The 458,200-nt window shown below is 71.2% G+C and carries 427 protein-coding genes, 2 tRNA genes, 3 rRNA genes and 2 other RNA genes (2 of these 434 cut by a window edge); 188 read left to right on the top strand and 246 right to left on the bottom strand.

Annotated features, from left to right (window positions below):
• The 3 genes in view from OG439_RS46000 to OG439_RS45990 are tightly spaced (each overlapping or abutting the next) and all read left to right on the top strand, a layout consistent with a single transcriptional unit that may run on beyond the window.
• A protein-coding gene (locus OG439_RS46000) for a cytochrome P450 (protein ID WP_326946616.1) crosses the window boundary here: on the top strand, nt 1-121 show its 3' portion. 1,094 nt of this gene lie to the left of the window's left edge; 121 of the gene's 1,215 nt are visible here — the last part of the coding sequence; the start codon falls outside the window, past its left edge; it ends in the stop codon at nt 119-121.
• Nucleotides 118-1,041 carry an ATP-binding cassette domain-containing protein gene (locus OG439_RS45995; protein WP_326946615.1) on the top strand — a complete coding sequence of 308 codons (924 nt, stop codon included), beginning with the start codon at nt 118-120 and terminating at the stop codon, nt 1,039-1,041. Before OG439_RS46000 ends, OG439_RS45995 begins: the two co-directional genes overlap by 4 nt.
• Entirely contained in the window at nt 1,038-1,775 is a 738-nt protein-coding gene (locus OG439_RS45990; RefSeq protein WP_326946614.1) for an ABC transporter permease, read from the top strand. The genes OG439_RS45995 and OG439_RS45990 overlap by 4 nt, the downstream gene beginning before the upstream one ends.
• Before the next feature lie 67 nt (nt 1,776-1,842).
• Here the strand turns inward: OG439_RS45990 and OG439_RS45985 are convergent, their stop codons facing one another.
• The 3 genes from OG439_RS45985 to OG439_RS45975 all read right to left on the bottom strand — a co-directional run bounded on the left by OG439_RS45985 (nt 1,843) and on the right by OG439_RS45975 (nt 6,913).
• Entirely contained in the window at nt 1,843-4,965 is a 3,123-nt protein-coding gene (locus OG439_RS45985) for a BTAD domain-containing putative transcriptional regulator (RefSeq protein WP_326946613.1), read from the bottom strand.
• Nucleotides 4,966-5,293: 328 nt separating this feature from the next.
• Nucleotides 5,294-6,013, bottom strand: a complete 720-nt coding sequence (locus OG439_RS45980; RefSeq protein WP_326946612.1) for an ABC transporter permease — start codon at nt 6,011-6,013, stop codon at nt 5,294-5,296.
• Nucleotides 6,014-6,028: 15 nt separating this feature from the next.
• Nucleotides 6,029-6,913 carry an ABC transporter ATP-binding protein gene (locus OG439_RS45975; protein WP_326946610.1) on the bottom strand — a complete coding sequence of 295 codons (885 nt, stop codon included), beginning with the start codon at nt 6,911-6,913 and terminating at the stop codon, nt 6,029-6,031.
• A gap of 107 nt (nt 6,914-7,020) precedes the next feature.
• On the opposite strand from OG439_RS45975, the gene OG439_RS45970 reads away from it, so the two are divergent.
• Together OG439_RS45970 and OG439_RS45965 are read left to right on the top strand one after the other, a co-directional pair.
• The gene (locus OG439_RS45970; protein WP_326946609.1) at nt 7,021-8,163 is read left to right on the top strand and encodes a sensor histidine kinase; all 1,143 of its coding nucleotides are present in this window, start codon (nt 7,021-7,023) and stop codon (nt 8,161-8,163) included.
• The gene (locus OG439_RS45965; RefSeq protein WP_326946607.1) at nt 8,160-8,762 is read left to right on the top strand and encodes a response regulator transcription factor; all 603 of its coding nucleotides are present in this window, start codon (nt 8,160-8,162) and stop codon (nt 8,760-8,762) included. The genes OG439_RS45970 and OG439_RS45965 overlap by 4 nt, the downstream gene beginning before the upstream one ends.
• On the opposite strand, the gene OG439_RS45960 is transcribed toward OG439_RS45965, so the two are convergent.
• Together OG439_RS45960 and OG439_RS45955 are read right to left on the bottom strand one after the other, a co-directional pair.
• Nucleotides 8,759-9,607, bottom strand: coding sequence for an alpha/beta hydrolase (locus tag OG439_RS45960; protein ID WP_326946606.1), 849 nt, complete (start codon nt 9,605-9,607; stop codon nt 8,759-8,761). The two genes, OG439_RS45965 and OG439_RS45960, sit on opposite strands and share 4 nt — an antisense overlap.
• Before the next feature lie 54 nt (nt 9,608-9,661).
• Nucleotides 9,662-10,657, bottom strand: coding sequence for a YncE family protein (locus OG439_RS45955; RefSeq protein ID WP_326946605.1), 996 nt, complete (start codon nt 10,655-10,657; stop codon nt 9,662-9,664).
• Nucleotides 10,658-10,756: 99 nt separating this feature from the next.
• Here OG439_RS45955 and OG439_RS45950 point away from each other — a divergent pair, with 99 nt between their 5' ends.
• Both OG439_RS45950 and OG439_RS45945 read left to right on the top strand, forming a co-directional pair.
• Nucleotides 10,757-11,683, top strand: coding sequence for a LysR family transcriptional regulator (locus OG439_RS45950; RefSeq protein ID WP_326946604.1), 927 nt, complete (start codon nt 10,757-10,759; stop codon nt 11,681-11,683).
• A gap of 32 nt (nt 11,684-11,715) precedes the next feature.
• The gene (locus OG439_RS45945; RefSeq protein ID WP_326946603.1) at nt 11,716-12,432 is read left to right on the top strand and encodes a hypothetical protein; all 717 of its coding nucleotides are present in this window, start codon (nt 11,716-11,718) and stop codon (nt 12,430-12,432) included.
• Nucleotides 12,433-12,469: 37 nt separating this feature from the next.
• Here OG439_RS45945 and OG439_RS45940 read toward each other — a convergent pair whose 3' ends face one another.
• From OG439_RS45940 to OG439_RS45925, 4 genes are all read right to left on the bottom strand, one after another.
• Entirely contained in the window at nt 12,470-13,126 is a 657-nt protein-coding gene (locus tag OG439_RS45940; RefSeq protein WP_326946602.1) for a polysaccharide deacetylase family protein, read from the bottom strand.
• Between the two features lie 2 nt (nt 13,127-13,128).
• Nucleotides 13,129-13,794, bottom strand: coding sequence for a glycoside hydrolase family 11 protein (locus OG439_RS45935; protein WP_326946601.1), 666 nt, complete (start codon nt 13,792-13,794; stop codon nt 13,129-13,131).
• Between the two features lie 170 nt (nt 13,795-13,964).
• On the bottom strand, nt 13,965-16,508 hold the full coding sequence (locus OG439_RS45930; protein WP_326951791.1) for an FtsX-like permease family protein: 2,544 nt from the start codon (nt 16,506-16,508) through the stop codon (nt 13,965-13,967).
• Between the two features lie 2 nt (nt 16,509-16,510).
• The gene (locus OG439_RS45925; RefSeq protein ID WP_326946600.1) at nt 16,511-17,245 is read right to left on the bottom strand and encodes an ABC transporter ATP-binding protein; all 735 of its coding nucleotides are present in this window, start codon (nt 17,243-17,245) and stop codon (nt 16,511-16,513) included.
• Between the two features lie 133 nt (nt 17,246-17,378).
• On the opposite strand from OG439_RS45925, the gene OG439_RS45920 reads away from it, so the two are divergent.
• The 3 genes from OG439_RS45920 to OG439_RS45910 all read left to right on the top strand — a co-directional run bounded on the left by OG439_RS45920 (nt 17,379) and on the right by OG439_RS45910 (nt 19,513).
• Nucleotides 17,379-18,581 carry a sensor histidine kinase gene (locus OG439_RS45920; RefSeq protein ID WP_326946599.1) on the top strand — a complete coding sequence of 401 codons (1,203 nt, stop codon included), beginning with the start codon at nt 17,379-17,381 and terminating at the stop codon, nt 18,579-18,581.
• Complete coding sequence (locus tag OG439_RS45915) at nt 18,569-19,219, top strand: response regulator transcription factor (protein ID WP_326946598.1); 651 nt, start codon at nt 18,569-18,571, stop codon at nt 19,217-19,219. The genes OG439_RS45920 and OG439_RS45915 overlap by 13 nt, the downstream gene beginning before the upstream one ends.
• Nucleotides 19,220-19,303: 84 nt before the next feature.
• Nucleotides 19,304-19,513, top strand: coding sequence for a hypothetical protein (locus OG439_RS45910; protein ID WP_326946597.1), 210 nt, complete (start codon nt 19,304-19,306; stop codon nt 19,511-19,513).
• Here OG439_RS45910 and OG439_RS45905 read toward each other — a convergent pair.
• Nucleotides 19,486-20,172 carry a TioE family transcriptional regulator gene (locus OG439_RS45905; RefSeq protein ID WP_326946596.1) on the bottom strand — a complete coding sequence of 229 codons (687 nt, stop codon included), beginning with the start codon at nt 20,170-20,172 and terminating at the stop codon, nt 19,486-19,488. The two genes, OG439_RS45910 and OG439_RS45905, sit on opposite strands and share 28 nt — an antisense overlap.
• A 71-nt stretch (nt 20,173-20,243) precedes the next feature.
• On the opposite strand from OG439_RS45905, the gene OG439_RS45900 reads away from it, so the two are divergent.
• A complete protein-coding gene (locus OG439_RS45900) occupies nt 20,244-21,365 on the top strand; it encodes an erythromycin esterase family protein (RefSeq protein ID WP_326946595.1) in 1,122 nt (373 codons plus the stop codon).
• Here the strand turns inward: OG439_RS45900 and OG439_RS45895 are convergent.
• Complete coding sequence (locus OG439_RS45895; RefSeq protein ID WP_326946594.1) at nt 21,296-22,417, bottom strand: Cmx/CmrA family chloramphenicol efflux MFS transporter; 1,122 nt, start codon at nt 22,415-22,417, stop codon at nt 21,296-21,298. The two genes, OG439_RS45900 and OG439_RS45895, sit on opposite strands and share 70 nt — an antisense overlap.
• 163 nt (nt 22,418-22,580) lie before the next feature.
• Here OG439_RS45895 and OG439_RS45890 point away from each other — a divergent pair, with 163 nt between their 5' ends.
• On the top strand, nt 22,581-23,018 hold the full coding sequence (locus OG439_RS45890) for a hypothetical protein (protein ID WP_326946593.1): 438 nt from the start codon (nt 22,581-22,583) through the stop codon (nt 23,016-23,018).
• Between the two features lie 76 nt (nt 23,019-23,094).
• On the opposite strand, the gene OG439_RS45885 is transcribed toward OG439_RS45890, so the two are convergent.
• From OG439_RS45885 to OG439_RS45840, 10 genes are all read right to left on the bottom strand, one after another.
• Nucleotides 23,095-24,033 carry a GlxA family transcriptional regulator gene (locus tag OG439_RS45885; protein ID WP_326946592.1) on the bottom strand — a complete coding sequence of 313 codons (939 nt, stop codon included), beginning with the start codon at nt 24,031-24,033 and terminating at the stop codon, nt 23,095-23,097.
• A gap of 21 nt (nt 24,034-24,054) precedes the next feature.
• Entirely contained in the window at nt 24,055-24,639 is a 585-nt protein-coding gene (locus OG439_RS45880; protein WP_326946591.1) for a TetR/AcrR family transcriptional regulator, read from the bottom strand.
• A 63-nt stretch (nt 24,640-24,702) separates the two neighbouring features.
• Nucleotides 24,703-26,016, bottom strand: a complete 1,314-nt coding sequence (locus OG439_RS45875) for an ABC transporter substrate-binding protein (RefSeq protein ID WP_326946590.1) — start codon at nt 26,014-26,016, stop codon at nt 24,703-24,705.
• A complete protein-coding gene (locus OG439_RS45870; RefSeq protein ID WP_247061488.1) occupies nt 26,003-27,079 on the bottom strand; it encodes a branched-chain amino acid ABC transporter permease in 1,077 nt (358 codons plus the stop codon). The genes OG439_RS45875 and OG439_RS45870 overlap by 14 nt, the downstream gene beginning before the upstream one ends.
• Nucleotides 27,080-27,081: 2 nt before the next feature.
• A complete protein-coding gene (locus tag OG439_RS45865) occupies nt 27,082-27,933 on the bottom strand; it encodes a branched-chain amino acid ABC transporter permease (protein ID WP_247061486.1) in 852 nt (283 codons plus the stop codon).
• A gap of 37 nt (nt 27,934-27,970) precedes the next feature.
• Complete coding sequence (locus OG439_RS45860) at nt 27,971-28,678, bottom strand: ABC transporter ATP-binding protein (RefSeq protein ID WP_326946589.1); 708 nt, start codon at nt 28,676-28,678, stop codon at nt 27,971-27,973.
• On the bottom strand, nt 28,671-28,868 hold the full coding sequence (locus OG439_RS45855; protein ID WP_326946588.1) for a hypothetical protein: 198 nt from the start codon (nt 28,866-28,868) through the stop codon (nt 28,671-28,673). The genes OG439_RS45860 and OG439_RS45855 overlap by 8 nt, the downstream gene beginning before the upstream one ends.
• Nucleotides 28,861-29,652, bottom strand: a complete 792-nt coding sequence (locus OG439_RS45850; protein ID WP_326946587.1) for an ABC transporter ATP-binding protein — start codon at nt 29,650-29,652, stop codon at nt 28,861-28,863. Before OG439_RS45850 ends, OG439_RS45855 begins: the two co-directional genes overlap by 8 nt.
• Nucleotides 29,653-29,887: 235 nt before the next feature.
• Nucleotides 29,888-30,868: an ABC transporter substrate-binding protein gene (locus OG439_RS45845; RefSeq protein ID WP_326946586.1), complete on the bottom strand. Its 981-nt coding sequence runs from the start codon at nt 30,866-30,868 to the stop codon at nt 29,888-29,890.
• Between the two features lie 259 nt (nt 30,869-31,127).
• A complete protein-coding gene (locus OG439_RS45840; RefSeq protein ID WP_326946585.1) occupies nt 31,128-31,259 on the bottom strand; it encodes a hypothetical protein in 132 nt (43 codons plus the stop codon).
• A 160-nt stretch (nt 31,260-31,419) separates the two neighbouring features.
• Between OG439_RS45840 and OG439_RS45835 the strand changes: the two genes are divergently transcribed.
• The 4 genes from OG439_RS45835 (at nt 31,420) to OG439_RS45820 (ending at nt 34,249) form a co-directional block, all read left to right on the top strand.
• Nucleotides 31,420-31,749, top strand: a complete 330-nt coding sequence (locus tag OG439_RS45835; protein WP_326951790.1) for a YciI family protein — start codon at nt 31,420-31,422, stop codon at nt 31,747-31,749.
• 3 nt (nt 31,750-31,752) lie between these two features.
• On the top strand, nt 31,753-32,067 hold the full coding sequence (locus OG439_RS45830; protein WP_326946584.1) for a YciI family protein: 315 nt from the start codon (nt 31,753-31,755) through the stop codon (nt 32,065-32,067).
• Nucleotides 32,064-33,296, top strand: coding sequence for an RNA polymerase sigma factor (locus OG439_RS45825; protein WP_326946583.1), 1,233 nt, complete (start codon nt 32,064-32,066; stop codon nt 33,294-33,296). The genes OG439_RS45830 and OG439_RS45825 overlap by 4 nt, the downstream gene beginning before the upstream one ends.
• Nucleotides 33,297-33,358: 62 nt before the next feature.
• A complete protein-coding gene (locus OG439_RS45820; protein WP_326946582.1) occupies nt 33,359-34,249 on the top strand; it encodes a Kelch repeat-containing protein in 891 nt (296 codons plus the stop codon).
• A gap of 1 nt (nt 34,250) precedes the next feature.
• Here the strand turns inward: OG439_RS45820 and OG439_RS45815 are convergent, their stop codons facing one another.
• Both OG439_RS45815 and OG439_RS45810 read right to left on the bottom strand, forming a co-directional pair.
• A complete protein-coding gene (locus OG439_RS45815; protein ID WP_247061473.1) occupies nt 34,251-34,529 on the bottom strand; it encodes a hypothetical protein in 279 nt (92 codons plus the stop codon).
• Nucleotides 34,530-34,541: 12 nt separating this feature from the next.
• On the bottom strand, nt 34,542-34,892 hold the full coding sequence (locus OG439_RS45810) for a hypothetical protein (protein WP_247061472.1): 351 nt from the start codon (nt 34,890-34,892) through the stop codon (nt 34,542-34,544).
• Nucleotides 34,893-35,125: 233 nt separating this feature from the next.
• Between OG439_RS45810 and OG439_RS45805 the strand changes: the two genes are divergently transcribed.
• The gene (locus tag OG439_RS45805) at nt 35,126-35,890 is read left to right on the top strand and encodes a GntR family transcriptional regulator (protein ID WP_326946581.1); all 765 of its coding nucleotides are present in this window, start codon (nt 35,126-35,128) and stop codon (nt 35,888-35,890) included.
• Nucleotides 35,891-35,976: 86 nt separating this feature from the next.
• Nucleotides 35,977-36,216 carry a hypothetical protein gene (locus OG439_RS45800; RefSeq protein WP_326946580.1) on the top strand — a complete coding sequence of 80 codons (240 nt, stop codon included), beginning with the start codon at nt 35,977-35,979 and terminating at the stop codon, nt 36,214-36,216.
• A gap of 235 nt (nt 36,217-36,451) precedes the next feature.
• Here OG439_RS45800 and OG439_RS45795 read toward each other — a convergent pair whose 3' ends face one another.
• Genes OG439_RS45795 through OG439_RS45780 form a run of 4 tightly spaced genes read right to left on the bottom strand, consistent with a single transcriptional unit; the run spans nt 36,452 to nt 40,261 of the window.
• Entirely contained in the window at nt 36,452-37,750 is a 1,299-nt protein-coding gene (locus tag OG439_RS45795; RefSeq protein WP_326946579.1) for a hypothetical protein, read from the bottom strand.
• Complete coding sequence (locus OG439_RS45790) at nt 37,747-38,139, bottom strand: PTS sugar transporter subunit IIA (RefSeq protein ID WP_326946578.1); 393 nt, start codon at nt 38,137-38,139, stop codon at nt 37,747-37,749. The genes OG439_RS45795 and OG439_RS45790 overlap by 4 nt, the downstream gene beginning before the upstream one ends.
• 9 nt (nt 38,140-38,148) lie before the next feature.
• Nucleotides 38,149-39,777, bottom strand: a complete 1,629-nt coding sequence (locus OG439_RS45785; RefSeq protein ID WP_326946577.1) for a PTS system mannose/fructose/sorbose family transporter subunit IID — start codon at nt 39,775-39,777, stop codon at nt 38,149-38,151.
• Between the two features lie 7 nt (nt 39,778-39,784).
• The gene (locus OG439_RS45780) at nt 39,785-40,261 is read right to left on the bottom strand and encodes a PTS system mannose/fructose/N-acetylgalactosamine-transporter subunit IIB (protein ID WP_326946576.1); all 477 of its coding nucleotides are present in this window, start codon (nt 40,259-40,261) and stop codon (nt 39,785-39,787) included.
• Between the two features lie 430 nt (nt 40,262-40,691).
• Here OG439_RS45780 and OG439_RS45775 point away from each other — a divergent pair, with 430 nt between their 5' ends.
• The gene (locus OG439_RS45775; protein WP_326946575.1) at nt 40,692-41,957 is read left to right on the top strand and encodes a ricin-type beta-trefoil lectin domain protein; all 1,266 of its coding nucleotides are present in this window, start codon (nt 40,692-40,694) and stop codon (nt 41,955-41,957) included.
• 253 nt (nt 41,958-42,210) lie between these two features.
• On the top strand, nt 42,211-43,161 hold the full coding sequence (locus tag OG439_RS45770) for an MBL fold metallo-hydrolase (RefSeq protein ID WP_326946574.1): 951 nt from the start codon (nt 42,211-42,213) through the stop codon (nt 43,159-43,161).
• On the opposite strand, the gene OG439_RS45765 is transcribed toward OG439_RS45770, so the two are convergent.
• On the bottom strand, nt 43,158-43,649 hold the full coding sequence (locus OG439_RS45765; RefSeq protein ID WP_326946573.1) for a MarR family winged helix-turn-helix transcriptional regulator: 492 nt from the start codon (nt 43,647-43,649) through the stop codon (nt 43,158-43,160). The genes OG439_RS45770 and OG439_RS45765 overlap by 4 nt on opposite strands.
• Nucleotides 43,650-43,724: 75 nt before the next feature.
• Here OG439_RS45765 and OG439_RS45760 point away from each other — a divergent pair, with 75 nt between their 5' ends.
• Complete coding sequence (locus OG439_RS45760; protein WP_326946572.1) at nt 43,725-44,642, top strand: EamA family transporter; 918 nt, start codon at nt 43,725-43,727, stop codon at nt 44,640-44,642.
• 38 nt (nt 44,643-44,680) lie between these two features.
• Nucleotides 44,681-45,877 (top strand): glycoside hydrolase family 64 protein, encoded by a 1,197-nt coding sequence (locus OG439_RS45755; protein ID WP_326946571.1) that lies wholly within the window; start codon nt 44,681-44,683, stop codon nt 45,875-45,877.
• A gap of 75 nt (nt 45,878-45,952) precedes the next feature.
• Here OG439_RS45755 and OG439_RS45750 read toward each other — a convergent pair whose 3' ends face one another.
• Both OG439_RS45750 and OG439_RS45745 read right to left on the bottom strand, forming a co-directional pair.
• On the bottom strand, nt 45,953-48,307 hold the full coding sequence (locus OG439_RS45750; protein WP_326946570.1) for an excinuclease ABC subunit UvrA: 2,355 nt from the start codon (nt 48,305-48,307) through the stop codon (nt 45,953-45,955).
• 46 nt (nt 48,308-48,353) lie between these two features.
• On the bottom strand, nt 48,354-48,698 hold the full coding sequence (locus OG439_RS45745; RefSeq protein WP_326946569.1) for a VOC family protein: 345 nt from the start codon (nt 48,696-48,698) through the stop codon (nt 48,354-48,356).
• 102 nt (nt 48,699-48,800) lie between these two features.
• Between OG439_RS45745 and OG439_RS45740 the strand changes: the two genes are divergently transcribed.
• Nucleotides 48,801-49,607 (top strand): PGAP1-like alpha/beta domain-containing protein, encoded by an 807-nt coding sequence (locus tag OG439_RS45740; RefSeq protein ID WP_326946568.1) that lies wholly within the window; start codon nt 48,801-48,803, stop codon nt 49,605-49,607.
• On the opposite strand, the gene OG439_RS45735 is transcribed toward OG439_RS45740, so the two are convergent.
• The 3 genes from OG439_RS45735 to OG439_RS45725 are packed head-to-tail and all read right to left on the bottom strand — an operon-like array spanning nt 49,597 to nt 52,477.
• Nucleotides 49,597-50,439 (bottom strand): ABC transporter permease, encoded by an 843-nt coding sequence (locus OG439_RS45735; RefSeq protein ID WP_326946567.1) that lies wholly within the window; start codon nt 50,437-50,439, stop codon nt 49,597-49,599. The two genes, OG439_RS45740 and OG439_RS45735, sit on opposite strands and share 11 nt — an antisense overlap.
• Nucleotides 50,436-51,353, bottom strand: a complete 918-nt coding sequence (locus tag OG439_RS45730) for an ABC transporter ATP-binding protein (RefSeq protein WP_326946566.1) — start codon at nt 51,351-51,353, stop codon at nt 50,436-50,438. The genes OG439_RS45735 and OG439_RS45730 overlap by 4 nt, the downstream gene beginning before the upstream one ends.
• Complete coding sequence (locus OG439_RS45725) at nt 51,350-52,477, bottom strand: sigma-E factor regulatory protein RseB domain-containing protein (RefSeq protein ID WP_326946565.1); 1,128 nt, start codon at nt 52,475-52,477, stop codon at nt 51,350-51,352. Before OG439_RS45725 ends, OG439_RS45730 begins: the two co-directional genes overlap by 4 nt.
• A 260-nt stretch (nt 52,478-52,737) precedes the next feature.
• Between OG439_RS45725 and OG439_RS45720 the strand changes: the two genes are divergently transcribed.
• From OG439_RS45720 to OG439_RS45710, 3 genes are all read left to right on the top strand, one after another.
• The gene (locus OG439_RS45720; protein ID WP_326951789.1) at nt 52,738-53,781 is read left to right on the top strand and encodes a class I SAM-dependent methyltransferase; all 1,044 of its coding nucleotides are present in this window, start codon (nt 52,738-52,740) and stop codon (nt 53,779-53,781) included.
• 141 nt (nt 53,782-53,922) lie between these two features.
• Complete coding sequence (locus OG439_RS45715) at nt 53,923-54,543, top strand: rhomboid family intramembrane serine protease (protein WP_326951788.1); 621 nt, start codon at nt 53,923-53,925, stop codon at nt 54,541-54,543.
• 137 nt (nt 54,544-54,680) lie between these two features.
• Nucleotides 54,681-55,454 carry a trypsin-like serine peptidase gene (locus tag OG439_RS45710; protein ID WP_326946564.1) on the top strand — a complete coding sequence of 258 codons (774 nt, stop codon included), beginning with the start codon at nt 54,681-54,683 and terminating at the stop codon, nt 55,452-55,454.
• A gap of 61 nt (nt 55,455-55,515) precedes the next feature.
• On the opposite strand, the gene OG439_RS45705 is transcribed toward OG439_RS45710, so the two are convergent.
• Nucleotides 55,516-56,313, bottom strand: a complete 798-nt coding sequence (locus OG439_RS45705) for a hypothetical protein (RefSeq protein WP_326951787.1) — start codon at nt 56,311-56,313, stop codon at nt 55,516-55,518.
• Between OG439_RS45705 and OG439_RS45700 the strand changes: the two genes are divergently transcribed.
• The gene (locus OG439_RS45700) at nt 56,216-56,422 is read left to right on the top strand and encodes a hypothetical protein (protein WP_247064529.1); all 207 of its coding nucleotides are present in this window, start codon (nt 56,216-56,218) and stop codon (nt 56,420-56,422) included. The genes OG439_RS45705 and OG439_RS45700 overlap by 98 nt on opposite strands.
• A gap of 71 nt (nt 56,423-56,493) precedes the next feature.
• Here the strand turns inward: OG439_RS45700 and OG439_RS45695 are convergent, their stop codons facing one another.
• Nucleotides 56,494-57,153, bottom strand: coding sequence for a TetR/AcrR family transcriptional regulator (locus tag OG439_RS45695; RefSeq protein ID WP_326946563.1), 660 nt, complete (start codon nt 57,151-57,153; stop codon nt 56,494-56,496).
• A gap of 85 nt (nt 57,154-57,238) precedes the next feature.
• On the opposite strand from OG439_RS45695, the gene OG439_RS45690 reads away from it, so the two are divergent.
• From OG439_RS45690 to OG439_RS45670, 5 genes are all read left to right on the top strand, one after another.
• Entirely contained in the window at nt 57,239-58,942 is a 1,704-nt protein-coding gene (locus tag OG439_RS45690; RefSeq protein ID WP_326946562.1) for a TIGR03086 family metal-binding protein, read from the top strand.
• A gap of 551 nt (nt 58,943-59,493) precedes the next feature.
• Nucleotides 59,494-60,321 carry a hypothetical protein gene (locus tag OG439_RS45685; RefSeq protein ID WP_326946561.1) on the top strand — a complete coding sequence of 276 codons (828 nt, stop codon included), beginning with the start codon at nt 59,494-59,496 and terminating at the stop codon, nt 60,319-60,321.
• 32 nt (nt 60,322-60,353) lie between these two features.
• Complete coding sequence (locus OG439_RS45680) at nt 60,354-60,941, top strand: TetR/AcrR family transcriptional regulator (RefSeq protein ID WP_326946560.1); 588 nt, start codon at nt 60,354-60,356, stop codon at nt 60,939-60,941.
• A 20-nt stretch (nt 60,942-60,961) separates the two neighbouring features.
• A complete protein-coding gene (locus OG439_RS45675; RefSeq protein ID WP_326946559.1) occupies nt 60,962-62,131 on the top strand; it encodes a Glu/Leu/Phe/Val dehydrogenase dimerization domain-containing protein in 1,170 nt (389 codons plus the stop codon).
• A gap of 44 nt (nt 62,132-62,175) precedes the next feature.
• Entirely contained in the window at nt 62,176-63,204 is a 1,029-nt protein-coding gene (locus OG439_RS45670; protein ID WP_326946558.1) for an LLM class flavin-dependent oxidoreductase, read from the top strand.
• On the opposite strand, the gene kstD is transcribed toward OG439_RS45670, so the two are convergent.
• A complete protein-coding gene (kstD, locus tag OG439_RS45665) occupies nt 63,201-64,934 on the bottom strand; it encodes a 3-oxosteroid 1-dehydrogenase (protein WP_326946557.1) in 1,734 nt (577 codons plus the stop codon). The two genes, OG439_RS45670 and kstD, sit on opposite strands and share 4 nt — an antisense overlap.
• A gap of 226 nt (nt 64,935-65,160) precedes the next feature.
• Here kstD and OG439_RS45660 point away from each other — a divergent pair, with 226 nt between their 5' ends.
• Nucleotides 65,161-65,868 carry an SDR family NAD(P)-dependent oxidoreductase gene (locus tag OG439_RS45660; protein WP_326951786.1) on the top strand — a complete coding sequence of 236 codons (708 nt, stop codon included), beginning with the start codon at nt 65,161-65,163 and terminating at the stop codon, nt 65,866-65,868.
• A gap of 10 nt (nt 65,869-65,878) precedes the next feature.
• Nucleotides 65,879-66,604 carry a nucleotidyltransferase domain-containing protein gene (locus OG439_RS45655; RefSeq protein WP_326946556.1) on the top strand — a complete coding sequence of 242 codons (726 nt, stop codon included), beginning with the start codon at nt 65,879-65,881 and terminating at the stop codon, nt 66,602-66,604.
• Here the strand turns inward: OG439_RS45655 and OG439_RS45650 are convergent.
• Complete coding sequence (locus OG439_RS45650) at nt 66,584-67,876, bottom strand: 6-phospho-beta-glucosidase (protein ID WP_326946555.1); 1,293 nt, start codon at nt 67,874-67,876, stop codon at nt 66,584-66,586. The two genes, OG439_RS45655 and OG439_RS45650, sit on opposite strands and share 21 nt — an antisense overlap.
• Complete coding sequence (locus OG439_RS45645) at nt 67,873-68,622, bottom strand: DeoR/GlpR family DNA-binding transcription regulator (protein WP_326946554.1); 750 nt, start codon at nt 68,620-68,622, stop codon at nt 67,873-67,875. Before OG439_RS45645 ends, OG439_RS45650 begins: the two co-directional genes overlap by 4 nt.
• A gap of 116 nt (nt 68,623-68,738) precedes the next feature.
• Between OG439_RS45645 and OG439_RS45640 the strand changes: the two genes are divergently transcribed.
• The 5 genes from OG439_RS45640 (at nt 68,739) to OG439_RS45620 (ending at nt 72,627) form a co-directional block, all read left to right on the top strand.
• A complete protein-coding gene (locus OG439_RS45640; RefSeq protein WP_326946553.1) occupies nt 68,739-69,764 on the top strand; it encodes a carbohydrate kinase family protein in 1,026 nt (341 codons plus the stop codon).
• Nucleotides 69,765-69,766: 2 nt separating this feature from the next.
• On the top strand, nt 69,767-70,477 hold the full coding sequence (locus OG439_RS45635) for a heavy metal-binding domain-containing protein (RefSeq protein ID WP_326946552.1): 711 nt from the start codon (nt 69,767-69,769) through the stop codon (nt 70,475-70,477).
• A 123-nt stretch (nt 70,478-70,600) separates the two neighbouring features.
• The gene (locus OG439_RS45630) at nt 70,601-71,398 is read left to right on the top strand and encodes a heavy metal-binding domain-containing protein (RefSeq protein WP_326946551.1); all 798 of its coding nucleotides are present in this window, start codon (nt 70,601-70,603) and stop codon (nt 71,396-71,398) included.
• 9 nt (nt 71,399-71,407) lie between these two features.
• Nucleotides 71,408-72,226, top strand: coding sequence for a heavy metal-binding domain-containing protein (locus OG439_RS45625; protein WP_247061439.1), 819 nt, complete (start codon nt 71,408-71,410; stop codon nt 72,224-72,226).
• On the top strand, nt 72,226-72,627 hold the full coding sequence (locus OG439_RS45620) for a hypothetical protein (RefSeq protein ID WP_326946550.1): 402 nt from the start codon (nt 72,226-72,228) through the stop codon (nt 72,625-72,627). Before OG439_RS45625 ends, OG439_RS45620 begins: the two co-directional genes overlap by 1 nt.
• 167 nt (nt 72,628-72,794) lie before the next feature.
• On the opposite strand, the gene OG439_RS45615 is transcribed toward OG439_RS45620, so the two are convergent.
• Nucleotides 72,795-73,646 (bottom strand): alpha/beta fold hydrolase, encoded by an 852-nt coding sequence (locus OG439_RS45615; protein WP_326946549.1) that lies wholly within the window; start codon nt 73,644-73,646, stop codon nt 72,795-72,797.
• A 100-nt stretch (nt 73,647-73,746) separates the two neighbouring features.
• Between OG439_RS45615 and OG439_RS45610 the strand changes: the two genes are divergently transcribed.
• Nucleotides 73,747-74,283 (top strand): CGNR zinc finger domain-containing protein, encoded by a 537-nt coding sequence (locus OG439_RS45610; RefSeq protein ID WP_326946548.1) that lies wholly within the window; start codon nt 73,747-73,749, stop codon nt 74,281-74,283.
• A gap of 23 nt (nt 74,284-74,306) precedes the next feature.
• A complete protein-coding gene (locus tag OG439_RS45605; protein ID WP_326946547.1) occupies nt 74,307-74,714 on the top strand; it encodes a VOC family protein in 408 nt (135 codons plus the stop codon).
• Here the strand turns inward: OG439_RS45605 and OG439_RS45600 are convergent.
• From OG439_RS45600 to aspS, 3 genes are all read right to left on the bottom strand, one after another.
• Nucleotides 74,711-75,466 (bottom strand): SDR family NAD(P)-dependent oxidoreductase, encoded by a 756-nt coding sequence (locus OG439_RS45600; protein ID WP_326946546.1) that lies wholly within the window; start codon nt 75,464-75,466, stop codon nt 74,711-74,713. The two genes, OG439_RS45605 and OG439_RS45600, sit on opposite strands and share 4 nt — an antisense overlap.
• Before the next feature lie 64 nt (nt 75,467-75,530).
• Nucleotides 75,531-76,364: an SCO6745 family protein gene (locus tag OG439_RS45595; RefSeq protein WP_326946545.1), complete on the bottom strand. Its 834-nt coding sequence runs from the start codon at nt 76,362-76,364 to the stop codon at nt 75,531-75,533.
• A 10-nt stretch (nt 76,365-76,374) separates the two neighbouring features.
• Entirely contained in the window at nt 76,375-77,610 is a 1,236-nt protein-coding gene (gene aspS, locus OG439_RS45590; RefSeq protein WP_326946544.1) for an aspartate--tRNA(Asn) ligase, read from the bottom strand.
• Nucleotides 77,611-78,007: 397 nt separating this feature from the next.
• Here aspS and OG439_RS45585 point away from each other — a divergent pair, with 397 nt between their 5' ends.
• Nucleotides 78,008-78,871, top strand: coding sequence for an SDR family NAD(P)-dependent oxidoreductase (locus OG439_RS45585; RefSeq protein WP_326946543.1), 864 nt, complete (start codon nt 78,008-78,010; stop codon nt 78,869-78,871).
• Nucleotides 78,872-78,879: 8 nt separating this feature from the next.
• Here OG439_RS45585 and OG439_RS45580 read toward each other — a convergent pair whose 3' ends face one another.
• Nucleotides 78,880-80,109, bottom strand: a complete 1,230-nt coding sequence (locus OG439_RS45580) for a cytochrome P450 (protein WP_326946542.1) — start codon at nt 80,107-80,109, stop codon at nt 78,880-78,882.
• 214 nt (nt 80,110-80,323) lie between these two features.
• Between OG439_RS45580 and OG439_RS45575 the strand changes: the two genes are divergently transcribed.
• Together OG439_RS45575 and OG439_RS45570 are read left to right on the top strand one after the other, a co-directional pair.
• Nucleotides 80,324-81,910 carry a discoidin domain-containing protein gene (locus OG439_RS45575; protein WP_326946541.1) on the top strand — a complete coding sequence of 529 codons (1,587 nt, stop codon included), beginning with the start codon at nt 80,324-80,326 and terminating at the stop codon, nt 81,908-81,910.
• A 77-nt stretch (nt 81,911-81,987) separates the two neighbouring features.
• Nucleotides 81,988-82,617 (top strand): SAM-dependent methyltransferase, encoded by a 630-nt coding sequence (locus tag OG439_RS45570; protein ID WP_326946540.1) that lies wholly within the window; start codon nt 81,988-81,990, stop codon nt 82,615-82,617.
• A 123-nt stretch (nt 82,618-82,740) separates the two neighbouring features.
• Here the strand turns inward: OG439_RS45570 and OG439_RS45565 are convergent, their stop codons facing one another.
• Nucleotides 82,741-83,757, bottom strand: a complete 1,017-nt coding sequence (locus OG439_RS45565; RefSeq protein ID WP_326946539.1) for a S1 family peptidase — start codon at nt 83,755-83,757, stop codon at nt 82,741-82,743.
• 184 nt (nt 83,758-83,941) lie between these two features.
• Nucleotides 83,942-84,232, bottom strand: a complete 291-nt coding sequence (locus tag OG439_RS45560) for a GNAT family N-acetyltransferase (protein WP_326946538.1) — start codon at nt 84,230-84,232, stop codon at nt 83,942-83,944.
• A gap of 268 nt (nt 84,233-84,500) precedes the next feature.
• Here OG439_RS45560 and OG439_RS45555 point away from each other — a divergent pair, with 268 nt between their 5' ends.
• The 8 genes from OG439_RS45555 (at nt 84,501) to OG439_RS45520 (ending at nt 91,938) form a co-directional block, all read left to right on the top strand.
• On the top strand, nt 84,501-86,678 hold the full coding sequence (locus tag OG439_RS45555; RefSeq protein ID WP_326951785.1) for a terpene synthase family protein: 2,178 nt from the start codon (nt 84,501-84,503) through the stop codon (nt 86,676-86,678).
• 1 nt (nt 86,679) lies between these two features.
• Nucleotides 86,680-86,865 carry a hypothetical protein gene (locus OG439_RS45550; RefSeq protein WP_326946537.1) on the top strand — a complete coding sequence of 62 codons (186 nt, stop codon included), beginning with the start codon at nt 86,680-86,682 and terminating at the stop codon, nt 86,863-86,865.
• Nucleotides 86,866-87,155: 290 nt separating this feature from the next.
• On the top strand, nt 87,156-87,947 hold the full coding sequence (locus OG439_RS45545) for an MBL fold metallo-hydrolase (RefSeq protein ID WP_326946535.1): 792 nt from the start codon (nt 87,156-87,158) through the stop codon (nt 87,945-87,947).
• A complete protein-coding gene (locus tag OG439_RS45540; RefSeq protein WP_247061421.1) occupies nt 87,944-88,546 on the top strand; it encodes a DedA family protein in 603 nt (200 codons plus the stop codon). Before OG439_RS45545 ends, OG439_RS45540 begins: the two co-directional genes overlap by 4 nt.
• Nucleotides 88,543-90,678 (top strand): phage holin family protein, encoded by a 2,136-nt coding sequence (locus OG439_RS45535; protein WP_326946534.1) that lies wholly within the window; start codon nt 88,543-88,545, stop codon nt 90,676-90,678. Before OG439_RS45540 ends, OG439_RS45535 begins: the two co-directional genes overlap by 4 nt.
• Nucleotides 90,675-90,905 (top strand): glutaredoxin domain-containing protein, encoded by a 231-nt coding sequence (locus tag OG439_RS45530; protein ID WP_247061419.1) that lies wholly within the window; start codon nt 90,675-90,677, stop codon nt 90,903-90,905. Before OG439_RS45535 ends, OG439_RS45530 begins: the two co-directional genes overlap by 4 nt.
• Entirely contained in the window at nt 90,902-91,132 is a 231-nt protein-coding gene (locus OG439_RS45525) for a putative acetyltransferase (protein WP_326946533.1), read from the top strand. The genes OG439_RS45530 and OG439_RS45525 overlap by 4 nt, the downstream gene beginning before the upstream one ends.
• 11 nt (nt 91,133-91,143) lie before the next feature.
• Nucleotides 91,144-91,938, top strand: a complete 795-nt coding sequence (locus OG439_RS45520; protein ID WP_326946532.1) for a methyltransferase domain-containing protein — start codon at nt 91,144-91,146, stop codon at nt 91,936-91,938.
• Here the strand turns inward: OG439_RS45520 and OG439_RS45515 are convergent.
• Nucleotides 91,880-92,710: a TetR/AcrR family transcriptional regulator C-terminal domain-containing protein gene (locus tag OG439_RS45515; RefSeq protein ID WP_326946531.1), complete on the bottom strand. Its 831-nt coding sequence runs from the start codon at nt 92,708-92,710 to the stop codon at nt 91,880-91,882. The two genes, OG439_RS45520 and OG439_RS45515, sit on opposite strands and share 59 nt — an antisense overlap.
• Before the next feature lie 76 nt (nt 92,711-92,786).
• Between OG439_RS45515 and OG439_RS45510 the strand changes: the two genes are divergently transcribed.
• Together OG439_RS45510 and OG439_RS45505 are read left to right on the top strand one after the other, a co-directional pair.
• The gene (locus OG439_RS45510) at nt 92,787-95,060 is read left to right on the top strand and encodes an excinuclease ABC subunit UvrA (protein ID WP_326946530.1); all 2,274 of its coding nucleotides are present in this window, start codon (nt 92,787-92,789) and stop codon (nt 95,058-95,060) included.
• On the top strand, nt 95,057-95,851 hold the full coding sequence (locus tag OG439_RS45505; RefSeq protein WP_326946529.1) for a siderophore-interacting protein: 795 nt from the start codon (nt 95,057-95,059) through the stop codon (nt 95,849-95,851). The genes OG439_RS45510 and OG439_RS45505 overlap by 4 nt, the downstream gene beginning before the upstream one ends.
• Before the next feature lie 479 nt (nt 95,852-96,330).
• Here the strand turns inward: OG439_RS45505 and OG439_RS45500 are convergent, their stop codons facing one another.
• The 3 genes from OG439_RS45500 to OG439_RS45490 all read right to left on the bottom strand — a co-directional run bounded on the left by OG439_RS45500 (nt 96,331) and on the right by OG439_RS45490 (nt 99,041).
• Nucleotides 96,331-97,524 carry a cytochrome P450 gene (locus OG439_RS45500; protein ID WP_326946528.1) on the bottom strand — a complete coding sequence of 398 codons (1,194 nt, stop codon included), beginning with the start codon at nt 97,522-97,524 and terminating at the stop codon, nt 96,331-96,333.
• 104 nt (nt 97,525-97,628) lie between these two features.
• Nucleotides 97,629-98,192 carry a TetR/AcrR family transcriptional regulator gene (locus OG439_RS45495; protein WP_326951784.1) on the bottom strand — a complete coding sequence of 188 codons (564 nt, stop codon included), beginning with the start codon at nt 98,190-98,192 and terminating at the stop codon, nt 97,629-97,631.
• A 144-nt stretch (nt 98,193-98,336) separates the two neighbouring features.
• Nucleotides 98,337-99,041 carry an SDR family oxidoreductase gene (locus tag OG439_RS45490; RefSeq protein WP_326946527.1) on the bottom strand — a complete coding sequence of 235 codons (705 nt, stop codon included), beginning with the start codon at nt 99,039-99,041 and terminating at the stop codon, nt 98,337-98,339.
• 100 nt (nt 99,042-99,141) lie between these two features.
• Between OG439_RS45490 and OG439_RS45485 the strand changes: the two genes are divergently transcribed.
• Nucleotides 99,142-99,633: a winged helix-turn-helix transcriptional regulator gene (locus tag OG439_RS45485; protein WP_326946526.1), complete on the top strand. Its 492-nt coding sequence runs from the start codon at nt 99,142-99,144 to the stop codon at nt 99,631-99,633.
• Between the two features lie 187 nt (nt 99,634-99,820).
• Nucleotides 99,821-100,384: a snapalysin family zinc-dependent metalloprotease gene (locus OG439_RS45480; RefSeq protein WP_326946525.1), complete on the top strand. Its 564-nt coding sequence runs from the start codon at nt 99,821-99,823 to the stop codon at nt 100,382-100,384.
• Between the two features lie 125 nt (nt 100,385-100,509).
• Here the strand turns inward: OG439_RS45480 and OG439_RS45475 are convergent, their stop codons facing one another.
• The 7 genes from OG439_RS45475 to OG439_RS45445 are packed head-to-tail and all read right to left on the bottom strand — an operon-like array spanning nt 100,510 to nt 109,626.
• Entirely contained in the window at nt 100,510-101,181 is a 672-nt protein-coding gene (locus tag OG439_RS45475; protein ID WP_326946524.1) for a GntR family transcriptional regulator, read from the bottom strand.
• A 30-nt stretch (nt 101,182-101,211) separates the two neighbouring features.
• Nucleotides 101,212-102,558, bottom strand: coding sequence for an ABC transporter substrate-binding protein (locus tag OG439_RS45470; RefSeq protein WP_326946523.1), 1,347 nt, complete (start codon nt 102,556-102,558; stop codon nt 101,212-101,214).
• Between the two features lie 22 nt (nt 102,559-102,580).
• Complete coding sequence (locus OG439_RS45465; RefSeq protein WP_326946522.1) at nt 102,581-103,531, bottom strand: acetylxylan esterase; 951 nt, start codon at nt 103,529-103,531, stop codon at nt 102,581-102,583.
• Entirely contained in the window at nt 103,531-105,834 is a 2,304-nt protein-coding gene (locus OG439_RS45460; protein ID WP_326946521.1) for a glycosyl hydrolase family 95 catalytic domain-containing protein, read from the bottom strand. The genes OG439_RS45465 and OG439_RS45460 overlap by 1 nt, the downstream gene beginning before the upstream one ends.
• Nucleotides 105,831-106,712, bottom strand: a complete 882-nt coding sequence (locus tag OG439_RS45455; RefSeq protein WP_326946520.1) for a carbohydrate ABC transporter permease — start codon at nt 106,710-106,712, stop codon at nt 105,831-105,833. Before OG439_RS45455 ends, OG439_RS45460 begins: the two co-directional genes overlap by 4 nt.
• A gap of 8 nt (nt 106,713-106,720) precedes the next feature.
• Nucleotides 106,721-107,602 (bottom strand): carbohydrate ABC transporter permease, encoded by an 882-nt coding sequence (locus OG439_RS45450; RefSeq protein WP_326946519.1) that lies wholly within the window; start codon nt 107,600-107,602, stop codon nt 106,721-106,723.
• Nucleotides 107,602-109,626 carry a CBM35 domain-containing protein gene (locus OG439_RS45445; protein WP_326946518.1) on the bottom strand — a complete coding sequence of 675 codons (2,025 nt, stop codon included), beginning with the start codon at nt 109,624-109,626 and terminating at the stop codon, nt 107,602-107,604. Before OG439_RS45445 ends, OG439_RS45450 begins: the two co-directional genes overlap by 1 nt.
• A gap of 192 nt (nt 109,627-109,818) precedes the next feature.
• Here OG439_RS45445 and OG439_RS45440 point away from each other — a divergent pair, with 192 nt between their 5' ends.
• Complete coding sequence (locus OG439_RS45440) at nt 109,819-110,982, top strand: AAA family ATPase (protein WP_326946517.1); 1,164 nt, start codon at nt 109,819-109,821, stop codon at nt 110,980-110,982.
• Between the two features lie 195 nt (nt 110,983-111,177).
• On the opposite strand, the gene OG439_RS45435 is transcribed toward OG439_RS45440, so the two are convergent.
• Entirely contained in the window at nt 111,178-112,182 is a 1,005-nt protein-coding gene (locus tag OG439_RS45435; RefSeq protein WP_326946516.1) for a LacI family DNA-binding transcriptional regulator, read from the bottom strand.
• Between the two features lie 155 nt (nt 112,183-112,337).
• Here OG439_RS45435 and OG439_RS45430 point away from each other — a divergent pair, with 155 nt between their 5' ends.
• From OG439_RS45430 to OG439_RS45395, 8 genes are all read left to right on the top strand, one after another.
• Nucleotides 112,338-113,414: an ABC transporter substrate-binding protein gene (locus OG439_RS45430; RefSeq protein WP_247061395.1), complete on the top strand. Its 1,077-nt coding sequence runs from the start codon at nt 112,338-112,340 to the stop codon at nt 113,412-113,414.
• Nucleotides 113,414-114,970, top strand: coding sequence for a sugar ABC transporter ATP-binding protein (locus OG439_RS45425; RefSeq protein WP_326946515.1), 1,557 nt, complete (start codon nt 113,414-113,416; stop codon nt 114,968-114,970). Before OG439_RS45430 ends, OG439_RS45425 begins: the two co-directional genes overlap by 1 nt.
• The gene (locus tag OG439_RS45420) at nt 114,963-115,925 is read left to right on the top strand and encodes an ABC transporter permease (RefSeq protein WP_326946514.1); all 963 of its coding nucleotides are present in this window, start codon (nt 114,963-114,965) and stop codon (nt 115,923-115,925) included. Before OG439_RS45425 ends, OG439_RS45420 begins: the two co-directional genes overlap by 8 nt.
• Nucleotides 115,922-116,896: an ABC transporter permease gene (locus tag OG439_RS45415; RefSeq protein WP_247061390.1), complete on the top strand. Its 975-nt coding sequence runs from the start codon at nt 115,922-115,924 to the stop codon at nt 116,894-116,896. Before OG439_RS45420 ends, OG439_RS45415 begins: the two co-directional genes overlap by 4 nt.
• Before the next feature lie 31 nt (nt 116,897-116,927).
• Nucleotides 116,928-119,426, top strand: coding sequence for a LamG-like jellyroll fold domain-containing protein (locus OG439_RS45410; RefSeq protein ID WP_326946513.1), 2,499 nt, complete (start codon nt 116,928-116,930; stop codon nt 119,424-119,426).
• A 126-nt stretch (nt 119,427-119,552) separates the two neighbouring features.
• The gene (locus OG439_RS45405) at nt 119,553-120,071 is read left to right on the top strand and encodes a hypothetical protein (RefSeq protein ID WP_326946512.1); all 519 of its coding nucleotides are present in this window, start codon (nt 119,553-119,555) and stop codon (nt 120,069-120,071) included.
• A gap of 77 nt (nt 120,072-120,148) precedes the next feature.
• Nucleotides 120,149-120,544, top strand: a complete 396-nt coding sequence (locus OG439_RS45400; RefSeq protein WP_326946511.1) for a carboxymuconolactone decarboxylase family protein — start codon at nt 120,149-120,151, stop codon at nt 120,542-120,544.
• Nucleotides 120,545-120,554: 10 nt separating this feature from the next.
• Complete coding sequence (locus OG439_RS45395; protein WP_326946510.1) at nt 120,555-121,205, top strand: epimerase; 651 nt, start codon at nt 120,555-120,557, stop codon at nt 121,203-121,205.
• Between the two features lie 4 nt (nt 121,206-121,209).
• Here OG439_RS45395 and OG439_RS45390 read toward each other — a convergent pair whose 3' ends face one another.
• Entirely contained in the window at nt 121,210-121,881 is a 672-nt protein-coding gene (locus tag OG439_RS45390; RefSeq protein ID WP_326946509.1) for a TetR/AcrR family transcriptional regulator, read from the bottom strand.
• Nucleotides 121,882-121,942: 61 nt separating this feature from the next.
• Here OG439_RS45390 and OG439_RS45385 point away from each other — a divergent pair, with 61 nt between their 5' ends.
• Nucleotides 121,943-122,506 carry a TetR family transcriptional regulator gene (locus tag OG439_RS45385; protein ID WP_326946508.1) on the top strand — a complete coding sequence of 188 codons (564 nt, stop codon included), beginning with the start codon at nt 121,943-121,945 and terminating at the stop codon, nt 122,504-122,506.
• Nucleotides 122,507-122,550: 44 nt separating this feature from the next.
• Here the strand turns inward: OG439_RS45385 and OG439_RS45380 are convergent, their stop codons facing one another.
• Both OG439_RS45380 and OG439_RS45375 read right to left on the bottom strand, forming a co-directional pair.
• The gene (locus OG439_RS45380; protein ID WP_326946507.1) at nt 122,551-122,967 is read right to left on the bottom strand and encodes a PGPGW domain-containing protein; all 417 of its coding nucleotides are present in this window, start codon (nt 122,965-122,967) and stop codon (nt 122,551-122,553) included.
• Nucleotides 122,934-124,394 carry a serine hydrolase domain-containing protein gene (locus OG439_RS45375; RefSeq protein ID WP_326946506.1) on the bottom strand — a complete coding sequence of 487 codons (1,461 nt, stop codon included), beginning with the start codon at nt 124,392-124,394 and terminating at the stop codon, nt 122,934-122,936. Before OG439_RS45375 ends, OG439_RS45380 begins: the two co-directional genes overlap by 34 nt.
• 142 nt (nt 124,395-124,536) lie before the next feature.
• Here OG439_RS45375 and OG439_RS45370 point away from each other — a divergent pair, with 142 nt between their 5' ends.
• Genes OG439_RS45370 through OG439_RS45360 form a run of 3 tightly spaced genes read left to right on the top strand, consistent with a single transcriptional unit; the run spans nt 124,537 to nt 125,937 of the window.
• Nucleotides 124,537-124,872, top strand: coding sequence for an ArsR/SmtB family transcription factor (locus OG439_RS45370; RefSeq protein WP_326946505.1), 336 nt, complete (start codon nt 124,537-124,539; stop codon nt 124,870-124,872).
• Nucleotides 124,869-125,336, top strand: a complete 468-nt coding sequence (locus OG439_RS45365) for an SRPBCC family protein (RefSeq protein ID WP_326946504.1) — start codon at nt 124,869-124,871, stop codon at nt 125,334-125,336. Before OG439_RS45370 ends, OG439_RS45365 begins: the two co-directional genes overlap by 4 nt.
• Before the next feature lies 1 nt (nt 125,337).
• A complete protein-coding gene (locus tag OG439_RS45360) occupies nt 125,338-125,937 on the top strand; it encodes a dihydrofolate reductase family protein (protein ID WP_326946503.1) in 600 nt (199 codons plus the stop codon).
• Here the strand turns inward: OG439_RS45360 and OG439_RS45355 are convergent.
• The gene (locus OG439_RS45355) at nt 125,925-126,521 is read right to left on the bottom strand and encodes an FMN reductase (protein ID WP_326946502.1); all 597 of its coding nucleotides are present in this window, start codon (nt 126,519-126,521) and stop codon (nt 125,925-125,927) included. The two genes, OG439_RS45360 and OG439_RS45355, sit on opposite strands and share 13 nt — an antisense overlap.
• Nucleotides 126,518-127,615, bottom strand: coding sequence for an LLM class flavin-dependent oxidoreductase (locus OG439_RS45350; RefSeq protein WP_326946501.1), 1,098 nt, complete (start codon nt 127,613-127,615; stop codon nt 126,518-126,520). The genes OG439_RS45355 and OG439_RS45350 overlap by 4 nt, the downstream gene beginning before the upstream one ends.
• Nucleotides 127,616-127,729: 114 nt before the next feature.
• Between OG439_RS45350 and OG439_RS45345 the strand changes: the two genes are divergently transcribed.
• The 3 genes from OG439_RS45345 to OG439_RS45335 all read left to right on the top strand — a co-directional run bounded on the left by OG439_RS45345 (nt 127,730) and on the right by OG439_RS45335 (nt 135,060).
• Nucleotides 127,730-129,058 carry a hypothetical protein gene (locus tag OG439_RS45345; protein ID WP_326946500.1) on the top strand — a complete coding sequence of 443 codons (1,329 nt, stop codon included), beginning with the start codon at nt 127,730-127,732 and terminating at the stop codon, nt 129,056-129,058.
• Between the two features lie 132 nt (nt 129,059-129,190).
• Entirely contained in the window at nt 129,191-131,242 is a 2,052-nt protein-coding gene (locus tag OG439_RS45340; RefSeq protein ID WP_326946499.1) for a DNA gyrase/topoisomerase IV subunit B, read from the top strand.
• A 29-nt stretch (nt 131,243-131,271) separates the two neighbouring features.
• Nucleotides 131,272-135,060: a DNA topoisomerase (ATP-hydrolyzing) gene (locus OG439_RS45335; protein ID WP_326946498.1), complete on the top strand. Its 3,789-nt coding sequence runs from the start codon at nt 131,272-131,274 to the stop codon at nt 135,058-135,060.
• A gap of 52 nt (nt 135,061-135,112) precedes the next feature.
• Here OG439_RS45335 and OG439_RS45330 read toward each other — a convergent pair whose 3' ends face one another.
• The 6 genes from OG439_RS45330 to OG439_RS45305 all read right to left on the bottom strand — a co-directional run bounded on the left by OG439_RS45330 (nt 135,113) and on the right by OG439_RS45305 (nt 141,018).
• On the bottom strand, nt 135,113-136,288 hold the full coding sequence (locus tag OG439_RS45330; protein ID WP_326946497.1) for an acyl-CoA dehydrogenase family protein: 1,176 nt from the start codon (nt 136,286-136,288) through the stop codon (nt 135,113-135,115).
• Complete coding sequence (locus tag OG439_RS45325) at nt 136,285-137,154, bottom strand: SDR family oxidoreductase (protein WP_326946496.1); 870 nt, start codon at nt 137,152-137,154, stop codon at nt 136,285-136,287. The genes OG439_RS45330 and OG439_RS45325 overlap by 4 nt, the downstream gene beginning before the upstream one ends.
• Nucleotides 137,154-137,993: a MaoC/PaaZ C-terminal domain-containing protein gene (locus OG439_RS45320; protein ID WP_326946495.1), complete on the bottom strand. Its 840-nt coding sequence runs from the start codon at nt 137,991-137,993 to the stop codon at nt 137,154-137,156. The genes OG439_RS45325 and OG439_RS45320 overlap by 1 nt, the downstream gene beginning before the upstream one ends.
• A complete protein-coding gene (locus OG439_RS45315; protein WP_326946494.1) occupies nt 137,990-138,421 on the bottom strand; it encodes a type II toxin-antitoxin system Rv0910 family toxin in 432 nt (143 codons plus the stop codon). Before OG439_RS45315 ends, OG439_RS45320 begins: the two co-directional genes overlap by 4 nt.
• 7 nt (nt 138,422-138,428) lie before the next feature.
• Nucleotides 138,429-139,613 (bottom strand): lipid-transfer protein, encoded by a 1,185-nt coding sequence (locus OG439_RS45310; protein WP_326946493.1) that lies wholly within the window; start codon nt 139,611-139,613, stop codon nt 138,429-138,431.
• 97 nt (nt 139,614-139,710) lie between these two features.
• Entirely contained in the window at nt 139,711-141,018 is a 1,308-nt protein-coding gene (locus OG439_RS45305; protein WP_326946492.1) for a family 1 glycosylhydrolase, read from the bottom strand.
• A 131-nt stretch (nt 141,019-141,149) separates the two neighbouring features.
• On the opposite strand from OG439_RS45305, the gene OG439_RS45300 reads away from it, so the two are divergent.
• Together OG439_RS45300 and OG439_RS45295 are read left to right on the top strand one after the other, a co-directional pair.
• Entirely contained in the window at nt 141,150-142,415 is a 1,266-nt protein-coding gene (locus OG439_RS45300; protein ID WP_326946491.1) for a PepSY-associated TM helix domain-containing protein, read from the top strand.
• Nucleotides 142,412-142,756: a hypothetical protein gene (locus tag OG439_RS45295; protein WP_326946490.1), complete on the top strand. Its 345-nt coding sequence runs from the start codon at nt 142,412-142,414 to the stop codon at nt 142,754-142,756. The genes OG439_RS45300 and OG439_RS45295 overlap by 4 nt, the downstream gene beginning before the upstream one ends.
• A gap of 62 nt (nt 142,757-142,818) precedes the next feature.
• Here the strand turns inward: OG439_RS45295 and OG439_RS45290 are convergent, their stop codons facing one another.
• The 8 genes from OG439_RS45290 to OG439_RS45255 form a co-directional block, all read right to left on the bottom strand.
• The gene (locus tag OG439_RS45290) at nt 142,819-144,108 is read right to left on the bottom strand and encodes a ThuA domain-containing protein (RefSeq protein WP_326946489.1); all 1,290 of its coding nucleotides are present in this window, start codon (nt 144,106-144,108) and stop codon (nt 142,819-142,821) included.
• Between the two features lie 31 nt (nt 144,109-144,139).
• Nucleotides 144,140-145,966 (bottom strand): glycoside hydrolase family 3 protein, encoded by a 1,827-nt coding sequence (locus tag OG439_RS45285; RefSeq protein WP_326946488.1) that lies wholly within the window; start codon nt 145,964-145,966, stop codon nt 144,140-144,142.
• A 292-nt stretch (nt 145,967-146,258) separates the two neighbouring features.
• Complete coding sequence (locus tag OG439_RS45280) at nt 146,259-146,762, bottom strand: YbaB/EbfC family nucleoid-associated protein (protein WP_326946487.1); 504 nt, start codon at nt 146,760-146,762, stop codon at nt 146,259-146,261.
• A 5-nt stretch (nt 146,763-146,767) separates the two neighbouring features.
• Entirely contained in the window at nt 146,768-147,148 is a 381-nt protein-coding gene (locus OG439_RS45275) for a YbaB/EbfC family DNA-binding protein (RefSeq protein WP_326946486.1), read from the bottom strand.
• A gap of 9 nt (nt 147,149-147,157) precedes the next feature.
• The gene (locus tag OG439_RS45270; RefSeq protein ID WP_326946485.1) at nt 147,158-148,282 is read right to left on the bottom strand and encodes a C40 family peptidase; all 1,125 of its coding nucleotides are present in this window, start codon (nt 148,280-148,282) and stop codon (nt 147,158-147,160) included.
• Nucleotides 148,279-148,608: a hypothetical protein gene (locus OG439_RS45265; RefSeq protein ID WP_326946484.1), complete on the bottom strand. Its 330-nt coding sequence runs from the start codon at nt 148,606-148,608 to the stop codon at nt 148,279-148,281. The genes OG439_RS45270 and OG439_RS45265 overlap by 4 nt, the downstream gene beginning before the upstream one ends.
• A 111-nt stretch (nt 148,609-148,719) precedes the next feature.
• Entirely contained in the window at nt 148,720-149,463 is a 744-nt protein-coding gene (locus OG439_RS45260; protein ID WP_326946483.1) for a DsbA family protein, read from the bottom strand.
• A 72-nt stretch (nt 149,464-149,535) separates the two neighbouring features.
• Nucleotides 149,536-150,063: a MauE/DoxX family redox-associated membrane protein gene (locus tag OG439_RS45255; RefSeq protein ID WP_326946482.1), complete on the bottom strand. Its 528-nt coding sequence runs from the start codon at nt 150,061-150,063 to the stop codon at nt 149,536-149,538.
• A gap of 67 nt (nt 150,064-150,130) precedes the next feature.
• On the opposite strand from OG439_RS45255, the gene OG439_RS45250 reads away from it, so the two are divergent.
• The 4 genes from OG439_RS45250 to OG439_RS45235 all read left to right on the top strand — a co-directional run bounded on the left by OG439_RS45250 (nt 150,131) and on the right by OG439_RS45235 (nt 155,084).
• Nucleotides 150,131-150,961 (top strand): glutamate ABC transporter substrate-binding protein, encoded by an 831-nt coding sequence (locus tag OG439_RS45250; protein ID WP_326946481.1) that lies wholly within the window; start codon nt 150,131-150,133, stop codon nt 150,959-150,961.
• Nucleotides 150,958-153,339 carry an ATP-dependent helicase HrpB gene (gene hrpB / locus OG439_RS45245; protein ID WP_326946480.1) on the top strand — a complete coding sequence of 794 codons (2,382 nt, stop codon included), beginning with the start codon at nt 150,958-150,960 and terminating at the stop codon, nt 153,337-153,339. The genes OG439_RS45250 and hrpB overlap by 4 nt, the downstream gene beginning before the upstream one ends.
• A 69-nt stretch (nt 153,340-153,408) precedes the next feature.
• Nucleotides 153,409-154,323: an ATP-binding cassette domain-containing protein gene (locus tag OG439_RS45240; RefSeq protein ID WP_326946479.1), complete on the top strand. Its 915-nt coding sequence runs from the start codon at nt 153,409-153,411 to the stop codon at nt 154,321-154,323.
• Nucleotides 154,320-155,084: an ABC transporter permease gene (locus OG439_RS45235; RefSeq protein WP_326946478.1), complete on the top strand. Its 765-nt coding sequence runs from the start codon at nt 154,320-154,322 to the stop codon at nt 155,082-155,084. Before OG439_RS45240 ends, OG439_RS45235 begins: the two co-directional genes overlap by 4 nt.
• Before the next feature lie 48 nt (nt 155,085-155,132).
• Here OG439_RS45235 and OG439_RS45230 read toward each other — a convergent pair whose 3' ends face one another.
• Nucleotides 155,133-155,687: a TetR/AcrR family transcriptional regulator gene (locus OG439_RS45230; protein ID WP_326946477.1), complete on the bottom strand. Its 555-nt coding sequence runs from the start codon at nt 155,685-155,687 to the stop codon at nt 155,133-155,135.
• Between the two features lie 49 nt (nt 155,688-155,736).
• Here OG439_RS45230 and OG439_RS45225 point away from each other — a divergent pair, with 49 nt between their 5' ends.
• Nucleotides 155,737-156,864 (top strand): FAD-dependent monooxygenase, encoded by a 1,128-nt coding sequence (locus OG439_RS45225; RefSeq protein ID WP_326946476.1) that lies wholly within the window; start codon nt 155,737-155,739, stop codon nt 156,862-156,864.
• Here OG439_RS45225 and OG439_RS45220 read toward each other — a convergent pair.
• Genes OG439_RS45220 through OG439_RS45210 form a run of 3 tightly spaced genes read right to left on the bottom strand, consistent with a single transcriptional unit; the run spans nt 156,809 to nt 159,814 of the window.
• Entirely contained in the window at nt 156,809-157,483 is a 675-nt protein-coding gene (locus tag OG439_RS45220; RefSeq protein WP_326946475.1) for a response regulator transcription factor, read from the bottom strand. The two genes, OG439_RS45225 and OG439_RS45220, sit on opposite strands and share 56 nt — an antisense overlap.
• On the bottom strand, nt 157,480-159,060 hold the full coding sequence (locus OG439_RS45215; protein ID WP_326946474.1) for a sensor histidine kinase: 1,581 nt from the start codon (nt 159,058-159,060) through the stop codon (nt 157,480-157,482). Before OG439_RS45215 ends, OG439_RS45220 begins: the two co-directional genes overlap by 4 nt.
• Before the next feature lie 46 nt (nt 159,061-159,106).
• The gene (locus tag OG439_RS45210; protein ID WP_326946473.1) at nt 159,107-159,814 is read right to left on the bottom strand and encodes a dienelactone hydrolase family protein; all 708 of its coding nucleotides are present in this window, start codon (nt 159,812-159,814) and stop codon (nt 159,107-159,109) included.
• 41 nt (nt 159,815-159,855) lie between these two features.
• Between OG439_RS45210 and OG439_RS45205 the strand changes: the two genes are divergently transcribed.
• A complete protein-coding gene (locus tag OG439_RS45205) occupies nt 159,856-160,065 on the top strand; it encodes a hypothetical protein (RefSeq protein WP_326946472.1) in 210 nt (69 codons plus the stop codon).
• Nucleotides 160,062-160,823 (top strand): hypothetical protein, encoded by a 762-nt coding sequence (locus OG439_RS45200; protein WP_326946471.1) that lies wholly within the window; start codon nt 160,062-160,064, stop codon nt 160,821-160,823. Before OG439_RS45205 ends, OG439_RS45200 begins: the two co-directional genes overlap by 4 nt.
• Here OG439_RS45200 and OG439_RS45195 read toward each other — a convergent pair.
• Nucleotides 160,805-161,026 (bottom strand): hypothetical protein, encoded by a 222-nt coding sequence (locus tag OG439_RS45195; RefSeq protein WP_247061331.1) that lies wholly within the window; start codon nt 161,024-161,026, stop codon nt 160,805-160,807. The genes OG439_RS45200 and OG439_RS45195 overlap by 19 nt on opposite strands.
• Nucleotides 161,027-161,034: 8 nt before the next feature.
• Entirely contained in the window at nt 161,035-162,159 is a 1,125-nt protein-coding gene (locus OG439_RS45190; RefSeq protein WP_326946470.1) for an inorganic phosphate transporter, read from the bottom strand.
• 221 nt (nt 162,160-162,380) lie between these two features.
• Between OG439_RS45190 and OG439_RS45185 the strand changes: the two genes are divergently transcribed.
• On the top strand, nt 162,381-163,787 hold the full coding sequence (locus tag OG439_RS45185; RefSeq protein ID WP_326946469.1) for a nitrilase-related carbon-nitrogen hydrolase: 1,407 nt from the start codon (nt 162,381-162,383) through the stop codon (nt 163,785-163,787).
• Here OG439_RS45185 and OG439_RS45180 read toward each other — a convergent pair.
• Complete coding sequence (locus OG439_RS45180) at nt 163,784-164,986, bottom strand: PucR family transcriptional regulator (RefSeq protein WP_326946468.1); 1,203 nt, start codon at nt 164,984-164,986, stop codon at nt 163,784-163,786. The genes OG439_RS45185 and OG439_RS45180 overlap by 4 nt on opposite strands.
• A 104-nt stretch (nt 164,987-165,090) precedes the next feature.
• On the opposite strand from OG439_RS45180, the gene OG439_RS45175 reads away from it, so the two are divergent.
• The gene (locus OG439_RS45175; protein WP_326946467.1) at nt 165,091-165,957 is read left to right on the top strand and encodes a lipase; all 867 of its coding nucleotides are present in this window, start codon (nt 165,091-165,093) and stop codon (nt 165,955-165,957) included.
• A gap of 52 nt (nt 165,958-166,009) precedes the next feature.
• On the opposite strand, the gene OG439_RS45170 is transcribed toward OG439_RS45175, so the two are convergent.
• The 6 genes from OG439_RS45170 to hutH all read right to left on the bottom strand — a co-directional run bounded on the left by OG439_RS45170 (nt 166,010) and on the right by hutH (nt 174,134).
• Entirely contained in the window at nt 166,010-167,167 is a 1,158-nt protein-coding gene (locus OG439_RS45170; RefSeq protein WP_326946466.1) for an FAD-dependent oxidoreductase, read from the bottom strand.
• A gap of 109 nt (nt 167,168-167,276) precedes the next feature.
• On the bottom strand, nt 167,277-168,422 hold the full coding sequence (gene hutI / locus OG439_RS45165) for an imidazolonepropionase (RefSeq protein ID WP_326946465.1): 1,146 nt from the start codon (nt 168,420-168,422) through the stop codon (nt 167,277-167,279).
• Nucleotides 168,410-169,699: a formimidoylglutamate deiminase gene (locus OG439_RS45160; RefSeq protein ID WP_326946464.1), complete on the bottom strand. Its 1,290-nt coding sequence runs from the start codon at nt 169,697-169,699 to the stop codon at nt 168,410-168,412. Before OG439_RS45160 ends, hutI begins: the two co-directional genes overlap by 13 nt.
• Nucleotides 169,696-170,892, bottom strand: coding sequence for an allantoate amidohydrolase (locus OG439_RS45155; protein ID WP_326946463.1), 1,197 nt, complete (start codon nt 170,890-170,892; stop codon nt 169,696-169,698). Before OG439_RS45155 ends, OG439_RS45160 begins: the two co-directional genes overlap by 4 nt.
• Nucleotides 170,889-172,550 carry a urocanate hydratase gene (hutU, locus tag OG439_RS45150; RefSeq protein ID WP_326946462.1) on the bottom strand — a complete coding sequence of 554 codons (1,662 nt, stop codon included), beginning with the start codon at nt 172,548-172,550 and terminating at the stop codon, nt 170,889-170,891. The genes OG439_RS45155 and hutU overlap by 4 nt, the downstream gene beginning before the upstream one ends.
• Before the next feature lie 57 nt (nt 172,551-172,607).
• Entirely contained in the window at nt 172,608-174,134 is a 1,527-nt protein-coding gene (gene hutH, locus OG439_RS45145; RefSeq protein ID WP_326946461.1) for a histidine ammonia-lyase, read from the bottom strand.
• Between the two features lie 84 nt (nt 174,135-174,218).
• On the opposite strand from hutH, the gene OG439_RS45140 reads away from it, so the two are divergent.
• The 3 genes from OG439_RS45140 (at nt 174,219) to OG439_RS45130 (ending at nt 177,775) form a co-directional block, all read left to right on the top strand.
• The gene (locus OG439_RS45140) at nt 174,219-175,001 is read left to right on the top strand and encodes an IclR family transcriptional regulator (protein ID WP_326946460.1); all 783 of its coding nucleotides are present in this window, start codon (nt 174,219-174,221) and stop codon (nt 174,999-175,001) included.
• Between the two features lie 169 nt (nt 175,002-175,170).
• Complete coding sequence (locus tag OG439_RS45135; protein WP_326951783.1) at nt 175,171-176,397, top strand: MFS transporter; 1,227 nt, start codon at nt 175,171-175,173, stop codon at nt 176,395-176,397.
• An 85-nt stretch (nt 176,398-176,482) separates the two neighbouring features.
• Nucleotides 176,483-177,775: a diguanylate cyclase gene (locus OG439_RS45130; protein ID WP_442792359.1), complete on the top strand. Its 1,293-nt coding sequence runs from the start codon at nt 176,483-176,485 to the stop codon at nt 177,773-177,775.
• 7 nt (nt 177,776-177,782) lie between these two features.
• Here OG439_RS45130 and OG439_RS45125 read toward each other — a convergent pair whose 3' ends face one another.
• Together OG439_RS45125 and ssrA are read right to left on the bottom strand one after the other, a co-directional pair.
• Nucleotides 177,783-178,004 carry a hypothetical protein gene (locus tag OG439_RS45125; protein WP_247061315.1) on the bottom strand — a complete coding sequence of 74 codons (222 nt, stop codon included), beginning with the start codon at nt 178,002-178,004 and terminating at the stop codon, nt 177,783-177,785.
• A 739-nt stretch (nt 178,005-178,743) separates the two neighbouring features.
• Nucleotides 178,744-179,111, bottom strand: a transfer-messenger RNA (tmRNA) gene (gene ssrA / locus OG439_RS45120).
• A 161-nt stretch (nt 179,112-179,272) separates the two neighbouring features.
• Between ssrA and OG439_RS45115 the strand changes: the two genes are divergently transcribed.
• The 5 genes from OG439_RS45115 (at nt 179,273) to OG439_RS45095 (ending at nt 183,555) form a co-directional block, all read left to right on the top strand.
• A complete protein-coding gene (locus OG439_RS45115; RefSeq protein WP_326946458.1) occupies nt 179,273-179,947 on the top strand; it encodes a sensor domain-containing protein in 675 nt (224 codons plus the stop codon).
• On the top strand, nt 179,944-181,077 hold the full coding sequence (locus OG439_RS45110; protein ID WP_247061289.1) for a sensor histidine kinase: 1,134 nt from the start codon (nt 179,944-179,946) through the stop codon (nt 181,075-181,077). The genes OG439_RS45115 and OG439_RS45110 overlap by 4 nt, the downstream gene beginning before the upstream one ends.
• Before the next feature lie 39 nt (nt 181,078-181,116).
• Nucleotides 181,117-181,758 (top strand): response regulator transcription factor, encoded by a 642-nt coding sequence (locus OG439_RS45105; protein WP_247061287.1) that lies wholly within the window; start codon nt 181,117-181,119, stop codon nt 181,756-181,758.
• Between the two features lie 119 nt (nt 181,759-181,877).
• The gene (locus OG439_RS45100) at nt 181,878-182,111 is read left to right on the top strand and encodes a hypothetical protein (protein WP_247061285.1); all 234 of its coding nucleotides are present in this window, start codon (nt 181,878-181,880) and stop codon (nt 182,109-182,111) included.
• 109 nt (nt 182,112-182,220) lie between these two features.
• A complete protein-coding gene (locus OG439_RS45095; protein ID WP_326946457.1) occupies nt 182,221-183,555 on the top strand; it encodes an acyltransferase family protein in 1,335 nt (444 codons plus the stop codon).
• Between the two features lie 61 nt (nt 183,556-183,616).
• Here the strand turns inward: OG439_RS45095 and OG439_RS45090 are convergent, their stop codons facing one another.
• The 8 genes from OG439_RS45090 to OG439_RS45055 all read right to left on the bottom strand — a co-directional run bounded on the left by OG439_RS45090 (nt 183,617) and on the right by OG439_RS45055 (nt 189,572).
• Nucleotides 183,617-184,513, bottom strand: coding sequence for an amidohydrolase family protein (locus OG439_RS45090; protein ID WP_247061281.1), 897 nt, complete (start codon nt 184,511-184,513; stop codon nt 183,617-183,619).
• Nucleotides 184,510-184,992 carry an SsrA-binding protein SmpB gene (smpB, locus tag OG439_RS45085; protein ID WP_247061279.1) on the bottom strand — a complete coding sequence of 161 codons (483 nt, stop codon included), beginning with the start codon at nt 184,990-184,992 and terminating at the stop codon, nt 184,510-184,512. The genes OG439_RS45090 and smpB overlap by 4 nt, the downstream gene beginning before the upstream one ends.
• A gap of 57 nt (nt 184,993-185,049) precedes the next feature.
• A complete protein-coding gene (gene ftsX / locus OG439_RS45080) occupies nt 185,050-185,943 on the bottom strand; it encodes a permease-like cell division protein FtsX (RefSeq protein WP_326946456.1) in 894 nt (297 codons plus the stop codon).
• Nucleotides 185,944-185,988: 45 nt separating this feature from the next.
• Nucleotides 185,989-186,678: a cell division ATP-binding protein FtsE gene (ftsE, locus tag OG439_RS45075; RefSeq protein WP_247061275.1), complete on the bottom strand. Its 690-nt coding sequence runs from the start codon at nt 186,676-186,678 to the stop codon at nt 185,989-185,991.
• Between the two features lie 111 nt (nt 186,679-186,789).
• The gene (prfB, locus tag OG439_RS45070; protein ID WP_247061274.1) at nt 186,790-187,893 is read right to left on the bottom strand and encodes a peptide chain release factor 2; all 1,104 of its coding nucleotides are present in this window, start codon (nt 187,891-187,893) and stop codon (nt 186,790-186,792) included.
• A 64-nt stretch (nt 187,894-187,957) separates the two neighbouring features.
• Nucleotides 187,958-188,458 carry a PadR family transcriptional regulator gene (locus OG439_RS45065; RefSeq protein ID WP_247061271.1) on the bottom strand — a complete coding sequence of 167 codons (501 nt, stop codon included), beginning with the start codon at nt 188,456-188,458 and terminating at the stop codon, nt 187,958-187,960.
• 380 nt (nt 188,459-188,838) lie between these two features.
• Nucleotides 188,839-188,915 (bottom strand) — tRNA-Met (locus OG439_RS45060).
• Nucleotides 188,916-188,993: 78 nt separating this feature from the next.
• Entirely contained in the window at nt 188,994-189,572 is a 579-nt protein-coding gene (locus OG439_RS45055; RefSeq protein ID WP_326946455.1) for a TetR/AcrR family transcriptional regulator C-terminal domain-containing protein, read from the bottom strand.
• A gap of 92 nt (nt 189,573-189,664) precedes the next feature.
• Between OG439_RS45055 and OG439_RS45050 the strand changes: the two genes are divergently transcribed.
• Nucleotides 189,665-191,086, top strand: a complete 1,422-nt coding sequence (locus tag OG439_RS45050; RefSeq protein ID WP_326946454.1) for an FAD-dependent monooxygenase — start codon at nt 189,665-189,667, stop codon at nt 191,084-191,086.
• Between the two features lie 132 nt (nt 191,087-191,218).
• Here OG439_RS45050 and OG439_RS45045 read toward each other — a convergent pair.
• Nucleotides 191,219-191,292, bottom strand: a tRNA-Met gene (locus OG439_RS45045).
• 66 nt (nt 191,293-191,358) lie between these two features.
• Nucleotides 191,359-194,358: a UPF0182 family protein gene (locus OG439_RS45040; protein WP_326946453.1), complete on the bottom strand. Its 3,000-nt coding sequence runs from the start codon at nt 194,356-194,358 to the stop codon at nt 191,359-191,361.
• A gap of 152 nt (nt 194,359-194,510) precedes the next feature.
• On the opposite strand from OG439_RS45040, the gene OG439_RS45035 reads away from it, so the two are divergent.
• Nucleotides 194,511-195,062: a PPA1309 family protein gene (locus OG439_RS45035; protein WP_326946452.1), complete on the top strand. Its 552-nt coding sequence runs from the start codon at nt 194,511-194,513 to the stop codon at nt 195,060-195,062.
• 22 nt (nt 195,063-195,084) lie between these two features.
• Here OG439_RS45035 and OG439_RS45030 read toward each other — a convergent pair whose 3' ends face one another.
• Nucleotides 195,085-196,191 carry a YlbL family protein gene (locus OG439_RS45030; protein ID WP_326946451.1) on the bottom strand — a complete coding sequence of 369 codons (1,107 nt, stop codon included), beginning with the start codon at nt 196,189-196,191 and terminating at the stop codon, nt 195,085-195,087.
• A 101-nt stretch (nt 196,192-196,292) separates the two neighbouring features.
• On the opposite strand from OG439_RS45030, the gene OG439_RS45025 reads away from it, so the two are divergent.
• Nucleotides 196,293-197,663 (top strand): zinc-dependent metalloprotease, encoded by a 1,371-nt coding sequence (locus OG439_RS45025; protein ID WP_326946450.1) that lies wholly within the window; start codon nt 196,293-196,295, stop codon nt 197,661-197,663.
• A 453-nt stretch (nt 197,664-198,116) separates the two neighbouring features.
• Here OG439_RS45025 and OG439_RS45020 read toward each other — a convergent pair whose 3' ends face one another.
• On the bottom strand, nt 198,117-198,626 hold the full coding sequence (locus OG439_RS45020; protein ID WP_326946449.1) for a M48 metallopeptidase family protein: 510 nt from the start codon (nt 198,624-198,626) through the stop codon (nt 198,117-198,119).
• A 230-nt stretch (nt 198,627-198,856) separates the two neighbouring features.
• Between OG439_RS45020 and OG439_RS45015 the strand changes: the two genes are divergently transcribed.
• The 3 genes from OG439_RS45015 to OG439_RS45005 all read left to right on the top strand — a co-directional run bounded on the left by OG439_RS45015 (nt 198,857) and on the right by OG439_RS45005 (nt 202,354).
• The gene (locus OG439_RS45015) at nt 198,857-199,903 is read left to right on the top strand and encodes a hypothetical protein (protein WP_326946448.1); all 1,047 of its coding nucleotides are present in this window, start codon (nt 198,857-198,859) and stop codon (nt 199,901-199,903) included.
• Between the two features lie 60 nt (nt 199,904-199,963).
• A complete protein-coding gene (locus tag OG439_RS45010; protein WP_326946447.1) occupies nt 199,964-201,304 on the top strand; it encodes an ABC1 kinase family protein in 1,341 nt (446 codons plus the stop codon).
• A gap of 162 nt (nt 201,305-201,466) precedes the next feature.
• Entirely contained in the window at nt 201,467-202,354 is an 888-nt protein-coding gene (locus OG439_RS45005; RefSeq protein ID WP_326951782.1) for a hypothetical protein, read from the top strand.
• A gap of 582 nt (nt 202,355-202,936) precedes the next feature.
• On the opposite strand, the gene OG439_RS45000 is transcribed toward OG439_RS45005, so the two are convergent.
• The 6 genes from OG439_RS45000 to OG439_RS44975 form a co-directional block, all read right to left on the bottom strand.
• Nucleotides 202,937-203,122, bottom strand: a complete 186-nt coding sequence (locus OG439_RS45000; RefSeq protein ID WP_247061260.1) for a hypothetical protein — start codon at nt 203,120-203,122, stop codon at nt 202,937-202,939.
• The gene (locus tag OG439_RS44995; protein WP_326946446.1) at nt 203,119-203,991 is read right to left on the bottom strand and encodes a class I SAM-dependent methyltransferase; all 873 of its coding nucleotides are present in this window, start codon (nt 203,989-203,991) and stop codon (nt 203,119-203,121) included. Before OG439_RS44995 ends, OG439_RS45000 begins: the two co-directional genes overlap by 4 nt.
• 322 nt (nt 203,992-204,313) lie before the next feature.
• Nucleotides 204,314-204,565 (bottom strand): hypothetical protein, encoded by a 252-nt coding sequence (locus OG439_RS44990; protein ID WP_326946445.1) that lies wholly within the window; start codon nt 204,563-204,565, stop codon nt 204,314-204,316.
• Nucleotides 204,562-204,915 (bottom strand): WhiB family transcriptional regulator, encoded by a 354-nt coding sequence (locus tag OG439_RS44985; RefSeq protein ID WP_326946444.1) that lies wholly within the window; start codon nt 204,913-204,915, stop codon nt 204,562-204,564. The genes OG439_RS44990 and OG439_RS44985 overlap by 4 nt, the downstream gene beginning before the upstream one ends.
• 151 nt (nt 204,916-205,066) lie before the next feature.
• Nucleotides 205,067-205,327 (bottom strand): hypothetical protein, encoded by a 261-nt coding sequence (locus OG439_RS44980; RefSeq protein WP_247061252.1) that lies wholly within the window; start codon nt 205,325-205,327, stop codon nt 205,067-205,069.
• A gap of 232 nt (nt 205,328-205,559) precedes the next feature.
• Nucleotides 205,560-207,653 carry an ATP-dependent DNA helicase UvrD2 gene (locus OG439_RS44975; protein WP_326946442.1) on the bottom strand — a complete coding sequence of 698 codons (2,094 nt, stop codon included), beginning with the start codon at nt 207,651-207,653 and terminating at the stop codon, nt 205,560-205,562.
• A 56-nt stretch (nt 207,654-207,709) separates the two neighbouring features.
• Here OG439_RS44975 and OG439_RS44970 point away from each other — a divergent pair, with 56 nt between their 5' ends.
• Nucleotides 207,710-208,438, top strand: a complete 729-nt coding sequence (locus OG439_RS44970) for a DUF4191 domain-containing protein (protein ID WP_326946441.1) — start codon at nt 207,710-207,712, stop codon at nt 208,436-208,438.
• A 346-nt stretch (nt 208,439-208,784) separates the two neighbouring features.
• On the opposite strand, the gene OG439_RS44965 is transcribed toward OG439_RS44970, so the two are convergent.
• The gene (locus OG439_RS44965) at nt 208,785-209,174 is read right to left on the bottom strand and encodes an RDD family protein (RefSeq protein WP_326951781.1); all 390 of its coding nucleotides are present in this window, start codon (nt 209,172-209,174) and stop codon (nt 208,785-208,787) included.
• A gap of 270 nt (nt 209,175-209,444) precedes the next feature.
• Between OG439_RS44965 and glnA (OG439_RS44960) the strand changes: the two genes are divergently transcribed.
• Both glnA (OG439_RS44960) and OG439_RS44955 read left to right on the top strand, forming a co-directional pair.
• Entirely contained in the window at nt 209,445-210,869 is a 1,425-nt protein-coding gene (gene glnA / locus OG439_RS44960) for a type I glutamate--ammonia ligase (protein WP_247061245.1), read from the top strand.
• A gap of 175 nt (nt 210,870-211,044) precedes the next feature.
• On the top strand, nt 211,045-211,590 hold the full coding sequence (locus OG439_RS44955; protein WP_326946440.1) for a hypothetical protein: 546 nt from the start codon (nt 211,045-211,047) through the stop codon (nt 211,588-211,590).
• 47 nt (nt 211,591-211,637) lie between these two features.
• On the opposite strand, the gene OG439_RS44950 is transcribed toward OG439_RS44955, so the two are convergent.
• The 5 genes from OG439_RS44950 to OG439_RS44930 form a co-directional block, all read right to left on the bottom strand.
• Nucleotides 211,638-212,069, bottom strand: a complete 432-nt coding sequence (locus OG439_RS44950; protein ID WP_326946439.1) for an acyl-CoA thioesterase — start codon at nt 212,067-212,069, stop codon at nt 211,638-211,640.
• Nucleotides 212,070-212,079: 10 nt separating this feature from the next.
• Nucleotides 212,080-215,058, bottom strand: a complete 2,979-nt coding sequence (locus OG439_RS44945; RefSeq protein ID WP_326946438.1) for a bifunctional [glutamine synthetase] adenylyltransferase/[glutamine synthetase]-adenylyl-L-tyrosine phosphorylase — start codon at nt 215,056-215,058, stop codon at nt 212,080-212,082.
• A 39-nt stretch (nt 215,059-215,097) separates the two neighbouring features.
• On the bottom strand, nt 215,098-216,231 hold the full coding sequence (locus OG439_RS44940) for an inorganic phosphate transporter (RefSeq protein WP_326946437.1): 1,134 nt from the start codon (nt 216,229-216,231) through the stop codon (nt 215,098-215,100).
• Between the two features lie 94 nt (nt 216,232-216,325).
• Nucleotides 216,326-217,075: a type 1 glutamine amidotransferase gene (locus OG439_RS44935; RefSeq protein WP_326946436.1), complete on the bottom strand. Its 750-nt coding sequence runs from the start codon at nt 217,073-217,075 to the stop codon at nt 216,326-216,328.
• 19 nt (nt 217,076-217,094) lie between these two features.
• Nucleotides 217,095-217,532 carry a rhodanese-like domain-containing protein gene (locus OG439_RS44930; protein ID WP_326946435.1) on the bottom strand — a complete coding sequence of 146 codons (438 nt, stop codon included), beginning with the start codon at nt 217,530-217,532 and terminating at the stop codon, nt 217,095-217,097.
• Between the two features lie 112 nt (nt 217,533-217,644).
• Between OG439_RS44930 and OG439_RS44925 the strand changes: the two genes are divergently transcribed.
• The gene (locus OG439_RS44925) at nt 217,645-218,097 is read left to right on the top strand and encodes an Lrp/AsnC family transcriptional regulator (RefSeq protein ID WP_326946434.1); all 453 of its coding nucleotides are present in this window, start codon (nt 217,645-217,647) and stop codon (nt 218,095-218,097) included.
• A gap of 638 nt (nt 218,098-218,735) precedes the next feature.
• Here OG439_RS44925 and rrf read toward each other — a convergent pair.
• The 6 genes from rrf to OG439_RS44895 form a co-directional block, all read right to left on the bottom strand.
• Nucleotides 218,736-218,852: ribosomal RNA gene (gene rrf / locus OG439_RS44920) — 5S ribosomal RNA — on the bottom strand.
• An 81-nt stretch (nt 218,853-218,933) separates the two neighbouring features.
• Nucleotides 218,934-222,055, bottom strand: a 23S ribosomal RNA gene (locus tag OG439_RS44915).
• A gap of 323 nt (nt 222,056-222,378) precedes the next feature.
• Nucleotides 222,379-223,894, bottom strand: a 16S ribosomal RNA gene (locus OG439_RS44910).
• The 16S, 23S and 5S rRNA genes sit together here, the layout of an rRNA operon.
• Nucleotides 223,895-224,327: 433 nt before the next feature.
• Nucleotides 224,328-225,887: an amidase gene (locus OG439_RS44905; protein WP_326946433.1), complete on the bottom strand. Its 1,560-nt coding sequence runs from the start codon at nt 225,885-225,887 to the stop codon at nt 224,328-224,330.
• Nucleotides 225,887-227,230: a type I glutamate--ammonia ligase gene (glnA, locus tag OG439_RS44900; protein ID WP_247061234.1), complete on the bottom strand. Its 1,344-nt coding sequence runs from the start codon at nt 227,228-227,230 to the stop codon at nt 225,887-225,889. The genes OG439_RS44905 and glnA (OG439_RS44900) overlap by 1 nt, the downstream gene beginning before the upstream one ends.
• A gap of 62 nt (nt 227,231-227,292) precedes the next feature.
• Complete coding sequence (locus OG439_RS44895; RefSeq protein ID WP_326946432.1) at nt 227,293-228,573, bottom strand: MFS transporter; 1,281 nt, start codon at nt 228,571-228,573, stop codon at nt 227,293-227,295.
• An 87-nt stretch (nt 228,574-228,660) separates the two neighbouring features.
• Here OG439_RS44895 and OG439_RS44890 point away from each other — a divergent pair, with 87 nt between their 5' ends.
• Entirely contained in the window at nt 228,661-229,323 is a 663-nt protein-coding gene (locus OG439_RS44890; RefSeq protein ID WP_326946430.1) for an LppX_LprAFG lipoprotein, read from the top strand.
• Here OG439_RS44890 and OG439_RS44885 read toward each other — a convergent pair.
• Nucleotides 229,320-230,810: an alpha/beta hydrolase gene (locus OG439_RS44885; protein WP_326946429.1), complete on the bottom strand. Its 1,491-nt coding sequence runs from the start codon at nt 230,808-230,810 to the stop codon at nt 229,320-229,322. The genes OG439_RS44890 and OG439_RS44885 overlap by 4 nt on opposite strands.
• Nucleotides 230,807-232,375, bottom strand: coding sequence for an alpha/beta hydrolase (locus tag OG439_RS44880; RefSeq protein ID WP_326951780.1), 1,569 nt, complete (start codon nt 232,373-232,375; stop codon nt 230,807-230,809). Before OG439_RS44880 ends, OG439_RS44885 begins: the two co-directional genes overlap by 4 nt.
• A 149-nt stretch (nt 232,376-232,524) precedes the next feature.
• On the opposite strand from OG439_RS44880, the gene secA2 reads away from it, so the two are divergent.
• A complete protein-coding gene (gene secA2, locus OG439_RS44875) occupies nt 232,525-234,867 on the top strand; it encodes an accessory Sec system translocase SecA2 (RefSeq protein ID WP_326946428.1) in 2,343 nt (780 codons plus the stop codon).
• Nucleotides 234,868-234,945: 78 nt separating this feature from the next.
• On the top strand, nt 234,946-235,506 hold the full coding sequence (locus OG439_RS44870) for an RNA ligase 1 family protein (RefSeq protein ID WP_326946427.1): 561 nt from the start codon (nt 234,946-234,948) through the stop codon (nt 235,504-235,506).
• Here the strand turns inward: OG439_RS44870 and OG439_RS44865 are convergent.
• Nucleotides 235,490-236,107, bottom strand: a complete 618-nt coding sequence (locus OG439_RS44865; protein ID WP_326946426.1) for a hypothetical protein — start codon at nt 236,105-236,107, stop codon at nt 235,490-235,492. The two genes, OG439_RS44870 and OG439_RS44865, sit on opposite strands and share 17 nt — an antisense overlap.
• A gap of 158 nt (nt 236,108-236,265) precedes the next feature.
• On the opposite strand from OG439_RS44865, the gene OG439_RS44860 reads away from it, so the two are divergent.
• Nucleotides 236,266-237,987, top strand: a complete 1,722-nt coding sequence (locus OG439_RS44860) for an NAD+ synthase (protein WP_326946425.1) — start codon at nt 236,266-236,268, stop codon at nt 237,985-237,987.
• A 73-nt stretch (nt 237,988-238,060) separates the two neighbouring features.
• On the opposite strand, the gene OG439_RS44855 is transcribed toward OG439_RS44860, so the two are convergent.
• The gene (locus OG439_RS44855) at nt 238,061-238,675 is read right to left on the bottom strand and encodes a VOC family protein (RefSeq protein WP_326946424.1); all 615 of its coding nucleotides are present in this window, start codon (nt 238,673-238,675) and stop codon (nt 238,061-238,063) included.
• 62 nt (nt 238,676-238,737) lie between these two features.
• Between OG439_RS44855 and OG439_RS44850 the strand changes: the two genes are divergently transcribed.
• Nucleotides 238,738-239,271, top strand: a complete 534-nt coding sequence (locus OG439_RS44850; protein WP_326946423.1) for a methylated-DNA--[protein]-cysteine S-methyltransferase — start codon at nt 238,738-238,740, stop codon at nt 239,269-239,271.
• Nucleotides 239,272-239,453: 182 nt separating this feature from the next.
• Here the strand turns inward: OG439_RS44850 and OG439_RS44845 are convergent, their stop codons facing one another.
• The 3 genes from OG439_RS44845 to lysX all read right to left on the bottom strand — a co-directional run bounded on the left by OG439_RS44845 (nt 239,454) and on the right by lysX (nt 244,068).
• Nucleotides 239,454-240,044, bottom strand: coding sequence for a DinB family protein (locus OG439_RS44845; protein ID WP_326946422.1), 591 nt, complete (start codon nt 240,042-240,044; stop codon nt 239,454-239,456).
• 66 nt (nt 240,045-240,110) lie between these two features.
• Entirely contained in the window at nt 240,111-240,680 is a 570-nt protein-coding gene (locus OG439_RS44840; protein WP_326946421.1) for a hypothetical protein, read from the bottom strand.
• Between the two features lie 64 nt (nt 240,681-240,744).
• The gene (gene lysX, locus OG439_RS44835; protein WP_326951779.1) at nt 240,745-244,068 is read right to left on the bottom strand and encodes a bifunctional lysylphosphatidylglycerol synthetase/lysine--tRNA ligase LysX; all 3,324 of its coding nucleotides are present in this window, start codon (nt 244,066-244,068) and stop codon (nt 240,745-240,747) included.
• A gap of 253 nt (nt 244,069-244,321) precedes the next feature.
• Here lysX and panB point away from each other — a divergent pair, with 253 nt between their 5' ends.
• Entirely contained in the window at nt 244,322-245,206 is an 885-nt protein-coding gene (gene panB / locus OG439_RS44830) for a 3-methyl-2-oxobutanoate hydroxymethyltransferase (RefSeq protein WP_247061218.1), read from the top strand.
• Here panB and OG439_RS44825 read toward each other — a convergent pair.
• Both OG439_RS44825 and OG439_RS44820 read right to left on the bottom strand, forming a co-directional pair.
• Nucleotides 245,203-246,072 (bottom strand): cytochrome c oxidase assembly protein, encoded by an 870-nt coding sequence (locus OG439_RS44825; protein WP_326946420.1) that lies wholly within the window; start codon nt 246,070-246,072, stop codon nt 245,203-245,205. The genes panB and OG439_RS44825 overlap by 4 nt on opposite strands.
• A gap of 1 nt (nt 246,073) precedes the next feature.
• Entirely contained in the window at nt 246,074-247,000 is a 927-nt protein-coding gene (locus OG439_RS44820) for an undecaprenyl-diphosphate phosphatase (protein WP_326946419.1), read from the bottom strand.
• A gap of 459 nt (nt 247,001-247,459) precedes the next feature.
• Here OG439_RS44820 and pip point away from each other — a divergent pair, with 459 nt between their 5' ends.
• A complete protein-coding gene (gene pip, locus OG439_RS44815) occupies nt 247,460-248,407 on the top strand; it encodes a prolyl aminopeptidase (protein WP_326946418.1) in 948 nt (315 codons plus the stop codon).
• Between the two features lie 60 nt (nt 248,408-248,467).
• Here pip and OG439_RS44810 read toward each other — a convergent pair whose 3' ends face one another.
• The 5 genes from OG439_RS44810 to OG439_RS44790 are packed head-to-tail and all read right to left on the bottom strand — an operon-like array spanning nt 248,468 to nt 253,819.
• Nucleotides 248,468-249,265, bottom strand: coding sequence for an ABC transporter permease (locus tag OG439_RS44810; RefSeq protein WP_326946417.1), 798 nt, complete (start codon nt 249,263-249,265; stop codon nt 248,468-248,470).
• 10 nt (nt 249,266-249,275) lie between these two features.
• Nucleotides 249,276-250,115 (bottom strand): ABC transporter permease, encoded by an 840-nt coding sequence (locus tag OG439_RS44805; RefSeq protein WP_326946416.1) that lies wholly within the window; start codon nt 250,113-250,115, stop codon nt 249,276-249,278.
• 1 nt (nt 250,116) lies between these two features.
• Nucleotides 250,117-251,319, bottom strand: a complete 1,203-nt coding sequence (locus OG439_RS44800; protein ID WP_326946415.1) for an ABC transporter substrate-binding protein — start codon at nt 251,317-251,319, stop codon at nt 250,117-250,119.
• On the bottom strand, nt 251,316-252,389 hold the full coding sequence (locus tag OG439_RS44795; RefSeq protein WP_326946414.1) for an ABC transporter ATP-binding protein: 1,074 nt from the start codon (nt 252,387-252,389) through the stop codon (nt 251,316-251,318). The genes OG439_RS44800 and OG439_RS44795 overlap by 4 nt, the downstream gene beginning before the upstream one ends.
• Nucleotides 252,390-252,397: 8 nt before the next feature.
• Nucleotides 252,398-253,819: a gamma-aminobutyraldehyde dehydrogenase gene (locus tag OG439_RS44790; RefSeq protein WP_326946413.1), complete on the bottom strand. Its 1,422-nt coding sequence runs from the start codon at nt 253,817-253,819 to the stop codon at nt 252,398-252,400.
• 112 nt (nt 253,820-253,931) lie between these two features.
• Here OG439_RS44790 and OG439_RS44785 point away from each other — a divergent pair, with 112 nt between their 5' ends.
• Nucleotides 253,932-254,660, top strand: a complete 729-nt coding sequence (locus OG439_RS44785) for a FadR/GntR family transcriptional regulator (RefSeq protein WP_326946412.1) — start codon at nt 253,932-253,934, stop codon at nt 254,658-254,660.
• Nucleotides 254,661-254,693: 33 nt separating this feature from the next.
• Complete coding sequence (locus OG439_RS44780) at nt 254,694-255,413, top strand: cache domain-containing protein (protein ID WP_326946411.1); 720 nt, start codon at nt 254,694-254,696, stop codon at nt 255,411-255,413.
• Nucleotides 255,414-255,417: 4 nt separating this feature from the next.
• On the opposite strand, the gene OG439_RS44775 is transcribed toward OG439_RS44780, so the two are convergent.
• Nucleotides 255,418-256,887 carry a PucR family transcriptional regulator gene (locus tag OG439_RS44775; RefSeq protein ID WP_326946410.1) on the bottom strand — a complete coding sequence of 490 codons (1,470 nt, stop codon included), beginning with the start codon at nt 256,885-256,887 and terminating at the stop codon, nt 255,418-255,420.
• Between the two features lie 102 nt (nt 256,888-256,989).
• On the opposite strand from OG439_RS44775, the gene gabT reads away from it, so the two are divergent.
• The 3 genes from gabT to OG439_RS44760 are packed head-to-tail and all read left to right on the top strand — an operon-like array spanning nt 256,990 to nt 260,299.
• Nucleotides 256,990-258,345 (top strand): 4-aminobutyrate--2-oxoglutarate transaminase, encoded by a 1,356-nt coding sequence (gene gabT, locus OG439_RS44770; RefSeq protein ID WP_326946409.1) that lies wholly within the window; start codon nt 256,990-256,992, stop codon nt 258,343-258,345.
• Nucleotides 258,342-259,769 carry an aldehyde dehydrogenase family protein gene (locus OG439_RS44765; RefSeq protein WP_326946408.1) on the top strand — a complete coding sequence of 476 codons (1,428 nt, stop codon included), beginning with the start codon at nt 258,342-258,344 and terminating at the stop codon, nt 259,767-259,769. The genes gabT and OG439_RS44765 overlap by 4 nt, the downstream gene beginning before the upstream one ends.
• Before the next feature lie 5 nt (nt 259,770-259,774).
• On the top strand, nt 259,775-260,299 hold the full coding sequence (locus OG439_RS44760; protein WP_326946407.1) for an HAD domain-containing protein: 525 nt from the start codon (nt 259,775-259,777) through the stop codon (nt 260,297-260,299).
• A gap of 68 nt (nt 260,300-260,367) precedes the next feature.
• Here the strand turns inward: OG439_RS44760 and OG439_RS44755 are convergent, their stop codons facing one another.
• Complete coding sequence (locus tag OG439_RS44755) at nt 260,368-261,138, bottom strand: helical backbone metal receptor (protein WP_326946406.1); 771 nt, start codon at nt 261,136-261,138, stop codon at nt 260,368-260,370.
• Complete coding sequence (locus tag OG439_RS44750; protein ID WP_326951778.1) at nt 261,135-262,541, bottom strand: RNB domain-containing ribonuclease; 1,407 nt, start codon at nt 262,539-262,541, stop codon at nt 261,135-261,137. Before OG439_RS44750 ends, OG439_RS44755 begins: the two co-directional genes overlap by 4 nt.
• A 129-nt stretch (nt 262,542-262,670) precedes the next feature.
• Between OG439_RS44750 and OG439_RS44745 the strand changes: the two genes are divergently transcribed.
• A complete protein-coding gene (locus tag OG439_RS44745; RefSeq protein ID WP_326946405.1) occupies nt 262,671-263,615 on the top strand; it encodes an ATP-binding protein in 945 nt (314 codons plus the stop codon).
• Here OG439_RS44745 and OG439_RS44740 read toward each other — a convergent pair.
• The 12 genes from OG439_RS44740 to OG439_RS44685 form a co-directional block, all read right to left on the bottom strand.
• On the bottom strand, nt 263,612-263,797 hold the full coding sequence (locus OG439_RS44740) for a hypothetical protein (RefSeq protein ID WP_247061188.1): 186 nt from the start codon (nt 263,795-263,797) through the stop codon (nt 263,612-263,614). The genes OG439_RS44745 and OG439_RS44740 overlap by 4 nt on opposite strands.
• A gap of 3,605 nt (nt 263,798-267,402) precedes the next feature.
• On the bottom strand, nt 267,403-268,404 hold the full coding sequence (locus tag OG439_RS44735; RefSeq protein ID WP_326946404.1) for a C40 family peptidase: 1,002 nt from the start codon (nt 268,402-268,404) through the stop codon (nt 267,403-267,405).
• A gap of 2 nt (nt 268,405-268,406) precedes the next feature.
• Nucleotides 268,407-269,012: a hypothetical protein gene (locus tag OG439_RS44730; protein WP_326946402.1), complete on the bottom strand. Its 606-nt coding sequence runs from the start codon at nt 269,010-269,012 to the stop codon at nt 268,407-268,409.
• A 3-nt stretch (nt 269,013-269,015) separates the two neighbouring features.
• Entirely contained in the window at nt 269,016-271,181 is a 2,166-nt protein-coding gene (locus OG439_RS44725) for a magnesium transporter (RefSeq protein WP_326946401.1), read from the bottom strand.
• Entirely contained in the window at nt 271,178-274,159 is a 2,982-nt protein-coding gene (locus tag OG439_RS44720) for an ATP-binding protein (protein ID WP_247061184.1), read from the bottom strand. The genes OG439_RS44725 and OG439_RS44720 overlap by 4 nt, the downstream gene beginning before the upstream one ends.
• Before the next feature lie 3 nt (nt 274,160-274,162).
• Nucleotides 274,163-274,696 (bottom strand): hypothetical protein, encoded by a 534-nt coding sequence (locus OG439_RS44715; RefSeq protein WP_247061183.1) that lies wholly within the window; start codon nt 274,694-274,696, stop codon nt 274,163-274,165.
• A gap of 13 nt (nt 274,697-274,709) precedes the next feature.
• A complete protein-coding gene (locus OG439_RS44710) occupies nt 274,710-274,976 on the bottom strand; it encodes a hypothetical protein (protein ID WP_247061182.1) in 267 nt (88 codons plus the stop codon).
• A 455-nt stretch (nt 274,977-275,431) separates the two neighbouring features.
• Nucleotides 275,432-276,292 (bottom strand): SCO6745 family protein, encoded by an 861-nt coding sequence (locus tag OG439_RS44705; RefSeq protein WP_326946400.1) that lies wholly within the window; start codon nt 276,290-276,292, stop codon nt 275,432-275,434.
• 104 nt (nt 276,293-276,396) lie between these two features.
• Nucleotides 276,397-276,791: RNase P RNA component class A (rnpB, locus tag OG439_RS44700), an RNA gene on the bottom strand.
• A gap of 29 nt (nt 276,792-276,820) precedes the next feature.
• The gene (locus tag OG439_RS44695) at nt 276,821-278,077 is read right to left on the bottom strand and encodes an NAD(P)/FAD-dependent oxidoreductase (RefSeq protein ID WP_326946399.1); all 1,257 of its coding nucleotides are present in this window, start codon (nt 278,075-278,077) and stop codon (nt 276,821-276,823) included.
• Nucleotides 278,074-278,874, bottom strand: coding sequence for a ferredoxin (locus OG439_RS44690; RefSeq protein WP_326946398.1), 801 nt, complete (start codon nt 278,872-278,874; stop codon nt 278,074-278,076). The genes OG439_RS44695 and OG439_RS44690 overlap by 4 nt, the downstream gene beginning before the upstream one ends.
• 8 nt (nt 278,875-278,882) lie before the next feature.
• A complete protein-coding gene (locus OG439_RS44685; protein WP_326946397.1) occupies nt 278,883-279,551 on the bottom strand; it encodes a DUF4142 domain-containing protein in 669 nt (222 codons plus the stop codon).
• Between the two features lie 247 nt (nt 279,552-279,798).
• Here OG439_RS44685 and OG439_RS44680 point away from each other — a divergent pair, with 247 nt between their 5' ends.
• The 5 genes from OG439_RS44680 to OG439_RS44660 all read left to right on the top strand — a co-directional run bounded on the left by OG439_RS44680 (nt 279,799) and on the right by OG439_RS44660 (nt 286,124).
• Nucleotides 279,799-280,377 carry a sigma-70 family RNA polymerase sigma factor gene (locus OG439_RS44680; protein WP_326951777.1) on the top strand — a complete coding sequence of 193 codons (579 nt, stop codon included), beginning with the start codon at nt 279,799-279,801 and terminating at the stop codon, nt 280,375-280,377.
• Entirely contained in the window at nt 280,374-280,793 is a 420-nt protein-coding gene (locus OG439_RS44675; protein WP_326946396.1) for a hypothetical protein, read from the top strand. The genes OG439_RS44680 and OG439_RS44675 overlap by 4 nt, the downstream gene beginning before the upstream one ends.
• A gap of 31 nt (nt 280,794-280,824) precedes the next feature.
• Nucleotides 280,825-283,620 carry an AAA family ATPase gene (locus OG439_RS44670; protein ID WP_326946394.1) on the top strand — a complete coding sequence of 932 codons (2,796 nt, stop codon included), beginning with the start codon at nt 280,825-280,827 and terminating at the stop codon, nt 283,618-283,620.
• A 57-nt stretch (nt 283,621-283,677) separates the two neighbouring features.
• The gene (sfnG, locus tag OG439_RS44665) at nt 283,678-284,793 is read left to right on the top strand and encodes a dimethylsulfone monooxygenase SfnG (RefSeq protein ID WP_326946392.1); all 1,116 of its coding nucleotides are present in this window, start codon (nt 283,678-283,680) and stop codon (nt 284,791-284,793) included.
• 89 nt (nt 284,794-284,882) lie between these two features.
• Nucleotides 284,883-286,124: an SLC13 family permease gene (locus tag OG439_RS44660; protein ID WP_326946391.1), complete on the top strand. Its 1,242-nt coding sequence runs from the start codon at nt 284,883-284,885 to the stop codon at nt 286,122-286,124.
• 120 nt (nt 286,125-286,244) lie between these two features.
• Here OG439_RS44660 and OG439_RS44655 read toward each other — a convergent pair whose 3' ends face one another.
• The 4 genes from OG439_RS44655 to OG439_RS44640 form a co-directional block, all read right to left on the bottom strand.
• Entirely contained in the window at nt 286,245-287,990 is a 1,746-nt protein-coding gene (locus tag OG439_RS44655) for a hypothetical protein (RefSeq protein WP_326946390.1), read from the bottom strand.
• A 183-nt stretch (nt 287,991-288,173) separates the two neighbouring features.
• Nucleotides 288,174-289,295 carry a bifunctional RNase H/acid phosphatase gene (locus OG439_RS44650; protein WP_442792358.1) on the bottom strand — a complete coding sequence of 374 codons (1,122 nt, stop codon included), beginning with the start codon at nt 289,293-289,295 and terminating at the stop codon, nt 288,174-288,176.
• Nucleotides 289,296-289,303: 8 nt separating this feature from the next.
• On the bottom strand, nt 289,304-290,041 hold the full coding sequence (locus OG439_RS44645; protein ID WP_247061167.1) for a zinc ribbon domain-containing protein: 738 nt from the start codon (nt 290,039-290,041) through the stop codon (nt 289,304-289,306).
• 10 nt (nt 290,042-290,051) lie between these two features.
• Nucleotides 290,052-290,873: a Nif3-like dinuclear metal center hexameric protein gene (locus OG439_RS44640; protein WP_326946388.1), complete on the bottom strand. Its 822-nt coding sequence runs from the start codon at nt 290,871-290,873 to the stop codon at nt 290,052-290,054.
• A 31-nt stretch (nt 290,874-290,904) separates the two neighbouring features.
• On the opposite strand from OG439_RS44640, the gene OG439_RS44635 reads away from it, so the two are divergent.
• The 4 genes from OG439_RS44635 (at nt 290,905) to OG439_RS44620 (ending at nt 293,745) form a co-directional block, all read left to right on the top strand.
• The gene (locus OG439_RS44635; RefSeq protein ID WP_326946387.1) at nt 290,905-291,468 is read left to right on the top strand and encodes a chorismate mutase; all 564 of its coding nucleotides are present in this window, start codon (nt 290,905-290,907) and stop codon (nt 291,466-291,468) included.
• Between the two features lie 235 nt (nt 291,469-291,703).
• The gene (locus OG439_RS44630; protein ID WP_326946386.1) at nt 291,704-292,165 is read left to right on the top strand and encodes a low molecular weight protein-tyrosine-phosphatase; all 462 of its coding nucleotides are present in this window, start codon (nt 291,704-291,706) and stop codon (nt 292,163-292,165) included.
• Between the two features lie 60 nt (nt 292,166-292,225).
• The gene (locus OG439_RS44625; RefSeq protein ID WP_326946385.1) at nt 292,226-293,071 is read left to right on the top strand and encodes an SURF1 family cytochrome oxidase biogenesis protein; all 846 of its coding nucleotides are present in this window, start codon (nt 292,226-292,228) and stop codon (nt 293,069-293,071) included.
• A gap of 50 nt (nt 293,072-293,121) precedes the next feature.
• Nucleotides 293,122-293,745 carry an FMN-binding negative transcriptional regulator gene (locus tag OG439_RS44620; protein ID WP_326946384.1) on the top strand — a complete coding sequence of 208 codons (624 nt, stop codon included), beginning with the start codon at nt 293,122-293,124 and terminating at the stop codon, nt 293,743-293,745.
• 1 nt (nt 293,746) lies between these two features.
• Here OG439_RS44620 and OG439_RS44615 read toward each other — a convergent pair whose 3' ends face one another.
• From OG439_RS44615 to OG439_RS44605, 3 genes are all read right to left on the bottom strand, one after another.
• Nucleotides 293,747-294,637 (bottom strand): cobalamin biosynthesis protein CobD/CbiB, encoded by an 891-nt coding sequence (locus tag OG439_RS44615; RefSeq protein ID WP_326946383.1) that lies wholly within the window; start codon nt 294,635-294,637, stop codon nt 293,747-293,749.
• 70 nt (nt 294,638-294,707) lie between these two features.
• Nucleotides 294,708-294,851: a hypothetical protein gene (locus OG439_RS44610; protein WP_326946382.1), complete on the bottom strand. Its 144-nt coding sequence runs from the start codon at nt 294,849-294,851 to the stop codon at nt 294,708-294,710.
• A gap of 350 nt (nt 294,852-295,201) precedes the next feature.
• Nucleotides 295,202-295,894 carry a FadR/GntR family transcriptional regulator gene (locus tag OG439_RS44605; RefSeq protein ID WP_326946381.1) on the bottom strand — a complete coding sequence of 231 codons (693 nt, stop codon included), beginning with the start codon at nt 295,892-295,894 and terminating at the stop codon, nt 295,202-295,204.
• A 104-nt stretch (nt 295,895-295,998) separates the two neighbouring features.
• Here OG439_RS44605 and OG439_RS44600 point away from each other — a divergent pair, with 104 nt between their 5' ends.
• The 4 genes from OG439_RS44600 to OG439_RS44585 all read left to right on the top strand — a co-directional run bounded on the left by OG439_RS44600 (nt 295,999) and on the right by OG439_RS44585 (nt 299,330).
• A complete protein-coding gene (locus OG439_RS44600) occupies nt 295,999-296,493 on the top strand; it encodes a gluconokinase (protein WP_326946380.1) in 495 nt (164 codons plus the stop codon).
• On the top strand, nt 296,490-297,857 hold the full coding sequence (locus OG439_RS44595) for a GntT/GntP/DsdX family permease (protein WP_326946379.1): 1,368 nt from the start codon (nt 296,490-296,492) through the stop codon (nt 297,855-297,857). The genes OG439_RS44600 and OG439_RS44595 overlap by 4 nt, the downstream gene beginning before the upstream one ends.
• A gap of 646 nt (nt 297,858-298,503) precedes the next feature.
• Nucleotides 298,504-298,827: an ArsR/SmtB family transcription factor gene (locus OG439_RS44590; RefSeq protein ID WP_247061153.1), complete on the top strand. Its 324-nt coding sequence runs from the start codon at nt 298,504-298,506 to the stop codon at nt 298,825-298,827.
• On the top strand, nt 298,824-299,330 hold the full coding sequence (locus tag OG439_RS44585; protein ID WP_326946378.1) for an SRPBCC domain-containing protein: 507 nt from the start codon (nt 298,824-298,826) through the stop codon (nt 299,328-299,330). The genes OG439_RS44590 and OG439_RS44585 overlap by 4 nt, the downstream gene beginning before the upstream one ends.
• A 51-nt stretch (nt 299,331-299,381) precedes the next feature.
• On the opposite strand, the gene OG439_RS44580 is transcribed toward OG439_RS44585, so the two are convergent.
• From OG439_RS44580 to OG439_RS44555, 6 genes are all read right to left on the bottom strand, one after another.
• On the bottom strand, nt 299,382-300,350 hold the full coding sequence (locus tag OG439_RS44580; RefSeq protein WP_326946377.1) for an N-acetylglucosamine kinase: 969 nt from the start codon (nt 300,348-300,350) through the stop codon (nt 299,382-299,384).
• Complete coding sequence (locus OG439_RS44575; RefSeq protein WP_326946376.1) at nt 300,347-301,612, bottom strand: 6-phospho-beta-glucosidase; 1,266 nt, start codon at nt 301,610-301,612, stop codon at nt 300,347-300,349. The genes OG439_RS44580 and OG439_RS44575 overlap by 4 nt, the downstream gene beginning before the upstream one ends.
• Nucleotides 301,609-302,499: a carbohydrate ABC transporter permease gene (locus OG439_RS44570; protein WP_326946375.1), complete on the bottom strand. Its 891-nt coding sequence runs from the start codon at nt 302,497-302,499 to the stop codon at nt 301,609-301,611. The genes OG439_RS44575 and OG439_RS44570 overlap by 4 nt, the downstream gene beginning before the upstream one ends.
• A gap of 70 nt (nt 302,500-302,569) precedes the next feature.
• Entirely contained in the window at nt 302,570-303,562 is a 993-nt protein-coding gene (locus OG439_RS44565; RefSeq protein WP_326946374.1) for a carbohydrate ABC transporter permease, read from the bottom strand.
• A complete protein-coding gene (locus OG439_RS44560; protein WP_326946373.1) occupies nt 303,559-304,920 on the bottom strand; it encodes an extracellular solute-binding protein in 1,362 nt (453 codons plus the stop codon). Before OG439_RS44560 ends, OG439_RS44565 begins: the two co-directional genes overlap by 4 nt.
• 23 nt (nt 304,921-304,943) lie before the next feature.
• Nucleotides 304,944-306,179, bottom strand: a complete 1,236-nt coding sequence (locus OG439_RS44555; protein WP_326951776.1) for an ROK family transcriptional regulator — start codon at nt 306,177-306,179, stop codon at nt 304,944-304,946.
• A 262-nt stretch (nt 306,180-306,441) separates the two neighbouring features.
• Here OG439_RS44555 and OG439_RS44550 point away from each other — a divergent pair, with 262 nt between their 5' ends.
• A complete protein-coding gene (locus OG439_RS44550) occupies nt 306,442-306,909 on the top strand; it encodes a hypothetical protein (RefSeq protein ID WP_326946372.1) in 468 nt (155 codons plus the stop codon).
• A gap of 115 nt (nt 306,910-307,024) precedes the next feature.
• Here the strand turns inward: OG439_RS44550 and nudC are convergent, their stop codons facing one another.
• From nudC to OG439_RS44525, 5 genes are all read right to left on the bottom strand, one after another.
• Entirely contained in the window at nt 307,025-308,044 is a 1,020-nt protein-coding gene (nudC, locus tag OG439_RS44545) for an NAD(+) diphosphatase (protein WP_326946371.1), read from the bottom strand.
• Nucleotides 308,044-309,426 (bottom strand): M16 family metallopeptidase, encoded by a 1,383-nt coding sequence (locus OG439_RS44540; RefSeq protein WP_326946370.1) that lies wholly within the window; start codon nt 309,424-309,426, stop codon nt 308,044-308,046. Before OG439_RS44540 ends, nudC begins: the two co-directional genes overlap by 1 nt.
• On the bottom strand, nt 309,423-310,715 hold the full coding sequence (locus OG439_RS44535; protein WP_326946369.1) for a M16 family metallopeptidase: 1,293 nt from the start codon (nt 310,713-310,715) through the stop codon (nt 309,423-309,425). Before OG439_RS44535 ends, OG439_RS44540 begins: the two co-directional genes overlap by 4 nt.
• 63 nt (nt 310,716-310,778) lie before the next feature.
• Nucleotides 310,779-312,350, bottom strand: coding sequence for a DUF2207 family protein (locus OG439_RS44530; RefSeq protein WP_326946368.1), 1,572 nt, complete (start codon nt 312,348-312,350; stop codon nt 310,779-310,781).
• A 2-nt stretch (nt 312,351-312,352) separates the two neighbouring features.
• Entirely contained in the window at nt 312,353-314,089 is a 1,737-nt protein-coding gene (locus tag OG439_RS44525) for a DUF2207 family protein (RefSeq protein WP_326946367.1), read from the bottom strand.
• 642 nt (nt 314,090-314,731) lie between these two features.
• On the opposite strand from OG439_RS44525, the gene OG439_RS44520 reads away from it, so the two are divergent.
• Nucleotides 314,732-315,835: a neutral zinc metallopeptidase gene (locus OG439_RS44520; RefSeq protein ID WP_326946366.1), complete on the top strand. Its 1,104-nt coding sequence runs from the start codon at nt 314,732-314,734 to the stop codon at nt 315,833-315,835.
• Between the two features lie 116 nt (nt 315,836-315,951).
• On the opposite strand, the gene OG439_RS44515 is transcribed toward OG439_RS44520, so the two are convergent.
• Nucleotides 315,952-317,097 (bottom strand): RDD family protein, encoded by a 1,146-nt coding sequence (locus OG439_RS44515; RefSeq protein WP_442792264.1) that lies wholly within the window; start codon nt 317,095-317,097, stop codon nt 315,952-315,954.
• Between the two features lie 32 nt (nt 317,098-317,129).
• On the opposite strand from OG439_RS44515, the gene OG439_RS44510 reads away from it, so the two are divergent.
• Nucleotides 317,130-318,137, top strand: a complete 1,008-nt coding sequence (locus OG439_RS44510; RefSeq protein ID WP_326946365.1) for a stage II sporulation protein M — start codon at nt 317,130-317,132, stop codon at nt 318,135-318,137.
• Here the strand turns inward: OG439_RS44510 and OG439_RS44505 are convergent.
• The 6 genes from OG439_RS44505 to OG439_RS44480 form a co-directional block, all read right to left on the bottom strand.
• On the bottom strand, nt 318,129-318,908 hold the full coding sequence (locus tag OG439_RS44505; protein ID WP_326946364.1) for an RICIN domain-containing protein: 780 nt from the start codon (nt 318,906-318,908) through the stop codon (nt 318,129-318,131). The genes OG439_RS44510 and OG439_RS44505 overlap by 9 nt on opposite strands.
• A 93-nt stretch (nt 318,909-319,001) precedes the next feature.
• Nucleotides 319,002-320,294, bottom strand: a complete 1,293-nt coding sequence (locus tag OG439_RS44500) for a DUF58 domain-containing protein (protein ID WP_326946363.1) — start codon at nt 320,292-320,294, stop codon at nt 319,002-319,004.
• A 1-nt stretch (nt 320,295) separates the two neighbouring features.
• On the bottom strand, nt 320,296-321,267 hold the full coding sequence (locus tag OG439_RS44495; RefSeq protein ID WP_326946362.1) for an AAA family ATPase: 972 nt from the start codon (nt 321,265-321,267) through the stop codon (nt 320,296-320,298).
• Entirely contained in the window at nt 321,264-322,403 is a 1,140-nt protein-coding gene (locus OG439_RS44490; RefSeq protein ID WP_326946361.1) for a DUF4350 domain-containing protein, read from the bottom strand. Before OG439_RS44490 ends, OG439_RS44495 begins: the two co-directional genes overlap by 4 nt.
• The gene (locus OG439_RS44485; protein WP_326946360.1) at nt 322,400-323,026 is read right to left on the bottom strand and encodes a DUF4129 domain-containing protein; all 627 of its coding nucleotides are present in this window, start codon (nt 323,024-323,026) and stop codon (nt 322,400-322,402) included. Before OG439_RS44485 ends, OG439_RS44490 begins: the two co-directional genes overlap by 4 nt.
• Nucleotides 323,027-323,103: 77 nt before the next feature.
• The gene (locus OG439_RS44480) at nt 323,104-324,282 is read right to left on the bottom strand and encodes a hypothetical protein (protein ID WP_326946359.1); all 1,179 of its coding nucleotides are present in this window, start codon (nt 324,280-324,282) and stop codon (nt 323,104-323,106) included.
• A 194-nt stretch (nt 324,283-324,476) separates the two neighbouring features.
• On the opposite strand from OG439_RS44480, the gene OG439_RS44475 reads away from it, so the two are divergent.
• Nucleotides 324,477-325,556 (top strand): neutral zinc metallopeptidase, encoded by a 1,080-nt coding sequence (locus tag OG439_RS44475; RefSeq protein ID WP_442792263.1) that lies wholly within the window; start codon nt 324,477-324,479, stop codon nt 325,554-325,556.
• Here the strand turns inward: OG439_RS44475 and OG439_RS44470 are convergent.
• Nucleotides 325,549-325,983 (bottom strand): hypothetical protein, encoded by a 435-nt coding sequence (locus OG439_RS44470; RefSeq protein WP_326951774.1) that lies wholly within the window; start codon nt 325,981-325,983, stop codon nt 325,549-325,551. The two genes, OG439_RS44475 and OG439_RS44470, sit on opposite strands and share 8 nt — an antisense overlap.
• A 115-nt stretch (nt 325,984-326,098) precedes the next feature.
• Nucleotides 326,099-327,178, bottom strand: coding sequence for a potassium channel family protein (locus OG439_RS44465; RefSeq protein ID WP_247061127.1), 1,080 nt, complete (start codon nt 327,176-327,178; stop codon nt 326,099-326,101).
• A 91-nt stretch (nt 327,179-327,269) separates the two neighbouring features.
• Here OG439_RS44465 and OG439_RS44460 point away from each other — a divergent pair, with 91 nt between their 5' ends.
• Complete coding sequence (locus OG439_RS44460; RefSeq protein ID WP_247061126.1) at nt 327,270-327,638, top strand: DoxX family protein; 369 nt, start codon at nt 327,270-327,272, stop codon at nt 327,636-327,638.
• A 125-nt stretch (nt 327,639-327,763) separates the two neighbouring features.
• Here OG439_RS44460 and OG439_RS44455 read toward each other — a convergent pair whose 3' ends face one another.
• Together OG439_RS44455 and OG439_RS44450 are read right to left on the bottom strand one after the other, a co-directional pair.
• Nucleotides 327,764-331,003 (bottom strand): ATP-dependent helicase, encoded by a 3,240-nt coding sequence (locus OG439_RS44455; protein WP_326946358.1) that lies wholly within the window; start codon nt 331,001-331,003, stop codon nt 327,764-327,766.
• A gap of 76 nt (nt 331,004-331,079) precedes the next feature.
• Nucleotides 331,080-334,253, bottom strand: coding sequence for an ATP-dependent helicase (locus tag OG439_RS44450; RefSeq protein WP_326951773.1), 3,174 nt, complete (start codon nt 334,251-334,253; stop codon nt 331,080-331,082).
• A 172-nt stretch (nt 334,254-334,425) separates the two neighbouring features.
• Between OG439_RS44450 and OG439_RS44445 the strand changes: the two genes are divergently transcribed.
• From OG439_RS44445 to OG439_RS44420, 6 genes are all read left to right on the top strand, one after another.
• Entirely contained in the window at nt 334,426-334,749 is a 324-nt protein-coding gene (locus OG439_RS44445) for an MGMT family protein (RefSeq protein WP_326946357.1), read from the top strand.
• 28 nt (nt 334,750-334,777) lie between these two features.
• Complete coding sequence (locus OG439_RS44440; RefSeq protein ID WP_326946356.1) at nt 334,778-335,629, top strand: siderophore-interacting protein; 852 nt, start codon at nt 334,778-334,780, stop codon at nt 335,627-335,629.
• An 83-nt stretch (nt 335,630-335,712) separates the two neighbouring features.
• Nucleotides 335,713-336,147: an SRPBCC domain-containing protein gene (locus tag OG439_RS44435; RefSeq protein WP_326946355.1), complete on the top strand. Its 435-nt coding sequence runs from the start codon at nt 335,713-335,715 to the stop codon at nt 336,145-336,147.
• On the top strand, nt 336,147-336,476 hold the full coding sequence (locus tag OG439_RS44430; protein ID WP_247061119.1) for an ArsR/SmtB family transcription factor: 330 nt from the start codon (nt 336,147-336,149) through the stop codon (nt 336,474-336,476). The genes OG439_RS44435 and OG439_RS44430 overlap by 1 nt, the downstream gene beginning before the upstream one ends.
• Before the next feature lie 22 nt (nt 336,477-336,498).
• Entirely contained in the window at nt 336,499-337,848 is a 1,350-nt protein-coding gene (locus tag OG439_RS44425) for an MFS transporter (protein WP_326946353.1), read from the top strand.
• Nucleotides 337,848-338,645, top strand: coding sequence for a DUF899 family protein (locus tag OG439_RS44420; protein WP_326946352.1), 798 nt, complete (start codon nt 337,848-337,850; stop codon nt 338,643-338,645). The genes OG439_RS44425 and OG439_RS44420 overlap by 1 nt, the downstream gene beginning before the upstream one ends.
• Before the next feature lie 173 nt (nt 338,646-338,818).
• Here OG439_RS44420 and OG439_RS44415 read toward each other — a convergent pair whose 3' ends face one another.
• Entirely contained in the window at nt 338,819-339,625 is an 807-nt protein-coding gene (locus tag OG439_RS44415) for a uroporphyrinogen-III synthase (RefSeq protein ID WP_326946351.1), read from the bottom strand.
• Nucleotides 339,618-340,586 (bottom strand): helix-turn-helix transcriptional regulator, encoded by a 969-nt coding sequence (locus OG439_RS44410; RefSeq protein ID WP_326946350.1) that lies wholly within the window; start codon nt 340,584-340,586, stop codon nt 339,618-339,620. The genes OG439_RS44415 and OG439_RS44410 overlap by 8 nt, the downstream gene beginning before the upstream one ends.
• A gap of 63 nt (nt 340,587-340,649) precedes the next feature.
• Here OG439_RS44410 and OG439_RS44405 point away from each other — a divergent pair, with 63 nt between their 5' ends.
• Nucleotides 340,650-341,045 carry a DUF3224 domain-containing protein gene (locus OG439_RS44405; RefSeq protein ID WP_326946349.1) on the top strand — a complete coding sequence of 132 codons (396 nt, stop codon included), beginning with the start codon at nt 340,650-340,652 and terminating at the stop codon, nt 341,043-341,045.
• A 12-nt stretch (nt 341,046-341,057) separates the two neighbouring features.
• Nucleotides 341,058-342,164, top strand: coding sequence for a DNA glycosylase AlkZ-like family protein (locus tag OG439_RS44400; protein WP_326946347.1), 1,107 nt, complete (start codon nt 341,058-341,060; stop codon nt 342,162-342,164).
• 156 nt (nt 342,165-342,320) lie between these two features.
• Here OG439_RS44400 and OG439_RS44395 read toward each other — a convergent pair whose 3' ends face one another.
• The 10 genes from OG439_RS44395 to OG439_RS44350 all read right to left on the bottom strand — a co-directional run bounded on the left by OG439_RS44395 (nt 342,321) and on the right by OG439_RS44350 (nt 355,635).
• Nucleotides 342,321-343,424 (bottom strand): uroporphyrinogen-III synthase, encoded by a 1,104-nt coding sequence (locus tag OG439_RS44395; protein WP_326946346.1) that lies wholly within the window; start codon nt 343,422-343,424, stop codon nt 342,321-342,323.
• On the bottom strand, nt 343,421-343,765 hold the full coding sequence (gene nirD, locus OG439_RS44390) for a nitrite reductase small subunit NirD (RefSeq protein WP_326946345.1): 345 nt from the start codon (nt 343,763-343,765) through the stop codon (nt 343,421-343,423). Before nirD ends, OG439_RS44395 begins: the two co-directional genes overlap by 4 nt.
• On the bottom strand, nt 343,762-346,266 hold the full coding sequence (nirB, locus tag OG439_RS44385; protein ID WP_326946344.1) for a nitrite reductase large subunit NirB: 2,505 nt from the start codon (nt 346,264-346,266) through the stop codon (nt 343,762-343,764). The genes nirD and nirB overlap by 4 nt, the downstream gene beginning before the upstream one ends.
• A 1-nt stretch (nt 346,267) precedes the next feature.
• Nucleotides 346,268-347,623 (bottom strand): nitrate/nitrite transporter, encoded by a 1,356-nt coding sequence (locus tag OG439_RS44380; protein ID WP_326946343.1) that lies wholly within the window; start codon nt 347,621-347,623, stop codon nt 346,268-346,270.
• A 29-nt stretch (nt 347,624-347,652) separates the two neighbouring features.
• Nucleotides 347,653-349,074: an FAD-dependent oxidoreductase gene (locus OG439_RS44375; RefSeq protein WP_326946342.1), complete on the bottom strand. Its 1,422-nt coding sequence runs from the start codon at nt 349,072-349,074 to the stop codon at nt 347,653-347,655.
• On the bottom strand, nt 349,071-351,119 hold the full coding sequence (locus OG439_RS44370) for a molybdopterin oxidoreductase family protein (RefSeq protein ID WP_326946341.1): 2,049 nt from the start codon (nt 351,117-351,119) through the stop codon (nt 349,071-349,073). Before OG439_RS44370 ends, OG439_RS44375 begins: the two co-directional genes overlap by 4 nt.
• A 134-nt stretch (nt 351,120-351,253) precedes the next feature.
• Nucleotides 351,254-352,051, bottom strand: a complete 798-nt coding sequence (locus OG439_RS44365) for a TIGR02569 family protein (protein ID WP_326946340.1) — start codon at nt 352,049-352,051, stop codon at nt 351,254-351,256.
• 144 nt (nt 352,052-352,195) lie between these two features.
• Nucleotides 352,196-353,371: an adenylyltransferase/sulfurtransferase MoeZ gene (gene moeZ, locus OG439_RS44360; protein WP_326946339.1), complete on the bottom strand. Its 1,176-nt coding sequence runs from the start codon at nt 353,369-353,371 to the stop codon at nt 352,196-352,198.
• 123 nt (nt 353,372-353,494) lie between these two features.
• On the bottom strand, nt 353,495-354,655 hold the full coding sequence (locus tag OG439_RS44355; RefSeq protein WP_326946338.1) for a DUF3152 domain-containing protein: 1,161 nt from the start codon (nt 354,653-354,655) through the stop codon (nt 353,495-353,497).
• Nucleotides 354,656-354,735: 80 nt separating this feature from the next.
• Entirely contained in the window at nt 354,736-355,635 is a 900-nt protein-coding gene (locus OG439_RS44350) for an alpha/beta fold hydrolase (RefSeq protein ID WP_326951772.1), read from the bottom strand.
• A gap of 213 nt (nt 355,636-355,848) precedes the next feature.
• Between OG439_RS44350 and OG439_RS44345 the strand changes: the two genes are divergently transcribed.
• Nucleotides 355,849-356,475: a TetR/AcrR family transcriptional regulator gene (locus OG439_RS44345; RefSeq protein WP_247061100.1), complete on the top strand. Its 627-nt coding sequence runs from the start codon at nt 355,849-355,851 to the stop codon at nt 356,473-356,475.
• Between the two features lie 66 nt (nt 356,476-356,541).
• Here OG439_RS44345 and OG439_RS44340 read toward each other — a convergent pair whose 3' ends face one another.
• Both OG439_RS44340 and OG439_RS44335 read right to left on the bottom strand, forming a co-directional pair.
• Complete coding sequence (locus tag OG439_RS44340; RefSeq protein WP_326946337.1) at nt 356,542-357,465, bottom strand: alpha/beta fold hydrolase; 924 nt, start codon at nt 357,463-357,465, stop codon at nt 356,542-356,544.
• Complete coding sequence (locus OG439_RS44335; RefSeq protein ID WP_326946336.1) at nt 357,462-358,370, bottom strand: AurF N-oxygenase family protein; 909 nt, start codon at nt 358,368-358,370, stop codon at nt 357,462-357,464. Before OG439_RS44335 ends, OG439_RS44340 begins: the two co-directional genes overlap by 4 nt.
• Nucleotides 358,371-358,425: 55 nt before the next feature.
• On the opposite strand from OG439_RS44335, the gene OG439_RS44330 reads away from it, so the two are divergent.
• Both OG439_RS44330 and OG439_RS44325 read left to right on the top strand, forming a co-directional pair.
• On the top strand, nt 358,426-359,199 hold the full coding sequence (locus OG439_RS44330) for a TetR/AcrR family transcriptional regulator (RefSeq protein ID WP_326951771.1): 774 nt from the start codon (nt 358,426-358,428) through the stop codon (nt 359,197-359,199).
• Entirely contained in the window at nt 359,196-359,513 is a 318-nt protein-coding gene (locus tag OG439_RS44325; protein WP_247061095.1) for a DUF4873 domain-containing protein, read from the top strand. The genes OG439_RS44330 and OG439_RS44325 overlap by 4 nt, the downstream gene beginning before the upstream one ends.
• A gap of 159 nt (nt 359,514-359,672) precedes the next feature.
• Here the strand turns inward: OG439_RS44325 and OG439_RS44320 are convergent, their stop codons facing one another.
• The 3 genes from OG439_RS44320 to OG439_RS44310 all read right to left on the bottom strand — a co-directional run bounded on the left by OG439_RS44320 (nt 359,673) and on the right by OG439_RS44310 (nt 362,605).
• Nucleotides 359,673-361,487: a DUF418 domain-containing protein gene (locus OG439_RS44320; RefSeq protein WP_326951770.1), complete on the bottom strand. Its 1,815-nt coding sequence runs from the start codon at nt 361,485-361,487 to the stop codon at nt 359,673-359,675.
• A 114-nt stretch (nt 361,488-361,601) separates the two neighbouring features.
• Entirely contained in the window at nt 361,602-361,832 is a 231-nt protein-coding gene (locus OG439_RS44315) for a DUF3107 domain-containing protein (RefSeq protein WP_326946335.1), read from the bottom strand.
• A 119-nt stretch (nt 361,833-361,951) separates the two neighbouring features.
• Nucleotides 361,952-362,605, bottom strand: a complete 654-nt coding sequence (locus tag OG439_RS44310; protein ID WP_247061088.1) for a ferritin-like fold-containing protein — start codon at nt 362,603-362,605, stop codon at nt 361,952-361,954.
• 438 nt (nt 362,606-363,043) lie between these two features.
• Between OG439_RS44310 and OG439_RS44305 the strand changes: the two genes are divergently transcribed.
• Entirely contained in the window at nt 363,044-364,657 is a 1,614-nt protein-coding gene (locus tag OG439_RS44305) for a DEAD/DEAH box helicase (protein ID WP_326951769.1), read from the top strand.
• Between the two features lie 24 nt (nt 364,658-364,681).
• Nucleotides 364,682-366,025, top strand: a complete 1,344-nt coding sequence (locus OG439_RS44300; RefSeq protein ID WP_442792262.1) for an Rv3212 family protein — start codon at nt 364,682-364,684, stop codon at nt 366,023-366,025.
• A gap of 110 nt (nt 366,026-366,135) precedes the next feature.
• Here the strand turns inward: OG439_RS44300 and OG439_RS44295 are convergent, their stop codons facing one another.
• From OG439_RS44295 to OG439_RS44265, 7 genes are all read right to left on the bottom strand, one after another.
• Nucleotides 366,136-366,621 (bottom strand): hypothetical protein, encoded by a 486-nt coding sequence (locus OG439_RS44295; protein WP_326946334.1) that lies wholly within the window; start codon nt 366,619-366,621, stop codon nt 366,136-366,138.
• Between the two features lie 12 nt (nt 366,622-366,633).
• On the bottom strand, nt 366,634-367,485 hold the full coding sequence (locus OG439_RS44290; protein WP_326951766.1) for a RecB family exonuclease: 852 nt from the start codon (nt 367,483-367,485) through the stop codon (nt 366,634-366,636).
• 162 nt (nt 367,486-367,647) lie between these two features.
• Complete coding sequence (locus tag OG439_RS44285; protein WP_326946333.1) at nt 367,648-370,134, bottom strand: alpha-L-rhamnosidase-related protein; 2,487 nt, start codon at nt 370,132-370,134, stop codon at nt 367,648-367,650.
• A 128-nt stretch (nt 370,135-370,262) separates the two neighbouring features.
• Entirely contained in the window at nt 370,263-370,892 is a 630-nt protein-coding gene (locus OG439_RS44280) for a MarC family protein (RefSeq protein WP_247061080.1), read from the bottom strand.
• 1 nt (nt 370,893) lies between these two features.
• Nucleotides 370,894-371,757 carry a PHP domain-containing protein gene (locus OG439_RS44275; RefSeq protein WP_442792261.1) on the bottom strand — a complete coding sequence of 288 codons (864 nt, stop codon included), beginning with the start codon at nt 371,755-371,757 and terminating at the stop codon, nt 370,894-370,896.
• 130 nt (nt 371,758-371,887) lie between these two features.
• Complete coding sequence (locus tag OG439_RS44270; RefSeq protein WP_326946331.1) at nt 371,888-372,448, bottom strand: PH domain-containing protein; 561 nt, start codon at nt 372,446-372,448, stop codon at nt 371,888-371,890.
• Nucleotides 372,449-372,469: 21 nt separating this feature from the next.
• Nucleotides 372,470-372,634 carry a hypothetical protein gene (locus OG439_RS44265; protein WP_167379843.1) on the bottom strand — a complete coding sequence of 55 codons (165 nt, stop codon included), beginning with the start codon at nt 372,632-372,634 and terminating at the stop codon, nt 372,470-372,472.
• 195 nt (nt 372,635-372,829) lie between these two features.
• Between OG439_RS44265 and OG439_RS44260 the strand changes: the two genes are divergently transcribed.
• The gene (locus OG439_RS44260; protein ID WP_326946329.1) at nt 372,830-373,243 is read left to right on the top strand and encodes an NUDIX hydrolase; all 414 of its coding nucleotides are present in this window, start codon (nt 372,830-372,832) and stop codon (nt 373,241-373,243) included.
• Between the two features lie 157 nt (nt 373,244-373,400).
• Here the strand turns inward: OG439_RS44260 and OG439_RS44255 are convergent, their stop codons facing one another.
• Both OG439_RS44255 and OG439_RS44250 read right to left on the bottom strand, forming a co-directional pair.
• Entirely contained in the window at nt 373,401-374,507 is a 1,107-nt protein-coding gene (locus OG439_RS44255; RefSeq protein ID WP_326946328.1) for a DUF2332 domain-containing protein, read from the bottom strand.
• A 7-nt stretch (nt 374,508-374,514) separates the two neighbouring features.
• Entirely contained in the window at nt 374,515-375,018 is a 504-nt protein-coding gene (locus OG439_RS44250) for a MaoC family dehydratase (RefSeq protein WP_247061070.1), read from the bottom strand.
• A 333-nt stretch (nt 375,019-375,351) separates the two neighbouring features.
• On the opposite strand from OG439_RS44250, the gene corA reads away from it, so the two are divergent.
• The 3 genes from corA to OG439_RS44235 all read left to right on the top strand — a co-directional run bounded on the left by corA (nt 375,352) and on the right by OG439_RS44235 (nt 378,103).
• The gene (gene corA / locus OG439_RS44245) at nt 375,352-376,440 is read left to right on the top strand and encodes a magnesium/cobalt transporter CorA (protein ID WP_326946327.1); all 1,089 of its coding nucleotides are present in this window, start codon (nt 375,352-375,354) and stop codon (nt 376,438-376,440) included.
• Nucleotides 376,441-376,619: 179 nt separating this feature from the next.
• Complete coding sequence (locus tag OG439_RS44240) at nt 376,620-377,270, top strand: metallophosphoesterase family protein (protein WP_326946326.1); 651 nt, start codon at nt 376,620-376,622, stop codon at nt 377,268-377,270.
• Complete coding sequence (locus OG439_RS44235) at nt 377,267-378,103, top strand: chromosome partitioning protein ParB (RefSeq protein ID WP_326946325.1); 837 nt, start codon at nt 377,267-377,269, stop codon at nt 378,101-378,103. The genes OG439_RS44240 and OG439_RS44235 overlap by 4 nt, the downstream gene beginning before the upstream one ends.
• On the opposite strand, the gene OG439_RS44230 is transcribed toward OG439_RS44235, so the two are convergent.
• The 5 genes from OG439_RS44230 to OG439_RS44210 all read right to left on the bottom strand — a co-directional run bounded on the left by OG439_RS44230 (nt 378,104) and on the right by OG439_RS44210 (nt 383,582).
• Entirely contained in the window at nt 378,104-378,919 is an 816-nt protein-coding gene (locus tag OG439_RS44230) for a hypothetical protein (protein WP_326946324.1), read from the bottom strand.
• A 21-nt stretch (nt 378,920-378,940) separates the two neighbouring features.
• Nucleotides 378,941-380,749, bottom strand: a complete 1,809-nt coding sequence (locus tag OG439_RS44225) for a diguanylate cyclase domain-containing protein (RefSeq protein ID WP_326946323.1) — start codon at nt 380,747-380,749, stop codon at nt 378,941-378,943.
• 96 nt (nt 380,750-380,845) lie between these two features.
• Complete coding sequence (locus OG439_RS44220; RefSeq protein WP_326946322.1) at nt 380,846-381,523, bottom strand: hypothetical protein; 678 nt, start codon at nt 381,521-381,523, stop codon at nt 380,846-380,848.
• Entirely contained in the window at nt 381,523-382,017 is a 495-nt protein-coding gene (locus tag OG439_RS44215; RefSeq protein ID WP_326946321.1) for a SigE family RNA polymerase sigma factor, read from the bottom strand. The genes OG439_RS44220 and OG439_RS44215 overlap by 1 nt, the downstream gene beginning before the upstream one ends.
• A 65-nt stretch (nt 382,018-382,082) precedes the next feature.
• A complete protein-coding gene (locus OG439_RS44210) occupies nt 382,083-383,582 on the bottom strand; it encodes an MFS transporter (RefSeq protein ID WP_326946320.1) in 1,500 nt (499 codons plus the stop codon).
• A 117-nt stretch (nt 383,583-383,699) separates the two neighbouring features.
• On the opposite strand from OG439_RS44210, the gene OG439_RS44205 reads away from it, so the two are divergent.
• Complete coding sequence (locus tag OG439_RS44205) at nt 383,700-384,365, top strand: TetR/AcrR family transcriptional regulator (protein ID WP_326946319.1); 666 nt, start codon at nt 383,700-383,702, stop codon at nt 384,363-384,365.
• A gap of 69 nt (nt 384,366-384,434) precedes the next feature.
• On the opposite strand, the gene OG439_RS44200 is transcribed toward OG439_RS44205, so the two are convergent.
• Complete coding sequence (locus OG439_RS44200; protein ID WP_247061051.1) at nt 384,435-384,629, bottom strand: PspC domain-containing protein; 195 nt, start codon at nt 384,627-384,629, stop codon at nt 384,435-384,437.
• A 283-nt stretch (nt 384,630-384,912) separates the two neighbouring features.
• Between OG439_RS44200 and OG439_RS44195 the strand changes: the two genes are divergently transcribed.
• Nucleotides 384,913-385,785 (top strand): hypothetical protein, encoded by an 873-nt coding sequence (locus OG439_RS44195; protein WP_326946318.1) that lies wholly within the window; start codon nt 384,913-384,915, stop codon nt 385,783-385,785.
• Nucleotides 385,786-385,849: 64 nt separating this feature from the next.
• On the opposite strand, the gene OG439_RS44190 is transcribed toward OG439_RS44195, so the two are convergent.
• From OG439_RS44190 to OG439_RS44165, 6 genes are all read right to left on the bottom strand, one after another.
• Nucleotides 385,850-387,031, bottom strand: a complete 1,182-nt coding sequence (locus tag OG439_RS44190) for an ABC transporter ATP-binding protein (RefSeq protein ID WP_326946317.1) — start codon at nt 387,029-387,031, stop codon at nt 385,850-385,852.
• A 2-nt stretch (nt 387,032-387,033) separates the two neighbouring features.
• Complete coding sequence (locus OG439_RS44185; protein ID WP_247061047.1) at nt 387,034-387,873, bottom strand: carbohydrate ABC transporter permease; 840 nt, start codon at nt 387,871-387,873, stop codon at nt 387,034-387,036.
• Complete coding sequence (locus OG439_RS44180; protein ID WP_305879371.1) at nt 387,873-388,844, bottom strand: carbohydrate ABC transporter permease; 972 nt, start codon at nt 388,842-388,844, stop codon at nt 387,873-387,875. Before OG439_RS44180 ends, OG439_RS44185 begins: the two co-directional genes overlap by 1 nt.
• Nucleotides 388,841-390,163 carry an ABC transporter substrate-binding protein gene (locus tag OG439_RS44175; RefSeq protein ID WP_326946316.1) on the bottom strand — a complete coding sequence of 441 codons (1,323 nt, stop codon included), beginning with the start codon at nt 390,161-390,163 and terminating at the stop codon, nt 388,841-388,843. Before OG439_RS44175 ends, OG439_RS44180 begins: the two co-directional genes overlap by 4 nt.
• 243 nt (nt 390,164-390,406) lie before the next feature.
• Nucleotides 390,407-390,922, bottom strand: a complete 516-nt coding sequence (locus tag OG439_RS44170; protein WP_247063953.1) for a general stress protein — start codon at nt 390,920-390,922, stop codon at nt 390,407-390,409.
• Between the two features lie 177 nt (nt 390,923-391,099).
• On the bottom strand, nt 391,100-392,296 hold the full coding sequence (locus OG439_RS44165; RefSeq protein ID WP_247061045.1) for an acyl-CoA dehydrogenase family protein: 1,197 nt from the start codon (nt 392,294-392,296) through the stop codon (nt 391,100-391,102).
• 140 nt (nt 392,297-392,436) lie between these two features.
• Between OG439_RS44165 and OG439_RS44160 the strand changes: the two genes are divergently transcribed.
• Together OG439_RS44160 and OG439_RS44155 are read left to right on the top strand one after the other, a co-directional pair.
• Nucleotides 392,437-392,862 carry a DUF4190 domain-containing protein gene (locus tag OG439_RS44160; RefSeq protein ID WP_326946315.1) on the top strand — a complete coding sequence of 142 codons (426 nt, stop codon included), beginning with the start codon at nt 392,437-392,439 and terminating at the stop codon, nt 392,860-392,862.
• Between the two features lie 41 nt (nt 392,863-392,903).
• A complete protein-coding gene (locus OG439_RS44155) occupies nt 392,904-393,599 on the top strand; it encodes a DUF4190 domain-containing protein (RefSeq protein WP_326946314.1) in 696 nt (231 codons plus the stop codon).
• Here the strand turns inward: OG439_RS44155 and OG439_RS44150 are convergent.
• Complete coding sequence (locus OG439_RS44150) at nt 393,596-394,507, bottom strand: slipin family protein (RefSeq protein ID WP_326946313.1); 912 nt, start codon at nt 394,505-394,507, stop codon at nt 393,596-393,598. The two genes, OG439_RS44155 and OG439_RS44150, sit on opposite strands and share 4 nt — an antisense overlap.
• 95 nt (nt 394,508-394,602) lie before the next feature.
• Between OG439_RS44150 and OG439_RS44145 the strand changes: the two genes are divergently transcribed.
• The 4 genes from OG439_RS44145 to OG439_RS44130 are packed head-to-tail and all read left to right on the top strand — an operon-like array spanning nt 394,603 to nt 398,478.
• The gene (locus OG439_RS44145) at nt 394,603-395,511 is read left to right on the top strand and encodes an aminoglycoside phosphotransferase family protein (RefSeq protein ID WP_326946312.1); all 909 of its coding nucleotides are present in this window, start codon (nt 394,603-394,605) and stop codon (nt 395,509-395,511) included.
• Between the two features lie 10 nt (nt 395,512-395,521).
• On the top strand, nt 395,522-396,820 hold the full coding sequence (locus tag OG439_RS44140) for a magnesium transporter MgtE N-terminal domain-containing protein (protein WP_326946311.1): 1,299 nt from the start codon (nt 395,522-395,524) through the stop codon (nt 396,818-396,820).
• Nucleotides 396,813-397,322: a DUF1003 domain-containing protein gene (locus OG439_RS44135; RefSeq protein ID WP_326946310.1), complete on the top strand. Its 510-nt coding sequence runs from the start codon at nt 396,813-396,815 to the stop codon at nt 397,320-397,322. The genes OG439_RS44140 and OG439_RS44135 overlap by 8 nt, the downstream gene beginning before the upstream one ends.
• Before the next feature lie 10 nt (nt 397,323-397,332).
• Nucleotides 397,333-398,478: an Mrp/NBP35 family ATP-binding protein gene (locus tag OG439_RS44130; protein ID WP_326946309.1), complete on the top strand. Its 1,146-nt coding sequence runs from the start codon at nt 397,333-397,335 to the stop codon at nt 398,476-398,478.
• Between the two features lie 72 nt (nt 398,479-398,550).
• On the opposite strand, the gene tatB is transcribed toward OG439_RS44130, so the two are convergent.
• From tatB to sigE, 4 genes are all read right to left on the bottom strand, one after another.
• Nucleotides 398,551-398,961 (bottom strand): Sec-independent protein translocase protein TatB, encoded by a 411-nt coding sequence (gene tatB, locus OG439_RS44125; RefSeq protein WP_247061036.1) that lies wholly within the window; start codon nt 398,959-398,961, stop codon nt 398,551-398,553.
• A 76-nt stretch (nt 398,962-399,037) separates the two neighbouring features.
• Nucleotides 399,038-400,555 (bottom strand): S1C family serine protease, encoded by a 1,518-nt coding sequence (locus OG439_RS44120; RefSeq protein ID WP_326946308.1) that lies wholly within the window; start codon nt 400,553-400,555, stop codon nt 399,038-399,040.
• Between the two features lie 596 nt (nt 400,556-401,151).
• Complete coding sequence (locus tag OG439_RS44115) at nt 401,152-401,820, bottom strand: anti-sigma factor (RefSeq protein WP_326946307.1); 669 nt, start codon at nt 401,818-401,820, stop codon at nt 401,152-401,154.
• Nucleotides 401,817-402,431: an RNA polymerase sigma factor SigE gene (sigE, locus tag OG439_RS44110; RefSeq protein WP_442788247.1), complete on the bottom strand. Its 615-nt coding sequence runs from the start codon at nt 402,429-402,431 to the stop codon at nt 401,817-401,819. The genes OG439_RS44115 and sigE overlap by 4 nt, the downstream gene beginning before the upstream one ends.
• Before the next feature lie 191 nt (nt 402,432-402,622).
• On the opposite strand from sigE, the gene OG439_RS44105 reads away from it, so the two are divergent.
• Entirely contained in the window at nt 402,623-403,267 is a 645-nt protein-coding gene (locus tag OG439_RS44105) for an O-methyltransferase (protein WP_247061033.1), read from the top strand.
• A gap of 156 nt (nt 403,268-403,423) precedes the next feature.
• On the opposite strand, the gene OG439_RS44100 is transcribed toward OG439_RS44105, so the two are convergent.
• A complete protein-coding gene (locus tag OG439_RS44100; RefSeq protein ID WP_326946306.1) occupies nt 403,424-404,608 on the bottom strand; it encodes an MFS transporter in 1,185 nt (394 codons plus the stop codon).
• A 59-nt stretch (nt 404,609-404,667) separates the two neighbouring features.
• Here OG439_RS44100 and OG439_RS44095 point away from each other — a divergent pair, with 59 nt between their 5' ends.
• Nucleotides 404,668-405,573 carry a LysR family transcriptional regulator gene (locus OG439_RS44095; protein WP_326946305.1) on the top strand — a complete coding sequence of 302 codons (906 nt, stop codon included), beginning with the start codon at nt 404,668-404,670 and terminating at the stop codon, nt 405,571-405,573.
• A gap of 215 nt (nt 405,574-405,788) precedes the next feature.
• Here OG439_RS44095 and OG439_RS44090 read toward each other — a convergent pair whose 3' ends face one another.
• Both OG439_RS44090 and OG439_RS44085 read right to left on the bottom strand, forming a co-directional pair.
• Nucleotides 405,789-407,261: a leucyl aminopeptidase family protein gene (locus OG439_RS44090; RefSeq protein WP_326946304.1), complete on the bottom strand. Its 1,473-nt coding sequence runs from the start codon at nt 407,259-407,261 to the stop codon at nt 405,789-405,791.
• 90 nt (nt 407,262-407,351) lie between these two features.
• Nucleotides 407,352-407,519 carry a DUF3117 domain-containing protein gene (locus tag OG439_RS44085; RefSeq protein WP_005155393.1) on the bottom strand — a complete coding sequence of 56 codons (168 nt, stop codon included), beginning with the start codon at nt 407,517-407,519 and terminating at the stop codon, nt 407,352-407,354.
• A gap of 198 nt (nt 407,520-407,717) precedes the next feature.
• On the opposite strand from OG439_RS44085, the gene OG439_RS44080 reads away from it, so the two are divergent.
• Nucleotides 407,718-408,512 carry an enoyl-CoA hydratase-related protein gene (locus tag OG439_RS44080; protein WP_326946303.1) on the top strand — a complete coding sequence of 265 codons (795 nt, stop codon included), beginning with the start codon at nt 407,718-407,720 and terminating at the stop codon, nt 408,510-408,512.
• A gap of 87 nt (nt 408,513-408,599) precedes the next feature.
• On the opposite strand, the gene OG439_RS44075 is transcribed toward OG439_RS44080, so the two are convergent.
• Genes OG439_RS44075 through OG439_RS44055 form a run of 5 tightly spaced genes read right to left on the bottom strand, consistent with a single transcriptional unit; the run spans nt 408,600 to nt 410,937 of the window.
• Nucleotides 408,600-409,163, bottom strand: a complete 564-nt coding sequence (locus OG439_RS44075; RefSeq protein WP_326946302.1) for a DNA-3-methyladenine glycosylase I — start codon at nt 409,161-409,163, stop codon at nt 408,600-408,602.
• On the bottom strand, nt 409,156-409,614 hold the full coding sequence (locus OG439_RS44070) for an SRPBCC family protein (protein WP_326946301.1): 459 nt from the start codon (nt 409,612-409,614) through the stop codon (nt 409,156-409,158). The genes OG439_RS44075 and OG439_RS44070 overlap by 8 nt, the downstream gene beginning before the upstream one ends.
• The gene (locus OG439_RS44065; RefSeq protein ID WP_247061024.1) at nt 409,611-409,958 is read right to left on the bottom strand and encodes a DivIVA domain-containing protein; all 348 of its coding nucleotides are present in this window, start codon (nt 409,956-409,958) and stop codon (nt 409,611-409,613) included. Before OG439_RS44065 ends, OG439_RS44070 begins: the two co-directional genes overlap by 4 nt.
• Entirely contained in the window at nt 409,955-410,623 is a 669-nt protein-coding gene (locus OG439_RS44060; protein WP_326946300.1) for a permease prefix domain 1-containing protein, read from the bottom strand. The genes OG439_RS44065 and OG439_RS44060 overlap by 4 nt, the downstream gene beginning before the upstream one ends.
• Nucleotides 410,620-410,937, bottom strand: coding sequence for a helix-turn-helix transcriptional regulator (locus OG439_RS44055; RefSeq protein WP_326946299.1), 318 nt, complete (start codon nt 410,935-410,937; stop codon nt 410,620-410,622). The genes OG439_RS44060 and OG439_RS44055 overlap by 4 nt, the downstream gene beginning before the upstream one ends.
• Nucleotides 410,938-410,997: 60 nt before the next feature.
• On the opposite strand from OG439_RS44055, the gene OG439_RS44050 reads away from it, so the two are divergent.
• From OG439_RS44050 to OG439_RS44030, 5 genes are all read left to right on the top strand, one after another.
• Complete coding sequence (locus tag OG439_RS44050; protein ID WP_326946298.1) at nt 410,998-412,161, top strand: cytochrome ubiquinol oxidase subunit I; 1,164 nt, start codon at nt 410,998-411,000, stop codon at nt 412,159-412,161.
• 3 nt (nt 412,162-412,164) lie between these two features.
• On the top strand, nt 412,165-413,154 hold the full coding sequence (locus tag OG439_RS44045; RefSeq protein WP_326946297.1) for a cytochrome d ubiquinol oxidase subunit II: 990 nt from the start codon (nt 412,165-412,167) through the stop codon (nt 413,152-413,154).
• A 9-nt stretch (nt 413,155-413,163) separates the two neighbouring features.
• Nucleotides 413,164-414,720 carry a thiol reductant ABC exporter subunit CydD gene (gene cydD / locus OG439_RS44040; RefSeq protein WP_326946296.1) on the top strand — a complete coding sequence of 519 codons (1,557 nt, stop codon included), beginning with the start codon at nt 413,164-413,166 and terminating at the stop codon, nt 414,718-414,720.
• Nucleotides 414,721-414,866: 146 nt separating this feature from the next.
• Nucleotides 414,867-416,492, top strand: coding sequence for a thiol reductant ABC exporter subunit CydC (gene cydC, locus OG439_RS44035; protein ID WP_326946295.1), 1,626 nt, complete (start codon nt 414,867-414,869; stop codon nt 416,490-416,492).
• Between the two features lie 45 nt (nt 416,493-416,537).
• Nucleotides 416,538-417,212, top strand: coding sequence for a lysophospholipid acyltransferase family protein (locus OG439_RS44030; protein WP_247061010.1), 675 nt, complete (start codon nt 416,538-416,540; stop codon nt 417,210-417,212).
• Between the two features lies 1 nt (nt 417,213).
• On the opposite strand, the gene OG439_RS44025 is transcribed toward OG439_RS44030, so the two are convergent.
• The gene (locus tag OG439_RS44025) at nt 417,214-417,930 is read right to left on the bottom strand and encodes an SDR family NAD(P)-dependent oxidoreductase (protein ID WP_326946294.1); all 717 of its coding nucleotides are present in this window, start codon (nt 417,928-417,930) and stop codon (nt 417,214-417,216) included.
• Between the two features lie 70 nt (nt 417,931-418,000).
• Between OG439_RS44025 and OG439_RS44020 the strand changes: the two genes are divergently transcribed.
• Complete coding sequence (locus tag OG439_RS44020) at nt 418,001-418,888, top strand: LysR family transcriptional regulator (RefSeq protein WP_326946293.1); 888 nt, start codon at nt 418,001-418,003, stop codon at nt 418,886-418,888.
• Here the strand turns inward: OG439_RS44020 and OG439_RS44015 are convergent.
• Together OG439_RS44015 and OG439_RS44010 are read right to left on the bottom strand one after the other, a co-directional pair.
• On the bottom strand, nt 418,837-419,421 hold the full coding sequence (locus OG439_RS44015) for a TIGR00730 family Rossman fold protein (RefSeq protein ID WP_326946292.1): 585 nt from the start codon (nt 419,419-419,421) through the stop codon (nt 418,837-418,839). The two genes, OG439_RS44020 and OG439_RS44015, sit on opposite strands and share 52 nt — an antisense overlap.
• Nucleotides 419,421-420,206, bottom strand: a complete 786-nt coding sequence (locus OG439_RS44010; RefSeq protein ID WP_247061002.1) for a TIGR00730 family Rossman fold protein — start codon at nt 420,204-420,206, stop codon at nt 419,421-419,423. The genes OG439_RS44015 and OG439_RS44010 overlap by 1 nt, the downstream gene beginning before the upstream one ends.
• Before the next feature lie 381 nt (nt 420,207-420,587).
• On the opposite strand from OG439_RS44010, the gene OG439_RS44005 reads away from it, so the two are divergent.
• From OG439_RS44005 to OG439_RS43980, 6 genes are all read left to right on the top strand, one after another.
• Entirely contained in the window at nt 420,588-421,880 is a 1,293-nt protein-coding gene (locus tag OG439_RS44005) for a helix-turn-helix domain-containing protein (RefSeq protein WP_326946291.1), read from the top strand.
• Between the two features lie 508 nt (nt 421,881-422,388).
• On the top strand, nt 422,389-424,461 hold the full coding sequence (locus OG439_RS44000; protein WP_326946290.1) for a M4 family metallopeptidase: 2,073 nt from the start codon (nt 422,389-422,391) through the stop codon (nt 424,459-424,461).
• Between the two features lie 82 nt (nt 424,462-424,543).
• Nucleotides 424,544-425,818: a helix-turn-helix domain-containing protein gene (locus OG439_RS43995; RefSeq protein WP_326946289.1), complete on the top strand. Its 1,275-nt coding sequence runs from the start codon at nt 424,544-424,546 to the stop codon at nt 425,816-425,818.
• Between the two features lie 338 nt (nt 425,819-426,156).
• Nucleotides 426,157-428,421 (top strand): M4 family metallopeptidase, encoded by a 2,265-nt coding sequence (locus OG439_RS43990; protein WP_326946288.1) that lies wholly within the window; start codon nt 426,157-426,159, stop codon nt 428,419-428,421.
• Between the two features lie 93 nt (nt 428,422-428,514).
• The gene (locus tag OG439_RS43985; RefSeq protein WP_326946287.1) at nt 428,515-430,122 is read left to right on the top strand and encodes a M28 family peptidase; all 1,608 of its coding nucleotides are present in this window, start codon (nt 428,515-428,517) and stop codon (nt 430,120-430,122) included.
• A 151-nt stretch (nt 430,123-430,273) separates the two neighbouring features.
• Nucleotides 430,274-431,326 (top strand): chitinase, encoded by a 1,053-nt coding sequence (locus tag OG439_RS43980; protein WP_326946286.1) that lies wholly within the window; start codon nt 430,274-430,276, stop codon nt 431,324-431,326.
• Nucleotides 431,327-431,388: 62 nt separating this feature from the next.
• On the opposite strand, the gene OG439_RS43975 is transcribed toward OG439_RS43980, so the two are convergent.
• Together OG439_RS43975 and dapE are read right to left on the bottom strand one after the other, a co-directional pair.
• Nucleotides 431,389-432,201, bottom strand: a complete 813-nt coding sequence (locus tag OG439_RS43975; protein ID WP_326946285.1) for a DUF3152 domain-containing protein — start codon at nt 432,199-432,201, stop codon at nt 431,389-431,391.
• 120 nt (nt 432,202-432,321) lie between these two features.
• Nucleotides 432,322-433,392 (bottom strand): succinyl-diaminopimelate desuccinylase, encoded by a 1,071-nt coding sequence (gene dapE / locus OG439_RS43970; RefSeq protein ID WP_326946284.1) that lies wholly within the window; start codon nt 433,390-433,392, stop codon nt 432,322-432,324.
• Between the two features lie 56 nt (nt 433,393-433,448).
• Here dapE and OG439_RS43965 point away from each other — a divergent pair, with 56 nt between their 5' ends.
• The 3 genes from OG439_RS43965 to OG439_RS43955 all read left to right on the top strand — a co-directional run bounded on the left by OG439_RS43965 (nt 433,449) and on the right by OG439_RS43955 (nt 435,927).
• Nucleotides 433,449-433,856, top strand: a complete 408-nt coding sequence (locus OG439_RS43965; RefSeq protein ID WP_326951764.1) for a hypothetical protein — start codon at nt 433,449-433,451, stop codon at nt 433,854-433,856.
• A 28-nt stretch (nt 433,857-433,884) separates the two neighbouring features.
• Nucleotides 433,885-434,883 carry a 2,3,4,5-tetrahydropyridine-2,6-dicarboxylate N-succinyltransferase gene (dapD, locus tag OG439_RS43960; protein WP_326946283.1) on the top strand — a complete coding sequence of 333 codons (999 nt, stop codon included), beginning with the start codon at nt 433,885-433,887 and terminating at the stop codon, nt 434,881-434,883.
• 105 nt (nt 434,884-434,988) lie between these two features.
• A complete protein-coding gene (locus OG439_RS43955) occupies nt 434,989-435,927 on the top strand; it encodes a CHAD domain-containing protein (protein ID WP_326946282.1) in 939 nt (312 codons plus the stop codon).
• A 21-nt stretch (nt 435,928-435,948) separates the two neighbouring features.
• Here the strand turns inward: OG439_RS43955 and OG439_RS43950 are convergent, their stop codons facing one another.
• Nucleotides 435,949-437,367, bottom strand: a complete 1,419-nt coding sequence (locus OG439_RS43950) for an FAD-dependent monooxygenase (RefSeq protein WP_326946281.1) — start codon at nt 437,365-437,367, stop codon at nt 435,949-435,951.
• A gap of 44 nt (nt 437,368-437,411) precedes the next feature.
• On the opposite strand from OG439_RS43950, the gene OG439_RS43945 reads away from it, so the two are divergent.
• Complete coding sequence (locus OG439_RS43945; protein WP_326946280.1) at nt 437,412-438,059, top strand: TetR/AcrR family transcriptional regulator; 648 nt, start codon at nt 437,412-437,414, stop codon at nt 438,057-438,059.
• Here the strand turns inward: OG439_RS43945 and dapC are convergent.
• The 3 genes from dapC to OG439_RS43930 form a co-directional block, all read right to left on the bottom strand.
• Complete coding sequence (dapC, locus tag OG439_RS43940) at nt 438,056-439,147, bottom strand: succinyldiaminopimelate transaminase (protein WP_326946279.1); 1,092 nt, start codon at nt 439,145-439,147, stop codon at nt 438,056-438,058. The two genes, OG439_RS43945 and dapC, sit on opposite strands and share 4 nt — an antisense overlap.
• Nucleotides 439,144-439,470 (bottom strand): ferredoxin, encoded by a 327-nt coding sequence (gene fdxA, locus OG439_RS43935; RefSeq protein WP_247060974.1) that lies wholly within the window; start codon nt 439,468-439,470, stop codon nt 439,144-439,146. Before fdxA ends, dapC begins: the two co-directional genes overlap by 4 nt.
• Before the next feature lie 112 nt (nt 439,471-439,582).
• Nucleotides 439,583-439,759: a hypothetical protein gene (locus tag OG439_RS43930; protein WP_247060972.1), complete on the bottom strand. Its 177-nt coding sequence runs from the start codon at nt 439,757-439,759 to the stop codon at nt 439,583-439,585.
• Between the two features lie 67 nt (nt 439,760-439,826).
• Here OG439_RS43930 and OG439_RS43925 point away from each other — a divergent pair, with 67 nt between their 5' ends.
• From OG439_RS43925 to OG439_RS43895, 7 genes are read left to right on the top strand one after another with little or no spacing between them, the layout of a single operon-like run.
• The gene (locus tag OG439_RS43925; protein WP_326946278.1) at nt 439,827-440,606 is read left to right on the top strand and encodes a GNAT family N-acetyltransferase; all 780 of its coding nucleotides are present in this window, start codon (nt 439,827-439,829) and stop codon (nt 440,604-440,606) included.
• Nucleotides 440,603-441,592, top strand: coding sequence for a 2-phospho-L-lactate transferase (cofD, locus tag OG439_RS43920; protein ID WP_326946277.1), 990 nt, complete (start codon nt 440,603-440,605; stop codon nt 441,590-441,592). The genes OG439_RS43925 and cofD overlap by 4 nt, the downstream gene beginning before the upstream one ends.
• Nucleotides 441,585-442,931, top strand: a complete 1,347-nt coding sequence (locus OG439_RS43915) for a coenzyme F420-0:L-glutamate ligase (protein WP_442792260.1) — start codon at nt 441,585-441,587, stop codon at nt 442,929-442,931. Before cofD ends, OG439_RS43915 begins: the two co-directional genes overlap by 8 nt.
• Entirely contained in the window at nt 442,928-443,473 is a 546-nt protein-coding gene (locus tag OG439_RS43910; protein ID WP_326946275.1) for an NUDIX hydrolase, read from the top strand. Before OG439_RS43915 ends, OG439_RS43910 begins: the two co-directional genes overlap by 4 nt.
• 26 nt (nt 443,474-443,499) lie before the next feature.
• Complete coding sequence (locus OG439_RS43905; RefSeq protein ID WP_326946274.1) at nt 443,500-444,081, top strand: hypothetical protein; 582 nt, start codon at nt 443,500-443,502, stop codon at nt 444,079-444,081.
• Nucleotides 444,078-444,449, top strand: a complete 372-nt coding sequence (locus tag OG439_RS43900) for a GntR family transcriptional regulator (protein ID WP_247060967.1) — start codon at nt 444,078-444,080, stop codon at nt 444,447-444,449. Before OG439_RS43905 ends, OG439_RS43900 begins: the two co-directional genes overlap by 4 nt.
• Before the next feature lie 3 nt (nt 444,450-444,452).
• Nucleotides 444,453-444,758 (top strand): hypothetical protein, encoded by a 306-nt coding sequence (locus OG439_RS43895; protein WP_326946273.1) that lies wholly within the window; start codon nt 444,453-444,455, stop codon nt 444,756-444,758.
• Between the two features lie 133 nt (nt 444,759-444,891).
• On the opposite strand, the gene OG439_RS43890 is transcribed toward OG439_RS43895, so the two are convergent.
• Both OG439_RS43890 and OG439_RS43885 read right to left on the bottom strand, forming a co-directional pair.
• The gene (locus OG439_RS43890; protein WP_326946272.1) at nt 444,892-445,788 is read right to left on the bottom strand and encodes a DNA-3-methyladenine glycosylase family protein; all 897 of its coding nucleotides are present in this window, start codon (nt 445,786-445,788) and stop codon (nt 444,892-444,894) included.
• A gap of 3 nt (nt 445,789-445,791) precedes the next feature.
• Nucleotides 445,792-446,880, bottom strand: coding sequence for an NDP-sugar synthase (locus OG439_RS43885; protein WP_326946271.1), 1,089 nt, complete (start codon nt 446,878-446,880; stop codon nt 445,792-445,794).
• Between the two features lie 141 nt (nt 446,881-447,021).
• On the opposite strand from OG439_RS43885, the gene OG439_RS43880 reads away from it, so the two are divergent.
• Nucleotides 447,022-447,513, top strand: a complete 492-nt coding sequence (locus OG439_RS43880) for a hypothetical protein (protein ID WP_326946270.1) — start codon at nt 447,022-447,024, stop codon at nt 447,511-447,513.
• Here the strand turns inward: OG439_RS43880 and OG439_RS43875 are convergent.
• On the bottom strand, nt 447,510-448,370 hold the full coding sequence (locus tag OG439_RS43875; protein WP_326946269.1) for a glycosyltransferase family 2 protein: 861 nt from the start codon (nt 448,368-448,370) through the stop codon (nt 447,510-447,512). The genes OG439_RS43880 and OG439_RS43875 overlap by 4 nt on opposite strands.
• Nucleotides 448,371-449,031: 661 nt before the next feature.
• On the opposite strand from OG439_RS43875, the gene OG439_RS43870 reads away from it, so the two are divergent.
• The gene (locus OG439_RS43870; protein WP_326946268.1) at nt 449,032-449,394 is read left to right on the top strand and encodes a hypothetical protein; all 363 of its coding nucleotides are present in this window, start codon (nt 449,032-449,034) and stop codon (nt 449,392-449,394) included.
• Between the two features lie 103 nt (nt 449,395-449,497).
• Here the strand turns inward: OG439_RS43870 and OG439_RS43865 are convergent, their stop codons facing one another.
• Entirely contained in the window at nt 449,498-450,646 is a 1,149-nt protein-coding gene (locus OG439_RS43865) for a glycosyltransferase family 4 protein (RefSeq protein ID WP_326946267.1), read from the bottom strand.
• 53 nt (nt 450,647-450,699) lie between these two features.
• A complete protein-coding gene (locus OG439_RS43860; RefSeq protein WP_326946266.1) occupies nt 450,700-451,776 on the bottom strand; it encodes a glycosyltransferase family 4 protein in 1,077 nt (358 codons plus the stop codon).
• Between the two features lie 9 nt (nt 451,777-451,785).
• On the opposite strand from OG439_RS43860, the gene OG439_RS43855 reads away from it, so the two are divergent.
• From OG439_RS43855 to OG439_RS43845, 3 genes are all read left to right on the top strand, one after another.
• Entirely contained in the window at nt 451,786-452,736 is a 951-nt protein-coding gene (locus tag OG439_RS43855) for a glycosyltransferase family 2 protein (RefSeq protein WP_326946265.1), read from the top strand.
• A 114-nt stretch (nt 452,737-452,850) separates the two neighbouring features.
• Nucleotides 452,851-455,361, top strand: coding sequence for a glycosyltransferase (locus tag OG439_RS43850; RefSeq protein WP_326946264.1), 2,511 nt, complete (start codon nt 452,851-452,853; stop codon nt 455,359-455,361).
• A complete protein-coding gene (locus tag OG439_RS43845) occupies nt 455,354-456,439 on the top strand; it encodes a glycosyltransferase family 4 protein (RefSeq protein WP_326946263.1) in 1,086 nt (361 codons plus the stop codon). Before OG439_RS43850 ends, OG439_RS43845 begins: the two co-directional genes overlap by 8 nt.
• 14 nt (nt 456,440-456,453) lie before the next feature.
• On the opposite strand, the gene rfbD is transcribed toward OG439_RS43845, so the two are convergent.
• Nucleotides 456,454-457,347 carry a dTDP-4-dehydrorhamnose reductase gene (gene rfbD / locus OG439_RS43840; protein ID WP_326946262.1) on the bottom strand — a complete coding sequence of 298 codons (894 nt, stop codon included), beginning with the start codon at nt 457,345-457,347 and terminating at the stop codon, nt 456,454-456,456.
• 5 nt (nt 457,348-457,352) lie between these two features.
• Nucleotides 457,353-458,200: the 3' portion of a dTDP-glucose 4,6-dehydratase gene (gene rfbB, locus OG439_RS43835; RefSeq protein ID WP_326946261.1), read on the bottom strand. 142 nt of this gene lie beyond the right edge of the window; the window shows 848 of its 990 coding nt (coding positions 143-990); its start codon lies off the right edge, out of view; its stop codon occupies nt 457,353-457,355.

The following is a 458,200-nucleotide window of genomic DNA, read 5'->3' as shown; positions in this document are numbered from 1 at the left end:
GCTGCGCCGCTTCCCGACGCTGGAGCTCGCCGTCCCCGCCGGCGAGGTGAAGCTGCGGACCGACATGAACATCTACGGCGTCCACGAGCTGCCGGTGACCTGGACGGCAGCGGACCAGTGACGGCGATCGAGGTTTCCGGGCTGCGCAAGGCGTTCAAGGACAAGGTCGTGCTCGACGGCGTCGGCTTCGACGTCCCCGAAGGCACGGTCTTCTCCCTGCTCGGCCCGAACGGCGCGGGCAAGACGACCACGGTGAACGTGCTGACCACGCTGATGAAGGCCGACGGCGGGACGGTCCGCGTCGGCGGGCACGACGTCGGGACCGCGGCCAAGGCCGTGCGCGCCCAGATCGGCGTCACCGGCCAGTTCGCGGCGGTGGACGAGCTGCTGACGGGCCGGGAGAACCTGCAGCTGATGGTGGACCTGAAGCGGGCGGACGGCCGGGTCGTCACCGAGCTGCTCGAGCGGTTCGACCTGACGGACTCGGCGGGCGAGCTCGCGTCGGCCTACTCCGGCGGCATGCGCCGGAAGCTGGACCTGGCGATGACGCTCGTCGGCGACCCGCGGATCATCTTCCTGGACGAGCCGACGACCGGCCTGGACCCGCGCAGCCGCCGGACGATGTGGACGATCATCCGCGAGCTGGTCGACGGCGGCGTGACCATCTTCCTCACCACGCAGTACCTCGAAGAAGCCGATCGGCTCGCCGACCGGATCGCGGTGCTGGACCGGGGAAAGCTCGTCGCCCAAGGCACGCCCGACGAGCTCAAGCACTGGCTTCCCGGCACGCACGTCCGGCTCCGGTTCACCACCGCCGCCGAGCTCGACGCGGCCGCGCGGATCTTCCCCGGCGCCACGCGTGACGACGAAACCCTGGCCCTGCGGGTGCCCAGTGACGGCGGGACGCACTCGCTGCGGGCCCTGCTCGACCGGCTCGACGAGTACGCGGTCGGTGCCGAGGGGTTCTCCGTCCACACGCCGGACCTCGACGACGTCTTCCTCGCCCTGACGGGCCACAACACGAAGGTGACCGTGAAATGAGCACGCAGGTCATGGTGCGCCGCAACTTCAAGCACATCGCCCGGAACCCGACGTCGGTGTTCAACGCGGTGCTGATGCCGATCGTGATCATGCTGATGTTCGTGTACATGCTCGGCGACGCGTTCAGCGTCGGCGTCGACTACGTGGACTACGCGACGCCGGGGCTGATGCTGCTGGCCGTCTGCTACGGCCTGGGCGCGACCGCGACGTCGGTGAACTCCGACATGACGAAGGGCATCATCAACCGCTTCAAGGTCATGGACGTCTCCCGCGGCGCGGTGCTGACCGGGCACGTCGTCGCCAGCCTGCTGACGAACCTGGTCGCCATCGCGGCGCTCGTCGGGGTGGCGTTCCTGCTGGGGTTCCGCACGTCGGCGAGCCTGCTCGGCTGGCTCGGCGTGGCCGGGATCGTCGTGCTGCTGGGGGTCGCGGCCGGCTGGTTCACCGTCGCGCTGGGCCTGGCGGCGAAATCCCCGGAAACGGCCGGGCTGGCCACCGTGCCGCTGGTCATGCTGCCGTTCTTCAGCAGCGCGATCGTCCCGGCCGAGAAGATGGGCCCGGGCCTGCGGCAGTTCGCGGAGTACCAGCCGTTCACGCCGATCATCGAAACCCTGCGCGGCCTGCTCAACGGCGCCCCGGCCGCGGCCGACGTGATCCCGGCCCTGGCCTGGTGCGCCGGAATCGCGGCGGTCGGCTACCTCTGGGCGCGGGCGACGTTCAAGAAGCGGGCGTGACCACCTCGCCTGGACCTCGGTGCCGGTGGTCGTGAGTGGTCAGGGCGGTTAGAACCGCCCTGACCACTCACGAGGGCTTGACCAGCTCGCTCCACGCCGTTTCCGTGCCCTCGCGAACCGCCTCGGCGAACCCCTCGCCGCCGAGGCGGTCTCGTGCGGCCTGCTCGAGCCGGGCCACGTCCGGGTGGGAACAGTCCGCCAGGCCGCGCAAGCCGGCGCTCGCCGTGAGCAGCCGCGCGGCCTGCGCGGGGCGGTCTTCACGCAGGGCCACGTCCGCGAACCCGACGAGGACCTGGGCGATCGTCAGCGGGTGTCCCGCCTCGGTCGCCGCGCGCAGGGCCGCGGCGCGGTGGTCGCGGGACTCGGCGACGTCGTCGGCGAGGTAGCCCAGCAGGTCCCGCGTCATCGCGCGGACGCCGGGCAGCTCGGCGGCCTCGCCCAGCAACGCCGTCGCGGCGTCGAGCTGGCGGCGGGCCTGCTCGGTGTCGCCGCTCCAGCGGGCGAGCTCCGCCTTCGCCAGGGCCAGCTCGGCCAGCGCGCTCGGCCAGGCGACGCGTTCCGCGTGCCGCTGCGCCTCCGCCATGGCCGCCGCGCTCGCCTCCGCGTCGCCCGAGAGCCAGTACAGCTGGGCCTGCCGCGACCGCATCGGCACGACGTCGTCGAGCGCGCCGACCTCGGTGACGACGGCGATCGCGGCTTCGTAGTGCTCGCACGCCCGCGCGAACTCGCCGCGGGTGGCGATCCGGTTCGCCAGCTCCATCAGGGCGAACGCGGTCCCCCACCGTTCGCCGAGCGCGCGGAACTCGGCCAGCGCCAGCTCGAGGTACTCGTCCGCGGCCCGCCCTTCCCGGCCGAGCTCGATCCGCATCTTGCCCAGGTGCAGCCGGGCGAGCGCGCGGACCCACGGATCTTCGTCGGCGAGCAGCGGTTCCCACGCGGGCAGGGGCTCCTCCGGCGCCTGCAGCAGCCGTTCCAGCGCGCCGACGACACCCCAGATCGGGTGGTGCCGCGGGCTGCGCTGAGTGAACGCGTACGCCTTGTGGATCCACTCCTCGGCCCGGTACTGGTCCCCGCCCCGCCCGGAGCTCAGGAACATCGTGGCGTAGCCGTACACCGTGGCGCGGACGTCGTCGGTCACCTCGCCGGGTACGGCGGTGGCCGCCATGATCAGCTCGTTGCTCTCGGCCTTGTGCCCGCCGAGCCACCAGTACCAGGCGGCGCCCGCCGCGAGCCGCATCGCGCCTTGGGCCTCGCCGGCCGCGAGCGCGCCGCGCATCGCGGCCCCGATGTTGTCGTGCTCGGCCGCGAGCGTGGCCAGCCAGTCCAGCTGCTCGACGCGGCGCAGGTGCGGCTCCGCGGTTTCGGCGAGCTCGGTGAAGTACGCGAGGTGCGCGTGCCGCGCCTGCTCCGCCTCCCCCGCCTCGGCGAGCCGCTCGGCGGCGTACTCCTTGATCGTGCCGAGCATCCGGTAACGCGGCGCCGCGTCGTTTCCCGTGACCACCAGCGACTTCTCTGTCAACGCGGTCAGCAGCTCCAGCACCTGCCACGCCTCGACGGCGGCACCGGCGCAGACGCGCTCGGCCGCGTCCAGGCTCGCCCCGCCGGAGAACACCGCGAGCCGGCGCAGGACCGTGCGTTCGGCGTCGGTCAGCAGCTCCCAGCTCCAGTCGACCATCGCGCGCAGCGTGCGGTGCCGCGGCAGCGCGGTACGGCTGCCGCCGGTCAACAGGCGGAACCGGTCGTCGAGCCGGTGGGCGAGCTGGCCGGGGGACATGGTGCGCAGCCGGGCTGCGGCGAGCTCGATGGCCAGCGGCATCCCGTCCAGCGCCCGGCAGATGCGGGCCAGCGTCGACGCCGTGGCGGCGTCGGCCGCGAGGTCCGTGCGCACCGCGCCGGCCCGGTCCCGCAGCAGCCGGACGGCCGGCGCGGCCTCGATCTCGCCGGGTCCGGCGTCGGCCGCGGGCAGGACCAGCGGCACGACCTGCCAGAGCGCCTCGCCGGTGATGCCGAGGGGTTCCCGGCTCGTCGCGAGGATCCGGAGCCGGCGGCACTCGCCGAGCACGCGGTGGGCGAACGCCGCCGCCGACTCGATCACGTGCTCGCAGTTGTCCAGGACCAGCAGCACGTCCCGGTCGCGGACCGCGGCGACGACCCGGTCCGTCGCTTCCGCGTCCGTCGCCTCGGCGAGCAGCGCGTCCCGCAGCCGCAGCGCCGACAGCGTCGCCTGGGCGACATCGCCGTTCGCGCCGAGGGCCGCGAGTTCCACCACCCAAGCGCCGTCCGGGAAGCCGCCGAGCAGCGTGCGGGCGGTTTCCGTGGCCAGCCGGGTCTTTCCCGAACCACCGGGCCCGATCAGGGTGACGAGCCGGTGCGCGGCGACGAGGTCGCGGACCGTCGCCACGTCGGCGTCCTTGCCGACGAAGCTGGTCAGCTCGGCGCGCAGGTTCGTCTGCCGGGTTTCCTCCCGCCGGGCCAGCTCGCCGCGCAGCAACGCGACGTGCACCGCGGCCAGCTCCGGCGACGGGTCGACGCCCAGCGCGTCGGCCAGGGCTTCCCGCGTGCGCTGGTAGACGAGCAGGGCTTCGGTGTCGCGGCCGGCCGCGGCGAGGGCGCGCATCAACGCGGCGACGAGCCGTTCGCGCACCGGGTGCGCGGCCACCAGGTCGGTCAGTTCCGCGACGAGGTCGACGCCGCGGCCGGCGCCGATCTCCGCGTCGAACCGGTCCTCCACGGCGGTCAGGCGCAACGCCTCGAGCCGGGTGACGGCCGCGTCGAAGGCCTCGCTCTCCACGAGACCGACGTCCTGCATGGCCGCGCCACGCCACAACCCGACGGCCTCGCGCAGCAGCCGCGGGTCGTCCTCGGTGCGGGCGCGGTTGACCAGGCGCTCGAACCGGACGGCGTCGACGGCGTCGGGGTCCACCTTCAGCCGGTAGCCGTCCGGCTGCCCCTCGACCGAGCCGTCCGGCAGTGCTTTCCGCAGCCGGGAAACCAGGCGCTGCAAGGCGTTCGCCGCTTCCGCGGGCGGGTGCTCGCCCCAGATCCAGTCGACGAGTGTCGTCTTCGAGACCACGTGCCCCGGTTCGAGCGCGAGGGCGATCAGCAGCCCGCGCAGCCGGGCGCCCGGCACGTCGGCGGTGCCGCCATCGTCCGTGCGCACCTCGAACGGTCCCAGCATCCCGATCTGCACCCGGCCGATCTTGCCACGGGCGCCCGGCTCCGGGTGGTCCGGCAAGATTTCCGCCGGCCGGGGGTCACGAACAGTGGTGAGCCGGGTTCGCTGCGCAGCGGTCGCCGTGCACGGCGGGCCACAAGCCGGCCGCCCACGCGGTCTCCCGCTCCACGGCCGTGAAGACGCGACCGCGAGCGTCCTCATAGGACTCCAGGAACGCCGCGGAACTCCCGATCGGCGCTGATTCCGGTCGTCGAGGAAGCCGATCGACGGCCACCGGCCCATCAGCCGGGTGAGGAGGCCAAGCCGGTCCCGGCGAGTCAGTCCACTGTGGATGCCCGGGGCGTCACCGGCGCGGCTCCCAGCGGAAGAGGCGGGTGGCCAGCGCGATCGCGACGATCACCCAGGCCAGCGTGGGCGCGAGCAGGATCAGCGAGTCGCCCAGTGCGACGCCGCCGTTCCACGCGTCGAGGATCAGTTCGGTGGCCGAGCCGCCGGGGAGCAGGCGCTTGAGCAGCGTGAGCTGATCGGTGCCGGTGGCGCCGACCCAGCCGGCCACGGCGACGACGCCGACGGTGACCGGCAGCGTGGTGACCTGGGCGTGCTCCGGGGAGTTGGTCAGGCCGGCCGTGGCCAGGCCCAGCGCGAGCATCATGACGATCGTCGAGACGACCGCCGCCACCAGCAGGAGCGGGTGGGCGGGCCGGTCGGTGACCGCGGCCAGCACCCCCAGGATCACGGTGACCTGCACCAGCGTGAGCACGGTGATCGGCACCAGCAGCCCGGCGAGGATGCCGACGTCACCGGCCGCGGTGGAGCGCAGGCGCTTGAGGAAGAGGTTCTGGCGGCGGGACGCGAGCGTCGTCACCGAGGTCGTGTACAGCCCGATGCTCACCACGAAGAACAGGGCCAGCGCCGCGATGTAACCGAGGCTGCCCACCTTGGTGAACAGCTCGTGCCGGCTGATGAGGAACGCGCTGAACGCGACCGGCAGGAGCAGGGCGGTGACCAGGACCAGCCGGTTGCGGAAGATCTGGATCAGCTCGCCGCGAGCGATCGAAAGCATGGGAGAGGCCCTTTCTCAGGAGTTGCTGATGGCGCGGAAGACGTCGTCGAGGCGGGTCGGGCCGGCTTCGAGCCCACGCAGCTCGACGGCGTGGTCCTGCGCCCAGGCGAGCACGGTGTGGAGGTCCTTCTGCAGGCCGAAGGTCTCGATGAGGAACCGGCCGTCCGGCTCGCGGGTGGCCTGCAGCGGCGGCGCCGGCGCGTGCGGCGGGAGTGCGAAGTGGATGGTCGAGGGCAGCGTCCGCGTCAGTTCGGCGACGGTGCCCTCGCGGTGGAAGGTGCCCTCGTGCATCAGGCCGATGCGGTCGGCGCGCTGCTGGGCCTCTTCGAGGTAGTGCGTGGTGAGCACGATGGTCGAGCCGTCCTCGCGCAGCCGGTCGACGGCGTCCCACAGCGCGTCGCGGGACTGGATGTCCAGGCCGGTGGTGGGCTCGTCGAGGAAGATCAGCTCCGGCGTCCCGTAGACGGCGGTGGCGAAGTCCAGCCGCCGCTTCTCACCGCCGGACAGCTGCGACACCTTCGTGCCCGCTTTGCGCGTGAGGTCGACGATGCCGAGCACGCGCTCGACGTTGTCGGCCCGCTCGGTGAGGCTGCCGATCAGCCGGACCGACTCGCGCACGGTCAGGTCCGGGGAGAACCCGCTCTCCTGCAACATGATCCCCATCCGGGGCCGCACCGCGGCGCGGTCGCGCGGGCTCTTCCCGAACACCCGCACGGCGCCCGAGGTGGGCGCGCGGTGGCCCTCGACGGTCTCGAGGGTCGAGGTCTTGCCGGCGCCGTTCGTCCCGAGCAGCGCGTACAGCTCGCCGCGCTCGACCTGGAACGGGAGGTCCCGCACGGCGTGGAAGCCGCCGTAGGTGAGGTTCAGGTGGTCGACGTCGATGACTGGTGTCGTGGACATGCTCCGATTCCAGCCCCGTTCGCGCCCCGGCGGCAGTGTGGCCACGTCACCACAGGACATGACGTGGTGTCACTGGTGGGGCCCGCCGTGGCCGTTACGCTCGGGGTATGGAGGTGACCACGCTCGCGCGCCGGGCGACCTGGACCGGTGGGGCGGTGCAGGAACGGCTGCGCCGGCTCAACCTCATCACGACGGTGCCGCCGCTGGCGTTCGTCGGGGTGCTGCTGGTGGTGCTCACCGCCCGCACCTGGTGGCACGTCGTGCTGCAGGTCATCGGCCTGGCCGCCGCGCTGGCGACCGCGGAGCGCTGGACCGCGGGCGACTTCATCCGCGTCGCGCGGCCCTGCGTGGCCATCACCGCGGCGGTCTGGCTCGCCGGGGCGATCAACGACGACTCCTCCTCGTTCTACGGCCTGTGCGTCGTCGGCTCGTTCACCATCCCGCCGCTGCCCCGCCACCGCATCGCGGCCCTGCTGGGGCTGGGCGTGCTGGTCGCCGCGCTGGGCTCGACGAACCTGTTCGTGCACCCCGACTCCGGCCACGGCATCGGACGGCTGATGCAGTTCGTCGTCATCCCGGCTGTGTCCGTCGTGGTGTCGACCGCGTTCACGTTCGTCAGCCAGCGGTTCTACGACCTGGTGGCCGAGCTGGAGCAGTCCCGCGACCGGGAGGCGGAGCTGGCCGTCATCCGCGAGCGCATGCGCTTCGCCAGCGACCTGCACGACATCCAGGGCCACACGCTGCACGTCGTCAAGCTGAAGGTCGCGCTGGCCGAAAAGCTGCTGCGCAGCGACGTCGACCGGGCCCAAGAGGAGCTGAAGGAAGTGCACACCCTGGTCGGCGACACCATCGTCCAGACCAAGGAGCTCGCCTACGCCCAGCGGCGGCTCAACCTGTCCGCGGAGCTGGAGAACGCGAAGAACCTCTTCGAGGCCGCGGGCATCCACGTGCGCGTCGACCGCGAGGCCGAGGTCGACGCGCGGGCGGGCGAGTTGCTCGGCCAGGTCCTGCGCGAGACGACGACGAACATCCTGCGCCACGCCCAGGCCGAGCAGGTGCGGATCACGCTCACGGAGTCCGGGATCTCCATCGTCAACGACGGCGCGCAGGAGGGCGGACCGCCCGAGCTGAACGGCCTCGCCACTCTCCGGCAGCGGCTGGCGGAAGGTGGGGGCGAGCTGAAGGTGGAACAGCAGGACGGCCGGTTCCTGACCGCGGCCGTTTTCCCGCGACGGGGGGACGTCCGATGACGACCGTGGTGCTCGCCGACGACGAGGCGTTGCTGCGCAAGGCGTTGGCGGCGTTGCTGCCCCTCGAGGGCGAGATCACCGTGCTCGCCGAGGCCGAAGACGGCGAACAAGCCGTGAAGGCCACCCTGGAACACCGGCCGGACGTGCTCGTGATCGACCTCGAAATGCCCAACGTGGACGGGCTCGGCGCCGTCGCCGAGATCCGCCGCACGCGGCCGGACCAGGTGATCCTCATGCTCACCCGGCACGCCCGGCCCGGAGTGCTGCGCAAGGCGCTGAAGCTCGGTGTCCAGGGGTTCGTCAGCAAGGCGGCGGAACCGGCGCACATCACGTCGGTGATCAAGACCCTGCACGAGGGCAAGCGCTGGATCGACCCGGACGTCTCCGCGCTCGCCGTCGTCGACGACTGCCCGCTCACCGACCGCGAAGTCGACGTCCTGCGCGCGACCCGCGAGGGGTTCGCGGTCGCCGACATCGCGGGTCAGCTGCACCTCGCGGAGGGCACGGTCCGCAACTACCTCTCGAACGCGATGCAGAAGACCCAGACCCGCACCCGCCACGAAGCTGCCCGATACGCCCGCGAGCACGACTGGCTCTAGACCAGCTTTTCCGTCCACGCCAGCAGTTCCGCGACGACCTCGGCGCGGTTCGTCTCGTTGAGGATCTCGTGCCGGGCGCCCGGGTAGACCTTGACCGTCAGGTCCTTGATGCCCGCGTCGCGGTAGCGCTGGACCAGGACGTCGAACAGCGCGAGGTTGCCGTTGACCGGGTCCTGCTCACCGACGGCCAGGTACATCGGCAGGTCCTCGCGCATCCCGCCGACTGCTTCGGGATCGGCCAGCCGACGGGCACCGGCGAACATCGCCTTCGTGTTCGCCGGGTCGATCCCGAAGCCGCACAACGGGTCCGCGACGTAGGCGTCCACTTCGGACTCGTCGCGGCTGAGCCAGTCGTAGTCCGTGCGCGGCGGCTGGAACGGCGCGTTGAACATCGCCAGGTCCAGCGGCTGGTCGAGGTCCAGCGCCGGCTCCAGGACGTCGAGCGCGGCCGTACCGGTGAGGACGGCCGCGTCGACGTCCGCCGAGTGGTCGAGCAGGTACTGCTGGGCCGCGAACGAGCCCATGCTGTGCGCGAGCAGGACGACCGGCAGGCCCGGCTGTTCTTCGCGGATATGCGCGGTGAGCACGCCGATGTCGGCGACCAGCGCCGGCCAGCCGTCCGGGCCGAGGTCGCCGGGTGTGTCCCGGATGGACGCGCCGTGGCCGCGGTGGTCCTGGCCGTAGACGGCGAACCCGCGATCGGTGAACGCGCGGGCGACCCGGTCATAACGGAGCACGTGCTCCCCCATGCCGTGGGTCAGCTGCAGCACGCCGACCGGCGGCCCCGCCGGGTCCCAGCGGTACGCGGTCACGCTTCCGGGCAGGGTGAACGTCTCATCGGGCATCGTTGCCTCCTCGTTCCGCCCACCCTGCCTCATGCGCCCCGCCGGTTCCAGTCCTCAGCCGGCCGGGATGTAGGCCAGGCCGTGCGCGCCGGGCTCGCCGGCGCGCGGCACGGCGAGCGTGTCGACGACGGTGGGCTTCGCGGGATCCGCCAGGTCGACGACGGTGACCGTGGACCCGACCACCGCCGAGACGTACGCGCGGTCGCCGTCGGGGGACGACGTCAGCGTCAGCGGCATCGTGCCGACCTCCGCCGTCCCGACCAGCTCCAGCGCCTCGGGCGACACGCCCTTCCAGACGGACAGGCGGCCGTCGGGGCGGTGCTGCTCGCCGGCCAGCAGCAGGCCGGTGGCCGTCCAGTGCACCGGGATGACGGCGTGGGCGGCGGGCAGGGTCCGCACGACCGTGCCGCTCCGGGTGTCGATCAGCGCGACGCCGGGCTCGGCGTCCCGCACGGCCACCGCGACGGTCGCGCCGTCCGGGCTGACGGCGATGCCCTCGCTGCCGGCCACGGCGATCTTGTCGAGCAGCTCGCCGGTGGCCAGGTCGACCACCGTGACGAACGGCGCTTCCTTGTTCGCCGCGTACCCGCGCAGGCCGTCCGGGTCGATGGCGAACCAGTGCGGGCCGGGCGCGAGGGTGTCGATGCGGCGCAGCACGCGGCGCGTGGTCGTGTCCACGACGACGACCCCGCCGGGGCCCGCCGGACCGGCCTCGACGCTGACGTAGAGCAGCCGCCGGGCCGGGTCGAGGGCCAGGCCGTGCGGCCCGTGCTCGGGTGAGAGGTCGAGCACCTCGACGATCTCACCGGCGTCCGGGTCGATGACGGTGACCTGGTGGTTGTGGCCGTCGTGGGCGCCGTAGTAGCCGCGGACGTAGGCGCTGGTGCAGTAGAGCAGCCGGTGTTCGGCGTCGAAACACAGCTCGTGCGGCTCGGCCGGCACGGTCAGGACGGCGCCGGCCTCGTGGGTGGCGGCGTCGAACAGGGTGACGGTGGGACCGCTCTGGCTGACGACGGCGATCCGGTCGCCGGGGCGGGGGTAGGTGGACATCTTGGTTTCTCCTTCGTTCGTTCTGGTCCCACCTTGCGTCGTGCGGCGGGATTGCCACAATAGGAATGTCAGCACGGGATAGTTGCTCAGATCGGAACGATGCTGGTGAACATCGATGCGAACCTGCTGGTGGCGCTGGACGCGTTGCTGGCCGAACACAGCGTCACGCGCGCGGCGGAGCGGCTGCGCACGTCCCCGGCGGCGATGAGCCGCACCCTGGCCCGGCTGCGGCGGGTGCTGGGCGACCCGCTGCTGGTGCGCGCGGGGCAGGCGATGGTGCCGACGCCGCGAGCAGAGGCGATGCGCGACGAGGTGGCCGCAGTGGTCCGCCGCTGCGGGGCGCTGCTCTCCCCCGGCGAGGACGTCGACCCGCTGACGCTGCACCGGACGTTCACGGTCCAGGCGGCCGACATCGTCGCCGCGGCGCTGGCCCCGGGCCTGCTGGACCTCGCGGCTGCGGAGGCCCCCGGGGTGTCGGTGCGGTTCCGGGCCGAGGAGCTGGAGGGCGGCCCGGCCCTGCGCGACGGCCAGGTCGACCTCGAGATCGGGGCCCTGGACCACGCGGACCCGGAAACCCGCACGGAACCCCTGGTCACCCTGCACATGGCGGCGGGGGTCCGCGCGGGCCACCCGCTGACCGAGGGGCGCCTGACACCGGCCCGCTTCGCGGCGGCGTCGCACGTGGTAGTGAGCCGCCGGGGCCGCTTCACGGGCCCGGCGGACGTGGCCCTGGCGGACGCCGACCTGCGACGGCGGGTGGTGGCGGTGCTGCCCAGCCATCTGACGGCGATGACGCTGGCGGCGCGGACGGACCTGGTGTGCCTGGTGCCGGGCGGTGAGACCGGCCCGATGACGGAGGCGGCCCGCGCGCTGGGGCTGCGGCTGCTGGAGGTGCCGCTGCCGCTGCCACCGGTGGTGATCGGGATGGCGTGGCACCCACGGAACTCCGCGGACGGCGGGCACTCCTGGCTGCGCTCGGCGGTGCGGCGGGCCCTGGGCGAGGAACTCCGCTGGGCAGCGCGCTGACCCATCGGCACCGGCGCCGGGATAATCACCCGGTGACCGACTCCGGGGTAGCCGAACCGATCACCGTGCCGTCGTGGCTGGGCCGGCACTGGTGGCGGATCGCGCTGGTCGTCGCCGCCGTCGGCGTCGCCGCGTTCTCCTGGGAGCACCCCTTCGCGGCCTTCTTCGGGCTGCTTCCGGTCATCGCCTGGTGCTCCCTCGCGACGGCACCGCGAACCGGCGTGCTCTTCGGGCTGGTGCTGCTGCTCCTGCTGGCCTGGTTCACGGTGCCGCGCGGGCTCGAGCTGGCCGGGCCGTGGGTGCCCGCGGCGATCGAGGTCTACTGGTTCCACACCGCTCTCGCGGCCGTCGTCGGCGCCGTCGGGATGCTCGTCGAACGGCAGCGTCCCAGCTCGCTGCTGCTCACCATGGTGGTCGTCGGGTTCGTGGCGGCCGGCGTCGTCGTGTTCTCGGAGTGGGAGGCGCCGCCCGGGGACGAAGGCGTCGCGCCCGGGCCGTCGCAGCTGACGGTCGTGCGGACCGTCGGCTGTGGGTCCGGCGGGTGCTGGGGTGTCCTGGACGCCACCGGCGACCGCGCCACCGACGTGATGCGCGGCTACCTGGTGCCGCACGGTTTCACGCCGGCGAGCGAGATCGACGGGGTGCCCCGGCTCTGCCGGCGCACGGGCGTGCTCGTGACGCACGAGGTGTGCGCGGAGCTGCGGACCCGGTCGGCGACGGCCGTCCGGGTCGAGTGGTACGTGAACTGACGCGCGGCGGCTCGCCGGGAGCCGCCGCGCGTCCGGTTCAGGCCGGGGCGACCGCGCGGCCCGTCTGCGGGGAGATCATCCCCGCGCACAGGCCGCGGGAGGCCAGCCCCTGCGCGATGCGCGGGATCGCCGTCCGGGTGTTGGCCGGCCACTCGTGCATCAGGATGATCTGGCCGTTCTGCAGCCGGGCGTTGGCCGCGACGATCGCGTCCACGCTCGCGCCGTTCCAGTCCTGCGAATCGACGTCCCAGATGATCTGGGTGAGACCGTACTTCGCTTCGACCGTCCGGAGGGTCGTGTTGGTCTCGCCGTACGGCGGCCGGAACAGGCGCGGGGTGCCGCCGCCCGCGCCGGCGATCGCCTGCTGCGTCCGGGAGACCTCCGAGTCCACTTGGGACTGGCTCTGCTGGATCAGGTGCGGGTGCGTGTAACTGTGGTTGCCGACCCACATCCCGGCGCTCACCTCCGCCCGCACCTGCGCCGGGTACGCGGCCGCGTACTGCCCCTCGTTGAACATCGTCGCGCGCAAGCCGTTCTGCCGCAACGCGTTCAGCAGCGCCGGGGTGTTACCGTTGGACGGGCCGTCGTCGAAGGTGAGCCCGACGTACCCGGAACAGGCGGCCGCGTGGGCCGGGGTGACGGAGATCGTGCTCGCCGCGGCCAGCACGGCGGCGGCCACCAGGGATTTGCGCATGATCAGCCCACCGTCAGGTTCGAGTTGCCGCTGCTCTGGTAACCCTCGGTCGCGAGGATCATGTAGTAGCTGAAGTTGCCCAGCCGCATGCCGTAGCGCGCCCACGCGTCGAAGTGGTTGCCGGTGGTGATGGTGCCGCCGGTCCGCTTCTGCTGCCGCACGCTCCAGTACTGGTTGAAGGTCCTGGTCCCTTCGACGGACGGCGCGTTGTACCGCGTGGTCTGGTAGACGTCGTAGGTGCCGCCGTCGCTGGTGACGGTGCCCTTGTAGGTACCGGTGGGCCGGTAGGTGCCCCAGTTGTCGACGATGTAGTACTCGACGAGCGGGTTCGACGTCCAGCCGTAGAGCGCGAGGTAGCCGTTGCCGGAGGGGTTGAAGCTGCCGGAGTAGTTCACGGTCCGCCGGCTCCCGTTGCTCCACCCCTTGCCGGCGACGAAGTTCCCGGTGTTGCTCCAGGAGGTGCGGTAGTTGCCACCGGAGCCGAGCGTCATCGAAACCGAGCCACCACCATCGGTCCAGAAGGAGTAGTAGTAGCCGTTGCTGGTCCCGGTCTGATTGGTGGTGACAACGGTGTCGGCGTGGGCGACACCCGGCGTCAACGCGGCGATCAGCGCCAGGGCGACCCCGCCGGTCAACGCCCTGAAGCGGCCGTGGTTCTTGGTGCGCATGCTTCCTCCTCATTGAGGCTGGCAGGCAAGCCAGGATGACGGAAGCATGATTTCCGCACGGTTGGTTGGGCAATAACTTTCGAAGATTTTCGAGAGTTTCGAGCCGCCCCGCCTACGGATCAACGCCCTGCTGCAGTGCTGACTGCAGCAGGGCGGATCCGCGGCCACGGCTACTCCCGCAGCCCGATGGCGTCGATCGGCTTGGCTCGCAGCGCTACCCGGGTCGACAGGCCCATCGACAGCAACCCCAGCAACACCGCACCCGCGATGATTCCCAAGTAGACGGTCGGTGAGCCCGACGGCACCACCGTCCCCCGCAGGCCCATGTTCAGCAACGCCAGCGGTACCAACGGAACCAGCGTCCCGACGACCGCCGCGACTCCGACCGTGGCCAGTGCCTCCAGGCGCATCATCCGGATGACCTGGCCGCGCGTTGTGCCCACCAAGCGCATCAACGCGAACTCGCGGCCGCGCTGGGCGGTGCTCATCACCAGGGTGTTGGCCACCGAAATCGCGACGTAGCCGATCAGCACGCCGACCGCCACCAGGTTCAGGTAGAACTGGGCCTGGCGCTGGCCGCCCGTTTCCGGGGATGCCGCGGTGAAACCCAAGCCCGGGTAGCGCTCGGCGACCGCACCCAAGGCCGCGGACACGGCCGAGGGGTCCGCGGTGGGCGAACGGCGGACCAGGACCGAGTCGTCCAGCTGGTCGCCGGTGTGCGCACGAGCCAGCGACGCAGGCAGCACGAAGTCGCCGAAGGCCAAGTCGTGTGTGTACGTCGCTACCAGGCGGAGGGTGGCCGGAACCCCGTCTCCGTAATAGAACTCGACCTGGTCGCCGATCTTCTTGCCCAGCCAGCTCGCCTCCGACTCGCTCAGCGCCACCGTGTCGCCCCGCAGGTCCGCCAGGCGGCCGGCCGAGATGCCCAGGTCCAGGGTCGCGCCGGCCTGGTCGCCCAGCAGGCCCTGCGCGGGCAGGCTCTGGACGTCGATGTCTTCGCCCGTGGGCGTCGCCACGATCACCTGGGTGCGCACCACCGGCGTCGCCGCCGCCACGCCCGGGACGCGGCGGACCGCTTCGGCCACCTCCGGGGAGATGCCGCCCGCCGGGCTCGTGAGCACGTAGTCCGCCGTGGTCGACCGCGTCGTCTGCTGCTCGGCGGCCGCCGAAGCCGACGTCTGGCTGTAGAACATCGACAGCGCGAACGCCACCGCCAGCATCAGCGGGGTCACCGCCGCCGCCAGCCGGCGCGTGTTGGCCTGGCTGTTCGCCGCGGCCAGGTAACCGCTGATCCGCGACACCCGCGACAGCACCGGCGCGAGCACCCGCACCATCAGCCCGACCACCTGCGGCCCCACGACCGCCAGCCCGATGACGGTCACGAGCGTCGCCATCGACGACGCCGCCGTGCCCGCGTCGCCGTGCACGAACAGCGGGACCGCCGCGCCGCCGAGGCCGATCAGCACCAGCGCCCAGCCCGTGACGAGCCGGACCTTGCCGAGCTCACGCCGCTCCACCGCGGCCTCGCCGAGCGCCTCGACCGGCTTGATCGTCGACGGCCGCCGCGACGCCGTCCAGGCCGCCAGCCGCGCCGCGCCCAGGCCGAGGACCACCGCCGCCACCAGCGGGAGCGGGCCGATCACCAGGCCGAAGTCCGCCGGGATGACGCCGATCGCGGCGAACGCGTCGCGCATCCCGGCGGCGACCGCCAGCCCCAGCAGGCTGCCGAGCACGCCGGCGACCAGCGCGATGAGCGTCGTCTCGACGCCGATGAGCTTGCGGATCTGCTTCGGCGTCGCCGCGACGGCCCGCAGCAACGCGAACTCGCGCCGCCGCTGGTTGATCGTGAGCGCGAGGGTGCTCGCCACCACGAACACCGCCACCATCAGCGCGAACCCGCCGAACGAGCCGGCGATCGCGAGCAGCAGCGTGCGGGTCTGGCTGACGTCGAGGAACTCGACGGTGCTGCGCTCGACGCCGCTGGTCACCTCGACCGGCGCCCCGGCCGTCGCGGCGCGCACGCGGTCGGCGAGCGCGTCCGGAGCGACACCCGGGTCGGCCAGGACGCCGATCGCGTTCACCTGGCCCGGCCGAGCGGCCAGGTGAGCTGACTGCGACGTCGTGAAGAACAGCGCCGACTGCCGCGACAGGCCGGCCGCGGTGGCCACGCCGGACACCCGGAACGGCACCGGCGTCGACCGCGTCATGACGCGCACCTGGTCGCCGACGACGACGCCGGCGCGCTGGGCCAGGTCGGCGTCGAGCACGACCTCGCCGTCGGTCGCCGGCGCCCGGCCGGCGCTCAGCGTGAACGGCGCCAGGACCGCCGCGTCCCAGTTGTGCCCGAGCGACGGGACGCCGGTCAGCACCTGCCCGTCACGGGTCACCACCTGCGCCGGGAAGCTCTGCTCCGCCACCGCGGCGCGGACGCCGGGGACCGCGGCGAGCCGGCCGGCCAGGTCCGCGGGCACGGTGGCCTGCTCGCCGACCTGCTCGGACGACAGCGCGTCGGCGCCGGGCGGCCGCACCGACTGGGTGCCGCCGACGACGACGGCCGCGGCCGCGTACCGCTGCGTCGGGACGCCGGCGCGCAGGCCGGACTCCATGAGGATCCCGCACGCGGCCACCAGGGCCGCGCCGCACAGGATCGCGATGAACGCGCCGGCGAAGCCGCCGATGCGCGTCCGGATCGTCTGCAGGGCCAGGGTCAGCACGGTCACCACTCCCCGAGGTGCGTCATGCGCTCCGCGACCCGCTCGGGCGTGGGCTGCGTGAGGTGGCCGGCGAGCTTGCCGTCGGCGAGGAACAGGACGCCGTGCGCCGCCGAGGCCGCGACCGGGTCGTGCGTGACCATCAGGACGGTCTGGCCCATGCCTTCGACGACGGCGCGGAGCAGGTCGAGCACCTGCCGTCCGGTGCGGGTGTCGAGCGCGCCGGTCGGCTCGTCGGCCAGCACGACCTCGGGCCGGGTGACGAGCGCCCGCGCGATCGCGACGCGCTGCTGCTGCCCGCCGGACAGTTCCGAAGGCCGGTGTTCGAGCTTCTTCGCGATGCCGACGCCTTCGACGATTTCGCGCAGCCAGCGCGGGTCCGGCTTGCTGCCGGCCAGCCGCGTCGGCAGCGTGATGTTCTGCAGCACGTTCAGCGACGGCAGCAGGTTGTAGGCCTGGAAGACGAACCCGATCCGGCTGCGCCGCAGCTGCGTGAGCGCGGTTTCCTTCAGCTTGCCGATCTCGGTGTCGCCCAGCAGCACCCGGCCCGACGTCGGCCGGTCGAGCCCGGCCGCGCAGTGCAGGAACGTGCTCTTGCCGGAACCGGACGGCCCCATCACGGCGGTGAACGTCCCTCGCGGCACCCCCACGGACACCCCGTCGAGCGCGGTGACGGCGCCGTCGCCGCGGCCGTACACCTTCCGCACCTCGGCCAGCTCCAGCGCATACCCTGTGGTCATCACGATCCCTTTCGTTCTGTAGCACCAAAACTAGGTTCGTGGCGGCCTCCGTTCGATCCCGTGGGGAGGTGGATCGGGGGTAGCGCCTGCACCACCACGGCGGTGGGGTGCGCCTCGGTGGGACACTGGCGGCGTGACGACCCGCTTGCGTGCCTGCTGGTCGGCGGTGCGCTACCTGCTGGCCGGGGCGGCGACGTCGCTGTTGTCGATCTTCGCCCTCGTCGGCCTGTTCGTCGTGCTCGTGCTGTGCCCGTTCGGCATCGGGATCCCGTCGGTGGCGCCCGCGATCCGGCTGTCGCGCAAGGTCGTCCGGCTCGATCGCCGCCGGGCCGCCCGCGCGCTCGGCGAGCCGATCCCCGAGCCCTACCGCGACGGCAACCCCGTGACCGACCCGGCGACGCGCCGTGACGTCGCGTGGCTCGCGCTCCACGCGGCGACCGGGATGCTCATCGGCGCGCTGGCGATCGGCCTGCCGCTCGGCGCGGTCCAGCAGGTCGTCACGGCCGCCGTCTGGCCGGCGGTGCCCGGCGGGATCGAGGCATCGATGGGGATCCTCGTGCACTCGTGGCCGACCGCCGGGCTGGCCGTGCTCAGCGGCGTCGTGATGGCCGCGGTGACGTTGTTCCTCGCGCCGGTGGTCGCCCGCTGGCAAGCCCGTACCGCGCGGTCGCTGCTCAAGCCCGGCGCGGGCGTCGTCCTGGCCGACCGCGTCGCCGAACTGACCGCGACCCGGGCCGCCGCCCTGGAGGCGCACGGCGCCGAACTGCGCCGCATCGAGCGTGACCTGCACGACGGCACGCAGGCGCGGATCGCCGCCGTCGTGCTCCAGCTGGGCATCGCGGGCCAGCTGTACGAGCGCGACCCGGACACCGTGCGGGACCTGCTGGTCAAGGCGCAGGACACCGCGACCGACGCACTGGCCGAGCTGCGGACGGTCGTGCGCAGCATCTACCCGCCGCTGCTGAGCGAACGCGGGCTGGCCGGCGCGGTGCGCGCCCTCGGCGAGCGCAGCCCGGTGCCGGTCGCGCTCACCGTCGAGAACGACGCCGGACGGCCGGCGGCGGTCGAGGCCGCCGCGTACTTCGTCGTGGCCGAGGCGCTGGCCAACGTGACCAAGCACGCCGACGCGTCGAAGGTCGAGATCACCCTCGGCGGCCCCGCGGGCCTGCTGTCCATCGACATCCGCGACGACGGCCGCGGCGGCGCCGTGGAGACCGGCGGCAGCGGGCTCGCCGGGATCCGGCGGCGCGCCGAGGCCTTCGACGGGACCCTCACCCTGACCAGCCCACCCGGTGGGCCGACCGAGCTGCGAGTGGAGCTGCCATGCGGGTCGTGATCGCCGAGGACGACGCCCTGTTGCGCGAAGGACTTTCGCTGCTGCTGAAGACGTCGGGCATCGAGGTGGCCGCGACGTTCGACAACGCCGAGGACTTCCTCGAGTTCGTCGGGACGGACCGGCCGGACGCCGTCGTGATGGACGTGCGCATGCCGCCGACGCACCGCGACGAGGGGTTGCGCGCCGCCGTCCGGGCCCGCGAGATCCACCCGGGCCTGCCGGTGCTGGTGCTCTCGGCCCACGTCGAGACGAGCTACGCGGTCGAGCTGCTGGCCGACGGCGTCGGCGGGGTCGGCTACCTGCTCAAGGAGCGGGTCGGCAAGGTCGAGCGGTTCCTCGACGCGCTGCAGCGGGTCGCGAAGGGCGGCACCGCGATGGACCCCGAGGTGATCGGCCAGCTGATGGCCCGCAGCCGCGCGAAGGACCCCCTGGACGCGCTCACCGCGCGCGAGCGCGAGGTGCTGGCGCTGATGGCCGAGGGCTACAACAACGGCACCATCGCCGAGCTGCTCGTCGTCAGCGACGGCGCGGTGCTCAAGCACATCCGCAACATCTTCCAGAAGCTCGACCTGCCCTCGGACGAGGGCGGCCACCGGCGCGTGCTGGCCGTGCTCGCCTACCTCGGCCGCGACAGCTGACGCTCGGCGGTAGTGCAGGCGCTACCCGGATTCCGGGTGCTGAACCCATCGAGCCGGCCGTCGCGCCGCTTTAGCGTTCTGGTCATGGAAAACGACCCGGAATACACCATCGCCACCACCACCCGCTCGGCCGCCCCGCTCCTCTGGCTGGTCCTGGTCATCAGCGCCGGAACCAACGCCGTCGGTTCCGTGACAGGGCTGGATTTCACCCTCCGCATGGTCGCCGGCTCGGTCGCCCTGGTCTGCACCGTCCTGCTGATCACCCATTACGTCCGCCGCCGCAAGGCCAGGTAGTCGCCGAGGTGCGCCGACGCGTCGAGCATGGCGACGCCCTGGGCCGTGAGCCTCGTCTGCCAGCCGGCCAGCGCGCGGGACAGCTCCTCGGTGCCGCCGGCCGTCCGGATCTGCTCGACCACCGTGGCGATGTGCCCCAGCGGGTAGCCGCCGCGGCGCAGGAGGTGGGCGAGGTCGGCGTCGCGGACGTCCTCCGCGCGGTAGACGCGGTAGCCCGCGGCGTCGCGCGCGGGCGTCAGGATGCCGGCCTGCTCCCAGTTCCGCAGGGTCGCCGGCGTGACGCGCAGCCGGTGCGCCAGCTCGCCGATCGTCCGGGCGCCGGGGTCCGGCGCGGGTTCCGCCGTCAGGTCGCCCACCGCGCGGCGCACCGAGCCGAGGGTTTCGCGGTCCCGCAGCAGCCGGGCGTGGCCGCGGTCGATGGCCAGCAGGGCGTCGTCGAGGTGGCCGTCGTGGAGCGCGAGCATCACGCGACCGGCCGTCGGGTGGCCGTATCCCCTGATCAGGGCCAGGTAGGCGCGCAACGCGGCCGCGTGCGTCCCGGTGTAGATCCGGTAGCCGCTCGGCGTGCGGTCCGCGGGCGGGAGGAAGCCGTCCGCCTCGTAGTTGCGGACGGCCTGGGTCGAGAGGCCGTGCTCGCGGGCCAGGTCGGCGGGTCTCATCGGGTTGAGACTTTACCGAGCCCGGCTTAGGCCAAGTCTCAACCGTTCTTTCAACGATACGCTTGAGCCTCATGAGTCAGGACATCCGAGACTTCGCCCCTGCGTCGTGCACCCTGCTGGGTTACGGCGAGCCGTCGCACCAGGAACCGGCGTTTCCCTTGCGGCGCAACGCACTCTTCGCCCAGCTGGCCGGGCACGGCTTCCGTTCGATCGCCCTCGAGACCGACCGGGTGGCCGCGCTCGCCGTGGACGGTTTCGTCCGCGACGGCGCCGGCACCCTCGACACCGCGATGAAGGAAGGCTTCTCGCACAGCTTCGGGGAGCTGGACGCCAACCGGCGCCTGGTCGCCTGGATGCGTGAGCACAACGAGCCCCTCCCGGCCGCGGAACGCCTGGCGTTCCACGGTTTCGACGCGTCCACCGAGATGATGAGCGCGCCCAGCCCGCGGCGCTACCTCGAACACGCCCGCGACTACCTGGGCCTCGACGTCGACGTCGCGAGCCTGGCCGGCGACGACGACCGGTGGAGCCGGACGGAAGCCGTCATGGACGCGGCGGCTTCTCCCGGCGCCACGCCGGAGGCCGACGCCCTGCGCGCGCTCGCCGACGACCTGCTGACCACGCTCTACAGCCGCGCGCCGGAGCGGATCGCGGCGACGTCACGCGCCGAGTGGGTCCGCGTGCGGACGCACCTCACCGCCGGGCTCGGCCTGCTGCGCTACCACAAGCAGGCGGCGATCGACGGCGCCGAACGGTATTCGCGCCTCAGCGGCACCCGCGACGCGATCATGGCGCAGAACCTGCTCGACATCCGCGACCTCGAGGCCCAGCGGGGGCCGACGATGGTGTTCGCCCACAACAGCCACCTGCAGCGCGGCACGAGCAGCTGGAACTCGGCGGTGGCGAACCTCGTGTGGTCCGGTGCCGGCGCCATCGTGGGGTCGTTGCTGGGCGAGCGGTACGTCTTCGTCGCCGGGAGCGTCGGGCGCAGCGAGGCGCTCCGGCTCGGGGAGCCCGAGCCGGAGACCTACGAGGCTTCGCTGCAGGACCGCGTCGACGGCTGGGGCCTGGTGCGCGCGGTCGAGCCCGGCCGCACGCGCACGGACGCCATCCCGGAGACGGGTTACTTCCCGCTCACCCCCGAGGTCCTCGACGGCGCCGACGCGGTCCTGCACATCAGCGCGACCACCTGAGCGATCGCGATCAGGACGACGGCCGTCCGGACCGGCGCCGCCACCGCCCCGAGCACCGGGCCGGCGGCGGCGCCGACGTTCAGCGCCGCCGTCGCGTACGAGCCCGCCATCGTCGGCGCGCCCGCGGCCAGCCGCAGGATCCGCGCGATCACCGTGCTCCCGACGGCGAACGACAACGCGCCCTGCGTGAACGCCAGGACGGGCAACGCGGCCGGGACCAGCGCCAGCACGACCCAGCCCGCGAGCAGCAGGAACCCGCCGATCGCGACGACCTGGCCAGGCCACCGGTCGGCGAGCCGGCCCGCCGCGGTCACGCCGGCGAAGCAGCCGGCGCCGAAGATCGCGAGGACCAGCGGCACCGGCGCGATCCCGGCGGACAGCGGCGCCAGGGCCGTGAAGACGCCGAACGTGGCCGCGTTGACCAGGGCACCGAGCAGCAGCGTCCCGGCGAGCGTCGGTCGTCGCAGCTCGGCGAGTTCCTTACGCAGCCCGGACGGCTTCGCGGTCGCGGGAGTGCCGGGGATCCGCGCGACTCCCGCGACCGCGGGCACGCACAGCAGCGCGACGGCCCAGAACGCCGCGCGCCAGCCGAACGCGGCGCTCAGCAGCGCGCCGCCGGGAATGCCGGCGACGCAGGCGAGCGTCGTGCCGCCGAGCAGGACGGCCAGCGCGCGGCCCGTCCGGTCCGGCGGTACGAGACCGGCCGCCGCGGTCAGCGCGACGGCCAGGAAGCCCGCGTAAGCCACCGCGGCCACCGCCCGCGTCACCAGCAGTACGGCGAACGATCCGGTGAGGCCGCCGACGACGTGCGTCGCGACGAACACCGCGAGGAAGCCCAGCAACGCCGTGCGACGCCGCCATGAACGGGCCACGGCGGCCATCAGCGGCGCGCCGGCGACCAGGCCGACGGCGAACGCGGACGTCAGGAAACCGGCCTGTGCCGGGGAAACCCCCAGCGCGCCGGCGATGTCGGGCACCAGCCCGGCGAGCATGAACTCGGACGTGCCCATGGCGAACACGGCCAGGGCGAGGAAGTAGACAGGAATGGGCACAACAGGCTCCAGGGATCACGAGATCGGCAGACGACTTCGTGGTCACCCGGGGACCCGGGCACGCGGGTGGTGAAAGGAGCGAGCTACCGGGCTGCCGGGGCGACCGACAGCCCGGTCCTGGACGCTTCGGGGCTCGACACGCGTCCGACGATACCGTGGGCCCATGTTCGAGCAGGAAGTCGCACGCGTGGACGCCGTCCTGGAGCCGATCGCGAACGCCCCGTTCGACGGGGAGCCGTTCGAGGTGGTCCTTCCGCCCGGTGCGCGGGAAGTGCTGCGCGCCCTGCTGGACCACTACGCGACCGGCGACGACGACGCCCGGGCCGAGGTCCGCGCGTTGTTCGAGCGGTACCCGTCGTTCCGCTGGGCGGTGTCCCTGCCCGACGCGGACTTCCGCACCCGGCTGCTGCACATCTCGGCCTGCGACCAGGGCGCCGACCCGCGCGACGAACTCGTGGCGCTCAACGCCCTCTGCACCGCGGCGCGCGCCGACGGCGTCGACATCCGGCCGGTACTCCGGGAGGTGGCGGCACTGTCGAGCCCGGTGGACAAGTACGGCATGGGCTCGACCCGGGACTTCCTCTTGCGCAGTGCGAGTTAGCTACGCCGTCCTCGCGCCGGGTGGTCTGCCGCGGCTTGTCGTGAGTGGTCAGGGCGGTTAGAACCGCCCTAAACACTCACGACCGGAAGCTGGCCCGGTAAGCGTTCGGGCTTGTTCCGACGACTCGCTTGAACCGCTCCCGGAACGCCGTCGGTGAGCCGAAGCCCACCTCGCCCGCTATCCGGTCCACCGCGTGGCCCGTCGCCTCCAGCAGGTGCTGCGCGCGCCGGACGCGCACCCGTAGCAGCCACTGCAGCGGCGTCGTGCCCGTCTGCTCGCGGAAGCGGCGGTTGAGCGTCCTCGTGCTCATCCCGGCGTACGCGGCGACGTCCTCGAGGGTCAGCTCCTTCGCGCAGTTCTCCTCCATCCACGTCAGCACCGGCTCCAGCGCCGAGCCGCGCGGGGTCGGGGGCTGGTCGTGGACGATGAACTGGGCCTGGCCCCCTTCGCGCTCCAGCGGCATCACCGACAGCCGGGCCGCGTCGGCCGCCACCGCCGAGCCGTGGTCGCGGCGGATCAGGTGCAGGCACAGGTCCAGCCCGGCCGCCGCGCCCGCCGACGTCAGGAACTGACCGTTGTCGACGTAGAGGACGTCCGGGTCGACGTCGATCGCCGGGTGCCGCCGGGCCAGCTCGGCCGCGCCGACCCAGTGCGTGGTCGCGCGGAGGCCGTCGAGCAGGCCGGTCTCGGCGAGGATGAACGCGCCCGAGCAGATCGACGCGATCCGCGCGCCCCTCGCGGCGGCCCGCCGCAGCGCGTCGAGCACTTCGGGAGCCACCGGCGGGTTCGCGTCACGGCCCGGCACGATGACCGTGTCGGCGTCGTCGAGCCCGTCGAGGCCGAACGGCGGCCGCAGGGTGAACGCGCCCGCGTCGACCTCGGGGCTCGCACCGCAGATCCGGACCTCGTACCCCGGCCGCCCGCTCGGCAGCAGCGTCCGGGAGAACACCTCGATCGGCGTCGCCAGGTCGAAGGGGACGACCCGGTCCGGCGCGAGGACGGCCACGATGTGCATGCCGTCCACGATAGGCCCGGCCTACCCGGCCGCCGGCGGCTCCGGGCGGAGGCTGCGCAGCATCAGGTTGGCGAAGTGCTCGCCCACCTGCTCACCCGACAGCTCACCCTCGGCGTGGTACCACATGCCGAGGCGGTGGATCGCGCCGTAGTGGTAGTTGATGACCAGGTCGGCCGGGACGTCTTCGCGGAAGACGCCCGCTCGCTGGCCTTCCTCGACGAGGTCGCGCACCCGCTCGTGGTAAAGCCGGCGTTCGGCACGCACCTGGACCTGTTTGGACTTTTCGAGCAGCGGGAACGACTGGAAGAACACGGTCGCCGCGTCGAGGTCCGCAATGGACGTCACCACGACGTCGGCGATGATGGCGTGCAACCGTTCCGGCAGCGGCATGTCCGACTCGGCGATGGTCCGCATCCGCTGGGTCTGCATCCGCAGCATCGCGCTGTAGATCTCGAACAGCAGGTCGTCTTTGGACTCGAAGTAGTGGTACAGGCCACCTTTGGTGACGCCGGCCGTCTCGACGATCTCGCGGACCGTCGTGGCCTCGAACCCCTTCTCGGCGAACAACCGCACCGCGGCCCGCATGACCTTTTCCCTGACCGCCATGTCTTCACCTTAAGTGAGAGGGTGGGCCGGCTCGCGCGGCGCCGCGAGCCGGCCCACGTTCCTCTACTTCCCCAGCAGGTTCACCTGGTCGGGGGTGGCGCGTTCGCCGCTGTACGGCGTGATCGCGCCGGTGCCCCGGTCGGTGACGGCCGGTTGCTGGATCACCGTCGTGGTCGTGTCCGGGTTGATCTTGAACACGTACCCGCCGGTGTACCCCGAGTGCGAGTCCTTCGAGAATCCGAACGGCGTCAGGCCCGGTCCTTTGAGGGAACCGGAACTCATGGCTTCGACGATCTTCTGCCGCGTCGGGTCGGGCCCGGAGGCCTTGAGTGCCTGCGCGAACGTGTAGGCCAGCACCATGCCGTAGAACAGCGTGTTGGTGAGCTGCTCCTTGGGGATGTACTTGTCGTGGATGCCCTTGAAGTAGGCGACCCACGGGTCGGACGTCTGCGCGACGTCGGGCAGGTAACCGGTGCCGATCAGCCCGTTCAGCAGCTGCGCGCTCGACACGCTCGCGCCGCCGCGCTTGGCGAAGTCCTGCAGCAGCCCGGAAAGCGTCGCCGGGTCGGCGCCGATGCTGCTGACGACGAACTGCGGCTTGTAGCCGATCTTCGCCGCGGCCAGGATGGACAGCGCGGTGAACGCCGGGATGCACTCGCACACGACGACCTCCGCGCCGGCCGCCTTGAGCGCGGACAGCTGCGGCGTGACGTCGGTGTTGGCGCTGTCGTAACCCTGCTTGGCGACCGTCTGGTCCTTGATGAACTGGTCGAGGCCGGCCTGGGTGTCGCGGCCGACGTCGTCGTTCTGGGTGAAGTAGCCGACCTTCTTGCCCGCGAAGGTGTCCTTGATGTACTTGCCCTGGATCTTGCCCTCCCGGGTGTAGTCCAGTTGGTACCCGAAGGTCATCGGCGCCTTCTGCGGGTTGTCCCAGGCGAGCGCGCCCGACGACACCAGCAGGTCCGGCACGCCTTCGGTGTTCAGGTAGTCGACGACCTTGGAGTGCGTCGGCGTGCCGAGGCCGCCGACGATCGCGAACACCTTGTCCTGCAGCACGAGCTTCTTGACGACCTCGACGGTCTTGGTCGGGTTGTAACCGTCGTCCTCGACCTTGTAGTCGATCTTGCGGCCGTTGATCCCGCCGCCGTCGTTGATCGACTGGAACACCGCGCGGGCGCCGACGGAGATCTTGCTGTAGCCCGGCGCGGCCGGCCCGGTGAGCGGCTGGTGGGTGCCGATCACCACGGAGTCCTTGGTGACGCCGACCGCCGAGTCCGCGGCCTGCGTGCCGCTGGTGTCGGACTCCCCCGCACCGCCGCACGCGCTCAGCGCCAAGGCCAGGACCGCGATTCCCGCGACGGTTCTAGTGCTTCTCATGGGTCTCCTTTTGCTCGGCGGATCGACGGAGAAGTCCTCGCAGCCGGCTGAAACCGCCCTGGATGCCGCGCGGGAAAGCGAGCACGACGACGATGAGGATCACGCCGTACACCGCGAGCGGGAGGTTGTTGGCCACGTCGGTGTTCAGGTGCAGGGCGTCGGCGAGGTCCTCGGACCACGCCTGGAAGTAGACGAGCGCGATCGCGCCCCACAGCGCGCCCCAGAGCGACCCGAGCCCGCCGAGGACCACGGCGGCCAGCAGGCTCAGCGACAGCGCGGGCGTGAACGAGCCGGGCGCGGCGGTGCCGAGCAGGAACGCCTGCAGGCCACCGGCGAGCCCGCCGCAGACGGCGCTGATGAGGAACGCCAGGATCTTCGTGCGCCCGACGTGGATCCCGCTCAGCGAAGCGGCGACCTCGTCGTCGCGGACGGCGCGGAAGGTGCGGCCGAGCTTGCCGCGCACGACGTTCACCACGAACACCAGCGCGATGAGCACGCTGAGCCAGACGATCCAGGTCTGCCAGCGCAGTTCCGGCACGACGCCGACCAGGCCCGCCGGTCTGCTGTGGACGGTGAAGCTCAAGCCGTTGCTGCCGCCCAGGAAGTCCTGGAACCGGCGGGTCAGCGCGGGCAGGCCGACGGCCAGCGCGAGCGTCGCCCCGGCGAGGTAGGGCCCGCGCAGCCGGGCCGCGGCGGCCCCGGCCAGCAGCCCGCCGAGACCGCCGGCGGCCGCCGCGAGCAGCAGGTCGGCCCACAGCGGGAACGCCGGGACCCGGCGCACCAGCAGCGCGACGGTGTACGCGCCGATGAACATGAACGCGCCGTGGCCCAGGGAAACCTGGCCGGTGAGGCCGGTCAGCAGCGTCAGCCCGGCCACCGCGATCAGGTAGTAGCCGACGGTCGCGATCCGCAGGTTGGTGAACTCGTCGGTGACCAGGGAGAGCACCACGACGACGGCGAGCGCGCCCAGCGCGGCCAGGATGTGCAGGACCAGGGGCGGCAGCCGGCGCTTCCCCGCGCGGGCGGGCGAACCGGCCGGGGCCTCCGGGAGACTCGTGCGCACGCTCACACCCGCCTCGCCTTCGCCCGGCCGAACAGCCCGGCCGGCCGCAGCGTCAGCACGATCACCAGGATCGCCAGCGCGGCGATCGTCACCGTCTCCGGTCCGAAGTAACCGGACACGTAGGACAGTCCGACGCCGAGCACGAACCCGCCGGCGATGGTGCCCAGCGGGTTGTCGAGCCCACCGAGCACGGCCGCGGTGAGCGCGTAGACGAAGACGCCGTCCAGGACGTTCGGGAACAGGAACGGCGGGGTGGCCAGCAGCCCGGCCAGCGAGCCGACGGCCGCCGCCATCCCCCAGCCGACGGTGAGCATCACCCCGACCCGCACGCCGAGGGTGCGCGCGACGTCGGGGGCGAACGCGGCCGCCCGCATCCGCAGGCCGAGCGGGGTGTACTTGAACACCACCAGCACGAGCGCGGCGATCGCGAGCACCACCAGCACCACGAACAGGTCGTTGGCGGAGAACCGGCCGACGAAGTCGAAGGCGTACGGGTACGCCAGCGGCTCGTTGGACCAGATCATCCCGGCGACCGCCTGCAGCACCAGCAGCAGCCCGAGGGTGACGATGATCGAGCTGAGCTCGGAGCGGTGGCGCAGCGGGCGGATCAGCAGCCGTTCGGTCACGACGCCCAGCAGCGTCCCGGCCACGATCGCGACGGCGAAGCCGAGCCAGTAGCTGCCCGTCCCCTTGGTCACCGAGTACGCGAGGTACGTCGAGATCAGGGCGAGCGCGGGCTGCGCGAAGTTCACCACCCGGGTGGCCCGGTAGATGATGACCAGCGCGAGCCCGAGGGCCGCGTAGACCGCACCGGCGGAGATCCCGCCGAGGGTCAGGTCGAGGAATTCCTGCATACCGGACCGTTCACCTCCCGTTTGATGGTCAGCAGCGTCAGAAGCCGAGGTAGGCGTGGCGGAGGCCGTCGTCGGCCAGCAGCTCCGCCGCGGTGTCGACCGCCACGACGCTGCCGAGCGCGAGGACGTACCCGTTGTCCGCGATGGACAGCGCGCTGTGCGCGTTCTGCTCGACGAGCACCACGGTGAGCCCGGTCGAGGCCCGCAGGTCACGCAGGATCCGCATGATCCGCGCGGTGATCAGCGGCGCGAGGCCGAGCGACGGCTCGTCCAGCAGCAGCAGCTGGGGCCGGCTCATCAGCGCCCGGCCGATGGCCAGCATCTGCCGCTCGCCCCCGGAGAGCGTCGCGGCGAGCTTGGCCGAACGTTCTTCCAACGGCGGGAAAAGCTCGAACACCTCGCGTTTCGCGGCCGCGCGGTCGGCGCGGTCCCGCCGCCACAACGCGCCCAGGCGGAGGTTCTCCTCGACGGTCAGCTCGGTGATCACGCCACCGCCTTCGGGCACGTGCGCGACCCCGCCGCGCGCGATGCGGTCCGGCGCCCGGCCCCGCAGTTCCGTGCCGTCCCAGGTGATCCGGCCTTCGCGGGCCGGCTGCAGGCCGCTGATCGTGCGCAGCAACGTCGTCTTGCCCGCGCCGTTCGCGCCGAGCACGGCGGTGATGCCGCCGCGGTCGACGGTCAGGCTGACGCCGTCGAGCGCGCGGACGGCGCCGTAGGCCACGGAAAGGCCCTCGATCTCAAGCACCGGTCGCCTCCTCGGCGGGGAACGCGTCGACGTCGAGCACCGGACGCCGTCGCGGCCGGATCGCGGGGGCCCTTCGCGGCCACCCGGGGTCGGCCAGGCCGGCCGCCAGGCCGTCGAGCACCCGGCCGCTCCCCGGTCTGATCGGCCGGATCGTGTTGTGCGCCAGGGAAAAGCCCCGCACCTCAAGCACCGGTCGCCTCCTCGGCGGGGTCGCCGAGGTAGGCCTCGGCCACGCGGGGGTCGGCCTGGATCTCGGCCGGGGTGCCCGCGGCGATCACCTCGCCGAAGTTGAGGACCACGACGCGGTCGCAGACCTGCATCACCAGATCCATGTGGTGCTCGACGAGCACCACCGCCATGTGCCGCCGCAGCGACAGGATCAACGTCGTGAGCTCGACCAGCTCGGCGGCCGAGAGCCCGCTCGCCGGTTCGTCGAGCAGCAGCAGGTCCGGTTCCGCGACCAGCGCGCGGGCCAGCGCGACGCGTTTCCGGACGCCGTAGGGCAGCACACCGGGCAGGCGGTCGGCGAGGTCGGCGATGCCCAGCTCCGCCAGGGTCGCCCGGGCCCGGTGGGCGAGGTCGGCCTCGTCGCGGGCCGAGCGGCCGATACCTGCGAGGGCCGGGAGCACGCCGGAGCGAGCGTGCCGGCCCGCGCCGGCCATCACGTTCTCCAGCACGGTCAGCCCCGCGAAGAGGCCGAGGCCCTGCAGCGTGCGGACGATCCCGAGCCCGGCGAGGTGCTCGGGGCGGTGCCGGACCAGCGGCGTCCCCCGCCAGAGGACGCGCCCGGACTGGGGGCGGACGAAGCCGCAGATGACGTTGAACAGCGTCGTCTTGCCGGCACCGTTGGGGCCGATGACGCCGACGACCGTGCCCTCGTCGACGCTCAGCCGGACGTCGCGCAGCGCGGTGAGACCACCGAACCGCACGGTGAGGCCGTCGACCACGAGCAGGCCCTCGCCGGGAAGTGTCATCGATGACCCCTCTAGTTCTCACCATGTGGACCAGTCCGTACCGCGCGGTCGGTATGAAGAGGGTGGGGCGCGGCGCCAGCCGTGTCAAGGTGCGAACCGGCAACATCCGGATCTTCCGGGCCGGTCCGAAAATTTCGCGAAGCACGGCCTCGGCGGGAAGCGGCGACGTCCGCGAAACGACCGAAGGCGGGTGCGCAGAGTGCGCACCCGCCTTCGGCGGTGGAAACCCCCGGGATCAGCCGGTACCGGACTGCGGCGCGATCATCTCCGAGGCGTCGACCTTCGTCTGGATGATGCCCAGCTGCTGGAGCAGGTCCGGCACGCGCTGGATGCGGCGGGCGTCGAGCGTGGAGCCGAACGTGGGCATCACCATCAGGCTCGCGACGTCCTGGTCCACCCGGGCGTTGCGGACGACCAGCGGCTCGATCCGGCCGCGGTCCACCGAGTCGCGGGTGGCCTTGAGCATCGCGCGCTGGAACGCCGCCATCGTCCTGGGGTGCTCCTGGACCCACTTGCCGGTGGCGCCGAACCCGGTCAGCGGGAACGACTGGGTGCTCCCGCTGGCGGCGTCGACGACCGGGTACGCGCCGGCCACCTTGGCGGCCTGGGTGAGGAACGGCTCCGGCTGGTACGCGGCGTCGACCTTGCCCTGGGCCAGCGCGGCGCCCATCTCCGGCAGCGGCATCGGGACCCACTGCACCTTGCTGAAGTCGATGCCGTGGTCGCGCATCACCGACCGGGTCAGGATGTCCGACGCGGCGTTCTTCGAGCTGATCGCGATCCGCTTGCCGCCCAGGTCGTTCACGGTCTTCACCGGCGAGTTCGGCACGGTGACGACCTCGTTGCTGAGCGGGCTCGCCGAAGTCGCGTCGGCCACCAGCCGGACGTCGGCGGAACCACTGCTCTTCGCCAGGAAGAACAACGTGTACGTGGACAACGCGATGTCGTCCTGGCCCTTCGTCATGCGCGTCAGCGATTCCTGACCGCTGGCGGCGAGGTCGGTCTGCACGTCGAGACCTTCGGCCTTGAAGTAGCCGCCTTGCTGGGCCAGCCACAGCGTCGCGAGGTCGACGGCGGTGAAGATGGCGACCCGGATGGCCGGTTTCTCGACGTCGCCACCCGCGGAACCGCTTCCGCCCGCCTGGTTGCAGCCGGCCAGCAAAAGCCCGGCGGAAAAGAGCACAGCGAACCGCCGTAACGAGGCGCGTCGGAACATGACACTCCCGGAAAACACTGGACAGATCAGGGAAACCGGCCGGTATGGCCGTGATCTGCCGGACTGTAGATGACGCTTTCCACAGCCGCAAACGTGTTGCCGACAAAAGAGAACACGTTATTTCCGGAAAAGGATCACCGGACATCGTTCAGTGCGGAGCACGCAAGCAACCCACCAATACACCGCCACGGAAATGAGCAACGGCAAATTGCAATCGGCGTTTTCCCGTCGAGGACGATCCCGATGTGCGCGCGGTCGGTCATCGGCTGACCCGCGCCCGGCGCAGGCGGCGCGTCCACCGGGCGACCAGCCGGCCGAGGCGCTCCTCGGCCCGGCGGCGGTCCCGCTCGTTCTGGCAGGTGGCGGTCCACAGCTGGCTGACCGGGATCATGATGGCTCCTCTCGCCGGGGGCTTCCGGCAGGACGACGCCGTGGTCCGCCCGGATCGACAGAGTCCGGAGAAAGTTTCCGGGACCCTGTCGATTCCGGCCCGCGGCCGCGTCGGGTGGGTGAGAAGCTGCACCGGACGATCAGGAGGAGCCTTGCGGTACATGCTGATGATCTGCGACGACGGCGCGGAGCTGTTCAGCCCGCCCGAGATCGACGCCCGGCCGGAGTTCGTCGCCTGGCTGCGGGACGTCGAAGCCCGCGGCGCCACCCACGTGGGGACGCTGCTTCGGCCGCCCGCCGAAGCCGTCACCGTGCGGGTGCGCGACGGGCAGCGGCTGACGTCGGACGGCCCGTTCGCCGAGACGAAGGAATGGGTCGCCGGCTGCGAGGTCGTCGAGTGCGAGGACCTCGACGAGGCCATCGCGATCGCGTCCGCCCACCCGTCCGCCGGGCGGTTTCCCATCGAGATCCGGCCGTTCTGGGAGGACTGAGCGATGAAGTTCCTGATGTGGGTGTGCGTCGACCCCGAGCTCGTCGGCACCGCGGAAGAAGACCCGGGCGACTGGGTCGCCGAGGCCGGCGCGCGCCGGCTCGAAGGCAACCAGCTGCGGCCGGTCGGCGACGCGACGACGCTGTGGCCGCGTGACGGCGGCACGTTCGTCTCGGACGGCCCGTTCGCCGAGACGAAGGAGCAGATCGCCGGGTACGACATCCTCGAGTGCGCCGACCTGGCCGAGGCGATCGACGTCGCCGCGGCGCACCCGGTCGCGAAGTTCGGCGCGATCGAGCTGCGGCCCGTGTGGGAGTGACCGAGTCCGTCGCCACGGCGGTCGACGAGGCCTTCCGCACCGAGTGGGGCCGCGTCGTCGCCACCCTGATCCGGGTCACCGGCGACTGGGACCTGGCCGAGGAGTGCGCCCAGGAGGCGTTCGCCAAGGCGCTGGCCACCTGGCCCCGGGACGGCGTGCCGCGCCGTCCCGGGGCGTGGCTGACGACGGCCGCCCGCAACCGGGCCCTGGACAAGCTGCGGCGCGGCACCGCCGAGGCGAACCGGCTGCGCGAGCTGGCCGTCACCGCATCCGTCGACGACGCGCCACCGGAACCCGACGACGTCCCCGACGACCGGCTGCGGCTGATGTTCACCTGCTGTCACCCGGCGCTGCCGCTGGAAGCGCAGGTCGCGCTGACGCTGCGGACCCTCGCCGGTCTGACGACCCCGGAGATCGCCCGCGCGTTCCTGGTGCCCGAACCGGCGATGGCGCAGCGGATCGTGCGGGCCAAGCGGAAGATCCGCAACGCCCGGATCCCCTACCGCGTCCCGCCCGCCGAGCTGCTGCCCGAGCGGACGGCGGGTGTGCTCGGCGTGCTCTACCTGCTGTTCAACGAGGGCTACTCGGCCAGCGCGGGCGCCGACCTGGTCCGCCAGGCCCTGACGGCCGAGGCGATCCGGCTCGCGCGCGTCGTGCTCCGCCTGCTGCCGGACGCGCCGGAAGCCGGCGGGCTGCTGGCGTTGATGCTGTTCCACGACGCCCGCCGCGCGACCCGCACCGACGACGAAGGCGACCTGATCACCCTCGCCGACCAGGACCGCACCCGCTGGGACCGCGCGCTGATCGACGAGGGCGTCGCCGTCCTGGACGGGGCGCTGGCGCTCGGCCGGCCGGGCCCGTACCAGCTGCAGGCGTCGATCGCGGCGTGCCACGCGACGGCGTCGCACGCGGCGGACACGGACTGGGCCCGGATCGCCCGGCTGTACGAGCTGGTGGCGAAGCTGAACCCGTCCCCGGTGGTCGAGCTGAACCGGGCGGTGGCGGTGGCCATGGCCGACGGGCCGTCCGCCGGCCTGACCCTGGTCGACGCGCTCGCGGACGGCGGGCAGCTGGCGGGTTACCACCTGCTCCCGGCCACGCGTGCGGACTTCCTGCGTCGCCTGGGCCGGGCCGGCGAAGCGGCCGAGGCGTACCGGGCGGCGCTGGAGCTGGCGCCGACCGACGCGGAGCGCCGTTATCTGGCCCGGCGAATCGGCGAATTGCAGTAACAAACCACCCGGCCGCGGAGACTCTGGCCGCGAATCGCGACGCGCGAAGAGGGTGGGGAACGATGAACGACTCCTGGAAGTACCGGCCGCCGCTGCTGTCTCCCAGGTTCGGCCACGAGGTGGCGCGCGCCGGCGACGACATCTTCGTCATCGGCGGCACCGACGGGAGCACCGGCCACAGCTCCGTGGAGACCCGCAAGGTGACGGGCCGCGGCGAGTGGCGCCACGTCAGCCCGCTGCCGGCCCCGCGCCGCGACCACGCCGTCGGGGTGGCCCGCGGCCGGGTCTACGTCGCCGGCGGCACCGTCGGCGACCGCCCCACCGACGCCGTCGACCGCTACGACCCGCAGCTCGACGAGTGGAGCCCGGCACCACCCCTGCCCGTCCCGCTCGCCGGGGCTTCGGCCGCCGGTCTCGGGGACCTGCTCTACGTCGCGGGAGGCGGCGCCGGGGACAGCGCCTCGGACGCGGTGCTCGTCTTCGACCCGGAGGAGAAGCGCTGGGACCCGGTGGCCCCGATGCGCACCCCCCGGACCCGGTTCCGGCTGCTCGCGACGGAAACCCACCTGTACGCCATCGGCGGGCTGGCCGGCGGGCCGCAGGACATGCTCGACTCCGTGGAGCGGTACTCGGCCGAGACGGACACGTGGGAAGCCGTGGCCCCGATGCACAAGCGGCGGGCGCTCCCCGGCGTCGCGCTGCTGGGCGACCGGATCGTGGTCGTCGGCAGCGAACCGGCGGCCGAGGACCCGATCGCGCGCGACCGCACGACCGAGGTCCTCGACCTGGGCACGGGAGCGTGGCACCTGCTCGCCACGCTCCTGCCCCACGGCCGGTCGTCGGTGGTCTGCACCGCCGGCGCACCGCACCGGGTCCTGGCGATCGGCGGCCGCGCGAACCCCTACGGCCAGCGGATCACGGTGCCCGGCGTGCTCTCGCTGAAGGTGCTGTGACTCAGCAGAACCAGCCGGACTGGACCCACCCTCTCTTGTTGACGTTGCCCATGGCGTAACCCTCGGCCCAGTCACCGCTGGGCGAGTACCGCGACAGCTCGAAGTGGTCGCCGCGGTAGAGCGTCCCGACGATGACGCCGGCGGGCTGCGTCCGGACGTACAGGTCGGTGGCGCAGATCTCGTGGACGGTCCCCGCCGAGGCGGCGGGGGCGAGGGTGATCGCCGCGGACACGGCGAGCGTCGCGGCCGCGAGACCGCCGGCGATGCGTGCTGTGGTCATGTCTTTCTCCCGTCAGTCCAGTGAAAAGCAGCTGCGGAGCAGGAAGCCCCACTTGCTCGCGCCGTGCCAGAAGACGTCGGCCGAGTTGTGGTCCGACGTGATGTACCGGACGCCGATGTAGTTGCCCTGCACGAGCGTGTCGATCGGGTCGGAGTGGCCCTGCCCGGAGGTGTAGTTGCCGAAGAGCGTGGCGGACGAGCACGTGATGTGGGCGGCGCGCGTCGGCACCCACGGGTCACTGATGGTGCCGCTTCCACTTTGGACGGTCGTGGTCCCGGCCTCCGCGGGGGCGACGGCGAGGCCGCCAGCCGCCGCGGCCAGTGCGACCACCGCGCAGGCGCGTTTGACGCTGGTGAACGTCATCATCGGTCCTTTCCTCAGCGGTTTCTCCGCTGCTCGGAAAAGAACTACCGAGTCGGCCGTCCCGGCGGAAGCCCACGTCGTGACCGTGCGTGCACACTTCGGGTCTCACCGTGCAACCGCGCAGGTCAGCGTGGCCCGTCCGACGGCAGGCGCGGCCCGCCGGGCCGGGCACCGGCGGCCGGTCCGGCTCCGGCGGATGTGCCTCCGCCGGGGCGGGACGACATACTGGTGCCATGCCCCGTCCGAAGCACGTCCCCGCGAGCGATCTCCGGCTCCCGGACGCACTGGAGCCGGGGCGGCCGAAAGGCGACCAGCTCCGCGAGATCATCGAAGGCGTCGCGACAGAGGCGGGCCCCGGCAGGCTGATGCCGTCCGAACGGTTCCTCGCCGAGCACTTCCAGGTGGCCCGCGGCACCGTCCGCCAGGAGATCAACCGCCTGGTCGCCGACGGCGTCCTCTACCGCCAGCACGGCACGGCGACCTTCACCGCGCAGCGCCAGGCCGCGCACATCGACATGCTGACGTCGTTCACCGAGGACATGAGCGCCCGGGGCGTCGTCCCGAAGACGAAGGTGCTGCACGCCGAGATCGAGAGCGCGGGCCCGCGCATCGCCGGCCGCCTGAACGTCCCCCCGGGCGCGCGGGTGTTCCGCCTGGAGCGGCTGCGTTACGTCGAGGACGAGCCGTTCGCGGTCGAGCGCACCAACCTGTCGGTCGACCGGTTCCCGGACATCGAGCTTTTCGACTGGGAGACGCAGTCCCTGCACCGCACGCTGGAGGAGCGCTGGGGCGTCCGCGCGGACTGGAACGACACGGCGATCTCCGCGGTCCTCCCGAACACCCACGACGCGGGCCTGCTGGGCATCGAGGCCACCCAGCCGTGCCTGATCATCGAAGGCACGCTCCACGACCAGAGCGGCGGCGTCATCGAGGCGGGCCGGTCGCTCTACCGCGCGGACCGCTACACGGTCTTCACCCAGGCCCGCCGCAGCGGCTAGGCGTAGTGCTGCAAGCGATTGACCTGGGTATCCGGTAATCGTGTGCGGTGGCCGGCCGAGGAGAACCGGCAGACCGGGCGTGGGCAGTGATCGAACCGCTGCCGCCGCCCGCGGCAAAGCGGTGGCCGAAGTTGTGGACCAAGGACGGCACCTGGGATCGGATCCTTGACCACGTCATCGTCAAAGACGACGCCGTCGGTGACCTCGAATGGGTCGTCTCGGTGGACTCGAGCGTGGTCAGGGCGCATCAGCACTCCGCCGGGGCCCGGAAAGCAGCATCGCCCGGATCGGGCCAGGCCGGCCACGATGTCGGCCGGAGGCGGTGATCGCGGACAAGGCGTATTCGCATCCCTCGACACACGAGGCGATGCGCCGACGGCGGATCACCTTCGTCAGCCGAACGCGATGACCAGATCGCCCGCCCCGCAGCCAAAGGCTCCAGCGGCAGGCGACCATCCGCCTTCGATGCCGAGGACTGCAAGCAGCCCGACGTCGTGGAGCGGTGCTCCAACCGGCTCGAACAGTTCCGTGACCCGGCTCCGATGACTTACAGGACAGTGGCTAGGCGTAGTGGCTCTTGAGCGCCTTCGCGCAGTGCGCCACCAGCACCTCCGCCGCGTCCGGGCCGAAGAGCGTCACGTACGACTCGTAGATCCCGTCGCGGTGCCCGTTCGCGTCCGGCAGGTACCCCAGGTAGCCGTCGGTGTAGCCGATCACCCGCGTGTGCCGGAACGGGCTGCCCTCGCGAATCCGCAGGCCCAGTGACGCGAACAGCTCGAACGGCGTGTGCAGCCAGGCGATCTCCCCCACCGACACCACGCTGACCGGCACCTCCGCGCACCCCGTCGGCCGGTCGCTGGCCGCCATCACGGCGAGCATCGCGCAGCCCTCGTAGCGGGTCTGGGCGATCCGGACGGCCGGGTGGTCCGAGCCGTGGCGGGACAGTTCGCGCTGCCACTCGCCTTCGGCCGACTCGCGCAGCTCCAGACTGTCCTCAATGGACGGTACGTCGCGGTAGGGCAGGTACAGCGACGAGCGGGTCAGCCGGACCGGGCCGGTGGCCGGGGCCGACGACGTGGCCGCGAGCGTCCGGGCGATCGACGTCGCCAGGTGGCCGCCCAGCGTGCGGACCTCGTCGTGGTCGCGGCCGCGGCGGACGAAGCGGGAGCTGGCGTCGCCCGCCGCGCCCTGGAGGAACGCCGCGACCGGGCGGCCCATCAACGCCGCCAGCTCGCGGCGGGTGGCGCCCGGCCAGTCCGCGGACCAGCGCAGGTTCTCCGGGCCCAGCACCGTGGGGTGGCTCGCGTAGTCGAACAGCAACGCGGCCGGGGTGTCGTCGTCGCGCCGCAGTTCGAGCACACCGAACGACGTGTCGTGCGGGCCGTCGGGGTCGTAGCGGTTGCTGCCGACCGCTTCCGTCTCGCCCGCGTGCCACCGGGCCCGGACCCGTCTTCGGCAGGCGCGCAGCAGGGCCGCGGCGCCGGTGACCTTCTCCGTCATGCGCTCGACCAGGCCGGTGTCCCGCTGCCCCGGCAGCCCGGGGTGCAGCGGCCCGGTCCAGCCCTCGGGCCCGGAGTGCGTGTGCGACGCGCAGACGAGCACGCGCTCGGCGTCGATGCCGACCACGTCGGCGACGGCGTCGGCCAGGGTGCGGGTGAGCCCGGCGTCCACGGCCAGCGCGTCCAGCGCCACCCAGAGCACGCCGGGGTCGTCGTCGGTGGACAGCCAGATCAGCGACGCCTCGAGGTCGTCGTGGGTGCCGGTCGCGACGCCGTTGCGGGCCAGGTAGCCGCCCAGCGGGTGCCCGGGTCCCGGGGTGATCCGCACGTCCTGCGCGGCGAGCAGGAGCGAGGCGGTCACCAGGTGGATTCCAGGACGTCGACGACGCCGTCCCGGCCGGCGGCGCGTGCCACCCCGGCCAGCTCGGTGACGTCGGCGGCGGGGTGCAGCAGGACCTCCAGCAGCATCGGCAGGTTCAGCCCGGACACCAGCTCGACGCGGGCCGGCCCCTGCGCGGAAAGGGTGCGGACGGCGTTGAACGGCGAGCCGCCGTGCAGGTCGGCGAGCACGAGCAGCTCGGCGGCGGCGCCGGCCAGCTCCCGCAGCCGGGCGCCGAAGTCCTCCGGGCGGTCGCCCGGGTTCAGCTCGCAGACCTTCAGCCGCGCCTGCGGGCCGAGGATCATCTCGGCCGCTTCGCCGACGCCCGAAGGCAAGCTGCCGTGCCCCGCGAGGATGATCGGGATCGACATGACGGGCTCCTAACTCTTCGCAGGCCCGGCGGGTGCGAACCAGCCGAGCCACCCCAGTGCGACGCCGACGACCATGACGACCGCGATGATCCAGATCGGCCGCATCCGGGCCTTCGCCGCGAGCAGGTACACCCCGGCCGTGACCAGTACCGGCAGCAGGAACGGCACCAGCTCGTCGAGCCGGTCCTGGATCGCCACCGCCTGCGTCACCGCCTGCCCCTGGACGGTGGTGGTCTGCCGGTAGGTCAGCGTGGTGACGACCTTGACGATCGACGGGATGAACCCGCCGAGCACCACGAACCCGAGCACCGTCGCACCCTGCGCGACGCGGGCCAGCGCGCCGGCCGCGAGGTGCCCGGCCAGCCGCTTCCCTTCACGGTACGCGAACCCGAACTGCCAGCGCCGGATGAGCGCGTAGGGCACGAGCACCATGACGGCGGCGAACGCCGGGCCGAGCCAGTTGCCCTGCAGCGCCCACGACGCGCCCATCGTGAAGATGATGCTGTTGTACAGCGCGAAAACGAGGGTGTCGCCGATGCCGGCGAGCGGGCCCATCAACGCGACCTTGGTACTGGCCGCGGAAGTCGGGGTGCCCGCTTCCTCCAGCGCGACGGCGGAGCCGAGGATCAGGGGCCCGCCGACGAGCACGGAGGTGTTGAAGAACTGCATGTGCCGCTGCAGCCCGGCGGCGTAGTCGGCTTTGTCCGGGTAGAGCCGGCGCAGCACCGGTTCCATCGAGTACGCGAAGCCGAGCGCCTGCATCCGCTCGTAGTTCCAGGAGATCTGGCTCGACCAGAAGTACCGGCGGTAGGCGCGGCGCAGGTCCTGCTTCGTCAGCCGGGGGTCCACAGTGGACTCTTCGTCGACGGCTTCCGAAGCGGTCTCCGGCACGGCCGCCGGCTCTTCGCGCTTGAACGTCACGAACAGCATGGCCACCGCGACGCCGACCAGCGCGACGCCCAGCACCGGCAGGTGCAGGTAGGCGAACGCGACGAAGCCGATGAGCAGCAGGTACCAGTACTTCCGCAGCTCCATCATGCCGAGCAGCAGGGCGAACCCGACCGCGGGCAGCAGCGAGCCGGCCAGCGTCATGCCGTTCACGAAACCGGTGGGGATGCCCGCCGTGATGTCCTTGACCAGCCCGCCGGACGCGGCCAGCGCGGCGAGGAACGTCGGGATGGCGCGCACCGCGACCCACGGGATGAGACTGACCCAGTGGATCATCGCCATCCCGCGCGCGTTGCCGTCGGCGGCGTAGGCGTCGGCGCGGTGCACCAGCCCGGTGGTCACCATCTTGCCGACCGGGTCCAGCGCGGAGAGCAGGACCGCCGCCGGCAGCCCGACCCCGAGCCCGACCGCGACCTGCGCGGACGTGCCCCCGGCGGCGCCCGCGGCCAGCGCGGTGCCGACGATCGCGCCGGTCTGGTAGTCCGGGATCGTCGCCCCGCCGTAGGTGTAGACGCCGAGCGCGGCCAGCTCCAGCGTCGCGCCGATCAGCAGGCCGAGCAGCGGGTTGCCGGTGATCAGACCGGCGACCGAACCGGCGATCAGCGGGCGCTGGGCGTAGATGAGGAACGGGCCGAGCCCGTCGTAGGTGCAGTAGACGGCCCAGACGGTCAAGGCCAGCGCGACGAGCATGCCGGGCTCACAGCCCCTTTCGATCGAGCAGCGCGACGAAGTCGGCGGGTTTGTCCTGGGGCATGAGCTGGGTGACGAGCGGGACGCCGGCCGCGGCCAGCTTCCGGTAGCCGGCGGCCTCGTCCGCGGTGACCGCGATCGAGCGGGTGACCATGGTGTAGCCGTCGCCGGGCCGGGGCGCGGCGTTGCCGACGTTGACGACCTCGGGCCGCAGCCCGCCCTCGACGAGGCGGAAGACGTCTTCGGGGTGCTTGGCGATGATCATCACGTCGCCGGCGGCGGGCGCGAGCAGCGTGTCGGCCACCGAGAGCACCTCGGTGGGCAGGCCGCGCGCGGCCTGCGGGAGCAGCATCCGCTGCAGGTCGTCGGCGGCGACGTCGTCGTTGCAGACGAGCAGCCGGCGCACGCCGAGACGACGGGTCCAGGCGACGGTGACCTGCCCGTGGACCAGCCGGTTGTCGATGCGAACGTGCGCCCCCGCCATGTTTCTCCTCCCAGATGGCAGGAGACATCCTGGTTCGTCGCAGTAGTGAAGTCAATACTCCGGGTGACCGGCCGCGGGTGCCCGGGAAGCGCGTGTGACCAAGAAACAGCCTCGCGCGGGCCGACGGCAGGACCCCTCAGACCTCCCGTCGGCCCCGAGCGCGCGAAGCCCTCTTTACGTATCCCGGTGTGAATCCCCGGACCCTCCCATAAAGGTATATACCAGTATGGACCGTCTAGATCGACTGTCAAGACCCGTACCGCTCAGCGGACCGGGTCCGCCGGGCCGGCCGGCGTCGATCGGTGACCGGTTCACCCCAAGCTGTCCGTTCTTGTCAGTGACAGCCGTCGGGCCCGCTTCTATCATTCCGAGTGGTCTAGACCGCCTGCGTACTTCTCGTCCACTGCCGCATCGGGAAGGCGGAATCCTCGTGACCGCAAGAACCTGGCGCCTCGCCGCACTCAGCACCGCCCTCGTGTTCGCCACCGCGATGCTGCCGTCGGCCGGGGCCGCCGGCAACGATGGCACCGAACAGCTCCCCGATCACCTCCGGACGCCGGCGGCCGCCGCCGCGGCGCCGCTGTCGACCGTCTGCGACGGCGACGGCACCAGCGGAAAGCGCGTTCAGGCGCTCTACGTCCGCGGAAATGGGCAGACCGACCGGTATTCGCAGTTCGCCGCCCGGTTCCAGACGTTCGCGAGCCAGATCGACGACGCCTTCGTCGAGGCCGCGGGCCGGCTCGGCGGCGGCGTCCGGCACCTGCGGTACGTCACCGACACGAGCTGCCGCGCCACCGTCGCGAACGTGACGATCGCGCAGGCCGACATGGCCACCGTCGACACGATCACCAACGCGATCAAGGCGCAGGGCTACAACCGCGCCGACCGCAAGTACATCGTCTGGTACGACAAGGACGGCTGCGGCCTGGCGTTCGGCAACGGCGGCAACGACAGCCCGGGCGCGAGCAACCCGTACAACGCCGGCCCGCACTACGCGACGGTCGGCACCGGCTGCTGGACGTGGCAGGCGACCGGCCACGAACTGCTGCACACGCTCGGCGCCGTCCAGGGCAGCGCGCCGCACTCGACGCCGTACGGCCATTGCTGGGACGACGAGGACATCATGTGTTACGACGACGGCGGCATCCCGAACCCGCCCGGCGGCCTGGTGAAGGTCTGCCCCGGCGCGCCGGAGAACCAGATCGACTGCGGCGGCGACGACTACTTCACCACCAACCCGCCGGCCGGCAGCTACCTGGCGACGCATTGGAACGTCGCGAACAGCGCGTACCTGATCACCAGCGGCACCACCAGCCCGGCGGGCGCGATCACCGGGATCGGCGGCAAGTGCGTCGACGTCAGCGCGTCGAACACCACCAACGGCACCGCGATCCAGCTGTGGACCTGCAACGGCACGGGCGCGCAGCGGTGGACGTCGCAGAGCGGGACGCTGCGGGCGCTCGGCAAGTGCCTGGACGTCGCGTCGAGCGGCACCGCGGACGGCACGCTCACCCAGCTCTGGGACTGCAACGGCACCGGGGCGCAGACGTGGCAGGCCCGCTCCGACGGCACGCTGCTGAATCCGCAGTCGGGCAAGTGCCTCGACGCGACGGGCGGCTCGTCGGCCGACGGCACCCGGCTGCAGATCCGGACCTGCGCGGCGACGGCGAACCAGCGGTGGCAGGTGCCGGCCTGATCCTTCCGTGATTTTCTCGCGAAGAGGTTCCCATTCGGACGGAAACTGGCAGAATGCGGATTGACCTGCCGGTTTCCGTCCTTACCGAGAACCCGCCGAGAAGTCGTCGGGAACTCGTCGAAATCCCGGCGGAAAGCGCGCAACCTGGCCGCGCCCTCGTCGTTAAGCGCAACGCCGGTCAGAACCCGCTCACGTGGGAGACCGACACGCTGCGAAGCCGGGCCGTTACGGCTTCGCTCAGGGAGGGAAAGCAATGCCGGCCGTTACCGCGAACATCGTCCCGCTCCGGCACGCGCGCCCGGGGGTCGTGGCGTACGTGAAGAGCCCGGACGAATGGTTCGTCGCCAACAGTGGCTGGATCCAGGGCAGCGAAGGCGTCGTGTTGATCGACACGTGCGGCACCGAGCAGGCCACTTTGGAACTGGTCCGCGACGTCCGCAAGTACGCGCCCGAAAGCGCGCAGCAACTCACCGTGGTCGTCACGCACGCGCACGGTGAGCACCACAACGGTGTCGGGGTCGCGCTGCGCGACGGCGGGACCGTGCTCGCCGCGCCCGCGAGCGTCGAGGTCGTCAAGGCCGGGCCGCAGACCTACGGCAACGTCTTCACCTGCACCCAGTGGGGCGTGCTGGAGCCGCCGGAGCCCGCCGCGGTCCACCCCGTCGTGGGCTGGAAGCGGCTCGACCTCGGGGGCGCGGCCGCCGACGTCGTGGCCGTGCCGGGCACCGCGCACACCGCCGGTGACCTGGTGGTGCACGAACCGCGCTCGGGCACGCTGTTCACCGGCGACCTGGTGTTCATCGGCAGCACGCCGATGGCGGTGCACGGCTCGATCCCGGGCTGGCTCGACGCGCTCGACTGGCTGCAGGACACGTTCCGCCCGCGGACGCTCGTGCCCGGCCACGGACCGGTCGCAAACCCGGGCCACAGCGCCGTGCACGCGATGCGCGTCTACCTGGAGTGGCTCCTGGACGCGACCGCGCGCAGCCGCGACTTCTCGAAGCTGGCGACCCAGGCGTCGCTGCGCTGGCCGACGTGGACCAACCCGGAGCGCCACATCGGCAACCTGATGCGCGCGTACGCCGACCAGCACGGCCTCAAGCTCGACGTGGACCTCGCGGTCGACGCGGTGATCGCCGCCGCGGGCGGGCGCATCGACCTGGACTACCTGCTGGGCGCCGAGCCGGTCCGCCGGATCTCCTAAGCGGGCCCGAGGCTCTCGAGGAGCTTCCGCAGCATCTCCGCCAAGTCCTCCCGCTCGTCGTCTTCGAGCGCGGCGAGAACGCGGTGTTCCGTCGCGACGTGGTCCGGCAGCGCGCGATCGATCAGCTCACCGCCGGCCTCCGTCAGCTCGACCCGCACACCCCGGCCGTCGGCCTCGTCGGGCGTGCGGCGGACCAGGCCTCGCGCCTCCAGCTTGTCGAGGCGCTGGGTGATCGCGCCGGAGGTGACCATCGCCGAGCGCATCAGCTCCGTCGGCGTCAGCCGGTACGGCGGGCCGGTGCGGCGCAGGGTCGCCAGGACGTCGAAGGTCGCGTGGTCCAGGCCGTGCCGGGCGAACGTCCGCCGCAGCTCGGCGTCGACCAGCACGCCCAGCCGTGACAGCCGGCCGATCACGGCCATCGGGGAGACGTCGAGGTCGGGACGTTCGGCGTGCCACTGCTCCAGCACCCGGTCCACGTGGTCGGCCATCGGCCCAGCGTAACCGATGTCTTAGCGGTAAGTGAGCGGTAGCGATTTACCTTAGCGCTGAGCTATATTGCCTTAGTGCTCAACAATCGACTTCTGGTGGTCACCGCCCTCGCGCCGGTCATCTGGGGTTCCACCTACCTGGTCACGACCGAGCTGCTGCCGCCCGGCCGGCCGCTGCTGGCCGCCGTCGTCCGGGCGCTGCCCGCCGGGCTCCTGCTGGTCGCGCTCACCCGGCAGCTGCCGCGCGGCAGCTGGTGGTGGCGATCGCTGGTGCTCGGCACCCTGAACATCGGCGCGTTCTTCGCGCTGCTGTTCGTCGCCGCCTACCGGCTGCCCGGCGGCGTCGCCGCCACGCTCGGCGCCCTCCAGCCGCTGCTCGTCGCGGGCCTGTCCACCGGCCTGCTCGGCGAACGGCTGACCCGGCGCACGCTGCTCGCCGGCGTCGCGGGCGTCGCCGGCGTCAGCCTGCTCGTGCTGCGGTCGGACGCCCGGCTCGACGCGCTCGGCGTCGCCGCGGCGGTCGGCGGCGCGGTCGTGATGGCCACCGGCGTCGTGCTGAGCAAGCGCTGGACGTCGCCCGCTCCCCTGCTGGCGACCACGGGCTGGCAGCTCGTCGCGGGCGGGCTGGTGCTCGTGCCGCTCGCGCTCGCCGTCGAAGGGCCGCCGCCGTCGACGCTGTCCGCGGCCAACTACGCGGGTTACGGCTACCTCGCGCTGATCGGCGCCGCGCTGGCGTACACGCTGTGGTTCCGCGGGATCCGCGCGTTGTCGCCGACGCACGTGACGTTCCTCGGGCTGCTCAGCCCGGTGGTCGCGACCCTGCTCGGCTGGCTCGTGCTCGGCCAGCGCCTCGGCGGGTGGCAGCTGCTCGGCGGCGCGGTCGTGCTCGCCGCCGTCGTGACCGCTCAGCGACGGACGCTGGGCCGGACGGCTGCTAATAATTATCAGCCTTTGACAACGTCTCCGCGTGCCACCGACTCTGAAGTGGTCTGAACAACTCGTGATCACCGGCCTCGACGAGGAGGCGCCCCGTGCGTCCGAGATCCCCCTTCCGACGGCGGTTTTCCGCTCTGGCCGCGACGCTCGCCGTCGCCGCCGGGCTCGCGACCGCCGTCGCCCCGGCCGCCGACGCGGTCCCGGCCACCATCCCGTTGAAGATCACCAACAACTCCGGTCGCGGTGATCAGGTCTACATCTACGACCTGGGCACGAACCTGGCCACCGGACAGCAGGGCTGGGCCGACGCCAACGGCACGTTCCACGCCTGGCCGGCCGGCGGCAACCCGCCCACCCCGGCGCCCGACGCGTCGATCCCCGGGCCCGCGAACAGCGGCTCGAGCACCATCCGGATCCCGAAGTTCTCCGGCCGGATCTACTTCTCCTACGGGCAGAAGCTGGTGTTCAAGCTGACGACCGGCGGCCTGGTGCAGCCCGCGGTGCAGAACCCCTCCGACCCGAACGTCAACATCCTGTTCAACTGGTCGGAGTACACGCTCAACGACGCCGGCCTCTGGATCAACAGCACCCAGGTGGACATGTTCTCCGCGCCGTACGCGGTCGGCGTGCAGCCGACCGGCGGCACGACGAAGACCACCGGGCACCTGAAAGCGGGCGGCTACAACGGTTTCTACACCGCACTGCGCGGCCAGCCCGGCGGCTGGGCGAACCTGATCCGGACCCGCTCGGACGGCACGGTGCTGCGCGCGCTGGCGCCGAGCCACGGCATCGAGGCCGGCGCGCTGCCCGCGACCGTGCTGCAGGACTACATCAACCGCGTCTGGACGAAGTACAGCTCGTCGGCGCTGACGGTGACGCCGGTCGCGGACCAGCCGAGCGTGAAGTACACCGGCCGCGTCTCGGGCAACGTCATGAACTTCACGAACACCTCGGGCGGGTTCGTGACGGCGTTCCAGAAGCCGGACTCCGACAGCATCTTCGGCTGCTACAAGAACCTCGACGCCCCGAACGACGTCCGCGGGCAGATCTCGCGCACGCTCTGCGCGGGCTTCAACCGCTCGACGCTGCTGACGAACGCCAACCAGCCGGACACCAGCTCGGCGGGCTTCTACCTGGACAGCGTCACGAACCACTACGCGCGCAAGATCCACGCGCAGATGGCGGACGGCAAGGCGTACGCGTTCGCTTTCGACGACGTCGGCAACTACGAGTCCCTGGTCAACGACGGCAACCCGGCGACGGCCTACCTCACGCTGGACCCCTTCAACTGAGGACACCACGGCCCTCGTGAGTGGTAATGAGGGTTCTAACCCTCATTACCACTCACGACAAGCCGCGGCAGGACGTCAAGCCCCGACGTAAACCGCCAGGTGCTCGCCGGTCAGCGTGGACCGCGCCTCCACCAGCTCCCGCGGTGTGCCTTCGAAGACGACGGTGCCGCCGTCGTGGCCGGCGCCGGGGCCGAGGTCGATCAGCCAGTCCGCGTGGGCCATCACGGCCTGGTGGTGCTCGATCACGATCACCGACTTGCCCGAGTCCACCAGCCGGTCGAGCAGGCCGAGCAGGTTCTCGACGTCGGCCAGGTGCAGGCCGGTGGTCGGCTCGTCCAGGACGTAGACGTCACCCGCGGAACCCAGGTGCGTGGCCAGCTTGATCCGCTGCCGCTCACCGCCGGACAACGTCGTGAGCGGCTGGCCCAGGGTCAGGTAACCGAGGCCGACGTCGCCGAGCCGCTCGAGGATCTTGTGCGCCGCGGGCAGCTTGCCGCTGAAGAACTCCGTCGCCGCGGCCACCGACATCGACAGGACCTCGCTGATGTCCTTGCCGCCGAACTTGTAGTCCAGCACCTCGGCCTGGAACCGCTTGCCCTCGCACACTTCGCACGGCGTCGCGACGCCGGCCATCATGCCCAGGTCGCTGTAGATCACGCCGGCGCCGTTGCAGTTCGGGCAAGCGCCTTCGGAGTTGGCGCTGAACAACGCCGGCTTGACGCCGTTCTCCTTCGCGAAAGCCTTGCGGATCGGCTCGAGCAGCCCGGTGTAGGTCGCCGGGTTGCTGCGCCGCGAGCCGCGGATCGCGCCCTGGTCGATCGAGACGACGCCCTCGGCGCCCGCGACCGAGCCGTGGATCAGCGACGACTTCCCGGACCCCGCCACGCCGGTGATGACGGCGAGCACGCCGAGCGGGATGTCGACGTCGACGTCACGCAGGTTGTGCGTCGACGCGCCCCGGACCTCCAGCGCCCCTTCGGGCTTCCGCACTTCGTCCTTGAGCACGGCCCGGTCGTCGAGGTGGCGGCCGGTCATCGTGTCGCTCTTCCGCAGTCCCGCGACGGTGCCCTCGAAGACGACCTCGCCGCCTTCGGAACCGGCCTTCGGCCCGAGGTCGACGACGTGGTCGGCGATCGCGATCGCCTCCGGCTTGTGCTCCACGACGAGCACCGTGTTGCCCTTGTTCCGCAGTTGCAGCAGCAGTTCGTTCATCCGCTGGATGTCGTGCGGGTGCAGCCCGATCGTCGGCTCGTCGAAGACGTAGGTGACGTCGGTGAGCGACGACCCGAGGTGCCGGATCATCTTGGTCCGCTGCGCCTCGCCGCCCGAGAGCGTGCCCGACGGCCGATCCAGCGAGAGGTAACCGAGGCCGATCTCGACGAACGAGTCGAGCGTGTGGCCCAGCGCTTCCAGCAGTGGCGCCACCGACGGTGCCTTCAGGCCGCGGACCCAGCCGGCCAGGTCGCTGATCTGCATCGCGCACGCGTCCGCGATGTTCACCTTCCCGATCTTCGACGACCGGGCCTCCGGGCTCAGCCGCGTGCCGTCGCACTCCGGGCAGGTGGTGAACGTGACCGCCCGCTCCACGAACGCGCGGATGTGCGGCTGCATCGCGTCGACGTCCTTGGCGAGCATCGACTTCTGGATCGACGGCACCAGGCCCGTGTACGTCAGGTTGATGCCCTCGACCTTGATCTTGGTCGGCTCCTTGTAGAGCAGGTCGTCGAGCTGGCGCTTGGTGAACTTCTTGATCGGCTTGTCCGCGTCGAAGAAGCCGCAGCCACGGAAGATGCGGCCGTGCCAGCCCTCCATGCTGTAGCCGGGGATGGTGATCGCGCCCTCGTTGATCGACTTCGTCTCGTCGTAGAGCTGGGTGAGGTCCACGTCGTTGACCGCGCCCCGGCCCTCGCAGCGCGGGCACATGCCGCCGAGGACGCTGAAGCTGCGCCGCTCCTTCGTGGTGCGGCCGCCCTTCTCGAGGGTGACCGCACCGGCGCCGCTGATCGACGCGACGTTGAAGGAGAACGCCTGGGGCGAGCCGATGTACGGCTTCCCGAGCCGGCTGAACAGGATCCGCAGCATCGCGTTGGCGTCGGTCGCCGTGCCGACCGTGGAGCGCGGGTCGCTGCCCATCCGTTCCTGGTCGACGATGATCGCCGTCGTCAGCCCGTCGAGGACGTCGACGTCGGGGCGCGCCAGCGTCGGCATGAACCCCTGCACGAACGCGCTGTAGGTCTCGTTGATCAGCCGCTGCGACTCCGCGGCGATCGTGCCGAACACCAGCGAGCTCTTGCCCGAACCGGAGACCCCGGTGAACACGGTCAGCCGGCGCTTCGGCAGCTCGACCGTGACGTCCTTGAGGTTGTTGACGCGCGCGCCGTGCACCCGGATCAGGTCGTGGCTGTCGGCTTCGTGACTGGCCTTGCTCATCGTGTCTCCATCTTGTCCGGGCGGGCCTGAGAGCGATCCAACCAGGTCAGCTGTCCTGCAGCACACCCAGAACGTTGCCGTCGGCGTCGGCGAAGGTGGCCACCAGCCGGCCGCCACCGACGTCCTTCGGGGCGTCCTTCACGGTGCCGCCGGCCGCGGTGACCTCGGCGAGCTTCGCCTCGATGTCGTCGACGTGCCAGTAGCTCACCGGGCCGGTGCCCGGTGCGGCGCCACCCGGCACCAGCCCGATGTGCTGGCCCTCGACGTCGTAGCCGACGTAGTAGGCCGAGTCGGCGGTCGGCTCGGCGCCGAGCAGCGCGGTGTAGACGGCCTTGGCCTTCTCCAGGTCGGAGACGGGGTGCAGCACGGTCTTGATCCCCTGGGTGCTCATGGTCACTCCTCGTTGTCGTCTTCTGTGCCACCGACGCTACGACCGGGGCGATGACCTGCGCTTCTCGATTCCTGATCGGTCTCGCGCGTGCATGATGGAGGTATGCGGATCACGGCTTGGTGGCGCGGCATCAGCCCGCGACGGCGCCTGATGCTGAGCGGCGTGGCGGTCGTCGTGGTGGCCGTGGTCGTCGCGGCGGTCGTCGTCACGTCCGGTACCAGCGCCGCGCCGCAGGCCGGGACACCCGACCAGGACAAGCCGGGCCCGGTGCTGCTCGTGCCCGGTTACGGCGGCGGCCAGGGCGCGCTCAACGAGCTGGCCGCGCACATCCGGCAGACCACCGGACGCACCACCGAGGTGCTCACCCTGGCCGGCGACGGCACCGGTGACCTGCTCGAACAGGTCGCCGTGCTCTCGGCGGCGGTCGAACGCGCGTACGCGGCCGGCGCGCCCTCGGTGGACGTCGTCGGCTACTCCGCGGGCGGCGTCGTGGCGCGGCTGTGGGTCGGCCGCGAGGGCGGCGAGCACCAGGCCCGCCGGGTGGTGACGCTCGGCGCGCCCATGCACGGCACCGGCCTGGCCGCGGCGGGCGGCGCGCTCGTGCCGGGCGCCTGCCCGACGGCGTGCGTCCAGCTGGCACCGGGCAGCGCGCTGCTGCAGGAGATGGCGAAGGACCCGATCCCGTCGACCCTGCCGTGGCTGTCGGTGTGGACCGAGCGCGACGAGACGGTCACGCCACCGGACTCGGCCCAGGTGGACGGCGCGGTCAACGTGGCGTTGCAGCAGGTCTGCCCCGGCAACCAGGCCGGCCACGGCGACCTGCCCACCGATCCCGCCGTCACGGAGCTGGTCCTGCAGGCGCTGGGCACCACGCCGCTGGAAGCGCCCGCGGAGTGCCTCAGCTCGTGACGTCCTTGGTCGCGAAGTTCGCCCAGGCCGCGCCGAAGAACACCACGATGTAGCCGGCCTGCAGCAGCAGGCCGTGGTCGATGTTGCGCCACAGCACGGGATCGCGGAAGAAGTCGATCCACGACAGCCAGTAGTGCGTCGGCAGGTACGGCTTCACCGACGCGGCCGCGTCCAGCGTCTCCAGCACCGAGCTGGTGATCAGCACGGCCAGCCCGCCCAGCGCGGCGCCGAGCGACGAGACGGTGACCGTCGAGAGGAACATCGTGATCGCGGCGAACCCCAGCATCGACACCACGATGTAGCTCACCGCGCCGAGCAGCCGCAGGCCCAGCCCGGACGAGCTGAGCGACTGCCCCGACAACGACGTCACCCCGGCGGGCTGCCCGCCGGGACCCGCGACGCCGGGGGTGCCGCCGGTGCCGAACAGGATCACGCCGAGCACCAGCGACGTCAGCACCACGATCACGATCGCCGCGGTGACGTAGACGGCGATGGCGACCATCTTGGCGCTGAGCAGGCGCGTCCGGCCGACCGGGCGCACCAGCAGGTACCGCAGGGTGCCGCCGGACGCCTCGCCCGCGATCGCGTCACCCGCGACGACGGCGACCGCGATCGGCAGGAACAACGGCAGCACCAGGGCGAGCGCAGCCGCCGGGTAGAGCGCGCCGTCGTTCACCACGGCCGACAGGAACGCCCCGCCCTGCCCGGGCGGCGGCGCGAAGTCGGCCGTCGCCAGGAAGATCCCGACGATCGCGGGCAGCAGGCAGAGCAGCAGGATGCTGACCCAGATCCGCGGCCGCAGCACGAGTTTCCGCAGCTCGACGCCGATCATCCCCCCGCCACCTCCCCGAAGCGGTCCGAGCCGGGGCCGGTGAACTCGAGGACCACCTGTTCGAGGGTCCGCCGCTCGGCGTCGATGGACGACACCCGCACGCCGGCCTGGACGAGCATCGCGTTCAGCGCCGCCGGGTCTTCGTGCCGGATCACCAGCCGGTCACCGTCGCGGGACACGAGCTGCCCGTCGAGGACCGCGGCCGCCGCGGCCGGGTCCGGCGTGCCGACGAGCACCCGGCCGGTCAGCGCGCGCAGCGACGTCAGGTCTTCCTCCAGCACCAGCCGGCCGCGGTCGACGACGCCGACGCGGGTGCACAGCTGCTCGACCTCGGCCAGCAGGTGACTCGACAGAAACACCGTGGTCCCGCCCGCGTTCAGCTCGACCAGCAGCTCGCGGATCTCCTTGATGCCCTGCGGGTCGAGGCCGTTGGTCGGCTCGTCGAGGATCAGCAGCCGCGGCTTGCGCAACAGCGCGCCGGCCAGCCCGAGCCGTTGGCGCATGCCCAGCGAGTACGCCTTGATCGGCCGCTGGTCGACCGCGCCCAGCCCGACCTGCTCCAGGGCGTCGTCGATGCGACGCCGCCGGGTGCGCCGGCCGCCGCCGCGCCCGGCGGCGTCGAGCAGCGAGAGGTTCCGGCGGCCGGACAGGTGCGGGTAGGCGGCCGGGCCCTCGACGAGCGCGCCGACCTCCGGCAGCACCTCGGCGACCCGTTTCGGCACCGGCTTCCCGAGGACCTCGATCTCGCCGCTGGTCGCGTAGACGAGCCCGAGCAGCATCCGGACCAGCGTGGTCTTGCCCGAGCCGTTCGGGCCGAGGAAGCCGTAGCGGTCGCCTTCGCGCACGTCCAGGTCGACGGCGTCGACGGCGAGCACCCGGCCGTAACGCTTGGTCAGGCCGCGGGTGACGATCATCGGCCGCTCCGGCGCAGCCGCGACAGCTCGTCCGCGACCGTGCGCAGCACGTCCGGCGTCACCGTCCCGGCCAGCAGGTACGAGCGCCGGGAGAACGACGACCGCACGATCGCCAGCGACAACGGCGTGAGCGACAGCTGCACCACGCTCCCGGACGTCAGCTTGACCTCCACACCGCCTGCCTTCCCGGCCGCGTCGCTCGCGGCGTTCCCGACGTTGCGCGGCACGGCGATGACGGCGAAGGCCGCCAGCCCGGTGCCGTAGAGCGCGGCGCCGGTGACCCCGCCGAAGTTCGACGACGCCACCGGCCGCCCGCCGAGCGTGTTCGGCAGCACGGCCTGGCCCAGCGCCCCGAGGGCGTCGGTGACGTCCGGGGCGCTCGTAACGGAGAAGCCGGACCCGAGCACCGGCCGCGGCGCCTCGACCACCGGAGTCGTCTGCTCGACCTGCTGGAACGCGGTGCTCAGGATCGGTGCCTGCTGGCCCCGCGCGGTGACTTCGACACGCACCGGCAGCCCGGTCGCCGGGTCGGCCCACAGGTCCACCTGGCCGATCGTGGTGTCCGGGTCGGCCGGGACCAGCCGCAGCCCGGACGCGTCGACGCCGGCGACGCGCCGCGCGGGCAGCGTGCTCACCGAGTCGTTCTTCGCCGCCTGCAGGACCCGCCGCGCGAGCTCCGGCGGCAGCAGATCCCCTGCTCGCGGCAGCCGGACGCTCGGTTCGCCGATCAGCTCGGTCAGCGTGTTGGTGCCGTAGTCCCAGGTGTATTCGCCGTCGGGCAGCCGGTAGACGTCGTGCTCGCCCGCGGTGCCGAGGGTGTCGACGCGGTAGCGGTCGGGCCCGGCGTACCAGGCGCGCATCCGCGTCGTCCCGGCGAAGAGCGCGGCGACGTCGGCGAGGTTCGGCAGCTCCGGCAGGGCGAGCGAGCCGGAGCTCTCGGCGTACCCCTGGTACGGCCGGCCGGCGGACGCCAGCACCAGCGTGCGCAGGCGCGCCGGGTCGATCGACTCCCCCGCGGACGGCAGGGCGGCGACGACGGCGGGCACCGACACGAGGACAAGGGTCACCGCGGCGACCACCGCCCACCGGCGCCGCGTTTCGTGCCGCACCACCGAGGGCGTCATCCGGCATCACCTCTGTCGTCCTTTGTACGCCATGGCACCCGGAAGATCAGCCGCCGAGTTCTTACGAATCCTGTGGATCGCGGCGGTACGCTCGCCCGGTGACGACCCCCGTTCATGCTGCTGTCTTGAGCTAGTTCCGGCTGCTCCGGCAGTCCCGAACCCCCTCACCCCGCGCCGCGCGCGGGCACTCCGCCACGCGCGCGGCCGCAGCAGAACGGAATTCCGTGCCTCACCTCGTCATGCCCGGCGAACCCGGCCGCATGCTCTTCGCCCCGCCCTCCCGCTCCGACGTCCCTGCCGTCCCCGCCGACGAAGCGCTCTCGGCGGATGCGGCACTGCGCAGCTTCTCCGCCGGCGTCGCCCTGCTCTGGAGCGGCGGCTACCCGGCCGCGCGGCAGCTCCTCGACGCCGTGTCCCGGCGGCTCCCGCCCCCGCCGCCGGACGACTACCCGGCCCACCGGGCGCACCGCGCGCACCGGGCGCGGCTGCTCTCGCTGCTGTACGTGCCCCTCGACCCCGGGCACATCGTCCCGCTGCGCCGGGCGCCGGACGTCCGGGAGGCGTGCGCCGGCGTCTACGGCTCGCTCGACGTCGCGGCCGCGGTCCCATTGCGGGAGCTGCTCGGCGTCCTCGGCGCGGCCGGGTGGCGCCGGACCGGGATCGCCGTCCCCGCGCTCGGCGCGCGGATCCACCCGTACTACGGCGTTTTCGCGCCGGTGCGCCAGGAGTACGTCCGGCTGGTCGCGGAAACGCCGTTGCCCGCCACGGATGTCGCGTTCGACGTCGGCACCGGGACCGGCGTGCTCGCCGCCGTGCTCGCCCACCGCGGGGTGGCGCGGGTGGTCGCGACGGACGCCGAGCCCCGGGCCGTCGCGTGCGCGGCGGACAACCTGGCCCGGCTGGGGTTCTCCGCGCGCACCGAAGTCGTGTGCGCGGACCTGTTCCCACCCGGCCGGGCTTCGCTGGTGGTGTGCAACCCGCCGTGGCTGCCGGGGCGGCCCCGGACGTCGCTCGACCACGCCGTGTACGACCCGGGCAGCCGGATGCTGCGCGGCTTCTTCGACCGGCTGCGCCGGCACCTGACGCCGGGCGGCGAGGCCTGGCTCGTGCTGTCCGACCTGGCCGAACACCTCGGCCTGCGCACCCGCGGCGAGCTGCTCGGCTGGATCGACGCGGCCGGCCTCGACGTCGCGGGCCGGACCGACACGGCACCACAGCATCCCCGCGCGGCCGACCCCGACGACCCGCTGCACCGGGCCCGCGCGGCGGAAGTCACGTCGCTGTGGCGCCTGCGCGCGGACTGAGCACCACCGCCGGAGTCACGACTCGGTCCGGAATGCCGGATCCGGGCCGTGCCCCGGTTATTCTCGGGCCCAGCGCAACCGACCATGGGGGACGAAGTGAGCACGACCGGCGAGGGCACACCGCAGAGCAACGCCGAGGCGATGATCGCCGAGGCCAAGCGGGCTTTGTGGGTGATGGTGGGCCTGCTGGCCGTGATGTGGGTGCTGCAGATCGTCAACGCCCTCGACGACAACGGCCTGAGCCACGAGTTCGGCATCGAAGCACGCGACCCCGCGTCGCTGCCGGAGATCTTCAGCGCGCCGTTCTTCCACTTCGGCTGGGACCACATCGAAGCCAACTCCGGCCCGCTGTTCGTCTTCGGTTTCCTCGCGGCTTACCGCGGGGTGAAGAAGTGGCTGGGCGTGAGCGTGCTGATCATCATCGCGAGCGGCCTCGGCGTCTGGTTCATCTCCCCGTCGACCGCGGTCACCGCCGGCGCCAGCGGCCTGGTGTTCGGCTACTTCGGCTACATCATCGTGCGCGGCCTGTTCGACCGCCACCCGATCGACATCGTGATCGGCCTGGTGATGGCGTTGTGCTTCGCCTACCAGTTCTCGTCACTGCTGCCGTCCGACGAGCAGGTCAGCTGGCAGGGCCACATGTTCGGCTTCGCAGGCGGCATCATCGGCGGCTGGCTCTTCCGCGACCGCCGCCCCAAGGCGGTAACCGGCCCGGACGCCACCGACCCGGCGACCGTGCTGCTCCCCAAAGACCTCAGTTAGGACCTGCCCGAGCCCGTCCGCCGGGGGCCGGATCGTCCACAGTGGATTCCTGGGTGCGGGGTGTGAACCGCTGTGAGAACGCTGTGGATCCGGCTCCGCGAGATGCCGGCCCGGCGCGGCTGTGGTGATCTGGATCGGTGGCGAACAGTTTCCTCCGGACCGCGGTCCTCGCGGCGGCGTCGACGCTGGTCCTGGGGACCGGCGTCGCTCTCGGCGCGAACTCGACCGCCGACGACGCCTACGCCGCGGCCGCCCCGGTCAGCACGCCTGCCCTCTCGCCCACCGTCACGTCCGAAGCGGCTGCTCCCGAAGCCGCGGCGCCCGCGACCACCTCACCGGTCGGCGCGTTGTTCGCGAACGGGAGCCACTTCTGCAGCGCCAGCGTCGTGCACTCCGGCGCCGGGGACCTCGTCCTGACCGCCGCCCACTGCGTCAAGGACGGGATGGCCTTCGCGCCCGGTTATCACGACGGCGTCGCGCCGCTCGGAATGTGGACCGTGACGGACGTGGCCGTCGCGGCCGGCTGGACGTCGGCCGCGGATCCGGATCTCGACTTCGCTTTCCTGACCGTTCACCAGGCCGGGAACACCGCTTCCCTGGAAAGCCTGACCGGCGCGAACACCCTCGGAATCGACCAGGGATTCGACCACGAAATCACTCTTACGGGCTACCCCGACACGACCGATTCCCCGGTCGTCTGCACCGGCGGGACGACCCGTTCCGACACATATCAGCAACGGATCGCGTGCCCCGGTTTTCCGGACGGGACCAGCGGCGGGCCGTGGGTGACGAACGGCGTGGTCGTCGGCGTGATCGGCGGTTACCAGCTCGGCGGCGACACCCCGGACGTCTCCTACAGCGCCTATTTCGACGACGACATCCAGCAGCTCTACACGTCGGCCGCGGGCTGAACGCGAACCGGGCCCGCGTCCCTGGCGGAGGACACGGGCCCGGCTCATCTCACGTGAACCTTCAGCAGGTCACGATGAGCCCGGTGAGCGCCGAGCACGTCTTCGACGCGCTGTCGTTGGCGCTGGTGGGGTCGGTCGGCGCGCTCGTGGTCTTCTGCACCGTGGTGGTGTAGGAGCCGAGGGCCAGCAGGCCGCCGTTGACCGAGAACTTCGCGGTCGTGGACGCGCCGGAGGCCAGCGAGGCGACGTCGCAGTTCAGCGTCCGGGTGGTGCCCACGTGGGCGCACCCGGTCGAGCTCGCGTACGAAAGACCCGACGCATACGTTGCGACGACCCGGATCCCGGACGCGGCCGACGGGCCGGTGTTCGTCACGGTCAGCGTGTAGTCGATGCGCGCGTTCAGGCCGCCGTGGCCGGTCGCGGCGAGCGCGACCTTGACGTCGGCGATGTTCGACGCCTCACCGATGGTGACGACCGGGCCGTCGAGGGTCTCGAAGGCGTAGTTGTCGCCGACGAACTGGTGCTGCAGCGTGAACTGGCCCGGCGTGATCGTTTCCTTGGCGCGCAACGTGAACACCGCGGTCCGGGTGCCGCCGGCTTCGAGGTCGCCGAAGGGCGCGCGGTAGCTGCTGCCGGCCTGGAAGCAGCCCAGGTCCGTCACGCCGGTGCAGGAGACGAGGTCCGCGACGTCGGTGATGGCGGTCGGCGAGCCGTAAATGGCCGCCTTCGCGAACGTCACCGTGAAATCGCGGTCGTTGTAAATGGTTTCCGAGACGGTGAATGTCTGCCCCGGCAGTACCGTTGTGGGACTGACTTCGACAGAACTGGAGGGCGGGGCCGCGTCCGCGGCGGGCGCCATCGCGATGAACGCGGTGGCCAAAGCGGCCACCGAAGACAGAATCGTTGTCCGTCGCCAGCTTCTTCGCATAGTGGTGTTCTCGCCGTTCAGTCGAGGAATGCCGCTCTGACAGATGCTGCTGTTCAGTCGTCGCGTCCCCACAATTCGTTACCTCCATCCGGCGGCGCCCCGGAACCGCCGTCAGGACTGACGCCAGCGGCCGTTCATCTCACCCGGGCGCGGCGGTGGACCCGGCAGGTCCGGGCCGTCACCCGCCGCCAGCCCTTCCAGGAGCAGCGCGAGGTACCGCTGCCGCAGCTCACTGGTGCGCACCGGGTCGTCGACGCGGATCGCCGCGCAGCACTCGAGGATCATGCCGACGTCTTCGGTGACGGCGTCACGGCGCAGGCGCCCGCTCTCGTGCGCGCGGGCGACGAGCCCGGCGGCCAGCTCGTTCGCGCGCTGGGCGTCGAGGCCCATCTCCCGGGTCGGCGTGAACGTGCCCGCCAGGTGCGTGGTCAGCGAGTGCACGTCGGCGTCGACCACCCGGCCGAGGAAGCCGGTGAGGGCCGTCCAGGCGTCCGGCTCCTCGACCGAGACCTCGGCCTCGGAGATGAACCGGCGGAGGCCGTCGTGGCAGAGCCGGCAGAGCAGCAGCTCCTTGCTCGGGTACCGCCGGTAGAGGGCGCTGATACCGACACCGGCGCGCTCGGCGACGGCCGAGACGGGCGCCTTCGGATCCAGCAGGAAGACGTCACGGGCGGCGTCGAGGATCACGACGTCGTTGCGGGCGGCCTGGCCGCGGCGGCCGGGCAGCGCAGTCTCGGGCAAGGCGGTGTCGGACGGAGTGCTCTCGGGCATGAACCGAGGGTAGCACTGGAACGGATCGTTCCGCTCTGCTATTGTACGGAACGAAGCATTCCGTTCCAGTCATCGAGGAGCAGTCATGACGGTCCCCACCCTTCGCCCGTTCCGCGCCGAGATCCCGCAGTCCGCCCTCGACGACCTGCGGGCGCGGCTCCAGCGCGCCCTCTGGCCGGACGACCTGCCGGCCGGGTACGGCGTCACGAACGAGCGGGTTCGCGCGCTGGCCGAGCACTGGCTGGAGCGGTTCGACTGGCGGGCCTTCGAGGCGCGGCTCAACGCGTATCCGCAGTTCACGACCGAGATCGACGGCGAGACGATCCACTTCCTGCACGTCCGGTCGTCCCGCGCCGACGCCACCCCACTGGTGCTGACGCACGGCTGGCCGGGGTCGGTCGCCGAGTACCTCGACGTCATCGGCCCACTGACCGAGCCGGAGTCACCCGAGGCGCCGGCGTTCCACCTGGTGATCCCGTCGCTGCCGGGCTTCGGGTTCTCGGGCCCGGTGAAGTCCGCGGGCTGGGGCACGCACCGCACCGCGGCGGCGTGGGCCGAGCTGATGAGCCGACTGGGCTACGAGTCGTACGGCGCGGCGGGCAACGACGCCGGTTCGATGATCTCGCCGGAGATCGGCAGGCTCGCGCCGGAGAAGGTCGTCGGCGTGCACGTCACGCAGCTGTACTCGTTTCCGTCGGGTGACCCGGCGGAGATGGTGGACCTGAGCGCGGCCGACCAGGCCGGGCTGGCGCACCTGCAGTGGTTCTACGAGAACATGTTCTCCTTCAACCAGCTGCACAGCCAGCAGCCGCACACGCTGGCGTTCGCGCTCGCCGACTCGCCGCTGGCCCTGCTGGCGTGGAACGCGCAGCTGTTCGGCGAAAGCCTCGGCGCCGACTTCGTCCTGGCGAACGTCGCGCTGTACTGGCTGACAGGCACGGCCGGCTCGTCGATCCGCTTCTACTACGAGGACGCGCAGAGGCCGTCGCACCCCGCGGAGCCGACCACGGTCCCGACGGCGCTGGCGATGTTCAAGGGCGATTTCCAGTCGATCCGCCGGTTCGCCGACCGCGACCACGCGAACATCGTCAGCTGGAACAGCTACGACGCCGGCACCGGCAACGGCGGAGGCCCACGCGACGCCGCCGGCCACTACGCGGCACACGAGGCCCCCGAGATCCTGGTCGCCGACATCCGCCGGTTCTTCGCCGGCCTTTCCCGCCCGTGGCCGGTCCTGGACCAGGCCCACGCCGCGCTGCGCTCGGCAATCGAAGGCGTCAAGGACTGGTCGGCCCCGACCCCGTGCGCGGACTGGAACATCACCCAGGTCCTGCAACACGCGGCGGCCGACCAGCTGGGTTACGCGGCATTCATCACGGGTGAGCCGGGCCCGGACTTCAACCCGTTCGCCCCGTCGGGCACCCTCACCGAGTCGCCGAGCGCCTACCTGGAACCCAAACTGGCGGCGGCCAAGGCCGCGTTCGCGACGATCACCCCCGACGCCACCGCGGTCCCGACACCCCTCCCCCAGGGCGCACTGCCGGCCCCGGTAGCGGTCGGCGCGGCAGCCCTCGACGCAGCGGTCCACGCCTGGGACATCGCAACGGCAACGGGCCGGAAGTCGTTGCTGACACCCGAACTGGCGGAGGCCTTGCTGCCGGTGGCCAAGGAACTGGCCGAGCCACTGCGAGGGTTCGCCTACGCCCCAGCCCTACCAGCACTGACCGAAGACGACGCGGTGTCGACGCTGCTGAGGCACCTGGGCCGCAACCCCCACTGGACGGCCTAACGCGCCATCTCACCGCCGCGGGGTCGAGACCCTCCCCGCCACAGCACCCCTCAGTCAGCGGCACCCGACCAGTTCGCCGCAGCGGCCGCCCCCGGCTGAGGCCAAGCACCACGAGACCACGCAAGGCTCTCCAGCCACGCCCCCAGCCGACGGCAACATCAGCGCCACCGGCCGCAGCAATCAAACCGACTGCCACAAGCAATCCAGCTCGCAAACTGACGGCCAGCAGCCATCACCTGCTCGCCGCAAGCTGCGTTCAGGCAGCCAAACCCCACCAGTTCGCAACGGCGGCCACCCCGATAACACCGTCCTGCACAGCACCTCTCCACTCAGCCGGCAGCCAACCCCCACCACCGCCCCGCCACGGCGTCCCTCGAAACCCAAGCTCAACCGGCTCGCGGCGGCAACCACCCTCCACGCAACCAACGCCCCACCGGCCGCCACAAATTCCACAGTGGACCAACCACCACCCGGGATCACCATGAACAACCCCACCGAGACCACGCGAAAATCCGTTGCCCCGCAAGGAACCGCGATCCTAACCTCGAGCCATGACGAACCGGCCCTTCCGTTGGGACCTCGTGCGTCCCGACCAGGTCCGGACGCTCCTCGACCACGCCCGGGAACCGCACCTCTGGTTCCTCCCCCAGCTCACCGAAGCCACCGGGAAGGTGCTGGCGCGCTGCGGAAACGGCGAGCTCCACTTCGTGGGCCGCTCGCTCGACAGCATGCACGACCTCCTCGGCGGGGCCCTCGAACGCACCTCCTGGCACGACCGCGTCCACCAGCTGCCGATGTCCCTGAAACCACTGCGAGACTTCACGAAACACGACACCACGCTGCTGCGGGAGCACCTCGCGGCCGCCGGCATCACGCCGTACCGGCTGGCGCGGGGCACGCGGCCCACGGTGTTCGTCGACCTCGTCCACGAAGGCGAGACCTTCACCGAGCTCTACCGGCAGCTGCGCCTTTGGATCGTCGAAGACCGGGAGGCCTGGCCGGTGATCCGGCGGAAGCTGCGGTTCCTCGGCGTGACGCCCCGCAACCTGTCCTGGCGGTGGCGGGAAGACGCGGGCTGGCCGGCCGAGCTGCCGGCGGCCGCGGTCCGCAACGTTTCGCTCGACCGCGACGTCTGGTACTACTTCGGCGACCACCAACCGAAACTCACGCCGTCGTTCCCGCGGCAGCGGTGGACCGACGAGAGCGTCCGGTCCCCCGACCGCGGGAAAGCCACCCGGAGTGCCCTGGCCGAAGCGTTCGCGCTGGTCGACGCCGGCCGGCAGGCCCGGACGAGGGAGCAGCTCGTCCGGGCCGTCACCGGGGAGCCGGCGATGGCCGGGTCGTGGCTGCGGACGCTGATCACCGAACTGCGGTACTGACCGATCGGTCAGCAGGCGGTACGGTGAGCCGCATGGCGCGGAAGTCGGCGTCGGTGCGGCGGGAAGAAATCGTCCTTGCCGCGCTCGAACAGGTCCGCGCGCGGGGCATCGCCGGGGTCCGGGCGGCCGACGTCGCGAAAGCCCTCGACGTCAGCACGGCCCTGATCTTCTACCACTTCGGCACCCTCGAAACCCTCATCATCGAGGCCTTCCGGCAGGCCGCCGAGACCAACCTCGCGGTCCTGCGCGGCGAACTCGACCGCGGCGGCCCGGCCGGCGAACGACTGCGGGCCGTCCTGGCGCTGTACGGCCCCACCGAGCCCGCGCACGGCTGGAAACTGTGGATCGAGGCGGGCGCCGCGGCGATGCGCGACACCCAGCTGCGCGCCGTCCTGCAGCGGCTGGACCTGCGGTGGCGCGACGCCGTCGTCGCGCTGATCGCCGAGGGTGTCGGGGCCGGCGAGTTCCGGTGCCCCGACCCGCACGGCGCCGCGTGGCGGCTGACCGCGTTGCTCGACGGGCTGGCCATGCAGGTCGTCGCCCGCGAAGGCACCGTCACCGCCGACGACTGCGCCCGGTGGATCGAGCAGGCCATGACCCTCGAACTGGGCCGTAACTGACTCACCGATCAGGAGGGGTGATGACCGAACCCGCGTTCCTCGAGGTGACGTGGACCGACCCCGGCACCGAGTGCCGCGGCTACCTGGTGATCGACCGGCTGGTCCGCGGCGTCGCCAGCGGCGGGCTGCGGATGCGCCGCGGCTGCACGCTGTCCGAGGTCCGCGGCCTGGCCCGGGGCATGACGCTCAAGGAAGGCCTCAACTACGACCCGGCCGGCCGGTACGTCCCGCTCGGCGGCGCCAAGGGCGGCATCGACTTCGACCCGTACGACGAGCGGGCCCGCGGCGTCGTCGCCCGCTACCTGCACGCCATGCGGCCGCTGATCGAGCAGTACTGGACCCTGGGCGAGGACCTGGGCCTGCGCCAGGACGTCATCGACAGCGTCATCACCGAAATCGGCCTGCAGAGTTCGATCCAGGCGATCTACCCGCTGCTCGAAGACCGGGAAACAGCGGTCGAACGGCTCGCGGCCGCGTTCAAGATCGAGGTTGGCGGCCTGGGCCTCGACGAGCTGGTCGGCGGCCTCGGCGTCGCACAGGCCACGCTGACCGGTCTCGAAGTGCTGGGCCTCGACGGCCCGAACCGGGTGGTCGTCCAGGGCTTCGGCTCGATGGGCGGCGCCACCGCGCGGTTCCTCGCCGAGGCCGGGCTCGACGTCGTCGGCGTCTCGGACGTCCACGGGGTCGTCACCAACCCGGACGGCCTGGACGTCGAGAACCTGCTTCGGCACCGGGACCGGTTCGGCGGCATCGACCGCGACCACCTGAAGCCCGGCGACGAGCTGCGGCCGCCGGAAGCGTGGCTGGACGTGCCGGCCGAGGTGCTCGTGCCCGCGGCCGTCTCCTACTGTGTCGACGCCGGCAACCAGGCCCGGATCGGCGCGAAGCTCGTCGTCGAAGCGGCCAACATGCCGGTGACGGCGGAGGCCGAGCAGCTGCTCGGCGCACGCGGGATCCGGGTCGTGCCGGACTTCGTCGCCAATTCGGCGACCAACTCCTGGTGGTGGTGGACGCTCTTCGGTGACGTCGAGGCGGACGCCGATGCGGCCTTCGCCAAGGTCCGCAGCCGCATGCGCGAGCTGGTGACGAGCACGGCCGAGCGGGCAGCACGCGACGGCCTCGGCCTGCGTGCCGCCGCCCTGGCGCTGTCGGAGAAGAACCTCGAAGCCATCCAGGCGAGGTTCGGGTGACCCACCCCGGGAACGAATCGGACCGAAAGATAGTTGAACGCTCTATGAAACTCGGTATCTACAGCTTCGGCGACCGGCCGCCGGACCCCCGCACCGGTGACCAGGTGTCCGTGGCCCAGCAGCTGGCCAACACCCTCGAGCGGATCAAGCTCGCCGACGAGCTGGGCCTGTCCTTCTACGGCCTCGGCGAACACCACCTCGACCAGTACGCCATCTCGAACCCGGCCACGGTGCTGGCCGCGGCCGCGAGCGTGACGGACCAGATCACCCTGAGCTCCGCCGTGACCGTGCTGAGCACCGAGGACCCGGTGCGCGTCTACCAGCAGTTCACGACCCTCGACCAGCTCAGCCACGGCCGCGCCGAGCTGCTGGCCGGGCGCGGGTCGTTCACCGAGTCGTTCCCGCTGTTCGGCAACGACCTCGGCGACTACGACGAGCTCTTCGAAGAGAAGCTCGCCCTGCTCCTGCGGATCGACCGCGAGGACCCGCTCACCTGGTCCGGCAAGTTCCGGCCGCCGCTCGACAACGTGCGGATCCTCCCCCGGCCCTACGGCCGGCGGCTGCGGATCTCCGTCGGCACCGGCGGCAACCCCGAGTCGTCGATCCGCGCGGGCCTGCTCGGCCTGCCCGTGGTCTACGCCGTGATCGGCGGCCGTCCGGAGCGCTTCGCGCCACTGGTCGACCTCTACCGCCAGGCCGGCGAAGCGGGCGAGCACCAGCGCGAAGACCTGCACGTCACGATGAGCGCCATCGGGCTCATCGCGCCGAACTCGCAGGACGCGAAGGAGAAGTTCTACCCGTACTGGCTCGAGACGATGAAGTACGGCGCGAAGGCCCGCGGCTGGGCGATCCCGACCCGCGCCGAGTACGACACGTACGCCCAGGGCGCGCAGGCGTTGTTCGTCGGCAGCCCGCAGGAGATCGCCGAGCGGCTGATCTCCGTCGGCAAGCTCACCGGCGCCGATCGGTACGCGCTGCAGATGGACTGGTCGGGCGTGCCGCACCAAGACGTCATGAAGGCCGTCGAGCTGCTCGGCACCGAGGTGCTTCCGTTGGTGCAAAAGGAGTTCTAGACGTCGTTCGCGGCGATGTAGCCGAACGTCATCGCCGGGCCGATGGTCGAGCCCGCGCCCGCGTAGCTGTGGCCCATCACGGCCGCGCTGGCGTTGCCGGCGGCGTAGAGACCGGGGATCACCGAGCCGTCCGGGCGCAGCACGCGTGCCCGGGCGTCCGTGCGCATGCCGCCCTTCGTGCCCAGGTCGCCCGGGACGAGCTTGAGCGCGTAGAACGGCGGCGCCCACAGCGGTGCGAGGCAGGAGTTGGGCAGCACCAGCGGGTCGGTGTAGTAGTGGTCGTACGCGCTCGCGCCGCGCCGGAAGTCGCGGTCGACGCCCGCCCACGCGAAGCCGTTGAATCGGTCCACTGTGGACTTCAGCGCCGCCGCCGGCACGCCGATCGCCGAGCCGAGCGCCTGGATGCTCGACGCCTTGAAGACCGCGCCCGCGCTGTACCAGGCGTCCGGGAACGGCAGCAGCGGCAGGATGTCGCGGAACAGGTACTTGCTGCGGTAGCTCTGGTCGACGATGAGCCACGCGGGGATGTCCGGCGCCGACGGGTTCTTGTCGTACATCGTGTGCACGACGTCGCTGTAGGGCGCGGCTTCGTTGACGAACCGCTGCCCGGCCTGGTTGACGATCAGGCCACCGGGCAGGGTTCGCTCGGCCAGGCAGAAGTACGGGTCGCCGGGGGTCGGGATCGCCGGACCCCACCACGCGTCGTCCATCAGGTCTAGCGCGGCGCCGGCCCGCTGACCGGCGCGGTGGCCGTCGCCGGTGTTCTCCTTGGCGCCGACCGTCCAGGCCGTGCCGATCGGCTGCCGCTGGTACTGCGCGCGCATGGCCGCGTTGTGCTCGAAGCCGCCCGAGCCGACGATCACGCCGCGCCGCGCGCGGATCAGCCCCTGGGGCACCAGAACCCCGGTGACCGCGCCGTTTTCGACGTTCAGGTCGGTGAGCGGGGTGTTCAGCAGCACCGGGACGTTCGCGGCGAGCAGCCCGGCCCGCAGCCCGGCGGCCAGCGCCTGCCCCATGGTCAGCGGCTTCTGCCCCGCGAGCGCGGCGGCCGTCCCCCGCGCGAGGCACGTGGCGGCCACCGCGGCCCCCTTCGCGTTGACCGCGGCGAGGTTCAGCCACTTGTAGTCGGCACTGAACACGACGAGCCCGGCCGGCGTCGCGAGGTACGCGGGGTTCAGGTTCGCCAGCTCGGCGCCCAGCAGGTTCCCGTCGAACTGGTCCGGCTCGATGGACCGCCCGTTCGGCAGGCCGCCCGGCAGCTCCGGGTAGTAGTCGCTGTAACCCTCCATCCAGCGGAACCGCAGCGGGCTGTTGGCCATGACGGACGCGATCATCGCGGGTCCGTTGCGCAGGAACGCTTCCTGCCGCGCGGCCGGCACGTCCGGGCCGACGACGGCGGCGAGGTACTGCGCGGCTTTCGCCGGGGTGTCCGGCACGCCGGCGGCGAGCAGCACGGGGTTGTTCGGGATCCAGATGCCCGCGCCGGACCGCGCGGCGGACCCGCCGAACGTCGGCGCCTTCTCGACCACGACGACGCTCAGCCCGCGCTTGGCCGCCGTCAGCGCGGCGGTCATCCCGGCCGCGCCGGAGCCGACCACGACGACGTCGTACTCCCCCACGAGCGGCGTCGCCCCGGCGGCCGGCGCCCCCGCGATTCCGGCGGTCACGGCGAAACCCACGCCCGCCGCGGTGCCGCGCAGGATCTGGCGGCGGGTCAGGTCGGCATCCATGGCGCACTCCTCGCTCGCGGAACGGCGAACGTCATGGTGTCGGTACCGGCCGGAAACTGGAACATGTTCTACCCGCTTGGAGCAGCCGTCACCGTCTCGAATGGACCGGTGGCGCCAACCGTTGACGACATTCGGCGCACCGGCCCCTAAGTTGACGGCCTCCTCATCTTCTGGCTAACTTGAGAGCAGTCTCAAGTTCTCTTCCGAGGAGGTCCTCTTGTCGAAAGTGCTCGCCGTCCTGGGTGTCGGTCCCGGGCTCGGCCTGTCGATCGCGCACCGGTTCGGCCGCGAAGGCTTCACGACGGCGCTGGTCTCACGCACCGACGCGCGGCACGCGACCTACCGCGCGTCGCTCGCCGAAGCCGGCGTCACCGCGCACACCTACATCGCCGACGTCACCGACAAAGCCCAGGTCGACGCCGTCCTCGCCCGCATCACGGCCGACGCGGGCGAGATCGACACCGCCTACTTCGGCCCGGCGGACCTCGGCGTCGGCTCGGCCATCGCACCGCTCACCGAAGCCGGCGCCGACCACCTGCGCGTGCCGTTCGAGTCGATCGTGCTCCCGGCGGCGCAGCTGACCCAGGCCGTGCTGCCGCGCATGCTGGAACGCGGCACGGGCTCGCTCCTGTTCGCCGGCGGCATCAGCGGCAAGTACCCGATCCCGCTGCTGGGCAGCTTCGCCCCCGCGGCGGCGGCGCTGCGCATGTACGTCCTGACCCTCAACGCGGCCGTGCGCGACCAGGGCGTCTACGCCGGAACCCTCACGATCGGCGGAGTGATCGAACGCGGCGACATCCACCGGATGTTCACCGAGCAGGCCCCGGATTCCATGCCGGGCACGCTGGATCCCGACGACATCGCCGAGCGGGCGTGGCGCCTGCACACCGAGCGCGACGAGGCCGAAGCGGAGTTCAACGCGCTGGCGGTTTAGCCTGGCGATCATGTACACCTCCGCGGAACGGAACCGCTTGCGGGACAAGCTGATCGAGGCGGCCCGCGCGGACGACCGCGTCACCGGGGCCGCGCTCACCGGCTCGGGGGCGCTCGACGCCGAAGACGCCTGGTCCGACATCGACCTCGCCTTCAAGACGGCCGCGCCCGAGCCCGTGCTCGCGGACTTCACCGCGCTGATGTACCGCGAGCACGGCGCGCGGCACCACATGGACGTCGTGTTCGAGCGGACCGTCTTCCGGGTGTTCCTGCTGGAGAACACGCTTCAGGTCGATCTGGCGTTCTGGCCCGAGGCGGATTTCGGTGCGACGACGCCGAAGTTCCGGCTGCTGTTCGGCACCGCGAACGAGCGCGAGCAAGCACCGCCGCCGGACGCGCGGCGGCTGGTCGACCTGGCCTGGCTGCACGCCCTGCACGCGCGGTCGAGCATCGCCCGCGGCCGCCACTGGCAGGCCGAGTACATGATCGGCCGGGTTCGCGACCACGCCCTCGCCCTGGCCTGCGTGCGGCACGACCTGCCCGCGGGCGAGGGCCGCGGGCTCGACCGGCTGCCCGCCGCGGTCACCACGCCGTTCGAGGAAACCCTGGTGCGCGGGCTCGACGACCTCGGCCGGGCCTTCCGCGCCGTCATCGGGCTCCTGATCACCGAGATCCAGGAAGTCGACGCCGAGCTGGCCGGACGGCTGGCTCCGCTGCTACGTGCGCTGGCTTCCTAGGTACGCGAGTTCCGGGTGCGCGGCGACGTAACCGTCGAGCAACCGGCGCGCCACGGACACCGAGTCGACCAGCGGGTGCAGCGCGAACGCCCGCAGCGCCGCCTCGCGCGAACCCGTCGTCGCCGCTTCGATCGTCGCCCGCTCGACGGCTTTCACCGCCGTCACCAGGCCCAGCGCGTGGTCCGGCAACGGCCCCGCGCCGATCGGCCGCGCGCCCTCCGAGTCCACCACGCATGGCACCTCGACGACGGCGTCGGCCGGGACGCCCGGGAGCGCGGATCCGTTGCGGACGTTGAGGACCAGCGTGGCGCGCTCGCCGCCGGCGAGGGCGCGCATCAGCGCCAGCGCGACCTTCTCGTAGCCGCCACCCTCGAGGTCCTCGCGTTCGCCGTCGCGCGTCTCGGCCATGTATGTCTCTTCGCGCTCCAGCCGCGTCCGGTCCCACGACGCTAGCGACGGCTCCGCGTAGAACGGCTTTTGCTGCTCCAGCAGGAAAGCCCCGCGTGACTCGACACCGAGGGCTTCGCGGGTGAAGTAGTAATAGTGCAGGTACTCGTTCGGCAGGGAACCCAGCGCACGCAGCCAGTCCGCGCCGAAGAGTTTCCCTTCCTCGAACGACTCCAGTGCGTCCACATCGGACAGCAGCCGCGGCAGGACGTCCTCGCCGCCGACGTGCACGGCCCGCAGCCAGCCCAGGTGGTTCAGGCCCGCGTAGTCGAACCGCGCGGCCGCCGGGTCGACGCCGAGGGCGCGTGCCACCCGGCGGCAGAGCCCGACCGGCGAGTCGCAGATGCCGATCACCCGGCCGCCGAGCACGCCGGCCATCGCCTCGGTGACCAGGCCGGCCGGGTTCGTGAAGTTGACGACCCACGCGCGCGGCGCCACCTCGGCGATCGTGCGGGCGAGCGCGACGGCGACCGGGACCGTCCGCAGGCCGTACGCGATCCCGCCCGCACCCACGGTTTCCTGCCCCAGCACGCCTTCCGCGAGCGCGACCTGCTCGTCGAGCCGCCGGCCGCGCATCCCGCCGACCCGGATCGCGGAGAACACGAAGTCCACATCGGACAGTGCGGCACGCAGATCGGTCGTCGTGCGCACCCGCGGCGCGCCCGGGACACCGGCCGCCTGCTCGGCGAGGACGCGCTCGATCGCGGCGAGGCGTCCGGCGTCGACGTCGTGCAGGATCAATTCGGTGATCTCGCCCCCGGCCAGCAGCGCGCCGTGCACCAGCGGGACGCGGAACCCGCCGCCGCCGAGCAGCGCGAGCCTCATCGCAGCACCTCGACGCCGGCCTCGCCGAGCGCCACGCACGTCGGTTCGTCGGCTCCCGCGCTGGTGACGACGATGTCGAGCGCCTCCGGCCCGCAGACCTTGGCGAGCCCGGTGCCGGGGAACTTGCCCGCGTCGGCCAGCAGCACCACGCGGTCGGCCGCGGCGACCATCGCCCGCTTGACCGGCACCTCGACGACGGTCGAGTCCATCACCTGGCCGTCGCACCGCACGCCACTCGCGCCGAGGAAGACGGTGCCGGCGCGCACCTGGCGCAGCGCGTCCTCGGTGAGGAACCCGACCATCGAGTGGTAACTGCGGCGCACCACCCCGCCGAGCAGCACGAGCTGGACGTCTTCGGCGTCCTTCAGCTCTTCGTAGACGGCGAGGCTGCTGGTGATCACGGTCAGGGCGCGGTCACGCAGGTGCCGGGCCAGCCGGTGCGCGGTGGTGCCGATGTCGAGGAGCACGGTGTCGCCGTCGGCGACCAGCGCGGCCGCGCGGCGGGCGACGGCTTCCTTGTCGTCGGCGCGTTCCGCGGCGACCTGCGCGAACGGCTCGTCGTCGTCCGCGCACGCCACCGCGCCGCCGTAAACGCGGGTCAGCCGGCCTTCGCGATCGAGGTGCACCAGGTCGCGCCGCACCGTCGCCGGGCTGACGCCGAGCCGCTCGGCCAGCACACCGACCGGCGCCGGCCCCTCCACGCGCAGGGTCCGCAGGATCAGGTCGTAGCGGCGCTGGGGCAGCATCCGGCGACGATAGCAGTCAAACCTGCTCACCACACGGACGAGTTTGCGCAGGTCTTGCGAAATCTGCGTGACTCAAGCAGTCTCGTGCGCAAGCTTGCGCAGCTCTGGAGGCGCCCGTGACGGCTGAACCCGACGTCGACGTCTTCCTGTCCGGTCTGCTGTTCTTCGACCTGGTCTTCACCGGTCTGGAAAAGCCGCCCGCACCAGGGGAAGAGGTGTGGACGGGCGGCATGGGCTCGGGGCCCGGCGGGATCGCGAACTTCGCCGTCGCGCTGAGCCGGCTCGGGCTGCGGACGTCGCTGGCGGCCGCGTTCGGCACCGACGTCTACGGCCGCTACTGCTGGGACGTCCTTTCGCGGCAGGAGAACATCGACCTCTCGCGCTCGCGTCGGTTCCCGCAGTGGCACTCCCCCGTCACCGTCTCACTCGCCTACGCCGGCGACCGCGCGATGGTCACCCACGGCCACCCGCCGCCCGTGCCCGTCGCGGAGCTGGCCGGCTCGCCGCCGTCGAGCCGCGCGACCGTCGCCCACATCGGGCTCGACACCGCCGACTGGGTCCACACGGCGCACCAGTCCGGCAGCCTCGTGTTCGCCGACGTCGGCTGGGACCCGTCCGAGGCGTGGTCGCGGGCGCTGCTGGACCAGCTGGCGTGCTGCCACGCGTTCCTGCCCAACGACATCGAGGCCATGCGCTACACCCGCACGGACACGCCCGAAGCGGCGCTGTCGACACTCGCCGACCTCGTGCCGATCGCCGTGATCACCCGCGGCGGCGCGGGTGTGCTGGCCGTCGACAGCACCACCGGCGAGACGGCCGACGTGCCCGCGCTGCCGGTCGACGTCCTCGACGCCACCGGCGCGGGCGACGTCTTCGGCGCGGGGTTCGTCGCCGCGACGCTGACCGGCTGGTCGCTGGCGGACCGGCTGCGGTTCGCGTGCCTGACCGCGAGCCTGTCGGTGCAGCACTTCGGCGGCGCGCTCGCCGCGCCCGGCTGGCACGAGATCGCCCAGTGGCACGCGCGCACCCGGCGCCGCGACTACGCGTTCCTCGACGAGGTCCTACCCGCCGACACCGAGACCGGCACCTCCCGGCGCGGGCCGGTGACGCTCGGCTTCGGCACCGAGGACGGCTGGGGGTAACCGTGCCGGACCGCGCCGCCCGCTACACCGCGTCCGGGCTGCGGACGTCGTTGCTGACGGTGCCGGGCGCGGTCGGCGCCGAGGCGGTGGGGCTGCGGCCGATCGGCGAGGTGATGGGCTGCGTCGTCGAGCACGCCGGTGTCGACGACCCCGCGGCGTGCCTGCGCCGCGGGTACGCCACGGCACTGGACCGGCTGCGCGCGGAAGCCCGGGCCCTGGGCGCGGACGGCGTCTTGGCGATCCGGTGCACGGTGACCCGCGCCGGCCGGACGCGGGAGTTCGTCGTGCTGGGCACGGCCGTCCGCGCCACCGGCGGCAAGCGGCCGGGCCGGGTCTTCACGACGAGCCTGTCGGGCCCGGACGTCGCGAAACTCCTGCCGGCGGGCTGGGTCCCGGTGACCTTGGCGATCGGCCTCGACGGCGGCACGGTCTACGACCTCGCGATGCCGGACCGCCCGGCCCGGGAGATCGCGGCGCCGACGCAACTGGTGACGCGCGTGCGGGCGACGGCCCGCGCGGAGTTCCTGGAGGCGGTCCGGCTGTCGGGCGCGGACGGCGGCCTGGTGTCGGCGACGACGCTGAGCGCGTGGCCCCTCGGCCGCACCGGCGCGGCGGCGGTGGCGGGCGTGTTCGGCACGGCGATCGCCCGCTGCGGTGACGGTCCGGCACCGCGGGACGCGCTGGCCGTGCTGCCGCTGGACCGCCGCAGCTGACCAGGCGCACGCAAAGATCCTTCCCCTGAACCGGGAGCTTCCGGACTGATCACCCCGGCTCCGCCGCCCCGGGTGCGGATCCGTGCCACGATGGCGGGAGAAGCCGGCCGAAGGAGGTCCGAAGTGCCCGAGTGGGACGGTCGTGGCCTGCCTCCCGTCGCGCGGGCCCGCGTCGAGCGTTACGCCGCGTCCGGGCTCAAGACGTCGCTGATGAGCGTGCCCAGTGCGGTCGGCGCGGAAATCGCCGGCTTCACCGCGGTCGGCGAGGTGATGGGCTGCGTCGTGCAGCAGGTCGGCTGGGCCGGCACCGCCGTCTTCGCCGACGACCAGGTCAAGCTGATCTCCGGCATGCTGCGGCAGGGCTACTCGACCGCGCTCGACCGGCTCGCCCAGGAGGCGACCGCATTGGGCGCCGACGGCGTGCTCGGCATCGGGTTCACCGTCACCTCGCTCGACGGCGTGATGGAGGAGTTCGTCGCCCTCGGCACCGCCGTGCGCGCGGAGACGAAGCAGCGGCCGCGGCGGCTGTTCACCACCGACCTGCCCGGCCAGGACGTCGGCAAGCTGATGCAGGCGGGCTGGGTGCCGGTGCGTCTCGCGGTCGGCATCGCCGGGCGCGCGCAGTACGACTACAACATGCAGTACCAGACGACCACCTGGGCCGGGAACACCGAAGTGGACGCGCCCACGCGGGTCGTCACCGAGGTCCGGGCCGCCGCGCGGGCCGAGTTCGCCCGCGCGATCCGCGACGCCGGCGCCGACGGCGGCATCGTCTCCGGCATGACCCTGCGGACCTGGCCCGTGCAGGAGGTCGCGATGGCCGGCATCGCGTCCGTCACCGGCACCGCGATCGCCCGCTTCCACACCGGGCGCGCCGCCCCGACCAGCGCGCTCAAGATCCTTCCGTTGAACCGTTCCTGAGGAGGCTTCGTGACCACCGCGGACCCCGCCGGGCAGCACATCCCCGAGGATGCGATGCGCCGGCTCGCCGAGATGCGACCGGGCCAGAAGACCAGCCTGTTCACGTCGGACCTGAGCGTCAACGAGTTCCTGCTCGTGCGCGAAGCCGGGTTCCGGCCGCTCGGGCTGGTGCTCGGGTCGAGCATCTACCACGTCGGGTTCCAGATGGGCCGGTGGAGCAAGAACCAGGAGCTGGACCGGCTTTCCCAGGCGATGTACCACGCCCGCGAGCTCGCGATGTCCCGGATGGAGGCGGAGGCGGACGTGCTGGGCGCGGACGGCATCGTCGCGGTCCGGCTCGAGATCGAGTTCAAGGAGTTCGGCAGCGACCTCGCCGAGTTCATCGCCGTCGGCACCGCGGTGAAGGCCGACGAACCCGGGCAGTGGCGCAACAACACCGGGAAGCCGTTCACCTCGGACCTGTCCGGGCAGGACTTCTGGACGCTGGTGCAGGCCGGGTACGCGCCGCTGGGCATGGTGATGGGCACCTGCGTCTACCACATCGCGCACCAGCGGTTCCGGCAGATGATGGGCAACATCGGCCAGAACGTCGAGATCCCGCAGTACACCGAAGCGCTCTACGACGCGCGCGAGCTCGCGATGTCGCGGATGCAGACCGAGGCGGAACAGCTTGAGGCGGAAGGGATCGTCGGCGTGCAGCTGCTGTCGCTGCCGCACCGCTGGGGCGGGCACACGACGGAGTTCTTCGCCATCGGCACCGCGGTGAAGCCGTTGCGCGAGGACCACCACATCGCCAAGCCGCAGCTCGTGCTGCCCCTCACCGACTGATGGGCGCCGAGCTGGAGTTCCACCTGCTGGTGGCGGCACTGCGCACGGACCGCGCGGACGTCGAGTCCTACCACCGGGTCCTGTCGGAAACACTGGGCGACGCGCTCCCGCCGGGCATGGTCGAGGTGACGCGGCGCAAGACGTTCGCCGACCGCGTCGCGGGCCGTGACGGGCAGGTAGTCTCGGTGCAGGTGACCACCCCGGACCGGGTTTTGGTGCTGAGCGCGGGCAAGCACGGCGGGGTCGCGGCGGAGATCCGCCAGGTGGTGCGCGGCGTGGTGATCAGCCGCAAGGAAGCCGCGGTCGACGACTGGCTGGCGGCGTTGGCCCAGGAGCTGACAACGCTGGCCGAGAAGGACGCGAAAGCCCGGGACGCGCTCTCACGCCTCCTCGGCGGCTGAGAAGTCCTTGCCGCGCAAGGGAAGCTGTGTCGGGGGCGGGATGAGCACCCCCGAATACACAGCCTAGCCGCGGGGTACGACAGAACCGGGCGCCACGCCAGCGCTCGGGCGCCAGCATCCGGGCGCTAGCGCTCAGGCGTCAGCACCTCGGTGTCAGTACCCGGGTGTCAGCTCAGTACCCGGCCCAGGAAGCCGCGGATGTAGCCGGCGATCGTGTCCAGGTGTGTCTCCAGGGCGAAGTGGCCCGCGTCGAGCAGGTGGATCTCCGCGTCCGGCAGGTCGCGGGCGTACGCGCGGGCGCCGTCGGCGATGAAGATTCCGTCGTTGCCGCCCCAGACCGCGAGCACCGGCACCCGGCTGGTGCGGAAGTACTCGTGGAACTTCGGGTACAGGCCGATGTTGTGGTGGTAGTCCGCGAGCAGCGCCATCTGGATCTCCGCCGCGCCCGGCCGGTCGAGCAGCGCCTGGTCGTGGATCCAGACGTCCGGGCTGACCAGCTCCGCGTCCGGTGAACCGTCGAGGTACTGCCCCTTGGTCGCCTCGAGGGTGACCATCGCGCGCAGGTCCTCGCCGGTCAGCGTGCCGGCGGCCAGCTTCTGCGGGAGACCTTCACCGAGGCCCTCGACGTACGCGTTGCCGTTCTGGGTGACGATCGCCGTGACGCGGTCCGGGTTCGCCGTGGCGATCCGCAGGCCGACCGGCGCGCCGAAGTCCTGGATGTAGAGCGCGAACCGGGTCAGGCCGAGCTGGTCGAGCAGGCCCTGCGTCAGCTCGGCGAGCGCGTCGAAGGTGTAGGTGAACTCGCCGACCGGCGGCGCGTCGGAGGCGCCCGCGCCCAGGTAGTCCGGCGCGATGACGTGGTAGCGATCGGCCAGCGCCGGGATCAGGTGCCGGTACATGTGCGAGCTCGTCGGGAAGCCGTGGAGCAGCACGATCGTGGGTGCTTCGGCGGGCCCGGCCTCGCGGTAGAAGAGCCGGTGGCCGGCGACGGTGGCGTGGCGGTGGTGCACGGCGGTCATGGTTGCTCCTCGCGTCTCATGTTTACTTCTTCATTTATCCATGAGACGCGGTACGCTGTCAACGGTCGGGGAAACTGGAGCCCGGACTCGGGAGGCGAACGTGGTCACTGCGGCACCCGGCGAGGAGCTCTCGCTCGCGCTGGCACTGGTCAACACCCAGCGGGTCGGGGACGTCGACGACCTCGACGACCCGCTCCCCTGGTTGCACGCGCGCGGGCTCCGGGTGACGTCGGTGGCCGACGTCACCCCGCTCACCGACCTCCGCACGGCGGTCCGCGAGCTGCTGGCCGCGCTGGCCGAGGACCGGGCGCCGGCCGCGGCCGCCGTCGACGCGGTGAACGCGGCCGCCCGCACCGACGCCGCCGCGCCGCAGCTCACCTGGGCCGCCGGCCCGCGCCGCGAGTGGCGCAGCACCCGGCCGGGCAGCGTCGACGAAGCCGTCGCGACCCTGGCCCGCGACGCGATCGACGTCGCCGGCGGCGACCTGGGCCGGTTGGTGCGCCCGTGCGAGGCCCACGGCTGCGTCCGGTTCTACCTCCGCGAGCACGCCCGCCGCCGCTGGTGCTCCACGACGTGCGGCGACCGCGTCCGCGCGGCGCGGCACCAGCAGCTGGTGGTCGAGCGGCGTACCGTGTGAGCCCGCCGACGAAGGGACGCACCATGGACTGGACGCTCGAAGTGATCGTGGTACCGGTGTCCGATGTGGACCGGGCGAAGGCCTTCTACACGGACAAGCTCGGCTTCCACCTCGACCACGACACCGCGCCCGTCGAAGGCGTCCGGATCGTCCAGGTGACCCCGCCGGGTTCGGGCTGCTCGGTCGTGTTCGGCCGCGGCGCCGTGCCGGACATGCCGCCGGGCTCGATGAAGGGGCTCCAGCTGGTCGTCGGCGACCTGCCGAAAGCCCACGCGACGCTGGTCGAGCGCGGCGTCGACGTCGGTGACATCCAGGTCGTCGGCGCGGGCCCCTGGGACGGCAAGGCCGACCTGAACAACGTCGGCTTCGTGTTCTTCGCCGACCCCGACGGCAACGAGTGGGCGATCCAGCAGATCACCGCCCGCGGCTAGTCGACCAGGGCACCGCAGCTGACGTTGACCGTCGACGCCGTCATCGACCGCGCCCGGTCCGACGCGACGAACGCCGCCACCGCGCCGACGTCGGCCAGGGTCGCCGCGCGGCCCAGCATCGTCTGGCCGGTGATGCTGTCCGTCACGACCTGGCGGGCCGCGAAGTCCGCGGGGAGCGTCTCCGGGATGCCGCCGGTCCGCAGCGTCACCGCGCGCACGCCGTACGGGCCCAGCTCGGCGGCGATCTGCCGGCGCATGGCCTCGAGCGCGTGGAACGCCACCTGCAACCCGCCGACGGCGAACTCGCGCATCGGATCACCCTCGCCGCCGAAGAAGAGCACCACGCCGGACTGCTGCTTCACCATGTGCCGCGCGGCGGCGCGGGCGGTCAGGAAGGTGGTCCGCACCGCGGTCACAACGGGCTGTTCGTAGTCGGCGAGGGTCATGTCGATCAACGGCGTCCCCTGCACATCGCCGTGGTTGATGAGGTTGAAGGAGACGTCGATCCCGCCCTGGCCGGCGACGGCGTCGGCGTGCTCGTCGACGGCCGACTCGTCCAGCGCGTCGACGACGGCGGTCTCGGCCGAACCGCCGGCCGCCCTGATCCGCTCGGCGACCGCGTCGAGCCGGGACAGCGTCCGCCCGGCGAGGAACACGTGCGCGCCTTCTTCGGCGAAAGCACCGGCCACGGCGCTGCCGATCCGCCCCGCGCCGCCGTAGACGATGGCGTTCTTGCCCGCGAGCAAGCTCATGAGTACCTCCGATGTCCGGGTGCGTTCGCCCCTGCGTCGAACGAGCGCACCCGGAATCGACGACTCACGGCCGCGGGACGCCCATCGGGTTCGGGACCGGTACCAGGCCCGCGTCGATCACCGCGCGGCTCAGCGGGACCGCCAGTTCCAGCACCCGCGCCACCCCCTCCTCGCCGAGCGCCTCGACCGGTGCCGACGCCAGCCGGTCCGTGTCCTCCTCGATGCCGCGGCGCAACGCCGACCCCGACGGCGTCAGGTGGCCCGCGGCGTCGAGCACGCCCCGGTCCCGCAGGCGGTCGACCGCCGTGTCCCAGTCGTCGTCGGACCAGCCGCGGTGCGGTTGGACGTCGCCGCGGCCGATGACGCCGTCGCCGATGTGGGTCAGCGTGGTCTCCAGGCCCGACAAGCCCGCGTGGACCGCCGACAGGACGTGGCCGTCGCCGCGGTGCTCACGCAGGATGGTCGACGCCAGCCACAGCCGGCCGGGCCCGCCGGACGGCCGCGGCACCGCCGACCACGCCGCCGCCAGCGGCCGCCCGTCGAAGCGGCACGCGTCCGCCGCGCGCTCCAGCAGCGAAGCCAGCTCGTCGACGGCGGGCAGCACGCGAGACAACGCCTTCTCCACCGCGGAAACCCGAGCCTCGAGGACGTCGGACGGCGACGCGAACGACCACGCGTCCGGCAGCGCCCGCGCGACCATCGCCGGGGCGAAGCCGAACAACACCGACGTCGCCGCCGCGGGGCCGATCGGGCCCAGCGGGGCGAGCCGGCCGGCGAAGTAGCCCATCCAGTAGCCGCGCAGGCCGACGGCCTTCGCCGCGGCCGCCGTCTCCGGCGCGAAGTAGACGACCGCGTGCAACGGCTCCACCGCGGCCCACAACCGGCGGGGCAACGTCATCGTGTGCTCCTCACGGGGTCAGCCGGTGCAGGTCGCGCGGGAACAGCGTGACCTCCCGGATGTTGGCGACTCCGAGGAGCCGCGCCGTCCACCTTTCCAGGCCCAGCGCGAAACCGCCGTGGGGCGGCATGCCGTGCGCGAACACCGCCAGGTAGTCGCCGTAGTCCGCGACCTCACCGCCGAGCGCCGCGACGTAGTCGGCGTGGCGGTGCAGCCGCTGGCCGCCCGTCACCAGCTCCAGGCCGCGGAACAGCAGGTCGAAGCTGTTCGAGTACGCGGGCCGCGCCGGGTCCGGGTGGGTGTAGAACGGCCGTTTCGTCATCGGGTAGCCCGTGACGAACAGGAACTCCGACCCGTGCTCGCGCACCGCCCAGTCCGACAGCCACCGCTCGTCGGCGGGCGCCAGGTCGGGCTCGTCCTTCCCCAGCATCTCCTGGGCGTCGGCGAAGTGCAGCTCCGGGATCTCGGCGGGCACCTCCGGGACGGCGACGCCGAGCGAAGCGACCGACCCGGCCATCCCGGCGAGCACCTCCCGCAGCACGGCCATGACGTCGTGGTGGTCTTCGATGAACCCGAGTTCGGCGTCGAGGCTGGTGTACTGCGCCAGGTGACGCGCGGTGTCGTGCGGCTCGGCGCGGAAGACCGGGCCGACCTCGTAGACGCGCTCGAACACCCCGACCAGCGCCTGCTTGAAGAACTGCGGCGACTGCGCGAGGTAGGCGCGGCGGCCGAAGTAGTCGACGCCGAAGACGTTCGCACCCGACTCGGTGGCGGACGAGACGATCTTCGGCGTGTGCGTCTCGGTGAAGCCGAGTCTGTCCAAAGTGGACCGAAACCCGGCGACGGCGGCCGCGGACACCGCGAACCGCGCCTTCAGCAGCGGATGCCGCAGGGCGACCGGCGCGTGGTCGAGGATCGTCGGCAGCGACGCCGAAACCGCGGGCCGGTAGAGGTCGAACGGCGGTGGCGACGCCGGTTCCGACAACGGGACCACTGACGCCGACGTCAGCTCGACGCCGCCAGGCGCGCGCGGATTCACCGTCACAGTCGCGCGCACCTCGACCACGGTCTCCTCCGGCGGCGGCACGACGTCGGAGCGCAGCACGACCTGCGCGGTGCCGGACCGGTCGCGGACCACGAGGAACGTGACGGATTTCAGGCGGCGACGGCGGTGCACCCACCCGGCGACGCGGACGTGGGCGCCGACGTGCCGGGGCAGGTCGGCGGTCAAACAGCGGGAGATCATCGTGGGCCCTTCGCAGGCGACGTGACCCCTTGGGAGTGCGGGCGATAAGGGAACTCGCGGTGCCACCGCACTTTCACCGTCCGGGGACGGCCTCTCGTGGCCCGTGACGGGGGCCGGCCGGCGGGGCTTTTCCTCCCCGCACTCCGGAGGGTCTTCACCGCGGGGCACGGGACCGCCTTCCCAGCTGCCGGCGGCTCTCTGGACCCGTGCGCTCCCGGGGCTACTCGGCTCCATCAGCGCGTTGGCCGGGAGGTTAGCCCGGCCGCGGCGCAGCGCGCACGGCATTTTCGGGCGTGGCCGACGTCACGCCACTATTGAATGAACGTTCAATTGACAGTCTTGGCAGGCAGGCCTACCGTCCCTGTTGAATGAGTATTCAGTCAGAAAGGGACACCCCATGACCGGCAAAGTCTGGTTCGTCACCGGCTCGTCGCGCGGCCTCGGCCGGGAGATCGTCGACGCCGCCCTGGAGCGGGGCGACTCCGTCGTGGCCACCGCGCGCGACCCGCGCAGCCTCGGCGACCTGCCCGCGGACCGCGCGCTGGCCGTCGCACTCGACGTCACCGACGAAGCCGCCGCCGACCGGGCCATCGCCGCGGCCGTCGAGCGGTTCGGCCGCATCGACGTCGTCGTCAACAACGCGGGTTACGCCGACTTCGGGTCCATCGAGGACACCCCGGCGGCGCAGTTCCGCGCCCAGATCGAGACGAACCTGATGGGCGTCGTGACGGTGACCCGCGCGGCGATCCCGGTGCTGCGCGAGCAGGGCCACGGGCACATCATCCAGATCTCCACCGTCGGCGGCCGGATCGCGCCGGGAGTCGGCCTGGCCGCCTACTCGGCGGCGAAGCACGGCGTCGAAGGCTTTTCCGGCGTGCTGGCCAACGAGATGAAGCCGTTCGGCGTCAAGGTGACCATCGTCGAGCCGGGCGGGATCCGCACCGACTGGGCCGGCTCGTCGATGTCGTTCGTCGAGCCGAGCGCGGCCTACGGGCCGGTGCTGAACCCGATGATCGAGCACATCCGCGGCCCGGAGCAGCTCGCCACCAGCGACCCGGCCAAGGCCGGCCGCGTGATCACCGAGCTGGCCGACCTGGCCGAGCCGCCGCTGCGGCTGCCGCTGGGCTCCGACGCGGTCATGTTGATCCGCGCCACCGACGAGGCCAAGATCGCCGAGATCGACGCGTGGGCCGAGACGTCCCGCCGCACCGACGCCGACGACGCCACGCAGCGGGACTTCAGCCGCCTCGCGCGGAACTGAACCCGGAACTAGGGTTGCGTGACTGTTCCACCCCAGGCGACCGGTAGCTCACGAACGCCGTAGACGAGCGTGTTGTGCTTGTACGCCAACGACTCCCGCGGCACCGCGAGCCGCAGGTCCGGCACCCGGCGGAACAACCGCGTCAGCGCCTCCTGCAGTTCGACGCGCGCCAGCTGCTGGCCGATGCACTGGTGCGCGCCGAACCCGAAGGCGACGTGCGTGCGCGGCGACTCGCGGTGGAAGTCGAGCTTGTCGGCCGCCGGGAACAGCTCCTCGTCGCGGTTGGCCGAGTTCAGCGCGGCGACCAGCCACTCCCCCGCCTTCACCGCGCGGGCTCCCACCTGGACGTCTTCGGTGGCGTAGCGCAGCACCCCGAACTGCACGACCGACAGGTACCGCAGCAGTTCCTCGACCGCGCGCTCCGGCGCCGCCAGCACGACTTCGCGCTGCTGCGGGTGGTCCAGCAGCACCAGCGTGCTGAGCGCGATCATGTTGGCCGTCGTCTCGTGCCCGGCCACCAGCAGGCTGAGCCCGAGCATCACCAGCTCTTCCATGGTGAGCGCGTCACCCGTCTCACGACCGCGGGCGATCAGCCGGCTGAACAAGTCGTCCTGCGGATTCTCCTGCTTGTCCACGAAGAGCGCGGCCAGGAACCCGGAAAGCTCTTCGTAGGCCTGCTGTCCTTGTTCACGGGTGGTGTCGGTGCTGACGAGCGTGGAGCTCTGGCGCTGGAACCGCTCGCGGTCGGCGTACGGGACGCCGAGCAGCTCGCAGATCACCAGCGACGGGATCGGCAACGCGAAGTCCCGCACCAGATCGGCTTCGCCGGGCTTCGCGAGCATCGCGTCGAGGTGGCTCTCGACCAGCCCCTGGACGTAGGTCCGCATCGCCTCGATCCGCCGCACGGTGAACTCCGCGAGCACCATCTTGCGCAGCCGCGAATGGTCCTTGCCGTCGAGCTGGATGATCGAGCCGGGGGCGACCTCGATGTCGAGGTCACGTTCGGCGCCCGCGTTCACGTGCACCGAAGACGCGCCGCGCGAGCTCATCGTGCGGTCGGCGAGCACCGCGCGCACGTCGCTGTAGCGCGTGACCAGCCAGGCGTCCATGCCCGCCGGGCAGCGGACCTGCGACGTCGGCGCTTCTTCGCGCAACGTCGCGTAGTTCTCGGGTGGGTCGTACGGGCATCCGGCCGGTCGCGTCGTCGGGAGGGCCGGGGTGTCGGATGCTGCCGTCACAGCGGATCACGCCTCTCTACCGGTGGTCTGGACACTTCCACCATGGAGACGTCCGGCGCCGTCGTGGGACGTCCGACCCACATCCGACCCGGATGGACCAGTCCGGACGGCGTTCGTTAGAGAACTTTACGAATAGGTCTTGACGCGCCGACGCCGCACCGCGAACCTGGACGCACGCCGCAGTCATCGTCCGTCCACTCCTCCCGGAGGCAGCATGACCCGGCGCGCTTTCGTGCTCGTCGTGACCCTTTTCCTCGCTTTGGCCGGCGCCCTCGCCGGCGGCACCCCGGCGAGCGCGGAGACCACGCAACCGACGTTCCTCACCTTCTACGGCTGGTGGGACAACACCCCGCCCGGCGGCGACATCGCCTACCCGCAGATCCACGACACCGCCGGTGGCAAGGGCACCTACACCGACCCGATCACGTTCGCCACCAGCACGTCCGAGCTCAAGGCCGGCACCAAGGTCTGGGTGCCCCGGGTGAAGAAGTACTTCATCATGGAGGACGGCTGCGACGAGTGCTCCGACGACTGGAACGGCCAGGGCCCCAACGGCGGCCCGAACCTGCGCCACATCGACCTCTGGCTCGGCGGCCAGGGCGGCAGCGCCTTCGACGCGATCGACTGCGAAGACGCCCTGACGCACTACAACGCCGACAACACGCCGGTCCTGGAACCGGTGGTCGTCGACCCGCCGTCGTCCGAGCCGTACGACGCGACGCCGATCTTCAACACCAGCACCGGCGCGTGTTACGGCGGCGCGCAGCCGAACACCACGGTGGGCCAGTACCGCAACAACTCCACCGGCACGTGCCTCGAGGCGCCGAGCAGCGGGACCACGCTGAAGGTCGCCGCCTGCACCGGAAGCGACGCCCAGCGCTTCACCTTCCACGGCGCGTTCCTCGTGCACAACGACAAGTGCGCGGGCATCTCCGGCAGCTCGATCGTGCTGCAGACCTGCACCGGCGGCCCGGCGCAGCAGTGGTCGATCAACCCGGACGGCACCATTTCCGACATCCAGACGAGCAAGAAGTGCTTCCGCGCTTCGGGCACGGCACTCACCGCGGGCAGCTGCTCCGGTGACCAGGCCCGCTGGACGTTCACCGCGGCCGGCAGCTCCACCGGCATCAGCGTGACGCCGTCGGCGGTTTCGGTGGCGCCCGGCGCTTCGGTGACCGCCACCGTGACGGCCACCGGCGCGGCGTCCGGCACGTTGTCCGCGAGCGGCGCCCCCGCGGGCGTCACCGTGGCCTTCTCCCCGACGTCCGTGCCGGCCGGCGGCACCTCGACCGCGACGGTCACCGCCGCCGCGAACGCCACCCCCGGCTCGGCGACGATCACCATCACCGGCGGCACGAACACCGCGTCACTCGGGGTCACCGTGACCGGCGGGAGCGGCGGTCAGGAGACGCTGCTTTCGCAAGGCAAGACGGCGACGGCGTCGTCGACCGAGTCGACGTCCTACCCGGCGAGCGCGGCCTTCGACGGCAACCTGACCGGCACCCGCTGGGCCAGCAAGGAGACCGCGTCCGAGTGGCTGCGCGTCGACCTCGGCGCGACCAAGGCCGTCTCGCACGTCAAGCTGACCTGGGAGGCCGCGTACGGGAAGGCGTACAGCATCCAGACCTCGCCGGACGGCACGACCTGGACGACGATCTACAGCACCACCACCGGCAACGGCGCTACGGACGACCTGACCGGGCTGTCGGGCACCGGCCGGTACGTGCGGATGAACGGCGTCACGCGCGGCACGGCGTACGGTTACTCGCTGTACGAAATGCAGGTGTACGGCACCGCGTAAGTTGCCGAACCGGCAACTGGATTTGCCTTCCCGGGGACGTTCTCCGCATGGTGGGAGGACGTCCCCGAGGAGGAACCATGGCCCACACCCACGAGCAGCCGGTGACCGTCGAGAACATGCTCAAGCAGGAGTTCTGGGAAGCGCTCTACCAGCGTGACGAGCACCGGATCTGGAGCGGGAACGTGAACCGCAACCTGGAGAGCGAGGTGACCGGGCTGAAACCCGGGCACGCCCTCGACCTCGGCAGCGGTGAAGGCGGCGACGCGATCTGGCTGGCCCAGCAGGGCTGGACCGTCGACGGCGCCGACATCTCGACCCTCGCGCTGTCCCGCGCCGAAGCCGCGGGCAAGGAACGCGGCGTGGACGTCCGGTGGCTGCACCGCGACATCCTCACCTGGCGGCCCGAGGAGACCTACGACCTGATCTCGGCGCAGTACATGCACCTGCCGCCAGACCTGCGCAAGAACGTGTTCACGGCGGCCGCGGCGGCGGTGCGGCCCGGCGGTTCGCTGCTGATCGTCGGGCACTCGCCGAGGGCGATGCGGGAGTTCGGCGGCGAGGCGCCGCCGCAGGAGTTGTTCTTCGAGCCGGAGGAGATCACGAACTACCTGGGCGACGCGCGGGAGTGGGTCGTCGAGACGTGCGAGACGCGCGGCGAGGGCCACCACACCGACGCCGTCTACCGCGCGAAGCGCCTCGAATCCTGACAGCGACTCCCGGAAGCGGCACTTTCACGTGAAAGTGCCGCTTCCCGAAATGCCGCGAGGGCCTCTTCACGCGCCCTCGACGCGTGTGAAGAGGCCCTCGCGGGTGTTCCACCGGAGTGTGGATCAGGCGAGCTCGAGGCCGTAGCTCGAGAGCTCCAGGGTGAGCGGGTAGAAGTAGCTGGTCACGGTGTCGCCGCCGGACAGCGTGCCGAGGCCCTTCGAGCCGTCGTACGCCGGGCCGCCCGAGTCACCGTGGTCGGTGTGCGCGGTCGTGCCGAACTCGTGGTTGAGGACACCGACGTCGAAGTTGACCGACTCGTCGACCGAGGTGACCTCGCCGCTGCCGCCACCGGTGGTCGAACCCTGCTTCTCCATCTGCTCGCCGACCGTCGGCTCCGCGGCACTGGTGATCGCCTGACCGGTGTTGATCTCGCTCGGGCCGGTGCCGTTCGGGCGGGTCAGCAGGCCGGAGTCGGCGTCGGGGCAGTCGCTCTCGACGACCGTGGCGCCGGAGACGTCACCGCCGGCCCAGGTGCCGCCGAGGTTGGTGCAGTGGCCCGCGGTGAGCAGGAAGGGCTCCCCGCCGCGCGTCACGTTGAAGCCGAGCGAGCAGCGGCCCTGGTCGTTCTGGATCGCGTCACCGTCGGCGATGTGCAGTTCGAGCTTGCCGGTGCGGTGCTCGACCCGGACACTGTCGCCGTACTGCGCGGCGGCCGCGGTGACCTTGTCGGCGGTCTCCTTGCTGGCCGAGTCGTAGACCTTCACCACGACCTGGTTGGTCTTGGTGTCGATGCCCCACGCGGTCTGCGGGACGTTCTTCACGGCGTCCAGCGAGTTCTTGACGCCGGTGAGCGCGGCGAAGGTGTGCTTGACCTTCTTCGCGGTGAGGCCCGCGGCCTGCACCTTCTGCGCCGACGCGTCGTCGGTCACGTTGACGACGGCCTTGCCGTTCTCCAGGTAGATGCCACCGGAGGTGGCGCCGAGCGAGCCCGCCACCTGCGTGGCGTTGCTGACGGCGTTGGCCTGCATCTCGGAGAAGGCCAGTGGGGACGCGGTGGCCGCCGACGCGCACACGCCGGACGTCAGCGCCGCGGCCGACAACACGGCGAAGGTCTTGAGAGCGGTCTTCCGGGGAGTCATCAACTTCCTCCAGTTTGCCGGTTCGAAGCCTGCGCCGGTCACTTTGGTTGCCGAGCAACCAACGCACCACCGACTAAGGTTGGTTAATAACCAGCAGAACCGGACATACCTCGCACTCAGGACGCGGCGCCTCCGCGCCACTACTGCGTTCGGCGTAACAAACGCCTGGTGTAGTCCCTTCGGCTCAAGACCCGGACGGCCAACGGACGTGCGCCTCGTAGTCCGGGTGCTTCCGGAGGTACCCGGCGATGAACGGGCAGACCGGCACGATCGTCCCGCCCTTCGCGACGACGTCGTCCAGCGCGCCCGCCGCGAGCACCTTGCCCAGGCCCTGGCCGGCGAAGGCGTCGTCGATCTCCGTGTGGGTGAACACGGTCAAGTCGCCCCGCTGGTCGTACGCGGCGAAGCCCGCCAGCTTCTCGTCCGACCACACTTCGTAACGGCTCTCGCCGAGGTTGTCGGTCACCTTGGTCATCGGCACTCCATTCTCTCTGCGGCGTGAACACCGGACGGCCGCCGGAGCTTCCCCCATCGTGCGACAGCCGGCCGCCTCGCGCGCCCGGGCCGTGAACCCGACTGGGCCGCCCGGGGGACAGCGGCTTCCCGTTCGTGTGCAACCCGACCGAGACCCTTGGCTCGCCCGGCTGCTTTTGGTTGCCTCATCGTGTCGGAAACCGCCAGCGCCGCAACGGAAAGGCCTCACCCGCGTGCCGCAGCAGCCGTTCGTCCTCCCCGAGTTCTACATGCCCTACCCGGCGCGGCTGAACCCGCACCTCGAGGGCGCCCGCGAGCACAGCAAGGCCTGGGCGTACGCGATGGACATGATCGACGTCCCGCAGCACGGCACGGTGATCTGGAACGAGCACGACCTCGACTCCCACGACTACGCCCTGCTCTGCGCCTACACCCACCCGGACGCCGGCGCCGAAGAACTCGACCTGATCACCGACTGGTACGTCTGGGTCTTCTACTTCGACGACCACTTCCTCGAGCTGTACAAGCGCACCGGCGACATCGACAGCGCCCGCGGCTACCTCGACCGGCTGAACCTGTTCATGCCCGCCGAAGGCGCGATCACCGACACCCCGGAGAACCCGGTCGAGCGCGGCCTCACCGACCTCTGGAACCGGACGATCCCGCACCGCTCCGCCGGCTGGCGGCGCCGCTTCATCGAGAGCACAAAGGCGCTGCTCGAAGAGTCGCTGTGGGAACTGGCCAACATCAACGAAGGCCGCCTTTCCAACCCGATCGAGTACATCGAGATGCGCCGGAAGGTCGGCGGCGCGCCGTGGTCGGCGAACCTCGTCGAGCACTCGGTGCACGCCGAGGTGCCGGACGCGATCGCCGCGGCCCGGCCGATGGAGGTGCTGCGCGACTGCTTCGCCGACGGCGTCCACCTGCGCAACGACCTGTTCTCCTACCAGCGCGAGGTCGAGGACGAGGGCGAGCTGTCCAACGGCGTGCTCGTGTTCGAGAAGTTCCTCGGGCTGACGACGCAGCAGGCGGCCGACGCCGTCAACGACCTGATCACCTCCCGGCTGCACCAGTTCGAGCACACCGCGCTGACCGAGGTCCCGGCGCTGTTCGACGAGCACGCCGTCGACCCGGCGTCGCGGATGGCGACGTTCGCCTACGTCAAGGGCCTGCAGGACTGGCAGTCTGGCGGGCACGAGTGGCACCTGCGCTCCAGCCGCTACATGAACGAAGGCGCCCTGGAATCCCGCGGCGGCCCGGAGCTGGGCACGGCCACCGGGCTCGGGACGTCGGCCGCGCGCATCTTCTCGTCGGTGCTCGCGACGGCGCCGCAGCGGCTGCGGTCGTACTCGAGCACGCCGTTCCGCGCGGTCGAGATCGAGCGGCCGCCGGTCGAGCTGCCGTTCCCGCTGCGGCTGAGCCCGCACCTGGACGCGTGCCGCGTCCGCAACGTCGACTGGGCGCGGCGGATGGGCTTCCTCGACGGCGTGGTGTGGGACGAGCGGAAGCTGCGCGCCACCGACCTCCCGCTGTGCGCGGCGGGCATCCACCCGGACGCCGCCGCCGACCAGCTCGACGTCACCAGCGACTGGCTGACCTGGGGCACGTTCGCCGACGACTACTACCCGATCGTGTTCGGCGCGACCCGCGACCTCGCCGGGGCGAAGGCGTGCAACGCGCGGCTGTCGCTGTTCATGCCGGTGGACGGCGAACCCACGCCGACGCCGACGAACGCGCTGGAGGTGGGGCTGGCCGACGTCTGGCCGCGCACCACCGCCGGGATGTCGCCCGAAAACCGCCGCACGGTGCGGAAAGCCGTCGACTCGATGACGTCGAGCTGGCTGTGGGAGCTGGTGAACCAGGCGCAGAACCGCATCCCGGACCCGATCGATTACGTCGAGATGCGGCGCCGGACGTTCGGCTCGGACCTCACGATGAGCCTCTCGCGCTTCTCGCACGGCCGCGCGGTGCCGCCGGAGCTGTACCGCACGCGCCCGGTCCAGGCGATCGAGCACGCGGCGACCGACTACGCCTGCCTGGTCAACGACGTCTTCTCCTACCGCAAGGAGATCCAGTACGAGGGCGAGCTGCACAACGCGGTCCTGGTCGTGCGGAACTTCCTCGACTGCTCCGAGGAACGCGCGTTCGGCGTCGTCGACGACCTGATGAAGGCCCGTCTGGCGGAGTTCAAGCACGCGGCGGCGATCGAGCTGCCGGCGCTGTTCCGCGACTACGCCATCGACCCGGACGTCCAGGAGATGCTGCTGGAGTACGTCGAGGAGTTCCGCGACTGGATGGCGGGCATCGTCAACTGGCACGAGAACGTGGGCCGCTACACGGAGAAGGAGCTGAACTACCACCCGATGGCGGCCTCGGCGTGGCAGGGCCCGACGGGCATCGGCACGTCGTCGCTGCGCATCTCGTCCCTGCTCCCCAGCGGGCGGTGACGTGCCGGGCTCCCCGACCACGAAACAGTGCGAGATCGCCCGGCTGCTGCGCGCGGTGGGTATGCACCGCGAGGCCGAGCAGGCGCTGCGCACCGACCTCCGGGCGCGCCTGCGCCGAGGCCGAAGACGCCTGCGGGTCCGGCTGATCCGATCGTCCCGCAGGCTCCGCCGCCGAGTCCGGGCGTGACGGAACCGCCGGCTCGCGTGATCAGGGAGTCAACTCGAGTGATTGGCGGGTCAACTCGCGTGATTGAAGGGTCGACACGGCGCGCAGGCTCCCGTGTCGCCGTGTCGACCCTCTAATCACGCGTGTCGACCTCCCAGACACGCGAACCGACCCTCCGATCACGCGTGTCGACCCTCCGATCACGCGTGTCGGCGTTCTGATCACGTGCGGCGGCGCTCGGATCACATCGGTCGCGTCGTTCGCACCACTCCGCCGGGCATTCCCGGCGCGAGAAGGCGATACTCAAGGGCGTGAGCGGCTTCAACCTGCGTTTCCTCGGCCATTCCACCGTCCGGCTCGAGCTCGGTGACCGCGTCGTCCTCACCGATCCCGTGCTCACCGCCCGGGTCGGCGGGCTGACCCGGGTCGTGCCGCCGCCCCCGCCGGACGCGTACGCCGGTGTCGATCTCGTGCTGCTGTCGCACCTGCACGGCGACCACCTGCACGTGCCGTCGCTGAAGCTCGTCGGCCGGCGGACCCGGATCGTCGTACCGCGCGGGGCCGGGAGCTGGCTCGCCAAGAAGGGCTTCACCGCCGTCGAGGAGATCGCGCCCGGCGAGACGCTCACCGAGGGCGGCCTCACCATCACCGCGACCGAGGCCATCCACTCCGGACACCGCTGGGGCCCGCGCCTCACCCACGGCCCGCAGAGCCCGGCCATCGGCCACCTGATCGACAGCGAGGGCCTGCGCGTCTACAACGCCGGTGACACCGACCTCTTCGACGGCATGGCCGCGTTCGGCCCGGTCGACGTCGCGCTCCTGCCCGTCTGGGGCTGGGGGCCGAACCTCGGGCCCGGCCACCTGAACCCGGCCCGGGCCGCCGAGGCCGCCGGCCTGCTGCAAGCCCGCGCGGTCGTGCCGGTGCACTGGGGCACGCTCGCCCTCCCCGGGATCCGGCGCACCACGCGCATGCGGCGGCTGCTCGCCGACCCGCCGCGGGAGTTCGCGGCCCACGTGGCCGCGGCGAAGATCGCCACCGGCGTCCTGTTCACCGAACCCGGCGCCGACGTCGTGCTCCCGGCCTCGACGGACCGGGCGTGAACTGGACCGACCCGGCCGCCATCGGGTACCCGGTGCTGTTCGGCGGCGTGCTGCTCGGCTCGATCATCCCGATCGTGCCCACCGGCGCGGTGGTCGGCGCCGCGGCCGCCGTCGCCACCACCACCGACCACCTCTCGCTGCCGCTGGTGATCGTCCTGGCCACGCTCGGCGCGTACGTCGGTGACGTCGTGACGTTCGGCGTCCCGCGCCTGGGCAGCGAAGCCGCGTTCCGCTGGATCAGCCGCCGCCAGCCCGCCGAACGGCTCGAGAAGGCGCGTGACCAGTTCGCCCGCCGCGGCTGGCAGATCGTCGTGATCGGCAGGCTCGTCCCGGCCGGCCGGATCCCGGTGCTGCTCGCGGCGGCCGCGCTGAGCTACCCGTGGCGGCGCCTGCTGCCCGCCGCGCTCGTCGCGTGCGTGCTCTGGGCGGTCGCCTACAGCTTGCTCGGCATCGTCAGCGGAGGCATCTTCGACTCACCGCTCATCGCGACATTGCTGGCGACGGTGCTGGTCCTGCTGGTCACCGTGCTGCTGAACCTGATCGCCCGCCGGCGGCGGACCAAAGCCGAGGCGAAAGAGAAGACAGGAGACCGAGCTTGACGACGACCGCGCCGAAGGGCCGGCTGCTGCGGGGCGGCCGGGTCGTCGCCCGCGTCCTGCTGGTGTGGGTGGCGGTGACCGGCGCGCTGCGGCTGCTCGACGTGCTGCTGTCCGGCTTCCGGATGACGCACTGGTGGCAGCCGACGGTGTGCGCGCTGCTGCTGGGGGTGCTGGCGGCGTTCGTCTGGCCGCTGGTCATGCGGATCGCCTACCCGCTCGCGTTCTTCACCTTCGGCCTCTTCGGGTTCCTGCTGCTCGGCGCGGGCACGCTCGCCGTGTTCAAGACGGTCCCCGGCGTCGAGATCGTCGGCTTCCGGACCGCGGTGATCGTCACCGTGGCCATGGCCGGCGTCGGCGCGGTGATCTCCAGCCTGCTGGCCATCGACGAGGACGAGATCTTCTTCCGCCGCGCGAACCGCCGCCGTCGCCGGCACGTCGCCGGGCCCGGCGACGCCGAACAGCCGCCCGGCGTGGTGTTCCTGCAGATCGACGGCCTCGGGTACGACACCGTCCGCCGCGCGATCCGCGACGGCGACATGCCGACGTTCGCCGCGTGGCTCGCCGAGGACAGCCACGCGCTGACGCAGTGGCACACCGACTGGAGCTCCCAGACCGGCGCGAGCGTCTGCGGCATCCTGCACGGCTCCAACCACGACATCCTCGGGTTCCGCTGGTACGAAAAGGACCGCGACCACGTGATGGCGTGCGCGCACCCGACCGACGCGGCCGAGATCGAACGGCGCCACTCCGACGGGCGCGGCCTCCTCTCGGGCGACGGCGCGAGCCGCGGCAACCTGTTCTCCGGCGACGCCGACCACGTCAGCCTCACCATGAGCTCGATCCCGGTGCTGGTCCCGAAGGGCCTGCGCCACCGGCACCGCGACCGCCTCGGCGCGGGCTACTACGCCTACTTCGCGAACCCGGTCAACGCGCTGCGGACGTTCGTCGTCGCCCTCGCCGACGTCTTCCGCGAGATCAGCGCGTCGGTCCGCCAGCGCCGCGCCGGCGTCGTGCCGCGGATCCCGCGCGGCGGCTGGTACCCGCTGGCCCGGCCGGGCACGACGGTGATCGCGCGCGACGTCGTCGTCTCGGCGATCCTCGGCGACATGCTGGCCGGACGGCCGGTCGTCTACGCCGACTTCCTCGGCTACGACGAGGTCGCGCACCACTCCGGCATCGAGCGCTTCGACACGCTGTCGGTGCTGCGCTCGATCGACCAGCAGATCGCCCGGCTGCACCGGGCGAGCCGGCTTTCCTCGCGCAGCTACCACGTCGTCGCGCTGTCGGACCACGGCCAGACCCAGGGCCAGGCGTTCTCGCAGCGGTTCGGCGAGACGATCGAGGCGTACGTCGGCCGGCTGTGCGGCGGCTCGCCGTCGGCGGCTTCGGGGAAGCGGCGCCAGGCCGAGAGCTGGCAGATCAACGCGGCGCTCGCGGAGGCCACCAAGAGCGGCGGCCTGATCGCGCGCCGGCTGCGGGGCCGCGTCGAGAACGCCGAAGGCGGCGAGGACCGGCCGCGCACGGAGTCCGGCTCCCCCGGCGCGGTCACGCGCGTGGCGCCCGGCGTGGTCGCGGTCGTGTCCGGGCACACCGCGATGGTGTCGTTCACCGAGCACGAAGGCCGCGTCGAGCTGGAGACGATCGAGCGCGAGTTCCCCGACCTGCTGCCGTCGCTGGTGGACCACCCCGGCGTCGGGTTCCTGCTGGTGCGCAGCCGCGAGTTCGGGCCGGTCGTGCTGGGCCGCGACGGGCTGCACCGGCTCGCCACCGGCGTCGTCATCGGCGAGGACCCGCTGCTGCGCTACGGCCCGCACGCCGCGGACCTGGTGCGCCGCGTCGACACGTTCCCGCACTGCGCCGACGTGATGATCAACAGCAACTACGACCCGGAGACGGACCAGTCGTCGCCGTTCGAGACGCACGTCGGCTCGCACGGCGGCCTCGGCGGCCCGCAGCAACGCGGCTTCGTCGTGCACCCGCGTGAGCTCCCGCCGCCCGGCGACGTCGTCGGCGCGGAGGCCCTGCACCGGGTGTTCCGCGGCTGGCTGACACACCTGGGCCACCCCGCCCCCGCTCCTGCCCCCGCCCCGGCTTCGGCCGAAACCCCTGTCGCTTCGGAGGTCGCTTCGTGAAACTGACGGTCTACGGCGCTTCCTGGTGCCCGGATGTCAAGCGCAGCCGCGCGTTGCTCGACCGCGAAGGCGTCGAGTACTCCTATGTGGACGTCGAGGCGGACGCGGCCGCCGAGGCGCGCGTCCGCTCGCTGCAGGACGGCGAACGCCGCATCCCGACGATCGTCTGGGACGACGGCACCTTCCTGGTCGAGCCGTCCGACGCGGAACTGGGTTCGCGGCTGTGAAACTGCTGCGAGAGCTGCCGATCGGCACGCGGGTCGTGGCGCGCTACCGCATCGAGGGCGGCCTCACCGACGCGCTCGGCCTGCTGGTCGCCCGCGACGAAACGACGTGCACGATCGAAACCCGCCGCGGCCCGGTCGTGGTGGACTTCGACGCCGTCACCCTGGCCAAGCCGGTACCGCCGCCGCCGGCGCGGAAATCGGCTGGCGGCGCGCCGCCGGCTTTGTGACGATCGGGACCATGTTCGACGAACTGGTGGCCGAAGCCGACGCGGTGTCCGTCGACGGCTGGGACTTCTCGTGGCTCGACGGCCGCGCGACCGAGCAACGCCCGTCGTGGGGCTACCAGCGGCTGCTGGGCGAACGCCTCGCCGACGTCCACGCGGCCCTCGACCTGGAAACCGGCGGCGGCGAAGTCCTCGACGGCTGCCCGGCGCTGCCGCCGCTGATGGCGGCGACGGAGTCCTGGCCGCCGAACGTCGCTGTCGCGTCGGAGTTGCTGCGGCCGCGCGGAGTCGTCGTGGTGGCGACTTCGGACGAACCGCCGCTGCCGTTCGCGGACGACCTGTTCGACCTCGTGTCCAGCCGCCACCCGGTCCGGACGTGGTGGGCCGAGATCGCCCGCGTGCTGCGCCCCGGCGGGACGTACTTCTCCCAGCAGGTCGGCCCGGCGAGCGTGTTCGAGCTGGTCGAGTACTTCCTCGGCCCGCAGCCGGCCGACGTCCGCGAGGGCCGCCGCCCGGACCACGCCGTCGCCGCGGCTTCGGAGGCCGGCCTCGAGGTCGTCGACCTGCGCTCGGAGTCGCTGCGCACCGAGTTCCGCGACATCGGCGCGGTGGTCTACTTCCTGCGCAAGGTGATCTGGATGGTGCCCGGCTTCACGGTCGAGCAGTACCGGCCGCGCCTGCGGGAGCTGCACGACCTGATCGAGCGCGACGGCCCGTTCGTCGCCCACACGACCCGGTTCCTCATCGAAGCTAGGAAGAACGAGGCCCGGAAGAACGAGGCCCCGAAGATCGAGGCTCGGAAGCCCTGACGATCGCCGCCTCGACGCCGTCGAGCAGCAGTTCCAGCCCCGCTTCGAACGACAGCCGCGCCTCGCGCTCCAGGTAGGGCTCGCCGTCCGGGACCGCGGCCATGTCCGCGCCGAGGGCCGACACCGTCGGGAAACGGGCCGGGAGGTCGGGGACCAGCTCGCCGAGCAACGCCGACCGGGCGTACCACCAGTCCTCTTCGGACTGCCCCGTCTCGCGCGACGCCTGACGCGACTCCGCCGCCGACTGGACCGAGCCGCGCACGACGTTGAACAGCGCCGACACCACCCAGCGCACGCGCGGCAGCGGCAGGCCCGTCTCCGCCAGGACGCGCAGCAGCGTCTCCTGCACGTGGAACTCCCCCGGCCCGAGCACCGGCCGCGCCGGGGAGACCTGCAGCAGCCACGGGTGACGCAGGTGCAGGTCCCACAGCTCGTCGGCCAGGGCCAGCGCCGCCGCCCGCCAGCCGCTTGCCAGGTCGGGGTCCCCGGGCAGCTCGCCGAGCGTCCGGTCGTACATCAGGTCGACCAGCTCGGTCTTGCCCGGCACGTACGTGTAGAGCGCCATCGCCGTGCGGCCGAGCCGCTCCCCGACCGAGCGCATGGACAGCGCCGCCATGCCGTCGGCGTCGGCGATCCCGATCGCCGCGCCGACGATCGCCTCGACGCTCAGCCCCGGCTTGGGCCCGGGACCGGTGCGCGGGGCGCCGACGCGCGGGCCCCACAGCAGCTCCATGGACCGCCGGGCGTCGCCCTGACCGGCGAAGACGACCACCTTGCCGACTCCTTACAGCCTAAAGTATTGTTACCAGAGCAATCACCTTACAGCCTAAAGTATCAAGAAGGACGGTATGACCTCACCCAGGCGGGCCGCCGACACCCACGACGTGATCGAGGTCCGGGGGGCCCGGGAGAACAACCTGACCGGCATCGACCTGGACATCCCGAAACGCCGGCTGACGGTGTTCACGGGCGTGTCCGGCTCCGGCAAGTCGTCCCTCGTCTTCGGCACCATCGCGGCCGAGTCCCAGCGCATGATCAACGAGACCTACAGCGCCTTCCTCCAATCGTTCATGCCGAACCTCTCGCGCCCGGACGTCGACCTGCTGGAGAACCTGAGCGCCGCCATCGTCGTCGACCAGGAGCGGATGGGAGCCAACTCCCGCTCGACCGTCGGCACCGCGACCGACGCCCACACGATGCTGCGCATCGCCTTCTCCCGGCTTGGCGAGCCGCACGTCGGCACGTCCGGCGCGTTCAGCTTCAACCTGCCCGAGGGCATGTGCCCGGCGTGCGAGGGCCTCGGCCGGGTGTCCGACCTCGACGTCCGCGCCCTGCTCGACTTCGACAAGTCCCTCAACGACGGCGCCATCCAGGTACCCGGCTTCACCCCGGACACCTGGTACGTCCAGACCTACCTCGCTTCCGGTTTCTACGACCCGGACGCCAAGATCCGGGACTACACCCCGCGGCAGCTCGACGACCTGCTGCACAAGGACTCCTGCAAGGTGAAGGTCGGCAAGACCAACGTCACCTACGAGGGTCTCGCGGTGAAGGTCAAGCGCCTCTACCTGCACAAGGACACCGATTCGCTGCAGCCGCGCCTGCGCGGGTTCATCGAGAAGGCGGCGGCCTTCAGCACCTGCGCCACCTGCGGGGGCGCCCGGCTGAACCAGGCCGCGCTCTCGTCGACGATCGACGGCCGGAACATCGCCGACTGCTCGGCCATGCAGATCAGCGACCTCGCCGAGTTCGTCCGGAAGCTCGACGAGCCCTCGATCGCGCCACTGCTGGGCAACCTGCGCGACACGCTCGACTCGCTGGTCGAGATCGGCCTCGGCTACCTCTCGCTGGACCGCGAGTCGGGCACGTTGTCCGGCGGCGAGGCGCAGCGCGTGAAGATGGTGCGCCACCTGGGTTCGAGCCTCACCGACGTCACGTACGTCTTCGACGAGCCGACCGTCGGCCTGCACCCGCACGACATCGAGCGGATGAACAACCTCCTTCTCTGCTTGCGGGACAAGGGGAACACGATCCTGGTCGTGGAGCACAAGCCGGAGACCATCGGGATCGCCGACCACGTCGTCGACCTCGGTCCCGGCGCGGGCAAGGCCGGCGGACGGCTCTGCTACACCGGCGACCTCGACGGCCTCCGCGCGTCCGGCACGCTCACCGGGCGCCACCTCGACCACCGCGTCACCGTGCGCCCGGAGGTCCGCGCGCCGGCCGGGCACCTCCGGATCACCGGCGCCAGCCTGCACAACCTGCGCGACGTCAGTGTCGACGTCCCGCTCGGCGTGCTGACCGTGGTCACCGGTGTCGCCGGGTCCGGGAAGTCGTCGCTGATCCACGGTTCCCTGGCCCACCGCGACGGTGTCGTGGTGGTCGACCAGTCGGCGATCCGCGGTTCGCGGCGGTCGAACCCGGCCACCTACACCGGCGTGCTCGACCCGATCCGGACGGCGTTCGCCAAGGCCAACGGGGTCAAGGCGAGCCTGTTCAGCGCCAACTCCGAAGGTGCCTGCCCGAAGTGCAAGGGCCTCGGGCTCGTCTACACGGACCTGGCGATGATGGCCGGCGTCGCGTCGGTCTGCGAGGAGTGCGAAGGCAAGCGCTTCACCCCCGAAGTGCTGACGTACACCTTGCGGGGCAAGAACATCAGCGAGGTCCTGGCGATGCCGGTCACCGAGGCGCGCGAGTTCTTCCCGTCCGGCAACGCGCGGGCGGTGCTGAACCGGCTCGCCGACGTCGGCCTCGGCTACCTGACGCTCGGGCAGCCGCTGACGACCCTGTCCGGCGGTGAGCGGCAACGGCTCAAACTGGCGATCCGGATGGCCGAGCACGGCTCGACGTACATCCTCGACGAGCCGACGACCGGGCTGCACCTGGCCGACGTCGACCAGCTGCTCGCGCTGCTCGACCGGATCGTCGACGCGGGCAACACGGTGATCGTCATCGAGCACCACCAGGCCGTGATGGCCCACTCCGACTGGCTGATCGACCTCGGCCCCGGCGCCGGCCACGACGGCGGCCGCGTGGTCTTCGAGGGCACGCCGGCTGCGCTGGTCGCCGACGCCACCACCCTGACCGCCCGCCACCTGCGCGAGTACCTGGGAAAGCCGTGACGGGCCTGCTCGAAGTGACGGCGGTCCACCGGGTGACCCCGCGCACGGTGCGCGTCACCTTCACCGGCGAGAGCTTGGAAGTCTTGGAGGCGTGGCCGGACCAGCAGCTGAAGCTGATGTTCCCGCCGCCGGGACGCCCGGTGCGCCTGCCTTCCGCCGACGGTGACGTCATGCGCTGGTACCAGGCGTTCCTGGCGATCCCGGCCGAAGAACGGCCGGTGATGCGCAGCTACACGGTGCGCGACCGGCGCCCGGCGCTCGCCGAGATCGACGTCGACTTCGTCCTGCACGACGACGCGGGCGGCCCGGCCACGAGCTGGGCGCGCACGGCGGCTCCGGGTGACGTCCTCGGCCGGTACGGCCCGGACGCGGCCTACCGCCGTCCGCTCCCCGTGGCCGACACGGTGCTGCTGGCCGGGGACGAGACGGCGATCCCCGCGGTCTCGTCCCTGTTGTCCGAAGTGGACAACGCGGTGGTGTTCCTGGAGGTCCCGGACGCGGCCGAGGAGCAACCGCTGCCCGGTGACGTCCACTGGCTGCACCGGGACGGCGCCCCGCACGGGGCCGCACTGCTGGACGCGGTGCGCGAGGCGAAGCTCGGCGACGGCTCGGTCTCGGCGTGGCTCGCCGGCGAGGCGGGGATGGTCCGGGCGCTGCGCCGGCACCTGGTGGGCGACCGCGGGCTCGGCAAGCGGGACATCGAATTCACCGGCTACTGGCGCCGCAAGCTCACGCAAGACGACGCGCCGACGGCGGAAGATCTGGCGGACGCCGCCGAAAAGCTCGGCTGACGGGCTCGCGGGCGAAGCTGAGCACTGCTCGAGCTTGCCGCAGGTTCCGCCAGTCGTCAGAGGTGCTCGGCAGTTCTCGCACAACCGCGGCCGCCGGCCGGTTGTCTCCGCGCTACTCTGGAGGCGATCGACCGGCGGGCCAAGCTGGAACTGGTGCCACGGCAGGACATCGACGCGCGCCTCACCGGCCACCTGACCGCGGATCTCGACGTCGGCCGGAGCGCGCTCTGACCGGGCGCGGCGCAGGAACCGGAACACGCGGCGGAGAATCGTTGTCGTCACGAATCCCACGTTACCGAACACGTGTGCGAACACCATCGCTAAACCGGGTGATCCTCGCGAACGCCGAGCACAGCGAGAATTCCGTTGCGGCGCAAGCGAATCAGCAGCTCAGGAGCGACGAGAAGCCCCCGAATTCCAGGCTACCGGTGAGCACCGACAGAACCGGAATCCGAGAGAGCCGGAATCCGCCAGAATCCTCACCACGTGACCGGCAGCGAATGGACGCCGTAGACCAGCATGTCGTTCTTGAACTCCAGTTCCTCGACCGGAACCGCCAGCCGCAGCGAGGGAATCCGGCGGTAGAGCGTGCCGTAGACCACCTGTAGCTCGACCCGGGCCAGTGTCTGGCCGAGGCACTGGTGCACGCCGTAGCCGAAGGCGACGTGGTGACGAGCGCCGCGCGTGACGTCCAGCTCGTCCGGTGTCTCGAACACCGCGTCGTCGCGGTTCGCGATGTCCGAGGCGCCGATGATGCCGTCGCCGGCGTGGATGACCTGACCGCCGAGTTCGAAGTCTTCGACGGCGACGCGGCGGCGGCCCGAGTGCGTGATGTTCAAGTACCGCAACAACTCTTCGACCGCGCTGCGCAGCAGTTCCGCGTCGCCGGACCGGACCAGCTCCAGCTGGGCCGGGTTCTCCAGCAGCGCCACCGTGCCGAGCGCGATCATGTTCGCCGTCGTCTCGTGGCCCGCCACCAGCAGCAGCTGGCCCATCCCGGCGATCTGCTCCGCGGTCATCGTGCCCAGCTGCGAGACCGCCAGGCGGCTCAGGACGTCGTCGCCCGGGGACGCCGCTTTCTTTTCCACCAAGCGGGAAAGGTAGGCGAGCAGCTCGTCGGTGGCCTTCACGGCCTCTTCGGGCGCCGCGTCCATCGAGATCATCACCTTCGTGATGTCCTGGAAGAACTCCCGCTCCTCGTATGGCACCCCGAGCAGCTCGCAGATCACCAGCGACGGCAACGGCAGCGCGAACGCCGGCACGAGGTCGACCGGCTTCGGGCCTGCCAGGAGGTCGTCGATCAGGTCGTCGACGATCCGCTGGATCGCCGGACGCAGCGCCTCCATCTTCTTGACCAGGAAGTCGCCGGTCAGCAGCTTGCGCTGGGCCGCGTGCTCGGCGCCGTCCATGTTGATGAACGACTTGACGCGGTTGCGCCGCGCCGCCGACGCCGCACTCTGGTGCGGGTAGCCGGGCCGGTCGGAATCGGCGCTCACCCGCGGGTCGCGCAGGATCGTGCGCAAGTCTTCGAAGCGCGTCACCAGCCACGGCGTGCTGCCGTTCCACAGCTTGACGCGGGAAACCGGTTCGTCACGCTGCAGTTCCCCGAGCTCGGCCGGCGGGTCGAAGGGACACCGCCGGGTCATCGGAAAAGCGGGCACACCGTCCGTCATGAGGACCTCCCGAAGCCGCCGCACAGTTCGACAAGAAATTACATAGCTATGCTAAGCATCTTGTCGCGACTCCGCCACACTCCGTTCAGGCGACAGCGGGAAGATCACACGAACACGAGCGACAACAGCTCGTCGACGAACGGCTCCACCAGCTCGGCCCCGGTCCGGTGCAGCACGCTGTGGAACAGTGCGACCCGTCCGTGCGCGCCGACGAACACCACCGCGGCCGCGCGACCCGGCGAAACCCGCAGCGGGTGGCCGGCTTCGACGCACCGCTCGAACGCCGCGGCCAGCCCGTCGATGACGTCCAGCAGCGGCCCTTCCGCACGCGCGTCCGGATCGGGCCGAGACGCGCCGTTCGCGAGCATCAGCCGGTAATGTCCGGGATGGTCCATGGCGAACGCGCAGTAGGCGTGGATCTGCGCCCGCACCCGGCCGACGACGTCGGTCTCGCCGAGCGACTCCTCCGCCGCGCGCATCGAGTCGCGCAGCCGCGCGTATTCGTAGTCCAGCAGCCCCTGCACGAGTTCCGCGCGGTCGGCGAAGTGCTGGTAGATGCTGGCCGGGGCGATCCCGACCGCGCGGGCCACCCCGCGGATCGTCAGCCCGTCCTCGCCGCCGAGCTCGGCGAGCAGCCGGGCGGCGGCCGCGAGGATTTCCCCGCGCAGCCGATCCCCTTCGCCCCAACGATTCCTGGTACGGCCGATTCCCGCGTTGTCCGGCACCCGCCCATTCATACGCCGGTGGCCGCCGCGGCCGTGTTCCGGGGGTCCCGGAATGACCATGGCGGCCACTCGCCGTCCTAAGTGGACTCAGGCGGCCAGGCTCGGGTACAGCCCGGTCAGGTCGCCGGAAAGCCCGGCGCGCACCCCCCGGCTGACGTCGTCGGCGAGCACCTCGTAGCGGCCCTGTTCGACACCTTCGAGAGCGAGACCGGCCACGACCGCCGGGTCGATCTTCGGGCCGTCGACGTGCTTGGCCATGTCGGTGTCCATGTACCCGACGTGCAGCGCGGTCACCTGCGTCTTCTGCGACGCCAGTTCCAGGCGCAGCGCGTTGGTCAGCGACCAGGCCGCCGACTTCGCCGCGGAGTAGGCCGCGACCTGCGGCGAGGTGAACCAGGACAGCACCGAAAGGACGTTGAGCACGGCGCCGCCGCCGTTGCGCTCCAGGATCGGCGCGAACTCGCGCGTCACGGCCAGCGTGCCGAAGTAGTGCGTGTCCATCTCCAGCCGGATGTCCTCGAGGGACCCGCCGAGCACCGACGCCCCGGTGGACGAGCCGGCGTTGTTGACGAGCAGCGTGACGTCCCCGGCGATCGCGGCGGCAGCGCGGACCGAGTCGGGGTCCGTGACGTCGAGCCGCAACGGGATCACTCCCGGCAGGTCCACCGACTCCGGGTTGCGCGCGGCCGCGTAGACCTTCGCCGCTCCCCGTTCGACGAGGGCGGCCGCGAACTGCCGGCCGAGCCCGCGGTTGGCCCCGGTGACCAGCGCCACCGCACCTGTGATCTCCATATCGAGCTCCTCTCGCATCTGGCTTGCTCGTTGCAAGCTAGCTACCGGCGACCCTACGGCGTAAACTTGCTCCAAGCAAGCCAGCTCGAAGGGATCACACATGAGCCGTCGCATCACCTGGGAGGACGCCTCCTGCCCGATCGCCCGCGCCGCCGACGTCCTGGCCGAGCCGTGGACGCTGCTGATCCTGCGCAACGCCACCGCGGGCACGACCCGGTTCGAGGACTTCCGCAGCGAGCTCGGCATCGCCGACAACGTGCTGACGACCCGGCTCGGCAAGCTCGTCGACCGCGGGCTGCTGACGAAGCTCCCCTACCGCGACGGCGGCCGCACCCGGCACGAATACCGGCTCACGCAGGCCGGTTCGGACGCGCTCCCGGTGCTCCACGCCCTCGGCGCGTGGGGTGACGCCCACACCGATTCGGTGAGCGCGTACGGCCCGATGAAGCTCGTCCACACCGGCTGCGGGCAGCTCACCCGACCGGGCCCGAACTGCGACAGCTGCGGAAAACCGCTGGTCAGGGACGACCTGGCGTGGCGCGGCTCGTGGCTGAGCGAAGGTGAGATCCCGCTGGCCGAGCCGATCTCCTGAGCCCGGCGGGGCATCCTCGTATGCGTGGCAGCGCATGTCAACACTGCAAAATGGTTGGTAAATCACCACTAAACACGCAGTACGAAAGTCGGGTCACAAGCGGCGCCCGGATACGTAAATTCGGACCACAGCACACGCAAACCCGGCAAATTCCCCACAGCTGCCCCTACCGCGAGGAGCCGTCCCGATGTCCAGGAAGTACCTGCTGCCCGGAGCCGCTGTCGCACTGGCGATGATCGCCACCCCGATGACCGCCGCCCCGGCCTTCGCGGCCCCGGCCCAGGCCGAAGCGGCCACGATCGTCTACTACGACACCTCGGACGCCCCCACCTTCCGCGCCCAGATCAACGCCGGCGCGGCGAACTGGAACGCGGCGGTCTCGAATGTCAAGCTCGAAGAAAGCTCCTCGGGCGCCACGCTGCACTACACCGAAGGCAACGACCCGCAGGGTTCGTACGCCCAGACCGACGGCCACGGCAGCGGCACCATCTTCATCGACTACACGCAGGCCGATGAGTACAACCAGACCCGCATCACGGCCCACGAGACCGGGCACGCGCTGGGCCTGCCGGACCACTACGAAGGCCCGTGCACCGAGCTGATGTCGGGTGGTGGCCCCGGCCCGTCGTGCACCAACGCGAACCCGAACGCGGACGAGTCCGCTCAGGTGGAATCCCTGTGGGCCAGCGGTTTCCGCGCGGCGGCCGGCACGCCGACCCGCATCTACGAAGTGACGATGCCGGTCAAGTGACCCGCAGCTGACGTCGTCGGGGGAGGCCGCACCGGGTACGCCCGGTGCGGCCTTCGCACGTGACGGAAGGGTCGACACACGTGATTGCGAAGCCGACACGCGTGATTGGCGGGTCGACACGGCGTTCAGAGGCGGGAGACCAGGCGGTCCCGGGCCACCTCCAGGTGGGCGGTCATCGCCTTGCGGGCGCCGGACGCGCTGCCCGCCACCAAGGCGTCCACGATCGTGCGGTGCTCGGCGATCGTCTGCTCGCCGAACGGCTGGTTGTAGTTCAGCCGGAAGAAGTGCAGGTGGCAGTGGGTGCGGGCGAACGCCTGTTCCACCGCGACGTTGCCGGCCAGGTGCAGGATCAGCTCGTGCAGCCGGGCGTCGTGCGCGGTCAGGGCCTTGTAGTCGCTGTACGCGTCGTCGACCGGGGCCGCCGGGCACGTCGCCAGCTCGGCTTCCAGCGCGGCGACACTCGCGTCCGACATCGCCGCCGCCGCCAGGGCCGCGGACGGCGGCTCCAGCAGCAGCCGCAGCGCGTACATGTCGTCGACTTCCTTGCGGTTCAGCAACTCCGTGACGCGGTAACCGCGCAACGGCAGCCGGCTGACCAGCTCCTCGGACTCCAGCCGCGCCAGCGCTTCGCGCACCGGCGTGCCGGAGACGCCGAGCTCGCGGGCGATCTCGTCGATGTTCACCCGCGCGCCCGGCTCGATGCCGTCGTTCATGATCAGCGCCCGGATCTGCTCGTAGACGCCGTCCGCCAGCACCTGCCGGTTCGGCAGTGCCTCGAGCCGTCGTCCGGAACTCACCCTGACTCCCTCATCGCTGGTGACTACAGGCTACTGCTTGCCCAGGATCTGGCTGCTCTTCCGCGCCATCTCGGCGAAGACGTCGTCGTCGCGCTGGTGCGCGAAGTACGCCTCGAACAGCGGCCGTTCCGCGTCCTGCAGTGCGGCGCCGTTGCCGTAGACGACGGCCGGGACGAGCGAGCCGTCCTTCATCATCGTGGTGAACACCGACAGGTCGACGCCTTGGCCCTTCATCGCCGCTGCCGCCGCGTCCATCGACGCCGGGATCGACGGGAAGAACGTGCCGCTCGCGCCGGCGGCCGACTGGCAGTCCGGCGAACCCATGTACGAGACCCACTTCCAGGTCAGGTCGGGGTTCTTCGTGCCCGCCCAGATGTTGTTCCCGTTCGAATTGGACAGCAGCGCGCGCTTCTCGGACGGCCCGAGCACGGTGGGCGCGATGCCCACCTTGACGCCGGGCAGCTTCGCGAACGTGCCCGCCGTCCACGAGCCCGCCGTCTCCATCGCCACCTTGCCCGAGCCGATCAGGTCGGTGTCGCTGATCGTCGCCTGACCGCCGGTGGTGAACGTGCCGATCTTCGGGGAGAACCCGCGGTCGGCCAGCGAGCGCACCCAGTTCATGGTCTTGGCGAACACCGGGTCGTCGTAGCCGAACTTCGTCGGCCAGGTCTGCTTGTCGGCCAGCCGCCATCCGGTGGTCATCGCGAACGAGCTCCACGTCGACTCGCCGATGAAGTCCCGCGAGGCGAGCTGGCCGGTGCCGAAGGTGGCGACGTGGTCCTTGTCGAAGCCGGGCTGGTCGCCGCGGACGCCGTTCTTGTCGACGCTCAGGTGCGCCGCGACCTTCTCGAACGTCCCGCCGTCGTCGGGGTTCCAGGTCAGCTTCGCCAGGTCGGCGGGCTGGTAACCGGCCTTCGTGATGGTGTCGACGTTGTAGTAGAGCCCGGTCGCGGACCAGTCGAGCGGCAGCGCGTACTGCTTGCCGTCGGTGAACTTCCACGAGTCGACGCCGACGGAGAACCGCTTGAGGTCGAACTTGTCGCGGGCGACGAGGTCGTCCAGCGGCAGCAGCTGGTGCTGCGCGGCGTAGGCCTGGAAGTACTGGACGCTGTTCTGGAACGCGTCGGGCGCGGTGCCCGCGACGAACCCGGCGGTCAGCTTGGTGAAGTAGTCGTCCACGTTGTACTGCGTGATCTTCACCGTGGTGCCGGGGTTGGCCTTCTCGAAGGCGGACGCGCAGCTCTGGTAGGCCGCCGCCTGCTTGTCGTCCCAGGTCCACCAGTTGACGGTGTTCCCGTTGCCGCTCGCCGAGCCATCGCCGCAGGCGGCCACCAGGGCTCCCAGCGTCGCCACCAGGCCGATCGCCAAAGTTCTCATCTTGTCACTCCATTGTGGATGGTCATGGCCGCAGGATCGGCCGGAACCCTTCGAGTACCGCCTGGACGTCGTCCGCGCCGCCGGCGTCGTGGCCGTTGTATTCCCAGACGCCGATCTGCTTCGGGCCCTTGTAGGCGTGGTAGGCGCCGAACACCGTGGACGGCGGCACGATCCCGTCCATCAGCCCGGCGGAGAACCAGGCGGGCGCGGTGGCGCGGGCCGCGAAGCCGACGCCGTCGAAGTAGGACAGCACTTCGAACGTCCGCGCGACGGCGTCCCGCTTGTCGGCCAGGTACCGCGTCAGCTCGACGTACGGCCGCTCCCCCGCGATCAGGCTGGCCCGCCGGAAGTCGCAGAGGAACGGGGCTTGGGCGTGCAGCGCGGCGACGTCCGGGACCAGCGCCGCCGCGGCGAGCGCGATGCCGCCGCCCTGGCTGTTGCCGAGCACCGCGACCCGCGCCGCGTCGACGACGTCGAGCGCGCGCACGGCGTCCACCGCGCGGGCCGCGTCGGCGAAGATCCGCCGGTAGACGTAGGTTTCGCGGCTGTCGATGCCGCGCGTCAGGTGGCCGGGGTACGCGGGTCCGCTGCCGACCGGGTCGGGGGTCACGCCGCCCTGGCCGCGGACGTCGACCTGCAGGTGCGCGTACCCGGCGGACGCCCAGGTCAGCTCCTGCAGCGCGCTCCCCCGGCTGCCGCCGTACCCGTGGAACTGGACGATCGCGGGCCGCGGGCCCTCGACGCCGCGCGGCAGCCGCAGCCAGGCGCGGACCGGGTGGCCGCCGAAGCCGGCGAACTGCACGTCGAAGACGTCGAGGGTCCGCAACGGCGTCTCGACCGGCGTGACTTCCAGGGCCAGGTCGTGGTCGCGGGCGTCGTCGAGGGTCGACGTCCAGAACTCGTCGAAGTCGGCGGGGGCGGCGTAGTCGCTGCGGTACTCCCACAGCGCGGCGAGACCGAGGTCGGTGAGCATCAGAGTCCTTTCAGGACGGTGGACTCGCCGGCCCGCAGCCGCAGTTCGGTCTCCCGGCCGCGGAAGCGCACGCGCACCACGCCGGCCGGGTCGCCGGACAGCCGCCGCAGCACGGCGTAGACCAGCTCACCTTCGCGCCATTCGAGGTCCACCGCGAGCCCACCGCGGCAGCGCAACCCCCGCGCCTCGCCGTTCGCCCACTCCGCGGGCAGCGCCGGGAGCAGCGTGACGACGTCGTTCTGGCTCTGCAGCACCAGTTCCGCGAGCCCGGCGGGGAAGCCGTAGGTGCCGTCGATCTGGAACGGCGGGTGCGTGCTGAACAGGTTGGGCAGCAGCCCGCCCCACTCGGAGCCGTCGACCGGCGCGTCGCGGTGGCGGTCTCCGGTGAAGGGCTGCGACGCCTCGCCGAGCAGTTTCCGCGCGGTCTCGCCGTCGCCGAGCCGCGCGCGCAGGGCGATCTTCCAGGCCCACGACCAGCCCATCGCGCCTGGTCCACGGCGTTCGAGCAGCACTCGCGCCGCCTCGGCGAGGTCCGGCGTCGCGACGGCGTCGATCTGCCCGAGCGGGTAGAGCGCGACCATCTGCGACATGTGCCGGTGCGCCGGATCGTCCTCCGGGAAGTCCTCGGCCCACTCCTGCAGCCAGCCGCCTTCCGTGACGGCGAGCGGACGCAGGCGCGGCAAGGCGAGGGCGATCTCGGCGCACAACGGATCGTGGACGTCGAGCGCGTCCGCCGCGGCGAGGCAACGCTCGAACACCGCGCGAATCAGCGCGACGTCCATCGTCACCGAGTACGCCAGCGACTCCTTCGTCCCGGCTTCGGACAGGAAGAGGTTCTCCGGGGACGTCGACGGGCACGTCTCCAGGAAGCCGTCTTTCTCGATCAGCCAGTCCAGGCAGAACTCCGCGCAACCCCGCAGCAGCGGCCAGGTCGTCACCTCGAGGAAGGTGCGATCGCGGGTGAAGTCCCAGTGCTCCCAGGTGTGCTGGACCAGCCACGCGCCGCCCAGCTGCCAGAGCGCCCACGACGGGTTGCCGTGCCCCATGCCGGCCGGCAGCGCCCAGCCCCACGGGTCGGTGTTGTGGTGGGTGACCCAGCCGCGCGCGCCGTACAGCTCGCGGGCGACGTCGGCGCCGGTGACCGCGAGCTTGCCGAGCAGCTCGAACAGCGGGAGGTGGCACTCGCCGAGCCCGGTCGTCTCGGCGGCCCAGTAGTTCATCTGGGTGTTGATGTTGACCGTGTAGTTGGACGACCAGGCCGGGCGAAGGTCGTCGTTCCAGATGCCCTGCAGGTTCGCGGGTGGCGCACCCGGCCGGGACGCGCCGGCCAGGAGGTAGCGGCCGTACTGGAACAGGACGGTCGCGGTGAGCTGCTCGTCCGTTCCGGACAGCAGTTCGGCGACGTCGTGGGTGCCGCCGCGACGGTCGCCGATCCTGAGCGAGGACGCGCTCAGCAAGGGCCGCAGGTCGGCTTCGTGCGCGCGTCGCAGCTCCGCCGTCCCGGTCTTGATGGCCTGCTCGGCGAGGACCGCGGCGCGTCGACGGTGCTCGTCGCGAGTGTGCTGGCGGTCGCCGATCCAGGCGTCGTACGCGCTGGTCGAGCTGGCCAGGGTGATCAGGACCTGGGTGCGGGTGCGGGTGCGGGTGCGGCTGACGCGGACGGCGACCGCGGCGAAGGGGTCGTAGCCGTCCGCGGTGCCGTACCGCAACGGCTCTTCCACCTGCGGTTCATGCCGCGGCGCGCCGTCGATCGGGATCTCGATGCCGAGGTCGAGGCCATCTCGCGAGACCTCCCGCAGCCGTGTCGACACATCGACTTCGACGTCCAGGGGCCCGGACGACGTCAGTGCGACGCACAGCGCCTGCGCGGGACGGCTCACCCAGGTCGTCCGCTCGACGTCGTGACCGCCGATGGTGAGCCGTTCGGTCGCGACGCCGTTGTCGAGGTTGAGCGTCCGGCCGTGGGAGGTGCCTTCGGGCAGCGTCAGCCAGAGGTCCACATAAGGCAGGAATTCCTGGCTGTACGGCCCTTCGAACGCCATCAGGAGGTCTTCGGCTCGCCGGAAGTCCTTCGCGAACACGGCTTCGCGCACCTCGGCGAGCTGGTCCGGTCCAGCGTCGATGTCCTTCAAAGCAGACGCGGGACCATTCGGCGTGCCGGACCAGACCGTGGCGTCGTTGACCTGGATCCGCGTGCGGCCGGCGCCGCCGAAGACCATCGCGCCGAGCCGGCCGTTGCCGATCGGCATGGCCTCGGTCCATTCCGCGGCCGGGTGTGGCCAGGAGAGCAGGAGATCCGTCATTTCAACCCCGTGAAGCCGATGGAATTGACCAAGCGGCGGCCGAACGCCACGAACAGCAGGAGCATCGGGAGCGCGGCGACGAGCGTGGCGGCCATCAGGCCGGCCCAGTCCAGGGCCGCCTGCGGCGACGACTGCTTGAACACCGCGAGCGCCAAGGTCAGCGGGCGGACGGTGTCGTCGTTGGTGACCAGCAGCGGCCACAGGTAGTCGTTCCAGGTGTTGATGAACGTCAGCAGGCCCAGGGTCGCAATCGGGGCGGCGCTCATCGGGAGCACGATCCGGAAGCAGACGCGCAGCGGGCCGGCGCCGTCGATGATCGCGGCTTCCTCGATCTCGGTGCTGAGGCCGAGCATGAACTGGCGCAGGAAGAAGATGTTGAACGCGGAGAAGAACGCCGTCGGCAGGATCATCCCGCCGAAGCTGTTGAGCAGACCGAGGTCCTTGATCAGCACGAAGTTCGGCAGCAGCGTCAGCACCTGCGGCACCATCAACGCGGTCAGCAGCACCGCGAACAGCGCGTTGCGCCCCTTCCACCGCAGCCGCGAGAACGCGAACGCGGCCAGCGCGGAGAAGAACACCGTGCAGACGGTGAGCAGCACCGCGTAGACGATCGAGTTCCGCAGCGCCGACAGCAGGTCGATCGACGCGGCCGACCCGCCCTGCGCGGCGGCTTCGGCCGGGGACGCCAGGCCGAGCGCGCGTTTGAACGCGCCCAGCGTGAAGTCGACCGGGACCAGTGAAGACGGGTCCGTCGCCATCGCGTAGTTGTTCGACAGCGCCGTCCGCACGATCCAGTAGAACGGGAAGATCGTCACCACCAGGACGATCACGAGGTACGCCCAGGCGACGAGCCGGCCCGGGGACAACCGTCTGCGCACGAAACCTCCTAATCGGTGTCGGACTCGCCGGCGCGAGCCATCCGGAGCTGAGCGAAGGTGACGGCGGCCAGCAGCACGAACAGCGCGAGCGACATGGTCGCGGCGTACCCGAAGTCGAACTGGCCGAACGCCTTGTCGTAGATGTACATCTGCAGCACCTTCGACGCGTCCGCCGGACCGCCCTTGGTCGTCACCTGCACGATGTCGAAGATCTGGAACGAGCTGATCACCGTCAGCACCACGACCATCACCAGGATCGGCCGCAGCAGCGGCACGGTGAGCCGGCGGAACATCTGCAGCTCGCTCGCGCCGTCGATCCGGCCGGCCTCGTAGATCGTCGCCGGGATGGTCTGCAGCCCGGCGAAGATCAGGACCGCGTTGTAGCCCATGGACTTCCAGACGTTGAGCCCGGCCAGCGTCGGCACCGCCCAGCCGCCCGAGCCGAAGAACAGCACCGGCTCGCCGGTGAGCTTCGTGATGACGACGTTGACGATGCCGAGCTGCGGGTCGAGCATCCACGACCAGACCAGCGCGGTGACGACGCCGGAGATGAGGAACGGCAGGATCATCAGCCCGCGGACGGTGGCCGACACCGCGAGCCGGTGCAGGATCACCGCCGTCACCAGGGAAACCAGGATGCCCAGCACCACCGAGACCGTCACGAAGTAGATCGTGACGACCAGCGAGTGCCAGAACGTGGCGTCGCCGAAGAGTTCCCGGAAGTTGCCCAGGCCGATCCAGCGCGGTTCGGACAGGACGTGGAACTCGGTGAAGCTCAGGTACAGCCCGCGCAGGGTCGGGTAGGCGAAGAACACGGCGAACCCGGCGAGCGCGGGGCTGATGAGCAGCCACGCGATCGGCGCGTCCCGCCGGTGGGCGACCGACCCCACTAGACGGTGATCTTGTCGACGTCGTAGACGTACCCGGCCTGGTTGCCGATCTGGACCGTGTTGGCGCCGGCCTGGAGCCACACCTGGACGGTCGTGCTCTGCGGCGTGTTCCAGTCGTCGTCGTTGCTCCCGGCGACGGGCAGCGGGAACGAGCTGCCGTTGATCGTCACGATGCCGGTCCGGCTGGAGTCGGCGTCCACATAGGACAACTGCAGGAGGTAGACGCCGGCCTTGGGCACGGTCACCGCCGGCAGCACGACGTAGCCGCTGCCACCGAGGTAGCCGACCTTCTTGCCGCCCGAGCACGCGCAGTCGTAGACGGTCGCGCCGCCCTGCGGAGTGCCGTTCTCCGCCTCGTACGTCTTCGGGCCGTCGGCTGCCGGTGTCGTCAGGGAGTACTTCTGGCTCGGCGCGGACGGGCGGCCGTTCCACTGGTTCGCCACAACCGTGAAGTCGTACGCGGTCGAGGCCTTGAGCCCGGTGACGGTCGCGTTGGCGGTGTTGGTGGACGTCATTTTGTGACCGTTCGCGAAGACGTCGTAGTTCTGCGCGCCCTTCGACGCGTCCCAGGCCAGCGAGACGGCGGTGCCGGTGACGCCGGTGGCGTGCACGACACCAGGCGCCTGCAGCGTGTCGCGGTCGCGCGGGGTGACCTTCAGCAGGCGCGAGCCGTGCACCGGCAGGTCGGCGGAAGCGGTGCTTTCCTTGTGGGACCAGAGGTCGCGGATCTGGACCGGGCCGGTGATGCCGAGCTGTGCGAGGTCCGCGGTGACGCGGGCGGGCGTCGCGGCGAGGTTGAACAGGGCGACCGTGTAGCTGCCGTCGGCGTTGCGGTTCGACCAGACCTGCTGGTCGCTGGTCTGGCTCACCGGCTTGGCGGGAATCCCGGCCTGGTTGACGGCGATGACCTCGTCGTTGGTCAGGAGCTTGACGCCGTAGTCGTCGAGCTGGGTCAGGTCGTCGCCGATGTAGAGCGGCGCGGCCTCGATCGCCCAGAGCGTCATGTAACTCTGGCGCTCGGCCTCGGTGAGGCCGTCCATCTTTCCGCTGCCGACGTCGAGGGAGTCGAGGTTGTTCCAGTGCCCGGGGCCGGCGTCGGGGATCCACTGCACGACGTCGTTCCAGCGCTGCTTGACCGAGTTGTTCCAGGTCACGAGGGTGTCGCAGTAGCACTCGACATCGGTGTCGACGCGCCAGCCGTTCGTGTTCGCCTTCCAGACATCGGCCTGGCGGTGGCTCAGCGCCCAGGAGACGACGACCTCCATCGGGCGGCCGGTTTTGGCGATGGCTCTGTGCCACGCCTCGACGTCGGTGGTGTTGGTGTAGTTCGGGCCGCCCTTGAAGGAGCCGGGGCCGACGCCGTCGAGCTTGAGGAAGTCGACGCCCCAGCCGGCCAGCAGCTGCGCCACGGAGTCCACGTAGGACTGGGCGCACGGGTCCGTGAAGTCGATCTTGTAGGCGGAGTCCCAGCCGTTGGTCTTGCGCAGGTCGGGGTAGACGAGGTCTTTGGTGTGGCAGTTCGTGGTGCCCGCGATCGGGGAGTTGCCGTCGTTGTAGGCCTTGAGGTCCAGGCCGACCGCCAGGTACGAGCCGAGCTTGAGGCCCTTCTTGTGGACGTAGTCGGCGACGTACTTCATGCCGTCCGGGAACGTCGCCGGGTTGACCACTGGGCGGGCGTACTGGTCAAAGGCGTTGGACCAGCCGGCGTCGATGTTGACGTACTCGTAGCCGTGCTGCTTGAACTTCGCCGCGAGGACGTCCGCCTGCTGCAGGACGTGCTTTTCGGTGAGCCAGCTCGCCGAACCGGTCGGGTTGACGCCGGGGTAGTTCGTCGACTCGAGGCTCCAGCTGCTCCAGCCCAGGTACGGCTTCTGGGCGAGCGGCTGCTGCCGGTTCTCCGGGGCCGCTTGGGCCGCTTGGGCCGCTTGGGCCGCTTGGGCCGCTGTCGGCGCCGTGAGCAGGCCCGCGAGCACGGTCAAGCCGCCGAGGACACCCAGGGCCCGGCTGACACGGGAGGCTGCCATTGACCACTCCTTCGAGGTCGGGAGAACTACGTCAGACATCGGAGGACCACGGCCCGTATTGCGAGAACCATGGATCCTATAGGATCGACGACTGGAGATTCTGACTGCACAGGCCCGATGCTGTCAACGCTTGCGCGTGACCAAAGATCTGATGAATCGGAAGTTGTCGGGGGTGGCGGTTAGGTTCGAGGCATGTTGACCACGCTGGCCGTCGAGAACTACCGCTCGCTGCGCGACCTGGTGCTGCCGCTGTCCGGGCTTACCGTCGTCACCGGGCCGAACGGCAGCGGCAAGTCGAGCCTGTACCGGGCGCTGCGGCTGCTGGCGGACGCGTCCCGCAACGGCGCCGTGGCGGCGCTGGCCCACGAGGGCGGGCTGCCGTCGACGCTGTGGGCCGGCCCGGAGACGATCGGGCGGTCGGTGCGCGAGGGGCGCACGCCGGTCCGGGGCACGGTGCGGACGAAGGCCCGCGGCCTGCGGCTGGGGTTCGCGGGCGACGAGTACGGCTACGCGCTCGACCTGGGCCTGCCGCAGCCCCTGGACACGATGTTCAACCGCGACCCGGAGTTCAAGCGCGAGGCGGTGTGGTCCGGCCCGGTGCTCCGCCCGTCGGCGTTGCTGGCCGACCGCTCGGGCCCGGCGGTCCGCACGCGGGTGGCGTCCGGCGGCTGGGGCGAGGACGTCCACAAGATCCGGTTGACGGACAGCATGCTGAGCGAGTTCGCCGACCCGAGGGCGTGCCCGGAGCTGCTGGTGGTCCGCGAGCGCATCCGCGGTTGGCGGTTCTACGACCACTTCCGCACGGACGCGGCGGCTCCGGCCCGCCAGTCCCAGATCGGCACCCGCACCCCGGTGCTCTCCCACGACGGCGCCGACCTGGCGGCGGCCTTGCGCACGATCATCGAGATCGGCCGCGCTTCGGAGCTGGACGCGGTGGTGGACCAGGCGTTCCCGGGATCACGCCTGGAGGTGGTGGCACCGGAGGGCCGGTTCACGGTCCGCTTCCACCAGCACGGCCTGCTGCGCCCGCTGGAAACCGCCGAGCTGTCGGACGGAACTCTACGGTTCCTGCTGTGGGTGGCGGCGCTGCTGACGCCGCGTCCCCCGGAACTGCTGGTGCTGAACGAGCCGGAGACCAGCCTGCACCCGGACCTGTTGCCGGCGTTGGCATCGCTGATCGCCGTCGCGGCGAAGGAGACCCAGGTGGTGGTGGTCTCGCACGCGCAGCCGCTGATCAGGGCGCTGTCGGAGATCGCGGAGGTGGGCGAGGTGGAGCTGGAGAAGGAGTACGGCGAGACGAAGCTGGTCGGCCAGGGGAGGTTGGACCGCCCGTCGTGGCACTGGCCCACCCGCTGACGCCTGGCCCCAGCGGGTGGGCTCGCGTACCGGGAGAGTCGGCTCACGTACCCAGAGGGTCGGTTCGCGTACCCAGAGGGTCGGCTCGCGTGCCGGGAGAGTCGATTCGCGAGCCGACTGCTCAGGTTCGTGAGCCGACCGTCCAGGTACGTGAGCCGACCGTGTGGGTACGAGAGGCGACTGTCCAGGTACGGGTCAGCGGCCCTTGGTGCTTTCGCGGATCTCCAGTGCGAACGGTGTCTGGACGTCCTGTGGTGGTGCCGACTTCTCCCCCGTGATGCGGCGGTGCACCAGGTCGATCGCCGCTTCCGCCAACGCCGTCTTGTCCGGGGCGATCGTCGTCAACGCCGGTAGGGAGAACGCGCTCTCCTCGTTGTTGTCGAAGCCCACGATCGCGACGTCCTCGGGTACCCGGAGCCCCAGCTCCGCCACCGCCCGCAGTGCGCCGATCGCCAGCAGGTCGTTGAAACAAAAGACCGCATCAGGCCGCGACGGCAACGCCAGCAGCGACTTCATCGCCGCCGCTCCGTAACCTCGGTGCCACTTCTCGGCCGGCGCCACCAGGGAGTCCGAATAGGACAGTCCCGCGTCGGTCAGCGCGGAGCGGTAGCCCGCAAGGCGCTGGGACGACGTGCCGCGCGCCGGGTTGCGGCCGATCGCCGCGATGCGGGTGCGGCCCAGGGAGGCCAGGTGGGACACGGCCATGTGCGCGGCCAGGACGTTGTCTATCGCGACGTGATCGATGGGGACGTCGACCGCGTGCTCGCCCAGCATCACCAGGGGGATGCCGCCCGGTTCGTCCGGAAAATCCGCGGCCTCCAGCGCCTCCGGGTGGACCAGCGCGCCGTCGACCAGGTGGGGGCCCAGCGACGACAGCGTCTTGCGCTCGCGCTCGCGTGTGCCCTGGGTCTGTTCGATCAAGACACTCCAGCCGCGTTTCTGGGCCGCCGTGATGACCAGGCCGGCGAGTTCGCCGAAGTACGGGATGGACAGCTCCGGCACCATCAGCGCCAGGAACCCGGTGCGGCCGCGACGCAGGTTGCGCGCCCCCACGTTCGGCCGGTAACCGGTCGCCGCCAGGGCTTCTTCGACGCGCCGGCGGTTCTCCGGCTTGACGAAGGCATAGCCGTTCACCACGTTCGACACCGTCTTCACCGACACTCCGGCGAGCGTGGCGACGTCCTTGAGCGTCACGGTCACGGGCGATCCCTTCACATCGGCGTGAGCCAGAGCATAGCGACAATTTGCCGGTTTACAACGTTGTTCCAACGATGTAAAAAGTACCTCAAGGCTCCCGCGGTGACTCCGATCACCCCGGTGAGCGGGCCACCACCGTCGCTGCCCGAGGAGTCGCTGTGCCGCTGTCCACCCGTCCCCGCCTGGTCCTGGTCACCGCGGCCGCCGCCGCGCTCACCCTCACCTCCTGCACCGCTCGGGAGGAGACCCCGGCCGCACCGTCGAACGGCGGCGGGCCGGCCGCGTCCGCCTCTTCCGCCGCGCCCTCCGCCGACGGCTGCACGCTGGCGAAGACCGGCTACCCCAAGATCGACCCGAAGACCGCGGTGATCGGCTTCTCGCAGTCCGAAAAGGAGGCCAACCCCTTCCGGATCGCCGAGACGCAGTCCATTCGCGACCAGGCCGCGAAGCTCGGCATCCCCACCGACAAGCTGCTCGTCACCAACGCCCAGAGCGACCTCAACCGGCAGATCAGCGACATCAAGTCGCTGCTCGACCGGGGCGCGCAGCTGCTGATCGTCGCGCCGCTGAACTCCGACGGCCTCCAGCCGGCGCTCGACGCCGCGAAGGCCAAGAAGGTCCCGGTCGTCACCGTCGACCGCAAGGTGACGTCGGCGCCGTGCACCGACTACCTGACCTTCATCGGCTCCAACTTCGTCGAGCAGGGCAAGCGCGCGGCCGACGCGATGGTGAAGGCGACCGGCGGTAACGGGAAGGTTGCGATCCTGCTCGGCGCGTCGGGCAACAACGTGACGACCGACCGCACCTCGGGCTTCAAGGACGAGCTGGCCAAGACGCCCGGCCTGTCCGTGGTCGCCGAGCAGACCGGCGAGTTCGACCGGTCCAAGGGCCAGGCCGTCATGGAGCAGCTCATCCAGAGCCACCCGGACCTCACCGCCGTCTACGCCGAGAACGACGAGATGGGCATCGGCGCCGTCAACGCGCTCAAGACCGCGGGCAAGGCGCCGGGCAAGGACGTCAAGGTCGTCTCGGTCGACGGCACGCGCAACGCCGTGCAGCTGATCGCCGACGGCAGCTACAACGCCGTCATCGAGTCCAACCCGCGCTTCGGCCAGCTCGCCTTCGACACGCTCCAGAAGTTCGCCGACGGCCAGCCGATCGCGCCGAGCATCGTGATCACCGACGACCAGTACGACGAGACCAACGCGGCGCAGAAGGTCGGGAACGCGTACTGATGACCGCAGCCACCGAAGAGGACGTCGCGATGACGACCGCACCGGTGCTCGAGGTGGCCGGGGTGACCAAACGGTTCCCCGGCACCCTCGCGCTCGACGACGTCAGCTTCCGGCTCGCCCCCGGCGAGGTGCACGCCCTCGTCGGGGAGAACGGCGCCGGCAAGTCGACGCTGATCAAGGTGCTCACCGGCGTCTACCAGCCCGACGAGGGCGAGGTCCGCCACCTCGGCGAGCCGGTGACGTTCAAGCGGCCGATCGAAGCGCAGCGGGCCGGGATCTCCACGATCTACCAGGAGGTCAACCTCGTCCCGCTGATGAGCATCGCCAGCAACGTCTTCCTCGGCCGCGAACCGCGCACCAGAGCGGGGCTCGTCGACTGGTCCAAGATGTACGCCGACGCCCGCGAGCTGCTCAAGGGCTACGGCATCGACGACGACGTCAAGCGCCCGCTGCACACCCTGGGCGTCGGCGCGCAGCAGATGGTCGCCCTCGCCCGCGCGGTGTCGACCGAGGCGAAGGTCGTCATCATGGACGAACCGACGTCGTCGCTCGAACCGCGTGAGGTCGAGACGCTCTTCCAGGTGCTGAACCGGTTGCACGCCGAAGGCATCGCGATCGTCTACGTCAGCCACCGGATGGACGAGCTGTACCGGGTCTGCGACAGCGTCACCGTGCTGCGCGACGGCCGCGTCGTCCACAGTGGACCGCTGGCCAAGCTCCCGCGCATCGAGCTGGTGTCGCTGATGCTCGGGCGCGAGATCCGCCAGATCCGCGAAGAAGGCGTCACGGCGTTCGGCGAGGAACACGACGTCGAGCGCGAACCGCTGCTCAAGGCCGAGCACCTGTCCGGTATGCGCCGGCTGCACGACGTCTCGGTCAGCATCCGGCCCGGCGAGGTCGTCGGCCTGGCCGGGCTGCTCGGCTCCGGCCGCAGCGAGACCGCGCGGGCCATCGTCGGCGCGTTCCCGCTCGACGGCGGATCCGTGCTGCTCGCCGGAAAGCCGCTCAAGAAGGGCAAGGTCGCGGCGGCGATGCGCGCGGGCATCGCGCTGCTGGCCGAGGACCGCAAGACCGACGGGATCATCCCGAACCTGTCGGTCCGCGAGAACATCGTGCTCGCCGCGCTCCCGACGCTCTCGCCGTTCGGCCTGGTCAGCAAGGCCAAGCAGGACAAGGTCGTGAAGATCTTCATGGAGCGCCTGCGGATCAAGGCTTCGAGCCCCGAGCAGAAGGTGTCCGAGCTGTCCGGCGGCAACCAGCAGAAGGTGCTGCTCGCCCGCTGGCTCGCCACCGGCCCGAAGATCCTGCTGCTCGACGAGCCGACCCGCGGCATCGACGTCGGCGCGAAGGCCGAGGTCCAGGCGCTGATCGACGAACTCGCGAAGGAAGGCCTCGGCGTGCTGCTCATCTCGTCCGAGCTGGAAGAGCTGATCGACGGCTCGGACCGCGTCGTCGTCCTGCGCGACGGCTCGGTCGTCGGCGAGCTGACCGGCGACGGCATCACCGAGGAAAACGTCCTGGCCGCGATCGCAGCGGAAGGTGACAACGATGTCTAGCGCCACCCTGACCAGGGCACCGGACCGGGCCAAGGTCACCGCCTGGCTGCAGAACTACGGCGTCTACCTGGCCGTCGTCGTGCTGCTGCTGTTCAACGTCTTCTTCACCGAGAACTTCCTGTCCGCGGCCAACTTCCGCACGCAGCTGGTGCAGGCCGCGCCGGTCTGCATCGTCGCGCTCGGCATGGCGCTGGTGATCGGCACCGAGGGCATCGACCTGTCGGTCGGCTCGGTGATGTCGATCGCCGCCGCGCTCATCCCGCTCTACCTCGGCGCCGGGCCGCTGACGGCGGTCATCGTCGCGGTGATCGCGGGCATCCTGTCCGGCCTGTTCAGCGGCTACCTGGTGGCCTACCTGGGGATCCAGCCGATCATCGCGACACTGGCGCTGCTCGTCGGCGGCCGCGGGCTCGCGCTCGTGATCGCGCACGGCCAGCTCGTCCAGCTGCGCAACGAGGACTTCCTGGCGCTGGGCACGGGTGACGTCCTCGGCGTGCCGGTCATGGTCATCGTCGCGGGCGTGCTCGCGGTGCTGGCCGGGTTGCTGGTGCAGCGCACGACGTTCGGCCGCCAGCTGGTCGCCGTCGGCGGCAACCGGACGGCCAGCTCCCTGGCCGGGCTCCCGGTGAAGCGCGTGCTGGTCGGCGTCTACGTCATCTCCGGGGCGCTGGCCGCGGTGGCCGGCGTGCTCGCGACGTCGCGGCTGGGCGCCAGCGACCCCAACGACCTCGGCCTGCTGATGGAGCTGTCCGCGATCACCGCGGTCGTCGTCGGCGGCACGCCGCTGACCGGCGGCCGGGTCCGCGTGCTCGGCACCGTGTTCGGCGCGCTGCTCATGCAGCTGGTGCACGCCACCCTGATCAAGCACAACCTGCCGGACTCGACGGCGCAGATGGTCCAGGCGGCCATCATCGTCGTCGCCGTCTACGTCGCCCGTGAGCGGAGCCGCAAATGACCGCCACCCAGACGACAGCTCGCAACGCCGCGTTCGCCGGGGTGCTGCAGCGCCAGGGCGCGGCCGTCGTGCTCGTGCTCGGCCTCGCCGCCGCGTGGTTCGCGTTCCCGCGCTTCGGGTCCGCGGACAACCTGCGCGACCTCGCGCTGCAGGGCTCGTTCCTCGCGGTGATCGCGCTCGGCATGACGTTCGTGATCATCTCCGGCGGCATCGACCTGTCGGTCGGCTCGAACTACGCGCTCGGCGGCGTGCTCGCCGCGTACGGCGCGCAGTACGGCCTGCTCGTGGCGCTCCTGCTGCCGCTGGTGGTGTGCTCGGCGATCGGCTTCCTCAACGGCGTGCTCATCGCCCGCACCGGGATGGCGCCGTTCATCGTGACGCTGGCGACGCTGCTGTTCGCCCGCGGCCTGCTGCTCGCCATCACCTCCGAAGGCGCGACGACGTTCAAGATCGAGCCCGGCTCGGCGATCCTCTGGCTCGGGCAGGGCACGATCTTCGGCGTCGGCGTCCCGGTGTACCTGACGCTCGTCCTCTTCGCACTCGGCGGCGTCCTGTTGCGGCGCACCGGGTTCGGCCAGTCGGTGTTCGCCATCGGCGGTGCCGAGCAGTCGGCGCTGCTGATGGGCCTGCCGGTGGTCCGCACGAAGATCGCGCTCTACACGCTGAGCGGCGCCCTCGCCGGCTTCGCGGGCATCCTCACCGCCGCGTACCTGCAGTCCGGCGTCACGGTGATCGGCGTCGGCACCGAGCTGGACGCGATCTCGGTCGTCGTCATCGGCGGCACGCTGCTCACCGGCGGCGCCGGGACGATCGTCGGCACGCTCGTCGGCGTGCTGCTGCGGGTGCTGATCCAGAACGTCATCAACCAGGTCGGCACGCTCGACTCCAACTACCAGACGGTGGTGAGCGGGGCCTTCCTGCTCATCGTCGTGGTGATCCAGCGCCTGCTGGCTCGGTCCCGAACCCGCTGAGCTCCCTTCCCCTCACCAGGAGGTCTCAACGATGTTTCGTCCTGCCCTCAGAACCCGCCGATGGCTCACCGCCACCGCCGCGTTCGCCGTCGCGGTGGCCGGTCTCGGCACCGTGCCGGCGGCGGCGAGTGCCGCGGCCGCACCCCAGTGGCAGCGACTGACGCCCCCGCTGTCCACGCCGTGGACGAAGGACGTCTCGCCTGCCAACGCCCTGCCCGACTACCCGCGGCCGCAGCTGACCCGCGACAAGTGGCAGAACCTCAACGGCGTCTGGGAGTTCGCCAAGGCGACCCCGGGTGAGGCCGCGCCGATCGGGAAGACGCTCGGCGAGCGGATCCTCGTGCCGTACCCGGTCGAGTCCGCGCTGTCCGGGATCATGCGCCACGAGACGAACATGTGGTACCGCCGCACCTTCGAGGTGCCCAAGAACTGGCAGGTCGGCAAGGGACAGCGGCTGCAACTGCACTTCCAGACCGTCGACTACGACGCCACGGTCATCGTCAACGGCAAGACCGTCACCCGCCACACCGGCGGCTACGACTCGTTCGCCGTCGACGTCACCGACGCGCTGACCACGGCCAAGACCCAGGAGATCGTCGTCGGCGTCGCCGACCCGAACGACCAGGGCGGGCAGCCGATCGGCAAGCAGCGCCAGCCCGGCGACGGCATCTTCTACACGCCGTCCTCCGGCATCTGGCAGACCGTCTGGATGGAGCCGGTCGCCTCGGCGCACATCGACCGCCTCGACACCACCCCGGACGCCGCGTCCGGGTCGGTCACGATCAACGCCGTGGTCGGCGGCCCGGTCAAGCAGCGCGTCGAAGCGATCGCCTACGACCACGGCCGCCAGGTCGGGCGCGTCACCGGTGACGCGAACAAGCCGTTGAAGCTCAAGGTGGACCGGCCGCACCTGTGGACGCCGGACGACCCGTTCCTCTACGACCTGAAGGTGCGACTGTCCACAGGGGACGAAGCCGGTTCGTACTTCGGCATCCGGTCGGTCAGCGTCGGCAAGACCGCCGACGGCAAGCAGCGGATGCTGCTCAACGGCAAGTTCGTCATGCAGGTCGGCCCGCTGGACCAGGGTTTCTGGCCGGACGGCATCTACACCGCGCCGACCGACGCGGCCCTGAAGTTCGACCTGCAGCAGGAGAAGGCGCTCGGCTTCAACATGGTGCGCAAGCACATCAAGGTCGAGCCGGACCGCTGGTACTACTACGCCGACAAGCTCGGGCTGCTGGTGTGGCAGGACATGCCGGCGATGAAGGACGACGTCGAGCCGAGCACCGCGTCGCGCGTCAACTACGAGTCCGAGATGCGGCGGATGATCGACCAGCACCGCAGCTTCCCGTCGATCGTCACGTGGGTGCCGTTCAACGAGGGCTGGGGCGACTACGAGGTCGGCCGGATCGCCGACGAGGTCAAGTCGTGGGACTCCTCGCGGCTGGTCGACGCCGAGTCCGGCGTCAACTGCTGCCGGTCCGAACCGGACAGTGGCGCCGGTGACATCTACGACGACCACACCTACACCGGGCCGGGAACGCCGGTGCAGACCGGCACGCGTGCCGCGGTCGACGGTGAGTACGGCGGGCTCGGCCTGAAGGTCGCCGGGCACGAGTTCGACCCGGCGGGCAGCTTCGCCTACGAGATGGAGCCCGACAGCGCGACGCTGACCCGGCGCTACGGCGAACTCCAGCAGCGCCTGCTGCTGATCGCCCAGCGGTGCGGCGTCTCGGCCGGCGTCTACACGCAGACCACCGACGTCGAGAAGGAGGTCAACGGCTTCTTCACCTACGACAGGCAGGTGAAGAAGATGGACTTCGCGGCGGTCCGCGCGGCCAACCAGGCGGTCATCAAGGGCGCCACCGGCAAGCCGGTGTCCGGGCCTTCGGTGCCGGCGGGCACGCCGGGGATCGACGGCATCGCCGCCTACCCGTTCGACGAGAACACCGGAACCGTGGCCGCGGACGCGGTCGGCGACCACGACGCGACGCTGGTCGGCGGCGCGTCCTGGACCGAGGGCAAGAGCGGTTCGGCACTGGCGGTGAACGGGTCGGGCCAGTACGCCGACACGGGCGCGTCGCTGGTGAACACCGAAGGCAGCTACAGCGCGGCGGCGTGGGTCAAGTTCAACGCCATCGGCGACGGCTTCCAGACGGTGGTCAGCCAGGACGGCGACAACACCAGCGCGTTCTTCCTGCAGTACTCGGGCGCGGACCACCGGCTGGCGTTCAGCTTCGTGGGCACGCGGGCTTTGGCGCCGACGGCCCCGGAGGCGAACCGCTGGTACCACGTGGTCGGCGTCCGCGACGCGGTTTCGGGCACGCTGAAGCTGTACGTGGACGGCCAGCTGGCGGCCACGAAGAGCGTCTGCCTCGGCGACGCTTCGACGGGCCACACGGTGATCGGCCGAGGAAAGTACGGCGGCGGCCCGGTCGACTACCTCGACGGCGCGGTCGACCAGGTGCACGTCTACGACCGCGCACTGTCCGACGCGGACGTGAGTGCCTTGTACAGCAGCGGAAAGTAGCCGGTTTCGTCCGGAAAGGCCGCATCGGGAAGATCCCGGTGCGGCCTTTCCGCGTTCCCGGGTAACACCATCCGGACCCCCCTCGATACGGGACTGAACCAACACTCCAGGGGGAGGCCCGATGGGGTGCCGGGCGTCGTGAGCTACACCTACACCTACGGCGGGTCTGCGGTCACCGTCCCCGCCGGACCGGACGGCACGGCGAGCGCGGTCCTGACCCCGCTGACGACCGACACGCAGTACCTCGAGGTGACCAGCACCTTCGCCGACGGCACGGTGTCGGAAACGGCGTACTACTCGTTCTACCCCCGGTCCGCGGCGCCGCCGTTCACCTGTGACGCGAACGGCGGCGCACAGCCGGGCCAGGTGGTCCACTGCACGGTCACGCCGGTGCAACCGGGCCTGGCGTCGTACGGCTACTCCGTCCGGACGTGGAGCACCACCGGACCGGAGGTGGCCGTCCAGCCCGCCGCCGACGGCACGGCGGCCTTCGAGTTCACCGCGCCGGCGGTTCAGGAGCGTGAACTGCTGTCGGTGACGGTCTGGAGCGCCAACGCGGCGGGACAGCGTTCCGACACCTCGTACACCAGCTTCTACGTCACCCCGGATCCGGCGACCCTGCCGCGCGCGGTGCGGGCGAGCTGAATCCGGGTTTGACCTGGAGTGCGCTCCAGCCCCTAGCGTCGATCCCGACGAGATCGCTGGGGGAAAGGAAACCCGACATGACCGACGAGCGTTTCGAACGTGGCCTGAAGACCCTGACCGAGATCGACGGCGAGGGTGGGCAGCGTGTCCTCGACAACCTCGCCGACGTCTCGCCCGCGTTGGCTGAGGCTGTCGTTTCCTGGGGGTTCGGGGAGATCTACTCGCGGCCGGGGCTGGCGCCGCGGGATCGGCAGCTCGTCACGCTCGGCATGCTGACCGCGCTCGGCGGGTGCGAGCCGCAGCTGGACGTGCACGTCAACGCGGCGCTCAACGTCGGGCTGACGCCGGCCGAGATCGTCGAGGCGCTGCTGCACTCCGCCGTCTACTGTGGATTTCCGAAGGCGTTGAACGCGACCTTCGTGGCCAAGAAGGTCTTCGGCGAGCGCGGGCTGCTGCCGGTGGCCGGGGAGTAGGGGTGGGCTCGTGCGGGTGATCCTGTTCGGCGCGACCGGCATGGTCGGGCAAGGCGTGCTGCGCGAATGCCTGCTGGACGAGCGGGTCGAGGCGGTGCTGACCGTGGGCCGGGCCCCGGCCGGCACCACCCACCCGAAGCTCACCGAGAAGGTCGAGAAGGACCTCTTCGCCCTCGAGCCGATCACCGGCTACGACACGTGCTTCTTCTGCCTCGGCCTGTCGTCGGTCGGCGTGGCGGCCGAGGAGTACGAGCGGATCACCTACCAGCTCACCCTTTCGGTCGCGCGGACGCTGCCGGCGGACACCACGTTCGTGTACGTCTCGGGCGCGAGCACCGACAGCACCGAACGCGGCCGGGTGCGCTGGGCCCGCGTCAAGGGCGCGACCGAGAACGCGCTGGCCAAGCTGCCGCTGCGGACGTTCTTCTTCCGCCCCGGCTACATCCAGCCGCGGCACGGGATCACGTCGAAGACCCCGCTGTACCGGACGATCTACCGCGTGGCGGCGCCGCTGTACCCGGTGCTGAGCCGGCTGGCGCCGCGGGTGGTGACGACCACCGAGGACATCGGCCGCGCGATGCTGGAGGTCGCGGCACACGGCTACGAGCGGCAGATCCTGGAGAACCCCGACATCAACGCGGCCGCCGGACGCGCGAGCTGAGCCGTCACCGGCCCCGCGCGACCAGCCCCGCGAGCAGGTTCGCCAGCCCCTCGGCCAGCGCCGTCGTGAAGAGCTCCCCGGCCGGCGGGCCGCCCAGCTCGGCGGTCACCGCCGCGACGGCGTCGGTCGGGTTGGCGTAGGGCCACAGGCCCGACACCACCACGACCACCGCCCCGGCGAAGTGCGCCGCGCCCTCGGCCGTCAGCTCGGGGACCCGCTTCCGGACCAGCTCGCCGAGCCGCTCGGTGTTCGCGGCCGCGCGGCGCTTGAAGCCGCGGGCGAACTCGAGCGAGATGTTGCGTTCCAGGACCGACCCCATCGAGCTGATCAGGTCGCACAGCAGCGGACGCCCAGCCAGCGACGACGCGAGCGTCCCGGCGAGACGTTCTTCGCGGGCGAAGCCGGGTTCGTCCGGGCCGGGGTCGGCGAGGGTCGCTTCCAGGTCGTCGAGCCAGTCCGTCCAGGCGGCGTCGAGGACCTCGAGGAAGATCGCCTCACGGCTGTCGAAGTAGCGCAGGACGTTGGACTTCGCGAGCCCGACCCGGCAGCTGAGCTCCCGCAGGCTGATCTCTGCGACCGGCCGCTCGGCGAGCAGCTCGCGCGCGGCGGCGAGGATCGCGGTGCGGCGCGCCTCGATCTGCTCGGGCCGCCGGGCGCGCTGGAATCCGCCGCTCATGGGGCCGAGGTTACCGTCCGGGCGGGCCGCGCTGAACGATCGTTCAACTAGAATCGGGGCCATGGCCACCCGGGACCCCGCCGCGAAGCGCCGTCAGCTGCTCGAAGCCGCGCTGGCGGAGTTCGCCGCGCACGGCATCGCCGGCGCCCGGATGGACCGGATCGCGACACGCGCGAAGTGCAGCGCGGGCCTCGTCTACACCTACTTCGGCAGCAAGGACGACCTGTTCGACGCGGTTTTCGACACGATCGTCGAGCGCACCCTCGCCGAGACGCCGATCACCGCCGACGACCTGCCCGGGTACGCCGGCCGGCTGTTCGACAACTACGTGGCCTACCCCGAGGTGACGCGGATCTCCGCCTGGTACCGCCTCGAGCGCGCCGGCACGGGCCGCACGATCCAGGCGATCGCGGACTCGGCCAAGGGCAAGGTCGAGGCCGTCCGCGCGGCCCAGAAGGCCGGCACGGTCTCGGACCGCTTCGAGCCGGAACAGCTGCTGATGATGGTGCTGACGCTGGCGGCGATGTGGTCGGCTCAGACGGTCGAGATGATCGCCACGGCCCCCGACGACGAGGCCTACCGCCGTGCGACGGTCACCGAAGCGGTCCGCAAGCTGATCAGCTGACCCCGCGTCAGAGCGGCACTTTCACGTGAAAGTGCCGGTCCTGATCAGCTGACCGCCTTCTCCTCCCGGCGGGACTTCACCCGGCGGTAGCTCCAGATCAGCAGCGCGAACAGGATCACCGACGACAGGATCAGGCTCGATCCGGTGCTCCAGCCGCTGAACGGCAGCGACTTCACCGTGCCCCAGACGATGCCCGCCGCCAGCAGGGCGAGCCCGGCCAGCACCGAGCCGGCGATCCGCAGGGGTGACGAGACGCTCTCCTCGGCCGCCTTCATCGCGCGGTCCCGGACCGGGTCGACGTACCGCTCCAGCTTCGGGAACTCCGACGCGAGCAGCAGCAGCCCGGCGAGCACCAGCAGCAGGCCGGGCCCCGGCAGGACCAGCAGCAGCACGCCGACCACCAGCAGGATCCCGCCCGCCACCGTGATCATGACGCGCTTGGCCTGTTTACCGATCCCCACTCGGCCACTCCCCTCGTTCCGTCCGATTCTTCCCGGTTGTGCCGTCGCGTGCCACTCGCGAGTACCCGGATCCGCGCGGCCGACACCACCAACGCGCAGAGCGTGGCCGCCGCGAGCCAGGTCACGACGCCCGGCCAGACGTAGAGGAGCTGCCCGAACGTGCCCCGCCGGCCGGCGAACACGAAGCTCATCAGCTGCGGCAGCAGCGCCAGGACCACCGCCGGCAGCAGGCTCGGCAGCAGCCGGAGCCCGGCCCGCCACCACGACGTCCGCCGCGCCGCCCACCGCCGCGCGTGGCGGACGCCGAGCACGGCGAGCACCACCGAGAGCAGGATCAGCCCGGCGAGCACCCGGTCCGCGACGACGCCCGCGGGCAGCGCGAGCTCCGGCGTCCCGCCCTGCACGAGCGTCGCGAGGCCCTGCGCCAGCGAATCGGCGTCGTTGTCCAGGGACAGCCCGGTGGTGGCGAGCACCGTGACGCCGTAGCCGCCGGGCAGCAGGATCTGGGCGGCGGTATGGCCGAACCACTCGCCGTTGTGGGACAGCTGCCCCGGCCGGTAGGCACCCCAGCCGAACGCGTAGTCGTGCCCGGGCGCCGGGGTGTGCGCGAGCGCGGCCGACGCCGGCGAGAGCACGCCGCCGCCGTCCCGCTGCGCGATCAGCCACCGCGTCAGATCGGTCGCGGTGCTCAGCACGCCGTGGCTGCCGCCGGTGAACCAGTCCGGCTCACCGACCGGGACGGCGAAGCCGAACGCCCGCACGTACCCCGGCGAGAGGCCGGCCGGCGGACTGTCCACAGTGGAGCTGGAGGTCATGCCGAGCGGCGCGAACAGCCGCGTCCGCAGGTAGTCGGCGAACGGCTGACCGGCCACGACCTCGACGATCCGGGCGGCCACCTCGTAGTTCGGGTTGTGGTAGTGGAACTTCGCGCCCGGCTCGTCGGCCAGGCCCGCGTCCCGCAGCCGGGAGACGGCTTCGGCGAGGGTGTGCGGCTGCGGCAGCGTCAGGTCGGGGAACGCCGAGTCGGCCATCCCGGACGTCTGGTCGAGCAGCATCCGCACGGTGATCCGGGCGCCGCGCGGGTCGGCGAGCCGGAACTCCGGCAGGTAGCGCGTGACCGGCTCGTCGAGCCCGATGCGGCCGGCGTCGACGAGCCGGAGCACGGCGAACGCCGTCATCGACTTGCTGAGCGACGCGATCGGCAGCCGGGTCGACGCGGTGATCGGCGCGCCCGCCGCGTCGTGGCCGTAGCCGGCGACGCGCACGACGTCGGCGCCGTGCGTGACGGCGACCGCGGCGCCGGGCAGGCCGGTGTGGTCGAGGTAGGCGCGGACGTAATCGTCGATGCCCTCCCGGGCGGGAGCGGCCGAAGCCGGGGTCGCCAGCAGGAAGAAGAACGCGCCGAGCAGCGCGAAAAGCCTGGTCATAGCGCAAAAGTAGGCAGCGGACCCTCCCGGCGTCGGCTGCCGGACGGCGCGAGCCACCCCCTACTTTCGGCACTTCCTTGACGACGGCTCCGCGAGTTCTTATAGTCAACACATCGGTTGATAAACAGATTGGTTGATAAAGATGGCGGTTGACGACGAGGCGCTGGATCGGGCGTTCACCGCACTCGGCGACCCCGTGCGCCGCGCGCTGATCGCCCGGCTCTCCCGCGGCGAGGCGACGGTCAACGAACTGGCCGAGCCCTTCGCGATCACCAAGCAGGCGATCTCCAGGCACCTGCAGGTGCTGGAGCACGCCGGGCTGATCAGCCGCGGCCGCGACGGCCAGCGGCGGCCGTGCCGGCTCGTCCCGGCCGCCCTCGAAGAGCTGACGAGCTGGATCGACACCTACCGGCTGGCCACCGAACGCAGTTACCGGCGGCTCGACGCCGTCCTGGAAACGTTGGAGGAAAACGGATGAGCACCACCATCACCGCCCAGCCCGGCACCCCGTTCATCGTCGTCACCCGCGAGGTCGCGGCGGCACCGGAGAAGGTGCTGCGGGCCTACACCGACCCGGACCTGATCGTGCGCTGGCTGGGCCCGCACGGCATGGAGATGGAACTGCTGGAGCTGGACGCGCGGTCCGGCGGCGGTTACCACTACGTCCACCGCGACGAACGCGGCGAGTACCGCTTCCGCGGCGTCTACCACACGGTGAGCGCCGGGAAGATCATCCAGACCTTCGAGTTCGAGGGCGCGCCCGGTGACGTCTGCCTCGAGACGATCACCTTCACCGGCCTCGGCGACGGTCGTACCCGGATCGACGGCCACTCGGTGTTCCCGTCGGTCGAAGCCCGCGACGCGGCCGTCGAAAGCGGCATGGAGGCCGGCATCACCGACTCGTACGAACGCCTCGACACGCTGCTCGAGAAGGACGCCTGAGATGACCGTCGCGGCGAGCTTCTGCATGTCGCTGGACGGGTTCGTCGCGCGGCCCGACAACTCCGTCGGGCCGCTGTTCGACTGGTACTCAGCCGGCGACGTCGAGGTGCCGATGGTCGGCTACCCGATGACGTTCCGCGTCGCCGAGGCGAGCGCGGGCTACCTCCGGCGGCAGCTGGCGCAGGCCGAGCACAGCGCGTTCGTGTGCGGCCGCACGGTGTTCGACCACACGCACGGCTGGGGCGGCCGCCCGCCCGGCGGCGGCACGGCGTTCGTCGTCACGCACCGCCCACCGCCCGCGGACTGGCCGGCGGAGAACCTCGCGCCGTTCACGTTCTGCCCGGACGTCGAGACCGCGATCGAGCGGGCGAAGGCCGCGGGTGACGGCAACGTCGGCGTTTCCGGCCCGGCCATCGCCCAGCAGTGCCTCACCTTCGGCCTGCTGGACGAGCTGGCGATCGACCTCGTGCCGGTGTTCCTCGGCGAGGGCGTGCGCTACTTCGAGAACCTCGGCCCCGGCGGAGCCGAGCTGGACCGGGTCGAGGTCGTCGAGGGCGAAGGCGTCACCCACCTGCGTTACCGGGTGCACTACCGGTCCTGAGTGGACGCCAGCAGCTGGTCGAAGGGCACGAAGGACGGCGTCTCGGGCACGACCGGGCGGCCCGCGGCGAGGGTCGCCAGCTCGGCGCCCGCCCGCTCGATCCGCCGTTGCAGCGCGCCTTCACCACTGCCCCAGTCCGACGACGCCGCGTAGACGCCCGTCGCGACCGGGTCCGCCTTCAGGTACCCGAACAGCGGCCGCAGCTGGTAGTCGAGCACCAGCGAGTGCCGCTCGGTGCCGCCGGTCGCGCCGAGCAGGACCGGCTTGCCCACCAGCGACTCCGCGTCCAGGACGTCGAAGAACGACTTGAACAGGCCGCTGTAGCCGGCGGTGAACACCGGCGTGACGGCGATCAGCGCGTCCGCCCCGGTGACCGTCTCGATCGCCTGGCGCAGATCCGGGCTCGGGAAGCCGGTGAGCAGGTTCTTCGTGACGTCCAGCGCGATGTCGCGCAGCTCCACGACGTTCACCTCGACCGGCGACCCGGCCGCGACCCCGTTGATGGTCGCCGCAGCCAGCCGGTCGGCCAGCAACCGGGTCGACGACGGCACCGACAGGCCGGCCGTCACCACCGCGAGCTTCACGCCTGGCTCCCGACGAGCGCCGCGTCCTTCGAGGCCTTCAGGGATTCGTGCGTCGGCGCGTCCGGCACGTGCGCCGGGCGCATCGCGTCGAGTTCCTTGCGCAGTACCGGGACCACGTGCTCACCGAGCAGGTCGAGCTGCTCGAGGACGACCTTCAGCGGCAGGCCGGCGTGGTCCATCAGGAACAGCTGGCGCTGGTAGTCGCCGAAGTGCTCGCGGAAGGTCAGCGTCTTGTCGATGACTTCTTGGGGGCTGCCGACGGTCAGCGGCGTCTGGTCGGTGAACTCCTCCAGCGTCGGGCCGTGCCCGTACACCGGGGCGTTGTCGAAGTACGGCCGGAACTCGGTCCACGCGTCCTGCGACTTCGGCCGGATGAACGCCTGACCGCCGAGCCCGACGATGGCCTGGTCCGCGCTCCCGTGGCCGTAGTGCTCGAAGCGCTGGCGGTAGAAGGCGATGAGCTGCTGGAAGTGCTCCTTCGGCCAGAAGATGTGGTTCGCGAAGAAGCCGTCACCGTAGTAGGCGGCCTGCTCGGCGATCTCCGGGCTGCGGATGGAGCCGTGCCAGACGAACGGCGGGACGTCGTCGAGCGGGCGCGGCGTGGCGGTGAAGCCCTGCAGCGGCGTGCGGAACTCGCCCTCCCAGTCGACGACGTCCTCGCGCCAGAGCCGGCGCAGCAGCGCGTACTTCTCGATGGCCAGCGGGATGCCCTGGCGGATATCCTCGCCGAACCACGGGTAGACCGGGCCGGTGTTGCCGCGGCCCATCATCAGGTCGACGCGGCCGTCGGCGAGGTGCTGCAGCATCGCGAAGTCCTCGGCGATCTTCACCGGGTCGTTCGTGGTGATCAGCGTCGTCGACGTCGAGAGGATCAGCTTCGACGTCTGCGCGGCGATGTGGCCGAGCATCGTCGTGGGCGAAGAGGGCACGAAGGGCGGGTTGTGGTGCTCACCCGTCGCGAAGACGTCGAGACCGACTTCTTCGGCCTTGAGCGCGATGCGGACCATCGCCTTGATCCGCTCGTGCTCGGTCGGCGTGGTGCCGGTCGTGGGGTCCGTCGTGACGTCGCCCACCGTGAAGATTCCGAACTGCATGACCTGCTCCCTTTCCGAAGGCGCGTACCCATCTTACATGCGCGTTCAACTACTTCCAAGCAAGAGATATTCCGCCCCGTCGGCGTCCGAGGGGCACCAGCTAAGGTCAGAGGCATGGACGCGGAGTTCGCTCGGCTGGGTTTGGCAGAACGTTCGGTACGACTTCTCACCGGCCGCGACATCTGGGCCTCGATCACCCCACTGCTCAGCCCACGCCGGAACCTGGTGGCCGCCTTCGGTCACGTCGGTCCCGGCGCGGCCGCCCTGCTGCCGTTGCAGCCGGGCGACACGCTGATCACGGACGCGGGCCTGGATTCGGTGCTCGCCGGCACGACGAGCCCGCACGCCCTGCTGCACTGGGTGAAGGCCGGCGTGGCCGTGCACTCGCTGCGCGGGCTGAACGCGAAGCTGGTGATCGCCGAGGACGACCCGGCGTTCGTGGTGGTCGGCTCGGCCGACGTCACCGCCGCCGGCCCGCGGCAGCTGTTCGAGGCGGTCACGCTCTCGACGGAGAAGCACACCGTCGAGGAGGCTCAGGAGGCCTGGCTCGAATGGGCCGACCTGGCCGGGCCCTCGCTCACCGCCGGTGACCTGGAGCCGCTCCTGGAGCAGTACGGCGCCGGGAAGCTGGTCACCCCGCCGCGTCCGGCGACGCCGGCCCGCACGCCCGCGGCCCGGCCGGTCGTCACGACCCGGCAGGTGACGCCGGTCCGCCCGGCCGCCGCCACTCCCCCGCCGTCCCCGGTCCGCCCGGCCTCGCCGGTCACGCCGGTCCGCCCGGCACCGCCCGCTCCGTCGCCGGTGCGCCCGGCGGTGGCCGACACGCCGGCCCCGGCCGAACCGTCGGACGCCACACCCGTCGAAACCCCCGCGGTCACCGCCGGATCCCCGGAACCGGTTGCGGCTCCGGCCGAAACCGAACCGGCCGAAGCCACCGACGTCCCCCGGCCGTCCTGGCCGCGCCCGGCCGAGCTGTACCTGGTGAGCATCGTCGAAGGCGGCGAACCGTCGGCCGAGGCCGAGTACCGCCTGGAGGAGCTGGCCCGCGAGCACACCCACCCCGGCGACGACGGCGAGGCGCCGTTCCGCGTCGAGCTGTTCTGGGCGGACGACGGCCAGGGCCAGGACCCGCCGCGCACGCTGCGCGCCGGCGTGCACGTGATCCGCGTCTACAGCCAGAAGCAGGGCCGGGCGCTGGTCGGGTCGCGGATCGAGGCCCCCGGCCTCGTGCTGCACGCCTACATCGACGAGTACGCCTACCCGCGCCGCACCTACTGCTACATCCTGACGCGCGAGACGGTGTCGCGGCCGGCGTTCGGGGACCTGCGGAAGGGGCTCGCCACCATCGGCGAGAAGCCGAACTTCCGGAACAGCTTCCAGGTCCCGCGGAAGATCGAAGCGGTGCTCAGCCTGTGGCCCGACCTCGGTTTCGACCCCCGCTAGGGGGCGGTTCACGCCACACCGGGGGACGGACGCGCGGAAGTTGTCGGAGCAGGCGGATATCCTGCAGTACGGTGCAGGCCGAGTCCGCACCTCACTGAACCTTCGCGAGCCACGATCCGGGAGAACGACCCTGTGACTGCCGAGACCTTGTACGGGGCCGATGACCTGACGCATCTCGAGGGTCTCGAAGCCGTCCGCAAACGCCCCGGGATGTACATCGGCTCCACCGACAGCCGTGGTATCAACCACCTCTTTTCCGAGGTGGTGGACAACTCCACGGACGAAGGTGTCGCCGGGTACGCGACGAAGATCGTCGTCACCCTGCACGCCGACAGCAGCGTCCAGGTGGACGACGACGGCCGGGGCATCCCCACCGGCACGCACGCCAAGTCCGGTTTGTCCGGCGTCGAACTGGTCCTGACCCGGCTGCACGCCGGCGGCAAGTTCGGCGGCTCGGGCTACAAGACCTCCGGCGGACTGCACGGCGTCGGCGCGTCGGCGGTCAACGCGCTGTCGCACCGCTTCGACGTCACCGTGAAGCAGGACGGCAAGGTCCACCAGATGTCGTTCAAGCACGGCGTCCCCGGCACCTTCGACGCGCCCGGCCCGAAGGCGAAGTTCACCCGCCGCTCCGGGCTGAACCTCGTCGGCAAGATGAAGCGCGGCGAGCGCGGCGGCACCTCGATCCGCTACTGGTACGACTCGCGGTACTTCGAGTCCGGCGCGGCGCTCGACGTCGAGGGCGTGCGGGCCAAGATGCGCAACACCGCGTTCCTCGTCCCTGGCGTCACGTACGTGCTGCGCACCGCCATCGAGGACACGATCAACGAGGAGACCTTCCACTTCCCGCACGGGCTGGTGGACATGGTCGACTTCCTCAGCCCGGCGGGCGAGAAGCCGGTCTGCGGCACGCTGCTGATCACCGGCGAGGGCACCTACAAGGAGAACGCGGCGGACGCGGCGGGCGTCATGCAGTCCAATGTGGAGCGCCGCGCCGAGATCGAGGTGGCGCTGCGCTGGGGCACCGGCTACGAGCGCACGGTGGAGTGCTTCACCAACACGATCCGCAACGTGCACGGCGGCACGCACCGCCGTGGCTTCGACCGCGCGATGGCGAAGGCGCTGCAGGACGCCATCTCCAAGACCCGCGGGCTGCTCAAGCCCAAGGAGGACATGCCGACCATCGAGGACGTCCTCGAGGGCATGACCGCGGTGATCCACGTCCGGCTGCCGGAGCCGCAGTTCACGTCGCAGACCAAGGACGAGCTGTCCACCGCCGGCGCCACCCGCGTCATCCAGGGCATCGTCGACAAGCACGTCAAGGCCTGGACCGAGGACCGCAAGACCAAGTCCGAGGCGAAGGTCGTGCTGCAGAAGGTGGTCGACGCCTCCCGCGTCCGGCTCACCCAGAAGCAGCAGAAGGACGCCGCCCGGCGCAAGACCGCGCTGGAGGGCGCGGCGATGCCGCCGAAGCTGGTCGACTGCCGCACCACCGGCGTCTCCCGCAGCGAGCTGTTCCTGGTCGAGGGCGACAGCGCGCTCGGGTCGGCGCGGATGGCGCGCGTCTCGGAGTACCAGGCGCTGCTGCCGCTGCGGGGCAAGATCCTCAACGTCCAGAAGGCCTCGCTCGGCGACACGCTGAAGAACGCCGAGATCGCGTCGATCGTGCAGGTACTGGGCGCGGGCACCGGCCGCACGTTCGACCTGACGACCATGCGCTACGGCCGCGTCATCCTGATGGCGGACGCGGACGTCGACGGCTCGCACATCCGGACCCTGCTGATCACCCTGTTCGCCAAGTACATGCGCCCGGTGATCGAGGACGGCCGGCTGTACGCCGCGATGCCGCCGTTGCACAAGCTCGTCACCAAGGGCCGCAACCCGGAGACGCACTTCACCTTCACCCAGCAGGAGATGGAGTCGAAGTTCGCCCAGCTGGAGCGGGCGGGCAAGAGCATCGTCACGCCGGTCCCGCGGTTCAAGGGCCTCGGCGAGATGGACGCCGACGAGCTGTGGGACACCACGATGAACCCGTCCACCCGCTCGGTCCGCCGCATCACCATGGACGACGCCGACGCCGCCGAGGGCGCGCTGGAACTGCTGATGGGCGAGAAGGTCGAGCCCCGGCGCAACTGGCTGGTCGCCTCCTCGGACCGGATCGACCGCGACGCCATCGACGCTTGATATTTTCGTAGCTACCAAGGAGTTCTGCCGTGGCACGCCGCAAGGGCCCCACCACCAAGGTCGATCCCAGCGCGTTCGACTCCGCCGGTGCGAACGTCTTCGACAACTCGCTGAAGACGGAGATCGAAGACTCCTACCTGGAGTACGCGTATTCGGTCATCCACTCACGCGCCCTCCCGGACGCGCGAGACGGCCTGAAGCCGGTGCACCGCCGGATCCTGTTTTCCATGCACGAGCAGGGTTACCGGCCCACGCACGCGTATGTGAAGTCGTCCCGCGTCGTCGGTGACTGCTTCGTCCGCGGCGCGCTGGTGTCGACCCCGGGCGGATTGCGGCCGATCGAGGAGATCGAGATCGGCGACCGGGTTCTCGACAGCCGGGGCCGTGCGGTTCCCGTCACCGAGGTCTACGAGAACCCGGCGTCCGACCTCGTGCGTATCACGTGGTCGAACGGGCACACGATGCTCGTGACGCCGGGCCAGCGGTTCCGGACCGTGGCCGAAGACTCGACGCTGACCTGGACGGACGCCCGCGACCTCACCGGGCGGCTGACCGTCGCCTTCGGCAGTGCTCGCCGGGAAAAGCAGCCGACGGGCGGCGATCGTTACGCCTACCTCCTCGGCTTGATCACCGCCGAGGGCTTCGCGGTCGACCGGAACCGCGACGCGGACGGCCGGGTCCGGATCCACATGTGCGACGTCGAGCCACTCGACGCGGTGCACGACTGGGCGGTGACCAACGGCCTCGGCGTATCCCGGGGAACCCGCGTGGCAGCGAAGCCGGGCTGGCGCGACCAGCACATCCTGACCTTCTCCCGCCACGATGGGCTGCTCGCCGCAGGGAGTCCGCGCAGCGATGAGAAGGCCGTTCCGGCGGAGGTTCTCGCGGACCGCTCGGCCTGGGCGCCCTTCCTCGCGGGCATCTTCGACGGCGACGGTTACATCCGCAAGAACCACCGCGAGATCGTCTACGTCAGCACGAGCGAAGCCCTCGTCCGGCAGGTCTACGCGATGCTCGCGGATCTCGGCGTGCACGGTCACCACTGGACCAACCCGAAGGCCGACGGCCACAAGACCCTGCTGGGTCTGTCCGTCACCGGATCCGACGCCGCGGCACTGGCCCGCATCCTGTCGCCGTGGATCAAGATCGGCTACAAGAAGAGCGCGCTGGAAAACCTCACGGAAATCGCCTACGGCTACGGCGGCAAGCAGGGCAACGACCGGTTGCCCGCCAAGGCGGTCATGGCCGAGTTCTCGGCGGCCCACGCCGGCGGCGGCTGGTTCCGCGACACGACCGGGACCGCGTTCCGGGCCTCGTTGTCCGCGGTGAGCGGGGCCAAGGTCCGGTACGGCAAGGACAGGCACGGCACCGCGCTGGCCGACCGCACCTTCCCGCTCGCCCGCGCCCACCAGGACGGCTGGATCGACAAGCTGCGGCGGATCGGCTCCCCGCTCGCCGAGCGGCTCGACGCGCTGAAGGGGTTCTCGTTCCTCGAAGTCGTTTCGGTCGAACCGGTCGCGGCGGACGTCACCTACGACATCCAGGTCGGCACCGACGAGCACGAATTCACGGCCGAGGGTTTCGTCGTCCACAACTGCATGGGCAAGTACCACCCGCACGGTGACACCGCGATCTACGACGCGATGGTCCGCCTCGCGCAGGACTTCTCCCTGAACGCGCCGCTGATCGACGGGCACGGAAACTTCGGTAGCCCAGACGATGGACCGGCTGCTTCGCGTTATACCGAAGCACGCATGTCGCCCGAGGCCATGCAGCTCGTCGGGGAGCTCGGCGAGGACACCGTCGACTTCCGGCCCAACTACGACGGTTCGCTCGAAGAGCCGACCGTGCTGCCCGCGGCGTTCCCGAACCTGCTGGTCAACGGCACGTCCGGGATCGCGGTCGGGATGGCGACCAACATGATCCCGCACAACCTCGGCGAGGTCGTCGCCGCGGCGCGGTGGCTGATCACGCACCCGACGGCGACGCTCGACAAGCTGATGGAGTTCGTCCCCGGCCCCGACCTGCCCACCGGCGGCAAGCTGCTCGGCCTCGACGAGGTGCGCCGCGCGTACGAGACCGGCCGCGGTGTCGTCCGGATGCGCGCGAACGTCGAGACCGGGCCCCTCGAAGGCAGCCGCGGGCGGCAGGCGATCACCGTCACCGAACTGCCCTACGGCGTCGGCCCGGAGAAGGTGATCGAGAAGATCACCGACGAGGTCAACAAGTCCAAGCGGCTCACCGGCATCGCCGACGTCAAGGACCTCACCGACCGCGAGAACGGCACCCGGCTGGTCATCGAGTGCAAGGTCGGCGTCAACCCGCAGGCCCTGCTGGCCGACCTCTACCGGCTCACGCCGCTGGAGCAGTCGTTCGGCATCAACAACCTCGTCCTCGTCGACGGCCAGCCGCAGACCCTCGGGCTCAAGGAGCTGCTGGAGGTCTTCCTCCGGCACCGCTACGAGGTCGTGACGCGGCGCACGAAGTACCGGCGCCGCAAGCGTGAAGAGCGGCTGCACCTGGTCGACGGCCTGCTGATCGCCCTGCTCAACATCGACAAGGTGATCAAGCTCATCCGCGAGAGCGACAACGCGCAGGCCGCGAAAGACGGCCTGATGTCGCGCTTCAAGCTCTCCGAGATCCAGGCGACGTACATCCTCGACACCCCGCTGCGCCGGCTGACCAAGTACGACCGCATCGAGCTGGAGTCCGAGCAGGAGCGGCTGCGCGAGGAGATCGCGGAGCTGACGAAGATCCTCGACGACGAGTCCGTGCTGAAGAAGCTCGTCTCGTCGGAGCTGGCGAAGATCGCGAAGGACTTCCCGACCGAGCGCCGCACCGCCCTGATCGACGGCGACCTGAAGGAGGTCCTGGCCGCGTCGAAGCCGTCCGGGCCGCTGGAGGTCGAGGACGACCCGTGCCAGGTGATCCTGTCGGCGACCGGCCTGGTCGCGCGCACGGCGGCGGAGTCCGAGGAGTCGACGGAGACCCGCCGGCGCAACGGCCGTGTGAAGCACGACGCCGTCGCGGCGGTGGTCCACACGACCGCGCGCGGCCAGGTGCTGCTGGTGACGAGCCGCGGCCGGGCGTTCAAGACGGACGTCCTGCCGTTGCCGGTGCTGCCGGAGCAAGCGGGCACGGTCTCCCTGCGCGGCGGCATGGCGGCTCGCGAGCTGGTCCCGCTAGAGAAGGGCGAGACGGTCGTGGGCATCGCGCCGCTGGGCGAGCAGGCGGCGGGCTCACCGGGCCTGGCGCTGGGCACGCGCGCGGGCGTCGTGAAGGTGTGTTCGCCGGAGTGGCCGGTCCGCTCGGACGAGTTCGAAGTGATCAGCCTGAAGGACGGCGACGAGGTCGTCGGCGCGACGTGGCTCCGCGACGGCACGGAGATGCTGGCGTTCCTGACGTCGGAGGCCTCGTTGCTGAAGTACGCGGCGTCGCTGGTCCGCCCCCAGGGCCTGAAGGGCGGCGGCATGGCGGGCATCAACGTCGGCGCGGGCGCGGCGGTGTTCTTCGGAGCGCTCCGCACGGACGACGACGAGCACGGCGAGCCGATGGTGATCACGGCGACGGGCGTGAGCGTCAAGGTCACGCCGTTCAGCGAGTACCCGGCCAAGGGCCGAGCCACGGGCGGCGTCAGGGCCCAGCGGTTCTTGAAGGGCGAGACAGAGCTGAGGGTGGCCTGGATCGGCCCGCGTCCCGCGGGTTCGGCCCGCAACGGCGACCCGGTGGAGCTACCGGAGGTGGACGTCCGCCGCGACGGCTCGGGCCACGCGCACCCGGGCCCGGACGTAGTGGGCCACCTCATCGAGCGCGACTGACGGTCGTGAGTGGTAATTCGGGTTAGAACCCGAATTACCACTCACGACCTCGCTAGGCCAGCAGGGCTTTCGCGATGTGGGTCACCTGGATTTCGTTGCTTCCCGCGTAGATCATCAGCGACTTCGCGTCCCGGGCCAGTTGCTCCACCCGGTACTCCGCCATGTACCCGTTGCCGCCGAACAGCTGGACCGCCTCCATCGCCACCTCCGTCGCGGCTTCCGATGAGTACAGCTTCATCGCCGACGCCTCCGCCAGCGATGGGCGCTTGCCCGCCCGCAGCTTGGCCACCGTCTGGAACACCATGTTCTGGACGTTCAGCCGCGCCACCTCCATCTTCGCCAGCTTGAGCTGGATCAGCTGGAAGCGGCCGATCTCCTGCCCCCACAACCGACGCGACTTGGCGTACGAAATGCACAGCCGCTGGCATTCGTTGATGATGCCCAGCGACAACGCCGCCACGCCGACGCGCTCCGCCGCGAAACTCTCCCGCGCGCCCTCGGAACCGGACGACGACAGCAGCCGATCGGGGCCGAGGCGGACGTCGTCGAAGAACAGCTCGCCCGTGGGGGACGACATCATGCCCATCTTCTTGAACGCCTTGCCCTGCACGAACCCCGGCATGCCGCGGTCCAGCACGAAGGCGAGCACCGGCCGGTCCCGCGGCGACGAGCCGTCGTCCAGTTTCGCGTAGACCACGACGACGTCGGCGTGCGGGCCGTTCGTGATGAACGTCTTCTGGCCGTTCAGGACGTACTCGTCGCCGTCGAGCCGCACGGACGTCCGCATGCCGCCGAACGCGTCCGAACCCGAGTCCGGCTCGGTGATCGCCCACGCGCCGATCTTCTCGAACGTCGCCAAGCCCGGCAGCCAAAGCTCTTTTTGCTCCTGAGATCCCTTCGACAGGATCGTCGCGGCCGTCAGGCCCAGCGACACGCCCAGCGACGCCACGATCCCCAGGCTCACCCCGGCCAGCTCGCTGATCGCGATCAGCGCCAGCGTCTCCTGGCCACCCATAGAGGAAGAGGAACCCGAAGACGGCGACAAGATCCGCGAGACCGCCTCCGAAGCCATGACATCCAGCCCGAAGGCGGCAAACAGCTTCCGGATGATGTCGTACGGCGGCAGCTGACCACTCTCGAGCGCGTCCAGCTGAGGACGGATCTCCTTCGCGATGAACTCGCGGATCGAGTCGCGGACCAGCAGGTCCGTCTCGGACCACTCGATCACGGCAGCCTCGCCGCGATGTCGTCGATCCCCCACGGGCCTTCGGTCTCGATCACCTTGACGTCGTGCCAGCCCGCCAGTTCCGAGATCGCGCCGCCCTGGACCGCGAACACCTTGCCCGTCAAAGCGCATTTCTCAGTAGCCAGATAGGCCACCAGCGGCGAGATGTTCGCGGGCGAGAACGCGTCGAACTCGCCTTCGGAGACCGGTGCCGCGAAGATCGCGCCCATCCCCGGTGTCGCCAGCGTCAGCCGCGTCCGGGCGATCGGGGCGATGGCGTTGACGCGCACGCCGTAGCGCTCCAGCTCGGCCGCCGCCACCAGCGTCATCGCCGCGATGCCCGCCTTCGCCGCGCCGTAGTTGACCTGGCCCGCGTTCGGCAGCGTCACCCCGGACGCCGACGCCGTGTTGACCACCGCCGCCGCGACCGGCGTACCCGCCTTCGACTGCGCTTTCCAGTACGCCGCCGCGTGGTGCAGCACCGCCGCGTGGCCCTTGAGGTGCACCGCGATGACGTCGTCCCACTGCTGCTCGGTGATCCCGGCGACGAACGCGTCGCGCAGGATGCCCGCGTTGTTCACCACGACGTCGAGCCGGCCGAACTCCGCGACCGCCTGCTCGACCAGCTCCGAAGCGCCCGCCCACGACGTCACGCTGGACGTGTTGGCCACCGCCTCCCCGCCCAGCGCGCAGATCTCCGCGACGACGTCGGACGCGGGCCCGGTGGAAGCGCCACTCCCGTCGTTGTCACCGCCGAGGTCGTTGACGACCACCCGCGCGCCTTCGCGGGCGAACAGCAGCGCGTGCTCCCGTCCGATCCCGCGGCCCGCGCCGGTGATCAGCGCGACGCGCCCGTCGAGTGCACCCATCAGTGGTCTCCGATCTCGGCGAAGCCGTCCTTGACGACGACCTTGTCCCCTACGGTGGTCTCGAAGGCGTAAGCACCAGGACCCGCCGCCCAGATCGACGTCGAGAGGTCCTGCCCGGGCAGCACCGGCGACGCGAACCGCACGGCCAGCCGCCGCAGTCTGTCCACATCGGACCCGGCCACCTCGGTCAGCACCGCCCACGACGTGAACGCCATGGTGCAGAGCCCGTGCGCGATGATCCCCGGCAATCCCGCGGCCCGGGCGACGTCCTCGTCGAGGTGGATCGGCATCGGGTCGCCGGCGGCCGGGCCGTAGCGGAACGTCTGGTCGTCGTCGACGTGCTGGCTGACCTTCGCCACCGGCGGCTGCGAGCGCAACGAGTCGTCGAAGCGGTGCGAAGGCCCCAGTGAACCTTCCTTCGAACCGGTGTCGAAGCCGCGGACGAAGAACGTCACGTACTGCTCGTTCACCAGTTCGCCGGAAACGGAACGGCACTCGAGGTAGACCGTCGCGCGCGTCCCCTTCGGCAGCCCCTCGTAGCCGGTCATCTTGGCCCGCGACACCAGCGCGTCACCGGGCCGGATCGGGCGGTGGAAACGGAAGTCCTGCTCGCCGTGCAGCACCTTGCCGAACAACGACGTCGGCACGACTTCGAGGGCCGGTTCCAGCAGCGATTGGAACACCGGCACGATCGCGAACACCGGGCTCGCGACGTCGCCCGCGCGGTGCGCGGGGATCGGATCGTTGGTCGCCAAGGCGTATTCGACGAGCCGCTCGCGCGTGACGTCGAAGGAGACGGGGTCGGTCCACTTGTCCAGCCCGGTGGCGTCGAACTTCATGCGACCAGGGCCTTGAACTTGCCGAGGGACTCGTCGAGGTTCTTCTTGCCGTCCTTCTCGACGGCCTTGCCGAGCGCGCCGACGATCATCTGGCCGGTGAACTCGGCGTCGATCGAAGCCACCGAGCCCGAGCCGGCCGCCGCGACCGACAGCGAGAACCGGATCTTCACCCCGGCCATCCCGGTCCCGGAGATGACCAGCCGGTGCGGCGCCTCGTAAGCGTCGACGGTCCAGGTGATCGTGTTCGCCATGCCGAGCATCGTGACGACCTCGGACACCTGGGCGCCCTGCGCGAACTCGGCGGGGACGTCGCCCTTCCACTTGGTGTGGATGGTCAGCCACTTCTCGAAGTTGTTCGGGTTCGAGAACTCCGCCCACGCCTTGTCCGGCGTGGCGGGCAGTTCGACGGACGCGGTGATCTGACCCATGTCTCTCCTAAGCTCGCTGGTAGGCGGTGACGACGGCGGCGCCACCGAGTCCGATGTTGTGCTGCAGTGCGGCTTGCACGCCGTCGACCTGCCGGTTGCCGGCGTCGCCGCGTAGCTGCCAGGTCAGTTCGGCGCACTGGGCGAGGCCGGTCGCGCCGAGCGGGTGGCCCTTGGAGATCAGCCCGCCGGACGGGTTGACCACCCACTTGCCGCCGTACGTCGTGGCCCCCGCGTCGACGAGCGTTCCGCCTTCGCCCTCTTCACAGAGCCCGAGTGCTTCGTACGTCAGGAGTTCGTTGGCGGAGAAGCAGTCGTGCAGCTCGATGACCTGGAAGTCGGCGGGTCCGAGCCCGGCCTGGTCGTACACCTTCAACGCGGCTTGGCGGGTCATGTCGTAGCCGACGATGTTCTTCGCGCTGCCGTCGAAGGTGCTGCGGAAGTCGGTGGTCATGGCCTGCCCGACGATCTCGACGGCCCGCTCGGCCAGGCCGTTCGTCTCGACGAAGGCCTCGCTCGCGAGGATCGCCGCGCCGGAGCCGTCGGACGTCGGCGAGCACTGCAGCTTGGTCAGCGGGTCGTAGATCATCCGGGACGCGAGGACGTCGTCGAGCGAGTAGACGTCCTGGAACTGCGCGTACGGGTTGTTCACCGAGTGCCGGTGGTTCTTTTCGCCGATCTTCGCGAAGTGCTCGGCCGTGGTGCCGTACGCCTTCATGTGCTCGCGGCCGGCGGCGCCGAACATCCACGGCGCAGGTGGGAACAGCACCTCGGAGATCTCGGCGAGCGCCTGCATGTGGTTGCCCATCGGCTGTTCGCGGTCGTCGAAGGTCGACCCGAGCGAGCCGGGTTTCATCTTCTCGAAGCCCAGCGCCAGCACGCAGTCCGCGCGGCCGCCGCGGATCGCCTCCGCGGCCAGGTACAGCGCGGTCGAGCCGGTGGAGCAGTTGTTGTTGACGTTGAGCACCGGGATCCCGGTCATCCCCAGCTCGTAGACGGCACGCTGCCCGGACGTCGACTCGCCGTAGACGTAGCCGACGTAGGCCTGCTCGACGGCGTCGTACCCGAGCCCGGCGTCCGCCAGCGCGTTGGTCCCGGACTCCTTCGCCATCTGCGGGTAGTCCCAGTTCTCACGCCGGCCCGGCTTCTCGAACTTCGTCATCCCGACGCCGACGACGTACACCTTGTTCGCCATGCAACAAACATACAGACCGGCATGTATTTATCAAGACCGGAAGACGCATCTTTCCTAGCGAAAGCTCCAGCTTTTGGGGCTGAAGTGACAGGTGGGGTCAGCTCAGCGGAGCCAACGGACCCGGGTAGCGGACCGGGTCGAGGCAGCTGCCCAGGCCGTCGACGACCGAGCAGAAGCCCGGCGGCCGGACCGGCGTGTAGCCCGCCGGGACGCCGTGGTCCGCGATCAGCTGCCGGTACGTCGTGACCGCGTCCGTCGGACGCCGGGTCAGCGACGGATCGGTGGCGGCGTCCACTGTGTACAGACCGAAGCGGGGCTGGTAGCTGCCCCACTCGTAGTTGTCGGTGAGGCTCCAGTAGTTGTAGCCGATCACGTTCATGCCGTCGGCCTTCGCGCGCTGCACCCAGTAGATGTGGTCGCGCAGGTGGTCCGAGCGCGTGTAGCCGTCCGGCCGCGCGTTGCCGTTGTCGGTCGGCATGCCGTTCTCGACGACGTAGAGCGGCAGCCCCGGGAACTTCCGCGCGTAGTACCGCAGCGCGTAGTAGATCCCGTCCGGCTGCGGCGTCACCTTCCAGAACTCGCCGCTCGCCGCGTGGATCGCGCTGAGGTTGTCGAGGCTCGCGCCGTAGTAGTAGTCCAGGCCGGCGAAGTCGAGCTTGTCGCGCACCTGGTCGAGGAACGACGCGTCCAGCACGCCCTGCACCGCCGGGACGTACGCCGTGTTGCTGGAGACGAGCGCGCCCGGGTCGAGCTGGTGGATCAGGTCGTACGCGGCGCGGTGGACGCGCACCAGCCGGGCCTGCGCCCACGGCAGCTTCCACCCGGCGAGCCCGCCGTTGGCGGTCTCGTTCTGCAGGTAGACGGTCGGCTCGTTGATCGTGATCCACAGCGCGCCGAGGCCCTTGCAGCGATCGACGACGCGGCGGGCGTTGACGAGCCAGGCGTCGACCGTGCGGTCGCTGTCCCAGCCGCCCTGGTCGGCGACCCAGCCGGGGTAGACCCAGTGGTCGAGGGTGATCATCGGCCGCATCCCGGCGTCGAGGACGTGCCGGACGACGTCGTCGTAGTACGCCAGCTCGGCCTGGTCGACCTGGCCGGGCCGCGGTTCGATCCGGGCCCACTCGACGCTGAAGCGGAACACGTTCACGCCCAGCTGCTTCGCGCGGTCGATGTCCGCGACGTAGTTGTGCCGGAAGTCGACGGACTCGCGGTAGGGCTCCTTGATCGACGACGTCTTCGCCTGTTCGTAGCGGCGCCAGTTGCTGTCGGGCGCCGCACCTTCCGCCTGATAACCCGAGGTCGCGACGCCCCAGAAGAACGGCTGGGTGACGGCCACCGCGGGGGACACCCCCGCGACGAGACCCGCGAGCACCGCCAGGACCACGAGGACCGCACTGCGCCGCATCGCTCCCCCATTCATGAAGGAGCTTCATGTTAGCGGTGCGGTGACTCGCCGCACATCCACCGAAGGACGGAAGACAATCGAGGTAAAGCAAGGCTAACCTCACTTCGATCTTCACCGAGCAGAAGGACGTCATGACCGCCGAAGCACCCACGCTGACCAGGACCGTTCCGCCGCGACGCGCGGTCCGGCGCTGGTACCGGCGCAAGCCCGTGCGGCGCGCGCTCGTCGTCACGCACCGGTGGACGTCGCTCGTGCTCGGCCTGCTGCTGGTCCTCGAGACCACCTCCGGCGTCATCCTGCTCTACCGCGCCGAGTACTTCCGGGCCACGCACGGCGACTTCTACGCGCACACCGGCAGCGCGCACCCGCTCGGCCTGCAGCAGGCGCGGGACCTCGTCAAGCAGGCCCACCCGGAGTTCGCCGCGGCCTGGGTCAGCGACGACGGCGGCATCATCGCCGTCGGCGACACCGACTACACCACCGCCTACGCCGTCGACCCCGGCAGCGGGCGGATCACCGGGCCGCAGAAGCTCGACGACGGCGTCATGGGCTGGCTGACGAACCTGCACGACTGCGCGTTCACCTGCAAGGACGACCCGGGGTACGTGTCGTGGCTGGCCGCGCCGGTGCCGTCGATCGGCTTCGACTGGCCGGCCGGGACGAACTGGGGGCTGCTGCTCCTGGTCGTGCTCGGGCTGCTGATGATCCTGCTGGCGATCACCGGGATCGTCGTCTGGTGGCCGGGTTTCAAGAAGTTCTCGCACGGCTTCCGCGTCCGGCTCGGCAAGGGCCGCTTCGCGCGCGACTACGACCTGCACAACGTGATCGGCCTCGTGTCAGTGCCGTTCGTGCTGATGTGGGGCGTCACCGGCGCCGCGTTCTACCTGCCGCCGGTGGAAAACGCATGGCTCGCGATCACCGGCGGCTCGACGCCGGACGAGGCGAAGTACAGCTTCACGGCGAACCCCGCCGCGCCCGGCACCCCGGAGATCGGCATCGACCAGGCGTCTTCGGCCGCTTTGGCCGCGTCCCCCGGCACCGTCCGCTACCTCGTCCCGCCGTCCGAAGGCACCGACTACTACTCGGTGTCGATCGCGGATGACGGCTACCAGCCCTACGGCGCCCGCGCGTTCTTCGGCGGCGACCGCACGGTGTACGTCGACAGCCACGACGCCACCCACGTGTCCTCTGTGGACGCGGCGCCCGAGCCGGCGGCGAACCGCTTCTACAGCAAGGTGTTCGAGGCCGCGCACTTCGGCTGGCTCGTCGACGGCTGGTGGCGGCTCGTCTGGGTCGTCCTCGGTCTGGCGCCCTTGGCGCTGATGCTCACAGGCATCTCGACGTGGCTCTTCCGCCTCGGCACGAAACGCCGTCGCCGCAAAGCGCGCCGGGCGTGATCGAGCCCCTGGCCTTCGCCACGACGGCGCTCTGCCTGCTCGCCGGCCTGACGGCCCTGGTCGTGAGCGCGGCGGGCCGCTACCGCTGGCCACCCTGGCGCCCGCTCGCTGTCCTGATCGAACTGGCCCTGCTCGCGCAAGCGATCGCAGGCCTGGCGTCCCCTCACCACCCAGCGGAACCGGGCACACACGTGGCCTACCTACTCACCTCACTGGCGGTGCTCCCCGCGGCCCTCGCGTGGGGCGCCCGCGACGACACGCGCTCGGCAGGCGTGCTCCTCGCCGTCGCGCTGCTCACCCTGGCCGTCCTGGTGATCCGCCTCCAGACGACCTGGCGCTGAAAGCCGTGAAGGACTCCTTACCGGCCATAAGAGCCGGTAAGGAGTCCTTCACGGACCTTCCCCTAGCCGACCTTGAACGACTGAGCGGCGCTGCCGTTACAGGTCGCCTGGACCAGCTGGACACTGTCCGCAGTGGACGATCCCGGCACGGTCAGGCACTTGCCGGTGTGGCGGACGGCGAAGTGGTAGTAGCCACTGCCTTCCGACACCGGCTGCCACTGCTGGTTGTTGCCGCCGCTGTAGGCCCACAGCTGCAGGCCGGCGTTGTCGGTCGTCGCCACGTTGGCGACGTCGATGACCTGCGCCGGGTTGATCCGGTTGTTGATCCGGTCGTACCCGCCGCTGGTCGGGGCGAACTGGAACTGCTGCGCCGTGGTGGCGTTGCAGGTGTACTGCTGGATCACGGTGCCGTTGGCGCTGGCCGCGGCCCGCGCGTCGACGCACTTGCCGTTCGCCTTGTTCGACACCGCGTACCAGGCCGACGGGTCGATCGTGCCGGCCGGCGGCGGGGTGGTCGTGCCGCCGCCACCGAGCCACTTCAGGCCGTCGAGCAGGAAGCGGTTCTGGTCGGCGCTCTCGAACGTCGAGGACAGCGCGGTGTTCGTGTCGTAGTTCATCGCGTTGTGGCCGAAGTTCGAGTAGATCATCTTGTAGCTCTTGTTGGTCCACGAGATCGGGTAGTACCCGCTGTACCAGGTCTGGCTCGGGTCGGTGCCGATCGGGAAGGTGGACTGGTCCATCGACGCCAGGATGGTGATGTTGCTGTTCTGGCGCAGGTCGTTCTGCCAGGCGTACCACTCGGACGTCGACGACTTGATCGTCGCCGGCAGGTTCACCGTCGACGGGTGGGTGCGGTTCTCGATCTTCAGCGTCTCCGGCGTCGGGCCCCAGGAGTTCGAGGTGAACCGGCCGGTGCCGAGGAAGTCGTTGTGGAACCAGTTGGCGTACGACGGCGTGGTGTCGTCGTTGTAGGCCGTGACGTGGAAGCCGTAGAACCCGCCACCGGCCTGCATGTACCGCTGGAAGCCCTGGAACTGCGCCTGCGACTGCGGCTGGTCGTCGAGGAACATGACCACCTGGTACTGGTCGGGCGTGATGGACGTCAGCTGGTTCCAGTTGGTCGTCGAGGTGTAGGTGAAGCCGTTGGCCGCGGCCTGCTGCGGGAACCAGACGTTGGCTTCCTTCTCGAAGCTGATGTGCGCGGCGTCGTAGGTGCCACTGTAGAAGGCGAGCACCTTGAACGGCGTCGCGGCGTGGGCGACCGGCGCGGCCGGGCCGCCGAGGCTGAGCCCCAGCAAGACGGCGAAGAACGCCAATATCCGGATCAGCGGGCGGCGGGTTCTGGACGGCATACGTGTTCCTTCCGGTGGGGGCGGGGACCGATCACCAATGGCGCGGGTAGTGGAGGCCGTAGCCGAACGGGAACAGCGCGGGCTGGCCGTCGCCGACGTTGATCGGCTGCTGATCGGCGCTGCGCATCCAGGTCACCGGCAGTTTCCCGGTCGGGTTGTAGCCGCCGAAGAGGACGTCGGCCACGCCCTGGCCCTCGCTGCCCGGCAGCCACGACTCGACGAGCCCGGCCCAGTCCCCCACCTGCGCCGCGATGTCGAGCGGCCGCCCGGACACCAGCACGACGACCGTCGGCACGCCGGAGTCCTTCAGCTTCTGCAGCGTCGCGAGGTCCGCGTCGTCCAGGCCCATCCCTTGTGGACGGTCACCCTTCGTTTCGGCGTAAGGCGTTTCCCCCACGACGGCGACGGCGACGTCGTAGCTCTGGTCGATCCCGGTGCCGTCCTTGGCGTAGGTCACCTTCGAGGAACTGCTCGTGATGCCCTGGAGGATCGTGGTGCCGGGGATGACCGGGCCGCTGGTGCCCTGCCAGCCGACCGTCCAGCCGCCGGACTGGTTGCCCATGTCGTCGGCGCTCTTGCCGGCGACGAAGATCTTTTCGTGCCTGGAAAGCGGCAGCACGTGGTGGTCGTTCTTCAGCAGCACCTGGGATTCGCGGACGGCCTGGCGGGCCAGGTCGCGGTGTTCCTTGCTGCCGATGGTCTTCAGGAACCGCCGGTCGGTCAGCGGGTGCTCGAACAGGCCGAGCTCGAACTTCTTGGTGAGGATGCGGCGGTTCGCGTCGTCGATGCGCGACAGCGGCACGCGGCCCTGCTGCACCAGCGTGCGGAGCGTGTCGATGAACTTCTGCCAGTCGTAGGGCACCATCACCATGTCGATGCCGGCGTTGATCGAGGCCTCGACCTCTTCCGGCGTGAAGCCGGTCTTGCCGTCGATCTTGTCGACGCCGTTGTAGTCCGAGACGACGATCCCCTTGAAGCCCAGCTCCTTCTTGAGGACGTCGTTGATCAGGTACGAGCCGGCGTGCATCTTGACGCCGTTCCAGCTGCTGTAGGAGATCATCACCGAGCCGACCCCGCGGTCGACGGCGGCCTTGAACGGCGGCAGGTGGATCGCGCGCAGCTCCTGCTCGCTGATCTCGGTGTTGCCCTCGTTGACGCCGCCGGTCGTACCGCCGTCACCGACGTAGTGCTTGGCGGTGGCCATGACCGAACCGGGCTGGTCCAGTGAGCGGCCCTGCAGGCCGGTGATGACCGTCGACATCTCGGTGGCCAGCTGCGGGACCTCGCCGAACGACTCGTAGGTGCGGCCCCAGCGGTCGTTGCGGGCGACGCACAGGCAGGGCGCGAAGTCCCAGTCGATGCCGGTGCCGGAGACCTCTTCCGCGGTGGCGCGGCCGATCTTCTGCACCAGCTGCGGATCGCGGGACGCGCCGAGGCCGATGTTGTGCGGGAAGACGGTCGCGCCGTAGACGCCGTTGTGGCCGTGGACGGCGTCAACGCCGTAGATCAGCGGGATGCCCAGCGGCGTGGCGAGCGCGGCCTTCTGGAAGCCGTCGTACATGTCGGCCCAGGTGACGGGCGTGTTCGGCGTCGGCTGCGAGCTGCCGCCGGAGAGCAGCGAGCCGAGCCGCCCGGTGGTGACGTCGGCCGGCGACTTCACGCCGAGGCGTTCGGCCTGCATCATCTGGCCGAGCTTGTCGTCGAGCGACATGCGGCCGAGCAGATCGGCCACCCGGACCTTGACGGGCCGCCAGGAGTCCTTGTAGGCCGGGCCGTTCCCGGCGAGGGCCGGGGTTTCCGACGTCACCAGGAGCCCGAGGGCCAGCGCGCCGATACCCAGTCTGCGTCCGAGACCCATCCGGGTCCTCCTCGTCGAGAGACCGAAATTCACGCCTTGAATTAAGACACAGGCTTTCGACGTTGGTCCAGACCTCTGAGCGAACTCGGTTGCCACTGAGCGGGATTGCGCTACACCGCTCAGCTGGCCCGACCCCAAACGCCCCAATGTGGCGTTGGGTGCATCTGACGCACCCAATGTGGCGTTCGGTGCGTCCAACGCACCCAACGCCACATTGGGGCGCTCTGGCCGAGCCCACCGAAAACTGTCAGTGGCCGGCGGTAGCGTGGAAACGGGGGCTGCTCAGCTCCGGTCAGCGGTCCGAACGCAGCGAAGCCGGATCGAAGGAATCCCAGTACGCGTCTTCGTCCTCGACACTCGAAACCGGCGCCGGAGCAGCGGGAGCAGCGGGCGCGGAACCCAGGCGTTCCTCCCGCAGCCGCTGGAACTCCTCGACCGTCATGCCCGGGTCGTCGTCCTCGGCTCGGGCCGGGGCGGGCATGCCCGTCATCTGCTCGATCATGAACGTCATGTCCTCGCCCAGCAGCAGCGCGACCTTGTTGTAGCCGTCCTGGGTCGCCTCGCGCATGGCCGCCCGGGCGATCTCCACCACCAGCGGGCCCAGCCGCTCGCCCAGGTTCACCGCGGACGGCGCCAGCCACAGCCGCAGGAGCTTGCCGCGGCCGTCGACCGTCGCCTCGACCTGGCCGTCGTGGTCGTGGGCCGTGCCGGACGCCGAAGCGAGCAGCTCGTCCACCCGCGCCAGCGCCTCTTCGCGCGCCCGGGCCTGGGAAATCAGCTCACGCGTCGTGGGCATCGCGCTCACCTTCCGTAGGAGACGGACTCGGCGTCCGGGTCGTCGTCCGGGATCGGCTCGTAGCCGAGCGCCTCGAGCTGTGACGCGTCCACGACCGGCGCCAGCGCGTGGTACATCTTGTCGCCCGCGCGGCGGGTCGCGCGCTGGGCCAGCTCGACGATCTGGTCCGCGATCACCGCCGACCCGTGCCGCAGCGCGGACCGGTGGATCGTCAGGCCGGTCAGCAGCCCGCCCGGCGCGACCTGGACCTCGATGGTGCTGTCTCCCGAAGCGGCCTTGCCCACCACGGGACCCGAGCGCTCGAAGCGCGCGGCGGCGTCCGCGCCCGCCCGTTCCGCCTGGTCCGCGACCCGCGCCGCCGCCAGGTCCATGTCGAAGTCAGCCACGATGCGAAGTTACCCCGTCGGCCGGTAGAACCCGATGAACGACTGTCCCGCGTTCGTGGTGCGGATCTTGCTGATCTGGACCGGGTCGCCGGCCTCGACCATCTGGCCGTCGCCGATCACCATCGCCACGTGTCCGGACCAGACGACCAGGTCGCCGGGCAGCAGCTGGTCGATCGAGGGCACCTCGGCCCCGACCGTCTGCTGCGCCGCCGTCCGCGGCAGCTGCAGGCCCGCGTCCTGGTACGACGTCATGGTCAGGCCGCTGCAGTCGAGGCCCTGGCCACGCGCGGTGCCGCCCCAGACGTACGGCACGCCGAGCTGCGAAAGCGCGTTGCGCACGGCCTTCGCGGCGGTTTCGTTGGGCGCCATGACGGTCTTGCCGCCGGGCAGGTTGATGCCGACGCCGGTGCCGGGCTGCGGCGGGACCGCGACCGGCAGCCGCGGCTTGTGCACGGCTCCGCCGCCACCGCCGCCGCCTCCCCCACCGCCGCCCCCGCCATCGGAGCCGCCGCCGGAGTAACCGCTGTTGCTGTTGAAGGACGAAGCCACCTTCGTCGGCGAAGCGCTGCTCGCCGACGTCGTCTGCTCGCCGCCACCCAGCTTGGTGCCGATGTCGGTGAGCTGGTTGATCGTCTGCTCGCTGAACGTCGCGGCCTGGCCGGTCAGCTGGCCGATCTTGGTCTGCAGCTTCATCAGGATGTCGCGCGACGCGGCGCCGCGGCTCTCCGGCGGCTGGATGCCCTTGACCGCCGCCAGCGCCTTCATCGACGCCGAGATCTCCTTGATGATCTGGTCGCGGACCTGGTCGTTCTTGATCTGGCCCAGGTTCAGCGTCTCGGCGGCCTCGGCGACGGCCCGCTCGATCTCGGCGCTCTCGTCGAGCAGGTCCTGGACTTCCTGCTCCAGGCTCTTGGACGTCGCCGTCGCGCGGTCGGTCGTCGAGCCGGAGCTGGCGGAGGTCAGGTTGACGCGCTGCGCCGACGCGGTGTCGTGGGTCTTGCCCATCGACGTCTGCAGCGCGACGTGCCCGTCGCGCGCGCCGCTGATGGCGGCCGGGTCGTGGTGCAGCTTGTCCGCGAACTGGTTCGTGGTGTCCAGGCCGTGCCGGACGAGCAGGTCGGCGTGCTCGGTCACGTGAGATCCGTCCCGAGCCGCCGGACGACGTCGCTGTGCTCGGCCTCGACGCCGGCGTAGTTGCGGTCGGTCTGGCGGGCGGCGTCACCCATCGCGCTCCAGCCGCCGCCGACGCGGTGCAGCTTCTCCTGCAGCGTCCGCATCCGGCCGGTGTAGGCGCCGGTCAGGCCGGACTCCGCGCCCATGTCGGAGAAGCCGACCCCGACGTGCGGGCCGACGTGCTTGTCCGCCGCGCCTTTGACGTCTTCACCGAGCGGGTCGACCTCACGCGCGTACCGCGTGTACGCGCCGTCGTCGACGTGAAACCCCGAATGCGAACCGTCCACTGGCCCTCCCTGTCACCAGGGATGCGACGTGCGCCCGCCATCCCCGGTTCCCCACCCTGCGGGATCAAGCCTAGACCAGGTTACGTACCCGAGTGGGCGAATTGCCCGGACTCAGCCGAGCACCCCGGTGAGCCAGCTCTGGTCCTGCCAGTTGACGATCGCGCCGTTCGAGGTGACCGTCGGCGTGCCGAAGCCGCTCTGGCCGCCGCCGAAGTCCTGCGCCAGCTTGGGGTCGGTCGAGATCTGCTGGAACGCCGCGTTGATCTGGTCGTTGTACGTGCCGGCGTTGACCGTCTCGGCGAACTTCGGGTCGGTGATGCCGACGTTCTTGCCCAGGTCGATCAGCTGCGCCTTGTCGTAACCGCGCTTGCCCTCTTCGGGCTGGTTCGCGTACAGCGCGTCGTGGAACTGGAGGAACTTGCCGGCGTCGGCCGCGGCGAGCGCCGCGTTCGCCGAGTCGAGCGAGTACCCGGGCGGGCTCGAGCGGTCGTTGAGCAGCGGCACCATGTGGTAGCGCACCGCCAGCTTGCCGTCGTTGACCGCCTGCTCGATCTGCGTCTTGTTGTTCTTCTCGAACGTGCCGCAGATCGGGCAGAGGAAATCGGCGTAGACGTCGATCGTGGACTTCGCGCCGGTCTTGCCGACCGTGACGGCCACGCCGTCGCGCTTCTGCGTCACGTCGGCGGCCAGCGACGTAGTGGCCTGGCCGGGGTTGATGACCTGACCCTCGGTCTTGTTCTTGTCGGAGATCGTCCAGATCACGCCGCCGATCACGAGCGCGGCCACCACGACCACGGCGGCGATCCCGATGATCCACTTCCGCTTGTCGCCGGACGCGCCCCGGGCCTGGGCCACCGCCCTCGCTCCCCCGGCCTGTGCGGCCTGACGACGCTTCCGAGCGGTCCGCTCAGCTCCACCCACTGTGTATCAGTTCCCTTCCGCGATACCCGAGTAGTCGGGCCCGGGCTCGACAGAGTTCCCACGACCTCGCGCGAGCCAGCCGTCGATCGACAGCCAGGTGCGCGGCCGCGCCAGCAGCCAGCCGGCCAGCAGCGCGAAACCGGAGTCGCGGAGGATCTCCTGCGGGTACTCGGTCTGCCCCGCCGCCACCTGTCCGCCGCCGCCGAAGCACCCGCAGTCGATGCTCAGCCCGCGCGCCCACGACTGGGCGATGCCGGCGATGAGCACCACGAGCAGCACCAGCGCGGCGCCGGCGACCCACCGGGTCGCCAGGCCCGCGAGCAGGAACAGCCCGAGCACGAGCTCGACGAGCGGCAGCGCGACGGCCACCACGTTCACGAGGGCGCCGGGCAGCACGTCGTACGCCTGGACGGCGATCAACGTCTGCCCCGGATCGGCCAGCTTCACGGCACCGGAAACGAGCCAGACGGCCGCGAGCCCGAGCCGGGCGAGCGTGCCGACGGCGTCCAGTACGGGTTGGGACGGTCGCACCACGCACTTAGGCTAACGGGAGGACCTGAGAACTTCGTGAGGGCCCGGCGGGGGCGGAGGGAGCGGCGGGATGCGGTGGCGCGTGCTGGTCTCTTCGGCGTTGCTGCTGGTCACGGCGACCGCGTGCGGTCCAGCCCACGTTTCGCCGACCGACTCCGTGGTGGCCCGCGCCAGTGCCACGGATCACCTGACCATCGGCATCCGGTTCGACGCGCCGGGCCTGTCGGAGCACACAGTGGACGGCCGGTTCGTGGGTTTTGATGTCGACGTCGCAACGTTTGTGGCGGGTGAGCTCGGCGTCGACGCGAAGGACATCACGTGGCGCGAGACGACGTCGGCGACGCGCGAGACGGACCTCGCCTCGGGGACGGTCGACCTGGTCGTGGCGACCTACTCGATCACCGACAAGCGCAAGCAGCAGGTGTCGTTCGCCGGGCCGTACTTCACGACCGGCCAGGACCTGCTGGTCCGGCGCACGGCGGCGGACATCACCGGGCCGGAGACGCTCAACTCGCGCAAGCTCTGCTCGGTGACCGGCTCGACGCCCGCCCAGCAGGTCAAGGACAAGTTCGCCCAGGCCGTCCAGCTGGTCGAGTACCCGCGGTACCCGGACTGCGTCACGGCGCTGCTGGCCGGGCAGATCGACGCCGTGACGACCGACGGCGTCATCCTGGCGGGTTACGTCGCGCGGGACCCCGAGCTGCTGAAGGTCGTCGGGAAGCCGTTCTCGAAGGAGAACTACGGCGTCGGCCTGCGCAAGGGCGATACGCAGGGGGTGAGCAAGATCGACGACGCGATCGGCAAGATGGTCTCTTCGGGTGAATGGCTGCGCTCGCTCAACGCGAACATCGGCCCGTCCGGCTACCAGCTCCCACCACCCCCCGAGGTCACCGAGAAGTGAAGCTGCCCGACCTGCCCGTGCGGGCCGTGCTGCCCGACGTGCTCGCCGCGTTGGACGCGCACGGCACCGCGGTCCTCGTGGCGCCACCCGGCACCGGCAAGACGACGCTGGTGCCGCTCGCGCTGATGTCCGACGGCGGCCGCGTCGTCGTCGCCGAGCCGCGGCGGCTGGCCGCGCGGGCCGCGGCGGGGCGGATGGCGGCGATCCTGGGCGAGCCGGTCGGCGAGACCGTCGGGTACGCCGTGCGCGGCGACCGGAAGGTGTCCTCGCGCACGCGCGTCGAGGTCGTGACGTCGGGGCTGCTGGTGCGGCGCGTGCAGGGCGACCCGGAGCTGCCCGGGGTGGAGACGGTGCTGCTGGACGAGTGCCACGAGCGGCACCTGGACGCGGACCTGCTGCTCGCGCTGCTCCTGGACGTCCGCGCCGGGCTGCGCGACGACCTGCGGCTGCTGGCGACGTCGGCGACGGTGGCGTCCGGCCGGCTGGCCACGCTGCTCGGCGACGCGCCGGTGATCGAGGCGTCCGCCCGGACCTACCCGGTCACGACGTCCTACCTGCCGCCTGCGCGGAACGAGCGCGCCGAGCCCGCGGTGGCGCGCGCGGTGCGGACCGCACTGTCCGAAGGGGACGGTGACGTGCTCGCGTTCCTGCCCGGCGCGGGCGAGATCGCGCGCACGTCCGGGCTCTTGCATCTGTCCGATGTGGACGTCTTACCGCTGCACGGACGGCTCACCGCGGCGCAGCAGGACGACGCGCTGCGGCCGCGTGCCCGACGACGCGTCGTGCTCGCGACGGCCGTGGCCGAGTCGAGCCTGACCGTGCCGGGGGTGCGCGCGGTCGTCGACTCGGGGCTGGCGCGGGTGCCGCGCGTCGACCACCGGCGCGGGCTGCCCGGCCTGGCGACGGTCCGCGTGTCGGCGGCGGTGGCCGCGCAACGAGCCGGCCGAGCCGGCCGTGAGGCGCCGGGCCGGGTGTACCGCTGCTGGGCGGAGCACGAGCAGACGACGCTGCCCGCGTACCCCGAGCCGGAGATCCGGACGGCGGAACTGGCGCGGCTGGCCCTGGAGCTGGCGTGCTGGTCGACGCCGGACGGCAGCGGCCTGGCCTGGTGGGACCCGCCCGGCGAAGGCGCGCTGGCGGCGGGCCGCGCGCTGCTGGCCACCCTCGGCGCGACAGGGCCGGACGGCACGGTGACCGCGCGCGGCCGCCGGATGGCCGACCTCGGGCTGCACCCGCGGCTGGCCCGGGCGTTGCTCGACGGCGCGGAGGCGGTCGGCGCGCGCAACGCGGCGGAGGTCGTGGCACTGCTCGACGCGGGCGGCAAGCTGACGGACGTCGACGCGGAGCTGCGGCGGATGCGCGGCGCGAGCGACGACGCGGCGCGACGCTGGAAGCGCGAGGCCCAGCGGCTTTCGCGGCTGGTCACCGGAGACGGCAAGCCCGATCCCGCCTTGATCGTCGCCCTGGCCCACCCGGAACGGCTCGCGCGGCGACGTCCCGGCGGCGAGCCCGTCTACCTCATGGCCGGCGGCACCGCGGCCGAGCTGCCGCCCGGCAGCGGCCTGGACTCCGCGTGGCTGGCCATCGCTGAAGCGACCCGTGATCCCGGCCGTGTGCACGGCACCATCCGGCTCGCCGCGGCCGCCGACGAGCGTCTCGCCGTGCGCGCCGGCTCGGTGTCCGAAGTGGACGAAGTGACCTGGGCCGACGGCGACGTCGTCGCCCGGCACGTCCGGCGGCTCGGCGCCATCACGCTGGCGTCGCGGCCGTTGAAGAACCCGAACGTCCACGACGCCCTGGTGGCTGGCTTGCGGGCCGAGGGTCTCGGGCTGCTGAAGTGGACCGCCGACGGGACCCGGTTGCGCGAGCGGATGGCGTTCCTGCACCGGGTGCTCGGCGCGCCGTGGCCCGCCGTCGACGACGCCGCGCTGCTGTCCGATGTGGACAGCTGGCTGGACCTCTCCGCGGCCCGCCGTCGCGCGGACCTGGCGAACGTCAACGCGGGCACCGCGCTGAAGGGCCTGCTGCCGTGGCCTACAGCGTCCAAAATGGACGAACTCGCCCCGGACCGGCTGGAAGTGCCGACGGGCTCGCACATCCGCGTCGACTACGGCGGTGACCAGCCGGTGCTGGCCGTCAAGCTGCAGGAGACGTTCGGCTGGACCGGCACGCCCACGCTCGCCGGCGTCCCGGTCGTCCTGCACCTGCTCTCCCCCGCCGGCCGCCCGGCGGCGATCACCGCGGACCTGGCGTCGTTCTGGACGAACGGCTACCCGGCGGTCCGCGCCGACCTGCGCGGCCGCTACCCGAAGCACCCGTGGCCCGAGGACCCGGCGACCGCCACTCCGACGCGGCACGTCACGCGGCGCCGCACCTGACGAAAGTCGGGGGCGGTCCGCGACCGTCGGCCGATGTCGTGGCGCCGGGGAAATCCCAGACTGGGTGGCATGATCACGCTCAGGGGACTCACCAAACGCTACGGGGAGAAGACCGTCGTCGACGCGCTCACCTGCGACGTCGCGGCCGGGCAGGTGACCGGGTTCCTCGGCCCGAACGGCGCCGGGAAGTCGACGACCATGCGGATGACCGTCGGGCTCGACCACCCGCAGGCCGGCGAAGTACGCGTCGGCGGGCGGCGGTACGCCGAGCTGCGGCACCCGCTGCGCGAGGTCGGCGCGTTGCTCGACGCCAAGGCCCTGCACCCCGGCCGCAGCGCCGGCAAGCACCTCCTCGCGATGGCGCGCAGCAACGGCATCGCGGCGTCGCGGGTCGAGGAGGTGCTCGCGACGGTCGGGCTTTCGGACGTCGCGGGCAAGCGGGCCGGGCAGTTCTCGCTCGGCATGGGGCAGCGGCTGGGCATCGCGGGCGCGCTGCTCGGCGACCCGGGCGTGCTGCTGTTCGACGAGCCGGTCAACGGCCTCGACCCGGACGGCGTCCGCTGGGTGCGGCAGCTGATGCGTTCCCTGGCGGGCGAGGGGCGGACGGTGTTCGTCTCGAGCCACCTGATGAGCGAGATGCAGCTGACGGCCGACCACCTCGTGGTGATCGGCAAGGGAAAGCTCCTCGCGGACGCACCGGTCGCCGAGTTCATCGCGGGCAACTCCCGCACGACGGTCTCGGTCCGCGTCCCGGACCCCACCGAGCGCGACGCGCTGTCCCACCGCTTGCGAGCCGAAGGCGCCCACACCGACCTGGACGCCCCGGCCGAGCTGGTGGTCGACGGCATCGACGTAACCCGCGTCGGCGACCTGGTGCACGAGCTGGGCATCCGGGTACACGGCCTCGCCGAGCGGACGGCGTCACTCGAGCAGGCGTACATGGAACTGACCGCTTCTTCGGTGGAGTACGGGGTGTCGGCATGACGGCGGCGGTATCCGTGGTCTCTTCGGAGTGGACGAAGTTCTGGTCGGTCCGCGCGACCTGGTGGACGCTGATCGCCGGAGCCGCGCTGATGGCGTTCTACAGCGCGGTGTCGGCCATCGCCCAGCGTTACGACAGCGAAGACCCGATGGGCGCGAACACCATCGCCCTGGGCGGCGGTTTCTACTTGACGCAGTTCGCGGTGATCGCACTGGCGACGCTGTTCGTGACAAGCGAGTACACGGGCGGCGGCATCCGGTCGACGCTGCTGTGGACGCCGGTGCGTTCACGGGTGGTCCTCGCGAAGGCGGCGGTGCTGCTGCCGGTGCTGTTCGTCTACGGCGTGGTGCTGTCGGTCTCGGGAATGGCATTGGCGGGTGTGGTGAAGGACGGTCACGGCCTGCCGACGTCCGTCGCGGGCGCCCTCACGACGGCTGCGGGCATGGGCGGGTACTTCGCTTTGCTGGGCTTGCTGTGCACCGGGGTGGGCTGGGCGCTGCGAAGCGCGGCGGGGACGTTGGTGGTGGTGATCGTGGCGCTGGTGCCGCTGCCGCTGATCGTGGCGTCGCTGGGGTTGCCGGGCTGGGTGCCGTACTTCCCGGGGATAGCCGGGGTGAACGCGATGGTGGAGGCGGGGCAGCCGAACCCGATCACCCAGGCGGCGGCGCCGTACGCACCTTGGGTGGGGCTGTTGATCTGCGCGATCTGGACCACGGTGGCGCTGGTCGCGGGCACTGCGGTGTTGCGCCGCCGGGACGCCTGAAGTCCGTGAATGCCACATTGAGGGACGCTATGTCCCTCAATGTGGCATTCACGGACTTTGGGAGATGCCCAAGCCCGCCAGCACTTCCCGGGCGCCGCGGGTCAGTGCGGCCCGCGACGGCGGCGCGAGAGAGCCTGTGCCCGCGATTGCGTCGAAGATCGCGCCGTCCAGCCAGGCCACCAAGACCGTCGCGTGGCGGTCTGGTTCTGAGGAGCCTGCGGTGGCCAACACCGATGCGCAGCGGCGGCGGATCAGCAGCCCGCCCTTGTCGTACGCCGCACGTAACTCCGGGCGGCGGGTTGCCTCCAACGCGAACTCGTACCGTGCCAGCATTCGCGTCCGCCCCACGGTGATCGCCGCGTGGACGAAGCCCGCCAGGAACTCCGCCAAGCGGCCCGGTGGTGGCTCCAAGTCGACGTTGTCCAGCGTGACCATCCGGTCGATCGCCAGCTCCAGCAGCGCGCCCCGGGTCCGCGCGTAGTACGACGTCGACCCCGCCGGCAGCGAAGCCGCCCGGTCGACCGCTCGGTGGGTCAAGCCGCGCATGCCCTCCGCCGCGATCACCTCGATCGCCGCGTCACCGATTGCCGAAAGACGGTCCACGAACCCACTCTACAGGTGTAGAGTCCTCTACACCTGTAGAGGAGGAGCTATGCGTGCGGTGGTGGTCGGCGGCGGTATCGGCGGGCTCGCGGCGGCGGTCGGGTTGTGTCGGGTCGGCTGGGACGTGACCGTTCTGGAGAAAGCACCCGAGATCACCGGCGTCGGCGCCGGGATCTCCCTCTGGCCGAACGCTCAGCGCTGCCTCGACGTCCTCGGCGTCCAAGCTCCCCTCCAGGAACAGCGTGACGGTGGCTTGAGAGACAAGCGCGGCCGACGGATCACCGGCTGGGACGCGGCCGCCTTCACGAAAAACCACGGGCTTCCCCTCGCCGCGATCCACCGCCGGGACCTCATCGACGCGCTCGCGCGAGCACTGCCCCGGGAGACAATAGAGACCGGCACCGAAGTCACCGAAGTCCGCGAAGACGGCTTCGTGCGCTACACCGGCGGAGAACTCCACGCCGACCTCGTCGTGGCCGCCGACGGGATCAACAGCCAGGTCAGAAAGGGAGCACCACCGGTCTACAGCGGCAGCACCGCCTTCCGCGGCGTCGCCCACCGGCCCGGGACGCCGCTGAGCACCAGCTGGGATCGCGGCGCCGAGATCGGCGTCCTCCCGCTGGCCGGCGGCGACGTCTACTGGTGGATCTCCTACGTCGTCCGGGCCGGCGAACGCCCCGCCGACGTCAAGGCCTACCTCCAGCAGCACTTCGGCGGCTGGCACGACCCGATCCCGGCCCTCATCGACGCGACGCCCGCCGCGGACATCCTCCACCACGACCTCTACTACCTCGGCACGCCGCTGCCCAGCTACGTCCGGGGCAAGATCGCGCTGCTCGGCGACGCCGCCCACGCGATGCCGCCGTTCCTCGGCCAGGGCGGCTGCCAGGCTCTCGAAGACGCCGTTGTGCTCGCCCACGCCGTGTCCACAGAGGACACAATCCAAAAAGGACTAACGAAGTACGACCAGGAACGCAGACCCCGCAGCCAGAAAGTCGCAAGGGACTCCGTCCGGGCCGGGAAGATCGGCACGCAGCTCACCAACCCCGTCGCCACCACACTGCGCAACGCGCTCCTGAGACTGACCCCGGCCAAAGCCACGGCCCGGATCGGCGCCGGGATCAGTGGCTGGCAGCCGCCGGGTCTCCCCCGACCAGTCCCGCCTCGTACGCCGTGATCGCCGCCTGCACCCGGTTCTTCACGCCGAGCCGGGTCAGGATGGTACTGACGTGCGCCTTCACCGTGCCCTCGACGACGAACAGCTTCGCCGCGATGTCCGCATTGGACAGTCCGGATCCGATGAACACCAGCACTTCCCGCTCCCGGTTGGTCAGCAACGCGATCCGCGACCGGGCCGCCGACGCGCGCGCGAGGCGGCCGCCGGACAGCCGGGCGATGACCCGCTGTGCCACCTTCGGCGAGAGGAACGCGGCGCCGTCCGCGACGGCGTGGATGCCCGCCAGCAGCTCACGCGGGTCGCCCGACTTGAGCAGGAACCCGCCCGCGCCCAGGCCGAGCGCGCGCTCGATGTAGTCGTCCTCGCCGAACGTCGTCAGCATGATGACGCCGGTCGCGGGCCGCAGCCGCCGGATCTCGGCGGCCGCGCCCAGGCCGTCCAGCACCGGCATCCGGATGTCGAGCAGCACGACGTCCGGGTGCGTGGCCAGCACCTGGGAGACCGCCGCACGGCCATCGGCGGCTTCGGCGACGACCTCGATGCCGCCGTCCGCGGCCAGGATCGCCGCCACCCCCGCCCGCATCAACGCCTCGTCGTCGGCCAGCACGACCCTGATCACGAAACCCCCTCGGCGAACTCGTCCTTCGAAACCAGCTTCCCGTCGGCGAAACACAGCCGATAGGCGGCGTAGTCGTTGTTCAGGAACGATCTTCCGGTGCCGTAGTACTCGCACGCGGCCCCGGGCACCGGCGGCAGCGGCGGCTCGCCGCGCGTCGGCCGGGCGCTGCGCTGGGTGCCCGGCAGCAGCGGCGCGACCTCGGCGCGCGGCTGCCCGAGCCGCAGCCGGTCGTAGACCGGACCGGGCAGCTCCGAGGAGTTCCAGAGGTACAGGAACGCGATCCCGGCCACCCCGATGACCACCGCGAACAGCCCGAGCGGGATGCCGACGGCCTGGATCAGGCTGCGCCGGACGTCACGCCGCGCCAGTTCCAGCGCCCGCGCGGACGTCGACTGCCCGATGGCGTCGTCGGCGGCCTCCCGCAGCTCCGCGGTCTCCTCGACCGGCGCGGCGTCGTGCGGCAGCGTCGCGGTGACGGCGAACCCGCCCGCGTGCGGGCCGGCCTGCAGCGTGCCGCCGACCAGCCGGACGCGCTCGCGCAGCCCGATCAGCCCGCGGTGCCCGGACGCGGCGCCCGGCAGCGGCCCGGCGGGCGGCGGCGCGTTGACGACGCTCACCTCGGTCTGCGCGCCGGAGCTGGTCACCCGGACCGTCACGGCGGCGCCGGGCGCGTGCTTCGCGACGTTCGTCAGCGCTTCCTGGACGACCCGGTGGGCCGCGAGGGCGACCATCGGTGGCGCCTGCGCGCTGTCCACTGTGGAGTCGATGAGCAGCCCGGACGCCCGCGCTCGCGCGATCAGCTCGCCGAGGTCACCCTGCACCGGCTCGACGGGTGCGGCGTCCTCGCGCAGGACGCCGATGATCTCGCGCAGCCGCTCGGTGGCGGCCGCGGCGCTGGTGCGCAGCTGGGCGGCCGCGCCGCGCCGGCCGTCGTCGAGGCCGCCGGCGACCTCCAGGGCCGCCGCGCGGACGGCGATGAGGCTCAGCTCGTGGCCCAGCGAGTCGTGCATGTCGCTGGCGATCCGCGCGCGCTCGCGCAGCCGGGCCTGGTCGGCGACCAGGCGCTGACGGCTCTCCATCTCCTCGGCGCGGCGCCAGCCGGTGCGGGCCAGCTCCCCGCGCAGCCGGACGTAGCGGCCCAGCAGCCACGGCGACAGCCCGGCGAACACCAGCATCGTGACCAGTTCGGCCCAGTCGCCGAGGCCGTCCTCGCCGACGAGCAGCGAGAGCGGCAGGCCGAGCACCGCGACGGCGCCGCCGAGCAGCAGGCCCGGCCGCGCCCGCGGCATCCGCAGTCCGGCCTGGTAGCACATCGCGACCAGCACGAACACCACCCAGACCGGCAGGCGGTTGCCGTACGGGAACGGCACGACGAGCGTCCCCACCAGCGCGATGCCGAGTGACACGACCGGGTGACGCCGGGCGGTGGCCACCGAGCCCAGGACGACGGCGAAACCGCCGGCCATCTCCCAGTACGCCCGGGTGTCCACCGTGTCCGAGACGACGATGAACGCCAGGAACAGCGCGAGGACGGCGTCGAACACCACCCGCCACCGTCGCCTCGTCACCTCCTGCACAAAAGCGACGCTACAAGCGGGCCGCGGCGGCGACCACTGCCGAAAGTCAACCTTTCAGGGCGTCCAGGAAGGCCAGGGTCTGCGGCCAGGAGAGCGCGAACGCGTCGGCATTGACCGCGGTGCCGTGCCGCGAGGAGTCGCTGAAGCCGTGCTCGGCGCCCGGGAAGTGCTGGGTGAACGTCGCGCCCGTCGCGCGGGACTGCAGCGCGGCCTGGAGCCGGCCGAACGTCTCGTGCGAGACGACCGTGTCGGCCTCCGGGTAGGAGACGAGCACCGGTGCGGTGATCGCTGTCGACAAAGCGACCGTGTCGAGGGTGTGGTTCGGCGGTAGCGGGTCGCGGACCGTCGGGTGGTAGGCGACGACGCCGGAAAGCCGCTGGTCACGGGCGGCGAGCAGGAGCGCGAACCGGCCGCCGAGGCACCAGCCCATGACGCCGGCCGACGTGCAGCCGAGGTCGCCGAGCAGGTGGTCGAGCAACGCCGTCTGCTCGGTCAGCGCGACCTCGTCGGACAGCTCGCCGAGCTTCGCGCCGAGGTCCTCGCGGGAGGTGTTGTCGGTGCTCGCGCCGTGGAAGACGTCCCAGGTCAACGTCGTGATCCCGCGGCCGGCGAGCTCGTCGGCCCAGGCCCGGACCTGCTCGCCGATGCCGGTGATCATCGGCAGCAGCAGCATCCCGGACCCGGAGCCACCGGCCGGGCGGGCCAGGTACGCGGAGAGGTCGCCGACACGGGTGGTGGACGTCTCGATGCTCATATCCGCACGGTAGCGCCCCCGGTGCTGCATCATGATCCACCATGGCCGAGCGCACCCTCGCCGATCAGTTGGGCGGCGAACTCCCCGAAGGCATCGAGGCCCTCGAAGAGCACGAGCGGCAGGACCTCGCCGACGCGCTGCGCGACGCGCGCAGACGGCAGGCGAAGGCGTTGGCCGAGGCGGGCGAAGAAGGCCTCCGGTACGTCCCCGCGTTGCTGCGCGGCGCGGTCCGGAAGGCAGTCGGGCTGTGACTGACAACGCTGCGACCGACAACTACGAGGCCGAAGCCGAGATCCTCAAGCTGGCCCGCGTCCTCGGCGTCGAGCCGGAGCGGCTCGAGTACCTGGCCCGCGTCGACGCCGGCGACCTGCGGGTGTTCCGCGAGCGCGTCACCGACACGCTGTTCGACGCGAACCTCGCCGTGCTGCAGCGGATGGCGCTCGCCGCGCGGATCATGCCGGGCGCGGTGCTGGCGAAGATCGCCGAAAAGGTGTTCGGCCCGCTGCTGTGCGCCCGGATCGCCGGCGTGGTCGACGTCGCCCGCGGCGTCGACGTCGCGAAGCGCCTGAGCCCCCGGTTCCTGTCGGAGGTCGCGGCCGACCTCGACCCGCGCCGCGCGAGCGCGATCATCTCGCGCATCCCCCTGGAGACCGTGCTCGCCGTCGCGGCCCAACTGGCCGAGCGCGCGGACTGGATCACGCTGGGCCGGTTCGTCGGGCACCTCCCGGACCCGACGGTCCGGCGCTGCCTCGAGGAGATCGACGACCCTGGCCTGCTGCGGATCGCGTTCGTCCTCGACGACAAGAACCGCATCGACCACGTCGTCGGCCTGCTCCCGGCCCACCGCCTCGGCCGCGTCATCACCGCGGCCGGCGCCGACGAAGACCTCTGGACGCCGGCGCTGGACATGCTGAACCACCTGAGCGCCGAGCGCCGGAACACCCTGGCCCCGATGCTCGGCGGGCTCCCGGACGGCCTCCGGGAACGCGCTCAGGCGACGATCAAGTAGATCCCGTACCCGACGATCGCCAGGCAGACGGCGAAGCAGAGGATCGCGCCGGCCAGCGGGCCGGTGCCCGAGCCGCCAGCTTCACGGGCCGATTCGCGCTGCGAGAGCCCCACCACTCCGAAGGAGAAGAGGCTCGTCAGCACGACCACCGAAGCGAGCGCGACGACGAAGACGAGACCGAGGGAACCCCAATCGATGTTCACGGCGCTCCTCAGACGTTGGCCGGCTGCGGGGCCGGCTCCGGCTCGGTGATGGTGTTGGCGCTGATCGGGTTCCGCCGCGACGCGAGGTAGATGCCCACCGCGATGACGACGCCGGCGAGGCCGATCAGGACCGTGCCCCAGGTGCCGAGCGTCGAGACCTCGGCGGCGATCGCGCCGACGATCGCGGCGGCGGGCAGCGTCAATGCCCAGGCCACGACCATCTTGCCGGCGACGCCCCAGCGGACCTCGGCGAGCCGGCGGCCCAGGCCGGAACCGATGATGCCGCCCGAGCAGACGTGCGTGGTGGACAGCGCGAAGCCGAGGTGCGCCGAGGTGAGGATGACGGCCGCGGCGCTCGTCTCGGCCGCGAAGCCTTGCGGCGTCTGGATTTCGGTGAGCTTCTTGCCCATCGTCTGGATGATCCGCCAGCCGCCGAGGTAGGTGCCGAGCGCGATCGCGGTGCCGGCGGTCAGGATCACCCAGATCGGCGGGTTCGAGCCCGGCGCGAGCGAACCGGACGCGATCAGCGTCAGCGTGATGACACCCATCGTCTTCTGCGCGTCGTTCGTGCCGTGCGCGAGCGAAACCAGGGACGCCGAGGCGATCTGACCGGCCTTGAACGTCCGGCCCACGGTGTCCTTCTTCGCCCGGGCGGTGATCCGGTAGACGAGGAAGGTGCCCAGCGTCGCGACGAGCCCGGCGACGATCGGCGAGGCGAGCGCCGGGATGAGGACCTTCTCGACGACCTTGCCGAAGTGGACGGCGTCCGAGCCCGACGCGATCCAGGTGGCGCCGATCAGCCCGCCGAACAACGCGTGCGACGAGCTCGACGGCAGCCCGATCAGCCAGGTCACCAGGTTCCAGACGATGGCCCCGATCAGGCCGGCGAAGATGATGACCGGCGTCACCTTGGTGTCGTCGACGATCCCGCCGGAGATCGTCTTCGCGACCTCCACCGACAGGAAGGCGCCGACGAGGTTCAGCACCGCGGAGACCCCGACCGCGACCCGCGGCTTGAGGGCGCCGGTGGCGATGGACGTGGCCATCGCGTTGGCCGTGTCGTGGAAGCCGTTGGTGAAGTCGAAGGCGAGCGCCGCGACGATCACCACCAGCACGATCAGCGAGAAGTCCATGCGGGGCTCATTTCCGTCGCCGGAGGCTGTTCGTGAGCAACGCTACGGATCGGCCGGCCGGAACCCGATCCCGGTGGTGTGACGGCTCCCTGAACACTCCGTGAACCCGAAAGCGCTTACCTGGACGATCCGCCCATTTCCGGCAGGTAGGGTCAGCCCGACCACGAAGAGGGTGGTGCGGCCCAGTGCGGCCCGCCGCCGCCCCTGCGACCGTCGGGGTCATGAGCAGACTGGGGCCGGGTTGGCCGACCGCCGCGACAGTGGCGTCGGGTGTGTTGTTCTTCTTCGGCACGGGGCTGGACCCGGTCGCCGCGCTGGCGTGGTTCGCGCCACTGCCGATCCTGCTGCTCGCGCCGCGGGTGTCCGGGGTGACGGCGGCGCTCTGCGCGTTCGTCGCCTACGCCGCGGGCAGCACCGGCACCTGGAGCTACTTCTGGCACTCACTGGCCGTCCCGCGGCCGGCCGCGATCGCGATCCTCGCCGGCAGCGCGGTGCTGTTCGCACTGGCCGTCGGCCTGTTCCGGCTGCTGGTGCGACGTCGTCACGCCGTGCTGGCGGTGCTCGCCGCGGCCGGCCTGTGGACCGTCGCGCTGTACGCGGTCTCCCTGCTCAACCCGACCGGCCTGATGGGGACGTTCATGACGACCCAGGCCGACCGGCCGGTGGTCCTGCAGCTCGCGTCGGTGACCGGCGGCTGGGGCGTCGAGTTCCTCGTGCTGGCCGTCCCGGCCGCGGTGGCCGCGATCTGCGCGCCCGGCGTCACGGGCCGGTCCCGGCTGGTCTCGGTGGTGGCGGTCGCCGCCGCGCTGACCGGGCTGTTCTTCTGGAGCACCGCGCGGCTGAGCAGCCCCGCGGGGACCACGGTGAAGGTCGCACTGATCGCCCCGGCCCAGGCGGCCTGGGCGACGGACGTCACCACGCCGCAGGGCGCCGCGCTCCTGCAGTCCTATGTGGACGCCATCGGCGCGTTGCCGGACGGCGTGCGCGTCGCGGTGCTCCCGGAAGCGGCCTTCGCGGTGGACGACGCGTCCCGGGCCGGGTTCACCGAGCAGCTCCGCCGCACCGGCGTCGAGGTCGTCACCGGCGTCTACGACACGACGTCGCAAGGCCGGTTCAACGCGGCGCTCGACGTCCCGCCGTCCGGGCCGGCGGTCGAGTTCCACAAGTGGCACAACGGGGACTCGAAGAACATCGCCGACGGTACGGACCTCGCGTACCTCGCGGGGCCGGCGAAGATCGGCCTGCTGGTCTGCATGGACGTCAACTTCGGCAACCCCAGCGGCGACTACGGCGCGGCCGGCACCGGCCTGGTCCTGATCCCGGCGTCCGACGAGGACGTCGACGGCTGGGAACACAGCCGCACGGCGCTGATCCGCGGCGTCGAGAACGGGTTCTCGGTGGCGTGGAGCGCATCCCGCGGGACGCCGATGCTGTCCGACGCGCACGGCCGCGTCCTCGCCGACACCCACACCGGAGACCGGCCGTTCTCGGTGGTGACGGCCGACGTCCCGCTCGGCAGCGGCGGCACGCCGTACGCCCGCTTCGGCGACTGGTTCGCGTGGTTGTGCGGACTCCTGGCCCTGGCCGGGATCGCGGCCGCGGCGAGCCGGGAACGCGTCGACGCCTAGTCCGCCGCGCGGGCCACCACGGCCGCGCCGAGCAGCGTCACGTCCGCCGTCGACGTCGGGTCCAGGCCGGTCAGCGCCTGGACCCGCCGCAGCCGGTAGTCGACGGTGTTCGGGTGGACGTGCAGCTGGGCCGCGGTCGTCCGGCGGTCGCCGAGACGCAGGTACGCCCGCAGCGTGTCGAGGAGATCCGCCTTGTCCGCCAACGGTTCCAGCATCTCGGCGAGCCGGTCGCGGGCCTCGCTGGGGCAGGACAGCTGGTACTCCAGCACGACGTCGTCCAGCCGGTAGACGCCGGGCGCGCGGCCGAACGTCCGGGCCACCGCGAGGATCCGGCGGGCGCAGGGGGCGGCCGCGGCGACGCCGTCGGGCTCGGTGACGACCACGCCCGCCGTCACCGGGACGGCCGCCGCGCGGGCCATCTCCCGGACCACGCCGTCCAGCCACGGCCGGTCGCGCTCGGGCAGCAGCGCCAGCCCGCCGTCCGTGGTCAACGACGTCAGCATCGGCTCGCGGACCTGCCGTTCCAGCTCGGCGCGCAGCCGCCGCAGCTTCCGGCGGGCCGCGACCAGCGGGTCGACGTCGGCCGAAGTCTCGTCCGGGTGCGCGCCGAACCCGAACGCCACGACCAGGTAGGACGGCGGCAGCCGCAACCCGGCCTGGTCGGCCGCGGCCTGCGCGGGCTCCCCGCCGAGCAACGCGGCCAGCAGGCTCTGCCGCGCCGAGTACTCGTCACCGGAGATGGACTGCTGCTGGGCGAGATAGCCCGCCGCGACGGCCGGGGTGACCAGCTCGAGGTAACGCAGCAGGAGCGCGTTGACCGCCATGACGTCGGCGAGGTCTTCGGGCCGCGCGTCGGCGGTCGTCGTGTCCCAGGTGACCTGTATGCCGACGTGGTACGCGGTCAGGACCACCTCGATCGGGATGCCCTCCTCCGCACGCCGGGCCGCCGACTCGCGCAGGAAGGCGACCTCGGCCGCCGTCGGCAGCGTCTTCGACCGGAGCACCCCGACGAACGAGCGCAGGTTCTGCTCGATCACGCGGCTGATGTCGCCGGCCAGCTCCTCGCCGGGCATCAGCCGGTACGCCGTGAGCCGGGCGACCAGCTCCTCGATCACCGCGCGGGTCAGCGCCGGCAGCGCACCGGTCAGCCGGTCGGCCAGGTTCTGGCCGCCGACCCGGAACGCTTTGTCATCCGTCACAACCGGCCCCGTCCAACTCTGAGCGTCGTCCCATGTCGCGGACGACCCGTTGTGCCACATCATGACAGGCATCACTTACTGACGGGTAACTGGAGGCAACGGAAATGCGGGTCACCAACGGCGGTGTCAAGCGAATCCTGACCGCGCTCGTCGCGGCGGTCGCACTCGGCGTCGCGGCTCCGGCGGTCGCCGAAGCGGCGCCGAGCAGCGGCTGGAACAACTGGTCGTGCCAGCCCTCCGCGCAGCACCCCCAGCCCGTCGTGCTCGTGCACGGCCTCGGCGCGAACGACACCGTCAACTGGTTCTTCCACGCGCCGAAGATCGCCGCGCAGGGCTACTGCGTCTACTCCCTGACCTACGGCACCGGCGTGCTCGGCCCGCTCGTCGGTGGCCTCGCGTCCATGCGGGACAGCGCCGCCGAGCTGGGCCGGTTCGTCGACCGCGTCCGGAGCACGACCGGCGCGGCGAAGGTCGACATCGTCGGGCACTCCGAGGGCAGCACGATGCCCGCGTACTACCTGAAGTTCGGCGGTGGTGCCGCGAAGGTCGCGCACTTCGTCGGCTTCGGCGCGAACTACCGCGGCACCACCCTCGGCGGCCTCGACGCGCTCGCGAAGGGGCTCCTCGCCACGGTCCCCGGCCTGCGGGGGATCCTGACGACGGCGTGCGGCTCGTGCACCGAATACCTGGCACCCACGGCGTTCCTGGACGACCTCGCCCGCGGCGGCGTGCACGTCGCCGGGCCGGCGTACACGAGCATCGTGAGCCGCTACGACGAGGTCGTCACGCCCTACACCAGCGGCATCCTCAACGAGCCGGGCGCGACGGACATCGTGCTGCAGGACTTCTGCCGCACCGACGTCTCGGGGCACCTCGGCCAGGCCGTCGACCCGAACGTCACCGGCCTGATCCTGCACGCCCTGGACTCCCGCTACCAGCCGCGCTGCACGCCGTTCATCCTGCCGCTGTAGCCGGTCGTGAGTGTTTAGGGCGGTTAGAACCGCCCTAAACACTCACGAGGCGTCAGACCGGGAGCGGGTTCTGGCCCATGAACCGCCGGCCGTTCGCCGCGGACTCCCGGACGGCCGCAAAGCCGTAGTCCACCATCGCGGACTCGTACGCCGCCACGGCGTCGAGCAGCGGAGCCGTGGCCAGCGCGGACGCCAGCGCCGCACCGTCACGCAACGCGGTGTTGGCGCCCGCGCCGGCCGCGGGGCTCATCGCGTGGATCGCGTCGCCGACGAGCGTCACCCGCGACGGTGACCACGGCTCGATCGGCACGCTCGTGCGGATCGGCTGCGGGAACGTCGCGGTGTCGTCCCAGTGCTCGACCATCGCACGAGCCCGCGGCGAGAAGTCCTTCACCAGCCCCAAAGCCAGCTCCTGCAGCTCGGCCGGCGTCAACGCGGCCAGCTCGGCGTCGCTCAGCCCGACGACCTCACGACGCGCTCCGACCGCGCACGTCATGTACGGCTCGTGGTCCCGCAGCTCGAGCCCCGGCACGAGCCGCGCGGCCGCCTCGGCGACGGGCTCCGGGTATTCGACCGGCGCGAACCCGACCATCGTCCGGTCGGGGGCGACGACCATCGAGAACACCGCGAACATCTCGGGGTCGAACAGCTTCCTCGTGTGCGCGGTGAGCGGAATCCGGCCGTACAGCTGGAGAAGCCCGGTGTCGACGACCTCGGCGTGCGGCAAGTACTGGCGCCGCACCGGGGAGTTGACGCCGTCCGCGCCGACCAGCAGCTCACCGTGCGCGGAGGTGCCGTCGGCGAAGTGCGCGGTCACCCCGCCGGCGTCGGCCGTGTAGTGCGTTAACCGCTTGTCGTAGCGCACATCCAGGCCGTGCAGCAGGATTTGGCGCACGGTGAAGCGGTTGATGTTGAGGTGGGGTCCAGTTTTGTTGAGGACCAGCTCGTCGACGCGCCGCAGCTGCTCGTCGTAGATCTGCGTGGCGGGTAGCGCCCGACCGGCCGTCGCCCGGAAGAGTTCGTGCAGCTCAGGTGGTAGGACTTCACGCAACGCCGAGTCGCCGACGTGGTCGATGTGCAGCCGGTACCCCTGCACCCGCGCGCCGGGCGCGGCGTCGCGTTCGTAGACCTGGCACGGGATCCCGGCGCGGCGCAGGCCCTGGGCGAGGCTCAGGCCACCCATCCCGGCACCGATGATGATGACAGACACACTTGTCCCTTCGTCGCTGGCGATGAAGGGACGCACGGGTGAGCGCTGGAACGAGTGCCCGGACTAACCCATACCGGACCGTGCGTTCGCGCGTCCTCTGCGATCCACGTTAGCGCACGAGATCTCCGGCGCGCCACACCACTTTCGTGAGCGGAACTCCGGGGCGGTAGGCCAAATGTGTGACGGACGGCGCGTCGAGCACGTGGACGTCCGCCCGCGCGCCGGGCCGCAGCACGCCGACGTCGTCGCGGCGCAACGCCCGCGCGCCACCCGCCGTCGCCGCCCAGACGGCCTCTTCGATGGTCATGCGCATCTGCAGCACCGCCGTCGCGACGCAGAAGGCCATCGACGTCGTGTACGAGCTGCCCGGGTTGGCGTTGCTGGCCAGCGCGACCGTCGCGCCCGCGTCGAGCAGCCGTCGCGCCGGAGCCAGTGGTTGCCGGGTCGAGAGGTCGCACGCGGGCAGCAGCGTCGCCACGGTTTCGGACGCGGCCAGCGCCTCGACGTCGGCGTCCGACAGGTACGTGCAGTGGTCGACGCTCGCCGCGCCCAGCTCGACCGCCAGCCGGACGCCGGGGCCCTCCCCGAGCTGGTTGCCGTGCACCCGCAGGCCCAGCCCGCGTTCCGCGGCGGCCTTGAGGACGCGGGCCGACTGGGCTTCGTCGAAGGCGCCCGTCTCACAGAAGACGTCCGCCCAGCGCACGCTTTCCGCGACGGCGTCGAGCATCTCGCCGCACACGAGGTCCACATAGGACTCCGCGTCGGCGCCCGGCGGGACCAGGTGCGCGCCGAGGAACGTCACCTCGTCGGCGACCTCCCCGGCGATCCGGGCACTGCGCGCTTCGTCCGCGACGGTCAGTCCGTAGCCGGTCTTGGTCTCCAGGCAGGTCGTCCCCTGCCGGGCCGCTTCGTCGACGTGCCGGCGCAGGTTCGCGGCCAGCTGCTCGTCGGACGCTTCCCGCGTCGCGCCGACGGTGATCGCGATTCCGCCCGCGGTGTACGGCTTTCCGGCCATCCGGGCTTCGAACTCGGCCGTGCGGTCGCCGGCGAAGACGAGGTGCGTGTGGCTGTCGACCCAGCCCGGCAGCACCGCGCGGCCCTCGACGTCGACGTGCTCGTCGGCGTCCGGCGCCTGCGCGCTCGGGCCCACCCAGGCCACTTCGGTGCCGTCGAGCACGAGGGCCGCGTCGGTGAGGCGGCCCAGCTCGGGGTCGTTGGTCGTCAGCTCGCCGATCCCCGTGATCACGACAGCCACAGTGCCTCGATCTCCTTCGCCAGAACGGTTTCCGGTCGTTCGATCAGCTGGTGCGCCCCGTCGCGGACGACGTTCCGGCCCGCGACGACGACGTGCCGGACGTCGGCCCCGGACGCGGCGAACACCACCCCGGACGGCTCGATCCCGGCCGTCCGCACGGAGTCCAGCGCGACCGTCACGAAGTCGGCGCCCGCGCCTTCTTCGAGGCGTCCGACCTCGGGCCAGCCGACGGTCTTGTGGTCGGTTCCGGCGGCCAGGAGTTCCTCGGCGCTGAACCGGCCGCGTTCCTCGCTCGCCAGCCGGTCGTCGAGTTCGAGCGCGCGGGTCTCCTCGAAGGCGTCGACGACGGCGTTGCTGTCGCTGCCGACGCTCAGCCGCACGCCCGCGTCCCGCAGCGCGCGGGCCGGGCCGATGCCGTCGCCGAGATCGCGTTCGGTGGTCGGGCAGAAGCACGCCCCCGCGCGAGCGGCGCCGAGCCGGTCGATGTCGGACGTCGTCAGGTGCGTGGCGTGCACGGCGACCAGGCGATCGGTCAGCACGCCGTGGTCGTCGAGGAGTTCCGCCGGGGTGCGACCGTAGGCGGCCAGGCACTGCTCGTTCTCGGCGCGCTGCTCGGAGAGGTGGATGTGGACCACGCGAGCACTGTCCACAAGCGACAGCTGATCGGCCGGAACCGCGCGCACGGAATGAATGGCCGCGCCGACGCGGAACAGGTCGTCCTCTTTCAGCGAGGCGACCCGTTCAGCCCACCGCGAAGCCGAGCCGTCGGAGAACCGCTGCTGAACCTCGTCCGGCGCGACGCCGATGCCCCCGGCGAGGTAGCACGTGTCGAGCAGGGTAAGCCGGATCCCGGCGTCCCGCGCGGCTTCCCGCAACGCCTCCCCCATGGCGTTCGGCGACGCGTACGGCGTGCCACCGGGCGCGTGGTGCAGGTAGTGGAACTCGCCGACGCTCGTGTAGCCGCCCAGGACCATCTCGGCGTAGACCCCGCGGGCCAGCCGGTAGTACGAGTCCGGATCGAGCCGCGACGCGAGCGCGTACATCCGCGCACGCCACGTCCAGAAGGTGCCACGCTCGTGGTGTGTCCGGCCGCGCAACGCCCGGTGGAACGCGTGCGAGTGCCCGTTCGCGAACCCGGGCAAGGTCAGTCCATTCAGGACGGTTCCAGTGCGCGGCGAGTCCGGCGTGACGCCGGTGATCCGCCCGTCGGCGACATCGATCCGCACCCCGCGGGCGATCCCGCCGGACAGCCACGCCTGCTCGCACCAGTACGTCATCGCGTCAGCTGCTCCAGCGCGGTGGCCAGGGCCTGCGCGCCCGCCTCGACGTCGGCGGCCTCGGCGAACTCCTCCGGCGAGTGGCTGATGCCGGTCGGGTTGCGCACGTAGAGCATCCCGGCCGGGACGAACCCGGCGAGGATCGCCGCGTCGTGGCCGGCGCCGGTCGGCAGCTCCGGCACGCCGCCCAGCCAGCCGCCGAGGTCCCGGCGCAGCGCGTCGTCGAACACGACGTCACCGGAGTACGACTCGCGCGTCACCCTGACCTGGCAGCCCTCTTCCGCCGCCGCGGCCGACGCCGCACGGCTGATCTCGGCGACCAGCCCCGGGGTGCCCTCGCCGGGCACCCGCGCGTCGAGCCACAGGTCCACTGTGGACGCGATGACGTTGGTGCCGCCGGGTGTCGGCACCAGCCGGCCGACGGTCGCGCGCGCGTCCGGCACGCCCGAGGCGAGCCGGCGGACGGCGGTGACCGTCGCGGCGGCGGGCAGCATCGGGTCCGCGCGGTCGGCCAGCAGGGTCGCTCCGGCGTGGTTTCCCTGTCCCTCGAAGGAGAACCGCCACCGGCCGTGCGCGATCACGGTGCTGCCGACGGCCACCGGCGCGCCGAGGTCGATCAGCCCGCGTCCCTGCTCGACATGCAGTTCGAGGAACCGCCCGATCCGGTCGAGCCGCTCTTCGTCCGGCCCCATCCGCGCCGGGTCGATCCCGGCCTTCTTGGCCGCTTCGGCGAACGTGACGCCGTCGGCGTCCCGCAAGCCACGCGCCTTGTCGGCGTCGATGGTGCCGGTGAGCAGCCGCGAGCCGAGGCACGGAACGCCGAACCGGCCGCCCTCCTCCTCGGCGAACACGACGACGGCGAGCGGCTTGCGCGGCCGAAAACCCTTGGCCCGCAAGGTTTCCACGGCGGAGAGGGCGCTCGCGACGCCGAGCGGGCCGTCGAACGCGCCGCCGCCGGGCACCGAGTCGAGGTGGCTGCCGGTGACGACGGCGTTGCGTCCCGGCGGCCCCCACCAGGCCCAGATGTTGCCGTTGCGGTCGGTCTCGACGTCCAGCTCGAGCCCCAGCGCGCGGTCGACGAACCACTCACGCAGGTCGTGCTCCGGCGCGTCGAAGGCGTGGCGGGAGTAACCGCCGCGCTTCGGGTCGCGTCCGACGTCGTCGATCTCGGCCAGGAAACCAGAAGCGGTCACGCATCCCCCTGCATCGGCACCCGCACGCCCCGCTCGTCGGCGACGTCGGCCGCGCGATCGTAACCGGCGTCGACGTGCCGGATGACGCCCATTCCCGGGTCGTTGGTGAGCACGCGCTCCAGCTTCTGCGCGGCCAGGGCCGTCCCGTCGGCCACGCTGACCTGGCCCGCGTGGATCGAGCGGCCCATGCCGACGCCACCGCCGTGGTGGATCGACACCCAGCTGGCGCCGGACGACGTGTTGACCAGCGCGTTCAGCAGCGGCCAGTCGGCGATCGCGTCGGAGCCGTCGGCCATGCCCTCGGTCTCGCGGTACGGCGAGGCGACGCTGCCGGAGTCGAGGTGGTCGCGGCCGATGACGACCGGGGCCTTCAGCTCGCCGCTGGCGACCATCTCGTTGAACCGCAGGCCGGCCAGGTGCCGCTCGCCGTACCCGAGCCAGCAGATCCGCGCCGGCAGCCCCTGGAACGCCACGCGCTCGCCGGCCAGCTTGATCCAGCGGGCCAGGGATTCGTTCTCCGGGAACAGCTCCAGCATCGCGCGGTCGGTCGCCGCGATGTCCTCGGGGTCACCGGACAGGGCCGCCCAGCGGAACGGGCCGTTGCCCTCGCAGAACAGCGGGCGGATGTAGGCAGGCACGAACCCGGGGAAGTCGAACGCGCGCTCGCAGCCGCCGAGCTTCGCCTCACCGCGCAGCGAGTTGCCGTAGTCGAAGACCTCCACACCCTTGTCGAGGAAGCCCAGCATGGCCTCGACGTGCTCGGCCATCGACTCGCGCGCGCGGTCGGTGAACTCGTCGGGCTTCTTGGCCGCGTAGTCGTGCCAGTCGGCGACGTCGACACCCTTGGGCAGGTACGACAGCGGGTCGTGCGCGGACGTCTGGTCGGTGACGATGTCCACCTCGACGCCGCGGCGCAGCAGCTCCGGCAGCACCTCGGCGGCGTTGCCGACGACACCCACCGACAGCGGCCGCTTCTCGCGCTTCGCTTTGGTGACGCGGGCGATCGCGTCGTCGAGGTCGTCGGCGACCTCGTCCAGGTAACGCGTCTCGACGCGGCGGTGCGCGCGCTGCGGGTCGCACTCGATGACCAGCGCGACGCCGTCGTTCATGGTGACGGCGAGCGGCTGCGCGCCACCCATGCCGCCGAGGCCGGCGGTTACGGTGAGCGTGCCCTTCAGGGACCCGCCGAACTTCTTCTTCGCGACGGCGGCGAAGGTTTCGTAGGTGCCCTGGAGGATGCCCTGGGTGCCGATGTAGATCCACGAGCCGGCCGTCATCTGGCCGTACATCGTGAGGCCCTGCTGCTCGAGGCGGCGGAACTCGGGCCAGGTGGCCCAGTCGCCGACCAGGTTCGAGTTCGCGATGAGCACGCGCGGCGCCCACTCGTGCGTGCGGAACACGCCGACCGGCTTGCCGGACTGGACGAGCAGCGTCTCGTCGACGTCCAAAGTGGTCAGTTCGCGGGTGATCGCGTCGAAGCTGGCCCAGTTGCGGGCGGCCTTGCCGGTGCCGCCGTAGACGACCAGGTCCTCGGGCCGCTCGGCGACGTCGGGGTCGAGGTTGTTGTGGAACATCCGCAGCGCGGCTTCGGTCTGCCACGACTTCGCGGTCAGCTGGGTGCCGCGGGCGGCACGGATGACACGGGACGTGCTGGTCATCAGACCTCCAGGTAGGCGGTCGTGAGTGCGTAACAGTGTTAGAACACTGTTACGCACTCACGACCCGAGACGGGCGGCGTCGAGGACGGCGCCGGAGCGGACGAGTTCTTCGGCGGCCGCGATCTCGGGCGCCAGGTGCCGGTCGGGGCCGGGGCCCTCGACCTTGGTGCGGAGCAGGTCCCGGACGCGGCCGGTGACCGGCGACGGCTCGAGCGGCGCCCGGAAGTCGAGCGCCCGGGCGGCCGTCAGCAGCTCGATGGCGAGCACGGTCGTCAGGCCGTCGACGGCCTTGCGCAGCTTCCGCGCGGCCGACCAGCCCATGGAGACGTGGTCCTCCTGCATGGCGCTGCTCGGGATCGAGTCGACCGACGCCGGGACCGCGAGCCGCTTGAGCTCGCTGACGATCGCGGCCTGCGTGTACTGGGCGATCATGTGCCCGGAGTCGACGCCGGGGTCGTACGCGAGGAACGGCGGCAGGCCGTGCGAGCGGGCCTTGTCGAGCATCCGGTCGGTGCGGCGCTCGGCGATGCTGGCCAGGTCGGCGATCGGGATGGCGAGGAAGTCCAGCACGTACGCCACGGGCGCGCCGTGGAAGTTGCCGTTGGACTCGACACGGCCGTCGGCCAGCACGACCGGATTGTCCACAGCGGACGCGAGCTCCCGCTCGGCGACGAGTTCGGCGTGCGTGAGGCTGTCGCGCGCGGCGCCGTGGACCTGCGGGGCGCAACGCAGCGAATAGGCGTCCTGGACGCGGTTGCAGTCCGGGCCGCGGTGGCTCTCGACGATCTTCGAGCCCTGCAGCGCGTGCCACATCCGCGCGGCGCTCAACGCCTGGCCGGGGTGCGGGCGCAGCGCCTGCAGTTCGGCCGCGAACGCGCGATCGGTGCCCAGCAGCGCCTCGACGCTCATCGCGGCGGTGAGGTCGGCGATGTCGAAGAGCCGGTGCAGGTCGGCGGCGGCGAGCAGGAGCATGCCGAGCATGCCGTCGGTGCCGTTGGTGAGAGCCAGGCCCTCCTTCTCGGCGAGCACGACCGGCTCGATCCCGGCGTGCTTGAGCGCTTCGCCGGCCGGCACGACCGCACCGCGGTACTCGACGTCGCCCTCCCCCATCAGCGCCAGCGCGACGGCGGCCAGCGGCGCGAGGTCGCCGGAGCAGCCGAGGGAACCGTACTCGTGGACGATCGGCGTGATCCCGGCGTTGAGCAGGGCCGCAAGCGTTTGCGCGGTACCCGGGCGGACGCCGGTGTAGCCGCTGGCGAGGGTCCGCAGCCGCAGCAGCATCAGCCCGCGGACGACCTCGGTCTCGACGGCCGGCCCGGCGCCGGCGGCGTGCGAGCGGATCAGGCTGCGCTGCAGCGCGGTCCGGCTCTCGACGGGGATGTGGCGGGTGGCCAGCGCGCCGAAGCCGGTCGAGACGCCGTAGGTGGGCGTGACGGCGTGGGCGAGGTCCTCGATGTGCTGGCGGGTCGCGGCGAGGTTCTTCTCGGCCGCGTCCGTGAGCCCGACCGGCGCGTGGCCGCGGACGACGTCGACGACCTGGGCGGCGGTCATGGGTTCCGCACCCAGGAGCACTTTTTCCGGCATGGGCCCATTGGACAGCGTCTTTCCCGCTGGTGGGATGCCCCACGGGGTGGTTCCGTCTGGGATCCCAGACATTAGGCTCGGGGCATGGGCGAGAGCAGCGAGGTCCCGGCGCTGCGGCGCGGGCTGGCGGTGCTGCGGCTGCTGGCGACGCGCCCCGGCCCGGTCACGGCGTCGGCGATCGCCCGCGAGGCCGGCCTCCCCCGCTCGACGACCTACCACCTGCTCAACGAGCTGGAGGCCGCCGGTTTTGTCGTGCACCTGCCCGCGGAACGCCGGTACGGCCTGGGCATCGCGGCGTTCGAGCTGGGCTCGGCGTACCTGCGCCACGACCCCCTGGAACGGCTCGCCGGGCCGTTGCTGCGCAAGCTCGTCGACCGCGCCGGGCACACCGCGCACCTCGGCGTCCTGCACGGCAACGAGTCGCTGTACCTGATCAAGGAGCGCCCGGCCCGCCCGGAGACGCTGGTGACGGAGGTCGGCGTCCGCCTGCCGGCCCAGCTGACGGCGTCCGGCCGCGCGATCCTCCGGCACCTGCCCGCCCCGCACGTCCGCGCGCTGTTCCCGTCGGCCTCGACGTTCGTCCGCCGCACCGGCCGCGGCCCGGCCACCCTGGCCGAACTGCGCCGCACGCTCACCGCGGAACGCCGCCTGGGCTGGTCGATCGAAGACGGCCACGTCACGGCGGGTTTCGCCTCGGTGGCCAGCCCGGTCTTCGACCACGGCGCCCGCCCACTGGCCGCGATCAGCGTGACGTTGCGGCACCACTGCACGTCAGAGCCGTGCGAAGAGACGTGGCCGGAACTGGCGGCGGAGGTAGCGGCAACGGCAGCCGAACTGACCACCCGCATCGGCGGCCACCCGGGCTGACCTCCACCCGGCGGCGTCCCGGCTGGTGCGATCGGGGCAACTGTCACCGAACGCCTCGATTCCGCTCCGCTCGGTGATTACCGTGGTTGCGCAAGAGGACACCGGTCGTGGGGGCACGAGGGGAACCGGCGATGGACGACGGCGTGGCATCGTGGCAGCCGGGGCACCGATGGTGACCCGGGTGGGCTTCGGCGCGGTCCTGGCCGTCGCCGAGTTCCGGGCGATGTGGGCCGCCGAGCTGCTGTCCATCTGCGGTGACCAGCTCGCCCGCGTCGCGCTCGCCGTCTTGGTGTTCCAGCGGACCGACTCGGCCGCGCTGACCGGCCTGACCTACGCGCTCACCTACGTCCCGTCGCTGCTCGGCGGGGTACTGCTGGCCGGCGCGGGCGACCGGTGGCCGCGTCGCGACGTGATGATCGGGTCCGACCTGGCGCGGGCCGCGCTGGTCGCCGTCATCGCGATCCCCGGCGTCCCGCTGTGGGTGCTGTGCGTGCTGGTCGCGGTGATGACCGCGCTCGGCGGGCCGTTCAAGGCGGCACAGCAGGCGCTGCTGCCTTCGGTGCTCGCAGGCGAGCGCTACCTCGTCGGGATGGCTCTGAGGAACGTCACGATCCAGGGCGCCCAGCTGGCCGGGTTCGCCGGCGGCGGGCTGCTGATCGCGGCTCTCGCCCCGACGGCCGCCCTGGCCCTGGACGCCGTGACGTTCCTGCTGTCGGCCGCGCTGCTGGCCTCCGGCGTGCGACGGCGGCCGGCCGTGGCCGCGACGACGACGTCCGGTGGCCGCGCCTGGCTGGCGTCGACGACGGCCGGCGCCCGGCTGATCTGGCACGATCCGGCGCTGCGGACGCTGGTCGCGCTCAACTGGCTGGCCGGCTTCTACATCGTCCCGGAGGCGCTGGCCGCGCCGTACGCGGCGGGCATCGGCGCGGGCGCGACGCTCGTCGGGCTGATCATGGCCGCGGACCCGGCGGGCAGCGTGCTCGGCGGGTTCGTCTTCGGCAAGTGGATCCCGGAAGCGACACTGGTCCGCGTGCTCGGCTGGCTGGGGATCGCGGCCGGGCTGCCGCTGATCGTGTTCGTCGTCCGGCCGGGGCTCGTGCCGGCGGTGGTGCTGCTGGCCGCGTCCGGGCTACTGGCGACCGGCTACAACATCCAGGGCACGGTCTCGTTCATGCGGCGGGTGCCGGACGAGCACCGCGCGCAGTGCGCCGGTGTGAACTCCGCGGGCCTGATCACCGTGCAAGGGGTGGGCGCGGCGGCCGCCGGTGTGCTGGCCGACGTGCTGAGCCCGGCGCACACCATCGCGGTGGCCGGCGCGGCGGGGGCCGCCGTGGCCGTGCCGATCGCGCGAGCGTGGCGCCGGGTCAGACTGCTGGACTCGGAGGGAGAGCGATGACATCAGTTGTCGCGACCGCACATGGCGCGCCTCCTTTCGCCGGCTCGGCCCGTACCGCCTGCGTTACCGGGCGGACACCATGAGTATGCGGAGCGGCGGTGGAGCATCGCGCGTTGTGCCACGCTTTCGTGACGTCTTCGTCTCGCCACGGCGCTGGGCGCTGTGGCGGCAAGGCCCGCGCGTAGTCACGTACTGCCTGGTCAGCGAGGTACTGGCGGTGGTGCTGACGCTGAAGCCGTCGCCCATCGAAGTCGATCGCCGCACGCTGGCGATCCTCGGGGTCCTGCTGGCCCTCGGCGTCCTGCAGTCGGAGACGGGCCGCCGGGTCGAGCGCATCCGCCGCCGCGTCTCGGGCACGCCGCACATCAACATGACGTCGGTCTGGACGTTCGCCGGAGTCCTGCTGTTGCCGCCGCTGCTGCTCGCGGTGCTGGTCGGCGGCTTGTACCTGCACCTGGCGCTGCGCAGCTGGTACCGCCTGCAGCGCGTCCCGGCGTCCCGGACGATCAGCAACGCCGCGATCATCCTGCTGTCCTGCTACGCGGCCCAGGGTGTGCTCTGTCTGGCCGGCCTCGACGACGTCCGCTCGGCGACGAGCCACCCGTGGCCGGGCACCTTCGCGGTAGCAGGAGCAGGCGCGACGTTCTTCGTGGTCAACGCGCTGCTGGTGCTCCCGGCGCGCCGGGAGATCGGCCGGACGCCGGAGGCACTGTTCGGCACGTGGGCCGACAACGGCCTGGAGGTGGCCACGCTGTGCCTGGGCGCGTTGAACGCGGTGGTGGTCGCGATGCTGCCGGGCCTGGTGGTCCTGGTCCTGCCCCCGCTGCTGTTGCTGCACCGCACCGTCCTGGTGAGACAGCTGGAGGTGGCGGCCCACCGGGACGACAAGACGGGCCTGTACAACACGAGCGGCTGGCACGCCCAGGCCGAGCGCACGCTGGCCGGCGCGGCCCGCCAGCGCGGCACGTTCGGCCTGTTGATGCTGGACCTGGACCACTTCAAGCAGGTCAACGACACGTACGGCCACCTGGCCGGTGACGCGGTGCTCAAAGCGGTGGCCGAAGCGATCATCGCGGCGGTGCGAGGCCGCGGCGACGCGGTGGGCCGCTTCGGCGGCGAGGAGTTCGTCGTGCTGCTGCCCGGGATAGCCCACCCGGACATCAGCGCGGTGGCCGAGCGAATCCGCCGCGCGATCAGCGCACTGACAGTCCCGGTGGGCAAGCTGCGGGTCACGGGCCTGTCGGTATCGATAGGCATAGCCGCGTACCCCACAGCGGGAACGGCGTTACAACGACTCCTGGACGCCGCGGACACCGCTCTCTACCACGCGAAAGCCACGGGCAGGAACAAGGTGGTCCACGTAGCGGACCTGGTCTAGCGGGAAGTTATGAGGCGCGGACGAATCGGCGCCGCCCGGAAGAGGCATCAAGCCCCAACATGGCGAGCAGTTCGGCACACTCGGTGACGTCCGAGGAATGCCCGGCAACGGTGATGACGGCTTTGTCGTTCTGCTCGGCAAGCCGTTCGGCTTCCTCAGCCCGGATAACACCCATCCGGCTGTCTTCGTCGTTGGCGGTGGAGCTGCCATTGGATCGGGCCCAGGTCATCTGGCACCTACTTCCGGCACGGGCATCCCCGGCCGAGACTCGACCGGAACCCACAACCTTCGTCGACCTACAGCATGACACCCCGAGTGAAATCACCCACAAGGAGGTCCCCCACAGCACCCACAGTAAACGCTCCAACACGACAACCTGAGCCCCGACACACCCACAAGAACGGCCCCCCACACCCCCACCAGAACCACAGGCAAACACCCACACACCCAGCGCAACCACCACACGCCCGGACAGCACACCAGACAGCGAGGCGGGCAAACCAAGAAACCCAGCAAAGCCAAACAGGCGCTACGAGACTCCCAGCGCAGCACGCCGAACACCCCAAGACCGCCGCACAGCAAGACAGCCGCCCCAAGACCCAGCAAACCAGACAGGCCCCAAGCCGCCCAGCGAAGCAAGACGGGCGTTCCAAGACTCCCAGCGCAGCCAGACGGGAGCTCCAAGACCTCCAGCGCAGCCAGACGGGACGTCCAAGACCCCCAGCGAAGCAAGACGGGCGTTCCAAGACACCCAGCGAAGCCAGACGGAACGTCCAAGACTCCTGGGACCACCAGACAGGCGCACCAACACACCCGGGCCAGCCGCGGCGGCAGGGGCAAGGGGCGGCAGCCCCAGGGGGGTCCAGGGGGCGGAGCCCCTTGGCGGGGGTCTGGGGGTCCGACCCCCAGAGACAATGGACGAAACCGAAGAGAAGGCCCAAGCTCCGAAGGAGCGAGGGCCTTCTCGAAGGTGGAGGTGCCGGGAATTGAACCCGGGTCCTCTGGCGTATCGACAGGACTTCTCCGTGCGCAGTCCGCTTCGTCTCTACTCGGCCCCTTCAATCACGCGAACAAGCTGAAGTGACGGGCCCAGCCACTGTTTGCTTCACGGCAGGTCCCCGTGGCCGGGACTGCCGCTGAGCCTCCTAGCTGATGCCGGTACCCGGGTCGGAGGCACACCCGGGCCGACAGAGACGCACTCGCTCAGGCGGCGAGGGCGTACTCGCGCTGATTGGAATCGGCGCTTATTCGATTGCGATGACGCTTACGGTGGTCTCTCGCCTGCACCGGCACGCTTCTCCTGGCTCAACGTCCAAAGTCGAAACCGTTCACCCCCTTGGTGGGACACAACCCGTACAGCATAACGCGTGGCGCCAGCCCTTTAGTCCAGGGCGGGGTAGGGCCAGCCCTACCGGCGGGATGCCCGCGCGCACCATGTCGGCCGGCGGTCCGGCGAACGATGCTTGGGGGCATCGTGGGACTGAAGGGAGCCAGGTCATGGCTAGCGAGAGGCGGGATCCGCCGTTCGGCGGTTCGGTGGTTTTCCTGCTGATGAACCTGCCGTTGGGGGTGGCGGCGTTCACGGTCTTGACGTCGTTGACGGCGGCCGGGCTGGGGACGGTCGTGGTGTGGGTGGGGGTGCCGCTGCTCGCGTTGCTGGTGCTGGGGGTCCGGGGCGCGGCGCGGATGGAGCGGGCGCGGGTCTACGCGCTGCTCGACCGGTACATCGATCTGCCGTACCTGCCGTTGCCGGCGGGGAAGCAGAGCCTGCGCTGGAAGGCGCGGCTGAAGGACCTGTCGACGTGGCGGGACCTGCTGTACTTCTTCGTGTTGTTCCCGCTCGGGCTGATCGAGTTCACGCTGGTGACGGCGTTCTGGTCGACGAGCCTGGCGCTGGCGGGGCTGCCGATCTACTTCCGGTGGCTGCCGGGTGGGGCGTACTACTTCCCGTCGGACGACCTGCGGTGGCTGACCGTGGACTCGACGGTGGAGGCGCTACCGTGGGCAGCGCTGGGGGTGCTGTTCATCGCGTTGTCCGTGGCGCTGACGAAGGCGCTGGCGGGGACGCACGCCCGGCTCACGAACGCGCTGCTCGGCCCGACCGTGGCCCAGCGCCGTCGGATGGAGCGCTGGTGGGAAGAAGCCGAAGAGAAGCACCTGGTGGCGGGATGACGCCGGAGCAACGCCAGCTCGAGCACCCGCGGCCGCACCCGGCTCGCACGATCGGGTACATGCTCCTGAGCTTCGTCTTCCGGCTCCTGCAGTTCGTGCTGATCGTCACGGGGATCTCGGTGGGGGTCGGCACGGCGGTGGTGTGGGTCGGGTTCCCGATCCTGCTGGCGACGACGAGCTTCATCCGCTGGTCGGCGGATCGGGAGCGCGGCTGGGCCGGGCGGATGCTGCGGGTGCCGTTGCCGCCGGTGGAGCGGCGGGCCTACGACGGCGAGCCGGTGCTGCGGCGGTGGCTGATCCGGCTGAGCGACCCGACGACGTGGCGGGACCTGGCGTACCTGATGGCGGCGTTCCCGCTGGCGTGCGTGGAGTTCGCGATCGCCATCGCGTCGATCGTGCTGCTGCCGATGGCGATCTGGGTGACGCCGTGGCTGGGCTGGCTGCACGGGGAGCTGGCGATCGCGTTGCTGGGCCCGAACCGCACGAAGCGGCTGGAGCAGAAGGCCGAGCGGCTGCAGGCTTCACGGGCCCGGGGTGTCGACGCGGCCGAGGCGGAGCGCCGCCGCATCGAGCGTGACCTGCACGACGGCGCGCAGCAGCGGCTGGTGGCCGTCGCGATGAGCCTGGGCCGCGCGAAGTCGAAGTTCGACCACGATCCCGAGGGCGTGCGGGAGCTGATCGACGAGGCGCACGCGGACGCGAAGCTCGCGGTGTCGGAGCTGCGTGACCTGGCCCGCGGGATCTACCCGGCGGTGCTGGGCGACCGCGGCCTGGACGCGGCGCTGTCGGCGCAGGCGGCGAAGTCGCCGATCCCGGTGGACGTCACGGTGAACGTGGAGCCGCGGCCGCCGGCGGCGGTGGAGACGACGGCGTACTTCATCGTCGGCGAGACGCTGACGAACATCGCGAAGCACTCCGGCGCGAAGGAGGCCGAGGTGAAGGTGTGGCGCGACGACGCGCACGTCGTCGTCGAGATCACCGACAACGGCCACGGCGGCGCCGAGATGCGGCCCGGCGGCGGGCTGGCCGGTCTGGCCGACCGCGCCGCGACGATCGACGGCGTGATCACCGTCGTCAGCCCGGTCGGCGGGCCGACCGTGATCCGGGCTGACCTCCCCTGTGAATGGTGAATAGGCTGGGCCCCGATCATCGGAGAACCTGGGGGCCGGATGCGGGTAGTGATCGCCGAGGACGCCGTGCTGCTGCGGGCCGGGGTCACCCGCCTGCTCGCCGACGAGGGCATCGAGACGGTGGCGGCCGTCGACAACGGCGACGAGCTGCTGGGCGCGGTCCTGGAACACCGTCCTGACCTGGCCATAGTCGACGTCCGGATGCCCCCGACGTTCACCGACGAGGGCCTGCGCGCCGCCCTCGCGGCCCGCAAGGAGGTGCCGGGCCTCCCGGTGCTGGTGCTCTCGCAGTACGTCGAGGAGTCGTACGCGGTCGAGCTGCTCTCGGGCGGCGCCGGCGGCGTCGGCTACCTGCTGAAGGAGCGCGTGGCGGACGTCGCGGACTTCCTGGACGCGGTCCGCCGGGTGGCGAACGGCGGCACGGCGATCGACCCGGACGTCATCGCCCAGCTGATGGCCCGCGGCCGCCGCAACCCGCTGGACGCCCTGACCGCGCGCGAGTCCGAGGTGCTCGGCCTGATGGCCCAGGGCCTGTCGAACACGGCGATCGCGAACTCGCTCGTGGTGTCGCACGGCGCGGTGGAGAAGCACATCGGCAACATCTTCTCGAAACTCGGCTTGGAGGCGAGCGCGGAGGAGCACCGTCGCGTTCGTGCTGTCCTCACCTATCTCGGCCGTTGAGTGGACGTTCAGTGACCAAAAGTCCCGTAAGGTGGACGCTGGGTCACCCGTTCTGACGGCGGCGTCCTCGAGTCCCCTCACCTACCATGAGCGGACCCGCCGACGAGAGGAGTGCGCGGATGTCCGACGAAACCCGCTGCGTCCGCTTCTTCGGCGGTCCGCTCGACGGCCGGGTCCAGGAGCTCGGGGAAACCGAGCCCGTGCCCGGCGCCGTCATCAAGCACATCCACCTCCACGACGGCCCGAAGATCGAGACGCGCTACGAGCTCGGCCTCACCGAGGACGGCTGGGAGTACCGGGTCGCCGCGTCGTCGCGCAGTGAGGCCGAACCCGACGGCATCCGGGAGTCCTGAGCCGTCCGGCGGTAGGGACAACCCCCGCTCCGGCTGGGGGTGAACAGGACCCCGAAGAGGGCGGTCAGCACCGCTGTTCCAGCAGGTCGAAGCGGCCAAGCTCTACTGCATGCAGACAAGCCAGGGGGTCGCACGAGGCGGCCGGGACAGGTTTCTCGACGTCGTCCGGGCGGGGGCCATCCTCGCCGTCATCGCCCAGCACTGGGTCATGCCGGTGCTCTCCTACTCCGGCGGGCAGCTCGCCACCGGCAACGCGCTGGCGACGCCGGGCTGGTGGGTCGTCACCTGGCTGTCGCAGGTGATGCCGCTGGTCTTCTTTGCCGGGGGCGCCGCCAACCTCATCTCGCTGCGCCGCGCGGACTCCCCGCGCCAGTGGCTCGCCGCGCGGATCCGGCGCCTGATGGTGCCGGTGCTGCCGCTGCTGGCCGTCTGGCTGGTCGTGCCGGACTTCCTGCGCGGCCTGGGCATCCCGCCGCAGCCGTTGCAGGTCGCCAGCGCGATCGCCGCGCAGCTGCTGTGGTTCCTCGCGGTGTACGTACTGGTCGTGCTGCTCACGCCGGTGATGGTCGCCGCGCACCGCCGCTGGGGCCTCAAGGTGCCGCTGGTGATGGCGGTGGCGGGCGTGCTCGTCGACGTCGCGCGCTTCAACGACCTCGGCTACATCGGTTACGCCAACGCGATCTTCGTCTGGGTCGCGGTGCACCAGCTCGGCTTCCACTACGTCGAAGGCCGGCTCGGTTCGCTGACCCGCCGCGGCGCGCTGACGCTGTCCGCCGCCGGCTTCGGCGTCACCGCGCTGATGGTCGCGTTCGGCCCGTACCCGGCCAGCATGATCGGCATGCCGGGTGCGCCGGTGTCGAACATGAGCCCGCCGACCGTGCTGCTCGCGTTCCTCGCCGTCGGCCAGATCGGCCTGCTGCTCGCCTTCCGCCCGCAGCTCAACGCGCTCGCCGAGCGGCCGGGCGTCGGCACCGCGCTCAGCTGGCTCGGTGCGCGGTTCATGACCGTCTACCTGTGGCACATGCCGGCGCTGATCGTGGTGGCGGGCGTGACGGTGTACGGCCTCGGCTACGAAACCCCGGCGCCGGGCACGGTGCTCTGGCTGGTCATGGCGCCCGCGTGGTTCGCGGTGTGCGGCATGGTGCTGCTGGGCCTGCTGCGGCTGTTCGCCCACTTCGAGACCCAGCGCGACACGGTCGCGGTGACGGCGAAGCTGCCGCAGCTGATCGTGGCCGGGCTGATGGTGTCGGGTGGCCTGCTCGGCCTCGCCGCCCACGGTTTCGCGCCGCTGTCGGACGGCATCGTGCACGGCCCGGTGCCGTGGGTGCTGCTCGCGACGGCCGGCTTCCTCTTGGCGGGCAAGCACATCCCGGCGACGGACCTGGGCACCCGCCTGCTGGGCCGCGCGGTCGCCGTCAGCGAACAGGCGACCATCAGGCACTGAGGCCAAAGCCGTGAAGGCCTCCTTCCCGGCCATAAGAGCCGGTAAGGAGGCCTTCACGGCTTTAGGCGTTGAGCAGGCGCAGCGGGGTGTCGTGGAGTACGGCCCGCAGGAACGGCTCCCCCAGGCGATCGTCGGCCGCCCAGCCGGCGATCGCCTGCAGCTGGGTCGCGTAGGAGTACGGGATGTTCGGGAAGTCGGTGCCCAGCACCACGCGGTCGGCGACGTCCGCCAGCCGCGACGTCCAGTCCGCTGGCAGCGGCGACATCGCCTGGGCGAACGGCACGCCGACCATCGTGGTGTCGAGGTGCACCCGCGGGTACTTGGCGAGCAGCTCGAACGCGGCGCCGAACTCCGGCATCGCCGCGTGCGCGAGCACCGCCGTCAGCCGCGGGTGCCGGGCCAAGACCTCTTCGAAGACCTGCAACCCGGTGAAGTCGCCCCGCAACGGACCGTGTCCACAGTGGACGACCACCGGCACGCCCGCGTCGGCCAGCGCGCCCCACACCGGCGTCAGGTGCTCGTCACGCGGGTCGTACGCGCCGACCTGCACGTGCGCCTTGAACACCTGTGCACCCGCCCGCAACGCACCGTCCACAGCGGACCCCGCGCCCGGCTCCGGGTAGAACGTGCCGGTCGGCACCGCGTCCGGCACGCGCGACGCGAACTCGAGCGCCCACTCCGTCAGCCACTGCGCCATCCCCGGCTTGTGCGGGTAGACCAGCGGCGCGAACCGCTGGACCCCCAGCGTCTTCAGGGTGGCGATCCGGTCCTGCTCGTCGGTGCGGTAGTGCACCGGCCACTCGGTGCCGTAGTGCGTCGTGGCCCGGTCGAAGTACGCCCAGACCTTGTCCATCACCGGTTTCGGCAGGAAGTGGACGTGCAGGTCGACCAGGCCCGGCAGGCCGAGCGACGCCGTCCAGCGGGCGACGTCGGCGTCGTCGGCGGGCCCGGCCGTCACTCCGTGAACCGGCCCTTCAGCGCGCGGCCCATGGCCTTGCTGATGTCCCGTTCCGCGTCCCGCTTGGCGAGCGTTTGCCGCTTGTCGTAGGCCTTCTTGCCCTTCGCGAGGGCGATCTCGACCTTGACCTTGCCGTCCTTGAAGTACATCGACAGCGGCACCAGCGAGAGCCCGCTCTCCTTGGTCTTGCCGATGAGCTTCTCGATCTCGCGGCGGTGCAGCAGCAGCTTCCGGGTGCGTCGCGGCGTGTGGTTGGTCCACGTGCCTTGCGTGTACTCCGGGATGTGCACGTTGCGCAGCCAGACCTCGCCGTCGTCGACGGTCGCGAACGCGTCGGCCAGCGACGCCTTGCCCTCGCGCAGGCTCTTGACCTCGGTCCCGACGAGCACGAGACCGCACTCGTAGGTGTCGAGGATGGAGTAATCGTGCCGAGCCTTGCGGTTCGACACGATCACCTTCTGGCCAAGTTCCTTGGGCATACGACCACTCTACGTGATGACCTGGGCAACAAGCAGCTGCCTTTTCGGACGGACGCGCTAGTGCCGGACGTACAGGCGCAGCGTCACGTAACCGGTGAGAGCGGAGATCAGCACGGACACCCCGAGCAGGATCGGCGCGACCGGGAACAGCAGTTCCAGCATGGTGATCTTCGGGAACACGTCGCCGGTGAACACCGAGTCCAGGAAGCCGGCCTTGGTGATGATCAGCATGATGATCCCGAGGATCGCGCCGACCGCGCCGGCGACCACCGCCTCCAGGAGGAACGGCAGCTGCGTGTACCACCGCGTCGCGCCGACGAGCCGCATGATGCCGACCTCCGTGCGCCGCGTGAACGCGGACACCTGGATCGTGTTGGCGATCAGCAGCAGGGCGGCGATGGCCATGATGAGCGCCGCGCCGAAGGCCATGTTCCGGACGCCGTTGAAGGCGTTGAACACGCGGTCGAGGAACTTCTTCTGGTCGTCGACCTTCCGCACGCCCGGTTTGGTGCTGTAGGCCTGCACGATCGACTCGCTGCGGTCCGGGTCCTTCAGCTTCACGTGCAGCGAAGCGGGCAGCGAAGCGGGGCCGGTGAGGGCGACCAGCTCGGGCTGGCTCTCGAAGATCTTCCTGAACCGGTCGTAGGCCTGGTCGCGGTTCTCGAACACGACCGACTCGACGCCGTCGTTGCCCTGCAGGTCCGAGCGCAGCGACTCGCACAGCGACTGGGTGCAGTTCTTGTCGTTCGCGCTGATGTCGTCGGTGAGGTAGACCGAAACCTCGACGTCGGCGAGGAAGTTGGACTTCATCTTGTCGATCGTCCGCACGGCCAGCAGGCCGCCGCCGAGCATGGCGAGCGACACGGCCGTGGTCAGCATCATCGCGATGGTCATCGTGATGTTCCGGCGCAGACCGGTGATTACCTCACTGAAGACGAAACTGGCGCGCATGTCGGGTGCAGGTCCTTGGGGTCGGGGGCGTGCGGGGGTGGGCGGTCAGCGGCCGATGCCGTAGACGCCGCGGGCGTCGTCGCGGACCACCCGGCCGAGCTGCAGCTCGACGACGCGGCGGCGCATGGAGTCGACGATGCCGTGGTCGTGGGTCGCCATCAGGACGGTCGTGCCGGTGCGGTTGATCCGCTCCAGCAGCAGCATGATGTCCTGGCTGGTGTCGGGGTCCAGGTTCCCGGTCGGTTCGTCGGCGAGCAGCACCAGCGGCCGGTTCACGAACGCGCGAGCGATCGCCACGCGCTGTTGCTCACCACCGGAGAGCTCGTTGGGCAGCCGGTCCGCCTTGCCGTCGAGGCCGACGAGCTCCAGCACCTCGGGGACGACCTTCTTGATGGTCGGGCCGGGCTTGCCGATGACCTCGAGGGCGAACGCGACGTTCTCGGCGACGGTCTTGTTGGCCAGCAGGCGGAAGTCCTGGAACACGCAGCCGATGGTCTGCCGCAGGCGGGGAACCCGGCGGCGGGCCAGCTTGGCGACGTCGAAGTTGGACACCACCACGCGACCCTTGCTCGGCGTCTCTTCGCGCAGCAGCAGCCGGAGGAAGGTCGACTTCCCCGATCCCGAGGGACCGATCAGGAAGACGAACTCACCCTTTTCGATGTCGACGGACACCCGCTCGAGCGCGGGCCGCGTCGAGGTCTTGTAGACCTTGGAAACCTCTTCGAGCCGGATCACGATTCGGCATACTACCCACCGGTCTCGTGAAGCCCCGGTTGCCCGGGCCACCCGGGTGGAGCAAGGGGCGTTTGCGCACGGTGAGCGGTCACGCGAACACCCCTTGCACCGTTAAACGGCCGCGGACTGCTTCCGCCAGCGGATGCCGGCGTCGAGGAACCCGTCGATCTCGCCGTCGAGCACCGCGGACGGGTTGCCGACCTCGAACTCGGTCCGCAGGTCCTTGACCATCTGGTACGGGTGCAGCACGTAGGAGCGCATCTGGTTGCCCCAGCTGGAGCCGCCGTCCTTGAGCGCGTCCATCTCGGCGCGCTCTTCTTCCTTCTTGCGCAGCATCAGCCGGGCCTGGAGGACCTTGAGCGCGGCGGCCTTGTTCTGCAGCTGCGACTTCTCGTTCTGGCAGGAGACGACGATGCCGGTCGGCAGGTGCGTGATGCGCACCGCGGAGTCGGTCGTGTTGACGCTCTGGCCGCCGGGGCCGGACGAGCGGTAGACGTCGACGCGGATGTCCTTCTCCGCGATGTCGACGTGGTCGACCTCTTCGACCTCGGGCAGCACCTCGACGTGCGCGAACGACGTCTGGCGGCGGCCCTGGTTGTCGAACGGCGAGATCCGGACGAGCCGGTGGGTACCCTGCTCGACCGAGAGGGTGCCGTAGACGTAGGGGGCGGTCACCGTGAACGTCGCCGACTTGATCCCCGCCTCTTCGGCGTAGGAGATGTCGTAGACGTTGGTCGGGTAGCCGTGGCGCTCGGCCCAGCGCATGTACATCCGGAGCAGCATCTCGGCGAAGTCCGCGGCGTCGACGCCGCCGGCCTCGGAGCGGATGGTGACGACGGCGTTGCGGTCGTCGTACTCGCCGGAGAGCAGGGTGCGGACCTCGAGGCCGTCGATGGCCTTGCCCAGTTCGGTCAGCTCGCCCTCGGCCTCGCCCATGCTGCCGGCGTCACCCTCGTCGCCGGCGAGCTCGTACAGCACGCCCAGGTCGTCGAGCCGCTGGCGCAGGTCGTTGACCCGCCGCAGCTCGCTCTGCCGGTGGGAGAGCTGGCTGGTCACCTTCTGCGCCGCTTCGGGGTCGTCCCAGAGGTTGGGGCTCGAAGCCTGCTGCTCCAGGTCGGCCACCTGCGCGCGCAACGCGTCGAGGTCCATCACCGACTCGATCTGCGTCAGCTTGCCGGTCAGGTCCTTCAATGCCGCGTCGAACTCATCACTCACGTTTGTCGAGGTTACGGCAAAACCCACGACCGGTCGCGAGCACCGGTCGTGGGCGGGGTCAACCTCAGGCCGACGGGATGGCGTCGAGCAGCTTCAGGGCGGCCTTGGCCTGAGCCTGAGCGAACTCGGCGACGGCCTTTTCGTAGGGCCCCTCGGCCGACTTCGTGGCCGTCTTCGCGTCGTCGAGCTGCTGGCCGTAGCTGGTGCGCGCCGACTCGAGCAGCGACCCGCGCTGCTTGGCCGTCAACGAACCGGCGTGCACGAGCCGCAGGATCAGCGGGCTGCGCAGGTGGTCGGGACCGGCCTCGGACGTCAGCCAGGTCTTGAAGGCCTTCTTGCCGGCGGCGGTGATCAGGTACTGCTGACTGGAGCGCGGGCCCTGCTTGCCGAGCCGGACGAGACCTTCCTTGGACAGCGCCGGGAGCTCCCGGTACACCTGGCTGCGGGTGACGCTGAAGAAGGCACCGAAGCGCTCACCGGCGCCCGCGACGAGCTGCCCGCCGGTGGCGGGACCGTCGTGGAGCAGACCGAGCAGGGCGGCGGCTGTTGCATTCAATTCGGACACGCCCTCTACATTCCCACTTATCCGCGCCTGTGTCCACAGTGGTCAGCGGATCTGTCCATTGTGGCTAGTGAGATCCCCTCGTTCGGCCCAATCCGCTCTGGTCCACAGTGGACCCCGGACACGCAGCGCTACCACGGTGACCACGCATTGGTCCGACCAGCCGCATCCGGACGGTGGTGACAACCACCAGGCAGGTGAGTTCGCCGGGCGGCCGTCCCCGCTTGGCCCACAGTGGACACGCACCGCAACCATCGGGAACGAGAGCCCGGCTGGCGGAATTCGTAGCGATTCGACAGTTTCACGGAAAAGTCGGCGGCGAAAGTCGTACGAACATGACAAAAAGAGGCGCGTTCCCGGTTTCCCGAGAACGCGCCTCCTGGTGGTAGCGGGGACAGGATTTGAACCTGCGACCTCTGGGTTATGAGCCCAGCGAGCTACCGAGCTGCTCCACCCCGCGCCGTTGTGGTACTTGGGAAAGATTACACGGCGCGTTCAAGGCGTTCACAGGGGGGTCCCAAAACTCGCTGACCAGGCGTTATGCCAGCCCGAGCCAGCCGCGGGCGCCGCCGAGGACGATCTCCAGGCCGTCCTCGAACCGCGCGTCGACGTCGGTGAGCACGGAGCCGCCGGGCGCACCCCGGTAGCGCTCGTCCAGCTGCCCCGGCATCGGGTAGACGGCCTGCTCTTCGATGGTGAACCCGACGACGAAGCTGTAGACGGTGAAGAGCACCTGGTCCGCCCGCCGCGCGTCCAGCCCGGCGTCGATGCTCCGGCGGAACGCGTGCTCGCCGACCAGGCTCAGGTCGCCGAGGTAGGTCCCGGCGAAGACCTTCCCGCCGTCGCGGTAGGCCAGCATCATCCGGCGCGCCGCCCGGGCGCGGTAGGCGACGGTCTCCCACTCCCCCAGCGGCTCCGGCGGCTCCCGGTCGGCGTCGGCGTACATCTGCGTCGCCATCTCGTCGAGCAGCTCCTGCTTGTTCTTCAGGTGCCAGTAGAGCGCCGGCGCCTTGACGCCGAGCTCGGTCGCGATGAGCCGCAGCGTGAGGCCGTTCAGGCCGACCTCGTTGAGCAACTTGAGCCCGGCACGGGCGATGTCCCGCCTGGTCAGGGCCATGTCCACGATCTCCTCAGCGTCCGAACTTGACAGCTTAACGATGTTAAGGGCATCCTCGGGGCACGTCAATTTAACGTTGTTAAGGGGATCTCATGGACGAGCTGACGACAGCGGTGGTCGTCGCCGGGGCGGGGCCGACCGGGCTGATGCTGGCGAACGAGCTGGCACTGGCCGGAGTGGACGTCGTGGTGCTGGAGCGCCTGGCGGAGCGGACGGGGTTGTCGAAGGCCCTGAACCTCCAGCCGCGCACCGCGGAGGTGCTGGACCTGCGCGGCCTGCTGGGCCGGGCGGAGCGGCGGTCGTTCGCGACGGTGGGCGAAGGCCACTTCGCGATGATCCCGGTGAGCTACGCCGGCTGGGACACGCGCCACCCGTACCAGCTGGGCATCCCCCAGGCCCAAGTGGAGGCGGCCCTGGAGGAGCGGCTGGCCGAGCAGGGCGTGAAGGTCCTCAGAGGCCAGGAGCTGAAGGAGTTCACCCAGGACGAACAGGTCGTCACGGTCACCACAGCCACGACGAGAATCCGAGCGTCCTACCTGGTGGGCTGCGACGGCGGCCGAAGCGCGGTCCGCAAAGCGCTGAACCTCCCGTTCGAAGGCATCGACGGCCGCGGCCACGGAGTGGTGGCGGACGTCCGTTTCGCGGCCACCCCGTCAGGAGCCCAGAGCGAGTGGCGGTCGATGCGCAACATCGTCACCACGGACGGCATCGGCAAGTACACGGGCCTGATCCCGCTGTCGGAACCGAACCTGTACCGCCTGGCCTACGGAGACCGCCTGAACCGCCCGGCAAACCTCCGAGCGGAGGTGACGGACGAAGAAGTCCGCGACGTGATCACCAAGACGTACGGCGCGGAGACGAAGGTCGAAGAGATCCGCTGGGCATCCCGCTTCGGAGACGACTCGAGACTGGCCGCAAAGTACCGCGTAGGCCGAGTACTACTGGCAGGCGACGCAGCCCACACACACTTCCCAGCAGGAGGCCAGGGCCTCAACCTGGGCGTCCAAGACGCCATGAACCTGGGCTGGAAACTGGCAGCAACCCTGAAAGGCACGGGCCACAAGGACCTACTGGACACCTACGAACAAGAACGCCGCCCAGTAGCAGAGGCGGTAGTACAAAACGTAGCGGCCCAGTCAGCCCTGATCCCCTCAACCCCAGAACTTTTGGCGCTACGAAAGCTCTTCCGAGCAATGTCCGAACTCCCACAAGCCCAACATTACTTGTCAGGCTTGGTATCAGGCCTGAGCATCACCTACAAAGCCCCCGAGAACGCCCACCCGGCAACAGGAACCCGCCTACCAGACTTCAAAACCAAGACAGGCAACGCAAGCGACTGGTTCCACAAGGGAAAGTTCGTCCTACTGACAACAACCGAAACAGAAAGCCCCCACCCAGACGTCAGGGTGGCCGCAGTAGACAAACTCCCCTGGCCAGACGTAACAAGGGCCCTGATCCGCCCAGACGGCTACGTAGCAAACACAACGGGAGAAACAGAGCCGTGGCTGACCTGACAACCTGACCACCCGAAGGGGGGTCCAGGGGCGGCGAAGCCCCCCTGGCGGGGGTCTGGGGGTTCGACCCCCAGGGGAAATGCGAAGGAGGCCCGGCTCGCGCTTTCCGCGAGCACAGGCCTCCCACATCCGTAGCGGGGACAGGATTTGAACCTGCGACCTCTGGGTTATGAGCCCAGCGAGCTACCGAGCTGCTCCACCCCGCGTCGTGTTCCCTACTTTACGCCCTGGTTTCGGGCGGGCGCAAAGCAGGGTCACTTAGGACGTCGACCTCACCCGCCGGGCTGGCTGGTGGGTGTGGTGCTGGGTGTCGCGCTGGGCGTGGTGGCCGGTTGTGCCTTGGCCGACTGGTAGGCCTTCGCGGCCGCGTCGAGGGCGGCCAGTGCCGCGCCTTGGTCGGCGAAGTTGCCGGATTTCTGGGCGGCTTGGAGTTTGACGATGGCCGATTCGATGTCGGCGGCGGCCCTGTCGAGGGCCGCGTTGCCGCCGCCGGTGTTGGGCGGTGTGGTCGTCGGCGTGGTCGGCGTGGTCGTCGGCTGGCCGGACTGGGGCGGCGTGGTGGTGGCCGCTCCGGTGCCGGTGCCGAAGACCTGGTCGAGGGCTTCCTGGAGGGTCGCGCCGTAGCCGACCTTGGGTCCGTACGAGACGAGGACGCGGGCCAGCTGTGGATAGCTGTTCTGGTTGCGCTGCCGGATGTAGACGGGTTCGACGTAGAGGAACCCTTCGGCGACCGGGAGCGTGATCAGGTTGCCGTAGATCGGGATGACGTTGGGGTTGTTGAACAGGGTCCGGTCCTGCGCGACGCGTGGATCGCTCTGGAACCGGTTCTGGACTTGGACCGGGCCGTCGACCTGGGTGGCTCCGGTGGCCGCGCTGGGTAGCTGGAGGACGCGGATCTTGCCGTAGTCGACCGGGTCGGAGGACACCGACATCCAGGACGCGAGGTACTGGCGTTGGAGGCCGGTGAGCGAGCTGGTCAGCTGGAAGGTCGGCTGGGTCTGGCCCGGGGTGTCCGCGAGGACGTAGTACCCGGGCTGGTTGGCGGCGCCGGCCGCGGCGGGGTTGGCGCCGCCTTCCGCGGTCGGGTCCTGCGGGACGCTCCAGAAGGCCTGCTGGGAGTAGAACTCCTGCGGGTTGCTCACGTGGTAGCGGGACAGGAGCTCGCGCTGGATCTTGAAGAGGTCTTCGGGGTAGCGGAAGTGGGCTCGCAGGTCCTCGGAGATCGCGGAGCTGGGCTTCACGAGTCCGGGGAAGACCTTCTCCCAGGCGTTGAGGACCGGTTCCTTGTCGTCGATCGAATACAGGTTCACGGTGCCGTTGAAGGCGTCGACCGTGGCCTTGACCGAGTTCCGGATGTAGTTGATGGAGCTGTTGCCCTGACGGGCGACGCCGTTGAGGGAGTCGTTGGTGGCCGCGCCGAGCTGCGTCTGCTGCGAGTACGGGAAGTTGTTGATGGTGGTGTAGCCGTCGATGATCCACTGGATCTTGCCGTCGACGACCGCCGGGTACGGGTCGCCGTCGAGGGTCAGCCACGGCGCGACCTTGCTGACGCGGTCGCGCGGGTCGCGGTTGTACATGATCTTCGAGTTGTCGCCGATGGCGTCGGAGAACAGGATGTTCCGTTCGCCGTACTCGGCGGCGAAGGCCAGGCGGTTGAACCAGTTGTCGATCGAGACGCCGCCGGTGCCCTTGTACGTGTAGCGGTCGGTGGCGGTGTCGTACTCGCCGGGCGCGTTGCCCGAGGTGCCGCCGACGATGGCGTAGTCGGAGTCCGCGGCGGACAGCTCGCCGTAGTAGATCCGGGGTTCCTTGACCTCGATGCCGGGGGCGCTCCCGTTGGCGCCGGCGCCGGTCGGGTTCTGGGTGTCGCTGGTGGTGGCGATCGGGTAGCCGCCGTCGGAGTTGGCGTCCTTGACCGCGCGGTCGATCGTGTTGGCCGGCGCGGCGACGAAGCCGTTGCCGTGGGTGTAGACGAGGTGCTTGTTGATCCAGCTGGTCTGGTTGCCGGTCAGGCCCTCGGTCTTGATCTCCTTGGCCGCGACGATGTAGTCCTGCGTGGTGCCGCCGACGGTGTAGCGGTCGATGTCGAGCTTGGCCGGGAAGCCGTAGAAGTTCTCGCGGCCGACGCGCTGGGTGAAGGTGTCGGAGAGGACGTTCGGGTCGAGCAGCCGGATGTTCGACATCGTCCCGGTGTCGGACTTGACCTCGCTGGCGGTCGCGTCGGACTTGCCCGAGTACTGCTGGTACTGGACGTCGGTCAGGCCGAACGCCTTGCGGGTGGCGTCCATGTTGCGCTGGATGGACGTCGCTTCCTTCTCGTTCGCGTTCGGCTTCACCGAGAACTGGTCGAGGATGGCCGGCCAGGCGACGCCGACCAGGATGCTCGACAGGATCAGCAGGACGAGGGCGATGGCCGGCAGCTGCAGGTTGCGCAGGAACGCACCGGCGAAGAACGCGATCGCGCAGATCACCGAGATGCACAGCAGGATCAGCTTCGCGGGCAGGACCGCGTTCAGGTCGGTGTAGGTGGCGCCGATGAACAGCGGCGCGCCCCGGTCGGACAACAGCAGGTTGTACCGGTCGACGAAGTACTCCGCGGCCTTCAGCAGCACGAAGAGGCCGACCGTGATGGCGAGCTGCGCGCGGGTCGGGCCGGCGAGCTGGCCGCCCTTGCCGGCGAGGCGGATGCCGCCGAAGACGTAGTGCGAGATCAGTGCGCCGAAGAAGGAGATGACGACGGTGATGAACAGCCAGCCGAGCAGCCAGTTGAAGAACGGCAGGTCGAAGGCGTAGAAGCCGATGTCGTTGCCGAACTCGGGGTCGGTCTGGCCGAACGAGGTGCCGTTGAGGAACAGCTGCACCACCTGCCAGTCGCTTTGGGCCGACAGCCCGGCGATGAGGCCGGTGAGCACCGGGATGCCGATGCCGAAGAGGCGGATCCGGGCGACGATCGCGGAGCGGTAGCGCGCCAGCGGGTCGTCGGCGCCGGAGATCGGCACGAACACCGGCCGGGAGCGGTAGGCGATCATCAGGCTGATCGCGAGGGCCCCGCCGACGAGCAACCCGACGGCGAAGAAGAGCACGACGCGAGTGACCACCTGGGTGGTGAACACCGATCGCGCGCCGACCTCGCCGAACCACAGCCAGTCGACGTACGTGTCCAGCAGGCGGGCCCCCAGCAACAGCGCGAGCACGATCACCGCGGCGATGATGAGGAGGATCCGGCTGCGCCGGGACAGCTTCGGCAGGCTCACCGGGGGCCGAGTCGCCACGGTGCACGCTCCTGTCTTCGTGAATGCTTGTTACACGGAGACGCGTGCGCCTCCTGATGACCTAACTCTACGGATGCCGCAGGAAGTTCCCGGGACCCGCCCAAACCGGACTCGCGACCGCGTCGCGCGGGGGCGCCTGCCACCATGTGCGCATGAACGAACCGCACCCGGCCGTCCCCGGTGTCGCCGCACTCGCCCGTGAGATCGAGGAGTTCATGGCCGCGGCCGGCTGGGACCAGCCGCCCCAGCTGTTCGCGCTGGTGCCGACGGCGGCCCTGCTCGACGAGCAGCCGGAGCTGGCCGGGCAGCTGGACCGGGCCAACCCGCTGACGCCGGTGGCGCAGGAGGCCCTGCCCGAGGGCGACCTCGCCGAGGCGCTGGGCCGGATCGCCTGGCCCGACCTGGTCATCGGGTGCGCGCTGGCGCAGGAGATCATCGTGCTGCCGCCGGGCTCGGAGTCGGAGCTGCCCGACGTCGCCGAGGCGGACGCGGACAGCCTGCGCCGCGCCGCCGCCGACCACCCCCAGCGGACCGAAGCCCGGCTGGTGGCCGCGGTGCTGCGCGAGGGCGCGCGCTCGTGCGTCATGCGCCTGCGCGGGATCGGCACGGCCGAAGACGGCGACGAGTCCGTCGACGAGATCGTCGAAAGCCCGGACCTGGCCCCGAATCTGATCGAAGCGCTGAAGGCGACACTGATGCCCTGACGGCCGCTGGGTGCCCGGCCGCTCAGCACGACGCGGTCGGCCGTCCCGCCTTGAGGTTGGCCAGCTGGGCGAGCGCGTCGTCCAGTGTGGACACCTTGATGAGGTTCAGCCCGGACGGCGCGGTCGTCTTCGCTTCGGCGCAGTTGTGCTCGGGCACGAGGAAGTCGGTGGCCCCCGCCTCCCGGGCGCCGACGACCTTGAAGGAGATCCCGCCGATCGGGTCGACCTCACCCGTCTCGGTGATCTCGCCGGTGCCGGCGATGTGCCGCCCGGCCGCCAGGTCGCCGGGCCGGAGCCGGTCGATGATCGCCAGGGTGAACATCAGCCCGGCCGACGGGCCGCCGACGTCCTGCAGCGAGATCGTCACGTTGAACGGCGCGTCGGCCCGGTCGACCGCGGTGAGGCCGATGAAGCCCTCCTTGCGGTCGGGGCGCGAGGCGAGGGTGAGCGGCACCGTCCGCTCCGGCTGGCCGTCGGACTGGAAGGTGATCTGGACGGTCTGGCCGGGCAGGGTGCCGGCCAGCGCGGCCCGCACGTCCGCGGCCTCGACGACCTTCTTGTTGTTGACGGTGATCAGCTTGTCGCCGGGGGCCAGCACGTGGTCCGCGGGGCTGCCGGAGACGATCTCCTTCGCCAGCACCTTGACCGGGTAGCCGAGCTTGCGCAGCGCGGCGACCTGGGCGTTGGTCTGCGAGTCCTGCAGCTGCTGGATGTTCTCCTGCTTGACCTGCTCGTTGGTCTCGCCCGGCTTGAAGTACTCCTCGCGCGGCGCCAGCGCGTACCGGCCGCTCGCCCAGAAGCCGAGGCCCTGGAACAGGGTCACGCCGTCGTGCAGGGAGACGGTCGTCATCCGCAGCTCGCCGGTGGTCTGGAAGGTGTCGTGACCGGCGACCTGGATGACCGGGTTGCCCGCCGCGTCGCGACCGAGCGTGTCGTAGGTCGGGCCCGGGCTGATCGCCACGAACGGCACCGGCACGACCGAACCGAGCACCACGAACACCAGGAACAGCGAGCCGCTGACCACGAGCGTCCAGCCCCGGCGGGTCATCCGGCGGGCCTCTCCGGTCCGCTCCGGCGGCGTTTCCGGCGGGGTCGTCGCGGGGGCGGTCTCCTCGGAGGACTTGGTCACGCCCGACAGCGTACGGTGACCGTGTTCGCTTCTCGGTGAAGGCCACGCACATGGGTCCGGTTGACGCGCTTCGGGGCGCCCGACCCGCGTACGGTGGACCCATGAGCAAACCCCCGTTCGGCTTCGGACCTTCCGATCCCGACAAACGAGGTGAGAACGACCCCTCGGAGGGCGGGCAGCAGTCCGGCGCCGAGGCCTTCAACCAGCTCGGTCAGATGCTGAGCCAACTGGGCCAGATGCTCAGTCAGGCCGGTACTTCCAGCGGGCCGGTGAACTACGATCTCGCCAAGCAGATCGCCCTGCAGAACCTGGGCAGCGCAGGCAACACCGGCGAAAGCCGGCTCGGTTTCTCCGGCAGTGACGACTCGAACGCCGCCGTGCGTGACGCCGCCCACCTCGCGGAGATGTGGCTCGACCCGGCGACGTTCCTGCCCGCGGGCGCGACGTCGACGGTCGCCTGGTCGCCGCGCACCTGGGTGGAGAAGACGCTCCCCACGTGGCAGCGGCTCTGCGACCCGGTCGCCCAGCGGATCTCGGGCGCCTGGATGGAGGCGCTGCCCGAGGAGGCCAAGCAGGCCGCCGGCCCGTTGATGCAGATGATGGGGCAGATGGGCGGGATGGCCTTCGGCTCCCAGCTCGGCAACGCGCTGGCGCAACTCGCGTCGGAGATGCTGACGTCCTCCGAGATCGGCCTCCCGCTGGCACCTCCGGGGACATCGGCGCTGCTGCCGGCGAACATCGAGAAGTTCGCCGAGGGCCTGGAGCTGCCGAACAGCGAGATCCTCGTCTTCCTGGCCGCCCGCGAGGCGGCCCACCAGCGGCTCTTCACGCACGTGCCGTGGCTGCGCCAGCGGCTGCTGGCGACGGTCGAGGAGTTCGCCCACGGGATCTCGGTCGACACGTCGGCGCTGGAGTCCCTGGCCGGCCAGATCGACCCGTCGAACCCGGCGAGCATCGAAGAGGCCATGTCGTCCGGGCTGCTGGAGCCGCAGACGACGGAGGAGCAGAAGGGCGCGCTGAACCGCCTGGAGACGTTGCTCGCCCTGGTCGAGGGCTGGGTCGACGTGGTCGTGGCCGAGGCCGTCGGTGATCGGCTGCCGGGCGCGGACGCCCTGCGCGAGACCCTGCGCCGCCGCCGCGCGACGGGTGGTCCGGCGGAGCAGACGTTCGCCACCCTGGTGGGCCTGGAGCTGCGCCCCCGCCGCATGCGAGCGGCGTCGACGCTGTGGAACATGGTGGGCGAGCAGCACGGCATCGAGAAGCGCGACGCCCTCTGGTCCCACCCGGACCTGATGCCGACGGCCGAGGACCTCGACGAGCCCCTGGACTTCTCGGCCCGAGTCGGCCAGAGCGGCACAGCGGACGACCTGGACCCGATGGCCGAGCTGGAACGCACGGAGCGCGAAGAGCGCGAAAAGGCCGAGCCCCCGTCCACAGACACCGACACCGACACCCCAGACGACAAGAGCTGAGCTTCACACCAGACCGGGCGCCCCGCACCAGCGAGGCGCCCGGTTCTGCATCCAGCCCCAAGCCCCACCGCGTCGCCCCAAATCACCCGTGTCGACTCCCAATCACCGTGTCGACCCTCCAATCACGCGAGTCGACCTCCCCGTCACGCGAGTCGACCTTCGAATCACGCGAGTCGACCCCCTAAGCACGCGAGCCGACCCTCCAGGCACGCGAGCCGACCCTCCGAGTGCACGAGCCGACCCTCCAGGTACGCGAGTCGTCCGCCCAAGTACGCGAGTCGACCCCTCAGGTACGCGAACCCACCGCCCAGGCACGCCGGCCGACCGTCCGAGCGGAGAAACCGCCCCTTCAGACCTCGAGTTCGCCAACCCCGACCGCCGCCACGCCCCCAACGTCAACCGGGGTGACCCGCACCTGCGGATCACCCCGGTTCCGTCCAAACCGTCACCCGGTCAGTCCTCGGTGGAGATCCCCCACCCGGCGGCCGCCGACAGTCCTTCCAGGTACCCCATCGCGCGCTCCGCTTTCGGGTACCGCTGCACCAGCGCCCAGAACGCCGCGTCGTGCCCGGGCTCGCGCAGGTGCGCCAGCTCGTGCACCAGGACGTAGTCCAGGACCCACGGCGGGACCTTCCGCAGCCGGTCGCTGACCCGGATGGTCGCGTCGACCGGCGTGCAGGACGCCCACCGCGTGCGCATCGGCGGCACCCAGCGGACGCTCGCCGGCACCGCGGTGCCGCCCAGGTACTTGCCCGACAGCTGCGCGCAGCGCGCCAACAGGGCTTCGTCCGACGCCTTCGGGGACGCCGGCCGACGTGGTTCCGAGCGCTGCAGCTTGCGCTCCATCTCGGCGACCCAGTGTTTCTCCTCCGCCCTCGTCATCCGCGCCGGGATGAGCACGACGAGCGTGTCGTCGTTCCAGTACGCGGTGACCGTCCGGTGCCGGCGCTGGCTGCGCCGCACTTCGACCTTGTGTTCGGGTGTGTCCGACGAGGGGTTCTCGTCCCCTCGGCTCCTCAGTGAGGGCATCCGTGCTTCGACCACTCGACAACGGTAAGGCCACCCACCGACAACTCCGAGCTTCTTAAGGTCACAGACCCGAGTTATCCACAACTACCTCCACTTGTGGACAACTCGGCCGTTCCGGGTCCTTCCGAGGTCCGGGGGTCGCCGGCGGATGCGATTCTGCGGACATGCTGCTCTCCCCCGCGGACATGCCACCGGTCCCGCTGCCCGCCTTCCCGGCCCTGCTCCCGGGCCTGACCGTGCTGGAACGCGGCCCGGACGAGATCCAGATCGGCCTCGACCCGCGCCACGGCGTGGCCATCGAAGGCCTGCCCCCGAACCTCGTCACGCGGTTGCGGCTGCTCGACGGCCGGGCGCCCGTCGAGCGGATCCTGCTCGCCGAGAGCGAACACCGTGATCAGCTGCGCACGCTCCTGCTCCAGCTGACCGCCCTCGGCCTGGTCACCGAGGCCGGCGCGCCCGACAGCGCCGTGCTCCGCGGTGAGATCGGCCTGTGGTCGCTGCGGGCCCGCCACCACCAGGCCGCGCTGGCCGACCGGCGGCGCGCGACGGCGATCTCGGTCCAGGGTGACGGCCGCGTGGCGGTCGCCGTGGCCGTCCTGCTGGCCAACGCCGGGATCGGGCACATCGAGCCGCGTTTGCCCGGCGCGGTGACCGAGCACGACCTCGGCTCCGGCTTCACCGAGGCGGACCTGGGCCGGCCGCGGCGCCACGCGCTCGCCGACCTGATCCGCCGGATCGACGCGCGGGTGCGCGTCACGCGGCTCCACGACCGCTACCCCGATCTGGTGCTGCTCACCGACGCCATCGTGCCCGCGCCCGAGGTCGTCGCCGAGCTGATGGACGACGGCGTCCCCCACCTGGCGGTCCGCGTCCGCGACGGGACCGGCATCGTCGGGCCGCTGGTGGTGCCGGGCCGGAGTTCGTGCCTGCGCTGCGCCGACCTGCACCGGACCGACCTCGACCCGTGCTGGCCGCGCGTCGCCGGCCAGCTCGCCGGGCGGCACCAGCGGCCCGACCTCGGCGCGGTCCAGGCGTGCGCGTCGCTGGCCGTCGCGCAGTCCATGCGGCTGCTCTCCCCCGCCGAGCTGGCGCCGCCGTCGTGGAACGCGACCCTCGAGATCGACGCCTTCGACGGCCGCATCCGCCACCGCGGCTGGCCGCCGCACCCGAGGTGCGGGTGCGGTCCACCCGCGGCGCAACAGGAGACGTAGGCCACTAAGACGCCGCGAGCAGGCTGCGCGCGGACGCGTGCGCAAGGCAGAATCGACGAGGTGACCGACTTCCGCGACGCCGCCGATCGTGACACCGCGATGCCGAGCAAGGGTGCGGCCCGCACCGCCAAGCTCGCCAGCCTCCCGCTCGGGATGGCCGGACGGGCGGTCAGCGGCTGGGGCAAGCGGCTGGCCGGCCAGAGCGCGGAGCAGGTGAACGCCACGCTGTCGGCCAAGGCCGCCGAGCAGCTGTTCGAGGTGCTCGGCACGCTCAAGGGCGGGGCCATGAAGTTCGGCCAGGCGCTGAGCGTGTTCGAGGCCGCGGTGCCGGACGACATGGCGAAGCCCTACCGCGAGGCGCTGACGAAGCTGCAGGCCGCGGCGCCGCCGATGGCGGCCCGGCAGACCCACCGGGTCCTCGCCGAGCAGCTGGGCCGGACGTGGGCCGGCCGGTTCACCTCGTTCGACGACGAGCCGGCGGCGGCCGCGAGCATCGGCCAGGTGCACCGCGCGGTCTGGCACGACGGCCGCGAGGTCGCCGTCAAGGTCCAGTACCCGGGGGCCGACGAGGCGCTGCGCAGCGACCTGCGGCAGCTGCAGCGGTTCAGCAGGCTGTTCCAGGCGTTCGTGCCCGGCACCGAGGTCAAGCCGCTGCTGGCCGAGCTCGCCGCGCGGATGAACGAGGAGCTCGACTACCAGGCCGAGGCCCAGCACCAGCGGGCTTTCGCGAAGGCGTTCGACGGCGACCCCGGCATCCTGGTGCCGCGCGTCGTCGCCAGCGCGCCGAAGGTCGTCGTGACGGAGTGGGTCACCGGCACACCGCTGTCGAAGGTGATCGCCGACGGCGACCGCGAGACGCGGAACCTGGCCGGCCGGCTGCTGGCGGAGTTCCACTACTCGTCGCCCGAGCGCGTCCACCTGCTGCACTCGGACCCGCACCCGGGCAACTTCATGATCACCCCGGACGACAGGCTGTGCGTCATCGACTTCGGCGGCGTCGCACGGCTGCCCGAGGGCATCCCCCGCCACCTGGGCGAGATGACCCGGCTGGCCCTCGACGGCGAGTCCGCCGAGCTGATGCGCCTGCTGCGGGAGAACCGGTTCATCCGGCCGGACAGCGACCTGACCGCGGACGAGGTGCTCGGCTACCTGGCGCCGTTCACCGAGCCGCTGGCCGAGCCGACGTTCCACTTCACGCGCAAGTGGATGCAGCGGCAGGCGTGGCGGGTCGGCGACAGCCGCGGCAACGACTTCAAGGTCGGCCGCTCGCTCAACCTGCCGCCCGAGTACCTGATGATCCACCGGGTCACGGCGGGCTCGACGGGCATCCTCTGCCAGCTCGACGCGGAGATCCCGGCGCGGGGCATCGTGGAGCGCTGGCAGGCCGGTTTCGCCGGCTGAGTTGTCCACAGGCCGGGCCGCGAACGGGCGGATTCCGGCGAGTTGTCCACAGCTCGGGGAAACGGGGTTCCACCCGGTTGGCGGAGCGTTCATGCTCGATGCATGACCGCTACGCATCGCACCGATCCGCTCGCCCTCGGTAACCCCGGCACCGGCGAAGTGATGAACCTCGAACAGCTACGCAAGGCCGGGGTGTCCGATCGAAGAACCCGGCGGCTCTGCGGCCCCGGCGGGCCGTGGCGCCGCCTGCACCCCGGTGTCGTCCTGCTGCGCAACACCACGCCGACGCGGCAGCACCTGCTGCACGCCGCGATCGCGCGTTACGGGTCGAAGGTGGTGATCAGCGGCGCCGACGCCCTGCGGGCCCACGGCGTCAAGTGCCCGGCGGCCGGCGAGATCGAGCTGCTGGTGCCCGACTACTGCCGGGTGATGGCGAAGGCGGGCATCCACGCGACCCGCACGTCCCGGTTGCCGGACCCGGTGCTGGTGGACGGCCTGCCGTTCGCCCCACCGGCCCGCGCGGCGCTCGACCTGGCGCGGGCGGAACCCGACCCGGCGCAGATCCGGCAGCTGCTGACGCTGCCGCTCTACTGGGGGCTGTGCGACCGCCAGCAGCTGCTGGCGGAGCTGGAGGCGGGCCCGCAGCGCGGCTCATCGGCAGTCCGGAAAGTCCTGCGCCGCCTGGACGAAGGCCCGATCCGCGCGCACGGCCTGGCGGCGCGAGTACTGGACACAGCGCTGCTCCCACCGCCGAACTGGGACGTCACGATCTGCGACCGCCGAGGCCGCCGCATAGGCGAGGCCGACGCGTGGTGGGACGAGATCGGCTTGGCCTGGCAGTACCGCTGCGGCCCCAGCTCCCCGGGCGGCTTCACCCACCTGGCCTTGACGGCCACGGGAATCATCCTGGTCCGCTGCACGGTCCGGCAGCTACGCCAAGTCCCCCGCGACGTGGCGAAGGAGCTGGTCCAGGCCTACGGCGAGGCGTCAAGAACACCACGCCCCCGAGTCCGGGCACTGACCACACCACTGACCGGAGACGCAGCATGAACCCGGCATCCGCACCCGCTCGGGACACGCCCCGAGCCCCAGCCTCGCTCGACCGCGCGGCGCAAACCGGGCCAAGGCATCCGCGCCACTCGAGACACGCCCGCGAGCCCAGCACAACTCCAGCCTCGACCGACGACGCGGCACAAGCTGGCCAGAGGCATCGGCGCCGTTCGGGAACACTGCCCTCGTCCTAGCCACCTGCCCGGCCCTTATCGACGACCGCACAAGCCGACCGAAGGGCATCCGCACCAGGCGCCGAACCGCGGACGAGTCAGATCCTGCTTCAGTCTTCGGTCGTCGGATCGGCAGGTCGGGTGCGCAGGCAGCGCGGCGAGCGCGGCTACGCAGCGGGGCGCGGCAGGGCGCAACCCGGCAGCGGCGCGGCGGGCGCAGGCGTCGCGGCAGCGAAGCCGAGGCCACGCTTGCCGACCTGCTCGTTGATGATCTTCGCCAGCCCGGCGAAGGCGCATGAACCCGCTCCGATGGCTAACCCGCCCGTCAGCGCGACTCAGCCAGCCGCCGAGTCAGCCGCTGCTGAACCGCACCAACCCAACAGCCGATTCCCGCGGAGGAACCTCGTGATCACCAGTACTCGTCCGGCAGCTTGCCCTCGATGTCGCGCACGTGCTGCCGCGCGCAGTCCGGGCACAGCCACCGCAGCGTGCCGCGCTCGCGGGTGGACACCCAGGCGAGCGCCGTAGCCGGGTCGTCGTCGGCGCCGCGGGTGCGCCCGCAGCGTGTGCACGCGGCCGGCTCCGGCGCGCTCACCGGGACCGTCCACTGTGGATCGCCTTGGCGCCCAGCAGGTACAAGTCCGCGCGGTGGCAGAGAAAGTCCGGGCCAGCGGGGTCAGTGAGGGCGGCGATCGTCGCGCGGTCGTCGGCGTCGAGGCGGTCGCCTGCCGACTCGGCCAGCCAGCCGACGCGGTGCACCACGTACTCGCGCAACAGGTCCGAGCCGGGCATCGGGTGGTCGATGAGCGCGCCGAACGACTCGACGTCCTCGAGCCCGGCCTCGCGAAGCGCACGCGGCCAGCCGTAGGGCATGGCGACGCTGCCCGCGATGCCGGCCCGCATCCTGGCGAACCACTCGGCCCGCGCGGCGAGCAGCCGATGCTCCAGCCCGGGCCTTCCGATTCCAAGTTCCCAAGGGAGGCAACGCATTTCGAGCCCGCCTTCGGAAATGGCGAGCACCGCACCCGGCCGCAGCAACCCGGCCAGGGTCCGCAGCGCGGCCTGCTGATCGCCGACGTGGTGCACCACCCCGGACGCCCACACGAGGTCGGCGGCCGGCACCCGGTCGGCCAGCCGAGGGTCGGCGAGGTCACCGTGCACGCCGACGACCTCGACGCTCTCACCGGCGACCGCGACCACAGCCCGCTGCGCTTCGGCAAGCAACGCGGGTGTGGCGTCGAGCAGCACGACGGTGCCCCCGTCGCCAAGGACGAGCTCACGCGCGAAGTGCACGCTCATTCCGCCGGCCCCACACCCGACATCGACCACGGTCGGCCGACCAGCCGACCCGGAAAGGAGCCGCCGCGCGACGGGCGCGAGTGCCTCGGCATCGAGGGCGTCGGCCATGCGCAGCTGGGCGAGGCGGTCCGCCCAGTCGATGTCGTCGTGGGTGTGTCCGGGCATCGCCCCATTCAACACCGCCACCCGGCAGAAAGGCGCGCTCGAACAACCAGACACCAACCAGACGAGGCGGGGCGGGGGCGGGGGGCGGGGGCCCAGGGGGATCGTGTCTCCCCACTGATCAGCGCCCGACCCCACTCTCACCGGCTCGCGCCGGCGACCACCGGCTGGCGCAAGCCGTCGCCGGTGCGAGCTGAGGGCGCGCCGAAGGCCGGCCCCGCGGCGTCGACAAACCAGACCCAGCCGAAACAACCACACGCAACCCCATTGACCTGCGCAAACCCAGGCAGGCCCCTGCCGCCGTCGGGGCGGCAGGGGCCTGCTCTCAGCTCTGGTTCTCGTACCGCTCCGCGCGCTGGGCCGCCCATCGGGCTACTCGGCTCCACCGGCGGACGGCACGGGCGCTACCTCGGGCCCGCTGGGTGCGGATGCCCTCCTCCAGATCCCGTATTCGGGCCCTGGACAATTCTTCGTAAAGCAACATCTCGCTGATCTCCTCGATCTCGGTCTTCGTCAACTGCAGGTGCACGCGTTTGCGCGCTTCGTGGTCCCTCGTGGTGATCGGTTCGACGCTCATGCGGCGGCGCTCCGGTGCTCGCCGCTCTTGGCGGCGACGGGCTCGACGGTGGTGTTCTTGCGCGGACGGCCACGGGGCCGCTTGCGCGCGATCACGACACCGCGCTCGAAGATCTCGCCACCCCAGACGCCCCACGGCTCACGCCGGGCCAGTGCGCCGGCCAGGCAGGCCTCGCGAACCGGGCAGTCGGCGCAGGACGCCTTGGCGCGCTCGAGCTCGGCCGGGGACTCGGCGAACCAGAGGTCCGCGTCGCCCGAGCGGCAGGGCAGAGCCACGTCCGGGACGGTGACGGGGTCGAGCAGGTCGGCGAATATTGCCTCACCCGCGGTGTAGGCGATGGCCGAAGACATGGGGGTTCCTCCTGGTGTCGTACGGGTTTCGGTTTTGGGCGTGGAGCTGGGCAATGCTGTTCCTCTTGGGTTGTGCAGCCAAAAACACGAAGGCCGCGGATCCGGGTTTTCCGGTTCCGCGGCCTTCGTGAGCCTCAGTGTCCTGACTGGGTCAGGAACTTCGCTCCCGTATCGACAACGGAACACGGAACTGCTTGATGGTCGGCAGATCGGCCTGCGGGTACGCGGCGAGAACGCCCTCGGTCCCGAAGACGACGACATCGCCGGTGGTCCAGCCCCGCATGACGCGACGCGTGCCACGGATCTCGTGCGCGCTCACGGGCAGACCGGTGCCCGGGCGCTGTGCAGCCGCGACTTCCGCGGCGCAGGACAGACGGGTGCCCGGGTTCGTGAGCGTCAGATTGATGGTCATTTCACCGGCACCTCCTTCGTCTGTACTCTGCACACGCGGCCGCGGAGCGGCACTTCACGTGGATCCCCAGCCGAGCCCTTCGGGCTCGGTACTGGCAGGTTATTGCCCCCCACCACACCGGGGCAACTTAATTACGGGGAAAATCCTCGAAGATACGAAGATCGCCCCTGAGCAGCGGGTTCGCCGCGTGGATCATGGTCCGGACGCGGTCAAGACCACATCAGGACCGCCGTCAGGACCCCATCGACGCGCGGACGACGCCGAGGATCTCCGTGCCGAAGCGTTCGAGCTTGGTCGCGCCGATCCCGGAGATCGACACCAGCGCCGACTCGTCGACCGGGCGCTGCTCGGCGACGGCCATCAGCGTCGCGTCGGTGAACACGACGAACGGCGGCACCTTCAGCTCCCGGGCCCGGTCGGCGCGCCAGGACTTCAACCGCTCCAACAGGTTCTCGTCCACCGACGACGGGCAACGACCGCAGCGGCCGAGCTTGACGTCGAGGGTTTCCAGCAGCGGCCCGCCGCACACCCGGCAGCGCGTCTTCACCGGCGCGGCCTGCTTCTGCTGCGACCGCGCGGCCCGGGCCGCCGGGTGGTCCTCCGGGATCAGGCCGTAGAGGAACCGGCTGCGACGGCGGTTGCGGCGCGCGCCCGGTGTGCGGGCCAGCGCCCACGACAGCCACAGGTGCTCGCGGGCCCGCGTGACGCCGACGTAGAACAGCCGCCGCTCCTCCTCGATCGCCGCCTCGTCGTTGTCGGCGTGCAGGATCGGCACGGTGCCCTCGGCGAGGCCGACGAGGAACACCGCGTCCCATTCGAGGCCCTTCGCCGCGTGCAGCGACGCGAGCGTCACGCCCTCGACCGTCGGCGGGTGCTGCGCCGCCGCGCGCTGCTCCAGCTCGGTGTTGAAACGCGGCAGGTCAGCGTCGGCGACCGTCGAGGCGAGCTCCTCGGCCAGTTCGACGATCGCCAGGAGCGCGTCCCACCGTTCCTTAGCGGCGCCACCGGCGGGCGGCGACTCGGTGAGGCCGACGCGGGAGAGCACCGAGCGCACGGTCGTGACCAGGTCGGAGCTGCCGTCGCCGCTCGCGGTCCGCAGCGCGGACATCGCCTGCCGGACCTCGGCCCGGTTGAAGAACCGTTCGCCGCCGCGGACCAGGTACGGGATGCCGGCTTCGGCCAGCGCCGACTCGTAGGCCTCGGACTGGGCGTTGACGCGGTAGAGCACGGCGATCTCGCTCGCTGCGACCCCGCCGTCGAGCAGCTCGCGCACGCGCCGCGCGACGGCACCGGCCTCGACGTGCTCGTCGTCGAACTCGGCGAAGCGCGGCTGCGGGCCGGACGGGCGCTGGCCGATCAGCTTGAGCCGCGAGCCCGCCGGCCGGCCGCGGGCGGCGCCGATCACCTGGTTCGCCAGCGCGACGACCTCGGGCGTGGACCGGTAGTCGCGTTCGAGCCGGACGACCGTCGCCTCCGGGAAGCGCCGCGTGAACTCCAGCAGCGACCGCGGCGACGCGCCGCCGAAGGAGTAGATGGTCTGGTTGGCGTCGCCGACCACCGTCAGGTCGTCACGGCCGCCGAGCCACGCGTCGAGCAGGCGCTGCTGCAGCGGCGTGACGTCCTGGTACTCGTCGACGACGAAGCAGCGGTAGCGGTCGCGGAACTCCTCGGCGACGACGCCGTGCTCCTCGAGCACCGCCGTCGTGTGCAGCAGCAGGTCGTCGAAGTCGAGGACCTGCGCGGCGTTCTTCAGCTCTTCGTAGTTGCGGTAGACCTCGGCGACCTGCGCGGCCGGGGCGGGGATGTCCCGCTGGGCGCGCGCGGTGACGGTCGGGTAGTCGTCCGGGCTGATCAGCGACGCCTTCGCCCACTCGATCTCGCTCGCCAGGTCGCGCAGGATCTCGATCTCGGTGCCGAGCTTGGCCCGGGTCGCGGCCTGGCCGACGTAGCGGAACTTGTTCTCGAGCAGGTCCCACGGCTGGCCGCCGACCACGCGCGGCCAGAAGTAACGCAGCTGACGGCGGGCGGCGGCGTGGAACGTCAGCGCCTGCGCGGCGTCGACGCCGAGGCCGCGCAGCCGGGCGCGCATCTCCCCCGCGGCGCGCGTCGTGAACGTGACGGCAAGCACCTGACCAGCGGAAACGTGCCCGGACATGACGAGGTGGGCGATGCGGTGGGTGATCGTGCGGGTCTTGCCCGTGCCGGCGCCGGCCAGGACGCAGACCGGCCCCCTCGGGGCACTGGCGGCGGCGCGCTGCTCGGGGTCGAGACCATCGAGCAGACGGGTGCGGCTCTTCGGGGAAAGTACGCCAGTCACGTCCCGCATCCTCGCAGAGGGGGACGGGGAATCCGGGCAGGGGCACGCGGCCGTATCCTGGTCAGATGGCGGGACAGCAGGACAAGGAAGCGGCCAAGCAGGCCAAGAAGGAGAAGCGCGCGGCGAGCAAGGCCCGGCGTGGCCAGCTCTTCGAAGCCTTCAAGATGCAGCGCAAGGAAGACCCTTGGCTCATCCCCTGGATGGTCGGCTCGATCGTCGTCGTCGCGGGTGTGGCTTTCGGGATCGGCTTCTTCTTCGACTCCCAGTGGGTGCTGCTCCCGCTGGGCATCATCCTCGGCGCACTGCTCGCCATGATCATCTTCGGCCGACGCGTCCAGAAGACGGTCTACTCGAAGGCCGACGGCCAGCCCGGCGCGGCGGCGTGGGCGCTCGAGAACCTCCGCGGCAAGTGGAAGGTGACGCCGACCGTCGCCGCGACGACCCAGCTCGACGCCGTGCACCGCGTGCTCGGCGGCCCCGGCGTGGTGCTCGTCGCCGAGGGCGCGCAGCACCGCGTGAAGACGCTGCTCGCCCAGGAGAAGAAGCGCGTCTCCCGGCTGATCGGCGACACCCCGATCTACGACGTCACGATCGGCCACGAAGAGGGCCAGATCCCGCTCAAGAAGCTCCAGGGCTTCCTCATGAAGCTGCCCCGCAACCTCAAGCCGGCCCAGGTCGACGCCCTCGAGGCGAAGCTGGCCGCACTCGGCAACCGCGGCGCGGCGATGCCCAAGGGCCCGATGCCCGCCGGCGCGAAGATGCGCAACGTCCAGCGCACGATCCGCCGCCGCTGACCCGAGCCCGCGCAGACGACGAAGGCCCCGTCCGGTGGACGGGGCCTTTCTCGTACGGGGGTGCCGGTGCGGCAGGTTTCGGTGGCGGGTTTCGGATGGGACGCACCCAGAGCCGCCGATGGTGCGGCGCCGACGCCGGCCGGTATTAGGGGACGCCCTCCGGGAGCGCTGCTCGGGCCAAGCCGGGGCAGCCGGCCGATGCCGGAGGCAGCCGAGACCACCCGGCCGATGTCGGGCCTGCCGGGCCGAGGCCGCCGGCAGGGCCGGTCGACCAGTAGTCCGTCCGATGCGGCTGTCCGGCGGCCATGTGGTCAGCGCAGCTGCGGCTTTCCGGCGCGGCGCGCGGTCAGCGCAGCCGGATGACGACGGTGCCCGTCAGCCGGTCCAGCCAGCTGCGGCCGTCGGCGTTGCGGACGGCTGCCGGGATGATCACGAACGTGAGGACCGCGCGGACCAGCGCCCGCAGCGGGCCGACCAGGGCGGCGCCGTCGAGGCGGGCCACCCGGATGCCGACCACGCCCATCCCGGGGGTGAACCCGAAGAAGCCGGCGGACACGACGGAGATGACCGCCCAGACGCCGCCGGACCACAGGTTGAAGTTCTGCATGGCGACCGGGTCCTGCAGGTCCGGGTGCACGAAGATGGCCGTGACCAGGGCCGCGACCACGAGGTCGGCGAGCAGCCCGAGCAGCCGGGTCCCGCCGCTCGCCGCCGAGCCGACGCCGGATTCGGGCAGACCGAACTTCTCGCCCGGCCAGCGCGCGCCGTCCTGATCAGTACTCTGGCCACCGTCACCCGTGCCGGGCAGCCATTCTCCGGTCCATCTCGCCACCCGTCCAGGGTATGCCGGTGGCGCGGACCACATCCGACCTGGTCGGATACCCGGTATCCACCCACCCGTTAACACCGGCGAAACATACGGGTGACGGTCGGGCAACACCGCGCTTTTAGCGTGAGCCGAAGAGAGCACTGCCGCACGAGCTCGAACGAGAAGGAGTCACCGAGGGTGCCCACTACTCCAGACGACATTCAGCGCCTCATCACGGACGAGGACGTCGAAGTCATCGACGTCCGGTTCTGTGACCTGCCCGGCGTGATGCAGCACTTCACGGTCCCGGCGAAGGCCTTCACCGAAGAGGCTTACGAAGAGGGACTCGCGTTCGACGGCTCCTCGGTGCGCGGTTTCCAGTCGATCCACGAATCGGACATGCTGCTGCTGCCGGACCCCGAGACGGCGCGCATCGACCCGTTCCGCAAGGCGAAGACGCTCTCGCTGAACTTCTTCGTGCACGACCCGTTCACCCGTGAGGCGTACAGCCGCGACCCGCGCAACATCGCGCGCAAGGCCGAGCAGTACATCGCGGAGTACGGCGTCGCCGACAACGTGTACTTCGGCCCCGAGGCCGAGTTCTACATCTTCGACTCGGTCCGCTTCGACTCCGCCGAGCACGCCTCGTTCCACGAGATCGACTCCGTCGAGGGCTGGTGGAACACCGGTACCGAAGAGGTCGGTGGCAACCAGGGCTACAAGACGAAGTTCAAGGGCGGCTACTTCCCCGTCCCGCCGGTCGACCACTTCGCCGACCTGCGCGACGACATCGTCCGCGCGCTGCAGGGCTCCGGTTTCGAGATCGAGCGCGCGCACCACGAGGTGGGCACCGCCGGCCAGACCGAGATCAACTACAAGTACAACACGCTGCTGCACGCGGCGGACGACTTGCAGCTGTTCAAGTACATCGTGAAGAACACCGTGTTCGCCGCGGGCAAGACCGCGACGTTCATGCCGAAGCCGCTCGCCGGCGACAACGGCTCGGGCATGCACTGCCATCAGTCGCTGTGGAAGGACGGCACGCCGCTGTTCCACGACGAGTCCGGTTACGCGGGCCTGTCCGACACGGCGCGCCACTACATCGGCGGCCTGCTCAAGCACGCCCCGAGCCTGCTGGCCTTCACGAACCCGACGGTGAACTCCTACCACCGCCTGGTCCCGGGCTTCGAGGCCCCGGTTTCGCTGGTCTACTCGCAGCGCAACCGCTCGGCCTGCGTCCGCATCCCGATCACGGGCAACAACCCGAAGGCCAAGCGCGCCGAGTTCCGCTGCCCGGACTCCTCGGGCAACCCGTACCTGGCGTTCTCGGCGATGATGATGGCCGGGCTCGACGGCATCAAGAACAAGATCGAGCCGGCGGACCCGATCGACAAGGACCTCTACGAGCTCCCGCCGGAAGAGGCCAAGAACGTCAAGCTGGTCCCGGGCGACCTGGGCACGGTCCTCGACACGCTGGAAGCCGACCACGACTACCTGCTCGAGGGTGGCGTGTTCACGCCGGACGTGATCGAGACGTGGGTCTCGTACAAGCGCGAAAACGAGATCGACCCGCTGCGCCTGCGCCCGCACCCGTACGAGTTCGCCCTGTACTACGACGTGTGATCGACTCGGGGCTTTGACCAGGGGTTTCACCGGTCAAGGTCCCGGCCAGGCCGTCAGCTGACGGCCCACCGGACACGGGACGGCGGTCGAGGGGAAAGCCCCGACCGCCGTCCCGTTCTTTGTGCGCCTGTCGAGACACTGCAACGCAGTCGACCGCCGACACGACCTAATCGGCATGTTCAAGATCGTACTCACGGCGCTGGGACTGGTGCTCTCAGTGATAGGCATCTGCCTCGCCGCAGGCGCTTACGCGTCAACCAACCGGGAGCACGGCACCGAGCCCCTCTGGCCGGCGCTGGACCGTCTCCTCACCGGCAGTCGCCATCTCGTACGCCGCTTGCTGCGCCGCAATCGCGACGTCACGGTTCACGATGTAGTCGGGGCGATCAGAGTCCCCGCTGGATTCGTGCAGGGCGAAGGCACTGTGACAGGCGGCAACGCCCCCACGGACTTGTCTCTGGAGGAACAGCTTCGCTGGGTCGAACGACGTATCGAGCGAGTCGAGATGGCAGCAGCCCACGAGGCGAGCCGGCGAAGCACCGAGGTCCACGCCCTACGCGCAGCCATCGGTGACACCGAGCGGCGGATCAGGGACGTAGAACTGGCAAGCCGCGCGCTTGCTCGTTCCGTGGCAGTCGGAACCGTGAGACTCCAGGTCACCAGTCTGCTGTTCGTCGGCGCCGGGACAGTCTTCCTCGCAGTCCCAGGGTTCATGCCGTAACGATCGGCGCCATTCTCGCCGCCGGCGTTCTTTCGCCTGGGGCCGAGTCAGTCGCCCTCGGCCGTCGACAGCAGCTTCAGGTCCGCGCCCGCCTCGGCGAAACGGCCTCGGGGGTCCGTCGCCAGCTTGCGGCGTTCCAGGTCCATCAAGCCCAGCGTGCACGTGATCTCCGCGGCCAGCGTGCCGTCGGCCTTGTAGATGTTCGAGTCCATCGAGAACGTCTTGCCGCTGCCGAACTTCGCGTCGCACGTCACGTCGACCACGTCGCCCGCGCGGATCTCCCTGCGGAACACGATGTGGGACTCCAGGAGCACCGCCGCGAAGCCCTCGACGCCGTTGAGTGCGCCCGCCTGTTCCAGCAGCTCGAGCCGTGAAACCTCGCCGTACGAGTGGTAGACGGCGTGGTTGAGGTGGCCCAGGGTGTCCAGCTCGTAGTGGCGGACCTTGATCCGGGTCCGGAACGGCTCTCGATCGGTCACGCGCCCCACCTTAATCAGCCTCGTAGAACAGGTGCTCCACCACCGTGTGCGCGCGGCGGGTGATCCGGCGGTACGTGTCGAGGAACTCACCGGGGTCGTCCGCCGCGGTCTGGCCGAGCACCCGCGCCACCGCGACCAGGTCGCGGCCCGAGCTGGGGACCTCGTCGACGGCCTTGCCGCGCACCAGCATCCCGGCGTTGCGCACCCGCGTCGCCAGCAGCCACGCCTCGGTCAGCTCGGCCGCTTCGGACTGCTCGGCCAGGCCCGCGCCGGGGAGCAGCGCCAGTGCGTCCAGCGTCGACGTCGTCCGCAGCTCGGGAACGGCGTGGGCGTGCTGCAGCTGCAGGAGCTGCACCGTCCACTCGACGTCGGCGAGGCCGCCGCGGCCGAGTTTCGTGTGCCGCGTCGGGTCCGCGCCCTTCGGCATCCGCTCGGTCTCGACGCGCGCCTTGATCCGGCGGATCTCGCGGGCCTTCGTCGCGTCCAAGCCGCCCTCGGGGTAGCGGATCGGGTCGATCATCGCGATGAACCGCTGCCCGAGGTCGTCGTCGCCGGCGATGAAACGGGCGCGCAGCAACGCTTGCGCCTCCCACACCTCGCCCCAGCGCGCGTAGTAGGCGCGGTAGGACTCCAGCGTCCGCACCAGCGGGCCGCTGCGCCCCTCCGGCCGCAGGTCGGCGTCGACGACCAGCGCCGGGTCCGGGCTCGGCGCGCCCAGCATCTTCCGGACCGTCTCCGCGACCGACGACGCGAACTTCACGGCGTCGGAGTCCGAGACTCCTTCATTCGCTTCGCACACGAAGAGCACGTCGGCGTCGGAGCCGTAGCCGAGTTCGGCGCCCCCGAGCCGGCCCATGCCGATGACGGCGATCCGCGCCGGCGTCCGGCCCAGCTCGGCCTGGCGCTGCCGGAACGCGGCGGCCAGCGCGCCCTGCAGCACCGCGACCCAGACACTGGACAGCGCCGCGCACACGGCCCGGACGTCGAGCAGGCCCAGCAGATCCGCGCACGCCACGCGCAGCAGTTCGTGCCGCCGCAGCGAACGCGCCGCCGTGACCGCGGGGTTCAACCCGGGCTGACGCCGGACGGCCGCCCGCAGCGACGTCGCCACGTCGGCCGGCGTGCGGCCCAGCAGCCGCGCCGGGTCGCCGAGCAGCTGCAGCACCTCGGGCGCGCGGACCAGCAGGTCGGGCACCAGCCTCGACGTGCCGAGCAGGATGGCCAGCCGTTCGACGACCGTGCCTTCGTCGCGCAGCACCCGCAGGTACCACGGCGTGTCTTCCAGCGCCTCGGAAACCTTGCGGTACGACAGCAGCCCGCCGTCCGGGTCGGGGGTGTCGGCGAGCAGGTCGAGCAGCACGGGCAGCAGCGCCTGCTGGATCGCGGCCCGCCGGGAGACGCCCGCGGTGAGCGCCTTGATGTGCTGGAGCGCGCCGTCGGGCGCGGTGTAGCCGAGGGCGGCCAGGCGGCTGGCGGCCTGCTTGGTCGTCAGGCGCAGTGCCTCGGTCGGCACGTTCGCGACGGACTGCAGCAGCGGCCGGTAGAAGATCTTTTCGTGCAGCCGCCGGATGCCCTTGCCGTGCTTGCGGAACTCCGCCAGCAGCGCTTCGCCCTCGCTCTTGCCACCAGCCGGTTTCACGCCGCTCGCGCGAGCGAGGATCCGCAGCTCGTCGGTGTCGGACGTCGCCGGGAACAAGTGCGTCCGGCGCATCCGCCGCAGCTGCAGCCGGTGCTCCAGCATCCGCAGGAACTCGTACGACGCGCCCAGCTCGGCCGCATCCTTCCGGCCAACGTAACCGCCTTCGCCGAGCGCCGCGAGCGCGTCCATCGTGGACGGCGACCGCAGCTCGTCGTCGACCCGGCCGTGCACTAGCTGCAGCAGCTGCACCGCGAACTCGACGTCACGCAGGCCGCCGCGGCCCAGCTTGAGCTCGCGCTCGGCGTGCTCGGACGGCACGTGCCCCTCGACCCGGCGGCGCATCTGCTGCACCTCGGCGACGAAGTTGTCCCGGTCGGCCGCCGACCACACCAGCGGCGCCACCATCTCGGCGTACTGCCGCCCGAGCTCGGCGTCGCCGGCGACCGGTCGGGCCTTGAGCAGCGCCTGGAACTCCCAGGTCTTGGCCCACTTCAGGTAGTAGCTCTGGTGGCCTTCGAGGGTGCGGACGAGCGCGCCGGCCTTGCCTTCCGGGCGCAGCGCCGCGTCGACCTCGAAGCACGCGTTCCCGGTGACGCGCATCGTCGTGCTCGCCAGCCGCGTCGCGACGCCGAGATCGCCCGCGCCGATGAAGATGACGTCGACATCGCTGACGTAGTTGAGTTCCCGGCCGCCGCACTTGCCCATCGCGATGATCGCGAACGTGTCGTCGGCCGAGGCACCGACCTCGGCCTCGGCGACCACGAGCCCGGCGGCGAGCGCGGCCTCGGCCAGCTCGGTCAGCTGCGCGGCGACCTCGGCGTAGCGCGGCTGCTCGAGCCCGCTCTCGACGAGGTGCCCCAGGTCCGCGGCGGCGATGCCGAGCAGCAGGCTGCGATAGGCGACCTTGAGCGTCTGCTCCGCCTCGAGCTTGGTGATCACGGTGCCGTCTTCACGCACGAGCGCGGTTCGCAGGGCTTCGCGGTAGCCGGCGGGGTTCGTGCTCTTCTTGCCGGTGAGCGAGTGCCACTGCGCGGGGTTCGCGCACAGGAAGTCGGCCAGTGCGGTCGACGTCCCCAGCACACCGAGGAGCCGGCCGCGGAACGTCCGGTTCTCACGGAGCTGCTCTTCGAGCTGTGCCCACTCTTCGCCGTCGGCCTCGCGGATGCGGTCCAGCCCGCGCAGCGCGAGATCGGGATCGGCGGCGCGGGACAACGCCGAGAGGACGTCGGACGCCGCGGCGACCGGGCCGGCGTCGTCCCACCAGCCGGCCGCGCGCAGCTGACCCTCGGCACGGGCGTCGGTGAAGCCGTACCTCGCCGCCGAAGCGGTCGTTCGCGCGCGGTCTGCCATCACGAACCACCGTAGCCGCAACGGCCTCGTGATTCCGGCTCAGGCGGCCAGGCGTCCCGGCTCGGAGTCGGCCGGCGTCGGTTCGGGGACCTGGAAGCTGTGCGCGGTGACGGGGTGGCGGCGCGAGAGCAGCCAGATCCCGGCACCCACACCGATTCCGACCACGCCGACGGCGATGGTGCCCGCGCTGCCGAGCGAAGCGATCTTGCCCGAGACCGCGCCGACGATCGCGGCCGCGGGCAGGGTGAACAGCCAGGCGACGACCATCCGGCCCGCCATCCGCCAGCGGACCGGCGCCTCGCGGCGGCCGACGCCGGAGCCGACGATGCCGCCGGAGCACACGTGCGTCGTCGACAGCGGGAAACCCAGCCGCGACGAGACCAGGATGACGAGCGCCGAGCTCGTCTGGGCGGCGAAGCCCTGCGGGCCCTCGATGTCGGTCAGGCCCTTGCCGAGGGTGTGCGTGATGCGCCAGCCGCCGAGGTAGGTGCCCGCGGCCAGTGCGCAGGCGGCGCTGATGATCACCCACACGGGCGGAGCGGCGCCGGGCGGCAGGCTACCGGCGGTGACCAGCGTGAGCGTGATCACGCCCATCGTCTTCTGCGCGTCGTTCGTACCGTGGGCCAGCGAAACCAGCGACGCCGAGACGATCTGGCCGACCTTGAACCCGCGCGTGGCCGGCCGGTTCCGGACCAGGAAGCGGTAGACCAGGTACGTCCCGGCCAGGGCCACGAGGCCGGCGATCACCGGCGACGCGGCCGCCGGCAGCAGGACCTTCTCGACGATCTTTCCGAAGTGGACCGAGTCCGCGCCCGCCGAAACCCAGGTGGCGCCGACCAAGCCGCCGAACAGCGCGTGCGACGAGCTCGACGGGAGCCCGACGAACCACGTCACGAGGTTCCAGACGATCGCGCCGATCAGTCCGCCGAACACGATCGACGGGCCGATCTTCGTGTCGTCCACCAGGCCGCTGGAGATCGTCTTGGCGACCTCGACCGACAGGAACGCGCCGACCAGGTTCAGCACCGCGGAGATCGCGACGGCCACCCGGGGCTTGAGGGCCCCGGTGGCGATCGACGTCGCCATCGAGTTCGCGGTGTCGTGGAACCCGTTCGTGAAATCGAAGACCAATGCGGTGACAACCACGATGACGACCAGCAACGAGGGGTCCACCCCGACCTCCGAACCCTTGTGGGGACTTAACCGCAAGGTACCTGACGAGGGACGCGGGTTGTTAACAGCCCGTTGCCGATTGTGACGCTGTCCGTTAAGCCAACGGTAACGAGCGTTGACTGTCGGCGGCGGGCTGGAGCTCCCCGGACGCCAATCGGACGAACCGCTGCGCGAACGGCCGCCACGTCTCGGCGATGTCGTTGTGCACAGTGATCAACTTGTCGTGGTCGAGCGCTCCCGGGCGGGCCAGCTCCGCCATTTCGGGCTCGTCCGCGGCCCAGCTCTCGACGATCTCGGGCGTCGTCTCGATGTGGAACTGGACACCGTAGACACACCGGTTGAACCGGAAAGCCTGGAACTGGTAGCGCGGAGCGGATGCGAGCAGTTCGGCGCCGGGCGGGAGCCGGGTGATCGAGTCGTTGTGGAACTGCAGGACGTCCTGCATGAGCGGCAGTTCGGCGAAGAGCGGGTCGGTCCACGCCGCGTCCTTCTTCGAGACGAGGTGCGGACCGATCTCCGGCCCGTCGCGCCCGACCTCGACGCGGCCCCCGGTCGCGACGGTCAGCAGCTGGGCGCCGAGGCAGATCCCCAGCGTCGGGAGCTGCCTCGACGCCGCCTTCGCCAGCAGGCGTCGCACGTCGGCGAGCCACGGGTGCTTCGCGTCGTCCTCCGCACCCATGTTGCCGCCGAGGCAGACGACGCCGGCGTAGCCGTCGAGATCGGCAGGCAGGTCCTGCCCGGGCGGGAGCCGGACGTCGAGGTCCGCGCCGGCCTCGGTCAGCCAGTCACCGAGGGGACCGAGCGGGTCCGAGACGTCCGGCTGGATGATCAGCAGTCGTGTCACGCCTTCCAGGGTAGGTGCGTCAGCAGGCGCAGCGAATCCCGGCCGCTGCCTGTGCTGCTTCGCCGGGCTGGTCGACGGGGTAGCCGGCGGCGATCCAGCTGGTGATGCCGCCGGAAAGCCGTTTCACCTGGAAGCCGAGCTCGGCGAGCTTGAGCGCCCCCTTGGTGGCGGCGTTGCAGTTGATGCTTTCGCAGTAGCAGACGTAGACGAGGTCGCGATCGAGGTGCGCGGTGCTCTCGGGCGTCATGTCGCGGTAGGGCAGGTTGATCGCGCCGGGGATGTGCGCTTGCGCGAAGGCTTCGGGGGCACGGGTCTCGACGACGACATAACCCTCGACGCGGCCGGCGTCGAGATCCCGGGCGAGGTCGTCCGGATCGACTTCGAAGCCGAGCTCGGCGCTGAAGTAGGCAACGGCCTCGGTGGGCGCGGCGGCGGGGAAGGCAAGTGTGCGTGTCATGGGGACAATCCTGCTGATCACGGCGTCGCGGACACAGGGCAGAATCGGGGTGAAGGCCGTCGCCGGCCTGGGATTTCCCTGTTTCCACCCCTGCTGACTTGGGAGATGTGCGGTGGACCTCGACGACGTCGACTGGCACCTGATCGAGCTCCTCCAGGGCGACGGCAGGCTGAGCTTCACGGAGCTGGGCCGCCGGGTGTCGCTGTCGGGGTCGGCGGTGACGGAACGGGTCCGCCGTCTCGAGGAGCGCGGAGTGATCACGGGCTACGCGGCGACCGTGGACACGACGAAGCTGGGACTGCCGATCGAGGCGTTGGTCCGGGCCAGGGTCCGCAGCCTGGACACACCCCGCTTCCGGACGGCGGTTCTACCACTGCCGGAGGTCATCGCCGCGGACCACATCACGGGTGACGAGTGCTGGATCCTGCGGGTGCTGTGCCGGAACACGGCGGAGCTGGAGGAGCTGGTCGAGAAGGTGCAGCGCTACGGCGAGACGACGACATCGCTGGTGCTGTCATCACCGCTGCGCCGCCGTCCACTGGCCCGGCGGGGACGGCCGGACTGAGGTATCGCGCGTGACGGAGGAGGTATCGCGCGTGATCCGCAGGGCATCTCGCGTGACTGGGCGGGCATCACCCGTGATCCGGCGGGCATCACCCGGATCGCGAGGTCGGAGCAGGGGTGGTCGGAGCCGCAACTCGCGTGATCTCGTACGGATCTCGCGTGATTGTGGCCGGATCTCGCGTGATCCCGGGCGGGACTCGTGTGGTCCGGCCGGGATCCACGTGTTTCCAGGCGGAACTCGCGTGATTGAGGCCGGAACTCGCGCACCGTCCGGAGAGCAGCTCGCACACCCGAACAGTCGGCTCGCGTACCTCGACGGTCGGCTCCCGTGACCGAAGCGCCGGTCACCCGGGATCCAGGAGTCGACACCCGTGATCAGACAGTCGACACCCGCGATTCACGGGTCACCACGCGGCCAGACGACCGGCTCTCGTGTGTGAAGGGTCAACTCGCGTGATTGGAGAGCCGGCTCGCGTGATCAGAGGGTCAACACGTGATTGGAAGGTCAACTCGTGTGACTGGAGGGTCGACACGAAGTGGGCCGCGGTGCCGGCGGCATCGGGTTTTGGGCATAAAGAAAAGGGCCTGGCCCGGGAGAACCGTGGTTCTCGACCGGGACAGGCCCTTCTCCAACGAAATGTTCGGCGGTGTCCTACTCTCCCACAACCCTTCGGTTGCAGTACCATCGGCGCTGTCAAGCTTAGCTTCCGGGTTCGGAATGGGACCGGGCGTTTCCCTGACGCTAAAACCACCGAAACACTATCAAACACCCACACCCCCCAAAAACAGGGAGCCGTGTGGTGTTTCAGAACCGTAGAGTGGATGCGTAACACCTTCGTAGACAAGTCCTCGGCCTATTAGTACCAGTCAACTCGACAACACATTACTGTGCTTCCATATCTGGCCTATCAACCCAATGGTCTATTGGGGGCCTTAACCCACAAAGGGTGGGATACCTCATCTTGGAACAGGCTTCCCGCTTAGATGCCTTCAGCGGTTATCCCTTCCGAACGTGGCCAACCAGCCATGCCCCTGGCGGGACAACTGGCACACCAGAGGTTCGTCCGTCCCGGTCCTCTCGTACTAGGGACAGCCTTCCTCAAGTATCCTACGCGCGCGGCGGATAGGGACCGAACTGTCTCACGACGTTCTAAACCCAGCTCGCGTGCCGCTTTAATGGGCGAACAGCCCAACCCTTGGGACCTACTCCGGCCCCAGGATGCGACGAGCCGACATCGAGGTGCCAAACCATGCCGTCGATATGGACTCTTGGGCAAGATCAGCCTGTTATCCCCGGGGTACCTTTTATCCGTTGAGCGACACCCCTTCCACCAGGTGGTGCCGGATCACTAGTCCCGACTTTCGTCCCTGCTCGACATGTCTGTCTCACAGTCAAGCTCCCTTGTGCACTTGCACTCAACACCTGATTGCCAACCAGGCTGAGGGAACCTTTGGGCGCCTCCGTTACTCTTTAGGAGGCAACCGCCCCAGTTAAACTACCCATCAGGCACTGTCCCTGAACCAGATCATGGCCCGAGGTTCAGATTCCCAATTCGACCAGAGTGGTATTTCAACAATGACTCCACAGTAACTAGCGTCACCGCTTCACAGTCTCCCACCTATCCTACACAAGCCGAACCGAAAACCAATACCAAACTATAGTAAAGGTCCCGGGGTCTTTCCGTCCTGCCGCGCGTAACGAGCATCTTTACTCGTAGTGCAATTTCGCCGGGCCTGTGGTTGAGACAGCCGGAAAGTCGTTACGCCATTCGTGCAGGTCGGAACTTACCCGACAAGGAATTTCGCTACCTTAGGATGGTTATAGTTACCACCGCCGTTTACTGGCGCTTAAATTCTCAGCTTCACCCCCGAAGGGATTAACCGGTCCTCTTAACGTTCCAGCACCGGGCAGGCGTCAGTCCATATACATCGTCTTGCGACTTCGCATGGACCTGTGTTTTTAGTAAACAGTCGCTTTCCGCTGGTCTCTGCGGCCACCCACCCCTAGTCCGTAAAGGACTTCAGGATGTTTGGCCCCCCTTCTCCCGAAGTTACGGGGGCATTTTGCCGAGTTCCTTAACCACAGTTCACCCGATCGCCTTAGTATTCTCTACCTGACCACCTGTGTTGGTTTGGGGTACGGGCCGTGCATGCACTCACTAGAGGCTTTTCTCGGCAGCATAGGATCACTCTACTTCGCCTCAAACGGCTACGCATCACGTCTCAGAGTATATAAAGCACGGATTTGCCTATGCTTTCTCCTACACGCTTACACCAGGACAACCATCGCCTGGCGGAGCTACCTTCCTGCGTCACCCCATCGCTTGACTACTACGAAATCAGGTCCCACGCTCCACAATGCCAACTCCGCCCGAAGGCATCACCGGCACGCTTTGGGTGGTTAGTATCAAACGCCTCGTCATGGGCGCACATGCTCGGGTACGGGAATATCAACCCGTTGTCCATCGACTACGCCTGTCGGCCTCGCCTTAGGTCCCGACTTACCCTGGGCGGATTAGCCTGGCCCAGGAACCCTTGGTCATCCGGCGGCAGAGTTTCTCACTCTGCATTCGCTACTCATGCCTGCATTCTCACTCCCACACCCTCCACCGCTAGCTTCCGCCACGGCTTCCCTGGGTGCAGGACGCTCCCCTACCCATCAACACGACTACACAAGGACTTCAAGAGCCCAAGTGGATCTATTGTGTCAATGACACAGCTTCGGCGGTGTGCTTAAGCCCCGCTACATTGTCGGCGCAGGACCACTTGACCAGTGAGCTATTACGCACTCTTTCAAGGGTGGCTGCTTCTAAGCCAACCTCCTGGTTGTCTGGGCAATCCCACATCCTTTCCCACTGAGCACACACTTAGGGGCCTTAGCTGGTGTTCTGGGCTGTTTCCCTCTCGACGACGAAGCTTATCCCCCGCCGTCTCACTGCCGCACTCTCACACCACGGTATTCGGAGTTTGGTTGATTTCGGTAACCCGGTAAGGCCCCTAGACCATCCAGTAGCTCTACCCCCGTGGTGAAACATGCGACGCTGCACCTAAATGCATTTCGGGGAGAACCAGCTATCACGGAGTTTGATTGGCCTTTCACCCCTACCCACAGCTCATCCCCTCAGTTTTCAACCTAAGTGGGTTCGGGCCTCCACGACGTCTTACCGTCGCTTCACCCTGGCCATGGGTAGATCACTCCGCTTCGGGTCTAGACCACGCGACTCAATCGCCCTATTCAGACTCGCTTTCGCTACGGCTACCCCACACGGGTTAACCTCGCCACGCAGCACTAACTCGCAGGCTCATTCTTCAAAAGGCACGCCATCACCATTACAGCTCTGACGGCTTGTAGGCACACGGTTTCAGGTACTCTTTCACTCCCCTCCCGGGGTACTTTTCATCTTTCCCTCACGGTACTAGTCCGCTATCGGTCTTCAGGAAGTATTTAGGCTTACCGGGTGGTCCCGGCAGATTCACAGCAAATTCCACGAGCTCGCTGCTACTCGGGAACACCACCAAGAACAACAACACAAGTTTTCGCGTACGGGGCTCTCACCCACTCCGGCCGCCCATCCCAAGGCGTTCCACTAACCCATGCGTCAATTCCGAAGAAATGTCAGTTCCTTCAAGGCGGGTCCCACAACACCGACTACACAACCCCTGACAGGTATCACATGCAATCGGTTTAGCCTCTTCCGCTTTCGCTCGCCACTACTCACGGAATCACGGTTGTTTTCTCTTCCTACGGGTACTGAGATGTTTCACTTCCCCGCGTTCCCTCCACACACCCTATATATTCAGGTGCGGGTAACACCACATCACTGGTGCTGGGTTTCCCCATTCGGAAATCCTCGGATCACAGCTCGGTTGACAGCTCCCCGAGGCTTATCGCAGCCTCCTACGTCCTTCATCGGCTCCTGAAGCCAAGACATCCACCATGTGCCCTTAACAACTTGACCACAAAGATGCTCGCATCCACTCTACAGTTCTCAAACACCACACCAGAAACAAACATCGCTCCCGAGGCGTAAGCCCCGAGGCGTGTTGCCTCAGGACCCAACAGTGTGCTTCGTGAACAACCCACCACTCGACTCGGCGAGCGTCCTCCACGACCCCGAAGGATCAGTACTAACGCCGGCGTCTGTCACCGCGATAAGCCATAACCAGTAGTTCCACAATTCCTTGAGCAACCAGAGCAACACTGCATTCGAGTGTTAAACCCCAGCCACCCCACGCCCTGGTTCCGGGTATCCCGGGAACGTGGATGTGTTGTGCTCCTTAGAAAGGAGGTGATCCAGCCGCACCTTCCGGTACGGCTACCTTGTTACGACTTCGTCCCAATCGCCAGTCCCACCTTCGACCACTCCCTCCCCGAAGGGTTGGGCCATGGGCTTCGGGTGTTACCGACTTTCATGACGTGACGGGCGGTGTGTACAAGGCCCGGGAACGTATTCACCGCAGCGTTGCTGATCTGCGATTACTAGCGACTCCGACTTCACGCAGTCGAGTTGCAGACTGCGATCCGAACTGAGACCGGCTTTAAGGGATTCGCTCCACCTCGCGGTATCGCAGCCCTCTGTACCAGCCATTGTAGCATGTGTGAAGCCCTGGACATAAGGGGCATGATGACTTGACGTCATCCCCACCTTCCTCCGAGTTGACCCCGGCAGTCTCCCACGAGTCCCCGCCATAACGCGCTGGCAACGTAGGATAAGGGTTGCGCTCGTTGCGGGACTTAACCCAACATCTCACGACACGAGCTGACGACAGCCATGCACCACCTGTACACCAACCACAAGGGAAGCCCCATCTCTGGGGATGTCTGGCGCATGTCAAGCCCAGGTAAGGTTCTTCGCGTTGCATCGAATTAATCCACATGCTCCGCCGCTTGTGCGGGCCCCCGTCAATTCCTTTGAGTTTTAGCCTTGCGGCCGTACTCCCCAGGCGGGGTGCTTAATGCGTTAGCTACGGCACGGACAACGTGGAATGTCGCCCACACCTAGCACCCACCGTTTACAGCGTGGACTACCAGGGTATCTAATCCTGTTCGCTCCCCACGCTTTCGCTCCTCAGCGTCAGTATCGGCCCAGAGACCCGCCTTCGCCACCGGTGTTCCTCCTGATATCTGCGCATTTCACCGCTACACCAGGAATTCCAGTCTCCCCTACCGAACTCAAGTCTGCCCGTATCGACTGCACGCTGAAGGTTAAGCCTCCAGATTTCACAGCCGACGCGACAAACCGCCTACGAGCTCTTTACGCCCAATAAATCCGGACAACGCTTGCACCCTACGTATTACCGCGGCTGCTGGCACGTAGTTAGCCGGTGCTTCTTATCCAGGTACCGTCACTTGCGCTTCGTCCCTGGCGAAAGAGGTTTACAACCCGAAGGCCGTCATCCCTCACGCGGCGTCGCTGCATCAGGCTTTCGCCCATTGTGCAATATTCCCCACTGCTGCCTCCCGTAGGAGTCTGGGCCGTGTCTCAGTCCCAGTGTGGCCGGTCACCCTCTCAGGCCGGCTACCCGTCGTCGCCTTGGTAGGCCACTACCCCACCAACAAGCTGATAGGCCGCGGGTTCATCCTGCACCGCCAGAACTTTCAACATTCTCCCATGCGAAAGAATGTGATATCCGGTATTAGACCTCGTTTCCAAGGCTTATCCCAGAGTGCAGGGCAGATTACCCACGTGTTACTCACCCGTTCGCCACTAATCCACCCGAAGGCTTCATCGTTCGACTTGCATGTGTTAAGCACGCCGCCAGCGTTCGTCCTGAGCCAGGATCAAACTCTCCAACAATGAATAGTTTGATCGAGACTATGTACTCAATCATTCTCAAAGGAACCTCATACGAGGTTATATATAAGCTCTACTGGCTTAGTTCACTAGCACACTGTTGAGTTCTCAAGCAACACACTCCGGCATCACCCACGTTATCGGCAGGCTCGACCTCGGCGATTGTTCCAAGCGATATTCACAAACTTTTGGTCGAGCATGCCTCAGTCTACGAGGTTAGTCGTAGTGATTCGGCGGCCGCTCGTGGGCCGACGCTGAACATTACCCGGTCCGATTCGCGGTGTCAACCCGCTCGTCCCGTCCTGATCTCCGGGGCTTGCGGCCCCGGTGTGACCCGGTGTTCCTGGCGACTTGGAGAACTTTACATGCCCCGAAACCGGTCCCGACAGGGGGGTCACTTAACGGTGTCATCGCAGGTCAGAACGTGTACGCAGGGCTACCGCGGCAACGTCGGCAGGTACCGCGGCGGGACGCGGGCCGGCGCGACCCGCTCGAAGTCCGCCGCGAGGGCCAGCATCCGGCCGTCGGACCACCGCGCACCCATGAACGAGATACCCACGGGCAGGGGTCCGGCAAACCCGGCCGGCACGGTGACGTCCGGGTAGCCCGCGACCGCGGCCGGCGTCGAGGACGGGATCACGTCGTCGTCGCCCGTCGCGCAGTCGGTCTTCCACGCCGGCGGGTTGGTCGGCGACGCGATCGCGTCGAGGTGGTACTTCGCCAGCGTCTCGTCGAGCGACCGGCGAGCGAGGTCCGAGAGTTCGGCGCGCCCCGCGAGGTAGCCGGGGTCGGTCGGCGGCGGCGCGGCCAGTGCCTGCTCGAACAGCTCCTGGCCGGCGAAGCAGGTCTGCTCCAGCGGGTCGGCGCGGTTGTAGGCGATCAGCTCGGCCAGGTTCCGCGGCCCCTCCGGGCGGGTCGCCAGGTAGGCGTCGATGTCGCGGTGGAACTCCGTGAGCAGCGCCGGGAACTCCAGTTCGCCGAGCCGGTCCTGGTACGGCGGGGTCACTTCGACGACCGTCGCACCGGCCTTGACCAGGGAGTTCCGGGCGGACGTCATGACCGCGTCGGTCTGCGGGCCGAGCACCGGCAGCCGCCAGAGGCCGATCCGGGCGCCGCGCAGGACCCCCGGCCGGAGCAGCTTCGCGTAGTCCGCCGGCTGGGTGCGCGGGTACTGCGCGGTGGCCGGGTCCGCCGGGTCCCGCCCCTGGAGGGCGGACAGCGTGAGCGCGACGTCGACGACGTTGCGGGCGATCGGGCCGGCGGTGTCCTGCTCGGCGGAGATCGGCACCACGCCGGTGCGGCTGACCAGGCCGAGGCTGGGTTTGTGGCCGACCGTCGCCGTCATCCCCGCCGGGCAGACGATCGAGCCGTCGGTCTCGCTGCCGATCGCGACCTGGGCCAGCGACGCGGCGACGCCGGCCGCAGAGCCGGCGGACGACCCGCACGGGTTGTGGTCCAGCACGTACGGGTTGCTGGTCTGACCGCCGACGCCCGACCAGCCCGACGTCGGCTTCGCGGCGCGGAAGTTCGCCCACTCGGACAGGTTCGCCTTGCCGAGGATCACCGCGCCCGCGTTGCGCAGCCGGGTGATCAGCGTGGCGTCCTTCGCCGGGTAGCTGCGCAGGGCCCGCGAGCCGGCGGTCGTCCACTGGTCGCGGGTGCCGACGTTGTCCTTGACCAGCACCGGGATGCCGTCGAGCGGCCCGCGCAGGCGGTGCGCGCGACGGCGGGCGTCGCTTTCGCGAGCCTGCCCCAGCGCCGCCGGGTTGACCGCGAGCACGGCGTTGACCTTGCCGTCGACCCGGTGGATCCGGTCGAGGTAGAGCCCGGTGAGCCCCACCGCGCTGAGCCGGCCGGCCGCCATCCGCGCCTGCAGCGCCGGGATGTCGGCCGAGTCGAGGTCGAAGCGCGAAGCGGACGCCGACGCGGCGGGCGCGGCGGGGACGAGCACGAGTGCGGCGGCCAGGATCGCGAGGAACACCGGCCGCCGCCCCATCAGAGCACCGGCAACAGCGTGCGGAGCTCGTACGGGGTGACCGCGCTCCGGTAGTTGTCCCATTCGGCGCGCTTGTTCCGGAGGAAGAAGTCGTAGACGTGCTCGCCGAGTGCTTCCGGCAGGAGCTCGGACTTCTCCATCTCCGACAGGGCTTCCCCCAGGTTCTGGGGCAACTGCGCGTAACCGGCGGCGCGCCGCTCGGAGTCCGACAGCTGCCAGATGTTGTCCTCGGCAGGAGGCGGCAGCTCGTACCCCTTCTCGATCCCCTTGAGCCCGGCGGCCAGGATGACCGAGTACGCGAGGTACGGGTTGCACGCGGAGTCCAGGGTACGGACTTCCACCCGACGGGATGACGCCTTTCCGGGTGAATACATCGGCACCCGGACGAGCGCCGAGCGGTTCGCCCGGCCCCACGAAACGGTCGTCGGCGCCTCGCTTCCGCTGATCAGGCGCTTGTAGGAGTTCACCCACTGGTTCGTGACCGCGGAGATCTCCTTGGCGTGGTGCAGCAGGCCGGCGACGAACGCCTTGCCGGTCTCCGACAGCTCGTGCGGGTCCTCGGCGTCGTAGAAGGCGTTGCGATCACCCTCGAAGAGGCTGACGTGGGTGTGCATCCCGGAGCCGGGCTGGTCGGTGAACGGCTTCGGCATGAACGTCGCGCGCACGCCCTGGGTCAGCGCGACCTCCTTGACGACGTAACGGAACGTCATCACGTTGTCGGCCATGGTCAGGGCGTCGGCGTAGCGGAGGTCGATCTCCTGCTGGCCCGGCGCGCCCTCGTGGTGGCTGAACTCGACCGAGATGCCCATCGCCTCGAGGGTCTCGATGGCGTGGCGCCGGAAGTGCGTCGCCGTGGCGTGGCTGGCCTGGTCGAAGTACCCGCCGTTGTCCGCCGGCTCCGGCTCGCTGCCGTCGTCGGGCAGGTTGGCCAGGAGGAAGAACTCGATCTCGGGGTGCACGTAGCAGGTGAAGCCCGCTTCGGCCGCCTTCGAGAGCTGACGCCGCAGGACGTGCCTCGGGTCGGCCCACGACGGCGAGCCGTCCGGCATCGCGATGTCGCAGAACATCCGGGCCGAGTAGGGGCTGCCGTCCGGGGTCTCCCAGGGCAGCACCTGGAAGGTGGCCGGGTCCGGCTTGGCGACCATGTCGGATTCGTAGACGCGCGCGAACCCTTCGATGGCCGAGCCGTCGAAGCCGATCCCCTCGGTGAAAGCGCCCTCGAGCTCGGCCGGCGCGACCGCGACGGACTTGAGGAACCCCAGCACATCGGTGAACCAGAGACGGACGAAACGGATGTCGCGCTCCTCGAGCGTGCGGAGCACGAATTCCTGCTGGCGATCCATGGCCGCACCCTAACGACAGCGTGTTAACGGGATGTTTCACGACGCGCCGAGGGTGACGAAGGTCAGTTCGCCGGCACCGGAACGGGCTTCTTCGCGCGCTTGACGGCCAGCGACGCGACGGACGCGATGATCGCCAGGACAGCGGCCGAATACCAGGCCAGGGTGTAGTTCCCGAGCTGGTCGCGGACCAGGCCCGCGGCCGACGCGGCGAACGCGGCGCCCAGCTGGTGGCAGGCGAAGACCCAGCCGAACACGATCGGGCCGGCCTCGCCGAAGGCGCGGACGCAGAGCGCGACCGTCGGCGGGACCGTGGCCACCCAGTCGAGGCCGTAGAACAGGATGAACGCCCACATGCTCGGCTGCACGGAGTCGGTGAACAGCTGCGGCAGCATGGCCAGCGAGAGCCCGCGCAGGGCGTAGTAGATCCCGAGCAGGATCCGCGGGTCGACGCGGTCGGTGAGCCAGCCGGAGAAGATCGTGCCGACGACGTCGAAGACGCCGACCAGGGCCAGCAGGCCCGCCGCGGTCGTCTGGGGCATGCCGTGGTCGTGGGCGGCCGGGACGAAGTGGGTGCCGACCAGGCCGTTCGTCGTCGCGCCGCAGATCGCGAAGCCGACCGCGAGCAGCCAGAACGTCCGGGTGCGGGCCGCCGTCTTCAGGACGGACAGGGCGCGGCGGGCGGAGCCGCTCTTCGGGGCGGGGCGGGCGACCTCGGCGCCGGCGGGCGCGCCGTAGGCCGTGGTGCCGACGTCGGCGGGGTGGTCGCGGATGAGCAGCAGGACCACCGGAACGACGGCGAGCGCGGCGATGGCGATCACCAGCGACGCGGTGCGCCAGCCGGAGCCGACGGCGAGGTTGGCGATGAGCGGCAGGAAGATCAGCTGGCCGGTGGCGCCCGCCGCGGTCAGCACGCCGGTGACGACGCCGCGGCTGCGGACGAACCACCGGGCCGCGACGGTCGCCGCGAAGCTCATCGCCATCGAGCCGGTGCCCGCGCCGATCAGCACGCCCCAGCAGAGGATCAGCTGCCAGCTCGCGGTCATGAACACCGTGCCGGCCGCGCCGATGGCGATGACGAACAACGCCGTCGCGGAGACCCGGCGGATGCCGAACCGCTCCATCAGCGCGGCCGCGAAGGGCGCGAAGAGGCCGTAGAGCACGAGGTTGACCGAGACGGCCGAGCTGATCGTGGCCGTCGACCAGCCGAACTCCTGGTGCAGCGGGTCGATGAGGACGCCGGGGGCGGACCGGAAGCCGGCGGAGGCGAGCAGCGCGACGAACGCGGCACCGGCGATCAGCCAGGCGCGGTGCAGCTTCGGGGCAGGACGGGTCTCGACAGTCACTCGTGAAGTGTTGTCTGGCGCGCCTCCCGGTGGAAGTGGCCTGAAGGACATCTGCCGCAAGGATCCGGCCACCGCTAGTCTTGACGGATGTCCCGCATCGCCCTGCTGCTCGTGGTCCTGTTGACGGCCGGGTGCACCGGCTCGCCGGACACGCGCGGGCCGTTCCCCGCGGGTGCCGAGCTGGTCCGCGACGCGGCGACGTCGTTCGCGTCGGTGCGGAGCGTGCACTTCGCGGCCGGCGTCAACGGCGTCCTGCCCGGCTTCCCGCTCCGGCAGATCGACGGCGACGCGACCCTCGACGCCGGCGGCGGCGCGACCGGCACGGCCGACGTCCAAGACGGCGAAGGGCACGTCAAGTTCCGCTTCACGGTGCGCGACGGGCTGGTGAGCACCGATCCCGACGTCGCACGCGGCCGGATCCCCGAGACGGACGCCGTGGGCCGCTTCCTCGGGCCGTCCGCCGGGCTGAAGCGGCTGCTCGACGGCGTGACCGACGCGAAGACCGAGGGCAAGGAGAACGTCGACGGCGCCGCCGCCCTGCGGGTCGGCGGCCGGGTGCCCGCGGCCGTCGCGCACAGCGTGTTGCCGCAGGTGAACGCCGACGTCATCGTCAAGGTGTGGGTCTCGGCCGACGGGCCGCGGCGGTTCGTCCGGCTGTGGGTGCAGGTGCCGCCGGCCGGTGACCACCTCAGCCCGGTGATGTTCGAGCTGTCGCTGACCGGGCAGAACGAGCCCGTCGACCTCGGTTAGCAGCGAGCTTCGGCGGCGGTCCCGTCGATCAGGTACGCGACGCCCGCGCGGTCGACGCACGCGTTGCCGTCGAGGAAGACCGTGTGCTGCACGCCTTCGTAGGTGAGCAGGACGCCGCCGAGGTCCTTCGCGAGGTCGACGCCCTGCTGGTACGGCGTCGCCGGGTCGTGCGTGGTCGAGACGACCAGGGGTTTCGGCAGGCCGTCGGCGTGCGGCGCGTGCTCGGCCGAGGTCGGCGGGACCGGCCAGGTCGAGCAGATGTCCAGCTCGCTGGTGTCCGGGCTGCCGCCGGCCAGGAACGGCGCGCCGGCCAGCATCCGCTGGTGCGCGCGGTCGATCGCGGCCCGGTCGGCGAGCCGGGCGCGGTCGACGCAGCGGACGGCGAAGTAGGCGTCGATCCCGCCGCCGTAGTGGCCGTCGCGGTCGCGGCCGTAGTAGCCGTCGGCGAAGGCCAGCAGGGCCCGGCCGGTGCCGCCGGCCAGCTCGGTGAGCGCGCCGTTCAGGGCGGGCCAGTCGCCGCGGGCGTAGAGCGCGGCGAACGTGCCGGTGACGGCGTCCTCGAACGACAGCTTCCGGGAGCCGGCCGGGACGGGCTTCGCGACGAGCGGCCGGACGAGCCGCTGGAAGGCCTCGGTCGTGCGGGCGGGGTCGCGGCCGAGGGCGCAGTCGCGGCGGGGCGCGCACCACTTGCCGAACTCGGTGAAGGCGTCCTGGAAGCCCGCCATCTGCGTGACCAGGGATTTCGCGATGTCCTGCGCCGGATCGACGGCGCCGTCGAGCAGCAACGCGCGGACATTGCGCGGGAACGCCTCCGCGTAGGCCGCGCCGATCTGCGTGCCGTAGGAGTAGCCGAGGTAGGTCAGCTTCTCGTCGCCGAGAGCCGCGCGAAGGACGTCGAGGTCGCGGACGACGTCTCGCGTGCCGACGTTCGCGAGGAACGCTTTGCCGTACTTCGTCGCTTCGGCGCACTTCGCGCCGTACGCCGTGGTCTCGGCGAGCTGCTTCTTCACCCCTTCGGGCGACATGTCGCTTTCGACGTCGGACGCGCGGTCGGCGTCCTGCTCGGCGTCGGTCCTGCAGGTGATCCGCGGCTCGCTCGCGCCGACGCCCCGCGGGTCGAAGCCGACCAGGTCGAACCGGTCCAGCAACGGCGCGGCCGCGGGCGACTTCGCCAGGGACGCGGCCATCGACGTCCCCGCGCCGCCGGGTCCGCCCGGGTTGACGACCAGCGAGCCGATCCGCTGCTTCGCGGCCTTGTGCCGCAGCAGCCCGACGGTCACCGTCTCCCCCGCCGGCTTCGCGTAGTCCAGCGGCACGGCGAGGTGCGCGCAGTCCAGCGACGCGTCCGCCGAACACGACGTCCAGGCGAGCTGCTGACCGGTGAACTTCCGCAGGTCAGGGGCCTGGGACGACGGCGGCCCGGGCGCCGGAGCGCTCGTGCACGCCGTCAGCACCAGGGCCGCGCCCAGCAGCGCGGCCGCCCTCACTGGCCCTTGCAGCGCGTGCCTTCCGCCGGGAGCGTGCCGTCGACCAGGTAGTCGTTGCCTGCCTGGTCGACGCACGAGATGCCCTGCAGGAACACCGTGTGCTGGGTGCCCTCGAAGGTGAGCAGCGCGCCCTTCAGGCCCTTCGCGAGGTTGACGCCGGCCTGGTAGGGCGTCGCCGGGTCGTTCGTCGTCGAGATGACCAGCGTCTTCGCCAGGCCTTCGACGTTTGGCACGTGCGGCTCCGAGGTGTTCGGGACCGGCCAGAACGCGCACGCGTCGCGGGCCGCGCTCGCCGGGCGGCCGTCGTCGAGGAACGGCGCGACCTGCACGTACTCCTCCTGCGCCTTGAGGATGACGGCCGGGTCGGTGACGCGCGGGTCGTCGACGCAGCGGATCGCGGTGAAGGCGTCCTGCGTGGTGCCGTACTTGCCGCTGGTGTCGCGCTCGTTGTAGATGTCGGCGAGCTTCTCCAGCGTCGCGCCGCGCTGCTGCTTCAGCTCGTTGAGGCCGGTGTTCAGCGCGTCCCAGAGGCTCTCCTGGTAGAGCGCCTGGATGACGCCGGTGGTCGCGTCCTCGTAGGAGAGCTTGCGGCCGTCGCCGACCGGCACCGGAAAGTCGATCAGCGGCCGGACGAGGTCCTGGAACACCTGCACCGCGGCGGCGGGGTCCTGGCCGAGCGCGCAGTCCTGCTGAGCGGTACACGACTTCGCGAACTGCGTGAACGCGCCGCCGAAGCCCTGGCCCTGCGCGACCAGCGACTCGACGGCGTCCTGGTCCGGGTCGACCGCGCCGTCGAGGATCATCGCGCGGACGTTCTTCGGGAACGCCTCGGCGTAGGTCGACCCGATCCGGGTGCCGTAGGAGTAGCCGAGGTAGGTCAGCTTCTCGTCGCCGAGGACCGAGCGCAGGACGTCGAGGTCCTTGACGACGTCGCGGGTGCCGACGTTGGCGAGCAGCCCGGTGCCGTCGTCGGTGCGCTGGGCGCACTTGGCGGCGAAGTCCTTTTCCTGCGCTTCCTGCTTGAGCACGCCCTGCGGCGAGCCGTCGGTTTCGCTGTCGTCGGCGCGGTCGGCGTCCCGCTCCTGGTCGGTCAGGCAGCGGATGATCGGCTGGCTCGCGCCGATCCCCCGCGGGTCGAAGCCGACCAGGTCGAAGCGCTTGGCGAGGTCCGTGTTCGACGCCGGCTTGATCAGCCCGGCGGCGGCGACCATGCCCGAGGCGCCCGGTCCGCCCGGGTTGACCACCAGCGACCCGATCCGCGCCCCCTCGTCGGTCGCCTTGTGCCGGAGCAGGCCGAGCGTGATGGTCGTTCCGTCCGGTTTCGCGTAGTCCAGCGGAACGGTCAGCCGCGCACACTGGATGTCTTTCGCCTGGAACGCCGACCTCGCGTCCTCCGACGTCGCGTAAGGTGCGCAGTCGGCCCAGGTCAGGCTCTGACCGTAGAACCGCTCCAGCCCCGCGGGCACCGGCCCGGACGGCGGGTGCGACTCGGTCGTCGGCGACGGCGGCGTGGTCTTGCCGGTGGACGTGCAGGCGGTCAGCGAGGCCGCGAGCAGCGCGGACACCGCGATCGCGGTGATCGTGCGACTACGGGACCTGGCGCTGGGATGAGGGAACACGGTTGGATCGTCCCATCCGGCCGCGGAACTCGAACGCACCACCGCCACGTTGGGTGGGGCAGGCCGGTCGAGCGAGAGAGAACGGGAGACCAGGGGTGGCAGCACTGATCAGCCGGGTGGGCAAACGGCTCCGCCGGATCATCCAGCGTCCGGGCAGCGTCGAGCTGACCCGCTACGAAGCACTGCTGCCCGCAGTCGAGAAGCTCGAGCCCGAGCTCGAGAAGCTCTCCGACGAGGAGCTGACCGAGCGGGCCGGGAAGCTTCGCGCGACGCTGAAGGACACCGCGTTCGGCGACAATCACCTGATCGAGGTGTGCGCGCTCGGTCGTGAGGCCGCTCGGCGGGCGCTCGGCGAGCGCGCGTTCGACGTCCAGATCCTCGGCACGATGGGCCTGCTCAGCAAGCACGTCGTGCAGATGGAGACCGGTGAGGGCAAGACGCTCGCCGGGGCGCTGGCCGCGGCCGGGTACGCGCTGCGCGGCAAGCGCGCCCACGTCGTCACGGTCAACGACTACCTGGCGCGCCGCGACGCCGAGTGGATGGGCCCGGTATACGCGCTGCTCGGCGTGTCGGTCGGCTGGGTCGAACCGGCGCACTCCCAGGAGGAGCGCAAGGAGGCCTACGCCAAGGACGTCACGTACGGCGCGGTCGCCGAGATCGGCTTCGACGTCCTGCGCGACCGCCTGGTCTCGAAGGTCGACGACCTGGTCCAGCCGGACCCCGAGGTCGCGATCGTCGACGAGGCGGACTCCGTGCTGGTCGACGAGGCCCGCGTCCCGCTGGTGATGGCCGGCTCGATCGACCACACCGACGCCGACGACGAGGTCGCCAAGGTCGTCCGGCGGCTGCGGCTCAACCTGCACTACGAGACCGACAGCGAAGGCCGCAACGCCTGGCTGACCGACGCCGGTGCCTCGGTGGTCGCGAAGTCGCTCGGCCTGGAGGTCGACGACCTCTACGGCGACGCGGCCTCCGACCGGCTCCCCGCGGTGAACGTCGCGCTGCACGCGCACGCGCTGCTCACCCGCGACGTCGACTACCTCGTCCGCGACGGCAAGGTCCAGCTCATCAACGCCGCCCGCGGCCGCGTCGCCGAGCTGCAGCGCTGGCCGGACGGCCTCCAGGCCGCCGTCGAGGCGAAGGAACAGGTCACCGCGACCGACCGCGGCGAGATCCTGGACTCGATCACCGTCCAGGCGCTGCTGGCGCGCTACCCCGAGGTCGCAGGCATGACCGGTACCGCGGTCGCCGTCGCCGAGCAGCTGCGCGAGTTCTACGAGCTCGAGGTCGCGGTCATCCCGCCGAACACCCCGAACGTCCGCGAAGACCAGGAGGACCGGGTCTTCGCGTCGCCGTCGCAGAAGCTGCGGGCGATCGAGGAGGAGATCCGCACGGTCCACGAGACCGGGCGGCCGATCCTCGTCGGCACGCAGGACGTCGCCGAGTCGGAGGAGCTGGCCGAGAAGCTGGCGAAGGTCGACCTCGAGTGCGTCGTGCTCAACGCGCGCAACGACGCCGAAGAGGCGTCGATCATCGCCGAGGCCGGCAAGAAGGGCGCGGTCACCGTCTCGACCCAGATGGCCGGGCGCGGTACCGACATCCGGCTGGGCGGCACCGACGGCGCGACCCGCGAAGAGGTCGTCGAGCTGGGCGGGCTGCACGTCATCGGCACCGCGCGGTACCCGTCGAGCCGCCTCGACGGGCAGCTGCGCGGCCGCTCCGGCCGCCAGGGCGACCCGGGCAGCGCGATCTTCTTCGCCAGCCTCAACGACGAGCTCGTGCTGTCGAACGCGCCGGACGTGCCCGAGGGCATCACCGACGACGAGGAGACCGGCGAGATCACCGACAACGCGGCGCTGCGGCAGCTCAACCACGCCCAGCGCGTCGCCGAGGGCGTCGACCTGGAGATCCACCGCAACACCTGGCGCTACACGCGGCTGATCGAACGGCAGCGGCGTGACCTGCTGACCCACCGCGACAAGGTGCTTCGCACCGGGTACGCGGCGGAGCAGCTGGAGAAGGCGCACGCCGAGAAGTTCGGTGAGCTGAAGGAGAAGCTGGGCGACGACCAGGAGAAGGTGGAGCAGCTCAGCCGCGAGGTGCTGCTGTTCCACGTCGACCAGCTCTGGTCGGACCACCTGGCGTACCTGACCGACGTCCGCGAGAGCATCCACCTGCGGGCGCTGGCCCGGGAGACGCCGCTCGACGAGTTCCACCGCGCGGCGATCCCGGAGTTCCACAAGATCATCAACGAGGCGAACACGCGCGCGGCGAAGACCCTCGAAGAGGCCGAGCTGACCGACGACGGCATCGACCTCGGCGACGCCGGCGTGCGGCGGGCGAACACGACGTGGACCTACCTGGTGCACGACAACCCGTTCGACTCCGACTTCGAGCAGACCATCAAGAAGGTCCGGAGCATGATCAAGCGCAAGTAGTCCTTTTCCCGGGAAAACCCTCGCTCGGTTCGGCCGAGCGGGGGTTTTCTCGTTTGCCCGGGCCGGGAGAATCGGGGCATGCGCAAGATCCCGACGCTGTTCCGTCGCGACCCCGAAGACCTCCGGCGGGTGACCCGCGAAGTGCACCCCGCGTGCCAGTGGGTGCTCGACGGCCAAGGCGTGCCCACCCGCAAGTACGACGGCACCTGCGTCCGGCTCGACGAGTCCGGCGAGTGGTGGGCGCGGCGCGAGGTGAAGCCGGGCAAGAGCGCGCCCGCCGGGTTCGAGGCCGTCCAGACCGACCCGGAGACGGGGAAGACCGTCGGCTGGGAGCCGGTCGCGCAGTCGGCGTTCGCGAAGTTCTTCGACGAGGCCCGCGAGGGCCTCGTCGGCGAGGTGCCGGGCACCTACGAGCTGTGCGGCCCGAAGGTCAACGGCGATCCGGAGCAGCTCGGCGTCCACCGGCTGGTGCGGCACGCGACCGCGGAGGAGTTCGGCGATGTGCCGCGCGACTTCGACGGGCTGATGACGTGGCTGCTGGCGCACCCGGAGTTCGAGGGCGTCGTCTGGCACCACCGTGACGGGCGGATGGCCAAGCTCAAGCACCGCGACGCCGCGGCGGTCACGACGGCGTCGTGACCCCGGAAATGCAGTAGTGCTCCTGGATGCGCGTCACCTGCAGCTCGCCGTGCACCGACCGGCTGCCGATGGTGCCGTCGAGCGGGACGCGGATCTCGTCCGCGCCGCTCTGGACGGGTGAGCCGGCGGTGAGGTGCGCGTTGCGGCTGCCGAGCGTCCGCACCGCGGCGGCGACGACGCCTTCGGCGGACGCGCAGGCGGCTTGGCGACCGATGACCGCGTCGTCGCCCAGGACGGCGAGGATGAACTTGCCCGCGGCGACGCTGCCCGAGTTCAGGTCGAGCGGCGGGCCGTCGGCGGCGGTCGTCCGGCTGTCCCGGCCGTCGGAGACCAGGAAGCCGGGCGCGACGAACCCGGTGATCAGGAAGATCACGACCAGCAGGCCACCGCCGCCGGCGAGCAGGCCGATGAGCAGGCCGTTGCCCTTCTTCGGCGGCGGATAGCCCGGATAGCCCTGCTGGGGATAGCCCTGGCCCGGGTAGCCCTGCTGCGGGTAACCCTGTTGTGGGTAACCCTGGCCGGGCTGCTGCGGTGGGTAGCCCTGTTGCGGGTAGCCCGGGCCCGGGTACTGGCCGGGCGGTGGCTGCGGCGGATACGTCAAGGTGGTCCCTCCCCTACGGCGAACCCGGCTGCCCGGTTCGTCCGATCAGCGGCAACCTACCCGGGTGGGCGAAGGCGCCGCAGGGGATCGGTGCGCCGGGGTGGCATTTCGCCCACATTCGCTCGGCTGGGCGGGTGGCGGTGCGTCAGAATGGCGGCATGCCGCAACTGCGCATCGCGCTCGCCCAGGTCAACCCCACCGTCGGTGACCTCGACGGCAACGCCGACCTGCACGTCGAATGGACCCGCCGCGCCGCCGAAGCCGGCGCGCACGTGGTCGTCTTCCCGGAGATGTCGCTGACCGGCTACCCGGTCGAGGACCTCTCGCTGCGCCGCACCTTCGCCGAGGCGTCCCGCTTGGGCGTCGAGGCGCTGGCGCGCCGGCTGGACGACGCCGGCTGCGGCGAAGTGCTGACCTACATCGGTTATCTCGACCTCGACGAGGCCGGCCCGCGCGACGCGGCGGCCGCCCTCTACCGCGGCGAGGTCGTCGCGCGGCAGTTCAAGCACCACCTCCCCAACTACGGCGTCTTCGACGAGCACCGCTGGTTCAAGCCGGGCACCACGCTCGACGTCGTCCGGTTCCGCGGGCTCGACATCGGCATGGTCATCTGCGAGGACATCTGGCAGGACGGCGGGCCGATCTCGGCGCTGGGCCGGGCGGGCGTCGACCTCGTCGTGGCGCCGAACGCGTCGCCGTACGAGCGGTCCAAGGACGAGCAGCGGCTGCCGCTCATCGCCCGGCGCGCCGCCGAGGCCGGGGCGCCGCTGGTCTACACCAACCAGGTCGGCGGCCAGGACGACCTCGTGTTCGACGGCGACTCGCTCGTCGTCGGCGCGGACGGCACGGTGCTGGCGCGCGCGCCGCAGTTCGTCGAGCACCTGCTCGTGCTGGACACCGACCTCGCCGCGGGCGGGCACGCCGGGGACGGCGAGCTCGACGGGCTGCACGTCCGGCGCCGGGTGCTGAGCGAGGAGCCGCTGCCCGCGTACGAGCCGACGGCGTCACCGGTGATCAGCGAACCGCTCGCCGACGAGGCCGAGGTGTGGGCGGCGCTCGTCGTCGGGCTGCGGGACTACGTGCACAAGAACGGCTTCTCGTCGGTGACGTTCGGCTTCTCCGGCGGCATCGACTCGGCCGTCTGCGCGTCGCTGGCGGCGGACGCCTTGGGCGGCGGCAACGTCTACGGCGTCTCGATGCCGTCGAAGTACTCGTCGGGACACTCGAAGGACGACGCCGAAGACCTCGCGCGGCGGATCGGCGCGCACTACCGGGTCGAGCCGGTCGAGGACATGGTGCGCGTCTACGTCGAGCAGCTTTCGCTGACCGGGCTCGCCGAGGAGAACATCCAGGCGCGCACCCGCGGCATGCTCCTGATGGCACTGTCCAACCTGGACGGTCACCTCGTCCTCGCCACCGGCAACAAGACCGAGCTGGCCGTCGGGTACTCGACGATCTACGGCGACGCGGTCGGCGCGTTCGCCCCGATCAAGGACGTCTTCAAGACGCACGTGTGGCAGCTGGCGCGGTGGCGCAACGCAGAGGCGTTGAAGCGGGGCGAAACCCCGCCGATCCCGGAGAACTCGATTTCCAAGCCGCCGTCGGCCGAGCTGCGGCCGGGCCAGATGGACTCCGACTCGCTGCCGGACTACGCGCTGCTCGACGACATCCTCGACGACTACGTCGAGGGCGACCGCGGGTACGCCGACCTCGTCGAGGCCGGGTTCGCGCCGGAGACCATCGACCGCGTGGTGCGGATGGTCGACAAGGCCGAGTACAAGCGGCGCCAGTACCCGCCGGGCACGAAGATCACGCTCAAGGCGTTCGGCCGCGACCGCCGGCTCCCGATGACCAACGCGTGGCGCGAGGGCAAGGCCTGACGCTCTCCCGCGGCAAAAGCCGTGAAGGCCTCCTTACCGGCTCTTATGGCCGGGAAGGGGGCCTTCACGGCTTTCAGCTCAGCGCGACCTGGCGGCCCTCCGGGGTGCGGACGGCGGCGTTCAGGGCCGCGCGTCCGGCGCGCCGGACGAGCAGCTCCAGGCCCAGCGCGTCCGTCACCGCGAGGACCGAGTCCGGGTCGGGGTGCGCGCCCGTCACCATGAGCAGCGGGAGGGACGGCAGGCCGCGCGTCGTCGGGTGCGGCGTGGTGCCCCAGTCGATGAGGAACGGCGTGAGCGTGCCCGGGCGGCTCGGCGGGGTCAGCCGCCAGCGCAGCAGCTCGCCGTCGGCCGTCTCGCGGGACATCTCGATCGCGTCGCCCGGGTCGAAGCCGTGGGCGCGGGCGTGCGCGATCGTGGCGTCGAGGTCCGTGGTGCGCACCGCCCAGGCGACCAGGGCCGGCTCGGTGAGGTCATCGATGCCGAACGGCCGGGGTTGCGCGGGCGGCGGCTGCGCCGGGTCCGGGCCGATCACCTCCAGGTAGGCCCCCGCGCCGAGATCGGCGAGGTGGTTGGCCGTGCCCAGGCCGACGTGGCTGCCGCCGGGCGCGGGCGTGACGCCGGTGAGTTCCTTGACGCGCGCGACGGCCTCGGCGAGGTCCGGTCCGGCGTAGACGAGGTGGTCCAGCACCGGCACATCATCCCGTGGCCGAGCCGCGGCCGACAGCCTCCCTTCGGTCGTAGGCTGAGCGCATGACTGTGGGGTTCACGGTGTTCGACACAACCATCGGGCCGTGTGGGCTCGCGTGGCGCGACGACGTCGTGATCGGGACGACGTTGCCGGACGGCAACGCTCCCGGAACGCGCGCCAAGCTGGCCCGGTGGTTCCCGGACGCCGTCGAAGGTCCGCCGCCGCCGGCCGTGGCGGCGGCGGTCGACGGGATCGTCGCGCTGCTGGCCGGCGACCGCCGCGACCTGGCCGAGATCGAGCTGGACCTGGCCGCGGTGCCCGAGTTCAACCGGCGCGCGTACGAGATCGCGCGCACGATCCCGCCGGGCAAGACCCTCACCTACGGCGACATCGCGCACCAGCTCGGGATGCCCGGGTCCGCCCAGGCGGTCGGACAGGCCATGGGGCACAACCCGTTCCCGATCGTGGTGCCGTGCCACCGGGTCCTCGCGGCCGGCGGCCGCGACGGCGGGTTCTCGGCCCGCGGCGGGGTCGCGACGAAACGCCGGATGCTCGTGATCGAAGGCGCGCTGGCGGACGAGCCGACGCTGTTCTGACCCGCCGGGTCCCGCCGGGCCGATGTGGACCCGCCGGCACGCGTGATCAGAACGCCGACACGCGTGATTGCCGGGTCGACACGCGTGATTGAAGGGTCGACACGGCTCGGCGGGTCGGGTCGCGTGCCTGGAGGGTCGGGTCGCGTGCCTGGAGGGTCGGGTCGCGTGCCTGGGCGGTCGGGTCAGGCTGGTTGGGGGGTGGGTTTCCAGGGCTTCATCCAGGGGGACTCCGGCCAGTTCTCGGCCGCCGCCATCAGGGGGAAGGCCGTGGCGCCGTCGACGTGCTCGCGGATGATGTCCGCGTGGCCCGCGTGGCGGGCCGTCTCCTCGATCAGGTGCAGCAGGACCCAGCGGACCGACCACGCCGGGACGTCGTCCGGGTACCAGGGGACGCCCTTCGGCACCGGGACCGGGCGGCCGAGGTCGTCGATCCGGCCGATGACCTCCGCCGTGCGGGCGGCGACCTCGTCGTAGCGCTCCAGGACGCTCCGCAGCGTCTCCTCCGGGCCCAGCCGGTACGCCTCTTCGTAATCCTGTACGCCCTCGCCGAACGGCTTCTGGGGCAGCTGCAGCGCGATGTCGATCCAGCCGTCCTCGGTACTGGCGACGTGCTTGATCAGCCCGCCCACCGACAGCGCGCTCTTCGTCGGCGTAAGCCTCGCCTGCTCGTCCGTGAGGCCGTGCGCGGCCAGCTTCAGGACGTACCGCTGCTGTTCGAGGTACCGCAGCAGCCCGTCACGCTCGTCGGCCACCGGGGGCACGTTTCCCGCCATGTCGATCTCCTCCTCCGGGAATCGGGAACCCGATGGTCGCATCCGGCACCGACAAATCCGGAAGAACTAGATCCGGGGAGCGTGCCGCGGCGCGGGCTTGATGAAGGCGTACGCCCCGCCCGTGCCGAACAGCACCGCGCGCACCAGCAGCTGGAAGCGGCTGAACACGCCTTCGAACTCGCCGAGCTGCCCCGCGAGCACCACGGCCACCCAGGTCGCCAGCACCAGCACCAGGCCCGCGACGGCGAACCGGCGCCAGCCCGGCGGCCACCACAGCACCAGGCTGATCACCCCGACCAGCAGGATGACGCTCAGCAGCGACGAGATGACCCCGCTGCTCTCCGGGTAGGCGGCCTGGACCAGCACGACGGCGCCGAACACGCTCACCGAGATCGAGCTCAGCCGCGCCGGCCACTGGACCGGGCCGAGCCGGTGCAACGGCGGCCCGGCGAGCAGGAACGCGACGCCCGAAACCGCGAGCAGGACCCGGAACACCGGCGGCCCGGCGAGCAGGGCGTCGGCCGGGTCGCGCACCGGGGACACGCCCGTCGGGACGGCGAACTCCAGCAGCCATCCCGAATAGGCGAGCACGGCCAGTCCCATGAGGAGGGCCGAGGCGATCCGAGCCGTGCGCACGTGGCACACATTAAGCGACCGCTTGCCATTACGCGGCCCCGGCATGATCACGGCGACCCAGTCGTTATGCCTGCGGACGGACGAACGGGAACAGGACCGTCTGGCGGATCGACGCTCCCGTCAACATCATGAGCAGGCGGTCTACGCCCAGGCCGAGGCCACCGGTCGGCGGCATTCCGTGCTCCAGCGCCAGCAAAAAGTCCTCGTCTAGTTCCATCGCTTCGACGTCACCACTGGCCGCGCGCAAGGATTGCGCCTCCAGCCGGCGCCGCTGCTCGATCGGGTCCGTCAGCTCGGTGTAGGCCGTGCCGACCTCCGAACCGAACGCGATCAGGTCCCAGCGCTCGGCCAGCAGCGGGTCGGTCCGGTGCTGGCGGGTCAGCGGCGAGACGTCGGTCGGGTAGTCCGTGTAGAACGTCGGCAGCACGGTCGCACCCTCGACGAGGTGCTCGTGCGCCTTCAGCACGAGGTCGCCGTGGCTCGGGTCCTCCCCGACCGGCACCCCGGCGGCGAGGCAGAACCGGCGCAGGTCCGCCACGGACGTCCCCGAGCCGACGTGCTCCCCCAGCGCCGTCGAGACGGCTTCGTGCACCGGGACCACCGGCCAGTCACCGGAGATGTCGTACTCGACGACCTTGCCGCCGGCGTCGGGCCGGCGCACGACCTGGGCGCCGTACGCCGCCTCAGCCGCGTGCTGGACGAGCTCGCGCGTCAGCTTCCGCATGGTGTCGTAGTCCGCGTACGCCTGGTACGCCTCGAGCATCGTGAACTCGGGGTTGTGGGTGGCGTCGACACCCTCGTTGCGGAAGTTGCGGTTGAGCTCGAAGACGCGCTCGACGCCGGCCACGCACAGCCGCTTGAGGTACAGCTCGGGCGCGATCCGCAGGTACATCCGCATGTCGTAGGCGTTGATGTGGGTGACGAACGGCCGGGCGTTGGCGCCGCCGTGGACCGTCTGCAGCATCGGCGTCTCGACTTCGAGGTAGTCGGCGTGGTGCAGCCGTTCGCGCACCGCGCGGACCACTGTGGACCGCAGCCGCAGCATGTTCGTCGAGTCCGGGTTGACCGCGAGGTCGAGGTAGCGCTGCCGCACCCGCGTCTCCGGGTCGGTGAGGCCCTTCCGCTTGTCCGGCAGCGGGTGCAGGCACTTCGCGGTGACCGTCCACTCGTCGACGAGCACCGAGAGCTCGCCGCGCTTGGACGTGACGACCTGGCCGCTGACGCCGACGTGGTCGCCGAGGTCGACGCCGGTCCGCCAGCCCGTGAGGTCCAGCTCCGCCGCGTCCAGCATCAGCTGGATCTCGCCGCTGAAGTCCTTGACGCGCGCGAAGCACAGGCCGCCGAGGATGCGCATCGCCAGCACGCGCCCGGCGATCCGGACCCGGTGCCCGGTCGCGGTGTCCGGCTGCAGGTCGCCGAACTTCTTGACGACGTCGCCGATGTGGTCGTCGCGACGGAACCCGACCGGGTACGGGTCGATCCCGGCCTCGCGCAGCTTGTCGAGCTTCGCGACGCGCACGCGCACCTGCTCGGGCCGCCGCACGGCCTTGGTCGCCGGCACGGCGGCCGACTCCTCGATCTCCCGGACGCGGGCGACGAAGCCGTCGGTGACCGTCTCCAGCCGCAGCGACCGCGACCGGCCGGTCGGGACGAACCCTTCGAGCGCGCCCGCGACGATGCCGACCCGCGGGAGCCGCCGGGCCGAGGAGTAGCAGAGGAACCGCGGTTCCCAGTCCGGCCCGTACTTGGCGTTGGAGCGGTACAGCGACTCCAGCTGGAAGAACCGCGAGGCGACGCTCAGGATCCCGCGCCAGGCGCGCAGCACCGGGCCCGCGCCGATCCGCTCCCCCTCCGAGAAGACCGCGCGGAACATGGCGAAGTTGAGCGAGATCCGCTGCGCGCCCAGTACCGGCCCGGCCGCGACGACCACGGCGATCATGTACTCGTTGAGGCCGTTTTCGGCGTCGCGGTCGCGGCGCATGAGGTCCAGCGAGAGCCCCCGCCGGCCCCACGGGACGAACGACAGCAGCCCGCGCAGCTCGCCGCGGGCGTCGTAGGCCTCGACCATCACGCTGCGGCCGTCGCTCGGGTCGCCGAGCCGGCCCAGCGCCATCGAGAACCCACGCTCGGTCTCGGCGCCGCGCCAGGCCTGCGCCCGGGCCAGCAGCTCGGCCATTTCGTCGTCGGGGATCTCGCCGTGGCGGCGGACCCGCGAGGTGTAGCCGGCGCGCTCGATGCGCTTGACGGCCTGGCGCACCGAACGCCGTTCCGGCCCGGCGAGGCTGAACTCGCGGACGTCGAGCACGGCCTCGTCGCCGATCTCCAGCGCCCGCAGGCCGGCGTCGGTGTAGGCCTTCGCGCCGCGTTCGCTGGCCCCGAGCACGCCGGGCGTCCAGCCGTAGGTGCGCGTCTCGTCGAGCCACGCGCGCACCGCGTCCGGCCAGGCCTCGGCGTCGCCGATCGGGTCCGCGCTGGCGACGCTGGTGCCACCGAGCACGCGGTAGGTCACCGCGGCGCGGCCGTTCGGCGCGAAGACGACGCTCTTGTCGCGGCGGGTGGCGAAGTAGCCGAGGGAGTCGTCCTCGCCGTGCTCGGCGAGCAGCTCCCGCAGGCGCAGCTCCTCCTGGTCGGTCCGCAGGCGGCGGCTGCGCACCCCGCGGAAGAGCATGTACAGCGCGGCCGTGGCGACGACGGTCGCGCTCAGGTCGAGGAAGACGTCCAGCCAGGCCGGCCCCTCGCCGACGCCGATCCGCCGCAGCTGCAGGTTCTCACCGGTGGCGTGGTTGACAACCCACGCGAAGCGCTCCCACGTGTCGCCGAGGTGGCCCGGGAAGGCCTCGCTGAGGCCCCAGCCGACCAGGATGACCACGGCGAAGCCGCCGAACAACATGGTCAGGCCGTCACGCCAGGCGCTCGGCGCGAGCCGGGCCGGGAAGGCCGGGCGCAGCGTGAGCAGGAACACGATCAGCCCGATCGAGAGCAGGTCGGCCGCGGTCAGGGCCCACAGCTGCGCCGGGATGTGCCGGACCTGCTTCGGCCCGAGCGTCAGCAGATCGGGTGACCACAGCAGGGTCGCCTGCAGGGCCAGGGTGAGCAGCAGCCCGCCGACCTGGAACAGCACGAGCGTGTAGAGCGCCGCCTTCTTGCGGCGGCGCAGCGCTCCGCCCAGCACCACCAGCAGCAGCACCATGACCAGGCTCGCACTGGTCGGCACGCTGAGGGCGGAGAAGCCCATGTCGATGCCGTTCATCAGGCGCCCGCGCGGGCCGCCGGTGAGCAGCAGGAGCACCGAAAAGACCGCGGCGAGCTGCACCACGGTGGCGACGATGCCGCCGCTCTTCGCCTGCCAGGCGGGGATGCGCGTGCGCGCGTGCGCGGTGGTACCCATCGTCGCCGTTGTCGCCTTTCGCGGCCGTTCGGTCGCCATGCTCTTCATGACCTCTTCTTGACGTCAGTGAACACAGGTTGGTTGTCCCCCGACATCAACCTGAAGGCTGACGCCGGCTCGTCCCGCCGCACGACGGTGTGAAGCTGGTCGCACGGGGTCGAGGTCGGTGCGGGTGCGTGTCACGCTTTGAGACGCCTCTGCTCCACGACCCGGGGACCTCACCCAGGCCCCGAGGGAAGGACGGTCGACGACGATGTCAGCCACCGAGAAGACCCCCTCCGACGAAGTAGCCGCGCCCTACGGCACCGGATCCGCCGCGCCCGCGGCGCCCAGTCCGGGCCGGAAGGTCCGCGTGCACCACCTGCGGGAGCTCAAGGAACGCGGCGAGCCGTGGCCCATGCTCACCGCGTACGACATGTACACCGCCGCGCTGTTCGACGAGGCCGGGATCCCCGTACTGCTCGTCGGCGACTCCGCGGCCAACAACGTCTTCGGCTACGACACCTCGCTGCCGGTGACGGTCGACGAGCTGCTGCCGCTGGTGCGGGCGGTGACGCGGTCGGTCAAGCGCGCCCTCGTGGTCGCCGACCTGCCGTTCGGCTCCTACCAGCTTTCGCCGCAGCAGGCGCTGGAGACGTCCGTGCGGTTCATGAAGGAGGGCCGCGCGCACGCCGTCAAGCTGGAGGGCGGCCGCCGGTTCGCCGCGCACGTCGAGGCGCTGACCGCGGCGGGCGTGCCGGTGATGGGTCACATCGGGTTCACCCCGCAGAGTGAACACAACCTCGGCGGCTACCGGGTGCAGGGGCGCGGTGAAGCGGCGGACGTGCTGCTCGCCGACGCGCTGGCGCTGCAGGAGGCCGGGGCGTTCGCGGTGGTGATGGAGATGGTGCCCGCCGAAGCCGCGAAGCGCGTCACCGCGGAGCTGGCGATCCCGACCGTCGGCATCGGCGCCGGGCCGGACTGCGACGCGCAGGTGCTCGTCTGGCAGGACATGGCCGGGCTCCGGCGCGGCAAGGCGCCGCGGTTCGTCAAGCGCTACGCCGACGTCGCGACGGTGCTGCAGGGCGCGGCGACGGCGTTCGCCGAGGACGTCCGCCGCGGTGAGTTCCCGGCACCGGAACACGCTTTCCACGACTAACCCCGGCCCTTGAACCGCTCGGCCAGTGCCGGGTCGTTCTCCCACCAGAGCCCCGACGTCGACGCGGCGCCCGCGGCGGCTTCTTCGTCCAGCTGGACGTCGATCTGCTTCGCGCGCCGCTCGTCGTCGCGGGCCCAGCGGACGAACAACGCGATGACGAACGGCAGGCCGGCGACGTCGCCACCGATCCACAGCACACCCGCGCCGATGATCTGGTCGGTGCGCGGGTCCGGGCCCCGGCCCGGGTGCGCCGCCGCGTAGTGCGCCGGCGCGAGCAGCGGGCCGAGCCACAGCACCAGGCCGAGCGCGCCGTCGAAGACGACCTCGGTGAAGGCGATCCACACCGACACCAGGTGCGGATCCGTGCGCGGCGTCGGGTCGAGCCCGAGGCGGGTCCAGAAGTAGAGGAAACCGGACAGGACGAGCATCGCCCGGGCCAGTCCGTCGACCACCGGTTCCCGGAGCGTGAGGTCGTAGAGCGGGGTCAGGTAGAGCGCCAGGACCGGGGCGACGAGGGCGAGCGTGATCACCGGGGGGAAGGTCAGTGCGCGGGCCACCGGGCCGCGGCCGTGCCGTCGCAGCCGGCGGGCCGGGGTGACGTCGAGCAGCAGCCGGATCGGTGCGCCCAGGGCCAGCAGCAGCGGTGTGATCATCAGCAGCGTGACGGTCTGGACCGCGCGCACCCAGAAGAACGTCCGGTCGTAGAAGGCCAACGGCGAGCAGGTGACGACGAGGATGGTCGCGAGCCCGGTGAGGAACGCCGTCGTACGGCCTGGTGGCCATCGACGGTGGCGGGTCGCACGGAGATAGAGCCCGCCCAGGGCGAGCACCAGGAGCACCGCGGGGACATCGAAGGTCAAGGGCATGTCAGACCGCGAAGAAGATCAGGCTGGCGATTCCGGCGATCACGCAGTAAATCGCGAACGGCGTCAGCGTGCGCGTTTCGAAGTAGCCCGTGAGGAAACGGACGGAAATGTAGGAAGCGACTCCCGCCACCACGCTGCCGACGAGCGCCGGGCCGAGCGAAGCGTGGTTCTCCGGGGCGAACAGCGTCGGCATCTTGAGCACACCGGCGGCCAGGATCACCGGCGTGGCAAGGAGGAACGCGAACCGCGCGGCGTCTTCGTGACCCAATCCTCGGCGCAGCCCGGCGACCATCGTGACGCCGGAGCGGCTGATGCCCGGTAGCAGCGCGAAGATCTGCGCGGCCCCGATCATGACGGCCTCGCCGACGCCCAGTTTCGCCAGCCGGACGTCGGTCGCCTCCTCGACGGAAACCGCGCGCATGACCAACGTTTCCTCGGCCGAGAAGTCCACTGTGTCGTCATTCTCCGCGGGACGCCGTCGTGAGAACTTCTCGGCGGCGTAGAGGACTCCGCCGTTGAGCGTGAGGAAGATCGCGGCCGGCACGGGCTTGCCGAGGTAGTCGCGCAGGAGGCCCTCGAAGAGCAGCCCGGCCAGCCCGACCGGAATGGTGGCGAGCACGAGCAGCCACGCGAGCCGCTGATCCGGCGTGCGGACCTCGCGGTCGCGGACCGACGTCCAGAGGCCGGCGATGATCCGGACCCAGTCCTTCCGGAAGAACAGGACCAGCGCGAGCGCGGTCGCCACGTGCATCGCCACGAGCACCGCGAGGTACGGCGAATCCTTGCCGATGCTCAGGTCCTGCTGCCACTGGCCGCCGAGCCAGGCGGGCAACAGGATGCTGTGGCCGAGACTGGACACCGGAAACAATTCCGACACCCCTTGCAAGGCGCCGACGACAATCGCCTCGACATAGGTCACCGCGGACATTCCGTGCCTTTCCGTACAGCGTTTCCTCGACCCCGATACCGGAACGTACCGGCGCATTCGTTAACGGCGGGCAAGGGGGACCTCAACGCTCAGCGTGCGCTCAGCGCGTGTTCACATCCATGAACATCAATCATGTCCTTGACTGGTGTTCGACTTGTGGCTTAGCGTCTAGCCCGTCGCCGCCACGACAAAAGTTCGAACCCTCGACGAGGAGGACGGGAATGCGTGAGCGGGAACTGACCTTCACGGCCGCACCGACGGCCCTCGTGCGCCGCCCTCCGAGATTCGCGCCGGCCCTGCGCTGACGCGTCACGGACTGGGGGCCCGCTCAGCCCGGCGGCGGGGGCGGGCCCCCACTTTTCTCGGTCGCCGTCCCGAGTCCCGGCGGCGGGGCACCTCGAGGCGGCGACCGAGCACCACCTTCTCCCCCGCGGCACCGGTTCCGGCAGAGTGTCGGGCATGGACGAGCTCTACCCGCCGATCGCCGCGCGCGCCGAAGGGTTCCTCGACACCGGCGACGGGCACCGCATCCGGTGCCAGGAAGCCGGCAACCCCGGCGGGAAGCCGGTCGTCGTCCTCCACGGCGGGCCGGGCAGCGGGATCGCGCCGATGGCACGCCGGCACTTCGACCCCGACGCCTACCGGATCATCCTGTTCGATCAGCGCGGCGCCGGGCAGTCCACACCGGGTGCGGCCGACCTCACGGCCAACACCCTGTGGCACTTGGTCGCCGACATGGAACTCCTGCGCGAACGGCTCGGTATCGAGCAGTGGCAGCTCTTCGGCGGTTCGTGGGGTGCGACCCTCGCGCTCGCGTACGCGGAGACGCACCCGTCGCGGGTCAGCGAGATCATCCTGCGCGGCGTGTTCACCGTCCGGCAGAGCGAGCTGGACTGGATCTACCGCGGCGGCGCGGCCAACCTGTTCCCGCGGGAGTGGGAGGCCTTCCTGGCACCCATCCCCGAAGACCGCCGCGGCGATCCTTTGGCCGCGTACGGCGACCTGCTCGCCGACGCCCGGGTCCGCGACGCCGCGGCGATCGCGTGGAGCAAGTGGGAAGGCGCGACGGTTTCCCTGTACCCGCAGGAATCGTTCGTGCAGCAGTACTCCGAACCGGCGTTCGCCCTGACCTTCGCCCGGCTCGCGGTGCACTACTTCAGCCACGGGGCTTGGCTGTCGGACGGACAGTTGATCCGCGACGCGGGCAAGCTGGCCGGCATCCCGGGCGTGATCGTCCAGGGCCGCTACGACGCCGTCTGCCCACCGACCACGGCGTACGAGCTGCACCGGGCGTGGCCGGGATCGGAGCTGAAGCTGATCGAGGGAGCCGGCCACGCGGTGACCGACCCGGGCGTCCTGGCGGCTCTGCGAGCCGCGACGGACGCATTCCGCCCCCGGGGGTCGTGAGTGCGTAACAGTGTTCTAACACTGTTACGCACTCACGACCAGCCGCGGCAGACCCGGGTACTAGAGCCGGCCGCCGGAAGCGGTGTCGCCCGACAGCCTCTGGGCCAGGTACACCGGGACTGTCGAGGCCACGATCAGGACCGCCGCCACCACGTTCACGATCGGCGCCTGGTTCGGGCGGAACAGGTTGTTGTAGATCCAGATCGGCAGCGTCTCCATGCCCGTGCCCAGGGTGAACGTCGTCACGATGATCTCGTCGAACGACAGCGCGAACGCCAGCAGGCCGCCCGCCAGCAACGCCGATCGCAGCATCGGGAACGTCACCAGCCGGAACGTCGTGAAGCCCGTCGCGCCCAGGTCCATCGACGCTTCCTCCAGGCTGCCGCCCATCCGCCGCAACCGGGCGACGACGTTGTTGAACACCACCACGATGCAGAACGTCGCGTGCGCGATGACCGCCGTCAGCAGGCCCAGGTTGATGCCCAGGATCGTCCGGAACGCGTTGTTCAGCGCGATGCCCGTGACGATGCCCGGCAACGCGATCGGCAAAATAATGAGCAGCGACACCGGGTTCCGGCCGAAGAACCGGTAGCGCTGCAACGCGAACGCCGCCATCGTGCCGAGCACCAGCGCGATCGCCGTCGCCGCCAGGCCCGCCTCGACGCTCGTCCACAGCGCGTTCAGCGCACCTTCGTTCGAAGCGGCACGGCTCCACCATTCGAGGGTGAAGCTCGACGGCGGCCAGCCGAACGTCGTGTCCGCGTTGAACGAGTTCAGCAGCACCACCAGCAGCGGGAAGTAGATCACCGCCAGGCCCAGGCCCAGCGCCGTCCACAACAACACCCGAGACGTCCGCACGACGCAGCTCCTAGAGGTTGTCCAGCGCGCCGGTGCGGCGCACCGCGGCCAGGTACACGAGCATGATCACCACGGGCACCGTCGCGACCGTCGCCGCGAACGGCAGGTTGTTCGCCGCGCCGATGTTGTCGTAGACGACGTTGCCGAGCATCTGCGACGTGCCGCCGACGATCTTCACCGCGATGTAGTCGCCCAGCGACAGCGAGAACGTGAAGATCGAGCCCGCCACGATCGCCGGGAACGTCAGCGGCAGGATCACCGAGCGGAACGTCCGGAACGAGCGCGCGCCGAGGTCACCCGAAGCGTCCACAAGGGAATCCGGCAGCCGTTCGAGGCCCGCGTAGATCGGCAGGATCATGTACGGCAGCCATAGGTACGACAGCGTGATGATCGTCGCCGTGACGCCGTAACCGGGCGAAAGCCAGCTCAGCGCGCCGTTGCCCGACAGCATCGACCGCCACGCGTACGCCTTCACCAGGTAGCTCGCCCACAGTGGCGTCATCACCGCGATCACCAGGATCCGCCGCGCCCGCGGCGACGCCAGTTTGGCCATCGCGAACGCCATCGGGAACGCGATGACGGCGTCGATCACCGTGACCAGCGCCGCGATCCCGACCGTGCGGAAGGTGATCGTGCGGTACACCGCGTCGCTGAACAACGTCGTGAAGTTGTCCAGCGACCACTCGATGACCACCTGGCCGGTGAACGCGTCGGTGTGCCAGAACGCCGTGACGAACAACGCGGCCAGCGCGCCCAGGTAGGCCAGGCCGAGCCAGAGCAGCGGGGCCGAGAGCAGGAAACCCAGGCGCAGCTTCGGTTTCCGGTAGAAGAAGGCCGAGAGCGCGGTCATGTCAGCCCTTGATCTCGGTCCACGCCTTGGTCCACTCGCCGTAGTCCTTGCACTTGACGTCCGTGCGGCCGTCGAGGCACTGCGGGATCGGCGTGGTCCAGTACGCGATCTTCGACGCATACGCCGAGTCGCTCGCGTGGTAGGTGTCGCAGAGCGTCTTGTCCGTCATCTCCGCGCACGCCTTGGTGTTCGCCGGCGCCTCGCCGAAGTACTCGGCGACCTGGGCGTTCACCTTCGGGCTGACGATGTAGTCGAGCCACTTGTACGCGCACGTCTTGTGCGCCGACTTCGCCGCGACCATCCAGGTGTCCGACCAGCCCGTCGCGCCTTCGCTCGGCACGGCCGACTCCAGCGGCGCGCCTTCGCCCTTGGTCAGGTTGACCGTGACCTGCCAGGCCGTGCCGACGACGGCGTCGCCGTTCTTCAGCGCCTGCGACTCCTTGAGGTAGTCCGACCAGTACTCGCTCACCAGCGGCCGCTGCTGCTTGAGCAGGTCGACGGCGGCGGCGAACTGCTTGTCGTCCAGCGCGTACGGGTTCTTGATGCCCAGGTCCGGCTGGTGCGCCATCAGGTACAGCGCGGCGTCGGCGATGTAGATCGGCGAGTCGTACGCGATCACCTTGCCCTTGTACGGCGAGTTCGCGTCGAACATCACCGACCACGAGCTCGGCGCCGGCGTCACCTTGTCGGTGCGCCAGGTCAGCAGGTTCGCGCCCCAGCCGTGCGGGATGCCGTAGGCGACACCGGCGACGCTGTTCCACGACTTGTCCTTGAGGAACGGCTGGACGTCGGCGTAGTTCGGCACCAGCGCGGTGTTCACCGGCTCGACGTCACCCGAGGCCACCAGCCGCAGCGACGCGTCCCCGGACGCCGAGACGACGTCGTACTGGCCCGTCTTCATCAGCGTGACGGCCTCGTCGGACGTCCCGAACGGCTTGACGTTCACCTTGCACCCGGTCTGCTGCTCGAACGGCGTGACCCAGTTGATCTTCGGGTCGTTCGAGCCGTTCTCCGCGTAGCCGGGCCAGGCCAGCACGTTGAGCTGGCCCTCCGGCTGCCCGAGCGCCTTCAGCGCCTCCAGCTTCGGCGGGGTGAACCCTTGCGCGCCGGGCGGCGCGGACGCACTCGTGCCCGACGTGCCACATGCAGCCAACAGCAGGCTGGCGCCGACGATTCCGGCAAGCCGCGTCTTCCTGTTCTTCATGGCGAACCCTCCACTCGGAAGCTGTGTTCGTGGCGCCAGCTCAGCCGGACGCGGCCGGCCACCAACGCGCCGTCGGTGTTCTGCCGGACGACCGAAAGCCGGCCGCCGGCGTCGAGCGCGACGGCGTACCGCACGGTCGCGCCCGCGTAGACGACGTCGGTGACCGTGCCGGTCGCGCTGGTCTCCCCCGCGGCGGCGGGCTCGGACAGCTCGTCGTCGATGCGGATCTTCTCCGGCCGGATGCTGTACAGGCCCGGCCGGCCGATCACCGACTCGGCGCCGCGGCCGCCCAGCAGGTTCGACGTCCCGACGAAGCCCGCGACGAACGCGCTCGCGGGCCGTTCGTAGACCTCCTCGGGCGGCCCGACCTGCTCGATCTTGCCGTCGTTGAAGACCGCGATCCGGTCGCTCATGGTGAGCGCCTCGTCCTGGTCGTGGGTGACGAAGACGAACGTGATGCCGACGTCGCGCTGGATCTGCTTGAGCTCCAGCTGCATCGCCTGCCGCAGCTTGAGGTCGAGGGCGCCGAGCGGCTCGTCGAGCAGCAGCACCTTCGGCCGGTTCACCAGCGCGCGGGCGAGCGCGACGCGCTGACGCTGCCCGCCGGAGAGCTGCGACGGCTTGCGCGAGCCGTAGTCCTCCAGCCGCACGGTCTTGAGGGCCTCGAGCGCGCGCTCACGACGTTGCGGCTTCGGGACGCGCTTCACGCGCAGGCCGTACTCGACGTTCTGCTGCACGGTCATGTGCGGGAACAGCGCGTAGTCCTGGAACACCGTGTTGACGTCGCGCTCGAACGGCGGGAAATGACTCACGTCCCGGCCGGCCAGCTCGATCGTGCCCTCGGTGGGCAGCTCGAACCCGGCGATCATGCGCAGCACCGTCGTCTTGCCGGAGCCGGACGGGCCGAGCATCGAGAAGAACTCGCCGGGCGGGATGTCGAGGTCGACGCCGTCGACGGCGTGGACGTCACCGAAGTGCTTGCGCAGCCCGGAAAGCCGGACGGCGGGCTGGTCGTCGTCGCTGGTCGACGCGGGTTCGGCCCGGGTCTCGGAAGATGCTTGGTTCGGCATCGCCAGCCTCACAGAGCGCTCATGACGTGCTTGATCCGGGTGTAGTCCTCGAGGCCGTACAGCGAGAGGTCCTTGCCGTAGCCGGACTTCTTGAAACCGCCGTGCGGCATTTCGGCGACCAGCGGGATGTGCGTGTTGATCCAGACGCAGCCGAAGTCGAGCTTCGCCGCGAAACGCATCGCGCGCTGGTGGTCGCGGGTCCAGACCGAGGACGCGAGGCCGTACTGGACGGCGTTCGCGTCGGCCAGGGCTTCGGCCTCGTCGGAGAACCGCTGGACGGTGATGACCGGCCCGAAGATCTCGTTCTGGCTGATCTCGTCGTCCTGCTTCACGCCGGAGACGACGGTGGCCTCGTAGAAGTAGCCCTCGTCGCCGACCCTTTTTCCTCCACAGTGGACGGTCGCGTGCTTCGGCAGCCGGTCGATGAACCCGGCCACCTTGTCCAACTGGGCCGCGTTGTTGAGCGGGCCGTACGCGACGTCTTCGTCGTCCGGCTTGCCGGTCTTCGTGCCCTCGGCCCGCCGGGCCAGCGCGCCGACGAACTCGTCGTGCACCTCGTCGGCGACCAGCACCCGGGTCGCAGCGGTGCAGTCCTGGCCCGCGTTGAAGTAGCCCGCGACGGCGATGGCCTCGGCGGCGGCTTCGAGGTCGGCGTCGCCGAAGACGATGACCGGTGCCTTGCCGCCCAGCTCCAGGTGCACGCGTTTGACGTCGTTCGCGGCGGACTTGGCCACCTCGATGCCCGCCCGGACCGAGCCGGTGATCGACACCATGGCCGGGATCTCGTGCTCGACCAGGGCGCGGCCGGTGTCGCGATCGCCGCACACGACGTTGAACACGCCCGGCGGCAGGAACTCCCCGGCGATCTCGGCGAGCAGCAGCGTCGACGCCGGGGTCGTGTCGGACGGCTTGAGCACGATCGTGTTGCCCGCGGCCAGCGCGGGCGCGATCTTCCAGATGGCCATCAGCAGCGGGTAGTTCCACGGCGTGACCTGGGCGCAGACGCCGATCGGCTCACGGCGGACGAAGGACGTGTGGCCTTCCAGGTATTCGCCGGCCGAACGGCCTTCCAGCACGCGCGCGGCCCCGGCGAAGAAGCGGACCTGGTCCAGGACCATCGGGATCTCTTCGGCCAGGGTCAGTGCGACCGGCTTGCCGGTGTTCGCGGATTCGACGCGTACGACCTCGTCGGCGCGGGCTTCGAGCGCGTCGGCGATCTTCAGCAGGGCGAGCTGGCGCTGGGCGGGCGTCGTCGCGCGCCAGGTCTCGAACGCGGTCGCGGCGACCCGCAGCGCGTGGTCGACGTCGTCGGGCCCGGCGATCGGCGCGGTGCAGTAGGGGCGCCCGGTGACCGGGTCGGTGATCTCCGCCGTCCGGCCCGACTTGGACTCGACGTACGCGCCGCCGACGTAGTGCTTCAGCTCCTGCACGAGTGTCTCCCTCGGGTTCGCGGGAGCTAAAACATATAAGTCCATATGTAATAGGACAAGCGGATCAGGCAAGATTGGTGCGAACGGGTACTCCGACGGCCGAAGGGGCACGATGCGCCAGGGGATGTCGCACAGCGCGCGCTCCGCCATGTTCGCCCCGCTCGGGCAGGTCGGGCGGGCGGAGGCGGTGGCGGCGCGGCTCGTCGACGCCATCACCCTCGGCCTGCTCGCCGACGAGGAGCAGCTGCCCAGCGAGGCCGACCTGGCCGCGCAGTTCGGCGTCTCGACCGTGACGGTCCGGGAGGCGCTCGTGGCGCTGCGGCAGCAGGGCCTGGTCGAGACGCGGCGGGGGCGCAGCGGCGGCAGCTTCGTCCGCACGCCGGCCAACCCGCCGGCGGACGTCTGGCGCGAGCGGCTGCAGGAGGTGTCGCTGTCCGACCTGCGCGACGTCGGCGACCACTACCTCGCGATCGCCGGGGCCGCCGCGAAGCTCGCCGCCGAGCGCAGCTCCCCCGAAGACGTCGAGCGGCTGCGCCTGGCCACCGACGACCTCCGCACGGCGCGCGGCATCGACTTCACGCGGGCGGAGCGCCAGTTCCACCTGGAAATCGCGGCGGCCGCGCAGTCGCCGCGGCTGACGCACGAAGAGGTCCAGCTGCAACGGGAGCTGGGCGGCCTGCTGTGGCTGCCGCTCGGGGCTCATCCGCACGAGGAGCACGCGGCGATCACCGCGGCGATCGCGTCGGCCGACGGCGACCTGGCCCGCAAGCTCACCGAGGAGCACCTCCTCGGCGCCCTCGACCGGCTCGCGGACGTGCACCTCGACCTGCTCACCCCCTAAACTCGGCATACTCCGCGCATCGAGGTGAGCACCGTGACCGACACCCGCACGCTGGCCGGCGACGAGGTCGTCGAGCACGTTTCCGCTTTGGTGGAAGGGGTTTTCGACCGGCTGAAGCCGCTCCTGGCGGCCGCCGAGTCGGTGCTGGCCGACGCTCCGGCCGCCTCGGCGTTGCACCGGATCCGCCCAGCCGTCACCGAGGCCCTCGGCGGGCTGGTCGTCGGCGCGGGGTTCGTCAGCGCGCCGCGGGTGCTCGCGGACTCGGAGTTCGGCTTCGAGTGGTGGACCGGCTCTGCCGGCGAGCCGCCGTCCCAGTTGTTCATCAGCCTCGACCCGGGCAGCGAGAACTTCCTGGACTACACGCGCCAGTCATGGTTCACGGTCCCGCGCGACTCCGGGCGCCGGCACATCAACGGCCCGTACGTCGACTACCTGTGCACCGACGAGTACACGCTGACGTTCACGATCCCGGTGGTGTCGGCCGGCGCCTTCGCAGGCGTGGTGGGCGCGGACGTGTACGTGCGCGAGTTCGAGCGCGCGGTCCGCCCACGGCTGCGGTCACTCGGCCGCGGCGCGGCGCTGCTGAACGCGCAGGGGCGGGTGATCGTGTCCAACAGCGTCCGCCAGGCGACGGGATCGCTGGTGCGCGAGGTGGACGTCCCGGCGTGGTGGTCGTCGGGCGCGGAGCCCGGGCCGGGGCTGCGCCGGTGCGGGGACTCGCCGATCGTGCTCGTGAGTGGTAATTCGGGTTAGAACCCTAATTACCACTCACGACAGCCTGCAGCGCCACCCAGAGTTCCGCGCGCACGCCTGGTGAGTCGAGGTCGCGGCCGAGCAGTTCCTCCGCCTTCCGGATGCGGTTGCGCAGCGTGTGGCGGTGGACGCCGAGGCGCGCGGCCGCGATGTCCCAGTGGCCGTGGTGCTCCAGCCAGCAACGCAGTGAGCCGACGAGGTCGCCGCGGCCGGTTTCGTCGTGCTCACGCAGCGGGGCCAGCAGGCCGTGGGCAAACGCTTGCGCCACCACCGGATCGATGAGGGACAGCAGGCCGCGGCCGGTGTGCTCCGCTGCCGACAACAAGATCTTGTCCTCGGCTTCCGCCGCCCGGGCCGCCAGTTCCGCCTGTTCCAGGCCGGCCGCGAAGTCCGCCGCGGCCACCGGCCCGGCGACGCCGCCGTTGAGGCCGCCGATCCGCAGCGCCGCCTCGGCCACCACGTCGACCACCGTGCCCGAGCCGAAGACGACCACCAGCGCGTCCCAGCGTGCCGCGAACAACGCCTCACCCTCCAGCGCTTCCAGCAGTTTCCGCCGTGAGGCGGCCGCCCCGGCGAACACCAGCACCGACCACGGCGCCTCCGGCGACTCGGCCCCCGTCGTGGTCAGCACCCGCAGCGCCAGCTCGTCCTGCCCGCCGACGAGCAGCTCCAGCAGCCCCGACCGCAGCGCCTGCCGCGCCGCGGCCTGCGCGCGATCCTGTTCCAGCGCAAGGGAAAGCAACGACACCGCGGTGTTCACGATGTGCCGTCCCGCTGTGTCGAGCGGCACCGCGGTACCGACCGCCAGCACCCGGCGCGCGCTGGTGTCGAGTGTCTGCAGCACCACCTCGTCCTCCCCTGCCGACACCACGCGCGTGCCCGTGCGAAGGCGCTCCAGCTCGTCGCGCAGCGAAGCGCCGTACGCCCGCGCACTCGCCGGAGCTGCTTCGGTGACGGTGGTGCGATCGAAGAGCAGGACCCAGCCGTCGATCAGCTTGGCCAGTTTGCGCAGCACCCCCGCCGGGCCGCCCTTGCCGACCGCTGTGCGGGTCAGTTCCTGCTGAGCCTTGCCGATGCGGACCGTCGTGGCGTACTCGTCGGCCGCCACCGCTCGCGAGACCGCGCGGGTGATCGCGATGAACGGCGTCTCGCGCGGCACTTCCAGCACCGGCAGCCCCACCTCGGCGGCGGTGGCGACCAGCGCGTGCGGCACCTCGTCGTGGCTCAGGCCGACGCCGAAGCCGAGCCCCGCGACCCCGGCGTCCACCAAGCGGCGCACATACGACGCCGATGTCTGCTCGTCCAGGGCCAGGCCGGTCGTCAGCAGCAGCTCGCCGCCCTCCAGGAAGGCCTGCGGGTCGGTCAGCTCCGTCGGGTGCACCCAGCCGATCGGGCGGTCCAGGAGAGCGTCGCCGGTCAGCACGCGCAGGCCGAGCGGGCGGTCGGCGGCCAGTCCTCGCAGCGTCAGTGCCATAACGGCCAATTCTACGCCCTGAAATAGCCAGAACGGCCAGCTGACGGCAGCCGCGTCGCAGCTCATCCTGAGGACGTCCACCCCCGTCCGGAGGAGCACGCCGTGACCGCAAGCACCACCGCCGAGCCGCAGGCCCCGGCACCCCGGCAGCGCCGGCTGCGCACCGAGATCCCCGGTCCCGTCTCGCGCGAGCTGCAGCAGCGGCGTGCCAATGCCGTCGCCGCCGGGGTCAGCTCGGTGCTGCCCGTCTACGTCACCTCGGCCGGCGGCGGCCTGCTGACCGACGCCGACGGCAACGTCCTGATCGACCTCGGCTCCGGCATCGCGGTGACCAGCGTCGGGCACTCCGTGCCGGCCGTCGTCGACCGCGTCCGCGAGCAGGCCGGGCTGTTCACCCACACCTGTTTCATGGTCACGCCGTACGAGGGTTACGTCGAGGTGTGCGAAGCGCTGGCCGAGCTGACGCCGGGTGACCACGCGAAGAAGTCGGTGCTGTTCAACTCCGGCGCGGAAGCCGTCGAGAACGCCGTGAAGATCGCGCGGGTCGCGACCGGGCGCCAGGCCGTCGTCGTGTTCGACCACGCCTACCACGGCCGCACCAACCTGACCATGGGCATGACCGCGAAGTCGGTGCCCTACAAGCACGGCTTCGGCCCGTTCGCCCCCGAGGTCTACCGCGTGCCGGGGTCGTACCCCTTCCGCGACGGCCTGTCCGGCACCGACGCCGCCGCGCTCGCCATCGACCGGATCGAGAAGCAGATCGGCGGCGACCAGGTGGCCGCCGTCGTGCTCGAGCCGATCCAGGGCGAAGGCGGCTTCATCGAGCCGGCACGCGGCTTCCTGCCCGCACTTTCGGCCTGGTGCAAAGAAAACGGCGTCGTGTTCGTCGCCGACGAAGTGCAGACCGGCTTCTGCCGCACCGGTTCCTGGTTCGCGTCGAACGACGAGGACGTCGTCCCGGACCTGGTCGCGACGGCCAAGGGCATCGCGGGCGGCCTGCCGCTCGCCGCCGTCACCGGCCGCGCCGAACTGCTCGACGCCGTCCCGCCGGGCGGCCTCGGCGGCACGTACGGCGGCAACCCGATCGCCTGCGCCGCCGCGCTCGGCTCGATCGAGACGATGAGGGCCGGGAACCTGGCCGCGTCGGCGAAGCGCATCGAAGGGATCGTCCTGCCGCGGCTGCGCGCGCTGGCTGACGAAACCGGTGTGATCGGCGACGTCCGCGGCCGCGGCGCGATGCTGGCCGCGGAGTTCGTGCGGCCCGGCACGACCGAGCCCGACGCCGACCTCACCAAGCGCGTCGCGGCGGCCTGTCACCGGGCCGGCGTCGTCGTGCTGACCTGCGGTACCTACGGCAACGTCGTCCGCCTGCTGCCGCCGCTGTCCCTGTCCACCGACCTGCTCGACGAGGGCCTCACGGTCCTCGAGCACGCTGTCCGCACGGAGGCTCGCTCGTGACTTTCCCCTTCTGGGTCGCCGGAAAGCCGGTGACCGGCGGCGCTACCGCTCTTGTCCGGCACTCCTACGACGGTTCCGAGGCGGGCTCGCACTTCGTACCGTCCACTTCGGACGTCGAGGCCGCGGTCCAGGCCGCGCACGACGTCCGCGACGAGTTCGCGACGCTGCCCGCGCACGTCCGCGCCGGCGCGCTGGACCACGTGTCCCGGGCGCTGGGCGAGCGGTCCGAGGAGATCGCCCAGCTGATCACGACGGAGTCCGGCAAGCCGCTGAAGTGGGCGCGCGGCGAGGTCGGCCGCGCGGTGTCCACGTTCCGCTGGGCCGCCGAGGAGGCCCGCCGCTTCTCCGGCGAGCTGCAGCGCCTCGACACCGACCCGGGCGGCACCGGCCGTCTCGCGCTGGTCCGGCGGGTGCCGCGCGGGCCGGTGCTGGGCATCACGCCGTTCAACTTCCCGCTGAACCTGGTGGCGCACAAGGTGGCCCCGGCGATCGCGGTCGGCGCGCCGATCGTGCTCAAGCCCGCGCCCGCGACGCCGCTGACGGCGTTGCTGTTGGGCGAAATCCTGGCCGAGACGGATCTTCCGGCGGGCTCGTGGTCGATCCTGCCGGTGGACAACGAGACGTCGTCGCGGCTGGTCCGGGACCCGCGGCTGCCGGTGGTGTCGTTCACCGGCTCGGTCCCGGTCGGCTGGAGCATCCGCGACAGCGTCCCGCGCAAGCACGTCGCGCTGGAACTGGGCGGCAACGGCGCGGTCCTCGTCTGTCCCGATTGGACAGACCTCGACTTCGCGGCCCAGCGCATCGCGACGTTCGCCATGTACCAGGCCGGGCAGTCGTGCATCTCGGTGCAGCGGGTGTACGCGCACACTTCGGTCTACGACGCTCTGGTCGAAAAGGTCCTTTCGCAGGTGCAGGCGTTGCGGACGGGCGACCCGCGCGCGGAGGGTGTCGACGTCGGCCCGATGATCAACGACGACGCGGCCGCACGGGTGTCCTCGTGGGTGTCCTCTGCGGTCTCCGCGGGCGGTCGCTTGCTGACCGGCGGCGGGCGTTCGGGCGCAACCTTCGAGCCGACGGTGCTCGCGGACGTCCCGGAGGACGCGTCGGTGATGGCGGACGAGGTCTTCGGCCCGGTGGTCTCGCTGGTGCGCGTCGCCTCGGTGGAGGAGGGAGTGACGCGGATCAACGCGTCACGCTTCGGCCTGCAGGCGGGCGTGTTCACACGCGACCTCCCGACGGCGTTCTCGGTGTCTTCTTCACTCCAGGTCGGCGGCGTCCTGGTGGGCGACGTGCCCAGCTTCCGAGCCGACCAGATGCCGTACGGCGGAGTGAAGGACTCAGGCGTCGGCCGCGAAGGCCCGGCATCAGCGATGGCGGACTTCACGGAGGAGCGAGTAACGGTCCTGACCGGCCTGACGCTGTAAGGGATGTGCGCCCCCTGATCCTGCTCGACGTGGACGGCCCGCTGAGCCCGTGGGCGGCCCCGCGCCACGCGAAGCCCGCCGGCTACGTCGAGCACCAGCTGAAGGTGTCCCGCTGGGGCCGCCGCAAGCTGCGGATGTGGCTCGACCCGGGCCACGGCCCCAAGCTGCTCGCCCTCGCCGGTGCCGCGGACGCGGAGCTGGCGTGGGCGACCACGTGGGAGCACCAGGCGAACACCCTGATGGGCCCGGCGATCGGCTTGCCGCGCCTGCGAGTGGTGGAGTTCCCGGGCGAGCCGACGGAGTGGAAGTTCCCCGCGGTGGCTCGCTTCGGCGCTGGCCGCCCACTGGCCTGGCTGGATGACGACTTCGACACGTTCCCCCAGGCCCGTCGGGAGTTCCTCGACCGCCGCGGGGAGCTGCCGACCGAGCTGATCGCCGTCAACCCGCGCACGGGCCTCACCACCGAGCACTTCGACGCGCTCGAGACCTGGCTCCGCGAGCTGAAAACCGGCAGCTCCTCCGGGTCGTGAGTGTTTAGTCGGGTTAGAACCCTACTTACCACTCACGACAAGCCGCGGCAGACCACCGAGCCGGCCCTTCACAGCTCCGACAGTGCGGCCGTCAACGCCGCATGCGCGTCGACCAGCGAAGGGCCGTACCACGTGAGGTGCCGCCCCGAGACCAGGACGTACCGCTCGTCCGGGAAGTGGTCCGGGCCGTCGTCCTCGGTGAACAAGTACGGCTCGTCCGGCAGCACCAGCAGGTCCGCGTCCGCCGTGAAGTGCGCGCGCAGCTCCTCGATGTCCGGCCTCGGGTAGCGGTCCTCGGACGCCGCGTAGACGTTCGCCACGCCGACCCGGCGCAGGACGTCGCCCGCGAACGTCTCGCGGCCCAGGACTATCCACGGCTTGCGCCACACCGGGACCACCGCGTGGAACCGGACCGGCCGCACCTCGCGCCAGATCTCCTCGGCCGCGACCAGCCAGGCCGGCTCCGGCAGGTCGTACGCCTGGGTCAGGATCCGCCGCAACGAACCCAGCGCGGCCGGGACCGAGGCCGACGCCTCCATCACCCACACCGGGATCCCGTTGGCGCGCAACCTTTCGACGTCCTCCGGGCGGTTCTCCTCCGAGTTGGCCAGCACGAGGTCGGGCGCCAGGTCCAGCACCCGGTCCAGCTTCGGGTACTTCGACCCGCCGACCCGCGGGACGTCCAAAGTGGACGGATGGGTGCAGTAGTCGGTCGCCCCGGCGAGCCGTCCGGGCGCGCTGACCTCGACGGCCTCGGTCAACGACGGCACCAGCGACACGACCCTCGAAGCCGGTCCTGCCAGCGAAACCGGTTCGCCCAAGTCGTCGGTCAAAGTCATGCGCGTTCGAACGACACCTTCCGCTTCTCGACGTCCACCGCGGTCAGCCGCACGCCGATGCGCGCGCCCGCGGTCAGCTTCTCCCCCGCGCACTTGGCCATCACCGTCGGGTCCTCGACGAGGATCTCGGCCTTGTTCTCGTCCGCGCGCAGCACGACGGCGCTGAACTCGCCGCCGACGTGCTCGGCCAGCACCCACGCCTCGACCTGGTCGATGCACGCCCGCTCGACCTTCGCGGCGAGGGTGTCCGACGCCGTCATGCGGTCCGGGACGTCCGTGAGCGCCGCGTGGACCCACTCCGGCACCTCGCGATCGGCCGAAACCGCGAGGCAGATCTCCGTCGCGAACCGGTCGACCAGCCGCCGGATCGGCGCCGTCACGTGCGCGTACGCGCCGCCGATGCCCGCGTGCGTCGTCAGCGCGGGCAGCTCGCCGTCGAAGGCCGTGTAGCCGGCGCCGCGCAGCAACCGCGTCGTGTCCGCGTAGATCGCCATCGACGCGGGCTGCCGGGGATCCAGCCGGGACAGGAACTCCGAGACGGTGTCGGCCGCCGGCCAGGCGATGCCGACCGCCTCGGCGGAGCGGCGCAGCCAGTCGACGGCCTCGGGTTCCGGGTCGGGCAGCGTGCGCAGGACGCCGATCTTCGCGTCGATCATGATCCGCGCCGCGGCCATCCCGGTGAGCAGCGAGATCTCGGCGTTCCAGGCGTCGACGACGGTGCGTGGACGGCGGGCGAGCACCCAGCCGCCGTCCGGGTCGCCGCTGATCTCCTGCTCGGGCAGCTGCAGCTCGACGGCGCCGCGCCGGACGGCCAGCTCCCGCCGCCGACGTCCCAGCTCGGGCAACGCGGCCACCGACGGGTGCGGATTTCTGGCGTCGAGGGCGGCCTGGACGGTCTCGTAGTCGAACTGCTCGGTGGACCGGACCAGCGCGCGGCGCACCCGGGTCGCCGTCGGCTCGCCCGCTTCGTCGGTCTCGATGGTCCAGAGCACCGCGGGCCGGATCTCGCCGGGCAGCAGGCTCGCCGCGCCCTCGGACAGCACCGGCGGGTGCAGCGGGACGTTGCCGTCGGGCAGGTAGAGCGTCTGCCCGCGCCGGCGCGACTCCCGGTCCAGCGCGCCGCCGGGCGGCACGAACGCGGCCAGGTCGGCGATCGCGTAGTGCACGCGGAAGCCGTGCGCGGTGCGTTCGACGACCATCGCCTGGTCGAGGTCTTTGGAGCCGGGCGGGTCGATGGTGACGAACGGCAGGTCCGTGGCGTCCTCCCGGGGCCCGGCCGCGGCCAGGGGATCCAGGACCGCGGCTTCGGCCTCGGCCAGCACCTCGGGCCCGAAGGACTCCGGCAGCGAAAACTCGGCACGAAGGGGGCCGAAGTCCCCGCCCGCCGAGTGTGTCCTGATCACGAGGGGAGGCACCCCCCAACCCTAACCCGCGAAAGGCCGATGATCGCCCGATCGGGCGCGGGCCGGTCGGGTGTACGTTGATCGCGTTAGTAATGAAAACCGTCTTCATTCCCAGGAAGGGTCTCGACCGTGAAGATCGCGTTCGTCGGCAAGGGCGGGAGCGGCAAGACCACGCTGTCGTCGTTGTTCGTCGCGTACCTCGCCGCCGCCGGCAAGCCGGTGCTGGCCATCGACGCCGACATCAACCAGCACCTCGCGGTGGCGCTCGGCGCGACCGAGGAGGAAGCACTCGCCTGGCCGACGCTCGGCGACAACATGACCCTGATCAAGGACTACCTGCGCGGCGACAACCCGCGCATCCCGGACGCCGCGTCGATGATCAAGACGACGCCGCCGGGGCGCGGGTCGCGGCTGGTCAGGCCGTTCGAGGACAACCCGGTGTTCGACACGTGCTTCCGGCAGCTGGGCGGCGTGCGCCTCGGCGTCACCGGGCAGTTCGACGAGGACGACCTCGGCGTCAAGTGCTACCACTCGAAGGTCGGCGCGGCGGAGCTGCTACTGAACCACCTGGTCGACGTCGACGGCGAGTACGTCGTGATGGACATGACCGCGGGCGCCGACGCCTTCGCGTCGGGGCTGTTCACGCGGTTCGACGTGACGTTCCTGGTGTGCGAGCCGACGGTGCGCAGCGTGGGCGTCTACCGGCAGTACGCCGACCACGCACGCGACTTCGGCGTGCGGCTCGTGGTGGTCGGGAACAAGGTGACCGACGACGAGGACGTCGAGTTCCTGCAGGAGCAGGTCGGCGGGGCACTGTTGGGGTGGATGTCGGCGTCGGGCCACGTGCGCGCGGCCGAGCGCGGCGCGACCCGCCCGATCGGCGAGCTGGAGCCGCGCAACCTGTCGACGCTGTGCGCGATGCAGGCGGCGGTCGACGCCGAGCAGCGCGACTGGGCGCGCTACCAGCGTCAAGCCGTCGAATTCCACCTGCGCAACGCCAAGGCGTGGGCGGGCGCCGGCCTCGTCTCCCAAGTGGACCCGGAGTTCGTGCTGGGCCCGCAGGTGACGGTCTAGTCGGCGTCTTCGGCGTCGGCCTGCCGGGTCCGCTCCCGCGCGATGTCGAGCGCGCGGCGGGCGGTGGCCTCATCGGGGTACGGGCCGAGCAGGTCGACGCCACGGGAGCGTTCGAGGTGCTCGACCTGGTTGGTGCGGGTGTTGTAGTACCAGCCAGGGTCCGGGTTCGCGTCTTTCGCCATGCCCCCAAGCCTGGCATCCCGGGGCGAGTCTGTCAGCGCTTGTACCGGTAGGGGATCTCGGTCGGCAGCCCGGTGGGCCCGAACTCCTGAGGTTCCTCGGGATCGGCGGGCTGCTCACCGATCTCGTCGAACCAGCCACGGGAGGGCATGGCGGTCCCGCGGGGAGGAGTGTCGGCGTCTTGCGCGCTCGGCTGAGGAAGGGGCTGGGGTTCCCGCCCGGGAAAGACGGGCGGAGCCTGCTGACTCGGCGGCGGTGTGGAGTTCGGCCCCGGGAAGACGGGCCGCACCGGGGCGGCGTGGCGAGTGGGGAAGGACTGGGGGGTCGATTCCGGACCGGGGAAGACGGGCTTGGCGGGTTGGCTGCGAGCGGGGCCGTTGACCGGCCCCGGACCCCACGACTGGGGCGGCTGGGGCTGGCCTGTCGGCGCCTGGGGTTGGCCTGTAGGCGGCTGGGGTTGGCCGACTGGCAGCTGAGACTGGCTCGCTAGCGGCTGAGCCGGGCCGGGTGGCGGCTGGGGTTGGCCTGCTCGGGAGGCAGCCTGGTTTGGCTGAGGCTGCGGTTGAGCGGGCTGCGGCGCAGCCTGCGTCCACTGCGGCTGACCGAGCGGCGGCGCGGCCTGGATGGACTGCTGCTGAGGCTGGCCGGGATGCGACGCGGCCTGGTCGGGCTGTGGTTGAGCGGTTGGGGACGCAGCCGGACTTAACTGCGGCTGAGCGATCGGAAGCGCAGCCGAACCCGACTGCTGCTGAGCGGCCGGACTTGACTGCTGCTGAGGCTGGCCGGACTGCGGTGGCGTGGCTGAGCCGGGCTGCGGACCAGGAGGCGGCGCGACAGGCTGACCACCCTGCGCCGCCGCAGGCTGAACCGGCTGCGGCAAGGATGCCGCGGCCGGCGGTGCGGCAGACTGGCCGTGCTGCGACGGAGGTCCCCCAGACTGCGAACCGGCCTGAGGCACCGGGTGCGGCACCACGAGGCCGCCAGGCTGTGACGCACCCGGGCCGGTGGGTGTGCCGGACTGCCAAGCCTGCGGAACAGCGGGCTGACCAGGTCGCCAACCAGCCGGCGCGACGGGCTGCGATGTCGCGGGCTGATCGGGCGAGGCAGGCGGCACCGCAGCCTCCGCGGGAAGCCGCCGAGCGGACTCGCCAGCGAGCGAGGTCGGCAAATCGACCCCCGGAGCAGCCTGTGGCTCTTCGGATTGCGGCAGCTGCGAGTCAGACGGCTCTGGTCGCTGCAGAAGAGTCTCCGCAACGGCCGCATCCGAGTACGACGACGGATCGGCATCAGGGACCGTCGCCGGCCCGGCAGGCTCGCCGGACTCCACAACGGGTGCCTCAGACCGCGAGACCGACGCGCCCTCCCCGACCGTCGTCGACTCGACGGGCCGGCCAGGTTCCGGCACGGACTGGCCAGGCTCCGCGACGGGCGCACCGGAATACGAGTAGGCCTGCGTGACCGTCGGTGGCTCGGCGGGCTGGTCGGGTTCGGTCACCTGCTCGGCAGGCAGCGACCGAGACTCGCCACCCTGCTGAGCGGACGGCCCCGCTGGCACCACGGGCTCGGACGCCACCGGATGGGCCGTCGCCTCGGGCGCGGGGGCCTGTTCTGCCCGCGCCTCTTCAGCGGCCGCTTCAGGCTGCGACGCAGGTTCCGTCCGGAACTCCGCAGCAGGTTCAGGTTGCTGCGCTGGTGCCGCCTCGAACTCCGCAGCGGAAGCTTCGGGTTGCGTTGCCGCCTCTGTCTGGAACTCCGCAGGGGGCGCCTCAGATTCCGGCGCAGGTTCCGCCTGGAACTCCACGACAGGAACGTCAGACTGCGGCGCCGATTCGGTCCGGAACTCCGCAGGGAGAGCTTCACGCTCCGTCTCGACCTCCGCAACAGGTACGTCAGACTGCGGTGCCGGTCCCGCCTCGAACTCCGCAGCAGGGGCCTCGCGCTCCGGCGCCGGTTCCGCCCGGAACTCCGTGGCGGCAGCTTCGGGTTGCGATGCCGCCGCTGCCTGGAACTCCCCCGTGGGAGCTTCAGGCTCCGGCGTTGGTTCGGCCTGGAACTCGGTGACCGGCGCTTCGGGCTCCGGCTCCCTGGTGAGAGGCGCCGGTTCGACCGGTGGCTCTGAGTGCGGATCGGCCTCGGGTCGCGCGGTCTCGCTCGTCGCTGGGGCAGCCGACGGCTGCGGGTCGAACTCGTCGGACGGTGCTGAGCTGGCCGGCTCAGCACCGGGCCGGGCTGCTGGTGCCGGCTCGCTCGGGGCCGATTCGGCGGGAGGCTCCGGGTGGCGATCCTCCGCGGACAGGTTCGGCTGAGCCGCTTCCGGTGGGCGGAGATCCGACTGGATGGGGGCCGCCGGTGACTTCACCGTGGGCAGGTCCGGCTGGGCGCCTTCAGGCCGCGCGGGCGCCTCGGGCTGCTCGGCTGGGGGTGCATGCCGTGACTCGCCCACGTACGGCGGTAATGGGCCGGCGGGCTCGGATGTCTCCGGGGCTGCGTGGCGAGCCGTCTGGTGGGGGGCCACCGGGCTCGGGAGGTCCGCCTCCGCGGCTACCGACCACTCCTGCTCCGGGGCGCGGTGCTCCCAGCTCGGTGGGGGTTCCGGGCGGTGGCGGCTCGGCGACGCGTCCTCCATGTGGCCCGTGATCGACGCCCCGGACCCCGCGGGCGGTTCGGTCTCGGCCGGACGACCCGGCCCTTCCGGTCGCGGCTCGGCGAACCCCGGCGGACGGCTCGCCGCTCCCGGCCGTGGCTCAGCGGGCGTCTCGACGCCCGCCGGACGCCCCGGCTGGTACTCCGGAGCCGAGGGCGCCGAGGGGGCCTGGGCAGCTGAAGGAACCGCAGGTGCCGACTGCCCCGAAGAAACCGCAGGACCAGGCTGCCCTGAGGGCGCCGGCTGACCCGAGGACACCGGCTGTCCCGGCTGGCCGTGCGGCATCGTGCGCCACACCGGTGCCGGGCCGATGTTCATCGCGGCCGGGGCCTGCCCAGGCGGCGGTGGTGCTCCCGGTGGCGGGGCCTGAGGACGTGCCGCCGGCTTGGGGATCGGGTCCAGGCTCGACACCAGGACCGTCGTGTTCATCGGGTCTTCGACCTTGCGGCCGCTGCGCTCGCGGTAGACCATCTCGCCGTCGGCGTCCATCTCGACCAGGTAGCCCGCCTCCGCGAGCTGTTCCTCGTCCAGGTCACCCAGCTTCTCGTAGCGGGACGGGACCACCCGGTAGATCGGCCACGCCAGGCGCGCGTTCTCGGCGTGGAACTGGGCCAGCAGCGCCGCCATCTGCTGCTGCCACGGCAGCGACATCCCCTCGGCCAGCGACCGGGGCAACACGACGTACCCCGCGTCGACGCCCGGGTAGCCGACGCTCAGCTGGTCGGCCAGCGGGGTGCTGGAGGCGGGGCGAGCCGACTGCCGCGGCGGCTGGGGCGCGCCGAACAGCGACGCGGGGTCCTGGGGACCGCCGGGCTTGCCTCGCTTGCCGAATTTCCGTCCCACGTGCTCATCCTCTGCCAGTACGCGGCCACCTGCTGGTGGAGGCGCCGCGACGTCGGGTGAATCGGTTCCGTTGTCGGCCCATCCGCCGGCCCGCTCGTGTCAAGGGGGCTTTAACCCATGCTAAACGCCGGGCCGGACCGCCTGCGGCACCACTTCGGCCTCATCGAACGAGAACGCCCGTGTGTGCACCGGAACACCGGTCTGCTGGGCCTCGACGACCTTGCCGTCACCGAGGTACATCATCACGTGGTGGATCGTGTTGGGATCCGCCGGATTGTTCGCGAGGAACAGCAGGTCACCGGGCTGCGCCTCGCGCACCGGCAGCATCGCGCCCGCGTGGTACTGATCACGCGAGACGCGCGGCAGGATGATCCCGGCCGACTCGTAGGCGCGCAGCATCAGACCCGAGCAGTCGTAAGAGCCGGGCCCTGTGGCGCCCCACACGTACGGCTTCCCCTGCTCGCCCAGCGCGAAACTGATCGCCTTCGCGGCGGCCTGGCTCGGCGGCAGCAGCTGGCCCAGCCCGGTGCCGCAGGCGACGACGTCGACGACCTGGCCGACGTTCTCCACCAGCGTCGCCGCCATCGGCTCCCACTTGTGGTAGCGGTCCGGGAACCCCGAGCGCTCGACCCGCTGCGCGGCGTCGCCCGGGCGCATGTTCTCCCAGTCCGGCACCGCCAGCAGGACGTCGAAGAACTTGTTGACCTCGTACGTCGGGTCGGTGACCTGCGCGTACGTGCCCCAGCCCATCGACGGGCGCATCTGGAAGATGCCGAGGGAGTCGCGGTCGCCGTAGGTCAGGTTGTGCAGCCCGGACTCGGTCATGCCGGCCTGGATCGCGACCTGCCAGGCCCGCGGCGCGAGCGACCGCTGCTTGCCGAGCGAGACGATCAGCGCGACGGTGCCGCGCTGCTCGTCGTCCAGATTCGACGCGTCGACCGTGCCGCGCTCGCCCGCACCGGGCTGGGTCGGGCCGACCGAGGCGTCGCAGCTGGTCAGGGAGACGCCCCGGGCCTGCGCCTGCTGGTTGTCGATGACGACCTTGGCGGCGACGGCGGTGACGATGAGGGCGCCGATCGCGACGAACACGACCAGTCCCAGCCACAGCCCCAGCCGCCGCACGGTCAGCTCGCCTGGTCGTAGTCGGCGACCCGCCAGCCCGCGTTGGTGCTCACGACCGTGATGCTGAGCTTCGGCCCGTCGGTGGGGATCGTCAGCTGCACCGAGCTGGTGTAGGACGTGCCGACCGTCGGCTCACCGGTGACCTTCGTGGCCGGGACGTTCGCCGGGTCGACCGACGACATCACCGGCAGGTACTCCTCGGTCGTGAAGGGCTTCAGCTGCTCCAGCCACTGCGCCGACGTGATGCCCGCCGGGTGGTTCACCCAGGCCGCGGCCCATTCCTTCGCGACGCGGACGGCGTCCCCGTTCGGCGCCGCCGTCGTCGGGGTGACCAGGGGCTGGGACAGGCGCGTCGGCAGGTTCGACGTCGGCACCGACGCGGCCACGCCCGGCTGCGTCGCCGTGACCGAAGTGGTGGTCGTGCCGGAGGCGAGCGGCGACGCCTTGGCCGGCTGCTTGCCCATCACCTTGGGCACGACGATGCCGAGCGCGGTGACCAGGATGGCCAGGAACACCAGCGTCCCGATGAGGTGGCGCGGCGAGCGCAGCGGAAAGCCCCACAGGCGGCGGTAGACCGCGGCGCGGCCGCGGTTGGTCCGGATCGGCATCCGTCACCGCCCCATCACTTGGTCGGTGTCACGCGGTTCTTCACGGACTTCGATGCCCCGCGACGGCCGGTACAGCACGAAGACCGGCTTGCCGGCGACGACCTCGGGGTCGACGCGACGCGGCTGCGCGCGCACGCCCGGCGGCCGCGGCGCTTCCGGCGCGGAGTACCCGTTGAAGTCGGCTTCGGGCGAGCGCAGATCGGACGGCACGACGACGGGCTCGGGCTCGTCGTTCCAGCGCCGGTCGGCCACCGGCGACGTGTCGACGCGGCGGCTTTCCTCACCCCGCACGGTCGGCCGGCCACCAGCGCCGACGACGACGTACTCGCCGGGATCACCGCCGGCCGGGTTGTACTGGCCGTACACCGGAGAACCCGGGCGGCCACCCGAGGGCAGGGCACCGGCCGAGCCACCGCCGATGGCCCCCGGCCACGCACCGGACCACGCCGCGGCCGGCCGGGACGCGCTGGTGCCGTTGTTGTCGAGCCGCTGGGCGTTGGCGAAAATCGTCGCCTCCGGCCGGAACCGCCCACCACCGACGGTCGCCCCCATCGGCCCGCGCTGCTCGCCGTCGACGACGTCGTCGGTCTCGCGCACGTTCTGCCAGAACGCGTCCTGCGGCGTCGGGCCATTGTTGTTGCGCCGGAACCGGGAGAAGATCCCCCCGCTGGGCGACGGCACCGCGGCGCCGACCATGCTGACGGACATCTCGACCATCTGCCAGAGGCGCCGCACGGGGCGGCCGACCATGAACAGCAACACGGTGATCAGCCCGGCGAGCACCATCTGGGTGAGCATGTTGAGCGAGTTCCCGGCACCGAAGATCGCTTGGAGCAGCAGCATGTGCACGCCGGCGAGCACCGAGAGCACGATCAGGTTGAACGCCACTCCCCCGGCGACCTTGAGCACGCGGGGGAGGACCTGCGGCTGGAGCAGTGCGATCAAGCCGATCAACGGGGCGGTCAAGGCGAACAGCCGGATCAGCACCTGCGCAAGCAGGATGGATGCCTTGGCCAGCAACTGGAACAGCGAATACACGAGCGCCTGGCCGAGCGAAAGGAACCCGGCACCGGTGCGGCCACCGGCCTCGCCGGTGAAGTACCCCGTGGCGGGGCCGAGCTTCGTGGAGATGTCCTTGTAAGCGGCCTTCTTCGCGTCCACGAGGCCGGCGTCGCCGTCGCCACCCTTCTGGATCTGGTCCCAGGTGAAGGCACGCGCGTCCAGCAACGGGGCACCGAACTGCTGCGCCTGTGGTGCCGTCGCGGAGCCGAACTCGCCACGCAGCCAGTTCTCGTAGACGATCTGGCAGTGCAGGTCGGTCGGCAGGATGTCCCAGGTCGGCCGGCCGGCCGTGGTTCCCTTGTTCTGGCAGGAGATCTGGCCCTGCGCCGGATCTTGCGGCGGCGGCGCCGTCGGCGGCCCGGCGTCGACGAAGCCGGCCTGGATGTTGGTCGTGGTCTGCACGATCGCGTTGTCGATCGGGTCGAGGTATCGCAACAGGGCCAACGAAGAAGCGGCGAGCCAGACCGCGGCGAGCCCGTAGAGGGCGCGTTTGCTCACGGCCGCGAGATCGCCACGCCAGATGTTGCGGAACATCATGATCGACATGATCAAGGCGACCAGGCCGAACAACTGGGCGTAGATGTTGTTGTAGATCTTGTCCGCGCCCGCCTTGACGGCGTTGTAGAGCGGGCTGAGCAGACTGCCCTGCAGGACCGTGTAGTGCAGCGAGTTGGTCGCCCCGACGATGTTCTTGCCGAGGCTGAACAGCTGGTTGCCGGCCCAGGTGTCGATCGCCGAGTTCGGCGAGCCGATCCCCGACAGCGGGCCGCAGTCGGTTTCGAACGTGTCCCAGACCATGCCGGCGTAGCCGTACGCCCGATACGGGCTGAAACCCTCACCGTGGACGCCGTCCGGCGGGTCCAGGGCACCGACCATGCCCGCGCCCGGGCGTTCCGGGTTCGGCGCTTCACCGCACGCGGCCGCGCTCGCTGCCGGGGCCGTGGCGATCGCCTGCAGGCCCAGGACCAGCATGACGGCGAACATCGTCGCCTTGCGGCTCGGGGTGCGGCGGCCCGGGCGGCGCGGGCCTTCCTTGATCCGCCGCTTCAGCGCGTTCCATCCGGCTGCCAACGTCAGCAGCACCGCCAGCGTCAGCAGGGTGCTCATGCGGCGTCCCGGCCGGTGCCGCCCTTCCCGCCCGTGCGGGCGTGTTGCTGCCCGCCGTGTCCGTTGCCGTTCGCAGGCTGCTGGACGTCGCCCTGGACTTCGCCCGTCTCCGAGGCCAGTGGGTCCGGTGCGCCCAGCAGGTTCTCGTCGGCCAAGCCGACCTCCAGCTCCGCCGCCAGCTCGAAGTCCTGCTCCAGCTCGATGTCGTCTTCCGGTGGGGCCGCCACGAACGGCTTCTTCTCCTCCGTGTGAGGCAGGGCCAGTTCCGTGCCCGGGCGGCGGGGCTTCTCCGCGTCCTTCGAGCCCGGCGTCGTGTCCATCACCCGGCGCAGGTGGTCCAGGTGCGGGCCGGAGAAGTCGACGCGGATGCGCTCCACGCCGCCCGCGCCGTCGCCGAAGATGAACTGGCGGGGCTCGATGTCCCGCTCCAGGCCGCGCTGCTGCGCGCCCGGGCGGCGGCCCAGTGCCGCGACGACCTGCTCGTAGCCGACGCCCACCGGGACCTTCAGCAGCCGCAGCGCGTCCGCCTGGGCGTCGTCGTCGTCCAGGCGCCCGACGAACACCGAGTCCAGCAGGGTCACGAAACCCTGGATCTTCAGGAAGTCCGCCGGGATCTGCGACGACAGCAGCACGCGGACGTTCCACTTGCGCGAGTCACGCGCGAAGCGGTTCATCAGGACGCGCCCGGTCGGCACCTCCGACAGGAAGAACGCCTCGTCGATCCAGACGCCCTTGCGCATCTCCTTCGGCTTCTCGTAGACCGACCGCTGGGTCAGCCACGCCGCCAGGTTCAGCATCTCGACGCCGAGGGACTCCGCGTCCGTCCAGTACTCGCGCGGGACGCCGTCCTTCGGCAGGGTCAGCCCGGCCATGGTCAGCACCGTCAGCCGGTCGTCGCGGGTCTCGGCGTACGGGTCGGCGTCGGTCTCCGGGATGAGCAGCGCCATCCGCTCGCGCATCTCGTCGAGGAAGTCCGCGACGACGCCCGCGTGCTCGTGGTGCTCACTCGAGTCGCGCCGCAGGGCGTCGATGACCTGGCCCGGGTCGGCGTCGAACCGCCCGCCGACGGTGCGGACCGCGCGCAGCAGCACGATCCGGGTCTGCGCCATCCGCGACACCTCGTACGGCAGGACGCCGGTGAGGACGTCGAGCACGAGACGCCGTCGCGTCGCGCCTGCGAGGGCCTTCTCGCGGCGCCAGGAGCGCTCGGGGTCGTCCTCGTCCATGAAGTGCTCGATCAGCGGCTCGGCGACCACCCGGTACGGGTTGAGGATGCCGGGCTGGGCGTTGAGCAGGTTGATCGGCCGCGCGTAGGGCCGCAGCTCCGGCAGGTCGCACAGCCGCGACAGCGGGCCCGACGGGTCGAGTAGCGTCCAGCTCGCCCCGGCGCGCAGCGTCTTGTAGACGATGCCGCCGCCGAGGAACGACTTGCCGGCACCCAGGCCGGCGACCATCGCGGTCAGGCCCGAGCCGTCGCGGATCTCTTGGGCCATCCACGGGTCCCAGGCCACCGGGCGCCGGGTCGCCGTGCAGGTCTCGCCGAGCAGGATGCCGCGCCGGTCGCCGACCTCCGCGGTCGCCGTCGGCACCGCGGACGCGCCCCAGACGACCGAGCCGCGGCGCATGTAGGCCGCCGAGGCCAGCGGCTCGCCCGGGATGAACTCCCGCGCCAGCGCGTACTGGGCCTCCGGGTGCTCGATGGCGATCTTCGGCTTGTACAGGTCGAGCAGCTGCTGGGCCAGGCGCAGCGCGTCCCGCTCGGTCGGGCCGGACACCGCCAGCCGCCACCAGCTGCGCACGCGGGTGGCGAGCGCGGTGAAGCCCGACGTCATCTCGTCGTCGATCTCCAGCACCCGCCCGGCCTGGCGCGACAGCGACTGCGGCGGCTCCAGCTCGTGCTCGTCGGTGTAGTGCTTGACCTGCGAGCGCACCTTGTTCATCTGGCGCGCCAGCTCGCCCGCGACCTCTTCGGGGCGCCGGACGTAGATCCGCGCGGACACCTCGACGGCGGCGGGCAGCCGGTCGGCGTGCTGGATCCACGGGTCGTCGACCTCGGGGATCTGCAGGCCGTGCATCTGCCCGACGGTGAGGATCGCCAGGTGGCGTGAGACGCCGGCGTTGGAGCCGGTGCGGCCGCGGACGGTCACGGTCGGCGCGTACGGGTCGGCGTAGTAGTCGGCGGCATCGGTGAAGCTGGCCAGGTCCTCGGGCTCCCAGGCCGCGCCGGGCACCGCGGGCATGTTCCGCGGCGCGGGCAGGCCGAGCGAGCACGAGCGGTGCATCAGCCAGGACATCTCCTCGGCGTGCACCGGCCGGCCTTCCAGCCCGGCGCTGCCGATGACCTGGTCGAGGTGCTCGACCTCGGAGTCCAGCGCGGTCAGCTCGGCGTCGACGGCCTCGGGCAGGATCTTGCGCAGCACCGGCGCGGCCCGCTCGACCGCGCGGTCGACCATCCGCCGGGTCTGCACCTGGACGCCCAGGTAGACCTCTTTTTCGGCCATCGAGCGGCCCATCAGCTGCTGCTGCTCGCCGATCAGGTAGTCGTCGAAGGACAGCGCGCCCGGGACGTCGTTGGGGCGGCCGTGCGCGTTGTAGACGTGCGCTTCGGCCCACATCCGGATCGGGTACGGCCGGTTCGTGACGCGCAGGTGCAGCCAGCGGCCCTGCAGCTCGGCGTACTGCCCGGCGATGGCCGCGACGAGGTCGCGGCGCTGCGAGTCGGAGCGGAACGACCAGCGCTGCGGCGCCAGCCGGTACCAGGCGTAGACCTCGTACCCGCTGCGGACCAGGTGACCGTCGATGCTGCGCACCGCGATCGACGGGGTGTACGCCGGAATCGCCTGCTCACCGGGCAGGCGACGGCCCTTGGTGCTGCTGCCGCCCGAACCGTTCCGCGCCGCGCGGACCTGCTCGGGCGGTTGCCACGCGCCCGAGTGTGCGTCCCGACCTTTACCTCGGCTACCGCCGCGACCGAACAACGACTACCTCCCGGCCCGGGCCGCACCGCGGCGGCTCGGGCGCGCTCGTGGGGTTCCTCTGACAGACACCGCGGCGCGTAGCGCTTCCGTTGAGGCGGTGGTGGGGGCATGGGTGGCCACGGCACCCGGCTGCGGGCCGTGGTGCCGGTACTGCCGTCTCCGGCGGTGCTTCGGCAACGGGCGCTCGGCCCGCACCCGGACGCGGCTGGCGCTGACGGCGCCGCCCGTGCCCGTGGTCGCCTGCCGCGGCGTGTTGAGCTCGCGCCCGGCCATCGAGACCACGGTGCCGAGCGGCCGCTCGTGGCTGATCTTGGCTGTCAGCAGCCGGGTCACCACGATGGTGGCGATGAACGCCCACGCCGTCGAGAAGAACCCGAAGCTCCACCCGGCCCAGCGCTCGACGCCGAGGACCACGAAGAACACCGGGATGCCGATGAGCCACGCGACGTAGCGGGCCCGCCAGGGAAAAGTCGCTTTCGGGGGGCCGAGCCAGACGGCGTCGACCCGGTAGACCTCGTCATCAGTCCTGATGCGCACGCGGGCCCCTGCCTCAGCCGGTGAACAGGCCGGCGATCCACTGGCCGACGTTGACGCCGGCGCCGCTGACCGCGAGTCCGATGATCGCCAGCGCGATGACCACGCCGGCGAGCCTGCGCATCACGCCGGCGTTGTCGCCCTTGCCGCCACCCAGCCACAGGAGCAGGAGCGCGACGGACAGCAGCACCAGGGGGATGACGTTGTCGAGCAGCCACTGGCGCACGTTTCCGGTGCCCAGCTCGCCTGCGGCCAGCGTGTCGAGGGTGGTCAAGGTCATCATCGCGTTACTCCCGGTGCGCGGTGGGGGCCGCGCGGTTCTGGCTCAAGCAGTGCTTCGAACAACATCATGGCGGCTACCAGGGGTAGCGGTCAAAGCGCGCTGAGTAGGTACCGGCTCGCTGCTCAACCGGGACGGCGCGCTTGTTACCCGAAATCTCCACGCCCACCATCATCGCGGCAAGGGTCCTCCGGTCAAAGCCCGGCCGCCCATCGTTTTTGTCGCAGTGCCGAACTCACTCTCTTGGCAGAGAATCGCTCACTTTGCGTGCCCGGCTTGTGACCGTCGCCGGGCCCGAAACAGTGTGACACGACCCGAACGGCGGGCTTGCAGGAGTCCACACTGTGACGCCGAGTGGACCGGTCCGCCGAGATCCCGATCTTGGCGGCCGCGAACGTCCGTCACTAGGTGTTCAAGACCTCACACAAGTTTCACTACATAGCGTGATCTTGCTCCATTCAGACGCGCCGGCGGCCGGCGAACACGCCCTCCGGGAAGGCGCCCGCCTCGACGGCCTGGCGGCTGAGGGCGCGGCACAGGAGTTCGAGCCGGGCCGTCTTCTCCGGCCCCAGGTGCTCCCACGGCCCGGTCGCGGCGGCCTCGGTGGCGACCTCGACCCGGTCGCGCAGCGCGACGCCCGCCTCGGTGAGCGCGCCCTCGGCGTCGAGGATCCCGCGGCCGGCCAGCCCGGCTACGGCGGCGGCCCACTGCTCGTCGCTCCAGCCCCGGGTGAGCTTGGCGACCTCGGGCACGAATCCGTCGCCGGTGGCGACGTGCGTGACCAGCGCCTCGATGTTGCCGAGGCCGTTGAGCACGAGCGCGGCGATGTGGCCGTCGCCGCGGTACTCGCGCAGCAGCGTGATGGCGTGCCAGAGGGCGAGGTGCGGCTGGCCGGGCCAGGCCAGCGCCGCGTGCGCGGCGTAGAGGGGACGGCCTTCGGCGGTGCAGCCGGCCGAGGCCTCCCTGGCGAGTTCGGCGGCCTCGGCCACCTCCTCGCTCTTGAGGGTGTCGTCACCGAGGAGGCGGGTCAGCACCTTGTCGACGCCGTCGAGGCGGGCTTCGAGGACCTGCTCGGGCGTGGCCAGCGTCCAGGCCCGCGGGATCACCCGCGCGACGACCTCGGGGTTGAAGTTGTAGAAGGTGGCCGCGACGACCTCGGCGCCGACGGGTCCCATGGCGGCGGAGCGGCCGGCGAAGTAGGGCATCCGCCCCGGTCGCAGCCCGATCCCGGTGAGAGCGGCGTCGACCTCGGGCGCGAAGTACGTCAGCGCGTGCAAGGAGTCGAAAGCCGACTTGAACTGCTTCTCGTTTCCCGCCATGCGGGCACCCTACCCCCGGGTAACCACTTGGCACGAGCCTCCGCGGCACCCGGTCGTGAGTGTTCAGGGCGGTTAGAACCGCCCTAACCACTCACGACGGGGTGCGGACGAGCTGGCGTGTAAGCCGGATCCTGTTCCCCGGTCGCCTTGCGGCTCGCGGGGCGGCGGTCATCCATCTCGGCCTGCCGTCGCCGGCAGGCTCCAGCGGCCTACCCGCAGACTCGGACGGGCCGTCCTCGAGCGCCTGCGCAGGAGCCGAAGCTCCCTCTTGACCTTGCTCCGGGTGGGGTTTACCTAGCCGTCCCGGTCACCCGGCACGCTGGTGGTCTCTTACACCACCGTTTCACCCTTACCCCTGGTCCGAGAACCGGGGCGGTCTGTTTTCTGTGGCACTTTCCCGCGGGTCACCCCGGGTTGCCGTTAGCAACCACCCAGCCCTGTGGAGTCCGGACTTTCCTCGAGCCGGGTCGCCCCGGCCCGCGACCGCCCTGCCAGCTCGTCCGCGCCGGGAATCGTACCCGGGCGCGCTCACCACCCCGCGACGGCGCCGCTGTGGTCGCGGTCGCCGCCGTGGCGCGGGCGGACGATCTCGGGCGCGGGCTCCCCGCCGGGTGAACGCCGCCGGCGCGCCAGCTCGGCCGTCCAGTGCAGGACGGCGGCGGGGCTGTCGAGACCGATCAGCCCGACGAGCGCGCCGTCCCGGACGAAGCCGGTGATCGGGCGGGTGCCGGGTGCCGGGGACTCCAGCAGCACCGTGTCGGTGCCGAGCATGGGCCGGCCGGCGACCTGGATGCGGACGCCGTGCTGTTCGGACCAGTAACGCGGTACCGGCGTGTACGCCGGTGAGCCCTGCGGCCCGGCGAGCAGGTTCGCGGCGGCCGCGCGGCTCATCTCGACCGCGTTGAGCCAGTGTTCGTCGCGCCGCGGCACCGGGTCGAAGCGCAGGTTCGGCCACCGGGCGACGTCGCCGGCCGCGACGATCGTGCTCGAGCCGACGACGTGGCAGGTCGGCCCGCAGACGACGCCGTCGTCGAGCGGGAGCTTGGCGCCGCGCAGCCACGACACCGCCGGCACGCTGCCGACGGCGACCACGACGCAGGCGACGTCGAGGGCGCGCCCGTCGGTGAACTCGATCCCGACCGACGCCGCGGTGGGCCGCCACCGCCGGACCGCGGTGCCGAGCTCGAGGCGGACGCCGCGGGCGGTGTGCAGCGCCGTGAGCCACTCGCCGATGTCGGGGCCGAGGACGTCGGCCAGCAGGGCCCGCGCGCGGCCGATGAGGACGACGTCGCGGCCCATCTCCCGGAGGCTGGACGCGACTTCGCAGCCGATGAAGCCGTCACCGACGACGGCGACCGGGCCGGGACCGGTGGCCAGCGCGCGCTTCAGGGCGATCGTGTCGGCCAGCGTCCGGACGACGACGACCCGCTGGTGGCCGTGCGGGGCGCCCGGCATCCGGCGGGGTTCGACGCCGGTGGCGATGATCAGCCCGTCGTAGCGCAGTTCCTCGCCGCCGAGGTGGACGACCTGGCGGTTCGGCGACAGGCCCGTGACGGTGGTGGCGAAGCGCCACTCGGCGTCCACTTCGAGCGGGTCGGCCAGGAGCGTGTCGGCGCGGCTGACCGCGCCGGTGAGCAGGTGCTTGGACAGCGCCGGGCGGTGGTAGGCGATGTCGGGCTCGGCGCCGATGACGACGACCTCGCCGTCGAACCCGAGTTCGCGCACCCGCTCCGCGGCACGCAGGCCGGCGAGGCCGGCTCCGGCGATGACGATCCGTTCGCTCATCGGATGGCTCCCACCAGGTGGATGGCTCGCATGGGACAGGCACGTGCGGCGGCCCGGACGTGGCTTGTCAGCCGGGCCTCCGGCCGTTTCTCGTACTCCAGCCGGCCGTCGTGGCCGAGCCGGAAGACCTGGGGCGCCTCGGACTGGCAGACGCCGTAGGAGTGGCAGAGGTGGCTGTCGACGTCGACGCGCAGGGTGTCCGCGTCCGGGACCGGCGCGATCAGCCCGGCGCGGACGAGCGCCGACGCGGGCAGCACGCGCAGCGCCGACAGCACGACCGGCGGGACGAGCAGCGTGATCCCGGCGAGCCAGACGGTGGCGAGGTGGCCGCTCCAGATCGCGCCGAGCCAGGCGTGCGCGGCGAGCAGGCCGATCGCCGGGTAGCCGAGCTGGTGGAAGCGGAGCCAGCGGCCTTCGCGGGCACCGCGGCGCAACCCGGCCGTCACCGAGACCGCGACGACCAGTTCGAACCCGACGATGCCCAGTGCGTGCCGGGTGGTGCCGTCGTAGAACGGGAGGAGCAGGTCGGCGACGCCGAACACGTCGTCGTCCAAGAACAGGAACGTCAGCCCGTGCAGAGTGCCGGTGGCGAGGGTGAACGCGGCGAGCACGACGTGCCCGGTGCGCAGCGCGTCCTGCCCGCTGAACCGGCGGACCCAGCCCGCGGCGGCCAGGACGCCCCAGCACAGGGTGAGGCACGTGCAGAGGTAGGTGAGGCGGCCGGACAGCGCGGCGGCCTCGGCGATCCCGGCGTCGTGCGGCGACGGCACGGTGTTCAGCGCGGCTGACAAGGACATGGAGCGGCTTACCTCCGGGTGCGCGGCGGGGTCGTGGCGGGGGTTCCGAGCAGGCGGAGCAGGCCGAACGTGGCGACGGCGGCGAAGGCGACGAGGACCGAGCCGAGCGCGATGTCACCGCCGTCGAGCGTGTCGTCCTCGGTGGCCGAGACGAGCAGGGACGTCGTCTCGGCGAGGCCGGTGCTCTCCAGCAGCGTCAGGTGTCCGAGCGCCGTGTCGACGGCGGTCTGGGCGAACGCGCGGACGTCGTCGTCGCGGGTGCCCGCGCGGACGTCGGAGGCCAGTGCGAAGAGATCGCCGTACTCGGCGCGGAGCCGGTTGACGTAGGCGCGGTCGAACTCGGCACCCGAAGCCGCGGCGATCTCGGCCGCCCAGGCGCGTTCCTGGTCCGTCGGCTCGGTGGGCAGCGTGATGGCGATCCGGTCGGCGGCCGCGCCCAGAGCGACGTCGAGGCGGGCCTGGTCGTCGGCGATGCGGGCAGCGACGTCGCGCACGCGGCGGTTGGTGCCGCGCTCGGCCGCCAGCCGGCCGGCCGGCACGGCCCACAGGGTGTGCTGCTTCAGCCGCGTCAGCAGGGTGCGGTCGGTCTGCTGCAGCTCTCCGGCGGCGGCCGGGAGAACGGCGCCGAGCAGCAGCGCGGCGGTGGCCGCGAACAGAGCTGCGAATCGGAGCGGCATTCCGTGTCCCCTCGTGGAGTGGTCCTTACCGGGAGCTACGCGTGAAAGGTGCAGAACGGTTCTCGCTGTCACCTTTTAGTGACTGTGACGTGCATCACAAGACAGTTTTTGAACCGGCCACGGACACACACCGTGGCGGCCGAGAGCCGAATAGCCGGAGAAACTGATGCATATGGCCTATCAAGTATTTCTGCGCTACGCTCTGCTGGCCCTTACGGTCCACCAGTCAGGTGAGGTTGCGAGCTTTATGGAAGCACCGGGCAGAACAGGTATCGGCCACGCCGGCCCCTCCTCGTCCGCCGCCGCGGCCGTCCTCGCGGCGGACCCGGTCGACGACCTGGTCCCGTTGCTGTACAAGAACTTCCGCGCCACGCTGTTCAGCCAGGTGTTGTCCCTCACCAACTACGACCGGCAGTGGACCGAGGACGTGGTGCAGGAGACCATGATCCGCGCCTGGCAGCACTCCGACACCCTCGAGCGCGAGCCCGGCATGCTGCGGGGCTGGCTGCTCACGGTGGCCCGCCGGATCGTCATCGACGGCTGGCGGAATCGCCGGGTACGCCCGCAGGAGGTCGCTCTGGAGATCCCCGACAACGCCGAGTCAGCCGACCGCACCGACAGTTCGTTAGCCGCACTAACCATTTCCCGCGCATTGACGGAACTGGACGAGAAATACCAGTCCGTCATCTCGGAGACGTACCTCGCCGGAAATACCGTTCGCCAGGCCGCGACCATTCTCGGAATTCCGGAGGGAACCGTGAAATCGCGGTTGTACACGGCGATGCGGCAATTGCGTAAGGCGCTCGGGGAAGTGACGGTGCGATGAGGGCGGGGAAAGGGGTGCACCGGGACGCCGCGGCCTACGGGCTCGGCGTCCTCGACGATCCGGGGGAATTCGAAGCGCACCTGAGCGGGTGTGCCCGCTGCCGGGTCCGCGTCGCCGAGTTCCGCTCGGTGACCGGGGCGCTCGCGCGAGCGGCCGAGCTCGGCTACCTGCCCCCGGGCGACGGGACGGCCCCGCGCCGGAAGTCGTGCCGGTTCGGCGGCCGGCGGCCCGGCTCGGCGACGGGCACGCTCCTGCTGCTGGCCCTGGGCGTCGGCGTGACGGCCCTGTGCGCGACGGGCGCGGCCTTCGGGAAGGACGGGTTCGCAACCGCTGCGTCCATCGTCTCCCCTGCTCGGTTCGTCGCCGGCACCGGCGCCCACCTGCGGGTTCTCCCGAGTTCGGCCGGTTACCGGTAGTCTGCCCGAACCCAACATGAAAGTCCTTACGGTGGATACCGAAGTAAATCCCGAGAACCCCGTCAGCGGGGCTTCGGTACCGAAGCGTCCCGCTCCGCGGCTCCCCGGCCGCGAGCCCGAGCTCAGCCGCTTGACCAGGCTCTTCCCGGTCGCGCTGGGTGGCACGGCGGCGAGCGCGGTACTGGCCGGCGAGTTCGGCATGGGCAAGAGCGCCACCCTGCGCGCCGCCGCGGCGCTGGCCGCGGACTCGGGCTTCACCGTCGCGATCGCCACCGGGTCGCGGCTCGAGAGCCACCTGCCCGGCGGGGTGGCCCGGCAGCTGGCCGAAGCCCTGCAGAACGTCACCGCCGACCCGGCCGCCCCGCGCACGCCGTACACCGAGCAGTGCGGGCCCGCCGGGGAGAGCGAAGCGCTCGAACACTTCTTCCACCTCGTCCGCGACGCGGCCGGGCGCGGCCCGCTGTTACTCGGCATCGACAACGTCCACCTGTCCGACGCCTGGTCGATGCGGTGCCTCGCCTACATCCGGCACCGCGTGCTCGACCTGCCGGTGCTGATCATCCTGACCGCCCTGATCGGGCACCCGCCCCACCGCGAGGTGGCCCTGCTGGAGATGGCGGGCTGCACGCCGGCCACGATCACGCTCAACGGCCTCGGCGACGCGGCCGCCGCGGAGATCCTCGGCCTCGCGCCCGGCGAGCTGGCGTCCACCTGCCGCGAGGCCACCGGCGGCAACCCGTACCTGCTGCACGCGCTGCGGCCACGGCTGCTGCCCGGCGCGGATCCGCACGCGCTCGGCTCGTCGCTGATCGGCCAGGTCCTCCACACCCGGATGCACGAGTTCCCGCACGCCCCCGCGATCCTGCACGCGGCCGCGATCGCCGGCGAGGACGCGAGCTTCGACCTGCTGGCCCAGCTCGCCGGCGTCGACGAGCTGGACGCGCTGCCGGCGATCGACACCATGGTCCGGCTGCACGTGCTCGACAACAGCAGCCGGCCGATGCTGTCCTACTCCTTCGTCCGCAACTCCGTGCTCAAGGACATGCCGCAGACGACGCGGGCGGTCAACCACGCGCGGGCGGCGAAGCTGCTGGCGGAGACCGGCGCGCCGATCGAGCGCGTCGCCGCGCACCTGCTCGAGGCCACCGCGATCCGGATCCCGTGGGGGGTCGACGTGCTGCGGCTGAGCGCGCGCAACGCCCTGTCCGCGGGCGACGCCGAGCTGGCCTCGCGGCACCTGCGGCGCGCGCTCGACGAGCGGCTGAGCTCCGGGCGCCGGGTGGCCGTGCTGCTGCAGCTGGCGCACGCCGAGTTCCAGGTCGACCCGCCCGCCGCCGCGGTGCGGGTGCGCGAGGCCGTCGACAACATCGGCCGCCGCGAGACCGCCGCGTTCATCGCCAACGCCATGCTGCTCTCGCTGTGCGGCGGTCAGGACGCCCGGCTCGCGATCAGCGCGGCCGGGCAGATCGCGGCACGGCTCGACGCCGGGGGCCCGGACGCCGTCGGGCCGCTGCTGAGCATGACCTACCTCGCCGAGGCCGGCAGCCGCCTCGGGCCGCCGCCGGAGTTCCGCGACTTCGAGGAGCAGTGGGCGCCGCTGACCGACCCGGCCGCGCGCCGGAGCCGCTCGGCCCTGCTGGCGCTCGACACCGTCCGCAGCGGCGAGTCCGCGCAGGACGCCATCGCGCACTTCGCCGACGCCTTGGCCGGCGACAGCGACGGAGATCTGTTCGAACAGCACTACTTCTTCACACTGGCCACCGCGGTGCTCGCGGACGAGCCGGCCCACGTCGACCGGCTGTGCCGGATCCTCGACGTCGAACGCGAGCCGTGGGACGTGCACGTGCCGCAGGGTGCGCTGCCGACGCTGGCCCGCGGGATCGCGTTGCAGGCCGGCGGCGACCTGCAGCGGGCGAGCGTCCACTTCGAGTCGCTGCTGCGGCGGTTCGACGAGCGCGGCGCGACGACGACGTGCCCGGTCGGCGTGCTCTGCGCGGCCAAGCTCGTCGAGTGCTGGGTCGACCTGGGCCGGTTCGAGGCGGCGACGTCGCTGCTGGACCGGATGGACTTCGTCGCCAGCCAGGGCCTGTTCACCCACACCTACCTGCTCTACGCGCGCGGCCGCCTGCGCGTCGCCACCGGCTACACCCGCTTCGGCTTCGAAGACCTGCTCAGCTGCGGCCGGCGGCTCGCGCACCACGGCATGCGGTTCCCCGGGTTCGTGCCGTGGCGCGCGCACGCGGCCCGCGCGGCGCTCGCCCTCGGCCAGGGCGAGGACGCGGCCCGGCTGGCCGAAGAGGACCTGTCCGCGGCGACCCGCTGGGGTGCGGCGCGCCCGCTCGGCACGGCGCTCACGACGCTCGGGCTCGTCCGCGAGGACGACGAAGCCGAGCGGTCCCTGACCAAGGCGATCACGGCGCTGAGCGCGTCACCGGCCCGCCTGCAGCTGGCGACGGCGCTGACCGAGCTCGGCTCGCTGCAGTCGCGCCACGGCCAGTCCGAAAAGGCCATCGAGACGCTGCGGCAGGCCGTCGAGCTGAGCGAGCACTGCGGCGCGCGCCCTCTCGCGCGGCGCGCGGCGGAGGAGCTGCGCTCGTCGCGGCGCGCGTTGACCCCGGCGAAGGACAACGAGCACGGCCTGACGCGCCAGGAAAGCCGCATCGCCGTGATGGCCGCGCAGGGCCTGACGAACCGCGAGATCGCGACGGCGTTGCACCTGACGCGGCGCACGGTCGAGCTGCACCTGTCCGGCGCGTACCGGAAGCTGGGCATCCCGGGGCGCGCGGAACTCGGTGGCGCACTGGCGAAGTCCCACCGCGGCGGGTGAAGTCCCACCGCGTGGACGCGCGTTGACCGCCCCTGACGTCGTTGCTCTACTCGGGCCATGTCTTCGCCCGAGGAACCTCTGAAATTCGCCTACTGGGTCCCGAACGTGAGCGGCGGGCTCGTCACGAGCGACATCGAGCAGCGCACGGACTGGGGCTACGAGTACAACCGCGAACTGGCGGTGCTCGCCGAGAACAACGGGTTCGAGTACGCCCTCTCCCAGGTGCGCTACACGGCGAGCTACGGCGCGGCCTACCAGCACGAGTCGACCGGGTTCAGCCTGGCGCTGCTGCTCGCCACCGAGCGGCTGAAGGTGATCGCGGCCGTGCACCCCGGGCTGTGGCACCCCGGCGTGCTGGCGAAGTTCATCGCGAGCGCCGACGTCATCTCCGGCGGCCGCGCGGCCGTGAACGTCGTCAGCGGCTGGTTCAAGGACGAGTTCACCGGCCTGGGCGAAGCGTGGCTCGAGCACGACGAGCGCTACCGGCGGTCGGAGGAGTTCATCCGCGTGCTGCGGGAGCTCTGGACCAGCGACCACGCCGAGTTCCGCGGCGACTTCTACCGGATCCACGACTTCGACATCAAGCCGAAGCCGGTCTTCACACCGCACCCGGAGATCTTCCAGGGCGGCAACTCCACGGCGGCGCGCAAGCTCGCCGGGCGCGTCTCGGACTGGTACTTCAGCAACGGCAAGGACTTCGACGGCTTCAGCGAGCAGGTCGCGGAGGTGAACGGGTACGCGGCCGAGAACGACCACACCGTCCGATTCGGACTGAACGGCTTCCTCATCGCCCGCGAGACCGAGAGCGAAGCGAAGGCCGTGCTGCGCGAGATCGTCGACAAGGCCAACCGCCCCGCCGTCGAGGGCTTCCGCAACGCCGTCAAGCAGGCCGGGAAGTCCACTTCGGACACCAAGGGCATGTGGGCGGACTCGGAGTTCGAAGACCTCGTGCAGTACAACGACGGCTTCCGCACCCGGCTGATCGGCACGCCGGAGCAGATCGCCGACCGCGCCATCGAGTACAAGCGGCGCGGGGCGAACCTGCTGCTGCTCGGGTTCCTGCACTACCTGGAGGACGTCGAGCACTTCGGCGAGCACGTGCTGCCGGTGATCCGGGAGAAGGAACGCGACCTCGCCCGCGGCGCCGCGACCCCGGAGCCGCTCGGCGTCTGACCTCCGCGCGTGGCGGCGCCCCCCGTCTTCCACGTTACCCGAGGGCACCGACAGAATCGGCGGCCGACGTCGTCGGTTAGCGTGCACTGGTGAACTTCTGGGCGGGTGCCGCGAGCCTGGTGCTCCTGATCGGGGTGCTGGTCTTCGCGATCGTCCGGCCGCGCGGCTGGCCGGAAGCGGTCGCCGCGGTGCCGGCGGCGGGGCTGGCGCTCCTGTTCGGACTGGTGCGCCCGGCCGCGGCCGGGCACCGGGCCGTCGAGATCCTGCCGACGCTCGGCTTCCTCGCCGCGATCCTCCTGCTGTCCTTTTTGGCCAGTGTGGACGGCGTGTTCGACTGGCTCGGCAACCGCCTCGCCGAGGCGTGCCACGGCCGCCCCCGGCGGCTGCTGGTCCTGACGTTCGCCGCGGCGGCCGGCGTGACGGCGGTCCTCAGCCTCGACGCCACCGTCGTCCTGCTCACGCCGGTGGTGCTCGCGACGGCGTCGAGCCTGAAGATGCCCGCGCGGCCGCACGCCTACGCCTGCGTGCACCTGGCGAACTCGGCGTCGACGCTGCTGCCGGTGTCCAACCTGACCAACCTGCTGGCCTTCGCCGCGTCCGGGCTGACGTTCGCCGGCTTCACGGCGTTGATGGCGCTGCCGTGGCTGGTGACGATCGGCATCGAACTGCTCGTCTTCCTGCGGTTCTTCGCCACGGACCTGAAGCCGCAGGAGACGGCGGAGCCGCGGCAGCACCTGGAGACGCCGACGTTCGCGCTGGTCGTCCTGGCGCTGACGCTGGTCGGCTTCGGGCTGGGCCCGCTGGGCCACGTCGAGCCGGTCTGGATCGCGACGGCCGCGGCGCTGGTCCTCGGCGTGCGCGCGCTGGTGCGGGGCAAGATCAAGCCGTGGCAGCTGATCAGCGAGGCGGCGCCGCAGCTGTGCCTGTTCGTGCTGGGCCTGGCCGTGGTGGTCGAGGCGGTGTCGGAGCACCTGCTGGGCGGCCTGCTCCGGGACGTGCTCCCGACGTCGACGGGCCTGGTGGACCTCCTGCTGGCGGCCGGTGTCGCGGCGCTGCTGGCCAACCTGGTCAACAACCTCCCGGCGACGCTGATCCTGCTGTCGGTCCTGGGCACGCACCCCGCGCCGGGCGTGCTGCTGGCGGTGCTGCTGGGCGTCAACATCGGCCCGAACGCGAGCTACCTCGGCTCCCTGGCCACGCTGCTGTGGCGCCGAGCCCTCCCGCAGCACCCGTCGGCCAAGACGTTCCACACGCTGGGGGCCCTGACGACCCCGCTGTGTCTCGCGGCGGCCACAGTGGCCCTCTGGCTGGGCCTCACCGTCGCGACGTAACCCGTCACTCGCGTGATCGCGGCCGGATCTCACGTGACTGAGGCCGGAACTCGCGAGTTCCGGCCTCGATCACGCGGGTCACGGGCCCGATCACGCGAGTGACGGGCCGGGTCACACGGGTTACGGGTTCGGGACCGTCAGGGTCTGGCCCGGCTTCATCGTCGCGCCGCAGTCGTCGAGCGGGCCGCCGAAGCGGTCGGCCGCCACGGCCGGGATCGTCACCTTCGCGTAGTCCTGGGCCGCCTTCAGCTTGGCCGGGTCGGTGACCGCGTCCTTGCGGACCCAGTCGCCGTTGCGCAGGCCCTCGATCGGCGACGAGTAGACCAGCACGTAGTCGCGGTCCAGGCGCGGGTCCAGCGCGATGCCGTTGCCCGCGGCCCACGGGCCCCACGAGTGGATGAACGTCGGCTTGACCGTGTCGAACACGTAGTTCCGCAGGCCCGCGAGGTCGTTGTCGTGGACCAGGTCGGCGATCGGCTTGTTGACCAGGCCGGCCATGTCCACCAGCTCGAGCCGGCTGGTCATCGACGAGCCGCCGAGGTCCGGCAGCAGCAGCGACGCCTTCTGGATGCCCAGGATGTCCGCGTACGTGTTGAAGCCGCGGCCGAAGCGGTCCGCGACCAGGCACGCCGTGATGTTCGGGTTCTTCGCGAACTTGTCCGCGGCCTGGGCGAACCCGACGGCCGACGGGACGAACGCGCCCACCAGGACCACGACGATCCCGATCCGCAGCAGCGCCCGGCGGTGCTTCAGCAGCTCACCCGCCGACAGCGTGCCGGCGATGACCGCCAGCGGCCAGATCGGGCTGGCGAACCGGTGCTGGTACATCCAGTCGGCGACCATCACGCCGTACGCGACGATCCCCAGCCCCAGCGGCACCAGCAACGCGGTCAGCGAACGCCGCCACGGCGCCTTGACCAGCGCGAACACGATCACGAGCAGCAGCAGGACGACGCCCGCCCAGCCCGCGTAGCCGGCCAGCTCGAACGGCCGCTTCACGGCGTCGATCCCCGGCAGGCCCTGCTGCTTCGCGACCGACGGGTTGGCCAGCAGCCTGCCGAACTCGGCGTGCCGCCAGACGACGTACGCGCCGAACGGGACGGCGAACGCGGCCACCGACAGCAGCGCGAGCCGGAAGCTCTTCCAGAACAGGCCCGACCGCAGCAGGAACAGCGCGGCCAGCGGGTACGCGCCCGCGTAGATCAGGCCTTCCGGCCGGGTCAGCGCGGCGAACGCGACCATGACGCCGGCCCACAGCGCGACCTTCGGGGTCAGCAGCTTGTCCCGCTTCACCGAGACGAACAGCGTCACGCCCAGCGTGACGACGACGAAGGCGAACAGCGAGTTCTCCAGGCCGGACACGACCCAGATGACGAACGACGGGATCGTCGCCAGCGTCAGGCCGACGACCAGGGTGGCCAGCCACGCGAAGCGCGGGAAGATCTGCTTCGCGGCGATGTAGCAGGCGGTCAGGATGCCGCCGGTGAACAGCAGGCCCAGCAGCTTCGGGAACAGCACGTAGTCGGGCAGGCCGAAGAGCAGGCCGTGGTCGAAGAGGCCGACGAGCTTGCCGACGCCGAGCAGCACCATCCACGTCGGGTCCGAGAAGCCCTCGACCGGCGGCGCGCCCGGCTGCAGCACCGGGCCGAGGCCGTCGGCGAAGCTGCGGGCGTAGGAGAAGGTGATGGCGGCGTCGTCGACGATCCAGTGGCCGTAGCGGGTGGCGTGCGCCGCGACGGCGGCCACCCCGGCGAGCACGGCCAGTACCGGTGCCAGGCGCGCGCCCCAGCCCCGCGTCGTGGTGGTGGCCACGGGGTCGTCGGGGACGTCGCTCTGGGAAGTCTCGGTGAGTGCGCTAGCCGTCATGTCCTCGTCACTGTTCCGCCCGCAGGCCTCTGCCGGTGGGTTACGCACGAGCCGGCGCCCCATGAATGGACCCGAGGCCGGGTCCACCGCCGCGGCGCCGCGGTCGAGCCACTGTAGCCAATACCCCATCGGGGGTCGGCCACGCGTCGCCGTTGAGCGTGATCCACCCCACAGTTGCCCCGGTCAGCTCAGGTGCGACGTGTCGTTCACCAGCCGGACCGACGCGTTGCCGTCCGGGTAGAACTCGACGATCGACAGCGACGCCAGGTCCAGGTGCAGCCGGAACAGCAGCGACGGCCCGGCGTCCAGGCCCATCCGCAGCAGCGTCTTGATCGGTGTCACGTGGCTGACCAGCACCAGCGTCCGGCCGCCGTGCTCGGCGATCAGCTCGTCGCGGGCCTTGCGGACGCGCTGGTGGACGACGTCGAAGCTCTCGCCGCCGGGCGGCGGGACCGAGCTGTCGCCGATCCAGGAGCGGTGCAGCTCCGGGTCGCGGTCGGCGGACTCGGCGAACGTGAGCCCCTCCCACTCGCCGAAGTCGGTCTCGATGAGCCCGGGGTGGGTCTCGACGCGGCCGCCGAGCGCGTCGGCGACGGCCTGCGCGGTCTGCTTCGTGCGCGTGAGCGGCGAGGAGATGATCGGAACGGCCTCGCCGTCGACGATCAGGCCCTCGGTCGCGGCCAGCCGCTTCGCCGCCGCGGCCGCCTGCGCGCGGCCGAGCTCGGTGAGCGGGACGTCGCCGCGGCCGGAGTAGCGCCGCAACGCCGACATCTCCGTCTGGCCGTGGCGCAGCAGGAGCAGCCGGGTCGGGGTGCCGCGGGCGCCGGTCCAGGCGACGACGGCGCGGTCCGGCTTCCGGGTCGGCAGCTTCGGCGCGGCCGGGGCGGGCTTGCCGGCGGCCGGCTTCCCGGTGGCCGCGTCCATCGCCTCGTTGGCCAGCCGGTCGGCGTGCGAGTTCTGCGCGCGCGGGATCCACTCGTAGCGGACGCGCGTGAAGCCGGCGGCGATCTCCTTGGCCTGCGCGGCGAGCGGCTGCATGTCCGGGTGCTTGATCTTCCAGCGCCCGGACATCTGCTCCACCACGAGCTTCGAGTCCATCCGAACGTCCACAGTGGACGCTCCGAGCTCGGCCGCGGCGGCCAGCCCGGCGATCAGGCCGCGGTACTCGGCGACGTTGTTGGTGACGACGCCGAGGCCTTCCTTGCGCTCGGCGAGAACCTCGTCCGTCGCGGCGTCCTTGACCACCGCGCCGTAGCCGGCGGGCCCCGGGTTGCCCCGGGATCCGCCGTCGGCCTCGATGACCACGTGCTCGGTCACAGGCCGGACTCCACGGTCCTGACCAGGATCGCGCCGCAGTTCTCGCACTGCACGACGTCGTCCTCGGGGCCGCCCTTGATCTCGTTGACGGTGTTGCGGTCCAGCTCGAGCTGGCAGGCGCCGCACCGGCGGGCGCGCAGCAGCGCGGCGCCGATCCCCTTGTGCTCGCGGACGCGCTCGTACAGCTTCAGCAGCGGCTCCGGGAAGCGCGGCAGCAGCTTCGCGCGGTCTTCGTCACGGCGGGCGCGGGTGGTGTCGAGGTCCTTGAACGCCTCGTCACGGCGGATGATCGCGGCGGCGACCTCGGACTCGGCCTTGTCGACCTCGGCGCCGGTGCGCTGCGCGTCCAGGCCCAGCGCCTCGCGCTGCTCCATCAGCTCCAGGAGGTCGTCTTCCAGCGCGCTCTGCCGGCGCTGCAGGGTCTGCAGCTCGTGCTCGATGTCGGTCATCTGCTTGGAGTTCACGGATCCGGACGCCAGGAGCTTGCGGTCGCGGTCCTCGCGGGCGCGCACCGACTCGATCTCCTTCTCCTGCCGGGCCACCTCCCGGTCGAGGTCGGACGCGGCGGTCTCCGTGGACACGAGCGCGTCGCGGCGATCCCGGACGGTCTTCTCCCCGGCGTCGATCTCGGCCAGCTCGGGAAGGGTGCGGCGACGGTGCGCGGTGCGCGAGAGCTCGGCGTCCACCTTGGCGAGCTCGAGCAACTGGCGCTGCACGGCGGGTTCGGCCTTCACGGTGCTCCTCTTAATTCGATGTGCGCTCGGCGCGGACGTTCCACGGGTCGGTGCACCGCGTGGAGACGCAGATGTCGACGTTACCCGCAAACGCTCGCGCCACGACCGCCGAGGCTTGCCTGCACCAGGGCCATTCGCTGGCCCAGTGGGTCAGCCCGACCAGCGCGGGCACCGGGCCCGGGCTCGCCAGGTGCTCACCCGCGGGGTGATGCCGCAGGTCGGCGGTGACGTAGGCGTCGACCCCGGCTTCGGTGGCCAGCGCGAGGTAGGAGTCCCCGGCCCCGCCGGAGACGGCGACGGTGCGGATCGGCCGGTCCTCGTCGCCCGCGCCGAGCACGCCGGGGACGGTCGCGGGCAGCGCGTCCGCGACGCGCTGGACGAAGACGCCGAAGGGTTCCGGCTCCGGCAGTTCGCCGATGCGGCCGAGGCCCGTGACGCCGTCCGGCTTCGGGTCGAGGGGCCGCAGGACGCGGAGGCCGATCGCTTCGGCGAGCGCGTCGGAGACGCCGGGATCGGCGGAGTCGGCGTTGGTGTGCGCGCAGTAGAGCGCGATCCCGGCGCGGATCATCCGGTGCACGAGCGCGCCCTTCGCCGTGTCGGCGGGGACGCCGTGCACGCCGCGCAGCAGCAGCGGGTGGTGCGCGACGATCAGCTGCGCGCCGAGCTCGACGGCTTCGTCGAGGGTGTCGGCGCCGGGGTCGACGCAGAAGAGCACGCGCGTCACGGACTCGGCCGGGTCGCCGCAGACGAGGCCGACGGCGTCCCACGACTCGGCGAGCGCCGGTGGGTACGCCTGCTCCAGCACGGTGATGACTTCGGAAAGGGCGGGCATCCGGGGATCTTCGCATGTAGCGTTTCGGGCCATGCGGCTTCGGTCCTGGCTCGTCACGGTGATGGTGGCGCTGGCGGCGCTCTTGGCCTGCACGGCCCCCGCTTCGGCGGCGCCTTCCTTGTGGCGCCTCACGGATCTCGCGGCGCAACGCGTCCGGATCGCGGACCAGGTGGCGGCGGCCAAGTACGGCACGCCGTCCCCGATCGACGACCCGGTGCGCGAGCAGCAGATCTACGACACGGTCGCGGCGCGGGCCCCGCGGCTGGGCCTCGACCCGGCGGACGCGGTGCGGTTCTTCCGCGCCCAGATCGAGGCGAACAAGGTGGTCCAGCGCGGCCTGTACGCCCGCTGGGCCACACACCCGTCGGAGATCCCGCCGACCCGCCCCGACCTCGGCGAGATCCGCCCGGTGATCGACCGCCTCAACAACGGCCTGCTGACGGAGCTGGCGGCGACGCTTCCGGCCCGAGCGGCCCGTTCGTGCCCGCAGCGGCAGCTCCTCGCCGCCGGCGTCGCGGACGTCGTCCACCGCTTCGACGCGCTGCACGCTCGCGCGTTGGAAGAAGCGGTCTCGGCGACCTGCCTGCCGCGTTAGGGGGCGCTCCGGCGGCGGGTCACCGCCGCCGCGAGCGCCGTGCGGGGGTCAGTTGCAGTTGCCGCAGCAGCCGCAGCCCTGGCCGGTGCACTTCGAGCAGCACCCGTGCATGATCGCTCTCCTTCCGGTTCGCGTCCTCGCGTGATCGACGCTAGGTGCCCGGTGCGGGCCGGTGGTACCGCCGAGCGGTGAGCTGACCAGGTGAACCCGGCGGGCCGGTGGTTACGCTCGCCGCATGCTTCGGATCGTCGTTGTCTGCTCCGGCAACATCTGCCGCTCTCCCATGGCCGAGCTCGTCCTCCGGAAGGAGCTCGACGACGCCGGCCTCGCCGACGCCGTCCGCGTCACCAGTGCCGGAACCGGCGGCTGGCACGAAGGCGAACCCGCCGACAAGCGGGCCCGGGCGACCCTCGAGGCCCACGGCTACCCCACCCGGCACGTCGCGTCCGAGGTGTCCGACGAGGACCTCGGCGCCGACCTCCTGCTCGCCGCCGACGCAGGGCACGCCGAGTTCCTGCGGGCCCGCGTCGACGATCCGGCGAAGGTGCGGCTGCTGCGGTCGTTCGACCCGTCGGCCCCGGACGGCGCCGAGGTGCCGGACCCCTACTACGGCGGTGACGACGGCTTCGAGGACGTCCTCGGCATGGTCGAACGCGCGGTGCCCGGTTTGCTGGATTGGGTGCGTTCGCACCCCTGACACGTCACAGTGACCGAGGTCGGCGGGCGGGCCGGACCAGGCACGGCCTACCGTGGTGGGGTGCGGTTGCGGTTCCTGCTCCGGCCCGGGTGGCTGGCTCTGACGGTGGTGGTGTTCGCCTTCGCCGTCTGTTGCTTCACGCTCTTGTCGCCGTGGCAGTTCGGCCGCAACACCGAGCGCGAGCAGCAGAACTCCTCGCTCGAGACGTCGTTCACGGCCGCGCCGGTGCCGCTCGACCAGCTGCTGGCGCCGGGCGCCGTGCCCGACCAGCGCACCGAGTGGCACCTCGTGTCGATCACCGGTCAGTACCTCCCGGACAAGGAGGTCGTCGCCCGGCTGCGGACCGTGCAGGGCGAGGGCGCCTACGAGGTGCTGACGCCGCTGCGGACGACCGACGGCACGGTCGTGCTGATCGACCGCGGGTTCGTCAAGCTCGACAGCAAGTCCGGCGTGCTGCCCTTCGCACCGGCGCCGGGCGGGACCGTGCAGGTCACCGCGCGGGTGCGCAGCGACGAGACCGACCCGAAGAACCGTGACGCCTTCGCCGACGCGTCGACCGGTGGGCGGCTGCAGAGCTACGTCGTCGACTCGAAGGTCGTCGCGCGGGCGGGCAGGATCGACATCCGGCCCGGGTACTTCCAGCTCGACACCGATCAGCCCGGCGTGCTGGGCGCGCTGCCGCTGCCGCAGACCGACTCGGGGCCGTTCTTCTCCTACGCGCTGCAGTGGATCGCGTTCGGCGCGATGGCGGTGCTGGGCTGGCTGTACTTCACCGTGCGCGAGCTGAAGCCGGGTGGCGCGCTGACCGCGCCGAAGGAGCCGGGCGAGCGGACGCGGCGGAAGTCCGTCTCGGAGATCCTGGCCGAGGATGAGGCCGAGTACGCCGAAAGTGGCCCTTCGAAGTAAGCCGGAAATGGCCCTGGAGCGAGGCCACTTGTGGTCTTCATACTGGGTTCATGCTGATCCACCCCTGGGACGCCGCGAAGGACGACGCCGAGTGGCGGGACTGGCTGGCCGGCCACGACTTCGGCCAGCTGATCGCCGGCGGCACCGGCCGCGACCTGCCGATGGTCACGCCCGCGCACTTCGCCTACGACGGCGACCGCATGATCGTCACGCACCTGGCCCGCCCCAACCCGATCTGGCCGCTGCTGGAGGAGCACCCGCGCGCGCTGCTGACGGTGGTCGACGACTACACGTACATCCGCGCGGACTGGAACACGGCATCCGGCGCCGACCCGGCACGCGGCGTGCCGACGTCGTACTACGCGACGGTCCAGCTCGAGGGCGACGTCCGGCTGGTCGACGACCCGGCGGCGAAGGCTTCCTTGCTGGACAAGCAGTTGCGCCACTTCGAGACCGACGGAGCGCGCGCCCCGGTGAGCGCGACGGACGCCCCCGACCGGCGGCTGCTGCCCGGGATCCGCGGGATCGAGTTCACGATCACGGGCGTCCGGGCGAAGTTCAAGTTCGGCGGAAACCGGACGGAAGAGGACCGCGAGCGGATCGGCGCCCAGCTGGCCGAGCGGGACGGACGGCTGGACGCGGAGGCGTTGACCCAGCTGCGCCGCCGCGGCTGATTCAGCGCGAGCGGCGCCAGAGGCCCGCGACCACCGCGAGCAGCACCGACGTGACACCCGCCAGCCAGCCGACTACACGGGACAGTTCCACCGCGCGTGTCACGTGACCGGCGTCCGGGTTGCGGCCGACGCCCAGCACCGGGCGCTCCTCGATGCCGTGCGGGTACACCGTCCGGCCGCCGACGCGGATCTCCAGCGCTCCGGCGAACGCCGCCTCCACGCGGCCCGCGTTGGGGCTGGGGTGAGCGATCGTGTCACGGCGCCACGCGCGCCACGCGCCGCCCGCCGAGCCGCCGACCACCGGGGCCGCCAGCACCGTCAGGCCCGCCGCGATGCGGGTCGGGACCAGGTGGACGAGCTCGTCGAGGCGGTCGAGCGCCCAGTGGCCGGGGCGGCCGCCGCGCGTGCGGCGCAGCAGGCTGACCGCCCGCGCGCCGAGCAGGCCCGGGACGCCCGCCACCGCGCCCCACACCAGCGGCGCGACGACGGCGTCGGATGTGTTCTCCGCCAACGTTTCCACCGAAGCCCGCGACAGCGCGACCGGGCCCAGCCCGTCGGCGACGCGGGGGTCCAGTTCGGACAGTGTCGAGCGGGCCGGCTCGAACCGGCACTCCTCGAGGTCGCGCGCGAGCTCGGTGCCCTGCAGCGCGAGGCCGGCCGCGCCGAGCACGGCCCAGGTCGTGACGGCGGTCGCCGAGGCCTGCACCAGCGGACGGCCACGCCCGGCGCGTTCGAGCACCAGGCCGCCCAGCACGGCGGCCACGGCCACCGCGGCCCCCGGCGCGGGCCCGAAGCGGCGAAAGGCCGTCACCGGCGGACGCCGGCGCGGGTCGCCGAGGGCGCCGTCGGCCGCTACGCCCAACACCAGTCCGATCGCGCGCGCCGCGCTCACCTGTGCCCCCCGGCAGAAAGAAAGTCCAGTTCGAGGAGAGGCTACTCGCCCCACCGGACCACCGAACGGCCTACTCGACGAGCGCCGCGATCGCCGCCCGCGCCCGGACCACGACGTCCCGCTCCGGGACCACCGACCGCCTGACCAGGGCCGTGATCACCGAGGGCGCCCGGACCACCCGACCGCCGCCGGGCTGCGTCACCAGCTCCGACAATCCCGCACCACGCAGCTCGCACCGACCGGCTTGACTGCGACCGCTCCGAGCACTTCGGACACCGACCTCGCCGACGATCTCGTGCCACGCCCGGCCCGCGCCGACCTGCTCGACCGGCGACGCAACCCGCCCTCCTGACGTGCGGGTCACTCCACCAGCGCCGCGATCTCGTCCCACGCTCGGATCCCACCCCCGACCCGCGCCGACCTGCTCGACCGGGGGCACAACCCGCCCTTCCCACGTGCGGATCACTCCACCAACGCCGCGAACTCGTCCCACGCCCGGATCCCACCCCCGACCCGCGCCGACCTGCTCGACCGGCGGCGCAACTCGCCCTCCCGACGTGCGACTCACTCCACCAGCGCTGCGATCTCCTCGCGCGCTTGGACCACGATGTCGCGCATCGCGCGTTCGGCCCGGTCCGCGTCGCCCGCCGTCACCGCGGCGGCCACCTCCAGGTGCAGGGCCACCGCCTCGGGCTGGGGTTCCGGCGGCATCAGGCCGTGGCCCGTCCGGCCGGTCAGCACCTCCGCGACCACCTCGGACAGCTGCGCGAACATCGGGTTCCCGGACGCCGTGAGCAGCAGGTCGTGGAACGCGATGTCGAACCCGAGGAACGCCGAGAGGTCGCGCGCCCGAGCCGTCCGCGCCAGCCGCTCGCCCAGTGCGCCGAGGCGGCCGCGCTCCTCCGGGGTCGCTCGCAGGGCCGCGTAGCGCGCCGCGCACGGCTCGATCGCCGAACGCAGCTCGTTCAGCGTGGCCAAGGCGGCCGGGCGCGACGGGCCGTCGAGCTGCCAGCGGATCAGCTTCGGGTCGTAGTGGTTCCACTCCCCTGGGTCCCGCACGATCACCCCGACGCGCCGCTTGCTGCTGGTCAGGCGCATCGTCTCGAGCACTCGGACCACTTCACGCGCTACCGTCCGCGAAGCACCGAAGCGTTCCTGGAGCTCTTCGGACCGCAGCACCGTCCCCGGCGGCAGCGAACCGTTCGCGATCGCCGCGCCGAGCTCGTCCAGGACCTGGTCGTGCCTGTCGTTCCCCACGACCCCCAACCTAGCGAACTGACTCGATTAAGTAGCACTTAATCTTGAATAAGTAGTACTTTTGAGTTTGACTCACCCGAGCACAACGAAGTGGGAGGTGCGGGATGACCGTCATCGTGGTGATGGGGGTGTCGGGCTCCGGGAAGACGACGGTCGGCACGGCGCTGGCGAACGCGCTGGGCGTCGAGTACGCCGAGGCCGACACGTTCCACCCGCAGGCCAACATCGACAAGATGACCGCCGGGACGCCGCTGACCGACGCGGACCGCGCCCCCTGGCTCGAGGCCATCGCCGGCTGGATCCGCGCGCACCAGGACACCGGCGGCGTCGTGACGTCGTCCGCGCTCAAGCGCCGCTACCGCGACGTCCTGCGCACCGGCGGCAACGTCTGGTTCGCGCACCTGCACGGCGACCGCGAAATCCTCGCCGAGCGCATGCAGACCCGCAAGGGCCACTTCATGCCGGTGTCCCTTTTGGACTCGCAGCTCGCCGACCTCGAGCCCCTCGAGCCGGCCGAGCCCGGCGCGATCTTCGACATCTGCGACACCCCCGATGAGATCACCGAAGCCGCGTTGACCGCCTACCGGGAGCTCGCATGACGTCCGTCCTCGCCGCCGCCTGGACCGGCCACGACACCCGGCTGATCGGCGCGACCGTCGTCGCCATCGCGGTGATCGTCGTGCTGATCACCAAGGTGAAGCTGCACCCGTTCCTGTCGCTGGTGCTCGGCTCGCTGGTGCTCGGCCTGGCCGCCGGGATGCCGGTCGACAAGCTGATCAAGAGCTTCTCCAACGGCGTCGGCAGCACGGTCGCCTCGGTCGGCATCCTGATCGCGCTCGGCGCGATGCTCGGCAAGCTGCTGGCCGACTCCGGGGGCGCCGACCAGATCGTCGACACCGTGCTAGGCAAGGCCCGCGGCGCCGCGCTGCCGTGGGCGATGGCCCTGGTCGCGGCGCTGATCGGGCTGCCGATGTTCTTCGAGATCGGCCTCGTCATGCTGATCCCGGTCGTGCTGCTGGCGGTCAAGCGCACCGGGAAACCGTTGATGCTGCTGGGGATTCCCGCCCTCGCCGGCCTTTCGGTGCTGCACGGCCTGGTCCCGCCGCACCCCGGCCCGCTCGCCGCGGCGGGCGCACTGAACGCGAACGTCGGGATCACGCTGGCGTTCGGCCTGCTCGTCGGCATCCCGACGCTGGTCATCGCGGGCCCGCTGTTCGGCAAGCTCGCCGCCCGGATGGTGCCGGACGCCGTGGCGCCCGCGCGGCTGGTCCCGGAGCGCGCGGACACGGACAAGCCGCGGCCCAGCTTCGCCGCGACGCTCTCGACGGTCCTGCTCCCGGTCGTGCTCATGCTCGCGAAGGCGCTGTCGGACATCCTGCTGGACAAGGAAAGCCAGGCGCGCAAGATCCTGGACTTCATCGGCGACCCGCTGATCGCACTGCTCGCGGCGGTACTGGTGGGCATGGTCCTGCTGGGCCGCCCGGCCGGCCTCGGCCGCGGCCAGCTGTCCACTGTGGTCGGTGACGCGCTGGGCCCGATCGCCGGGATCCTGCTGATCGTCGGCGCCGGCGGCGGCTTCAAGCAGACCCTGGTCGACGCCGGTGTCGGCGACGTCATCACGGGCCTGGCCAAGGACGCGAACCTCTCGCCACTGCTGCTGGGCTGGCTGGTGGCGGTGGCGATCCGCCTGGCAACGGGCTCGGCCACGGTCGCAACGGTCTCGGCGGCGGGCATCGTCGCACCGCTGGCGGCCACGATGGACCCGTCGCACAGCGCGCTGCTGGTGCTGGCGATCGGGGCCGGGTCGCTGTTCTTCTCGCACGTGAACGACGCGGGGTTCTGGCTGGTCAAGGAGTACTTCGGGCTGACGGTCGGGCAGACGCTGAAGAGCTGGTCGGTGATGGAGACGCTGATTTCGGTGGTGGCGATCGCGCTGATCCTGCCGCTGTCGCTGGTGGTTTAGCTCGATCGTTCGAGGCCGCCATCCCCGCGCCGGGGGTGGCGGCCTTTCTTGTGGTCGCCAGCTTGGGCGCGAACGGACCGTTCGCGACGGTTTCGGCACGAACGGGCCACTCGCGCTCGCCAGTACTCGCACGGCAGGAGGCGGGTTCGCCACCGCGCGAACGGGCCACTCGCGACAATTTCGGCACCAACGGACCGTTCGCGCGGCAATCGACATCAGCGGGCCGTTCGCCTCGCGACCAGCACGAGCGGCCACTCGTGACGCCCGCCGCCAGGTGCCACCAGGTGCGAAAGGGCCAGTCGCGACAGTTTCGGCACCAACGGGCCACTCACGCTCCAGCCACCAGTGCGCCAACGGGCCGTTCGCGACGAATCCGGCAGTACCGGGCCGTTCGCCTCCACACCGCCGGGGTACCAACGGGCCACTCGCACCCTCGCCCGCCGCGGCACCAACGGGCCAGTCGCGCCCCGCTCGCCGGAGCACCAACGGGCCGTTCGCGCCCAAACCGGCACCAACGGGCCGTTCGCACCCTCGCCCGCCAAAGCACCAACGGGCCACTCGCGCCCGAACCGGCACCAACGGGCCGTTCGCACCGGCGCCACCCGCACCGTTGACATGTGACCTTTTGGTCACCTATTCTTCCGGCGTGCCCGACGACGACCTGGTGTTCAAGGCGCTGGCGGATCCGACCCGCCGGTTCCTGCTCGACCTGCTCTTCGAGCGTGACGGGCGCACGCTCACCGAACTCGAAACGCGCGTCGACATGAGCCGCTTCGGGGTTATGAAGCACCTCAAGCTGCTCGAAGAGGCCGGCCTGGTCGTCGCGCGGAAGGAAGGGCGGGAAAAGCTGCACTTCCTGAACCCCGTGCCGATCCGGGAGATCCACGACCGGTGGATCGACAAGTACACCGAGCGCCGGGTGACCGCGCTGCTCGACCTCAAGAACGAACTGGAAGGCGACGAACCATGACGAACATCGTGCAGGTCAACCGCATCTACATCAAGGCCACCCCGGAGCGGATCTGGGAAGCCATCACCAAGCCCGAGTGGACCCAGAGGTACGGCTACACCGGCCTCGTCGACTTCGACCTGAAGGCGGGCGGCAAGCACCGGACCCACCCGACGCAAGCCTTCATCGACGCGGGCTTCACCGGTGACCTGATCGACGGCGAAGTCATCGAGGCCGATCCGCCGCGCAGACTCGTCATCACGTGGAAGCTGCTGATGGACCCGGCGATGGCGGACGAGCCCTACACGACCGTCACCTACGACATCGAAGCCACACAGACCGCCGGCACCAGACTCACCGTGACCCACGACGTCACCGGCGCGCCCGCCACCGGGGCGATGGTCGGCGGGGAGCACGAGGACGTCGACGCCGCGCCCGGCCAAGGTGCGGGCGGGGGCTGGGCCTGGATCCTCTCCGACCTCAAGACCCTGCTGGAGACCGGCGACGTCATCGTGCCGGCCTGACGAGGTCCCGGCAGGCCGGCTCGCGCCGCTTCGAGCCGGCCTGCCGGGGGTCTACGCGCGCTGGGTCGCGGCCTTCAGCGCAGCCTTCGCGGACGCCGGCGCGTCCAGGGTGTCCAGCCCGAACAGGGCCGCCCCCACCACGGGGTTCACGTCCACCACGCGGACCACCGCGCGCGGCGCCACCTTCAGGCACCGCCGCTCGATCTCCGCGATCACCGGGGTACCGATGCCGGTCAGGACACCGCCGCCGAGGACGATCTCCGGGGCTTCCTCCGTCAGGTCCAGCTTCCGGAGGATCACCGCGGCGAACACGCTGACCTCCTCGACGAACCTCGTCACGATGTCCGCCGCCACCTCGTCGCCCGCCGCGGCCACCTCGAACAACAGCGGGCAGAGCCCGTGGATCGAGGCGGCCGGGATCTCTTCGAAGTGCAGGCCCTGGACGACGTCGAACAGCGTCTCCCGGCCGAAGAAGCCGGCGACGGCCTCGCGAAGCGACGTGCGCGGGCCGCGGCCGTCCTCGGCGCGGACCGCCCACCACAGGGCCTCCTCACCGAGGCGGTAACCGCCGCCCCAGTCGCCGGAGATCTTGCCCAGCGCGGGAAAGCGGTGCACGCGCCCGTCCGGGCCGACGCCGGCGCCGTTGATCCCGGCACCGCACACCACGGCCACGCCGATCCCCGCGCTGCCCGCCCGGAGCAGCGCGAGGGTGTCGTTGCCGACGGTCAACGTGTCGCTCCACCCGCGGGCCGCCAGCGCCGCGTGCAGCGCCTCCTCCTCGCGCGGGAAGTCGAGCCCGGCCAGGTACGCCGACGTGTGCACCGCGAACGGCTTCTCCCCGCGATCCGGGAAAGCCTCCAGCACCAGGTCTTCCAGCGCCGCGACGCAGGCCGCGACGCCGACGTTCTGCGGAGAAGCACCGGGACCGCGCGACTTTCCCAGCACGACGCCTTCGCGGGACACCACGAGGACCTCGGTTTTGCTGTTGCCGCCGTCGATCGCGATGACAGCTGGCTTCATCCGCGGGCCCAGGGCAGGTACTCGCGGTTGATCTGCACCAGCGAATCGGCGAGCGTGTCGGCCTTCGTGTACTGCCCGATTAGCGGGTGCGCGAGCAGCGCGTCGGCCACGCGGTCGCGGCCGCCCTTGACCGCCGCTTCCAGCGCGAGGAACTCGTACGCCGTCGTCGCCGCGATGAGCCCGGAGAACTGCGGCTCCACCGGCGGCTGCGCGATCGGCGTGGCGCCGGACGAGTCCACAGTGGATCGCACCTCGATGACGGCGTCGTCCGGCAGGAAGCCGAACGTGCCGTCGTTGCGGACGTTCACCACGTGCTCCTCGGCCGGGCCGTCCGCGGTCAGCGCGTGCACCAGCTGCACCGCGGCCTCGGAGTAGTACGCCCCGCCGCGCTTCTCCAGCGACTCCGGCTTCGTGTTCTCCTCCGGGTCGAGGTAGATCTTCAGCAGCTCTTCCTCGACGTCGCTGACGACGTCCGCCCGCGGCCGCTCGGTGCGCTGCTTGGTGACCTGCTCGTCGTGCGCGTAGAAGTACTTCAGGTAGTACGACGGCACGACGTTCATCCGCCGCAGCCACTTCTCCGGCACACTGACCTCATTGGACAGGTAGTCCAGGTGCTGTTCCAGCAGTTCCGGCAGCCGGTCGACGCCGTCGACGAGCGCGCCGCGCTCCCAGCTCAGGTGGTTCAGTCCGGTGTGGACGAGCTTGACGTCGTCCGCGCCGACGCCGAGCAGCTTCCCGAACTGCCGCTGCAGGTTGATCGCGACGTTGCACAGCCCGACCGCGCGGTGCCCCTCGTTGAGCAGGGCGCGCGTGACGATGCCGACCGGGTTGGTGAAGTTGACGATCCACGTGTCGTCGCCGGCGATCTTGCGGACGCGCTCGGCGATGTCGAGCACCACCGGCACCGTGCGCAACGCCTTCGCGAGCCCGCCCGCACCGGTCGTCTCCTGGCCGACGCAGCCGCACGCGTGCGGGAACGTCTCGTCGGAGCGCCGCGCCCGCTGACCGCCGACACGCAGCTGGATCAGCACGGCCGACGCGCCGTCGACGCCCTCTTCGAGCGACTGCGTCGTCCGGACCTGCGCGGGGTGCCCGGCGTGCGAGAGCAGCCGCCGGCTGAACCCGCCGACGGCCTCGACGCGGTAGGCGTCCGGGTCGACCAGCACGATCTCGTCGACGTCCAAAGTGGACCGGCGACCGGCGATCCCGTCGATCAGCTCCGGCGTGTAGGTGGACCCGCCACCGACGACTGCCAGCTTCATCCCTTGACTCCCGTGAATGTGATGCCCTTGACGAACGACTTCTGCGCGAAGATGAACAGGATGATCACCGGCGCCATGATCAGCGCGGTCGCCGCCATCGTCATGTTCCACTCGACGTGGTGCATGCCGCGGAAGGACGCGATCGCCAGCGACAGCGGCCAGTGGTCCTGGTCCTCGCCCGTGTAGAGCAGCGGCCCGAAGTAGTCGTTCCAGGTGAACAGGAAGCAGAACATCGCGGTGGCCGCGATTCCGGGCTTCGCCATCGGGATCAATACCCGGTACATCGCCTGGAACTCGTTGCAGCCGTCGATCTTCGCCGCTTCGAGGTAGTCCTTCGGAATGGTGAGGAAGAACTGCCGGAGCAGGAAGATCGAGAACGCGTCGAAGAAGAAGTACGGCGTGATCAGCGGCACGAGCGTGCCGGTGAGCCCGAGCCGCACCCACAGGTCGTACAGCGGGACGACGGTCACCTGCGGCGGCAGCATCATCGCGGCCACCGTGAGCATGAAGAACAGGTTCTGCCCGCGCCACCGCAGTTTCGCCAGCGCGTACGCCGCCGGGATCGCCGAGAGCAGCGCGCCGATCGTCGCCAGCCCCGAGTACAGCAGGCTGTTGCCGAAGTACTCCAGCAGCGGCGCCTTCTGGAACACCGTCACGAAGTTCTCGAAATGCCACACGCTCGGCCACAGGCTCGCCGTCATCGCCTGGTCGTCCGCCATCACCGCGGTGAGGAAGACGAACAGCAGCGGCAGCATGAAGATCACGCCGAGCGCGATCCCGGTCGCGTGCAACGCGATCCAGGACAGGCGCTTGTCCCAGCTCCGCTTGAACCGCACCTTCGGGTGCACACCCGCCGGCTTCTGCGGTGCTTCCGCCAACGCGGTCATGTCCCCACTCCATTCATGCGGGACACCCGCGCCCGGTCGGGGTCATGGACAAGCTGTCGCGAGGGTATGTTCATGACCCCTCCTCCTGGTGCTGGGACTTACGCAGCTGCCGCACGAGAATCCACGTGAAGCCCGCCGAGACGATGAACAGCAGCACCGCCATCGCCGCCGCGTAACCCATGTTGAAGTAGCGGAAACCCTGGACGTACAGCCAGATCGGGTACGTCAGCGTCGAGTTTTCGGGCGCGCCGATGAGCTTCGAGTTACCGGCGACGTCGGCCGTGCCCGCCGAAGCGGACGCCGCGACGATCGCCTGCGTGAAGAACTGCAGCGCGTAGATGATCGAGTTGACCACGCCGAACAGCAGCACCGGCGAGATCGACGGCAGCGTGACGTGCCAGAACTTGCGGACCGAGCCGGCGCCGTCGAGCTCGGCGGCCTCGTACTGCTCGGTCGGGACGTCGAGCAGCGCGGCCAGGATGATGATCATCAGCTCGCCGGAGCCCCACAGCGCGAGCAGCGTCAGCGCGGGCTTCGACATGGCCGGGCTGTTGAACCACAGGCCGCCGTCGATACCGATGAGCCGCAGGAACCGGTTCACCGGGCCGAACTCGGGGTTGAACACGAAGACGAACGCGAGTGTCGCCGCCGCGGGCGGGGCCAGCGTCGGCAGGTAGCAGAGCGTCCGCACCAGGCCGACGCCCGACTTCAGCCGGGAGATCACCGACGCGATGCCGAGGGAGAACAGCACCCGGCACGTCGTCAGGATGACCACCAGCCACAGCGTGTTGTACGCCGCGACGCCGACGAGCGGCTCGGTGGTGAACATCCGGACGTAGTTGTCGAACCCGATGAACTGCGGCGGGTTGATCAGGTCGTACTTGGTGAAGGAGTAGTAGACCGTGGCGATCAGCGGGTAGCCGAAGAAGACCAGGAACCCGACGAGCGCCGGGGCCATGAAGAACAGCGCGGTCCGGCGGCGCTTGGCCCGGCGGGCCCCCGCCCGCGCCTTTGCAGGCGCGGACGGGGAACCCGGGGCTTTCTCCGCGAGGGTGGAGGTCATCCGCCCGCGCCCTTCTGCTTCAGTTCGTCGTCGATCTGCGCGTCCACCTTCTTCAGGCCTTCGGTCAGATCGGGGATCGAGCCGGCCTGCCACTTCTCGGCGAAGTCGTTGACCGCCTTGAGGTGCGCGTCACCGATCGGGGTGGTCTGGTTCGACACGAGCTTGCCGCTGTCGTACATGTCGAGGAACGTCTTGAACTGCGGCTGCAGGTCGAGGCGCGGCGACGTCAGCGAGGCCTTCGTGCTGGGCACGTTCTTCAGGCCGTTGGCCATGTCCACCAGGGTGTCGGTGTCCAGGGTGGCCTGCTTGATCAGCTCCCACGCGGCACCGGGGTTCTTGGCGCCCTTGGGGATCGCGATGATCGTGCCGGTGGTGAAGGCACTGCCGTACTTGTCGGCCATGCTGGTGAGCACCGGCGCGGGGGCGGTGGCGTAGTTCAGCGTCGGGGCCTGGTCCTTGATGAACGCGGTGCGGAACTCACCGTCGTAGATCATCGCCAGCTTGCCCTTCTGGAAGCCGTTGTCGGCGGAGTACTCGTCACCGAGACCGGCCTTGAACTTCTCGACCTTGTCGTGGCCGCCGAGCGCGTCGATGAGCTTCTGCTGGAACTCGAACATCGCCTTCCAGCCGGGGTTGCTGGCGAGGTCCGACTTGCCGTCCGGGCCGATGAAGGGCGCGCCGAAGTTCGGCGCCCAGTACTGGGCCTGGTTGCCGTAGAACGGCATCGACGGCAGGAAGCCGGCGACCTTGATCGAGCCGTCCGCGTTGTACTCGGTCAGCTTCTTGGCATCTTCGAGCCACTCGTCGGTGGTCTTCGGCGGCGACGTGATGCCCTTCGCCGCGAACAGGTCCTTGTTGTAGTACAGGCCGTAGACGTCGGCGAGCATCGGCATCGCGCAGCGCTTGCCCTGGTACTCGGTGTAGTTGCGGACCGCCTCGGGGATCTGGTTGAGGTCGATCTTGTCGCGGTCGATGTAGGGCTTCAGGTCCTGGAAGCTGCCGTTGGAGCACCAGGCGCCGAGGTTGTCGGTGTAGAACGAGATCGCTACGTCGGGCGGGTTGCCACCGCGGATCGACTGCGTGAGCTTGTCGTCGTCCTGGTTGCCCTCGTGCTTGATCTCGATGTTCGGGAACTTCGCCTTGAGCTTGTTCAGGCCCGCGGTGACGACGCCGTACTCGCGGTCGGTGAACTTGCTGTAGACGGTGATCGTGAGCTTGTCGTCCTTGCCGGGCGCTGCGGCCGCGTCACCGCCGCCACTGGGCGCGGCGGCGCCGGAACAGGCGCTGGTCAGCAGGACGGACGCCGCGGCCACGGCGATTAACGCTGCGCCGCGACGGGTCCGGTTGGTAGGGCGCATGGCCCTCCTCCTCATCGGTTGGGCTACTCGGTTGGGGACGGGGCGGGACGGGTGTTCGGGACCGCCGCTTTACCGGGCGAGGGTCCGACCGCGGGTCGGCGCGACCCGAGGAGCGTGGGGGTGACGACGCCGAAGACGTCCTCACGGGTTTTGGCGAGCGCGGACTGCAGCGCGCCCGCGCGGACGGCGTTGCCCTGCACCGACGCGCAGCCGACCGGCGTGCGCGGCAGGACGAGGTCGTGCAGCCGTTGCTGGACGAGCCCGGCGAAGTTCTCGCCGCCGGCGCGGCTGGTGTCGCCGCAGAGCAGCACGAGCTGCGGGTCGGCGACGGCGACGAGGTTCGCGATGCCGCCGGCGACGCGCCGCGCGAGGTCGTCGAGGAAGGGGTGGGCTTCGCCGGCCTGCTCCACGGCGTCCCAGGCGGTCGCGGCGGTGATGCCGTGCGCGGCGGCCAGGCGGCAGATGGCGGGCGAGTCGACGAGGTTGCCGAACCGGGCGCCGGCCTCGGGCCAGACGTCGCCGGTGTCGACGGTCGCCGGGTCGGGCACGCGCATCCAGTCGATCTCGCCGCCGCCGCCGGTGGCGCCGCGCAGCAGCCGCCGGCCGATGACGACCGCGCCGCCGACACCTTCGGACAGCCACACCATGACGAAGTCGTCGACGTCCTGGGCTTTGCCGGCGCTCATCTCCTCGACGGCGACGAGGTTGACGTCGTTCTCGATCAGGACGTCGACGCCGAGCTCGTCGCTGAGCTTCTGCGGGACGTCGAAGCCGAGCCAGCCGGGGATGTGCGGCGCGGAGGAGAGCAGGCCGGTGCGCGGGTCGAAGGCGCCCTGCGCGCCGATGACGACGTGAGCGAGCTCCTCGCGGGTGATCCCGGCCGCTTCGGCGACGTGGCTGAGGGCCTCGCCGAAGGTCCCGACGACGTCGGCGCCTTCGTGGACGGGCAGCGCGACCTGGTGCTCGGCGAGGATCGTCCCGGCGACGTCGGCGACGACGAAGTCCGCGACGTGCGGGGTGAGATCGACGGCGGCGACGCGGGCGAGACCGCCGTTGGCCGACCAGAGCTGAGCGCGCGGCCCGCGGCCGCCACCCCTGACGCCGGCCTTGATGACCAGGGTGTCCTGCTCGAGGCGGGTGAGCAGCTGCGCGGTGGCGGGCTTGGAGAGACCGATGGCCAGCTCGAGCTCGGCGCGCGTCAGCGGGCCCTCCCGCAGGAGGACCTCGATGGCGGCGCGATCGTTGATCTCGCGCAGCATCCGCGGGCTACCGGCTCGCACTGTCGTCGCTCCCGACTTAATTAGGATACTTTACAGACGGTTTCCGGGGACTGTAGTGAGCCGCGGCACAGCCGTCAACGGGCTCGGGAAACGGCCAGGTAACGCTTGAAGTCGCGCATGTGACACGGCGGATCCCACTAGCCCGGCCGCCGTTTCGCCTGGTGGGAGATTTGCGGTGGGGCGTTTGCGCCGGTCAGCGGGTCACCGGAAAGCGGCTTGCGGGACCGGGGATGCTGGTCGGATGGACGTCGTCGCGCAGCAGGTGCGGACCACTTGGACCACGCGGTCCAGAGGTGGCGCCGCGGCTTCCCGGCGCAACCGGGTGCCGACGGTGTTCCCGCTACCGGACCACGCGGGCGGGCAGGTCCACCGGGTGGATGTCGACGAATCGACCGGTTTCGAGCCGCGGTTCGCGGTGCGCCCGATCGACGAGCTGGCCGGCATCACGCTCCGGGAGCGGGACGGCGTGCTGGAGGTCCAGGTCGCGGCGGCCCCGATGGGGTGGCCACGGCGCGAGTGGCGGCCGATGGTCCGGCTGGAACCGGGCGAGTGGCTGCGCTGGCAGATCAACCACCGCTTCGGCGCGACCTGCATGTGCGGCAGCGAGTGGAGCTACCGGCTGGAGACACTGAGCCTGGCGTACGGCGGAGTTCCCGACTTCACGGGCACGCCGACTCGCACAGTGGCGGAACTCGGCGACCTGCGCTGAAGCCCTTCCGAGCGGGGCGCGGCCGACGGGCCAAGGTGGCCTTCGGTGCGTCAGACGCAACCAAGGCGGCCTTCGGTGCGCGGAACGCAACCGAGGCCGCCTTGGGGCGTATGACTTACTCCTCCGCGTCCGCCCAAGCCTTGAGCATGACCCGGGCTATGGACGAGTTGCCCGGCAGGAGGATCTCCGCCGCGCCGTCCGCTATCGGGGTCGGCTTGGCGCCTTCGTTTCGCAGTGAGCTGTTCTCGAACGCCGCGCGGACCTCCGCGCGTGATACCCACAGCGCCTCTTCGATCTCGCCGTCCGCCGGGACCAGTGGCAACGTGCGATCCGCGCGGGCCGTGAAGCCCAGCATGATCGAGCGTGGGAACGGCCATGGCTGGCTCCCGAGGTACCGGACGTCCGAGACCGACGCACCTACCTCTTCGCGGATCTCGCGCAACACGCACGCCTCCAGCGACTCGCCCGCCTCGACGAAACCGGCCAGCACCGAATAGCGGCCGGCCGGCCAGATCGGCTGGCGGGCCAGCAGGACGTGGGATCCGTTCGTGCCCTCCAGCGAGTGGACCAGGCAGATCACCGCCGGGTCCGTGCGCGGGTACTCCTCGCGGCCGTCGTTCGTGCACTTGCTCGCCCAGCCGAACTGGATCAGCTCCGTGGGATTTCCGCAGCGGGTGCAGAACTTGGCCTGGCGACGCCAGTTGCGCAACGCCTGCGCCGTCGTGAACAAGCCGGCCGACGTGTCGTCCAGCAGGTCGCCGTAGCCACGCAGCTCGACCCAGATCTCGCCGTCGACGCGCGGGACCTCTTCGACGAAGCCCCAGCTCCCGGCCATCTTCACCGTGTCGGCCTCGCCCGTCGGGCCGCCCGGCAGGGACCAGTAGTCGGTGTCCTGCCACTCGCCCAGGAAGACTGCGTCAGCGGGCGGCGAGGAACCGAAGTCGACGGCCTTGCGGAACGCCAGCACCGACGAACCCTCGACGACCGGGGTGCGCCCGGTGTCGTCCAGGAGGACGACCCGGGCGTCGGCCCAGCGCGACACCAATCGCGAAGGGTTGGTGCGCAAGCCTTCCTGGCGGTCCACAGTGGACCGGGACAGGGTCGGCAGGGCACCGAGGGAGAACGGGACGGACATCAGGCCGGCTCGCCCACTACGACGTCGCCGAGCGCGAGGAGCTTGCGTTCGAGGACGCCCGCGTCGCCGACGACCACGCCGGTGAACCGCTTGGGGGCGAAGAACTTCAGCGCCGCGTCGGCCACCTCTTCGGCGGTCACGGCGGCGACCCGCGCCGGGTGCTCGTTGAGCCACTCCAGGCCCAGCCCGGTCGAGGCCAGCGCCAGCACCTGGCCGGCCAGGCCGGACTGCGACGACGTCGACGTCAGCAGCGAGCCGATCGCGTACTGCCGCACCGACTCCAGCTCGTCGCCCGCCGGCGGCACCTGGCCGAGGCGGCCCAGCTCGTAGCGGGTCTCCAGCAGCGCCGGCGCCGTCGCGTCGGTCGCGGTGTCCGCGTCGACGTTGACCACCGCGGTGCCGTCGGTGAACTCGAAGCCGGAGTGCGCGGAGTAGGTGTACCCCTTGTTCTCGCGGATGTTCTCGACCAGCCGCGACGAGAAGTACCCGCCGTAGGCGAGGTTCGCCAGCTGCAGCGCGGCGTACCCCGGGTCCGTGCGCGGCACGGTCTGCGCGGACAGCCGGATCTGCGACTGGACGGCGCCGGCGCGCGGCACCAGCAGCACGCTCGGGCCGGTCAGGTCCGGCAACGCCGGCAGCCGCACGGCCGAGCGGTCCGACGCCCAGGCGCCGAGCACCTTCTCCAGGTCGCCGATCACCGCGGTGGGGTCGATGTCGCCGACCAGCACCAGCACCGAACCGCGCGCCTGCACGGACGCCTGGTGCAGCGCGCGGACCTGTTCGGGCGTCACGACGGCGACGTCCTCGGCCTGCGGCACCTCGCGGGTGGCCGGGTGGTCGCCGTAGCGGTGCTTCTGCAGCGCTTCGCGGGCGATCGTGCGCGGCTGGGTGCGGGAGACGGCGATCCGCTCGACCAGCCGCTCCTTCTCGCGGGCGATCTCCTCGTCGGCGTAGGTCGCGCCGGTGAGGACGTCGCCGAGCACGTCGAGGAACGTCGGCAGCTTGTCGGCGAGCGCGGAACCGGTCAGCACCAGGCGTTCCGGGTCGACGCCGCAGCCGATGTCGCCGCCGATCAGCGCCAGCTCGGCGTCGATCTCGATGCGGTTGCGGCGCGCGGTGCCGGTGAGGATGGTCTCGGCGAGCACCTCCGCGATCGCCGGGTGCAGCTTGTCGTCACCCGCGAACGGGATCCACAGCCGGGCCTCGACCATCGGCACGGTCGCCTTGCGCACGGCCACCACGCGCAGGCCGTTGGCCAGCGTGGTGTCCACATGGGACAGGTCGGCGGCGGAACGCTGCTCGCCGAGCGGCGGCAGCGGACGCGGCCCCCGCTCGGTGCGGCCGATCTCCTCGGCGCTGCGGTGCGTTGCAGAAGAAGTCACTGCTCGTTGGTCCCTTCCGAAGCGGGCTTGACCACCAGGACGGCGCGCGCGTCGGGGCGCAGCGCCTTCGCCGCCGCCGAAACGGCTTCCGAGGTGACGGCGGACATCCGGTCCGCGAGCTGGTAGACCAGCGAGGCGTCGCCGTAGAGCAGTTCGAACGAGCCGAGCGCGAGGGTCCGGGACACCAGGCGGTCGTGCTCGGAGTGCAGGCTCGCGGTCCAGCGCGCGGTGACCTTGCGCAGTTCCTGCTCGTCCGGCGGGTTCTCGGCGATCTTCTCGAGCTCGTCGTCCAGCGCCGCGAGCACGCGCTCGCGCGGCACCTCGTGCGGGTGGATCAGGGTGATGGTGAACGTGTCCGGGTCGCGGGCCTCGAACGGGCCGAACAGCCCGGCGCCGGCGCCGATGTCGACGACCAGGGGCTCCTTGTGCACCAGCCGCTGCTGCAGCCGGGAGCCGTCGCCGTCGGTCAGCACGCCGGCGAGCACGAGGTAGGCGAGGTAGCCGCCGACGTCGTTGATCGGGTCCGGCATCCGGTAGCCGACGGCGAGCGCGGGCAGCGGGGCGTGCGGGTCGATCGTCTCGCCCAGCAGTTCGCTGGTCGGCAACGGCTCGGCGAACGACGGGCGCTGCGGCGCCGGCCGGTGCGGGACGTCGCCGAAGTTCTTCTCGATCAGGTCCTTGGCGTCGGCGATCTCGAAGTCGCCCGCCACGGTGAGCACGGCGTTGGCCGGCGAGTAGTAGGTGTCGAAGAACGCGGCGCAGTCTTCGACCGTGGCGCTCTCGAGGTCCTCGAAGCCGCCGTAACCGTTGTGCGCGTTGGGGAACGTCGAGTACAGGACCGGCGGCAGGGTGATCCACGGGAACCCGCCGTACGGCCGGTTCAGCACGTTGAGCCGGATCTCCTCTTTCACGACGTCGATCTGGTTCGCCAGGTTCTCGGCGGTCAGCTTCGGCGCGCGCATCCGGTCGGCCTCGAGGAACAGCGCGCGTTCCAGCGCGGCGCTCGGCAGCACCTCGAAGTAGTCGGTGTAGTCCGGATGGGTGGAACCGTTGAAGGTGCCGCCGCTGGACTGGACGTGCCGGAAGTGGGCGAGTTTCTCCAGGCTCTCGGAGCCCTGGAACATCAGGTGCTCGAAGAGGTGCGCGAAACCGGTGCGCCCCTCCGGTTCGGAGCGGAAACCCACGTCGTAGTGCACGCTGACGCCGACCACCGGCGCGGTCGCGTCGGGTGCGAGGACCACGCGCAAACCGTTGTCTAGGGTGTATCGGACGAGCTCGGGATCGGCCATGGCCCCACCCTACGACGGCTCGCCCACTCTCCGCGTCCCGCCTCGTGAGTGGTAATTCGGGTTCTAACCCGAACTACCACTCACGAGGCCCTGGAGGCGACCACGATGGGCCGCCGCGAGCGCGCCTGCCAGGTTGATCGCGAAGGATCCGGCCTGGTCAGGGGTGATGTCGCCGTCGTGCCAGTAGACCGTCGGCGGGTGCTCGAGGCCGTCGAACGCGGCCACCCACGGCCCTAGTTCGCCCAGAGCGAGCGCGTACGGCAGGCCGCGTGAGAACACCAGTTCCCGTTGGGGCTTGCCGAGGTCCTTCACCTTCACGGAACCCAGTTTCGCGGCGACCCCGCGGAGCCGCCGTGCGACGTCGAGACCGGCTCGCCGGCGCGCGGGCAGCGCCGCCGAGACCACCGCGGCGGCCGCCCCGGCCAGCGCGAGGATGACGCCGAGCTGGGCGTATCCGGCGGTCAACGCGAGCAGGGCGGTCAGGAACACGCCGTAGAAGACGACCCGGATCCCGGCGCGGCGGAGCCTGCCGGGCCGCGGCGCGAGCCAGCCGCGGCGGACGGCGTCGGCGTACAGCTCCCCCGGTGCGATGTCGACGTGGTCGCGCCGCAGTTCGGCAAGGGTCACCGAGTCCGCCGGCAGGACCGCCTCGAAGACCGCACGTTCGAAGGAGGTCAGGTGCTCGTCGGCCGGGTTGCGGCGGGTCAGCCGGGAGCCGTCACTCACCCAGAGGTAGTTGCGGACGGCCAGGTCGAGCACGGTCGCGGCCAGGTCAGCCGCGCCGGTGCGGCCGTGCAGCAGCAGGCCGACGTGGCCCGGCAGCACGCCTTCCGGTGACGCGAACTCGCCGTTCGCCGAGACCAGCTCGGCCTTCGGTGGCTCCCCCGCACCGACGTCACGACGGCGCGCGAGCCAGACGAACGCGGCCGCGACCAGCAGCAGCGCGCCGAAGCCCGCCCAAGCCCAGCCGACCGGGGCGGTGAGGACGAACGCGCCCGCGAGGGTCTTGGCCGGAACCAGCTTCGCGTTCGCCGGGACGGTGCCCGCCGGCAGCTCGACGGTGGCCGTCATCCGCTGGCCCGCGCGGAGGTTCTGCTGGCTGAACCGGGTCAGCCCGGCGTGGTCGATCTGCGCGGCGCCGCAGGAGAAGTCCGAATCGGCCGGTCCGGCCAGGCAGTCGACCGCCGTCGGGATCCGGGGCGCCGCGAAGGACGCGCGGAGGAACTTCAGGTCGGTGCTCCAGTCGCCGGCCAGCTCCCAGGTGACGCGGTTCCCGTCGACCGCACCGTCCACTGTGTACCGTACGGTCGAGGTGCCGGCCGTCAGGTGGATCGTGAAGACGTCCTGGTCCACCGAGGCCGTGCCGCTGCCTTCGAGGACGACGTCGCGCACGCCGTAGACGCGGTCGCGGTGGTGCGGCGCCGGGACCCGCAGCGGGACCCTGCGGTCCATCGTGACGCCGTTGGGGACCGACACCGCTTCGGCGACCGAGAGCGCGCCGTCACGCTCCACCTTGAGCTGGATCTCGGCGCTCTGCGGCAACGCGGGCGGCGGTGGCTGGTCCTGCGCCGTCGCGGGCCCGGCGACGGCCAGGAAGAGCGTCAGCACCGCCGCGGCGACGACCCGGCCGCGCACGGTCAGCGCGGCGACGTCGCGCGGCCGGACTCGGTGAGCAGCCCGTCGAGCGCGGTCAGGAACGACGGGAAGTGCGTGCCGAACCGGCGCAGGTCGCTGTCGGCCTCCATGCCGCCGTACCAGTAGAGGCCGGCCGTGCCGTCCGACGCCGGGTTGAGCGCGGCGAAGGCGCCCAGCCAGCGTTCGGTGTCGCCCAGCACCACCGCGTACGGCAGCGACCGGGAGAACACCATCTCGCGGTCGCCCGGCGGGATGTCCTCGGCCTTGGCGTGGTGCAGGTAGTGCAGCAGGCCGCGGACCTGGCCGACCAGCACCCGGCCGCGCGCGGTGCGCGAGGGCAGCAGCACGGCCGCGGCGGCGACGCCGAGCCCGGCGAGCGCGACCGCGACGCCGAGCAGCGCGTACCCGACGGTGAAGGTGAGGATCGCCGTGACGACCAGGCCGAGCGCGAAGATCCCGGCGCCGAGCCAGGTCAGGCGGCCACGCGCGGTGTCCGGGCGACGGGAGAACCAGCGCTTGGTGACGACGTCGGCGTACATCGCGTCGCTGATCCGGCGCAGGTCGAGGCCACCGCGGGCGCGCAGCTGCGACACGAGCACGGCGTCGGTGCCCGCCGGCAGGAGCGTTTCGTAGACCGCGCGCTCGAAGTCGTGCAGGTGCTCGTCCGGCGGGTTGCGGCGGGCGAGCTGCCAGTCGGGCCCCGGTACTTCCGCGAGCCACAGGTAGTTGCGGACGGCCAGGTCGACGACGGTGGCGCTGATGTCGACGACGTCGACGGTCTCGTCGATCACCGTGCCGACCTGCCCGGGCAGCACGCCGTCCGGGGAAGCGAAGTAGACGCGTTCGCCGTCGCGCAGCAGCACCTCGACCGGGCCGGTGGCGGCGGTGAGCGCGCCCGCGTCCTGCTTGCGGCGGCGCACCACGAAGACCGCGGCGACGACGAGCAGCACCAGGAGGACGGCGAAGGCGACGCCGGTCAGCGGCGTCAGGGCGAAGGCGTTGGCGAGCAGGCCGATGCCGGCGAACCTCGCGGTGGCCGGCGCGGTGTTCACGGGCAGGCCGACCAGCAGGTCGACGCGGTCGCCCGGCTGGACGTCGTTCTGCTCCAGGCGCACGACGCCGGTGTGGTCGAGCTCGCTGAGCGTGCAGCGCCGGCTGGAGCCGATCGGGCCGGCGAAACAGTCCACAGGGGACAGCTCCGGCGACGGCGCGATGAAGGACGCGGTGAGCTTGGCGACCGGGCCGTCTAAGCCGCTCGCGGCCTGCCAGCGCGCCTGCTGCCGGCCACCCTGGTCGGCGACGACGCCGTCGACCAGGTAGGTCACGCTTCCGCTGCCCCCGGCGAAGGTCAGGACGAGCTGGTCGCCGGTGAGCTGGCCGGTGGCCGCGCCCTCGGTCTTGACGTCGCGGACGGCGAAGACGCGGTCCTGGTCGTCACCGGCCGAAACCCGCAGCGGGACGCGGGAAACGAGCTGCTGCCCGCCGGGGACGGTGACCTTTTCGGTGACGGAGAGGGAGCCGTCGCGCAGGAGCTTGAGCGCGACGTCGGCGATGGCGCCGTCCGGGGCCTGGACACCCGGGACGTCACTGCCGAGCAGCTGCGGCTTCTTGACCTGCTCGCTCGGCTGCGCGGGCAGGGGCGGCCCCGCTGTCGGCCCGGTCGGCCCGTCGGCGGCGGCCGCGGGCCCGGCGGCGGCGAGCACGCCCGCCGCGACGACGAGCCCCAGTTTCCTCAACACAGCACCACACCCTAGAGCACTGGATCTATGCTGACGGCCGGAACGGCGAGATCAGCGCAGGTACGCCGGTTCCGACGGGGTGAGTCCACGGGGGGTTCCACACAGATGTCCCAACCGCCGCAGGGTCCGCACGACCCGCGACGTCCGATGCCGCCGCCGGGCCGGCCGCCGTTGCCGCCGCCGGGGGCCCGGCCGTTGCCGCCGCCCGGGAACCGGCCGCTGCCGCCGGGTCAGCCTGGTCAGGGTCAGCCGGGGCGTGGTCCGCAGGGGCAGCCGCCTGGGCAGGGTCAGCCCGGGCAGGGGCCGGGTGGACCGCAGGGACCGGCCGGACCGCCGTCACAGAATCCGCAAGGGCCGGGCGGTTCGCCTCCGCAGAATCCGCATGCGCCTCGGAATCCGCAGTCACCCGGTGGTCCGCCGCCGGGTTCGCGTGGTCCGCAGGGGCCGCCGCAGCAACCCGGCCGTCCGCCGCAGAGCCCGCAAGGCCCGGGGCCGCAGAGTCCGCACGGGCCGCAGGGCACTCAGGGGTTGCCCGCGCCGGGACCGCCGTCCGGGGCTTACCCGCGTCCCGGGGGCTTCGGTGGGCCGCCGACCGGGCCGCAGTTCCGTCCGCCGCCCGCCGGGGCTCCACTGCCGCCGCCCGTGACGGCTCCTGCGCCCGTCTTCACCCCCGGGTACGCCGGGCCGCCGCCCGCGATGGGGTTCGGGCCGCGGTTCGCGCCCGGGTACCGGCCCTACGTCGCGAAGAAGTCGAACACCGGCGTGATCGTGGCCGTGGCGATCATCGGGATCGTGGCCGTCGTCGGCGGGGTGATCGCGGCCGTCGCGCTGACCGGCGGGCACTCGCGGCACGTCGCCGACGCCGGCTACTCCAGCACATACCCGACCGACACCTACTCCGAGACCACCAGCGACGAAACCACGTCCACGACATCTTCCACCGACGAGACGACCACGCGCCAGACCCGCACGTCCGGGCGCGAAACGCCGACGTCCCAGACCCCGGCCGGACCCCACTCGGTCTCGGCCACCGGCACCAATCCGCTGTTCGGCAGCGCGAACTTCGGGCTGCAGAACGTCCCGTGCACGCTGAGCCGCTGGGCGACCGACCAGAACAGCGTCACGAAGTTCTTCCAGTCCGGCATCGCCTGCCTCGACGCGATGTGGTCGAAGGCACTCGGCGGCGCGGACCTGCCGTTCGAGACGCCGAACCTGTCCGTGCCGCGGTCGCTCTCGGAGTCCTCGACGCCGTGCGGCAGCGGCGGCACGACCACCGGCGTCACGCCGTTCTACTGCCCGTCGAACAACACGATCTACATGCCGATGGACCGCATCGAGATCGAGACGTGGGGCAACCACCCCGGCCCGTACCTGTCGATCCTCGCCCACGAATACGGCCACCACGTGCAGAACATGGCCGGCATCTCCGACGCCTACGGCGAGCAGCGCTACGACGCGGGCGCGGACTCGGCCGTCGGCCTGGAGCTGTCCCGGCGGATGGAACTCGAGGCCCAGTGCTTCTCGGGGATGTTCCTGGGCTCGGCGTCGGTCTCGGGCGGCTCGGTCGACAAGAACATCTACAACGAGGCCTGGAACGCCCAGGACCGCGGCGACGACTACGCCCGCAACGGCAAACGCGACCACGGCAGCGCCAAGCACAACATCTCCTGGTGGCAGCACGGCGCGACGACCAACCGCAACCAGCAGTGCAACACCTGGACGGCCTCCGGGGGCGACGTCTCGTAGCTCAGCTCGGCGGCCTCGGTCGTAGTCGAGGCTGGGGTGAAAGCCGTGAAGGCCTCCTTCACGGCTCTTATGGCCGGTAAGGAGGCCTTCACGGCTTTCGGCCGTGGGGCTGGGTCTCAGCTCGGCGGGGTGAACGGGTTCTCGGCGGGCGCCGCCGGGGTTCCGCGCGGCGGGGTCGGCTCGGAGGAGCCCGAGTACTCGGCGGCCTGGGCCGGGAAGGGCTGCGACGGCGCCTGCCCGGGGTGAGGCTGCCCCGGCGCGTTCGCCGGGCGGCCCCAGGCGGTCTCGTGGAACTGCGCGGTGGCCGAGTAGCCCGCCTGCATGAACGCCGGCTGATCCGGCGCCGGGAAGGGCTGCGATTGCGCCTGCCCCGGATAGGCCTGGGCCGCGTTACCCGGCGCCGGGTAACCCTGTGCCGGTCCTGCGGACGCCTGCGCCGGATAGCCCTGCCCCTGGGCCGCAAACGCTTGCGCCTGCTGGGCCTGGGCCGCCGCGTACGCCTGGAAGGCACGGGCGTGGTCGCGGTTGCGGCGTTCCGCCAGCACCGCCGCGAGGAACGCCCACGGCGGCACCCCGGGCGGCACCGGCGTGCCCAGCGCGTTGCCGACCTGCTGTGCGAGCCCCCAGCCGAGCGCGTGCGAGGCCTCCGGGCGCAGCTCGTTGAACCGGGCAAGGAACTGGCGGCTCGCCAGCGCGAGGCCGTCCGGCAGCCGGGTCAGGTCGAGCTGGGACGCCCAGCTCTCGAGGCCCGGCGGCATGCCGATCGCCGGGTAGCCGGCGCTCTCCGGCACGCGTTCGCGCACCACGAGCGTCCCGGCCAGGAAGTCGCCGACGCGGCGGCCGTCGGACGAGCACAGCGACACGATCACCGCGACCGCGCCGAACAGCCCGAGCGTCCAGAAGTCCACGACGAACCCGGCGAGCCCGCGGGTCAGGGCGTGCCGGAAGCGGATCGGGCCGCCGTCGACGCGCACCACGCGCAGGCCGACCGCCATCTTGCCCAGCGAGCGGCCTCGCGAGAGCGTCTCGAACAGCACCGGGTAGCCGACCATCACCAGCACCAGGAACACGAGGAAGAGGGTCAGCGCGAGCGAGCCGTCGCCGGCCGGGACGGCCAGCGTCATCACGAAGACCGCGCCGAGCAGCAGCGCGAACTGCACGACGACGTCGAGCGCCATCGCCAGGGCGCGGCTGGCGAGCTTGGCCACGTGCAGGTCAAGGACGACGGCTTCGCCGGTGACCAGCTCGGATTCCTCGTGCACCGGGCCAGCGTATCGACGGATAGGGTGACCGGGTGGATGTGGACGTCTTCGTCGCGGCGCACTCGGCGGAGTGGCACCGGCTCGGCGAGCTCAGCCGCCGCGGCGGGAAGCTCACCGGCGCGGAGGCCGACGAGCTGGTGACGCTCTACCAGCGCACGGCGACGCACCTCTCGATCGTCCGCTCGGTGGCCCCCGACCCGGCGCTGCTCGGACGGCTGTCCGGGCTGGTCGCGCGCGGCCGCAGCGCGATCTCGGGGTCGCACAACCCGGCGTGGCGCGAGGTCGCGCTGTTCTTCACGCGCCGCTTCCCGGCCGCCGTCTACCTGTCACGGCGCTGGTGGATCCCGGCCGCGCTGGCGTCGATCGCGGTGATGGTGGTGATCGCGGTGTGGGTTTCGGGCGACCCGCACGTGCGCGCGTCGATCGCGACGCCGGACGAGCTGAACCAGCTGACCAAGCCGGGCGGCGAAGCCGAGACCTACTACTCGACCGGCCCGGCGACGTCGTTCGCCGCGCGCGTCTGGACGAACAACGCCTGGGTGGCGGCGACCTGCCTGTTCCTCGGCGTCGCGCTGGGCCTGCCGGTGATCGGCGCGCTCTGGATGAACGCGCTCAACGCCGGCGTGATCATCGGCGCGATGAGCGCCGCGGGCCGCGCCGACGTGATGATCGGCCTGCTGCTGCCCCACGGTCTCCTGGAGCTGACGGCGGTGTTCATCGCGGCGGGCGCCGGGTTGCGGCTCGGCTGGACGGTGATCGACCCCGGACGCCGATCGCGCACCGCGGCGCTGGGCGAGCAGGGCCGGTCGGTCGTGGTGATGGCGCTCGGGCTGGCGTGCGTGCTGTTCGTGTCGGGCGTCATCGAGGCGTTCGTGACGCCGTCGGGCTGGCCGACGTGGGTCCGCGTCGGGATCGGCGTCGTGGTCGAGGTGGCGTTCCTGGTCTACGTCTTCACGCTCGGCCGCCGCGCCGCCCGCGAAGGCGAAGTCGGCGACCTCGAAGCGCGCGACATCGGCGACGCGCTGCCCGAGTCAGCATAAGCACGAACCCTCGAAGGCGATGGACGATCCGTCGTCCATCCCGGCGGTTCCGACGAACCGGGCCTCGAACTCACCTTGCTCGGTCAACGTCAGTTTGGGGCTCGACGCCGAGCCGTCGGCGCCCGTCTTCGCGGTCGCCGTGTCGCTGCCGCCTTCGAAGACCAGGAGGTTCTTCGGACGGGCCGCGCGGACGTAGAAGCTGACCGGGACGTCCGGCGCCGGCTGGCCGTTCTCGCCGATCACCCGGACGACGAACGGCGCGCCCGGGTCCTTCGTCGCGAGGCGCTGGCCGTTGCCGGACAGGATGGCGAGGGTGCGCCCGCCCGCGGCCCAGGTGTTCGGGATTCCGGTCAGGGAGCAGACTTCCTGGTACAGCCGGGCGCCCGCGACGGCGCCTTCCGCGGTGAGGCAGCGCGCGGTGGCGACGTTCGTGATCTCGACGAGCCCCGGCAGCCCCGCCACGCGCCGCCAGGCCTGGTGCTTGTCCTTGTCGTCACAGGCGGCGAGCGTCACCGCGACGCCGTCGACCGGGCTGGCCGCAGTGAGGCACTGTCCACTTGGGACGCTCTTGAAGTGCTGGGACGTCTTGTCGTACGCCCACTTGGCGTTCGGGTCCTTGGCGTCCGCGAGCACGGGCTTGCCGCCGGCGGCCGCGAGCGAGAGCGTGCCCCCGCCGTCGGCGAGGTAGACGGGCGCGCCGTCGTCGGCCGACGCGGGCACGGGGATCGACGCGGCGGCCAGGACCAGGCATCCCACGAAAAGCTTTCGCATCCTCCGGGCTTAACAGTCCGGCGAGCCAGGCACCACCGCAGCCACTCGTGAGTGGTAATGCGGGTTCTAACCCGCATTACCACTCACGACTCCCTAAAGCCGGCCCGCGGCCTTCAGTGCCAGGTAGCGGTCCGCCAGGGCGGGCGGCAGCTCCTCCGGGACCGCGTCGACGACGCTGACCCCGTGGCGCGCCAAGCGTTCCGTCACGCGGTTGCGTTCCGCCATGGTCCGCGACGCCGCCGCCGCGTCGTACACGGCTTCCGCGTCGCCGCGCCCCGCCAGCATCTCCGCGACCCGCGGGTCCGCGACCGACGCGATCACCAGCTCGTGCCGCGACGTCAGCGAGCTCAGCACCGGGAACAACCCCTCCTCCAGCGGCGCCGCGTCCAACCCCGTCAGCAGCACCACCAGCGCGCGACGCCGGGTGCGCCGCAGGATCTCGGCGACCATCCCGCGCGCGTCCGTCTCGATCAGCGACGGCTCCAGCGGCGCCATCGCGTTGACCAGCGACGTCAGCAACGCCGCGCCCGAGGAACCCTGCACCGCCGCGCGCAGGCGGCGGTCGTAGGCCAGCAGGTCGACGCGGTCGCCGGCCTTCGCGGCGAGCACCGCCAGCAGCAGCGCCGCGTCCATCGCCGCGTCCAGGCGCGGGGCGTCGCCGACCCGGCCCGCCGAGACGCGGCCGGTGTCCAGCACCAGCACCACGTGCCGGTCGCGTTCCGGGCGCCAGGTCCGGACCATCACGTCCGCCGCGCGGGCCGTCGCCCGCCAGTCGATCGAGCGGACGTCGTCGCCGATCACGTACTCGCGCAGCGAGTCGAACTCCGTGCCCTGGCCGCGGATCAGCACCGCGTTGCGGCCGTCGAGCTGCTGCAGCCGCGCGAGCCGCGACGGCAGGTGCTTGCGGCTGTGGAACGGCGGCAGCACGCGGACCGTCCACGGCACCACGTGCGAACCCTGCCGCGCCGCCAGCCCCAGCGGCCCGACCGAGCGGACCGTCACGCGCGCCGCCGGCCGGTCACCGCGCCGCGACGGCCGCAGAGAAGTCACCAAAGCGCGTCGCTCCCCCGCCGGTACGCGCAGGACGTGCCGGTCGGCGGCACCCGCCGAAGGCGGCCACGCGTCGCGTAGCTGCCCGCGCACCGCGCGGCCACCGGGATTCGCCACCACCAGCGTCACCTCGCACGGCTCCCCGAGCCGCACCGACGTGTCGCCGGAGCGCGCGAACGTCAGCGGCCGGACGCTCCCGGCCAGCACGAGATCCACCACGACGAGCACCAGCAGCACCCCGCCGACGGCCAGCAGGCCGGCCCGCGACGGCAGGAGCAGCCCGACCACCAGCGCGCCGAAGAGCGCCAGCAGCCCGAGCCTTCCGGTGACGGCCATGTCAGCGCGGCACGGGCACGGACGCGAGCACCCGGTCCAGCACGCCGTCCGCGGTGACGCCTTCGAGCTCGGCCTCGGGCCGGACGTCCAGGCGGTGCCGCAGCGCGGGCCGGGCCAGCGCCTTGACGTCGTCCGGAGTCGCGTAGTCGCGCCCGGCGAGCCACGCCCAGGCGCGCGTCACCGCGAGCAGCGCCGTGGCGCCACGGGGAGAAACGCCGATCCGCACCGACGGCAGCTGTCGCGTCGCCCGGCAGAGGTCGACGACGTAGCCGATCACCTCGGGCCCGATGGTGACCTTCGAAACGGCTTCGCGGGCGGTGGCGAGTTCCGCCGCCCCCGCGACCGGCTTGAGGCCTGCCGCCGCGAGGTTGCGCGGGTCGAAGCCCTGCGCGTGCCGCCAGAGGATGCCGATCTCGTCCTCGCGCGACGGCGTCGGCATGGTCAGCTTCAGCAGGAACCGGTCCAGCTGCGCCTCCGGCAGCGGGTACGTGCCCTCGTACTCCACCGGGTTCTGGGTGGCGATCACGATGAACGGGTCGGGCAGCGGCCGCGACTCGCCGTCGAGGGAGACCTGCCGCTCCTCCATCGCCTCCAGCAGCGACGACTGCGTCTTCGGCGGCGTCCGGTTGATCTCGTCGGCGAGCAGCAGGTTCGTGAACACCGGGCCCTCGCGGAAGGAGAACTCGCCGCTGTGCGCGTCGTAGACGATCGAGCCGGTGACGTCACCGGGCATCAGGTCCGGCGTGAACTGCACCCGCTTGGTCTCCAGGTCCAGCGCCGCCGCGAGCGCCCGCACCAGCAGCGTCTTCGCGACGCCGGGGACGCCTTCGAGCAGCACGTGCCCCCTGCAGAGCAGGGCCAGGATCAGCCCGGTGACGGCGGCGTCGTTGCCGACGACGGCCTTCGCGACCTCCGCGCGCAGCGCGATCAGCGCGTCGCGGGCCCCGGTCGTCCCTTCGGTACCGCTGCTCACGTTCGCTCCACCTCTCGTTCCACCCTGTCCAGTTCGCCGGCCAGCCGCACCAGCGCGGGATCGCCGGTCACCGGCGGCCCGTACAGCACGGCGCCGACGTCGTTCGCGGGCCGGCCTGCGCGCTCGCTCACCGACGTCACCAACGCCGTCGCGTCGGCGTCGCGGGGCAGGCCCAGCGTCGTCCGCAGCCGGGACCGCGCCGCCTCGCGCAGGGTCTCGCCGGCGTGGTCCGCCGCCTTCGCACGCCGGTACAGCCGGGCGCGGCCCTCCGCCGTTTCGGCCGCGCGGACGACGACCGGCAGCGGCTCGGTGACGACCGGGCCGAGCCGCCGGGCCCGCCACAGCGCCAGCAGCGCGACCGCGATGCCCACCTGCGCGGCGCCGAAGTACCAGCCGTCCGGGATCAGCTCGAAGATCGACTTCCGCGAGTCGTCCAGCGCCGGGTCGGTCGCCGACGGCAGGTACCAGACCAGCTTCGGGTGCTGCCCGAGCAGGCGCAGGCTCAGCGCCGCGTTGCCCTCGTCGGCGAGCCGGCTGTTGGTCAGCGGCGCCGACGTGCCGAGCAACGTCGTCGTGCCGCCGGCGTCGGCGAGCTGCAGCAGCGTGCCGCCGCCGTCCTCGCCGGGGTAGCACGAGCGCGCACCCGGTGCGGCGTAACCGATCCCGCCGAGCGTGGCGTCGCCGGCCGCGACCGCGGCGGCGACCGTGCACTGCGGGCTGAGCGTGCCGACGTCGTTCTGGCCGACCGGCCGGACCAGCGGCAGGGAGTCCTTGAGCGTCGGCGCTCCCGGCGTCACGAGGACGACGTCGGCGGCGCGCCGCCGGGCCGCGTCGAAGCGCTTCGCCGGCACCAGGTCCGGCTGGGTGACCAGCAACGTCGTGTTCTCGCCGAGCGCGTCGTCCGCCTCGTCGATCGTGTGCGCGATCCGGACGTCGACGCCTTGATCGGCCAGCAGCTTCGCGAGCGCGTGCGCGCCGCCGGGTTCGTAGGAACCGGGCTCGAGCGCGCCGTGCGTCTGCTCGCCACGGCCGAGCAGCAGCAGCGCGCCGGCGGCGACCACCAGCGCGAGCAGGGCGAGCGGAATCCGGGAGCCGCGCCAGATCCGGCGCGCGTCCGGCGAAACGGAGGTGCTCACGAGGCCGCCATCACCACCGGCCGCTCCCGGCGGCAGCGCTCGTCCAGCTCGGTCAGCGTGCGGTACGCGGTTTCGGTGCCTTCGCGGCCGCCGTAGTGGACGTCGTCGAACAGCCGCGCGCCTTGACGCAACTCGGTCGCGACGTTCGGCAGCAGCACCCCGGCCTCCGCGGCGGCTTCGTCGGCCGTCCGGCCGGAGCGGGCGTCCAGCAGCGCGCGTTCCTCCAGGGCCCGCACGAGGGCCCGGAAGCGGTCGCGGACGGCGTCGTCGTAGCGACCGGCGGCCGCGGCCTCGGCGGCGGAGCGGCGGTAGTCGTCGGCGCTCTGCCGCTTCCCGTCGAAGACCAGCCGGTCCGCCCGGGCCGCGCGGGCGATCTTGCCGGTGCGCAACCGGATCACGACGACGAGCACGATCAGCAGCACCAGGATCAGGACCAGGCCGAAGATCCCGCCCGGGACGACCGAAGACAGGCCGTTCAGCAGCTTCTCCAGCTGCTCGCCGAGCCACTGCGCGACCTGCTGCAGCACACTCGGGCGCGCCTGCTGGTACTTCGGGTCGCTCAGCTCCTCCTGCGCGGCGCGGCGCGCGGTGTCCCGGTCGATGTCGACCGGGACGTCGGTCACCCAGCGCTGTTGGGGGGTCCAGGGGGGCTTGTCCCCCGGCTGGGGTCTGGGGCTCGGCCCCAGAAACCACAGCGACGTCACCATGCCTGCGGCGGCGTCACCCCGGCGGCGCGGGCCAGCTCGATGTCCATGCCCTCGCGGCGCATCCGCTGGTCCAGGTAGATGATCACGGTGACCAGCGCGACGAACGGCGTCGCGATGGTGCCGGAGATGACCTGGCCGACCGACGCCAGCAGCAGGTCGCCGGTGCTCGGCACGACCGCCGCGGCCGACGGGTTCAGCACCTGCTGGAAGACGCCGGTGCCGAGGGTGAACGGCAGCTGGATGATGTTGTTGAACAGGTACTCGATGATCCAGGCCAGCGCCAGGATGCCGAGCACGCGCCAGAACGAGCCCCTGACGAGCTTGACCGAGCGGGAGAACGCCTGCTTGAACGTGCCGCGTTCCAGGATCAGCGCCGCGCTGGCCAGCGCCCAGAACACGTAGGCGAGCACGCCGGGGACGATGCAGAGCATCAGGCCGATCGTCGTGACCACCGAATAGACGAGCCCGATGCCCAGCAGCGGCAGCAGCCGGGGCTGAACCTCGGCCCACGCGATCGAGAAGGTCACTTCGCGCCCGAGTGCGGCGCGGCCCATGACGGCGGCGAGGAACCCGTTGAGCAGGGTCGTCAGCAGTGTCGTGAGCGCCGCCGTCGGCAGGAGCACCAGGAACACGTCGCCGAACACGCCGAACACGGCGTCCCGCGCCTCCGCCTCGGTCGCGCCCGGGCCGAGCGCGGCGACCGAGGTCAGCTCGTCCAGGTCGGCGAAGAGGAACTTCTGCACGAGGAAGGTGATCGCGGCCGAGATCACCGCCAGCACCGCGCCGACGCCCAGGATGAGCAGCGGGTGCCGGCGGATCGCGGTGATCGAGCCGTCGAGGATGTCGCCGATGTTGAGCGGGCGCAGCGCGATCACACCGGGCTTGCCCAGCCCGTGCGGGCTGAAGGCGCGCTGCTGCGGGAACTGCGGGTACTGCGGCGGCGGTCCGCCGTAGGGCATCTGCGGCGGGGTCTGCGGCTGCCACCCGGGCGGCGGCTGCGCACCGCGCGGGTCCGGGGCCTGCCAGCCGGTCGGCGGCGTCGGCGGTGACTGATCGTGACTTTCCGGTGGCTTCGCCTCACCCGATCCAGGAGCGTGAGCCCGGGGCAAGCCCTGGCTCGGTGTCGGCGTGTCGGCGCCCTCTTCGCCGGACGCGCCACCGGTCTCTGTCATCGAAGCCCCTCGCCTGCGGTACCTGCTTGCGGACACTCTCTCAGAGCGGGTTGCACCCGGCCAGACCTGGGGTGACGTCGGTGCGCCGCGACCCTGCGCACACGGACGGGTGCGGGAGGCACCGTTCCCCCGGTAGGCTGAACGCCGGGATCGGGTACCCCCGGTCCGTACCGAGACCCTTCGGGACTGCCTAGATGACGCAACCGCCCCACGGCCAGGTACCGCCCGGCGGTTCCGTCCAGCCGCCGCCGGTGCCGGATGCGCAACCGGCTCCCGCGTGGCTGGGTCACCCGCACACCGTGCCCGCCGCGCCGCGACGTCGTTCGCCGGCCGCCGTGATCGGGGTGTGCCTCGGCGCCGTGGCCGTGCTGGTGCTCGGGCTGGTCGCCATCGTGGCGCTCAACCGCCAGGACACGCCGCTCGCGAACCCGGCCTACCGCGACACGCCGTCGTCCCAGGACGTCCCTTCGCAGCTCCCCGGGGGCGCGGGTGCCCCGGCGTCGGCGTCGCCCGGCCCGTCGACCGAGCTGTCCACGCCGAGCGCGACCGGCCCGCAGAAGGTCCTCAAGCTGGCCGACCACCCGATCCTGCAGGACCCGAACGCCGGGCTGCAGAACCGCGTCTGCACGCTGCCGGCCTGGCAGAGCACCCAGGCGGGCGCGGAAGCGTTCTTCACCGCCGCCAGCAAGTGCCTGGACGCGGCGTGGGGCCCGTTCCTCACCGCCTACGGCCTGCCGTTCACGCCGCCGGCGCTGCACTTCCCGACCGGCGCGAGCTTCGAGACCGAATGCGGCACCATCCAGGTCGGCATCGCGACCGCCGCGTACTACTGCGAGAACAACCTGTACGTGCCCTTCCGCGGGCTGCAGACCGACCAGTACGGCAACAACCCCGGCGTCTACCTGGCCCTGTTCGCCCACGAGTACGGCCACCACGTCCAGGAGGTCGCCGGGCTGATGGACGCGGCCTGGCAGAAGATCTACGAGGCCGGCCAGAACAGCCCCGCCGGGCTCGAGATGTCGCGGCGCAAGGAACTGCAGGCCCAGTGCTTCTCCGGAATGTTCCTCGGCGCGCACGTCGACCAGGGCGGCACGATCAACCGCGACATGTACAACAAGGCCTGGAACGACCAGGAGACCCGCGGCGACAACACCTCCCGCAGCCACGACCACGGCACCAACGCGCACTACGCGTCGTGGTGGCGGGCGGGCGCGACGAGCAACCGGATCTCCGACTGCAACACCTTCGCGGCGCCGTCGTCCGAAGTCAGCTGACCTTCGCGGGCTTGGCGGCCTTCGGTTTCGGCGGCAGCCGCAGCCAGGTGTAGACGAAGATCCCGCCCGAGAAGCAGGCGAACACCAGCAGCGCGAGCCCGAGCGGGCGCCGCGCGTCCGACGCGCCGGCCGACGTGTCCGCCACCTGGACGGCGACCGTGCCCTGGTCCGGGAGCTCCTCCGGGACGCCGACGTCGACGCGCTCGTTCTGGCCGTGGCCGCAGCCGTTGAGCGTGCCCTCGTGGGTCTTGCCGGCGACGGTGAACCGGACGGTCTCGACGGGGTCCAGGCGGTCGCACGGTGCGGGCTTGGTGACCTCGGCCGACACCGGTGCGCCGAGGTCGTCGTTGCTGATCCCGAGCAGCCCGGGCCCGGCCAGCCAGGCCAGCAGGACGACGAGCACGCCCGCCGCGGCGGGGATCGCCACCGAGGGCCACTTCAGGGCGAGGGGTCGCGGGGGCACCCGGTCATGGTTCCAGATCCCGCGGGCAAAACCCAGGCGGCACGGTCTCGGCTCCGCAGGTCGGCCGGGCGAACCGGACCTACCGCTCGATCTTCTCCGTCTGCGTCACCTTCTTGACGTAGAGCAGCTTGTCGCCGGGCTCGATGGCGTCGGCCTGCGGGGAGTCGACGCGGTAGAGGACGCCGTCGCGGACCAGGCCGAGGACGAGGTCCGACAGGTGCCGCGGCGACCCGCCCTCCTCCGAAGGCTCGACCGCGCGTTCGGCGATGGCCAGCCCGGACTCCGGGGTGAGCAGGTCCTCCATGATGTCCACGACCAGCGGCGTCGACGTCGCCATGCCGAGCAGCCGCCCGGCCGTCTCGCTGGAGACGACGACCTGGTCGGCGCCGGACTGCTTCAGCAGGTGGACGTTCTCCGCCTCCCGCACCGACGCCACGATGTGCGCCTTCGGGGCGAGCTCGCGGGCGGTGAGCGTGACGAGCACCGCCGTGTCGTCGCGGTTCGGGGCGACGACGACCGCGCGCGCGTGCTGCACGGCGGCGACGCGCAGCACGTCGGACCGGGTGGCCGAGCCGTGCACGGCGACCAGGCCGAGCGCGCTCGCGGCGTCGAGGGCCTGCTGGTCGGTGTCGACGACGACAACCTGGCCCGGGGCGACGCTCTCGTCGCCGAGCAGCGCGTTGACGGCGGACCGGCCCTTGGTGCCGAACCCGACGACAACCGTGTGGTCGCGCACCTTCGTCCTCCACTTCTGGATCTTGAACGCCTGCCGGGAGCGCTCGGTGAGCACTTCCAGGGTGGTCCCGACCAGGACGATGAGGAAGAGCACCCGCAACGGGGTGATCACCAGCACGTTCACCAGGCGGGCGGACGACGTGGCGGGCGCGATGTCGCCGTAGCCGGTGGTCGAGAGCGAGACGGTCGCGTAGTAGAGGCTGTCCAGCAGGGACAGGCCGTCTCCGTTGGCGTCGCGGTACCCGTCGCGGTCGACGTAGACGATGATCACCGTCAGCAGCAGCGCCAGGGTCGCGCCGATGACCCGCTTCATGATGGAGCGAAGGGGGCTGACCGTCAGCTCGGGCATCCGCAGGACGCCGACGAGCTCGTGGTCGGGCCGATCGGTGAGACTGCCGAGCGGCAGCCGCCTCAGGGCCCTCATGCACTGGCTCCCGCAGGCAGGTGTCGAGCGTCACTCACGCCCGGAGGATAGCCGAACCGGGCGGCGGCCCGCCGCGTGGAACGATGAGCCGATGGCTACTTCACAACGGCCCGCGCACGTCATGGCAGGTGCGCTGGGTTTCATGGGCGCCCTGCACTTCGCGGTCCCGAAGCCGTTCGACGGCCTGATCCCCCGTTCGCTCCCGGGCTCACGCCGGGCGTGGACGTACGGCTCGGGCGTCGCCGAGCTGGCCGTGGCGGCCGCGGTGGCGGTCCCGCGCACCCGCCGCCTGGGCGCCCTGGCGGCGGCCCTGCTGTTCCTGGGCGTCTTCCCGGGCAACGTGAAGATGGCGGTCGACGCGCGCCGGGCCCCGCTGCCGCAGCGCGCGATCGCGTGGGGCCGGCTGCCGCTGCAGTGGCCGCTGATCGCGTGGGCCCTGAAGGTCCGCGACGCCGCGTAACCCGCGTGTTTCGAGCCGGAACTCACGTGATTGGGCCCGTATCCCGTGTGATTGAAGCCGTAAGTCGCGAGTTACGGCCCCAATCACGGTGGTTCCGGCTCTGATCACGCGGGTTACGGTTTCCGTCACGACTCGGGGAGGTTGCGGAGCAGGCTGCGGATGCCTTCGGCGTCCAGGAGGTCGGCCGGGCGGATCGTGTGGTTGGCGCGGACGTAGTGGAACGCCGCGCGGACCTGCTCCACCGGGACGTTCTTCAGCGCCGCCCAGGCCATCCGGTAGGCCGCCAGCTGGACCGACAGCACCGCCTGCCGGGACTTCGGCGGGACCGAACCCGTCTTCCAGTCGACCACTTCCCAATAGCCGTCCGGATTCCAGAAGACGGCGTCCATGCGGCCGCGCAGGGTGATGCCCTCGACGTCGGCCGAGAACGTGATCTCGACGGCGTGCGGAACGCGCGCGGCCCACTCGCTCTTGTCGAACTGCGTCTGCAGCTCTTCGAGGCCGGGGTCCGGGATCTCGGCGAAGTCGGCGGCGCCCGGGAGGTCGTCGATCTCGATGAGCTGGTCGCCGCCGAAGCGGCGCTCCAGCCAGCTGTGGAACTCCGTGCCGCGGCGGGCGAAACTGTTGGGCGCCATCGGCAACGGCCGTCGCAGGTCCGTCGCGAGCTGCGCGGAGTCCTCGGCCAGCGCGACCAGCTGGCTCACCGAAAGCCGGGACGGCAACGGGACCCGCTTGATCTGGTCGTCCTTGCGCGCCCACTCCTCCAGCAGGACGTCGGTGTCGGTGAGCCAGCCGTCGGGATCGTCCTCTTCGGACGCTTCTTCCTCCGAAGACGCCGACAGCGCCTCGAAAACCAGGTCCACTCCACCTTGGACGCCGGTGCGGCGGTCGGCCAGCGGGTCGATCGGCCAGCGGGCCTTCCGCGAGTCCGAGACCAGCGGGTTCTCGTCGTCCGGCCCGGGCTCCGGCGCCCAGTCGCCGAGCTGCCCGACGCCTGATTCCCGGATGACACCGGCGATCTCCGTCAGGAACTCCGACGGCCCCTTCGCCCGGCTGCTGCTCTCGTTCCACCAGTGCCCCGAGACGATCAGCGCGTGCTCCGACCGCGTCAGCGCGACGTAGCAGAGCCGCCGTTCCTCCGACTGCTCCCGCTCGACGAACCCCGCCTCGTGCAGCTCGAGTCCTTCTTGGACTTCCTTGCGGTCGTAGCCGTCGGCGATCCGCAGCTCGGGCAGGTCCTGGGCGTCGCCGCGCAACGCCGCGGGCAGCGACGTCGCCGTCCGCAGCCACGACGACGACCGCCGCCGACCCGGGAAGACGTCCTGCACCAGGTGCGGCACGGCGACGACCTCCCACTCGAGGCCCTTCGCCGAGTGCACGGTGAGCACCTGCACCCGATCCGGCACCACCTCGACCTCACCCGGGGTGAGCCCGTCTTCGGCGTGCGCCGCGGTGTTCAGGTAGTCCACAAAGGACAACAGGGTCGCCGTCGGCGCCGTCTCGGCGTAATCGGTGACGACTTCGGCGAACGCGTCCAGGTGTGCCCGCCCCGCCGATCCCGGACGCGCCAGCGACTCCACGTCCAGCAGCAGCGTGCGTTCGACGTCGGCGACGAGCTCCGGCAGCGACTGGTCCAGCCGCCGCCGCAACGCGGCCAGCTCCCAGCCGACGCGCCGGATCCGCTTGTAGCCCTCTTCCGAATACCGTTCCGGCGAGCCGGGTTCGTCGATCGCGTCGATCAGCCCGGCCTGCTCGACGCGCTCCACGACCAGCTCGGGACCGTCCGACTTCTCGGGACTCGACAGCTCCCCCGCGCGCCGCCACAACGCCGCGACGTCGGCGGCCGCGAGCCGCCAGCGCGCGCCGGTCAGCAGCCGCGCCGCCGCACTGCCGGAGAGCGGGTCGGCGAGCACGCGCAACGTCGAGACGAGGTCCGCGACCTCGGGTTCGTCCAGCAGCCCGCCGAGGCCGACGACCTCGACCGGCAGCCCGCGCGCCCGCAGCTCGGCGGCGATCGGGGCCATGTCGGCCCGACGGCGCACCAGCACGGCCGCGGTCGGCGGCTTGCCGGTCTGCTCCTGCACGGCGTACCAGCGCCGGGCCAGCGCGTCGGCCACCCACTCGCGCTCGGCGCGGACGTCCGGCAGCAGCGCGCACGCGATGTCCGCGGGGCCGGCGCCCTCGCGCGCCCGCAGCCGTTCGACGCCGAGGCCGCGTGCCCGCAGCGGCTCGGCGATCGCGTTGGCGAGGTCGAGGATCTCCGGCGGGTTGCGGAAACTGGTCAGCAGCCCGAAATCACGGGCGGGCACCAAGCGCTCGCCGTCAAAGCGCGGGAAGTCCGTGGTGAACCGCGGCAGGTTGGCCGCGCTGGCGCCGCGCCAGCCGTAGATCGCCTGGGCCGGGTCGCCGACGGCGGTGACCGGCATCGGCGGGTTCTCGACGCCGCCGAACAGCGCCCGCAGCAGCACGCGCTGGGCGTGCCCGGTGTCCTGGTACTCGTCGAGCAGCACCGAGCCGAACCGCTCCCGCTCGCCGCGCACGACCGACGGGTACTCGCTCGCCAGCTGCGCGGCCAGCGACATCTGGTCGGCGAAGTCCAGCGCGCCCTCGTTGCGCTTGCGCCGGTGGTAGGCCTCGACGAGCGGCAGCAGCGCGAGCCGGAAGTGCTGCGCCGCCATGATTTCGGTGAGCTTCTGCGGCAACGCGGCCCGCTGTCCCTTGGCACGCGGGGCGTTCTCGATGACCTGGCACATCCACGACGTGTAGTCGGCCAGTTCCTCTGTGGACACCAGGTGCTCGCCGAGTTCGCCGGCCAGGGCCAGTACGTCGGCGGTGACCGTCGGCGGGACGCGATCGGTGTCCAGCTCGTTGTCCCAAGTGGACACCACGCGGTGCGCGAGCTGCCACGACGACGTCTCCGACAGCAGCCGGACGCCGGGCTGCACCGGCAGCCGGAGGCCGTGTTCGGACAGCAGCCGGCCGGCGTAGGCGTGGTAGGTGAGCACGGTCGGTTCGCCGGCGACCACAGTGGACCGCAGCCCGCCGGACGGGTCGAGCCGGTCCAGCAGCCCGGATCCGGCGAGCCGTCGCAAGCGTGCGCGGACGCGTTCGCCGAGCTGACGCGCGGCCTTGCGGGTGAACGTGAGGCCGAGGACGCGGTCCGGGCTGACGATCCCGTTGGCCACCAGCCAGACCACGCGCGCGGCCATCGTCTCGGTCTTCCCGGCGCCCGCGCCGGCGACCACAAGGGACGGTTCGACGGGTGCGGCAATGACCGTGGCCTGCTCGGGAGTCGGCCGGTGCAGACCCAGGGCGTCGGCGAGTTCGGCGGGCTCGACCGGGTTCGCGATGAGCAGCGGGCTCATGTGGTCACCTCGCGAGCTCGTGAGTGGTAATGAGGGTTAGAACCCTCATTACCACTCACGACCACCACACGCGAAGTCATGGGCCCGGTACCTGCCTGCCCTCGGGGCGCAGCGGGCAGCAGCCGCGCGCCGGGCAGCGGTCGCAGTCCACGTTCTCCTGCGCCTGGTAGTCCGGGCCCGCCGCCGACGCCGCCGCGCCGCGGACCAGGTCCAGCCACTGCTTGCCGCCCACCTCGTCCATCGGCGGCTGCGACCGCTCGGTGGCGCCGGTCTTGTTGTTGGCCTTCGCGACGTACACCAGCCGCGCGCCGCCCGCCTCCGTGCGGCCCTCGATCGCGCCCAGCAGCACCGCCAGCTGGTACGCGGCCAGCTGCGGGTGCTCCTCCGCGTCCTTGCCCGACACCGGGACCTTGCCCGTCTTGATGTCGACGATCACCGGCCGCCCGTCGGCGTCCAGCTCCACCCGGTCGACGCGGCCGCGCAGCAGCACCCGGACCTCGTCGGCGCCCCCGGCCGGCAGCTCGACCTCGATGTCCTGCTCGACGCCGGCTTCCTTCAGCTCCGCCCGGCTGCGCTCCAGCCAGGTGACGAAGTTCTGCAGCATCCCCTCGACCCGCCGGCGCTCCCGCTTCGAGAACCACGGCGCGCCCGCGTCGACGCGCACCCAGGCGTCGTCCAGCGCGGCCTGCAGCTCGGCGTCGGTGCTGCCGGACGCGACGGCCTGCGCGAGCCCGTGCACCAGCGTCCCGGTGACGGCGGCCAGCTGCGCCGGGTCACTCCCGCCGTGCCGCTCGATCATCCACCGCAGCGGGCACTTCGTCAGGATCTCCACTGTGGACGGTGAGATCCGGATCAGGTCGCCCGGCGGGTGCACCGGTTCGTCGGTGGACGCCGGGAGCAGGCCGTACCAGGTGCTCGGGTGCGCGCCGGGGACCTTGGCGTCGGCCAGCCGCGCGAGCTGCTTGGCCGCGCGGCGCCGGCGCGCCGGGTCGGCCTTGTCGTCGCAGACGACCTCGCGCAGGTCCCCGACCAGCTCGGCGAGCACCAGCGACCGGCCCGGCGGCTTCATCCGCGAGTCGAGGCCGCCGTCGTCGGCGCCGTTCTCCTCCAGGTCGTCGAGGAAGCGCGACGGCTGTTCGTCCTCGCCGGACACCGCGGTGACCAGCAGCGTCTCCTTCGCGCGGCTCATCGCGAGGTAGAACAGCCGCCGTTCCTCGGCCAGGATCGGCGCGGTCTGGGAGACGGCGTCATCATCCACTCCGGACATCAGGTCCTTGAGCCGTTCCACGCCCAGCACGGATCCACGCAGCCGCAGGTCCGGCCAGGCGCCTTCCTGGACCCCGGCGACGGCGACGACCGTCCACTCGCGACCGGCGGCGGAGTGCGCGGTGAGCAGCGAGACGCCGTCGGCCGGGACGGCGGCCGGCGCAAGCGTGTCGCCCGCGATCTGTTGCGCGCCAAGGTAATCCGCGAAGGACGCGACGCTGGAGCGGGGCAGCCGGTCGACGTACCGGCCGGCCGCGTCGAACAGCGCGACGACGGCGTCGAGGTCGCGGTCGGCCTGCGCGCCCAGCGAACCGCCACGCTCGGTCTGCTTCAGCAGCTTCTCCTGCAGGCCGCTCTCGTTCCACAGCTCCCACAGCACCTGCTCGACGCCGTCCCCGCGGGCGACGGCCTGGTGCGTGACGCGCAGCAGGCCGCCGACGCGCCGCACCGGCTCGGCCTCGGCGTCACCCAGCCCGATGAGGATGTCCCCGCCGCGCAACGCTTCCACGAGCAGGTCGTCACTCGAGCGCTGCCCGCCGCCGGCCAGCTCCAGCCGGCGCAGGCCGCGCCGGAGCCGCCGCAACGCCAGGGGGTCCGCGCCGCCGAGGGACGACGACAGCAGCATCTCGGCGAGGTCGATGTCGAGCAGGTCCGGCGAGGGCGCGAGTTTCAGCACGGCCAGCAGCGGCCGCACCGCGGGCTGACGCGCCAGCGGCAGTTCCTCGGTGGCCGACCCGATCGGGACGCCGGCCGCGCGCAAAGCGCGTTGCAGCACCAGGAAGGTCCGCGCCGGCGACCGGACGAGCACCGCGATCTCCGACCACGGCACGCCGTCGACGAGGTGCGCGCGCCGGAGCTGATCGGCGATCCAGCTCGCCTCGGCGGCGGGCGTCGGCATCACGCGCACGCGGACGTTGCCGCCGGTGGCCCCGGCGGGCGGGACGATCTTGCGGTGCTGGGACAGCCCGGGCAGCGTCGCGCCGATCTTCGCGACCGCCAGCCGCACCGCCGGGGCGAGCCGGTGCGACGTCGTCAGCGTGATCGTGCGGCTGCCGTCCGGGTCGGCGTCGGCGAACAGGCTCGCGTCGGCGCCGCGGAAGGAATACACGTTCTGGTCGGGGTCGCCGGCGACGACGAACTCGGCCGCGGTGTGCCCGATCATCCGGACCAGGCTGGTCTGCAGCGGGTCGAGGTGGTGGGCGTCGTCGACGAACAGGTGCCGCACGCGCGTGCGCTCCCGTTCGCGCAGCTCGTCGTCGTCCTCCAGCGCGAGCAGCGCGGAGGTGACCAGCTCGGCGGCGTCGAGGGCGGGCGCGCTCGCGACGCCCAGCGCGTTGCCGCCCGCGCCCTGCAGCTGCGTGACCTCTTCGTACTGAGCCCAGAAGAGCCCGGCGGCGAGCCACTCCTCGCGCCCGCGGCGGCGGCCCAGCTCGGCGAGGTCCGCCGGCCCGAGCCCGCGCTCGGCCGCGCGCATCAGCAGGTCGCGCACCTCCTCGGCGAACCCGGGCACGATGAGCGCCGGGCGCAGCTGCTCCGGCCAGTTCTCGGCGCCCTCGTCGAGGTCGCCGGCGAGCAGCTCGCGGACGACGACGTCCTGTTCGGCGCCGGCGAGCAGCCGCGGCGCCGGGAGCTCCGCGCCCATCGCTTCCAGCCGCAGCAGCGAATACGCGTACGAGTGGACGGTCCGGACGAGCGGCTCGCGGACAGTACGGGGCAGCGGCCGCGCCAGGTCGGGGTCGGCGGTGAGGCTGCGGGTGATGTCGGCCCGCAGCGCGTCCGCGGCCTTGCGCGAGGTGGTCAGCACCAGCACGCTCTCCGGGTCGGCGCCCTCGGCGATGCGGCGGGTCGCGGCCGACGCCAGCAGCGTCGTCTTCCCGGTGCCGGGCCCGCCGAGCACCCGCAGGAAACCCCCGGGTGCGGACAGTACGCGCCGAGCGCCGGAATCCCAGGTGAACGTGGGCGCCTCGGCGATCGGCGGGCGCACCAGCCGCGCGTTCGCCGGTCCCGTTCGCCTGCCGTTCACCCCGCGATGGAACCACGTCCGGAGTAACGGGCGTCGCACCGGCACACCTAAGCGCGGGCGTGTCCGGTGAAGGTCACCGCCCGTGCGACGGGCGGCATCGGAAAGTGTCGTACCCGTGCGGCAGAGTGGGGGCATGGACGACGTTCTGCACGAGCGGGTGCGGGAGATCATCGAGTCGGTGCCGGCCGGCACGGTCGCGACGTACGGCGACATCGCGGCGCTCTCCGGCGCGCCCTCACCGCGGATGGTCGGCGCGATCCTCGCCGAGGACGGGCACGACCTGCCGTGGCACCGGATCCTGCGCGCCAACGGCACCCCGGCGCCGCACCTGGTCCACGACCAGCTCGAACGACTGCGCGCGGAAGGCGTACTGGCCGACGGCCAGCGCGTCGACCTGCGGAAATACCGTTGGCAACCGGAAGGTGCCGCGGATTCCGAGCCGGGAGGGCTGTTCTGACGCCTATGAATTAGGTTAGCCTCGCCTAATGACGACGCAGGTGGAGCGACCGGCACTGACGTACCACCGGGCCCGCGTGAGGATGGTCCGGCCGATCACGCCGCACACGGTGCGCGTGACGTTCGAGGCGGCGACCTTCGCCGAGGTGCCCGCCGGGGCGCCGGACCAGTACGTCAAGGTCTTCTTCCCGCTCCCCGGCCAGGAGACGCCGAACCTGCCGGACACCGGCTCCGACGTCCTGTCGTGGTATCGCACGTACCTCGCGATGCCGGACGGCGTCCGGCCGCCGATGCGGACGTACACCGTGCGTGCGCACCGGCCGCGCTTCGCCGAGATCGACGTCGACTTCGTGCTGCACGGCGACACCGGCCCGGCCTCGGCGTGGGCGTCCCGCGTCACACCGGGCGACCGCGTCGCGTTCCTGGGCCCGCACGGCCTCTACGACGTCCCGGCCGGCACCGATTGGCAGCTGCTGACCGGCGACGAGACGGCGTTGCCCGCGATCGGCGCGATCATCGAGCAGCTCCCGGCCGGCGCGCGGCTTTCGGCGTACATCGAGGTCTCCGGGCGCGAAGAGCGTCAGACGTTCGAGACGCGCGGAGCGGTCGAAGTCCACTGGCTGGTCCGCGGCGCGCGGCCGCACGGCGAGGCGTTGCTGGAGGCGGTCCGCGCGGCGACCTTCCCCAACGGGACGCCGTATGCGTGGGTGTCGGGCGAAGCGGGCGTGGTGAAGCTCGTGCGCCGGCATCTCGTGCGGGAGCGCGACGTCGACAAGCGGCGGATCTGCTTCACGGGCTACTGGCGGCTCGGGATGAGCGAAGAAGCCGCGAGCCGGGAGTCGTTCCGCGCGGTGGAAGCGGGCGAGCTCCCCGAGGACTGACGCCGTAAGTGCAACCCTGGGGTTGCACCGCACTCCGTCATGTGCAACTGTGGCATTGCACATGAGACGACGAAGGAGTGCGCATGAGCACCGACAGCATCGAACGCGAGATCGTGATCGCCGCGAAGCCGGCCAAGGTCTGGCCGCTGGTGGCCGAGCCCGGTTTCTGGGCGACCGACGACGAAACCATCCAGGGCACCATGGCCGAAGAAGGCCAGACCCTGGTCGTCACGCACTCGGAGCACGGCGAGTTCCCGCTGCGCGTCGAGAAGGTCGACCCGCCGCACTACCTCGCCTACCGCTGGGTCAGCGCGTTCCCCGGCGAGGAGCTGCGTGAGGACAACTCGACGCTCGTCGAGTTCACCCTGACCCCCGAGGGCGACGGCACCCGCCTGCGCGTTGTCGAGAGCGGCTTCGCCACCCTGCCGACGTCCGACGAGAACCGCCGCAACGTCGTCAAGGACCACACCGGCGGTTGGGAGCAGTGCTTCACCACCCTCGCCGCCCGCGCCGAATGATGGCTCACGACGTCGTCGACGGCGTCCTGGCCGCACTGGCCGATCCGACCCGTCGTCAGCTGCTGGACCTGCTCGCCGCCCACGGCCAGGCCACCGCGACGACCCTGGCCGGCGGCCTCCCCGTGTCGCGCCAGGCGATCGTCAAGCACCTCACCGTCCTCGACTCGGCCGGGCTGGTCGGCAGCGTGAAGATCGGCCGCGAGGTCCGCTACGCCGTGCGTTCCGAAGCCCTGGACGCGACGGCCCGCTGGATGACCTCGCTCGCCGCCGACTGGGATCGCCGGCTGGCCAAGATCAAGCGCCTCGCGGAGGCCGCCGAGCAGGACTGACTTCCCCTCAAGGAGAACCCCCATGTCCGTCGTTGCGCTACCCCCTGCCCGTTTCACGCCGAGACAGCGCGCCGTCCTGGCCGTGCTGCTCGGTGCCGGCTTCCTCCTGTCGATCGACTTCTCGATCCTGAACGTCGCGTTGCCGCAGGTCGGCGCGGGCGTCGGGCTGGACCTGACGTCGTTGCCGTGGGTCAGCACGGCGTTCGTCCTGCCCGCCGCCGGCTTCACCCTGGTCTGCGGCGGCCTCGGGGACCTGTTCGGCCGCCGGCGGCTGTTCCGGTCCGGCATGGCCCTGCTGGCCGCGGCGTCGCTGCTGGGCGGCCTCGCCACGACGCCGGAGCTGCTGCTGACGGCCCGCGCGTTGCAGGGCTTCGCCACCGCGATGACGCTGCCCTCGGCGTTGTCGCTGCTGACCACGACGTTCGCCGAAGGCCGGTCGCGGGACCGCGTCCTCGGCCTCAACGGCGCCCTGCTCTCCGGCGGCTTCACCGTCGGCGCGCTGGTCGGCGGCGCTCTCGTCGGCCTGCTGAGCTGGCGCGCGGCGTTCTTCATGAACGTCCCGGTGGCCGTCGCCATCCTGGTCGCGACGCCGTTCCTCGTCCCCGAGTCGACCGTGGCCGGCCGGGCGCGACCGGACCTGCCCGGCGCGTTGACGGTCAGCGGTGGCCTGCTGGCGCTGGTCTACGCCGTGATCGACAAGAGCGTGCTCGCCGCCGCCGTCGGTGTGGTGCTGCTGGCCGCCTTCTGGCTGATCGAACAGCGCTCGCCCGCGCCGCTCGTGCCGCCGCGGATCCTCGCCCGCCGCACGGTCAAGTGGGGCAACTTCGCCGGGCTGGTGCTGTTCGCGGTGGAACCCGCGGTGATCTTCCTGACGACCCTCTACCTGCAGCGGATCCTGGGGCTTTCGCCGTGGGCGACCGGCCTGGTCTTCGGCGTGCCGGGCCTGGCGTCGGTGGCCGCGGGCGTGCTCGCCGGGCGCGCGATCGGCCGCTTCGGCAGCCGCGTCCTGCTGACCGCCGGGCTGACCGTCGAGGCGCTGGCGACCGTGCCGCTGCTGTTCCTCGGCCCCGGCCGCGGTGCCCTGCTGATCCTGCTGCCTGCCCTGTTCATCGGGTTCTTCGGGCACGTCGCCGCGATCGTGGCGTACACCGTGACCGCGACGTCCGGGCTGCCCGACGAGGAGCAGGGCCTGGCCACCGGGCTGACGTCGATGACGCAGCAGGTCGGCATCACCGTCGGCATCCCGGTCCTCAGCGCCGTCGCCGCGACGCAGACCGCCGAGCTGACCGGCATCCACCTCGCGCTGGGCGTGGCGGTGGTCGTCACCCTGGCGAGCGTCGTCCTGCTCACCGCCAAGCTGAAGGAGTCCTGATGACCATCGTCGACCGCGAGACGTTCCAGGCCGAGCTGGATGTCTTGCGCACCAGGGAAAAGACCCACACCCACGAAGGCGACGCGATCGCCGCGGCCCGCCGCCGGCTGCCCATGGTCGAGGTGGACGCCACCCTCGAGCTGCTCGGCCCGGACGGGCCGGTCACGCTGCTGGACGCGTTCGAAGGACGCCGTCAGCTGATCGCCTACTACTTCATGTGGAACCCGGGCCGGCCCGCGGCGGAGCAGTGCGAGGGCTGCACGTTCTACACCAACCAGGTCGCCGAACTCGCCAACCTGCACTCCCGAGACATCACGTACGCGGTGTTCTCCCAGGGCCGCAACGTTTCCACCGGCCCGGCCGACGCCGGGACGTCGTACGCCGAAAGCCTGCGCTACCGCGGCTTCATGGACTGGCACATGCCCTGGTACTCGGCGCAGCCGTCGCTCGACACGCTGCTGGCCGGGCGCGAGGCCGGCCTGTTCCACCTGGTCTGCTACCTGCGCGACGGCGACCGCGTCTTCGAGACGTACTGGACGAAACGCCGTGGGGTGGAAGCGATGGACTACAGCTACGCGCTGATGGACCTGACGGTTTTCGGCCGCCAGGAGCCCTGGGAGGACTCACCGGACGGCTGGCCACAGGACCGCACGAACGTCCGGACCGACACCGGCGCACCCACGTGGACACCGGGGCCGGGCCGGCCCATCGCCCAGTGGCCACGGCTCGCGGCCGGCCGCTCCGACGACCTCGGCGTCACAACGGCGCCGGACCAGCCGCCCCACCAATGCCACTGAGGACAGCGCTTTGCCCGTCGCCGCCAACCAAAACTCCCCCGCCACACCCAGGGGGGCGTGCCCTGCTCCAGTCTATCGGCCCACCCCATCCCGGATGGGTGACGCAGCGAATCTGTGGATGGCCGGGCGCGATGTGGACAACTCGGGCCGAAAGCCGTCAAGTCGGTTGACAGCTACACCCTGAGCGTCGTGACCAGGAGTTTCACCAGCGCTCCCAGGCGCTGCCGGTCCGGTTGCCGCGTGCGCACCCCGGCTTCTTCGAGGGGCGCCGCCGTCACCGGGCCGACGCACGCGCACACCACCGGGCCGCGCAACGCCGTCAGCAGCTCGTCGTAGCGGCCGTAGTCCTGGGCCAGCGTCAGGAAGTTCGCCGCCGCGGGGGCGCTGGTGAACGCGATCGCGCCGAGCTCCCCCGCGATCGCCGCGTCGATCAGGGCGTGCACCGGGGTGACGTCCGGCGGCGAGTACCAGCGGTACGGCTGGACCGCGACCAGCCGCGCACCCGCCTGTTCCAGGGCCGACGTGTGCTCCGGCAGCGGCGTCCCGTGCAGCTGGACGGCTACGCGCTCGCCCGCCAGCCCCGCCGAAGCGAGGGTCCCGAAGAGTTCCGCGTTGGACTCCGAAGCGGCGGAGAAGGACTCTCGCAGCCCGGCGCCGCGCAGCGCGCCCACGGCCTTCGGGCCGCGCGCGTAGATCCGGGACTCCCCCAGCGCCGTCAGCAACCGGTCGCGCAGGCCCCAGCCGTCGGCGGCGGCCAGCCAGCCGCGGAAGCCCGCGCCGGTCGTGATCGCCGTGAAGCCGACGGGGGACGCCAGCAGCGCTTCGGTGCCCGCGCGCAGGTCGGGGTCGGCGTCCAGGGGGACGATGGTGATCGTCGGGGCGTGGCGGACGTCGGCGCCGTAGCGTTCGAGGGCCTCGATGAAGTCGTCGGCCCGCCGTTCGGCCGTGACGCCGATCGCGACCCCGCTCAGCTCACCCATAGATCGCGCCCATCCCCTCGATCGCCGCCGCCAGCTGCGCCCGCAGGTCCGCGGGCTCGAGGACCTCCAGGTGCGGCCCGAAGCGCAGCAGCTCGCCGATGGCCGGCTCGCCCGGCTCCACCGGCAGCTCCATGGTGAGCCAGCCGTCCGCGGCCGGCTCGTTCGGGCACTCGCGCAGGGCCCGGGCCCCGACGGAGCCCGCGTAGAACGGTACGAGAGCCTGCGCCCGCGGCGACAGCCGCACCACGGCGACGCGCGGGTACATCCGCCGTTCGAACTGCTCGGACCACTCCTGCCAGTACGCCGCGAGGTCGAAGCCGGCCGGCCGCTCGAACTCCTCACCGAGGTCGGTCAGCTCCTGGATCCGCGAGATCCGGTACGTCCGGTCACTGCCCTCGCAGCGCCCGGCGAGGTACCAGTTCCCGGCTTTGAGGATCAGCCCCAGCGGCTCGAGGTCCCGCTCGACGACCCGCTGCCCCCAGCGTTCGTAGCGGATCCGGATCCGGTGCGACGACCACACGGCGTCGGCGACCGCGGCCAGCGTCGGCAGGCTTTCGATGCCCCGGTGCCAGCCGGGAACGTCCAGGTAGAACCGCTCGGCGACGCGGCCGGCGCGGTCACGCAGCTCCTGCGGCAGCGCGGCGTACAGCTTGAGCTGGGCGGCCGCGAGGACCGTGCCGAGGCCCAGCTCGGCCGCGGCGACCGGCAGCCCGGCCAGCGACAGCGACTGCGCCTCCTCCTCGGTCATCCCGGTGAGCCGCGTCCGGTAGCCGTCGACCAGGCGGTACCCGCCGGTCCGGCCGCGGTCGGCGTACACCGGGACGCCGGACGCCGAGAGCGCGTCGATGTCCCGGTAGACCGTGCGCACCGAGACCTCCAGCTCCTCGGCCAGCTCTTCCGCCGTCATCCGGCCGCGGTTCTGCAGCAGCAGGAGGACGGACAGGAGGCGGCTGGCGCGCATGAACACCAGTATGACCGAAATACCTGACACAAGCTGACAGGTATGACCGGCAGACTGTCTTCCATGAACGCATTCACCATGAAGAACTGGGAAGAGAACGTCGTCAGCGGCTCCGGGAACGGGCCGCGGGTGGCGTACGCGCACGCGTCGATGGCGTACGAGGGGGTCATCGAGGGTGAATCGGTCTGCGACCTGCTGCTGTACTACGCGGGCGAGGGTTACGACAGCGGCTCGACGACGTCGCCGAGCCTCGAGCGTGTCGACGGCAAGGTCGACGGTCGAGAAGGGACGTTCATCGTGCGGCACGAGTTCACGTTCGACGCCAAGGGCATCGCGTCGACGTTCAGCGTGGTCCCCGGCTCGGGCACGGGCGCGCTGACCGGGCTCACCGGCACCGGCACGGTCGGCGGCGCGATGGGCGAGGAGAAAATGGGGTACACCTTCGAGTACAGCCTCTAGGAGGAGTCGCACGTGGACCGTCGCCAGGTACTCGCCTACCGCATCGCCGAGCACGGCTTGCACCGTGGTTCGACGGACGTCGCGGATCTCGCCGTCGTCCGGGCCGGGCTGCAGGACAGCGTGCGCGACACCGCGCTGCTGGCCGCGGTGGCCCGGCTCGACGGTCCGGTGTCCCTTGTGGACGACGACCGCCTGGTACTGGCCTGGACGTTGCGCGGCGCGCCGCACTACCACCTCCGCACCGACCTCGCCGAGGCGACGCGCGCGCTGATCCCGCTGGACGACGCGGACGCGCTGGCGAGGATGCTGTGGCAACGCAAGGAACTGGCGGCGACGGGCGTGGCGGCGTCGGAGGTGGTCTTCACGGCGGCGGCCGCCCTCCGGAAGGTTGTCACTGCGGAGATGACCAAAGGCGCGGTCTCGACGGCGGTCACGAAGCTCGTGCCGCCGGAGTTCTCCCGCTGGTGCCGAGGGTGCAACGCGACGCACATCCACGAGCAGCTGATGCGCATCGCGACCCCGTTGGGCGGCATCCGCCTGGTCGCGGGCGCCACCCCGGCGACCCTGGCCCCCCTCGAAGGCCGCGGCCGCATGCGCACGACACCAGACTCCGCGGCGGCGACGTCGGTGGTCACGTCGTACCTGCGGCTCAACGGCCCGGCGTCCCCGGGCGACGCGGCGGAGTTCGTCGGGACGTCCCGGGCGGTCGTGGACCGGACGTGGCCGTCCGACCTGGCCGAGGTCGACGTGGAGGGCAAGGTCCGGTACCTGCCCGCAGCGCGGCTGCCGGCCCTGGAGAACCCGCCGGAGCCCGACGTCGTGCGGCTGCTGCCACCGTGGGACCCGTTCATCCAGGCGCGCGACAAGGCCCTGCTGGTCCCGGACCCGGCGCGGCGCAAGGAAGTCTGGAAGATGCTGGGCAACCCTGGAGTCCTCCTGGCCGAGGGCGACATCGCGGGCACGTGGCGCACAAGGTCGAGCGGGTCGAAGCTGACGTTCACCCTGACGGCGTTCGACCCCCTACGCCCGGCGGCCCGGGAAGCGGCCGAAGCGGAAGCCGCGCTGGTCGCGACGGCCCGCGGGTTCGAGAAACACGACGTCACCTGGTCCGTGTCGTGAGTGGGAAACAGTGTTCTAACACTGTTTCCCACTCACGACCCAGCCGCGGCAGCCAACGTCGCCGCACCGGCGCTCCCCCACGCCCCACCAGCACCGGTCGTGAGTGTTTAGGAGGGTTCTAACCCTTCTAAACACTCACGACCCAGCCGCGGCAGCTCAGGCGTCCACCGCCAGGCGGTAGCCGCGCTTCACCACCGTCTGGACCACCCGGCCGCCGCCCAGTGACGTTCGCAGGCGGCCGATCGCTGTCTCCACCGCGTGTTCCTCGCCGCCGCTCGGTAAGGCCGCGATCAGCTCGCGGCGCGAGATCACCCGGCCCGGGGACGCCGCCAATGCCCGCAGCAGTGCCATCGGTGCCGGTGCCACCTCGCACCACTCGCCGTCCACGATCGCGGCCTCGCCGCGGAGTTCGAGACACTGCCCGCCCGCCTGCAACCTGGGGGAACGTGCCACCAGCGTCTCCGCGAGCGTCCGCGCCAGCGCGCCGATCCGCGCGCGGTGCGGCTGCACCGTCGGCACTCCTAATGCCGCCAGCGGGCCCGCCGTGATCGGGCCCACGCAGGCCGCCACCACCGGGCCCGAAAGCGCCGAGACCAAGCCGGGAAGGCGGCCCGTGCGGCGGGCCAGCGCCAGCAACGAAGCAACAGCGGGCGCGCTCGTGAACGGCAGTGCGTGGATCGAGCCCTCCAAGACGCCGTCCAGCAGGCGGTCCACCGGGCCCGGGTCGACCGGGCCGACCCAGCGGTACACCGAGATCTCGATGACCTCCGCCCCCGCCGTGCGCAGCGTGTCCACGAAGTACGGCAGCGGCTCGCCGTGCAGCTGGACCGCGATCCGCCGGCCGGAAACTCCGGACGCCAGCAGGTGCTGCAGCAGCTCCGCGTTGCTCTCCGACGCCGGCGAGTAGTCCTCCGACAGCCCCGCCGCGCGGATCGCGCCCGTCACCTTCGGGCCGCGCGCCAGCAGCGACGACGTCGAGAGGCGCGCGACCAGCGCCTCCCCCAGGCCCCAGCCTTCGGCCGCCTCCAGCCAGCCGCGGAAGCCGATGCCGGTCGTCGCCACCACCGCGTCCACCCGCGCGTCGAGCAGCCGCGCGGTCGCCGCGCGCAGCTCGGTGTCGTCGGTCAGCGGCACGATCCGGATCGCCGGGCCGTACCGGACGCCCGCCCCCTTGCGCACCAGCAGCGCGCCGAGCTCGTCCGCCCGGCGCGCCGCGGTGATGCCGATGACAAAACCGGCCAGCGGGAGCACTTCCGTCACGGCGACTCCACTTCGACCACGCCCTCTCGCACGCGCACCTCGTACACCGGCACCGAGACCCCCGCGGCGTCCAGACACTGTCCACTGTGGAGCACAAACCGTTCTTTGTAGACCGGCGACGCGACCACCGGCATCCCGCCGGCGTCCCCGACGATTCCCCGTGAAAGCACCGCCGCGCCACTGCACGGGTCCCAATTGGACAGTGCGTACCACCGCGCACCGGGCAGCCGGAAGATCGCCACCTGGACGCCGTCGCCGAGCAGCGCCGCGACCCCGGAGTTCTCCGGCACCGCGTCCACCGGGCACACCGCCGTCCACGTCCGTTCGAGAGACGTCGTCATCGCCGCACCTCCGGGACACCCAGCATGACCGGCACCTTCTGCTCCCGCTCGGACCGGAACGAGATGGCCGGGTCCGGCGTCCCCGGCGCGTTGACGAACGACGTGAACCGCGCCAGTTTCTCCGGATCCTCCAGCACGCCGCGCCACTCGTCGGCGTAGTTGTCGACGTGCTTGACCATCGCCGCGTCGAGGTCCTCGCAGATGCCGAGCGAGTCGTCGACGATCACCGCGCGCAGGTGGTCGAGCCCGCCTTCCAATTCCTCGATCCACGGTGCCGTCCGCTGCAGCCGATCGGCCGTGCGCACGTAGAACATCAGGAACCGGTCGATGGTCCGGATCAGCGTCAATGTGTCCACATCGGACACCAGCAGCTCGGCGTGGCGCGGTGTGGTACCGCCATTGCCGCCGACGTAGAGGTTCCAGCCGTTGTCCGTGGCGATGATCCCGAAGTCCTTGCTCCGCGCCTCCGCACACTCACGCGCGCACCCGGACACCGCCGACTTCAGCTTGTGCGGCGACCGCAGCCCGCGGTACCGCAGCTCCAGCTCGATCGCCAGCCCGACGCTGTCCTGCACGCCGTAGCGGCACCACGTCGACCCGACGCACGACTTCACCGTCCGCAGCGCCTTGCCGTACGCGTGCCCGGACTCGAACCCGGCGTCCACCAGCCGCCGCCAGATCAGCGGCAATTGGTCCACAGTGGCTCCGAACAAGTCGATCCGCTGTCCGCCGGTGATCTTGGTGTACAGCCCGAACTCCTTCGCCACCTCGCCGATCGTGATCAGCTTGTCCGGCGTGATCTCGCCGCCGGGGATCCGCGGGACGACGGAGTACGTGCCGTTGCGCTGGATGTTCGCGAGGAACCGGTCGTTGGTGTCCTGCAACGTCAGCTGCTCGCCACCGAGCACGTGCCCGCTGCCCAGCGTCGCGAGGATGGACGCCACCGCGGGCTTGCAGACCGCGCAACCGGTACCCGTGCCGTAGCGCGCGATGACCTCGCTGAACGTCGAGATCCGGGTGGCCCGGACGATCTCGAACAGCTCCGCGCGCGACTGTCCGAAGTGCTCACACAGCGCCTTCGACTGCTCGACGCCGGCCGCGGTCAGCAGCCGGCCGAGCAGCGGGACGCAGGAGCCGCACGACGTCCCGGCGCGGGTGCACGCCTTGAGCTTGCCTACGGTGTCGCAGCCGTCCTCGTGGACCGCCCGCGTGATCGCGCCCTTGGAAACGGCGTTGCACGAACAGATCTGCGCCGCGTCCGGCAGCGCGTCGACACCGACCGCCGCACCGCCACCGGCCGGGGCGAGGATCGCGGAAGGCTCCGCGGGCAGCGGACGGCCGACCAGCGCCCGCAGGGTGTTGTACTCCGCCGCGTCGCCGACCAGCACGCCGCCGAGCAGGGTCTTGCCGTCGTCGGTGACCACGAGCTTCTTGTACGTCCCGGCGACCGCGTCGTTGACGGCGACTTCCAAAGCGCCCTCGGTCGTCGCGTGCGCGTCGCCGAAGGAGGCGACGTCGACACCCATCAGCTTGAGCTTGGTCGACGTGTCGGGCTCCGGGAACGTCCCGGACCCGCCGGTCAGCTGGGCGGCGACGATCTCGGCCATCGCGTACCCGGGCGCCACGATGCCGTAGACACGTCCCTCGACCGCGGCGCACTCGCCGATCGCGTACACCGAGGGATCGCCCGTACGACAAGAAGAATCAACCAGCACACCGCCGCGGGGTCCAACGTCCAATCCGGACTGCCGTGCGAGATCGTCCCGCGGCCGGACACCCGCCGAGAACACGACCAGGTCGACGTCCAGCTCGGTCCCGTTGCCGAGCCGGGCCACCAGCCGCGAACCGTCGGCCTCGATCGCGTCGGTCGACGTTCCCGTGTGGACGGTCACGTCCAGCCCGGTGATGAGCCGCCGCAGCAGCGAGCCGCCACCTTCGTCCACCTGCAGCGGCATCAACCGCGGCGCCATCTCGACGACGTGCGGCGAGAGTCCCATGTCCCGCAACGCCTTCGCGGCTTCCAGGCCGAGCAGGCCACCGCCGATGACGACCGCCGCACGCCGGCCGCGGCCCGGGCGCAGAGCCGCCGCGCGGATCGCGTCCAGGTCTTCGATGGTCCGGTAAACGAAGCAGCCGGGCAGGTCGTGGCCGGGCACCGGCGGCACGAACGGCCGCGAGCCGGTGGCCAGCACCAGCGCGTCGTACGAGACCGTGGCGCCGGACGCGGTGGTGACCGTGCGAGCGGCGCGGTCCACCGAGGTGACCAGCTCGCCCAGCCGCAGGTCCACAAGGGAGTCACCTGCGTAGTCCGAGCCGGGCAACGCGAGCGACGCGGGATTCCAGCCGTCCACATAGGACGTCAGGGCCACCCGGTCGTACGCCGGGCGCGGCTCCTCGGCCAGGACGACGATCCGCCACTTCCCGGCGCTGTCGGCGGTGCGCACCGCCTCCACCAGCCGGTGCGCGACCATGCCGTGTCCGGCGACGACCAGGGTGGGCATCTCAGACCTCCGCTCCCGCGAGCGCCCGACCGCGCTCACTCGGCTGTTCGGCGGGCTTGCGCAGGTAAACCGCCCAGGTGACGGCAAAGCACAGCCCGTAGAAGACCAGGAACCCGACGAACGCGGGCACGCCGCTCTTGGCGTCGGCGAACGACTGCCGGAAGGCGAGGTTGATGAACAGCCCGCCTTCCGCGCCGATCGCGCCGGCCAGGCCGATCAGCGCGCCGGACCGCCGTCGTGCCTTGAGCAGTTCGGCCGCCTCCTCGGCGCCGTTCGCGATCGCCGTACGGGCCTTCGCGCGGAAGATCGCCGGGATCATCTTGTACGTCGACCCGTTGCCGACGCCGGTGAGGACGAACAGGACGATGAACGCGATCGTGAACAGCGTCAGGGACTTCGACGTCGACGCCAGGATCAGCACGACCGTCGCGAGGGCCATCCCGACGAACGTCGCGAAGGTGACCTTGCCGCCGCCGATCCGGTCGGACAGCCACCCTCCGGCCGGGCGTGAGAGCGAGCCGAGCAGCGGGCCGAGGAACGTCACCGCGGCCGCCTGCAGCGGCGTCCGGCCGAACTGGTTCTGCAGCACCAGTCCGAAGGCGAAGCTGTAGCCGATGAACGAGCCGAACGTGCCGACGTACAGGAACGACATCACCCAGGTGTGCCGGTCCTTGACGATCTCGCGCATCGCCTTGGTGTCGCCGCGGACCGTCGCGAGGTTGTCCATGTAGCGGTACGCGCACGCGGCGGCGATCACGATCAGCGGGATGTAGACGTACAACACGATCCGCGGCGCGGTCGCGCCCGCCGTCCCGATCACGAGCAGCCCGACCAGCTGGATCGCGGCGACGCCGAGGTTGCCGCCACCCGCGTTGAGCCCGAGCGCCCAGCCCTTGTGCTTCTCCGGGTAGAACGTGTTGATGTTGGTCATCGACGAGGCGAAGTTGCCGCCACCGACGCCACCGAGGGCCGCCACCAGCAGGAACGTGCCGAGCGACGTCCCCGGGTGCAGCACGACCGCGGCCAGGATCGTCGGGATCAGCAGCAGCAACGCGCTGACGACCGTCCAATTGCGACCGCCGAATTTGGCGACGGCGAAGGTGTAGGGCAGCCGCATCAGGCCGCCGATGAGTGTCGGCGTCGAGACGAGCAGGAACTTGTCGGCGGCGTCGAACCCGTAGTCCTTGCCCATGAACAGGACGATGACCGACCACAGTGTCCAGACGGAGAAGCCGATGTGCTCGGCCAGCACGGAGAACCAGAGGTTGCGACGGGCGACCTGCTTTCCGGTCTCCTCCCAGAACGTCTCGTCTTCCGGTTCCCAGTGCTCGATCCAGTGCTTCCCTCGGTGGGCCATCACGTTCTCCTCGTTCCGAAGTCGGGGGGTCATTGCGCGGCGAGCCAGCTCGCGACGGCGCCGACGGTGTCGGTGCACCCGCCGCAGCCCGTGGTGGCCCGCGTGGCCCGCGCCAGTGCGGGAGTCTCGGTGGCGCCGGCCTTCCAGGCGTCGATCAGCCGGGCCTTGGTGACGTTGTTGCAGCGGCAGATCACGGCCGTCGCCGGCAGCTCGGCCGGGCTGGCCGCCTGCCCGGCACCGGCCGGCAGGGCCCGGCCGAGCAGCACCGCGAGCCGGTCGTCCGGCAGCGGCGTCCCGCGGTCGTGGTACTGGGTGATCGACGCGGCCGCGTCGGGCAGGCCGAGCAGGATCGCGCCGGTGACGCGGTTTTCGCGGACGACGAGCTTGCCGTACCGCCCGCCGGCCGGGTCGGTGAACGTCAGCACCTCGGCGTCGTCGTCGGTGGCCTCGACCTGGGTCTCGCCCAGCGCGGCGAGGTCGATGCCACGCGCTTTGAGCCGGGTGACGGCGGTCGTGCCGCGGTAGCGCGCGGCGGCGTTCGTACCGGTCAGGACGTCGGCCAGCACCTCGGCCTGCTCCCACGCCGGCTGGATCAGCCCGGCCGGGGCGCCGGGGTGGCGGGCGCAGTCGCCGAGCGCGTGGATCCGGCCGTCGCTGGTGCGCAGGACGTCGTCCACGACGACGCCGCGGTCGACGTCGAGCCCGGCGTCCTCGGCGAGGCTCGTCTCGGCGCGGACCCCGGCGGCGACCACGACCAGGTCGGCCGGGACGAAGCTGCCGTCGTCGAGCTTGAGGCCGTCGCCGGGCAGGTAGCGGGCGGCGGTCGCGCCGAACCGGAAGGTGACGCCCATGCCGGTGAGCTGCCGGGCCAGCACGTGCCCGGCGACCGGGTCGAGCTGGCGTTCCATGACGTGGCGGTTCGGGTGCACGACGGTCACCTGGTTGCCGCGCCCGGCGAGGCCGCGGGCGGCTTCCAGGCCGAGCAGGCCGCCGCCGAGCACCGCGACCGGCGCGCCGAAGCGGGCGGCGTCGAGGATCTCGGCGCAGTCGTCCAGCGTCCTGAAGGTGACGACACCGGGTCCGAGGCCTTCGACCGGCGGGATCCACGGGTTGGCGCCGGTCGCGAGCACCAGTGCGTCGTAGTCCACTGTGGACCCGTCGGTCAGTTCGACGCGGCGCTTGCCGCGGTCGATCCTCGCGGCCGCGACGCCGAGGCGGAGGTCGACGTGCGTCCGCGCGGCCCAGTCGTCGTCGTGCAGCCGGACGCTCGCCGGGCTCATCCCACCGGCGACGACGGCCGAGAGCAGCACCCGGTTGTAGGCCGCGTGCCGCTCGGCGCCGAGCACGGTCAGCCGGACGCGCTCGGCGGCCGGGTCGCGGCGGCGGATCTCGTCGGCCAGCCGGGCCCCGGCCATGCCGTAGCCGGCGATCACGACGTCCCGGGCGCTCACGCCACACCATCCACAGTAGACAGCAACACGGCGCACACCTTGAACTCCGGCATCCGGCTGACCGGGTCGAGCGCCGGGTTGGTGAACAGGTTCGCGCGCTGCGCGCCGGGGAAGTGGAACGGCACGAAGACCAGGTCGGGCCGCAGCGACGGCACGAACCGCACCTTCGCCGTCGTCTCGCCGCGACGGGACCGGATCCGCGCCTGGTCGCCCTCTTCGAGCCCGGCGCGCTTGGCGGTGTCCGGGTGGACTTCGACGAACGCCTCCGGCACGACGTCGTTCAGCTCGTCGATCAACCGTGTTTGCGCGCCCGACTGGTAGTGCTGCAGCACGCGGCCGGTGGTGGCCTGCAGCGGGAACTCGTCGTCGGGCAGTTCGGCCGGGCCGGTGTGCTCGACGGGCACGAACCGCGCGCGGCCGTCCGGGTGGGCGAAGGCGTCGAGGAACATCCGCGGGGTGCCGGGGTGGTCGTCGGCCGGGACCGGCCAGTGCAGGGCCTCGCCGGCGCGCAGGCGGTCGTAGCTGACGCCGGAGTAGTCGGCGATGCCACCTTTGGACGCGATCCGCAGCTCGTCGAACGCCGTCTCGGCGTCGGCCGGGAAGCGTCCTTCGGGCTGGCCGAGCCGTTCGGCGAGTCCGTTGAGGACGTCCAAATCGGACCTGACTCCTGGCGGCGGGTCGATTGCTTTACGCCGCAGCAGGATGCGGCCTTCGAGGTTGGTGAGCGTGCCGTCTTCTTCGGCCCATTGCGTGACCGGGAGGACGACGTCGGCGAGTGCCGCCGTCTCCGACAGCACGAAGTCCGCGACCACCAGCAAGTCCAATGCGGACAGTCGATCTTGGACGCGCTGGGAGCGTGGCGCCGAGACGACGACGTTGCTGCCGAACACCATCAGCGCCTTCGGGCCGCCTTCCTGACCGAGCGCTTCGAGCAGTTCCGACGCCGAACGCCCAGGTCCAGGCAGTGAGTCCGCGTCCACACCCCACACTCCGGCGACGTACTCGCGGGCGGCCGGGTCGTCGAGCTTGCGGTAGCCGGGCAGCTGGTCGGCCTTCTGGCCGTGCTCGCGGCCGCCTTGGCCGTTGCCCTGGCCGGTGAGGCAGCCGTAGCCGGAGCCCGCGCGGCCGGGCAGGCCCAGCGAGAGGGCGAGGTTGATCCAGCCGCCGACGGTCGCGGTGCCGGTGGCGTGCTGCTCGGTGCCGCGCGCGGTGAGGATGTACGCGTTGCGGGCGCCGGCGAGCTTCGCGGCGGCCAGGCGCATGTCGGCGGCCGAGACGCCGGTGATCCGCTCGGCGCGTTCGGGCCACCAGGACGCGGCGATCCGCCACATCGCGTCGAAGCCGTTCGTGCGCCGGTCCACATAGGACTGGTCGAGGTGACCGTCGGCGACGACGGCGTGCAGGATGCCCAACGCCAGCGCGAGATCGGTACCGGGCGCGGGCGCGAGGTGCAGGCTCGCGAGCTCGGCCGTCGGCGTCCGCCGCGGGTCGACGACGATCAGGTCGGCGCCCCGCAGGTGCTGGGTGAACGGCGGCATCGTCTCGGCCGGGTTGGCCCCGGCGAGCAGCACGACGTCGGCGTCGCCCAGATCGGTGACGGGGAACGGCATCCCGCGATCGGCGCCGAACGCCTTGCTCCCCGCGGCGGCGGCCGAGGACATGCAGAACCGGCCGTTGTAGTCGATCTGCGACGTCCCGAGCGCGACGCGGGCGAACTTGCCGAGCAGGTAGGCCTTTTCGTTGGTCAGCCCCCCGCCGCCGAAGACCGCGACGGCGTCCGGGCCGTGTGCTTCCTGGAGTTCCCGCAGCTTCCGCGCGACGAAGTCGAGGGCGAAGTCCCAGCCGACGGGCTCGAGGACGCCGTTCTCGCGCACCATCGGGCTGGTCAGGCGCCTCGGCGACGTCAGGAGCTCGCCGGCCGTCCAGCCCTTCTGGCACAGGCCCCCGGCGTTGACCGGGAAGTCCCGCGGCGTCACGCGGACGCCGTCGAGGCGCATCCCGCACTGCAGCGCGCAGTACGGGCAGTGCGTGTCGACCTGCGGCACTGGCCACCTCCGGCGTCGTTCGGGATGACCCGACGCTAAGGAGGCCGTGTTACTCGGAATCGACCGAATGTTTCCGGCAGTTGACATTGCGGCGCGACTCACGCGCCCCGCGCGGTGAGGTGGCCAGCACTGTGTTAGAGCACGCCGCTGACTTCGCGGGCCGCTACACGAAGGCCGTCCAGTGCCGCGCGTGTCGATCTCGGGTTCAGGGCGTTGGCCGCCAGGCGGAACAGCACCGCGCGCAGCAGCAGCTGCGGCCACTCCGGCAGGTGCGCCCAGCGCTCCAGCAGCTCGCGGGTCGCGCCGCCCCAGGCCAGGGCGTCGACCGCGACGATCGCCGCGCCGTACTCGCCCGGGCGGTAGTACGGGACGAAGTCGACCAGGCCCGGGGTCGCGTCGCCGTCGAAGAGCAGGCCCGCCAGCAGTTCGCCGTGCGCGACCTGGGACGAGAGCTTGATCGGGCGGCGCGCGCCGGCCAGTACCTCGAACCAGCGGCCGCCCTTCGTCTCCTCCAGCGGGACTTCGAGTTCCTCCCAGGCGATGCGGTCGGCGACGGCGTCGACGTCCTTGCGCAGGGCGATGAAGTCCGGCCGCGGCAGCCCGACCGTCGCCCGGTGCAGCTTCACCGCGGCCAGCACCGAGGCGTCACCGCGGTGCTCGGCGGTGCCGGCGACGAACCGCGACGCCGTCCAGCCGCCGACGATCCAGCGGCCGTCGGTCGAGCGCACCGGCTTCGCGACCCGCAGGCCCGGCTCGTCGACGTAGTCGAGCGCACGGGCGGTCCACAACGTCTTGGCCTTGTCGGCGACCGGCTTGAGCACGAGGTCGCCACAGCGCCACGCCGCCGAGTCCGGCAGCGCTTCGCCGTTGTCGGCGAGCCCGCCGAAGGCCGCGCAGACGTGGCCGGGAGGGCGTTCGAGGGTTGACCGCACAAGGACCGACGGTACCCGGCCGGGTGGTCCACGATCGAGAAGACGCGCTGGTCACAGACGGTTTTGAGAACCGGGACGAAACGCCGTGAGGGGCACCCTCACGGCCACGGGAGCCGGGAGGGTGCCCCTCACGGAGCACAACTGTCAGTAGGTCGGCAGGCTCGGGTCGATCTGCTTGGCCCAGGCCAGCACGCCACCGCCGAGGTGGGTCGCGTCCTTGAAGCCGGCCGCGTGCAGGGCCGCCAGGGCCTCCGCCGAGCGGGCACCCGACTTGCAGTGCAGGACGATCGGCTTGTCCTGCGGCAGCTCCGCCAGCGCCTCGCCCGAGAGGATGCGGTCCTTCGGGATCAGCGTCGCGCCCTTGATGTTGACGATCTCGTACTCGTGCGGCTCGCGGACGTCGATCAGGGCGAAGTTGTCGCCGTTGTCGAACTTGGCCTTGAGCTCCGCCGGGGTGATCGTGCTACCCGACGCCGCCGTCGCCGCCTCGTCCGACACCACACCGCAGAACGCCTCGTAGTCGATCAGCTCGGTGATCTTCGGGGTCTCCGGGTCCTTGCGGATCTTGACCTCGCGGTACTTCATCTCCAGCGCGTCGTAGCTGATGAGCCGCCCGAGCAGCGGCTCGCCGATGCCGGTGATGAGCTTGATCGCCTCGGTCACCATGATCGAGCCGATGGACGCGCACAGCACGCCCAGCACGCCACCCTCGGCGCAGGAGGGGACCATGCCCGGGGGCGGCGGCTCCGGGTAGAGGTCGCGGTAGTTGAGGCCCTTGCCGTTCGGCGCGTTCTCCCAGAACACGCTGACCTGGCCCTCGAACCGGAAGATCGAGCCCCAGACGTACGGCTTGCCCAGCAGCACCGCGGCGTCGTTCACCAGGTAGCGCGTGGCGAAGTTGTCCGTGCCGTCGACGATCAGGTCGTACTGCCCGAAGATCTCCAGCGCGTTCGACGAGTCCAGCCGCTCGGTGTGCAGGTAGACCCGGACCAGCGGGTTGATCTCGGCGATCGACTCCTGCGCGGACGCGGCCTTGAGCTTGCCGACGTCGGACTGGCCGTGGATGACCTGGCGCTGCAGGTTCGACTCGTCGACGACGTCGAAGTCGACGATGCCGAGCGAGCCGACGCCGGCCGCGGCCAGGTACAGCAGCGCGGGGCTGCCGAGGCCGCCGGCGCCGATGACCAGGACCTTCGCGTTCTTGAGCCGCTTCTGCCCGGTCACCCCGACGTCCGGGATGATCAGGTGACGGCTGTACCGGGCCACCTCTTCCTTGGTGAGCTCGGCAGCCGGCTCGACGAGCGGCGGCAGTGCTGACATCGGGGTCCTCCATCTCGCGCGGAACACGTCCATCCCACTATGCACAACGCGCGCGGGCGAGCAGACCTTCCCACGTGCACAACGTGCGTGGGCGGTTGGACGTCATACGTCCAGATCGTGGGACTACGGCGTGGGGTTGGGCCAGGAGTTGGTCTTGCAGATGAGACCGTCCTTGGCCACCTTCCCCTTGTCGCCGCCGGGGATGTCGTTGAGCATCGAGACGTAGTCGTCGTTGACGCCGAAGGACTGCTGCATCATCACCGGCGCGGGCTGGTTGTTGCCGCCGCAGCCGACGTGCTGGTTGCCCAGGGCGTGGCCGACCTCGTGGTTGATGGCGTACTGCCGGTACCCGGTCATGTCGGCGCCGTAGGCCTTCGCGCCGCGCACCCAGCGGGCCAGGTTGATCAGGACGCGACCCATGCTCTTGCGGTAGCAGGACGCCTCGAACTTGATCTGGAACCCGCAGGCATCCGCCCGGTGCGTCGTCTCCGGCGTGGTGAGGCTCACCTTGAACGACGGGTTCGGGAAGTTCGCGTCCACGCGCTGGAAGGCGACCTTGCCGTCCCACGTCCAGCTCTTGGGATCCGACAGCGTGCCCTGGACGGCCGACGCGAAGGCGTCGTCGCCGGCGTAGCTCGCCGGGTCGATGCCGTCCTCGACGTCGACGGTGTAGGTGTACAGCTTGCCGCTGCCGACCTTCGGGCCGGTGCCGGGCACGGTGTGCCACGCGCCCGCGCCGGCCTGGGTGAAGGGGCTGCCTTCCGGCAGGTCCGCCGTCGGCACCTTGAGGTCGACCGGCGTCGCCGGGTTCTCCGGGATGCCCTGGCCGTCGGCACCGTCGATGGAACCGCCGGACGTGTCGCCGCCCGCCGACTCGATCCCGGAACCGGCGCCCTGCTCGGCGATCGGCTCGGCCGGGCTGTTCGCGGTGTTGACGACGACGAGCACGGTCAGCACGACGAGGATCGGCAGGGCGTAGACGCGCCAGCCGTAGGTCTTGGTGAGCTTGGCGAAGGCGGTCTTCGGGGGCTCTTCGGCCTGCTTGGCCTCGCGCGCCTGCTCGTGCGGCTTCCAGGACGCGCTCAGGGGCTCGGCGGAGGTCCGGCGGCCGCCGGGGCGGTAGCGGTCCTCGCTGACGCGCTGGGCCGGCGCCTTCGCCGGGCGGTACTGCCCGGTGCGCGGCGGGTCTTCGGACTCGGGGGCGCCTTGCGCGGGCCGGCGGGCCGACGCGCGGTGGGGAGCCCGCCGATCTTCGCCTCGCGCGTCCTGCTTCACCCGGTCCACCGCACCAGGGTGCCACAGCGCCGAAGCGGCGCCCTCGGCGACTGGCGGATCACGCAGCGATCAGTTGTCACCCGATCGGGCTACCAATTTCCGGCTTCGACGTGCTCCCACATGCCCAGAACCGCCTTCGCTACGACGATCGGCCGCTCCATCTGTGCCACGTGGCCGGTGCGCGGGAGCACGAGCAGCCGGGCCCGCGGGAGCGCGCGGGCGGTGCGCATGGCGCGTCGCACCGAGATGACGCGGTCCTCCCGGCCCCAGACGACCAGCGTCGGCACCTTCACCAACGGCGCGAGGGACCACAGGGATGCCTTCCCGACCGCCGACCACGCCCGGAAGATGCCGAACGTGCTGCGCGCCATCGCCGGAGCGGCCCAGGCGAAGGCCGCGCGGGCGCCGTGTTCCTCGGTCAGCTCGTCGAGCCGGCTCTCCGGGAACCGCGACGGGTCCGCGAAGCAGAGCTTGATGACCTGGGCGGCGCGTTCCCGCGGGCCGAGCGCGGCGAGCTGGGCGCGTACCCGCGCGCCGACCAGCGGCAGGTAGGCGAACGCCATCCGCGGGTCCGACAGCCGCCGCGGGTCGGGCCGCCGGTCGGGCATCGCGGGCGAGATGAGCGTCAGCGTCTTGACGAGCTCCGGGTGCCGCGCGGCGACGATGAGCGCGATGGCGCCGCCCATGGAGTTGCCGAGCAGGTGGACGGGCGCGCCGACGTCGCGGATGTGCCGCGCGACGACCTCGGCGTGCGCTTCGAGGCTGAAGTCGAACCCGGCCTCGGGCTCGGAGCTGCCGAAGCCGGGCAGATCCGGCGCGGTGCCCCCGGCGACCGGGGCGAGCAGCGCCGCCAGGTCGGTCCAGTTCGTCGACGAACCGCCGAGGCCGTGGAGGTAGACGGCCGGCACGCCGTCCGGGCCCGGCGTGCGACGGATGTGGAGGCGGGCGGTACCGACCTCTTCGAACGTCGCCGGCCAGGGCGGCAGCACCGGCTCGAGCGGCGGCAAAGCCCTGGTCGAGAGGGGCACGTGGGTCACCGGCGGCCGGGCCGCGCCGACGTCTCCCGGGCCGTGGGCGGAGGTCTTCACGGCTCCAGGATGCCCGACACTTGGCACAGCACGCGTACCGGCGAGTAATCTTCAGGTCGACTTCACGCGGTGGCGACCCCGCCCGTCGAAGGTGGCGAAGACGGGAGGAAGAGCATGACGGAGATGACGCGGTTGCAGCAACGAGGGGTGCGCTTGCCCCGGACCGAGCGCCGGGCCCAGCTCCTCGCCGCGGCGCAGCGGGTCTTCGCCGAGAACGGCTACCACGCCGCCGCCATGGACGAGATCGCCGAGGTCGCGGGCGTCAGCAAGCCGGTGCTCTACCAGCACTTCCCCGGCAAGCTCGACCTGTACATCGCGCTGCTCGAAAGCCATGTCGACGAGCTGGTCAGGCGCGTGCAGGCGGCGCTGGACTCGACGACGGAGAACAAGCAGCGCGTCCCGGCCACGGTCGGCGCGTTCTTCGACTTCGTGAGCAGCGACGCGGGCGCGTTCCGCATGGTGTTCGAGTCCGACCTGCGTGGCGAGCCGGCGGTCCAGGAAGCGGTGGACCGCGCGACCTCGGCGAGCGTGGACGCGATCACGGACACGATCACGGCGGACGCCGGTCTCGACGAGGACAAAGCGCGGCTGCTGGCGGTCGGGCTGGTCGGGATGAGCCAGGTCAGCGCCCGGTTCTGGCTGCAGCACCACCAGTCGATGAGCCAGGAGGAGGCGGTGGCCCTGACGGCCAACCTGGCCTGGCGCGGCATCGGCGGCGGCTTCCCGCTCAAGGACTCCTGACAAAAGCCGTGAAGGCCTCCTTACCGGCTCTTATGGCCGGTAAGGAGGCCTTCACGGCTTTCGGGGTCAGCGGGTGGTGACGGCCGTGCGGACCAGGGCCGAGAGGCGGCGGGCCACCTCGTAGGGGCGTTCCTGCGGCAGCATGTGCCCGGCGCCCGGGTAGCGGACGAACTCCGCGTGCGGCAGCTCGTCCGCGATCACCTTCGCGTGCGCCAGCGGGCAGAGGCGGTCCTTCTCCCCCGCCAGCACCACCGACGGGACGTCGCAGAGCGCGCCCAGGCCGCCGACGCCGCGGTGGGCCGCGATCGCGGCCAGGAACAGCCCGGCACTCGCCGGGTGGCTGCACAGCAGCTGCTCGACGACGCTGTCGACCTGCGCGCGGCCCGGCCGGTCGCCGAAGACCAGGCGCCGCGAACCGGACCGGACCATCCCCGGACGCAGGCGCAGCGTGTCCGACCGCAGCCCGGTCAGCAGGCGGGCCAGCCGCGGCTCGAAGCGCGTGACGCCCCGGCCGACCAGGCCCGGGAAGCCGAGCGTCAGCCGATCCATGTCGCCCGACGACGTCGCCACGAAGGCCGCTCCCGCGAGCCGCGACGCGACCAGCTGTGGGTGCCGTTCGGCGAGCACCATCAACGTCATGCCACCCATCGAGTGACCGGCGAGCACGAGCGGGCCGTTCGGGACGCGGTCGGCGATCAGCTCGGCCAGGTCGTCGGCGAGCCGGGCGATCGACGCCGAACCCGGGCGCGCGGGCGCGGAACCGCCGTGGCCGCGCAGGTCGTACCGGAGCACGCGGACGCCGGGATCGAGGTGCGGCAGCACGAAGTCCCACGTGCGGTGGTCCTGCGTCCAGCCGTGGACGAGCACCAACGTCACAGTGGTGTCATCGGAGTCGGCGGGACCGGATTCCGCGACGTGGAGCGCGGCGCCGTCGCTCGCGACGAACCGGTGTCCGAGCGACGGGTCGCGCAGCCGCGACGCGGTGGTCACCGGCCCGCCGGGAGCAGGAAGGACTTGCGCCAGAAGAACTTCCCGGGCAGCCCGACCAGACCCGACTCCTCCAGGAACGGCATGATCTTCTCCCCGGCCCAGGCGATCGTGCCCTGCCAGTTCGGGTTGTTCAGGGCGGCTTCGACGCCGTCGCGCGGCCGGATCCCGACCGCCTTGTAGACGTTCGGGTTGATGAACGCCCGCGTCACGAAGTACGAGATGAGCGCGATGACGAACTGCTGGTAGGCGATCTCGGCCTTGGACAGCTTCGCCATGCCGCGCGTGACCTCTTCGCGGGCGAAGGTGACGTGCCGGGCCTCCTCCAGCACGTGGATCCGGTTGACCATCCGGACCAGGGGCTGGATGCCGTCGTCGTTCATCTGCTCGCGCTGCAGCCGGTCCAGCACCTCCTCGGCCACCAGGATCGCGCCGTAGCGCGCCGGGCCGTAGGAGATCGTCGGCATCAGCTTCGCGAGCTTCCGCAGCCACGGAACCGGGCCGTAGGCGGGGCAGCCGATCCGCGACGCCATCCGCGCGAACATCGTCGAGTGCCGGCATTCGTCGGCGATCTCGGTGAGCGCGAACTGCGCGTGCGCGGAGGTCGGGTCCTGCTCGTAGACCTCCTTGAGCAGCATCTGCATCAGGAGGATCTCGAACCACAGCCCGGTGGTCGCGACGCTGGCGACCTCGTGCTTCCCCAGCTCGATGCGCTGCTCCGGCGTCAGCTTGTCCCACAGCTCGGTGCCGTACAGCGACGAGCGCTCGTCCGGGATGAACCGCTTGCCCTCGACCAGCGGCGCGGTCCAGTCGATGTCGACGTCGGGGTCGTAGAACTTGTTCGCCGACGACTTGAGCAGCCGCTCCGCGGTCTTTTCGCGATCCGGTTCCTTCAGCGTCCGCGTCATCGCCGACAGCCCCTTCCGAAACATGTAACTTGAGGTAACAGTTACCTCTGGTAGCATCCCTCTCGTGATCGAACGTGTCAAGCGCTCCGGCAAGCCGTCCAAGCCTTCGTCACGCGGCGAGGAGGCGACCGGCGACGCCCGCCGGGACCGCTGGCGCAAGCACCGGATCGCGCGGCGCAAGGAGTTCGTCGAGGCCGCCCTGCGCGCGCTCGACACCCACGGCCCGGACCTCGGCATGGAGGACGTCGCCGCCGAGGCGGGCGTCACGAAACCCGTGCTGTACCGGCACTTCGACGACAAGGCCGACCTCTACGTCGCCCTCGGGCAGCGCGGCACGGAGATCCTCTTCGAGCGGCTGATCCCGGCGATCAACGCCGAACTGGCGCCGGTGCCGCGGATCCGGATGGCGCTCGACGCGTTCTTCACCGTGATCGAGGAGCACCCGAACCTGTACCGGCTGCTCGCGCACGGGCGCCCGGAGAAGCCGGTCGGCTCGGACGTCGTGGCCGAGGACAAGGAACTCATCGCGACGGCGCTGACCGCGCTGCTCGGCGACTACATGCGGATGTTCAACATGGACTCCGGCGCGGCCGAGCCGTGGGCGCACGGCATCGTCGGGATGGTCCAGAACACCGGCGAGTGGTGGCTGGACCGCCGGTCGATGGGCCGCGACGCCGTCGTCGAGTACCTGACGCAGATCATCTGGGCGGCCATCGACGGGCTGAGCCGCCAGCACGGCGTGGTCATCGACCCGAACCAGCCGCTGGAAGCGAACAAGGTGGTCCAGCTGGGCCGCACGGAACCTGTGCCTGTTGAGGAGACGTCATGAGCGACCACGACGAAGACGGCTACAGCGGCGAAGCGACCCTGGTGGTCGACGGCGTCTCGCTGACGGCGCAGGTCGAGCTGCGCGGCTACTTCCAGCCGATCGACGGCTTCTACCGCTGGTACGGCCGGGTGGCGGTGCACGAAGAGCTGGCGAAACTGGCCGGCGGCAAGAAGAAAGCCGTCGAGATCCACGCGGGCGCGCACACCGCGACGGGCGAGCTGTCGGACCCGGACCCGTGGGGCCGCTACCGGATCACCGGCACCAGTACGCCCCCGTTCCACGTGCCGACGTCGCTGGAAGAGCTCAACGCCTGAAGTCCGTGAATGCCACATTCACGGACGCTATGTCCCTCGATGTGGCATTCACGGACTTTCGCAGCCGCCCGCGACGGCGCTCGCCCGTGAAGGCGCCGCCGCGGGCAGCGCGGTGGAACCGGCTCGGCCACCCGCGCGGTGGCCGTGCCGGTGTGCGGCTCAGGGGTGCCGCGGGCTCGGCAGGTCGCGGCCGGGGAGCCAGCCGTTCGCGATGTCCGTCGCGCGCCAGCCGCGAACGCTCAGGCGGACCGCCACGACCGGGGCGTCCAGGAACGGCGCCGCCTCCGGGACCTTCGCCACCAGCGTCTCGCGCACCTGCGTGTCGGCTTCTCCGGCGACGACCTCGGCAAGCGCCCGCGCCTGCAGGAACGGCTGCATCGGCGAACCGGTCGACACGACCACCGACACCACCGGGTTCTCGCGGATCGCGGCGAGCGTCCGGCCGCGGCGCTCCAGCACCAGGTTCAGCGTGAACGCGTCGTCCTCGGCGAAGTAGACGCCGCCGACCCACGGGCCGTCACTGCCCGAAGTCGCGAGGAACAGCGACTTGTGCGTCGCCAGGGTGCTCCGCACGAGGTCCGCCACGGCGGTCGTCGTGGGCTCGACAGTGGTCATCGACTTGCTCCGGAGGGGGTGTCGGTCCGGGCCCCGTGGCGCCGGATCGCCGACGAAGTTAAGCCGGGAAACCCCGACACACCAAGGAAAGCGCACCGATCCGGTGAACCTGGCGGAGGACCTGTCCGGCCACCTCGAGAACCGCGCCATCGCCCATTCGAGGGGCCCGCGCCCGATCCAGCGACGCCAGGCCACCGAAGCGAGGAGCGCGACCGCCGAGAAGGCCACGAAATGGGTGAGCGCGAACACGTCCGTGCCGTCGCCGTCGCTGTCCCAGATGAGCCGGATCGCCACGAAGTGCAGCACGTACGCGGAAAGCGCGCGGCCGCCGAGGTCGGCCGGCGGCCGCAGGAGCCGTTCGAAGCGCGGCGCGAGCAGTAGACAGCCGCCGATCACCGACGCCGCGATGCCGATCGACACCAGCAGGTCGAACGGCGTGCACGACGCGCCGCTCGCGAGCAGCTCCCACGCCCACGTCGTGGTCGGCGGCGTGCCGTGGATCCAGGACTCGTCGAGGTGCAGCAGCGTCTCCGGGCTCATGCCGTAGCTCGCCGCGGCCGGCTCCAAAGCCTGGTGGACGGCTTCGAGGCCGCCGAAGACGCGCGTCGCGAGCCACGAGACGGCGTACGCGCCCGCCGCCAGCGCCGCGCCACCGGAGCACAGCGCGCGGGCGACCACCGGGGAGTGAAGGTCGAGGCGCCCGATCGCCATCCCGGCGAACAGGTAGGCCATCAGGGTGACCGCCGGGAACGTCCCGGTCAGCAGCAGCACGCCGGCCGCGCGCCCGAGGCCGTGCCAGGTCGCGAAGTCGCCCCACGCGACGTCCGGCGCCTCGAAGACCAGGTCGCGCGGCGCGAAGACGGACCGCACCGCGAAGGACACCAGCGGCATGACCACGGCCGTGACCAGCGCGGCGACGGCGAGCGTGCGCGCGCGGCAGCGCAGCCACGGGATAGCGAGCAGGAAACAGGCGCCGTAGTAGGCGAGGATGACCATGTAGCCGGTGCCGAGCCCGGTCACCAGGAGCCCCAGCGCGACCAGCAGCGGGGCCCGGGTCGCCAGCCGGAGCGCGACGCGCGTGCGAGCGCGGCCCGCTTTGGGCCGCCGCCCGCCGGACATCAGCGCGATCGAGACGCCGGCCAGCACCGCGAAGAGCGCGGCGGAATGGCCTTCGAAGGGCTTGAACCAGGCGGCACCACCGCCGTCGAGCGGGTTCGGCCCGAGGTGCACCGCGTACATCCCCAGCACCGCGGCCCCGCGGGCCACGTCGATCCCGGTCAGCCGGACGGCCGGTCCGCTCCGGGGAGCGGGACCGGCCGTGGGCTGGTGTTCGCGGCTCCGTGCCGGAGCCGTTGTCACCGCGTGGACGCCGTCCACCTCATCTCTCGCTCACCCCGCCCGAACCCCTGCCGGGGCACGGTGACGGATGGGGCTGAGAGCGAGCTGAGACCGGACGGTTACCGCGGTGTGACGTCAGTCGCCGACGCCGAAGCCGACCTTGCGGGTGTCGGACGGCGCGATCTCGACGTAGGCGATGCGGTCGGAGGGGACGATGTACTTGCGGCCCTTCTCGTCGTTGAGGCGGAAGAGCCCGTCACCGGCCGTCAGGGCCTCGGCGACCAGCTTCTCCACCTCGTCGGGAGACTGGCCACTGGACACCACCAGCTCGCGCGGGGTGTCCTTGATGCCGATCTTGACCTCCACGTGGGACCTCCGCTGGAAATTCGAAAGGGATGTGCTCGGCAAGGCTAACCGAACCGGGTCGTTGCGGTGCCGCATGTCCGCGCCCGGCCACGTCGTCGTGTCCTGGTACTCCATCGGGGTCAGCCCAGGCCGAGGGCCTGCATGCGCTTCGTGTGCCCCTGTTGCAACCTTCGGAACAGTGCCGCAATTCCGGAGAGGTCACCCGATCCGCCGATGATGAGCTCGGCCAGGCCGTCTCGTTCGGCGACGACGTACTGGGCCTGCGTGAGCGCTTCGCCGAGCAGGCGGCGCCCCCACAGAGCGAGCTTGTCGCGGGTCTTGGGGTCGGCTTCGATCCCGGCCGCCACCTCGCGCTCGGCGAAGGCGGAGTGTCCGGTGTCGGCCAGCACGGTGAGCACCAGGTCCTTGGTCTCGGGGTCCAGCCAGCTGGCCATCTCCCGGTAGAGGTCGGCGGCGAGGCCGTCGCCGACGTAGGCTTTGACGAGCGACTCCAGCCACGACTTCGGCGGGGTCGAGGCGTGCCAGTCGTCGATGTGCTTCGGGAACGGCGCCATCGCGTCCTCGATCGCGACGCCGTGCCCGGCCAGGTGCGCGGACAGCAGGCCGTAGTGACCGATCTCGGCGGCCGCCATGGCCGCCAGCGCGGCCCGCCCGGCCAGGGTGGGGGCACTGCGCGCGTCCTCGGCCAGCCGGTCGAACGCGGACAGCTCGAGGTAGGCGATCACGCCCAGAAGGTCGACGACGCCTTCGGTGATCTCTTTCGGGTCGGTCACGGCAGCAGGGTATCGCCGAAGCACCCGGGCGTGTCGGGACGAGACCGATCCCACTGCCTCCGGCGTGCCGGGTACTGTCGAAAAACTGCTGACCAGGTACACTGCGTTTGATATCGAAGCTTCCGTACGTCATACAGGCGTCGGGATCAGGCAGGCCACGAGGCCCGCCGACGTACTGCAATGTGCGTGCACGCCTCTTCCGGCATTCCCGGGACGGACCGGTTCCGCGCTTCACTTCAGCGCTGGGGACCAGGGTTTACTCCCGGTCGAGTGTCGAAACGGGACTCAGGGTTGTGCGCGCTGGTCACGAGAGAGGCGATCACCCTGACCGCAGAAAATCCCACAACCGAACAGAACTCGCCCGCCGTCGCGCTGGAACACAGCGAGACCGGCCCGGCCGCGCTCGACACGTCGCACCCGCTGCAGGCGGGCGTCGAGGTGGAGCCCGAGGCCCCGACCTTCGCGTCCTTCGGCGTCAAGCCGGAGATCATCAAAGCACTCGCCGAAGTCGGCATCGAGCGGACCTTCGCGATCCAGGAGCTCACGCTGCCGCTGGCGATGGCCGGCGACGACCTCATCGGCCAGGCCCGCACCGGCATGGGCAAGACCCTGGGCTTCGGCGTCCCGCTGCTGCACCGCGTGGAGGTGCCGGGCGACGGCACCCCGCAGGTGCTGGTCGTGGTGCCGACCCGCGAGCTGTGCATCCAGGTCGCCAACGACCTCAAGGGCGCCGGCAAGCACCTCGGCATCCGCACCCTGGCCATCTACGGCGGCCGCCCGTACGAGCCGCAGATCGAGGCCCTCCGCAAGGGCATCGACGTCGTGATCGGCACCCCGGGCCGGCTCCTCGACCTGGCCGAGCAGAAGCACCTGGTCCTCGGCAAGGTCCGCGGGCTGGTGCTCGACGAGGCCGACGAGATGCTCGACCTGGGCTTCCTGCCCGACATCGAGCGCATCCTGCGGATGGTCCCGGACAAGCGCCAGACGATGCTGTTCTCGGCCACCATGCCGGGCCCGATCATCACGCTGGCCCGCACGTTCCTGAACCAGCCGACGCACATCCGCGCCGAGGAGAACGACGCGAGCGCGATCCACGAACGCACCACCCAGTTCGTCTACCGGGCGCACTCGATGGACAAGCCCGAGGTCATCGCCCGGATCCTGCAGGCGGCCGACCGCGGCCTCACGATGATCTTCAGCCGCACCAAGCGCACCGCGCAGAAGGTGGCCGACGACCTGGTCGAGCGCGGCTTCGCGGCCGCCGCCGTGCACGGTGACCTGGGCCAGGGCGCCCGCGAGCAGGCCCTGCGCGCGTTCCGCTCCGGCAAGGTCGACGTGCTGGTCGCGACCGACGTCGCCGCCCGCGGCATCGACATCGACGACGTCACGCACGTGATCAACTACCAGTGCCCGGACGACGAGAAGACCTACGTCCACCGCATCGGCCGCACCGGCCGCGCGGGCCGCACCGGTGTCGCGGTCACGCTCGTCGACTGGGACGAGATGCCGCGCTGGAAGCTCATCTCGGACACCCTCGGCCTCGACAAGCCGGAGCCGGTCGAGACGTACTCGTCGTCGAAGCACCTGTTCGAGGACCTGGGCATCCCGGCGGGCACCACCGGCCGGCTGCCGCTGGCCAAGCGCACCCGCGCCGGCCTGGGCGCCGAGGTCGAAGAGGACCTCGGCGGCAAGCGCCGCGGCCGCGGTGCGCAGGGCCGTGGCAACACCGCCGCCGGCGGCCCCGAGTCTCCGGCGCCGGAGACCGATGAAGCACCGCGCAAGCGCAACCGCACCCCGCGCAAGCGGACCCGCGGTGCCGCGCGCACGGGCGAGCCGGGCGAGGCCACCGACACCGCGGCCACGTCCGGCTCCGAGCCCGGCGAGAACGCTGCCGAAGGCCGCACCCGGACCCGGCGCCGCACCCGCGGCACCGCCCCGGAGACGGCCGGCCCGGTGGAGAAGGAGTCCGGCGAGAACGCCGAACGCCCGGCTCGACGGCGCCGCCGTCGCCGCCCGGCCGCGACTTCTGATACACCTGCGTCGGCAGACTGAGGCTTTAGCGCGGGGAGCAGGTACGTGAGCGACGAGGACAAGGCTGCTTCTTCCGTGCCCGAGGAAGAACCGGAGCAGCCTTCGGAAGCCGCCGCTCTGGGCTCTGAAGACGTCCTCGACGACGTCGAACCTGCTCCGCCCGCGCCGCGGGTCAAGGCCCGTCGTTCGCCTTGGAACCGCGGCCGGGACCGGGTGCTCGCCGCGGTGATCGCGGTGGTCGTCGTCGCGGTCGCGCTGGTCATCAGCGCGACCAGCGACAGCGAAGGCACCGACCGGACCGAGGCCGACCCGCCGTCGCCGCTGCCCGCGGCGCCGAACACGGTGCCCGGTTCGCTGGCCGAGATCTGGAGCGCCCGCAGCGGCGCGACACCGGTCCCGGTGGCCACCGGCGACACCGTCGTCACGGCGGATGGCGGCGAGGTCGCCGCCCGCGACCCGCTGACCGGGCAGATCCGCTGGCACTACACGCGTGACCTGCCGTTGTGCACGCTCAACGAGACGTGGGGGCGGGTCAACGCCGTCTACCACAAGACCGAGAACTGCAGTGAGGTCACGCAGCTCGACCCGGGCACCGGCCGGATCACCGCCCAGCGCAACGGCAACGCCGAGCTGGGCACCCGGCTGGTCAGCGACGGCTCGCACGTGACCACCACCGGCAAGAAGCTGCTCGACACCTGGCGCGACGACCTGGTGCAGAGCGCCGAGTACGGCCAGGTCCCGGCGCTGGTCAACGCGGGCAAGCAGCCGCGTACCGGCTGCACGTACGGCACGGTCGCGGCGGCGTCGGGCAAGGTCGGCGTCATCGAGCGCTGCCCGGGCGACCCGGCGGACCGCCTGAGCGTCTACAAGGCGGCACCGGAGAAGGACGACGAGCCCCAGGTGGCGTTCAGCTCGGTGCTGGCGGGCAAGCGGGCGCGCGTGATCGCGATGTCGGGCGACCTGGCGGCGGTGGTCCTGCCGGACCAGAAGCTCCTGGTGATCTACAACGGCGACGGCTCCCAGCGCGCGGCGTACCCCCTGGACGTCCCGCCGGCCGACCTGGCCGCGGACCCGCAGGGCGGCGTCGAGCAGACGTCCCAGACCGCGGCGAACGTCTACTGGTTCAGCGGCTCGAAGGTGCTGGCCCTCTCCCGCGACGACCTGTCCCCGCGCTGGACGCTGGGCAGCGCGATGGGCCCGGGCGTGACGTTCGCGGGCCAGCTGGTCGTCCCGATCAAGGGCGGCCTGGCGGTGCTGAACGAGAACGACGGCTCCACGATCCGCACGGTGGGCGTCGACCGCCGCGGCTACACGGGCCCGGTCCGCCTGGGCACGGCCGGCCCGGTCCTGCTGGAAGAACGCGGCGACACCCTCACAGCCCTGAAGTAACCCGTATCTCGCGTGATTGAGCACGTCATCAGCGTGATTGAGGCCGGAACTCGCGAGTTCCGGCCTCAATCACGCGAGTTCCGGGTCTGATCACGCGAGTTACGGGTTCGTCAGGTGAGCCAGAAGAGGGTCAGGGCGGAGACCACGAACAGGACCACGGCGATCCCGGCGCCGGCGGCGGGAAAGCCGTTGCGACGGTCGGCGACCCGCTGGGCCAGCAACGCCAGCACCGCGGCGATGGGGTGACCGATCAGCAGCACCGGGCCGGGGCCGGGAGCGTCGGTGTACAGGCAGACTCCCGCGACCACGAGGACTCCGACGGCCAGGACCGTGAGGCCCGCGGCCAGTGACCCGGTGAAGCCGCGCCACCAGCGGCCGCGCGGCTTCGCGGGTTTCGCGGGCTCGGCTTGCTCGACGGCCTCCGGTGAGGTGGCATCGGCCTGCTCGTCGGTCTCGGTCGGCGCGGCGGCCTCGGTCGGCGCGTCAGGTGAAGGCGCCGCCGGGTCCGTGATGACCTGGTGGGGCGTCGTTCTGTGGTCCGGCCGTGGGGTCGGCAGCGGGACCGTTGCCAGTTCCTCGGTGTCCGGTGAGGCCACTTTCTCTCCTGTTCAGGGCGCGAGCAGGTCCCACGGCTGCATCTGCGGGGCTGTTTCCTGGCCCACCGCGCAGCTCGGCCTGAAGTCGCACCAAGCGCAGCGCCGGTCGGGGCGGGGTGGGAACAACACGTCCTCGTCGCCGCCCGCGTTCAGGGTATCCGTGGCCAGCCTCAGGTCCCCGGCGGTCTCTTCGGCGCGTTGCAGGTGCCGGCGCAGGCTCTCGGGCGTGTGCTCGGCCGCCGCGATCGTGCCGCTCGGGAGGTGGTGCAGCTCGACCGTGGTGCACGGGGTCCGCAGCGTGCGCGCCGACGCCACCGCGTACAGCGCCAGCGCCTGCGACGCCCTCGCCTCGTACTCGTCCGGCGCGCGGCGGCCCGTCTTGTAGTCGACGACCACCAGCTCGCCGTCACGCTGGTCGATGCGGTCCGCGCGACCCTCGATGATCATCGACGGCCGCTCCCCCGGCGTCGAGTTGACCGGCGCCGACACCCAGCGCTCGAGCCCGACCGGGTCGTGCGTGACGTCGTTGTCCTCGACGTACTCCGCCACCCAGCCCTTGGCCCGCGCCCGGTAGCGCGCGGCCTGCTCGGCGTCCTCGAACCCCGCGTCCTTCCAGTACTCGGCGACGAGTGCGACGGCCTTCTGCGGCACGCGCTTGAGCACCGGCAGGTCGAACAGCGCCCGCAACGCGTTGTGCACCACCGCGCCGAGCGTGCTGTGCGCCCACGGCCCGGTGCGCTGCGGTGTCGGCCGCTGCAGGTACGCGAGCCGGTACCGGCGCGGGCAGTCGTCGAAGGTGGCCAGCCGCGCCGGCGACACCTTCGTCAGCCGCACCGGTTGCGCGACACCGAAATCGAAGCCCATCTGCTCCTTCACGGTTCCCCACGCTACGCACCACCACCGACACTTTCCGCGCCGGACCCGCGCCGGCCGCCACGCCCGCACCACCGCGCAAAGCCGTGAAGGCCTCCTTCCCGGCCATAAGAGCCGGTAAGGAGGCCTTCACGGCTTTTCCTACCGCACCGCCTACCGCACCACCAGCACCGTGTGGGTGCCGCCGGTCGCGGCCACCGTCACCGTGCCGTTCACCGCCGCCGTCCGGACGGCGCGACCGTCGAGCAGCACCACGCGACCGGCCGGCACCGCCAGCGAGCCGGACGTCCCGCGCGGCGCCGTCACCGTCAGGGAGAACACCGAACCCTGCTGACCCCACGAGGCCGACAACGCGCCCTTCGGCGTCGGCACCGCCCCGCGCGCCCACGCGACCGAGCCCGGCTTCGGCGAAACCTGCCACGTCGCGAAGCCGGGTGACGTCGGCGAGACGCCCAGCAGCTCGTTCGTCAGCGCCGGGACGACGCCGGTGGACCAGCCGTGCGCCGCCGACGTGTAACCCTGCTCGTAGTGCGAACCGCCGTCGCCGATGCCCTCCCAGTCCGTGATGCCCGGGTCGTGGCTGGTCATCCAGCCGTACATCCGCTTGATCTGGTCGATCGCGGACGCCGCCTGCCCGGTCTGGAACCGCGCCACCAGCTCCGGGTACGACGTGAACGCGTAGACGCGCTTCGTGCCGTCCGAAACCAGCGTGTCGTTGTCCATGAACGGGTTCCCGTACGGCAACGCCCCGGCCGCCAGCCGGGCCAGCGAGGACGAAGACCGCGCCGGCGACGCGATCCCGGCGACGATCGCCTGGCTGTTGCCGTCCTGGCCGTGGCGCACCGCGCCGGTCGCCGAGTCGAGGTACGCCCCCGCCGCCGGGTCCCACAGGTACTGGTTCACCGCGGCCGCGACGCCGGAAGCGCGCGACAGCCACCGATCGGCGTCGGCGGCGTGCCCCGTCGCGCGGGCCATCCCGGCCGCGCCTTGGAGCGCGCGGACGTACAACGCGTTGTAGTACGTAACTTCGCCGGTGCGCGGGAGGAACGCGTAGTCGCCGTAGCCGCTGGTGCCGTTGAGGCCCTTCGACAGCAACCCGTGCGCGTCGGTGACCGACGGGTACCACGCGTCGAGCGTCTTCACGAGCTTCGCGTAGTACGAAGACGCGTACGCGGTGTCGCCCGTGTAGAGCACGTAGTCCCAGCTCGCGGTGACCCACCAAAGCGGGTAGTCGAACAGCGGGAGCGTGTAGCCGTTGATCGACGCGGGCGGGATCCAGCCGTCCGCGCGCTGGTGGTCGGCCAGGTCGGCGAGCACGTTGCGCGCCGCCGTGCCGTCCTGGTGCGTCAGGTACTCGGTCAGCCCGGAGATCGCGACGTCGCCGACGTACGGGTCCCGGTCGCGCTTCGCGCCGTCGTGCAGCACGACCTTCCCGTCGAGCGACGGCGAGAACGCGCCACGGGGGTCCACATCGGACGCCCGGAACGTGTCCATGCCCAGCTCGTTGGTGTAGGAAGCGTTGTACCAGTAGCGGTTCAGGTCTTCGTCGGACGACTCGAACCAGCCGCGGTAGGTGTCCGGCGTGCCGAGGAACGGCGTGAAGTCGAGCGAGACGCCGGTGATCCGCACCTCGCCGGACGGCTGCGTGAGCGGCGCGTCCGACGCGAGCGCGTCGAGGCTGATCCGCAGGTAGCGGAAGCCGCGCAGGCCGTCCGCGCACACCTGCGTGCCGCTCTGGCAGCCCTGCGTGTCACGCCAGACGGTCGGCGTCGCGGGCACGGCGATCTGGTCGCTGCCCGGCCCGTTCGAGAAGTCCGACCGGCTGAAGTCGGAGCGTTCGCCGAGGTACTGCTGGGTTTCCGAGGTCGACACGCGGATGCCGGGGTGGTTCGCCGACGCGCCCGCGAAGGAGATCTTCGGGTAGCCCGAGACGACCTTGCCGAAGTCGAGCACCGCGACCGGCGTCGGCGGATCGGCGACCAGCCCCGGCCAGACCTCGGTGACCCGGCTGAACTCGCCCGAGGGCGTGGCCTGGTCCCTCGTCACGGTGATCCGGACCTGCGTGGTCGTCACCGCGCGGTCGAACGTCACCGCGCGCTGCACGGCGGTGTTGCCGGTGACCGTGGCCGCGGTGCGCCACGCGCCGGCGTCCAGCACGTCGACCGTGAAGTCCTGCGGCACACCGTCCACACTGGACAGCACGGTGACGCCGGGGAGCGCGACCGCCGCGCCCGAGGTGATCGTCAGGACGTCCGGGTAGGCGCCGAGCGTGTCGTCGTTCCAGAACGTGTCGGTGTTGCCGTCGACGGCGTTGCCGGGACCGTACGTGCGCGGCTGGCCGTTGCCGCCGTTGTTGGGCGCGTGGAACGACGACGCGGCCGCCGTCGTCCCGCCCGGCCAGGCCGGCTTCGGCGGGGGCGCCTGCCGCTTCAGCGTCGCGACGCCCTGCCCCAGCAGGCCTTTCGGGTTGGTGACGTCGCCGGTGGTGGACAGCACGCGCACCGGCCGGACGTCCCGGCTCGTGGGCGCGACGACGTACTTCTGCCAGCCCGGCGCCGCCACGGCGGACGTGGCGGGCACCGCGGCCACGCCGCTCGCCACCAGGACCGTGACCGGCAGGACTGCTCTGAGCCACTTCATCGAGGCCTCCGCAAGGCGCGTTTGAATCGTTTCAACCGCTGAGCTGAGATTCAGGCTGCGGGAGGCGTGGCAACGATGTCAACGCGCGGGCGGGATCCTGTCCGGCAGGACAACCCGAGTGGCGGGGGTCAGTTGCCGCCGGCGATGAAGCCGCGCACCGAGTTCGCGACGAGCTCGACGGCGATCGCCGCGAGCAGCAGACCGGCCACCTTGGCCAGCAGCGTGATGCCGCTTTCCTTGATCAGCCGGATGACGACGCCGGAGTAGCGCATGCAGATGTAGATGATGAAGTGCGTCATCACGATCGCCAGCGCCAGCGCGATGTACGCGCCGATGTGGCCGTCGGCCTGCCGGACGAACACGATGGTCGCGGCGATGGCGCCCGGCCCGGCCAGCAGCGGCGTGCCGAGCGGCACGAGGGCGACGTTGACGTCGTCGGTGGCCGCCTCGGCCTCGTGGCCGTTGCCGGTCAGCAGCTGCAGCGCGATGAGCAGGAGCAGCAGGCCGCCCGCGCCCTGCAGCGCCGGGATGCCGATGCCGAGGTAGGCCAGGATCGCCTGACCGGCGACGGCGAAGAGGCTGATCACGAGCAGTGACACCAGGACGGCCTGCCGGGCGGCCCGGGCGCGCGTCGCCAGCGGCTTGCGGCCGACGAGGCTGAGGAACACCGGCACCGTGCCGGGCGGGTCCATGATGACGACGAGGGTGATCGTCGCGCTCATGAAGAGCTTGGCGTCGAAGAAGTCGGCGATCGCCATCTCAGCCCTTCACGACCTGGAAACCGGTCGCGCGCGCCACGAGCTCCTCCAGCTGCCCGGGATCGGTGGTGCATTCGCCGAGGGCGATGGTCTTGTTCGTGCCGTGGTAGTCGCTCGAGCCGGTGACCAGCAGGCCGAGCTCGCCGGCGAGCTCCCGCGTGCGGGCGCGCGTGGCCGGGTCGTGGTTCGGGTGGTCGGCCTCGACGCCGGTGAGCCCGTGCGCGGCCAGGCCGGCGAGGGTGTCCTCGCTGATGGTGGCGCCGCGGCTGAAGGCGAAGGGGTGCGCGATGACCGTGACCCCGCCGGCCGCGGCGATCATGTCGATGGCGTCTTCGACCGGGGTGTCCCGGCGCGCGACGTAGTAGCCGCGACGGCTGTTCAGGTACTCGGCGAAGGCCTCGTCGACGCTCTTGACGAGCCCGGCGCGGACCAGCGCCTGCGCGAGGTGCGGGCGCCCGGCGGGCGAGTCCTCGGGCAGCAGGCCGAAGATCTCGTCGGCGTCGATGGGCAGGCCGTCGGCGGCCATCCGCTCGGCCATCTTGCGCAGCCGGGTGCGGCGTTCGATCCGCAGCCGGGTCTGCTCGGTGACGACGGCCTCGGCGGCCGGGTCGAAGAGGTAGGCCAGCAGGTGGACGCTGATCTGACGGCCCGTGTCGGGGTCGGTCGAGACGGTGGACAGCTCGGCGCCGGGCACCAGCGTCAGGCCAGGTGGGAGGGCGTCGGTGGCCGGGGCCCAGCCCGCCGTGGTGTCGTGGTCGGTGATCGCGACGACGTCGAGCCCGGCTCTCGCGGCCGCGGCGACGAGGCCGGCCGGCGTGTCGGTGCCGTCGGAGGCGGTGGAATGGGCGTGCAGGTCGATGCGCATCGGATCCATTGTCGACGATGCGCTGGGTCACACCCTCGCCGGGATGAGGCTTGTTCCGGTCAGGCCGCCGCGCCCCGCTCGCGGACTGCTGCTCAGCGCGAAGTCACGCGGCGGCCGACGACCTCACGGCTCAGCCGACGGGCTTCTTGCCCCGGGCGGCCCGCTGGGCCTTGATCATCGAGAAGCGCTCGGCCTGCTTCTGCTTGTCACCGAAGACCAGCTCGGAGATCGTGTCGTAGAACTCTTCGGCCCGCGGCAGGTAGTCGATCCTGTTGAGCGCCTGGATCTGACCGGCGGATTCGACGACCATCGTGCCGTAGCCCATCATGCGACCGGTGGCGGTGCGCACAAAGCTGAGGTCGGTGACCTTGCTGATGGGCATCATCAGCACCTTGGTCGTGAACACCCCGGTGGTCATGACGAACCGCTTGTCCGTGACCACCAGCCGCTCGACCCACCACTCCATCACCACGTAGGCGAACCGCAGCACCACGATCAGCGCCACGTACCAGAGCAGGTTCTGGCCGATGTAAAGCGCCGGTGGCAGCAGGTAGGACACCAGGACGCAGATGGCGAGCAGAGCCGCCGCCTCGAAGGTGTCCCACAGCAGCACCGCCCAGTGGCGGCGGATCCGGATGACCCGCCGCTCGGTGTCGAGGAGGTACTCGTCGGGGTCGCGTGGCGCGAACATGGTTCGAGGGTAACCCCCCTATCAGCCCTTGAACACGTTGCTGACGAAGGTGATCACCGATTCGGCCGAGCTGCGCAGGAAGTCGACGATGTTGCCGACAAGGCCCGCGGCCTGACCGGGCTGGGCAATGACGAAGAACAGCACCAACGCGATACCGGCGAGGCCCGCAATCTTCTTCACGTTCACCGCGATCAAATCCCGTCTCTTACGGTGACACCGGACAACAGCAAAAAACTGACTTTTTACGTTGTACCGCACTGAAGGGGCGCGAGGGAGGAAAGTCCCGCGCTTGGGTCAGCACGCCGTCCGGAGTGTACCGTATGGCTACTCTCCGTGTACAGGACATCGGTTTTCACCTCGATGACGTCTACCCTTCGGGACATGAAGGGCTCCACGGGCACCACCGTCCGCTGCGTCGGCGGGATCGCGTACGACGACCAGGGCCGATTACTCCTCATCCGGCGGGCCAACGACCCCGGTTCGGGCCAATGGTCGCTGCCAGGCGGCCGAGTCGAACCGGGCGAATCAGACGAAACGGCCGTGATCCGCGAGATGCGGGAGGAAACGGGCCTCGACGTGATTCCGGGCACACTGGTCGGCACCGTGACCCGCGAACCCTACGAAATCCACGACTACGCCTGCCGCATCGCGGGCGGCACGCTCACGGCAGGTGACGACGCCACGGACGCCCGCTGGGCCGATGCGGCAGACCTTTCGGACATGGAGGCGGCCGGCGCGCTCGTGGATCTCCTGTACGTGACGCTGCGTGGCTGGAACGCCCTGCCCCGCACCTGAGCAAGACGGCGTTGGAGGTAACCGGAGCCGGTTCGATCTACGCCGACAGTCGAGTCGTCGCTCCGGGCAGGGACTCGCACGGATCTTCACCTACACCGCCGTGAGGTCCCAGCGTCGCAGGGCGGCGGGAACGAAGGCACCCGCTCGGTCCGCCGGGCTAGGCCGGGAGCCAGGTCATCCGCTGGCCGTGGGGGGCGGTGCGGGCCAGCGCGTGGGCCTCCGGCTTGCCCTCGGCCCACCGGACGACGCCCAGCGTCGCCAAGCCGTCCGCGACCGCGAGGTCCGCCCGGCCGGGCAGGACGCCCTCCAATGCGGCGCCGTAGAACTCCTCCGACACCCACCACAGCGGCCGGGTGGCCGCCAGCGCGGCGAGGGCGTCGACGAAGGCCGCCCGGCGCTCGGCTGTGAAGTACGCCAGGACGTGGCTCGTCAGCACCACCAGCGGGGCCTCCGCCGGCAGCGTCGCGGCCGCCGCGGCCAGGTCGTCGACGCCGTCGCCCTCGATCAGCGGTGGGCGGTGCTTGGCCTGCTCGGCCGCCGCCGTGCGCAGCAGCCTGATGCGGTCCGGCTGGTCGGCCCAGACGCACGCCTCCAGCCACGCCAGCTCGTCCTCGTCGGAGAGATCGACCGGGGACCGGTCCAGCCCGGCCCGCGCCACCACCGCGAGCTTCTTGGGCAGCTTGGGCGCCACCGCGCCCGGCGCCAGGTCGAGCGCGCAGTGCAGCCCGACCGCGGCCTTGGCCGGGCCCGCCGTCAGCTGCTCGCCGCCGTCGCACTGGTAGCGGTAGCCGAAACGGTCGAGGCCGAGCAGCAGGCCGGCGCTGCAGCCGACCTCCAGCAGCGCGACCTTCCCGCCCGCTTCCTTCGCCGCCCGGGCCACCGCGGGGTACAGCAGCGCGGCGCGGCGCACCTCATTCGTCTGGGTGTAGCGCGACGAGATGAACGCCCGCGCCTTGTCCGCCCGCTCCAGCAGGAACGACCGGAACAGCGGCCACGTCTCGGAGTCGACGCCGTCGAAACCGCCCAGCGACGGGTAGTAGCGCGACAGCGGGTGGATCGGGTCGGCCTGGACGAGCCGGTGCGCGGTCGCCATCAGCAGCGTCGCGCGCGCTTCGCCGTCGCGGGCGGCCGTCAGCAGCCCCGCGACGTCGTCGTCCTCGGCCGCCTGCGTCGCGAGGTGCTCGTACAACGGGGACACGCCGCGCGCTTCGACTTCCGCGAACGTGCGCAATGTGGTTTTGACGCGGTCCAGTTCGATCGTCATCGGAGCCTCATTCGTGCGGGGTCGGCCGGCCCGGCTGCTCGCCGCCACGGGCTTCCCCGTAGGAGCGCTTCGGCACCATGACCTTCCGCCGGAAGGTGCACACGATCAGGCCGTCCTGCTTGTAGCCGCGGGTCTCCACGTAGACGACGCCGCGGTCGTCCTTGGACTTCGACGGCGTCTTGTCCAGCACCTCGGTCTCGCCGTAGATGGTGTCGCCGTGGAAGGTCGGCTTGACGTGCTTGAGGGACTCGACCTCGAGGTTCGCGATCGCCTTGCCCGAGACGTCCGGCACGGACATGCCCAGCAGCAACGAGTAGACGTAGTTCCCGACGACGACGTTCTTGCCGAAGTCGGTCGTCTCTTCGGCGTAGTTCGCGTCGAGGTGCAGCGGGTGGTGGTTCATCGTGATCAGGCAGAACAGGTGATCGTCGTACTCGGTGACCGTTTTGCCCGGCCAGTGCTTGTAGACCGCACCGACCTCGAACTCCTCGTAGTACCGCCCGAACTGCACTCGTCTCTCCTGTCCGCGTAACACCGCGTGAGCCTGGTACGACACGCATCCGTAGTGAGGAGTACCCTCAACCATTGGTGTTCGCTCGTCAACGCGAGCCCCACCACTCTCCACGTCACACGTCCGTGCCTGGCCCGAAGGAGGTGAGGAACCCCGATGAGTAGTGGCGATAGTCCGCTCCCTAGTAGTCCCAGCGTTCCCACCTCACCGGCCGGCCGGCTCATCTCCTGGTAGGTCTTCCCGCGGCTTCGGGAGCGCTGGTGTTGCCGGGCGGACCCCGTTCCGCCTGGTCAGTCGTCCTCGCACGACCACGCACGACGCCCAGGAGACCTCATGCCTGCCATTCCCTCGCTCGGCGGCCTTCGCGGCCGCGGCAACAGCCGGGCCAAAGGCGTCCCCGTCCGGCCGATCCCGGTGCCGCTGTCCGCGTACGTCGTGGACTGCGCGGTGTACGTCGGCGGCAAGCGCGTACCCGGCCGCTGGACGCACATCGAGGCGATCAAAGAGGTCCGCAAGCGCCACGAGGGGTTCGTCTGGATCGGGCTGCACGAGCCCGACGCCGACCAGATCCAGGGCATCGCGGAGACGTTCGGGCTGCACGAGCTGGCCGTCGAGGACGCGCTCGAAGCACACCAGCGGCCCAAGCTGGAGCGCTACGACGACACGCTGTTCCTCGTGGTCAAGACCGTCCGGTACGTCGAGCACGAGTCGCCGACGACGGCCAACGAGATCGTCGAGACCGGCGAGCTGATGGTGTTCCTCGGCCGCGACTTCGTCATCACCGTCCGGCACGGCAACCACTCCGGGCTGGCCCGGCTGCGCCGTGAGCTGGACGACGACCCGGAGCGGCTGCAGCTCGGGCCCGCCGCGGTCGTGCACGCGATCGCCGACCACGTCGTCGACCACTACCTCGACGTCACGGGCCGGATCGAGAACGACATCGACGTGATGGAGGCGCAGGTCTTCGCGCCGCGCTCGCTGGTCAGCGCCGAGCAGATCTACCTGATGAAGCGGGAGGTCCTGGAGCTGCGCCGGGCGGTGATGCCGCTGGCGACGCCGGTCCAGCGGCTGGCCGAGGGCTACACGCGGCTGGTGCCGGACGAGGTCCGCTCCTACTTCCGCGACGTCGCCGACCACCTCACGACCGTGTCCGAGCGCGTCGCGGCGTTCGACGAGCTGCTGTCCACCCTGGTCGACGCGACGGTCGCGAAGATCTCGCTGCAGCAGAACACCGACATGCGCAAGATCACGTCGTGGGCGGCGATCATCACCGTGCCGACGATGATCGCCGGGATCTACGGCATGAACTTCGACTACCTGCCCGAACTGCACTGGAAGTTCGGGTACCCGCTGGTGATCACCGTGATCCTGGCGATCTGCCTGTTGCTGTACCGAATATTCCGGAAGAACGGCTGGCTCTAGGTCCCCTTTTTCTTTACGCCGGAATCGGAGAATTCGTGATGCCTCGCATGCTGTCCAACCTCAAGGCCTGGGCGCTCGCGCTCAGCCTCCTCTGGATCTTCGTCATCACCTTCGTCATCGTCGCCGACCCCGGGTTCGCGCACGGCATGAAGTAGCGCCCGGCGTCGTACCCTGGGGGCGTGCCGAAAGCGCTGGTGGTCGCGGACGAGGTGGACGAGCGGTTGTGGACCGACGCGGTCCGCACCCGCCCCGTCGACCTCGTCATCGGCGCCGGCGACCTCCCCTACGACTACCTGGCCTTCCTGGCCAGCACCCTGGACGCGCCGTGCGTGTTCGTGCCGGGCAACCACGACCCGGACCTGACCGGCTACACGCGGTACGGCGGACTGTCCATGAAGGACGGTTTCCCGACGGTCTGGCCGGGCCCGGCGGGCGGCGTCAACGCCGACGGCCGGGTCGTCGACGTGGCCGGGATCCGGTTCGCCGGTCTCGGCGGGTCGATCCGCTACAACGACGGGCCGAACCAGTGGACGCAACGCCAGCAGGCGCGCCGGTCCCGCGCGCTGGAGCGGCGCGCCCGGAGCCGGCGCCGGCGCGACGGCCGTGACGTCGACGTCCTGCTGACGCACTCGCCGCCGCTGGACCTCGGCGACCGCGAGGACCCGCCGCACCGCGGGTTTTCCTGCCTGCACGAGACGATCGACCGCTTGCGCCCGAAGTGGTTGCTGCACGGTCACATCCACCCCCACGGCGAGCCGGTGCCCGACCGGGTCGTCGGCGACACGCGGATCCGCAACGTGGTGGGCCACCGGATCATGGAGTTCTCATGAAGGAAACGGGATTCCCGCGCGCGGACGCCGAAAGCGACTTCCTGCGCGCCCGGCGTCAGCAGGTGCTTTCGCGGCTGTCGACGTGGCTGCGCCGCGAGCCCGACGACGTCAACATCATGCTGCCGTTCCACGAGGTGGTGGAGGCGCTCGGTTACCTCGGCGAGAGCCGGATCGGCCTGCGGGTGATCAAGCTGGACTCGATCGCCGGCACGGTCGACCGCAGCCGCGACTTCGACCGCCGCTTCCGCCCGACGTCGGGCCGCGTCCGCGAGCGCTGGGAAAGACTGGCCCTGGCCGCCCGCCGCGGCGAGGACATCCCGCCGATCGAGGTCTACCGGGTCGGCGAGCTGCACTTCATCATCGACGGCCACCACCGGGTCTCGGTGGCCCACGCGCAGGGACTGTCCACAATAGAGGCATCGGTGACGGTGGTCCGCACCAAGCTCGACCCGAGCGGCATCCGCTACCGCGGCGACCTGATCGTCAAGGACTACCGCAGGCTGTTCCTGGAGCGCGTCCCGCTGACGGGCCACGCGCGGGCGTCGGTGATCGTGTCAGACCCGTGGGACTACGCGAAGCTGGGCGAGCACGTGGAGGCATGGGGGTTCCGGCTGATGCAGGACGAGGGCAAGTTCTGCGACCGCGCGAGCGTGGCCCAGCGCTGGTTCGAGGAGGAGTACGTCCCGGTGGTGGCCATGCTGCGGCAGGCGGGCATGGTGGGCGACAGGACGGACGCCGAGGCGTACATGTGGGTGGCCGCGGAGCGGTACCGGCTGATCCGCACGCACCGGTGGGACGACGAGGTCATCGAGCAGCTGCGGACGAAGCGCTAGCTAGAGCCGTAGGACGTACCAGGTGTGGCCCTGGAGCAGCCAGATCCGGTCACTACGGCACACCCACCGCAGCGGCTTCCTGAGACCGGTCCCATCCGGCAGCGCGAGTGGCACCGGATCTCCCGGCACGACCTCGTCCTCGGTCAGGCGGGCGGGTTCGAGGTGCCAGTAGAAGCCGTCGGGCTCACCGGCTATCGAGAGGAACACGGCCTCGGCGCCGGAGACGGCCACCCCGCGTGGCCTCCGCAGCGGTGACTTCCGGACCGAGCGGATCCCGTCGAGACCCACTTCGACCAGCGGTAGCGCGGTGTAGGGCACGGCCCAGGTCCGCCGCTCCGCCACGTTGAGGACGTAGCAGTCCATCCAGTAGAGACCTGGTTCGTGCTCCGCGCGCCACGCCGGCTCACCCGCAGAGGTCCACCGGATCAGGCCGGGGTTGCTGCGGCGTTCGCCGCCGTCGAGGATCGAGGCCTGGTCGAAGTAGCTGATCCAGATGTCCCCGCCCGGGCCCGTGACCACCGCTTCGATCCCGTCACCGGCGTGGAACTCCGTCACGGTGCGGCCGGCGGCGTCGAGGATCCGGCCGTTGCGCGGGGCCTCGTGGCCGCGCCGGACCTGGCACCGGCGGTCGACCAGCACGAAGCCCTCACCTGCGGCGTCGATCATCGGGTACTGCCCCGGATCGGTCACCCGGCCGGACGGCGTTCCGTCCACCAGCAGGGTCCCGTCGGCGTACAGCGCGATCATCCGGCCGGAAGCATCCACTGTGGACGCGACCACGTCGCCGTCCGGCAAGGTCCCCCAGAGTTCCAGCACTCCGGTATCTTCCCAGGCCGTTCAGCCCATCGGGAAGGTGCGGCCCACCCAGGTCTCCGCCTCCGAGCTGGTCTGGTACTCCGGCTGGTAGCTGCCCGAGGCGACCACCACCCCCAGCCCGTACAGCAGCTCCGCCTGTGTCTGGGAGACCACCCCGTACGCGCCCACCTTGACGCCCATCTCCTCCGCGCGCTCCACCAGCTGGCGCACGTTCCGCCGGGCCCACGCCGGGGCGTCGTCCGCGGCCAGGACGTCGACGATCGGGCCTCGCAGCATCACCGCCGGTGCCGGGATCGCGTGGGCCGGGACCAGTTCCAGCTCCGGCAGGCCCGTGATGTTCAGGATGAACAGCACCCCCAGGCGCGCCAGGTGGCCCAGTGCCTCGACCAGGTCGCCGCGGTCGTCGATCAGGGACTCCGCGTCCGCGCACAGCATCAGGTGCCTCGGCTCCAGGCCCGCCCGGTCCAGCTCCGCGCGGACCATGCCGACCAGGTCGGCGTCGATGGCCATCCGGCGGGGCAGCGTCAGGCACACCATCGGGGAGCCGTCGCCGAACCTGGACACCCAGCTCGCCTTCGTCTCCAGCGCCTTCGCCAGCAGGTGCTTGCCCAGCGGGACCGTCATGCCGGTCGTCTCCGCGAGCGGGTAGAACTCCTCCGCGCGCAGCCGGCCGCGAGTGGGGTGGTTCCACAGCAGGGCCGCGTTGAGCGACGTCACGATCCGGGCGTCCGGCAGCACCACGTGCGGCTGGTAGACCACGGTGATCTCGCCGAGCTCCAGCGCCCCGGCGATGGCGGACGCGAGCCGGTAGCGGTCGCGGTCGGCCTGGCCCGACCGCGGGTCGAACAGCACCCACTGCGCCTTGCCGAGCTCCTTCGCCCGGTGCAGTGCCACCTCCGCCGAACGGATCAGCTCGCCGTGCTCCGCCCCCGGCACCTCCGCGACGACGATGCCCGCGCTCGCGCTCACCCCGACTCCGACGCCGTCCGCGTAGACGGGCTTGGCCAGCTCGGCGATCGTCTGCTCGACCAGCTTGACCACCGACGCCGGCTCGAGGTCGCCGCGCAGCGCCACCGCGAAGCCGTCGCCGAAGAGACGTGCGACAAAACCTTTGCCCGGCGCGAAAACCTCGCGCAACGTTCCCGCGACGCCGCGCAGCACCTGGTCGGCGACCTCGGTGCCGAGGCCGTCGTTGACGACCTTGAAGCCGTCGATGTCCAGCAACAGCAACGCGATCCGGCCCTGGCCGTGGTCGGCGAGCATCCCTTCGAGCTTGGAGCGGAAGTGCGCGTTGTTGGGCAGGCCGGTCAGCGGGTCGTGCAGGCTCTGGTGCTGGATGGTCTCCTGCAGCTGCCGAAGTTCGTGCGTGTCCTCGAACATCAGGATCGGGTACTGGTCACGCTCGCCGGGCAGCGTCTTGACCGTCAGCCGGACGACGCGCGAAGCCTCGGGCCGGGAGTGGATCGCGAGCCGGTCCAGTACCCGGTCGCCGGACTCCAGCGCCGCGCGCAACGCCGAGCGGTCCCGCATGGTCGCCCCGAGGTCTTCGGCGCGCGTGCCGACGAGTCCGGCTTCCCCGGCGGCGTGCGCCAGCCGCAGGAACGCCGGGTTCGCCGCCCCGACAACACCTTCCGGGTCGACAAGAACGACGCCGGACGGGCAATGTTCGTAGAACGCGGCAAACCGCGCTTCGGCACCCCGCGAAGCCAGGACTTCCCGCGCGAACCCGACGGCCATCGCCTCCCGGTCGGCGGCTCCGGCCCCCGCCATCGCGGTGGCCAGGCGCCGGGCGGCGTCGACGAGATCCGGCGCCACCTCAGGCTCCCGCAAGGTTTCACCCCTTCGCACTCGATCGGGTTTTCCACCGCACCATGCGAACAGTTCGGTGTCTACCACCCGATCGGGTGCCCCGTCCAAAGTGGATCTTCAGCCGAGGCCCGGCGTGAGCGCCAACCCCCTGACCTGTACGGCGTTCAACGTCGGTTCCGGCCGCTGGACCGGCAGCGGGACGCCCTTCTGTTCCAGGACACCGCTGTTGCTGGACCAGAACTCGACGTTCATCCCCGGCGCGGTCAGCGACGCGCGGTACGTCAGCACGCCGTTCGCGCGCTCGGTCACCTTCCGCAGGCCGCCTTCCTTCAGCTGCTCGACTTCGCAGCTCACCTGGTTCGGGACGGCGGTGCCGCACCGCACCATCGACGAAGCGCCGCCGCTGGCAGCGTCGTCGAGCAGCGCCAGGAAGTAGACCGACCCGGTGCCCCGCTCGTCGGTGACCCGGACGCCCATGTGGAACAGGGCGTCCCGCGGCGCGGTCCCCACCGGGTCGGCGATCAGGTGGAACGGGTTCGGCGGCGGCGTTTCCCCCGGGATCGTCAGGCGTTCGACCTTCGCTCCCGGCGGCAGCATCGAGCGCACGGCGTTGTCGACGACGCAGCTCAGCCGGTCGACGATCTGCGCCCGCGTCTCCCCCGCCGACGCCGCCAGCAGCCGGTTGCGCCGGGAGCGGCGGCCCCGCGCCAGGATCTCGGCGCCGTCCAGGCCGATCGGGGGTTCGTCTTCGGTCACGTACGCCGTGAGCGCGGACCGGACGTCGAGGTCTTCCATCACCGCTCCTCCGTCATCGGCGCGGGGAGGGCGGCGCGCAGCGCCTCGACTCCGCGGGCGGTCTGGCTCTTCACGGTGCCTTCGGCGACACCGAGCAGGGCCGCGACTTCGGCCACCGGCAGGTCTTCGAGGAACCGCAGCACGACCATCGCGCGCTGCCGCGGCGTCAGCCCGGTCAGTGCGCGCTCGAGGTCGAGGCGGACGTGGCTGTCGTGGTCCGGTGGAGCCGCCCGTTCGGGTGGCTCGGACGTCACGTGCTCACGGCCCGCTTTCCTGCGCCCGGCGAGGAACGCGTTGAGCAGGATGCGCCGCGCGTAGGCGTCGGCGGTGTCCGGCCGCACCCGGCGCCACCGCCGGTACCGCTGGACGAACATGGCTTGCACGAGGTCTTCGGCGCTGTGCCAGTCCCCGCAGAGCGCGAACGCCACCCGCCGGAACCGCTGCACCCGCGCGGCGGAGTACTCGCTGAAATCGAGCTCTCTCGACGCCCCCACCCGGCCCTCCTTCGCACATTCTCACCCCTGCTAGTGCGCGGAGGGCCGGGAAGGTTCAAGCTGACCTACATGTGCACGACGCCCGGCGCCGCCTCACCCTTCGGCGCGCCCGAGCGCAGCAGCAGGCCGCTGAGCACCGCGCCGGCCGCGAAGATGAAGCCGGCCCAGGTGAACGCCGTCGTGTAGCTCTCGATCGAGGCTTCGGCCACCAGCTGCGGCGTCGGCACCTTGCCCGCGAGGTACGACGACGCCGCGTTGCCCGCGAGGGTGCTGAGCAGCGCCGTGCCGATCGAGCCGCCGACCTGCTGCATCGTGTTGACCGCCGCCGACGCGACCCCGGCGTCGTGCGCCTCGACGCCGAACGTCGCGACGCTCATCGCCGGCGCCATCGCCAGGCCGATGCCGAAGCCCATCACCAGCAGCGGGCCGAGGACCCCGCTGGCGTACGTGCTTTCGAGGTCGATGCGGCTGAGCCAGAACAGCCCGACCGCCGCGATCGCCATGCCCGTCGGCACCAGCGGCCGCGGGCCGAAGCGCGGGAGCAGGACGGCCGTCGCGGTGGTGGCGGCCAGCATCAGCGTCGCCACCATCGGCAGGAACCCGACACCGCTCTGGATCGGCGTGAACCTCAGGTTCTGCTGCACGTAGAACGTCAGGAACAGGAAGATCGCGAACATGCCGATGGCGAGCAGGAACATCGCCAGGTACGAGCCGCCGCGGTTGCGGTCGAGCAGCACGCGCAGCGGCAGCAGCGGGTGCGAGACGCGCTGCTGCAGCCACACGAACACGCCCAGCAGCACCACACCCGCCGTGAGGAAGCCCCACACCGAGACCGACGACCACGAGTCCGATTCCGCGTTCGCGAAGCCGAAGACCAGCGCGAACAGGCCCGCGGACGCGGTGACCGTGCCGGGCAGGTCGAGCTTCGGGCGCGGGCCGGCGTCACGCTGGTTGCGCAGCAGGACCGAGCTGCCGACGAAGGCGACGACGGCGAAGATGATGTTGACGAACATGCACCAGCGCCAGTCGAGGTACTCGGTCAGCACGCCGCCGAGCAGCAGGCCGACGGCCGCGCCGCCACCACCGATGGCCCCGAACACGCCGAACGCGCGACCGCGTTCCTTCGGGTCGGTGAACGTCGTGGTCAGCAGCGAAAGCGCGGCCGGCGCGAGCAGCGCGCCGAACACGCCCTGTGCCGCACGGGCGATCAGGAGCATCTCGATGTTGCTCGCCGCGCCGCCGAACGCGGACACCGCGGCGAAGCCGGCCAGGCCGACGAGCAGGGTGTTCTTGCGGCCGAAGAGGTCCGCGAGCCGCCCGCCGAGCAGCAGCAGGCTGCCGAACGCGAGCGCGTACGCCGTGACGACCCATTGCCGCGCGTCGTTGGAAAAGCCCAGGTCGAGCTGGGCGGAAGGCAGCGCGATGTTCACGACGGTCGCGTCGAGAACGACCATCAGCTGGGCCAGGCCGATCATCACGAGGATCAGCCACCGTCTGGCGTGGTGGGGGTTCTCGGCGGCGCGCGCGTCCCCCGACGGCGCGACGACGAGCGTGGACTCGGTCATGGGTGTCCTCACTGAAAGTGATCAGGAAGCTATGTGGAGTAGGTATCTCCCCTTACGTGGCCCAACGTACACAAGAACCGGAGAAGGTGCCTCTACTTCATTGGTAGAGTGGGACGCATGACACGGGACGCGAGTCCCGCCGCACCGGCGCGGCCGCTGCGGCGTGACGCCGAATTGAACCGCCGCCGCATCCTCCAGGCCGCCCGCGAGGTCTTCGGCCGACGCGGCCTGGAAGCCACCCTCGACGACATCGCGCACCACGCCGGCCTCGGCGTCGGCACGGTCTACCGGCGCTTCCCCAGCAAGGAACACCTGGTCGAAGCCATGTTCGCCGAGCGCATGGAGGAAATCGGCGACCTCGCGGCGGAAGCGCTGAAGGCCGAAGACGCGTGGGAAGCGTTCGTCAGCTTCACGTGGAAGGCGGCCGAGCTGCATTCGACGGACCGCGGGCTGCGCGAGATCATGCTGTCCAACAAGTTCGGCCACGAGCACGTCGCGGACGCGAAAGCCCGCATGGTGCCGTTGATCACACAGCTCGTCGAGCGGGCCAAGGCGGCGGGCGGCCTGCGCGCCGACTTCGCCCCCACCGACATCCCCCTGCTGCACATGATGGTCGGCTCGGTGGTCGAGTTCACGTGCGCGGTGGACCCGTCACTGTGGCGCCGGTGCCTGGGCATGCTGCTCGACGGCCTGCGCGCGGAACCCGGCAAGGCGACGGAACTGCCGCACCCGCCGCTGGACGAGCAGGAGATCGACGAAGCGATGTGCTCCTGGCGACCCTGAGGACCCGGCAGGCACAACAAAACCAGGCGGGTGTCGTAGCTCCCGCCTGGTTCGGCTTCCCCGCTCCCGTCACTCGGCCGGGATGACCGCCCACAGGATGAGGTAGGCCACGAACTGGGGGCCGGGCAGCAGGCAGGACAGCACCGCCAGCAGCCGGACCGTGTTGGGCTTCATGCCGTACCGCTGCGCGAGACCGGCGCAGACGCCGGCGATCATGCGGCCGTGGCGGGGGCGGCTCAGTCGCCGGGTGACCGGTGCGCTCATCGTCTTCCCTTTCCTCGAACTTCCGATATACCCACTTCACCACCCGGCCACCCGGTTCCGCATCACTCGCGGGAAGGATCGTTCCCTTAGGGGACGGCGAAAGCGAAAGTCCTTCAGGCACTGCGGAAACCGCAGCTCGCGCAGCGGAAAACCGAGGACCTGCGCGTTTGTCGCTCACCCAGCGGAAAATAGTGAGAGATGTCCCCGTCAGGGGTGGCTTTTCGGCTGGATGTGGTGATACTTGCACCCCGTGTACCCGCGTTGGAAATCTTTGGTCGTCGTGATGATCTGCGCCCTGCTTTCGGCCGGCTGCGCCACCACGCAGGCCGCGTCCGACCCGGCCGAGGGCTCGGGGCCGACGCCCCTGACCGCGTCCGCCGCGCTCGGCGACTTCGGCACCGTCGACTACTGCAGCATGCTCGACGTGCCCAAGGTCGCGGCCGGCGCCGTCGCCGTGCCGACGTTCGAGAGCTGTCAGGCCGACCTCGGCTGGCGCACGATCCTCGTCGGGCCGCTGGCCTTCGACTCCGACCCGAACATCAAGCCCTACGACTACGCGGGGCCGGTGCCCGACGGCGTCTCGGTGCAGCAGTCGATGTTCAACGACCACACCGCCTGCACCCGCACGATCATCTTCGCCGACGGCAACCGGCTGGACGTGTCGGTGACCGACAGCGGTCCCGCCGACCAGCCCGGCCGCTGCGAGACCGCGGACGCCACCGTCGGCTCGGTGCTCGCCGCGGTCACCGCCGGCAAGGTCGGGCGGCTGACGTTCCCCGAGCGCTCGTGGGGCCGGGTCGCGCCCTGCGCGCTGCTCGACAGCCACGACCTCGACGACCCCGCCGGCGCCGGCAGCCAGCCGACCATCGGGCTGGCTGGGCACAGCTGCATCCGCGGCAAGGTCGGCTTCAAGCTCACCGTGGACACCGCGGGCACGAACGGCCCGGTCGAGACGCTCGGCGGCCGCGCGGCCCAGGTCCGGCTCGCGGGCGTGTTCTGCCTGGTCGACAGCACGCAGCCGGCACCGGGCCTGCCCGGACGCCGTGAGCTGGCGGAGATCAGCGTGGTCGAGACGGCGGGCACGGCCGGCGACGGCACGTGCGCACTGGCCCGCACCGCGGCGACGTCGATCTACTCACGGCTCCCGAAGGCCTGAAACGCCCTGAAGGGCACCCTCAGGGACTTGGAGTCCCTGAGGGTGCCCTTCACGGCACTACCGTTCAGTCCTCGTAGGTGAGGTTCTTGCCGTTGGCCGGGTCGAAGAGCTTGACCTTGTCCGCGTCGAACCAGACCTGCAGGTCCGAGTTCTCCTTGGCGGCCGATTCCGCCGAGAGCCGGGCCACGATCTGCGACGCCGACCCCGGGACGTCGGCCGAGCCGCTGTCCGCCGCCAGTTCCGCGAGCTCCGCGGACGTGGCGGTTTCCCCTTCGACGGTGAAGTGGGCGAACTTCTCCGACCCCATCGACTCGAGGACGTCGACGTGCGCGGTGAACGTGCCACCGCCCGTCTTCTGGCCGGCTTCGACCAGCGCCGCGTCCTCGAAGTGCTCCGGCCGGATGCCGACGAGCACCTCGCGCGGCGCGTCCGCCTTCTCCACCAGCTGCCGGATCCGGTCCGTCAGCGGGGTGGTGCCGAGCGGCGTGCGCAGCTCGTTGTTCTCCAGCGTGGCCGGCACGAAGTTCATCGACGGCGAGCCGATGAACCCCGCGACGAACAGGTTCGCCGGGTTCTCGTAGAGGAACTGCGGGGCACCGATCTGCTGCACGAAACCGCCGCGCAGCACCACGACCCGGTCGCCAAGGGTCATGGCCTCGGTCTGGTCGTGCGTGACGTACAGCGTCGTCGTGCCGAGCTGCTTCTGGATCTTCGACACCGACGTCCGCATCTGGCCGCGGAGCTTGGCGTCCAGGTTGGACAGTGGCTCGTCCATCAGGAACGCCTTGGGGTTGCGGACGATCGCCCGGCCCATCGCGACGCGCTGGCGCTGGCCACCGGAGAGGTTGGCCGGCTTGCGGTCCAGGTGCGCGGTCAGGTCGAGGATCGTCGCCGCTTCCTCCACCTTCGCCCGCACCGTCTTGTCGTCCACCTTGGCCAGCCGCAGCGGGAAGGCCATGTTCTCGCGGACGCTCATGTGCGGGTACAGCGCGTAGGACTGAAACACCATCGCGATGTCCCGGTCCTTCGGGGCCTTCTCGTTGACGCGCTTGCCGTCGATGCGCAGCTCGCCGGAGGAGATGTCCTCCAGGCCCGCCACCATGTTCAGCATGGTCGACTTCCCGCAGCCGGACGGACCGACCAGCACGAGGAACTCGCCGTCGCCGATGGTGATGTCCACTTCGGACACCGCGAGCGCGCCGTCGGGGTACTTCTTCGACACCTTGTCGAGGACGATTTCTGCCATGACTACCCCTTCACCGCACCGGAGGTCAGCCCCGCCACGATGCGACGCTGGAAGAACAACACGAACACAATGATCGGGATGGTGATCACGACCGCGGCCGCGCTCACCTGCCCGGTCGGGTCCTCGAACTGCGAGGACCCGGTGAAGAACGACAGCGCCGCCGGCACCGTGCGCGACGCCGTGGTCGACGTCAGCGAGATGGCGAACAGGAAGTCGTTCCAGCAGAAGATGAACACCAGGATCGCGGTGGTGAACACACCCGGCGCGGCCAGCGGCGCGATCACCTTCCGGAACGCCTGGGCCGGCGTCGCGCCGTCCATCTTCGCCGCCTTTTCCAGCTCCCACGGGATTTCCCGGAAGAACGCCGACAGCGTGTAGATCGACAGCGGCAGCGCGAACGTGATGTAGGGCAGGATCAGCCCCGGCCACGTGTCGAACAGCGCCAGGTTCCGCTCGATGTTGAACAGCGGCGTCACCAGCGACACCTGCGGGAACATCGCGATCAGCAGGGAGAGCCCGACCAGCAGTTGCTTGCCGGGGAACTCCAGCCGGGCGATGGCGTAGGCGGCCATCGTGCCCAGCACCACGGCGATCACCGTGGAGATGATCGCGATGCCGATCGAGTTGACCAGTGCCAGCAGGAACTCCGACGTCTGGAAGATGTCCGCGTAGTTCTGCCAGGTCCACGACTGCGGGATGAAGTACCCGTCGGTCAGCGTGTCCTTGGTCTTGAACGAGAGCGAGACCACCCAGAGCACCGGCACCAGCGCGAACACCAGCACGAGGATGTCGACGAGCCCCCAGCGAAGCTTGCGGCCCGTCGTGACGGTTCCCATCACCATCAGCGCTTACCCCCAGTATCCGAACCCGGTGCGGCCGTGCCGAACACCTTGATGAAGATGAACGCGATGATCGCCACCGTGATGAAGATCAGCACCGCCATCGTCGACCCGATCCCGAGGTTGAGCCCCTTGACCAGGTTGTCGTAGGTCTGCATGGACACCGACCCGGTGTCCTGCGCGCCGCCGGTGAGGACGTAGATGTTGTCGAAGATCCGGAACGCGTCGAGCGTGCGGAACAGCAGCGCCACCAGGATCGCCGGCTTCATCACCGGCAGCATCACCTTCGTGAACCGCTGCCAGCCGTTCGCGCCGTCCATCGCGGCGGCCTTGAGCAGGTCGTCTGGCACCAGCGCCAGGCCCGCCATCAGCAGCAGCGCCATGAACGGCGTGGTCTTCCACACCTCGGCGCCGATGATGATGAACAGCGACGGCCACTGCTCGGTGAGCGGCGCGCCGTCGGAGGCGAGCCAGTTCGCCAGGTAGCCGGTCTTCGGCGTCCACGCGTAGTACCACGAGAACGCCGCGACGACCGTGACGATGCCGTACGGGATCAGGGCGACCGTCCGGACGAGACCGCGGCCGACGAGCGTCCGGTGCATCACCAGCGCCAGTGCCATGCCGAGGACGAACTCGATCGCCACGGACACGACCGTCAGGAGCATGGTCGTCCCGAACGCCGTCCACCAGTACGAGTTGGACAGCACGGCGCCGTAGTTGTCGAAGCCGACGAACTGCTGCTGCGCCGGGAACCGCAGGTCGTACCGCTGCAGCGACAGCCAGATCGAGTAGACGATCGGGTAGCCGGTGACGGCGATCATCACGACGAACGCGGGCGCGCACAGCCAGAGCCCGAGCTTCCGCTCGGCCTTCTTGCCCTCGGACAGGGCGGGTTTGCCCTTCTTGTGGGACGTCGCTCCTTCGGCGACGGTGGCCCCGGCGGTGTCGGCCGGGGTGGAGTCCTGAACGGTCACGGGATCACTCCCTTCGACTGGAGCGCGTCACTGAGCTGCTGGCGCAGCTTGTCCGCGGTGGCCTGCGGATCGATTTCGGCCGGTGGCGAAAGGATCTTCGACATCACCGTCGACGCGTTCTGGTAGGCCGGGGTCAGCGGCCGGACCGCGGCGTCCTTCAGTGCGTCGAGGATCGAGTCGCGCATCGGGTACTTGATCGCCATGTTCGGGTTGTCGTCGCCCGCCGGCTTCGACGGGTCGAGCGGCGTGTCGTTGTGGTACACCGATTCGATGGTCGGCGGGACGCCGTCGTTGATCGCCGAGAACTTCTGGTTCTCCGGGCTCCGCAGGCACAACGCGGCTTCGTACGCCTCGGGCTTGTGCTGTGACAGCGAACTGACAGCGAGGTCGTACCCGCCGATCGTGGTCTTGGCCGGCGTGCCGGCCTCGGCCTGCGGGTAGACGGCCCACTTGAAGTGCGAGACGTCCGACGCCTTGTCCTTCGCGTAGGAGGCGTAGACGAACGGCCAGTTCAGCTCGAACGCGGCGTCACCGCGCTGGAACGTCTGCCGGACGTCGTCCTCCTTCGAGTTGGTCAGCGACGCGTCGGTGATCCCCGAATCGGTGATCTTCTTCAGCAGGGCGAGCGCTTTCACGGCGCCGTCGTCCATCACCACGGACTTGCCGTCGTCGGACAGGATGTGCCCGCCCATCGACGCGACCAGGGTGTTGTAGAAGACGACGAGGCCTTCGTACTGCGCGCCGGTGAAGACGATGCTGTACGGCTTGCCCAGCTGCTTGAGCTCCTGCGACTTCTGGATCGCCTCGTCCCACGTCTTGGGCGGGGTCGGGGTGATCCGGTCGTCGTACCAGAGCAGCTGGATGTTCGTGTTCTTCGGGGCCGCGTACAGCTTCCCGTTGTAGGTCGCGGTGTCGAGCGGTCCCTGCAGGACGCCTTCGGAGGCCGCGGCCTTGTTCTGGTCCTTCCATTCATCGACCCAGCCGGCTTCGGCGAACTCCGAAACCCAGGTCACGTCGAGCCCCAGTACGTCCATCGCGGTGTCGCCCGCCGCCAGCCGCCGCGCCATCTGGAGCCGCTGGTCGTCCGAGCCGCGCTGGAGTTTGTTGTAGACGATCTCGTAGCGGCCGTTCGCCGCCTTGTTGCAGTTGTCCACGACCTTCTGGAAACTGTCCTCGGGTGCGTAGTAGACGTTGATCTTCGTGCCACCGCCCGAGCCGCAGCCGGCCACGAGACCGGTCAGCAATGCCCCTGCCCCCAGCAGGGCGGTGGTACGGCCGGGCGATCGCCCCCGTTTGCCCGCGCCGATCCTCTTCCCCATCAGGCCTCCTCACCCGCGTGCACGCCGGTTACCGCGGTGCCCGGTGGGCACCGCGACGCGATGAGGCGAAACCGCGCCAGCACCCCGACGTGCTAGTGCTCGGGCCGCCACGCTGGTGGGCGGGGCCGCCCGACTGGTGTCGGACAACTTATGCCGGGCGATCACACCCCGCAAGCAGTATCGGTAACGATTCAGGCCAGTGCATGCCGAACTGTGATTATCGCCTGATATTGGCGGTAAACCTCACGACGGCGGTTTGAGCGCGAGCTTCGCCAGCAGTTCCCGCGCCCGCTCGGCCGACCGCGGCTGGCACAGGACGTCGTACCGGCCCGCGACGAGCTGGCTCGCCGACGAGAAGTCCCGGCGCCCGCGCGACATGCTGTACCCGATCGCGGCGAACGCCAGCCCGGACAGCACGCCCAGCACCAGGCCGGTGAGCAGCTGCAGCGCGAACCCCTGGTTGACGAACAGCCCGAGCAGCAGGCCGGCGAAGAGGCCGAACCAGGCGCCGGACACCGCGCCGGTGGCGAGGACGCGCCCCCACGAAAGCTTCCCGATGACCCGCTCGACCAGCATCAGGTCGACGCCGACGATGGTGACGTCGCCGACCGCGAACTCGTTCTCCGCGAGGAAGTCGACCGCCTGCTGGGCCTCGCCGTAGGTCGCGTACGACCCGATCGGCCAGCCGGTCGGCGGCGTCGGCAGCCGCGGCAGGTTGCCGGGCGCCCGGCCCCCGCCAAAGGGACTACTCACCATCATCACCTGCGCAGTCGTGGGTCCTGGGCGTCCATCTTGTCAAGAACACCCGGACCGTGCGAGCCGCTTACCCCGAAAGGCCGGACGCGCCACCATGTCGACAAGTCGCTTTGCACTTTCCCTAGGAAAGATACGTCCGAGGGCCCTTCGGACGCATCTTTCCCAGCGAAAGTGGCGGTCTCAGGAACGGGACTTGTATTCGCGCAGCAGGCCGCGGCTGATGATGGTCTTCTGGATCTCGCTCGTGCCCTCGCCGATCAGCAGGAACGGGGCCTCGCGCATGAGGCGCTCGATCTCGTACTCCTTCGAGTAGCCGTAGCCGCCGTGGATGCGGAACGAGTCCTGCGTGACCTCCGCGCAGTACTCCGACGCGATCAGCTTGGCCATGCCCGCCTCGACGTCGTTGCGCTCGCCCGAGTCCTTCAGGCGGGCCGCGTTCACCATCATCAGGTGGGCCGCCTCGACCTTGGTCGCCATCTCGGCCAGCTTGAACGCCACGGCCTGGTGCTCGGCGATCGCCTTGCCGAACGTCTTGCGCTGCTGGGCGTACTCCACCGCCAATTCGAACGCGCGGATCGCGATGCCGCACGCCCGCGCCGCGACGTTCACGCGGCCGACCTCGACACCGTCCATCATGTACGCGAAGCCCTTGCCCGGCGCCTCGCCGAGCACCATGTCCGCGCCGATCTTGTAGCCGTCGAACACCGCCTCGGTGGTGTCGACGCCCTTGTAGCCCATCTTGTCGATCTTGCCGGGGATGGTCAGGCCCGGCGCCACCTCGCCGAAGCCCTCGGGCTTCTCGACGAGGAACGCCGTCAGGTTCTGGTGGGGCTTCTCGGCACCCTCGTCGGTCTTGACGAGCAGCGCGATCAGGTTGGACGAGCCGCCGTTCGTCAGCCACATCTTGGCGCCGTCGACGACGTAGCCGTCGTCGGTCTTCTTCGCGCGCGTCTTGATGGCGGCGACGTCGGAGCCGAGGTCCGGCTCGGACATCGAGAACGAGCCCCGGACCTCGCCGGTCGCCATCCGCGGCAGGAAGTGCCGCTTCTGCGCCTCGGTGCCGTGGCGGGTGATCATGTGCGCCACGATGAAGTGCGTGTTGATCACGCCGGACACGCTCATCCAGCCCCGCGCGATCTCCTCGACGACGAGCGCGTAGGTCAGCAGCGACTCGCCGAGCCCGCCGTACTCCTCCGGGATGGTGATCCCGAACAGGCCCATCTCCTTCATGCCCTCGACGATGTCGGCCGGGTAGGTGTCGGAGTGCTCGAGCTCCTGCGCGTGCGGGATGACCTCCTTGTCCACGAACTGGCGGACGGTCGCGAGGATCTCCGACTGCACGTCGGACAGGCCGGCGGTCTGGGCGAGACGGGCCATCACGGCTCCCTTTCCGGTTACGACGCCGCTCCCGGCGCTGGGTTACCGGTGAGTATGACCCGAAACGGGCGACCCTGCTATGAGGGCGCTCACGCCCGGCCCCCTCAGCACCGTAAAGTGCGACCGGAAGGGGAGGAACCATGACTTATCCGCAGGATCCGAACGACCCGTACGGCCAGCAGCAGCCGCAGTCGGGTGGTTTCCAGCAGCCCCCGTCGGGCGGCTACCAGCAGCCGGGTTACGGCCAGCAGTACCCGTCGGGCGGCTACCCGCAGCCCGGTTACGGCCAGCAGTACCCCGGCATGGGGATGCAGCCGAAGGAAGGCCCCGGGCTCGCCGTCGGCGCGCTGATCTGCTCGATCGCCGGCATCTTCCTGTGCTTCCTGATCAGCGTCGCGGGCATCATCATGGGCCACATCGCCTACAACAAGGCCAAGGCCGGTCAGGCGGAAGGCCAGGGCCTGGCGATGGCGGCGTTCATCGTCGGCTACGCCGCGATCGCGCTCAACATCCTGGGGTTCATCCTCTTCTTCGGGGTCGGCGCCGCGAACGGCCTCTTCCGCTGACCGGCTAAGTTGAGGTCCTGCACGCACCGAGGGGGCCCGCGATGACCGACCCGTCCGGCGACAAGGACCACCCGTCCACGTCGTACGACCCGCCGTCGACCACCGAGTCGTCGTCGTACGACCCGGGGTCCTACGAACCGCCCGCGACCGCGGACCCGACGTTCGACAGCACGGTCCCGGACAGCACCATCGCCGACAGCACCGTTTCGGACAGCACCGCCGCGGACCACACCGTCGCGAGCGGCACGGCCGCCGACACGACGGTCACCGGTGCCACGACGCCGCCGCCGTACCCGGCCGCCGGGAGCCTGCCGCCGGGGGCGTTCGAGACGCCCGCGGCGCACATCCCCGGCACGCCGTACGCGGCCCCGGGCTACCCGCAGCAGACGTACGCGCAGCCGTACCCGCCGGCGTACGGCGCGCCCTACGCGCCGCCGGCGCCCTACGCGCCGCCGGCGCCGTACGCCCAGCCGTACCCGGGCGCCCCGCGCACCCAGGACAACGCGCTCGCCATCGGCGCGCTGGTCTGCTCGATCCTCGGCTTCTGCTCCGGCATCACCGCGCTGCCCGGGCTGATCATGGGCCACATCGCGCTGAGCCGCACCAACCGCGGCGAAGGTGGCGGCCGCGGGGTCGCCACGGCCGCCGTGATCATCGGCTACGTCGTCGTCGCGCTGTGGGTCGGCTTCTTCACGACGTTCATCATCCTGGGCGTGAACGGCCAGTTCGACAGCTAGTCGGACGTCGGCAATGCCGCGTCGCCAGGGGTGCGCGGCGCCGGGGCCGCGTGCCCGTTCGCCTCCGGTTTCGCTTCCACCGCATCGGGTTCCGGCGCGGCCTCGGGAATCGCCGGCGCGACGGGCGCCGGCGGGGCCGCGGGTGTCGCGGCCGGCTTCGGGGTGTGCGCGTCGAGGAAGCGCAGCAGCTCCACCGGGAACGGCAGGATCAGCGTCGAGTTCTTCTCCGACGACACCTGGACCACCGTCTCCAGCAGCCGCAGCTGCATCGCCGACGGCGTGTCGGCCATCGTCGCCGCGGCCTGCGCGAGCTTGTGCGACGCCTGCAGCTCACCGTCGGCCGAGATGACGCGCGCCCGGCGTTCCCGCTCCGCCTCGGCCTGCCGGGACATCGAGCGCTTCATCGCCTCCGGCAGCGCGACGTCCTTGATCTCGACCTTGTCGATGTGGATGCCCCAGTCGAGCGCCGGGCTGTCGATCATCAGCTCCAGGCCCTCGTTGAGGTGCTCGCGGTTCGACAGCAGGTCGTCGAGCTCGCTCTTGCCGATGATCGAGCGCAGCGACGTCTGCGCGACCTGGCCGACGGCGGCGCGGTAGTCCTGCACGTTGACCGCGGCGACGACCGGGTCGATCACCTTGAAGTAGACGACGGCGTCGACCCGGACGGTGACGTTGTCGCGGGTGATGCCGTCCTGCGCCGGGACCGGCATCGTGATGATCTGCATGTTGACCTTCTGCATCCGGTCCACGAACGGGACCAGCAGTTTCAGGCCGGGCTCCTGCACCCGGGACCGCACCCGGCCGAACCGGAAGACGAGCCCGCGTTCGTACTGCTTGACCACGCGCACGCCGGCCGCGAGCCAAGCTCCGCCCAGTACGACGACGGCGCTGACGATCTCCACCACCATGGCTGCTCCCGGGGTTGCGATTTCCCCTGAAAACCCAGCGTACGCCCGTGGCCACCAGGGCGAAACGCGCTGGACGCGGCGGCCAGACTGAGGTCGTGAACGACCTTCGCGTGCCTCCGGTCTTCGCCGCCCGCGCACCCCGCGTGCTCGGCCCCGGAGCCGTCCCCTGGCTGGCCGCCCTGCCGGCTCTCGCCGCCGCGTACGCCCGCGAGTGGGGCCTGACGTTCGAGGGCGAGGCGATGCACGGCTACGTCGGCGTCGTCCAGCCCGCGCGCCGGGCCGACGGCACGCCGGTGGTGCTGAAACTGGGCTGGCGCAACGACGAGTCCACCGACGAGCCGGTCGCACTGTCCACATGGGCCGGCCGGGGTGCGGTGCTGCTGCTGGACTCCGCGCCGGACGACGGCGTCCTGCTGCTGGAGCGGCTCGACGCCGGGCGCACCCTCGATCACCTCCCGCTGCGCGAAGCCGTCCCGATCCTGGGCGGGCTGGCGCGGCGGCTGGCCGTGCCCGCGCCGCCGGAGCTGACCCGGAGCGTCCGCGTGGAGGCCGCGGGGCTGGTCGAGGAACTCCCCCGGCGCTGGGCCGAGCTGGGCGAGCCGTTCGACCGGCGGCTCGTCGACGACGCCGTCGCGATCTGCCGCGAGCTGGGGCCGTCCTCGGGCGACCTGCTGGTGAACGAGGACCTGCACTTCCAGAACGTGCTCGCCGGGCAGCGCGAGCCGTGGCTGGTCATCGACCCCAAGCCGCTGTCCGGCGACCTCGAGTACGGCGTGATCCCGTTGTTCTGGAACCGGTTCACCGAGTCCACACTGGACGAACGGATGGACCTGATCGTCGCCTCCCAGGAGCTGGACGCCGGGAAGGCACGCGCCTGGACGCTGGTGCGGGCGGTGCAGAACTGGCTCTGGCGGGTCGAAGAGTCCGCCGAACACGGCGTGGACAGCGACGACCCGGCGTTCGTCACAGTGCCGGAAATCGCCGCGTGGGCAGCCAGCCGATAGGGTCGGCGCCATGGCAGCGGTCAACAGGGTTTTCGCAGCTCAGCTGTCGGGTTTGCCGGTGTTCGGCCCGGACGGCGAATCCATCGGCCGGGTCCGCGACCTCGTCGCCGGGTTGCGCCTCGACACGCAGCCGCCGCGGATCCTCGGCGTGGTCGTCGAGCTGACCACCCGGCGGCGGGTCTTCGTGCCGATGCTGCGGGTCACCGCGATCGAACCGACCGCCGTCACGCTCGCCACCGGTTCGGTCAACATGCGCCAGTTCAACCAGCGGCCCAACGAGGTCCTGGTCCTCGGCCAGCTGCTGGACGCGCACGCGTCGCTGGCCGGCTCGGACACCCGCGTCACCGTCGTCGACGCCGGGATGGAGCCGACCCGCACCCGCGACTGGGTGCTGGCCAAGCTCGCCATCCGGGAGCGGCGGGTCGGGCTGGGCCGCCGCCGCTCGGCGATGCAGGTGCTGCCGTGGGCGGAGGTGGCCGGGCTGAGCCTGACCGACATCACCGGCCAGCAGCAGGGCGCCGGGCAGCTGCTCATGCTGTTCGACACCATGCGCTCGGTCGACGTCGCCGCGACGATCCGCGACCTGCCGCTCAAGCGCCGGCACGAGGTCGCCGACGCGATGGACGACGAGCGCCTCGCCGACGTCCTCGAAGAGCTGCCCGACGACGACCAGAAAGAGCTGCTGTCCTACCTCGCCGAGGAGCGCGCGGCCGACATCCTCGAGGCGATGAGCCCGGACGACGCCGCCGACCTGCTGGCCGAGCTGGCCCCGGCCGAGCAGAGCCGGCTGCTGGAGCTGATGGAGCCCGAGGAGTCGGCGCCGGTCAGGCGGCTGCTGGCCTACTCGTCCGACACCGCGGGCGGCCTGATGACCCCCGAGCCGGTGGTCCTCACGCCGGACACGACGATCGCCGAGGCGCTGGCGCACATCCGCAACGCCGAGCTGCCGCCGGCGCTGGCCAGCATGGTGTTCGTCTGCCGGCCGCCGACCGCGACGCCGACCGGGCGCTTCGTCGGCGTCGTCCACTTCCAGCGGCTGCTGCGCGAACCGCCGGCGGAGCTGGTGGCCAGCGCCGTCGACACCGGGCTGGCCGCCCTGCGGCCCAACGCGACGCTGCCCGAGGTCACCCGCTACTTCGCGGCCTACAACCTGACCTGCGGACCGGTCGTCGACACCGAGGACCACCTCATCGGCGCGGTGACCGTCGACGACGTCCTCGACCACCTGCTGCCCGAGGACTGGCGCGAGACCGGCCTGCACGACACGACCGGCGAGACCGGCGAACAACTGGAGGCCGAACGTGCCTGAGCTGACGTCCGGACGGCGGCTGGACCAGCCCCGCAGCCAGAACCGGTTCAAGCTGAACATCGACCCGGACACCTTCGGCAGGCTCACCGAGCGCGTCGCCCGGTTCCTCGGCACCGGCAAGTACCTGTTCTGGCAGACGCTGCTGGTGATCATCTGGATCGCGATGAACCTCACCGCCGTGTCGCTGCAGTGGGACCCGTACCCGTTCATCCTGCTCAACCTGGCCTTTTCGACCCAGGCGGCGTACGCGGCGCCGCTGATCCTGCTCGCGCAGAACCGCCAGGACGACCGCGACCGCGTCTCCCTGGAGGAGGACCGGAACCGGGCCCTGCAGACCAAGGCCGACACCGAGTACCTGGCCCGGGAGCTGGCGGCGCTGCGGCTCGCGGTCGGCGAGGTGGCGACCCGGGACTACCTGCGCGGCGAGCTGGACCGGCTGCGGGAGGACCTCGACGTCCAGCCCAGGAAGGCCAAACCGAACCGCACTCCTACCGGCTCGTAACATGGACGGGGTGACCAGCACTCAGCAGCTCCCCAGCGTCGATGACGTCCGCAGCGCGCTGAAGAGCGTGCAAGATCCCGAGATCCACAAACCCATCACGGACCTGGGGATGGTGAAGGACGTCGTCGTCGGCGAAGACGGCGTCGTCACCGTCGGGATCTACCTGACGGTGGCCGGCTGCCCGCTGAAAGCGACCCTGACCAAGGACACGCAGGACGCCGTCTCGAAGCTCCCCGGCGTCTCCGACGTCCGGGTCGAGCTTGACGTCATGAACGACGAGCAGCGCACCGAGCTGCGGAAGTCGCTGCGCGGCGAGGCCACCGAGCCGGTGATCCCGTTCGCCCAGCCGGGCTCGATGACGCGGGTGTACTGCATCGCCTCGGGCAAGGGCGGCGTCGGCAAGTCGTCGGTCACCGTGAACCTGGCCGCGGCGATGGCCCAGCGCGGGCTCTCGGTCGGCGTCGTCGACGCGGACATCTACGGCCACTCGATCCCCCGCATGCTGGGCACCCGCGAGAAGCCGACCAAGGTCGACACGATGATCATGCCGCCGCAGGCGCACGGCGTGAAGGTGATCTCGATCGGCATGTTCACCCCGGGCAACACCCCGGTGGTGTGGCGCGGCCCGATGCTGCACCGCGCGCTGCAGCAGTTCCTGGCCGACGTCTTCTGGGGCGACCTCGACATCCTGCTGCTGGACCTGCCGCCGGGCACCGGCGACATCGCGATCTCGGTGGCCCAGCTGATCCCGAACGCGGAGATCCTGGTCGTCACCACCCCGCAGCAGGCGGCGGCCGAGGTGGCCGAGCGCGCGGGCGCGATCGCGCTGCAGACGCGTCAGCGCGTCGCGGGCGTCATCGAGAACATGTCGTGGCTGGAGCAGGCCGACGGGTCCCGCCTGGAGATCTTCGGCTCGGGCGGCGGCCAGACGGTGGCGGACTCGCTGACGAAGTCGATCGGCTCGGAGGTCCCGCTGCTGGGCCAGGTGCCGCTGGACCCGCGTCTGGTCGAGCAGGGCGACTCGGGCACGCCGCTGGTGCTGTCCGCGCCCGACGCCCCGGCGTCCGTGGTGCTGAAGGAAGCGGCGAAGAAGCTGACGGTCCGGGCGCGCGGGCTGGCCGGGATGATGCTGAACGTGACGCCCGCGGGGCGCTGATACTCAAGTCCGTGAATGCCACATCGAGGGACTTCAGGTCCCTCGATGTGGCATTCACGGACTTCCGGTGAGCTACGTGGCGTCCGGGTCGATCGGCGGCCGCTCGCCGGGCTTCAACGGCTCCGGCTGGGGCTTCGTCTGAGCGGCGGTGTAGCCGTTCGTGCCGTTGGTCCCGTTGCCGCCGTTGGTGATGCCCTTGAGGCCGAGCGGGTCGCTGTCACCGTCGAACAGGTGCTGCGTCACCACTCGCTTGGGGTCGAAGTTGCGCAGCCCGCGCAGGTCTTCCAGCGGCTTGCGCAGCTGGTCGAACTCCGGGCCCATCTCCTCGCGGAGCTGCTCTTTCGCCCCGGTCGCGAAGTCACGGACCTTCTTCACGCTCTTCGCCATCCAGGACGCCGCCTCGGGCAGCCGTTCCGGGCCGAGGATGAAAAGACCGGCGATGATGAGGACGAGGATTTCCCCCCATCCGACACTGTCGAACACCGTCAACCTCCGCTCGGAACCTACTGGCTCAGGGTACTCGCCACCGGCCCTGCTCAAGCAGGCCGAACGCGGTAACTCAATCCGAAGCCAGGGTTACGTCCACGACGAAGCTGGCACCGTCACGCGCCAGCGACACCGGGACCACCTCGCCGACGTCGTGCGCGCGCACCGCGACCGTCAGTTCCGCGGAGTCGCGGACCAGGCGGGTGCCGATCTTGGTGATCACGTCGCCCTCCTTGATGCCCGCGTTCGCGGCCGGGCCACCGGGGGCGACGTTCTTGACCTGCGCGCCCATCGTGGACGAGCCGGCGACCGTCGAGGACGCGTTGATGCCGATGTCGGCGTGCTGGACTTTGCCGTCCTTGATCAGCGCCTTCGCGATCTTGATCGCGTAGTCGCTCGGGATGGCGAAGCCGATGCCGATGCTGCCGCCGTCCGCGCTGGACGAGCGGATCGACGAGTTGATGCCGACCAGCGCGCCGGTGGCGTCGACCAGGGCGCCGCCGGAGTTGCCGTGGTTGATCGCGGCGTCGGTCTGGATGGCCTCGTAGGTGACCGGCGCGGCGCCGTTGTCGCCGCCGGCGGTGATCGGCCGGTTCAGCGCGCTGACGATGCCCGCCGTCACCGAGTTCTGCAGCGCCAGCGGCGAGCCGATGGCCATCACGGTGTCGCCGACCTGCAGGTCCGAGGACTTGCCGATCTGCAGCACGGTCGGGTTGGTGACGTTGACCTTCACCACCGCGAGGTCGGTCTTCGGGTCGGTGCCGACGAGCTTGGCGTCGGTGCGGGTGCCGTCGATGAAGATCGCGGTGATCTTGACGCTCGGATCCGCGGCGGCGGAGCTGATCACGTGGTCGTTGGTGAGGATGTAGCCCTGGGGGTCGATCATCACGCCGGAGCCCTGTTCGCCGGACTCGGCGCCGGGCTTGAACACCTCGAGCGAGACGACGGCCGGGGAGACGCGCTTGGCGATCTCGGCGACCGAACCGGCCGGACGCTCCTTGGCGGCCTCGGCTTCGGAGATCGTCGCGGAGCCGGTGAGCTCGGTGCCGGTGTCGGCGGCCCACCAGCCGACGAGCCCGCCGACGGCCCCGACGAGCAGCGCCACGACCCCGAGCAGGATCAGCGCCTTCGGCTGCACCCGGCGGCCGAACAGCACCTCGGGCAGGCTGAGCAACGCCCCGGGCGGACGTCGAGCGGGCTTTTCCTCGTCTTCGGCGGGCATCGCGGGCCCGGCGAGCACGGCCCCGGCCCCCGGATCACGCCACGGGTCACCCGTCCCGGTCCACAGCGGCGGCTCGGCCTGCGACGCGTCCCCGACGGCCTCCCGCGGCCGCTCCAGGAGAACGCCTTCGGCCCCGGGCGGCCGGCTGAACGCCTCGGCCAGCGACTCAGGAGCGGGCGGCGTCAGCTTGACGCCGTTGGCCTGCTGGGGGTTGTAGAGCTTGTCGAACGCCCCGTCGACCCCTTGCGGGCGGCCGAACACCGCGGCCTGCCCCGGATCGACGGCCGGCCGCGCCAGCGGGCGCGGCCCCAGCCGGTCGGCATCACGCGCGCCGGGCTGCTCGGGATTCACGTTCGGCTCGGTCATCATTCCCCGGTGCTGAAGATCAGGTGGCTGGGCGTGACGATACCCAAGCCCGGTGCGCCGAGTCTGCCGGTACGGCGGTGAAATGGCTGTTTCTTGGCCGAGTCGTCGGGTGAAGCGGCCGGTTGACCAGGTGGAGCATGCCGGGTTCCTGCGCGAGACAGGTCGGTTTCCCAGGCGGAGCAAGCCGAGTTGCCCATGCGAGGCGGGTCGGTTCCCAGGCGGAGCTCCCGCGCCAAGCGGGACGGTTCCCTCAGGCCGAGTTCAGCGGTCAGAATCGTGCGATCTTCCAGGCAAAAGGCCGGTTGCCCACAGGCAGAACGGCAATGTGGACAAATCGCCGTCGCCCCTCGCGAATGGTCATTTCCGTCGGGGGTCGCCGATAGACTGGACTCGGGGCAGCCCCCCAGGGAAGGGCGGGGGGCGCTTTCGATCGGCAGGCCTGGCCCCGAGCAGTTCTGCGGCCGCCGGGACCTGGCCTGAATCGGGCCGCGCGCTGGGCCACGCCAGGAGTCTGCGTACCGGGCCGCGTATGAGCCAAAGCACGGAAAGGCCACCTCGAGATCGAGGTGGCCTTCAGAACGAAACGTGCGCGGATCCGGTCAGCGAACGCCGACCGGCACCGCGATCGGCGAGCTCACCGGGGTGGACGTCACCGAGGGGGCCGACTCCAGGCGCGGGGCCTGGGGCACCGCCATCTGGGCCGGGAGCAGGTTCGCGTTCTGCGGGACCTGGCCGCCCGTGTCCGGGGTGCCGTCACCGCTGTCCGCCGTCGTTCCCACCAGGGCCAGCGCGCTCAGCACCAACCCCGACACGACCACACCCGCGCCCTGCGCCGCGCGGCGCTTGAAGCGGCCGCCGCCCAGGACGTTCGGGGACTGGCCGAGCGGCGCCGACGAGCCGAGCGGCGCCACGCCGCCCAGGACGCCCGAGTCGCGCAGGCCGGCGACCCGGTCGGGCCGCTGGACCGCGACGAGCTGGCCGTCGGCGGTGATCGCCAGGTTGTCGGGGCTGCTGGGCAGGTCCGTGTGCTCCGGGATGGACCGGAGGCTCGCCAGGAACCCGGCCGACATCGACGGCGCGCCCGCGCCGCGGATCGCGGCGCAGGCCTGTCGCTGAGCCTGGACGTCGCCGGCGCAGGAAGCGCAGCGCGTGATGTGCGACGCCGCGCGATCACGCGCGCCGTGCGAAAGCTCGCCGTCCACGAACGCGACCACGGCGTCCGGCAGCAGGTGCGACTCGGGGAGTCCCCAGCCTCGCGGTGCGGTCATACCGACACCTTCGCAGACTCCGGGGCGTAACTGCGCCGGCGCTCCAGCGAAGCGCGCAGCGCCTGCCGGCCACGGTGGATCCGGCTGCGGACGGTGCCCAGCTTGACGTTGAGGGTGGCGCCGATCTCCTCGTACGAGAGGCCTTCGACGTCACACAGCACCACGGCGGCCCGGAACTCCGGCGGCAGCTCGTCGAGCGCGGCCTGCAGGTCCGGGTCCAGGTGGGTGTCGGTGTAGACCTGCTCGGGGCTCGGGTCGTCGCCCACGATGCGGTCGGTGTCCTCCGGCAGGCCTTCCATGCGCACCCGCGAACGGCGGCGGGCCATGTCCAGGAACAGGTTGGTGGTGATCCGGTGCAGCCAGCCCTCGAACGTGCCGGGCTTGTAGGACGCCAGCGACCGGAAGACCCGGATGAAGGTCTCCTGGGTGAGGTCCTCGGCGTCGTGGGTGTTGCCGGTCAGGCGGTAGGCGAGCCGGTAGACCCGGTCACCGTGCTCGCGGACGACCTCGTCCCACGACGGTGGCGTCCAGGCCGCCTCGTCGAGGGACACGGGCTGAGCCGCGTCGACGGCCGTATCGGCGTTCTGCATCGCGGGAGCAGGCACCTCCATCTGTGTTTCTCCTGTCTGCTCCACCCCAACGCGGGCCACGGGCACGGTGTTCCCGTGCGTCTGGATTCGAGTCTGTCGGCGTTCCTTATGGTTCTAGTGAGACTGGACTGAGAACAGGCTGAGAAGTTCTTCCGGGGTGCTTACCAGGGAGCCTGCGCGGATTTATCGACAACCAACGCTAACCTCCGTGCGTGAACACGCCCACCCCTGCGGCCGCACCGGCCGACTCCGGGTTCGTCGACGGGTACCTGCCCGACGACGAGGTGCTGTCTTCGGCGCGCGCGCGGGCCGAAGACCTGGGCTGCAGCCCGCTGAGCGCGGGGGCGGGAGCGACCCTGCGGTTCCTGGCCGCCACGCTGCGGGCGAAGGCCGTCGTCGAGGTCGGCACGGGCGCCGGCGTGAGCGGGCTGAGCCTGCTGCGCGGGATGGCCCCGGAGGGCATCCTGACGTCGATCGACCTGGAGCCGGAGTACCAGCGGGCCGCACGCGCGACGTTCCGCGAGGCCGGCTACGCACCGGGCCGGACCCGGCTGATCGTCGGGCGCGCACTGGACGTCCTGCAGCGGCTGACGCCGGGTGGTTACGACCTGGTGTTCGTCGACTCGGCGCACATCGAGTACCCGGGGTGCTACGAGCTGGGCGTGTCGCTGCTGCGCCGCGGCGGAATCATCGCGTTCCACAACGTCCTGGCGGGCGGCCGCGTGATCGACCCGTCCCGCCGCGACCCGGAGACGCTGGCCCTGCGCGAGGTGGCACGGGCGTTCCGCGAGGACGAACGCCTGGTCCCGGCCCTGTTGCCGGTGGGCGGCGGTCTGTTGGTCGCCGCGGCGATCTGAGCACCTGTCCACAAGTCGGCCCGCCTGTGGACAAGGCGCCGCTCGCGCCGGTTTTGTCGGTGGCCGCCGGTAAACTGGAACGGGGACGCCCCCCAGGGTTGGGCGGGGGTTTGTTTCCGGGCGCGGGGTGTTGTCGAGGCGTCTGGGCAGCTGAGCTCAGCTCGGGACCAGCTCGCGGTACTCGGTGCGGATCCGGGTTCCGGCGGCCACCGCGGCCGCCGCCAGCAGGAGCCAGATCGTCACCAGCGCGATCAGCCAGCCCCAGCCCGCGTGGCCGAAGACGTTCGCGCCCGCCGCGCCGCCGATGCTGCTGCCCAGGTAGTACGTCGCCGTGTACATGCCGCCCACCTGGCCTCGCGCGTCCTCCGGGGCGTCGGCCGCCGCCCAGCCGTTGGCGACCGCGTGCGCGGCGAAGAACGCGCAGGTCAGCACCAGGAAACCGGCGATGACCAGCGGTAGCGAGTCCGGCAGGGTCAATGCCGCTCCGGCGGCCATCAGCAGCAGTGAGCCGATCACCGCGCGACGACGCCCGACGCGCGCCACCAGCCGTCCGGCCGCCGCCGACGAGACCGAGCCGGTCGCGTAGGCGAGGAACACCAGCGACGCGATCGCCGGCGACAGGTTCAGCGGGTCGCCCGTCAGCCGGAACCCGGCCGCGTTGTAGAGCGCGACGAACGAGCCCATCGCGAGCAGCGCCACGGCGTACTGGGCCAGCAGCACCGGGCGCCGCACTGCCGTCAGCAGGCCGTTGACCACGGCCTTGAGCTGCACCTTCCCGCGAGCCGTCCCGGGCGGCAGCGTCACGACGGTGATCGCGGCGCACACCGCACCGATGCCCGCGACGACGAAGAGCGCGCCGCGCCAGCCGAGCGGCCCGGCGGAGAAACCGGCGGACAGCCGGCCGAGCATGCCACCGACCGTGTTGCCCGCGATCATCGCGCCGACGGCGGCGGCGACGCCCGCGCGGCCGAGCCGTTCGGCCAGGTAGGCGGCCGCGACCCCGGGGAACCCGGCGATCGCGATGCCCTGCAGCGCGCGCAGCACGAGCAGCGCCGGGTACGTCGGCATCAGCGGCAGCAGCAGCCCGAACACGACCGACGCGACCACCGACGTCACGATCACCGGCCGCCGCCCGACTACCTCGGACAGCGCGGCGATCGGCAGGACCGCGACGGCCAGCGCGCCGGTCGCGACGCTCACCGCGAGCGCCGCGCCGCCGGGATCGAGGTGGTACTGCGCGGCGAGCTGCGGGAGCACCGGCTGCGGCGCGTAGAGCAGGGCGAAGGAGGAGATCCCGGCCGCGGCGACGGCGGTCTTGACTCGGCGGGTGGTGGTCACCATCCGAAAGTAAGCAGGGCTAACCAATACGTCCAATACGCTGTTGGTCCATAATCCATGTGATGACGTATGACTCGCTGTCCGCGCAGGTCGCGCCGCACCTGCGGCTCCTCGTCGCGCTGCGGGCCACGGGGAACGTCACACGCTCGGCCGAACTGCTGGGCGTCCCGCAGCCGACGGTGAGCCGCCGGATCGCGGCGCTGGCCGACGCGCTGGGCGCGCCCCTGACCGTCCCGGACGGCCGCGGCATCCGGCTCACCCGCGCGGCGGAACTGCTGGCCGAAGCGGCCGAGCGGGCGCTCGCGGCGGTCGACACCGGCGTCCGGCTGGCGCGCGAGGAGGTGGCGCCGGAGTCCGGGCACGTGGTGCTCGGGTTCCTGCACCTGCTGGGGCGGACGCTGGTGCCGTCGCTGCTGCGCGGCTACCGGGCGCGGTACCCGGGAGTGCGGTTCACGCTGGTCCAGGGCTCGCGACAGGACATGCTCGACCGGCTCGCGGGCGGCGAGCTGGACCTCGCGCTGCTCGCGCCGTTGCCGTCGGAGGCGCCTTCGCTGGTCTCGGCGGGGCTGGCCGAGGAGGAGATCCTGCTGTCGGTCCCGACGGGTCACCGCCTCGCGGACCGGCGGCAGGTGCGGGTGGCCGAGCTGGCCGAGGAGGAGTTCGTGCTGCTGGAGCCGGGTTACGGCGTCCGCACGCTGACGGACGAACTCTGCGCGGCGGCGGGCTTCACGCCACGCATCGCGTTCGAGGGCCAGGAGTCCGACACGGTCCGCGGCCTGGTCGCGGCGGGTCTCGGCGTAGCGCTGCTGCCGAGGTTCGGCCCGGGCACGCCGGCCGGAGTGGCGGAGGTGCCACTGAACCCACCGGCATCACGGACGATCGGCCTGGTGTGGCGCGCGGGCGAGCCGACAACACCGGCGGTGACGGCCTTCCGCGACCACGTACTGACAACGGCGGGGCGCACATAATCTGGCCGCCGCCGGGAAACTCCCCCACCCTTCCCTGGGGGGCGTCCCCGGGTCCAGTCTATCGGCGGCCCCCGACGAAGCCCGGCGAAAACGGTCGTGAGCAGCGAGTTGTCCACAATCCAGCTGGGCTGTGGACAACTCTGAACGGCACGACGGCAGCGACAGTGCGGCAGCAGCGCGGACAGCCCAGACCGCCGCCACGTGGCCGCCGGAGCTCAGCCCAGTGAAGCGGCCAGCTCCACCAGGGTCCGGGCCGCGAAGCCCGTTGCGCCCGGGACCACCTCGTTGTAGTTCTTCTCCGACCTCGCCGGGCCCGCGATGTCCAGGTGGGCCCACGGCAAGCCCTCGGTGAACTCGCGCAGGAACAGCGCCGCCGTGATGCTGCCCGGGCCGCCCGGGGTCTGGCGGACGTCGCCGAACTCGCCTCGGACGTTCTCCGCGTAGTCCTCCACCAGCGGCATGCGCCACCACGCCTCGCCGACCCGCGCACCCGCCGCGACGACCGACGACGCCAGCGCGTCGTCCGTGGCGAACAGGCCGCCGGTGCGCAGGCCGAGTGACACCTTCATCGCGCCGGTGAGCGTCGCCGCGTCGACGACGACGTCCGGGGCGAACCGCTTGATGCCGTACGCCAGCGCGTCGGCCAGGACCATCCGGCCCTCGGCGTCGGTGTTGCCGACCTCGGTCGTCTTGCCGCCGTAGTGGCGGACGATGTCGCCCGGCCGGTACGCCGACCCCGACACGTGGTTCTCGGCCGCCGGCACCAGCGCGGTGACCCGCACCGGGAGCCCGAGCGCGGCGATCGCGCGGGTCGCGGCGATCACGGCCGCGCCGCCCGCCATGTCCGTGCGCATCAGGTGCATGCCGTCGGCCGGCTTGATCGACAGGCCGCCGGTGTCGAACGTGATGCCCTTGCCCACCAGCAGCAAGTGCTTGACCGCACCGGAAGCGCCGGACGGCTTGTAGGACAGCTCGATCAGCCGCGGCGGCCGCGCGGAACCGCCGCCGACGGCCAGCACGCCGCCGAAGCCCTGCTCCGCGAGCCACTGCTCGTCGCGGATCGTCGCCTCGACGCGGGGGCCGGCCACCTTCGCCGCGGTGTCCGCGAGCCACGCCGGGGACTTGACGTTCGAGGGGGTGTTCGCGAGGTCGCGGGTCAGCGCCGTCGCGGCGGCCAGCGCCGTCGCGCGCTCGACGAGCTCGGTGTGGCTCGCCACCGCGCGGTCGTGCGTCACCAGCCGCACCGTCCGCACCGCCGGCTTCGGGTCCTCTGTGGACACCTTGAAGCGGTAGCCGCCGAGCAGCAGTCCCAGTGCCAGCTCCGTGACGTGCTCGCCGGACGCCTCCTCGGGCAGCACGAGCTGCACCGCGCGGAACGCCTTCCCGCCGTGCTCGACGTCGTCGGCCAGCCCCGCGTTCACCGCGCGGACCAGCGCCGCGCCGGTCTTGCGGTACTGCTTCGGCTCGCCGTCGCCGAGCCCCGCGACCCAGCGGGGGCCGTCGCCGGGGACCGTCTGCACGTCGCCCGCTTTGCCGGTGATCCGGACGCCGCCGACCTCGACCGGCTCGGCCTCGACGTCGTCGGCCGGCGCGGTCACCAGCCGGACGGTCGGGGTGCCGCGGCGAAGGTCGCCCGCGACCTCGATGTCGAGGAGACTAGTCGGAACGGGGGGTAGCGGATTACGCACAGTGAGCAACCTTCGGGCACAGAGGAACCGCGACCCCGGCCTCCGAAGGGAGACCGGGGTGCGACGGAAGGACGGTTCTGGGGGGCCGGTTCAGCCGGTGACCTCCTGCAAAGCGGCGCCGAGGTCTTTCGCTTCCTCCGCGGAGAGTTCGACGACGAGTCGCCCGCCACCCTCGAGCGGTACGCGCATCACGAGGCCCCGCCCTTCCTTAGTCACTTCGAGGGGACCATCTCCGGTCCGGGGCTTCATGGCCGCCATAGCGTGCTCCCTCCGTCTCAACCGGCGCGCCCGGGTCGCGCTCGCGTGAAAGCCAGCCGGGTCTTACCGTCCATTGTCCCCTATCAGCGCCTCGGCGCATCAGCGGACCGATCTTTTGCTGCCGTATCGGTGCTGGTATGCGGCCCGCGAGGGGTGTGAGAGTCTCGGACGACCGATGTTTCAGCGCAAGGAGAAGACGTGACCACATCCGACGTCCTGCTGATCGCCGACGCCGACGGGGTGCGCACCCTCACCCTCAACCGGCCGCAGGCGTACAACTCGCTGACCGTCGAGCTGAAGGAAGCACTGCTCGCGGCCCTGCGCGGAGCGGCGGACGACGAGAGCGTCCGGGCCGTCGTGCTGACCGGTTCGGGCAAGGCGTTCTGCGCCGGCCAGGATTTGAAGGAGCACGTCGGGTTGCTGCAAGCGGGTGACCCCGCCCCGCTACACACGGTGAAGGAGCACTACAACCCGATCGTCAAGGCGATCGTGGCCATGGCGAAGCCCGTCATCGCGGCGGTCAACGGCACCGCCGCCGGGGCCGGCGCGGCCTTCGCCTACGCCAGCGACCTGCGGATCGCCGCCGAGTCGTCGTCGTTCCTGATGGCCTTCGCGAACGTCGGGCTGGGCCCGGACTCGGGCGCGTCGTGGACGTTGCAGCGGCTGGTCGGTTACGGCCGCGCCGCCGAGCTGATGCTGCTGGCCCGGACCGTCGACGCCGCCGAGGCGCAGCGGCTCGGCCTGGTCGGCGAGGTCGTGCCGGACGACGAGCTGGCGGGGCGCGCCCAGCAGGTCGCGGCGAAGCTCGCGGCCGGGCCGACCGTGGCGTACGCGAAGATCAAGAGCGTGCTCAACCTCGCCGCGCAGTCGACGTTCGACGAGGCGCTCGACGCCGAGGACGCCGCCCAGACCGCGCTAGGCGCGACCGCCGACCACGCCGAAGCCGTCGAGGCCTTCGTCGGCAAGCGCAAGCCGGCCTTCCAGGGCAAGTAGGCAGTCTGCCGCAGCTCGTCGTGAGTGTTTAGGGCGGTTCTAACCGCCCTAAACACTCACGAGGGCCACGGCAGACCCGGGAACCCGTCAGCCTGCCCGGAAGCAGGTTTCGATGTGGTCGTCGACCATGCCGGTGGCCTGCATCAGCGCGTAGCACGTCGTCGGGCCGAGGAACGCGAAGCCGCGCTTCTTCAGCTCCTTCGCCATCGCCTTCGACTCGTCCGTGATGGCCGGGACGTCCGCCATCGTCTTCGGCCGCCGGTGCGAAGAGGGCGCGAACGACCACAGCAGGTCGTCCAGCGGGACGTCCAGGTCGGCGATCGCCCGGGCGTTGTTGATCGCCGCCAGGATCTTCGCGCGGTTCCGCACGATCCCCGCGTCCTGCATCAGCCGCTCGATGTCGGCGTCGCCGAACTTCGCCACCTTCACCGGCTTGAACTGCTTGAACGCCTTGCGGAAGTTCTCACGCTTGCGCAGGATCGTGATCCACGACAGCCCGGACTGGAACGCCTCGAGGCACAGACGCTCGTACAGCTCGTCCTGGCCGTGGAGCGGCGTGCCCCATTCCTTGTCGTGGTAGTCGATGTAGTCCGGGGTCGAGTTGCCCCAGCTGCACCGCGCGACGCCGTCAGTGCCGATCAGCTCAGTCATCCCCGCCCACCGAATAGTCCTCCGCGAACCGCGCGAACCGCCGCAGCGACTGGCGCACCCCCAGCGCGAACGCCGGCCGCACGACCGGCCAGCCGAGCCGGCCCAGCGGCCCGAACGGCAACCGCAGGTGCTCGGCCCAGACGAACGTCGAGCGCTGCGCGCCCTTCGGCACCACCTGGAACACGCCGGTGCCCTGCACGACGCTGCCGAAGTGCCGCACCGAGCACCGCACCGGCGGCTCCCAGGTGGTGATCTCCATCTTGTCGGTGAAGCCGATCCCGGCGACGCCGGTGAACGCGGCCAGCCGCGACCCGACGCTGCGGCCGTTGCCCTCGGTCACCTCGACGTCGGTGCCCAGCATCCACTCGCCCTGGCGCGTCCAGTCCGTGAGCGCGAGCCAGGTCGTCCCGGCCGGCGCGCGAACGTCGACGGACAGCACGAGGTCCGTCACTGGGCGCTCTCCGGCGCGGTCTCCCGCTCGGCTTCGCGCTCCGGTTGAAGCTCGGGTTGACGCTGCTCCAGCTCGGCGACCCGGGTGCGCAGCTCGTCGATCTCGACGCCGAGGCGGCGCAGCACCCAGTCCACTTCGGACATCTTGTAGCCGCGCAGCACCAGCTGGAAGCGCACGTCCTCCAGGTCTTCGCCGGTGATGTCCTCGGCGGGCAGCCGCGTGGGCGAGCTGCCCGGCGGCAGCGGGGCCAGCTCCTCACCCCGGCCGAACACGACGGCGGCCAGGAGGAACACCACGGCGGCCACCAGCAGCATGACTACGAGGTAGATCAGCGCGGTCGTCACGCGACGATCGTGGCATACCCGCCCCAGGAACGTCTCGCGAGCACGACGAGCCGCAGGGAAAGAAGCACCCAGGCGACCATCAACACGGCACACGGGACGCTCAGGAACAACCTCGACGCGTCGACTACGCCGGTCGAGCCGATCAGCAGGCCGACCGAGGCGAGGTTGACGCCGACCGCCACCGCGAGCAGGACGCCGCAGAACCGGGCCAGCCGGACGGCGTCGAGGCGGCGGCTGAGCCAGCGGGTGCCGAGCAGCGCGAGCAGGCCGATGACCGGCACGACGAACACCGCGCCGTGGGTGAGGTGCGCGACGACGCGGTACCACTGCGGCGTCGACGTCGGCAGGTTCGTCCAGGCGCCGTAGGTGAGGATCCGGGCGTAGTCCCAGGACGCCTGCATCAGCGGCACGCCGATGACGAGCTTCCACAGCGTGCGGACGCCGCTGAGCATGCCGAGCTCGGCCTGGTAGTCGCGGGCGACGACGGCCGCCGGGCCGAAGTCGGCGACGGCGCGACGCTCGGCGTCCTCGTCGCCGCGGCCGCCGGCGCGGTAGGCGTCGGCGGCGTCGTGCAGGCCGTCACGCGCCTCGTCCAGCAGGTCGGCCTTGAACTTGCCGCAGCCGTGCAGCCGCCGGTCGAGGTCGGCCAGGTACTCGTCGATCATGCGCCCAGCACTCCCCCGATGACGGCCGTGAACTGCCGCCATTCCGTGCGTTCGGCGGCCAGGGCCTGCTGGCCGGAGCGGGTGAGCCGGTAGGTGCGCCGCTTGCGGCCGGAGACGACGTCCCACTCGCTGGCCAGCCAGCCGGCCCGCTCGAGCCGGCGCAGCGCCGGGTAGACCGTGCCGGTCGGCAGGTCGAGCGCGCCGTCGCTGCGCAGCTGCAGGGCCTCGATGATCGCGTAGCCGTGCAGCTTCCGGCCGTCGAGGACCGCCAGCAGCAACGCGTCGAGGTGCCCGCGCAAGGAGTCCGCCTTCATGGGTACGCAGTCTACACGTCGACTGGCTACATGTAGGCAGACTATGTGTAGCCTGGCTACATGAACGCACTCCCGGTCGCGAGACTCCAGTTCGCGACGACGACCTCGTTCCACTTCCTGTTCGTGCTGCTCACCCTGGGTTTGGTCACGCTGGTGGCCGTGATGCAGACGCGCTCGGCACTGGGCGGCAAGCCCGAACTGGAGCGGATGACGCGCTTCTGGGGCCGCCTGTACGTGATCAACTACGCGCTGGGGATCGTCACCGGGATCGTGATGGAGTTCCAGTTCGGGCTGACCTGGACCGGGCTTTCCGCCTTCGCCGGCGACGTCTTCGGCGCCCCGCTGGCCATCGAGACGCTCGTCGCGTTCTTCCTCGAGTCCACGTTCCTCGGGTTGTGGATCTTCGGCTTCGGGCGCATGGGCAAGTGGCTGCACCTGACGCTGATCTGGCTGGTCACGCTCACGGCGTACGCGTCGGCGCTGTTCATCATGCTGGCCAACTCGTTCCTGCAGGACCCGGTCGGCAGCCACGTCGAGCACGGCACGCTGCGCCTCGACGACTTCGGCGCGCTGTTCACCAACCCGGCGCTGGCCGCGTCGCTGCCGCACGTGGTCGCCGCCGCGATCCTGACCGGCGGGTTCTTCGTGGCCGGCGTCAGCGCGTACCACTTCCTCAAGCGCACCACCGAGATCGAGTTCTTCCGCCGCTCGATGCGGATCGGCGTCGTCGCGGCGCTGATCGGCGCGATCCTGGTCGTCAACCAGGGCTTCGCGCAGTTCGGCGAGCTCGCGATGTACCAGCCGGACAAGCTCAAGGACGGCGGTGTCGGGCTGCCACTGGGCCTGATGATCATGCTCGGGTTCGTCATGCTGCTGTGCGCGCTGCTCGGCACGGTGCTGCTCTTCCGCGACTGGATCACCAAGGCCCGGTTCCTGCACCGCCTGATGGTCGCGGCGATCCCGCTGCCGTTCGCCGCCGCGATCCTCGGCTGGCTGGTGCGCGAGATCGGCCGTCAGCCGTGGCTGGTCTGGGGAAAGCTGCGCACCGCCGACGCGCTCGCGGACGTCCCGGCCGGCCAGATCCTGTTCTCGTTCATCGCTTTCTCACTGCTGTTCGCCGCGCTCGCCGTGGCCGACTGGGTGCTGCTGGCGCGCGTGGCCAAGCGCGGCCCGGAGCCGGTCGAGCACGACGTCGCCGAACTGCCCGTTCTGAGCGGAGTCTGACCGATGGTGACCTTCTGGTGGGGCGTGCTGGGCCTGCTGACCTGCGGCTACTTCGCGCTCGCGGGGTACGACTACGGCGTCGGGATGCTACTGCCCGCGTTCGACGCCGGCGAGCGAAGACGGCGGCAGACGCTCGGCGCGCTCGGGCCGTTCTTCCTGGCCAACGAGGTGTGGCTGGTGGCCGCGGTGGGCGTGCTGTTCGGCGCGTTCCCGCACCTGGAGGGCAAGGTGTTCGCCGGGGCGTACGTCCTGGTCGTGACGCTGCTGCTCGGCCTGGTGACGTTCACGGCGTCGATGCAGCTGCGCAGCCGCCACCCCGGCGCGCCGCGCGGCGCGTGGACCGCGGGCATCGTCGGCGGCGCGCTGGTGACGGCGGTGTCGTGGGGCCTGTTCCTCGGCAACCTGGTGGCCGGGCTGCCGCTGACCGCCGACGGCTCGCCGTCCGGTGACGTCTTCGCGCTCTTCAACCCCTACGCCGTGCTGTGGGGGCTGGGGTTCGTCGCGTTGTTCTGCTTGCAGGGCGCGGTGTTCCTGGCCGTGCGCGCGCCGGCCGAGCTGACCGGCCGCGCGGTGCGGCTGGCCAAGGCCTTCCTGCCGCCCGCGGCCGGCTTCCTCGTCGTCGCGACCGGGTGGGGTTCGGTTGTCCTGCACGGGGTGACGGCGGCGGGCATCGGCGTGGTCGTGCTGGCGTTCCTCGCGCTGGGTTCGGTGTGGCTGGGTCTCGCGCTCAAGCGCCACCGGGTGGCGCTGCTCGGGGCGATGACGCTCGCGGCGTGTCCCGCGCTGCTCGCCGGCACGCTGCGGTTCCCCGCGATCCTGGTGGCGGACTCGGGGTACGCGCTCACGACGGCCGAAGCGGCGACGTCGTCCGACACGTTCGCCGTGCTGATGTGGTTCGCGCCGCCCGCGGTGCTGGTGCTGCTCGTCGTGCAGTGGCTGACCTGGCGCGCGCACCGCGCCCCCGTCGACCAGCGTTCGCTGCTGCACTTCTAGGAGGACGACGTGCCCGCACTGCCCGGACTCCGGCGGTACCTGGTTCTGCTGACCTCTCTCGGCGTGCTTTCGGCGTTCGCGGGGTTGCTCCAGGCCGAAGGTCTCGCCACGCTGCTCACCGGCGGCGGTCTCTCGTTCGTCTTGCCTCTGGCGATTGCTTTACGCGTAATGCTTTCCCTGGTCGGCGATGTCCTCAGTGGACGGTTCGCGTCCTCGGTCAAGGCGGGTCTGCGGCATCGGCTGCTCGGCTCGTCGTCCGACCGGGCGGGCGTCGTCGCGACGCAGGTGACGCGCGGTGTCGACGCCACCGACAGCTACCTGACGGGGTACCTGCCGACGCTCGTCGTGTCGGTGGTGGTGCCGATCGCGGTGATCGTCCGGCTGTTCACGACGGACCTGACGTCGGCGCTGGTCGTGACGGCGACGCTGCCGCTGATCCCGGTGTTCGCGATCCTGGTCGGCAAGCACACGTCGGCGCACACGCAGTGGGACCTGCTCAAGAAGCTGGGCGGGCACTTCCTCGACGTCGTCCGCGGGCTCGGGACGCTGAAGGTGTTCGGGCGGGCGGAGGCGCAGGCGCGCACGGTCCGCGCGATGGCGGACGCGCACGCGGACGCGACGCTGAAGACGTTGCGGGTGGCGTTCCTGTCGGCGCTGGTGCTGGAGCTGGTCGCGACGCTGTCGGTGGCACTGGTCGCGGTCCCGATCGGCTTCCGGCTCCTGGACGGCGGCCTGGACGCGCGGACGGCGCTGTTGATCCTGATCCTGGCCCCGGAGGCGTACGTGCCGCTGCGAGCGGCGGGCGCGAAGTTCCACGCGGCGGCGGAGGGATTGACGGCGTTGCGGGAAGCGCTTGCGGTACCGGTGGTTTCGCTTCGTTCCGGGACTGTGGTTCGACGCCGGGGTGCGCCTTCACTGGTCTTCGAGCGGGTGACCGTCCATTTTGGCGACGTCGTCGCATTGTCCGATGTGGACTTGTCGGTGCCCGCCGGGTCGCGGCTGGCGCTGGTCGGGCCGAGCGGATCCGGGAAGAGCACGTTGCTGGCGGTGCTGCTGGGGTTCGTCGCGCTGACATCGGGCCGGGTCCTGGCGGACGGGGTGGACGTGCGTGCGCTGGATCCGTCCGACTGGCTGGCGGACATCGCCTGGGTCCCGCAGCGGCCGACGTTGTTCCGGGGTTCACTGGCCTCGAACATCGGACTGGGCCTCGCGGAGCCCGACGTCACCGGCGCGGCCCGCGCGGCGGCGCTGGACCAGGTGGCGGCGGGGTTGCCGGATGGTTACTCGGCTCAGGTGGGCGAACTGGGCGAGGGCTTGTCGGCCGGTCAGCGGCAGCGGGTGGGGCTGGCCCGAGCGCTGGCCCGGACGACGGCGGGCCTGGTGCTGCTGGACGAGCCGACGGCCCGCCTGGACTCCCGCACGGAGGCGACGGTGCTGTCGGCGACCCGACGGCTGCTGCCCTCGCGGACGGCGGTGCTGGTCGCGCACCGGCCGGCGATGGTTTCGCTGGCGGACCGGGTGGTCGAGCTGCGCGATGGCCGGGTGTCCGCGGAGGTGGCGGCGTGAGGTTGTCAAGTTCGGTATCCACAGGCGAGCAGTTGTCCACAGATTCGCGCGCACCTCGTTTTCGCAGGCCAGGGGCGGTACGCTGGGTTCGGGGACGCCCCCCGGGACGGGTGGGGGCTGTCTCGGGGCTGTGGGCTGTGTCCACAATGGACGCCCTTCGCCTCACCCGCGCCGCACTTCTTGCCGCGGGGGCCGAGCTGGCCGCGCTCGCGCTCATGGCCACCGCCGCCTGGTTGCTGCTTCGCGCCGCCGAGCGGCCGCCGCTGGCCGCACTCACCGTGGCCGTCACCGCTGTGCGGGCTCTTGCTCTTCTGCGTGGTGGCCTGCGGTACGCCGAACGGCTTGCCGGGCACGAGGTCGTCCTGCGGTGGCTCGGTTCGTTGCGTACCCGCGTCTACCAAGCCCTCGCGCCCGGGTCGCGGTATTCCGGTGGGGACCTCCTCACCCGGCTCGTGTCCGATGTGGACGCTCTGCAGGACGCCGTCCTGCGGTGGTTGCTGCCCGCTGTTGTCGCCGGGATTGTCGGGGTCACCGCCGTCGGGGTGGTGGCGACGGCTTCCGTGGGGGCCGCGGGGGTGCTGGCCGCGGGGCTCGTCGTCGCCGGTGGGGTGCTGCCTTGGCTGGTCATCCGGGTCACCGCGGCGCGAGCGGTCGAAAACGCGCCGAAACGGGCGGAACTCGCCGAACGTGCCGTCGAACTCGTCACCGGGTATCGGGAACTCGTCGCTGCTGGGGCGCTGACAGCAAAGCGGGGCGCCGCGCACGACGTCGTCGAGCAGCTCAGGGAACCGGTCGTGAAGACCGCTCTGCTCGGCGCCGCGGGCATCCTCGTCCAGCTCGTGACCACGATCGCCGTCTGCCTTCTCTGCGACGCCTCCGTTCCGTGGACCGCCGCTCTCACCCTCGGCTCCATGACGACGTTCGAGGTCGTCCTCCCGCTGATCACCGCCGCTCGCCGGGTTCCCGAGATCCGCGCGTCGGCGGCTCGTGTGACGGCCGTGCTCGCCACGCCGCCGGTCAGCCCGGGCACCCGCACTGTCCACGAAGGACACTTCAGGCTGGAACGCGCCGGCCTCCGTTACCCGGGACGCGCGCCCGCTCTGCTGGACGTCGACCTCGACCTCGCGCCCGGCCGCCGCGTCGGGATCGTCGGGCCCAGCGGGGCCGGGAAGACCACCCTCCTTCGCCTGCTCCTCGGCCTCGCAACCCCGACCTCCGGCCGTGTCACCCTCGACGGGCACCCGCTCGCCGAGTACGCCGACCTGGCGAAGACCATCTCCGGGGCGCTCGCCGACGCGCACGTCTTCCACACCACCGTCCGCGAGAACCTCCTGCTCGCGAAGCCCGACGCGACCGACGACGAGCTGCGCGAAGCCTGCGAAACCGCCGGCTTCGACCTGGCCCTCGACCGCGACACCGGCCCGGACGGCGACGCGCTCTCCGGCGGTCAGCGGCAACGGCTGGTCCTGGCCCGCGCGGTACTGGCCGCGCCCCGGGTCCTGGTGCTCGACGAGCCGGTCGACGGCCTCGACCCCGCGCACGGCGACGCCGTCCTCAAGCGCGTCCTCGAGCGCGCGCGGGGCAGTGTCGTCCTCGTGACGCACCGGCCCGAGCACCTCGACGGCTTCGACCAGGTCCTCACCCTCGAGGACGGCCGTGACCGAACCGACGGTCGAGCGCCGGTAGCACAACGGAAACCGTCCGGTCACCCTTCGCGGTCAGGATGGGCCGGGCGGCCGGCCACTACGCCGCTCGAACCAACTCACGAGTAGCGACCGTGCCATGCTGGAGGTACCGCATCCGAGGAGGAGGACCACTTGATCGCGCAGCTTGTCCGCTTCGTGCTGGGCCCGCTGGCCAGGGCGCTCTACCGGCCGGAGGTGCGTGGCGTGGAGAACGTGCCCGCCACCGGCCCGGTGCTCCTGGCGGCCAACCACCGGGCCGCGCTCGACACCGGCGTGATCACCTTCGCGACGCCGCGGCAGGTCAAGTTCCTCGGCAAGGCCGAGTACTTCGTCGGCAAGACGATCAAGGGCCGGCTGATGGCCGGGTTCCTCGGCGGCCTCGGGTACGTCCCGGTCGAGCGCGGCAACGCCCAGGCCGGCCTCGCCGCGCTCGAAGCGGCGCGCAAGGTGCTCGACGCGGGTGGCGTCTTCGCGATCTACCCCGAAGGCACGCGCTCGCTGGACGGCCGGCTGCACCGCGGCCACACGGGCGTCGGCGCGCTGGCCCTGGCGACGGGCGCGAAGGTGGTGCCGGTCGCGCTGACCGGCACCGAGAACCTCCAGCCCGAGGGCGCGCGTGTCCCCCGCCTGGCCAAGATCGGCATCACGTTCGGCAAGCCCCTCGACTTCTCCCGCTACGAAGGCCAGGACTACGCGCCGGCGATCCGCCGCTCGGTCACCGACGAGGTGATGTACGCGATCCTCGAGCTGTCGGGCCAGGAGTACGTGGACACCTACCACAAGCGGCCCAGCGAAGGCGCCGCCTGAGTCACCAGGGCACCGGGCCCTCGTCGTCGACGAAGGTTCCGGTCGGGCCGTCCTTCGGGATCGTCGCCATCCGGACCGCCGACTCCGCGCCCTGCGCCGCCGTCCGGGGGCCCGAGTGGCGGTTCAGGTCCGTCGCGCAGTGGCCGGGGCAGACGGCGTTGACCAGGATCCCTTCCGGCCGCAGGTCCCTGGCGTACTGCAGCGTCAACGACGTCAGGGCGGTCTTCGACGGCGTGTACCCCGCCGAGATCGGGAGTTCGCTGTCCGGGTCGGCGTTGCGGGCCAGCGACGCACCGCTGCTGGAGACGTTGACGATGCGCGGTGCGGCCGACCGGCGCAGCAGCGGCAGCAGGGCGTTCGTCACGCTGACGACGCCGAAGAGGTTCGTCTCGAAGATCGCGCGCAGGACGTCGAGGTCGGCCGTGCTGGGGCGCTGGCTCGCCAGGTCGGAGCCCGGCGGCACGGCGACGGCCGCGTTGTTGACCAGGACGTCGAGCCGGCCGTAGCGGGCGTCGATGGTGGCCGCGGCCGCGGCGACCGAAGCGGGGTCGGTCACGTCGAGCACCACCGACGAGCCGCCGATCTCCGCGGCCGCTTGCTCACCGGCAGCGGCGCTGCGGGCGCCGATGACGACGGTGTGGCCGAGGGCGGCGAGCCGGCCGGCGATCTCGCGGCCGATGCCCTTGTTCGCGCCGGTGACCAGAGTGATTTGGTTCATGACCCCAGCACACCAGCGCGCGGCCGCTTCGAGCCAACACCGGATCCGCATCGGCCGATACCCTGCGGGTATGCAGCAACCGGAAACGCGGGAGCTCGCCTACTTCGTGGCCGTCGCCGAGGAACGGCACTTCGGCCGCGCGGCCCAGCGGCTCGGCATGGCGCAGCCGCCGCTGTCGCGCGCCATCCAGCAGCTCGAACGGCGGCTGGGCGTGCCGCTGCTGGAACGCACCAGCCGCGGGGTGACGCTGACCGCCGCCGGCGCGGTTTTCCTTGTGGAGAGCCACAAAGCGCTCGACGCCGTCACCGCCGCGGTGCACCGGGCGCAGCGGGCGGGCGAGGCCGTCCCGAAGCTGCTCGTGGCGACGAAACCCGACGGTGACGCCGGCCTGCTCGAGCGGATCCTGCCCCGCTACCGGCAGGACCCGGACGCCGTCGAGGTCGAGGTGGTCGTCTGCGGGATCGGCGAGCAGACGCCGATGCTGCGCGACGGGCGCGTCGACCTCGCGTTCGTGCACCCGGCGCACGACGACCTCGCCGGGTTCGACACCGAGCTGCTGCTGACCCAGGACCAGGTGGCGGTCCTGCACCGCGACCACCGGCTGGCCGGGCGCAGCGCCCTGGTGCTCGCCGACCTCGACGGCGAGCCGTTCCCCCGTTGGCCGGGGACGGACAAGACGACGAGCGGCCCGCTGATCCGGGACCCGGGCCAGCTGATGGCGCTGATCGCGCTGGGTCAGGCGGTCGCCGTGCTCCCGGCGTCGGTCCGGCGGCACGCCTGGGCGGACGTCGTGTGCGTGCCGGTGCTCGACGCGCCGCAGAGCTCGATCATGCTGGCCTGGCCCGACCGGACGCGGTCGCGGGCGGTGGCCGCGTTCGTCCGGGCGAGCACGGAGGCCGTGAGCGCTCAGATTCCGGGCGGTCCCGCGGCCCACTTCGGCGGAGCCGGCGGCTCGTAGGTCGCGAACTTGTCGAGCAGCACGGCCGGGTCCGGGTCGGTCAGCAGCAGCTGCCGGTAGTCGTCCTTGACGAACCCTTCCGTCACCATGTGGTCGGCGAAGGTGAGCAGCGGGGCGTAGTAGCCGTCGACGTCGACCAGGCCGATCGGCTTGCCGTGCAGGCCGAGCTGGGCCCACGTCCAGACCTCGAACAGCTCCTCCAGCGTCCCGGCGCCGCCGGGCAGGGCGAGGAAGCCGTCCGACAGGGCCGCCATCTTGGCCTTGCGCTCGTGCATGTCCTTCACGACGTGCAGCTCGCTCAGCCCGGCGTGCGAGATCTCGACGCTCGAGAGCGCCTCCGGGATCACGCCGATCACCTCGCCGCCCGCGGCCAGCGCCGCGTCGGCGACCACGCCCATGGTGCCGACGCTCGCACCGCCGTAGACCAGCCCGATGCCGCGCTGGGCCAGCAGCTTGCCGAGCGCGGCCGCCTGCTCGGCGTAACGCGGCGAGAAGCCCATCGACGACCCGCAGAAGACACAGATCCGGCTCATCAGTGGGTGTCCTCCCAGGCCTGGTAGGAGTTCTGCACCACGCTGACGGCGTCGTCGATGTCGTCGGTGACGTGCAGCAGGTTCAGGTCGTGCGCGCTGACCTTGCCCTCGGCCTGCACGGTCTTGGCGATCCAGTCGTAGAGCCCGCCCCAGTACTCGCTGCCGAACAGCACGACCGGGAACTTCGTGACCTTCTTCGTCTGCACCAGCGTCAGCGCCTCGAACAGCTCGTCGAGCGTGCCGAAGCCGCCGGGCAGGCAGATGAAGGCCTGCGAATACTTGATGAACATCGTCTTGCGGGCGAAGAAGTAGCGGAAGTTGACGCCGAGGTCGACCCACGGGTTCAGGCCCTGCTCGAACGGCAGCTCGATACCGAGCCCCACGGAGAAGCCGCCGGCCTCGGCCGCGCCGCGGTTGACGGCCTCCATCGCACCCGGGCCGCCGCCGGTCATCACGGCGAACCCGGCGTTGGCCAGCGCCGCGCCGATCTTGCGGCCGAGCTCGTACTCCGGGTGGTCGCGCTTGGTGCGCGCCGAGCCGAACACCGTGACCGCGCGCGGGACCTCGGCGAGCGCGCCGAAACCCTCGACGAACTCGGCCTGGATCCGCAGCACGCGCCACGGGTCGGTGTGCACCCAGTCGCTGGGCCCGCGCGAGTCGAGCAGCCGCTGGTCGGTCGTGCTGCCCTGGTCACGGCGGTCGCCACGCAGGACCACGGGGCCCTTCTGGCGCTCGACCGGACGTTCGGGGTACTGGCCGTCGGGGAATTCAGACTGTTCGCTCACTACGCCATGCTACGACCTGCCCGCCAGTGAAAAAGCGAGCAGCGCCGTGGAGGTGAAGTCGATGGCCGGCTCGTTACTGGGCCATGAACTCAGGTCGTCGGCGTAACGGGATCCCTGCCCGTCGAAGGATTCATCCGGACGGGTGCATCTTTCGGGCCCGCGGGGAACAGCGGATCTGCGCCGTCGGGTCCATTCACGACCGCGCACTTTCGAAGGTCCGGTGAGGTCACCGCCACCCCGTCGCTCCAAAATGGACAGTTGCGGCCGGACGCGTCGACGTCGGCGCCGGCCCGGTCGACGCGGGTGCCGACGTCCCGGCCGGCCCGGTCCGACGAGATGTCCGTTTCCGCGCTGTCCACCGCGATGACCTACCGTGGGACGATGACCAGGGCCCCCGCCGAACCGCTCGGCACGCGGATCCGGCGGCTGCGTGCCGACCGCGGCTGGACGCAGCGCGAGCTGGCCGAGCCCGGGTACGACCGGGGTTTCCTGGCGAAGGTCGAGACCGGCAGCCGGCCGCCGTCGGAGGAGATGCTGGCCTACCTCGCGCGGCGGCTCGGCCTGACCGTCGACGAGCTGCGGTTCGGGCGCCCCCCGGGCGTCGCCGCGGACCTGCGGGACGCGCTGGACGAGGGCTACCGGGACCTGGAGCAGGGCCGCGTCGCTACTGCGGAGACGCGCTTCGCGTCGGTCGGGCAGCAGGCCGCGGGCTATCACCTCGCCGACGTCGAGTGCTACGCGCGGTTCTGCCAGGCCGAGGTGAAGTGGCAGCTGTTCGACGTCGAGGGTGCACAGGCGGCGCTGGAGCACGCCGAGGAGCTGGCGGCCGCGGCGCCGCCGTGGCTGCGGGCGATGATCGTGCACCGCTGGTCCGGCTGCCGCTACCTGACCGGCGACGCCGGCGCGGCGATCGCCCGCGTCGAGGAGGCGCTCGGCGTTCTGGCCGGCGACCCGGACGCCGAGTTGTGCCTGCTCAGCGCGTTGATCCACCCGCTGATGGAGATGGGCGGCCTGCACCGGGCACGCCAAGCCGCGGTGGCGGGCCGCCGGCTGATCCGGTCGGCCACGCGGCCGGACTTCGTGGCGCGGTTCCACCGGCAGGCGTCGCAGGTCTGGCAGGCGATCGGCGAGGCCGACCGGGCGGAGCAGGACCTGATCGAGGCGTCACGGCTGTTCGCGTCGGTCGGTTTCGACCGCGACGCGGCCCGCTGCCGCTGGGCCCGCGGCTACCTGCTGCGCCGTCTGGGCCGGCTGGCGGAGGCACGCGCGGAGCTGACGGCGGCTCGCGACCAGCTCGCGGCGATCGGCTCGGAGGAGGGCGTCGCGGGCGCGACGATCGAGCTGGCCGAGGTCCGGCTGCGCCAGGGCGCGCTCGCCGAGGCGTCGTCGCTGGTCGATGCGGTGCTGCCGCTGCTCACCCAGGACGTCGAGACGCTCGGCGAGGCGACGGGCCTGCTGGGCCAGATCGCCCAGGCCCAAGGCGACCTGCCCGCCGCCACCCGTCTGCTGGAAGAGGCGCTGGAAATCCAGACCCGGGCGTCCCTGCACGCGGCGGCGGTTTCGACGTCTCTCCGGCTCGGAGACGTCCTACGACAACGTGGTCATCTCGACGACGCCATCGCGGCCTACCACCGCGGCCTCGACTCCGCCGAAGTCACCGACACCCCGGCCTGACCGACCCTCCAGGAGCGACTTCCGCCCCTGATCACGCGAGTTACGACTCCCGTCACGCGAGTCCCGTGCCCGATCACGCGGATGAGGGCCCGGCCACACGGCCCTCCCGAGTCCGGTCGACCGGCTTGGCGTGCTCCGGCACGGGTCTCACGTGATCAGGGCCGTAACTCGCGTGTCCGGGGACGGAACTCGCGTGATTGGGGGGTCGACACGGTGAGTGGTGTGGACCACTGGGGGTGGCGGTCCGGGAATCCGGGCGGAAACGCAAGTTCCTACGAAAGTAAGTGAATTGGTTCAGACCAGTCGGTGATACCGGCCGTTGCCTGGGGATTTGCGCGGAACGGCGTGATCTTTCCCGGAGGGCGCTGGGCCGTTCGGCCCATTGACCGGCAGGCCGGTGGAACCTTTACTCGGATGCGTCCGGCGCCATAACACCAGTTATTCCGGCGGACACATCGCGACCCGGCCGGGCGCACGGTCTCCCCGAGTCCCACCGGAAAGGTTCCCCATGAGATCCCCACGAGGGCTGGCGGCGATCGCCGGCCTGACCCTGACCTTCGCGCTGCCGGCGATCCCGGCCAGTGCCGCTCCCGCTCAAGCCCCGGCCCAGAACCCCGAGGCGCTCGCCGCGGTCGCCGCCGACCAGGCCGCGCAGGGCGGCGTCGACCAGCTGGCCAAGGGCCCGAGCGAAGCGTTCGTGCGCACCGGCGTCACCCCCGGTGGCGGCGGCCTCTTCTACGCCTCCTACCAGCGCACCTACCACGGCCTGCCGGTCGTCGGCGGGGACGCGGTCGTCGTCGCCGACGGGGCCGGGCGCGTCCGCGCGACCGACGCCGCCAAGACCGCGCCCATCAGCGTGAAAACCCAGGCCACGCTCACCGCCGCCAAGGCGAGCGGCATCGCCAAGGCCAAGGTGTCCCGGGTGGACTCCACGAGCACCCCGCAGCTGGTCGTGCTCGCCGGGGACGCCCCGAAGCTCGCCTACGAAGTCGTCGTCAGCGGCCACAACGCGGCCACGCCCACCCGCCTCCACGTCTTCGTCGACGCGGCCACCGGCGCGGTCCTCGACTCCCGTGACGACGTCCGCACCCTCGCCGGGCCGGGCAAGGGCGCGACGACGAACACCGCGGCCGTCGCGGGCACCGGCAACTCCTACTACGCCGGCCAGGTCTCGATCGACACGTCCGGCTCCGGCAGCTCCTACTCGATGACCGACCCGGGTCGCCGCGGCATCGCCTGCGGCCGCGAAGGCGGCGCCATCTTCACGAAGAGCACCAACAGCTGGGGCAACGGCTCCGGCACCGACCTCGAAACCGGCTGCGTCGACACGCTCTACAGCGTGCAGTCGGAGTGGAAGATGCTCAACGACTGGCTCGGCCGCAACGGCATCGACGGGGCCGGTGGCGGCTTCCGCGCGAGCGTCGGCCTCAACGACGTCAACGCCTACTGGGACGGCTCCTCGACGCACTTCGGCCACTCCCAGGACAACCAGCGCCAGGCCACGCCGATGGACGTCGTGGGCCACGAGTTCGGCCACGCGGTCTTCCAGACCACGCCGGGCGGTGCCGGTTCGGGCAACGAGAACGGCGGCATGAACGAGTCCACCGGCGACATCTTCGGCGCGCTCACCGAGGCCTACGCCAACAACCCGAAGGACACGCCGGACTTCGTCGTCGGCGAGGGCGTGAACCTCGTCGGCCAGGGCCCGATCCGCTACATGTACAACCCGTCACTGGTCGGCGACCCGAACTGCTACTCGTCGTCGATCCCCAGCACCGAGGTGCACGCCGCCGCGGGGCCGCAGAACCACTGGTTCTACCTGCTCTCCCAGGGCAGCAATGCCTCCCCGGCGAGCCCGACGTGCAACGGCTCCAGCGTCACCGGCATCGGCATCCAGAAGGCCGGCAAGATCTTCTACAACGCGCTCCTGAAGAAGACGTCCTCCTGGAACCACAAGGCCGCCCGCAAGGCGACCCTCGAAGCCGCGATCGCGCTGTACCCGGGCAGCTGCACGGAGTTCAACGCCACCAAGGCCGCCTGGGACGCCGTCTCCGTCACCGCCGCGAGCGGTGAGCCGACCTGCACCGGCACCCCGCCGGCCGGCAACGACTACTCGCTGACGCTCTCCCCGACGTCGGCGTCCGTCCAACCCGGACAGTCCGCGTCGACCACGGTGACCACCCGGGTCACCGCGGGCAGCGCGCAGACCGTGCAGCTGCAGGCCACCGGCCTGCCGGACGGCGCCAAGGCGACGTTCAGCCCGGCGAGCGTCCAGTCCGGCGGCACGGCGACGCTGACCATCACCACCGCGGCCACCACCCCGAACGGCACCAGCCAGGTGACGGTCACCGGTGACGGCACCGACGCCGACCACACCGCGCAGTTCTCGCTCACGGTCGGCACCGGCACCCCGCCGACCGGCTGCTCCGGCCTCGCCGAGTGGGACTCCGCGAAAGCGTACGTGCCCAACGACGTCGTGGGCCACAACAGTCACAAGTGGACGTCCACCTGGTACTCGACCGGGGCCGAGCCGGGCGCGCCCGGGTCGTGGGCCGTCTGGAGCGACGCCGGCGCCTGCTGATACCCGCCGCGCGGCGGTGGGTGACTCCCCCGCCGCCGCGCGGCTTCCGGGCATATCCTGTACCAGTGGAAAGGCGAACCGCGTGAGCGTGAGCGGCGAGACCGTCGGCGAGCGCCTGCGTGAACTGCGCACCGAGCGCGGGCTCACCCAGCGGCAGCTCGCCGGACCGCAGTACTCCGCGGCGTACGTCTCGTCGGTCGAGACGGGCGCGCGGACACCGTCGGGTGACGCGCTGCGGTTCTTCGCGCTGCAGCTCGGGATCGAGCCCGACGAGCTCCTCGGCGGCAGCTCCCCGCGTGAGCTGCTCGAGCTGGACATCGAGCTCATCGAGACGGCGGAACGGTTCCTGCTCGGCGACGGCCGCCGCGCGACGCCGCGGATGCAACGGCTCCGGCGGCGCGCCGAACGCCTCGAACGGCCGCGGCAGGAAGGCATCGCGCTGCTGTGGCTGGCCGGTTACTCCCGCGGTGAGGCGCGCACGAAGTACGTCGCGGAGGCCGAAACCGCGCTGGCGAGCGAGCCGCCGCCGGTGCGGGCGATGGTGGCGCCGCTGCGCGCGGCCGTGCTCAGCGACTGGGGCGAGGCGCAGTATTCGTTGCACCTGCTGGAAACCTGCCACGCGGAGCTGCTGCGCGACGGCTACCCGCAGCCGTCGATGCTGCTGACGTTGCGGGCCTGCCTGGCCGAGCGGCACCTGCGTCAGGGCGATCTGGAGCGGGCTTCTGAGTACGCCGACGCGGCACTGCGCCTCACCCGCGGCGGGCCGGCGGTGCTGGCCGAGCTGACCCGCAGTCACGTCGAGGTGTGCCGCAGCCACCTGGCCGCGGACCGGTTCGCCGACGCGGCGGCGTCGATCGCCGCGGCCTACGACCTGATGCAGGAGCGGGCGCTGCACCCGGCGATGGCGCACTGCCTGCTGGCCAGGGCCCGGGTCCGCGGCCGCCGGGGTGACGTCGAGGGCGCGCTGGCCGACCTCGGCGCGGCGCGGGAGACGGCCTGGCCGGACGACGTCCCGGCGATCACGGTCGAGCTGGCCGGGGAGTACCTGGCCGCGGGCCGGCTGGAGACGGCGGCCGCGTTGCTGGACCAGATCCGCCCGGCCGTCGTGGCGGGCACGCCGTTGGCGGCGGAGCTGCGGCTGCAGCTGGGTTCCCTCGCGCGGGCGCGGGGTGACGAGCGGCGCGCGGCCGAAGACCTGCGGGCGGCGGTCGAGCTGGCCACCGGGCTCGGGGCGCGCGGGGTCCTCGTGCGCGCGCTGCGTCCGCTGAGCGAACTCCTCGGCGAGACCGGCCGTCAGGAAGAAGCGGCCGACGTGCTGCGCAACGGCCTGATCGCACTGGGCGCGGAAACCGACTGAGCACGATTCCTGAGCAATACTAACGATTCTCGGTGATCGACACCCATCCGGCGTTCGGATGGTGTCCGGGACAATCCCTACGAAAGTCGTTCCGGGGCACCCGCCGGGAAGAATCCCCAGTTGCAGGCGGGTTTGTACGAATTGACCCATGAATCCGGAACGCGCCGTTGGTCCGTTCGGCCCATTGACGCCCCCGGCCCCTGATCCTTTACTCGGATGCGTCCGGACGCATACCTGCAGTTAGGCCCCCGGACACGTTCCCCGTACCCCCTGATCCGGTCGCCCTGTTTTCGCGTGCCCGGGCGAACCGTCGTGCCTGCATGGAAGGAAACACCTCGATGACCCATCGTGGGTTCAGAACGGGCTTGGCGGCCGCCGCCGGGCTCGCCATGACGCTCGCGTTGCCGGTGGCCCCGGCGAACGCGGCTCAGCAAGCACAACCCGCCGCTCCCGAAGCGGCGGCCGCCCGGGCCGCCGACCAGGCCGCCGCGAGCGGCCTCGACGCCCTCAAGCGCGGCCCGGCCGAGGCGTTCCAGCGCGTCGGCCTGACCGCCGGCGGCGGTGGCCTCTTCTACGGCGCCTACCAGCGGACCTACCAGGGCCTGCGGGTCGTGGGCGGGGACGCGGTGGTCGTGGCCGACGGCGCCGGGCGTGTCCGCGGCACCAGCGCGGCCGAGACCGCGGCGATCACCGTCGGGACCCAGGCCGGGCTCGACGCCGCCAAGGCCGCCGCCACCGCGCGCGCCCAACTGGCCACTGTGGACAATGTGAGCACGCCGGAGAAGGTCGTGCTGGCCGGGGCGACGCCGAAGCTGGCCTACGAGGTCGTCGTCGCCGGGCGCACCGCGAGCGCGCCGAGCAACCTGCACGTGTTCGTCGACGCCGCCACCGGCGCGATCCTCGACAAGCGGGACGACGTCAAGACGTTCTCCTCCGGCGCGAAGACCCAGGCCCAGCCGGGCACGGTGAACGTCGCCGGCACCGGCAACAGCTACTACGTCGGCAACGTCTCGATCGACACCACGCAGTCCGGCAGCACCTACACGATGCGCGACCCGGGCCGCACCGGCATCAGCTGCGGCCGCGAGGGCGGCTCCGTCTACAGCGGCCCCGACAACGCGTGGGGCAACGGCACCGGCACGGACCTCGAAACCGGCTGCGTCGACGTCCTCTACAGCGTGCAGACCGAGTGGAAGATGCTCAGCGAGTGGCTGGGCCGCAACGGCATCAACGGCAGCGGCACCGGCTACCCGGCGTCCGTCGGCCTCGCCGACGTCAACGCCTACTGGAACGGTTCCTCGACCCACTTCGGGCACTCGCAGGACAACCAGCGCCAGGCCACCTCGATGGACGTCGTCGGCCACGAGTTCGGCCACGGCGTCTTCCAGTTCACCCCGGGCGGTGCCGGTTCCGGCAACGAGAACGGCGGGATGAACGAGTCGACCGGTGACATCTTCGGCGCGCTGACCGAGGCGTACGCCAACAACCCGAAGGACGTCCCGGACTACCAGGTCGGCGAAGGCGTCAACCTGGTCGGCCAGGGCCCGATCCGCTACATGTACCAGCCGTCGCTGGTCGGCGACCCGAACTGCTACTCGTCGTCGATCCCGAGCACCGAGGTGCACGCGGCGGCCGGCCCGCAGAACCACTGGTTCTACCTGCTCGCCGAGGGCTCCGCGCCCGGTGGCGGCAAGCCGAACAGCCCGACCTGCAACAGCTCGTCGGTCACCGGGCTCGGCATCCAGAAGGCCGGCAAGATCTTCTACAACGGCCTGCTGAAGAAGACGTCGTCGTGGAACCACAAGGCCGCCCGCAAGGCGACCCTCGAAGCCGCGATCGCGCTCTACCCGGGTAGCTGCACCGAGTACAACACCACCAAGGCCGCGTGGGACGCCGTCTCCGTCACCGCCGCGACCGGTGAGCCGGCCTCGTGCACCGGCGGCGGGCCGGACTTCTCCGTCGCGCTGAACCCGGCTTCGGGTTCCGTGCAGCCGGGCGGCTCGGCCACCACGACCGTCAGCACCGCGATCACCTCCGGCGCGGCGCAGTCGATCACGCTGTCCGCCTCGGGCCTGCCCGCCGGCGCGACCGCGACGTTCAGCCCGGCCACCGTCCAGTCCGGCGGTTCGTCGACGCTGACCATCGCGACGACGTCGTCCACCCCGACCGGCAGCTTCCCGATCACCATCACCGCGGACGGGGCCAGCACCGACCACACGGCTTCGTTCTCGCTCACCGTCGGTACCACCGGGTCGTGCGCGCCGGTGACCAACGGGACCCGGCTGAACATCCCGGACTACCCGGGTGCCGCGGTCAGCAGCACCAGCACCGTGGCCGGCTGCGCGCGCAACGCGTCGTCGACCACCAAGGTCGAGGTGCACATCACCCACACCTACAGCGGTGACCTGGTCCTCGACCTCGTCGCGCCGGACGGCTCGTCGTACCGGCTGAAGAGCTCCAGCTCCTCCTCGACGCCCAACATCAACACGACCTACACCGTCAACGCCTCTTCGGAGGTCGCGAACGGTGCGTGGAAGCTCCAGATCCGCGACGTCGGCCCGGCCGACACCGGTTACCTGTCCTCCTGGACGTTGACCGTCTAGTCCCAAGTCCGTGAAGGACTCCTTACCGGCCTTAAGAGCCGGTAAGGAGTCCTTCACGGCTGTCCCCCTCCCTCACCGAAGGAACTCACCGCCATGAAGTGGAAGACGAAGCTCGGCGCCGGGGTCACCGCCCTGGCCGCTGTGTTAGGGGTCGTGACCGCGCCTGCGGCTACAGCCGCACCGGTCACAACGCTCGCGGCACCGGACATCTCGCTGGCCAACATCAAGACCCACCTCAACCAGCTGCAGACCATCGCGAACAACAACGGCGGCACGCGCTCGGCGCGCGGCGCCGGGTACGCGGCTTCCGTGACCTACGTGGAAAACCTGCTCAAGAACGCCGGGTACACGACGACCCGGCAGACCTGCAGCAGCTGCATCGGGCAGTCGCAGAACCTGATCGCGGAGTGGCCGCAGGGCGACGCGAGCCAGGTCATCATGCTCGGCGCGCACCTCGACAGCGTCAGCGCCGGGCCCGGCATCAACGACAACGGCTCCGGCAGCGCGTCGATCCTCGAGACCGCGCTGACGCTGGCCCGCACCAACCCGGCGATGGCCAAGCGCGTCCGCTTCGCCTGGTGGGCCGACGAGGAGTCCGGCCTGGTCGGCTCGAAGTACTACGTCAACAACCTGCCGAGCGCCGAGCGCACGAAGATCAAGACCTACCTCAACTTCGACATGATCGGCTCCAAGAACTGGGGTTACTTCGTCTACGACGACGTCGCTTCGGTCAAGGCGATCTTCGACGAGTACTTCTCCTCGATCGGCATCCAGACCGAGGGCGACAGCGAGGGTGACGGCCGGTCCGACCACGCGTCGTTCAAGAGCGCGGGCATCCCGGTCGGCGGCCTGGCCACCGGCGCCGGCGACATCAAGAGCTCGGCGCAGGCCCAGAAGTGGGGCGGCACCGCGGGTGCGGCGTTCGACAACTGCTACCACCGCGCGTGCGACACGACGTCGAACATCCCGGACGCGCCGCTGGAGAAGAACTCCGACGCCATCGGGTACGCGCTGTGGAAGCTGGCCGTCGCCGCGCCGCAGGGCAACGACTTCTCGGTGAGCCTGAACCCGACCGCCGGGACCGTCCAACCCGGACAGTCGCTGCAGGTCGCGGTGAGCACCGCGACGACGTCCGGCTCGGCCCAGTCGATCGCGCTGACGGCGTCCGGCCTGCCCGCGGGCGCGACGGCGTCGTTCAGCCCGGCCACCGTGCAGTCGGGCGGCTCCTCGACGCTGACCATCGCGACGACGTCCAGTACCCCGACCGGGACGTTCCCGATCACCGTGACGGCCGACGGCGCGAGCGTCGACCACACGGCGGCGTTCTCGCTGGGTGTCGGCAGCACGTCGTCGTGCGCGCCGGTCACCAACGGGACCCGGCTGAACATCCCGGACTACCCGGGTGCCGCGGTGAGCAGCACCGCGACCGTCGGCGGCTGCGCGCGCAACGCGTCCGGCACCACCAAGGTCGAGGTGCACATCACCCACACCTACCGCGGTGACCTGGTCATCGACCTGGTCGCTCCGGACGGTTCGGCCTACCGCCTGAAGAGCTCCAGCAGTGACTCGACGGCGAACCTCGACACCACCTACACCGTCAACGCCTCGTCGGAGGCAGCGAACGGCGCGTGGAAGCTGCAGCTGCGTGACGTCGGCCCGGCCGACACCGGTTACCTGTCCTCCTGGACGCTGACCGTCTGACCCTCGGAACGACCGGGGGTGGCACTTTCACGTGAAAGTGCCACCCCCGGTAATTTGTCTAGACCACCCGATCGTCGGTAGTCAGCGGTTCCCGGCGGCACCTATCTTGAGCGGACACGCCGCGTTCGCTTCATCGAAGATGGGAGCCGGTATGCCCGGTCGGAGAACCCGCTTTTTCGGAACCCTTCTGGCGGCAGCGCTGGCTGTCCCGCTGCTCGTGTCGGCCCCCGCGCAGGGGGCGGTGCAGGCCGACACGTGCGCGGTGAAGTCGCGTCCCGCGGGCAAGGTCCTGCAAGGCTATTGGGAAAACTGGGACGGCGCCGCGAACGGCGTCCACCCCGGACTGGGCTGGGTGCCCATCACCGACAGCCGCATCGCGCAGCACGGTTACAACGTCATCAACGCCGCGTTCCCGGTGATCCGCTCCGACGGCACGGTGCTGTGGGAGAACGGGATGGACGCCGGCGTCAAGGTCTCCACGCCCGCCGAGATGTGCGCCGCCAAGGCCGCCGGCTCGACGCTCCTGATGTCGATAGGCGGCGCGGCCGCCGGGATCGACCTCTCGTCGTCGGCCGTCGCCGACAAGTTCGTCGCCACGATCGTGCCGATCCTGAAGGCGTACAACTTCGACGGCATCGACATCGACATCGAGACCGGCCTCACCGGCAGCGGCAACATCAAGACGCTCTCGGCGTCGCAGTCGAACCTGATCCGCATCATCGACGGCGTGCTCGCGCAGATGCCGTCGAACTTCGGGCTGACGATGGCGCCGGAGACCGCTTACGTCACCGGCGGCAGCATCACGTACGGCTCGATCTGGGGCGCGTACCTGCCGATCGTCAAGAAGTACGCGGACAACGGCCGCCTGTGGTGGCTGAACATGCAGTACTACAACGGCTCGATGTACGGCTGCGCCGGCGACTCGTACCAGGCCGGCACGGTCCAGGGCTTCACCGCGCAGACCAACTGCCTCAACCAGGGCCTGGTCGTCCAGGGCACCACGATCAAGGTGCCCTACGACAAGCAGGTCCCGGGCCTGCCCGCGCAGCCCGGCGCGGGCGGCGGCTACATGTCGACGAGCCTGGTTTCCCAGGCGTGGCGCGCGATCCCGAGCCTGAAGGGCCTGATGACGTGGTCCCTGAACTGGGACGGCTCGAAGGCCTGGACCTTCGGCAACAACGTCAAGTCCCTGCAGGGCCGCTGATCCCAAGTCCGTGAAGGCCTCCTTACCGGCTCTTATGGCCGGTAAGGAGGCCTTCACGGCTTTCAGGAGTCGCCGGCGGGGATGGGGTCGTTGTACTCGCCCGAGGGGCCCGAGTAGGAGCGGCCGTTCGGGAAGGGCCAGGGGTTCGGGACGCAGCCGTGCAGGCCGAGCGTCTGCTGCTCCATCACCGGCGCCGGCTTTCCCGTGCCGGGGCACAGTTCGTGGCCCTGGCCCAGCCGGTGCCCGGTCTCGTGCGTGACCATGTACTGGCGGTACAACGCGAGCGGGGCGCCGTAGTTCGGGACGGCGTTGGCCCAGCGGGCGACGTTGAGCACGACGTTGCTGCCGTTGCGGCACGACGTGTAGCCGTCCGCGGTGCCGCCGCAGAGCCGGTCGCGGCTGGCCGGGGTGGCCAGGTAGATCGTGAAGTCGGCGCTGTCGTCCGGGCCGACCTGCTGCAGCCGCCACTCGCCACCGCCGGTCCAGCCGCGCGGGTCGCCGAGGATCGTCCGGATGTCCTTGGCGAACTCGGCGGGCCCGACGCCGTCGATGTCGGTCTCCAGCGCGATCCGGTACCGCATCAGCCGGCCTTGTGTCCCGGCCACCTGGTCGCTGCCCGGGGTGAACATCCACTGGCCCGACCCGGTCTGCGGGAACGTGATCAGGACGGTCTGCGCCTGGGTCTGCGGTGGCGGCTGCTGCGCGGGCTGTTCGGCGGGCGGGGGCGGCACGGACGTCGCGTCCGCGATGGCCATGACCACGGGCCCGGCCGCGGGCGCCGCGACGGGCTGGCCTTCACAGGCGGTCACGGCACCGACGACCGCCAGGGCGAGCACGGCGACGGCCGCGGCTCGTCTCGCGGCGGTTTTCGGCATGGGTCCTCCCCAACAGGCGGTGTCACCAGTGGATACGGCTCGCACCGGGGAAAGGTTGCAAGCTCGCGCGACTGTAGAGCTTCACCGCAGTTCAGGACCTTCGGGTGTGACGCCCGACACTCAGCCCAGGAACTTGCGCAGCACGTCGGCGACCTGCCGGATCTCCGCCGTGCGGACATTCTCCTGCTGGGTGTGGGCCAGCGTCGGGTCGCCCGGGCCGAAGTTCACCGCCGGCATGCCCAGGGCCGCGAAGCGCGCGACGTCGGTCCAGCCCAGCTTCGCCGCCGCCTGGCCGCCCGCCGCCGCGACCAGCTCGGCCGCCGCCGGGGCGGACAGGCCCGGCAGCGCGCCCGGCGAAAGGTCCACAACGGACAGTTCGAAGCCCGCGAAGACGTCGCGCAGGTGCTTCTCCGCCGACGCCGGGTCGCGGTCCGGGGCGAAGCGGTGGTTCACCGTCAGTACGGCTTCGTCCGGCACGACGTTCCCGGCGACGCCGCCGCGGATCGCCGTCGCCTGCAGGCCCTCGCGGTAGGTCAGCCCGTCGATGTCGACGATGCGCGGCTCGTACTCCGCCAGCCGGCGCAGCGGCTCGGCGAGCGCGTGGATCGCGTTCTCCCCCATCCACGCCCGCGCCGTGTGCGCGCGGGTGCCGGTGAAGCGCAGCTCGACGCGCATGGTGCCCTGGCAGCCGGCCTCGATGACGCCGTTCGACGGCTCGCCGACGATCGCCAGGTCCCCGGCCAGCCACTCCGGCAGCTCGCGCTCGATCCGGCCGAGGCCGTTCTTGACCGCTTCGATCTCTTCGTTGTCGTAGAAGACGAACGTGATGTCGTGCTTCGGCTCCGGGAGCGTCGCGGCGAGGTGCAGGAACACCGCGTCGCCGCTCTTCATGTCGACCGTGCCGAGGCCGTGCAGGGTCCCGTCGTCGCCGCTGCCCTCGCGCCGCGACGGCCGGTTGCCGTTCTCCGGCACGGTGTCCAGGTGCCCGGCGAGCACGACCCGCGACCCGCGGCCGAGGTGGGTCCGCGCCAGGACGGCGTCACCGTTGCGGACGACCTCGAGGTGCGGCGCCTGCTTCGACAGCGCTTCCTGCACCAAGGTCGCGAGTTCCGCCTCGCTGCCGGAGACGCTGAAGACGTCCACCAGGGCGGCGGTGAGGTCGACGGGGTCGGCGTGCAGGTCGAGGCTCATGACCGGCACGCTACCGGCAGGGCTACCGTGGGTGCGTGGTTAGGTTCCCGGTCGCCGTGGGCGGCGCGTTGCTGGTCCTGCTCCTGTCCGGCTGTAGCAGCGAGGCCGGCCCGACGCCCAAGCAGGGCGGCGAACCCGGGCCGGACGCGCTCCCGACCAAGCTGGACGCGCTGACCGCCGACCAGTGTTACGCCAGCCCGCGGACCCAGTTGCCGAAGGGCTGCGAGAAGTACGTCACGGAGCTCGGCAGCGTCCCCGGCTCGGCCCGCAAGCGCGCCGGCGACAAGGACCCGCAGCTGGTCACCGAGGCGGCCGGGCTCGAACGGGCCGTCGGCACGTTCCGGAGCACCGGCTGCACCACGGTCGCGGACCCGGGCGGGCCCTGCACGCAGGCGCTGGTCGACATCGCCGCCGCCCTTTCGGGGCTGAAGAAGCAGGTCGACGCCCGGCCCACAGAGGGTTGACCCAGGTCACTCCACTACGGTTGGGGCCGTGAGCGAGCAGACCCCGAACCCCGAAACGACCGGCGCCACCGGCGTCGGGCTGGCCACCGTCGCGACCGACGGGACGGTCCTCGACACCTGGTACCCGCAGCCCAAGCTGACCGAGACCGGCGCGTCCGGCACGTCAGACACCTCCGGCACCGACGTCCTGAGCGTCGAAGAGGCCACCGAGGTGCTCGGCGAGGCCGCCGCGGCGCTGCTGGGCCCGGACACCGACCGCGGGGTCGAGGTCGTCGCCGTCCGCACCACGATCGGCAAGCTGGCCGACGCGCTGGCCGGCACCCACGACGTCTACCTGCGGCTGCACCTGCTCTCGCACCGCCTGGTGCGCCCGCACGGCCAGAACCTCGACGGCCTGTTCGGCCTGCTGGCGAACGTCGTGTGGACCAACCACGGCCCGTGCCCGGTCGAGGGCTTCGAGGCGACCCGGCTGCGGCTGCGGGCGCGCGGCGCGGTGACCGTCTACAGCGTCGACAAGTTCCCGCGGATGGTCGACTACGTGATGCCCGCCGGCGTCCGGATCGGTGACGCGGACCGCGTCCGCCTCGGCGCCCACCTGGCGAGCGGCACGACCGTGATGCACGAGGGCTTCGTCAACTTCAACGCCGGCACGCTCGGCGCGTCCATGGTCGAGGGCCGGATCTCGGCCGGCGTGGTGGTCGGCGACGGCTCCGACGTCGGCGGCGGCGCGTCGATCATGGGGACGCTCTCGGGCGGCGGCAAGGAGACGATCTCGCTGGGCGAGCGCTGCCTGATCGGCGCGAACGGCGGCATCGGCATCTCCCTGGGCGACGACACGGTCGTCGAAGCCGGCCTGTACGTCACGGCGGGCACGAAGGTCCTCGTCGACGGCAAGGTCGTCAAGGCGCGCGAGCTCAACGGCGTCTCGAACGCGGTCTTCCGGCGCAACTCCGGCACCGGCGCGGTCGAGGTCGTCGCGCGCGCGGGCTCCGGCGTCGAGCTGAACGCGATGCTGCACGCCAACTGAGGCTTCCCGAAAGCCGTGAAGGCCTCCTTACCGGCGCTTACAGCCGGTAAGGAGGCCTTCACGGCTTATTGGGTGACGTCGGGTTGTTCACCTACCATTCATCTGGTGACCACCGAATCGTTGCCCCACACCCCGGCCGAGCTGGGACTGCCCGACGTCCCGGTCGAGGCGCGGCCGGCCGATCCGGCGGTCCACCACGTGCGCGCCAAGCTCGACCGGGAGATCCGCGCGCTGCTCGCGCACGAGCCCGGCACGCGCTCCGGCGCCGACCCCGAGGACCTGCACCAGATGCGCGTCGCCCTGCGGCGGATGCGCAGCGTGCTCAAGCTCTCGGGCGAGCTGGTCGGTGACGGCGCCGAGCCGGTGCGGGCCGAGCTGGGCTGGCTCGGCCAGTCGCTCGGCGAGGTGCGCGACCACGACGTCCTGATCGAGCACCTGCGCGAGGTCATCGCCGACTTCGAGGTCCGCGACCAGCCCGCCGGCCGGCAGCTGGTCTCCCGGTTCGTCTCCGAGCGCGCGACGGCGAAGGGGCGGCTCACCCGGGCCCTGTCCAGCGCCCGGTACTCGACGCTGCTGCGCGAGGTCAGCCTGCTGACGCGGGCGGCGCCGTCCACTGTGGACGTTCCGCAGCGCGACCTGATCGCCGGGCTGGCCAAGCCGCACCGCAAGCTCGCCAAGGCCGTGCGCGCGCTGCCGGCCGACCCGCCGGACGACGACCTGCACGCCCTGCGCATCCACGGCAAGAAGCTGCGGTACGCCGCCGAGCTGGCCCAGACGTCGGCGAAGAAGAAGCAGGCCAAGCGGATCAAGGCGCTGCTGACGGCCACGAAGGACTTCCAGACGGTGCTCGGCGACCACCAGGACGCGGTGCTCGCGGCCGAGCGGATGCGCACGGTCCTGGACACGGGCGACAGCGCGATCGGCTTCGTGGCCGGCCGCATCGCGGAGCGCGAGCTGACCCGCCGGGCCGAGGCCCGCGCGACGTGGCGAGCCTCCTGGGAAGCCGTCGACGCCGCCGCGCAAGCCGTCGTGAGTGGTAATTAGGGTTCTAACCCGCATTACCACTCACGAGACCGGCACCGAGACCGACCAGACGTACCCGTCCGGCCGCACCAGCACCGTCCGGCCGCCCTCGGCTTCGTACGCCGCGTAGGCGTGGCCGTCGTCGTCGACCAGGTCCGCACCCGTCGCGACGCTCCCCTGCGGGAGGATCCGCAGGCCGGACCCGGGGCCGTCGCCGAAGGACAGCTCCGTCGCGTGCGGGCCGCGGAACAGCTCGAACAGCCGGACGCGCTTGCCGTTGGCGTCGGTCAGCGGGGCGTCCGGGGCGCGGTCGCCCGGCTGCAGCGCGCCGGTGCCGGCCGGGGACAGCGGGCCGCCGCGGTAGGTGATGTCCAGCTGCTGGGTGTCCTCGCCGCGCTTGTGGGCGTCCTCGTCGCCGTCCTTGTACTTCTGCAGCAGCCCCGTCGAGACGCCCAGCACCCGCGCCGCGACGGTCCGGCGCTCCACCTCGTAGCTGTCGAGCAACTCCGGTGAGCCGTCGGCGAGTTTCCAGCCGAGGTTGTAGCCGTCCTGGACGCCGGTGTTGAGGCCCTGGCCGCCGGTCGGCGGGTGGACGTGCGCCGCGTCGCCGGCCAGGAAGACCCGGCCGTCGCGGAAGCGTTCCGCGAGCCGGATGTTCGGCCGCCAGACCGTCGACCAGGCCAGGTCGGACAGCACGACGCCGCCACCGGTCAATGCGTCGAGGCGGGCCTGGACCGCGGGCAGCGCCGTCTCGACGTCCACGTCGCCGTCGCCGAGCGGCGCGCCGAACTGGAAGTGCGGCGTGCCCGGCAGCGGGCTGAACATCATGCCGCTCATCGGGTTCTCCGGCGTCGCGAACCAGTGGCCGTAACCGCGGTCGAGGCCTTCCGCCCGGACGTCGCCGAGCAGCATCCGGATCGACTCGTCCGTGCTGCCCTCGAAGGCGATCCCCAGCGCCTTGCGCACGAGGCTCTTGCCGCCGTCGGCCCCCACCAGGTACGCCGCGCGGACCGTCTCGCCCGTGCTCAGCGTGGCCGTGACGCCGTCGGCGTCCTGCTCGAAGCCCGTCAGCGCGGTCGCCAGTTCGACGCGGACGCCGAACTCGGCGAGCCGGTCGCGCAGGATGCCCTCGGTCTGGGACTGGCCGAGGAACCAGCCGGTCGGGTACGGCTTCGCCGGCGTCGGCTCGACCGGGTCGAACATCATCCGCTCGCCGACGACCTCGCCGCCGAGGTGGATCTTCATCGGCACCGGCGCGGCGCCCTGCGCGAGCACGGCGTCGAGCACGCCGAGGTCCTCGAAGACCTCCAGGGTGCGCGGCTGCAGGCCGTCGCCGCGCGAGCCGACGAAGAACGTCTCGGCCTTGTCGATGATCCGCACGGCGACGTCGCGCCGTGCCAGTTCGATGCCCAGCGTCAGCCCGGTCGGCCCCGCCCCCGCGATCAGCACCGTGGTGTCCATGTCGCCCTCCCAGTGAATTGAAATTCAGTGAATCTGGATTCAGAATGGCACTGCTAGCGTCCCGCGTCAAGGAGGTGGCGGTGAACCGCAAGGAGAAGGCGGCGGAGACCGAGGCCGCGCTGAAGGCGGCGGCCCGGCGCGTGTTCGCGCACAAGGGCTACCTGAACACCAAGATCACCGACATCACGGCGGAGGCCGGGCGCGCGGCGGGGTCGTTCTACAACCACTTCGCCAGCAAGGAAGAGCTGCTCGAAGCGCTCCTGGCCGACATCGCGACCTCAGGCGACGAGAGCGCGCTGACCGAGGGCCACCTCTCGGACTTCAGCGACCCGGCGGCCGTGCGCTGGCACGTGGCGCAGTACTGGGAGTTCTACAAGGAGCACGCGTCGACGATGCGCGCCCTCGGCCAGGCGGCGCTGGTGAACGACGCGTTCGCCCGCACCCTCGCCGGCTTCGGCGCCACCCAGGCGGCGGACCTCAACGGCCACCTCGAGCACATCACGGCCGCGGGCATGCGACTGCCGGCGCGGCTGGACCTGAGCATCGTGATGATGTACCGGCTGGTCGACAGTTTCGCGCAGATGTGGCTGCTCGACCCGGCCCCCACCGGCTGGACCCCACCGACCGACGAAGAGGCGGTCGAGGCCCTCACCCGGTTCGTCTACCGGGGTTTCACCGGCCGCGACTACTAGGCGCTCAGGCGCTCGACAGCCGCGTCGACGCGCTCATCCGTCGCCGTCAGTGCGACGCGGACGTGGCGGCGGCCGGTCGGGCCGTAGAACGTGCCCGGTGCGACCAGGATGCCGCGGTCGGCGAGCCACGCCACCGTCGCGTGCGCGTCCTCGTCGCGGGTGGCCCACAGGTACAGGCCGGCCTCGGAGTGGTCGACGCGGAAGCCGTTGTCCTGCAACGCCTTCCGCAGTGCCAGCCGGCGGCGGGCGTAGCGTTCGCGTTGTGCGGCCAGGGCCTCGTCGTCGGTCAGGGCGGCGACCATCGCCTCCTGGACCGGGCGCGGCACGATCATGCCCGCGTGCTTGCGGATCTCCAGCAGCTGCGCGATCAGCTGGGGATCACCGGTCAGGAACCCGGCGCGGTAGCTGGCCAGGTTCGCCGACTTCGACAGCGAGTGCACCGCGATCAGGCCCTCGGTGCTGCCGCCGGAGACGTCCGGGTGCAGCACCGACAGCGGTTCGGTCTCCCAGCCGAGCGCCAGGTAGCACTCGTCGGACACCACGACGACGTCGCGCTCGCGCGCCCACTCGACGACCTTGCGCAGGTGCTCCACCGGCAACACGCGACCGGTCGGGTTGGACGGCGAGTTGAGCCAGATCATCGCCGGGCGCTGCGGGCCCAGCGCCGTCAAGCCGTCGGACCGCAGGATCGACGCGCCCGCGAGCAGCGCCCCGACCTCGTAGGTCGGGTAGGCCAGCTCCGGGATGACGACGAGGTCGCCCTCGCCGAAGCCCAGCAGCCGCGGCAGCCAGGCGACGGCTTCCTTGGACCCGATCGTCGGCAGCACGGCGCCGGCCTCGATGCCGGTGACCCCGTGGCGGCGGCCGAGCGCGGCGATGGCCGCCGCGCGCAGCGCCGGGATGCCGTGGGTCGTCGGGTACCCGGGGATCTCCGAGACCGACGCCAGGGCGTCACGGATGCCGGCCGGGACCGGGTCGACGGGCGTGCCGATCGAGAGGTCGACGACCCCGCCGGGATGCGCCTGCGCCGTGGCCTTGACCTCGGCGAGCGAATCCCAGGGGAAGTCGGGCAGCGCGACGCGGCTCATTCGCCCTGGGGCTGAGGGGGCAGCGCCTTGACGAAGGCGGGGTCGTGGGCCGTCTTGCCGACCTTCGACGCCCCGCCGGGCGAGCCCAGCTCGTCGAAGAAGTCGACGTTGGCCTTGGTGTAGTCCGACCAGCCGTCCGGGACGTCGTCCTCGTAGTAGATCGCCTCGACCGGGCAGACCGGTTCGCAGGCGCCGCAGTCGACGCACTCGTCCGGGTGGATATACAGCATCCGTTCGCCCTCGTAGATGCAGTCCACGGGGCACTCGTCGATACACGCCTTGTCGAGCAAGTCGACGCAGGGCTCGGCGATCACGTAGGTCACTGCGCACTCCTGCTTTTCTCTGCCAACAGCCAGTCGCCGCCGACATTACGCGGCACGGCCACCGGTCGGGATGGTGAGGCAACCCTTAGCCATACTCGGGGTATGGCGGGGATCAACGGTCGCGGCGGCGCTTGGGCGGGACGGCGCGGGCATCGCCGGTGATCACGAACTTGGGCTTGGCGGGCGCACCCTCTTCGTCCTCCTTCGCGCCGACAGCGCGGTTGAAGCCCTCGGAGATGTCGTCGACCAGCTCTTCCTTGTGCCGTTCGTCCTTGCGCTGGACGCCCATCGCACCCGGCCTCCTTCGGAAATCGGTTCGCCGCCTCAGGGACAATCTAGCCGTGAATGCTCCCGAAATGCTTGAGATCCGCTGCAGCCGGGCCTGGCCCCCGCTGGCCGAAGCGCAGCTCGGCGAGTGGGTGCTCCGCTGGGCCGGCGGCTTCACCGGCCGTGCGAACAGTGTCCTGGCCGTCGGGGACGCCGGACGGCCGGTCCGCGAGGCCCTGGACGCGGTGTGTGACTTCGCCCACGATCGGGGGATCCCGCCGATGGCGCAGGTGGTCCGCGACAGCCCGAACGAGCACGCGATCGTCGCCGAGGGCTGGGTCGAGGCGAAGGGTCACCGCCGTGGCCACGAGGTCGTCGTCCTCACCGCGCCGCTGGCGCCAGAGCGGCACTTTCACGTGAAAGTGCCGCCCCCAGGTGGTCACTTTCACGTGAAAGTGACGGATGAGCCCTCGGACGCCTGGTGGGAGCTGACGCTCGGGCCCGGCGAGGACTCCCCCGCCGCGCGGCAGGTCCTGACCGGCGGGAAGGTCGGCTACGGCGTCGCGACGCTGGACGGCGTCACGACCGGTGTCGTCCGCGGCGCGCTGGTCGACGGCTGGCTGCACGTCGGCCGGCTCGAGGTCGCCCCGGCCTTCCGGCGCCGCGGGCTCGCGTCCGCGCTGATGGCGGCGCTGGGCACCTGGGGCGTGGAACACGGAGCCGATCGCGCGGTGTTGCAGGTCGCGGAAGGCAACGAGGGCGCGCTCGCGCTCTACGCGGGGCTCGGGTACGCCCCGCACCACCGATACCGCTACTGGGTGCCCGCACCCGGCTCGCGCATCGAGGGAGAGGAAGATTCGACGTCGTGAAGATCGTGGTGATGGTCGGCGGAGTGGGCGGGGCCCGTTTCCTGCTGGGAGTCAAGGCAGCACTGGGCATGGCGCCGGAGGGCGCGAGCGAGTCGCCGCACGAGGTGACGGCGCTGGTCAACACCGGCGACGACGTCTGGATGCACGGCCTGCGGATCTGCCCTGACCTCGACACCTGCATGTACACCCTGGGCGGCGGGATCGACAAGGAACGCGGCTGGGGGCACTCGGGCGAGACCTGGGTGGTCAAGGAGGAGCTGGCGGCCTACGGCGCCGACCCGGACTGGTTCGGGCTCGGCGACAAGGACATCGCCACTCACCTGATCCGGTCCCGGATGCTGCGCGCGGGCTACCCGCTGTCCGCGGTGACCGAGGCCCTGTGCGACCGCTGGCAGCCCGGCGTCCGGCTGCTGCCGATGTCGGACGACCGCGTCGAGACGCACGTCGTGATCGACGACCCGGACCAGGACGGCCAGCAGAAGGCCATCCACTTCCAGGAGTGGTGGGTGCGCTACCGCGCCGAGCCGAAGGCGCACTCGATCGTCGCCGTCGGCACTGACGAGGCCAAGCCCGCGCCGGGCGTGCTCGAAGCCATCGCCGGCGCCGACGCGGTGCTGTTCGCGCCGTCGAACCCGGTGGTGTCAGTCGGCACGACGTTGGGCGTGCCGGGGATCCGGGACGCGCTGCGCAAGACGTCCGCCGGTGTGGTCGGGGTGTCCCCGATCATCGGCGGCAAGGCGTTGCGCGGGATGGCCGACGCCTGCCTGACCGCGATCGGCGTCGAGACGTCGGCCGAGGCGGTGGGCCGGCACTACGGCTCGCGCAAGGACGACGGCGTGCTCGACGGCTGGCTGATCGCCGAAGGCGAGACGGCCGATGTGCCGGGCGTGACCGTCCGCGACGTGCCGCTGCTGATGTCCGATGTGGACGCGACCGCGGCGATGGCCCGCGCCGCTCTCGAACTCGCTGGAGCCCCCGTTGAGTAACACCGCCGACCACGCTTCCCCGAAGCTGGAGATCCTGCCCGTCACCGGGCTGCCCGAGTTCCGCCCGGGCGACGACCTGACCGGCGCGATCGTCACCGCCGCGCCCTGGCTGCGCTCGGGCGACGTCGTGGTCGTGACCAGCAAGATCGTCTCGAAGGCCGAGGGCAGGCTCGTCCGCGTGCCCACCGAGCCCGAGGCCCGCGACGCCGCCCGCCGCAAGCTCGTCGAGCAGGAAGCCGTCCGGATCGTCGCGCGGATCGCCCGCACGGTGATCACCGAGAACCCGCTGGGCATCGTGCAGGCGGCGTCCGGCATCGACGCGTCCAATGTGGCCGGTGACGAGGTCGCGCTGCTGCCCGCCGACCCCGACGCGTCGGCGTTGGCGTTGCGCAACGGGCTGCGCGAACGGCTCGGCGTCGAGGTCGCCGTGGTCGTCACCGACACCATGGGCCGCGCCTGGCGGGTCGGGCAGACCGACAACGCCATCGGCGCGTCCGGGCTGCGCGTGCTGCACGCCTACCGGGGCACGATCGACGGCCAGGGCAACGAGCTGGCCGTCACCGAGGTGGCGATCGCCGACGAGCTCGCGTCGGCCGCGGACCTGGTCAAGGGCAAGCTGGGCGGGACGCCGGTCGCCGTCGTCCGCGGTCTGGACCTCTTCGACGACGGCTCGACCGCGCGGACGCTCATCCGGCCGCTCGAAGAGGACCTCTTCCGGCTGGGCACCAACGAAGCCATCGCGCAGGGCCGCCGGGAAGCCGTGCCGGTCCGGCGGTCGGTGCGGCAGTTCAGCGACGAACCGGTCTCGCCGACGTCGATCCGGCGAGCCGTCGGCTCCGCGCTGACCGCGCCCGCGCCGCACCACACGCACCCGGTGCGGTTCGTCTGGCTGCGCGACGGCGCGAAGCGCAAGGAGCTGCTCGACGCGATGCGCGAGTCGTGGCAGGCGGACCTCAACGGCGACGAGTTCACCCCGGAGCAGGTCGAGAAGCGGCTCAGCCGCGGCGACATCCTTTACCGGGCCCCGGAAATCGTCATCCCGTTCCTGGTGCCGGACGGCGCGCACACCTACCCCGACGCCCGCCGCAACGACTGCGAGAAGACGATGTTCACCGTCGCCGGCGGGGCCGCGGTGCAGGGCTTGCTGGTCGCGCTCGCCGCCGAAGGCCTCGGCTCGTGCTGGATCGGGTCGACGATCTTCGCCGCCGACGTCGTCCGCGACGTCCTCGGCCTGGACGAGCGCTGGCAGCCGCTGGGCTCGGTCGCGATCGGCATCCCGCTGGACGAGCCGGCCCCGCGGGGCGCGGCCGCGCCGGGTGACGGGCTGCTGGAGCTGTGAGCCTGCACGCCGAAGCCGTCGCGACGCTGGGTTCGTGGACGCCTCCGGACGCGTCCCAGGAGTCGCTGCGCCAGGCGTTCCTCGGCTTCCTCGCGGCGCGGGACGACACGTGCCGCCGGTCGTGCGAGGCCGGGCATCTGACGGCGTCCGCGGTGCTGCTGGACCACACCGGCACGCGGGTGCTGCTCACGCTGCACCCGCGCGTCGGCCGGTGGCTGCAGCTCGGCGGGCACTGCGAACCGTCCGACGTGTCGTTGGCCGACGCGGCGCTGCGGGAGGCGACCGAGGAGTCCGGCGTGTCCGGCCTGCGGATCGGGGACGCGCCGGTGCACCTGGACGTCCACCCGATCACCTGCTCGCTCGGGGTGCCGACGCGGCACTTCGACGTCCGGTACGCCGTGCACGCGCCGCCGGGTGCGGAGCCGGTGCGCAGCGACGAGTCCGACGACCTGCGGTGGTGGCCGGTGGACGCGCTCCCGGCCGGCTCCGAGGATCTCGCCGATCTGGTGAAAGCGGCGGTTTCTGTCGGTGCCGGGCACTAGCCTGGAGCCGGGAGAGGGAGGACCACATGGCTACGCAGTTCCCCGAGCGGGTGCACATCCACTCCGGTGGCGGCAGCGGCAGCGGGGTGTTCGGCTACATCGTCGTCGGCCTGCTGATCCTCGCGATCATCGTGTTCGTGATCGTCGTCGCGGTGCGGGTGTCGAAGATGCGGCGGACCGAGGCCATGCGCGCCGGCGGGCAGTTCCCCGCCGCGAACTTCCCGCCGCAGCAGGGTTTCGCGCCGCCGTCGCAGAGCTTCCCGCAGCCGGGCGGGTTCGCGACGGCACCGCAGGGGCCGCCGCCGTCGCAGGGGTTCCCGCAGCCGTCGCAAGGGTTTCCGCAGCCAGGCGGGTTCCCGCAGCAGCAAGCCGGGTTCCCGTCGCCGTCGCAGGACTTCCCGCAGCCGGGTGTTCCGCAGCAGCAGGCCGGCTTCCCACAGCCGGGCGGGTTCGCGCCCGCACCACAAGGGCCGCCGCCGTCGCAGGGATTCCCGCAGCAGCAGCCGGGCTTCGCGCCGGTGCCGCCGGGGCCGCCGCCGGCTCAGCAGGGCTACTACCCGCCGCAGCAACCGCCGCCCGGTCCGGGAACGGGGCCGCAGAGCTGGTGAGCCCGATCGTCCCCTTCGACAGCGCGTCCCCGGTGCCGCCGTTCGAGCAGGTGCGTGCCGGGCTCGCGGCGCGGATCAACGACCGCTCGCTGGCCGTCGGCACGAAGCTGCCCACGGTGCGGCAGCTGGCGGTCGACCTCGGCATCGCGCCGAACACCGTCGCGCGGGCCTACCGGGAGCTGGAAGAGGCCGGGCTGATCGAAACCCGCGGCCGCGCGGGCAGTTTCGTCGGCGCCTCCGGCGACCAGACGCGCCGCCGGGCCCAGCAGGCCGCGGCCGAGTACGCGGCGGTCACCCGTAGGCTCGGCCTGGACGCAACCGAGGCGCTGTCGATCGTCCGCGCCGCGCTCGACGAAGGGAGCGGCTGACCCGTGACCGTGCTGATGCTGTTGATCCTGCTGGTGGTGCTCGGGGGCATCGCGGCGGTCGTGATCGTCGTGATCAACGTCTCGAAGCCGAAGCAGCCGCCGTACCCGCCGCAGCAGTTCCCGGGCTACCCGCCGCAGCAACCTGGCTACCCGCCCCAGCAGGGCTACCCGGGCCAGCAGCCGGGTTATCCCCCGCAGCAACCGGGTTACCCGCCCCAGCAGCCGGAATATCCGCCGCAGCAGGGCTACCCCGGCCAGCAGCCGCCGCCATACCCGCCCCAGCAGGGCGGCTACCCCCCGCAGCAGTAGGACAAGCCGTGAAGGCCTCCTTACCGGCCATAAGAGCCGGGAAGGAGGCCTTCACGGCTTTCCGCATGTCCTGAAGGGCACCCTCAGGGCTTTTACGTCCCTGAGGGTGCCCTTCAGGACATTCCGGGGGTCCTCACATGGCGCGGTATTCGCGTAGTTCGATGCGCGGGCCGAAACGCGGGCGGCGGTGGCCCGCCGCTTCCAGGTAGCGGACCGCGCGCTGCCGTTGCGGCGCGTACGGCGCCAGCAGCTCCGCCATCCCCTCGTCGTCGAGCTTCGCGCCCAGCAGCGCGTGGCCCACCATCGACGGGATGTTGTAGTCCCCGAAGCTCACCGCGTCCGGGTCGCCCCACGCGCGCTGCGCGATCTCCGCGGCCGTCCAGACGCCGATGCCCGGCACGTGCCGCAGCAGCAGCCGGCCTTCGCGGCCGCGCAGCTCCACCGCCCGTTCCAGGTGGTGCGCCACGCGGGCGGCGTTGAGCAGCGCCGTCCGCCGCTTGATGTCGACGCCCGCGCGGTGCCAGTGCCAGTCGTGCAGCGACCGCAGCGCCACCGGCGTCGGCGGCACGCGCAGGCGGTCCGGGGCCGGGCCGGGCGCCCGCTCGCCGAACCGGCGGCACAGCTCCGCCCACGACCGGATCGCTTCCTTGCCGGTCACCTTCTGCTCCAGCACGGCGAGCACCAGCCAGTCCCACACGAACCCGGTCGCGCCGAGCCGCAGGCCGGGGTTCTCCCGCCGGGCCCGCGCGACGACGTCGTGGTGCGCGACGAACCCGCTGTCGTCGTCGTCCGCGCCGAGCAGCGCCGGGACGCCGCTGAGCAGCCGGTCCGCCCCGGCACCCCACGCGGCGGCCTCGATCCGGCCGTCACCCAGCTTGCGCAAGGCGAGCGTGCCGGGGCCGTCCGGCGTGTTCGACGCCAGCCAGGTGACGCCGCGCTCGTCGGTGAAGATGTTGAGCGATCCGCGCCCACGCGTCAGCGGACCCAGGACCCGGCCCAGGTCGACCTCGAACGCGGGACGCCAGAACATCGGCTACGCGTCGCTCGAGAAGCGGACGGAACCGTCGGGGAGCACGACGTCGGGCCAGATCCGGGCGCCGTCGAGCAGCTCGCACCCGGCACCGACGGACGCGCCGTCGCCCACCACCACGCCGCGCAGCACCGCGCCGGCGCCGACGCGCGCGCCGTGCCCGAGCACCGAGTTCTCGACGATCGCGCCTTCGGAGACGGCCGCGCCGTCGAACAGGACCGAGCCGTCGATCCGCGCGCCGGAGCCGACGACGGCCGCGACGCCGATGGTCGAACCACCGGACAGCTCGGCGTCCTCGGCCACGGAAGCGCCGTCGAGGACCAGGAACTCGCCGGTCCGGCCGGGCAGCGCCGACGTCGGCGCGATGCCTCGCACCAGGTCGGCCGAGCCGCGGACGAACGCTTCGGGCGTGCCGACGTCCAGCCAGTAGGACGCGTCGACGAACCCGTGGATGTGCGCGCCCTGCTCCAGCAGGCCGGGGAACGTCTCGCGCTCCACCGAGACACGGCGCCCGGTCGGGATCGACTCGATCACCGGGCGGCGGAAGACGTAGCAGCCGGCGTTGATCTGGTCGGTCGGCGGGTCCGGCGTCTTCTCGAGGAAGGCCTGCACACGCCCGGTTTCGTCGGTGGGCACCGAGCCGAAGCGGCTCGGGTCCGGGACGCGCTGCAGGTGCAGCGTGACATCGGCGCCGGTGTCGTGGTGCACGCGCAGCTGCTCGCCGAGGTCCGAGCCGGAGATGATGTCGCCGTTGAAGACGATCACGTGGTCGGCGCGCAGCTTGTCGTAGACGTTGCGGATGGCGCCCGCCGTGTCGAGCGGCTCCTCCTCGACGACGTACTCCAGCTCCAGCCCGATCGCCTCGCCGTCGCCGAAGTACTCCTCGAACACCTCCGCCCGGTAGCTCGTCCCCAGCACGACGTGCCTGATCCCGGCCTCGCGGATGCGGGAGAACAGGTGGCTCAGGTAGGGCGTCCCGGCTGTCGGGAGCATCGGCTTCGGCGCCGACAGGGTGAGCGGCCGCAGCCGGGTGCCTTTGCCCCCGACCAGCACGACGGCGTCGACAGCGCCGGTTCGGACCTCGGACGTCACGGAAATCTCCTCCTGTATCACGCACCGCTGAGCGACAAGCCGCGGGAAACCCTGACGGAGGTCGCCCGGAGGGCCTACCCTAGACAGGAAACTAGCGGGCCTTTCCCCAGAGGGCCCCGGGTCAGTCGGGAGGCCGAGGGGATGGACCCCCGCGATCGGGCGGACGCCCTGCTCGCACGAGCCCAGGCGCGTGGTGTGTTCGTGGTGACACCGGACAGCGCCATTTCGCCCATGGACGCCTCGAACACGCAGCAGATACCGCGTGCCGCCATCGACGGCCTCGACAGAAGCCAGGACCCGGACACGACCACGCAGCTGCCGGCGTCGCTGATCGAGGAGAACGACCACCCGCTGGCCGGCAAGTCGCCGACCCGGCGGCTGGAGGCCTCCGGCGCCACAGGCGTCGCCAGCGGCGCGGGCGGGCGGCGCCAGCAGGTGACCACGCCGCTGAGCACGCCGTCGCCGACGACGCCGTTGAAGACCCCGGTCACGACGCCGCTCGCGCGCCGGCCCCAGGCCGAGCCGATCACGAGCCCGCTGAAGGAGCCCGATCCGGAGGACACCGGCCTGGTGCCGACGGTGACGCAGAACAACGGCAGGTCCGACCTGTCCCGCCGGCTCGACGGGATCTAGCGGGTCTCGAGCTTCAGTCGGAGCTTGAGGCCGAGCTTCACGGCGGCCAGGAGCGGCTTCCAGGCGAGACCCCGGTGGCGGTCGGCGAGGTAGCGGTAGGCGCTGTCGTGGTGTGCCTTCAGCATCTTCTCCGACGCCTGCGACGTCGAGTGCCCGCCTTCGTGCATCACGCTCGCCGACGGCGCGTAGACGTTCTGCCAGCCCGCCTTGGCCAGCCGGTCGCCGAGGTCGACGTCCTCGAAGTACATGAAGTAGCGCGTGTCGAAGCCGCTGACGGAGTCGAACGCCTCCCGGCGCAGCAGCTGGCACGAGCCGGACAGCCAGCCCGCGACGCGCTCGACCGGCGTGCCGGTCTCCTGCCGGTACTGCCTGGTCCAGGGGTTGGCCGGCCAGACCTTGGCGAACGCGGCGTGGCCGATGCCCCGGCCGAACGAGGGCAGCAGCCGCGCCGACGGGTAGACGGTGCCGTCGAGGTCGTGGATCAGCGGCCCGAACGCACCCCCGCGCGGCCACCGCGTGGCGACGTCGAGCAGCGCGTCGAGCGAGCCGGGCTCCCATTCGAGGTCGGGGTTGACGACGACGACCCAGCCGTACCGGTCGTCGAGCTCGGCGACGCCGCGGTTGGCGGCGGTCCCGTAACCGACGTTCTCCCCGATGTCGAGCAGCTGCACGTTGGCCCGCGGCCGCGTGACCTCCTCGAGGGCCCCATCGACGGAAGCGTTGTCCGCGACGACCACCTTGACCTCGCGCTCGGTGGCCTTCTCGAGGGTGTCGAGGAACCGCTCGATGGTGTCCTCGGAGAAGTAGGTCACGGTCACGACGCCGACATCATCGCCATAGCGGGAGTCCTCAGTCACCCGGCCATTGTCCACGCGTCACCGAGCGTGAAGCGGGTGCCCCGGGCCAGGAGCAAGGTGAGAGAAGCCAGCGGGCCGGCTCACGTGATCAGGAGGTCGACACGCGTGCTTGAAGGGTCGACACGCCAGAGGTCAGGGGCGCACGCCGTGTCGTCGCTCTGATCACGCGTGTCGGCTCCGGAATCACGCGAGTCGACCCCTCGATCACACGGCTCAGCGGGTGGGAGCGGATTGCGTACCCAGACGGTCGGCTCGCGCACTCGAGCGGTCGGCTCGCGTAGCTGGAGGGTCGGTTCACGAGCCGACCGTCCAGGTACGTGAACCGACGGTCTGGGTACGCAAGCCGACTGTCTGGGTACGCGGGGCAGCGGGTGCGGAGGTGACGGGACCAGGCCTTGGCTGGTTCCGCTCGGCGAGCGAACTCTCCCGAAAGTCACTCGAAGTAGCCACCCGACTGCGGAACGCACGATCGACCGCGCCATGATGACCCGATGACGGTGCACGCCTTCGTCGACGAGTCAGCGCGCGGCGGCAACTTCCTGTTGTGCGCGACCGTTGTGGAGCCTGCCCACCTGACGTCGACCCGGCGCGCGTTGACTCGCTCCTGCTCCGTGGCGCACGCGAACTGCATTTCAAGAAGGAGAAGGAACCTCGCCGCCGGATGCTCATCGACCGGATCGCGGCGCTGCCGGTCTCCGCTCGGCTCTACCTCGCCGAATGCACTCCCAAGACCGAAGAAGCCGCCCGCCAGCGTTGCATCGAGCACTTGGCGGAGGATCTGCTCGTGTTGCGGGCACACCGGTTGGTCCTCGACTCCCGCGACCACCGCGACGGTCATGACCGCCGGACCTTGCAGCTGGCGTTGGGAGTCCGGCCGTCGAAGACGGAGCTCACCTACGAGCACGTCGACTCCACAGCCGAGCCCCTGCTGTGGATCTCCGACGCCGTGGCGTGGTGCTTCGGGGCGGGCGGTGACTGGCGGCGCCGGGCGAACCCGCTGGTCGCCGAAGTCCTCACCGTCTGAGAACTGCGAAAAGCCCGCAAGACGACCGTCCGGACGCGTTGCGGGCTCTCATACTCGGTCCCACGGGGACCTCGCATCATCAGGTTACCACCGCCGAAGGCGGTCAGCGGGTGCGGAGGTGGCGGGACCAGGCCTTGGCGTACGCCTCCCGGTGGCGTTCCGCGGTGGTCGCCCATGAGAACTCCTTGGCTCGCTGCTGGGCCGCCGTCGCCAGTTCGGACCTGCGGCCCGGGTCCGCCAGGAGTTCCGAGATCGCCGCCGCGACGTCGCCCGCTCCCACTCCGCAGTACGCGACCGCGTCGCCGCCTACCTCCGGGAGTGACAGCCTGCGCGTCGTCAAGACGCAGGCGCCGCACGCCATCGCCTCCAGGACCGGCAAGCCGAAACCCTCGCCCAGTGACGGGTACGCCACCAGCGACGACCCGCCCAGGAAGCCCGCCAGCGTGCCGAACGGCAGGTAGCCCGCGCGGATCACGCGCAGGCGGTGCGGGACGGCGTCCAGCGCGCGCTCGACCTGCGTGTCCCAGCCCGGCTGGCCCGCCAGGACCAGCGCCGGGGCATCAGCCCGCCCGGCTACCGCGCGGGCGAAGCCGCGGATCAACGCCGGGACGTTCTTGCGTGGCTCCAGCGCCCCGAGGAACGCCACGTACGGCGTCCGGCCCAGGCCGACGGCCGTGCGCGCGGCGAGAACCTCCGCCGGGGACGGCGGGTGGAAACGCTCCGTGTCGACGCCGTGGTGGATGACCTCCACCGACGCGTGCCGCACCGGGCTGACGCGGGCCAGCTCCGCGGCCGTCGCCGCCGACGGGACCACGCACAGCGTCGCGCGGCGCAGCGCCGTCGCCGTCCACGCGCGGAAGAAACGGGCCTTCACCGACGAGTGCAGGACGGCGTCGGTGAAGAACGTCGCGTCGTGCAGCGTGACGACCGAAGCGGCCGACGTCGCCAGCGGCATCGTGTAGTGGGGCGAGTGGACGACGTCCGCGCCGAGGCGGCGCACCAGCCGGGGCAGGGTCGCCTGCTCCCAGGTCAGCCGCGCGGTGCGGGTGGTCGTCGACGGCGAGGCGGGCACGATGCGTGACCTCGGCGCCAGCCGATCGTAGAGCTGCAGGTCCCGCGGCTGGCAGACGACGGCGATGCGAGCACCGTCCGCGTCCAGCGCGGCGACGAGCGAATCCACGTACCGGCCCACCCCGCCGCGGTCCGCGGGCACCGCGGTCGCGTCGATCAGGACCCGGGGATCATCGCTCACCCCCGTAGGGTACGGCGGCGACGCAGCGTCATGGTGGGGAACTGGCAAACCCGCTAGCTACGCCCCCGGCGGTGGATGGCCCAGACGGCTTCCGCGGCGCGACGCCACGTGAACGACTTCGCGCGGTCACGCCCCGATCGGGTCAACTCGGCTGCCCGCTCGGGTGAACCGAGCACCTCACGCAGGGCTTTCGCCAGGGCCGCCGCGTCGCCGCGCGGGACCGTGACGCCCGCGCCGCCCGCGACCTCGACCAGCGCCGGGACGTCGGTGTGCACCACCGGGACGCCGGCCGCCATCGCCTCCAGCAGGCCCAGCCCGAAGCCCTCGGCGAGGCTCGGCACGGCCAGCACGCTCGCCCCGCGCAGCACGGTCGCCAGCTCGGCGTCCGGCACCTTCCCCAGCACCCGCAGCCGCTCCGGCGGCAACCCGCGCTCGACGGCCAGCGCGACCGGGTCGACGCCGCCCCAGCCCGGCTGCCCGGCGAGCACGAGCACCGTGTCGTCCAGCGCGGCGACGGCGTCGATCAGCACGTCGATGCCCTTGCGCGGCTCGATCGTGCCGACGGCCAGCACGTACCGCGCGGGCAGGTCCAGCGGCGCGTCCCCCGCCGGGACGCGCACGCCGTGCGGGACGACGTGCACCGGGACGTCGACGTCGACCAGCACCGCCAGCTCGTCGGCGACCGCCCGCGTCGGCACGACCAGCCCGGACGCGCGGCGCGCGGCCCGCGCGATCATCGACCGGTGCCAGCTGACGCCACGCGCGGTGAGCGTCTCGGGGTGGGTCCACGGCACGGTGTCGTGCACGGTCACGCTCAGCGTCCGCCCGGCCGGGGTGCGCGGCGGCGCGAACGGCGTCGGCGCGTGCACCGCGTCGCCGCCCGGCCACCAGGGGATCCCCAGCTGCCAGACGCCGATCAGCGCCCGCGGCGGGAGCCCCAGTACCCGCGGGCCCTCGACGCCGTCGAGCTCGGCCGCGGCGACGTCGGCGTGCCGCGCGACGACGCTGGACACCGTCCAGCCCGGCGGCGCGGTCCGCGCGAGCGCGGGGAGCAGCTCGGCCGTGTAGCGCCCGGTGCCACCGGGCACGGGCGCGAGGAGCTGCTCGGCGAGCACGACCAGTTCGGGCACGCGGCTATTGTGCGGGACGTGACGCCGAATCCCGCCACCACGGTGGTAGTCGTGACCTGGCGGGGCGCCGGGCACGTCACCGCCTGCCTCGACGCGCTCGCCGCGCAGACGCGTCCACATCGGACGCTCGTGGTGGACAACGCCTCCGACGACGGGACGGCCGCACTGCTCGCGGCCCACCCGAGCAAGCCGCGAGTGCTGCGGCTCCCCCGCAACACCGGCTACGCGGGCGCGCTCGCCGTCGCCGTGAAACAGCTCGAGACGCCGTTGATGGCGTGGCTCAACGACGACGCCGAACCCGAGCCCGGCTGGCTGGAAACCCTCGAAGACACGCTGGAGAAGTCGCCGCTGGCCGCCGCCGCGACGGCGCTGCTCGTGCTGCCCGGCGGCACCGTGCAGTCCGCCGGGGTACGGCTGACCGCCGACGGCCACGGCGCCGACCTCACCGAGCCCACGGGCGAGGTCTTCGGCTTCTGCGGCGGCGCGGCGCTGCTGCGCGTCGACGCCCTGCGTGCCGTGGGCGGCGTCCCGGCGGGGTTCTTCTGTTACTACGAGGACACCGACACGGCGTGGCGGCTGCGGCTGGCCGGCTGGGACGTCGTCGCGGCGCCCGGCGCCCGGGTCCGGCACGCTCACGGCGTCAGCAGCAAGCCCGGCTCGGTGCCGTTCCACCGCTGGAACGAGCGCAACCGGCTGCTGATGCTGCTGCGCTGCGCCCCTCGCGGCGTCGCGCTGAACCAGGTGGCCCGGTTCGCCGTGTTGACAGCGGTGCTGCCGCTGCGGGGCCGCCCGGCCGCGGCGAACTTCCGGTTCGGCCTGCGCTGCCGGGTCCTGGCCGAGGTCGGCGCGCGGTTGCCGGCGACGCTGCTGGCCCGGCGCCGGATCGGCCGTCGCGCGGCACTGGGCCGAGGCGCGGTCTGGGAGGCATGGGCCGGGGTTTGTCAATCCGGCCGAAAGTAGGCGGAGACGGACCGCAGCCGTCCCGCTCGTGGTGCCGGTTTCCGCCGTGGCTGCCGGTCTGATTGGCAACTTTCGGCACAGTAAGCTGAGCTCAATCCGACGAAGGAGCTGGCTTTGGCGCAGGGGGAACAGCAACCGCTCGTCTCGGTGGTCGTGGTCAACTACCACGGCGCCGACGACACGATCACCTGCCTGCGCGCGCTCGCCGACCACGACTACGCCGACCTCGAGCTGATCTGCGTCGAGAACACCCCGGGCAGCGCGGACGCCGCGCGTATCCGCGAGGCCGTCCCCGGCGCGCGGGTCATCGAGGCCGGGCGCAACACCGGGTTCGCCGGCGGCTGCAACCTCGGGGCGCGCCACGCCAAGGGCACGGTCGTCGCCTTCCTCAACAACGACGCGCGCCCGGCGCCCGGCTGGGTGTCCGCCGCCGTCGCCGAGCTGCGCGCGCAACCCCGCGTCGCCGCCGTGGCCAGCAAGGTCCTCGACTGGGACGGCACCGGCGCCGACTTCGTCGACGGCGGCCTGACCTGGTTCGGCATGGGCTACAAGCGCCACGCGGGCAGCCCGCTGGCCGACGTCCCGGCCGCCGAGCACGCGGTCGCGAAGGACGTCCTGTTCGGCACCGGCTCGGCGCTGTTCGTCCGCGCGAGCGTGTTCGCCGAGCTCGGCGGCTTCGACGAGCGGTTCTTCATGTTCTACGAGGACGTCGACCTCGGCTGGCGGCTCAACCTGCGCGGCTGGCGCGTCCGGTACGTGCCGGAGTCGCTGACCTACCACCGCCACCACGGCACGATGGCCTCGGTCGACGCGCCGGAGACCGGCCGCGAGACCTTCCTGCTGGAGCGCAACGCCCTGGCCGCGCTGTACAAGAACCTCTCCGACGAAACCCTGGTCAAGGCGCTGCCGGCGGCGCTCGCGCTGGCCGTTCGCCGGGCCACCGCGCGGGGCGACCTCGACGCGACGCAGCTCGACCTCGAGCAGGGCGTCGGCCCGATCGAATCCGGCGACGTCGCGATCCCGCGGACCACGCTGGCCGGGATCCTCGCGATCGACCAGTTCGTCGAGCTGCTGCCGTCGCTGGCCGAGTCCCGCGCGGTCGAGCAGGCCGCCCGCGTGCGCACCGACGCCGACCTGCTTCCCTTGCTGCGCAAGGCGTTGGAGCCCGCGTACCCGCTGCCGCGCTACCTCGCCGCGCACGACATCCTCGTCGAAGCGTTCGGCATCGAGAAGGCGTTCGGGCAGCGCCGCAAGATCCTGGTGATCACCGGCGACGCGCTCACCGAGCGGATGGCCGGCCCGGCGATCCGCGCCTGGAACATCGCGCTCGCGCTGTCCGCCGAGCACGACGTCCACCTCGTCACGACGAACCCGCTGGCCACGCCGCCGCCCGCGCCGTTCCGGGTCAGCGCCGGCAAGCGCCACGAGCTGGAAGCGCCGATCGTCTGGGCCGACGTCGTCGTGCTGCAGGGGCACGTGCTCGAACTCGCGCCGTCGCTGAAGAAGCAGCACTCGGGCAAGATCGTCGTCGCCGACCTCTACGACCCGATGCACCTCGAACTGCTGGAGCAGGGCAAGGGCGTCGCCGACGACAAGCGCGCGGCGGACCTGGTGGGCGTCACGAAGGTCCTCGACGCGCAGCTCGAACGCGGCGACTTCTTCCTGTGCGCGTCCGAGCGGCAGCGCCACTTCTGGCTCGGCCACCTGGCCGCGCTCGGCCGCCTCTCACCGCGCCTCTACGACGCCGACCCGACCACGCAGTCGCTGCTCGCGGTCGTCCCCTTCGGACTGTCGCCGGAACCGCCCGCCCGCACCGGGCCGGGCCTCCGCTCGGCGCTGGGCATCGGCGGCACCGACCACGTCGTGATCTGGGCCGGCGGGGTCTACAGCTGGTTCGACCCGCTGACGCTGGTGCGCGCGATCGACGAGCTGCGCCGCCGCCGCGGTGACGTCCGGCTGGTGTTCCTCGGGATGAAGCACCCGAACCCCGAGGTCGCCGAGATGGACATCGGCGCGCGGACGATCCGGCTGGCGGATTCGCTGGGGCTGACCGACAAGCACGTCTACTTCAACGAGCAGTGGGTGCCCTACCAGGAACGCCAGAACTGGCTGCTCGACGCGAACTGCGGCGTCACCACGCACTACGAGCACGTCGAGACGACGTTCGCGTTCCGCACCCGGGTGCTCGACTACCTGTGGGCCGGGCTGCCGATCGTCACCACCGACGGCGACTCGTTCGCCGACCTGGTGCGGGCCGAGAAGCTCGGCGTCGTCGTCCCGGCCGAGGACGCCGGAGCACTGGCCGACGCGCTGGAAAAGTCGTTGTACGACGAGGAGTTCGCCGCCGGTTGCGTCGAGCGGATCGCCGCGGTGGCGCAGCGGTACGCCTGGCCGGAGGCGCTGAAGCCGCTGGTCGAGTTCTGCCGCGACCCGCGCCCGGCGGCCGACCGCCTGCCCGGGTCGGCCGACCTGGTGACGACGCCGGCGGTGCGCGGCCGGGCGATGCTGCGCCGCGACACCGACCTGATCCGCGAGTACCTCGCCGACGGCGGCCCGTCCGAGCTGGCGCGGCGCGTCGGCGGCCGGGTCATCAAGGTTGCCAGGCAACGGATGCGTCGTGGCTAAACCGCTTCGCGTCCTCCTCGACGGCACGCCGCTGCTCGGCTCCCGCACCGGCATCGGCCGGTACACCGCGGCGCTGAGCGAGGAACTGGCGTCGAACCCCGAGGTGGACACGCGCGCGGTGGCGTTCACGCTGCGCGGCTGGCGGCGGCTGCGGCACGTGCTGCCGCACGGCGTGCGGGCCCGCGGGATGCCGGTGGCGGCGCGGCTGCTGCGGATGACGTGGCTGCGCTCGGACTTCCCGCCGGTGGAGCTGTTCGCCGGCTCGACCGATGTCGTGCACGGCACGAACTTCGTGCTGCCGGGCCGGTTCCGCGCCGCGGGCGTCGTCACGATCCACGACCTGGCCTTCATGGACAACCCCGCGGAGCTCGCCCCGAGCGACCGCGACCTCCCGGAACTGGTCCGCCGCGGCGCCCGCCGCGCGGACGTGATCTGCACCCCGACGGCCGCGGTGGCCGACGCGGTCGCGGAGCGGCTGGACGTCGACCGCGCCAAGATCGTCGTGACGCCGCTGGGTGTCAACGCGGCGTGGTTCACCGCGCGCCCGCCGGACGACGAGCGCCGCGCGCGCCTGGGTCTCCCGGCCCGGTACCTGCTGTTCGCCGGGGCGGCCGGGCCGCGCAAGGGCCTCGACTGGCTGGTCCGCGCGCACGAAGCGGCCCCGGACCTGCCGGACCTGGTGTTCGCCGGCCCGGGCCCGTTCCCCAGCACGTCACGCTCGCGCCAGACCGGCTATCTGTCCGATGTGGACCTGCGCACGGTGGTCGCGGGCGCGTCGGCGCTGGTGCTGCCCTCGCGTGACGAGGGTTTCGGGCTGCCGGTGCTGGAGGCGATGGCCTCGGACGTCCCGGTGGTGTGCACGGACATCCCGGCCCTGCGCGAGGTCGCGGGCGACTGCGCCAGCCTGGTCCCGTACGGCGACGTCGACGGCCTGGCCGAAGCCCTGCGCACCGCGGTGATCGACCCGCACGCGGTGGCGACGTCCGCCGCACGGCGCGCCCAGGCGGCGAGCTTCACGTGGCACACGTGCGCCGAACTGACGGTGGGCGCGTACCGCCTCGCCTCAGGCCGCCACTGAGTCGTTCAATCAGCTCACTCGGCCGCGAAGTACGCGGCCAGCGCGTCTTCCCACGGCCGCAACGGCGTCAGCCACGCTTCCTTCCACGACGCCGGTGACAGCACCGAGTACGCCGGCCGCGGCGCCGGCCGCGGGAACTCCTCCGTCGTGCACGGCTTCACCCGCGCAGGATCCGCGCCCAGCTGCGTGAAGACGGCGCGCGCGAAGCCGCACCAGCTGACCGAACCCGCGTTCGTGCAGTGCAGCACCCGCTGCTCCGGCCCGTCGCCCGTGGCCGCCCGGGACGCCAGCTCCAGCAGGCCCGCCGCGAGGTCCGCCGTCCACGTGGGACCGCCGACCTGATCGTCCACAACGGACAGTTCCGGGTTCGAGGCCTCCAAGCGGGCCATGGTCTTCACGAAGTTCGTGCCCGACTTGCCGTACAGCCAGCCGGTGCGCACCACCCAGGACGACGCGCCCGAGCCGAGCACCGCGTCCTCGCCCGCCGCCTTCGTACGGCCGTACGCGCTGCGCGGGCCCAGCTCGTCCGAAGGCTCGTACGGCGCCGAAGCGTCGCCCGGGAAGACGTAGTCCGTGGACACGTGGATCAGCGGCACCCGCCGGGACGCGCACGCCGCGGCGAGCACGCGCGGGCCGTCGGCGTTGACCGCGAACGCGCGCTCCTCGTCCGTCTCCGCCGCGTCGACCGCGGTGTAGGCCGCCGCGTTGATCACGACGGCGGCCGAACCCGCTTCGCGCGCGCGGTCGGCGAGCGCGCCGACCGCGGCCAGCACCTGGCCGGTCCGCGTCAGGTCCAGCTCCGCCGACCCCGGCGCGACGACGTCCACTTCGTCGCCCGATGCGGCGGCGAGATCCCGGCCGAGCTGTCCGGAACCGCCGGGCACGAGCACCGTCAGCCGCACGAGCACATCCTCTACTTCTTGAGCGCGGCCCGCTCCGCCAGGGGCTCCCACCACGCGCGATTGTCCGTGTACCAGGCCACTGTCGCGGCCAGACCGTCCTCGAAGGACACGCGCGGAGCGTACCCCAGCTCCTCGCCGATCTTCGTGACGTCCACCGAGTACCGGCGGTCGTGGCCCTTGCGGTCCTCGACCGGCTCGACGCTGTCCCAGCCCGCGCCGAGCGCGTCCAGGAGCCGCTCGGTCAGCTCGCGGTTCGTCAGCTCGAGGCCACCGCCGATGTTGTAGATCTCGCCCGGCCGGCCCGCCTCGGCGACCAGCTGGATGCCGTGGCAGTGGTCGTCCACGTGCAGCCAGTCACGGACGTTGAGCCCGTCGCCGTAGAGCGGCACCTTCCGGCCGTCGAGCAGGCTCGTCACGAACAGCGGGATGAGCTTCTCGGGGAACTGGTACGGACCGTAGTTGTTGGAACACCGGGTGATGCAGACCGGCAGCCCGTGGGTGCGGAAGTACGACCGCGCCACCAGGTCGGAGGACGCCTTCGACGCGGAGTACGGCGAGTTCGGCTCCAGCAGCTGGTCCTCGGTCCAGGACCCGGTCTCGATCGAGCCGTACACCTCGTCGGTGGACACGTGGACGAACTTGCCGACGCCGGCTTCGACGGCCGCCTGCAGCAGGTTGTGCGTGCCCAGCACGTTCGTCAGCACGAAGTCCGCGCCGCCGAGGATCGAGCGGTCCACATGCGACTCCGCGGCGAAGTGCACCACGAGGTCCACACCACTCATGACCTCCGCGACCAGCGCGGTGTCACAGATGTCGCCGCGGACGAACCGCAGCCGCGGGTCGGCGGCGACGGGGGCCA

The organism is Amycolatopsis sp. NBC_01307 (genome assembly GCF_035975215.1).
In the GTDB taxonomy this organism is placed as follows: Bacteria; Actinomycetota; Actinomycetes; order Mycobacteriales; family Pseudonocardiaceae; genus Amycolatopsis.
This window is presented reverse-complemented; position numbering and strand designations above follow the sequence as displayed.

Coding starts and splice junctions, on each gene's coding strand:
- OG439_RS45470 (WP_326946523.1), bottom strand. CDS start 102,558: ATGAGAACTTTGGCGATCGGCCTGGTGGCGACGCTGGGAGCCCTGGTG.
- OG439_RS45715 (WP_326951788.1), top strand. CDS start 53,923: ATGATCGCCGAGGCCAAGCGGGCTTTGTGGGTGATGGTGGGCCTGCTG.
- OG439_RS45025 (WP_326946450.1), top strand. CDS start 196,293: ATGAGCAAACCCCCGTTCGGCTTCGGACCTTCCGATCCCGACAAACGA.
- OG439_RS44025 (WP_326946294.1), bottom strand. CDS start 417,930: ATGAACCAAATCACTCTGGTCACCGGCGCGAACAAGGGCATCGGCCGC.
- OG439_RS45905 (WP_326946596.1), bottom strand. CDS start 20,172: ATGAGACCCGCCGACCTGGCCCGCGAGCACGGCCTCTCGACCCAGGCC.
- OG439_RS44460 (WP_247061126.1), top strand. CDS start 327,270: ATGGCTACTTCACAACGGCCCGCGCACGTCATGGCAGGTGCGCTGGGT.
- OG439_RS44150 (WP_326946313.1), bottom strand. CDS start 394,507: ATGGTGGTGGAGATCGTCAGCGCCGTCGTCGTACTGGGCGGAGCTTGG.
- OG439_RS44775 (WP_326946410.1), bottom strand. CDS start 256,887: ATGGCACTGACGCTGCGAGGACTGGCCGCCGACCGCCCGCTCGGCCTG.
- OG439_RS44955 (WP_326946440.1), top strand. CDS start 211,045: ATGTTCAAGATCGTACTCACGGCGCTGGGACTGGTGCTCTCAGTGATA.
- OG439_RS45940 (WP_326946602.1), bottom strand. CDS start 13,126: ATGCGCAAATCCCTGGTGGCCGCCGCCGTGCTGGCCGCGGCGAGCACG.
- OG439_RS45785 (WP_326946577.1), bottom strand. CDS start 39,777: ATGCTCGTCGCGCTGGCCTTGACCGTCTGGGCCGTCTACTGCACCTAC.
- OG439_RS44405 (WP_326946349.1), top strand. CDS start 340,650: ATGAACGCATTCACCATGAAGAACTGGGAAGAGAACGTCGTCAGCGGC.
- OG439_RS44600 (WP_326946380.1), top strand. CDS start 295,999: ATGACCGTCATCGTGGTGATGGGGGTGTCGGGCTCCGGGAAGACGACG.
- OG439_RS44690 (WP_326946398.1), bottom strand. CDS start 278,874: ATGTCCTTGTCAGCCGCGCTGAACACCGTGCCGTCGCCGCACGACGCC.
- OG439_RS45675 (WP_326946559.1), top strand. CDS start 60,962: ATGACCGAACCCGCGTTCCTCGAGGTGACGTGGACCGACCCCGGCACC.
- OG439_RS45595 (WP_326946545.1), bottom strand. CDS start 76,364: ATGACGTTGCCCCGCCGGTTGTGGGCCGCGGTGGAGCCGTTGCACGCG.
- OG439_RS45465 (WP_326946522.1), bottom strand. CDS start 103,531: ATGCTCACCGACCTCGGTCTCGCCGCGCTGTGGGAGTACCGCAGCGAC.
- OG439_RS45500 (WP_326946528.1), bottom strand. CDS start 97,524: ATGACGGACGGTGTGCCCGCTTTTCCGATGACCCGGCGGTGTCCCTTC.
- OG439_RS45225 (WP_326946476.1), top strand. CDS start 155,737: ATGCGTGCGGTGGTGGTCGGCGGCGGTATCGGCGGGCTCGCGGCGGCG.
- OG439_RS44825 (WP_326946420.1), bottom strand. CDS start 246,072: ATGCCCTTGACCTTCGATGTCCCCGCGGTGCTCCTGGTGCTCGCCCTG.
- OG439_RS45645 (WP_326946554.1), bottom strand. CDS start 68,622: ATGCTGCCCCAGCGCCGCTACGACCTGATCCTGCGGACCCTGCGCGTG.
- OG439_RS44945 (WP_326946438.1), bottom strand. CDS start 215,058: ATGGCAGACCGCGCGCGAACGACCGCTTCGGCGGCGAGGTACGGCTTC.
- OG439_RS44710 (WP_247061182.1), bottom strand. CDS start 274,976: ATGATGACCTTGACCACCCTCGACACGCTGGCCGCAGGCGAGCTGGGC.
- OG439_RS43950 (WP_326946281.1), bottom strand. CDS start 437,367: ATGGACACCACGGTGCTGATCGCGGGGGCGGGGCCGACCGGGCTGACG.
- OG439_RS45875 (WP_326946590.1), bottom strand. CDS start 26,016: ATGAGAAGCACTAGAACCGTCGCGGGAATCGCGGTCCTGGCCTTGGCG.
- OG439_RS43880 (WP_326946270.1), top strand. CDS start 447,022: ATGGACCCCCGCGATCGGGCGGACGCCCTGCTCGCACGAGCCCAGGCG.
- OG439_RS44730 (WP_326946402.1), bottom strand. CDS start 269,012: ATGCCGATCCGGACCAACCGCGGCCGCGCCGCGGTCTACCGCCGCCTG.
- OG439_RS45620 (WP_326946550.1), top strand. CDS start 72,226: ATGGGCGCCGAGCTGGAGTTCCACCTGCTGGTGGCGGCACTGCGCACG.
- OG439_RS44580 (WP_326946377.1), bottom strand. CDS start 300,350: ATGAAGCCAGCTGTCATCGCGATCGACGGCGGCAACAGCAAAACCGAG.
- OG439_RS44005 (WP_326946291.1), top strand. CDS start 420,588: ATGACCAGGGCCCCCGCCGAACCGCTCGGCACGCGGATCCGGCGGCTG.
- OG439_RS45345 (WP_326946500.1), top strand. CDS start 127,730: ATGGACGCGGAGTTCGCTCGGCTGGGTTTGGCAGAACGTTCGGTACGA.
- OG439_RS44345 (WP_247061100.1), top strand. CDS start 355,849: ATGACGGAGATGACGCGGTTGCAGCAACGAGGGGTGCGCTTGCCCCGG.
- OG439_RS44990 (WP_326946445.1), bottom strand. CDS start 204,565: ATGAGCGTCGAACCGATCACCACGAGGGACCACGAAGCGCGCAAACGC.
- OG439_RS45190 (WP_326946470.1), bottom strand. CDS start 162,159: ATGGACTTCTCGCTGATCGTGCTGGTGGTGATCGTCGCGGCGCTCGCC.
- OG439_RS44430 (WP_247061119.1), top strand. CDS start 336,147: ATGGCTCACGACGTCGTCGACGGCGTCCTGGCCGCACTGGCCGATCCG.
- OG439_RS45845 (WP_326946586.1), bottom strand. CDS start 30,868: ATGTTCCGACGCGCCTCGTTACGGCGGTTCGCTGTGCTCTTTTCCGCC.
- OG439_RS45110 (WP_247061289.1), top strand. CDS start 179,944: ATGACGCCGGAGCAACGCCAGCTCGAGCACCCGCGGCCGCACCCGGCT.
- OG439_RS43975 (WP_326946285.1), bottom strand. CDS start 432,201: ATGCCGAAAACCGCCGCGAGACGAGCCGCGGCCGTCGCCGTGCTCGCC.
- OG439_RS43890 (WP_326946272.1), bottom strand. CDS start 445,788: ATGTTCTGGCGTCCCGCGTTCGAGGTCGACCTGGGCCGGGTCCTGGGT.
- OG439_RS45175 (WP_326946467.1), top strand. CDS start 165,091: ATGCGGGTCACCAACGGCGGTGTCAAGCGAATCCTGACCGCGCTCGTC.
- OG439_RS45480 (WP_326946525.1), top strand. CDS start 99,821: ATGTCCAGGAAGTACCTGCTGCCCGGAGCCGCTGTCGCACTGGCGATG.
- OG439_RS45605 (WP_326946547.1), top strand. CDS start 74,307: ATGGACTGGACGCTCGAAGTGATCGTGGTACCGGTGTCCGATGTGGAC.
- OG439_RS44675 (WP_326946396.1), top strand. CDS start 280,374: ATGAGGGCGGGGAAAGGGGTGCACCGGGACGCCGCGGCCTACGGGCTC.
- smpB (WP_247061279.1), bottom strand. CDS start 184,992: ATGCCCAAGGAACTTGGCCAGAAGGTGATCGTGTCGAACCGCAAGGCT.
- OG439_RS45130 (WP_442792359.1), top strand. CDS start 176,483: ATGCGGAGCGGCGGTGGAGCATCGCGCGTTGTGCCACGCTTTCGTGAC.
- OG439_RS43930 (WP_247060972.1), bottom strand. CDS start 439,759: ATGGGCGTCCAGCGCAAGGACGAACGGCACAAGGAAGAGCTGGTCGAC.
- OG439_RS45880 (WP_326946591.1), bottom strand. CDS start 24,639: ATGGCGGTCAGGGAAAAGGTCATGCGGGCCGCGGTGCGGTTGTTCGCC.
- OG439_RS45600 (WP_326946546.1), bottom strand. CDS start 75,466: ATGAGCTTGCTCGCGGGCAAGAACGCCATCGTCTACGGCGGCGCGGGG.
- OG439_RS45365 (WP_326946504.1), top strand. CDS start 124,869: ATGAGCACCACCATCACCGCCCAGCCCGGCACCCCGTTCATCGTCGTC.
- OG439_RS44275 (WP_442792261.1), bottom strand. CDS start 371,757: ATGCGCATCGACCTGCACGCCCATTCCACCGCCTCCGACGGCACCGAC.
- OG439_RS45650 (WP_326946555.1), bottom strand. CDS start 67,876: ATGAGGCTCGCGCTGCTCGGCGGCGGCGGGTTCCGCGTCCCGCTGGTG.
- OG439_RS45420 (WP_326946514.1), top strand. CDS start 114,963: ATGTCTAGCGCCACCCTGACCAGGGCACCGGACCGGGCCAAGGTCACC.
- OG439_RS45425 (WP_326946515.1), top strand. CDS start 113,414: ATGACCGCAGCCACCGAAGAGGACGTCGCGATGACGACCGCACCGGTG.
- OG439_RS45555 (WP_326951785.1), top strand. CDS start 84,501: ATGCCCTACCCGGCGCGGCTGAACCCGCACCTCGAGGGCGCCCGCGAG.
- panB (WP_247061218.1), top strand. CDS start 244,322: ATGTCAGCCACCGAGAAGACCCCCTCCGACGAAGTAGCCGCGCCCTAC.
- OG439_RS45400 (WP_326946511.1), top strand. CDS start 120,149: ATGACCGACGAGCGTTTCGAACGTGGCCTGAAGACCCTGACCGAGATC.
- OG439_RS45285 (WP_326946488.1), bottom strand. CDS start 145,966: ATGGGTCTCGGACGCAGACTGGGTATCGGCGCGCTGGCCCTCGGGCTC.
- OG439_RS43870 (WP_326946268.1), top strand. CDS start 449,032: ATGCTCATCGACCGGATCGCGGCGCTGCCGGTCTCCGCTCGGCTCTAC.
- OG439_RS44755 (WP_326946406.1), bottom strand. CDS start 261,138: ATGACTTTGACCGACGACTTGGGCGAACCGGTTTCGCTGGCAGGACCG.
- OG439_RS44185 (WP_247061047.1), bottom strand. CDS start 387,873: ATGGTGATGGGAACCGTCACGACGGGCCGCAAGCTTCGCTGGGGGCTC.
- OG439_RS44740 (WP_247061188.1), bottom strand. CDS start 263,797: ATGGCGAAAGACGCGAACCCGGACCCTGGCTGGTACTACAACACCCGC.
- OG439_RS45960 (WP_326946606.1), bottom strand. CDS start 9,607: ATGCCCGATGAGACGTTCACCCTGCCCGGAAGCGTGACCGCGTACCGC.
- ftsX (WP_326946456.1), bottom strand. CDS start 185,943: ATGCGCGCCAGTTTCGTCTTCAGTGAGGTAATCACCGGTCTGCGCCGG.
- OG439_RS45320 (WP_326946495.1), bottom strand. CDS start 137,993: ATGAAGTTCGACGCCACCGGGCTGGACAAGTGGACCGACCCCGTCTCC.
- OG439_RS44435 (WP_326946355.1), top strand. CDS start 335,713: ATGAGCACCGACAGCATCGAACGCGAGATCGTGATCGCCGCGAAGCCG.
- OG439_RS44640 (WP_326946388.1), bottom strand. CDS start 290,873: ATGCCCGCCCTTTCCGAAGTCATCACCGTGCTGGAGCAGGCGTACCCA.
- OG439_RS44575 (WP_326946376.1), bottom strand. CDS start 301,612: ATGAAGCTGGCAGTCGTCGGTGGCGGGTCCACCTACACGCCGGAGCTG.
- OG439_RS44210 (WP_326946320.1), bottom strand. CDS start 383,582: ATGACCGAGTCCACGCTCGTCGTCGCGCCGTCGGGGGACGCGCGCGCC.
- OG439_RS44220 (WP_326946322.1), bottom strand. CDS start 381,523: ATGGAAGACCTCGACGTCCGGTCCGCGCTCACGGCGTACGTGACCGAA.
- OG439_RS45445 (WP_326946518.1), bottom strand. CDS start 109,626: ATGGCAGCCTCCCGTGTCAGCCGGGCCCTGGGTGTCCTCGGCGGCTTG.
- OG439_RS45250 (WP_326946481.1), top strand. CDS start 150,131: ATGCGGTGGCGCGTGCTGGTCTCTTCGGCGTTGCTGCTGGTCACGGCG.
- OG439_RS44905 (WP_326946433.1), bottom strand. CDS start 225,887: ATGGGGCGGCGGCCGGTGTTCCTCGCGATCCTGGCCGCCGCACTCGTG.
- OG439_RS45135 (WP_326951783.1), top strand. CDS start 175,171: ATGGTGACCCGGGTGGGCTTCGGCGCGGTCCTGGCCGTCGCCGAGTTC.
- OG439_RS44290 (WP_326951766.1), bottom strand. CDS start 367,485: ATGGGCTTCGATTTCGGTGTCGCGCAACCGGTGCGGCTGACGAAGGTG.
- OG439_RS45950 (WP_326946604.1), top strand. CDS start 10,757: ATGCTGGTGAACATCGATGCGAACCTGCTGGTGGCGCTGGACGCGTTG.
- OG439_RS45385 (WP_326946508.1), top strand. CDS start 121,943: ATGGCCACCCGGGACCCCGCCGCGAAGCGCCGTCAGCTGCTCGAAGCC.
- OG439_RS45240 (WP_326946479.1), top strand. CDS start 153,409: ATGATCACGCTCAGGGGACTCACCAAACGCTACGGGGAGAAGACCGTC.
- OG439_RS44255 (WP_326946328.1), bottom strand. CDS start 374,507: ATGACGATCGAACTGGACCGCGTCAAAACCACATTGCGCACGTTCGCG.
- OG439_RS45725 (WP_326946565.1), bottom strand. CDS start 52,477: ATGACGCCCTCGGTGGTGCGGCACGAAACGCGGCGCCGGTGGGCGGTG.
- OG439_RS45305 (WP_326946492.1), bottom strand. CDS start 141,018: ATGCGGCGCAGTGCGGTCCTCGTGGTCCTGGCGGTGCTCGCGGGTCTC.
- OG439_RS44140 (WP_326946311.1), top strand. CDS start 395,522: ATGGCAGCGGTCAACAGGGTTTTCGCAGCTCAGCTGTCGGGTTTGCCG.
- OG439_RS45510 (WP_326946530.1), top strand. CDS start 92,787: ATGACCTCACCCAGGCGGGCCGCCGACACCCACGACGTGATCGAGGTC.
- OG439_RS44805 (WP_326946416.1), bottom strand. CDS start 250,115: ATGACCGCGCTCTCGGCCTTCTTCTACCGGAAACCGAAGCTGCGCCTG.
- OG439_RS45900 (WP_326946595.1), top strand. CDS start 20,244: ATGAGTCAGGACATCCGAGACTTCGCCCCTGCGTCGTGCACCCTGCTG.
- OG439_RS45780 (WP_326946576.1), bottom strand. CDS start 40,261: ATGGCGGGGGCGCACGTTCGCATCGACAACCGGCTGGTCCACGGGCAG.
- OG439_RS44445 (WP_326946357.1), top strand. CDS start 334,426: ATGGACGACGTTCTGCACGAGCGGGTGCGGGAGATCATCGAGTCGGTG.
- OG439_RS45050 (WP_326946454.1), top strand. CDS start 189,665: ATGGACGAGCTGACGACAGCGGTGGTCGTCGCCGGGGCGGGGCCGACC.
- OG439_RS45865 (WP_247061486.1), bottom strand. CDS start 27,933: ATGCAGGAATTCCTCGACCTGACCCTCGGCGGGATCTCCGCCGGTGCG.
- OG439_RS44785 (WP_326946412.1), top strand. CDS start 253,932: ATGCGCCAGGGGATGTCGCACAGCGCGCGCTCCGCCATGTTCGCCCCG.
- OG439_RS45325 (WP_326946496.1), bottom strand. CDS start 137,154: ATGGGTGCACTCGACGGGCGCGTCGCGCTGATCACCGGCGCGGGCCGC.
- OG439_RS44535 (WP_326946369.1), bottom strand. CDS start 310,715: ATGGCCGATCCCGAGCTCGTCCGATACACCCTAGACAACGGTTTGCGC.
- OG439_RS44335 (WP_326946336.1), bottom strand. CDS start 358,370: ATGACGCGGACGCTGAAGGAACCGGATCGCGAAAAGACCGCGGAGCGG.
- OG439_RS44285 (WP_326946333.1), bottom strand. CDS start 370,134: ATGAAGTGGCTCAGAGCAGTCCTGCCGGTCACGGTCCTGGTGGCGAGC.
- OG439_RS44795 (WP_326946414.1), bottom strand. CDS start 252,389: ATGCCGAACCAAGCATCTTCCGAGACCCGGGCCGAACCCGCGTCGACC.
- OG439_RS44890 (WP_326946430.1), top strand. CDS start 228,661: ATGTCCCGCATCGCCCTGCTGCTCGTGGTCCTGTTGACGGCCGGGTGC.
- OG439_RS45415 (WP_247061390.1), top strand. CDS start 115,922: ATGACCGCCACCCAGACGACAGCTCGCAACGCCGCGTTCGCCGGGGTG.
- OG439_RS45695 (WP_326946563.1), bottom strand. CDS start 57,153: ATGCCCGAGAGCACTCCGTCCGACACCGCCTTGCCCGAGACTGCGCTG.
- OG439_RS44635 (WP_326946387.1), top strand. CDS start 290,905: ATGCGGCTTCGGTCCTGGCTCGTCACGGTGATGGTGGCGCTGGCGGCG.
- OG439_RS45750 (WP_326946570.1), bottom strand. CDS start 48,307: ATGAGCAAGGCCAGTCACGAAGCCGACAGCCACGACCTGATCCGGGTG.
- OG439_RS45790 (WP_326946578.1), bottom strand. CDS start 38,139: ATGTCGATCCCGATCATCCTCGCGGGGCACGGCAGCTTGCCTTCGGGC.
- OG439_RS45990 (WP_326946614.1), top strand. CDS start 1,038: ATGAGCACGCAGGTCATGGTGCGCCGCAACTTCAAGCACATCGCCCGG.
- OG439_RS45670 (WP_326946558.1), top strand. CDS start 62,176: ATGAAACTCGGTATCTACAGCTTCGGCGACCGGCCGCCGGACCCCCGC.
- OG439_RS44420 (WP_326946352.1), top strand. CDS start 337,848: ATGACCATCGTCGACCGCGAGACGTTCCAGGCCGAGCTGGATGTCTTG.
- OG439_RS44680 (WP_326951777.1), top strand. CDS start 279,799: ATGGAAGCACCGGGCAGAACAGGTATCGGCCACGCCGGCCCCTCCTCG.
- OG439_RS44270 (WP_326946331.1), bottom strand. CDS start 372,448: ATGTTCGCGCCACGCGACCCCGACGAGTACCTCCTCGACACCGAGCGG.
- OG439_RS45300 (WP_326946491.1), top strand. CDS start 141,150: ATGACCGCCGAAGCACCCACGCTGACCAGGACCGTTCCGCCGCGACGC.
- OG439_RS44860 (WP_326946425.1), top strand. CDS start 236,266: ATGCCGCAACTGCGCATCGCGCTCGCCCAGGTCAACCCCACCGTCGGT.
- OG439_RS45910 (WP_326946597.1), top strand. CDS start 19,304: ATGGAAAACGACCCGGAATACACCATCGCCACCACCACCCGCTCGGCC.
- OG439_RS44995 (WP_326946446.1), bottom strand. CDS start 203,991: ATGCCCGGACACACCCACGACGACATCGACTGGGCGGACCGCCTCGCC.
- OG439_RS45615 (WP_326946549.1), bottom strand. CDS start 73,646: ATGACCGCCGTGCACCACCGCCACGCCACCGTCGCCGGCCACCGGCTC.
- OG439_RS44850 (WP_326946423.1), top strand. CDS start 238,738: ATGACTGTGGGGTTCACGGTGTTCGACACAACCATCGGGCCGTGTGGG.
- OG439_RS44100 (WP_326946306.1), bottom strand. CDS start 404,608: ATGGTGACCACCACCCGCCGAGTCAAGACCGCCGTCGCCGCGGCCGGG.
- OG439_RS44980 (WP_247061252.1), bottom strand. CDS start 205,327: ATGACCATCAATCTGACGCTCACGAACCCGGGCACCCGTCTGTCCTGC.
- OG439_RS45890 (WP_326946593.1), top strand. CDS start 22,581: ATGTTCGAGCAGGAAGTCGCACGCGTGGACGCCGTCCTGGAGCCGATC.
- OG439_RS44425 (WP_326946353.1), top strand. CDS start 336,499: ATGTCCGTCGTTGCGCTACCCCCTGCCCGTTTCACGCCGAGACAGCGC.
- OG439_RS43990 (WP_326946288.1), top strand. CDS start 426,157: ATGACCCATCGTGGGTTCAGAACGGGCTTGGCGGCCGCCGCCGGGCTC.
- OG439_RS45955 (WP_326946605.1), bottom strand. CDS start 10,657: ATGTCCACCTACCCCCGCCCCGGCGACCGGATCGCCGTCGTCAGCCAG.
- kstD (WP_326946557.1), bottom strand. CDS start 64,934: ATGGATGCCGACCTGACCCGCCGCCAGATCCTGCGCGGCACCGCGGCG.
- OG439_RS45735 (WP_326946567.1), bottom strand. CDS start 50,439: ATGATCGGCGTCGAGCTGCGGAAACTCGTGCTGCGGCCGCGGATCTGG.
- OG439_RS45720 (WP_326951789.1), top strand. CDS start 52,738: ATGCTCTTCGCCCCGCCCTCCCGCTCCGACGTCCCTGCCGTCCCCGCC.
- OG439_RS45690 (WP_326946562.1), top strand. CDS start 57,239: ATGACGGTCCCCACCCTTCGCCCGTTCCGCGCCGAGATCCCGCAGTCC.
- OG439_RS44975 (WP_326946442.1), bottom strand. CDS start 207,653: ATGCGGGACGTGACTGGCGTACTTTCCCCGAAGAGCCGCACCCGTCTG.
- OG439_RS45235 (WP_326946478.1), top strand. CDS start 154,320: ATGACGGCGGCGGTATCCGTGGTCTCTTCGGAGTGGACGAAGTTCTGG.
- OG439_RS45360 (WP_326946503.1), top strand. CDS start 125,338: ATGACCGTCGCGGCGAGCTTCTGCATGTCGCTGGACGGGTTCGTCGCG.
- OG439_RS45820 (WP_326946582.1), top strand. CDS start 33,359: ATGAACGACTCCTGGAAGTACCGGCCGCCGCTGCTGTCTCCCAGGTTC.
- OG439_RS44380 (WP_326946343.1), bottom strand. CDS start 347,623: ATGGCCCACCGAGGGAAGCACTGGATCGAGCACTGGGAACCGGAAGAC.
- OG439_RS45915 (WP_326946598.1), top strand. CDS start 18,569: ATGCGGGTCGTGATCGCCGAGGACGACGCCCTGTTGCGCGAAGGACTT.
- OG439_RS45565 (WP_326946539.1), bottom strand. CDS start 83,757: ATGACTCCCCGGAAGACCGCTCTCAAGACCTTCGCCGTGTTGTCGGCC.
- OG439_RS45655 (WP_326946556.1), top strand. CDS start 65,879: ATGTACACCTCCGCGGAACGGAACCGCTTGCGGGACAAGCTGATCGAG.
- OG439_RS44500 (WP_326946363.1), bottom strand. CDS start 320,294: ATGGCCGTCACCGGAAGGCTCGGGCTGCTGGCGCTCTTCGGCGCGCTG.
- OG439_RS45485 (WP_326946526.1), top strand. CDS start 99,142: ATGAGCCGTCGCATCACCTGGGAGGACGCCTCCTGCCCGATCGCCCGC.
- OG439_RS45410 (WP_326946513.1), top strand. CDS start 116,928: ATGTTTCGTCCTGCCCTCAGAACCCGCCGATGGCTCACCGCCACCGCC.
- OG439_RS44060 (WP_326946300.1), bottom strand. CDS start 410,623: ATGATCGACGAGTACCTGGCCGACCTCGACCGGCGGCTGCACGGCTGC.
- OG439_RS44570 (WP_326946375.1), bottom strand. CDS start 302,499: ATGACCGCGTTGGCGGAAGCACCGCAGAAGCCGGCGGGTGTGCACCCG.
- OG439_RS45005 (WP_326951782.1), top strand. CDS start 201,467: ATGAACCTCGAACAGCTACGCAAGGCCGGGGTGTCCGATCGAAGAACC.
- OG439_RS45975 (WP_326946610.1), bottom strand. CDS start 6,913: ATGTCCACGACACCAGTCATCGACGTCGACCACCTGAACCTCACCTAC.
- OG439_RS44505 (WP_326946364.1), bottom strand. CDS start 318,908: ATGCGAAAGCTTTTCGTGGGATGCCTGGTCCTGGCCGCCGCGTCGATC.
- OG439_RS44020 (WP_326946293.1), top strand. CDS start 418,001: ATGCAGCAACCGGAAACGCGGGAGCTCGCCTACTTCGTGGCCGTCGCC.
- OG439_RS44820 (WP_326946419.1), bottom strand. CDS start 247,000: ATGTCCGCGGTGACCTATGTCGAGGCGATTGTCGTCGGCGCCTTGCAA.
- OG439_RS45575 (WP_326946541.1), top strand. CDS start 80,324: ATGACCCGGCGCGCTTTCGTGCTCGTCGTGACCCTTTTCCTCGCTTTG.
- OG439_RS44800 (WP_326946415.1), bottom strand. CDS start 251,319: ATGAAGAACAGGAAGACGCGGCTTGCCGGAATCGTCGGCGCCAGCCTG.
- OG439_RS43905 (WP_326946274.1), top strand. CDS start 443,500: ATGGCTACGCAGTTCCCCGAGCGGGTGCACATCCACTCCGGTGGCGGC.
- OG439_RS45965 (WP_326946607.1), top strand. CDS start 8,160: ATGACGACCGTGGTGCTCGCCGACGACGAGGCGTTGCTGCGCAAGGCG.
- OG439_RS44050 (WP_326946298.1), top strand. CDS start 410,998: ATGAACGCACTCCCGGTCGCGAGACTCCAGTTCGCGACGACGACCTCG.
- OG439_RS45970 (WP_326946609.1), top strand. CDS start 7,021: ATGGAGGTGACCACGCTCGCGCGCCGGGCGACCTGGACCGGTGGGGCG.
- OG439_RS45350 (WP_326946501.1), bottom strand. CDS start 127,615: ATGCAGTTCGGAATCTTCACGGTGGGCGACGTCACGACGGACCCCACG.
- OG439_RS44410 (WP_326946350.1), bottom strand. CDS start 340,586: ATGCGCGCCAGCCGCCTCCTGTCCGTCCTCCTGCTGCTGCAGAACCGC.
- OG439_RS43945 (WP_326946280.1), top strand. CDS start 437,412: ATGGCACTGCTAGCGTCCCGCGTCAAGGAGGTGGCGGTGAACCGCAAG.
- dapC (WP_326946279.1), bottom strand. CDS start 439,147: ATGAGCCGCGTCGCGCTGCCCGACTTCCCCTGGGATTCGCTCGCCGAG.
- OG439_RS45310 (WP_326946493.1), bottom strand. CDS start 139,613: ATGGCGAACAAGGTGTACGTCGTCGGCGTCGGGATGACGAAGTTCGAG.
- OG439_RS44845 (WP_326946422.1), bottom strand. CDS start 240,044: ATGGCGGGAAACGTGCCCCCGGTGGCCGACGAGCGTGACGGGCTGCTG.
- OG439_RS44695 (WP_326946399.1), bottom strand. CDS start 278,077: ATGAGCGAACGGATCGTCATCGCCGGAGCCGGCCTCGCCGGCCTGCGT.
- OG439_RS45490 (WP_326946527.1), bottom strand. CDS start 99,041: ATGGAGATCACAGGTGCGGTGGCGCTGGTCACCGGGGCCAACCGCGGG.
- OG439_RS44550 (WP_326946372.1), top strand. CDS start 306,442: ATGGACGTCGTCGCGCAGCAGGTGCGGACCACTTGGACCACGCGGTCC.
- OG439_RS44085 (WP_005155393.1), bottom strand. CDS start 407,519: ATGGCGGCCATGAAGCCCCGGACCGGAGATGGTCCCCTCGAAGTGACT.
- OG439_RS44985 (WP_326946444.1), bottom strand. CDS start 204,915: ATGTCTTCGGCCATCGCCTACACCGCGGGTGAGGCAATATTCGCCGAC.
- OG439_RS44870 (WP_326946427.1), top strand. CDS start 234,946: ATGCGCAAGATCCCGACGCTGTTCCGTCGCGACCCCGAAGACCTCCGG.
- OG439_RS45140 (WP_326946460.1), top strand. CDS start 174,219: ATGGGCGAGAGCAGCGAGGTCCCGGCGCTGCGGCGCGGGCTGGCGGTG.
- OG439_RS45835 (WP_326951790.1), top strand. CDS start 31,420: ATGCTGATGATCTGCGACGACGGCGCGGAGCTGTTCAGCCCGCCCGAG.
- OG439_RS45805 (WP_326946581.1), top strand. CDS start 35,126: ATGCCCCGTCCGAAGCACGTCCCCGCGAGCGATCTCCGGCTCCCGGAC.
- moeZ (WP_326946339.1), bottom strand. CDS start 353,371: ATGTCAGCACTGCCGCCGCTCGTCGAGCCGGCTGCCGAGCTCACCAAG.
- OG439_RS45680 (WP_326946560.1), top strand. CDS start 60,354: ATGGCGCGGAAGTCGGCGTCGGTGCGGCGGGAAGAAATCGTCCTTGCC.
- OG439_RS44725 (WP_326946401.1), bottom strand. CDS start 271,181: ATGAGCACCCTGCTGACGCTGGCGGTGCTGCTGACGTTGGCAGCCGGA.
- OG439_RS44170 (WP_247063953.1), bottom strand. CDS start 390,922: ATGATGGTGAGTAGTCCCTTTGGCGGGGGCCGGGCGCCCGGCAACCTG.
- OG439_RS44190 (WP_326946317.1), bottom strand. CDS start 387,031: ATGGCAGAAATCGTCCTCGACAAGGTGTCGAAGAAGTACCCCGACGGC.
- OG439_RS45520 (WP_326946532.1), top strand. CDS start 91,144: ATGTTCGACGAACTGGTGGCCGAAGCCGACGCGGTGTCCGTCGACGGC.
- OG439_RS44280 (WP_247061080.1), bottom strand. CDS start 370,892: ATGGCGATCGCCGACTTCTTCGACGCCAAGCTCTTCATGAGCGCGACG.
- OG439_RS45160 (WP_326946464.1), bottom strand. CDS start 169,699: ATGACGTACTGGTGCGAGCAGGCGTGGCTGTCCGGCGGGATCGCCCGC.
- OG439_RS45125 (WP_247061315.1), bottom strand. CDS start 178,004: ATGACCTGGGCCCGATCCAATGGCAGCTCCACCGCCAACGACGAAGAC.
- OG439_RS45390 (WP_326946509.1), bottom strand. CDS start 121,881: ATGAGCGGCGGATTCCAGCGCGCCCGGCGGCCCGAGCAGATCGAGGCG.
- OG439_RS45745 (WP_326946569.1), bottom strand. CDS start 48,698: ATGAGCACCCAGGGGATCAAGACCGTGCTGCACCCCGTCTCCGACCTG.
- OG439_RS45925 (WP_326946600.1), bottom strand. CDS start 17,245: ATGACCACAGGGTATGCGCTGGAGCTGGCCGAGGTGCGGAAGGTGTAC.
- OG439_RS45280 (WP_326946487.1), bottom strand. CDS start 146,762: ATGCCCACGACGCGTGAGCTGATTTCCCAGGCCCGGGCGCGCGAAGAG.
- OG439_RS44095 (WP_326946305.1), top strand. CDS start 404,668: ATGACGTATGACTCGCTGTCCGCGCAGGTCGCGCCGCACCTGCGGCTC.
- OG439_RS45375 (WP_326946506.1), bottom strand. CDS start 124,394: ATGACCAGGCTTTTCGCGCTGCTCGGCGCGTTCTTCTTCCTGCTGGCG.
- OG439_RS45210 (WP_326946473.1), bottom strand. CDS start 159,814: ATGAGCATCGAGACGTCCACCACCCGTGTCGGCGACCTCTCCGCGTAC.
- OG439_RS45290 (WP_326946489.1), bottom strand. CDS start 144,108: ATGCCGTCCAGAACCCGCCGCCCGCTGATCCGGATATTGGCGTTCTTC.
- OG439_RS45810 (WP_247061472.1), bottom strand. CDS start 34,892: ATGACGTTCACCAGCGTCAAACGCGCCTGCGCGGTGGTCGCACTGGCC.
- hutU (WP_326946462.1), bottom strand. CDS start 172,550: ATGACCAGCACGTCCCGTGTCATCCGTGCCGCCCGCGGCACCCAGCTG.
- aspS (WP_326946544.1), bottom strand. CDS start 77,610: ATGATCTCCCGCTGTTTGACCGCCGACCTGCCCCGGCACGTCGGCGCC.
- OG439_RS44235 (WP_326946325.1), top strand. CDS start 377,267: ATGAAGGAAACGGGATTCCCGCGCGCGGACGCCGAAAGCGACTTCCTG.
- OG439_RS45015 (WP_326946448.1), top strand. CDS start 198,857: ATGCTGCTCTCCCCCGCGGACATGCCACCGGTCCCGCTGCCCGCCTTC.
- OG439_RS44930 (WP_326946435.1), bottom strand. CDS start 217,532: ATGACACGCACACTTGCCTTCCCCGCCGCCGCGCCCACCGAGGCCGTT.
- nirD (WP_326946345.1), bottom strand. CDS start 343,765: ATGACGACGTCTCTCGAACGGACGTGGACGGCGGTGTGCCCGGTGGAC.
- OG439_RS45100 (WP_247061285.1), top strand. CDS start 181,878: ATGTCCGACGAAACCCGCTGCGTCCGCTTCTTCGGCGGTCCGCTCGAC.
- OG439_RS44655 (WP_326946390.1), bottom strand. CDS start 287,990: ATGACGGCTAGCGCACTCACCGAGACTTCCCAGAGCGACGTCCCCGAC.
- OG439_RS45705 (WP_326951787.1), bottom strand. CDS start 56,313: ATGGCGCCCGCCGCGGACGCGGCCCCGCCCTCCAGTTCTGTCGAAGTC.
- OG439_RS45850 (WP_326946587.1), bottom strand. CDS start 29,652: ATGACACTTCCCGGCGAGGGCCTGCTCGTGGTCGACGGCCTCACCGTG.
- OG439_RS45570 (WP_326946540.1), top strand. CDS start 81,988: ATGGCCCACACCCACGAGCAGCCGGTGACCGTCGAGAACATGCTCAAG.
- sfnG (WP_326946392.1), top strand. CDS start 283,678: ATGTCTTCGCCCGAGGAACCTCTGAAATTCGCCTACTGGGTCCCGAAC.
- OG439_RS44200 (WP_247061051.1), bottom strand. CDS start 384,629: ATGAGCGCACCGGTCACCCGGCGACTGAGCCGCCCCCGCCACGGCCGC.
- OG439_RS45095 (WP_326946457.1), top strand. CDS start 182,221: ATGCAGACAAGCCAGGGGGTCGCACGAGGCGGCCGGGACAGGTTTCTC.
- OG439_RS45205 (WP_326946472.1), top strand. CDS start 159,856: ATGGCCGAGCGCACCCTCGCCGATCAGTTGGGCGGCGAACTCCCCGAA.
- OG439_RS45370 (WP_326946505.1), top strand. CDS start 124,537: ATGGCGGTTGACGACGAGGCGCTGGATCGGGCGTTCACCGCACTCGGC.
- pip (WP_326946418.1), top strand. CDS start 247,460: ATGGACGAGCTCTACCCGCCGATCGCCGCGCGCGCCGAAGGGTTCCTC.
- OG439_RS44415 (WP_326946351.1), bottom strand. CDS start 339,625: ATGGGTGAGCTGAGCGGGGTCGCGATCGGCGTCACGGCCGAACGGCGG.
- OG439_RS45585 (WP_326946543.1), top strand. CDS start 78,008: ATGACCGGCAAAGTCTGGTTCGTCACCGGCTCGTCGCGCGGCCTCGGC.
- OG439_RS44595 (WP_326946379.1), top strand. CDS start 296,490: ATGACGTCCGTCCTCGCCGCCGCCTGGACCGGCCACGACACCCGGCTG.
- OG439_RS45765 (WP_326946573.1), bottom strand. CDS start 43,649: ATGGCCGACCACGTGGACCGGGTGCTGGAGCAGTGGCACGCCGAACGT.
- OG439_RS45770 (WP_326946574.1), top strand. CDS start 42,211: ATGCCGGCCGTTACCGCGAACATCGTCCCGCTCCGGCACGCGCGCCCG.
- OG439_RS45440 (WP_326946517.1), top strand. CDS start 109,819: ATGTTGACCACGCTGGCCGTCGAGAACTACCGCTCGCTGCGCGACCTG.
- OG439_RS44475 (WP_442792263.1), top strand. CDS start 324,477: ATGACGCAACCGCCCCACGGCCAGGTACCGCCCGGCGGTTCCGTCCAG.
- OG439_RS45035 (WP_326946452.1), top strand. CDS start 194,511: ATGAACGAACCGCACCCGGCCGTCCCCGGTGTCGCCGCACTCGCCCGT.
- OG439_RS45315 (WP_326946494.1), bottom strand. CDS start 138,421: ATGGGTCAGATCACCGCGTCCGTCGAACTGCCCGCCACGCCGGACAAG.
- OG439_RS44015 (WP_326946292.1), bottom strand. CDS start 419,421: ATGAGCCGGATCTGTGTCTTCTGCGGGTCGTCGATGGGCTTCTCGCCG.
- OG439_RS45460 (WP_326946521.1), bottom strand. CDS start 105,834: ATGACGGATCTCCTGCTCTCCTGGCCACACCCGGCCGCGGAATGGACC.
- OG439_RS44455 (WP_326946358.1), bottom strand. CDS start 331,003: ATGAGCCCGCTGCTCATCGCGAACCCGGTCGAGCCCGCCGAACTCGCC.
- OG439_RS43980 (WP_326946286.1), top strand. CDS start 430,274: ATGCCCGGTCGGAGAACCCGCTTTTTCGGAACCCTTCTGGCGGCAGCG.
- OG439_RS44480 (WP_326946359.1), bottom strand. CDS start 324,282: ATGACAGAGACCGGTGGCGCGTCCGGCGAAGAGGGCGCCGACACGCCG.
- OG439_RS44120 (WP_326946308.1), bottom strand. CDS start 400,555: ATGATGACCGAGCCGAACGTGAATCCCGAGCAGCCCGGCGCGCGTGAT.
- OG439_RS44560 (WP_326946373.1), bottom strand. CDS start 304,920: ATGCGCCCTACCAACCGGACCCGTCGCGGCGCAGCGTTAATCGCCGTG.
- OG439_RS45935 (WP_326946601.1), bottom strand. CDS start 13,794: ATGCGCACCAAGAACCACGGCCGCTTCAGGGCGTTGACCGGCGGGGTC.
- cydC (WP_326946295.1), top strand. CDS start 414,867: ATGGACGCCCTTCGCCTCACCCGCGCCGCACTTCTTGCCGCGGGGGCC.
- OG439_RS45740 (WP_326946568.1), top strand. CDS start 48,801: ATGCGGATCACGGCTTGGTGGCGCGGCATCAGCCCGCGACGGCGCCTG.
- OG439_RS45185 (WP_326946469.1), top strand. CDS start 162,381: ATGAGCAGACTGGGGCCGGGTTGGCCGACCGCCGCGACAGTGGCGTCG.
- OG439_RS44155 (WP_326946314.1), top strand. CDS start 392,904: ATGACCGACCCGTCCGGCGACAAGGACCACCCGTCCACGTCGTACGAC.
- OG439_RS45885 (WP_326946592.1), bottom strand. CDS start 24,033: ATGCACATCGTGGCCGTCCTCGCGCCGGACCGGGTCGTCCCCTTCGAC.
- OG439_RS44630 (WP_326946386.1), top strand. CDS start 291,704: ATGCTTCGGATCGTCGTTGTCTGCTCCGGCAACATCTGCCGCTCTCCC.
- OG439_RS44075 (WP_326946302.1), bottom strand. CDS start 409,163: ATGACTGAGCTGATCGGCACTGACGGCGTCGCGCGGTGCAGCTGGGGC.
- OG439_RS45815 (WP_247061473.1), bottom strand. CDS start 34,529: ATGACCACAGCACGCATCGCCGGCGGTCTCGCGGCCGCGACGCTCGCC.
- hutH (WP_326946461.1), bottom strand. CDS start 174,134: ATGCCGGAAAAAGTGCTCCTGGGTGCGGAACCCATGACCGCCGCCCAG.
- dapE (WP_326946284.1), bottom strand. CDS start 433,392: ATGAGCCTCGACCTGCACGCCGACCCCGTCGACCTCACCGCCGCCCTG.
- OG439_RS44160 (WP_326946315.1), top strand. CDS start 392,437: ATGACTTATCCGCAGGATCCGAACGACCCGTACGGCCAGCAGCAGCCG.
- OG439_RS45700 (WP_247064529.1), top strand. CDS start 56,216: ATGGTTTCCGAGACGGTGAATGTCTGCCCCGGCAGTACCGTTGTGGGA.
- OG439_RS44465 (WP_247061127.1), bottom strand. CDS start 327,178: ATGAGGGCCCTGAGGCGGCTGCCGCTCGGCAGTCTCACCGATCGGCCC.
- OG439_RS44325 (WP_247061095.1), top strand. CDS start 359,196: ATGAGCGACCACGACGAAGACGGCTACAGCGGCGAAGCGACCCTGGTG.
- OG439_RS44115 (WP_326946307.1), bottom strand. CDS start 401,820: ATGACCGCACCGCGAGGCTGGGGACTCCCCGAGTCGCACCTGCTGCCG.
- OG439_RS45055 (WP_326946455.1), bottom strand. CDS start 189,572: ATGGCCCTGACCAGGCGGGACATCGCCCGTGCCGGGCTCAAGTTGCTC.
- OG439_RS45730 (WP_326946566.1), bottom strand. CDS start 51,353: ATGATCGTCACCCGCGGCCTGACCAAGCGTTACGGCCGGGTGCTCGCC.
- OG439_RS43985 (WP_326946287.1), top strand. CDS start 428,515: ATGAAGTGGAAGACGAAGCTCGGCGCCGGGGTCACCGCCCTGGCCGCT.
- OG439_RS44165 (WP_247061045.1), bottom strand. CDS start 392,296: ATGGCCCGTCTCGCCCAGACCGCCGGCCTGTCCGACGTGCAGTCGGAG.
- OG439_RS44205 (WP_326946319.1), top strand. CDS start 383,700: ATGACACGGGACGCGAGTCCCGCCGCACCGGCGCGGCCGCTGCGGCGT.
- OG439_RS45830 (WP_326946584.1), top strand. CDS start 31,753: ATGAAGTTCCTGATGTGGGTGTGCGTCGACCCCGAGCTCGTCGGCACC.
- OG439_RS44585 (WP_326946378.1), top strand. CDS start 298,824: ATGACGAACATCGTGCAGGTCAACCGCATCTACATCAAGGCCACCCCG.
- OG439_RS44175 (WP_326946316.1), bottom strand. CDS start 390,163: ATGGGGAAGAGGATCGGCGCGGGCAAACGGGGGCGATCGCCCGGCCGT.
- lysX (WP_326951779.1), bottom strand. CDS start 244,068: ATGGGTACCACCGCGCACGCGCGCACGCGCATCCCCGCCTGGCAGGCG.
- OG439_RS44055 (WP_326946299.1), bottom strand. CDS start 410,937: ATGAAGGCGGACTCCTTGCGCGGGCACCTCGACGCGTTGCTGCTGGCG.
- OG439_RS44970 (WP_326946441.1), top strand. CDS start 207,710: ATGGCGGGACAGCAGGACAAGGAAGCGGCCAAGCAGGCCAAGAAGGAG.
- OG439_RS45115 (WP_326946458.1), top strand. CDS start 179,273: ATGGCTAGCGAGAGGCGGGATCCGCCGTTCGGCGGTTCGGTGGTTTTC.
- OG439_RS45560 (WP_326946538.1), bottom strand. CDS start 84,232: ATGACCAAGGTGACCGACAACCTCGGCGAGAGCCGTTACGAAGTGTGG.
- OG439_RS44000 (WP_326946290.1), top strand. CDS start 422,389: ATGAGATCCCCACGAGGGCTGGCGGCGATCGCCGGCCTGACCCTGACC.
- OG439_RS45105 (WP_247061287.1), top strand. CDS start 181,117: ATGCGGGTAGTGATCGCCGAGGACGCCGTGCTGCTGCGGGCCGGGGTC.
- OG439_RS44555 (WP_326951776.1), bottom strand. CDS start 306,179: ATGCTGCGCGAGATCAACGATCGCGCCGCCATCGAGGTCCTCCTGCGG.
- sigE (WP_442788247.1), bottom strand. CDS start 402,431: ATGGAGGTGCCTGCTCCCGCGATGCAGAACGCCGATACGGCCGTCGAC.
- OG439_RS44440 (WP_326946356.1), top strand. CDS start 334,778: ATGACGACGCAGGTGGAGCGACCGGCACTGACGTACCACCGGGCCCGC.
- OG439_RS43925 (WP_326946278.1), top strand. CDS start 439,827: ATGCTTGAGATCCGCTGCAGCCGGGCCTGGCCCCCGCTGGCCGAAGCG.
- nirB (WP_326946344.1), bottom strand. CDS start 346,266: ATGCCCACCCTGGTCGTCGCCGGACACGGCATGGTCGCGCACCGGCTG.
- OG439_RS44045 (WP_326946297.1), top strand. CDS start 412,165: ATGGTGACCTTCTGGTGGGGCGTGCTGGGCCTGCTGACCTGCGGCTAC.
- OG439_RS44565 (WP_326946374.1), bottom strand. CDS start 303,562: ATGACCTCCACCCTCGCGGAGAAAGCCCCGGGTTCCCCGTCCGCGCCT.
- OG439_RS44685 (WP_326946397.1), bottom strand. CDS start 279,551: ATGCCGCTCCGATTCGCAGCTCTGTTCGCGGCCACCGCCGCGCTGCTG.
- OG439_RS44620 (WP_326946384.1), top strand. CDS start 293,122: ATGCTGATCCACCCCTGGGACGCCGCGAAGGACGACGCCGAGTGGCGG.
- OG439_RS44705 (WP_326946400.1), bottom strand. CDS start 276,292: ATGGCGGGAAACGAGAAGCAGTTCAAGTCGGCTTTCGACTCCTTGCAC.
- OG439_RS45980 (WP_326946612.1), bottom strand. CDS start 6,013: ATGCTTTCGATCGCTCGCGGCGAGCTGATCCAGATCTTCCGCAACCGG.
- OG439_RS44195 (WP_326946318.1), top strand. CDS start 384,913: ATGATCTGCGCCCTGCTTTCGGCCGGCTGCGCCACCACGCAGGCCGCG.
- OG439_RS45685 (WP_326946561.1), top strand. CDS start 59,494: ATGACGAACCGGCCCTTCCGTTGGGACCTCGTGCGTCCCGACCAGGTC.
- glnA (WP_247061234.1), bottom strand. CDS start 227,230: ATGGATCGCCAGCAGGAATTCGTGCTCCGCACGCTCGAGGAGCGCGAC.
- OG439_RS44260 (WP_326946329.1), top strand. CDS start 372,830: ATGAAGGGCTCCACGGGCACCACCGTCCGCTGCGTCGGCGGGATCGCG.
- corA (WP_326946327.1), top strand. CDS start 375,352: ATGCCTGCCATTCCCTCGCTCGGCGGCCTTCGCGGCCGCGGCAACAGC.
- OG439_RS45840 (WP_326946585.1), bottom strand. CDS start 31,259: ATGATCCCGGTCAGCCAGCTGTGGACCGCCACCTGCCAGAACGAGCGG.
- nudC (WP_326946371.1), bottom strand. CDS start 308,044: ATGTCCGTCCCGTTCTCCCTCGGTGCCCTGCCGACCCTGTCCCGGTCC.